This is a genomic window from Bacillus sp. FJAT-45066 (assembly GCF_002335755.1).
In the GTDB taxonomy this organism is placed as follows: domain Bacteria; phylum Bacillota; class Bacilli; order Bacillales; family Bacillaceae_I; genus Bacillus_CD; species Bacillus_CD alkalisoli.
The window spans coordinates 115,343-576,715 of the sequence record NZ_NISQ01000001.1 but is presented as its reverse complement, the minus strand read 5'-3'; the positions used below and the strand labels follow the sequence as shown (position 1 = coordinate 576,715).

The window sequence follows — 461,373 nt, the reverse complement described above, 5'->3', positions numbered from 1 at the left end:
GCGGGCGTGGCTGGAGCCTCCTCGGCTTCGCCTGTGGGGTCTCCAGACCAACGCTACTCCCGCAGGAGTCTACTACTTGCGCGGAAATCAACTGCTAGATAGGTATCAAAAATCAACACCAACCTTTAACAGAGCCAAGTTAATAAATATAAACAAAGCAATTAACACACTAATCGTCTATGATAGGAGTAGATAAAATATCTCCCATTTGCGAAATATGTCGGAGTTCATGGTAGCCTATCAGTTCCACCCATTGTTTACATGTTAAATCTCCAATCCACCGATGAGTAAACCCATACAAACATAACTCTTTCATATCCGTATTATCAAGGAATTCTTTTAGTTCATCACGAGAATTTTCTAGTAATGAAAGCAATTCTTTTTTTGTAAAGTCGGCACCAGACGGTTTAAGGTATGTTGGTGCATCTACTTTTCTAGTTCGATTTTTCAAGATATCTTTCAAGTGAACTTCTCTGTTTGATGTTACTAATTGGTACACCACTGCATTCTTCATACTTTGTACAATTCTCTTCTCAATTAAATAGAGGTGTTCTACAATCTCTCCGATTGTCCAACCACCATCTACTTTTAGCTGGAAGTCATAATCATCTAAGGGTTCTAACAAATTCAGTAAACATTCTCTAGCCTGCTCCGTTTCAAGAAACATATTACAATCGCCCCTTTCCTTTTAACATATGCCAAAAAGGAGGCCAACATGAAGTGGCCTCCTTTAAAAAAGTTATGCTTTTTGGTATCTTAATATAGGCTTACGTGCTGCAAGTGTTTCATCAAGACGACCTACAACAGTTGTATGTGGTGCCTCTTGAACAACTTCTGGGTTTGTTTCTGCTTCTTTAGCAATTTGAATCATTGCATCGATGAACTCATCTAACGTTTCTTTTGATTCTGTTTCCGTTGGCTCAATCATGATACACTCTTCCACATTTAATGGGAAATAGATTGTTGGCGGATGGTAACCAAAGTCAAGCAGACGTTTTGCAATATCAAGTGTACGTACACCAAGTTTCTTTTGACGCTTTCCTGAAAGAACGAACTCATGCTTACAATGACGGTCGAATGGTAAGTCATAGTGCTCTGCTAAACGACGCATCATGTAGTTTGCATTTAATACAGCATATTCTGTTACCGCTTTTAGTCCATCAGGACCCATTGAACGGATATATGTGTATGCACGAACGTTGATTCCAAAGTTTCCGTAGTATGGTTTTACACGTCCAATAGATTGTGGACGGTCGTAATCAAAACCGAATGTGCTGTCATCTTTCTTCACTACTAATGGCTTAGGTAAGAATGGAATTAAGTCAGCCTTAACCCCTACAGGACCAGAACCTGGGCCACCGCCTCCGTGAGGACCAGTAAATGTTTTGTGTAAGTTTAAGTGAACAACGTCAAAGCCCATGTCGCCAGGGCGTGCTTTACTCATAACTGCGTTTAAGTTTGCTCCATCATAGTAAAGCTTACCACCAACACCGTGTACTATCTCAGCCATTTCAAGAATGTTTTCTTCAAAAAGACCAAGTGTGTTCGGGTTTGTTAACATTAATGCTGCAGTATCAGGACCAACTACACGACGTAAGTCATCTAAGTCTACTAATCCATGTTCGTTCGATTTAACAGTAATTGTTTCAAGACCAGCTACTGTTGCAGATGCTGGATTTGTTCCGTGAGCAGAATCCGGTACGATTACTTTCGTACGGTTCGTTTCACCATTCATTTCATGATAAGCACGGATCATCATTAATCCAGTCCACTCACCATGAGCACCTGCTGCAGGTTGAAGTGTTACTTCATCCATACCAGTAATTTCTTTTAAATGCTCTTGTAAATCATACATTAACCCAAGTGCACCTTGAACTGTGCTTTCATGTTGAAGCGGGTGAATGTGAGAGAAACCAGCAAAACGAGCAACATTTTCATTAATTTTCGGATTGTATTTCATCGTACAAGATCCAAGTGGATAGAATCCAGAATCTACACCATGGTTTCTGTTAGATAATGCAGTGTAATGACGCATAATATCTAGCTCAGAAACTTCTGGTAAGTTTGGCTCTTCCATGCGGATATAGTCGTTTGGAATAACGTCATTTAACGAAATTTCAGGTACATCGTTTTCAGGCAAGCTGTAACCAATGCGGCCTTCTCTAGTAAGTTCAAAAATTAACGGTTGATCTTGTTGCTTATTCATTGCCATCCCCCAATTCTTTCGCAAGTGTGTCGATTTCCTCTTTTGTGCGTAATTCTGTTACGGCAATTAACATATGTTGTTCTAATTCAGGGAAAGTTTGACCTAAATCATACCCTCCGATAATACCTTTATTTAATAAACCTTCGTTTACTTCTTGAACAGGGCGGTTTAACTTTACAACGAATTCATTGAAGAATGGTCCTGTAAAGACAACTTCTAATCCATTTTGCTCCATCGCTGTTTTTGCATATTGAGCTTTTTGGATATTACGAATCGCCATTTCTTTTACACCTTTTTTACCTAACGCTGTCATCGCAACAGATGCAGCTAACGCATTAAGAGCTTGGTTTGAACAGATGTTTGAAGTAGCTTTATCGCGACGAATATGTTGCTCACGTGCTTGAAGTGTTAATACAAACCCACGACGACCTTGTTCATCTATAGTTTGTCCCACTAGACGACCTGGAACTTTTCTCATTAATTTTGTAGTTACGGCAAAATAACCGCAATGCGGTCCACCGAATTGAGTTGGAATACCAAATGGTTGCGCATCTCCTACAACAATGTCAGCACCTAGTTTTCCTGGAGGTGTTAAAGCACCCAGAGACATTGGATTAGAAGAAACAACAAACATCGCCTTCGTTTCATGAACGATTTGCTCAATATCTTTTAATGATTCAATTTGACCAAAGAAGTTAGGATACTGTACTAAAACTGCTCCAACTTCATCACTCATTAATTCTTTTAAAGCTTCTAAGTCTGTCACACCATTTGTAGCAGGTACTTCTACCACTTCGATGTATTGACCTTTTGCATAAGATTTTACAACGTCTTTTGCTTCAGGGTGAACAGCGCTAGAAATTAGCACTTTCTTTTTCTTTGTATGTCCACAAGAAAGCATTGCTGCTTCTGCTAAAGAAGTTGGACCATCATACATAGATGAGTTTGCAACGTCCATTCCTGTTAATTCACAAATCATTGTTTGGAATTCAAAGATTGCTTGAAGCTCTCCTTGAGAAATTTCTGGTTGGTATGGAGTGTAAGCTGTATAAAACTCAGAACGAGAAATAACATGGTCTACGATAACAGGCATATAGTGGTCGTAAACTCCTGCACCTAAGAATGATGCATACTCTTTTAAGTTTTTATTTTGGCTAGCTAAGTCAGCTAATTCTTTCATTAGTTCTGATTCTGATTTTGCTTCCTTAATGTTGTATGGTCCTTCAAAGCGAACTTTCTCTGGAATGTCTGCAAAAAGTTCATTAACGTTAGAAACACCAATTGTATCTAGCATTTCTTGCATATCTTTTTCCGTCATCGGTAAATAACGATGTTTCATGGTGTATTTCCCCCTTTAGTTTTTAGGACGCTTATAAAATGGTGTTGCGACAACTTTTGCTTTTAAACGTTTTTGACGAATTTGTACTTCTACTTCCGTGTCAACAGCTGTAAACTCAGATTTGATTAGTACAAGCCCTACATTTTTCTTTAATGTTGGTGATTGCGTACCAGTTGTAACTTCCCCAACTTTTTCGTCTCCAACAAAAACTTCATACCCGTAACGCGGAATTCCTTTATCGATCATTTCAATTCCAACTAGTTTACGAGGTGCTCCGTTTTCTTTTTGGTCTTTTAGTACTTCTTTTCCAATAAAGTCTTCTTCTTTATTCGTTTTCACCGCAAAGCCAATTCCTGCTTCAATAGGTGTAATATCTTTTGATAATTCTTGGCCATATAATGCTAGTTTCGCTTCAAAACGAAGTGTATCACGCGCACCAAGTCCGATGGGTAGGACGCCTATGTCTTTCCCAGCATCTAAAATGGCTACCCAAAGCTTTGCAGCATCTTCCGGTTGGCAATAGATTTCAAATCCATCTTCCCCTGTATAACCCGTACGTGAAACTAATGTATTCAACCCTGCAACTTCTACATTATCGATAAATTTAAAAAATTTAATCGATGAAAGGTCTGTTGAAGTTAATTTTTGTAATGTTTCTTCTGCAAGTGGGCCTTGAAGAGCAAGTTGAGCTACGTCATTAGAGATGTTTATCACCTCTACATCTTCTGTTACGTTTTCTTTTAACCATGCATAGTCTTTTTCAATGTTAGCTGCGTTCACCACTAATAAGTAATCATTGTCTTGTTTTTTATATACTAAAAGATCATCCACTGTTCCACCATCTGGGTAGCACATTGCTGTGTATTGTGCAGAGCCATCTTTTAACGTGGATACGTCATTTGTCATCATTTTTTGTAAATAAGGAAGGCTTTCTGGACCTTTTACTGTAATTTCGCCCATGTGTGAAACATCAAATAATCCAGCTTTAGTACGAACTGCTTCGTGTTCCTCTTTAATACTTGAGAATTGTACTGGCAAGTCCCAGCCACCGAAATCAATCGTTTTCGCACCATAATCTTTGTACACTTCAAATAAAGGTGTTCTGCTTAATTCAGACACAATTGTTGCCTCCCTTAAAATAGTAAATAAATGCTAAAAAGGACAGAGAAACCCCTTCATCGTAAAGGGCTTCTCTGTCCTGGCACCTGAAAGTTTACCTTGATATAAGGCTTTCCCCGTTGGTGGTCCTAAAGATCGTCAAAACGATTTCAGAACGCTCTCCAGAGATGCGTCCAGCAAGAGTCTTTTTGCCTGAGAGATTCACATAGTCTTGTTTGCTCCTTCGGCGATGCTAAATTGCATTCTCTCCCCATGCTTTCATTCGCTGTATTCTGTTAGAAATACGATTAGAATATATTGTCAAATTTTAGACATACTATCCAATAAGTATCTTAAAAGAAACTTAATATTAGTTCACTATTATCCTACCACTACTAGTAAAAAAAAAGCAATACATAAACAGTTAACGAAAACATTTTTATTGACGTTAATGTTCGTGTTTACCTATAGACAGTCCTATTTTTATCCAATTGAAAACGTTCCCTTTATGTAAAGTCATATTATTTCGGCAATCTCCATATTTAGTATGTAAAGAAAGGATGCTCATAATGGATTTAGATGTTTCATTTCCAGCAGAATGGCAAACTGAATTTTTGAAACGTGTGGAAGATGATGGGCCCTGGACAAACTATGAGCTATTTCGATTAGCTTTAGAAGTAGAAAATCATTTATCCATTAAAGAATTTGAAGGCTTACAAGCACCTAATCACCTTCCAAACTTAACGCCGCTTCCACATCAGCTTGAAGTAGCAAAAACAGTAGTGGAAGAAATGAACGGAAAAGCTATTTTAGCAGACGAAGTTGGTTTAGGAAAAACGATTGAAGCTGGCCTTGTTTTAAAAGAATATATGATTCGAGGGTTAGTAAAAAAAGTATTAATCCTTGTACCCGCTTCGTTAGTTTCGCAATGGGCGATTGAGTTAAATCAAAAGTTCTTTATCCCTGCTATTGCACAAAAGAAAGCATATGTATGGGAGCAATGTGATGTGGTTGTTTCTTCTATTGATACAGCAAAGCGAAATCCACATCGAGATATTATTTATAACTTAGAATACGATATGGTCATTATTGATGAAGCACATAAATTGAAAAATAATAAAACTAAAAACTATGAATTTGTTCAAAACTTAAAAAAGAAGTTTTGCTTATTATTAACAGCTACACCTATTCAAAATAGAGTGGAAGAAATTTTCAACCTTGTCTCTTTATTGAAACCTGGACACTTAGGAAGTGAAAGTCACTTCGCAGAACTTTTTCAAGCGAAAGAACGAAAACTCGAGAACGATGAGTTTTTAAAAGAGTTAGTGAATAAAGTAATGATCCGAAACCGTCGTGGAGACACCGGTATTGACTGGCCCAAAAGACACGTTACATCGTGTTACATCGAGTTTAATGAGCAAGAGCAGGATTTATATAATACGATATGCAGTTTAAGAAACGATCCATCTGTACCAAACACAAGTCAGTTTTCTATTATGACTCTTCAACGTGAGGCTTGTAGTAGTAGAGAAGCCGTTTATTTTACCATTAAAAACATGATAGAAAGAAAACAAAAAGAGGACCCATCGTATGTAGCTCCTCCAATTATGAATAACATTCTGAAGAAAATCGATGCAGTAGCAGAAAATTCTAAAGCAAAAAAAGCGTTAGAACTTATTAAAGAGATAGATGATAAAGTAATTATTTTCACTGAGTATCGCGCTACTCAAATGTTTTTACAATGGTTTTTGAAACAAAATAGCATATCCTCTGTTCCGTTTCGTGGAGGATTTAAGCGTGGGAAAAAAGATTGGATGAAAGAGCTATTTAAAAATCATGTACAAGTTTTAATTGCAACGGAAGCTGGTGGGGAAGGAATTAACTTACAGTTTTGCAACCACATAATCAATTATGATTTACCATGGAATCCAATGCGCTTAGAACAACGTATAGGAAGAATTCATCGTTTAGGTCAAGAGAAGGATGTTAATATATATAACTTCGCAACAAGCAATACAGTGGAAGAACATATATTAAAACTACTTTATGAGAAAATTAAATTGTTTGAACGTGTAATTGGAGAACTAGATGACATTTTAACAAGACTTGAAATGAAGGACTTTGAAGATCAATTAGAAGATATATTGGTACATTCTCGTTCTGATGGAGAGATGAGAATTAAAATGGAGAACTTAACTTCCGTAATTGAATTCGCTGATCAAATGAGAAAGGATGGTGACGAGCGTGCAGCCGCAGGAAATTCATAAGTTTCTCGAGCGTTATTTCATTGCAAATGATTGTGCAATCGAAGGAAATACAGCTAGTCACTTATCCGTTCAGCTAACGATTGATATGGATAAGGAACTAATGAATCGCCCTTTCTACTGGCATTACTTAGAAAAGACTGGTGGCGTTGCAAATCCAATGAAATTAACGTTAATCACGAATCAAAATGTTGCACCAGATGATTTGAAAGGAGACATTATTCATTTTGGCTCTCCTAGGTTGCATCAAATATTCGAATCAACGAAACGAATTGGTAGTTTTATTAGACTTTACGAACAGACTAGTGCATTACCTAGACAACAAGCTAGTACGCCGCTTCATCCGTGGTTAAATGTTAATATAAAAGTTTCCTATAAATGTGATCGTAAGAAAGATATTTTAATGTCTCTAGGAATTCACTTAATTAGTGGTGTTATTGTCGAAAGATTCCATGAAAAACTGAAGCAACTACCTTTAACACCGAAAATTCCTGATATGTGTTTTACGATGTCACCTATCATAAAACCTCAAAGTGGTTTATCTCGCCTTGAACATTATGTTAGAGGGTTTATCGCAAGTGAAGACCATACCTGGGCAGAGGAAGCGAAGAAACGTTGGCAACAGGATTTAAATTTACTCAATCATTTTTACGAAGATTTAGAAGAAGAAGAATTACCGGAAACTTACGAAACGGAGAAAAAAGCACTACAAGAACAATATGAGCCAAAGATTATAGTAGACATTATTAACGGCGGATTATTCTACATGACCCCCTCGTTTATGAGTAAGTTTAACAATTAAATCGTTAAAAAAACTAAGCAACGTTCATGGAGCGACTGCTTAGTTTTTTATATTATCAAAGCAGTAATCCACGTTAAATGTAACAAAGAAACAGAAGAATAGGAAATTAAAGCGAGTACACTTAAAACTTTAACAAGATTAGAAGTTGGTACTTTTTTTAGTAAAATAAATAATAATAAGCATAAAGATAACAGGAGCTTTACAAAAACAAAGAGAACCGGCTCTGTTTCATATAAAAAAGCCATAAAAGGGTTGGCTTCCGTAATTAAACCTAAATGCAATCCTATAAAAGTGGCAATTGTATCTAATACATTTAATAGTAGAATAGCTTTAAATAATATGGAAACGCTCAAAACAAATCCCACCTTCTTCATATACATTCGGTTCTTAATTAAGAACGATTATACAAGATAATAATAAAAATAACTAGTTTTATATTCTTTTTTAAGAACAAAATATACTCTTAATATCGACATTTAATTCAAAAATAGATATAATTATCACGGGAAAGGAGTGCATGAAATGAAAAAACATTTAAGTTTATTCGTTATTACGGCCATTATCATCATCCTTGCCGGATGTGGTGGAAATGATACTTCTAAAGAGGAAAATATACATGTAGATAGAGAGATTACGATTATAGGAAAAACTGGACCTGATGTTTCAGACTATGTTTTTGAACCTGCAGAAATTACAGTAACGAAAGGTGAAACAATACGATTTCATTTAGAAAGTAGCAACTCTGTATCACATGGTATCCAATTTCAAGGAATTAACTTTAGACTAACAGAGCGTAAGCCTGAAGTATTTACATTTAATGCTGCTGGTGAGTATGAAGGTCGATGCAGCGTGTTATGCGGGGCAGGTCATGCTGCTATGACGATAAGAATCATTGTAGAAGATGAATAACCAACAGAGGCTGGGACAAAACCCAGTGAATTATATGAAAGAGGCCTCGGCCTGTAGGAACATTTTTTGTTCTTGCGGGCCTTTACTTATTGATGGAACAAAAGTTTTATCTTTAAGCACTCTCTACAAATAAATTCATCGGACTTATGAAGTTCAACTACAACCAATCTTTAATGCCAGATGAAAACTTCATCGGCCTTTTTGTCTCAACCTCTTCTTTATTGGTTTATTTAAATAAAAAAAACTAACATAAACAGTCAGTGATGACCATCTAGTTAGTTTCATAAAAAAACTATAAATTAAATTTCTCTTTCACAAACTCCATTACTTCATATACTGTACCCATTGAAAGTAAGGTTTCGCGGAAAGAAGCCGCTTCTTCTTTCGAAATGTTTTTGATTTGACTGCGTGCTGGTAAAATACTCGTTGCACTCATACTAAATTCATCTAATCCTAAACCTAGTAGAATTGGTATTGCGATTGAATCGCCAGCCATCTCGCCACACATTCCAGCCCATTTCCCTTCTTTATGAGCTGCTTGGATTACATTATCAATTAAACGTAAAATTGCTGGGTTGTATGGTTGATACAGATAAGAAACTCTTTCGTTCATTCTATCTGCAGCCATCGTATACTGAATTAAGTCGTTTGTTCCGATACTGAAAAAGTCTACTTCTTTAGCAAAAATATCTGCCAATACAGCAGTAGATGGAATTTCCACCATGATACCAATTTCAATTTCATCAGATACCGAAACATTTTCAGCTTTTAACTTTGCTTTTTCTTCTAAAAGAATCGCTTTTGCTTGACGGAACTCATCTAACGTTGCAATCATTGGGAACATAATTTTCAAGTTACCAAACGTACTTGCTCTTAATAATGCACGTAGTTGAGTACGGAAAATACTTTGTTCCTCTAAGCATAAACGGATAGCACGGTATCCTAAGAACGGATTCATTTCTTTCGGAAGGTTTAAATACGGCAGTTCTTTGTCTCCACCAATATCTAACGTACGAACAACAACTGGCTTACCTTCCATTTTTTCTAAAACTTCTTTATAGGATTGGAACTGCTCTTCCTCAGAAGGTAATTCTGTTCTACCCATATATAAAAATTCTGTACGATATAGACCAACGCCTTCGCCGCCATTAGCAAGTACGCCTTTTACATCATTCGGAGTACCGATATTGGCAGCTAGCTCTACATGTTGTCCATCAGCTGAAACAGTTGGCTCTGCTACTAACTTAGCCCACTCTTTCTTTTGAGCATCGTATTTTTGTTGTTTTTGTTCATATTCTGCTATTTCTTCTTGGGTTGGGTCAATAATAATTATTCCTTCAATACCATCGACAATAATCATCGTTCCGTTTTGTACTTGTTCTGTGATTTCTTTCGTTCCAACAACTGCTGGTATTTCCATCGAACGAGCCATAATCGCAGAGTGTGAAGTGCGTCCACCAATATCGGTAGTAAACCCTTTAACATACTGGCGATTTAACTGAGCAGTATCAGAAGGAGTTAAATCTTCTGCTATTATTACTACTTCTTCAGAGATTAAACTTGGATTAGACAAGTGTACTCCTAATAGATGTGCAAGAACACGTTTTGTCACATCACGAATATCTGCTGCACGCTCTTTCATGTATTCGTTGTCCATTGACTCGAACATAGAGATGAACATGTTCGCTGTCTCTTCTAATGCATATTCAGCGTTAATTTTTTCGCTTTTTACTTTTTCGACAATAGGGTTAATTAATTCTGGGTCACTCAACACTAATAAATGGGCTGCAAAAATGTCTGCTTTATCTTGACCTAATTCTTTATGAGCATGGTCTTTAATTTTTTTTAACTCCGCTTTGGAAACATCGATTGCTGCATGAAAACGACTTATTTCTTCCTCCACTTGCTCAATGCTTGTTTTTTTCACAGTAAGTTCTGGATTTTCAAGTCGATATGCTTTTGCAATTGCAAAGCCACTTGAAGCGGCAATACCTTGTAGCTTTTTAGACATTACTCTGCTAATCCTTCTGTTTTTAACGTGTTTTCAAGAGCAGCAATTGCATCCGCCTCATCAGATCCATCGGCAATAATTTTGATTTCAGCGCCTTGAGGAATTCCTAGTGACATTACACCCATAATTGACTTTAAGTTAACCGACTTACCGTTATATTCTAAGTTTACTTCTGCGTCAAATTTCCCTGCTGATTGTACTAATTGTGTTGCTGGACGAGCGTGAATACCTGAATCTGCTGTTACTTTAAATGTTTTTTCTACCATGTTTAATCAAACTCCTTCTATTTAAATTGTTATTGTTTGTTTATTGGTTGCTTCGTTAGTTTTCTTCAAAACGTCTTACATTATTGAAGAAAATCGAAATAAACTTCAACCGTTATACAAGTTACTTTCCCGTACTTACTTTTTGTAATCATAAAAAAGGCATGAGTAAATAAATATAGTGGTGAGTATACACCAACCTACACTTTATTACTCATGCCTGATCGTATCAGTAACACGTAATATTTTTATATTATTGAAAGCACTTGCACAAAATAATAAATTAACTTCAGCAAAATAGTATCATACTTTATTCATCTATACAACAATTTTGGCGTAACAATTCTATAAGTGTCTTTCAAAATTAAGATAGGACATTAATCGATAAACGATCGTTATAATTGGTATAAAAATGAAGTACCAAAAATCAGTTAAATGTCCAAAGGAAAACAAAATTAATCCAATAGCAAAGAAAGCTATTACAAATACAGCAAACACATTAGACCAAAAGCCGTTCAATGGTTGATCTGCTAAAAATAACCCTCGTGATCCATTAATACTTCTTAAAAAACAGTCATTGTGAATGGCTATTGGAGTAAAAAAATTAACCCCTACTATAAGATCGTATTTGTCTTTTATAACCCCCGAGCAATGTTCACAGTATATTTCCTTTTTCTTTTTATCATCCATAAGTATAAGCCCATCCTATCCGCTAATGTTCTTATACTCATTTTAACATAATTTTCTATATTTTCTTTTTATTTTTTCTGTTTTTTACAAAAAGCATAATACTAAGTGGTATAACACCAAAAAGTTGATTGACCATAGGATCTCGTTCTAACTTTCTTTGCGTTTTTAATTCTTTTCGTACTTCCTTAGGTTTATCCATATAATTAACAAGTTGTTCCGTTACATACTTTACATAATCGTTTGTTTTCATATTTATCACCAACCTATACGCTATTTCTCTTTATAGTTTGGCCAATAAATCATTGTTCAATCTTAAACAAAACTTCTTCCACAATCTCCGACACTGTCTTATTACTTGTATGAATGATTATGTCTGCTTTATTGTATTTTGGCAATCTCTCAGCAAATAAGTTTTTTAATTCCTCATGTGATTTCTGTTGCAATAGAGGCCGTGTACTATCTCCTCTAAGTCTTTTCATCAACTCACTAAATTCGGTATGTAAATAAATAACTGTTCCTGTTGCTTTCATCCACTCTACATTGGTGTTATTTGTAACAATTCCCCCACCTGTTGTAACAATGATGTTTTCTGTAGGTAATGTTTTTAACACGTTTGCTTCGAGTTCACGGAAAAATGATTCGCCATGCTCGTTAAAAATTTGTGATATTTTTTTGCCACATTGTTCTTCAATGTGTTGGTCTGAATCAATTACATTTAGTTGCAATTTTTTACTTAATAATTTTCCTATTGTTGTTTTTCCAGCTCCCATAAATCCAGTTAAGTATATTGCGTTCACCTTTCTTCCCCCTTTACTAATAGGAGCACATATTAATGCGCCCCTAAAATATCCATTTTACGTGAATAAATTTCATAATTACGGTTCGTTTAATGAAAAACGAATATTTTAGTGATTTACAAAACAATATGTTCGTTTATTAAGGTGTAATACAGAATAGATGCTATTATTCGTTTTTCGTATAGTAGTCATACTTTATGAAACGGACTCACGTAACAACTATATTTCTCTCCATGATACAATTTCTTTTGTTACTATATTAACCTCAATAACCACTTCATATTTCCTTCCTAGGTTAGTAAGAGCATACAACTTCACTGTAAGATTTGGCTCATTTCCTGTCACTGTTATATTAACATTACCAGACGGAAAGGCTCTTTGCATATTGGAAGGTTGTATGTTTTTTTCCATTAAATCTGATATTACCTCATCCAAACATACAGTCACCATATTTTCCAATACATAAACTTCGTTTACTTCAGAAGTAAATTGTTTTTCAATTGTGTATAGTTCAATATGATGAAGAAGTAATGCAGACAAAAATAGGGAAAAGGCCATCGTTATTACTAAAATGTACCCTTTTTCATTTTTTATCACTCTCATTCTTTTGGTCCTTTTAAGAGAATTGAATAAATAGGGATAGAATATGTCATATTATCTAACCCTACTATAGTTAATAGGGCACCATATGGCTGTGCTTGTACTTCAAAAGTTTTCACACGTTGTAGTACAATTACATGCCCTGTTCCACCTACTCGCCTTCTAATTTTGTCTTGATAAAGCTCAAATGTTATATGTCGGCCATCTTCTTTCCTAATTGTAAGTTGCCTACTACTAACCGATAGTCCTTGTCCATGCCTTGCTTCATACTGTACCTTTTGAGATAACACATCAAGCTCTAACAGATGTATCCCTTTCGTTTCAAAAGTAACATGATAAACCGTTTTTAATATTAACGGTAAAAAAGAGGTGATTAATAATACAACAGTTAAACTGATTAACACTTCTAATAATGTAAATGCATTACTATTTTTACTTTTTTCCCACATACAATAGTTCACACTTTTCCCGTTTTCTATTCTTATAATCGTTATAACTCACACATACTTTCGAATATGGATCCTCGTTCATAATAATAAAAGTAAAAAATATCCCTTCATTCTTCACCTCCATTTCTTCATAGACTGCGTCCTCCCTCATCACTTGCACCTTGTCTTGTAAAAGAAATCGGGCTTCCCTTTCTAACTTAATATTTTTCCTCTCCACAATTACGGTTAAGAGACTTGGAAAAATGATAGTTGCAATCATTACCCAAACAAACAATGCCGATATCGTCTCTAATAAAGTAAAACCATCACACTTCTTCCACATAAAACTTCCCATACCCTAATTGAAAAACGAGTAAAAATTGTTCTTCCGATTTATAACTTATTCCATACGTACCTGGATTCATTATGTTTCCAACAGCATTGAATCGGACAATACTGCTTGCAACCCTCGTATTAATATCTATGTGATGATTAAATTCTCTACGAAGTAAAATTCTATTTTCAGTTGGTACCTGGATATAGTATTGTTTAGTACTAGAAGAAAACACAAGGTTTACACTACTTTTTGAACTCATCGCGTACTGTTGAGCGTAGAGTACATCATTAGTAAGTTGCTCAAAAAATTGAGGTATTACCTTCTTCTCCATAACAGGAGAGAACTTTATAAACGATAAAGATAAAAGTATAGAAACAATAGACAAAACTAATAATGATTCGATTAACGTAAATCCTTTTTCACTTTCATCATACTTTGTCATAACCTTAATCATTATTAGAAGGAGGTGTGTTGATTGGGATAACTTTATCACCATCAAGTGTTAATTCTTCTCCTCCTGGACAGCGTAACGTATTGTTATTTTTGTTAAAGTGCTCCTTTAAGTAATCTTCATGATTTAAGTCTTGTAAACTAGTCGGATTTTCCCTTTTATCTAATCTGTAAGTTTGCACTTGTGACTCGACCATTTTTATAAATGCATCACATCCCTTTGTACCGATAACAGAAGTATTTTTCGTTGCATTCGGTAACATAACTAACAATAGGATAGTAATAACAAGCATAACAATTAGCATTTCTACCAAAGTAAATCCTTTTTCTTGTAATAACATTTTTTTCACCTATAATCCTCCCATTAATTGAAGCATTGGAATAAAAATACTTACGTAAAGAAACATAATGAACAAGCCTACAAACATTAACAATATTGGTTGTAACCTCTTTAGATATGTTTCTAATTTATTTTGTTGTACATGTAATAAAGACTCACTGTAATCTAATAATTGTTGCGGAAGTTTACCGTTTTTTTGTCCATGGATGACTACTGTTGACAGACTATTATTTAAATAAGGCACAGACAACACAATCTCTTCAAACTTTTTACCAGCAACAAGCTCACTTTTCACTTGTTTTGCAAGCAAATTTAATAGTGCGTGATGTTGTTGATTTTCAAATACGTGCAAACATTCTTTAATACTTAATCCTGCATGTAATAAAGAACTCGTTTGCTCAGCAAAAAAATACGTTTGATAGTCGATGAAATAGCTTCTTATAAATGGTGTTTTTAACAATAGTTGAATTTTTTTTGATATTGGAAGTGTCCTCCAAGATAGGTGGAAGAAAAGGAATAAACATAGTATTAGAATGAAGAAAAAAGTTATGAAGGTTGGTGCTGCCGTTAAAATTTTTAATGTTAGTTGTATAAACCATGATTGATTTACTCTCATCTGTTCAAACAATGTAACAAATTGAGGTACTAGTACCCAATTCATAAAAAATAACATAATGAAAACGATTAACATTAAAAGAATGGGATATCGAAGAATATCTATTAATTTTTGTTTTAGTTTTCTTCTGCGTTTCAGTAGTGTACTACTTTTAATTAATGCATTACTTAAATCACCATGTTTTTGAGAGAAATAAAGTAAAGACAACACATCTTCATGAAAATGGAACCTTTGTAAAACTTCATTAAAACTATGTCCTTCTTTCAATAGTTCCATCATATTGTATGTGTCTTTTTTATCTGCTTCAGTATAATGTAAACTTACTAAATTTATCGCTTCTACAATCGTATATCCGTTTGCATATAATTCTCCCACTTTACGTGAAAATTCTTCTTGTTTTGATATTGGCCAGCCCTTATTTTTCAACAAGACCCCATCTTTCTAGCTCTTTAGGTTGTAGATAACCTAGGGCGATACCTTTCTTAATTTCATCTTTAATGGTGTAGATAGAAACTTGATCTCCGTATCCTTTAATATTCTCAAATACATCATTGAGTTTTCTTCCATTTAACAATTCAAAGACCGTAGCCATTCTTTTTTTACGATATTTCCTACAAAGAGCCGTGCATTCCTGTTCACAAAATAAGCATTTTAGCTCTACTAATCTTTGAGCAGAAACAGCTATTAACGTTTGTTGTAACTCTTCGATTGGAACCTTTAATTCTAACAATCGATGAATGGCTCCTTTTGTATTTCTGGCATGTAAAGTGGATAATACTAAGTGGCCAGTGAGTGCCGCTCTAATTGCAATTCGAGCTGTTTCTTCATCACGTATTTCTCCCACTAAAATCACATCAGGGTCATGTCGTAAAATCGCCTTTAAGCCCGATGAATATGTTATTCCAGCTTTTTCATTCACCTGAACTTGCAACACATCTTCGCTTCTTCTCTCTACGGGGTCTTCTAGCGAGATAATGTTCCTTTGAAATAGTTGCTTACTAGCTTCAAGTAGAGAATATACAGTCGTTGTTTTACCGCTGCCTGTAGGCCCTGTGAATAATATAAGTCCGTGTGAATGGCTTAATAATGATAGAAGTCTTTTAGTTGTTGTAGGAAATAAGGATAAGTTTTTTAAAGGTGAAACTTTGTCGTGTGGGAGTATTCGTATGACTAAACTTTCGTTGTAAATAGTAGGAAGAGTTGATAAACGTAAGTTTACTATTGTATCGTTTACTTTTAATGTCATGTGTCCATTTTGAGGTTTTCGCTGCTCACCTATATCCATAGCAGCTTTAAATTTTAAGTGTGTAATGATTCTCTCATAAACTGGTAGTGGGATTCTTTTTTGGTTATACAGCTGGTGATCCATTCGAAAAGATATTTTTGCATCATGTTCCATCGGTACGATGTGAATGTCGCTAACCTTAAGCTGAAAAGCTGTTTGGATAAGCTGTTCACATTGTTTTTCAATGTTCACTAAACCACCTTCTTTAAATTATTTTAGATTGGAAATTTAATCACTCCTTTTTATCAAAATGTTTTGAAAACTTCCGCACTATTATTCTACAAAGTTCTTCATTATTTTTCAAGTAGTTTTGCAATTTTTTTTTTGCAATGCTCTGATAAAGACCGCTGTTGATTTCCGTGCAAGTCTTCGCTTTCCGCAGGCGGTAAAAAGGAAGGTTTTTTTTTCACTGTCGTGAAAAAATCTACTCCTCGGCGCAAGCGCCTGTTGGGTCTTCTGCTCCCCGCTTCTCCCGCAGGAGTCTCCGCCTCGCACGGAAATTAAATAAAAATCAAAAGTAAGCAATAAAACAACCTTTTACAAAACTACTTGTTAATAACTTTCTAATTTATTCGGGTAAAAACTGCTGAAAGATTGTGTTCATTTGTACTGGGTATATTTCTTTTTGGGCGATATCATTTATTATTAATTGATTTCGCATGACAGATAAACTTAAGTTCGTTGCACCAGTGCCGTGACTATGCTCTATATTCGTTAAAGTATAAAAATGGTTATCTCTATTATCTTTAAACTTTATTCGAAAATTAGAATCTACTTTAAATTCATTTTCGCTTTCCCATTCTATTTTATCTTTTTGGTTCCATATCCATGAAGGAATTTCTGGTTTATATCCAGTCGCTAAGATTACTTTATCCACTTTCAAGTTGAAGGTTTTTTTTGCTTGCCATTGATAACAGTCTACTGATATCTCACCGTCTAATTCCTTTATATTTTTCACTTCCGATAGTGGTTGGATCATTATTTTTTCATCTTTTCCATCAACCGATCGGTTGTATAAAAGATCATATATTTTTCTTAATGTCTCTGGGTCTACACCGTTTCGTAACAGATGGAGATTCTCTAATGCTTCCCTTCTTGTGTCATATTCTAGCGCTGTAAAGTAATTCACATAATCAGGGGAAAACAATTCTTGACTAAGTTTACCACTGTCTATTTGCAAGAAGTTGAAGGCTCTTGTTACCCATTTAATAGAATAATTATATTTTGTTTGGTCACGCAGTAATTCATAAAATATCTCTGCGGCACTCTGTCCAGAACCTACAACTAGAATAGAGTTTGATTGTTTCAATTCTTTTTCATATGTCAAATAGTCGGAAGTATGAAAAACATTTTTATTGATACTTTCTCTCAAACTATCTGGGATAAACGGCACGCTTCCCGTCCCAAGCACAATATGTCTAGCCTTATACACTCTTTCTTCATTAGAATTTGTATGCTTTATTATTACTTCATACACATTTTCTTCTTCGAGTTTTTTGTAGTTTAAACCAACGACACTATGGCCAAAGTGGCAATTATCCAATTGGTTCACCACCCATTTCGCATAACGATTATACTCTCTTCTCGGAATGTCAAAACGACGGTAATAATAAAATGCATACAATCTATTAGTTTTATGCAAATAATTTAAAAAACTATACGGGCTTGTTGGATCAGCGAACGAAACTAAATCAGCTATAAATGGTACTTGAAGGTCAGATTGTTCGATTAACATACCAGGATGCCACTCAAAACTGTCTTCTTTGTCAAAAAAGATAGATGAAACAGTATCTTGTCCAGCCAATAAAGATGCTAAACCTAGATTAAAAGGACCAATCCCAACCCCAATACAATCATATATTTTCATGCGCTTACTCCTTACCTTTTTATTTTTCCTCGCCTTCTAGTTATACCCCCTTTCCTTTCTGCTTTAGCAACTAATAGATCAATTTTTTGGTTAATCGAAAAAATACTTATAAACAACAGTAAACTTATGAGTAGCAATATGGTTTCAAACGTTTTTAAAGTTTCTAGCTTATTAAAATGAACATCAAGCAACAAAATTATTAATTGAATTAACCAGTCATTCATAAACATCCCTCCACAAAGAACATATGTTCTGTTTTATCGTACCAAAAGGAGTGACCGATTCCAACACAACTATTCTACTATTTTCCAAATAAAGCTTTTCCGTCTATTTGTCCAAAAAAAAAGACAGAAACTATAGTTTCTGTCAAAATGTGCGAAAGGAGAAGGAAACTGCACACAATATAGTATGTATCTTGTGACAATATGCTTGGCCTTTTATCTTCTAGCAAACGCACATTTTCTAGTAAAAGATTAATCTAAATCCACTTTTAATTTAAGCGTTACGTGTGTACCTTTTCCTTCTTCACTTTCGAAATGTAATTCCCCCTCATGTGACTCAATAATTTTTTTCGTTACATTTAGCCCTAGACCCATTCCTTTCTCTTTTGAAGTTAAGAAAGGTTCACCTAGTCGCTTAATCATCTCTTTCGGTATACCAATACCGGTATCTCTAATATTTACTACTAACATTTCATCAACAATAGAGTAATGTATATGCAGTTCACCACTATCTGACATTGCTTCCATTGCATTTTTCATAATATTAATAAGTGCTTGTTTAATACCATTTTCATCACCATACACGATAGGTTCCACTTCTGGTTCCGCTACTTTAACTACAATATTGTATAAAGAAGCCTCATAACTTACGATATTTAAACAATAATGTAATGCTTTTTTAAAATTAAAATACTTCATCTCTCTACTTTGTGGTTTAGATAAAACTAACATCTCACTTACAATTTGGTTAATTCTATCCACTTCACTTAAGACTAATTTCACATGTTCTTTATTTGGCTTGTCTGTTTCATCTAGTAATTGTATAAATCCTCTTATTGCTGTTAGCGGGTTTCTAATTTCATGAGCTATACCAGCAGATAACTCTCCTACTACAGATAACTTTTCCTTCTTTAACATCATTTGTTCCGCTTCTTTTAAAACAGAAATATCTCTTCCTATTGCAACTAGTGCCTTTCTATCTCCATTTTTGTGGTATAAAGGCACTTTAATAACATCAAATGATTTTCTTTCTCCTGAAGGTAACAAAAAGGATTCTTCACTTCTCGTTAACTTTTTGGATCGCCATGTTTGTTCATCCGTCTTTGCACAATACTCAAATGCTTCCTTGAAATATGGAGTGTACGTTGCTAACTCGTTATCTTTCTTGCCGACATAATCCACTTTATCTAATTCATATAACGATAATCCGTAATCATTCGCTCGGATCCAACGCCCCTCTCCATCCTTAAAGCAAACAAAATCTGGCATGGAGTTAATTAACGTAGATAACTCTTGCTCTCGTTCCTGCATATCATTAAATGCGTTTTGTTTTTTCATCATAAAAAATAGCAGGATTGCTGCTCCACCAACAAATACCCATCCTTTAATAAAATCAAGAAAGTTAACCATTTCTACTAGTTGAGTTTGAGCTAACATATATAAAAAATAATCTGTCGCTATTAACCATAAGCTCCCCACTAATAAAAATACAAGTGGAGTGATGATGTGCATTCGTTCTCTCATATGTAACTCCTACTATATTAAAAGTTTTTAAGTTTATATTTTATATTAATATACTAAATACAATCTTAAGTATATTATAAACTCTTTATCTATAAATAAACATAAAGTCCTAGTTGGGAAAATCAATGACAGAATTCGTGAATTATTCCTTGTTTTCTCCCTCGACTTTCCCAACTTTTATTTTAATAAAATAAGACGGAATGTTTTTAAAAAGAAAATAAGGGTATTTAAATGCTAAGAAAGCATTTTGAAGGGAGAATGAATCATGGAAGAGAAAGATGTAAGAGTGGAACGTAATGAGACAAAAGAAGATAGAGGGTTAGTAGCTTCTACTTTCATAAAATACACTGCATATTTAGTTATTTTCTTCGGTATTATTTGGTTCATCGTTACTTACTTACTACCAATGACTAACTAAAAAAAATGCCCCGTTACTTTCGGGGCATTTTTTTATACGTGTCCACCATATAAACTCGGACCAACAAATACGAAGATTAATCCGACAATACCAACAGCACCAATTAGTAAAAGGCTCGCTTTTCTTAGCCCTTTTTGATATAAAACTGTAGCACCAAAATAAATCGCCGCAGAAAGCCCTATAAATAACAATGCTTCTGATTGTGCAGGCCAACCGTACTCTGTTAATTGAATGAAAGTTTGTAGAATTAATCCAATAAAAATAAATGCTCCTATTAAAAAAGGAATATGATGTTGCTTCATAATAAACCTCCTTTGCTTCATGTCTATACATATAAAGTACCATAACAAGCAATTATTTTCGAATAATATACCGTTAGTTGAGACCGTGTTATTGTAAAACATTCGTTATTCACTATAAGAATTGAAATAATAAATAGACTTAATTATAACGCTGTTCCGGTAAATTGCGGCATTTGTAACGTGATGGACCTTATATTTTCACCGTCTAAGTCCACCGCCCACAATTTAAAATTAGGTTTGCCTCGATTCCAACTTTGGTCTTGAATAAATAAAAGTCGTGGTTCGTTATGAAAAAAAGTTGGTTCTGTAATAAACGTTCGAAAGCTAGTTAAGACTTCAACATTATCGCCGCTCTTATTCATCTTATACAATTCATAAATAAATTGAGATTTTCTCCTCGGATTAACAGTCGCTGCTGAAAAAGCGATTATTTCTCCATCAGGTGAAAATTTCGCACTATATATATCCTCTGTTTCAAAATCTGATTTTGGTTGTACTCGCTTTACTTCTGTCTCTTTTTCCACATCAAAAACGACTAACTCCGTACCTAACACCCCTGTATCTTGTTTCAATCCATCAATAAAACCGACAATCGTTTCAGTTAGCGGACTTGAAAGTTCACTCTTTTCGTAACTATCGTCCTCTGTTAATCGAATTTTATTGTCTCCTCTAACGGACATTTTATATAAATCCATTCTGTGTGGCCTTTTATTAGCACCTGGAGCATAGTTTGTATATTCTTCTGCTACTAAGTATAAAATTTCTTGATCATTTTTAGAAAAAATGGCGTCCGTAATAAGTTTATCTTCTTCATCAGAAATTTTCACTAAACCTGTACCGTCTACATTCATTATGTATAAACTTTGCAAAAGATTTTCTCCCAACTTTTCACGTGATAGAAACAAAAGCTTTTTACCATCATGTGAAAACCTTGGCCTTACATGACTTTCACTTTGACGAGGATATGTTAACTGATGAACGTCACTGCCATCAACATTCGCAATATAAAGTGCTCCATCTCCACTTTGGTAAAACGGAAACACAATTTTCTCATCGTCTGGAGATAATGTAACTGTTTCCCCAAAACCATGATCGATTGGCACCCATGCTGACGTAAACCTTTCTGAGAAAAAGTAGAGCATTACGCCAATAATAATGACGAATGCAATGAGTGAAATTGTAAAGAGTTTTAAAGTTTGATTTTTCATGTTGTTCGGTCCTTCCTCTACTTCATTTGCTTGTAGTTTTTCCAATAATAAGCATAAATACATGTAAAAAAAGAAAAAACCACTAGAAATGTATCTAGTGGTTAAAAATTACTTTTTAGCTTGTTTTTCGATTTGCTCTACAATGATAGTAAGTGTATCGTGTAAGCTGTCTTTGTTCATTTGTTCTAACAGCTTTTCTTTATGTTTTTGTAATGTTTGCACGCTTTGTAAAAAAGTATCTTTCGTTAAATCCTCTTCCATTAATACTTCCGCAAATCCTTTTTTCTTAAAAGAATTGGCGTTGAGTATCTGATCTCCCCTGCTAGCATTCCGGGAAAGTGGTATTAAAAGCATCGGCTTTTTTAATGCTAAGAATTCAAAGATGGAATTAGCGCCTGCACGTGAAATAATATAATCGGACGCAGCTAAAACATGCGGAAGCTCGCTAGAGATATACTCATATTGTTTATAGCCTTTAACATCTTTTAACGAGTCCTCTACATTACCTTTTCCACAAAGATGTACTATTTGAAAACTTTCTGTTAAAACATGTAGGTTTTCCCGTACATATTGGTTTATTTTTCTTGCACCTAAGCTTCCACCCATTATCGTTAGGATTGGCTTTGGTTCATGAAAACCTAATAATGCCTTCCCTTCTACTTTGTCTCCTTCGAAAAGTTCTTCTCTTATAGGAGAACCTGTAAATAAAACACGCTCCTTCGGGAAATGTTTCATTGTTTCGTCAAAAGTCACGAACACTTTTGTAGCAAATTTCGTTGCAATTTTATTTGCTAAGCCAGGTGTAATATCTGATTCATGAATAACGATTGGGATGTTTAACATTTTTGCTGCAATGACAACTGGAACCGTTACGAAACCACCTTTTGAGAAAACAATTTGCGGTTTTAGTTTTCGTAAAATAAAATAGGCGTCCGATACACCTTTCATAATGCGGAGTGGATCAGTGAAGTTTTTCCAATCAAAATATCTTCTTAATTTTCCGCTCGAAATCGAATGAAATGGAATATTTTCTTTATTAATTATTTCTTCTTCTATTCCATTTTTTGAGCCTATGTAATTTATTGTCCAATCTTTTTCTTTTAGTTTATTTATAATGGCTATGTTAGGGGTCACATGCCCTGCAGAGCCGCCTCCGGTGAATACAATTGACTTTTTCATTTACACATCATCCTTTTTTAGTTCCTCTCTAACACATTATTATCTAAATTAGAAATAAAGGCAAAAAATAAACGATAAACTAAAAAATTTTAAATTTATTGCTTAAGTTCCTTATTTACTTGAGTCCGTTTCATAATGTATGACTACTATACGAAAAACGAATGATAGCATCGAATTCTGTATTTATACGCTTTAATAAACGAACATATTATTTTGTATTTCACAGAAATATTCGTTTTTCATTAAACGAAACGTAATTATGAAATTGATTGACTTAATTCGCCTTTTTCGTAATATCTTCAAGAAAAGCTAGTGAGTAAATATTATTTAAAAAGGAAAGTTTTAAATAACAAGCTCACACAAACTAAAAATTTACTTTTTTTGTTAGATTTATAGAGTGCTATTATGTTAGAATATTTTAATAATTATACTTAACTTTTATAGAGGTGTGTTATGGAGTTGCTTCAAAAAGAATTAATCTTTTATACATTGTTTTTAGGTGTAGGGTTTTATATTGTTTTCCACTGCATATTATTAATTGGGCAAAAAGGAGTTACTACAGCAAGTTTTACATCAAGAATGATGGCTTATAGTTTTTCTGGAATACTGATAGTTTGGGTCACGTTTTATACTTCTAATACACCTTATACAATACATGACTATATATTTTTGCTTATTCCGTTTGTTATTCCTTTTTTCTTTATCGTTTACAAAGATAGTAAAAGCTATGAAGTAAAAGTAATACAGTACAATTACAAGCAAGTATTCCATATACTTGAGAGCACCTTATCAAAAAACAACTATACATTTAAACAAACGGATGAATCAGAGCCTGGTATTTTTCGTGAAAAATATAAAACACTAATGGAACTTGAAAATGGCCGGATTACTGTCTCATGGGTAGATAAGAAACAGCCTACTTTCATTATTATTTTTCAACATTTTAAGGATAAAGATTTACGAAATGAAATGATTTCTATATTTCGAGAAGAACTACAAGTTGGTAGTTACTTGAGACTAATTGGATTTGATTTATTAATAGGTATCCTTTGTATTATCTATAGTACGTACCACTTACTCGGGTAAGAAAGGGGAAAAAGAGGTTTGGAGAGTATAAATTTGCTACTACTCGCAACTATTATCCCAGCAATATTTGTGTTATGGGATGCGTTTTTTTCACTCATAAAAAGAGGAGTAACATTTGAAAGACATGTAAGTCTAGTTATTCGTGCAATGATTGTTATACCGGTATTTTATTTTATACTTCATAATTTTAACGAGAAAATTAATCCGATATATATAACGGTTATTTTGTTAGCGGCTATCTTTTCGTTCATTTTTTTCAGAAGAAACATTGATTTTTACACATTGAAAAAATTCAACCCAGTTCAATGTGAAGAAATATTGGAAAATATGCTAAATTCAAAGCATATATCGTATGATAAAAGATACGAAAAAGAAGAACAATGGACTAGATATGACAAGAAAGTTATATATGAACTCAAGGAAGAAAACGAAAAAATTGAATTAGTTTATAACGGTAATAAACAGTACCCTTCTATTCGAATGAAAGCATATCATTTGGAGGATCGTTATTTGCTACAAGAATTATTACCTGATTTTCGTGCAGTACAAGAAAATCGCAGATTGCAGCTTCATGTACTTTATCAAGTAGTAATTGGGTTGGGTTTATTAATTATAGGGGTATTACCGAATATTACATAGTAGTTCAAAAAAAAAGCAAAGTTCCATTTTTAAAGTGGGACTTTGCTTTTTTTATTGAAAAGTTTTATCAGGAAACTGATTTGTGTTGTAATTGTTTCTTTTTATTTTTCTTCGCTAAGTTCGCAAGGGCCGATTCATTGTAACCTACGATTAATTTCTTACCACTGACTATAATAGGTCTTCTTAACAACTTTGGTTCTTGTTGTACAAGCTGTATAAGTTCTGAAATGGATAATTCGTTTACATCCACATTGAGGTCTTTGAAAGATTGACTTCTAGTAGCTAGGATCTCATCAAAACCTTCCGTTGTTTTAGAAAGTATCGTTAACATTTCTTCAAATGATGGGGTTTCTCTAAAGATATGTCTTTCTGAAAATGATAACTCGTTCGCCTTTAACCATTTTTTAGTCTTCCTACACGACGTACAACTTGGGTAACTATAAAACGTAATCTCGTTCATCTTTGTTTCCCTCCCAATTAATTGTCTTGATATCAAAGTATGATTATTAAACTTATTGTATACCATTTGTATAACTTTTGTACATAAAAATACACAAATTATTGTGAACAATTTACAACATTTTTTGGAATATATATTTTTCTTACAAAGTCTGTAATATAATATAGGAAGAAAATGAGGTGATAAAATGGATGATGTATTAAAAATTACAAATGTTCTAGGGGATCAAACAAGGTACTCTATTTACGATTATCTAGTTCAACATAAAAATGAGGTCGGCGTACAAGATATTGCAGATAAGTTTCACATTCATCCAAACGTAGCTCGCCTTCACTTATCAAAATTAGAAGATATCCACTTAATCCAATCCTACTTAAGTAAAACTGGAAAAGGTGGACGTCCAAGTAGAAAATATAAAATTTCCGATAAATCTATTCAATTATCATTCCCATTTCGTGATTATCAGCTTCTAGCTAAAATTGCGATCGAGTCGATGGCAGCTTTAGGTGAAGTAGGTAAACAAGCGCTTTATCAGACTGGGAAGAAGTTTGGTCATGAAATAGCACAAAAATATTTTTACGGTCAAAGCTCATCACTTGTATCGTTAGATAGAAAAGTAGATATAATAAAGGATATTGCTACTAGCTGTGGCTTGTATGCTGACTTTCACGTAAGAAAAGAAGAGCAATCTATACATTTAGCTATTAACAACTGTCCATTTAAAGAGTTGGTAGATAGTGAAAAGCATTCTATTTGTCATATGCATCTAGCTTTTCTTCAAGGAATATTTGAAGAAGTGCTAGACGGTGCAACTTTGCAAGAAATTGATAATATGGCTGATGGTTGTAAACAATGTACGTATAAGGCTTTTCTACCAAACTAACGGTATTCTTCACAAAGTTGACATTTTTACTGTGATAAAAGACAATAAACTTATGTTTACAATGCCTGTAAAGGTACATTATAATAGTTAAGTGACATAACTTGTATTTAAGTGCGTAAGGAGGGGATACATATGGAACGTATGTACCGTGTTTTAGGTTTTTGGACTGGGATTTTCGCTGTAATGTTCTATCTTGGCCATATGCCACAAACGTCATTATTATTCTTTGGACAAACGGTATTCTTTGTGTTTTTAAGTTTTCTAAAATTATCTGAACGTATGTACATTTATATCTTTGGTGCATATTTAACTATTTTCTTCGTTGGTTTCTCTTACTGGACAACATTTATGATGGTACCAGGTCAAGGTCATTAATTTGAAAATAGCTAATCATAATAAAAGCGATGACATTAAATGTCATCGCTTTTATTATTTTTAAAATTTTGGTGTTTCTTCTAAAATAACTTTCCAATCCATTTCACAGTTCTTTGATTGTACAACGACTGTAAATCCTTTGCTAAGTCCACTCTCCATAACTAGTGAACGAATGGCACGGTTCTGTTTACTTTTTTCAGAAAAAGGATTCGTATCATAGTTCTCTTGTAAAAAATTTAATATCCCTGCTGCAAGGAGGAATTCGCCTTGTTTTTTTGTAAAGCAATGTTGTATGTTTAATTCTGTTCCTACTTGTTCTAAAGCATATAAATGAATATGAGTAGTTAAATCCATTTCACCTACATGTAATAGCGGATTTCTTATCATTTCATGTTTATAATAGCCACGTAAGCTTCCATCCATTAATTCTGGACTCAGCCATTCTTCCAACGTATATCCATAATCAATTGTATATATTAACCCTTTCTTTACCTTCTCAGCAACAAAGGCCAAATGTTTTACCATTGATAAAGGAACCTCAAATCTTTGGTTCTCACTTAACTCGATAGAAAACTTGTTTAAGTAATCTATAATAGGTTGATTCTCTAACGGAAAAAGGACTTCCATCATTTCGTTTTTAGAATTAGTAGTAATGTGTACTTCATTAACTACTCTTTCTCTCTTTTCAATAACATGGACTGGAAAAGCATCATATAATTCGTTAGAAAACACAATTCCTTCTATTGATTCACATTCATTTAGGCTTGACTTGTACACGACATTAGCATCAGTTGGTAGCAACTTTTTTTGCTCGGAAATATGGTACTTACTCGTCTCAATCATACAATAGGTTAGACCATTGTAAAATGAAACATCTATTTCCTTTAGTTCTTCTAATAGTTGCTTCGCAAATCTACCCGTACCACCACCAATTTCGTATATAAATGGCGGCAGCTTTTTCTGTTGAAAAACTTTATAAAAGTGTCGAGCAAATAGTTTACCAAACACATTACTTACATTACTAGATGTGTAAAAGTCACCTTCTTTTCCTACTTTTTTCGTATCCTTCATGTAATAACCGTAAGTAGGATGGTAGAGTACTTCTTGCATGAAATCTGCATATGTAAGGCAATTATTATCTGAAGCTTTTATCTTTTCTATTAGGTGGGTAAGTATTGTCATACAAACTCCTTAAAATCCATTTAAAAACGGATTGCTATCCATTTCCACTCCAATTGTCGTCTCTTGACCGTGGCCTGGTAGCACTGTTGTTTCTTCAGGTAGAGATAATAGTTTATCATGAATACTTTTAATAAGTAGTTGGTGGTCACCACCTGGCAAGTCCGTTCTACCAATGCTACCAGCGAACAATGCATCTCCTGCAAAAACAGCTTCTGTTTCCTCATGATAAAAACTTATGCTTCCAGGCGAATGGCCAGGCGTAAATAACACTTGGAATGTAAATGCGCCTACTGTTAAGGTACCTTCTTCTTTAATTAAATGCTCTGCTTTCGATGCTTTTATTTCTCCAAACGGGAAACGATGCGAGCCATTTAAAGCCGGATCAATTAACCAATTTTCTTCATTTTCGTGTATATAAACTGGGATGTTCCAATTTTTACGTACTTCTTCCACTGCTCCAATATGGTCAAAGTGAGCATGTGTTAAAAGAATAGCAATTGGATTTAATTTATTTTGGGCTAAATAATGGTTAAATGCCTCCCCTTCACTACCTGGGTCAAAAATAACACAATCTTTGTTTTCGTTTATTAAAAGGTAAGCATTTGTCTGTAATGGTCCTAACGGAATTTGAATATATTGCAACTTTTTTCATCCACCCTTCTTGAACAATTCTACTAACTATTTTACACTAAAATGAAGAAGAAAGACGAATGAAAGGAAATGATAGAATGAAAAGAATGTTTGGTATAGAAATTTCCTGTTCATTAGAAAGTCCGGCATACTTTCAAAATGTCATAGCTCCATTAAAAGAAACTGCTAGCATTTATGATGTAGATGAGCAATTGTTAATCCTTGAATCTGCGGCTGAGGCAAAATTCATTAAAAAGCTTCTAGATGACAAATGCATGTTAGAGGAAACGTATATTTTAATACGTTTAGATAACCCTAAAATTGGTAGCAGTTTTACTGATTATGGATTTGAAACATCCAACCATCACTATCTGTATGAGGATATGATATGTATGTTCAAAGTCGTAAGTGGAAATAAAGATGACATGGAAATGGCTTTACTCCAAATGAACGAGTCCATTATTGGAATGGAGATCGTAAATTCTACTACATACATCATAGATAAGCATCAGAAGGAATTTATCGAAAAAGTAGCCAAAGCTTATGACATAGAAGTGTCATTTTTGGTCCTCGACAAATAAGCATAAAGAAGATAAAATAAAAAAGAGTGTAATGTACTTATTACATAGTTATATTTCGTTCATTTCATAATGGTATATCGTTTATTGAAAAACATCCTTACGTTCGTTTTTCGTACCGTAATTATACATTATGAAAGGAACTCATTTAGTGTAGTTGAAAATAGAATTGATTGTAGAGGGGGCTTTTAACATGCCATTAGTTATTATTTTCGGACTAGTTACGATTTTATCTGCCATTGCTGCTGTTCGTACACTTCGTGAAAAGAACTTCTTAGGTTTACTTTTTGCATTTGGCACAGTAGCTGTATTCGGTTGGTTTACTGTAATGACCATTATAAATTCAGCTTACCCAACGCCTCACTAATCCTTTAGTAAAGTAGCTTAGGTAGCAGTATTTATTTTAAAATTACCAAAAGAACACTCCTGCTTGGGGTGTTCTTTTTTATTTACCACTTTGTTTAGTGTAAATAATTTTTTAGGGAAAGAAGATTAACTTCCATTGATAAGGTGAATATAATAACATGTACATTATCCTACAGGCATTGCAGTTTTTTCAGTTACTGTGTTAAAACACTTTTGTAAGCGATTACAACAACATCAGAATTGGAGGGATCTTTATTGACCATTAAGCTTTTATGTAGTTCATGTGATGGTAATAAAAAAAGAAGACTTGGCTTTTTACCTTTTTTAATTCGCTGTGGAAATTGTAATGGATCTGGCAAAATATTTTGGAGAAACAAAATACAGTAGAAATACGAAAAGGAGAATTGGCTCAGCTGCCAGTTCTCCTTTTCTACATTACTCATTTAAATGCTTTTGTACAGAAGAAAGCTTTTCTTGCATCGTCGCCTTTTTGTCTCTTCTATCATCAATACGTATGTTTGTTGCTACTCTTTGAATTCCTTTGTTAAACGGTAGTTCGTGAATCGTTTGAATTACTTCGAAAAGTTGTTGTAAATCTCCTTCTATTAATGTACTCATTGGTGTTAATTGGTAAGTAATCTTACCTTCCTCTTCATATCCTTTAAGTACTCTTTGTATATCAGCTACATAATTACTTACACTAGGTCCTTCCGTTCCAATTGGTATAATGGTAACATCAACAATTGCCATCTAAATTCCTCCTACTAATTATTGTACATGAACTAATTCTACTATTGTTTCCGTCTGAAAATCTATAATTTGCTCTAATTGGTATCCGAATAACGCAAAGTTTCCACCAGGAGATATTTTAAAAGGCCTATTTTCTACTTGATTAAGTATTGTATGAAGCTCACCGTCTTTCGATAATGAAACTAACTTAAATCCTCTATCATACATATCTAATGAACCACTTTCATATGGCAGTATCAAATAATAAGTATTATCTTTTTCACTAAAATCTACATGTGGTACTACAATGGTAGAGTACATAGTTAATATTGGTGATTCTGTTTGTGCCTTGATTTCCATGCTTTGATTGTCCATTATGGAAATGCTAACTTCCGTGTACTCTTCATTATTTAATTGTAGTGTTAACAACTCTTCACCACTTTTATGAAATGAAACAATGTTTTCTAACACCCGTTCGTGTTCCTTTTTTTCATATGAAAATTTATAAAGTGGTGCGGATAATGATGGTTCATCAAAGTCCCAATATAAATATCCCAATTCCTCCGATGTTAACCAATGTAAAAAAGGGTTAGGTGCTTCAACCTCCACAATAACTTTCTTATTCGTATTTATAGTAATACTCTCATAAGTCCAATCTTCCAAAAAGGTAGTTACAATTAACATTTCAGGTTTTTGCTCGTTCCATGCAAAGAAGATTTCATTAGAACGAAATGACCACCGCTGTTTTTCTTTTCCACTATTTTCAATAATTACAATGGTTGCTTCAAAGGTCGATGTTGCCTCATGGATTGCTACATCTCCTTCTTTATTTAATTCAAGATGAACTATTGGATAGGTAGAACGATATATTTCATTTATTTCTCCGCTGAGAATATTAAATGTTTGCACAACTGAATAATGATTTGAAGTTTGTAAAACTAGTACACTTTCATTGTCTAGCCAATCAACTATACCAATAAAATCATGTTCCGACATTTTTAGTTGCTTGAACATTTTTTCATTAAAATACGAGTAAAAATTTCCGCTTTTTTTAATGTTTTCTTTTGGAGGAATAGACGATGAAGGTTTAGCAATTTCATTTACTTGAGATTCACAGCTTACTAAAAATAAAAAGAAGAGTATGAAGAAAATTTTTTTCAACTTTCACATCAACTCCTTCTCTACGGGCTTTTCATTTATTACGATTATGGACCATAGAAAGTTTCGTTTCAAGCAAAAAGAAAAGCGCATATAAGAATATATCAAATGTTTGACTTATAAGCACTATGACTCTTTATATTTTTTTATGATTTTATATGAGTGAGTTTCATAATGTACAATTACTAAACGAACAGTAATTAAGAAATTGTTTCACATATATAAAGTGTTTCACATATATAAAGCCGCTAACATGATTCCTAGTGTTTTCTTGTATACGCTTGGAAAGTGTGATAGTGGTAGTGGGTTAATACCTTTACCTAATTCAAGTGTAAAGCCGGGTTTTTTAAATTCTTTTATGAACCAATCTTTGTAGCCTGCATGACTGTCTACATATTGTACTGCTTTATACGAACTAACACTTTCAAATTCCTTTGCTAAATTACTACTTACGTTTGGTTCAAAGCCCTCATAGCCCCAGTAAAACTCTTCTCCTTGCGTGTGGAAGGCTAGAACTCGGTCAAAGTTTTCTTTATGCGCTAACTCCGCCATCGCTTGCGCTTCAGGTTCGGTTAACGGTGCATCTCCAGGGTAATCGCGTGGAGCTGGATTCTTTGGTATTTTACGCTCTTTCTCTATCTCCCAATTGGCCGGATATTGATTATTTAAATCTACACCCCTGATATTTGCTTTCCAAGCTGTAAACTCATCTAACCCTTTATTTATTCGTTGGACGTTTTGGGAATACGCTGTTTCTTTTGGTAAGCCATTTAAAACTAAATCAACACCATCTGGGTTTACCATCGGAACAATGGATAAGGTTACTTCATCATAAAACGGAGACATATATAAACTTCGAACCATTGTAGCGTTTGTTAGTGAATGCAAGTAATCATTTAGAAACTTCATGATTACGACAGTTGTGATCCATTCATTCGCATGAAAACTTCCGTTGAAATGCACTTTCTTTTTCCCTCGACCTATTTGCAAATGCTGAATTGGTTTACCTAAGACGGAATGTCCTATCGTTTCGACTTTCACAAAAGGAAACATTTTTCCAAGATATTGAATGTGTTTTGCTAGGTTAGCAGAGTTCATTTTCTGCACAATGTTTATTTCGTTACCTATAAGACGTCTTGGCATGGACAGGCTAGTAACGTCTGTTAAGTTTGGTGATGATTGATTTAATAATTGTAAACTATCAAGTGGCAGTTGAGTTTTTTGACTGAAGCTTTGAATGGTTTCTAATTTATGTTTTGATACATGTACCGCTTCATACCCAGGTATTGAAATTTCTGCCCCTATTTGTAAATTATCTGGATTCATCTGGCTATTTGCATCTAAAATTAATTGGAGTGGAAGTTTGAATAACTTACTATAGTACCAAAAAGTATCTCCTTTTCTTACTTTAACTTTCATATATGTTCAATCCTCCTAAAAAGGCATGCTGCTACTAATCTATGAAGTTAAATGTAGAAAAGAACTTGAGAACATAAAAAACCCCATTTCCGAGGAAATGGGGTTCAATACTAATATTAATCAGCAATTACTTCATTCTCATGAGCATCCATAAGGATGGTTGTTCCGTCAAAGAAACGAAGTAAGTCACCGTATATAATTTTGTCTGAGTAGCTTAATTCTTGTTTTACTCTATCTTTATATGGTTCACATGATTCTTCATCTGTTTCTTCTTCCGTGCTCTTATCGTAACAAATACCTTTAGAGTATATTAACTCTTCCGTAATGAAGCTACCGTCACGGAACACAATAAACTCACTACGATCTTTCGCTAATAAATCTTCACCGAATTGTATATCATGTTTTGTTTCCATACCGAGTAAATGTTTTATAGTTGGTTTTAAATCAATTTGAGCTGCAACTGTATCAAATTGCTTCGCATCTACATCCGTTACACCTGGAATGTGAATGAACATTGGTACTTGTTGTAATTGTGCTACCTCAAATGGACGGATTTCTTTATCCAAGTATTTGCTCATTGCATCATTATGGTTTTCAGAGATTCCATAATGATCACCATAAATAATTATCAAGGAGTCTTCATATAGACCCGCTTCTTTTAACTCGTTAAAGAACTCTTTTATAGCTTCATCCATATAACGTACTGTTGGAAAATAACGATTTAACGTTCTACTATTCGAATCAAATTCATCCACAAAACGATCTTCTTCGTCTAAAACAAACGGGAAGTGATTTGTAAGGGATATGAATTTCGCATAAAATGGTTGCTGTAACTCTTTCATATAAGGAATAGATTGCTTAAAGAAATCTATATCTTTCAAACCCCAACCAACTGAATTTTCTTCATTTACATCGTAATCATTAATTTCATAGAAATGCTCATACCCTAATGATCGGTACATAACATCACGATTCCAGAAACTTTGATTATTTGCATGGAATGTTACAGGGAAGTATCCTTTTTCTTTAATTTCATTAGGTGTAGCTGTGTGGTAATCATTTGTTGCGTGCGTAAAGAATACGGCACCGCGTCCTAATGGATATAAAGAATTATCTAACAAGAACTCTGAATCGGAAGTTTTACCTTGTGCAGTTTGGTGATAAAAATTTTCAAAATAATAACTTGAATTTTTCAGATCATTTAAAAAAGGTGTAATTGGTTGACCATTAATTTCGTTATCTATAACAAAACTTTGTACAGATTCCATTTTGACAATAATTACATTTTTACCTTCTGCAATACCATAATAATCAGGATTAGGTTGTTTATATTTAGCATTAATATAGTTTTGAATTTCTACTAATTCACTACCATCTGCAAGTGCACGCTGTGCTTTTGTCTTAGTTTGTAATAATGCATCATATACGTGATAGTTGTATGTTCCTAAATTCTTTACTAAGATTTCGCGGTCAAACGTTCTTGTTAATAATTGCGGGCGTTCTGTTTCTGCTAAACCTAAGTTAAATAAGAAAACACCTACAATCGATAAGAAATACATTTTTCGAACTTTTGGTCTCCAAGTAGTTAATGTAACAAACTTAGGAGTCCATTTAGCGAGTGCGATTAAGATCACTACATCAATAAACATTAATAGGTCAATCGGCTTCATTAATTCTGTTACACTACTTCCAAGGTCAGCCATGTTGCTAGTCTGGAATAATAACGGAATCGTAATAAAGTCGTTAAAGAACCTGTAATACACTGCATTTGCGTATAAAACGAACGTTACAATAAAGCTTGTAATAATAATATAACGCTTTGCGGACTTTTCACTCATAAATAGTGCTAATCCTAAGATTAATAAAATAAAGCTTAACGGATTAATAAACAAGATAAATTCCTGTTTTATAGATTCAATTGCAATATCAAAGCTTACTTTATATACAAAATAGGTTTTTATCCATAACAGCATTACAGCTATTAGGATGAATGGAATATTCGTTTTTATATTTTTATTCATGTATGTTAAACCTCCCTTTAAAAAACGAAAAGAACACGTCTACTCACCCACTACCAAATATTAGGATGAAGAAAAAATAGACATAACGTATCTTAAAACTTTTTTCACAAAAAATCAATGGTAAATTCATAACAAAAAAGTATAATGATATAATTTCCTATTAATCTTTCATATATACATAGACGAATGGCGCGAAAAAAAGTTTCAAAGAATATTAATGTTTAAATTTTCAGAAAATAATACAATATTTTACTATTACATATTAATTCGTTTTGTGTACTATATTTTTGACCATATTTCCACAATTAAAAAGAGAAACTTCAGTTAATCGCCGAAGTTTCTTCTCCAATTTCATGCGCTACGGGTATTTACCCAATTTCTATAAATACAAAACGCTACGTATTATTTTATTTTTGTTTTAGCTAAATAAGCTGCTCCTATAACTCCAGCGTCGTTACCAAGTGTCGCTAACGCAACTTGAACTCCTACTTTCGTACGCGGGAATAAATGTTTTTCAAAATGTTTTATTACTGGATTTAAAATAGTATCTCCAGCTCGAGAAACTCCTCCACCGATGACAATTTTTTCTGGATTTAATGCGTTAGCTAAGTTAGCTAATGCCAATCCTAGATGACTTGCAATATGGTCAATAACACTTTGAGCGATTGGCTCATTTTCTTTTGCTAATTCGAATATTAGTTTTGCTGATAGTCCTTTATTGGAAGCTTCCTCTGCTAGACGGGATGTTGGATTTGCTTCGATGTTTTCTTTGGCAATACGAACTATTCCTGTTGCGGAAGCTACTGTTTCTAAACAACCTGTTTTTCCACAATTACATGGTGCTCCACCTTCAGCTGTTACCGCAATATGTCCAATCTCTCCACCTGCACCGTTTATTCCATGAACGACTTCACCATTACTTATAATCCCGCCTCCAACTCCAGTTCCCAGTGTTACACAAATTAAGTCTTTGGAGCCGTCACCAGCACCTTTCCACATTTCACCGATTGCAGCTAAGTTTGCATCATTGTCTACTACAACTGGAAGTCCTGTTTCTACTTCTAGTAAATCTTGTAAAGGGTAATCTTTCCAACCTAAGTTTACAGCTTCATAAATTAAACCGGTACTCATGTTGACAGGACCAGGTGCTCCCATTCCAATCGCTTGTAATCTTTTTTTCGATTCATTTAACTCATCTAATTTTTTATCTAGTGCTTTGGCTATGTCTGTAGTTATATGTTTTCCTGCTTCACTGATGTTTGTGGGGATTTCCCATTTATGTACGATTTCTCCGTATTGACTAATAAAAGCCATCTTTATTGTAGTTCCACCTAAATCTACGCCTACTAACCATTTCTTTTCCATTTGTGTAATCACCTATTCTTTTTATGTATGTTTTGCTAGTTCACTTCTAATAATGATCATTGCTGATTGAAAGTCGGAGGCATCTAAGACGTTAGAGCGATATAGTTCTCTTATTTCGTCTTCCATTAATTCGAGATCTGCTTTTTTATCGCCAATATATATAAAAGCTCCATATTTAGTCAACAGCTTCCTGACATCAACGATTGATTTCATAGTGTCCACCCTTATTTAAGAAGAAATAATTTCTATTATAGTATAAAGGATTACAAAGACAAATCAAGTGAAGCTTTTATGAAATGATCTTGTTTGTGAAACTGTTAAAATTTGATAAAATCCGCTCGCTTTCCGCGGACGAACCTAAATAACCATCTTGTTTGTCAATTTCACATAAAGAAAAGCCGTTAATCTGGAATAACGGCTTTTCTGATAGTATATTATCGATCTGGGTCTTCTGGGTGTAGGACTGTTGGGCGTTTGTGTTTTAATGGTATTGGTGAGCGTACAAGCACGTCTCGGAACGCATGGGAATCAAACGGTATGAACGGCCACAAATAAGGAATGGAGTAAGACTTCATTCTCGCTAAGAATATAATTAACACGACAAAACTAATTATTAATCCGTTTATTCCGAATAACGCCGTTACAATTAATAGTACTATCCTTACAAGCCTATTGGCTAAACTTAATTCATAACTAGGTGTAGAGAATGTACCGATGGCAGCAATTGCTAAGTAGAGAATAATCTCTGGGACAAACAACCCAACCGTAACAGCCACATCTCCAATCAAAATGGCCGCAACAAGTCCAAGTGCAGTGGCAAGTGCTGACGGGGTATGAATGGCGGCCATTCGAAGCATGTCCATACCGACTTCAATAATCATTATCTGTGCAAACAACGGAACAGTACCTTGTTCAGAAGGACCTATATAAGATAGTTGTTCTGGAAGTAACGAAGGGTTAATAGCAAATAAATACCATAATGGTAAAATAAATAAAGAAGACCATACGGCAATAAATCTTACAAATCTTAAATACGCACCAACCACTGGTTTATTTCGATACTCTTCAGCATGTTGTAAATGATGCCAAAAGGTAGTTGGCGCTATTATCACACTTGGGGATCCATCCACCATTACAAGTACATGCCCTTCAAACAAATGAGTTGCTGCAGTATCTGGTCTTTCCGTATACCTTACTGTTGGATAAGGATTCCAATGGCGTCCACCGACAAATTCATCTACTGTTTTTTCTCCCATCGGTAAACCATCTGTATCAATTTTCTTAATCGATTCTTTTATTTCTTCCACATTTGCATGATCTGCAATATCTTCTAAATAACATATACTAATATCCGTTTTGGACCTTCTTCCAACTTGCATATACTCCATTCGTAGCGAACTGTCACGAACTCTACGACGAACTAATGCACAGTTAAATACGAGCGTCTCTACAAAACCGTCTCGTGATCCACGTACAACTCTTTCCGTGTCTGGTTCTTCTGGTCCGCGTACAGGATATGTACGCGCGTCAATAATGACGACTTTACTTAATCCTTCAATTACCATTGCAGTTGGACCTGCTAACACTTGGTCTACTACTCTTTCTAAGTCATCTTCCTCGTCTAACTCCACATAAGGTATGTACTTTTTTAACAACTTTTCAAGAGGTTCTTCTTCTAGTTGTTCTGGAGTTAAATCAGATAAAAATTTCATGATAAAAAGCATCACTTCGTCTTTACCGAAGCCATCAACTAAAAATAAACCAACTTTACGCCCTGCGTAATACAAGTCTAAATAGATTAAGTCAAAACTTTTATCGACCGCGAGTCTTTCTTTTAGATACTCTACATCGCGTTCAAAATTTCCCGTCATTTTTCTAGTAGGCTTTTCCCATACCAAGATGGATTCCTCCCATTCGCTTCATCTCTCTCCATTTTTTGCTTTAAGGTGGAAAAACATACATCATATATGCAGATTGATGAACATATAATGGAAGACAAGCTTCAATTAACTTGTATTTACTTTACAATTTAAATAATACAAGAGTACTAAATGTTGATTTCAGCTGTAGGTGTTCGCTTTCCACGGGCGGTCGCGGGAGCCTCCTCGGCGCATCAGCGCCTGTGGGGTCTCCCTTGACGCGCTTTCCCGCGAGTCTCACACCTACAGCTGAAATCAACATTGGTCTCTATTAACAACGCTTAAATTCGAACTGAATTAAAGATTGTACTTTAATTATTTGATATTTGAGTCGGTTTCATAATGTATGACTACTATACGAAAAACGAATGATAGTATCGTATTTTTGTTTTATAACACCTTATTAAAACGAACATATTATCTTGTATTACACTAAAATATTCGTTTTACATTTAACGAACCGTAATTATGAAACTGATTAATTTATAAAGATTATTAAAGAATGTGCAATTTTTAATTTTTATCATCAATATTATTTTGAATGGAAGTGCATCATATATGCGTAAATCTAGCGTCATAATACTTATTAGTACTCTCTTTGTTTTCTACTTCATTTATTCAAATCAAGAGATTGTCGAGGAGAGTATTATTTTTTTTCCTATTGATTCTTCCGTTATTATTAAAGAGGCTTCAACAAAGTTTTCGTTAATGGATGAGAAAGATAATGATGAATATATCGTGAATTGGGAAGTCACTTCGTCGTCTTCCATACCCGTATACTTGCGACAAGATATATCTTTGTTATTTGCAGATGGAAGATTAAAAGCTATTTTGTCTGATTGGAAGGATGAAAAACAGGGGTTAAGTCAATACGCTTCCATTCACGGAGAAGACAGTAGCTTCTTTCAATCTATTTCGTTTCACCACGCGGAAATTCATTATGATGAAGATAAAATCACAAGCGCCCAATCCATGAGTAGTGATTATTTATATGTCATCGATTCATCCTTTTCTCCATTGCAAGCGTTTAAAGAACCTGAAAACAATGAGCAAAAAGAGTGGCAGCAAGTGTTAAATAAAGTGACCGAACAACAATTAATGTTTTCTTGGAACAAAGCAATTGATTATTTTAACATTGAGAGAAATAAATATGATGCCATTTCATTACTACAATTACAAGAATATAACAAAAAAGCTTTCCCTACCTTTACGTATGAAAAAACGCAAGAGATCATCGGAAAGCTTTGGGAAGGATTATATAAAGAATATTTTTTAGGAGTAAAAACGTATAATGGCCAGATTGTCCCCCCGATTGGGAGTTCCATTCCGTTATTACTGTTTTCTACTGATAAAACGCACGTCTTCATTGTATTTGAAACAGCTGAAGGAACACCGGTCCAACTTATTCAGAAGATTTCTTACGATTAATCTCATCTCTTAACTTTACGTAAGAATCTTCCTGCTTTATGTTTATGGCACGTTCCACGGATTCTAAAGCGAGTTCTAACTCATTTAACTCTATATATAGGATGGCTAAGTTAAAATGCGCCTCATGAAAGTTTGGTTCCATTTCTGTTACTTTTATGAGGTGCTTTTGTGCACTCTCTAATTCACCCATTTTTATCTCAACATACGACAGATAAAAGTATACTTCTGCAGGAGCATCCTCATTTGAGGCTATTGGATATAGAATACTATAAGCGTCCTGGAAGTTTTCTTCTTCCATTAATTGTTGTGCTTTTACTAAAGCAACTTGTGGATCGTTTTCATTTTTGGCATAGCCGTATTCCAAAAATGGAAAAATAATAGCCAGGGAAATAACGAGTGTCGCAAGGCGTAACAACCATAATTTCTGTTTTGGTAAGGCAATGATAGTTGCTGCAAGGAAACCTCCTATTAATCCACCGATATGACCTGCATTATCAATACCAGGAATAACAAATCCAAGTGAAATATTAATCCCAATTAATACTAATATATTCGTCCCCATCGTTCTAAAAAACAATTTAGGATGAGAGATTCCTACGTATAATAAAGCTCCAAAACAGCCGAAAATCGCCCCCGAAGCCCCCGCTGAAATGCTAGGGGTAAAAACAAAGCTAGCAACTGTACCGGTAAATCCTGCAAACAAATAAATAAATAAAAATCTTCCACTCCCATACATTCGTTCTACAGCAGTTCCTAAATAGTATAACGCCAACGTATTCATTAATAAATGGAAGATTCCAATATGCAAAATAATCGGGGTGAAAAACCTCCACCATTCCCCTTCTAATATAAGCGGATTATATTTTGCTCCATATTGAATAAGCGTTTCAATATTTTGACTACCGCCATTGGTTTCAAGTAAGTAAAAGAAAAACAGTTGTATCGCAATGAAAATATACGTATAAAATGGACGACCATGCTGGAATAATTCCTTTACTTTTCTTATTCGCTTTTGTGCGACAGAAATAACCGAATGTTTTAAATGCTCTAGAGCAAGTTCGTCTAACACCATCTCTTCTTGTATCGTAATTTGTTTATTGGTAAGTGTAGAAATAGATTTACAAGTCTGCTCGATGTTTAGGCTATGCACTATAACTGATGATAATGTTGTATTTTCGTATTTATATGGTTTATCCACTCTAAATTCCCAATCATCAACAGGAGGATATGTAGAAACATAAATAGATACAGTCGCTAACTTTCTTTTACGGAGTTGCTTTTGAAAATTATGCATTTTCACAGCAGTGTTTTCAATGTCACGTTGCAACCACATGCTCCAATCTAAATCCGTTCTTATTACTCTTACAATCGGTGCCTGTTTATTTTCAATAGCTTCTAGCCATATTTCTTTTTCATTTTCTGCTAAATGAATTAATCGATATTCATGCTGAATAACAAGTTGATGAATGATTCTCCAAAATACGGTATCCATCTTCATGATGAGACACCCCCTTATCTTCTCTCCCAATGATTCGGTATCCGAGTCCGTTTCATAATGTACGACTACTAAACGAGAAACGAATAATAGCATCGTATTCTGTATTTATACACCTTAATAAACGAACATATTATTTTGTATATCACTAATATTCGTTTTTCATTAAACGAACCGTAATTATGAAATTGATTCATCTACTATCATTTTAGTTTCTTCTTCTTATAAAGTAAAAAAATAAGCGTAAAAATAAAAGCTAACTTCTCACATTATATGGAGGAAGTTAGCTTTTTAAACCAGTATTCACTTTTATTGCCCACGAAATACAGACTGCATTAGTCTATCCCGTACAAATGGAATGTCCATCCCGAACTGAACTGCATATCGGCGTATGCTACTAATTCCGAGAAGGTAGTTTAAAATTTTATAACGGTTTTGATAGGCAGCATAAATAGCAAGTACAAAAAAGACCATTTTTGTCATTGAACTAATCATATTGTAATCCCTCCTACACATTAGGTTGCTACAAATAGAAAAAAACATGCTTAAATCTGCATGTTTTTTATAACTATTTAAAAACCGCTGTTGATTTCCGCGCAAGACTTCGCTTTCCGCGGGCGGGCCGGGAGCCTCCTCGGCGCTTGCGCCTGTGGGGTCTCCCGCTCCCCGCTTTTCCCGCAGGAGTCTCAGTCTTGCACGAAAATCAACAGCTATTTTAGTAATTAATGATAATCATCATCTTTAACACATATTTTCATAACAAGTTATATAAAGCATACTTTAATTTTTAGAAATTAATTTTATTTTTAATGTCAGTTAAGACTTGAACTGAGTGTTTGAATTGCTCTTTTTCTTTTTCGCATAAATCAAGTTCTACAATTTCACGTATGCCGTTTCTATTAACGATAGCTGGTACTCCAATGTAGATGTCTTCGCTATCATATTGCCCCTCTAGATAGGCGGATACAGTTAAGATAGAATTTTCATTTTGTAAAATCGCTTTTGTTAATCGAACGAGACCCATGGCAATGCCGTAATAAGTCGCGCCTTTTCTTTCGATAATATGGTAAGCGGCATCACGAACATTTACAAAGATTTCTTCTAAATCTTCTTCTTTATAACCTTCTTTTTCTGCCATCATGTCTAAAATTGGTTTTCCACCAATATCCGCTCTACTCCATACCGGTAACTCTGTATCTCCATGTTCTCCAATAATGTATGCATGCACATTTCTCGCATCCACTTGGAAGTAGTCACCTAGCAAATAACGGAATCTTGCAGTATCTAGAATGGTACCAGATCCGATGACTCTTTCTTTTGGTAAGCTAGAATATTTCCATGTTACATAAGTTAAAATGTCAACTGGGTTCGTCGCTACTAAGAAAATACCGTCAAAACCATTTCCCATTACTTGTTCGACAATGCTTTTGAAAATTTTAGTGTTTTTTTCTACTAAATCAAGTCTTGTTTCACCTGGCTTTTGATTTGCACCTGCACTTATTACAACGATATCTGCATCTTTGCAGTCTGTATAATCACCATACCAAATTTTCGTAGGTGCAGGAGAGAATGCAATACCATGATTTAAATCCATTGCATCTCCTTCTGATTTTTCTTTATTTAAATCTATTAATACAAGTTCTTCTGTTACACCTTGATTTAATAATGCAAAAGCATAACTTGAACCTACAAATCCAGTTCCTATAAGTACTACACGATTGATTCCATTTGCCATTATAACCGCCTCTTTCACTAATAATTTTATCTATGACTTTATTATACTAAAAAAGATTGTGAAGTACTGAACAAATTAAAGCGATTTTGTTACATTTTCAAAACAGCATTTTCCAACCCAGCATAGATACTGTTGTTGCTAGGATGATCGCCATTACATTTACCAAATCATTGTTTACTATTCGTATGCCTTTTGTTAATACCGTACTTTCTTTACAATGTTCTGTAAGTTCTGTTGTTTGCCCACACTTTTTGCACGTATATTGTGCTTGAACAGTAGCACCTACTATCGTATCCAGAAAACAACCTACCATTCCAAACAACGTAATCCACCCTGCCATTATATAACCCACCTCAAAAAGTAAAAGGCCAATAATTGCAATAAATAATGAACCAAGAAAACTGGCAATTGTTCCTAGATTCGATACCGCACCTGATGTTCCTGCTTCTACTTTTCTTAAAGTGAGAATATGTATCGGTTTCGCTTTGCTAAAAGGCCCTATTTCAGAAGCCCAAGTATCCGAATTCGCTACAGCGATAGCTGTTATAAAACCGACTAAAATCCATTCATGTGGGTACAGATAATAAACCAAACTTAAACTAGCCGGTATTGCGCCGTTTGCAAAGACTTGAATGATATCTCGTCTACTACCTTTTTGAATAATTCCGGATGTTTTTTGCTTCTTTTTGATTTTGCTCCATAGACTTGAGCTTGCAAAAAAAGCACCAATGAGTAACAGCCCTTCTCCTTTAAATCCTAATGAAATGAAGCAACCAACGATAATGGTTCCGATAGCTCCTGAAAAACTTAATGCTTTTAATAAATATCCTATAACAGCAACGAAAACAATACCAGAGATCATAAGGATTGGATTACTTAACACGTAAGAACACCTTCGTTCGTAATAATTGCTTCCACTGGAATATCAAAGCTTTCTCTTGGAACTTCTTCGTTAACTTGAGTATAAAATGCTAAAGAGATTTTTCGGCCGTGGAATTTTTGTAGATAACGATCAAAATATCCACCACCAAAACCAATGCGGTAACCTTCTTTATCAAAAATAAGACCTGGTACGATTATTAAATCTATTTCTGATGGCGGTACATATTTTGTTTTACTCACTATCGGTTCTCTTAGTCCAAAATAAACTACTTCTAATTCGTGAAAGCTTACAATTTCATAGAAGTCCATCGTACTAGATGTTGGATTACATTTAGGCACTGCAATTTTCTTTCCTTCGTTCCAAGCTTTTTCGATAATCTCATCTGTACGCACTTCTGGAAATCGTGATACCGTAATTCCGATAGTTTTAGCATCTTGCCACTGTTTTGTTTCAAAAAGGTGTTTTTGTATGTATGTAGACATATTTGTATGTTCTTGCTCTGTGTAACATTTGAGCTTTGCTTTCATTTCTTTTCTAAGTTTATTTTTTATCTCTTTCATGTTATTCTCCTTTTATTTAACATTTAATACTATAATAGTATCGTTTTTATTAGGAGAGCATCAACCATAATGCTGTATGTTTGATTGATTAAACCTTTAACAGGATGCTATGTTAAAGTTCGCTGTTGATTTCCGTGCAAGGCTTCGCTTTCCGCGGGCGGTAAAAAGGAAGGTTATTTTCACTGTCGTGAAAAAACTTACTCCTCGGCGCAAGCGCCTGTGTGGTCTCCCGCACCCCGCTTCTCCCGCAGGAGTCTCAGCCTTGCACGGAAATCAACAAGTACAAGTATTTATAAATCACCACTAAGCTTTGACATAGCTTAACAGGAAAGAAATATAATTCTCCTGAAAAAATGACTGGTATTTCTTTTAGATAAGTGATATTATAGTAAAGTCTGAATAGAAGCTTGAAAAGTTTGGAGGGATAAAGATGCGTGTACAAGTAACTTTAGCTTGCACTGAGAGTGGTGACCGTAACTACATCACTACTAAAAATAAACGTAACAACCCAGATCGTCTTGAGCTTAAGAAATATAGCCCAAGATTAAAAAAGGTAACAGTTCACCGTGAAACAAAGTAAGCAGTAGGTCTTCCTACTGCTTATTTTATTTCTTTTTTCTTTTGCTTTTTCTTCATAATCATCTTCCATAAACGCGTTGAAAACATTTGTCCTTCATTCTCTATCACACTAACTTTATTTTGCTTTAGATCTTCCTTTGCCTGTTCGTATTGAGCATGATTGCCTATATCTATCCAATACCCTTCTGCTAAATAACCGATGATTTTACTCCCATTTTGTAAAAGAATAGGTAATATATCTTTGCTGAAATCGACCGCTTCTTTATTTGGAAAGTAAGAAAATATTTTCGGATTTACTACGTATATTCCTGTATTGACTATATTACTAAAAACCTCATTACTTTTTGGTTTTTCTTTAAACGCAATGATTTCACCATCTGCATTTACTTTCATAATTCCGTAGTAAGTTGGATATTTCGTTTTAGCCATAAAGATTGTCATTAATGCGTCGTGCTTCTCGTGAAAATCAATTCCCTTTTGTAAATTAAAATCAGTTAATGCATCTCCACTAATGACTAAGAACGTATCTTCTAAAAATATTTTAGCAAATTTAACACAACCTGCTGTTCCAAGTGGCTCTATTTCTTCCACATACGTAATGTGTACTCCCCATTTTGAACCATCACCGAAATAATTTTTAATTTTCTCACTTAAATAGCAAATTGTTACAATAATTTCTGTTATTCCATGTTTTTTTAATAGTTCAATACTATACTCCATAACAGGTTTATTTTGTAATGGCACTAATGGTTTCGGTGTTGTTTCTGTTAACGGTAATAGCCTCGTACCAAGCCCTCCTGCTAAAATAACCGCCTTCACATTCACCTACCCCCATTTTAACGTAATACATGATTATATACACTTTTTGTTAATGTTATCACCCGTTTCCAACTATAGTGTATTCTAACTTTTTCATACGCATGCTCCCCAAATGTGGCAGATTCTTGTTCATTATGTAAAATACGACTTATGGCCTGAGCGAGTTCATTTCGGTTTGTACATTCTACTAGGAGTCCGTCATGCTCATGTTTAATGATTGATTTTAATCCACCAATAGAGGCAGCAATGACCGGTTTACGTTCTTTCATCGCTTCAATCGCAACAATTCCAAACGGTTCATATAAACTAGGTATAACAACTACATCACTACTTTGTATCAATGCTTTCTTCTCAGCACTTTTCACGTACCCTACAAATAGAAAGGATGACTCTAAACCTAGTCTTTTTACTTGTTTTTCAAGATTTTTTTTTATTGGACCTACTCCTGCTAAAACAAATAACACATCTTCTATTTGATTGGATACAATTGCTGCAGCTTGTACAAGATGTTGAAAACCTTTTTCTGGAACCAACCTTCCTATTGCTAAGACTACTTTCTTCTTTTCTAAATATGATGGATTACTAGAAGAACGGTTTTGTTCTTCTATTTGTATCCCATTAGGAATAATAGTTGTTTTTCCCTTAACATCCTCTATAAAACACACTTCATCGAACATACCTTTACTGCAAACAATTATCTTGTCAGACTTTTTCAATAGTAAACTTTCTATCTCGTAAATTTTATGTTGAATATCTCCAATAAATCCATTTACTTTACTACGACCATATTCTGTCGAATGGATGGTTGTAATTAATGGTACATTACACTCTACCTTCAATGTTATGGCTGCATATCCAACGAGCCAATCGTGAGCGTGTATTAATTGAAAGCTATGCTCACTATGTAACTCTAACACCTTTTCCACAATAGCTATATTCACTTGACCAATCCATTCTATTAAATGTTCACTTTCATTATTAATAGTGTCAACTCGATGAACATGGACTTCTTTATACAGTTGATAGGATGGCGCACCCAGTATATTTGGTGTGATGACATGCACTACGTAATCTTTTGCTAAAAAACTACTTAGTCCTTCTACATGTGTTCCAAGCCCTCCTTCCATGTTTGGAGGGTACTCTGAAGATAGGATTAGAATCTTTCTTTTTTGTTCATAGGAAGGTTGTAACATAGTGGTAATTGTTGAACTCATATTAATCATCCTCATTAGAGATGTTATAGTAGGTATAGGTAGAAAAGTTATTTCGCCAATTGCTGCTTTTTTCATTTGTGATCCAGTTTAAAGTTGGGGTATTAGATTTGGTTTTGTTTTGCATTGAAATAATTATTGATTTTTCAATTGGAAGGAAACATTCATTATCAGTGAAGAGAAGTTCTACTATGTATTGTTCGTTATCTTCTACTTCGACATCGATTTCTTTTTCATCCATGTTCATTCGTTTTTGCAAATACGAAACATACTTGTATGGAGGCTTATTATCTGTTTTATAAACCCTCACAATACTAGTTAGAGAATCTAATGGACGATTAAAGAAGGTTTCTAAATATGTAAATTTCCATAACGGTAAATCCCATGAAATATGTAATGTTGGAAAGTGCTCTGAAGTACGTATAGCAACATGATTCATTTGTCTATTACCTACCTTTCCTTCCAATCGTATCACTTGCATATCTTCTTTCTCAACAAAAGGTTTTGTCGGAACTTGTCTTTTCGTGTAAAATAATTATGGTTGTACAGACAAAAATAGAAACCCGAGTTCGAATAGTATGGATGGTAATAAGTGTACTTATAGTTTATTAAATTTTTTTATGAGGTGACCACATGTTATTTGCTAGTATCTTTTTAGTTATCGCTTCTCTAGTAATTATTGGTCTATCTTTCTTACAAAAAGATAGAGTAAAAGATTTAGAGGAAGAGTTCGAACAATTATCTATGGACGTTGTTCAAGATAAGTACAAGATTGAAAGAAGAATGAAAGTATTAGAAGAGGAATTACTTGTTGGGCCAACATCAAAAATGACAGTCAAAAAAGCATCCAAACCTTCTGTTGAAAAAAGTGAAAATGTAAGTGATGAAGAGATTATTATTTCTTTATTTCATAAAGGTTATAAGGCAGAGCAAATAACACAATTTACTTCTATTCCGATGGATAAAGTAGAACGTGCCATCATGAAAGCTAAAATGAAAGGAAAACAAACGTCATGAAGACGACTTTCCGAGCATTAGCAGTTGGAATTCTTTTTGCAACCGGCGTAACTGGATGTGCTTACACTATTGAAGGAAAAAAAGAAGTAGCCCTAACAGAAGAACAAATTCAGTCTTATGTTGCAGAAAATAATCTTTTTTTGTTAACAAAAGAAGAATATGATAGTCTATTACCTTCTATGGAAGAAGAAAAGGTAGAAGAACAAGAGGCTGAAGTAGCTGAAGAATCTCCAAAGGATTCTGAAGAGCCGAAAGAAGAAGAAAAAGTAGAGGAAGAACCTAAAGTTTATACGTTTGAAATAAAAAGTGGTGTTCCTACTCAAATTGCTGCAGAACAACTAGAGTCAGACGGATTGATTGAGAGTGCAAAAGATTTTATTAAGTTTCTAGGAGATGCTGGATTAGAGAAGAAAGTACGTGCAGGAACTTATGAAATTCAAACAGGCATGTCTTACCGTGAAATTGCGGAAATCATTACAAGATAAAGATTAATATATTAAAGGCCGACATCTGAGCGTCGGCCTTTTTTGTGCCCCTATTATTTATTCTTAATCTTCAGCAACCTCAAACTATTTAACGTTACAAGAACCGTTGCACCCATATCCGCAAAAATGGCAATCCATAACGTTAACCAGCCAGGTATTACTAATAATAAAGCCAATATTTTTAGCCCTATTGAAAATGCGATATTTTGCTTAATAATTTGCAATGTTTTTTTGCTTAAACTAATGGCGTAAGGTAGTTTTTGTAGGTCGTCTGCCATTAATGCCACGTCTGCTGTTTCTAGTGCGGTATCAGTACCTGCTCCTCCCATTGCAACACCAATATCAGCGGCAGCTAATGCTGGAGCATCATTTATTCCATCCCCTACCATCGCAACGTGGTTATAGTTATCTCTTAGTTTTTTAACTAAACGTAGCTTTTGTTCAGGTAAAAGTTCAGCGTGTACTTCATCTACTCCGAGTTGATGCTTTATTACTTCAGCGGTTCGTTTATTGTCCCCTGTTAATAACACTGTTTTCTCTATACCAAATTCCTTTAGCTTTGATATTACATTTTTGCTTGAAGTTCTAACTTCGTCTCGCAGCGCAATAATTCCTTCTATTCTTTGAGGAGTCCCTGCAACCATTACCGTCTTTCCTTCATTTTGCAATTCCGTTATTCTATTGATATAAGAAGAGATTGTTGGGTGCTCACTTTCCATAAACCAATTAGGACTTCCAATATTATATTTCTCCCCGTTTATCGTTCCCGATACTCCTTTTCCAGGAATAGCGATGATGTTTTCTACGTCTAACGTTTTTGATTCACCCATCTTAATCTTTTCTATATGATTAACAATTGATTTTGCTAAAGGATGACTAGATCCTTTTTCAATAGCCATAACCTTTTTTAATAGTTCTTCATTAGAAGCTTCCAACTCTATAACATCTGTAACAACAGGAGTCCCCTTTGTTAATGTACCTGTTTTGTCAAAAGCGATCGCTCGAATGGCCCCTAATTGCTCTAGGTGAATCCCTCCTTTTATCAGCACTCCGTTTCTAGCTGCATTTCCGATTGCTGTAACGATGGAAATAGGTGTGGAAATAACTAGTGCACAAGGGCAACCTACAACAAGTACTGCTAAACCTTGATATATCCATGCTTCCCAAGATAAGCCAAAAAGTAGTGGTGGAATTACAGCCACTAAAAATGCAATTACCATTATTAAAGGTGTATAATACTTGGCAAATTTATCTACAAACGCTTGAGATGGAGCACGTTCCGCTTGAGCTTCCTCCACTAAATATATTATTTTAGAAAGCGTTGTATCTTCTACACGTTTTGTTACTTCCACTTCTATAAACCCATCTTCGTTAAGCGTTCCGGCATAAACGTCATCACCAATGGTTTTTGTTAATGGTATACTTTCCCCAGTAATCGCAGCGGTGTTTATAGCAGCAACCCCTCTTAAAATCTTTCCATCCATCGCAAGCTTCTCACCAGGTTTTACAATCATAATATCATTTACTTCAATTTCTTCTACAGAAACATATCGCTCTTCGTTATTACGTTTTATTAACGCTTTTTTAGGGGCAATATTCATTAAGGAACGAATAGATGATCTAGCTTTTTCCATTGAATACGTTTCTAGTGCTTCACTTATAGCAAACAAAATAACGACCGTCGCACCTTCTGCCCATTCCCCAATGATGGCTGCACCAATAATCGCTATTGTCATTAGCGTTTTCATATCGAATTGAAGCCTTGATAAGTTTTTCAGACCGATAAGAAACAATCTATATCCTCCAACAATAATCGTTACGGCGAATGCACTTATTGTCGCGTAATGGTCTTCACCCAATGTAAAGAAAAAATACCAACCAACAATTAAAGCTACAAATGATAACAAAACACGCCAATGCTTCTGATAAAGAGGAACTTTCTGTTCTTCTGAAACATTATGAGCTAACTCTGTTACTTTAATTTGATCAAACGCCCCTGCTTTTTCTAACTCTTTAATGGTCGTTTTTCCATAAACCGTAATTTTTGCCGCTCCGTAGTTTATTTTTGCCTCCTCGACGCCTGTAATCTCTTTTACATTTGTTTCAAATTTGGCTGCACAATTTGTGCATGTTAATCCTTGTAACCGATATTCTTTTTTATTTTCCACGTTCGGTCACTTCCTTTTGGTGTTCATAAGCAATTTCAATTAACTGTTTCACATGATCATCATCTAAAGAATAATAAACTAGCTTACCTTCTTTTCTGTATTTGGCTAAACCTAAATCTCTCAGAAGTCTTAGGTGGTGTGAGGCAGTCGCATTTGTCGAACCAACTATCTCTGCAACATCACACACACATAACTCTTCCCCTTTATATAATGCATAACTAATTTTCAACCTAGTTGGATCAGATAATGCACGGAAAAATTTAGCCACATCTATTGTTACTTTTTCATCTATTACTTTTTTTACCCTTTTAACTTTTTGTTCATTTATTATAGTTGTTTCACAAACTAAGTTTTTACTAACCATTTCAGCACCTCATTCAAACGTTCATTTGAATATTAGTTTATTACTCGTACAAGCTTTTGGTCAATCATTTAGCTTGTTTTTCACACATATTTATTAGTTGATTCACTTCCCTGTAATATCACTGAATATGAATTCCTACTTGACTAATAATAAAGATGAAAGGGGAAATACATCATGGAAAACACAAATTATTTTTCTTCTTGGTTTGGAAATATTAGAGGAGATATTATTGCAGGTATAGTTGTTGCATTAGCACTAATTCCAGAGGCAATTGCTTTTTCTATCATTGCAGGAGTAGATCCAATGGTAGGACTTTATGCTTCCTTTGTAATCGCTATTGTAATTGCCTTTATTGGTGGGCGACCTGGTATGATTTCAGGTGCAACTGGTGCTATGGCTTTATTGTTTATTCATTTAGTTGCAGAGCACGGATATCAGTACTTATTAGCTGCTACCATCTTAACTGGAGTTTTGCAAATTCTTTTTGGTATTTTCAAACTTGCTAAATATATGAAATTTATCCCTCGATCTGTCATGGTAGGATTCGTAAATGCATTAGCCATTTTAATATTTATGGCTCAACTAGATCATTTTGTTGGAGAAACATGGATTATGTTTGTTCTAGTTGCCTTAACATTAGCCATCATTTACTTGTTTCCTTATTTAAACAAAGCTATTCCTTCTACATTAGTTGCAATCGTAGTGGTGACGGTTATTGCTATCTTTGGGAATGTAGGGGTTAGAACGGTAGGAAGTATGGGTAGTATATCTAAAACGTTACCAACGTTCTTTTTACCTGATATTCCGTTAAACTTCCAAACATTAGAAATTATATTACCATATTCTTTAGCTCTAGCTTTAGTAGGTATATTAGAATCCCTTTTAACAGCCTCTATTGTGGATGATATGACGGATACAGGGAGTAACAAGAATATTGAGAGTAACGGACAGGGGGTAGCTAATATAATTACTGGCTTTTTTGGTGGAATGGCTGGTTGTGCGATGATTGGACAATCTATCATAAACGTAAGTTCCGGTGGACGTGGAAGATTATCATCTTTAGCCGCAGGTATATTTTTAATATTCCTTATCGTTGTTTTAGGGGACATTGTTGTCCAAATCCCAATGGCGGCATTAGCTGGAGTAATGATTATGGTTGCCATAAGTACCTTTGACTGGAATTCGGTAAAGACACTTCATTTATTACCAAAAACAGATGCAGTAGTTATGATAGTAACTGTACTTACCGTTGTCTTCACACACAACTTGGCTATCGGTGTATTCACAGGTATTTTGTTAAGTGCCATTTTCTTTGTATCCAAAATATCTAGAGTGGAAGTAGATAGTAAGCTTGTTGATCATAAAAGAAGATATATTGTGAGAGGACAATTATTTTTCGCATCTGTTACTGAACTTTTAACAAAGTTTGATTTTAAAGAAGAAATTAAGCAGGTGGAATTGAATTTAAGTCGAACTCATTTATGGGATGACTCTGCTGTAGCCGCCATTGACAAAATCGTTAATAAGTTTGAAGAAAGCGGAATAGCAGTTGAAGTCACAGGTTTAAATGATGATAGCTCAGAGCTTGTAAAAAAGCTAACCAATAAACTGAGCTCTCATTAAATACTTAGGAGGTGAAGGGGAATGTTCAAAAAAATATTACTCGCTTCAGACGGCTCGGAACATTCAAAAAGAGCTGCAGAAAAAGCAATCCAAGTAGCAACTTGTGATAAAAGCTCAACATTGGAAATAGTGTTTGTTTTAGATGGTGATCAAGCGAAGTCAAGTGTGCTACAAAATTGGAACTCCATTGAATTAGAAGAAACAAAAACGAAAAAAGTCGGTTGGATTGTCGAGCAAGCTAAGGCGGCGAATGTTACTTATTCAGTTAAAAGGTTGCACGGGGAACCTGGGCCGACAATAGTTAAGTATGCAAACGAACAAAATTTCGATTTAGTCGTTATCGGAAGTAGAGGCTTAAATACATTACAAGAATTTGTTTTGGGAAGTGTAAGTCATAAAGTAGCCAAACGCGCAAACTGTCCTGTTATGATTATAAAATAAACTAAAAAGTATCGTATCCCGAACTATCTTTTGGGAAACGATACTTTTTTGATTATAGCACATTTCTTTATATTTTCTTCCAAGGAGAACTCATTTTCTTTCCAATTGAAATGACCGGTGTAATGACTTCACTTTTTTTCTCGCTATAAAAACACATATCAGTATAATTAATTATAAATAATTATATTTAATTATAAAAGAAATGTCTATTTTATTAACTAATTGAATTTGTTATAATAATTATAGATTCATTTAAAAGGTTGGAGGAACATAAAGTAATGACCCAAGAGATTATGACCATCTCACAAGTAGCAGAATATTTGCAAATTAGCGAAATGACAACATACAAACTAGTGCAAGAAGGAAAAATTCCTGCCTTTAAAATTGGAAGACATTGGCGAGTTAAAAAAGATGACTTAATGGCTTTAATTGAAGAACTAAAAAACGGGAAAAAAATATAACTATAATACTACAAAAGCGGTGAATAAGAAATTGCTTGAACTAACAGATGAACGAGTAATCCCCGAGAAAATGAAACCAATGAATGGGTTACTATTAGAACATTTAGCTAGATACCAATTTAGTATTCCTCACCTTTATGGCCGTGTATTAGATTTTGCATGTGGTTCAGGTTATGGTACCCACATGATGGCCAAAGCAGCAAAAAAGAAAATTAGTGCAGTTGTTGGAGTAGACATAAATAAAGAAGTCATTGAATATGCCAAACATACGTATTACCACCCACTTTCTTCTTTTCAAATAGAGGATGTAGTGGACAAAAACCTCCCTGAAAAGCTCGGACTTTTCGATTGTATAATTAGTTTTGAAACCATTGAGCATGTTAAAGGAGAAGAACAATTTTTATCAAATGTGTATGCAATGTTAAAACCTGGAGGCACCCTTATCTTGTCCACTCCTTTCGGCCAAGGAAGAGGTAAACCATGTGGATCTAACTTTCATGTGCATCAATTAACAAGAGAAGAGTTCTTTGCATTATTTAATCATTATCAAAATGTACAATTTTTTTATCAAAAAGGTCCCTTAATTGTCCCGAAGGATAATAGTACAGACTATCCGCTTGGAATAGTCATTTGCAAAAAATAACCCCATCTGGCCTTGTTATTTCCTCGTTTAGGCCAGAGTTTACTTTATTAACATTTCTTAATACTTTCCCATAATCATAATAGTCTCTCATCTAAGAATTGGAAAGTCATTCAATTCGGAGGCGGTATTAACAATGAAAAAAACAAAAATGAACAAGGATGTTCAAAAATTAATTGTAAACAAAAGAAGTAGTGATGAACTTCGCATTGCTACGGTAAAAAAAAACAGACTTTATATCCGTTTTCAATAAAACGAATTGAAATATGAAATTTACTTAAATAATTTGCATTATTACATTCAAGATGAAAGGAGGAAATACATTGGCAATTAAAACAGTTTGTACTTCCTGTAAAGGAAAAGGCTATTCCAAACATCGAATATTTCCCCTCTTTACAAAAAAGTGTAGTACTTGTAAAGGTTCGGGTAGCCAAGTAGAGTTTTCTTTTAAGCTGCAAAAGGGGAAGAAAACAGGATAATAATTTATGCCACAATCTCATGTGATTGTGGCTTTTTTATATGTAAGTTTACACTTATAAAGGGAACTAAGAACAAGAGTTTTACAATAAAATTTATTCAATTTTTTAAACATGCATATTTTAGTAAATATATTAGAACCTTAATGTTGAAAAGGAGGAATTATTAATGACACAACAATTAAATGACATCATGGCAAGAAACGTAGTAGCAATCGAGTTTAAACAATCTATTAAAGAATCTGCTGCATTAATGCGTCAACACAACATTGGTTCCATACCAGTTGTACAAAATGTCACCTCGCAGTAATTATTACAGACCGTGATATAACGATTCGTTGTACTTCACAAGGGTTAGATATTTAGATATCAACAATCCAGTGTCACAATGCATGTCCTCTAATATTGTATCTGGTAGTTCAAACATGAGTGTTCACGAAGCTGCTCAACTTAAGGCGCAAAATCAAATCCGTCGACTTCCGGTTGTGGAAAATGACCAACTAGTAGGAATGGTTGCATTAGGTGATTCAGCAACTAATCATAATTATCAGAATGAAGCCGGTCAAGCTCTGTCAAATATTTCTGCAGAAAACAACTTACAATAATTTGTCATCTTTTACATTTCATCTGTTTAGATTTCTTAATCTGTCATAGATGAAATGTTTTTATTGCGTAGTAAGTTTATATCGAAGTTCTTTAGGAAATCCTATTAAAATAAATAATTAAAAATTAGTTTGCAGAATTTTCTGTTTATACATATAATATAATTAAGTAAACGCTTACATTATAGGTAGGAAGGATGTTATTTACATGATGGACTATCAATATAGAAGAAAAGCTTTACAAAGTTTCAAAGAAGAAAAAGAAGAAGTAAAACTGGAAATCAAGAAACAATATGAAAAAAATGGATCTATAATTGCTACATTGTTAGCATTTTTACCATTTTTTAATCACAGCTCATAGAGATTTATCAATAAAAAAGCACCAATACCCTATTCCTAGAGTACTGGTGCTATATCTGTTAATGTCCTGAAGGAGCAGATAAGCCAATTTTATTCACTAATTCTTGACTCTCTTCATTTAATCCAATAATAATTACTTTTTTACCGAATCTTTCATACTTTAGTTTTGCTTTTGCAATTGCTGTAACAGCTGATTGGTCCCAAACGTGAGATCCACTAAAATCGAATACTACTTCTTTTGGATCGTTTTGGTAATCAAACAAGTCGATAAAGTGAGCCATTGTTCCAAAGAACATTTGTCCTTGGATTTTATATACTTTTCTTTCATTATCCATAGAGGAAACAGCTTTAATTTTCGCCATCTTCCAACCGAATATTAAAGCACTTAGCACTACCCCTGCTAATACACCTTTTGCTAAATCGTGAGTATAAACCACGATTGCTACTGTAACAACCATAACTAGTGCATCCGGTCTTGGGATTTTGTTTAATTCACGTAATGACTGCCAGTCAAACGTTCCAATAGAAACCATGATCATAACACCAACAAGGGCTGCCATAGGTATTTGAATAACTACGTCACCTAATACAATAATCAAGAATAATAAAAATACACCGGCAATTAAAGAGGATAATCTTCCTCGACCACCTGATTTAACATTTATAACTGATTGGCCTATCATTGCACAACCAGCCATACCACCGAAGAAACCTGTAACAATGTTTGCGATACCTTGTCCCTTCATTTCACGGTTTTTATTACTCTTTGTATCTGTCATTTCATCTACGATTGTTGCTGTTAGTAATGACTCTAAGTTACCTACAATTGATAGAGTTAATGCCACAGGTAAAATAATCATTAAAGTTTGAAAAGATAACTCGACCATCGGAATATGGAAGAACGGTAATGTTTTCGTTATAGCTCCTTGATCTCCAACAGTTGCTAGCCCCATACCGCCACTAAATACTGTAATTGCCGTTATAACTACAATTGCAGCTAGTGCAGAAGGAATTGCTTTTGTAAATCGTGGTAAAATATAAATAATTGCAAGTGTCGCAAGTACTAATCCTACCATTAAGAAAGATCCGCCCTCTTCAGGCATGAAGTACGGGATTTGCGCCATAAATATTAATATAGCTAGCGCATTAACGAAACCTATTATTACAGCCTGCGGTAAGAAAGATAAATATTTTCCTAGTTTAAATACACCCATCAGTATCTGAATAATACCCGTTAATATTGTTGCCGCAAATAAATACTCTACCCCGTGTTCAGCTACAAGGGTAATCATTAATAATGCCATCGCACCTGTTGCTGCTGAAATCATACCAGGTCGTCCACCGGTAAATGCGATTACTACAGCGATACAGAACGAAGCATATAGCCCTACCATAGGGTCTACTCCTGCAATGATTGAGAATGCAATCGCCTCAGGAATTAAAGCAAAGGCAACTGTCATACCTGCTAAAACATCCCCACGAACGTTTCCAAACCATTCTTGTCTCATGTTTGCTAAGTTCATAGCACACCTCTTTCTTAGTTGTTAAATTTATTCAATTTTCAATGACTTTTTACTCTCAAAAAAGTCAGGTCCGTTTACAACAGAAAGAATCATACCACATTTTTTGATTCTAGCAAACATATATGAAACCGAGTACACTCAGTAAATCCTCTGTTTTTCTTTCATTTTCTCTCTTTTTCTAGCTTTTTTCACAAATTTGTCAAAAGTTTAATATTCACATAGAATTTACAATTTTTAGGGAAAAATAAAAAGTGTAAAAACATCTATAATTGTTTTTACACTTTTTTCATTATTTATTTTACTACCATTACAGGACATTCTGCTCTTTTCATCACTTTATGACTTACACTACCTAATACCATTTCTTGTAATGGATTAAGACCCCTACTACCGATTATTACTATATCCATCTTATTGTTGTTTGCATATTCATAAATCGTTTCTGCTGGTTCGCCACGCACAATTAATACTTCATATTGTACATTTGCTTCGTTTGCTTTAACTTCGATTGCTCGCATTTTTTCTTCTCGTTTATGCTTAATACCATCTAAATCCCAACTTCTTAATACATCGCTTTTGGAAGTCTTCCCATCTACTACATAGATTAGAGTAATTTTAGATCCATTTACCAATTTTGCTAACTCTAACGCTTTTTCTGCTGCTCGCAATGAATTTTCAGAAGCGTCTGCTGCTAATAAGATATTCTTAAACATTACTATTACCTCCTACGCAAGATTACAACTATGTATAATATTCTTTCTAGTATTCTATCACATCAAACAAATAAATTCTGAGTAAAACACAAACATTCCGTGCCAGTTTTGTAAAATGTTAATTACTATCATGATTCCAATTACTAACATTGTATTTCTTAGTAATTGGAATCCCATAATATTTATATTTAATAGATATTGTATCTATTGGTTGTTGGTAATCCATAATTCTAATACCATATGATATAGGCGTCATATTTTTTAGTTCAATAACCTCTATAACATTTTTATAGTTAATCTCTGGCAATACCGCTTTTTCATCAATCGCATGAAAAATAATGTTTGAATTATTCGTTCCCTCTTGTACACGCTGCATAGAATCGTAACTTATTCCTAAAGTGACGTTTGTATGCTTTTTTTCATCATTAATATAAAGCTCTTGAATAACCAATTCTTTTTTTCCATTATTTTCAACATGATAAATTATTGAAGCATCATCATCCTTGTAATTTTCAGCCATACCGTAAATTGCTATTGGAGTGCTAAAGTAAACAAACGATAATAGAACTATTGTAGTAAGTACTACAAACATACAAGAAAAGAAAAAAGTTTTCTTCAACAAATTCACATCCCCTAGAAAAAAATCCCATCATTCTAATAACAATAGCATATTATCGTATTCGATGATACTACAAAAACACCCTCGCGTAACGAAAGTGTTTTTGTACAATTTACTATTTCTTAATTGTATAAGTTTCATTATTACGGTTCGTTTAGTGAAAAACGAATTACTTTCCAAGAAGAAGAATAGATTGTTCGTTTTTTTCGTGTTTTTAAAAGTAGTTACATTCTTATAATTCGTTTTTCGTGTAGTAATCAAACTTTATGAAGCGGGCTCCATTATGAAACTTTTTTCAATAATACTAATTTTTCTTTAGAAGGTTTTTTAGAAGCAAGCGCAAAAATTATTCCAACTAACGGAAGTAGCATCATTAAATAAATTACCTCTTCATAGCCACCAAACGTATCATACGCTAACGCAAACGGCAAAGGTCCGAATGCTGAGCCTATAACCATGACAGTCGATGATACTCCTTTTATTCCACCAACATTTGCTCGACCAAAGTAATTAGGCCAAACAATACCAATGCTTATAGCTTCAAAACCACCAACAATTCCTCTTGCAATACCGAATATTAAAGCTGCTGAATAGGAGTTTGTCGTAAGTAATAAAAACATAATTCCAATTTGGCCCAAAAAGGATAGAGCAATTATGTAATTAACCTGTACTCTCTCTACAATAAATCCTGCTAAAAATGTTACAGGGAAAGAAACTATAGCCATTATACTTAATATAAATGCTGCTTCCGTCCGGCTGATACCACTCTGTGCTAAAATCGGAACAAAATTAAATACAATACCTGTATTAACAAGAGCAGGTACAGCTACACAAAACAACAGCATCCAAAATTGTCTAGTTCTCATTGCTTCTTTTACCGTCCATGCCTCTTCATCAATAGAAGACTTCCCTGTCTCTTTGCTTTCTTTTTCCACTTGTTCTTTCGTCAATCCATCTGGCAACAACCCAACATCTTCTGGTCGATTACGGATAAATACAAAAGCAAGAGGAACAAATAAGAAGAATAATAAAGAAGCCCAAACTAACCAAGAAATCTGCCAACCGACTTGGTCAATTAACCACGCATTAAATGGAGGTAATGCCGCTGCACTTAAAAAACTTCCAAAAGCCATAAAGCTTAATGCTCTACCTCTTTTGTTTACAAACCATTGAGGAATAAGTGTACCAGGTAATAACGTAAGTGATCCTTGACCGAATAACCTTAATAAGAAAAATCCTATAAATAACATAGCCGGGCCTAATAAGAATGCATTAAAAACACATGCGGCCGCTAGTAATATTGCTACTATTACAATCATTCTACGCTGACCATATTTATCTACCATTCTTCCTACAATAAATAGTAAAAATCCAGCTAGTAAAGTGGCAAATAAATACATCGTAGAAATTAACGTGTTGCTCCAACCGAAGTGAGCCAAATAAGCATCAACGAATATAGAAATGGAATATGTCTGACCAGGTCCTGAGAAAAAGATTGCCATGGAAGCAATCGCGACAATAATCCATCCATAATAAAAAGGTGGTTTAACAGGTAATTTGTTATTATTCATATGTATCCTCCATTGATGTAAGTGTTTCGTATTACTAAATATTCTTTATGAATAATAACAAATTTTCAAACATTAGTAAACAATTCATTTCCAGTCATACAAAAAAACAGACCAACTTGTCACTCGTTAGTCTGTTTTTTTCAATTATTGATTTAATTCGTAGTGACTTCCTTTAACAAGGTAAAATACATTCTCTGCAATGTTTGTCGTATGGTCCGCAATTCGTTCAATGTAACGACATACAAATGATAATTGGGTAATTTGCGGTAACTTATCAGGATGATCTTTCATCAAGCTCAATAATTCTTTAATATTTTTACCATAAAGTTCATCTACTTGATCGTCCATATCTGCAACTTTCTTTGCTAGAACTACATCCTCATCGTAATATGCTTTTAATGATAGAGAAAGCATCTCTATTGCTATTTTATGCATTTTTTTAATGTTATCTAGAGGAATAATATAGTCCGTATTTTGTCCAATTCGAATCGTTGACTTAGCAATATTCACACCAAAATCTGCAATTCTTTCTACATCTGTCGCAATTTTAATGGCAACGATTATTCTACGTAAATCTATCGCTACTGGTTGTTGTTTAGCTATTAAAAGTATTGCAAAGTCATTAATTTCTTCTTCAAGGCGATCGACTTTATCGTCTTCTTCCATTACTTGTAACGCTTTTTCTATATTTTGAGTGGATAATGTGTCCATAGATTTTTCTAATGAGATTTCCGCTAAGCTACCTAATTCTATTAATTTATCACGCATTGCATCTAAGTCGAATTGAAACTGTCCACGAATAGCCATTATTGCTTCCCCCTCTTAACCGAAACGACCTGTAATGTAGTCTTCTGTTCTCTTATCAGATGGATTAGAGAAAATTTTGTCTGTATTCGCGTACTCTACTACTTCTCCATTTAAGAAGAAAGCTGTTTTATCAGAAATACGAGCTGCTTGCTGCATATTATGCGTTACAATAATAATGCTGTATTCTTTTTTCAATTCTTGAACTAACTCTTCTACTTTTAATGTTGAAATAGGATCAAGTGCACTAGTTGGTTCATCCATTAAGATTACATCCGGTTCGATTGCTAAACAACGAGCGATACATAAACGTTGTTGCTGCCCTCCAGAAAGACCGTACGCATTTTCATGCAGTCTATCTTTTACTTCGTCCCAAATGGCTGCACCTCGTAAGCTTTTTTCTACAATTTCATCTAACACTTTTTTGTTACGAATCCCGTGAATTTTAGGGCCATATATAATATTTTCATAAATTGATTTTGGAAATGGATTTGGCTTTTGGAAAACCATTCCTACATTCGTTCTTAATTCTTCTACACGAAAATCCTTACTGAAAATACTTTTTTCTCTATATTGAATATTACCAGAAATACGGACAATCGGTACAAGTTCTACCATTCTATTTAACGTTTTAATATAGGTTGATTTACCACAGCCTGATGGTCCAATGATAGCTGTTACTTCATTTTCATATATAGATAGATTTATATTTTTTAAAGCATGGTCTTTGCCATACCATAAGTTTAAATCTTTCGTATCGTAAACGATTTTTTTATTTTGAATATTATTATTTGCAGTTAAATTTACAGAAGTTTGTATTTGTACGTTCTTTTTTTCACGTTCGATCGTTGTTACTGCCATGGAAAACCCCTCCAAGATTAGAATCTTCTTTGATATTTATTTCGAATAAACACAGCAATTGAGTTCATTAATAATAAAACTAAAAGTAACACTACAATTGTAGCGGCTGCCAAGTTTACATATTCTGCAACAAGAGCTGAATCAATTGTCCAATAGTATATTTGCATTGGTAAGGCTGTAAAGCGATCCATAAATCCACCTGGGAAAGGGATTAATAATGCTGGAATACCAATTACTACTAATGGAGCTGTTTCACCAATTGCTCTAGATAATGCTAAAATTGTGCCTGTTAAAATTCCTGGTAATGATGCAGGTAAAACAACATTTTTAATTGTTTGCCATTTCGTTGCACCCATTCCATAGGAGGCTTCTCTTAAAAACCCTGGCACTGCTCTAATTGCTTCTTGACTAGCTACTACCACGATAGGAAGTACTAATAAAGACATCGTTAGTCCCCCAGCAAGTACTACACCACCTAAGTTGGCTGTCCTTACAAAAATCGTTAAGCCTAAAATTCCGAAAACGATAGATGGAACACCAGCTAAATTAGCGATATTTGTTTGCAAGAACTGTTGCAGCTTACCTTTTTTCGCATATTCTTCTAGATAAATCGCTGTACCAACACCTAGCAACATCGTAACAGGGGCTACAACAGCCATTAACCATAACGTACCTAAAATGGCACCCATAATCCCTGCACGGTCTGCCATCGTTGAAAGTTTACCCGTAATAAATTGAAAGTCTATCCAACCCATACTTTGTGAAATAACACGGTAAAATAGAATGACTAAAACTACTAATCCAACTAGAGTAGCCATTAAAAATATATATTTCGCTAAGCTATTTATTAGTAATCTTGTATTCATCTTTTTTTGTACTTGGGCCACATCAACGTATTTCATCTTAATATTCCTCCCTATATTTACGAGAAATATACTGTGCAAATAAGTTCATAACTAATGTAAATACAAATAGTGTCATTGCAACAGCATATAAGCTATAGTAAAGGGTTGAACCTGCTGGTGCGTCCCCACCTGTTACTTCCACAATGTAAGCCGTCATCGTTTGCATAGATTGCGTAACATCAAACGTGAAATTTTTCGTACTACCACTAGCAATAGTAACAATCATTGTTTCTCCGATTGCACGTGAAATTGCTAATACAAATGATGCGATGATACCTGAGATAGCTGCAGGAATAACTACTTTCCATGAAACTTCTAATTTTGTAGATCCAAGCGCAAGTGCTCCTTCTCTCATCGAATTAGGTACGGCACTCATTGCATCTTCAGATAAAGAAGCAACCATTGGAATAATCATAATCCCCATAACTATACCCGGACTGAGGATATTCGTTGCTTGAAGACTAGGAATTACTTCTCTTAAAATTGGTGTAACAAACGTAAAAGCAAAGAAACCATATACAATTGTAGGAATACCAGCTAATACTTCTAATATTGGTTTTAATGTTCTTCTAGTTTTATCCGATGCATATTCACTTAAATATACAGCAGCCATTAAACCAATTGGTATTGCTACTAGCATTGCGATTAGTGTGGAAATTAATGTACCTGTAATAAGTGGTAACACGCCAAATTGAGCATTTTCACCTAATGGTCTTAAAGTCGTTCCTGTGAAAAAGTCTAAGAATGGAACTCTTTTAAAAAACTCAACTGTTTCTGATAAGAGCGTAAATACGATCCCAATAGTAGTTAAGATAGATATCGTTGCGACAAGCAACAACACTTTGGGCATAACTTTTTCAGCAATGCTATTTATGTTCATCGAGCTTTTATTTTGTTGTATTAGCTCTTTCACATTAACTTGTTCTGTTTTTTCGGTAGCCAATTTAAGAATACCCCTTTCATCCAATAGCCATATAAGCGTTTACTTATATATCAATAAGTAAATAGATAGAAGATGAGCAACTTTCACACTCATCTTCTCATCATCTATTTAGTTGAGCTGATTTCATAATTGCGTTACGTTTATTGAAACGTATTGTAGTAATATATTATGAAACTTACTTAGTTAATAGCTTCTAATTCTTTTACCATAGCGTTGATTTCATCCTCTGTTAAAGGAGCAAATCCTACTTCACCTGCGACGTTGTTAACATTTTTAACTACGTATAATGCGAAGTCTTTTAATTGTGCTTTTTCTTTCGCATGATTAACGTTTAAGTAAGTAAACACAGGACGAGTAAAGTTAGCGTAAGCCCCATCTTCTTTAATTGTTTCTAAAGTAGGTTCAACAGGACCGTTTCCAAAGTCTACTTTTACAGCCTTAAGTTTATCTGTGTTATTAACATAGTAACCAAATCCAAAGAATCCAATTGCGTTTTTGTCTTCAGAAATTAAGTTAACAAGTGTTGAATACTCTTGTTGTAAGTTAGCATCAGAGCGTAAATCTTCTTTTCCTAAAATAACTTCCCAGAAGAACTCATAAGTACCATGGTTTTCGTTAGGACCAAAAGCTTTTATTGGCTCGTTTGGAAAATCAGCTCTTACGTCCGACCAGTTCTTTTTATTACCACTTTCTAAGAAAATATCAATAATCTCTTGCTCAGTCAGTTCAGAAGCCCATTCGTTTTCCGGATGAATTACAACTGTTAAGCCGTCAAGTGCAACTTTTAATTCCATAACATCTAAACCAAATTTATCTGCTTCTGCTTTCTCTTCATCTTTAATGTGACGAGAAGCATTATTAAAATCTGTACCATTTTCAACTAAGAACTTTTTAAATCCAGCACTTGTACCTGCTCGACTTACTTCAACAGAAACTCCCTCTTGTTCTTCTGTCATATAGTTTTCTGCTAGCTTGGCCATTAGAGGATAAACAGTACCTGATCCGTCGACTACTACACTACCGTCTAAGTCTCCGTTACTTCCAGTACTTTCGTTTGAGCATGCTGCAGCAAATGCTGTAACTAATGCTAGCGTTGCTAATACAAGTAATCGTTTAAAGCTCTTCATTTCTAAATTCCCCCTAAAGGTTTTGTTTTTTGTATTTGTTTTGTCCTACGAGATTTATATTAAAGCCTAACTGTTAATGCAGTATGAATCGAATGTTAACGTTTTGTAAATGTAGATGTTTTATGTAGTAAAGTGTAGAAAATTGGGGACAAAAAAACACTCAATTCCTTAAAACTTAGGAATTGAGTGCTTTTGTTTTAATCATTTTCTTCTTCTGTTTCTTCCATGTCCTCTTGTTCTTCTAATTCTTCTTGTTCTTGAATGTTCGGTTGCCCTTTTGCTCTTCTTTCTTGGAGAGTAAAGTATGCTTCAATTATTCGGTCTCCAATCTTAGAGTTAACACCACCAGAAACTTGTGTGTTTGTAGAAGCAAAAGGAACAACCACCGCAAACGCCATTTCTGGGTTATCGTAAGGAGCATAACCAACAAGGTTTGTATGGTTGGAATTAATTTTTCTTTCACTAATAATTTTACCTTCTTCATCTCTAGTGTAGATACTAAAGTTTTTCTGAGCTGTACCAGTTTTACCAGCAGGTTTATATTGCTTTGCACTAGAACCAGCTGCAGTTCCTCTACTACCAAAATAAACTCTTCGGAAACCTTCTTGTACCCGGCTAATGTGATCATCACTCATGGTTAGTCTATTTAGAACTTCAGGTTTGAAAGGCTGTAACACTTGACCTGATTTTTCCCCTCCACTTGGTTCTAAAATTTCTCGAACAATTTGAGGTCTTAGGCGATAACCACCATTTGCAATAGTAGAAACATATTGTGCTAATTGCATCGTCGTATACAAGTCGTATTGACCAATCGCTAAATCGAGTATTAACCCCGAGGCTTTCCCGGGACCTTTTAAACCTGTTGATTCACTTGGTAAATCAATTCCTGTATGAACACCAAGGCCGAATTGAGCTAAATAACTTCTGAAGTCTTCAAAAGCAGTTGCTCTGATAGGAAGTGGTTGATTTCTAACATAATTCCCTCCAGCCATAAACATAGCTGTTCTAAACATGTAAACGTTTGAAGAACGTTCTAGCGCTTCAAGATCGTTAATGTTCCCCATTGTTTGCCAAGACCTTTTCGTAGGTGTGGAAGCGATGGAAATCGGTGTATCATATAAAACAGTTCCCGGAGAAATAACTCCAGTGTCAAATCCTGCCAAGATGGTTGCACCTTTTATAGTAGAACCAGCCTCATATGCTTCTAAAATAGTTCCTAGGGCATTGTCAACTAACTTCCATTGTCCATTTTCGTCTTTATTAACAACTTTCCCTGCTAACGATAAAACTTCTCCAGTGTTTGGATCTAAAACAACAACAAAAGCACGATCCAAAAACTCTGCATAACTATTTTGTTTTGCTTCAAGCAACTCAGATTCAATAATCTTTTCCACTTCTAACTGAAATTCCATATCAATAGATAGAACCAAATCTTTCCCACGTTGACCTGGAAATACGGGTTCTTGCATTAATAAGTTCCCACTTTGGTCTGTCACATTACGCACACGGGCTTTTTGTCCTTGAAGTACATTTTCATATTGATATTCTAATTGGCTAGTACCTACTCTATCGTTACGACTATATCCTCTTGCAAGTAATTCTGTAGCTCTTTCGCTTGGAATATCCCCCACTTTTCCTAACAAGGAACCTAGAGTATTATCAAACAATCGATCTCTGTCCCAGTCCACTGTTGTATCCACACCAGGAAGGTCACTTAAACGTTCACTAATGATGGCATATTCTCTATCACTTACATTTTCATTTTTTATCGTTTGAGGAGTTAAAGCATAACCACTATTCATTTGCCTAAATATGGATAAAATCTTTAAGTCTTCTAAAGTAAATTCACTTACCATTTCTTCCGTAATTCTACTTAGTTGTAGAGGATACAAATCTTTCTCTTCCAATTCTCCCTCGTTCACTTTCTCCCGATCTTCATCTGTTATCAATGCTCTTGCTTCTTCTGGATTTCTAATAATCCAGAAGTCTTGTTTGTCACGAAATTGAATTTTCTCTTCAAATTTATCTTCAAACTCAATCATCTGTGCTAATTTTTCAGCAACTTCGATCATTTCTCTACGCGGTGTAGATTGCGTACGAGTATACGTAATTGCGTTTAACGGTTTATTGTCTACCACAACATTGCCGTTTCGATCGTATATTTTTCCACGTGGCACTGGAGCATTTACGGTAATGTTCTCTGTGCGGTCTACCTCTTTTCGGTAATTTTCACCGTGAACAATTTGCACGAACCCAAGTCTTAGGACAAGACCTGAGAATAGTAAAAATACTGCAAAGAAAAGAAGGTTTAATCTATTAGGCATATTTTTCTTTTTTTTCTTTTTATTTTGGGAAGTCATGTATTCCACCTTTTCATTCTTATTTTCCTATTCTCCATTTTAAATGAAAAAGCTGATTTTTTCTATTAATAAATGAGTTCGTTACATAATTTATGACTACTAAACGAAAAACTAAATATATCACTTGTAAATAAAGATTTAATTACTACTTTATATACGAACATATTTATCTTCATATCCAAATATTTTCGTTTTTCATTCAACGAACCGTAATTATGAAATTAACTCAGATTAGTTACGGAGTTGACTCCCCTTCTCCATCTCTTAATGTGGAAACAACCGTTTGTGGAGGTTGTTTAGTTGGTGGACTTTGTTCTAAATTGACCTTCCTAATAAAGGGATAAATTAACGCGTGGCCTGCACCTATGATAACTAACAAAACCGGGATACTTTTTGCTTCATCAAAAAATATGACAGCTACTAAGAACATAAGAATGGAAACAGCTCTTCCACCATTAAGGAACAACTCACGTACTACTACATATTCAATTCTCATTTCAGCAGCATTTTTACTTTTACCTATTACATCATACGTGATAGATATGTACGGTACTAAAAGAATTGGGTAAGCAATTGCAATAACTACTGCATACATTAACAATTTAATATAGGTTAGCTCAAATACTAATAAGAAAACCGCTGCATATAAAAGTAGTCCTCCAATTAATATCGATTTTTTACGCATATGTTTCTTAATAAGTCTTGTTGCTAAATAATAACAAACAAATGCTACTGCTGAGTTGACTAACCCAAATGTACCGAGAGCCAATTCACTATCCGTCGTAATAAAAACTAAAACAGAAACCGCAAAGATAAAAGTTCCTTCTCGGAGTCCCTGAAAAAAGTGTGCCGCTGTCACATTGCTCCAGTTTTTATTCACTTTTCGTTCTTTAATTATAGAAAATAGCTCGTAGCTCCCTTCTGCACCTCTTCTTCTTAGGAAAAAACTTAATACGACTGCAGCTGAGAATAGTAGGAGTGATGTAGAGAAGATAACAGTATAGCCCGTAAATTTAGCCATATTGGAGATAATTAGTCCAGCAGCTATCGGGCCAATCATTCCTCCAAGCGACGTTAAGATCCCTAAGAAACCATTAAAAAAGTCTCTTGTTTCCGGTTCAGTAATTTCAAAAGTTAGCACGTTAAAGGCTAGCCAGTAAAATCCATAACCGACACCTAGTAATCCTCCTAATAAAAGCAGAAAGGATGAGGCATTTTCACCGATGAACAGTACCATTATGTAAAATATTGCAAGGAAGATAACACCTAATCTTAATACAATAACTCTGTCTATTCTTTTTGCCCACCTGCCAGCTAATATAAAAGTTAGAGGTTGTAATATGACAATAGCTAAGTTGTACATTCCTAAATCTTTAAACTCACCAGATTGCTTCCATAAATAGACGTTCACAAACGTATTAGATAAGGCGATACTTAATGAATACAGGCCACCAATGACAAGTAACAATATTAAATCTTTATTAACTTCTACGTCTCCAATTACTTTTCTCAATCTAACCATATGTACTCGCTCCTTTAACTTACCGTTATTTTGGCTTAAAGGAACTTTAGATATGTGTTTTAGTTTGGAATGTTAGTTTTTACCGAAAAATAATTAAATTTTAGGAGCAAATTAACTGAGACGGAAATGCCAGGTGTAGGGTTGAAACACAAATTATCCAAATTGAAACACAAGTTGCACGAATTGAAACACAACATATATGTATTGAAACACATGGAAAGACGAGCGTTTGGATTGAAACGCAAATTTCTCAAATTGAAACAAAACGGATGCAAATTGAAACACAACCCATACGAATTGAAACACAAGTAAGTAATTGTTAAGTGTTCTTAATCATGAAACGAAAAACACTGCTCGATCCATCTTCGTATGAGAGTAAAACAATAAAAAACACCTATTCCGAAAAGGAACAGGCGTCAATTTTATATTATTATTTTGCTTTGCTGTAAAGGTCAGCAACTACATCCCAGTTGATTACATTGAAGAATGCAGAAATGTAATCAGGACGACGATTTTGGTAATTTAAGTAGTAAGCATGCTCCCAAACGTCAAGACCTAAAACTGGAGTTTTACCTTCCATGATTGGAGAGTCTTGGTTTGGTGTGCTCATTACTTCTAACTCACCATTGTTTACTACTAACCAAGCCCAACCAGAACCGAAGCGAGTTGCACCTGCTTTAGAGAACTCTTCTTTGAAGTTTTCTAAGCTTCCGAATTTGCTATTGATAGCGTCAGCTAATTCACCTGTTGGCTCACTTGCTCCACCTGGAGTTAAAAGTGTCCAGAATAAGCTATGGTTAGCGTGACCACCACCGTTGTTGCGAACTGCAGCACGGATGTTTTCAGGTACAGCGTCAAGGTTAGCAATTAATTCTTCTACACTTTTAGCTGCAAGATCAGCATGACCTTCTAAAGCTGCGTTTACATTTGTAATGTAAGTGTTGTGGTGTTTTGTGTGGTGAATGTTCATTGTTTCCTTGTCAATGTGTGGTTCTAAAGCGTCATAAGCATAAGGTAATTGCGGTAATTCGTATGCCATAAATATCTCCTCCAAATTTTAATATGTAGAAATTTCTGAAACTTGGCAGTATTAACTACCGGTTTCTTTAACTCAAGATTACCAAAAATATATTCTAGTTTCAAACAATCTGCCTCAAACAAATTTTATATTTTCTTTTTTCGCTTGTTTTTATTCATTCCATCTTAAATCGATAACTCTTTTGAAAGTCTATACATACTTTCATCGATTGTATGTGGCATTGCAAAAACTTCATCAAATGTATAATCAACTAATCTGTTGTTTTCCATTCCAACAGCTCGTCCTGATTTTCCCTCTACTAATAATTCTACAGCTCGTGCACCTAATCTACTCGAAAGGACACGATCAAAAGCGGTTGGTGAACCGCCACGCTGTATATGTCCTAATACTGATACCCGCGTATCAATATTAGCGGCTGCTTCTAATTGCTGTGCAAAATCAGTACCGCTGCACACTCCTTCAGCTAATACAATTATGGTATGTTTCTTACCACGCTCTAAACCTTTTTGAATACGAGAAACTACTTCTTCCAATTGATACCCTACTTCTGGAATGATAATAGATTCCGCACCACCAGCTAGTCCTGCCCATAAGGCAATATCTCCAGCATGGCGACCCATAACTTCAATTATAAAAGTACGTTCATGACTAGTAGCTGTATCACGTATTTTGTCTATTGCATCAATAACAGTATGTAAGGCAGTATTAAACCCAATCGTAAAATCTGTTCCGGCTATATCATTATCAATAGTTCCTGGTAAACCTATACACGGATATCCATGTTCAGTTAGCTTTTGCGCACCTTTATAAGAACCGTCCCCACCAATTACAATAAGCCCTTCAATGCCAAACTTATTTAATTGTTGGATTCCTTTCTTTTGACCTTCTAATGTTTTAAACTCTTCACATCTTGCAGTGTACAAAATGGTTCCGCCGCGATGAATGATGTCACCTACAGATCCTAACTCTAATTTTTTTATATTCCCAGATATTAATCCAGCATAGCCTTGGTAAATACCGTAAACTTCTATATTATGATAGATTGCTTTTCTGACAACCGCCCTAACTGCGGCATTCATTCCTGGTGAATCTCCACCACTTGTTAATACACCAATTTTCTTCAAAATGGAACACCTCTTTTTATTATTTGGCTACCCTGAAAGTAAATTTGCGGAACTAATAGTTGATGATAGCACGAGTTACTCGCTTTCCGCGGGCGGGCCGGGAGCCTCCTCATCGCTACGCTCTTGCGGGGTCTCCCGTTTCCCGCTTCTCCCGCAGGAGTCTCGCAACTCGTGCTATCATCAACTTGGGTGGCTCTGTTTAAGACCGTCTTTTATAAATGCTTGTTCTTCTATTTATCTTATATAATATCCATTAAAAAATACAATTTTATCCACGAATAGATAAAAAAAGAAACCAATATTTAAGAGGTTTCTAGTTTGAATGGACCCTGCAGGACTCGAACCTGCGACCGGACGGTTATGAGCCGTCTGCTCTAACCAACTGAGCTAAGGGTCCATGTATAATGTTTTGTTATAAATTAACATGCAACAAACTATTCTGTCAATATCAAATGACTACTATGAAGAAGTAAATTACCATCAAAATTTGAATAATACTTTTTGCCACGATACTCGAGAAGAGACCTACTACAGAACCTGTTCCAATTTTCATCGCCTCTTTTATAGATTTTTTTGAAAAAATTAGTTCTGCCATAAACGCTCCAATAAAAGGTCCAGCAATAATTCCAATAACCGGAATAACAAATGGTCCAACAATTAACCCAAGCGTACTACCCCAAACAGAATAATTACTACCTCCAAACTTTTTTACACCAATAACACTCGCTACATAATCTGTTACAAAAAGCAAAGCAACAAAAGAAAGCTGTATTGCCCAAAACAAAAAAGAGAAAGGTTCGAAAGTGAAAAATACTCCATATAACAAAAATGCTCCAACCAACAATAAAACGCTTGGAATGATTGGGTATATTAACCCGACAAAAGAAAGAACGATTAATATAGATAATAGTAGCCAATAAATGAAATCCATCATCACTTTCTCCTTTATAGAAAATATAAGAAAACGGGAGAATTAAATTCCCCCGTCTCCCATTTATTATAATGTACCGTGACTTTCTCCTAGAACAGCCTCAGCGATATTAACTGCATGGTCACCGACACGCTCTAAGTTACTAATAATATCAACAAATACGATTCCTGATTGACCAGAACATAATCCGTCATTTAAACGCATAATATGTTTCTTACGAAGAGTACGTTCCATTCTGTCAATTTGGTCTTCTTTTAATTTTACATCTCTTGCTAATTCTTTATTACCAGTTTTTAAAGCTTCAACAGCTTCTTGTACCGTTTTAATAGTTAATGTGAACATTTCATCTAGATCTTGATCAGCTTGATCAGTAAGTTTTACTTTATTAGAGATTTGGTAATCAACTAACTCTAGGATATTTTCAAAGTGGTCACCGATACGTTCAATGTCACGTACTGAATCCATTAACATCGAATGTTCTTCCGATTCATTTGCAGATAAAGAAGCAGAAGATAGTTTTACTAAATAGTCGGTAATCTTACGATCCATATTATTAATTGCATCTTCAAGCTGGAAACCTACTTCTGCATGTTTAGGAGTTCCATTTACTAAGTAAGCTTTTGTTTCTTCAAGACCTACAACCGATAATTCACCCATGCGAACAACTTCTTCTTTTGCTTGACCTAATGCTAATGAAGGTGATTGTTCAATAAATAATGGATCTAATTTATTTGCTTTATATTCCACTGCACTATCTTGTCCAGGAATTAGTTTAGTAACTAATATAGCTAGTAATGCAATAAATGGAAATTGAATGATTACGTTGGACACGTTGAAAATACCGTGTGCAAATGCAATTGTCATTTGTGGATTTAATTGTAATGCTTGTTGGATGTTATCAATTAATATTGTAAAAGGTACAATTATGATGATAATAATTGTGGCACCTACGACATTAAAGATTACATGAGTTAATGCAGCTCTTCTAGCAGCAACTGAAGCACCTATAGAAGCTAGAACAGCAGTAATGGTTGTTCCAATATTGTCACCGAATAAAACAGGTAACGCTGCTTGTAATGATAAAGCACCTTGTCCGAATAATTCTTGAAGGACCCCAATAGTTGCACTTGAACTTTGAACAATGACTGTAAACACAGTTCCTATTACTACTCCAAGTATTGGATTGGTACTCATCGAAACGGTTAAGTCATGGAACGCTTGTACATGTGTTAATGGTTTTAATCCATCACCCATTATTTTTAGTCCTAGGAATAGTCCACCAAAACCAAATACAACTTGGCCTAAATATTGTAAACGTTTATTTTTAAAGAAGAATAGTAAAAATGCCCCAGCAGCAATGATTGGTAACGCATAATCTGAAATTTTAATACCAATGATGAATGCTGTGACTGTTGTACCAATATTCGCACCCATAATGACACCAATCGCTTGACGTAGTGTCATAAAACCTGCGTTAACTAATCCAATCGTTAATACAGTAGTACCAGTACTTGTCTGCAATAAGATTGTTACAAATATACCTGCTAAAACTCCCATAAAAGGGTTTGTTGTCGTTTTATCTAAAATATCACGAAGTTTATCACCTGCAGACTTTTGTAATCCGTCACCCATGTACTTAATTCCGAATAGGAAAATACCCAGGCCACCGATAAATTCAAATATAATTCTTTGAACATCTAATTCCAAAAAATTCAACCCCTTAATCCAAATATGTAATTCGACAAACATCTACAAAGCCAATAACAATTATTAACGATTTTTAAATCAATTGTAAATACTTTTATGTGAAATTTACAATATCTTAACATTAGCCTCCTTAATATTTACATTGTTGTAATAATCCGATGTATTTATTGTTAAGATACCCAAAATAAGATAACATAAAATGGTCATAAAATATTTTTTCATAAAGGGTGAGCTTCGTGAACATTTTTAAACAGTTTATAAAAAGTTTGTATTCCCCTAAAGATATGGCAACATTTCGCTTCCAGGGAATCGGAAAATCCATTTTATATGTATTCTTTCTTGTCCTATTAACATCCATTCCTGCATTTGTTTTTGTAGGTACAGGTACTTATCAAATTTTCAATGCTACAAAAACAGTCGTCGATGCCGATGTTCCAAATTTTATTATTGAAGATGGTGAATTTACAGCTGAAACTGATGAACCTGTTTTTATTGAACAAGATGACGTTACAATTATAATTGATCCAAATAATGAACTAACGCTTTCAGAAATCAATAACTATGGTGATGTTATAGCAATCCAACAATATGAGCTAGTATTTGTAATGGGAGGCCAAGAAGATTTCTTTAACTTTGCCGACTTACAAGGCTTTACTCTAACAAGAGATGACATCGTATCTTTTATGGATGGTTTAGGATCTTTAATGCCTATTATTTTAACTCTAATTTTAATAGTTATGTATGTAGCATTTAGCGCAGTAAAATTTATTCAAGTAACTATTTTAGGACTTGTAGGCTTAATAATTAAAAATAGTTTAGACAGAACTAATTTAAAGTATCGTCATACATGGATACTAGCTGCATATGCAGTAACAATCCCTACTATTTTATTTACCTTAACAGATTTACTTGGTCTCTACATTCCCGCAACAGGCATAATCAGCTTTGCTGCTTCTATCTTTGTACTGTATTTAATCATTAAAGAAGTAAAAGTAAAAAAAACAGTTGAACAATAATCTTCTACCAAACCGGCAATTATTTGTCGGTTTTTTTTAACGCTCTTTCTTGTATGTTTTTTTCTTTAAATAATTTAAAATCTAGAGTGGATTGGAGCGGAAGGCACTGGACTCCTGCGGGAAATAGAGCGAATCGTGAGACCCCACAGGCGGTACGCCGAGGAGTAGGTTTCACGATAGTGAAAATAACCTTCCCTTGCGCTCCCCGCGGAAAGCCAGTGCCTGTAGCGCAAAGAAACTAATTAAAATTCCATAGCAGATTGTTTTAATAACAATAGTTAAGAAAAGACTATTGTTTGTCATATTCCTCTTGGACAAGCATATACATAAATATGCTTAAAAGGGAGGAAATTAAAATGTTTCGATTATTCATTGTTGTACTTATCGGATTTACTATATTTAGTATATATACAGATATTACAAAGGGTACAATACCAACAACAGCCCAATCTCAAGAAACACAGAAAGCAATTTCTTCCTTACAAAAGAATGATAACACTGCAGAAGAAAAATTGAATGATTCACTATATATGATTGTGGAAATAAAAGCTGGAGATACGGTATTAACTATAGCCGAAAGGATAACAAACGGCCCTATTCCTGTACCTATAAACAAATTAATAGAAGATTTCCAATTACTTAATGACAATGTTATTCCTGAAAAGATACAAATTGGAAGGGAATACAAATTTCCAATCTATCGCTAAAGATTTTAATACTTGTCAATTCACACTCTCGATTGATACAATATTTTGGGTACAGCATATTTTTGAACTGTAATTAATAGGTGGATATATCGTATATTCCACATCTTTGATAGTTAAAAGGAGCGATTTAATCGTGAATGAAATGACACATCGTACGAAAACCCGTCCCGTTAAAGTCGGCGATTTAACAATTGGTGGAAGCAATGAATTATTTATACAAAGTATGACAACGACGAAAACACATGATGTGGAAGCAACCGTCGCTGAAATAAAACGTTTAGAAGAAGCAGGCTGTCAAGTAGTTCGTGTAGCTTGCCCTGATGAAAGAGCTGCAAATGCCATTCCTGAAATCAAAAAAAGAATTAACATCCCTTTAGTTGCCGATATACATTTTGACTATAAATTAGCATTAAAATGTATTGAAGGCGGCGTAGACAAAATCAGGATTAATCCAGGAAACATTGGACGACGTGAAAAGGTAGAAGCTGTTGTAAAAGCTTGTAAAGAAAAAGGAATTCCCATTCGAATTGGTGTAAACGCTGGCTCCCTTGAAAAACGTATATTAGATAAATACGGCTACCCAACTGCTGATGGAATGGTTGAAAGCGCACTTCACCATATAAAAATTTTAGAGGACTTAGATTTTTACGATATCATTGTTTCCATGAAAGCATCCGATGTAAACTTAGCGATTGAAGCTTATGAGAAAGCATCTCGAGCTTTTGACTATCCTCTACATTTAGGTATCACCGAATCGGGTACACTTTTTGCCGGTACAGTAAAAAGTGCCGCTGGTTTAGGGGCTATTCTAAGTAAAGGAATCGGAAACACATTACGTATTTCTTTAAGTGCAGATCCTGTTGAAGAAGTAAAAGTAGCTCGTGAGTTATTAAAGTCATTCGGACTTGCTTCTAACGCTGCAACGCTTATCTCTTGTCCTACTTGCGGAAGAATTGAAATTGACTTAATTTCTATTGCTAATGAGGTAGAAGAATATATTTCAACGATTAAAGCACCCATTAAAGTAGCGGTTTTAGGTTGCGCGGTTAACGGCCCAGGAGAAGCTCGTGAAGCAGATATTGGAATTGCTGGTGCTCGTGGAGAAGGATTGTTATTCCGTAAAGGCGAAATTGTACGGAAAGTTCCTGAAGCTACTATGGTTGATGAATTAAAAAAGGAAATAGACAAAATTGCGGAAGAATATTTCGCAAAACAAGAAGCAGAAAAAACAAAAGCTTGACACTAAGTGTCAAGCTTTTGTTTTTGTCTGTTTTAGAAAAACGGCAATATGAACATACCAACGATAATGGATACAGCTCCTAGTCCAATTGCCCATGCCCCTAATCCAGTTGCTCCTCGTCTGCGGGCAATGAATCCTATAATAATCCCTGCTGCACCAAGGATTATTGGTAAGATAAATAACGAAAGAACAGATAGAGCAAGTCCTAAATATCCAAGCCCTCTTCCACTCATTCCCATTACATCTTCGCGTTCTTCCTCAAAAATGGCTTCTCTTTCACGTTCCCTCTCAAATGATACTGCAGGAGGTACCGCAGCCACTTCCGCTGCCGTTTCTTCTAAATGCTCACGATGCGCATTCGCTCTAGCTACATGCGGCTCTTCGTAAGCTAATCTATTTTCAATCGGCTCATTGAGTTCATTTCGCTCAAATTCATTTGCCATGCTGATCCCTCGCTTTCGTAAGGTAAGGAGCATTTATAGTATAGGCCTTTAAACTAAAAAACATAGGTGTTAATGTTTTCTAACTATGTTAAAATGATAATTTGATTATATATTCTACATAATCAATTTCATAATTACGGTTCGTTTAGTGAAAAAACGAATGCTTTACCGTTATACGGAGTTATTTATTCGTTTTTAAAGTTATTTTTATAAAAACATGCTGCAATTATTCGTTTTTCGTATAGTAGTAATACATTATGAAACGGACCCACATAATATAAATAAGCATAAACCCAAGATGGAGGAAAAAAAATGAGAAAAAGATTAGGTATAGATATAGACGGAACCTTAACATGTCCAAGTTCTTTTGTTCCATATATAAACGAATCCTTTAATATGAACATTACTTTAGAAGATCTAAAGCAATATGAACTAAGTCCTCTTATTGGTATTTCTGATGAGGAATTTTGGAAATGGATGGACAAGGTGGAGCCAGAAATATATAAAAGTAACCCACTTGCTTTTGGCGCTAAATCTATACTGGACAAATGGAATAATAAATTTGATCTTTATTTTATAAGTGCACGGAGACAACACCTATACGATGTAACATCCAATTGGTTTGCTAATCAAAAGATTGACTTTGATCATCTTGAATTAATCGGCACTCATAATAAAGTAGCTACCGCCAAAAAGCATGAAATAGATATATTCTTTGAAGACAAACATGACAATGCTTGTGACATTAGTGAAGAATGTGATATACCAGTTATTTTATTTGATACTCCTTACAATCGTTTACCTGTACCTAAAAATGTTATTAGAGTGAACGACTGGTTTGAAGCTGAAAAATGGGTAAATGAATTTTTAAGTGTCAAAAGTTAATTTGTAAAAAATTCTATAAAATCCATTTATTTTTTAGTTCTTTTCCCCTATACTAAAATTAGTATGATAGAAAAGCCATACGAAAAGGCAAACCCATTGAAAAATGGAGACGCAAAGCTAAGGGGCTAATGTAATTTTTTACTATGCTTGCCAGCTACCGAAATAACTCCGTATAGGCTTTACATAGGGGGACGGCTAAGTGACAAATGGAGAATCATGGTTAACACCAGCCAGAAAAGACAAACTTTTAAATGCAATATTAATACTATTTGCAATCTCTATTGCAGCTTGCTTAACTTACTTTGTTCAATAAAAAGCCCGCTTCCTAAGCGAGCTTTTTTGTATTCACTTTTTATTATCCATAACCCATAACAACTGATGTTGAATAAAATCCACAAGCTCTTGAGCTGATATTTGTTCAGAAGTGTCCCCAACTCTCTTTGCTTTTGATAAAATGTCCATTAACTGTTCTTTTTTAATCGAAGCATATTGTTTCTTCATTGTTTACACCCTATTTCTCAATTCTTAGTACAACACTTCGATAAGGGTAGTCGCTTTATGTCGGGTAGAAGTCCAATTATATTAATAGCATTTTATGTAAACACCTTAAAAATGTTCAAAAAAAAGAAGAAACGGTGTGTAAAAATCACACCTTTCTTCCTTTTATAATATGCATTCCGGGCACTTACCGTAAATTTCAAACTTGTGCCCTGTAACATCATAACCTTTTAAGTTGTCAGAAAGTGCCTTCATTGGGCAAGTTTCGATTTCTTTTGTTTTTCCACAATCCATGCAAATAAAATGGTGGTGATGGTGCTTCGTGCTACAAGTGAATCGAAAATGCTTTTCTCCTTGTAGTTCTGTCTTTTCTAATATACCAAGCTCTTCAAAAAGGCCTAAGTTTCGATAAATCGTATCAAAACTTAAACCAGGGTAATTATCTTTTAATGAATCTAACACATCTTTTGCAGTTAAATATTTATCTGAATCAGCAAAAAGTTGTAGCATCTCTTCCCTTTTTCCCGTATATTTATAACCTTTGTCTTTCATTAGATCTAGTGCCTGTGTGACATTCATTATTTTCCTCTCCTTATCTTAGTCCAAACAATCGTTGCAATAAGTATAATTACAGAAATGATGACAATGGTTCCCCCTGGTGCTAAGTCTAAATAAAAAGACGTAATCAGTCCTCCAATTACCGCAATTTCTCCGAATAATATAGAAAGAAAAATCGTTTGTTTAAATCCTTTAGCAATCCGGATACTTGATGCTACAGGCAAAGTCATTAAGGAAGACACTAATAATATTCCAACAATTCTCATGGAAGAAGCAATAACTAATGCTACCATTATGATAAATAAAAAGTGAAAAAACCGCGCGTTTATTCCAGAAACACGAGCATGCTCCTCATCAAATGATAGTACGAAGAATTCTTTATAAAACAATATAATTGTAATGATGATAATGGCTGAAATAACTAAAATTGTCCAAAAATCTGCTCTCGATACAGCACTTACACTACCAAATAAATAATTAAATAAATCTGTATTAAAACCGTCTGCTAAAGAAATGAAAATAACTCCAAGTCCAATACCACTTGATAAAATAATCGGAATAGCTAACTCTTGATAGTGTTTATAAATACTTCTAAGCTTTTCAATAAACAACGCACCAGCGACCGAGAACCCCATTCCAAAATATAGAGGACTAACTCCCACCATGAATCCAAACTTTTTTTCTACGAATAAACTAGCCGCAATACCTGCAAGTGTCACGTGACTTAGCGCATCGGCAATTAAGCTCAGTCTCCTTACAACAACAAAGACACCGAGTAATGGAGCTATAAAACCTATCAAAATACCTGTATAAAACGCATTGCGTAAAAATTCAAATTGCATTAATGCTGAAATCATGCTCCATTGCCTCCATCGTGATGGTGATGGTGATGATCATGACTTAATACATGAAGGTCATGACCGTAAAATTGTGATAAATCTTTCGTACGTAGTTCTTCAAACTCTTTTGTTACACCGTGGAAATGTAAATTTTTATTAATACAAGCTACGTGTGTTACTTTATCTGTAATAGTTCCAACATCATGTGTCACCAATATCAAAGTAATATTTAAATTCTTATTTAAATGCTCCAACATTTGATAAAAGTTTTGAACATTTTTACTATCTACCCCAACAGTAGGTTCATCAAGAATTAGCAATTCTGGTTCACTAACTAACGCGCGCGCAATAAAGATACGTTGTTGCTGACCACCAGAGAGCTCACCAATGTTTTGATGAATAAAATCTTCCATTCCAACTGATTTTATTGCATCTAGCACTTTGTTTTTATTTTCTTTATTAAAAAATTTAAACAGGCCGACTTTCGAAACTAGCCCTGTTGATACTACTTCAAACACAGTAGCAGGGAAACCGGTATTAAAACTATTTGCTTTTTGAGACACAAACCCTACCTTATTCCACTCTTTAAACTTGCGAACATCTTTCCCAAATAGTTGGATTGTTCCTTTTTGCGGTCTAAGTAAACCTAATACACATTTTAATAGGGTGGATTTACCTGATCCATTTGGACCTACCAAACCTAGAAATGCTCCCTTTGGAATAGTTAAGTTAATATCTTCTATAACATTTTGTTGTTCATATTTAAATGTTACGTGTTCTATTTTTAAAACTGCTTCATTATTTTGCAACTTGCTCACACCTTATAGATAAGAATCGTTACGATTTTATAACAATATTTTAGTATACAGGAGTGTTAGGAGAAAGTAAATAAAATTAGATTTGAGGACTAATTGTTGATCTTCGCTACAGGAGTTCACTTTACGCGGATGGAATCGGGAACCTCCTCGGCGCATTGCCGCCTGTGTGGGGTCTCCCTTGTCGCGCTCTCCCGCAGGACAAGGAAAGCTACGCCGCAATGCATCGCACGAAGAAAATGCGTATGCTGGAGTCTCGCACCTGTAGCGAACATCAACCTATTTTTTACAAAGTATTTTACGATATATTTAAATAAAACACTCAAAGAAATATTATTTTTTTAAAAACATGGCCGTAAAATAAAAGCCTAAACAGTTATGTTAGGCTTTTGGATAGTGGTAGGGAGAAGGTGAAGGTTGTTCCTTCTTTTAATTCGGTATCAATTTTAAGTTCGCCATCATGATCTTCTATAATTTTTTTACAAAGCGGGACTCCTAGCCCATTGCCGTTTTGCTTTGTTGTAAAGAATGGCTGACCAATTTTTTCTAGTGTTTTCTCGTCTATTCCAGGTCCGTTATCTTTTACAGAAACTAGGATACAATTACCGCTTCTTACTACTTTCATTTCAATTCTTTTGTCTTTTTTTATTTCTTCCAGAGCTTCTATGGAGTTTCTCAACAAGTTAAGCATAACTTGTTTAATCATAGATTCATTAACAAGTAGCTCTTCTTCTATTGGCTCAATATAACAGTCAAATTGAACATTATGTAGTAAACATTCTGACTGAAAAATATAAACAAGTGACTGAAATAAATCTTGAGGCTTCATAGATTGTTTTGTTAGTTTCTTTTTTGAGACGGACAAGAAATCTTCAATAATGTCGTTCATCCGATTGATTTCATCCAAAACAGTTGGATAATACTTTTCCCATTCATTCGTTATTTGAGAGAGTTGAATGAAACCTTTAATAACAGACAGAGGATTTCTCAATTCGTGAGCCATTCCAGCTGAAATTTGAGAGACAGACTCCATTTGTTGCTTATAGATTAACAAGTTTTCAAACTTTTGTTGATAACTTCTATCATGAATGATAAACAACGTTCTATTTTCCTCTTGAAAATATAGACCTTGAACTTGTAGTAATTGATCGTCTAAATAAAAATATCTCTCAACAAAAGAATTTTCCGTTACTATTTCTTCATGTATGGCTAAAAATTTATTTTTTAATATTTCATTTGCAGGAATATCTAGTAATGATACATCTATGTATTTACTCTGTTGTAGAGGAAGGTTTAACAAATTAAGACTTTTCTTATTCAAATATTGAATAATTCCATTATCTGAGATGACAAAAATCGCCAAATCTAATTGTACCGTTATAAACTGGAGGAGCCTAACAGATTCCTGTGTTTTACCACCTAATAATTGAATTGGTAATTGATTATCCCTTACAGGTATCTTTTGGGCTTGCAAGTATATTTTATTTTCATAAAGTTTGCCTTTATATAAATAGAATTCATTTTGAAGTTGGGGGTGAGATTGGGGTGCTGAATGAATTAAAATTCTTTTTAACACATCACCTTTTCCAGAAATGATTTGATCTAAAAACGTGTAAACATCATTTCTAATCTCTTGAGTAAATAATGAGTAGAATGAAGCACTGTCATATAAATCCGTTTGAAAAATCTCTTTTGCCAAGTTATTAAACTCTTCAATTGTGCCGTTCAAATGTAAAACAAATACTATTTCTTCGCGTAACTCATTAAGTATAGAAGCATGGCTCTTTTCAATATTCGCAACCAAGGAATTTCCCTCCTAACCCTCATAACAAATAGTATACAATAATTTACCACTTCTTGTCATATTTTTTTCAATATACACATTTCTAGGCGACCCATCATAAGTTGAAGTAGGAGGGATTGAGAAATGAATATTTATCAGACTATCGTGAACAAAAAACTAAATAGTATTACCTCAAGCGAACTTATTGAGTATGCCGGGCAGTACCAAATTCCGTTAACGAATGATCAAGCGAAAAAAGTTTCGAATTTGTTACAGACGAAAAAGGTAAATATTTTTAATACATCCGAACGTCTTCAGTTAATGAAAGAAATTGCGAGAATAACTGGCCATGATACGGCGAAAAAAGTAAACCAGTTGTTTGTGGAGTTTACAAAATAAAAAAAGATTAGGCTAGTGTTAATGTTAACGACACCAGCCCAATCTTTTTTCAATTAACCGAGTGAGTTTCATAATGTGCAATTACTAAACGAAAAACGAATATTAAACCTATTATTTAATATATTAACGTTTTTTTATATCGAACGTTATATAATTATAATAAACTTATCATTCGTTTTTCACTAAACGAACAGTAATTATGAAATTGATTCAACCATTAAGAATATTATCTAAAATATTTTCGTCAAATGTTTTAGATTTCAGCATTTCGATTTCGAATTTATATGGAGGTTTTTTGTTTTTCTTGTCTTCTCCAACATAAGGTGTTTCTAATATTTTCGGTACGTGCATTAGTTGTTCATGATGAATAATGTAATTAATTGCGTCAAAACCGATTTTACCGAAGCCAATGTTTTCATGGCGATCTTTTCTCATACCTCGTTCATTTTTACTGTCGTTAATATGAAGAACTTTTAAACGGTCCAAACCGATAATAGAGTCGAATTGTTCTAAAACACCATCAAAGTCATCGACAATATTATAGCCAGCATCATGAACGTGGCAAGTATCAAAGCATACAGATAGCTTTTCATTTAAATGTACACCATCCATAATTGCTGCGATTTCTTCGAATGTAATACCACATTCAGAACCTTTTCCGGCCATTGTTTCGAGTGCAATTTGTACTTGTTGTTCTGGTACTAATACTTCGTTTAAACCTTTAATGATTTGAGCAATCCCTAAGTCAGAACCTGCTCCAACATGAGCCCCTGGATGAAGAACAATTTGTCTTGCACCTAACGCTTCTGTACGACGGATTTCTTCTCGTAAGAAGTTGACTCCTAGTTCATATGTTTCTGGTTTCTGTGAATTTCCAATGTTGATTATATAAGGAGCATGAACAATAATATTGGAGATGCCGTTCTCTTTCATGTGTTTTTGTCCGGCTTCTATATTTAAGTCTTCGATTTTTTTGCGTCTTGTGTTTTGTGGTGCACCTGTGTAAATCATGAAAGTGTTTGCACCGTATGAAGCAGCTTCTTTACTTGCAGCTAACATCATGTCTTTCCCGCTCATTGATACATGAGAACCAATAATTAAGTCTTTCAAATCTGTCACCTCTTCTTTTCTGTCCTACAATATGTTAACACAAAAGAGGTGGCTTGTCTTTTTTAGAATACTACTAAAACGTAGTCCGTTCCTTTCCGCTACAGGCACTGGCTTTCCACGGGGAGGAAGTCGAGCCTCTTCGGCTTCGCCTGCGGGGTCTCGACCTTTCCTCTATTTCCCGCAGGATAAGGAAGGCTGCGGAGCGATGCATCCTCCGTAAGAAGATGCGTATGCATTTTCGAGGAGTCCAGTACCTTCCGCTCCAAGTCACTATGATTTATAAAAGACAACAACCTTAACCCAAAGATAATTTGAGTATTACATGAGACACCAGAAGTAAACTTTCTTATTCTATTTATTACTTACGCTTTAAGCGGCGTTGGCGTTTTTTGTAGTTTTCTACTTCTTCTTTGTGTTTCTTTTTATAGCCTGGTTTTACTTTTTCAGTCTTTTTAACAGCTCGTTTTGCTTGGATGTCTATTTCATCGACTTTCTTTTTACGATCTTGGCGTTTGTTTAATACTCCATGCTCTACCCATTCACCATTTTTCAAATCCACTAGGCTGAAAGTAATACCTAGCTTTTGAACCGTTTGGACTTTATTTTCATCAGAAGGTTCAAATAATGTTGCAGCAATACCAGAAGAACCGGCGCGTGCTGTACGTCCAACTCGATGTATATAAAAGTCTAAATCAGACGGTAGTTCATAGTTAATAACATGACTTACCCCTTCAATATCAATTCCACGAGCTGCTAAATCTGTCGCAACAACAAATTGGAATTCAAGGTCATTAATTTGTTTCATCACTTTTTTACGCTCACGTGGATTTAGGTCTCCGTGGATTCTACCAACCTTTAGTCCCTGCTCCATCAAACTGTCTGCCACTTCATCCGCTTTTTTCTTCGTGTTTGTAAATACAATCGCTAAATACGGGTTATAGGCAACTAACGCTTTATAAAGAAGGGTTAACTTGTTACGTGATTTGACTGGTATTAAAACGTGACTAATATTTTGTGCTGTAATTTGTTTTGGTGCAACGTGAGTAAATTTAGGATTTTCTAGATATTTTTTTAAGAATGGCTTTAACTTTTCTGGAATTGTAGCAGAGAAAACTAAGATTTGTAATTTCTCAGGCATAGCCGCAGCTACCTTATCAACATCTTCAATAAAGCCCATGTCTAACATTAAGTCCGCTTCATCCACTACTAACGTTTTCGCTGTATGAACAAATAATGCTTTCTCACTCATTAAGTCTTTAATTCTTCCAGGTGTACCTACAACTATATGTGGTTGTTGTTTTAATTTATCGATCGTCTTTTGCTTGTCCGTTCCACCAATATAACAACGGGCTTGGATAGAACCTTCTGCAAATTTTGTGATTTTTAAAACTTCTTGATAAATCTGAGTTGCTAGTTCTCGTGTTGGCGCTGTAATGACAGCTTGTACCTCTTGTTTTTCTAAATCTAATTCATTAAGAATAGGCAATAAATACGCATGTGTTTTTCCTGTTCCAGTTTGTGATTGGCCGATTACACTTTCCCCTTTTAGGATGGATGGAATTAACCTTTCTTGTATTTCTGTTGGCTTTTTAAAGCGTAAGTCTGCAATTGCTTCTAAAAGAAATGGTTTTAATTGTAACCGCTCGAATGGATTTGTCATAATATACCTCCGTAAGTTTAATTTTTTTATATGTAATGGCAGTTATTCTTTCGATCTGAAAAGGCCTTACTATTTCAAATAAAAATGAGAATGATTCCATACAAATATGTTTATTTATAGCTTATCCAATAAGTCCAATATTTTATTATAAAGGATTTCAACTAGTTTGGCTAGACCAGTAGCGCCCATTCTCATTAACATATAAACAATTCCGCTATAAATTGCATACCTTATAAGTGAGAATTCGTGACAATTGACTACTAAAATAATATGAAAATTTTTTATATAAGTGAAAGGAGGATGTAACATGTTTTATGGTCCCGGTCGACCACCTTATCCACCGATGCCTCCCGTTAATCAGTTTGGACCTGGTGGGTTTATGCCAAGAAATATTCCTAATCAAATGATGATGAGGGGTGCTCCACCACAAATGCAAATGTTCGGAGCTGCTAGAGGGGCTCGTAGTGGAGGCGGACTTCTTGCAAAGTTGTTCGGTAGAACTGGTGCAAGTAGTATCGGAAATATGAGTAGTGTTGGACAAATGGCAGCACCTTCTACTCTACAGCAATTAGCAAATCCATCTAACATTACGGGTTTTTTAACAAATATTCAAAAAGCTCTTGGTATGGCAGAACAAGTGATGCCAATGGTACAACAGTATGGACCTTTAGTGCGAAATTTACCAGCGATGTGGAGACTTTACAGTGAATTAAAAAATGTTGATACAAATGCTGATGATGATGAAGAAAAAGATACAACAACAGATTCAGTTGAAGAGACTACAACTGAATCAAAAGCTGAAGAAGTAGATGTGCCACTTACTAAAAAACAAGTAAAAAAGAATATTGCTGTAAAAAAGAAAAAGCCTCAATCGGAAATTAAAGTATCTAAGCCTAAGCTCTACTTATAATTCTTTGTAAAATCCTCCTTTCTCTTATATAATGATAATAGTAATAGGGAGTGTTTTATCACTCTCTTTATTTATTTGCTAATTCGATATATTCGAATCAATTTCATAATTACTGTTCGTTTAGTAATTGTACATTATGAAACTCACTCATTTAGTGTAAATTAACGAATTTAGCTAACGTTTAAGGAGGATGTAGCATGGAAATTATTAAAATTGCTCCTCGTGGCTATTGCTATGGTGTAGTAGACGCAATGGTGATTGCTAGAAATGCAGCATTAGATAAATCATTACCTCGTCCAATCTATATTCTTGGAATGATTGTTCATAATAAACACGTTACAGATGCTTTTGAAGAAGAAGGAATCATTACATTAGACGGTGCTAACCGCTTAGAGATTTTAGACAAAATTGACCATGGTACAGTTATATTTACAGCACATGGTGTATCTCCCGAAGTGAAAGCTCGTGCAAAAGAAAAAGGACTAACAACCATTGATGCCACATGTCCTGATGTTACAAAAACTCATGACTTAATCCGCCAAAAAAAGGCGGAAGGATACCAGGTTATCTACATCGGAAAAAAAGGGCATCCAGAGCCAGAAGGTGCTGTTGGTGTCGCACCTGATATCGTACATCTTGTTGAAAAACAAGATGATATAGAAGCCCTTAACATCGAAAGTGACAAAATTATTGTTACGAACCAAACGACGATGAGTCAATGGGACGTATTAGACATTATGGATAAAGTAAAAGAAAAATATCCCCACGTTGAACAACATAAAGAAATTTGTTTAGCAACACAAGTGAGACAAGAAGCAGTCGCTGAGCAAGCTGGTGTTGCAGATGTAACGATAGTTGTTGGAGATCCGAAAAGTAATAACTCCAATCGCCTTGCACAAGTTTCGGAAGAAATCGCCAAAACACGTGCTTACCGAATTGCAGATATTTCGGAGCTTGACATTGAATGGCTAAAAGGTGCAAACACAGTAGCTGTTACTGCTGGTGCTTCTACTCCAACACCAATTACGAAAGAAGTTATTGCATTTATTGAACAGTTTGATCCAATTAATCCTGATACGTGGAAGCGTGAAAAAACAGTTCCATTAAATAAGATTTTACCAAAAGTTAAAAAACAAAAAACAACGTAAAAAAGGAGCTAGTCACGATTACCTTCATGACTAGCTCTTTTTCATATTGATGAGATAAGATTTTTTATAAAAATTGAAATGGATCTGTATTTGTTTCGGAGACAATTAGTTCTACTTCCCAATTTAATTGAGATGCGAACTGTTCCATTTTTCTTTTAACACCTTGCTTCATTATTTTTTCTGCATAGTGTCCTGGATCCACAACATTTAATCCAAGTGACATTGCATCGTGTGCAGTATGGAAGTACAAGTCTCCAGTCACATACACATCAGCCCCAGCAAATTTTGCATCGTAAATGTATTTGTTACCGTCTCCACCAACTACCGCCACTTTTTCTACTACTGTTTCAAGGTTGCCAACAACTCTTACATTGTCAACTTCGAGCGTGTTTTTTGTATGTTGTGCAAACTCTTTTAACGACATTTTACTTGGTAACTTTCCGATGCGCCCTAGCCCGATAATTTCTCCCTTATTTTCTAACGGAATGATATCATAAGCCACTTCTTCATACGGATGGGATTTCAATAATGCATTTACAACTCTTTTTTCTATAGAAGAAGGAATAATTGTTTCGAGCTTATGTTCTTGCACCCTTTCTAAAGCCCCTGATGCGCCGATAAAAGGTTGAGAGCCATCTAAAGGTAAGAATGTACCTTCTCCTATTGTGCTGTATGTACAATGGCTATAGTTGCCTATATGACCTGCTCCCGCCTGGCTAATCGCCTCTCTCACTTGCTCAACATGTGTACTAGGAACAAAAGTAATTAACTTCTTTAACTTATCTTCTTGTGTAGGTGCTAATACTTTTGTGTCTGTCAATTGTAGAGCCGAAGCTAATAAATCATTTACACCACCAACAGCTATGTCAAGATTCGTATGAGCTACATAAACAGCTAAGTCATGTTTAATACACTTTGTTACTATTTTCCCTGCAGCAGAATCCTCCGTAACAGTTTTAAGCGCACGAAAAATGGGAGGATGGTGCGCAATAATTAAATCTACCTGTTTCTCTATCGCCTCATCTACAACACTCTCAAGTACATCTAATGTTACCATTACTTTTTGGACTGGTTTATTAAGGTTACCAATTTGTAGCCCTATTTTATCTCCCTCCATTGCATATTTTTTCGGAGAGAATTGTTCAAACGCTTGGATTATTGAGTGGCCGTTGGGAGTTTTACTCATCATTAGAGCACCTCCTGTACAATATTTATTTTTTCTTGTAATTCTTTTATTTTTTGTACGTTATCTTCCGTTATTGGAGCATTTTCAATTTGGGAAAATATTTTTTGCCAATGAGACAATTCATGTGTCCATTTTTTTCTAAATGTTTCATTCTTCTCTTCTAGTAAAAATGGACCTACTAATAAACCAGCCTGCTTATTTTCGGTATATGGTGCTGATGGGTTGCCTGGTTCTGCTACTAACACTTCGTATATTCTACCATCTTCTTCTAGAATGGATTCTTGTGTAAGCTCCCATCCATTTTGAAGTAGCCATTCACGAATTTTTATGGCACCGATATTGGGTTGTAAGATTAATCTCTTTACACCAGTTAATTTGTCTTTCCCAGATTCTAAAATAGATTGAATAAGCGTTCCACCCATACCAGCAATCGTTATACAATCTACTTCACCAGGGGAAATAACTTCCAGTCCATCCCCTTTTCTAACATCAATAACAGCTTGTAAGCTCGTTTTTTGAACCTGTTCTTTAGCAGATTGAAAAGGTCCTTCTACTACTTCTCCTGCTATGCCACTTGGAATGATACCATTTAAATAGGCATAACACGGTAAGTAAGCATGGTCAGAACCTATATCAGCAAGTGTGTATCCTTCAGGAATGTAATGTGCAACTGTTTCTAATCTTTTTGATAGTCTTAACTCGTTCAAATTATTCACCACAATCATTAATTTAAGTATAGGAAAATTATAGTTCAAAAAGGGGTGGAATGCCAATAATGCATTATATCTGAATTGAAAGTAAACGTATTATGAAAAAAAGTCCATTACACGAAGTGTAAAGGACTTTTTCAACTCTTAAATAGAATTATTCAGCGTCGCCTTCTTGGCCGTAGTTTGTAAGCCATTCAGCTAATACAGCTGCTTCTTCCGGTGATGCTAGGTTTCCTGGCATTGTTCCTTGACCATTTACGATAACGTCTTTAATTTGTTCTTCCGTTAAATTAAGGTTAAGTAGGCCTGGACCTGCTACACCTTGTAATTCGTTACCATGACAACCAATACATGACCTTTGGTAAAGCTCTTCACCTGATAAAAGTTCAACTGATCCACCAGCATCACCATCAGCCATATTTTTAGCTTGGTTTAATCCAACGAAAGAAAATAAGAACATTAGTCCTAAACCTAACACTGCAATAAATGCAAAAGGAATTAGCGGATTTCGATTCATGCTATTTTACCTCCTTATGTACGAGCCTAAACTTATACAAGCAATTTCTATTTTACTTTATATTTTACAATAGGAAAAGACCTATTTGTTACCTTGCCCAATTTATTCACATATTAGACACAAAAAAGACTTCATTGTTACATGAAGTCTTTCAAAAACAATATATAAATTAACAGCCAAGATGTCTAGCAATTACCATTCTTTGTACTTCTGAAGTTCCTTCTCCGATTTCTAAAAGCTTACCATCACGCATATAACGTTCTACATGGTAATCTTTCATATATCCATAACCACCATGTAACTGTACTGCTTGGTCGGCAATTTCCATACAAACTTCCGAAGCGTATAGCTTACACATGGAAGCCTCTTTTGAATACGGTCTCCCTTGGTCTTTCAACCAAGCTGCTTTGTAAACCATTGTTCTAGCTAATTCTAATTTCATTGCCATATCAGCTAGTTTGAATTGATTTACTTGGAAGCTTGATATTGAGCGACCAAATTGTTTTCTTTCTTTTGAATAAGCGAGCGCTCGCTCAAAAGCTGCTTGTGCAATCCCTACAGCCATTGCACCAATACCAATACGTCCACCATCAAGCGTAACTAAAAACTGTTTAAAGCCTTCTCCACGTTTTCCTAGTATGTTCTCTTGAGGTACTCTAACATCTTCTAACACTAATTCTGTTGTATTAGAAGCGTTTAAACCCATCTTTTCATAATTATCGACAATTTCAAAGCCTGGTGCATCTGTAGGTACAATAATTGCAGTGATCTCCTTATTGTTTCCTTCACGGCCCGTAATTGCAGTTAGTGCAAGGTGCTTCGCATAAGAAGCATTCGTAATAAAGCATTTATTTCCGTTGATAATATAATCGCTTCCATCTTCTATAGCAGTTGTTTGAGTGCCACCTGCATCTGAACCAGCATTAGGTTCTGTTAAGCCAAATGCTCCTAACGACTCACCAGTACAAATAGGAGTTAAATATTTTTCCTTTTGCTCTTTTGTACCAAACATATTAATTGGCGCTCCACCTAATGAAACGTGTGCGGAATAAGTGATACCTGTAGAACCACAAGCCCTACTTAATTCCTCTACTACAATTGCAAAACTTACAGTATCTGCTCCTGCTCCACCATATTCCTCTGGAAACGGTAATCCCATCATCCCTAAATCGCCTAAAGATTTAAATATATCAACAGGAAATTCTTTAGTTTTATCGCGTTCTAAAGCTCCAGGTGCTACCATTTCCTCTGAAAATTCACGGATCGTTTTTTTAATCATGGATTGTTCAGTTGTTAAGTCGAAGTTCATGAAAGTCCCCCCTAAAATGTAAAACTTCTTGTATACGCTTTCAAATGTATTATAATAGAAGTAAGGGAATTTTCTCAACATTTAAAAATCATAAAAATTTCTGAAATTATACTAGTATCATTATTGCTATTAAAGATAAATAAGAAATAATTGCAGCTACACTAAAATAATGCCATTTCATTTTCCATCCAACTAACAACCAACAACTTGCATGAATAAATATTGCAATAAAATAACTGTTTCCTGTAAAATGGAAATAATTCAGTAACATTATATTCCAGTATAATAATAAAATAGCAATTACTATTACCGGAATGTGTATGTATTGCTTTTCTTTCCTAAACATGAAGTATGCTATGGAAGACAACAAGGTAAATATTATTAAAAGGAGCATTTGCAATTCAACAGACAATTCAGTAAAATAAGTGACAAGAAACATTATTGGCACAAATACAGGCACAGAATATGCGATCATTAATCTCATAAAACCTCTTTTGTTATTAGCGCTTTCTGATTTAGAAGTATCTTCACCTTCTGAATATAACGCAAGTAAATAATCGCAATAGTGTCCAGGTAGTAGCTTACTTTTTTTCCAATAGGTGATTTCTTTTATTATTATCTCTTTTCGTTGTTTGTTCATGTCCTCACCTCATGATAAAATAACTGAAAATTCATACTGTTTCTTTTAACAAAAAAAATAGCTTACTTTTAGTTTAAAAAGTAAACTATTTCTTGTAAAGGTTTATTCTAAAAAGTCTTTTAGTCGTTTACTACGGCTTGGATGTCTTAACTTACGAAGTGCTTTTGCTTCAATTTGACGAATACGCTCTCTAGTAACGCCAAACACTTTACCAACTTCTTCAAGCGTGCGAGTACGTCCATCGTCTAATCCAAAGCGCAGTCTTAAAACATTTTCTTCTCGATCAGTTAATGTATCAAGAACATCTTCTAGCTGCTCTTTTAACAACTCATAGGCAGCGTGATCGGATGGAGACGTAGCATCTTGGTCTTCAATAAAGTCACCTAAATGGGAATCGTCTTCTTCACCAATCGGTGTTTCTAATGAAACAGGTTCTTGTGCAATCTTTAATATTTCACGTACTTTTTCCGGAGTTAAATCCATATCTTCTGCTATTTCTTCAGGAGATGGCTCACGACCTAAGTCTTGTAAAAGCTGACGTTGGACTCTTATAAGTTTGTTAATTGTTTCAACCATATGAACAGGGATACGAATCGTTCTAGCTTGGTCCGCAATAGCACGAGTTATTGCTTGACGAATCCACCAAGTTGCATATGTTGAGAATTTAAATCCTTTACGGTAATCGAATTTCTCAACCGCTTTAATTAGTCCCATGTTACCTTCTTGAATTAAATCAAGGAATAACATACCACGTCCTACATATCTTTTTGCAATACTAACAACAAGACGAAGGTTTGCTTCCGCTAAACGGCGCTTAGCTTCTTCATCACCAGCTTCAATTCTATTGGCTAAGCTAATTTCCTCTTCTGCGGATAATAAGTCTACTCGACCGATTTCTTTTAGGTACATTCGAACAGGGTCATTTATCTTCACCCCAGGTGGTACTGAAAGGTCGTTTAAATCGAATTCTTCTTCCTTAGCTTTTTTTATATTAAGATTATCAGTTGTACTATCTGCCTCACCAATAATTTCAATACCTTGTTCTGCTAAGGACTCATAATATTCATCCATTTGGTCAGATTCAATTTCGAATCCTGACATACGCTCGGCAATCTCTTCGTATGTTAACGATCCTTGTTTTTTACCCGCTTCAGTTAGTTGTTCTTTTACTTGTTCAAACGTTAATTCCGTTTCCAAATCTTTTGAGTGTGCTGACTTTTCTGCCATCACAGTCCCTCCTTCCAACATTGAAACGCGATAAGAGGCAATTTATTGTTTTAATGCTTTATTCATCTGAATAATTTCCATCGCTATTTGTGCTGCTTTTAAATAATCTTTATTTTGTTCTGCATGTTGCTTTTCTTTTTCTTTTTCTTTTATTGTTAACAACTTTGGGTAATTCAACACCTGTTTCATATAATCGTTTAAAACAATGTCACTCACTTCATCTTCAAGCGTTAACATTGCTAGCTCAGATACTAAGCTTTTCAGCTGATGATCATCCATTTTTTCCAACAAAACGCTAATATTTGGATCATTTCCTTCTTCATAAAAACCATATATATACGTAGCAATGGCTTTATGTTCATCTAAGTTAAATGAACCTTTTATAGCGTGTTGAACTTTATCTGATATATCACGATCTTTTAACATATGTGCTAATAAAAATCGTTCTGCATTCAGGTAAGCCGGAAGTAACTTTTTGGATAAAATACTCTTTTGATTACGTATAGTAGTATTTCTATTTTGTTCGTTATAATCCTTTTTTCTTGCAATTGTTTTGTATATTTGAAATTGTTGTTGCTTTAATGCATCTAAAGAAATGGAAAATTCGTCTGCCATTTGTCTTAAATAATGGTCCCGCTCTACCGCTTTTGTTAGCGTGCTTATTTCTTTTAAGGCATCCTCAATATAACGAATTTTTTCTCCTTCATTATTTAAGTTTCGGCCTCGCCTTAAATATCTAAGCTTAAATGCTGAGAATGTTAAACTTGCCCCTATTACATCGTGCTTAAACGATTCCGTTCCTTTGTTTTTAATGTAGTCATCAGGGTCCATTTTATCGGGAATCATTGCTATTCGTATTGAACATCCATGTTCCAATAAAAGGTTTGCAGCACGGTAAGCCGCTTCCACTCCAGCATTATCTCCATCATAGCAAATAACAACACTTTCCACATTTCTACGAATGATCCTTGCTTGATCCTCAGTTAGAGACGTTCCCATCGTTGCAATAGATTGAGGGAAACCCGCTCCGTCTGCAGCAATTACATCCGCGAAACCTTCAAATAAAATTACTTGTTGCTGTTTTCTTATATGTGGTCGTGCTTGGTGAAAGTTATATAGCACTTGGCTTTTAATAAAAATTGGTGTTTCTGGTGAATTTAAATATTTTGGTTTTCCTTCCCCTAAAATACGGCCAGAGAAACCAATGATATTTCCTTTCAAATCGTGTATAGGAAACATAACTCGGTCCCTAAATCGATCGAAATACTCTAAACTGTCCTCTTTTTCAATGATTAAGCCTGCTCGCTCAAGCAAATTCTCCTTGTAGCCACGTTTTGTTAAAAACTTTCTGGCAAAATCCCACGAATTGAGAGAATATCCAATACCAAACCTTTTCATCACATCATCTGTAAATCCTCTTGCGGTTAAATAGTCATATGCCTCTTGACCTTCTTTTGTATTTAGCAGTAAATGATGATAAAATTTTTGGAGAAGCGTATGTGCTCCAATCATTTTTTTTGTTTCTGAATTTTCTTCAGAAGCTTCATTTTTTGGTAAGTCAGGCAGTTCAATTTCAGTGTTAGAAAGTTTTGCTAACTTTTCTGCTGCTTCGACAAAACTAACGCCTTCTATTTCCATCACAAAGTTAAAGGCATTGCCACCCGCTCCACAACCGAAACAATGATATATTTGCTTATCTGGCGAAACAGAAAAAGAAGGTGTCGACTCTCCGTGAAAAGGGCAAAGTCCGAAGTAATTTTTTCCTTGTTTCTTTAATTGTACATATTCTCCGACTACATCAACAATGTCAGTAGATTGGCGAATTTGTTCAATTGCTTGTTCAGGAATTCTACTCATAATGACACTCCATAGTATACTATTTCTTTATTTATCAACGAATTCCTGCAAGATTCGACAAATTTTCTTGAAGTTTGTTCTTAAATTGCTGTCTATCTTCATCAGTAAAAGGTTTTGGCCCTTTGCTATATACACTTTTACGACGTTCTTTCGCTGATACGTGTCTCATAAATAGACGCTGGTCCATATCTCCTTCTGTATAAACAATTCCACGAGGAGAAAGAACATAAACTTTTCGATTTACCAACATGCTGGCTAATCCAAGATCTTGCGTTACAACTACATCTTTACTTTTGCCTTATTTAATATGTAAAGATTTGCTGACTCCTTTCCTTCATCTACGTAAATCAAAGAACCATTTAAATCTTTATTACATACATGAGAATAGGAAGCAACAAAGTAAACTTCTACATTATATGCATTACCTAGAAGACTTATTTCTTCCTTTACTGGGCATGCGTCTGCATCTACTAAGATAATGGGAGATGTTTTTAATTGCATGTTTGTTTGATTCTACATCCCTTCCCAAAAACCTTCTTTTTTCGATATGTTTTTTTCGTTTGTCGAACGATTTTACTTTCTGAACCTTGACTTACAGATAGTTTTAGTTTATTCCTTTATTGCAAAGTCTAAACGTGCGAATGTATTTTTTTATCACAATTTTTTATTATAATACAAACTTTTTAAATTGACTACTATTTTTTTGTTGAAAATGATTTTTAAACTCAAATATTACAAAAGAAAAAAGAGCACACAGTTTTGGCGCTCTTTCATAGAAACATTTATCCATTCTTTTTTTGATAAAGATTATAAATAATATTTGCTGTTTCTTCTACTGCTTTGTTTGTTACGTCAATAACTTCACAGCCTAGCTTATTTACTAGGTTATCAAAGTAATTTAGTTCTTCTTTGATGCGTTCCATATTTGCATAGGAAGCTTGATCGTTTAAACCTAGTGCTTTTAAACGTTCACGTCGGATGTCGTTTAGTTTTTCTGGACTTATTTTCAAACCGATACATTTCGTTTTAGCAACCTTGAATAGTTCGTCAGGAGGGTCTACTTCTGGAACAATCGGTACATTTGCAACTTTTAGGCGTTTATGTGCTAAGTATTGTGATAAAGGAGTTTTGGACGTACGGGATACACCAATCAATACAATGTCCGCCTTAAGAATACCACGTGGGTCTCGGCCATCATCATATTTTACAGCGAATTCAACCGCTTCGATTTTTTTGAAATAATCTTCGTCTAATTTCCTTACAAGGCCAGGTTGATAACTTGGCTTCACATTATATTCTGTTTCCATTAACTCAATGAGAGGGCCGATAATATCGTATACAGGTACTTGTTCATGTGCAGCTGTACTAATTAAATATTGTCTCATTTCAGGTACTACTAATGTGAAGGCAATGATTCCTTGATTTAACTTGGCTAAACTTACCACTTCATTAATTGTATTTAAGTCTTCTGCATATGGAACTCGTTTTAGAGAAAACTCTTCACCACTAAATTGGCTTATTGCCGCTTTAACAGATAATTCTGCTGTTTCTCCAACAGAGTCAGAAACTACATAGATGGTGCGTTTATTCATTGTACTCCTCCAATCCCATTAAATAATCTCGTCATTTGATAAAGCTACAAGCATTTTCGTAATGTTCGTTTTCGTAATTCTACCGACAACTTCATAGCCCTTTTCCGTTTCTTTTACGACTGGAAGTGCATCTATTTGTTTTTCAATTAGTTTTTTTGCAATATCAATAATTAAGTCTTCTCTAAAACAATATGTTACGTTCGGCATTCTCGTCATAATAATATTTACTGGTATCGTCGTTAGCTCTTGTTTCCCTAAACTCGCACGTAGTAAATCTTTTCTTGATAGAACACCAACTAGGATAGAAGATTTATCCACTACAAATAAGGTTCCTACATCTTCTAAAAACATCGTACAAATAGCATCGTACACGGAGACACTTTCATTTACTACAACCGGAATCGATTGATGGTCGTTTACTTGGATTTTTTTTATTCGATCACTTAATAATTGTGAACCAGTTTTTCCTGTATAAAAATAGCCTACACGAGGACGAGCATCTAAATAACCTGCCATAGTTAAAATAGCTAAATCCGGTCGTAATGTAGCCCTAGTTAAATTTAATTGTTCCGCAATTGCTTCACCAGTGATTGGCCCGTTCTCTTTTACAATTTGCAAAATATGTTCTTGCCGTTTATTGAGTTCTATTTTCACTCACCACCTAGACAATATATCCATTATTCACTTGTTGAAATATGTAACAACAAGGAGCTAGTCACAAGTAAATATGTCATACTTAATAAAAAATAATATATACTAATTATACTGATAAAACGCAGAATTGGAAAGAGGCTGACGAAAATTCTTCCAAAAGTCAGCCTTTTCCTATTTCTATAACTTTTTCTCTTAAGTTACGAACAACATAATGCCAAGTGTTTGTCGTTTATTTAACTAGGATTTTATTCCAGTCACCAAATGTTTTAATCACATCTGCTAACAGCTTCATTTGAGCAAGTCTATTTAGTTTAATTAATTCGTCATCGGCCATAACCATTGTATTGTCAAAATAATTGTCTATCTCATGTTGCATAGAAGCTAGTGCATCGAAAGCATGTAAATAATTTTGCTCTGTAAGAGAATGATATACTTTTTCTTTTGTTTCTAGATAAGTCTCATATAGCGATTTTTCTGCTTCTTCTTTTATTAATTCCACATTTAACAGACTGTTTTCTGCTTTTTTTGCTATGTTTAATACACGGCTTAATGATTCGACAATGGACTTAAAGTCATTATTTTTCTTGTTGTTATTTAATATATGAGCTTTAGAGATAACGGAAGATAAGTTAACTAAAGGTAAATCTAGAGCTGCATCCACTATATCATATGAAATATTATCTTCACTCAGTATATTCTTTAATCGCATACGGAAGAAAGATTCTACATCACTTAAAACTTCTTCAGGATCACGCTTAAGTATTCCGATTGATTCATACGTGTTGATTAAATTAGTAAATAATTCGTGTAACGAAATGGACCACTCTTTATTAATAATCGTTTGTACAACTCCTGCAGCTTGACGTCTTAAAGCATACGGGTCTTGTGATCCAGTTGGTATTACTCCTATTGCAAAGAAACTTACAATGGTATCTAGCTTTTCTGCGACACTTAATATAGCTCCTACATCGGATGGTGGTGTAGCATCTTCAGCAGAACGAGGCATGTAATGCTCATTTATAGCTGCTGCTACCTCTTTTGTTTCCCCTTTTTCTAATGCATAGCGTTCACCCATTAAACCTTGTAATTCTGGGAATTCATACACCATTTGAGATATTAAATCGAATTTATATATTTCCCCTGCTCTGACAACTTGTTCTTTTGTGTAGGAATCCATTTCGAGAACGTTTGCAATATGAGTTGCAAATCCTCGAACACGCTTCACTTTTTCTCCAGTTGTTCCTATTTCTTCATGGAATACAACTTTATCTAACTTTGCAACCGCATCAGCAATAACAAGTTTTTCATCTTCCTTAAAGAAAAAGGCAGCATCAGAAAGTCTAGCACTTAACACTTTTTCATTTCCTTTTGCAACAATGTCTAAGTGTTCATGATTACCGTTACGAACTGTGATGAAGAATGGAAGTAATTTCCCTTCCTTATTTTTCACTGGGAAGTATCGTTGATGTTCTTTCATCGATGTTATTAAAACTTCTTCTGGTAATGATAAAAAGCTTTCATCGTATTTTCCGTATAATGCAGTTGGGTATTCTACTAAATTGTTAACTTCTTCTAATAAATCTTCGTCAACAGGAATATCCCAGTTGTTTTCTTCAGCAATTGTTTGAAGTTGTTGTTTAATAGCTTCTTTTCGTTCCAACGCATCAACTATTACATACTCACCTAACAACGTTTTCGCATAAAATTCTGGATGAAGGATCTCCACTTTATTTCCTAGGAAACGGTGACCTATAGACGTATTACTAGATGGAACTTTTGCAATTTCTAGTGGTACTACTTCTTCTCCAAACAAAACTGTTAACCATTTAATTGGTCTTACATAGCGAAGGTCTTCCGAACCCCAGCGCATGTTTTTAGGGAAATGCAAACCAGTTATCACTTCTTCTAAAAGTTGAATTAATTCTGGTGTATTCTTTCCTTTTACATGCTTTTGAACATGTGCATACTCTACACCATTTATTTCTTTGAAATAGATGTCTTCCACACTTGCCCCTTGACCTCTTGTAAAGCCTTGAGCTGCTTTAGACCACTCTCCTGCATCTGATAGTGCAATTTTTTTAGCAGGTCCTTTCGCTTCAATGGTTACATCTTCTTGTTTTTCTGCTAGGTTTTCAACAATAACTGCTAGTCTTCTTGGCGTAGAATAACTTTTTATTGTAGAAAATGAAAGTTGGTGTTCTTTTGCCCAAGAAACCATCTTTTCTTCAAGCTGATTCATAGAATTTGTAACAAACCTAGCTGGCATTTCTTCTAATCCTATTTCAATTAATAAATCACGACTTGTCATCTTTATTTCCCCCTTTATTTAAAATTGGGAAGCCAAGTTTTTCTCTCTCTTCATAGAATGTTTTGGCTACTTTGCGAGCAAGGTTTCTAACTCTACCAATGTACCCCGTTCTCTCAGTTACCGAAATTGCTCCTCTTGCATCTAGTTGGTTAAACGTATGGGAACATTTTAAAACGAAATCATAAGCCGGGTGAACTAGTCCATGATCCATTTGTGCGTGTGCTTCTTTTTCGTAAATATCAAATAGTTGAAATAACATCTCTGGGTTTGAAGTTTCAAACGTATATTTTGAATGTTCATATTCTGGCTGTAAGAAGATATCTTTGTATGTAAACCCTGTTGTCCATTCTAAATCAAACACACTATCTTTTTCTTGAATGTAAGATGCTAGGCGTTCAATACCGTACGTAATTTCTACAGAAACTGGTTTACACTCTAGTCCACCGACTTGTTGGAAATAAGTAAACTGGGTAATTTCCATTCCATCTAGCCATACTTCCCAACCTAAACCTGAAGCACCTAGCGTTGGAGCTTCCCAGTTATCTTCTACGAAGCGAATATCATGTTTTAATGGATCAATCCCTAGTTTCTTTAAAGACTCTAAATATAGCTCTTGTATATTGTCTGGTGATGGTTTCATGATTACTTGGAACTGATGATGTTGATAAAGACGATTTGGATTTTCTCCATATCTTCCATCTACAGGTCTTCTGGATGGTTCTACATAAGCTACATTCCATGGCTCTGGTCCGATACTACGTAAAAACGTATATGGACTCATTGTTCCTGCTCCTTTTTCTACATCGTATGCTTGCATTAATACACAGCCTTGTTCTGACCAATGATTTTGTAAAGTTAAAATCATGTTTTGAATGTTCATTCAATGGCACCTCCACTTTTTTAACTGCTATAAAGAAAAAATATAGGGAACTAATCGTTGATGCTCGCTGCAGATGCTCGCTTTCCGCGGGCGGTAAAATGGAAGGTTATTTTCACTATCGTGAAAAAACCTGCTCCTCGGCGCAAGCGCCTGTGGGGTCTCCCATGTCCCTGTTCTCCCGCAGGAGTCTCGCGTCTGCAGCGAACATCAACTAAAGTTGGTTAAAACACGTTAACTTTTGAGATTTTCTTGGCGATTTATAAAACAAAAAACTCTCGTCTCTATGCTAATTATTGATTAGCATAGGGACGAGAGTTAACCCGCGGTTCCACCCTATTTGTAAAAGTCATGTTGTACTTTTACCACTTTAGAACACTGCTCCAGAATGCCATTCCTTATTGCTCTATCCCTAGCTTACACCATTCTAGAGTCGCTTTTATAGAGGAGAATAAGTACTCTTTTCCTTCGTAACAGCAAAGTATAATAATAATTGGATTCTAAATTATTTTGCAGCGAATGTCAATCCTCTTTCTTGAATGCATCTTGAAAAGAAGACATTTGTTTAATAAATTTTTTTGATTTTAATAAAATTCCCGAATACGTTTCGTAATATTCATCAATAATAGACCGTATTTGAACTCTTGTTTCTTCTTTGACTGACACATTTCCTATTTTGTGCAAGTCATAAAAATAAAATATCCGTAATAATCTTAATGTGGAAGGTGTTACTTTCTTAGCATATTTATCCTTATGTACACAACGATGACAAATAAAGCCACCTTCATTAATGGAAAACGAAAAATCACCTTCCATCGTACCACAACTTGTACATTTACTTAGTTCAGGTGCTATCCCTAACACAGACATCATTTTCATTTCATAAATAAACATTAATATTTCTGGGTCTACACCTTCTTCCATGTTTTGAAGAGTTAATAATAAAAACTCAAATAGATATGGATTCGGTTTTCCTTCATCGGTAGCTTTATCTGTTAATTCAACAATATAAGAACTATATGCAGTTAGAAAAATATCTTCTCTTATGGAACGCATGGAATCTATAATTTCACCTTGTTGCAGGCTACCAAGGCCTTTGCCTCTGTTATATAAATAATGACCGTAACAGAATAATTGTGTAACTGCTGTTAATCTGCTACTTGGTTTCTTTGCACCACGCGCCATTACACCAACTTTTCCTTGTTCTCGTGTGTAAAGTGTCACGATTTTATTCGTTTCACCATAATGATTTGTTCGAATGACAATACCTTCACATTTATGTAACAACGTTGACACCATCCATTATGCGCAATTAACGCAACTTAATTATTCTATATATTTTACCACAGAAAAAAGGCAACCTACATTAGATTGCCTTTATCCATTGTGCAAATCATTATGAAATTGGTACGTCTCTATGTGCTAGTTCGTCCTCTTGCTCGGGTAATTCAGTTCGATCTTTCTCAATCTCTTTAAAAAGTAGATAGGTATCTATACTACCTGTTTCTGAAAAGATTTTCCAGGTAAAATCCAACATTGAAAACCTCACCCTTTCTGTTGTAAAGACAAGCAAACACTATCCAATTCCTATACCTTTATGTTGACCGATTTTACCTAAAACAATGTTAGATAATTTTTGCTAATTTTACTGAGTCTAATATCCTATACAAGTTTGCACGCCAATTATTTTAATACTTTAAACATCGCTGTAGATTTCCTCGCAAGTCTCCAGCTCCCCGCTTCTCCCGCAGGAGTCTACGACTTGCGCTACAATCAACAGCTGGATAAGTCTCAAAAATCAACAACATTTTATGATTTTAATATTCGTCTTCTCTAAATCCAAGGTCTCTTAATTGGCTTTGTTTATTGCGCCAGTCTTTTTGAACTTTTACCCAAAGTTCTAAAAATACTTTTGATCCTAGCAATGTTTCGATATCTTCTCGAGCTTTCTGTCCAACCTCTTTAAGGACTTTCCCTTGTTTTCCGATAACAATGCCTTTTTGAGAATCGCGTTCTACAACGATTGTAGCCTGGATATCCACCATTTCACTGCGTTCACGCTTTTTAATCCCGTCAATCGCCACCGCAATGGAGTGGGGAACTTCTTCTCTTGTTAAGTGCAACACTTTTTCACGAATTAACTCAGATATAATAAAGCGTTCCGGGTGGTCTGTTACTTGATCTGCAGGATAATATTGCGGACCTTCCGGTAACACTTTCTTTATTTGCGTTAATAATGTTTCGATGTTATTACCTTGTAGTGCTGAGATAGGTACTATTTCTTTGAATGGATATAATGTTTTATATTTTTCAATGAGTGGTAGCAATTCGTCAGGGTGTACTTCATCAATTTTATTAACGACTAAAAATACTGGAGTTTTCGTTTCTTTTAATCGTTCGATGATGAATTCATCGCCTTTTCCTAGCCCTTCCACTGCATTAATCATAAATAGAATTAAGTCGACTTCTTTTAATGTGTTTTGTGCTACTTTCATCATAAAGTCGCCTAACTTATGCTTTGGTTTATGAATTCCAGGTGTATCAATGAAAACAACTTGTGCATCATCTACTGTTAATACCCCTTGAATTTTATTTCTTGTTGTTTGCGGTTTGTCGCTCATTATGGCAATTTTTTGACCGATAACTCTGTTTAAAAACGTAGACTTCCCTACATTTGGTCGGCCAATAATAGAAACGAAACCTGATTTATAACTATTTTTATTCATGTAAATCCTCCGCTGAAAATGCTCCTGGCAATAATTCTTTTACTGTTAGTTCCTGTACATCACCTTTTAAATTCGTCAAAATCACTTTTGTATCTCCAGAACAAAGCTCAGAGATAACTTGACGACAAGCTCCACAAGGTGGTACAGGACGAGCTGTGTCTGCAACTACTGCAATTGCTACAATTTCTTTTTCTCCTTGAGCATATGCTGTAAATAGTGCAGTTCTTTCAGCACAGTTTGTCATACTGTAGGCAGCGTTTTCAATATTACAGCCTCGGAATACTTTTCCATCTTTTGTTAGTATTGCTGCACCAACTTGAAATTTTGAATAAGGTGCATATGCCATTTGTCTTGCTAGTTTTGCTTCTTCCATCAATGCTTCGATATTCACCATGACTCTTCCCTTCATCAAGCATACAACCTTGCATGCTCACCATTTATTTTACACGAATTGAACCAATAAATCATCCGTTTTCACACAAAAAATTAATAATTTTAAATTTTCTTTTTATTTGAACAACCCTATTAAATAAGGGGTGTATAAAAATACCCCTACCACTAATGCCATTACAGCATAAACTAATGCAGCCGATGCTGCGACATCTTTAGAAATTTTTGCTAATGGATGATATTCATTCGTAAATAAGTCTACAACATTTTCGATAGCTGTGTTAATTATTTCTATCACTATCATTCCACCAATTAACAAAAATAAAATAATCCATTCTATTTTTGTTATTTGAAGCAAATACGATAGTCCAATCATTATTATAGCTAGCGTTAAATGTATTTTTATATTTCTTTCGTTTTTTATCACAAAAGTTAGCCCTTCAAGCGCGAATAAAAAACTTCGCGCTAAAGAGCCTCTAAAATTTTTATTACGATCTTTTAAGTCCATAGGCATCCAAGATTTCCTTTTGTTTGTCGAACATTTCTTTTTCCTGTTCGTCTGTTTCGTGATCATATCCTAAAAGATGTAAAAAACCATGAATAGCTAGAAAGCCCATTTCTCTTTCTATACTATGACCGTAATCATCTGCCTGTTCCTTTGCCATAGGAACAGAGATAATGATATCTCCAAGGACAGAAGGAGCATCTTCTTCATAATGAATTTCTATTTCCCCTTCTCCCATTTCTTCTAATGCGAAAGAAATGACATCCGTTGGCTTATCTTTTTGGCGATATTCTTTATTTATTTCTTGAATTCTTTCATTTGATACGAATGTAACAGATACTTCTGCATCAGGCTGTAGATTTTCTTGAGTAGCAGCAAACGTTAAAAGCTCATTTACTGCCTCTAACTGTTGTTCTGTTAATGAGTCTGTTTCATCATACATATCGATGTGTAACATTAGTTTTCATTCTCCTTTTTGTCATCTGGATATTCAATTCTAGAATGGAATATTCCTGAGAGTGTTTCACAAAAAGATTTTGTCATTATTTCTAATTCTTTAAAAGTTAAATCACATTCACTAAATTGTCCATCTTGTAATCTGTCTTTAATAATTGATTTAACTATAGATTCAATTTTCTCAGGTGTAGGGCTATTTAATGATCTTACTGCCGCTTCAATACTATCAGCTGTTCCTACAATAGCAGCTTCTTTCGTTTGAGCTTTTGGACCTGGATAACGATATTCCTTTTCATCTAGTTCTTCATTCTGTTCTTTCGCTTTATAATAAAAGAATTTTAACAAAGTTGTCCCATGATGTTCAGCTGCAATATCTACTATTTCTTTTGGTATATTATGTTTTTGCAAAATTTCTGCCCCATCTGTTGCATGTGCGATAATGATATTCTTACTAGTTTGTGGAGGAAGTTTATCATGTGGATTTGTTCCACCCATCTGGTTTTCTATAAAATAACCAGGCCTCTTCGTTTTCCCTACATCATGATAATAAGCCGCCACCCTCGCTAACAATCCATTTGCACCAATAGACTCACATGCTGATTCTGAAAGGTTAGCGACCATAACACTATGATGATACGTACCAGGTGCCTCCATCAATATTTTTCTTAACAGGGGATGATTCGGGTTCGAAAGTTCTAGTAATTTCATCGTTGATAACATCCCAAATCCTACTTCAAAGAATGGTAAAAGACCAATTGTTAAAACCGCGGCAACAATACCTGAACCAATAGCCATGGTAAGGTTAGTACCTAAGTTAATTAGGCCATTCACCATAAATATGTTGCTATTTTTTATTCCTAACAAAGCAACAATAGTAATTATGTTAATGAGTGAAATAAATAGACCCGCTTGTAGGATGGTTGATCTACGGTTATGTTGACTTAAAAATAACACTCCAGCGATAGCAGAAACAGTTAGATAAGTTCCTATCGTATAGTTCATCGTTCCAGGGAATTCATTATATATAATACTTCCACAAAGCCCTAATATAATACTAGTTAGGATAGCAACTCTCTCGTTTATTAAAATTTTCGCAAGCATTGCTCCCATTGCAACTGGTGCAATAAAACCAATTTGTGCTGCTCCATCGAATTGCTGAAATAAAGCGATCACCTTCATTAAAATAAGAGTTACCGTAAAGATGAGAATATACATCGTTAAATAACTATTATTTTTTTGCAAGTTGGTCGTATCTTTTACATGAAAAATATAAACCAAGCTGGAAATTATTAATCCTATTAATAAACTAAGACCAATATATGGCGTAAAGGATCTGTCAGCATTTAATAGACCAACCACTTCTAATTGTCGATAAATTTCTCTAGTGATAGTGTCTCCTTTTTGGACTAGGATTTGACCAGCTGCTATTTCGACAGGTTCTATCGCATCACGAGCAGCTTGTCTTTTTTCTTGCGTTAATTTGGAATCAAAAAATTTATTTTGAACAACACTCATGGTTCCAATTTTAACTCCAACGGTGCGTATTTGATTATCCCTATCCCCAGGAACAACCGTGTATCCCATCTCTCTTTCAAGACTAGTCTTAGCACTCTCCAACTCAGTAGGTGTCAGTATATCTTTTTGCATTGCATTATGCATTGCTGTAACCGTTGCGTTACTAATGACAGAAAGCTGCTCTGTACTCGCATTGATTAGAACTACCAATTCCTCATCAGCTATTTTGAAATCGTTATTCCACTCATCTCCAAGCCTTGTTCTTAATTTTCCCTTTAGCATATCAAGCTTATCAGATTCTGTAACAACTATTGGTTCTGCAGGTTCTTCCCCGTCTACCGTTGTTTGCTGTTGTGATTCTAATCTAAGAGCTTCGTTCTGCACACTAACAATTGACTCAAAAAGGGCTTGTATTTTTTCAGCTTGCATAAATGGCTTATCTGTTTCTTTTTCATAAACAGATTCTACAGCATTCGCAGCTTCATTACGTAATGCCTCCGTTTTTTCTTTATCTATTGTATTTTGTGGAGCTCTTATAGTCTGTTCGGCTCTTTCGGCTATTTTAACGTTCATTTTTTCAGGTGTAACATTGTTATACATCATGGCAAATAGTACTAATGATAATAAAGAATAAAGAACGATAGGATAAAGTTTTAACTTTCTAAATTTGTTTAAGTATGTATAAAATTCTTTATTGTTTCGGCTCATCTTTATTCCCCCCTTTTCCGAAGTACCCTGAAATAAAGTTAAATAGCCCCAAAGACAAGGGGCTTTTTCTGAGGTGTATAATACAATTAATCGGTTAGATATTTTCAATTATTCTTTTTCAAATGTTTCGTATGCATTAATAATTTTTGCAACTAGCTGATGACGAACTACGTCTGATTGGTCCAATGTAATGAACGTAATTCCTTTCACACCAGATAGGATGTTTTTAGCGACCGCTAACCCGGATTTAACACCTTTTGGTAGGTCAACTTGGGATACATCCCCTGTAATAACCATTTTAGAGCCAAATCCTAATCTCGTTAAGAACATTTTCATTTGAGCTTGTGTCGTATTTTGAGCTTCATCTAAAATAACAAATGCATCGTCTAGTGTACGACCTCTCATGTACGCTAATGGAGCAATCTCTATCACTCCACGTTCTATAAGACGTTGTGTATGCTCACTACCAAAAACATCATGGAGCGCATCGTATAATGGCCTTAGATACGGATCTACTTTCTCTTTTAAATCTCCAGGTAAAAAACCTAAACTTTCGCCTGCTTCTACTGCTGGTCTTGTTAAAATAATACGCTTTACTTGACCATTTTTTAGAGCACTAATTGCCATTACTACGGCTAAATATGTCTTCCCTGTACCAGCTGGCCCAATTCCAAATACAAGGTCATTTTTTCTAATGGCAGCCACATATTGGCGCTGACCATGAGTCTTGACTCGGATTGGCTTACCTTTTAAGTTTTTTGTAATTTCTTCTTCATACAGTTCTGAAAAGGAATCAATGTTGTTTTCTTTTGCAAGTTGAATAATATACAAAATATCTCTCTCTGATATCGAGACACCTTTTCGTATTACCTGAATTAATTGATGTATTATTTTGTCCACTAACTCAACGTTTTCTAATTCTCCGGATACATTTAATGATTCACCGCGCGTTACAATGGAAACGTTTAGCTCATCTTCTAATATTTTTAAATGAGCATCTTGATTCCCGAATAACGCAATAGCTTCATTTGGATTTTCTACTTGTTGTTTCATCATGACTAATTCTTCTGTCATTACTCAGTCTCCTTGAACAATAGGCTGCTTTTTTACTATATTTTCTACAACTTGGTAATGTATGATTAATTTTACTTTACCATTCTCTACTGTTTGGTGCAAAACTTTTTGACCTTTAATCACTGCATCTTCTTCTAAAAGTTTCTTTAAATCCTCTTTCCCTTTTTCAAGCGCCCTCTCTACCGCTTCTTCTTCCGTATATATTATTTGTATATTTTCCTTTTCGTATAGAGACTTCTTTCTATAAGATATTGGTAATTTCCATTTCCAGAAGTAAGCTGGTTTAATGATTTCGTCTTCTTTTATTTGTGTAAACTCTGGTTTAAAAAATCCCCATACTTTAATTGGTAAATTCCCAAAAGCAACATAATGCTTATGGTATGAATTGCCTGTTAAAACACCTAGTCTGTCTTCTAGCTCAATGTTAACAGTTTGTTCATACCAAGTCTCACCAAAAACAATACCCTCAGCAGCAATTGCTTTCGTATTCTCTTCTCTACCGATAAGCCCGGAGACAAGAATTTGCCCCGGTTCTACATATTGGTTAATTTCCACCATTGGTTGTCCTTTTTCAACAAACATATTTGTGATTGTCGCTTTTTTTCTTGCAACTAAATGTTGGGGTCTAGGTTTTGTAATATTTTCCGGTTCGTTCTTTTCTACTACAGTGAAATGATAGGATGTCCCATTTAACTCCACACCAATCCATGTTATTTCTTCGATTGTTTCTGTAAGATATCGTTGAATACTTTCCACATCTTTAATAAAAAATTGAAGTTTTCCAGGTTTTACCCCTAGCTTGGTCAATTCTTGATTAATCCTGTGCTCTGTTTCAGGGTTTGCACCATTAACGTTAATACTCCAGACCATATTTGATAGAACGAATATCGAAACAAGAAATAGAGCTAACCCAATGATAATGCCAAGATTTTTTATAGAGTATTGCACTAGGAAAGGAAAACCTTTCCTAGTTAAAAATCGAAAAGAGCATTCATGCTTCTTAATTAGTGCACGTAGATGATGAACATCTTTTAATAAAATATAACAAGTGTATGCTTCACTACCAAGTTTCTTGACTGTCCAAATAGAAATTCCTTTTCGGGTACATTCATTTAGAAATCGCTCTACCCCTTTACCGTGAATAATTATTTTGACGGAGCCTGAAAAAAAGTTTGTCCATTGATTCTTCATTGACTTATATCCCCCTAATTTGTTCCGTTGTTATTCAGATAAATAAACAACTTGGTGTATTTTCCCTTCAAGTAAAATTTCTTCTGGCAAGATTGTTTTAATAACAAAATTTTCTCCTTTTACAAGTAGTTGTCCTTGTTTGAGAAGTAGACGTAATTCTGTGTCTGAAAAAGTTAATAATCCTCTATGATTTTCAATATATATATGTATTTGACCAATCATTGTTATACGCGGCAGATCCATCATAACGTCCGCGGGTAATTCCATATTTTTAGTTAACCAATTGTTCATTCGTGAGCGGAATTTTTTGAGCATGGAAAAACCCCCTTTCATCTCATGTTTATGTTTGAAAAGGGGTTTCTATCACTAAATTTAATGGGGGAATTTGTTATAGGTATTGGTAAGTTTGCTTTAATATGATTAATTTAAATTTGAGTAGTTTTCTTTCACTTATTTGTGATGGATAACCTTTGTTCTGTTTCAACTTGTGTTTTAATTCTACTTGGTTGTGTTTCAAACTTGAATCAGTTCTCTTTTTCTAGTCTCTTGTGTTTCAATCCTCACTACTTGTGTTTCAATCTTACCTAGTTGTGTTTCAATTTCTATGACTTGTGTTTCAATTTTACCCGGTTGTGTTTCAATTTCTGTACTTGGTGTTTCAATCCTGAACCGCTACTTTATTTCTAGCTTGTTCTGTTTCAATTCACAATACTAGTGTTTCAATCTAACCTGATATGTTACCAATACAAAAAAAGAGCTGCATCCACAGGGACACAACTCTTTTAAAACTATTATTTCGCTCGAAATCTTTCCTGATATATCGGCTTATATGGGTTTCTCGACCTTGGTTGGCCAAGGATTTCCGCCCATTTTACACCGTCCACTACTTCTTTAGTAGTTATTTTACTAGCACGACTAACGATACCTTCAGACCTTTTCAGGTCACCTTGTAAAATTGGACTATCACCAGCGATTTCATAATTCTTCATTTCATTCTGTTTGCGTTTTAGATCTTCGCGCATTGATAGAAACGTGTCTTGTTTATTAGGTTGTGGTTTAGGTTCGATATACGACGATACGGTTTCTCGTCCTTTTTTCTCCCACTCTTCGACTTTTTCTGAAAAAACATCAAAGTCCCAATCACGTTCACGCTTCTTATCATCTTTTGCAGGAACCTCTTCAAAATAATCATCAATATTGTCATATTCCTGCTGTTGCTCTTGTTGTTGTCTTGAATCTTGGTTCTTTTTCCTAAACATACTAAACAGAAAAGAAACTATTATAAACAAGAGAATCGGGTTGGATAACAAGTTTTCAAAAATTCCCAAAAGGAGTGAACCTCCCTTCTTCTAATTAGAAGTCCTTATTTGGTCGAACTTATTTCTTTTTATCTTCCGAGTTATTATTCGTTAGGTTACCAATAGAATCTCTCATATCAGTGTCCGCAGTAATGTTTTGAATGTTCATATAATCCATAAAACCAATGTTTCCAGAACGTAATGCTTCTGCCAAAGCAAGTGGAACTGTTGCTTCTGCTTCCACAACTTTCGCGCGCATTTCTTCTACGCGAGCACGCATCTCTTGCTCTTGAGCAACGGCCATAGCACGACGCTCTTCCGCTTTTGCTTGGGCAATTTTCTTATCTGCTTCCGCTTGGTCTGTTTGTAATTCTGCACCAATGTTTTTACCGATATCAATATCCGCAATATCAATGGATAAGATTTCGAATGCTGTACCAGCATCTAATCCTTTTGCAAGAACAGTTTGAGAAATCATATCTGGATTTTCAAGAACTTTCTTATGGCCTATAGCTGAACCGATTGTACTAACAATACCTTCACCTACACGAGCGACTACTGTTTCTTCACCAGCACCACCAACTAAGCGTTCAATGTTAGCACGAACCGTAATACGAGCTTTCGCTTTAACTTCAATTCCGTCCATCGCAACACCGGCAATGAATGGCGTTTCAATTACTTTAGGGTTAACGGACATTTGTACCGCTTCTAATACGTCACGACCAGCAAGATCAATTGCTGCTGCACGTTCGAAAGTTAATTCAATGTTTGCGCGTTGTGCTGCGATTAGTGCGTTTACAACACGGTCCACGTTACCACCAGCTAAGTAGTGACTCTCAAGTTGGTTTGTTGTTACATCTAAACCAGCTTTATGTGCCTTAATTAACGGATTAATTACACGACTAGGAATTACACGACGTAATCTCATCCCTACTAAAGTGAAAATACTTACTCGTACGCCAGCTGCTAGTGCGGAAATCCACAGCATAACTGGAACAAATGTTAATAATACAGCAAAGAAGATAATACCTAGTGCTACTGCTAAAAGAATAATTAATGTAGTTGGATCGTTCATCATTTTGCCTACCTTTCCTATTTAAAAATTTATTTTGAAGAATGAATCTCTCTCACGATAACTCGAGACCCTTCTGCCTTCACAACTCTTACTTGTTTGTTCGCTTCAATATAACTACCTTCCGTCACTACATCTACCCGCTCTTCATTGAAAATAGCAGTACCTGAAGGGCGTAACGTAGTTAGGGTTACTCCTTCTTGACCAACAAGTTCTATTCTAGAAACGTTGGAGATGTAACCTCGTTCGGTATTTGTTGAATCTCTAAGGACTAGACGGTCAAACACTCGTATACGCTTACCGAATACTTTAAATATTATAACCATTGCAACAACTGTTACTGTCATTGCAAAAAGTAAAGAAATACCCATTTGAGCCACATCGTCTGTTGCTAAGAAGAAGCTGGTGATGATTGCTCCTAAACCAATTATTCCAAGTATACCTCCTGGAACAAATATTTCTAAAACAACGAGGATAATCCCTATAAGGAATAATAACAATGTTTCCATACCAGCTAAGCCGGCAACTAAATGACCATAGAAGAATAGCAATAAAGCACTGATTCCCATTGCACCCGGAATCCCAAAGCCTGGGGAATACAACTCTAATACTAAGCCAAGAGATCCAATTGAGATTAAAATAGAAGCAACAATAGGGTTAGCAATAAAGCGTGCAAGGTTTTCTGCAAAAGATACTTTAGCTATAACTATTTGTGCATTTTCATAACCTAACTGTGCTAATAGATCATCTAGGTTAGCAGCTGTTCCTTCTGAGTAGCCTACTTCCAACGCTGTGTTAGGACCTAGCGCTAATAACTTTCCTTTTGGTGCACCAACTTCCGGAGCATCAACTTCTGGATCTGTCATAGCTTGTGCATATAGCGGGTCTCTTCCTGTAAGCTCAGCTGCTGTAGTCATTTCAGTGAACCACATTGCTTGTGATTTTAAGTCTGCAGCATTACCAGTTTGTTCGATAACCGCGGCTGATCCCATATTACCACCAGGGGCAAAATATATTTTGTCCGCATAAAGTGCGATATATGCTCCAGCTGAAATTGCCCAAGTGTTTACATATGCAACAGTTTGCGTAGTCGTTCGATTTAATAGACGAGCAATTTCTTTTGCAGAGTCAACAGTACCACCTGGAGTGTTTAAATCTAAAACAATTAAGTCTGCGCCATTTTTTTCTGCATCTTCTATAGCTCGTTCTAAAAATTTGTATAATCCCTTTTCCACTGTGTCATGGACTGGGATTACATGCACGACAGGTTCTGCCCCACTAGTTTTAGAAGGTAACAAAGATGGTATAAGTAAAATAACACCCAATAATATAGAAATAATTGATCCTAATCGAAGATACTTTCTCATAAAATCCTCCTCTCCACGTTACACTATTTAGTATGATTACCATTCCCATTAAGTAATACGCAAAGAAAAGCATTAAGTTTCAATTTTGTATGTATTTTTTTGTTAGGTTGAGGTTGTATGTTTATACAGATGATTCAAAATAGAAATAGGAATGGTAATAGCACCTTACAAATTTGCAAGGTGCTATTTTTGTTTTTTTATGAAAGATGTTGTTGTACTAATTTGTTTACTAAGCTTCCATCTGCTTTGCCTTTTACTTTAGGCATTAACGCGCCCATTACTTTGCCCATTTCTGCTTTAGATGAAGCTCCAACTTCTGAAATAGTTTGTTTAACAATTTCAGAAACTTCTTCTTCAGAAAGCTGAGCAGGCATGTATTGTTCAACGATAACAATTTCCGCTTGTAATTTATTTGCCAAGTCGTCACGACCGGCTTTTTTAAATTCGTGGAGGGAGTCTTTACGTTGTTTTAATTCACGAGACAAAACAGTAAGTTCTTCGTCTTCGGACAAATCATTTTTTGTCTTAATTGCTTCATTTTGCAAAGCAGACTTTATCATACGGATGACAGAAAGTTTTTCTTTATCTTTCTCTTTCATCGCTTGCTTCATATCAGTATTTAAACGTTCGAGAAGACTCATTACTTACACCCTCTTTTTACCATTTACGCTTTCTAGCAGCTTCAGACTTTTTCTTACGTCTTACGCTAGGCTTTTCATAGAATTCGCGCTTTCTAGCTTCTTGTAACGTTCCAGTTTTAGAAACTGATCGTTTGAAGCGGCGAAGAGCATCTTCTAAAGATTCGTTTTTACGAACAACAGTTTTAGACATTCTGTTTCCCTCCCTCCAGAACAACCACTAACATTTTCAACAACATATTCCTACACGCCAAAAAACATGTATAGAACATGTACTTAGCAATTATAATATATTCACTAAGAGAGGTCAACAATTATCAAGATGTTTCCCGTTTATCACTATTATATAAGTCGATAATCTCGCTTTGCTTATTTCCAATTAAGTATTGCGATCTGCCTAAATACAGTGGTATAGAAATTTCATTAAAGTTGGGTAAACCGTTTGGTTGAAACAGGTTTTCATCTTTATGAAACCCTGTTATTTCGCCAACGAAGAAATCGTGGTCACCATATGTTTGTTGGTCCATCACTTTACATTCGTATGCTACATAAGCATTATTTAATATAGGTGCTCGTACGGTTTTACCTTTTTCATAGTTTGCCCCGACAGCCTCAAATTTATTTTCATCTTTTCCACTATTACTACCAAAATGCTGAATATAATGAGCATATTGAGCCGAAACAAAGTTTACCGCAAACTCTTTTGATCCTTCAATTAAATGATGGGTATATCTTTCTTTTGCTATTGCTACGCCATAAATGGATGGTTCATATGAAATGTAAGTGTGCCAACCAGCAGACATAACATTTGTTTTTCCTTCCCATGTAGCTGTGACTAGTGCCACCATACCAGGATAACTATGCATCACTGTTTTATTCGTAAAAGTCCTCATACAAATCCCCTTATATTTTTGTCATTCTTGTCCACCTCTTACCATATATTCTTAAAGAGGTGGTTGCTTTGTTTTCCATTATAACGTTATTTGCAGTTTATTTAGCAATTTTTTTGTTCGGCATGACCGTAATGCGGACAGGTTTATCTCATTTATCTGAAGATAAGCTAAAAACATATATACTAAAGTTTACAAATCATCCTCTTAAAGGATTAGTTGCAGGTGCTCTGATTACCGCGGTATTACAAAGTAGTTCGGCGGTAATGGTAATTACGATTGGTTTAGTTGCAGCCGGCTATTTAAGCTTTTATCAGTCTATAGGCATTATGTTAGGTTCGAATATCGGAACAACTATTACAGCAGAATTGATTACATTTCGGATAGAAGAGTTCGTTGTACCTCTTTTAATTATTGGTGCATTTGTTATGCTTATGAATAAAAAAATATTATTTAGTATAGGCGCCACTATGTTTGGTCTAGGCTGCTTGTTTGTTGCGATGAATGGTTTTGAAACTTTAGCCTTGCCACTTTCTATCATCCCAGCTGTGGAAAACTTACTTATATGGACAAATGAACAATATGTTATGGGTGTTCTACTCGGTACTATTCTTACTGCTATTATACAATCTAGTACAGCCACTACAGGAATAAGTATGAGTTTTTTAAATAACGATGTTCTAACCATCCAGACAGGAATAGCCATTATGCTTGGAGCTAACATTGGAACTTGTGTTACGGCTTTTCTAGCGAGTATGGGTGGTTTGAGAGAGGCAAGATTGGCTGCTTATGCTCACATTTGGTTAAACGTAGGAGGAGTTTTGCTTTTTATCCCCCTGATTCCTTATTTAAGCAGTCTTGTTAGCGGGCTCACATCAAGTCCTGATTTGCAACTTGCACACTCTAGCGTCATCTTTAATGTACTTTGTTCAATTGTTGTTTTACCTTTTGTAAAACAGTTCGCTAGCTTTATCCTTAAAGTTCATAAAACGTAAAAAATCCTGCAGGAACTCCTACAGGATTTTTTGAATATTAATAATCACTATCAGATGTTTCGCCTGTTACAATCGCAATACTTGCGCTAGCTCCAATGCGTGATGCTCCAGCTGCAATAATTTCTTGTGCTCCTTTTGCGTCCCGAACTCCACCTGAAGCTTTCACTCCAATTTCCGGGCCTACTGTTTGACGCATTAATGAAACGTCCTTAACTGTTGCTCCACCAGTAGAGAAACCAGTAGATGTTTTCACGTAATCAACACCAGCTTTTACCGATAACTTACAAGCACGAACGATTTCTTCCTCGTTTAATAGGCAAGTCTCTATAATTACTTTTGTTAATGCACGGCCTTTAGCAGCATCTACAACTGCAAGGATGTCACGCTCAACTAGCTCATCATCTTTATCTTTTAGAGCACCTATATTAATAACCATGTCTACTTCTGTTGCACCATTGTCAATTGCATTTGTTGTTTCAAACGCTTTTACTTCTGGCGTATTAGCTCCTAATGGAAAACCAATTACAGTACAAACTTGTACACCACTATCTTTCAAAAGTTCTGCACTCAATTTTACCCAAGTAGGGTTAACACATACAGATGCAAAGTTATATTCTTTTGCTTCTAGGCATACTTTTTCAATTTGCTCTTTTTTTGTATCCGCTTTAAGTATTGTATGATCTATTATATTTGCTACTGCTTCATTCATAATTTGTTTCTCCTTCCGTGTTACCGAAAATATATGTTAAGTCGTCTGACCTCTAACATCATAACATGTCCTACTTAATTTGTGTAGTACTAAAATGTATAACCTTTTTAAAGTTTTCCACGATATATGTTTTGTTATTTAGCTCATCATGTAACAATTAATTGATAAAAATGCAAATTAACCCACAATGTAAAAAAGTGCCCAATAAAAATTGGACACTTTAATCTGTTATCATTATGAAGTTAATTTTACACTCTCTTGTACCGTTTCATCTTCGTCATCCATTACGCGGACAAATTGGCCCTCATTAAATGGATAGCCTGCTTTCGTAATTTTAACTCGTACTAGTTTACCTACCATTTCTTCAGTAGCTTCTAATACAACTTTTAAGTAGTTATCTGTATATCCTACATATAAACCACTGTTTGGTTTTTCTTTGTACTCTTCTTCTGGAATTACTTCTAACACTTGGTTCTCAAAGTTAGATGCATATTCTTTCGCCAATTGATCAGATAATGCAATTAAGCGATGTACGCGTTCATTTTTCACTTCTTCGTCTACTTGATCTTCCATGCGTGCTGCCGGAGTACCTGTACGTTTTGAATAAGGGAAAACATGTAGTTCTGAGAATTGGTGTTCTTTAATAAAATTGTACGTTTCTATGAATTCTTCTTCAGTCTCACCAGGGAATCCAACTATAACATCGGATGTTACAGCAAGTCCAGGAAGTGCTTCTTTTAAGCGGTCTAATCTTTCACCAAAGAATTCCATCGTATATTTACGTCTCATACGTTTTAACACCGTATTTGATCCTGACTGTAAAGGCACATGTAAGTGACGTACCACTTTATCCGAAGACTTTAATACTTCAATTACTTCGTCGGTAATTTGACTTGCTTCAATAGAGGAAATACGAATACGTTTTAAACCTTTCACTTGCTCGTCTAAATCACGAAGTAACATTGCCAAATTGTAGTCCTTCATGTCTTCACCGTATCCGCCTGTGTGAATACCTGTTAAAACAATCTCTTTGTAGCCAGCATCTACTAATTGTTGAGCTTGAGCAATTACCTCTTTAGGATCACGAGAACGCATTAAACCACGTGCCCAAGGAATAATACAGAACGTACAGAAGTTGTTACAACCTTCTTGTATTTTTAAAGAAGCGCGTGTACGGTCCGTAAATGCAGGTACATCTAATTCCTCGTATACACGAGCTTTCATAATATTCCCTACACCATTTATCGGTTGACGTTCTTGTTTGTATTGTTCAATATACTCGAGCATCTTTGTACGGTCTTGTGTACCGACTACAATATCAACGCCTGGAATTGCCAATATTTCTGCAGGAGATGTTTGTGCATAACAACCAGTTACACATATGACTGCATCAGGGTTTTTACGTATAGCTCTACGAATCACTTGACGACTTTTTTTATCTCCAGTATTCGTTACTGTACAAGTATTAATGACATATACATCTGCTTGAATTTCAAATTCTACTCGATCATAGCTATCTGCTTTAAATAGCTGCCATATTGCTTCTGTCTCGTAATGGTTTACTTTACATCCTAATGTATGAAATGCTACAGTAGCCATTGAATTCACCTCACATTAATTCAAAATGGTAAGAAATAGCGGCAAGTCCGTATAATGGAGCCGTTTCTGTACGTAAAATTCTCGGGCCAAAAGAACAGCTAACGAAGTCAAGTTCCGTTAACACTCCTACTTCTTTTTCTGTAAGACCGCCTTCTGGTCCAAAAACAATAAGAACTGATTCGTTTGCTTTCATTTCAGAAAGAACTTTTGCAAATGCCGATTTCTCTCCACGTTTTGCTTCTTCTTCATATGCAACGATTTTTTTATCGTATTGTGTGCTAACATCACATAATTGTTTAAAGCTAAAAGGGGCGTTAATTGTAGGAATTGTCACGCGACGTGATTGCTCTGCAGCTTCTTTCGCGATTTTCTCCCAACGTTCTACTTTTTTGCCTGCCTTTTTTTCATCCCACTTTACAATAGAACGAGCAGCATTAAAAGGGATAAAGCTTTCAGCTCCTAGTTCTGTACCTTTTTGGATAATCAATTCTAGTTTATCCCCTTTAGGCAACCCGCTCGCAATCGTGACCTTCACTGGTAATTCTGAATTTGCCTCTATCCATTTTACAACATGAGCTGTTATTTGTTCATTGGAAATTTCAGCAATTTTACAATGAGCTGTTCTTTTTGTTTCTTGGCAACTACATAAGATTTCGTCACCTTCACTCATTCGTAAAACGCGTGTAATATGATGAACATCATCTCCAATAATTGAAATAGTTTGTTCATTTATTTGTTGTTTGTTTACAAAATAACGTTGCATCAAATACACGCCCTTGAAAGTTTATTTAAGATTGGTTGTGATATAAACCGCTGTTGATTTCCGTGCAAGGCTTCGCTTTCCGCGGGCGGGCCGGGAGCCTCCTCTACGCATTCGCGTCTGTGGGGTCTCCCGTTCCCCGCTTCTCCCGCAGGAGTCTCCGCCTTGCACGGAAATCAACAGCTAGAAGTTATTAAATATCAACACTTAACTTTAACATTGCCTATATTTATTTCTTTCTAGCAATAAAAGCAACCCAGTCTTCCATCATCATTGTTTCTTCGATGACAAAGCCTGCTTTTAATAGACTATCTTTTACTTCTTGTTTTTTCGTCGCAATGATACCGGAAGAGATAAATGTTCCTCCTGGTTCTAATACTTCGAATACTTTATCTGTGAAGCGTAAAATAACTTCTGCTAAAATATTGGCAACAACAACGTTAACAGGTCCTTCAACATTGTTTAGTAAGTTATTTTGTTTAACTGTAACAACTGAATGAACTTTGTTTAGCTTTATGTTAAGTTTGGCCGCTTCTACCGCTATTTCATCCAGATCTAGTGCTTGTACATCCTGAGCACCTAACATAGCTGCCGCAATACTTAAAACACCAGATCCAGTACCAACATCAATTACTTTATCTTGATCTTGCACGGTTCTTTCTAATGCTTGAATACATAACACTGTTGTAGGGTGAGTACCAGTACCAAACGCCATCCCTGGGTCAAGTTCAATAATTTTCTCATCAGAGCTTACAGGCTCGTAAGTTTCCCATGTAGGAACGATAGTGAATTTTTCAGAGATTTTTACCGGGTTATAATACTTTTTCCAAGCAGTTGCCCACTCTTCTTCATTAACTTCGCTAATAGAAATTTCATTTAAACCAAGATCAATATCAAATACAAGTAAATTATTGATTGCTTCTTTAATGCCGTCGACTGTTTCTCCAAGAAAACTGTTGACTGGTAAGTAAGCTTTAATGATGACACCTTCATTTGGATAGTCTTTAGGATCAAGTTGATAGATTTCTCCAAACATATCTTCACGCTCTTTTGTTAAGTCCAATAAGTCCTCAATAACGACTCCACTTGCACCTGCCTCGTGTAATATGTTGGAAATAGGTTCTACCGCTTCATTTGTTGTATGGATGCTAATTTCAGACCATTTCATCTACCAACTCAATCCTTTCTTATTCACCTTTAAAGGCACGTTTTACTTTCGCAAAAAATCCAGCGTCTTGTTCATCCGGCGTTTGACCACTAATATCAGCAAATTCTCTTAATAATTGCTTTTGCTTTTCAGTTAATTTCGTAGGAGTAATCACTCTAATTTTAATATGTTGGTCACCATGTCCATAACCTCTTACGTTTGCAACACCTTTTCCTTTTAGACGGAAGTTCGTACCAGTTTGTGTACCAGCTGGAACTTTTAGCTTTACTTTTCCTGAAAGTGTTGGTACTTCAACTTCGTCACCTAGAGCTGCTTGTGCAAAGGTAATCGGCATTTCGCAATAAATATCATCGCCATCACGCTCGAAAAATTCATGTGAGCGTACGTGGAAAACAATATATAGATCTCCCGGAGGTCCACCGTTAATACCTGCTTCCCCTTTACCGGAGATGCGTAGTTGTTGACCATCATCAATACCTGCAGGGATTTTCACGTTAATTGTATTACGTTTTTTAATTCTACCTGCACCATGACATGACGAACATTTTTGCGGTATAGATTTACCTGTCCCTTGACATTTACTACAAGTTCTTTTATTAACAATTCGTCCAAATGGCGTGTTTTGTTCAATACTTTCTTGCCCCGTTCCACGACAATGTGAACATGTTTCTACCTTCGTACCAGGTTTGGCTCCTGTACCGCTACATGTATCACATGACTCTTCTCTTGGAATCTCAATGTCTGTTTCTTTTCCGAAAGCTGCTTCTTCAAAAGAAAGCGTCATTGTATATTGTAAATCTGCTCCTTGGCGAGGTGCGTTCGGATCGCGACGTCTACCACCACCGCCACCGAAAAATGTTTCGAAAATATCTTCAAAGCCACCGAAGCCACCTGCTCCACCACCAAAACCACCGAATCCTTGATTAGGGTCAGTATGACCGAATTGGTCGTAGTGCGAACGCTTTTGATCGTCGCTCAATACTTCGTATGCTTCTTTTATTTCTTTAAATTTGTCTGCAGCATCTGGCGCTGAATTAATATCTGGATGATATTGTTTCGATAGCTTTCTATACGATTTTTTTATCTCGTCTTTTGAAGCGCCTTTACTAACGCCGAGTACTTCATAGTAATCACGTTTACTCATTCATACCCACTCCCGTTTTATTCACATAAAGGTAATTGTATCATCTACTAAATAGACTTTGCAATAAAAGTATTTGATTCCACAATGATAGTTTATGCTTTAATATTTTGTACGTTTTCCTTTATTCACATTAAAAAGAAAGCCAAAGACACACTTTGACTTTCTTTATTTTATATCTTACTTCTTGTCGTCGTTTACTTCTTCGTATTCAGCGTCTACAACGTTGTCGTCTTGGTTAGTTGAACCTTGTTGTGCTCCTTCAGCACCTTGAGCTGCTTGCTGAGCTTGTGCAGCTTGCTCGTAAAGTTTCATTGTAAGCTGTTGAACGATTTCTTGAAGAGCATCTTTCTTTGTGCGAATTTCTTCTAGGTCGTTCTTTTCGATAGCAGCTTTTAACTCATCTTTTGCAGCTTCTGCTTTTTTCACTTCTGCTTCTTCCACTTTACCTTCTAGATCCTTTAACGTTTTTTCCGTTTGGAATACTAGTTGGTCAGCTTCGTTACGAAGTTCAACTTCTTCTTTACGCTTTTTATCTGCTTCTGCATTTTCTTCAGCTTCACGAACCATACGTTGGATATCTTCTTCCGTTAATGCACTTGCAGTATTAATTGTAATTGCTTGTTCTTTATTTGTGCCTAAGTCTTTTGCACGTACGTTAACGATACCATTTTTGTCGATATCAAATGTAACTTCAATTTGAGGTACTCCGCGTGGTGCTGGTGGAATATCTGCTAATTGGAAACGACCTAGTGTTTTGTTATCTGCAGCCATTGGACGCTCACCTTGAAGAACGTGAATGTCTACAGCCGTTTGATTGTCTGCTGCAGTTGAGAATACTTGAGACTTACTTGTTGGGATTGTCGTGTTTCTGTCAATAAGCTTTGTAGAAACTCCACCCATTGTCTCAATACCTAATGATAAAGATGTAACGTCAAGTAATACAACGTCTTTCACATCACCAGTTAAAACTCCACCTTGAATTGCTGCACCTTGTGCAACTACTTCATCAGGGTTTACACCTTTGTGTGGTTCTTTACCAGTTTCACGTTTAATCGCTTCTTGTACTGCTGGAATACGAGTGGATCCACCAACAAGAATAACTTTATCTAGTTCAGAAGCAGAAATACCTGCATCTTTTAATGATTGACGAACAGGACCCATTGTACGCTCTACTAATGAAGAGGAGATTTCATCGAATTTAGCACGAGTTAATGTTAACTCTAAGTGTAATGGACCTGCTTCACCAGCAGTGATGAATGGTAAAGAAATTTGAGTGCTAGTTACACCAGATAAATCTTTTTTCGCTTTTTCAGCAGCGTCTTTTAAACGTTGAAGTGCCATTTTATCTTTAGAAAGATCAATTCCATTTTCTTTTTTGAATTCAGTTACTAAATAATCAATAATAACTTGGTCAAAGTCGTCTCCACCTAGACGGTTGTCACCAGCAGTTGAACGAACTTCGAATACTCCGTCTCCTAACTCTAGGATAGATACGTCAAACGTACCGCCACCTAAGTCATAAACAAGAATTGTTTGGTCTTCTTCCATTTTATCTAAACCGTATGCTAATGCAGCTGCAGTAGGCTCGTTAATAATACGCTCTACTTCTAAACCAGCAATTTTACCAGCGTCTTTTGTCGCTTGACGCTCTGCATCATTGAAGTAAGCAGGCACTGTAATAACAGCTTTTGTTACTTTTTCTCCTAGATAGTCTTCTGCATAACTCTTTAAGTGTTGTAAGATAATTGCTGAAACTTCTTGTGGAGAATATTGCTTGTCTTCCATTTCCACTTTATAGTCAGTACCCATGTGACGTTTAATTGAAGCAATTGTGTTTGGGTTTGTAATAGATTGACGCTTAGCTACTTCCCCTACTTGACGCTCTCCATTTTTAAACGCTACAACGGAAGGTGTTGTACGGTTTCCTTCTGGGTTTGGAATTACTTTTGCTTCGCCGCCTTCAAGTACAGCAACACAAGAGTTTGTTGTACCTAAGTCAATACCGATAATTTTACTCATTTGGTCTTCCTCCTAAAATCTGCATGTTAATTTATATGTAGGTCGTTAATCTGAACCTTTATTGGCTTACTTTTACCATGGAAGGTCGGATTACTCGATCTTTAAGTTTGTATCCTTTTTGGAACTCTTCCACGACAGTGTTCGGTTCTACTCCTTCTTCCTCCACTTGCATTACAGCTTGATGTAAGTGTGGATCGAATGATTGACCTACCGCTTCAATTACTTCAACACCTTCGTTTTTCAAGGCATCCATTAACTGGCGGTACACCATATCCATTCCTTGTAGAAACGTTTTAATTTGTTCATCTTCCGAATCAACTTTAAGAGCACGTTCGAAGTTATCCAATGCAGGTAAGATGTCTGTTACAAGGTTTTGCGCACGATATTTTTGTGTCGCTTCTTGATCTAATCTTACTCTTCTACGGAAGTTATCAAAGTCTGCATGTAAACGTAAGTATTTGTTTTCAGACTCGTTTAACTTTGATTGAAGTTCTTCTAATTCAGAAGTACTTTCTTCTTCATTGGAAACTGGAGCTTCTTTTACTTCTTCAGTGAATTCTTCAGTGATGATTTCTTCTTGTACTTCTTGTTCGTTTGTTTCTTCCACTGTTACGTTGTCTTTATTTGTAGTCAATCGTTTCACCTCCCTTAAAAGATCAGGCGCAGCGCTAATTGTTCAATAGCGCCATTGCCTGTTTAAATTCCCTTTAACAATATCTCCAACGCTAATCTTTTTGATACAAGTTTGTCATGGCATTGGAGAGGTCATGGCTTACTAGTTGTAGTAAGCTTACTACTCTTGAGTATTCCATTCGTGTAGGGCCTAAAATGGCGATTGTTCCTAATTGTTTTGGCCCTAACGAGTAGCTTGCCGTTATTAGACTGCAATTTTCCATACCGGAAATGTTGTTTTCACTACCAATATTAATTTGTATTCCTTCTTCTTTCGACCTTAAGTGATGGTATAAATCTTTCCCTTGATCGATTAAAAGTAAAAGGGAGCGGATTTTATTAATATCATTAAATTCTGGTTGTGCTAACATGTTTGTTTTACCGCCAAAGAAAATCTTATCTTGTTCATCCATTGTAAGAGTCGTGCTTAATGACTGCATCACATTTTCATAGTTGCTAATATGCGAGCGTAGTAAGATAGCTACTTCTTTGTATAGCTTATTAATTAGGTCACTTAACGGCACCCCTACTAAGCGTTCATTCAAAATGTTAACCATTTTTTCTAAATCAGACGGGTCCATCGATGTAGGAAACGTAATCGTACGATTCTCTACATGTCCAGTGTCTGTCACGATGATGGCGACTGCTTTATCTTGACTTATCGGAATGATTTGTAGACGTTTGAGTCGATTTTGTTGGAAAGCTGGCCCTAGCACAATCGATGTATACTTTGTTAATTCCGATAAAATTTGCGCAGACTTTTGTACAACTTTTTCAAGTTCAAAAATTTGTTCTCGAAAAAGCGACTTAATTTCTGTTATATCTTGCTTAGAAAGATGTTCAGGTGACAAAAGGTGATCCACATAGTACCGATATCCTTTTTCAGATGGAACTCTTCCAGAGGAAGTGTGTGGTTTCTCGATGAAACCAAGTTCTTCTAAATCAGACATCTCGTTACGGATTGTCGCTGAACTAAAGGAAATACCTTCTTTTTTAGACAATGTTCTCGAACCAATTGGTTGCGCAGAGCGGATAAAGTCGTCAATGATTACTTGCAAGATTAACAACTGACGTTCTGTAAGCATTCAACATCACCTCTGTTAGCACTCACTTAACTCGAGTGCTAATTCTATAAATAAATTACCAAATTGAAATAGCAATGTCAACGAAAAGGAACGGAAATTATACGAAAAGGAAAGATTGAAATACTTCGTTCCCTAAAAACTTACCTTCTCTTGTTAAGTAAATATTATCGCTATTTCGCTCTAAGTACCTTTTGTTTAAGTTCTCTTTTATTGGATTTTCAAAAATAGTAAAAATCGAATCGTTATATTTTTTTTCAAAAAGTGAGATAGATACACCATCCGATTTTCTTAATCCTAAAAACAATTCTTCTTCCATTTGTTCTAGTTTTGTTACTTTTTGTTCATTATTGTAAGGGAAGTTTGTTTCGTTTATTTGATCCATGTATTTTTTTAATGGACCAAAATTTGAACGTCTTACACCATCAACATAACTATGAGCCCCTGCACCAAATCCGTAATATTCATTGTTATTCCAATACGTTAAGTTATGTTTACTTTCAAAGCCTGGCTTTGCAAAATTACTTATTTCGTATTGAACAATGTTATGTTTTTCCATTTCATTAAGGAGCACATCATACATCATAGCTTCATCGTCTTGTGTAGGAAGAGGTAGTTTCCCTTTGTTCATTAGGTTATAGAATACTGTTTTCGGTTCAATTATTAACGAGTATGCGGAATAGTGATTCATCTCTAGTGACAAAGCTTCTTTTAGCGTTTCTTTAAAGTCTTCTACTGTCTGGTTAGGGAGGCTATAAATGAGATCAATACTAATATTCGTAAATCCTGCTTGTTTCGCCAATTCTAATGTGCGGTAAACATCTTGTTTACGGTGAGATCGACCGATGAACTTAAGCAAGTCATCGTTAAAACTTTGCACTCCAAAGCTAAGACGATTAACTCCGAATTGTTTTAATAGTTGTAGTTTTTCTAAAGACAGTTCGCCTGGATTTGCTTCAAATGTGTATTCTACGTTATTTTTGCTGAATGGCAGTTGTTTTTCAATAGAAGTTAGAAACACTTCTAATTGTGAGACAGATAACGCTGTCGGTGTTCCGCCACCAACAAAAATGGTATCAAGCTCTTTTGCAGGGAACTTTTGCATCGTATTTGCCATTTCTCTTTCCATATAGGTTAAGTATTCGTCTACTGGCTGATTTTTCAAGAAAACTTTATTGAAGTCACAGTAATGACAAATATGGTGACAAAACGGAATATGTAAGTATGCTGATTTAGGCATTCTTTTCACACTTTCATTGGTTGATATAGAAAAAACCGCAGAAATTCTGCGGTATGTTTTCTATTTTTTACTGTTGGTATCGTCCATTTTCAGTACTGCCATGAATGCTTCTTGCGGTACTTCTACAGATCCTACAGATTTCATACGCTTTTTTCCTTCTTTTTGTTTATCAAGAAGTTTACGTTTACGAGAAATATCTCCACCGTAACATTTTGCAAGTACGTTTTTACGCATTGCTTTAATGGTTGAACGCGCAACAACTTTTTGCCCGATAGTAGCTTGAATCGGCACTTCGAATTGTTGTCTCGGAATAAGTTCTTTTAGTTTTTCAACGATAATCTTCCCACGTTCATATGCAGAATCTCTATGCACGATAAAGCTCAATGCATCCACTTGTTCAGTATTCAATAAAATATCCATCTTCACTAAGTGAGAAGGCTTGTATCCAATTAACTCATAATCAAAAGAAGCATATCCTTTTGTGCTCGATTTAAGCTGGTCAAAAAAATCATATACAATTTCTGCAAGTGGTATATGATAGACCACACTTACACGAATATCGTCTAGGTACGTCATGTCTATGAAGTTCCCACGCTTTTCTTGGCAAAGCTCCATTACTGCACCAACATAATCGTTTGGTACCATAATCGTTGCTTTCACGTATGGCTCTTCTACTCTATCAATAGATTGAGGATTTGGCATGTTAGACGGGTTGTCTACTCTAAGCTCTGAACCATCTGTTAAAAATACGTTATATATTACGGAAGGTGCCGTAGTAATTAAGTCGATATTGAATTCACGCTCAATACGCTCTTGGATGATTTCCATGTGAAGTAGTCCTAAGAAACCACAGCGGAATCCAAATCCTAATGCTTGCGATGTTTCAGGCTCGTATTGTAGAGCAGAATCATTTAATTCCAATTTTTCTAAGGCATCACGTAAGTCATTGAATTTCGCAGAATCAATTGGATAAAGTCCGCAGAATACCATTGGGTTTAATTTACGGTAACCTGGTAACGGCTCTGTTGCTCCATTTTTTGCGTTTGTGATTGTATCACCTACACGTGTATCTCCAACATTTTTAATGGACGCTGTTAAAAACCCTACGTCCCCAACCGTTAACTCGTCAAGCATAAGTGACTTAGGAGTGAATACTCCTACTTCATTCACTTCGAATTCTTTACCAGTTGCCATCATTCTAATTTTATCGCCAACTTTAACTGTACCGTCCACGACACGAATGTATGCAACAACTCCACGGTATGGGTCGAATAAAGAGTCGAATATTAACGCTTTTAATGGTGCTTCAGGGTCACCCTCTGGTGCAGGAATTTTTACTACAACTTGCTCCAGAATCTCTTCAATACCAATTCCAGATTTTGCACTCGCAAGAACAGCATCGGATGCATCTAAGCCAATTACATCTTCAATTTCCTGACGAACTCGCTCGGGTTCTGCACTTGGTAAGTCGATTTTATTGATTACAGGCATGATTTCTAGATCATTATCTAAAGCAAGATAAACGTTCGCCAACGTTTGTGCTTCGATACCTTGTGCTGCGTCGACTACGAGAATTGCACCTTCACAAGCTGCTAGGCTTCGAGATACTTCGTATGTAAAGTCTACATGCCCTGGGGTATCAATAAGGTGGAAGGTATATTCTTCTCCATTTTTTGCTTTATATTTTAATTGGACTGCGTTCAGTTTAATTGTAATTCCACGCTCACGCTCTAAATCCATTGAGTCTAACAACTGATTTTTCATTTCACGTTGTGCTAACGCAGATGTTTTTTCTAAAATACGGTCAGCCAACGTTGATTTCCCGTGGTCAATATGGGCAATAATCGAAAAGTTACGGATATTGGACTGACGCTTTAATCTTTTTTCATTATTCATTACTTTCACTCCTACAATTTTCGGCAAAGTACACTATTTCTCATTATAGCAATTAGGGTGTGAAGATTCAATGAAATTTATAAGTAAGCAAAGTAAACTAGCCTCTTTAACCATTTTCCTAATTTAAAAAGAGTAGCTTTTCAGCTACCCTCTTCCTTACTATTTATATTCGTTATTTTCTCTTCTACCTTATCAGTTGTATCCTTTATTGCTTTATCAACCATATCCGATACACTACCAGCTAATTTTTTTCCCATAGAAGAAAAGGCATTAAATGTTTTAATTTCTTCTAATTTTTTTTGTTTTTCTCTTATATCTTGGCTTGTTACATTAGTTCCGTGCAATGTACTTTTGAATCCTTCTTCACTTGCTACATGAAAAGCTGACCCAGAAAACGCTGGGTCTTCATACCCTTTCATTTTCTGCATTCCAATGTTTGCTTGTTGCATGCCGAAAAGCACTCCAAGAAATAGAACAAATGCAATGAATGTACATTTCAACATAAACCTTTTCATCATACTTTTAGCACCTCTTTTCATAATAGTTACTGACTACTTCCTTGTGGTTTACTGTCTACTTTTTCTGCTTGCCAGTAGAATTCGCTAAATACATCGGCAAATGCTTCTACTGTGCGATACATTTCTTCAAAAGTGTTGTCGACCCCACCAATTTCAATAAGGATAGATTGTTCGGATAAATCTTGGTTGTATACTCCGTTATTACCTGCTCCACCTTGACGGCGTGCCCCCCTGCTTATTCCAGGGTATTTTTCTTTTAAGAGAGCATCTAATTGTTCTACAATTTTTAAGTTCTTTTCCCAGCCGTTATGGTTTGTACCAATAACGAACATTATCTTTGCATAGTCTTCCCCGTTTATATTCGTCGTTGTTGAGTCTCTTCTAGTTCCATCACGATGAATATCTATAAAATAGTTTAAATCACGATTAGATTGAATTGCCGCTTCCTTAACTTTTCTAGATGCTCTGTAAGACTGTGGATATAGCCATCTGTTTTCTTTTAACATTGCCATAATATCTGTTGTTTCAAAGTGAGAGCCCACACCTCTTAATTCCAATTCATCCTTTAACCTCTCACCTAAACGCATTACATTTACTTTTGAATGTTGAGCATCGTCAGGATTTTCCACCCCGTCTAGGTACGGCAAAAATGATTCATAGTTATGAGAGTTATATATATAAACTACTTTTTTATCTCCAGTTGAAAGTGGAGGAGGTGTTGATTCATTATCTTCTTTATCCGATTCTATATCGTCAAGATTTACTATGGCTGCTTCCCTTTCCCCCATTAACACTTCATATGGTGGAGGTGATTCAATCGAAATGTCTGTATAGTTAGTTCCGTCTCCAGCAATTAAAATTTCACTATCGAACTGGCGGAATCCAGGTATTTCATTTCGAATTAAGCTTCTTGGATCGTCTAAATTCAAGCTAGTTGTCAACTCAAACAGGGCTGCACCATAGTTTGGCTTTTTAATTTCCGCTGACATACCTTGTGTAAAATAAGCATTTTCATATCCAAAAATAAATAAAAGTGACTCACCAGAAAAACGCTTTGAAAACTCGTTTACTGCTGAGAATGTAATTCTATATTCTGGCTTTAGTGAAGTTAACAAACCTGATACCGCAAATATGAAGATGAATGCTGCGATTATTGCTACGATTGTTTTTTTTATGCTTGTCCCATTGAATGATACGATGACGTTCGACGTGCGGTAGCCTTTCATGGCAGTTGTTCTCACCCTTTCTACATCTGTTGCTACTATATGTATGCAACAAGAAAAAGGATTAGAACAACTTGTCCAATCTAGTGGTTAGTGATTAGCAGTTAGCCATTAGTGGTTCACAAATGCCTGAGAAGCTTGCTACTAACCACTAGTCACTTTAAACTAATGTGTATACGCTCCAACGTTATCTTGGTCCACTTCACCATGAAGTGCTGCGTTTAAGCCGCTAGCGATAACATTGGCCATGTCTTCAATAAAGTCATCTACTTCTTTTGGCGTTACCATTAGATTATGGCCCAATGGAGAAAGAACTTCGTGAATAAGCTTTCGTTTTTCTTCTTCTTCTAAATTTCCTATAACACCTAAAAAGTTTTGACGATGCTCTTCTGAAGGTAAGTCCTCATCTGTTAGAACTCTTTTTTCACCGAATGTCAATCCTGCTGGAGCTAGTGCGCGAGAAGGACGATTGCCTTCTTTCATTTCTCTACCGAAATGCTTTAATATAAAATCAATCGTGTCACTTGCCATCGAAACAGCATCGACAACAGTTGGAATACCAATAGCTATAACTGGAATTCCTAATGTTTCTTTACTAATTTCTTTTCGTTTATTACCTACACCTGAACCAGGGTGAATTCCCGTGTCAGAAATTTGAATAGTAGAGTTAACACGCTCAATGGAACGTGCTGCCAGTGCATCAATAGCTATGACAAAATCTGGTTTTGACTTTTCTACGACACCGAAAATAATGTCGCTCGTTTCAATTCCCGTTAACCCCATTACTCCTGGAACAATTGAACTAACAGATCTAAAGCCATCCTGTACAGCTTCTGGCTGTAAAGAAAACAAATGTCTTGTAATTAGTAAATTTTCACAAACAACTGGCCCTAATGCATCTGGTGTCACATTCCAGTTACCTAATCCAACAACTAGGCAACTTGCATCTTTTTGGATATTTAGCTGTTCCATGAATTTATTAAACTCATAAGCAAAAACTTCTTCTACTTTTTGTTGCAGTTCTGTATCTTGTTGGCGAATACCTTGCACTTCTAGCGTCAGGTAGTTTCCTGGTTTTTTCCCAGTCATTTCCGCACCTTTTTCGGTTATGTTAACGTTTGTGATCTTAACTCCTTTACTTTCTCTTTCCTTAACAACGATTCCCTCTAATGATGTTGCAGGTTGCTGAGCTGTTTTATTATGTTTTTCTAAAGCCATTTGTCCAGCTTCAACAGCTAAGTCTGTTCGAATAGCATATTTACTTAAATCAATGGAAGGTTCATTCATGAATGTTCCCATCCCCTCTATGTAAATTTTAATGTTATCGTTTCCTAAATTTGCCTTATTCATGCATTTGTTTTTCTTTTGAAGTCACACTTTAAGAGTTGGGCTAAGTAAATTTATTTTTATCTTTCAAGAAAATTACCTTGACTTGCTATTGCATATTCTTGTCCATTTTGATAAAATATCACTTGTTCTCATAAGTAAATAAATCGAGTTAACATAATCTCGATCGTTATAGAACGTATGGAGGTGAAATACATGCCAAACATTAAATCTGCTATCAAACGTGTAAAAACTACAGAGAAGCGTCGTGCTCAAAACGCAACAGTTAAGTCTGCAATGCGTACAGCGGTGAAGAAAGTAGAAGCATTCGTTGCTAACAACGATGTGGAAGGTGCAAAAACTGCATACTTAGAAGCTGCAAAACGTTTAGACAAGGCTGCTCAATCTGGATTAATCCACAAAAATGCAGCTAACCGTCAAAAATCTCGCTTAGCGAAGAAACTTAACGTAGCTACAGCATAATGAAGAACGATCCGCTTAGGGTCGTTTTTTATTTTTCAGATGACACCGATGACGATTCTCGCACTTTGATTTTGGTCATAAAACCTAAAATAACCATTTCTTAATCTTTTCCTTATAAAATGATTTTGATTTCTTTTATATGGACATTTCCTTCTCTTTCTCCTTTGAAGATGGTCTTAATTTCACTTTTATGGACATTTTCCACTCTTTCTCCTTTGAAGATGGTCTTAATTTCACTTTTATGGACATTTCCTTCTCTTTCTCCTTTGAAGTTGGTCTTAATCTCATTTTTATGGACATTTTCCACTCTTTCTCCTTTGAAGGTGGTCTTAATTTCTCTTTTATGGACAATTTCTAATCTTTCACATCCAAAATTGGTCTTAACCTCTCTAATTACTAACTACTTTGCCCTTTTCCAACAGCTAAACTGGTCTTGATAATGTAAGCGGGAGAAATAGCATTACAAAAAAGTGGTATGACTCTAAATTAATAAAAGTCATACCACTTTTTTATTTTACGTTAGCTATTTTTAATAATAACAATTCTACCGCTAGGACTTTGTCTATTTTACCGCTTTTCATGGAGTAGTCGGCTTCTGCTAGTCCGTCCATAAGGGACATGAGCTCTTTGTCTTTGAAATATCTCGCTTGGCCAGCGGCTAATTTTACACGATAAGGGTGTACTTTTAATGTTCCGGCCATTTTTTGCTGACTGTATCCTTGTTCGCTTAAGTTTTTCACTTGGTAAATTAAGCGGAATTGGGCTGTCATTAACGCTAAAATTTTAATTGGCTCTTCATTATTTCTTAATAGTTCATAAAAAACTTCCAGTGCTTGATCGATTTTTCGGTGGACAATTTTTTCGAATAACTCAAAAATATTGTGTTCCATTGTTTTGGCAGCCAATTTCTGTACTATTTCTAGCGTAATTTCTCCGCCACCAGGTCCGATGTACATGGCCATTTTATCGATCTCTTGCGCAAGAACAGCTAAGTGCACACCTGCAATCTTCAATAACTCTTCCCCAGCGTTTGGAGATAGTGTAACACTATATTGTTTGGCACGATGAGACATCCATTGTAATAAGTCTTTTTCTTCTAATGTTTGCGCTTCAAAAATTTCAGACTGATTTTTTAATGTTTTAACAATTTTTTTACGTTCATCTAATTTAGCATATGGAGCCAGAATTACAAAAATCGTGTAGGGAGCCGGTTGTTGTATATACGCTAAAAATCTATCTGTGTTGTGCTCCACTTTGCTTTTCGACTTTTCTCCAGTAAGAAAAAAAGGATTAGTTACGATGACAACTCGTCGTTCCCCTATAAAAGGCAACGTTTCTGCATCTTCAATTGCCACTTCTATTGGAGTTTCTTCTAAATCGTATGTTGATAGGTTGAAATCATGCTCGTGTTCTTCAATGACATGCTCAACAATAGCGGTTTTCATTTCTTTTAATAAGAAATTTTCTGTACCTAATAATAAGTATGTTTGGGCAAAATTTTGTGATTTTAACTTTTTGATTGCATTTAATAACATATTTTTACTCCCACTTGTTTTCCTTAATAGTGAGCGTTTCATAAACTACTCGTTTTTCACTAAACGAAACGTATACAAAATTCACTCACTAATCTAATCGTAACTAGAAACCGTGAAGAAAACAAGAAAAGATATTTACTCAGGTAGTAAATATCTTTCACTATTATGTATTTCAGAGGGGGTTACATCTCAATCGATTAGAAACGCAACCCCCATTTTATATAAACGTTAACCAATAAGCCCCAGGATACTTACTCGTTAACGATTAAACCATCGGCCTGATGTAATATTAGGTTATCCGAATCTTTCTGAACTATTTGTGACAACTCTTGCTAAAGGTGGAAATCTAAAAATTGTCATGTAGATTTTTTTTGCATTTTCGCTTATACTATTGAGTGAAAAGGAGGGATACTTATGAACGAATTTGAAAAAAGCGTCCAAAGTAAACGTAACGATGCAGTAGACTCTGCTGTCGGCTTTGTCGTATCCTTCGGGTTTTTCGCAACGATTTTTGTTATGGCTACGGTTATTCATTTCTTAGGATCATAATACCGGGATACATAGCCGGTCTAACAATTCCATATACCCGTTGTGAAACAAAATAGGGTACTAACCTTACAAGTTTCTACTTGCTAGGTAAAAGAGACTGCCTTCACGCAGTCTCTTTTTTCATAATGTATACTATGGTAACGTTGGCGAAAAGGTTCCATACTTATTAGAAAATCTATAGACAATCGCCCCATTTTCATCCGTTCGATAAATTTGGACTCCCCTACTTTCTAATCTACGTATCACTTCGGGATGCGGATGGCCAAAGCGATTGTTAGTGCCTACTGGAATCAAAGCGAAAGAAGGATTTAACTTTGCCAAGAATGCTTCGGTCGTCGAAGTATTACTACCGTGGTGGCCTACTTTTAACACATCAGCAGTAATATTTGGATATAAGGACAGCAAATCCATCTCTCCTTGTTGTTCTAAATCTCCTGTAAACAACCAAGTTAAACCACCCAGACGCGTCAAAAGTACAATGGATTGGTCGTTTTTGTCCTCATGCTTTTTAGATGGATATAAAATTAGAAATTCGAAATTAGCATTTCTCCAACGATCTCCTTCCCTTACAAAATTCACTTCTATCCCCTTGTTCCTTACAAGCTCTAAAATATTTTTTTCAAATTCATCTTGCCCGAACTCTGGAGGGACTAAAATATTCTTCACGTCTATATTTTTCAATAACATCTCTACATTTCCTACGTGGTCATAATGGCCGTGTGTGAGAATTAATTTATCAAGTTTTCTTATGCCATTCCCCTTTAAAACTTGTACTAAAACACCTTCTCCATTATTAAATTCTTTTCTTCTTTTTCTCCACTCTTCTCTAGGAATAGAAGGTATTCCCCCTGTATCGATTAAATAATTTCCTTTACCGAAAGGAAGTTGAATAAAAATAGCATCTCCCTGACCAATATCGATCATCGTTACTTGTCCATATTTATTGAATAGTGGCGAATTCCAGTGATAAAAAAGCAACAACAAAATGAATACAATAGAAAAATGAATTAACTTCTTCCGTTGCAATTCAACGGCAATGCAAAAAAAGATAAATGTGATGTAATAAAATAGCATTATTAAAATAGAGGGCTTTCCGAATAGAAAATGTCCAATCGGAATTTCCGCAAACTGAATGGCAATGTAATTAAAAAACGCGAGTGGATATTGAAGTACTGTCTCTAATATAGGATAAAGAACAGGAAAAAATTTTAACGAAATATAAAGCATTAACGCACAAGGTAAAACAAACAAAGAAAAGAAAGGTACATACACAACATTTAAGAAAATACTCCAAATAGATATTTCATAAAAGTGGTAGATGATAATTGGAAAGGATGCCAATTGCGCAATAATAGATACGAAAAAAAGTTGAAGCACATACGAGTTAGTTCGCTGAATTATTTTATGAGATAAGATTAAGAATGCACTTACTGCAAACGACAGTTGAAAACCTACGTGGAATAAATAATATGGGTTAAGAAACAACAAAATAATACATGCCATTCCAATTACATCTATCCCTGCTATCTTTTTGTTTTGAATTAACAATAAGATAACGATAAAAGACATAATGGATGCTCTCCATACAGAAGGTGCTCCCCCGGCCAGGTGTATGTATATTGGTAAAAACATTAGTAATACTTTGTACATTGACTCTTTCGTTAATCCAACTCTTATTCCCAAAAAGAACAAAGTTGTACATAGCACACCGACATGCAATCCAGATATCGCTAAAAGGTGAATTAAACCTAGCTTTTGATAGGCGTTAATAACCTCCTCATCGATATACCTTCTCTCTCCAAATACTAGTGCTATTAAAAAACTCTGAACAGTTGGATGGGTGTTATCCAAAATCAGCCGGATTCCCTCTTGGCGATGCTTTTGCAAGTCCATAAAGATATTCGTTTTGTAATCTTTTATACAGTTTATAGGGGCATTGTTTAACGTAGTTATCCAATTTATTTTTCTTTCATAGAGATGTTTTTTGTAGTCAAACATGTGTGGATTAGTCGGTAGAGGTGGGGGGTTAAATTCACCTTGAAAGTGACAAAAAGCACCAGGATACAAAACACTTTCTGCATTTACTTTATCCCTTTCATTTTTCAAAAAGTAATTTACAATTAATTTTTCTTTCTCCATCGTTATCACTTCAAACGAGATTTTATCCCCATCTATATCTACTAGTGAAACGATATGACCATAAAAATCTGTCACCTTGTCATGGTAGACTGTTTTATTATTTTTATCGGTATGACTAAAGTATAAAGCTGAGAAACAAGTGAAGATAAGGATCCATAACAGTAACGAGCGAAAACGAGAATAGATAAATAATATAAAAATTACTGTTAGTAGTAGCAGCCCAATATGGAAAGAAAAAGCAGCTAGCGCTATTCCAATACACATTGCGACTGCTAACCAAAAACAAGTGCCTTTTTGCAAGAAAAGCTACACCTTTACAGAAAATAAAGAATTCGCTCGTTCGAACATTGACTTTATTTCGTCTTCATCTGCTCCAGCTCTCTCTAACTTTTCTAATATATCTGTAATAAATTTTAACTTCTCATTATCTTCATCCGGTACAAAACTTTCTTTTCCTTTAACTTGTTCTACCTTCACACCAGCTTGTTCAAAAAGTTGAATCGCATATGGATGGTTTTTATAATCCATAGCATAATAAACTACTTTTATTCCAGCCTGAATAATAGCTTTACAACATTGTAAACAAGGGAAATGGGTAACATAAATTTCTGCATCTGTAGTTGGAACACCAAATTTTGCACATTGCAGCAACGCATTCATTTCTGCATGAATCGTTCTTATACAGTGATTGTCAATGACGTAACAGCCTTCATCTATACAATGAACACCACCAGCAATGGAACCGTTGTATCCACCAGCGATAATTCTTTTATCACGTACAATTGTCGCACCAACAGCTAACCTTTCACACGTACTTCTTAATGCTAACAAATGACTTTGAGCCATAAAATATTCATCCCAAGATATTCTAGACATCTTCTTCCCCCTTTTACATACTGTTTTTCATACGACTAGTTTACTTACTTTGTACATGTTGAGTCAATTGCCAACCGTAATTTCATCTCGAATGTTTTCTAAAGATTTCTGACCTATTCCTGATACATTTGTTAGTTCTTCCAATGATTTAAAATAACCATTGTCTTCTCTGTAGGCAACAATAGCCTTCGCCTTAGCTTGTCCAATTCCAGCTAGGCTTTGTAGCTCTTCTACCGTTGCTGTATTTATATTAATTTTACCATCTTTATTACCACTTTCTTCAGAAACTCCGCTATTTATAAGCAAAGAACTAGCGTCCACCTCTTCACCAACGAGAGGGATAAAGACAACCATTTGATCTTGTAATTTTGCCGCAAAATTAATTTTTCTATGATCTGCTCCTTCAACCAATCCTCCAGCTTTTTCAATCGCATCCATAATTCGTTCGCCTTCTAATAAGTGATACACTCCCTCATATTTAACTGCACCTTTCACATCGACAAATATCGTCGCTTCGGGTTTTTCATTTGTAAGGGCTATTTCCTGTCCACCTTGATTATCTTCTTGTTCCTCTAGGTTCTGCTCCATAAGTAAACTTAAATTACTTTCACTTGCTAATGTTGGGTGATCTTTTGTCCATTGCATATAGCCTATTATCGCAATGGCTATGACACTAATAACAATGGCATATTTTTGTTCTAACAAGCGTTCTTTCATAGAGATTCTTCCTTTCCTATTCATAATTTTTGGTTTAGATTCATATAGTGTACGAGAGAAATCTTTGCTAAAGGAGGGAAACAGATGAAGATCGGAATTATCGGTACTGGGAACATGGGGAACGTTCTAATTGATGCATTTATCGAGTCGAAAGCAGTACCTCCTGAAAATATAACCATTACTAATAGAAATTTAAATAAAGCAATATTATTAAAAAACAAATACAATGAAATTAGTGTAAAACTTAGTGCCAAAGAAGTAATTAATGAGTCGGATTTAATCTTTTTATGCGTTAAACCACTAGACATTCACCCCCTATTACGCCAAGTATCTAGTGAATTAAGTAGCTCTAAGTGTTTAATATCCATCACCAGTCCAGTTTCCGTAGAACGACTATCGAGTATTGTTAACTGCCAAGTAGCTAGAATAATTCCTAGCATTACGAATAGAGCGTTATCTGGAGTTACACTTATAACATTTGGCGAATCTTTATCTGCTCATTATAGAGAGTATTTATGGAGTTTATGTTCAAAAATATCTACGCCTGTAGAAATAGAGGACAATGTTACACGAGTAGCCTCGGATATTGTGAGTTGTGGACCTGCGTTTTTTAGTTATCTTTTACAAAGGTTTATTGATGCCGCTGTGGCAGAGACAGAGATCACTAAAGAACAAGCAACTGTGCTAGCTAGTCAAATGATGATTGGAATGGGTGAGTTGTTAGAAAAGAATATTTTCACTTTGCCAACATTACAAGAGAAAGTTTGTGTAAAAGGCGGTGTTACTGGAGAAGGTATTAAAGTATTAGAATCTGAGTTAGGTAGCATGTTTCACTACCTTTTCAAAAAAACTCATGATAAATATAACGAAGATATCCGCGAAGTGTCAGAACAGTTCGACGATTAGATTTATACTTTTATTTTACACAGAAAACAAAATTCGTCAAATATTTTTTTTCAAAAAGATGTGTGGAAGAATAATGGTGATTTTGATACCTTTTAGCTGTTGATTGTAGTGCAAGACGGAGACTCCTGCGGGAGAAGCGGGTAACGGGAGACCCCACAGGCGAAGCCGAGGAGGCTCCCGGCCCGCCCGCGGAAAGCGAAGACTTGCACTTACAATCAACAGTGGTACTTAACAGAACCTTCAAAAAAGGGTGACCTAATTCAATTAGGTTCACCCTTTTTTCTTTGCCACAAAGAAGATTCGTTCACATTCCTCAAAGTATGGATTAAACGGTTCATCTCCGTATATCGCCTCTATCTGAAAACCTGCTTCTTCTAGCCATTTTTCATATATATCTTTACTAAAAGTTCGTTGATAATGCGTTTCATCAAAGCGTTCATAAAGATTTGATTCTTCGTTTGTTTGTACAAAAAATGAGAGATCATGCTCCACGCTATTAGGATGTTCTCCAGGGTAACAATTCCAAATATACGAAACATGGTCATCCATTAAAGTAAAAGTTGCATTCATGAAAACTCTACTCATTTTAAAAATAGAATGAACATCGAATAAAAATAATCCACCATTTTTTAATGTCTCATGAACAGCCTGAAAGGTTTGAATCACTTCTTCTTCTGTATGTAAATAATTTAACGAATCACAAAAAATCCCCACACAATCTTGCGGTTCAAAACCTGTAAGCTCGGTCATATTTTGCTCGTAAAAAGGGATAGACACATTGTTAATCATAGACTTTTCGTAAGCGACTGCGAGCATGCTTTCAGAAAGATCCACACCCTTTACATCCCATCCCTCTTTTGCGTAACGTATAGACAACTCACCTGTACCACAAGCCACATCCAAGATGGAGAATTCCACCCCAATGTTCCTTTGCTCTTTTAACTCTTTAACAAAGGTAATCCACAAGTCATAGGGAATATCTTGCATTAGTTCATCATAAATATTGGCAAATTTACCGTATGCCATCTTTACATCAACTCTTTATAAATATCGACACGCTCTGCATCTCCCCATAAACGCTCTAAGTTATAGTAAGAACGCTCATCACGATGGAACACGTGTGCAATAACATCTCCAAGGTCCACTAATATCCATCTAGCTTCATCGTAACCTTCCATACGACGAACAGTAACTCCTTGCTCTTCTGCTTTCTCTTTCATTTCTTTTGCAATTGCTTGTACTTGCTTATCAGAATTACCGTGGCAAATGAAGAAATAATCTGCTACTAAAGAAATCCCATTCATATCTAGTGCTACTAAATCTTCTGCTCTTTTATCATCTGCAGCTTTTGCTGTAATTTTTAATAGTTCGTTCAATTTCTATTTCCTCCTTTAATCTCTGTAATCATATAGTTATAAGAATGAAGTGTATCTGGATACACAAGTTGATTTCTCTCTAATAAAAATGTGATAGTGTTCCGTAGCGATTGAGCTACAGCCCTATTAAGATCTATCTCTGCCATATTTCTAACTTCTTCTACTCCAGGAAAATCTCTGCCAGGTTCAATATAGTCGGCTAAAAATACAATTTTTTCTAACTTACTCATATTTATTTTACCCGAAGTATGCCACTTAATCGCATCAAGTATTTCTTTATCACTTATTCCTACTTCTTTTTCCACCAAATAAGCACCAACCGGAGCATGCCAAAGTTCGTCGTTATGCTCTAACAAATCGTGTGGCATGTTTTGTTCGATAATTATTCGTTTCATTTCTTCTTTCGGACGGAATTTCGCATAATCATGAAAAATTGCAGCAGTTTCTGCTTTCTTTTCATCCGCTCCATACTTTTGAGCAAGTTTCACAGCTGTTTCCATTACGCCAATTGTATGTAAATATCTCTTTTCAGTTAACACTTCTTTCACAACACTTAATGCTTTTTCTTTATTCATATAGATTGTTCTCCTCTATATAACGATGTACCTTTGCTGGAACTAAATACTGGAATAACAAACCACTTCTTCGTCTCTCTCTTATTATAGTCGATGAAATATCAATTTGCGGTATATCAACTTCAATTACTGGGTAAAGTGTTTGCAACTGATATCCTGCACGCTTCACTCCTACAAATTGAACCATTTCCATCAACTCATCGATTCGATGCCATTTCGGTAAATACTCCACCATATCTGCACCAATAATAAAAAAGAAATCCTCAGTAGGGTGTAATTCTTTTAAGGTTACTATCGTGTCATAGGTAAAAGAAGGGCCGCTTCGTTCTAATTCAATGGAGTTCATGGTGAAATGATTATTATCCTCAATCGCAAGGTTAATCATATCCACTCTCGAACTAGTGGCCGTAATTGATTTATCTAACTTATGTGGAGGAATACGATTCGGTAAAAACCAGATTTCATCTAGGGACAAACGTTGCAACACTTCATTTGCAATGATTAAATGACCGATGTGTGGCGGATCAAACGTACCACCTAAAATGCCGATTTTTCGCATCCTTCATACTCCCCCTTAAAATTAGAATTAATCATTCATATATACAGTTGTTGCTTAATGGAAAAACAATTTTATTGTATCCATTACACAGAATATGTCCTGGTTATTTTAATAATCATCTACAATCAACGTGTTAAAACTCGTTTTTCGTTTTAGTAGTGATACCTTTATTAACGGACAGTTGGCAATTGTATACGTTTGTTTTCTCTTGATTCTTTGTAAAGTACAATTGTATTTCCAATAACTTGAACAAGTTCTGCCTTAGTACCAGTTGCTAATTCTTCTGCAACTGTATGACGATCTTCGTCACAGTTTTGCAAAATACTAATCTTTATTAGCTCTCTAGCTTCTAATGCATCTGCAATTTGTTTTATCATATTTTCATTTACGCCGCCTTTACCAACTTGAAAAATCGGATCAAGATGATGAGCTTGTGCGCGTAAAAAACGTTTTTGTTTACCTTTTAACATGTTTTTCCTCCTAAATGTTCCATAACAATCTGTTCCATCCTGCTATTACAAGGCTTTATATTTGTCCAAATTTCAAAAGCTATCGCTGCCTGGTTTACAAACATCGGAACACCATTTTGTGTTATGGCTCCTTGCTTTTTTGCTTCTTTTAAAAATTTTGTTTCTAACGGATTATAAATTATATCACTAACCACACAATTTTTCTTTAAAAAAGATAGTGATATTGGCATTTCATCTTCATTCGGATACATACCAACTGACGTTGTATTTATGATAATATCATATTTGCTAAGTGTTTCTTCCAACTGTAATATGGAGCTTGCGTTCGCTAAGGTTTCTAGATGAAGGGATTTTATTAGTTCCAACGCTTTACTTTCTGTACGATTAGCTACCGTTATCTCTTCAACATTTTCTTTAGACAAAGAATATAGAATTGCTCTAGCTGCTCCACCTGCACCAATAATCGCTACATTTTTTTCGTGAAAAGAGGTAATTTCTTTTAGTCCTTTCACGAAACCAGCACCATCTGTATTATAACCAACTAACTTTCCACTTTCATTTACAACGGTGTTTACTGCCCCGATTTGTTGTGCATCTTGATCGACACCATCTAAAAACTGCATAATCTTTACTTTATGCGGTATCGTAACATTAAAACCACAACCCCCTAGGGCTCTCCATCCTTTTACAGATGTCTGTAAGGCATCTTTCGCCACATGGAACGGGAGATACACACCGTCTATATTATGTTGCTCAAATGCATCGTTATGAATCTGTGGTGACATCGATTGTGCTATCGGATCCCCTATTACACCGAATAGCTTTTTCATGAGCCAACCTCCATTAGATTAATGATTTTCTACCCATAACTCCTACACCCTTTGGAGCATGGGCAACTATTTTAGCACCCGGATCGTTTACCGTTATCCAACCAAGACCCGAAATAACAATATCGGTTTTTGCTTCTTTAATCATAAATTCATGCGCCACCAGTTTAGGAAATCCTTCTAATTCATCTTCTCTAGGAGGGTGTAACATTTCACCAACATGGTCCGCGTATAATTGCTCTGCATTTTCTAACTTCGTACGGTGAATATATATATCGTTAGACACATAAGCGGTTAACGCTCTTCTTCCACCTGATACATAATCTACTCTAGCTAAACCACCGAAAAACAACGTTTGTCCTTCGTTTAACTGGAATACTTTCGGTTTAATTTCTTTCTTAGGAGAAATAATTTTAAGATCTTTTTTATTTACAAAATGAGCCATTTGATGATGATTAATGATTCCAGGTGTATCAAATAAAGAAGCACCGTTGTCAAGTGGAATATCAATCATATCTAGCGTCGTTCCTGGAAATTGAGATGTAGTAATAACGTCTGATTCTCCAGTAAACTCTTTAATAATACGGTTTATAAATGTCGATTTACCGACATTTGTACATCCTACAACGTAAACGTTTTGACCGTCACGATAGTGTTCTATTGCTTCCGCTACTTCCTTTACACCATAGCCTTTATCTGCACTAATTAAAAATACATCTTCTGGTTTTAGTCCAAGTTGTTTTGCTTCTTGTTTCATCCAGTTGATTACTTTTGTATGCTTCACAGACTTAGGTAATAAATCTACTTTATTACCTACTAATATAACTTTGTTGTTTCCGACGAAACGATGTAAACCAGGCAACCAGCTGCCGTTAAAATCGAAAATGTCTACAACTTTTACAACGAGACCATCTGTTGAACCAATTGAGTTCAATATTTTTAGAAAGTCATCATCTGTTAAGGAAACATCTTGAATTTCATTGTAATGTTTTAAACGGAAACATCTTTGACAAATAATCATTTCTTTTTCTAATGAAGAAGGTGGTGCATACCCTAATCCTTCTTTATCTTCTGTTTGAATTGTTACTCCACAACCTACACAATCTATTCTTTCTTGCATCTTAATCCTCCCAAGTTATCATACCTTTTCGCTTCATATACGAAAGAATACGACGCTCCATTCTACGGTTAAATTTTGTAAAGAAACCATCTGTTTGTGCTACTGGCACAACCAAAATAGTATGTAGCCCTAAGCGATTCCCTCCAAGAACATCTGTAAGTAATTGATCACCTATAACCACTACTTCATTTGGTTGGACGTTCATTTCTTTGATCGCTTTTCTAAATGCTCTCCTTAATGGCTTTCTTGCTTCATGAATAAACGGAATGCCAAGCGGATCAGAAAATGCTTGTACACGTTTCTTATTATTATTAGAAACAATCGTGACAAAAATCCCTGCATCTTGCATTGATTTAAACCATTGGATTAAATTAGGCGTTGCTTCAGGGCGGTCCCATTCGACTAACGTATTATCTAAATCGGTAATAATAGCTTTAATTCCTTTATCTACTAACGTTTCTGGTTTTATCTCAAAAACACTTTTTGCATGTTCTGCAGGTAAAAATAACTTTAACAATATAGTTTCCCCCAATTTTGAAAAAATAACCGATGCATTTTCATACTTTTACATCTTACCTAAAAATGTTCTCACTTCCAAGTTATATATGTAAAAAACTGTGTTTTTGTAAGTAAAACAAGTATAAATTTACGAAAATTTTAAAAATAATTTAAAAAGTTTTCGACAAAATCCAAGTCAATTCAACACTGTGGATAAGTTTATCTACATTTTACACACTTGTCCCATATGAGTTTTTAGTAATTATAAACAAAATACCCACAAGTTATCCACTGGAAAGTGTGGATATCTAGAACGGTTGTTCTAATTATTCAAACATGTTAGGATAATGGTACTAACTACCATAACTTACACATTATATGCGAATGTTTAAACTTATAGAACAAATTTTTGAAAAGAAACCGCAGTTAATAGGAGGTGTAGGGCCAAGCCTACAAAATGAGGAACTTATCTGATGAACTGTTAATTGAATCTTATGTAAAAGCAACAGAATTACAATTGAGCTCTGATTTTATCCAATTAATCGAACTTGAAATAAATCGCAGAAGCTTAAATCATAAAATTAAAGCTACATCATAACAGAACAAGCCCTAACATTAGGGCTTGTTTTTTTCATTTATTTAATTCCACTTTCCAATACGTTGTCCTACAAAAACATCTGCCTTATCTGTTAAGTCTTTATCAATAGTAAATGCATCTTTTTCAAAAAGAAGAATAACTGTTGATCCGAAACTAAAATATGCCATTTCTTGTCCTTTTTTTAACGATGTTCCTTCGTGTGTAAGTTCTATACTGTTTACAAACATAGCTCCTACTTTCACAATAGCCACATGTTTTTGGTCGTGAACCATTTCTGTCACTTTTCGATAATTTTTAGAAAGGGTGTCTTTTCCATACTTTAAACCAAGACGGTTTACAGGATAGGATTTATTCCCTAATGTCCACTGGTTCGCTACTTCACCTGTAATCGGACTATGAATTCTATGGTAATGGCTAGGGCTTAAGTATAATAGCATGAATGTTCCACCCATATACTTCTCCGCCACATTTTTATCTTCTAGCATGTCTTGAATGGAGTATTTTTTCTCCTTAACAATCATCTCCAGATTGTCTGTGATAGTCCCAAACTTCTCTAATACTGCATCTACAGGACTGACAACCGAGTCTTTCGCTTGATCAATTGGTCTAGCTCCAGGCTTTAGCGTGCGAATGAAGAACTTTTGTAACGTAGGATATGATTGGATTGGCTCTTTCATTTCTTTAATATTTATTTTGTAAGTTTTCGCAAAGGAAGGGACAACTAATTTACTTAGTTTGGATTGCGAGAAGTTTTTTATAATATTGGATGATAGTTTATGATTTGTTAATTCAATCATCGTTCTATATAGTTTTTGTGACATTATTAACCTCCAGGAATTCAATATGCTATTTTTAGGATTAGTTATATCTATTTATTTTTATTCTCTTCGAATGAATAAAGTGGTATAAACGGTTGATGATTAATGCAATCAAAAGCATTTTATTTTTGTATTATATCATTTCATTTTGAACTACACTATAATATATTTAATTTAAAAGCGATAGCCTTTGAGTCGGCTATCGCTTTTGTGTTTTTTATTTTGAAGTTAGTTGTAAAAATTCTTCTACGTCTTCTACTGATTTTAGTACAGCTTTTTCCCAGAAGTCTCGTTTTGTTAAGTCAACTCCCAAGTGTTTCATTGCTAAGTCTTCAACTGTCATGCTTGCTGTGTCTTTTAGAAGTGCGATGTATTTCTCTTCATATGCTGTTCCTTCTTCTAATGCTTGAGCGTATATTCCTAGGCTGAATAAGTAGCCAAACGTGTATGGGAAGTTATAGAACGGCACTTGTGTAATATAGAAGTGCATTTTAGAAGCCCAGAATGTTGGATCGTATTCACCTAATTGGTCACAATATGCTTCTTTTTGTGCGTCTACCATTAGCTCGTTTAATCGTTCTACACTTACTAATCCTTTTTTACGCTCTTCATAGAATTTTGTTTCAAATAAGAAACGAGCATGAATGTTCATATAGAAAGCAACGCTTCTTTGAATTTTATCTTCTAATAAGGACAACTTTTCTTCATCTGTTTTTGCATATTTAACAGCTGCATCTGAAACGATCATTTCTGCAAAAGTTGAAGCGGTTTCCGCTACGTTACTTGAATAGAATCGGTTTAATGTAGGTACATCTTTCATTGCATAAGAATGGAATGCATGCCCTAACTCATGTGCTAGAGTAGAAACGTTTGTTAGTGAACCAGAGTATGTCATGAAAATACGTGATTGACCTGAGTCCATGAACCCAGTACAGAATCCACCTGGTGCTTTACCTGCTCTATCTTCTGCCTCAATCCAGCGGTCTTCGAAGGCTACTTCAGTAAACTTCGTTAATTCCGGACCAAATTTAGCAAACTGTTCTAAGATAAACTCTGCACCTTCTTGGTAAGAAAGCTTTGTTTCTTCTGAAGTGATAGGTGCATTAACGTCGTAGTAGCTTAATTTATCTACTCCAAGTAGTTCTGCTTTTCTTTGTAAATACTCAGTGAATTTCCCTTTATAATCCGTGATAACTTCCCACATTGTATCAAGTGTTTCAGCTTTCATGCGGTTGTTTTCAAGTGGTTCTTTTAAAATAGAATCCCAACCTCTTTGGTTATACGTTTGGATTCTAAAACCAGCTAAATGATTTAAAGCAGCAGCAAACGTATCTGTTTCTTTTAACCAAGCTTTTTGCCATTGTTCGAAAATTTCTTTTCTTACATTTCTATCTCCATCTGAGAACTTGTTATAGGCTTGACCGACAGAAAGTTCTTTCGTTTCTCCATTATCTTTAACTGAAACCTTAATGCGGCCAACTAATGAATTATAAAGTTTGCCCCAAGCATGGTACCCGTCAACAGATAAAGAGGAGATTAGTTTTTCTTGGTCTGCAGGTAACTTTTCAGATGCTCTTCTTCTACGCTCTGTTAATACGTATTCTAATTCAGATAAACCACTCTCTTGAATGAATGCTTTCCACTCTTGATCGTTAACGTGTATAAAATGCTCTTCTAAAGAGTTTAATAGGACATTCATCTTTGCATATAATTCAGCTACTTTTCCTTGCAGTTGAGCAGCCTTTTTATCTGTAACATTTGCTGCAAACAAACAGTTAACATATGCGGATGATTGAGCAATTTTCTTAATTACTTTTTCATATAACGTTAAGCTTTCTCCTAATCTAGAAAGCTCGAAATTTGATACTGATGCTTCAAATTCTGCTAGTTCTACTTCAATTTTTTCTATGTATGCTTTAAAACTTTCAGAATCACTTCCACCTTCAAAGAATACGTCTAAATCCCATGTTTGTTCATACGTTTTTGTTGTCATTAAGATACCCCCTAATAAGTATACGTTTTACATTATACCTTCTTTTGTTCGATTTTTCTATAAATTCAAAACAATTAGCGGGTGGAAAATTTCGCAAGTCGAATTAAATGATGGTTATCAAAAAAAAGCCTATGCAGAACATAGGCTTCCTAACATTTACGATAGTGATGGTGTTTATAATAACTACAGCCACCAAGTAGCAGTAGGATGAATAGTATTACAACTATTCCGTATAGCCAGCCTCCGCCATATCTTCTTGGGTATGGTGGTGGGCAACATGGATTACATGGAGGTGGACACCAAGGTTGATAAGGATACATTTGTTTACCTCCTTTGGTAGTTTAATAGGTATCTTACTTATAAAATATGCAATAGGTTGGGTTTTGTAAGGACGAATGCGGATATAGTAGAGAGTTTTTGGGACAGAATTAGATTAAGGGATTGTTTGTGTTTCAATTTGGGTTGGTTGTGTTTCAATTTTTACCTCTTCTGTTTCCATTCAACCCATTTGTGTTTCAATCTCGATCTTTTCTGTTTCAATTCCACCTATTTGTGTTTCAATCTCAAAATAGTAATTCCCGATGGATGGCTTGTATTTCAATTTGACTTGCTTGTGTTTCAATTTGGCTCGGTTGTGTTTCAATCTCGATCTCTTCTGTTTCTATTCAACCCATTTGTGTTTCAATCTCGATCTCTTCTGTTTCCATTCAACCCTTTTCTGTTACAATCTCCATTTTTAACGTAAAAACAGTGTTTACCCCCATCATCCATTACCGAACATACAAAAAGACACGGGCAAAATCTCCCCCGTGTCTCTCCAATACTATACTTAATTATTTTGAAGTCTCTAAATCAATACTTACTTTTTTTCGATCTTTTCTTTTTCCAAAACTCGAAACTCCCGCAACTAAACTATAAATTGCTGGTATAACAACTAAAGTTAATAAAGTAGACGAGAACAATCCACCGATTACAGCAATTGCCATTGGTGCTTGCATCTCAGCACCTTCACCAGCTCCAATTGCTAATGGTAATAACCCAAGCATCGTAGTTAATGCTGTCATTACAATTGGACGTAACCTTGTTGATCCCGCTTCCACTAATGCTTCATTAACAGACAAGCCTGTTTCACGTAATCTATTTGTATAATCAATAAACACGATGGCATTATTAACGACAATCCCAACAAGAATAATAATTCCTATAAAGGCGGTTATACCAAATGAGTACCCTGTAATTAAGAGACCTAAAATTACACCAGTAATCGCAAGTGGCAATGTAAACATAATAATGAACGGTTGAACAATAGATTCAAACTGACTAGCCATTACCATGTACACAAACACAATCGCCAGTAACATCGCTAATAGTAAGCTTGCAAAAGACTCTTCCATCATCTCCGCGCCACCAGCTGCTTTTACAGTGTATAAACCAGTATCAATGTTTAAGTCGTCAATCATTTTATTAATGGTCGCTTGAACACCCGTTACTACTGTACCCATAGACTCGCCCTCAAATGTTGCTTCTATAGTAACCGAGTCGTTTTGGTTTTCACGGACAATCGTAATTGGACCTTCTCCACGAACAACTTCCCCAATTTCTTTTAATGACACTTGTTGGTTCGTTGGAGTTGTCATTACTAAATTTTCAATCGCTTTCTTTGAATTGGAAACTCCCGCTACTTTGACACGTACATTTTTATCAAAAATAGTAGTTGCCACGGTACCTTGTAATGATTGGTTGACGAATGTTGCTACTTGGTATGTCGTTAAACCATATTTAAATGCTTCCTTTTTATCGACAATATATTGGTATTCAGGTTTACCAGTTTGTAAGCTATTAGAAACTGCCGTCACACCTTTTACCTCATCTAACAAACGAGTCTCTAACTCTTTTGTATACTCTTCTACCACTTCTGCATCTGGGCCAAGAATTAATAAATCTATTTTATTTGTCGTTCCACCCATAGCTTCCATAGAGTTTGTAATATTAAACGTTACAGCTATTTCTTCATCTAATGGACCAATTTTTTCTTGAAGAGTTTTCATTACATCTTCTGTTGATTGACTTCTTTCAGCTGTTGGCACAAGTTTTACATTTAAGTTCGCTTTATTTGCTCCCCCACCTAAAACAGCAGCCATAAGCGGATCGCTATTTCCAATTGTTGCAGTTAATACATCAATTTCTGAGATTTTCGCTGCCTCTTGCTCCATCTTTTCAACTATTTCTAACGTACGTTCAAAAGATGCTCCTTCTGGTAACTCCACATCTATGGTAAACATCCCTTCATCTTGCGTTGGCATAAATTCCGTACCAATTTTCGGTGCCAAGGCAATGGAACCTATTAATACTAACGTTGCAATTAATAACGTCACGACTCTTCTACGTAGAACCCACGTAATGATAGTATTGTATAGTTTGAATGGCTTTCTTTCTTTTACTTTTTTTCCTTTTAATAATAGTCCAGCTAATGCAGGCACTACCGTTAAGGCTACTATCCATGAAGAAAGAAGGGCAAATGATACAGTAAGGGCTAATTCTGTAAATAAATCGCCAATTAATCCACTTACAAATACTATAGGAAGAAACACAGATAACGTTGTTAACATGGAAGCCGTTACTGCTCCACCAACCTCTGATGCTCCGTCGATTGCTGCTTGCTTTCTTGTTTTACCAAGCGATAAATGACGATACACATTTTCAATAACAACAATTGCGTTATCTACAAGCATCCCGACCCCTAGTGCTAATCCACCAAGAGACATAATGTTTAATGTCATCCCTGAGAAAAACATTAAAACAAATGTGGAAACGATGGAGAGCGGGATTGCAATACCAACAATAATCGTTGCTGGTATCGATCGTAAGAAAACTAAAATAACAATAATGGCAAATAACCCACCAAACATTAAGGCTTTTGATACATTTGATACGGATTGCTCAATTACTTGACCTTGGTCGTTTGATATCGAAAAAGTTATGTCATTGTTATTAGACTTAATTTGATCTAAACGGTCTTTTACATTTCTTGACACTTCAGCTGTATTAGCGATACCCTCTTTTTGAACGCTAATTAGTAAACTATCTTTTCCATTATTACGGGCTACAGAAGATACTTCTATTCTCGTTTCTGCAACTTCTGCTATATCACTTAATGTAACAATCTCTAAGCTTTCTCCATCTGGAACGATACTAACAGGAAGGTCTTTTAGTGATTCTATCGTATCTAATTTCCCCAGAATTCGAAGGTTTAAATTTTCCGTTCCATCCGAAATGACTCCACCTGGGAACGTTAAATTATTTCCTTGAATTAGTTGAATAACTTGTTGAGAAGTTAAGTTATATTCTTTTAATTTTCTTTCGTTTAATTGAACGGATATTTCTTCTTCAAAGCCACCATCAACCGAAACACTAGCGACTCCGTCCACACTTTGAATTTGAGGCACGACTACATCGTCAACATACTCTTGTAACCCTTCAATACTTTCGCCACTTGAAATAGCAAACTGTAAAATTGGCATCATCGTAGGGTCAAATTTCACAATCATAGGCTGGCCAACACTATCGGCTAACTGCACCAAACCTAGGCTGGAACTTAAGTCTTCCCTTACTTCTGACATATCCATTCCCCAATCATATTGAGCAATGATTAAAGAAGAATTGGAACTACTACGCGATTGTAATGTTTTCAATCCTGCACTTGTTCCGATAACGTCTTCTAACGGTTTTGTCACCATTTCCGCTACTTCTTCTGGTCCTGCCCCTGGATAGGTTGTCATAACTGCTACGACAGGTGGATTAATATTTGGCATTAAATCAAGCTTTAAGCCTGACAGTGATACAAATCCCATGATTAATACTAAAAGCATCATCATAATGGTCGTCACTGGGCGCTTGACGGCTAATTTTGGTAATTTCATTATTGTGGGTCCTCCTTTAAGTCCTCTTGAATCATTCTCGTTAGCTTTTCTGTAGTTTCTATAAGTGTTAAAAGCTCATTTTCTTCTAATCTTCCGTAATACTTTTTCATAATTTCCATACGCTTTTTTTCTGCTTTTATCTTTATCTCTTTTCCTTTTTCCGAAAGCTCTATAAAAACTACTCGACGGTCTTTTTCATCTCTATTCCTTAACACAAGGTCGTTTTTGTACATTCTGTCAATCATGGCTGTAATGGCACTTGGCTTTACATTGAATAGTTTTGCAAGCTGAGAGGAAGTAACCTTTTCTTCTTTCGTTAAAATTTGAAGTACGAAAAACTGATCACCAGTAATTTCTTCTCCAAAAGCTTCTTGGATTTTTGGGCCTATTAAACGTGCGGATGTAATAAAGGCATTTTCATATCGTTGAATGAATTGCATTAACTTCTCTTGATCTAACATTCATTTACTCCTTTTTCTTGAAGATTACTTTCTTTCATTAATAGTTAATCACATGAAATAATTAGTTAACGTGTTTAAATATATACATATTTAACTATTAAGTCAATGGCGTCCGCTTCTTACTGTATGTCTACTATACGAAAAACGAATTATTAACCATCCTTGGTATCAAAAACAGCGAGATAAACAAACATGATTATCGTTAAAAACAGGCAATTAATTCGTTTTTCATTAAACGAACCGAAATTATGTTTTTAACTTAAAGAAAAAGATTAATTTTTCACGAGAGAGTTTCAAGCTATTATTTGAGCAGGTACATGCACAAAAATGGACTCACCTACATATGAATTAATACTAGGCTCTTGCCTATGAATTTTGATGGAGGTGAGAATGTGTCAAGTTTATTTGCATCAGTATCATTCTTAATAAAGGAGTTAATCTTCCTAGTTTCGTACGTGAAAAATAATGCATTTCCACAACCATTATCTCCAGCAGAGGAAGCAAAATATTTAAACCTCATGGCAGAGGGCGATGAGGATGCAAGAAACAAACTAATTGAACATAACTTACGACTAGTTGCGCATATAGTGAAAAAATTTGAAAATACTGGGGAAGATTCTGAAGACTTAATCTCCATTGGAACAATTGGTTTAATAAAAGCAATTGAGAGCTACCATACGGGGAAAGGCACAAAGCTTGCGACATATGCTGCGAGATGCATCGAGAACGAGATACTTATGCACCTAAGGGCATTAAAAAAGACGAAAAAAGACGTTTCCTTACACGATCCAATCGGGCAAGATAAAGAAGGAAATGAAATAAGTTTAATTGATGTGTTGAAATCTGAATCCGAGGATGTTATTGATACCATTCAATTGAATATGGAATTAGAAAAAATTAAAGTGTATATTGATGTATTAGATGAACGCGAACGGGAAGTAATAGTTGGGAGATTTGGCCTCGACTTGCAGGAAGAAAAAACACAGAGAGAGATTGCAAAAGAACTCGGGATCTCAAGAAGCTATGTTTCTAGAATTGAAAAAAGAGCGTTAATGAAAATGTTTCATGAATTTTATCGAGCGGAAAAAGAAAAAAAGAAGAATTAAATAATTTACCTTTAAAAGTACTTGTCCATTTCGGATAAGTGCTTTTTCAATTATCATAATATAATATACCCTATTATTTTCAAAATATTAGAAAAAGATAAGTCAAATGACATATATGTTTTATTAGTATAATAATGATACAATTTTCTTAAAGAAAAAATCTCTCCAGTTTTGGAGAGATTTAGTAATTAATATAAGGAAATTCCTTAAATTGATTAGGAATGGTTCCCTTGCCCGCCTTAATGACACTGTACTCTTGAAACAACGACTCAAACCATTTTGCAACTTCTTTTGAAGATTTATTTTTGTAGTCTATAAGCTGGGCAACACGGTATTGTTTGCAACCTTTTTGCTCGCGATCCACGACCATAAACCAGAAGCATGTAAATTTGGACGTTTTCGTACTAGTCATGTTGGGCCTCCTATTAATTAATGTTGGTAAGGTAAAGACGTAACACCAATATCGTTACCAGGTGTTGGCGCAGCAGATACTGAGTTTACACCAACTAAAGCAAAAGTTAAAATTAAAGTAGCTAATACTAATTTTTTCATTTTGAATTTTCCTCCAATTTGTTATTATAGATTTAATAGTTAAAATTTTAAAATTCTTTCTTAATAGGAATAATACACTATTCTTATAAAACTTTCTTTTGCCAAAATCGAGCGTTTACGTTATTAAAAATGTGTTTTACTCCGCTTTTCTTTAACTTTCGTTAATAAATATAACTCTAGGAATATTTTATAGGAAGTGATGCTTATGGACTTTTCAGTAATTGGAAAAGAAATTAGAAGTTTAAGACAAAGTCTTGGTATTTCCCAGTCAGAATTAAGTGATGGAATATGTACTCAATCGCAAATTAGTAAGATAGAAAAAGGAGAGGTTTATCCTCTAGCAAATACTTTGTATTTTATAGCTGAACGTTTAGGCGTAGATGTAAATTATTTTTATGAACTTGCAACTGTTCCCCATCTTGAATATGTAAAATCTGTAAAAGTGCAAGTTAGAAAAGCATTGAATACATATAATTATAAAGAGGTTTACGAAATTATTGAAGGGGAAAAGAAAAACCCTTTATTTACGAATAACAGGAAAAACAAGCAGTTTTTATTATGGAATGAAGGCATTTGTTTGTTTTACATGAGTAAAAATAAAGGAAGAGCTCTCGAGTTAATGGAAGAAGCTTTAGAAGTCACAAGAATGACTAGCAAGCTAATTGGAAAAAGTGAGATAGAAATTATTAATAGTATTGGAATAATACATTCTGAATGTAGTGAATACCATAAGGCTATAGAAAAATTTAACCTTGCAGATAAACATTTTGAGAAGTTACCTTTTAATGATAATTACACCATAAAGACAAAAATAATTTACAACACTTCAAAAGCCTTCACTGAACTTAAGAACTATACTGAAGCTATTACATATAGTGAAAAAGGGATAGAATGGTGTTTGAAGAATAATAGTATTTACCTATTAGGTCAGTTATACTATCACATCGGATATAATCATTCATTATTAGAAAATGATAAAATAGCAATTATTTTTTATAAGAAAGCACTAACAATTTTTGAACTTCAAAATAACAATGAGATTATTTCATATATCAATGAGAAATTAAATGAACTCAAACAAAAAAACTAGGCCGCTTTCAGCCTAGTTTTTTTACATTTCTACTTCTTCTGTGCTTAGTTCAGATCCAATTACGAACATTACTGTTAACGCTAAAGTCATTCCTAATACTACTGCGAACATGTTCATCCCTCTTTTCGACTGTTTATACTTATAGTATAGATGGAAATTACCAATTTTTACGGGGCAATTATGAACAAAAAGTTAAGGAAATGTGGCCATTTTGTGAGAATCTCAAGTGAGTTTTCTCCTTTTTTAGAAAAAGGCTATTTTGTCATTGAAATAAAGAATTTAGTGTTATAATAGGGTAGATTTTGCTTGGAAAGTGGGACTAACATGAATAAATTTGTAACTGTATTACTTCTAAGTTTTACCCTATTTTTATCAGGTTGCAATGCAAGTAATTTCATTACTGATAGTGAACATTTCGAGTCAGCCTTTAACAAAGAAGAAGAAAAAAGTGAACAGGAATACAATAGAATTACAGTACCTGTAACTAGAGTAATTGACGGGGATACTATAAGAGTTGAAATCAATGGCACAGAAGAACGTATTCGTTTCCTGTTAATAGATACTCCAGAGATGAACCATGGAAATTATGAAGAACCTCAACCTTTTGGTGAAGAAGCGACGAAGTTTGTTGAAGATATGTTAAAAGGTGGAGAAGTGGAGTTAGAGTTGGATGTAAGTGAACGTGATCGTTATGGAAGAATATTAGCTTACTTATATGTAGATGGGGAGAGTGTGCAAGAAGAATTACTACGAAATGGCCTCGCACGCGTTGCCTATATTTTCCCTCCTAACACTAGGTATGTAGATAATTTTCTGGCTATACAAGAAGAAGCGAAAAATGAGGGTATTGGGATTTGGAGTATAGAAAACTACGCGCAAGATGATGGATTCTATCCCGAAAATGATACTGAATAATATAGTTAAAAAACAGTTTGAGATTAATTTCGCAAGCTGTCTTTATTTTTCCGACAAAAAAGACCTCTCTTTATTTAGAAAGGTCTTTTTCATCTTGCTCTTGAAGTTGTTTTTTAATTTTTCTAGCTTTGTAGATGAAAACAAAAGAAAGAGTTAAGAATAATACTGTTACACCCATCATGGAGAAAACTTGATAAGCTTCTTTTCCAGCATGTTGGAATGCAACTCCAATATATAAAAACACACTAACTGCAAGTAAAATCATCGAATATCTTGTGTAATCTGTCATTTTAGCTTTTAACGTCTTCATGTTTCTATCACCTCGTTACCATTACTTTAACATATATTAGTAGATACGTAAGGTTGTAATTTTAACCATATGTTTAAAAATGTCTCTAAGAAGGTAAACAAGTTTATAAGAGGTGATTAGTTTGAGAGAAAAAAAAGTTACTAGAGATCATCCAGAACAATATCCTACTGAAAAAGAAAGTCTTTATGAGAAATATGAAAATCAACAACACGTTGATCCGATACCATTAGAAGATTTAAAAATAGAACAACAAGACGAAAAAAAGAAGCATAAAACGAAGAATGATTCATCAAGTGAGAGGAAGTATAAGTAAAAAACACAGGGAAAAGCCGTAATGGCTGTCCCTGTGTTTTTATTTTTATGAAAAACTCTTCTCTAATTCGTCAACTAAATGTCCTACATATGCAACTGCTTCTTTAATTGGCTCTGGTGTAGACATATCTACTCCAGCTAGCTGCATAAGCTCTAGTGGCTTTAATGTGCCACCTGCTTTTAATGATTGAAGCCAGCGATCAACAGCAGGCTGTCCTTCTTCTTGAATCTTCTTCGCGGCAGCTGTAGATGCAGTTAATCCGGCTGAATACGTATACGGGTAAAGCCCCATGTAATAATGTGGCTGTCGCATCCATGTTAATCCTGCACCTTCGTCTAACTCGACTGCATCTCCCCAGAAATTAGACAACAACTCTAACTTTTGCTCGCATAATACTTTAGCAGTAATAGGAGTACCATTATCCGCTAATTCGTAAATACGGCGTTGAAGTTCCCCTTCTAAAATATGTGTAACAAAGTTATGATAATACGTTCCTAATGATTGTAAAATAACCCACCTGCGCATTTGTTCATCCTTTGATTGCGCTAAAATGTGCTGACTTAATAACATTTCGTTCATCGTGGATGGAGCTTCTACAAAGTATCTAGAAGGACGTGTATTGGAAATACGTTGATATCGACCCGCTAAACTAAAGTGGCCCGCATGTCCTAGTTCATGTGTCAGTGTAAATGCATCTCTCATCGAGTTATGCCATGTCATTAAGATATATGGATGTGCGCCATATGGGCTAGAACAAAATGCCCCTGAACCTTTCCCAACATTATCGGAAAGGTCTACCCAGCGTTCACTTAATCCTGTTTGCATAATCTCCATATACTCATCGCCCATTACTTGTAATGATTCTAAAACGACTTTAGACGCTTCTTCATAAGAAATTTCGGGATTAAATTCAGGATCGAGTGGTGCTTTCAAGTCACAAAAGTGCATTTTTTCTAAACCTAAAACACGTTGCTTTAATTTTGCGTATTTGCGCATATGAGGCGCTAGCTCTTGTTGAATGGTATCTAGTTGATTGTGATACATCTCTTTCGTTACTTGTTGGTCGTGTAACAGCATGTCCGTTACTGAATCGTACTTCCGTAATCTAGCTTCTACTACTTGCTTTTTCACTTCTGTCGCATATGTAGCGGCATATGTATTTTTGTATTGTTTAAGTGTTTTAATAAATGAATCATACGCTTTTCTTCTTATTTCAGCATTGGCAGATCCTTCGTATTTTGGGAACGAATTGAATGTTAGTTCGTGCTTCGTACCATCATCGGTCGTGAAAGAACTAAATTGCATATCTGACGTTTTGCTTCGCAAATAAATTAAGTATGGTGCATCGAGAACCTCTCCAAATGCAGATAATACTTCTTCCGCTTCTGGTGAGAGTTTATGAGGTTGTTTTTCTAGAAGAGTGGAAAGTGTATTTTTAAATTCTACTAATCCCTCTTCCTCGTCTATAAAGCTCTTAAGCTTTTGATCGTTCATTTGAAGTATTTCAGATTCAACGAATGAAAGACTCGCACTGACGCTAGAAATCATGGAAGAAACACGTGATGCGTTTGCTTGATTTTCAGGGTTTGTGCCATCTTCGGATTGACGTAACGAAGCATATGTCATGACTCTCATTACTCGTTCCGTTAGCTCGTCTCTTGCAAGTAAGCAATTTAATAATGTTTGTGCATTAGCATGTAACTGACCTTTATACTTGGTAACGGATACTAGATCATTATGAATAGCGTTTAATGCATCCTCCCACTCATTTTCTGTTGAGAATAAATCATTTAAGTTCCACGTTTGTTCTACAGGCACTTCAGGTCGTAACAATGTTTTACTCATATTTAGTTTCCCCTTCCACATACATATTTCGTAATTCGAAGTATTTCATAAACTTATTATAATAGAAAAACATAAGAATTTTCAAACTTTTTAAACAAAAAGATTCTCGGTACACCATTATAGATATACCGAGAACTTATTTTAATATTCGATTTCCTCATAATCTTTTGGCTGAGGCAATGGCTTTTGGGATTGATTGTATCCCTTTTTATTATTTTTATCTTCTTCACTTTGTTTCGTTGAATTTTTCGTCATCATTGACCTCCTATTTTGTATCCTCCTTTATAATTTGTACTAAAAAATTTTTCCATTCCGATTACCAAACATTATTCGATGATCCATTTGTAGCAAGTAACCAACTTAGATTACGAATTTATTTAGAAGGTCGAAATATGTCGTTATTGGAGTTTTTTTGTTGATTTATCTTTCAATTTCATTATAATGGTGTATAACCTTAAATTTTCAAATAATTCGGATTAAAGGAGGAAGACCATGTTCATCATAGATTTCTTCAATAACTTTCTATGGTCTTATGTCGTCATTTATGGACTATTAGGAATTGGTGTTTATTTTACGTGGAAGACAGGTTTCATTCAATTTAGATATTTAAAAGAAATGTCAAGAGTCGTATTTGAAAAAACACCCGAAAGTAAATCAGGTGAAAAAACTATTTCTGCTTTTAAATCGTTTTGTATTGGTTCTGCGACAAGAATTGGTACAGGTAATCTAGCTGGCGTTGCGGTTGCCATTACTTTAGGGGGACCTGGTGCTGTATTTTGGATGTGGATTGTCGGCTTGCTTGGTGGTGCTACAAGCTTTATTGAAAGTACATTAGCACAAGTATATAAAGTAAAAGATCAAGAAAAGCCTGGTACGTTCCGTGGTGGACCTGCCTACTATATTTCCAAAGGCTTAAACAAAAAATGGCTTGGTATTATTTTTGCGGTTTTAATTGCCTTAACATTCGGACTAATTTTCAACTCTGTACAAAGTAATACGATTTCTGCAGCATTTGAAAGTGCATTCGGATTTAATACTCTTATTACAGGTATCGTATTAGCTATTTTATCTGGTGCTATTATTTTCGGTGGAATTCACCGAATTGCTAACTTTACAAGTGTAGTCGTTCCTATTATGGCCGTACTTTATATCATAATCGCACTTATTGTTCTAGTATTGAATATTTCTCAATTACCTGCTGTACTTTCATTAATCGTTTCTAGTGCATTTGGATTTGAACAAGCTGTCGGTGGTGGAATTGGTGCAGCCATTATGCACGGTGTACGTCGTGGGCTATTTTCGAATGAAGCAGGTATGGGTAGTGCCCCAAACGCCGCGGCAACTGCTCACGTTTCACACCCAGCTAAACAAGGATTCATCCAGACATTAGGAGTATATCTTGATACAATGGTTGTTTGTACAGCAACAGCGTTCATCATTCTTGTATCAACCGATATTTATAACGCTGGAACTTATGAAGGAATTAACTTATTACAAGCATCGTTAAGCGAACAAATTGGTTCATGGGCAAGTATCTTTATTGCTATAGCGATATTCTTATTTGCATTTAGTTCTATTATCGGAAGCTATTATTATGGAGAAACAAATATACAATTTATCAAAGACAACAAAGCAATTCTTTATGTTTACCGCTTTGCAACAATGGGATTTGTAATATTAGGTGCTGTTGCAGGTCTAGGTTTTGTTTGGGAGCTTGCTGATTTATTCATGGCTTTGATGACGGTTATTAACTTAATCGGTCTTGCTTTGTTAGGTAGTGTGGCATTAAAAGTGTTGAAGGATTACCAAGAACAGCGCAAGCTTGGGTTAAATCCGACATTCAATCCATTAAAATTAGGGATAAAAAATACGGAGGCTTGGGAAGAAAAGAAGAAAGAAAAGAAAATTGCATAAAATAAAAGGTAGTTAAGGACTCTTCCTTAGCTACCTTTATTTTGTACTTATTGTAATGACTTAGGTTTCCCTACGACTTTCCAAGAATCTTTTATTTTTTCTACAAAAAGTTGAACAACTACCGATCTAATATGCTGGTTTGTCTCTCTGCTATACTCCAAGCAATTAATAGTAACTACTTGATAGGCTTCTTTGTATTGATATTTCATTGTGCTATAAGTGGCATCCTCACTCAAAATGGATAATGAATGATGAGGTTTTTCACATTGATTTATAAATGACTTAATTTCTTCCCAGTCAATTGGCTCTCTATAATTTCTGAAAATAGATTCTTCTGACACTGCAGACCATTCCTCTTCACTTAACACATATAGGCTCTCAGAGGCATCGCCTTTAGCTTCCTCAACGACCATAGCAACCATTTCATATGGTTTTGCATACGCACTTTTGATATAAAAGTAGTTAGCTATGAAAAAAATTGCTCCAATCATAAAAGAAAAGATCAATATTTTTGTAATATTTTTTTTCAATACTTCTCCCCCATGTTGTTACTCATTAGCAACCAAAATTCACCTTCATGGTGCAATGATTTTTAATAATCACTATATATTTGAGTTTGCTATATTCTTGATTTCTTTTCCATCTAACCGATAAACACCGTTTCCATCTAACTCTTTTATATGCTCATTTAGGCAGTACATACCATTTTTTTCATCGATTCCATAAAAATCATAACCACTTAACTTACTAGCTGCATTTTGTAAATGATCCTCATCCGCCCATTCAGAAAAATGAACGGCGATTAAGACATTATCAATTAAGCCTAGTCCTTTTCGTTCTTGGAATTCTTTTTGTATATTATCCTTTGGTGAGATAACACATAGTTTTGGGCTAATAAGAGCTCCTGCAGAAAAGCCTGCAACAGGTACCCCATGCTTATATAGATTTCTTATCGTATCCGAAATTGGTGAATCTACAATATAATCGGCATATCGATTTGTGTCACCACCACCTATTATGATACCGGCACTTTCAGATAAACAATGGATGACATCTCTTACAGGAGTAGTAGGTAATGGTATATAGCGAAAGTCTGCAAAGCCATATTCTTCTAAAGCTTGTGTATATTTAGGCATGTAGTCTTTCCATCCTTCTCTTTCTAAACACAGAATAGAGACTGGTCCTTCTTTTTCTTTTACTAGATGAACAAAACGTTCTGCAAACTTTAAACTAAACGGAGGTCCTCCCCCAAATAAAAATAAATGTCTATTCATTCATTTCACCTTCTACTTCACAGTTTTCCTGTCCCATTGAATGGTCCCTATTACGATAAAGGCTGCTATGCAGATCGGGGCAGTATATACTAGAAATGTATCTAACAAAGTTTTCACACTCTCATCATGTGATATGATTCCACCTGTAACAATAGCAAAAAGGATGATAGCAGGAATCAAATAGCGATTCAATTTAGGTGATATTCTATAGAAAATAAGAGAGATAGCCGTAATTAACAAAGTAACCGATAATAGCAACGAAGTAATCCAAATTACACTTTCAATATTCATTTCAAAAGGTAATCCTTTATTTTTCATATTATAGATCCAGCTTATGAAATAAATGATTAGTACCGCTCCGTTGATTGCAGCAATCCTTTTCTTTTTTAAATGTAAATAAAGAAATGGACTAAAAAACATACAAATAAATAAAAGGCTAATAATTGTATCCGTCATAATGCCCCTCCAAATAAATTTCTTTTCATAGAATATTCGCTAAATATATCAATTGTCCTTCCTTATCAAATTTTGGAAGTCGTATTTTTTCATCTTGCCTATAAAATGCTACAATAGAAATAGAATAAAAGACTGTGAGGGATAGTTATGCCAGATTGGTCTTATCACGGCATTTTCAGGCCAGTATTATCTAAATTGCCTCCTACTGTTTCAAGAGAATTTATTCATAAAAGAATGAATACAATTGCCTCTCTTCCATTCGGCCTTGGTGGGCATGTGATTAACTTTTTAGGAAGAGAAGAAAGTTCCCCTTTGCTTAAAAAGGCTTATAACGGGACTACATTCAAAAACCAAGTTGGTTTGGCTGGAAAAGTAGATCCTTTTTTGTCTGGAACAAAAGCTTTTTCTAATTTAGGTTTTGGCTTTTTAGAAATTGGGCCAGTTACCGTTCAACCTACCGAATCATGGACGGAGCCAGTTGTTTTGGAAGAAAGAAAGAAAATTATCTTTCCGGATAAGGCAGAATCTATTGGGCTGACTCAAACTGTTAATCTACTTAAAAACTTTAAGAAAAAGCAACCTGTATTTGTAAGATTATCTGGTAACTCAGATGAGCTACTAAAGATGATAGACTCATTTGAGCCTTATGCAGATGGGTTCATTTTGGGAGAGTGTGAAATTGATACCCTTCCTTCTACTACTAAGCCAATTTATTTATCACTTGACTCATGTACTGATATCTCTATAGAAAAATTAGAACGATACGCTGGTGTTTTACTAGAAGAAAAGACTGGGTTAACCGAACTAACGAAAGAAGTACGTAAATTAAGAAAAGCAGGATACAGCCAAACGATTATTACCTCTGGAGGAATTTACGAGCCTGATGATGCTCTACACTTGGTAGATGCAGGCGCAAATTTAGTCATGTTGTCTGATGGCTATGTTTTTTCAGGACCAGGTTTAACAAAACGCATAAATGAGGCTTTGCTTGATAAGCTACAACCTGAAACAACTCCTCAGCCAGGTTGGTCCTCTTATTGGTTGTTTGGATTATTTATATTCTTTGGTGGCTTACTTGCCCTCCTTTTTAGCATAACGACAATTATCTTACCGTATGATGAATACTTTTTAGGAATGAAGCGGGATACGATATGGGCGTTTAATGACCGAATCATGTTGTTTATGGCACACGATAGGATGACGCTAGCTGGAACGATGATTTCTGGTGGAATTGTTTATATGCAGCTTGCAAAGTATGGAGTAAAACGTGGTTTAAAATGGGCGAAACAAGCAATTGATGCAGCCGCCATCATAGGATTTCTCGGTATATTTGCTTTTATTGGCTATGGTTATTTTGATTGGCTACACTTAATATTTTGGCTTGTTCTTTTGCCGTTTTTTATTGCTGGTTATGTCAAAACAAAAAACATTACAGGAACACCCTCTTCTACAAATAGAAAAAATCACCGAATTTGGAAAATGAGTTTATATGGCCAGCTTGCCTTTGTTATTCTTGGGTTTTCCTTCGTCATCGGTGGTATTATTATTTCCTATATAGGAGTTACTTCTGTCTTCGTTTCAACGGATCTACTGTATATTTGCATGAGTCCTGAAATGCTAGCTGAATTTAATCAGAATCTAATTCCTGTACTTGCACATGACCGTGCTGGATTTGGAAGCGCACTACTTAGTGTTGGATTGTTAGTATTAATGCTTGCTTTATGGGGATTCCAACAAGGTAACCGATGGGTTTGGTGGACATTTCTTATTGGTGGCCTCCCCGCATTCATTGCAGGGATTTATATCCACTATGCGATTGGCTACACAACGTTTATTCATTTGCTTCCGGCTTATTTTGCATTAGGGTTGTATTTTGTTGGAATAGTCTTGTCCTATCGATTTTTTCATCTAACGAAAAAGAAGTAACTCTCACCATAGAGAAGTTACTTCTTTTTTACTTTATAACCTACAACCCAGTTCATTCGACTAGCAAATAGAGCTGCAGATACATTTCGAAATAGAGTATTCCTTGTCCGGAGCATTATTTGGCTTTCCATTTGGACTAATCTTGCCATTTTTCTGGATTGGTTTACGATTTTCGTTGTACGTGGAATTCTTTTCTCCTCGTACTCTTGAAAAGCTCTATTGGCTGGATTTTTTTCTAAAGTGTGTGCAAGTACGATTGCATCTTCCATCGCTTGTGCGCCACCTTGCCCTAAGTTTGGTAGCATCGGGTGTGCTGCGTCGCCGAGTAATGTCACTCTTCCTTCGCTCCATGTGCTTAATGGTCGTCGGTCGTATATATCATGATGCAGAATGTCAGATTCAGATGTAGCTTGAATCACTTCTTCTATTGGATGGCACCAATCTTTTAAGAAATGAAGTGCTGCCTCTTTTCTTTCTCCTAGATTCAGTTTCTTTCCTTCTGAACTATTTACTGCTGCAAACCAGAAATATTTCCCTTCACCAATCTTTGTAAAGCCAAAACGCTTACCTCGTCCCCACGCTTCAAAACCGCCTTCCTCGTTACCTGGCGTGTTCATATCAAGCTGACAAACTCCCCTTAATGCGGTGTAACCTGAATAACGTAGAGGTGAGGGGCCGAAAATGAATTCTCGAACTTTTGAATGTATTCCATCTGCCCCGATTAGAATATTTCCATCTTCCTCGTATCCGACAGAGGCGATAGCTGTTACCTTTTGCTCTGTTTGTTTTAACTGTTTAAGTTCTTTATTTAAATGGAGTTCTATATTATCATTTATTTTTTCTAGTAGAATGTTTTGAAGGATTCCTCTATGTATAAGGTAACTGTATGTGCCATGTTTCTTTGCCTGCAAATCTGTCGGAAGAGTTATTATTTTTTTGCCGTCCGAAGATAAAATATGAGCATCTTTTACGGGCGATCCTTGTTCTCTTACTTTTTTTGCTACCCCTAACAGTTCCAAAGCATAAAGAGCATTCGGGGCTAAAACAATCCCTGCGCCAAGTCCAGATAACTTATTTGATTTCTCCCAAATGGAAACGTTCCATCCTTTTTGTTGTAACGCAATGGCTGTACATAAACCACCTATCCCTGCTCCGATGACTAATGCTTTTTTCTGCATAGAGACTCCTCCAACTACTGTTATTATTCTATTTTTTTTATAAACATTAAAATACTATAAACTAAAAAGGATAACCCCATTAATACGATGGAAACTATTAATAAAAAGGGAGTCTCTGGTGGTCCATTACCGATTGGTCCTGCTTTAGGGCGATTCATTTCCCATATGACATAAAAAGGTAAAGCAATTATTAGTAGAGAAAGCACTAAAATTATATATTTACGCATTTTGATACTCCTTTTTAAAAATGGCTCTGTTAAAGACCGCTGTTGATTTCCGCGCAAGTCTCCGCTTTCCGCGGGCGTGGCTGGAGCCTCCTCGGCTTCGCCTGTGGGGTCTCCAGGCCACCGCTACTCCCGCAGGAGTCTACGACTTGCGCGGAAATCAACTGCTAGGTTGGTATCAAAAATCAACACTAACCTTTAACAGAGCCTTAAAAATAACTTATGTATATAATTAGTGCCGATCCCCAGCTAATTACTAGAAACGTTAAGCTTGAAACGAAGTAAGGATCTTTATAAGTTACTCTACATGGAGAGATATCGTTTGTAGATCTTTCGTTTGTTATGTAACGTGATAATGCTGCTTCTCTATTTAGACTAGCTTTAAGCGTTATAGTTGTAAACCAACCAATCGCAAAGAAACACATGCTCGTGACAAAAGCTGTATCCACGTAACTCCATTCCATTATAGAGCCAAACCATAACGTTGAGCTTACTTTTATTATAAGAAGAGCAAAGCAAAGGAGAAAAACACTAATTTAGCAGGTAAGTGTATTTTTAAGAGTGTAATTAGTTTGTCCATCATAATGGCAAAAACAGTTTTAGCGATTAGTAATAGGATGGTAATGCCTACTTTTATGAAGTATGTCAATTGTGCTCCCCTCTTTCTTTGTCTTTTTACAATATTTACGAAAAAAATCAGCTAAAAGTTTCAATTTCTAGAAATATTATGTAAAAAAACACTGACTCTTGGAAGAATCAATGTTTTTTATCCTTTATTACCTTTCCCAGATTAACCGAACATCTTCTGGGTCTTTTCCTTGTAAATACACTTTGTTTATCTTGGTAGACTCTACGTTAGAAAACTCTCCACCAAAGTAAAAATGAATATCGAATCTGCCAGACGCATTGTTTTTATCTGTGCGTTGGTACATTAATTGTACGTAAAGGGTATCTTCTCCATCATACTTAATTTCATAATCTCTAGTAAAAAATATGGCACTATAAATTGTGTCACCTGAAATATGTAGGTGCTGATGCTCTAGTTTAACTTCGTTAATCAATACTGTTTCTGTATTTACGATGTCTTGGTGGTGAATGGTTTTGTAAATATAAAAACTAAAAACAATAGCACATATCACGAATAAGGTAATTAGGGAGATGACCACTTGTTTCTTAATAGAGCTCGGAAAAACTTTATTTGTATCAGCTTTTTGACTCATAAAGGGGTACTCCTAATAGATTTATATTTACTATAAATATTTTTAAATAGTTCAAACGAGAAGTATCCAAACACTCCACCCACTGTGTTTAAAATTAAGTCATCGACATTGAATGTTCGATGGAGCATTAGGAATCCACCATAGCTAAGTAGAAGTTGTAATGCTTCAATTGTTAAAGAAACGAGAAAGATTATAAATGCTGCTTTTTTCATGTTCTTCACATTGAAAAAAGACAGGTACACACCTAGAGGGAACAGTAAAATGAAATTGTAAAACGATAATTTTACCGAATTCCAGAAAAACCAATCCATTCCGTTATTGTTGTACATGCCAATCCACTCTCTCAGAAAAAGGAATGGCTTTAGCTGTAAATACCAATGGATGTTTAAGGCAATTGGCTCGGGTTGAATGGTAAGCATACCCAGCGTAACGTTAAGTACGTTAATACCGTAAACAATAAAGCTATAAATCACAACTCTCTTTATGATGTTTCTTTTCTTATTTTTAATAATATCAATAATTATATATGTTGCTAGAAAAAGAATGCCAATTGCTGCTATGTTCCAATACATAATCTACCTCTTCTTAATTATTTTCTTCATCGGCTTTATAGTCAATTCTAGTGTTAGGAAAGACTTCAAATGCCTCTAGTTCATTATTACTTAATAGACTAGTGATAAAGTCTTTTGAGCCCCCGACTAGAGTAAAGTCTAAGTCATGGTCATTACAAATGCACCAACTTTTGTCTTCTGGCCAAAAATAGGTTGGAGTAAGATAGACAGTCTCGTGTTGATAAAAATCAAATACTTCATTTAACTCCCCTTGATAGAGAAGATCATCGATTTTTCGCCCACTCCAAAAGCCTTTAATTTTCATAAAGTTGAAAAAATAAAAAATCTGTTGATTAATTGAAAAGGTTTTTATCGTTTTTACTATTTCTTTCATTAAATCTTCTTCTATCTCACCTTCAGTTGGAGCAATAATATACCGAGGAAGATTCATTTTTCTAAGAATACTTTGGGTGCTTACTTCTTTAGAGAATGGGAGGTTGTATTTTGCGCAAAATTGTTTATAGGAAATTTTCTCCCCTACATCAAATGTAAACGGTTCATTTGGATACGTATCAGGCCAAAGAATTGTTTCGTCCTTTATATTGTTATCTCGGAACATTGGATGAAAAATTTTACAATAATGACTGAACCTTTTCGGTACTACTTGTTCAACAAAGGCGTCCTTCCTTTCTTCTAATAGGATGGCTTCCTTAATCCAATTAAACTCTTCTAAACTAACACTCTTCATACAACAATCATCTCCCTAATGTTTCAACAGCATTACAGGTGCCAGGCACTTGTAATACTGTTGAAATAATTGTTTATGAGAATTTTAATCTTATACGTTTTGATAAGGTAATTAGTAGCGCTGAGATTATTGCTACTATAGTAAAAGATGTTAGGATTGATATGTAATAAGGTACAGAACTCACATATCCAAAAGCCACTTCGTTTTGTAAGTACGTATGATGACTACTTGTAATAATAGGTGTATAATTGATCGTCTTTATGTACCCTACAACCATTGTACCTACAAGATAAATTAAATGAACAACGATGGAACTTACTATTGATTGAATAAATAACTTCACTCTAATTTCTCCTCTTTTCTTTAGGCCGGCAAGTAATAAAGAATTCCAATTCTTATAAGGAAAATAGTAACAACTAGTGTGATAGCTCCAATTTTTAACCTTTGATTCCACTCTTTTGCTAATAGAAAAAGTAAAGTGATAGCAAATAAGAGGTCCAACCCGCTAGTAAATGAAAAAGTATAATAGAAGTTGTAACCTTCTACTATTAACAAGCTTATCGGCAATGCTGCACAAAATGCTGCAAACCACCCTTTACCCCTTGCATACCATACAAAAAAGCCACCAATCGGAGAAAGAAGTGCAATACTTCCCCATGCAAATAAGTAATACTTCGGTAAAAATCCAAACAAATACATAGAATACAAGTAGTACACAATTAACATAGAAAATAGAAACAGAAAGGCATGTAAGGCAGCTGCAAATGGAGATCTACTGTATATAGAAACTATTGTCGTTATGAACACCCATATACCTAAATAGGTACCAACTAATCCTATAGGTGAACCATCTGTATATTTTGCAAGAAATCCTAACATTCCACCTAAAAGTAGAACAAATAAAGCGTTTCGTATTCTCTTCGCAATTGGCATACTTATTTCAGAATGGCTTCTTATTTTTTCAAGTTGTGAGATCATGTATAGCCTCCGTAACACTGCAGTTGTTTGGTTATTAAATCCATTCTCTCACCTTCTACATGATGGTTAAAGAAATAATAAAAACGCTAATACACCTATCATAGATAATGATTGAATCCATATTACTTTATTACTTATACCAGCTCTTTTTTCTAAAAAATACATATAATTTACTGTGATAACTATTCCAATTGGGATTAATAGACTTGTAATACCTTTTTCCACCGAATTATGGTAAAAAAGACCGGCAAATATCAAAATTATACCTATAGAGCCTACTATCATATGAATATATATGCTGCCACTATTTTCGTTTTCCATTTTTAGTATTCCTCCATTTTATCTTTTATTGATTCTGTATTACTACTAACTTCTTGAATTGGTGCTGGTTTATTTCCTATAAAAACTCCTAGCACGCCCCCGATAATTGCGCCTACTACAGAAGTTCGTAACACGTTTACAACATAATCAAAAACCGACACATAGGATGTCAAAGTAGTGTCGGGGTCAAGTTTAATAACCTCTTTATACTTCACAAACAAAATAGCCAAACCTAACCCAATAAAAAAACCATAAATGGCAAACTTTCTAATGTACTTTTCCATCAAATCATCTCACTCCCTCAAATTTCCAGGTGCCTGGCACCTATGTACGGTTATTCAAGTCATTCTAATCGGCCGAACTGTTATTTCGGAAATATCAGTTCATCAAATAATGATAATAAAGTGTGATCTTTTGAACTTATAATTTTATACTTTGTCTTATTGTACCTACCTTCTACAACAACATATCCTTTGTCGTTAATAACTATTGAATAATTGCTAGACTTATGAAATATTACAATATCATAAGCGTTTTCCCAAGTATGAATGTTTGTTTTACCAAGTGATCTTCTGTACTTAGGCATTTCTAAAAGACTTTTAAAGTACTCCATTTCTTCACCTGTTAGTTGAACCGTTAATCTATCTGGTTCTTTTTGTGAATGAAATCTTGAGAGAAAGTCTATTTTTTCAATATTATCCATCTCAGGAAATACTTCTTGTGCACTTAGTGGGCGAAAATAAAAGATAGTGAAAAATATGGATAAAATAATGAGTAGTAATAAAAAGGTTCGTAGCTTTTTATTGTTCTTGGTCACTATTAATGGTCACTCCTAATGAAAAATAGTTTTTTCTTTCTTATTGTTAACACTAAAACTACGGAAATTGCATGGATCTGTTTGTATGCATTGTCAACAAACACATAGATATTTCCCCACTAAACTCGATTGTTAGAAGTTAATAGTACTGTTTATAGTGAACCCATAAACAATGAAGCCACGCCTAACACACCTACTACCAAAATCATCAAGAAAATCATAGTCACGATTTTCTTCAAATTTCACACTCCCTTTTCAAAATTATTATAGATGCCTACACCTATAATATTTTTACCTCACTTATGTTAGTTTAGTAGTTCACCTTTTTCATCATAAGCTTTTATTGTTATGGGTAGATTAAGTCTATTAGAATCAGTTAGTTCTACATACCAAAGCGAAATGCCATCACCCACATAGATTCTATTGGGTTGTTTGTTTCCTTCACTTTCGATTATGATTGACTTCACTTCATCTCTTGCTAAACCATAAATCTTTGGAGATTCATCAGTTGAGTATTCCGATCCTTGCCATAAGAAAGAGTCGCCTGTTTCTTTAAAAGATTGAAAACCTACTCCACCACTTAAATTTTCTACCTTCGAATACGATTCATTCATTCTGGCAATCATAATGTGCGTATTGTTTTGGTAAACAACTAAATTACTTTGATTATCAACATGAAAAATCTTTAAACACTCTGAATCTTCTTTAATAATTTGACTGCATAACATTTTCTCTAAACTTTGTGCATTTTGCAGCATAAAAAAAGATAATACACCTACTACCAAAGCAATACCGATAACAATAGTAACTTTATTTTTCAAATATTACCCTCCCTTTTCAAGATTATTACAGGTGCCAGGCACCTGTAATACTACATATTTCCCCTACATTTTAATCTTTTTTAACCAAAGCCTTTGTCAACTCATCTAACTTTCGATCCATTTCTTCCAATTTTATTTTTGTATTGTTAAAATAGTGCGCTAATCTGGATGTAAGAAAAATAACGAGTAAAATAAATACTCCGCCTATAATACCCTCCATCATGCAACCTCCTGTTTCCCTATTTACGAATAGAAAGAATAAAAGTTCTATAGTTTTCCAAAACTATCAAAAATAATCATACGAACTCGCCTTACTATCCCTATAACCTATCTCCACAATTCACTCATCTTTTGTTCATCTTCTATACTTTCACGAATAAACTTTATCAACGCTACCTCGTTTGCAAAGTCTATTTTTTGCCCATACGTTTTTTCTAATTCTTCCTTCGATAACGTATACGTATGCTCTTCCGAAAACTCAAATGTTACCTCAACTACATTTTCCACCAGTGCAAAAGTGTAGGCAGCATTAGATAATACTATTTCTTGCCACTCTTTTTCCGGTTTCATTTCATCTATATCTTTGTAAAAAAAGGATAAGGAGTATTCCTTTCCTACCTTATCATATCCCCATGTTTCTAAGTTTTCCTCATAAGGAAAGTAGGAGAAGATTTTAAACATAGGATCTTCTTTAAAGATCGTGCCACTATACTCCCATATATTTTCAAGGGAATAGACACCTTTCATTAAGTTTTTTGAAATGTTAATGGATTCTTCTCTTGTACTAGCTGGAGCGGTGATCATAAGCCCGTTTGATTCAGACCATCTTGAATCTTCATCATATTTTGCAATAGTAAATTGACTAAAGTCCTCGTTTATATAAATTTCCCCGTACCATTGTCCACCAGGAATTAGTCTACCTTGTGAATTTTTATCAAAGAAATAAAACATTGTCGCTTTGTTATCTCTGAAAGCTAAATTCACACCTCTTAAGTCAGGATCATCCTTTATTGGTGAGTCTTTTTCTCTAATATCTATTTTTCCATCGAATGTTTTTTCTCCAGTAAAGTTCCTTTTGAACTTTCCATCTATATGTATTTCTATATTTTCTAAAATATCATCCGTCCCTAACTGATAGGACATCCCAGAAACAGTTTTCGTTATTTGTTTCGGGAACGTATACCAAACTGCTGAAATGATGAAAACCATTACAATTAAAATTGAAAATCTTATTATCCACTTTTTCACTAAAGCACTCTCCTAATCTTTCAACTTACATTTATTGGGCTTCTTCTTTTTCCTTCTTATATTTCTCAAATTCACGCCAGTCCATCTCTCTCGGCTTACTAAACTCACGTCCAGCTTTTACAGCCATAAGTTCTAAGTTCCAGGAAATAGGAATGTGATCCAACGAAAAAAATATTCCACCAGGAATGATAGCTAAAACGACAGCAATAGGAATGGAATTTTAAACGCTAGAAAATTCTTTTTTTCTACCATGTCTGATTCACAGTGTAGGCACAGTTTCATAAAATAGATCACCTTTTCTTCAGTTTATTAGTTTGCCGTTTTCTAACGCCTCTAGCGGTGTCACGAATGCAAGATTTCTTTCAGTCGTTCTCATAACTAAATTCAGGCAAACTATAATAATTAAATTGATAAATAATATTAGCTTTTTTCCACTAAGCTTTCTCCATAACCTGGAGGATGTTGCCTATTGAACAAGAGCTACCCATACAAGTGAATACGTAATTAGTGTAAAACTAACGGCAATCCAAGTTGTATTAGATGCTGTATTTTCATCACCTTTTTTAATTTTTTTCGCGAGCGTAACACTGTTTAAAACTAAAATAAGACATAAAAAAGGAGTAGCATAAATTGCTATTAAGACCATAAATAAATCCATAAGTTTCCCACCTTAATAAAAGTTATAATATTCCAATAACCCATTCATTTCATTATAATAGTTGCAAGCTTACAAGTATATCCATTTTTAATGCGTTAAGAAAATATTTCTAGTAAATTAATTTAACAATAATGTAATTTTAAGTTTACTTATGACTCTCCTTATTCATTCATAAAAAAACAGCTTGCTATAAGTTTAGCAAACTGTTTCTTTTAGTATTTTGTCGGCAAGCTTCACATTGTGCTTTAAATAAGGTGGTAAGCTTGGATTGTTCATTATTTCTTCCGTTGTTAACCATAGCACTTCATCCACTTCATCTGGACTTTTCGCATAAGCAACTCCAGCAACATGCTGACAGAGAAGAACAATATCAACAACGTGTTCACCAACATCTGTAACAAACGTTGAGCTATTTACATACTGTAGATTGTCTACCTCTATCCCCACTTCTTCCCAAATCTCTCTTTTTACCGTTCTTTCAAAAATATCGGTAGTATGACCTTCTTGCTCTACTTTTCCACCTACAAGTGATAACTGTCCACCTTCATGCTCTTCTTTTTCACTTCTTCTTATTAAAAGCCACTTATTTTCTTTGTAAATAGCACCTTCTACGTTCACAATAAACATTAGCTTAACTCCTTCTAAAAAAATGATCTAAAAACTTCAATACAAAGTTCTCTCTTTTAATCCTACGATGCCCATCCTTCTTGTACACTTCTTTATTTTGAGTGATTGCATCCTCAATAGTTACCCACTTTGGCGTATAATCCTGGTCTATCTCATACCCATCGAGTTCTTGTAATCCTTTTTCTCCCGAGATGTAACAAAAATAAAAATGAGATGTCATTTCGAAGATCGCATTCGAAGCATACTCATCATTCATTCTTTCTACAACGACACCTACTTTTTCTTTCACTTCCGCCTTAACATAACCTGTTTCCTCAGCAATCTCTCGAACTAGTGCAGCGTCCAATGTTTCTTCTTCATCGACCCCTCCACCTGGGAATTTGTAATCTCCAAGGTTAGATTGCACAAGTAAAATTTTATCTTCTTTTATAATTACCGCTCGAACGGCTATTCTTTTATTTATATTTTCATTATGTATTTCATCTAGTCCTAACTCTTTGTAAAACATCATATCCTTACTTCACCTTCAACTTTTCCCTTTTATTTTCTGGTTGCTTTAACCAATAACGAATTCCTTTCCCTGCATGAGGTTCATCATTATATCTTGGTATAACGTGAAGATGGCTATGTGGAATAGATTGATTAGATGCATCACCTACATTCCAGCCAAGTGTAAATCCATCTGGAGAATATTTTTCGTCTACATATTGTTTTGCTTTTTGTAATAATTCGTATGTATCGCTCCATTCTTCTTTCGTCAATTCAAAAGCATTCTCATGATGCTTCTTCGGAATAATAAGCCCACAGCCTTCTAACACGTCTTGCTCGAGATTATGTTGTACGTAGTAGCATGTTTCATTTTCAAAAACGATGTTTTGGTCTTTATCGTTATGTAGATTACATAACGGACAATTTTCTTTGTATGCCATAAATAAAACCTCCAAAAAATTGTAAATCTATTACTATTTCAATAAAAAAGAGCAATTCCCTTCTTTTAAAAGACTGTGTTAAATACCACTGTTGAATTCCGTGCAAGGCTTCGCTTTCCGCGGGCGGGCCTAGAGCCTCCTCAGCGCATTCGCGCCTGCAGGGTCTCCCGCAGGAGTCTTCAATATGCGCTCCCATCAACAGCTAGAGTGTATTTATAATCACACATTGAGCTTTAACATAGTCAATTCCATAAAAAAATCCAGTCACTACGTTCTGACTGGATTTTCTTATTATTCAAGCTCATCCATCGGATATCCTTCAAATAATCTATTCGTGATGGCTAGCGCTTCTTGTCTGTTCGTTGCTGGTGCAGAAATCATGAATCCATCTCCTCCGTTCCAACTACTGCTACTGCTCTGGTTCCAAGTATGTACAGCTATGGAAATTTCGCTTAAATCTTGATTAGCAAAAAACAGACCATAAGAAATTTCATTTTCTGGATCTATTGAAAAAGTAGAACGATTCATAAAGGCACCACCCCAAATCTCTCCGAAAATTAATTTTTCATATGGGATAAAAGTTTCACCTATTTTCAAAGAACCAGTAAAAATATCCCCACCAAAAATTCGCTTTTTGTATTTCCCATTGATCTCTACTGTAATTTCTTCTTCAAAACCACTGTTCTCACTACCAAATTGAAAATAGATTCCTTCATACGTTTTATTGATTTTTTTCGGGTATGTATACCAAAAAGCTGACACCGCAAAAAGTACTAGTAGTATAGATACTATTTTTTTTATCATATAAGTGATCTCCTTAAATTCATGTAATTTTGTCATATAAATATTGCAGCAGCTTTCTTAGCCCCAACATTACATGCATGAAGATCAGAGACATTATAATTCCAAAAATCATCATAAATAATGACGATTCACCGAATCCGTCATAAAAAAGCGCACCGTAGTGGTAAACGTTCACTAAAACTCCCCCAACTATATAGAGAAGAAGCATTACAAAATATTTAAACTTTTTTACTCGTTCCATTAAATAATCCGCTAAAAATGAGAACAATATTCCACCGATGAACACAACCGGAGCCGCATAAATAGCAATAAAAATAGCCATTCCGTAACCTTCTTCTTGTGGAGAAATAATATTTATCCCAATGACAAATATGATAAGCGTTAATAATCCTGCTCCAACTTTTTCAAGAAACAACATATAACATCTTCCCTTCTTGTTGGATTCAATCTCAATAATCTTTTTCCTTAAATAAAATTAATTGGCTTTTTAACTCTTTAATATTTTTATCAAATTCGTTTTCGGTCCAATCAAGTAAGGTATGCTCTTTGTGTCTGTAACTCGTTAAGATATGGATAGCCTGAAAATCTTTCATCATATTTTCATATTCTTCTTCGGTAGGTTCGTAGTCCGTGACAATCCATTCTTCTAAAATACCAGTATAAAAATCAAGTATCCCTCTCACTTCTTCGAATGGGAGATTAATTCTGCTCAAAAAATACATAGCATTTGTTGAACTATTATAGTAATGAGCATAAGTAGTAAGTAAATGTTGTTGACCATGACCATTCTTAGCGTTAATTAGTCCTGTATCGTTTAGAATAAGACCATTCTCAAAGTTCCAATAAAGCATCTTTAATCTAAATTCAGATTCATCACTTGCATTTTTATATAGAAAAAACAAAACAACATTACTCATTAAAAGTAGAATGATAATTACTTTTATCTTATTACTCACACAAATGCCTCCTTTGATTGAAATACTATATAGTAAATATTTTACAACATTAGAAATATTAAAAATAGTACTTTAATTTTATTCTTATTAAAATTAATGAAAGTATGAAAAAAGCGCTTAGATATATTTAAATTCTAAGCGCTTTTCATTATTCGGATTCTAGTTCATTTAGAAAGTTAATTACACTTTCAACATCGTATGCTTTGTACAATAATTTTTCATGATCCGTTACAAGAATGACAGGTAATTTTACAATTCCAAACTCTTCTTTATAATCTACAACGTAGTTTTCATCGTACGGAATATAAGCACCTACTGTTTCTTGATTAATTTTCGATATAATGTCTTCTAGCTCAATAGTTGAAGGTTTCCCTTCCTCCGCAATGATGACAATGTTTAACTTATCTTCTAAATGTGATAACACCCGTTTAAATTTCTCTTCATACGTCATGTTTAATAAAATAATCTCTGTTGCCTCACCTGAGTATGTTTCATTTCTATTAGGTGGATTTACTAAAACCTTTTGACTTTTTTTTAGGTTATGAAGATTAGCCTCATCTCCATTCTCATACTTAATAATCGTATCTTCTGAGACAAAAGCTTGGTAGGAATAACCATCACTATTAATATTAGGACCTTGTTTACGTTTTTCCCACTCGGAAATATCCACAATTACCCAACTTTCTTTGTCATCTACTTCCCAAACAAAACCGATCATCTTGTCATCTTCGTAATGACCATAAGGTTTGTATGTAGAATCGCTACCCGCATTATTGCTACTACATGCAGGTAAAACCATTAACAAACATAACATTAGTAATCTTCTTTTCATTTACTCACCTCTTAAAAAAGTCTTTTAATATTTCGGTGTTTTCCTTATCTAATTTTCCGTATGCACTGTTTTCTCTGTCCACTACTTCTGCACTTCCATCAATATTAAACCAAATGTAATACTCATAAAGTCTTTCAGGCATGTTTTTATCTTTTTGAACAAACAACGTAATTTTCCCCTCTTCCTCACGCGACATTTTCACCATGACATTTTGTTGCCAAAAAACTGATTCAAATACATTTACAAGTTTGCTGAGTTGTTCTTCTTCAACAATAATTACTTCTGATCCTTCATAATCGTGGTAATCAACACGTGTAAGTTGTTGCCAATTTATTTCTGTTGTATCTGTTGGAGTCTTGTAACATGCATATAATAACAATAAGGATAAGAAAACAACAAGATACTTCCTCATTAACACACCTCTTTTATGTAACAGCTAGTTCATCTTAATCAATAGACGATTATACTTATCTATTTGTTACAATATGTCTTTCCTATTATACTGTTCTTTACAAATTAATAGTATAATAGGAAAAAATATGTAACTCTTTAAAACTAGCTTAATGATGAACTTAATTTTTGGGAGGAAATTCCTATGATTCTTTTAACGACCTTTTTAGCTGCTTTGTTTGCCTTTTTCTTTGTCTCGTACTTAATAAAAGCACTCCAAGATGACAGCGATCCAAGTCATAATTTGTTATCTTCCATTTGTTTTTGCCTATGTATCGTAATGGTTATTGTTTCGGTAGCTTAACGGCGAAAATATATTGAAATTCTAATTTTGTGGGAACACTATACTGAGGTGTTCTATGATGAAAAAGATTATAGTTGTCTTATCTTTTCTCTTTACTAGTTTCTTTCCGAACTTTTCCTTTGCTGCCATGGAAGATTATGAAGTGGTGGCTAGTTCTAAATCCAATCAAGTTTTCTTATATGCTCAAAAGCGAAACGGCATGTATGAAGATATTCAACTAGTTTATAAAGGTGGCATTATTTCAAAGGCTAGTTGGGTAAATGTTACAAACCATACGTATGCGCCAAAAATAATCGTAGAAGACATTAGTGGTGACCAATTACCGGAGATAGTCATTGTTTTAACAAAAGGGTATGGAACAGCTGTCTTGGACCAGGAAGTTCATGTGCTTCAATATGAAAAAAATGAAATGAAAGAAGTAAAAGTGGCAGACCCACTTTCTGTTGTTGCAAATAATGTAAAATCAACTATTTTACAAGATACTGTAGAGATTACTATAAGTAATAAAAAATATATAATTGATATTAGCCATATTCCCAATGAACATAGATTTGAGAATGTGTATTTTGGAAACATTGTGAAGTTTGATGCGGAAAATAATCAACTTGTGGCTTCACTTTACGGGCAAGTGGCACCTTCTTCTAGTGTTGGTCAGTTAACTATTAGTTTTGAATATGCTGACGGGATATTTAAAGTTGAAGATATAAATTTTCTAGAAATAGAATAAAAGCTGAGAATTCAATGAAGAGTTCTCAGCTTTTTTTATTATAACTTATAAACTTCTGCGTATTTTTCTTCTAAATATTTTACAAGATATTTAGCATCTAGTTCTTCACCAGTGATTTTTACGATTAAATCGTTTGGAGAATAAAGCTTACCATATTGGTGAACATTTTCTCTTAACCACTCACGAATTGCTTGGAAGTTACCTGCTTCAATGCTGTCATAGAAATCAGGCATTTCTTTTAAGATTGTATAAAGCATTTGTGCAGCATACAGGTTTCCTAAAGAATAGGATGGGAAGTACCCGAATCCACCGAATGACCAGTGAATATCTTGTAGCACTCCTAATGTGTCGTTTGGAGGAGTAACTCCTAAGTATTCTTCGATTTTCTCGTTCCACACTTTTGGTAAGTCTGCCACTTCGATTTCTCCACCGAATAGTGCTTTTTCAATTTCATAACGAATCATAATGTGTAAGTTATACGTTAACTCATCTGCTTCTACGCGGATTAACGTGGAATCTACATGGTTGATTGCACGATAAAAATCGTCTAAAGATACGTCATTCAGTTGCACTGGGAAATGCTTTTGTAAATCAGCATAGAAATGGTTCCAGAACTCTCTGCTTCTTGCAACCATGTTTTCTAAGAAACGAGATTGTGATTCGTGAATTCCAAATGATGCTCCGCGGCGAATTACGCGACCTTCGTATGCTTCGTTTACTCCTTGTTCATACATCCCGTGACCAGCTTCGTGGATGGTACCGAAAATAGCTGATCTTACGTTGTCTTGTTGGTAGCGTGTAGTGATACGAACATCACCTGTGTTGATAGAAGATGCGAATGGGTGAACTGTTTCGTCTAAGCGTCCGCCTTCCATATCAAAACCGATTAAAGGTAAAATAAATTGGTTAAATTTCTTTTGTGCTTCAATGTCAAACTTTTGTTCAAAAATATCGGTACGTGGTTGAGCTTCTGAAGCTTTAATACGCTTAAGTAAGTCTACACTCTTTTCACGTAATTCTTTGAATAAAGGATCTAACTTCTCTACTGTTAATCCTGGCTCATATTCGTTTAACAGTGCGTTGTATGGATGACCTTCGTAGCCATAATATCCCGCGAATTTCTTTTTGAATGCCACTACTTCTTCTAACATTGGTGCAAAAGAAGCGAAGTCATTATTTTCACGTGCGTCTTCCCAAGCTTGGTTTGCATTGTTTACTAAAATAACATACGCTTGGTATTCTTCCGCAGGTATTTTGGAAGATTTCTCAAAGTTATTTTTTCTTTCTCTTACACATGCTTGTGTTACTTCGTCTAATTGGCTATATACTTCCTCTTGTGTTAACACTTCTAAGCATTTTGCCATTTCTTCTGAAATGGATAGTTTGAAAGCTTCTGTTGAAAGTGTACCAATTGCTTTTCCAAAAAGCTTGCGACCTTTTTTCGGTGCGATTGTCTTAGAGTCCCAACCGAGTAAACCTAGTACGTCACTATAATGACAAAGCTTTTCATCTAGTTTTGTAAACGTGTCGATCGCTTGTTGTACTTGTTCATTTAAAACTTGTGAAGTAGTCATTGTTTTCCCCCAACATTTAAAGTATTAAGAATATTATGTATTCTACTTTGATTATAACAGGGTTTGTTTCGGTTGACGAATGTTTTAGTTAGACATTTTTGAACAACGCATACGATGAGGAATGCTGTAACTGAATAGACCCATAAGATTTTCGCCGGTAAAGTGGAAGTTTCGCCGATAACACTGTCCTGTCGCCGATAAAGACTATTCCCTCGCCGATTGATTTGCGATTTTCGCTGATTAACCTTTGATTTTCGCCGATAGAATGGGGATTTTCGCCGATAAATTCTACATTATCGCCGATTGGATATTTTTCTACGCAAAAAAAACTAGAATTAAACTATAAAACCAGATTTATATACTACAATACACATAAAAAAACCCACTCTCCAAAGGAAAGTGGGGCAACACTATTACATTTAAGCTTCCAAACCAGTCTTCAAATCAGCAATCAAATCTTCCACATCTTCAATTCCTACAGAGATACGAACTAATCCGTCTGTAATGCCTAGCTCGGCGCGACGATCTGCTGGAATAGATGCGTGTGTCATACGAGCAGGAACCGATATTAAGCTTTCTACTGCTCCAAGGCTCTCCGCTAGCGTAAAGTATTTCACATTTGCTAACACTTGATCTGCTCTTTCTTGACTTCCTACATCAAACGAAATCATTCCACCGAACCCGCCAGCTTGTTTTTTCGCAATATCATGACCTGGGTGATCTTCAAGACCTGGATAGAATACCTTCGTTACTAATGGATGGCTATCCAAAAAGTCTGCAATGCGAAGGGCATTTTTTTCTGTCGCTTCCATACGTAAACCTAGTGTCTTAATTCCACGCATTAATAACCAAGAATCTTGTGGTCCTAAAACTCCTCCAGTAGAGTTTTGAACAAAGTGTAAGTCTTCTGCTAATTTCTCTGTGTTCACAACCACTAATCCAGCAACAACATCACTATGGCCACCGATATACTTCGTTGCGCTGTGAAGCACGATTTCAGCGCCTAATGAAATAGGAGTTTGCCAGTATGGTGTGCTAAATGTATTATCAACAATGGTTAACAGTCCGTTACGCTTAGCAACTAACGACGCTTGCTGAATATCTGTAATTTTTAACAATGGGTTTGTTGGTGTTTCAATAAATACCGCTTTCGTGTTCGGTTGGATTGCAGCTTCTAAAGATTTTATATCACTTGTATCAACGAAAGTGGACTCAATCCCAATGCGGTTTAACACTTTCGTCATCACTCGATATGTACCACCGTACACATCGTCCGTCAAAACAACATGATCTCCGCTATTAAACAACATCATTACCGCTGTAATGGCTGCCATACCAGAACCGAAGGCAAACCCAGCTTTTCCGCCTTCTAAGTCTTTAATCAACTCTTCTAATGCGTGTCGTGTTGGATTTCCTGTACGGGAATATTCATAGCCGTTAAAGACACCAACACTCTCTTGCTTGTACGTACTTACTTGATAGATTGGAACAGAAACAGCACCTGTATGTGGGTCACCAAAAATTCCGCCATGTATCAATTTCGTTTTCTTATGCACGTTAAATTCCCCCTTCATAAATCTTTTTGCTCAAATAGCGCTCACTGCTATCGGCAAAAATCGTCACGATGTTCGTACCAGGCTGCGCAACTTTTGCCTCCTCTAGTGCCGCATGTAAAGCTGCACCTGCCGAACTTCCTACTAATAAACCTTCCTTCACTGCTAGCTCTTTCACTCTATCAAATGCATCCTTATCCAAAACAGTGTGGATGGCATCAAAATAAGTTTTATCCATATACCCAGGTAAAAACTCCATACCGATTCCTTCTGTTTTATGAGGGCCAGACTCACCACCGTTTAAAATAGAGCCTTCTGGTTCTACAATAACTGTTTTCACGTTGGGATTCTTTTCTTTTAAAAATTTAGCAGTCCCCATAAACGTTCCACCAGTTCCAGCACCTGCTACAAACACATCGATGTTTCCATCTAACTGTTTCCACATTTCAGGACCTAACGTTTTATAGTATGTGTCTGGGTTGGCAGGATTGCCAAACTGTTGTGGGCAGTAAGAGTTTGGTATTTCTTTAAGTAATTGTTGAGCTTTATTTATAGCTCCCGTCATTCCTTCACTTGTAGGAGTGTGAACTATTGTTGCTCCCAAGGCCTTCATCAGCTCTTGTTTTTCAATGCTAAACTTCTCTGGGACACAAACTACCACTTTATAACTAGTTCCCACAGCAGCTAACGCTAAACCTATCCCTGTGTTACCTGCTGTAGGCTCAATTATTGTTCCACCTGTCTTTAATTGTCCAGAGCGAATACCCGCTTTTATTAGCTCTGTTCCAAGGCGATCTTTTATACTACCACCTGGATTGTAAAACTCTAACTTTGTAAATAGCCTAACCCCTTCAGGAAGAGGGAATTGTGTTAGTTCCACAATTGGTGTGTTTCCTATCAATTCTTTTACATTTTTATAGACATTCACGTTTCCCCATCCCCTTATCAAAAATTATGCTTGTAGTTCAGTTAACATATTTTCAATTAATTGAGAAGAGTTTTCTGCTGCTTTTACTAAAAATTGCTCAAACGATACGTTGGACTCTTTTCCAGCGATATCTGATAATGCACGAATTACGACGAATGGCGTATTAAAGGAATGACAAACTTGAGCGATTGCAGCAGCTTCCATTTCTGCTGCATATAATTCAGGCATTTTTTCACGAACATACTCAACGCGAACTGGATCGTTCATGAAAGAGTCACCAGTTGCAATTAATCCTTCTACAATTTGCATGCCTTGCACATTTTCAGCCGCTTTTTTTGCTACTTCGATTAGTTTGCCATCCGCTGTAAAAGCTGCTGGCATTCCTGGTACTTGGCCATATTCATATCCAAAAGCAGTCACGTCTACATCGTGGTGACGAACTTCTGAGGAAATAACTACATCGCCTACGTTTAAAGTAGATAAGAAGCCACCAGCAGAACCTGTATTAATAACTACATCTGGAGAAAATCTTTCTAAAAGTAATGCTGTACTTAATGCTGCGTTTACTTTTCCTATTCCAGATTTCCCTAAAATAACACTTGCACCATTGATTGTTCCTGTATAATACTCACAGCCTGCAACAACTGTAGTTGTTTTGTCTTCTAGTTTGTCTCTTAAGATCGTCACTTCTTCTTCCATTGCTCCGATAATTGCGATATTCATGTGTAAGCCCTCTTTTCTATATATTGTGCTAATTAGTGAGCTTCGTAGACTAATCAAGATTTATTTTTTAATCGCTTCTAATACCCAAACGAAATGGTTAAAACGTGAAAACGTTACGTTAAACCCATTTAATTCCAACTTCTCCTTCAAGACTGGGATTGTTGTGTAGTATTCGGATTGTAAGTCTTTTGATAAACTCAAAAAACCTCTTTTTTCAACTTGTTTGATTGTCTTTACGTAAGCTTCTTTATTTTCAAACATTGTATCAGCGAATACTATTTTACCATCTTTCGCTAACATCTTTCCATATTGTTGTATGGCTTGAGTTTTTTCATCGTCGGTTAAATGATGAAACGCATACGTAGATACGATGGAATTGACTTCTGAAGGCAGCTCGGGATATTGAATAAAGTCTCCATCATACAAATAAGCGGTTGCTGGCAACTTTTCTGCTGCCTTATTTCTCATTGTTTCATTTGGTTCCACGCCGTAAATTGTATGGCCTCGTTCTACTAACTTTTTTGTTAAGTTTCCTGTACCTACTCCAAATTCTAAAACTGTTCCAATCGATTTTTGCGCTACATCAGCCAAAATATCGTCATATCCACGAAATACTTCTTTATATTCTTCATCATGACCAGAAACTGTATCATCATAATAGTTTGCCCAGTTGTCAAAAAGCTCAACAAATTCTCTACCCATGAGTATCACTCCGCTTTAATTTATATAATTCCTATAAGTATAGTATGAATTAAAATAATAACTGTTCTTAAATTAACATAGTTCGTTGTTTTCATCAATGAAAATGTTTGGTAAAGTAGATACATACTTTACTTAATTTTTCTTGACTCTATTATGCCGCTGTTGATTTCCGCGCAAGTCTCCGCTTTCCGCGGGCGAGTCGGGAGCCTCCTCGGCGCATTCGCGCCTGTGGGGTCTCCCGTCCCTCGCTTCTCCCGCAGGAGTCTCCAACTTGCGCGGAAATCAACAGCTAGATCGGTTTATAAATATTAGGCACTTTTCGTATTGATTGTTGCTTTTTGCTTTGTTAAATAACAAGAGTGGATTGGAGCGGAAGGCACTGGACTCCTGCGGGAAGTAGAGCGAAGCGTGAGACCCCATAGGCGGTACGCCGAGGAGTAGGTTTTTTCACGATAGTGAAAATAACCTTCCCCTGCGCTCCCCGCGGAAAGCCAGTGCCTGCAGCGGAAAGGAACGGATAACGTTCAATTGCTAAAATTAATAAAAAACAACAAAGTATGCAAACAGAGCTAAATTTTAATAATAAATTAATTAACAACACTAGAAAGGAATATTATCAGATGAATTTAGATTTTCAGTTATTAGAGGATAAAGTGGAGTTTTTTGAGGCGACGAGTTTGAAGATTTTGCAGCAGAAGATAAATGAGCAAATTGAACATAATCGAGCGATTCTTCTTTCTGTTCATTCTGTTTCTCATCAAATGCACGTTTCAGAAGAAGGGAGAACCTATTATAGTGCTGTTGTTCATTTTAAGTTAAAAAAAGGATAACTAGTTCGAGTGCAGCTTTATTTTGCACTCGACACTATATATCCTCTTCCTTTTTGCAATAACTTAAACGTTATGTAGCCAATTGTCCCACCTAGCGTATTTAGAATAACATCATCAATATCTAAACTTCCCAATTTAAATGTAAGCTGGAGCAACTCAACCGTTACAGAAACCCCCATTGATAGTAACAAAATCATCCCTATCGAACGAAGTCGCTTAAACAGCAAAGAACTGAAAAAACCTAATGGCAAAAAAGCAAATATATTGCCAAAAAAATTATCGGTTAGCATTCGTAACTCAAGTCCATTATAACTTGATATGTCCCTAACAATAGACCGAAAAGGTATTATGTTGTAATCAACAACTCCTGAAACGGCACTACGGTAGTGTGAGAAGAATAATAAATAACTTAGAACAAATAAATAAAGAGCAGAACAAACGTAAATAACTGCTTTTTGCAGATTACTAATAAACTCACCTCCAGCTTCTAGTGATATTTCTTTACGTTAAACTAGTTCCCCTTCTTTTTTCAAAAAAATCAGTGCACCTATACGTTAGGCACACTGATTTTTATTTTTTATATATTTTGATCTTTTGTTCGTTCCATCTTTACAGGCTTCCACCCTTGATTTGTTACCCATTGAAGATATACTCGGTAATGTTCTGATGTACCTTTAACCGTTACACGTGCAATCGCAGAATGTGCATCTCCACCATTACCTAAAAACCATAACGTATAGTCACTTTCTGATTTTCCTAATGCCAAGTTGATGGCTTTTATTTTTTCCGCCCAGTCAACATGACTAGAATCGTAAATTGATGTATGTGGCTCCGATTGAGTTGTTCCTACTGGTGCCCAACTTGAATTAGTAATCACTTGCTTTACTTGAGGATCGTTAGAATCTTCTTCCACTACTTCTTCGTCCTCAGTAGCTGGCTCTTCTTCGACAGGTTCTTCTGTTACTTGAGATTCTTTCTCTTCTTCAGGTAGTTCCTCTTCTTCTTTAGGCTCTTCCTTCGGTTCTTCCTTTTCTTCTGTTTCATCATCGTTCTCTTCTACTTCTGTGCCAATTTTTGTTTGGTCTTGTTCTGTTGTAGCTTGTTCGGTATTGTTGCCTTTACCGAAAAATAACGAACTACCTAAAAATATAATAGCAACAAAAACAACACCGATTAATATATTTAAAACCGTATTAGCTTTTTTCTTTTTTGAAGTTCTTTTATATCTTGATCCTAAATCGTAAGACATTTGTTTCTCCTCCTGGTCAAAACTTATCTTTTGCTAAGGCTCTTTTTAAATAAATGCTTTTTAATATTACTAAGGACGTCCGTTGGTTTCCGCTGCAGGCACTTGCTTTCCGCGGGGAGGGAGCTGAGCCTGTGGGGTCTCAGCCTTCCCTCTTCTTCCCGCAGGAGTCAAGTGCCCTCCGCTCCAACCAACTCAGTAATGATATTAAACTCCCACACTAACAAGCAACATTTATTACAGAAACACCCTTTTCTAAAGTATCATTCTAACATCTCTGTCTATTTATGAAAAGTGCTAAATGTCATTGGAGCTCGTTGTACTGGTATAGTTTGTTTACCATATCATAATACATGCTCGTGACAGAGCTTTGTTCATTCACTACGTCTAGTTCCACTACAACTAATGAATATTTAGGGTTTTCGAATGGAAAATACCCAGCAAACCAACGATGTACAAGCTCCTGTCCACCACTGCTTTTCAATCCAGTTTGGGCAGTCCCACTTTTACCTGCTACCCCGTAAGGTAAGGTCTGAAACCTTCTACCTGTGCCATTTTCATGTTCTACAACTTCCCGAAGCATATGCTGTAGCTTCATCACCGTATACTTAGAAACAGAATCAACAGACAGTTCGTGATTTGGAAAGGAATAAAGCATTGTTCCGTTTTTATAATCTAATTCTTTCACTATTTTTACTTGTTTGGCTTTTCCACCTCTAGCAATCGTTGCCATCATATTGGCAACTGCAATAGGAGTAACCTTCACTTCTCTTTGTCCGATAGATGTTTGGGCAATATCTTTTCCATATTGGTCTCCATTATCTTCAGCCATTACCATTCCGGTTTCCTCTTGTGGAAGTTGATGGAATTCATGGAAATGAAAAACATCTCCTTGCCAAACCACTTCCGTTAAAAGCCCTAGTTTCTCTGAATATCCTTCGATAGAACCGGTATGACGATTTTCTAACTCTTGGCCAAGTTTAGCAAACGTGTAATTACAGCTTTGTGCAAAGCTTGCCTCAAAGTCTAATAATCCTTTATTATCTTTTGATTCCCCATACATATCTAAGTTACAATCAAACATTCGATTATGTGATACAAGATTCTCCTCGATAGCACCTGCAGCAATGATTGTTTTAAAAACAGAACCAGGAAAATGTCTTTCCACCATTACATTCTTCGTACCGTTATCGGAGAATGGGTCCTTCCAATTAATCGAAGGTTTAGAAACCATTGCTAATACTTCATTTGTTTCGATGTCTAGAAGTAAAATTCCTCCCCTATTTATTTTATACTCGTTTGCAATTTCTTCAGCGATTAGTTGAACATCTCTATCAATCGTCGTTTTTATCGAAAGTGGATAGAAGGGGTTTGACGGTGCACTATATCTCACATCAATGCCAAATAACGAGCCACCATATCTATCTACGTGATAAAGTAGTTGTGTAGAACCTTCAGGCAATAAAAATTCGTCAAAAGCTTGCTCTAGCCCTGTGACACCAATTGGCGTTTTGGGCGAAATATATTGATTTTCTATTCTTTTTTTGTATCTTCGTAAAAACTCCGTTTCATTTTCTCCTGTAATTCCAATCAGTTGCTCTGCAGCCTTTTTATCTAAAGAAAAACTCCTATACATTGCGATAATGCCAGGGTATTTTAAACTATTAATTTTCTCCATTTGCTCTTCTGTTAATTTTAATGGTTTCCCTAAGTCTCTTACTACAACAGGAGCTGATAATTCTTGAACGATTTCTTCCAAGTGAGTTTCAGAAATTTGAAGTATAGATGCTAATTCATCTTTTGGCCAATCTAATTTTTGTAAAAAAGGAAAAAGAATTAGAGTTGGATAATAATCATGTGTCAAAGGTTTGTTGTTACGGTCTACAAACCTACCTCTGCCTTCATCTACCGTTAATGCTTGTGTTCGTTGTTGAACACTTGCCTCTATTAAATTTATGTCTTTTTTAGAGAATGATTCAGGACTAATTAGTTGAATATGCATTAGCCGCATTATTAAGAAAAATAAACCTATAATGAAAAGATAGCTAACGACTTTCAATCTTTTGTAAGTTGTTTTTTGCATGAAAAAGACCACCTCGTCTACATTTTCGACGAGATGGTCTTTATTTAGTCAAGCTAAATTATTTTATTGAAACGATTCGTACGTTCATTTCTCCACCTGGAGTTTGAATGGATACTGAATCCCCAACATTTTTGCCCATAAGAGCGCTTCCCATTGGAGAATCGTTTGATATTTTTCCTTCGAATGGATCTGCTTCTGCACTACCAACGATTGTGTATGTTTCTTCTTCTTCATCTGGAAGTTCTACAAACGTTACTGTTTTTCCTAATGTTACAGAGTCAGAATCACTGTTATCTTCAATGATTTTCGCATTACGGATCATTTGCTCTAGAAGTGTAATACGTCCTTCAACGAATGCTTGCTCTTCTTTCGCAGAATCGTACTCAGAGTTCTCTGATAAATCACCAAAGCTACGCGCAATTTTAATACGTTCTACAACTTCTTTACGGCGTACCGATTTTAACTGTTCTAGTTCATGTTCAATCTTTAACTTACCTTCTTCTGTCATTGGATAAATTTTCTCTACTGCCATATCCTTCAACTCCTTCTAGTATTCACATTCCCCAATTAGTGTTCTTTTATATATTAGAGTAATTTCATAAGTATTTCGTTTATTGAAAAACTACTTTTGTATTACTATCAATTAGATAAGTTTAAAATATTGTTGTAATACTAAAACATTCCCTAGTTGATATTCGTTTTTCGTATAGTTGTAATACATTATGAAAATTACTCATGTATGTGGAAAAAGATGTACCCATTAACTGGAATACATCAACGGTTATTTCCACGATTGGAAAATTAATGACTCGAATAAATTTCTTAAATACGGTTCGTTTAATGAAAAACGAAAGTATTTTATATCTATTAGTATATAAGTTCATATATTATTTACTTCCTAATAAACAAATGGATGTCATTCGTTTTTCAGATAGTAAAAATATATGATGAAATTCACTCACTTACCATATGTTATTACAAAATTGACTTTTGTTCAAGAATTGTTTGAATTTTTGTTACCATTAAGTCTATTGCAACATGATTTTGTCCGCCTTCTGGGATAATAATATCCGCATATCGCTTCGACGGTTCAATAAATTGATTGTGCATCGGGCGAACAACTGTAACATATTGCTCGATGACAGAATCAATTGTACGTCCACGCTCTTTAATGTCACGTAACATACGGCGGATAATTCGAATATCAGCATCTGTATCTACGTAAAGTTTTATATCCATTAAGTTACGCAATCTTTCATCTTCTAATACTAAAATACCTTCTACAATTATTACATCTTTCGGTTCTACCTCTATTACTTCGTCAGAACGAGTATGCTGTGTATAATCGTAGACTGGCTTATTAATGGATTGATATTGAAGTAATTTTTCAATATGCTGAATTAATAAATCATTATCGAACGCTAACGGGTGATCATAATTCGTTTTTAAACGTTCTTCAAATGGTAATGCTGATTGATCTTTATAATAGTAATCTTGCTCTATCATTAAAATCGATTGATTTTGAAAATGCTCATAAATAGATTTTGTAACACTTGTTTTACCAGAGCCAGATCCTCCGGTTACACCAATAACAATCGGTTTCTTCCCCATTGAATGTTATTGCTCCTTTCGCATCATGTTGTACGGATAGATCGGCTTGTCTACTTTAAATGTAACAATTTGTAGTGGGTGTCGAGCAGCGTCTAGTTCGTTCCCGTCCTCATCCCAGATCTTATCTATAACTTGTGTAAAGTTTTCAATTTCCGGTCCGAAGAATTCCACTTCTTGTCCAGGTTTGAAATAGTTTCTTTGTTGTAATGTTACCATTTTTGTCTCTGCATCATAGTCTAACACTAATCCAACAAAATCAAACGTCGTCTTTTTGCTATGATTACCAAACATTTGCTCTTTATACCCTGGAGTTCCTTCAAAGAACGCAGTAGCAGTTTCACGATTTGCACATTTATCTAGCTCTTCTAACCATTCTTTCTGAATTTGGAAGTTTTCTGGATCCGCACAATACGCATCTATTACTTTACGGTATACACTTACTACTGTTGCTACGTAATGAATAGATTTCATTCTTCCTTCAATTTTTAAACTATCAATTCCAAGTTCAATCATTTGAGGAATAGATTCAATTAATTTTAAGTCTTTTGGACTCATTGCAAATGGTGCATCACCTTCTGCATAAAGTGGATTTTCATCGCTACCTTCTACAGCATATAAATCATAGTCCCAACGGCAAGATTGGCAACAGCCACCTCGGTTAGAGTCACGAGCCGTCATATGATTACTTAATACACAACGACCAGAGTAAGCAATACACATAGCACCGTGAATGAACGTTTCAATTTCGATGTCTACTTTTTCTTTCATTCCACGAATTTCTTCTGCACTTGTTTCACGAGCAAGTACAACACGCTCTAGTCCTTCTTCTTTCCAGAATTGAACAGCTTTCCAGTTAGATAAAGATTGTTGCGTACTTAAGTGAACTTCTAATTTTGGTGCAACACGGCGACATGTTTCAATAATTAACGGATCTGCAACAATAATACCGTGTACTCCTGCACCTTGTAGTCCAATTAAGTAATCATCTAAGCCGTCAATATTTTCATTGTGGGCAAAAATATTGGTTGTAACATAAATTCTTGCACCGTATTTTGCAGCAAATTGTACACCTTCTGCCATTTCTTCATGTGTGAAGTTATCAGCATTGGAACGTAATCCGTATTCTTGTCCACCAATAAATACTGCGTCCGCTCCGTATCGTACAGCAATCTTTAACTTTTCTAAGTTACCTGCTGGAGCAAGTAACTCAGGCTTCTTTACTATTACACGTTTTCCATCTACTATTTTCGAAATTTTATCATTTAAAATTGTTGTCATTTTACAAACCTCCCTTTCTTGCTTAATAAACTGTTTCTTTAAAGAAGAATCCTGTGTCTAATGGTCTGTGACCTTGTTGTAACTCCTCGACTTCTTCTAATAGAGTTTCTTTTATTTCTTCATATTGATCACGATCTTCCACACATAAATCGATTGCTTGACGGTACTTCTTTGTTACTTCCACGATATACTCAGGAGATTGTAAAACTCCATCAATTTTGAAGCTATCCACACCAGCGTCAATCATCTCTTCCAATTCATCGATAATACACATATCGTTTGGACTCATAATATGTGTGCCATTTTCATCTTCAAAAATCGGATATTTATTTTCTCGCTCTTTATCATGTAGTATCATATTTTTACCTTGTGTACGATTTTCAATTTCCATCGCTTTTCCTTGGTACTCAAAATAATTTCCAAGTAATGAACGTTTCGATTGGAACATACAGGTCATACCGTGAACTTGAACTTCGATTTCAACCTCAGCATTTTCTTTTGTTTCTACAATGGTATCCATGTTTAACTCACGAGCAAGAACAGCACGCTTTGCGCCTTTTCTTCCCCAGTAGTTACAAGTAAAATAGTTTGTCGCAGTTGTTTCTGTATTCCAATGTAATTTCATAGAAGGTGCCGCTTCTTTTGCTGCCATAAGCACCGCTGGGTCACCAAACACAACTCCATCTGCACTATTTTCTTCTAAGAATTGTAGGTAATCACTTAAATCTTCTACTTTGTCATTGTGAAAAAGAGCATTCATAGCAACATATACTTTTTTGCCGTTCTCATGTGCTAGTGTTATCGCTTCTTTCACTTGATCACGATTAAATTCACCAGCTAGTCTTAAACCGAAGTGTTGTTCACCAATCATGAACGCATCAGCACCAGCTTCTATTAAGTCTTTCATATTGTCTAAATCAATTGGGGTAACTAATAATTCAGGTTTGTTCATCGTTTTCACCTCTTTAATTTACTTATCGCTATTCCGTCTCCAACAGGCAAAATAGCAGTATCATATTTTTCATTTTCCATTAACCAACGATTAAATTTGTCGATTTTCTTCACTAAATTTTTAATCCGTTTTGGTTCGATTTCTTCTATGTTTTCTGCAACGAGACCTTTAAATAGAACATTGTCCGTTACAATGATTCCTGTTGGTGCTAAATATTTTTCATACATCGTAAAAAACCGCTCATATTGACCTTTGGCAGCATCAACAAATATTACATCATAAGGAGCCATCTTTTCTATAAGTTCGTGTGTTTCTGTTGCGTCTCCAAAAATAAAATGTAATCTATCTTCTAACTTTGCTTCTTTTGCAAACTGTTCAGCCTGTCCATATCGTTTTTCGTCGCGTTCAATGGTAACAATTTCTGCGTTTTCTATTGTTTTTGCCATTCTAATAGCAGAGTAACCAATGGCTGTTCCGATTTCTAGGATTTTTTTTGGCTGTTGTATGCGAAGAAGTTGCAAAAGTGTTTCCATGCCAACTAAATCCATGATTGGTACTTGTTCTTCTTTTGCAAGTTGTTCCATTTTATTTAATAGAGGTTCTCGTTCGTTTATTAATGATTCCAGATAGGAAATTATTTTTTCGTCCAATGGATGTTTCCTCCTATCTAAATATGTTAACTATGTCATTATAGGGTACTAACTGTTGCTGATAGCACGAGGCACTCGCTTTCCGCGGGCGTGTCTAGGTCTTGCGGCTAGCTCCTCGCGCCTCGTGCTATCATCAACTTAGTTAGGTATACTATCCACAGAAATCATTATTTACTTATCACATATATTATAATTGCATTAAAAGAGAGTTCGACTCGTGGAGAGGAACTCTACTTGGAATTAGTAGTATGAAAAACAACTCGATATATTTTATCATAAAAGAAGATGGAATGCGAATGGTATCGCATTCCAGATGATAGTATTAATTGTTGTTTCTACCTGTTATATGAATTTCTCTGTCTCGTAAATGCGCATCGTATGTTTCGTTGAAGATTACTTCTCCTTCAGGTGTAGCAAGGAAGTATAAATAGTTTGTTTCTTCTGGTTGTAATACAGCTTCAATAGAAGATGCACCAGCATTTGCAATTGGCCCTGGAGTTAAACCAGCGTATTTATAGGTGTTGTAAGGGTCATCTACTTCTAAGTGCACATATAGAACTCTATCTTTATGCTCTCCTAAAGCGTACAACACAGTTGGATCTGTTTGTAATGGCATTCCTTGATTTAATCGGTTATAGAATACGCTAGCAATTTTTTTACGGTGTATTTGATCCGTTGCTTCTTCTTCAACAAGACTAGCAAAAGTTAAAAGTTCATGCACTGTAAATCCTGCTTCTTCCATTTCCGCATAATAAGGTGCGATAATTTCTTCCGTTTTTTGTAACATAGGTACTACAACTTCTTCAATTGTAGGGTTCTCTGAATAAAACGGATATGTTGCTGGGAACAAGTAACCTTCTAACGGATATTTTACATTTTCTGCGAATACTTCTTCTGTAATAAGATTAGGGAACTTTTTCATCATTTCACGAACGAACTCTTCATCGTTAATTGTTTCCCAAAATTCTTCTTCATCTACATTTGCTCTATTTGATAGAATGATTGCTATTTGTGTTAATTGACGACCTTCTGGGATTGTTACGTTAAACAACGCTTCTCTCATAATTCTACCTGATTTTAAGGAAAGTATGATTTCATCTAATGTCATAGAAGGACTTAATGTATACGTACCTGCTTGAAATCCCGATTCATTTTTAAATTTTACGTAATAACGAAAAATTCTTGCATTATGAACAATACCTGCGTCTTCCAAAATGTTTGCAATGGCTGTTCCAGACGAACCAATCGGTATTTCCACTTGTTCTGTATGTTCTGATACTTCATCTACAGGCTTCAGTGCATTTGAAATATAATAATATCCTCCGCCAATTACTGTCGTTATTGCTAACATTAAGACTATAAATGCTACAAATACAATTCGGCGAACGATTTTTGCTTCCTGATGTTTTTCCATTAATTTTTGTTGAACATCATTTTTCTTTTTAGATCCCACTAAAAACACCATCCTCTCGCTCAACTATTTATTATACAACATTTATGTAGGAAAATTGACATAAAAATCTGTTTTCCAACATTTTTTATTTATTATTTCAAACTAAAGATATGGTACTATATTTACGAAGGAGTGACTATTATGAGGTTAACGCTGTACACAGATTACTCGTTAAGAGTATTACTATACTTAGCATGTATCCCTAAGAAAGAAAAGCTTGTACAAATTAAAGATATCGCAGAAAGCTATAATATATCTAAAAATCATTTAATGAAGGTTATCTACCACTTAGGGAAACTTGGATACATTGAGACGATTCGCGGTAGAGGCGGCGGTATCCGTATAGCGATGGAGCCATCCGCCATTAATATAGGGAAGTTAGTTAGACATACAGAAGAGGATTTTCATATAGTAGATTGTTTTGGGGATCATTCAGTTTGCGCGATAACTCCGGCTTGCACATTAAAGCATGTACTACACAAAGCATTGCAGGCGTTTATTCAAGTGTTGGATGAGTATACGTTAGAGGATTTGATGCATAACAAAGAAGAGTTAGCGTCGTTGTTAAATGTAGAATAGTGGTTAGGGGTTTGCTGCTTGCTAGTAACGAATCACTAATCACTTTAAAATGAAAAAAGCTCTAGCAACTTTTACGCTGCCAGAGCTTTTTTCGTTTATATTACTCTTCTTCTTCTTGCTCCATGAAAGTGTTTAACATTTCTTCGATCATGTCCCACTCTTCATCTGTTTCGACTGGCATTAAGTCGCCGCCTTGATCGCCTTCACCTGGAATGAATGCAGATGCATGAATTTCGATATCATCCGCATCATCTTCGTCCGCACCAACTGGGTAGTAAAGAACGTAAGACTTTCCGAACTCTTCATTTTCAAATGTGAATAAAATTTCACATAGTTGTTCGTTTCCTTGCTCATCAATTACAGTAATATGCTTTTCACCGTGTTCCATGATTTGTTCACCTCTAGTTTTATTGTTTGCTATCTAAAAATCCTTGCAGAATAAACACTGCTGCCATTTTATCTATGACTTTTTTTCGTTTTGCTCTGCTTACGTCAGCGGATAACAATGTCCTTTCAGCAGCAACAGTTGAAAGACGCTCGTCCCAAAAAACAACCGGCAATTTTGTTTTTTCGTGAAGTTTTTCTGCATAGACTCGACTTGCTTCTCCTCTTGGTCCAATCGTACCATTCATGTTTTTCGGCAAACCAACCACGATTTTTTCTACATTATATTCAGCAATGATTTGTTTTAATCGTTTAAAGCCGAGATTATTTATAGCTTCATCAATCTTAATCGTTTCCAAACCTTGTGCTGTCCACCCTAGTTCATCACTAACGGCAACACCAACAGTTTTGGAACCAACATCTAAACCCATTATACGCATGTATTACTCCTTACGATGATGCTTTAAATAGGATTTCACTAATTCCTCGATTAATTCATCTCTTTCAAGTTTACGAATTAATGCCCTTGCATCATTATGTCTTGGAATGTAGGCTGGGTCTCCGGAGAGAAGGTAGCCAACGATTTGATTAATAGGATTGTATCCTTTTTCTCTTAATGCATCGTGAACCGTAAATAATACTTCTTCTACATTCGTCTCAACAGAGTCCTCATGAAAATTAAATTTCATTGTTTTATCAAAGGAGCTCATAGTATGCACCTCTCTTTTCAGACTTTATTCAAAATCTGCTTGTCAATAGTTACCTTTATTGTACACTATTTAACAAGAATGTTAAATGGATTTCATCCATTCTTCAACATATTGTAATGCACTGTCTACTTGCTCTGGATTTTTCCCACCAGCTTGAGCCATATCAGGACGGCCACCACCGCCTCCACCACAACGTGTTGCAACTTCTTTTATAAGTTTTCCTGCATGGTATCCTTTTTCCATTAAATCTTTTGTTACTCCAGCAGAAATATTTACTTTATTACCGTCTTGGACACTTGCAAGTACGATTACTGCTGACCCTAATTTACCTTTTAGTTCGTCCATCATAGTACGTAGGTTGTTCATGTCAGTAGGTGCAACTTTAGCTGCTAGCATTTTCACACCATTTACTTCTTTCACGTTATCAAGAATAGAAGATGCTTCAATGTTGCTTAATTTAGTCGTTAACGACTGATTTTCTCGCTGTAATTCTTTCATTTCAGCTAAAACTGCATCAATTCTAGTACTTACTTCTTGTGGTTTTGTTTTCAATTTACTTGCTGCTTCTTTTAATAATTGAACTTGGCTATTTAGTAGTTGATATGCACCTTCACCAGTTACTGCTTCCATTCTTCGTGTACCAGCTCCGATACCCGATTCAGACACAATTTTAAAGAGACCTATTACAGAAGTGTTCGGTACATGACATCCACCACAAAGCTCTAAACTATATTCTCCAACTTGAACGACACGAACTACATCTCCATATTTCTCACCGAAAAGTGCCATTGCACCCATTTCTTTTGCTTCAGCAAGTGATTTGTTCTCAATAACTACATCGATATTAGCCCAAATTTTTTCGTTAACAATTTGTTCAATTCTTTCGATTTCCTCTTGAGTTACTTGCCCAAAATGAGAAAAGTCAAAACGTAAACGGTCGCCTGTTACTTGTGAACCTGCTTGGTTAACGTGAGTACCTAGCACATCTTTTAATGCTTGATGTAATAAATGTGTTGCCGTATGGTTTTTGACAACTTTTTCACGGTTCGTGCGTTCTACAGTTGTCGATACTACTTCACCAGTTGTTAGTGTTCCTTCTTCTACAACGACTGTGTGAAGGTTTTGACCGTTTGGTGCTTTTTGTACGTCTTTTACTCGAGCTTTACCGTTAGCCCCTTGGATTACTCCAGCATCTGCAATTTGTCCTCCGCTTTCCGCGTAAAACGGTGTGGATGAAAGAATTAGTTGTAATTCCTCTCCAGCATTGGCAGTTTGAACGTACTCACCATTTTGTACCATAACAGCAATTTCCGTTTGGTTTGTAAGTGTGTTGTAGCCAACAAACTCACTATCCACTTTTACATCACCTAAAACTCCACCTTGTACTTGCATGGAATCAACATCTTGTCGAGCACTTCTTGCACGCTCACGTTGCATTTCCATTTCTTTTTCAAAACCTTCATGGTCCAGTTCCATGTTGTTTTCTTCTGCAAATTCTTGTGTTAATTCAATCGGGAAGCCATATGTGTCGTATAAACGGAAAGCATCTTTTCCAGAAATAACGTTACTACCTTCTTCTTTCGCCTTTTTAATCACTTCAGAAAGGATAGCCAGTCCATCATTTAATGTTTCATGGAAACGCTCTTCCTCTGTTTTAATAACACGTTGAATGAAGTCTTGCTTCTCTTTAACTTCTGGATAGAAATCAACCATAATTTCTGCCACTACAGGTACTAACTCATGCATAAACGGACGGTTAACGTTAATTTGCTTCGCATAACGTACTGCACGACGAAGTAAACGACGTAATACATAGCCACGGCCTTCATTAGAAGGTAGTGCACCATCACCAACAGCAAACGTTACCGTTCTTAAATGGTCCGCAATTACTTTGAATGCAACGTCTTTCTCTTTATCCACATTGTACTTTTCACCAGATACTTCTTCTGTTGCTTGAATGATTGGCATGAAAAGGTCTGTGTCAAAGTTAGTTGGTACATCTTGAATAACAGACACGATACGCTCTAAGCCCATTCCCGTATCAATATTCTTCTTCGGAAGCGGTGTGTATGTATGGTCTGGATTATGGTTAAATTCAGAAAATACAAGATTCCAAATTTCTAAATAGCGCTCATTTTCGCCACCTGGATATAGCTCAGGATCGTTAGAATCGTTTCCGTACGCTTCCCCACGGTCGTAGAAGATTTCTGTATTCGGACCTGATGGACCTTCTCCGATATCCCAGAAGTTCCCTTCTAAGCGAATGATTCTTTCTGCTGGAACACCAATTACTTCGTTCCAATATTGGTAAGCTTCTTCATCTTCCGGGTGAACTGTAACGGATAACTTTTCAGCGTCAAAACCGATCCATTTTTCACTCGTTAAAAATTCCCAAGCCCAATCGATTGCTTCTTTTTTGAAGTAATCTCCGATAGAGAAGTTACCAAGCATTTCAAAAAATGTATGGTGTCGAGCTGTTTTCCCTACGTTTTCAATGTCGTTGGTCCGAATGGATTTTTGGGCATTCACAATTCGTGGATTTGCTGGGATAACACGGCCGTCAAAATATTTTTTTAACGTCGCAACACCACTATTAATCCAAAGTAATGTAGGGTCTTCGTGTGGAACTAAGGAAGCACTCGGCTCTACTGCATGTCCTTTTTCCTTAAAAAAGTCTAAAAACATTTGCCTAACTTGAGCAGATGTTAGTTTTTTCATTTGTATTTCCTCCTCTTAATTATGTTGAAATCCGAAGTGAAAAGTTCCTTAAAAACACAAAAAACCCCCGTCCCAAAAACAGGGACGAGAGTATGTATTCTCGCGGTACCACCCTGATTATGATCTTTTTTAGTGAAAGATCATCTCTCAAGTTGCTTGTAACGGAGCATGCCGGCAGGGTTTGACTCTGCACTCAGGATTAGCGTTCGGTTACCCTTCACCTTAGAATTCTTTCAGCCTCGGAATTCCTCTCTAAGTAAGATGGTCTGTAACGTACTCGGGTCCTTCTTCGAATTAATAAATATGTAATATTGTTTTGATTATATGAAACGATTTCGTAGTTGTCAATGTTTGATAAAATGAGTAGTTACGTGCATCACAGTAACTTTTAATACCGCAAATACCGGAACTGCTAAAATTAACCCAAGTACACCTGCAATCTCCCCACCTACAATGAGAGCAAAAATAATTAAAACAGGATGAATGTGCAAACTTTTCCCGACAATTAGTGGAGACAAAATATTACCTTCAATAAATTGTAAACCAAAAATAATGACAAGAACAAGGATCACCATTTTAATCGAAATGGTTGCGGCTATGATAACCGCTGGAAATGCACCAATGATTGGACCAAAGTATGGAATGACATTTGTAACACCGATAATAATTCCTAGAACTAGTGGATATTTCATACCTGCTAACCATAAGCTTAACGTAGCTAAAAAGCCGATAATTAGGCATACTAGCAATTGTCCTCGTATGTAATTTCCTAACGACTTGTCCACATCATTTAAAAACGCTATTCCACCTTTTCTCCATTTCCTCGGAGTTAAATACCAGACGGATTTTTTCACTTCCTGAAAATCCTTTAATAGATAGAAAACGATGAACGGAATGACGATTAAAATAAAAAAGGAATTCAAAATAGTTTTAATGCCATTGATTATTTTTTGTATAAGCACGCCAATCATGCCTTCAAATTCTGCAAACATGCCATCAACACGCTGATGTACTCCTTCTGGCCAATTGGAAGTACTGGTATGGATTTGGAAAATCCAGTTTCGATACGTTTCAGCTACACGAGGAAAGTTTTCGGATAACTCTTTTAGCTGATTAATCATAACGGGGGTTCCTTTGTATAAGGCAAATCCAATTCCACCGAAAAATAATAAATATATAATTAGAATAGCAATTGGTCTAGGCATGCCGGCATCGTGTGTTTTTTCGATTATTGGATGAAGCAGGTACGCGATAAAAGAACTGATGATAAAAGGCGTTAATACAACTAATACAACCTTTAATATAGGCTGCCAAAACGGACTTAGCTTCATTAGCACAAATAATATTAAACTAACAAGCAGGACATAACCTAAGCGAATTAGCCATTTCCACTGAGTTTTCAAGCGAAACGCCTCCTACTTGTTATTGTTAGTGAGTTCTTAGTATTTATTCGTATTTTTCATTAAAAATAGCGCCCCTTCTTGGAAGGACGCCTTTTGTTTTGTATTTATGAATTTGCTAATTTAGAACTTTTTAGAATATTTGTTACACCTTTTGAATTTTATGATACACCTTGGACTAATTATGATACACGTGATGAAATAATTGTTACACCTGGACCATTTTTTGTTACACCTACTAGACTTTTGTTACCTTTACACTTTTAATGCTACACAAGATGGACTTTATGCTACACCTCGAGCTTTTTATGCTACACTTACCAATTTTTCCGCAATCACACCGTTCGGTCAAGGCCCTATCTTGTTCAAAGCTTCTGTCACCGTGTTAATTAAAAACTGTAAATCTTTATCTGAAATAGATAGTGGCGGGGATAAGGCTAAAACGTTATTGAAACCAGCTACTGTAGCTCCATTTTTCCCGACAATAACCCCTTTACGTTTACACTCAGCGATTACTTCGTTTAACAAATCCACTTCTAATGGTTCTTTCGTATGTTTATCTCTCACTAATTCAATTCCAACAAGTAAACCTTTTCCACGAACATCCCCAACAAAAGGGTGAATGGCTAAGTTATGTTGTAATTGTGTTAAAAGGGTGTTTCCTTTTTTCTCAGAATGCTCGAAAAGGTTCTCCTGCTCCATAATCTCTAAATTCTTTAATGCGACTGCACAAGAAGCTGGACTGCCACCAAATGTATTGACATGTCTTAAATAGTCATATTCCTGAGATCCTTTGAAGTGTTCGTAAATTTCTTTTCTAACAGCAGTAGCTGAAAGTGGCATGTAACCACTAGTAATTCCTTTGGCCATTGTAATGATGTCTGGCTTTACTCCATAGTGCATGAAACCAAATGGCTTTCCTGTTCTACCAAATCCACATATAACTTCGTCAACTATTAGTAAGGCACCGTGCTTGTCGCAAACTTCCTTTACACCTTTCATGTACTGATCTGGAGGTATTAATATACCACCACCTGTAATGATAGGTTCCATTATCATTGCTGCGATTGTTTCACTTACTTCCCAGGTCATAGCATTGTCAATATGTTGTACAGATTGTAGATGTTGAGGTGGTATTGTTTCATCTTCTTCATTTCTATACTGGTCTGGAGGTGGTACGTGAATGAATCCTGTTGTAAGTGGCTCATATTTATATTTTCTTTGAGCCTGCCCAGTGGCTGCTAATGCCGCTGCTGTATTTCCGTGATAAGAACGATATCTTGAAACGATTTTATAGCGATTTGGCTCACTTTTTTGTGCATGGTATTGACGCGCTATTTTGAAAGCGGTTTCATTCGCTTCTGAGCCACTATTGGAGAAGAAGATAACATATTCATCTTGTAATAATTCATTTAATTTCTCAGCAAGTTGAATGGCGGGTGGATGACTGTTTGTCAGTGGGTAATAAGGCATGACAGTTAGTTGATCGTACGCTGCTTCGGCAAGTTCCTTTCGGCCATACCCTATGTTTACACACCATAGTCCTGACATTCCATCTAAGTAACTGTTGTCATTTATGTCGGTTATCCATGAACCGCTCGCCTTTTTAATGACCATTGTAGAATTAGGATTATATGGCTTCATCGCATGCCAAACGTATTTATCGTCTAATTCTAGCAGTGTTTTGTGCTTTTGCTTTGTATCAGACATTTGTTCTGCACCTCTTTTTTGAATTGTGGTGGAATTTATTGATGGCTATTGATTGGAAAATAAACAAGGATCTCCGTTAACATTTCTTTAAATTCTTTTTCATCATTAAAGTCACTTGATTCCCAATTTTGAAGAATCCAATGAATAAGCTCTTCCGGTGAGTTGAAAAATTCTCCACTCGAATCTGCTTTTCGAATTGTGAATCGCCCATTTTCCTCATCAATCGTAACTTCGCAGCCAAATGCACTCTCTTTGCAATTTAAATGATATTCCACCCGAATTTCTCCTTTCAAAGTAAAGTTACATGATTTTATTCTCTCAACTCGGTAACTATGAACGAAAAGTATAAAATTAAAAAAACATCTTACGATAGAATATGCTTTTTCACTCTTCCCGCTTTGTGCTTTAATCCTTTCTTAAGAAAAAAAGCTGCCACCACCAACAAAAGTTGATGGAGACAGCTAACTAGAGGTTTTATACTAAGAAAACATCTTCTTCGCTTGTTTTCTCATTTTCTTCATATTTCGTGTAGATGTTAAGTCACCAAAAAAGTCTTTGACTTGACCGTTACGGTTCATTTGGGACGCTGCTGCACCTATGCCGATTAGCAACAACGAAGTCATTGTTTTGTTCATGCGACTCACTCCTTTGAAGTTTACATACTTATTCGTCGGTCATCTTCATGAAACAAATCATCTAGTGAACTTAACGTACCATCTTCTTCAACTTGATGGGTATGCACGACACCTTGGGAAACGGTTAGTTCAATAAAGCAACCCCAACAATAGTACTGATTTACACCTATTTTACCGATATCTTTGCTTTTGCAATTTGGACAAGAAAGAACCAACTTCCGACACCTCGCGTTATGGGCTTACAGTAACAACGACGGCATCTTTTCCAATAACTAAGTCTGATGGATAGGGAACAATTTTCTTCCCTTCCGTTATATCAGCAAAAAAACCGTCCGTCACTTCATACCCTACGATTGTGCCCAGTTTTTCTTCAAAATATACATCATCTAATAAGCCAAGTTTATTTCCTTCTTCTGTTAGAAAGACTTTTCCTTTAAGCCCATGATAGTGCTCAAAGTATACTTGACCTTGTTCGTTTTTGACAATTGGGTATAGTTGATAATCCACAACCATTACTTCAAAGTCACCGAACCCTTGTATATTTTCATAAGGAAGGAATTTCGTACGATTAAAAATTCCCTTCTCATCAACGAGAATACCTTTAACTTGTCCAGGTTCACTTACGCAAAAATCGGTTACTTTACCAATCACATTTCCCGTAGTTTTGTTCATTACATTCATTCCGATGATTCTTGAAAATGTTCGCAAAAGGAACCACCTCTCTCCGAACATTTATATCATTTGTCATCCTCCATAAAGTCATACGGCGAAACGTTTTCCATCCCAATATTTGCATCTTTTGCAAATGGAGCTTCCTTTAACAACGCCACTAATTCCGGATCAAAAAGCTCTTCTTCCACATTTTGGTCCGTAGACAAATTTGATTTTGCTAATCTAGCCTTTAATGTCGTCTGCCGTTTTGTATCATCCGTTCGTTTAACACCAATTTGCAGTGCCTCTTCTTCTCCGCAAATTATTAAAAAACGTTTACTTCGAGTTACCGCTGTGTACAATAAATTTCTACGCAACATTCGGTAGTAACTTTTAACAACTGGTAAGACGACAATCGGAAATTCGCTTCCTTGTGATTTATGAATAGAACAGCAATAGGCATGTGTGATCTGACCTAAATCTTGTTTCGTGTACGTTACTTCATTTCCATCAAAGGACACAATGACGATGTCTTGTTTTTCCGTATTTTCTTTTGCATAAAAGATCGAGACTATTTCACCCATATCTCCATTAAATACGTTGCTATCTGGTTGATTTACAAGTTGTAATACTTTATCACCAGTACGATATACCACATTTCCAAACGCCATTTCACGTCGTTGTTCTGTTTTAGGATTGAATAACTCCTGAAGTTCTTTATTTAAAATGTCTATCCCAGCGTTTCCACGATACATCGGGGCTAACACTTGAATGTCTCTAGCGGTGTAACCTTTTGACACAGCATTGGCACATACTTTTTTCACCGCATCAATGATTTGATTTTGTCCACATATCAAAAAAGACCGATCTTTTTTGGGAGCGATTAGGTCAGGGGGCAATTCCCCTTTTTTCATATCATGGGCTAGATCAATAATGGATGATCCGCCTTCTTGTCGGTAAATGTGTGTTAATTTAACTGTTGGTATTGCATTAGCATCTAACATATCTTTTAAAACTTGTCCCGGACCAACAGAAGGTAACTGATCTTCATCTCCAACAAGAATAACTTGTATGTCAGCAGGTAACGCTTTAAAAAGTTGATTAGCTAGCCAAATATCAACCATGGAAACTTCATCAACAATGAGCAATTTACCTGGAATCGGATTATCCTCGTCAAATTGAAAACCTTCTACGCCATTCCATCCTAACAAGCGGTGAATAGTTAAAGAAGGAAGTCCTGTTGCTTCACTCATCCTTTTAGAAGCTCGTCCTGTCGGAGCTACTAACAAAATCGGAAATGGGTTCTCTTTGTTGTAATCTTTTGTTTCCAACGAACATCCGTGTAAGTCCGCATATAGTTCTACAATTCCTTTAATAACGGTTGTTTTTCCTGTTCCTGGCCCTCCAGTTAACAACATCATAGGCGACTGTAACGCTTGTTGGATGGCTTCTTTTTGTGAAGGAGCATAACTTACCTTTAAACGTTCTTCCAAGCTACCAAGTGATTTTAAAAACTCAGACTCAGGAAACTGCTTTTCGTATTGATTTTGTTCTAATACACGTTTAATGTTTTTAACTAAACCTTTTTCAGAAAAAAACAACGAAGGCAAATAAACTCTTTCTTCTTCAGAAATTAGTTTACCTTCTTCCACTAAGTGCAATATTTCCCGAGAAATGTCGTCTAATGACACTTTTTCTCCTTTTGTAGCATTCAGTAAGGTTAACACTTGTTTGGAAATTTGATCTTTTAACAAGAAGCAATGCCCTTCTTGTAAGGAAAACTGTTCTAACGTGTACATACAACCAGCTTTTATCCGATCAGGATGTGCCCCAGACAAGCCCATCCTCGAACCAAGCTCATCCGCACGGTTGAAACCTACACCTTCTACATCTTCCACAAGTTGATAAGGATTTTTTTGAATGATGTCTAACGTCTCTTCCTTATACGTTTGATATATCTTCATCGATAATTGGGGACCGAACCCAAGTTGTGACAAAGAAATCATTACTTGTTCTAACCCTTGGTGTTCCATCAACGTATCACAAATCAACTTCGCTTTTTCTACACTGAGTTTAGGAACAGAGTCTAAAAGAGAAGGATTCTCCAATATTTTCGAGATTGCATTTTCCCCGAGGTGATCTGCAATTGTTTCTGCTGTTTTTTTTCCGATACCAGTAAACAAATCACTTGATAAGTAAGCCACAATTCCTTGTTTTGATTGCGGTAAATCTTTTCGGAAATGTTCTACGTGAAGTTGCATTCCAAATTTAGGGTGTTCTTTTATATTTCCAAAGAAAATGTATGTCTCATCTTCATGTATTCTTGGAAAATATCCCGTGACAACAGCTTCCTTTTCACTGTAATCCATGTTCGTGTCTTTCACTCGAATTCGAACGACAGAGTACAGATTTTCTTCGTTATGAAAGATAGTAACTAAATGTGTGCCTTTCATAAAACGCTCTTGTTCCTCAAACAAATCCAAGGAAGATTGGTTATTTGTCATCGGCTTCCCCTCCGTACTACTAGTTTTCCGAAATTACTTTTCTCGCATGAGCGGCTAAAATATGATCTGGTTGAATTTCTACTGCTTGGTCTAAGTGGTGTAATGCTTTTTCTCTATTTTCTTTATAAGCATAAGCAACGCCTAAATTATAGTGGGCATCTGCATGGTTTTCATCTAAAGCTAGTACATGATCCATTTGTTCAATTGTTTCGTTTAACATGCCTTGCCCGGCTAAGCATAAACCAAATTGAAATCGTGCTTCAGCGTCGTTTTCGTTCAACTCTACCGCACGTTGAAAATAAGGTAGTGCAAGCTTTGGTTGTTCGAACCTAAGCATTGTCATTCCTATCATAAAAAACGTGTCGCTGTCTTCTAGACCTTTTTTCATCGCTAGTTCAAAGTTTTCTTTTGCTTTATGAATGTTTTCTTGTTCGAAGTATGTATTTCCTAAACTGTAGTATGCAGATGCAGCATTTTCGTCGATTTCGATCGCTTTTTCATAAAATTTGATTGCTCTTGCTGTCTCACCTACTGTATTTAAAACGTTTCCGAAGTTGACGTATGCTACTGCGTTTTTCGGATTTTGTTCTATTTCTTCGGTGAATGCTTTGATTGCTTCTTCGTATTTTCCTTGTTTGAAAAATTCTATTCCGATTGCGTTGTTGTCTTTCATTTTTCATGCTCCTAATCGATTTTTATGATGTTATTATAGCATATGCTTTTACGCAATTGCTTACATGTTCTATAGAACTGTTCATAACCTGTCCGTTGATTTCCGCTACAGGCACTTGCTTTCCGCGGGGAGGGATGCGAGCCTCCTCGGCTTCGCCTGTGGGGTCTCGCACTTCCCTCTATTTCCCGCAGGAGTCAAGTGCCTTCCGCTGCAATCAACTCTAGGTTTCAAAGTAATTAAACACGACAATTTTGACAAGTTCACAAACAAAGAGCCTAGGAACGTTTGCCCAAGCTCTTGTTGTTTAACCTAAATACGTTAATTTCTCGTTGTTTTTGAATACTTGGTCGATGGTGCCGCCGCCTAGGCATTCGTCGCCTTTATAGAATACTACTGCTTGTCCTGGTGTAATGGCGCGGATAGGTTCGTCGAACACTACTTTCACTTTTCCATCTCCAATAGCTGTTACACGCACAGGGTTATCTTGTTGGCGATAGCGAAACTTTGCTGTACAAGCAAATTCTCCTTCAGGTTTGTTATCTGATACCCAACTCATTTCTACACCGATGATTGAATCGGAATAAAGTAGTTCATTTTCAAAACCTTGACCAACATACAGCACGTTCTTCTTTAAGTCTTTTCCAACAACAAACCATGGTTCACCACTTCCACCAATACCAAGTCCTTGACGTTGGCCAATTGTGTAGTACATTAAACCGTCATGTTTTCCTTTTACTTCTCCATCCATCGTAACCATGTCGCCTGGTTGTGCTGGAAGGTAGCCACTTAAAAACTCTTTGAAATTACGCTCTCCGATAAAGCAAATGCCTGTGCTATCTTTTTTAGTTGCTGTAGCAAGACCTGCTTCTTTTGCAATTTCACGAACGCGCTTCTTTTCAATATTGCCGATTGGGAACATAACTTTCGATAGTTGTTCTTGTCCTAGTTGGTTTAAGAAATACGTTTGATCTTTATTTTCATCTAAACCTCTTAGCATTTTATATTCACCATCACGGAATTCAACTTGTGCGTAATGACCTGTTGCTAAATAGTCTGCACCAAGTTCCATTGCGTGTTCTAAAAATGCTTTAAACTTAATTTCTTTGTTACACATAACGTCAGGATTTGGTGTTCTTCCTGCTTTATACTCATCTAAGAAATATTGAAACACTTTGTCCCAATATTGTTTTTCAAAGTTGACTGCATAATATGGGATACCAATTTGATTACATACACGAATAACATCGTTGTAATCTTCAGTTGCAGTACAAACGCCATTTTCATCTGTGTCGTCCCAGTTTTTCATGAAAATACCGATAACTTCGTACCCTTGTTCTTTTAAAAGAAGAGCTGCTACGGATGAATCTACTCCACCTGACATACCAATAACAACGCGTATATCTTTATTTTCTTTCTTCATTTTCTTCATCTCATTTCTTTCTTGCTAATCTTTTCACTATCTTTGCTGTTTCTCTCGCTGCTTTTTCTATTTGTTCCTCGGTATTACCAAGTCCAAAACTAAATCGTATGGAAGAGGCAATTTTATCGGAATCTATTCCAAACATCGCAACAAGTACATGTGATGGATCGATAGAACCCGCTGTACAAGCAGAGCCGCTTGAAACAGAAAGGCCAGCCATATCCATATTTACTAGAAACGATTCAACATTCGTTCCGGGGAAGTAAACGTTCATTACGTGTGGTAATGTATGGGCACCGTTCCCATTTATAGAAAATTCAACGCCTTCTTCTTCCCAAATTCTTTGCATCAGCAGCTTGAATTTTTTATAAAGGTCCCGTTTTGAGTTAGACTCTTCTATCGACATTTCAATTGCTGTTTGCAATCCAACAATGCTTGGCACACTCTCTGTACCTGCACGACGTTTGCGCTCTTGCTCTCCTCCAAAAGTTAGAGAATGAAAGTTTGCACCAGTTTTGGCATAAAGAAGGCCGATACCTTTTGGACCATTTATTTTATGTCCTGACATAGATAAAAAGTCAATTCCAAGTTCTTGGACATTTATTCGTTCTAATCCAAATGCTTGTACAGCATCTGTATGGAAATAGGCTTGGTGTTCTTTTAGTAATGTACCAATCTCTTGAATTGGCTGTATTGTTCCTACTTCATTATTCCCGAACATTACCGTGACTAAAATCGTGTCAGCAGTTAGTGCAGTTTCAAGATCATTTATAGAAATTCTACCAGTCTCATCTACTGGTAAATACGTTACATCGAAACCATCTTTTTCTAATCGTTCACACGTATGAAGCACTGCATGGTGCTCCACTTGAGTTGTGATGATATGGTTACCCTTATGTTTGTTTGCGCGGGCTACTCCAATAATGGCCAAGTTGTCTGCTTCTGTACCACCGCTCGTAAAAATAATTTCTGTTTCTTTTGCTCCTATTGCTGTAGCAGCTGCAAGTCTTGCTTCATCTACTAAATGACGGCTTCGTCGACCGAATGAATGGATGCTGGAAGGATTTCCGAATGCTTCTTTCATTACAGGAATCATCGCTTCCACCACAGCTGGATGCATAGGAGAAGTAGCAGCATGATCTAAATAAATTGGCATCAGCAAAATCCTCCTTTTTAGTGGTTAGTGATTAGTTGTTAGTTGGTTAATCTTGTGCATAAGCAACTACTTTTTATCTTAGATGTAGAACATGTATGCTTCTTGGTCTCCGCCTGAGTGATTAGCTAGATCTTCTAGTGTTGTGTTGTCTAACACTTCTTTTACAGCGTCGCGAATACGTATCCAAAGTTCGCGCTTTGCTGGCTCTTCGTCATCTAAAACTTCAACAGGACTAATTGGCCCTTCTAATACTCGAATAATATCTCCAGCTGTAATTTTGCTTGGCTCATCAGCTAAAATATATCCACCATATGCACCGCGAATACTTTTTACAAGTCCCGCATTTCGAAGAGGCGCGATTAATTGCTCTAAATAGTGCTCAGATAGGTCATGTGTTTGAGCAATTGACTTTAAAGACAATGGCCCTTCCCCAACATTTTTAGCTAATTCAATCATAATCGTTAATCCATATCTACCTTTAGTTGAAATCTTCATAATCCTGCACCCCTTATTCTTCCTATTGCAATCATTATATATATTTTATTAGGTCTTTATCATTCATGCTTATCGTTTAATGAAAAACGTTTTTAGTATCCTCAAAATGTTGTATGTTCGCATTTCGTGTTAGATAAACAAACGTGTGACTATTTGTAATTTGTTTTTCGCTATAGTAAACATACATGATGAAACTTATCCGTTCATTAAACCTACGCTATTATAGCATATTTAAAAGTGTATTTCATTTCAAACAATGAAGGTTTGTATGGTAGATTATAATTACGTTAGTTTAAATAGTTTATCAATCGACGTCAAAGATTTTGCTTACACGAAAAGAAAGATTAAGCAGGTGAAAAGCATGAGTAAAAAACCGTTAGCATTTCAGATGCGACCGAAGACGATAGAGGAAATTGTTGGACAAGACCATCTTGTTGGAGAAGGAAAAATCATTCATCGAATGGTAAAAGCAAAACATTTATCATCCATGATATTATATGGCCCTCCAGGTATAGGGAAAACTTCAATAGCCACAGCGATTGCAGGCAGTACGAATTACGCTTTTCGAACATTAAATGCTGTTGTTCATAATAAGAAAGATATGGAGATAGTTGTACAAGAAGCAAAAATGTCTGGTGGAATCATACTGATTTTGGATGAAGTTCATAGACTTGATAAAGGAAAACAAGACTTTTTGCTTCCTCATTTAGAGAGCGGATTAGTTACGTTAATCGGGGCAACTACTAGTAATCCTTATCATGCCATTAACCCAGCCATTCGAAGCAGATGTCAAATATTCGAATTAAAGCCTCTTTTTCCTAATCAAATTAAGGAAGTTTTATATAGAGCTTTGAAAGATACCTCCAGAGGGCTTGGTGAGTATAACGTTATCATCACGGATGATGCGCTAAACCATTTAGCTACCGCATGCGGAGGAGACGTCAGGTCGGCATTAAATGCGTTGGAACTTGCGGTGATTTCTACTACAAATGACAAGAGTGAAGCAGAAATCACGTTGAATATTGTGGAAGAATGTTTGCAAAAGAAAAGCTTTTACCATGATAAAGATGGTGACGGTCATTACGATGTATTGTCTGCATTTCAAAAGTCGATCCGCGGAAGCGATGTGGATGCAGCCATTCATTACTTAGCAAGACTAATTGAAGCTGGCGACTTAACTAGTATTGGGCGAAGGCTTCTTATTATCGCGTATGAAGACATTGGTTTGGCAAGTCCGCAAGCTGGTTCACGAACATTGGCTGCCATTGAATCAGCGGAACGTGTTGGTTTTCCAGAAGCAAGAATACCTTTAGCAAATGCAGTAGTTGAATTATGTTTGTCTCCAAAATCAAACTCTGCCTACAAAGCGTTAGATCAAGCTCTAGCAGATATTCGTTCAGGACATGTTGGAGAAATCCCTTTACATTTAAAAGATGCTCATTATAAAGGAGCGAAAGATTTAGGTCGAGGTGTAGAGTATCAATACCCTCATGATTTTGAAGGTGGCTGGGTAAAGCAGCAATATTTACCTGACTTATTGAAAGCAAAGAAATACTATGTGCCAAAACAATCAGGTCAAGAAAAGAGCTTCCATGCTATTTACGAAAAATTAGAAGAATTGAAAAAGAAATAAACATACCTATTGTAACTTTCCATTTTTTTGATTATAATAGCTAAAATTATATGTGATCAATGAGGAAGAGAGTAGTCTAGCAGATATTTAAAGCGAGTTAGGGATGGTGGGAGCCTAATAGTTTACGCTAAGATGAACCGCACTTCTGAGAAGCAACTCGAACCGATAGTAGAGCTTGCCGGGGAACGCCCCCGTTAACAACGAAAGTAGGTTTCAATCTTTTTGAAACAAACAGAGTGGTACCGCGGGTAAATCTCGTCTCTTTTTCAGAGGCGGGATTTTTTTGTTTTATTTAAAAAGGAGGAAAAACAATGGACTATAGTAAACTGTATGCAAAAGTCATCCATGAACAAGTAAAAGATACCTTATCATTAGTAGAAATAGAAAAACTCATCGAACACCCAAAATACGCACACCTTGGGGACCTGGCTTTCCCAGCTTTTATTTTATCAAAAACATTAAGAAAATCTCCAGTTGTCATTGCAAAAGAATTGGCTGACAAAATAAAACATGATGTATTTGAAAAAGTAGTCGCTGAAGGTCCATATGTAAATGTATATCTAAAAAAAGAATTAGTAAGTATTGGGGTTTTGGATAGTGTCCTTACAGAAGGAAATACTTACGGTTCCTTAACATTCGGAAACAGCGAAACGATTACGATCGACCTCTCCTCTCCGAATATAGCAAAACCATTTTCAATGGGGCACTTACGTTCAACTGTAATTGGAAATGCACTGGCCAATTTAGCCGAGAAATGTGGTTTTAAAACAGTAAGAATAAATCACTTAGGCGACTGGGGCACTCAGTTTGGAAAATTGATTGTGGCCTATCAATTATGGGGAAATGAACAGCAAGTTAGAAGTAATCCAATTAAAGAGTTACTAAGTTTATATGTGAAATTCCATGAAGAAGCTCTAGGAAATAAACAATTAGAAGACGAAGCAAGAAGTTGGTTTAAGAAATTAGAGGACGGTAACGAAGAAGCACTTTCTCTTTGGAAATGGTTCCATGATGAGTCTTTAAAAGAATTCAAAAAAATATATAAACTATTAAATATTCGTTTTGATAGTTTTAATGGAGAAGCGTTTTATAATGACAAAATGGGAGAAACGCTTGAATTATTAAAAGAAAAAGGTTTGTTAGAGACTTCCGATGGTGCTGAGATTGTTTCTCTTGAAGAATATAATCTTCCTCCTTGTTTAATAAAGAAATCAGATGGGGCAACATTATATGCTACCCGTGATTTAACAGCAGCACTTTACCGTCAAAAGGAGTATGGCTTTTCTAAAGCGTTGTATGTCGTTGGGCACGAACAAAGCCTTCATTTTCAACAAGTATTTAAAACATTAGGCAAAATGGGCTTTGCTTGGTCCAATGAAATGACACATATTCCATTTGGCTTTATTTTAAAGGATGGGAAAAAGATGTCTACTCGTAAAGGAAAAGTAGTTCTATTAGAAGAAGTGTTGAAAGAAGCTATTGACCTTGCTAAGAAAAATATTGAATCGAAAAACCCAAATTTAGCTTCAAGAAATAAAGTCGCTAAACAAGTTGGGGTTGGAGCCGTTATTTATCATGATTTAAAAAATGACCGCTTGAACAATATAGAATTTTCATTAGAAGAAATGCTTACGTTTGAAGGTAACACTGGTCCTTATGTGCAATATTCAAATGCTCGTGCTTTTTCCATCTTAAGAAAAGCACCAACCACAGCAGATGAGAAGCTTACTGGTCTTAGTGACGAATATAGTTGGTCCGTCATTAAATTATTAATGAAATTCCCGCTAGTTGTTGAAAAAAGTTTTGCAAACTATGATCCTTCTCAAATTACCAAATACTTATTTGAGCTTTCACAAGAATTTAATAAGTTTTACAGTCATGTAAAAGTATTAGAAGAAGGCCCCAAACTCAGCTCAAAACTTGCACTAGTAAAAGCAGTAACAATCGTACTCCAAGAAGGATTACACCTATTAGGAATGGAAGCTCCTGAAGAAATGTAAACTTTATTTTTAATTTTGGAAGAACTAGCTGTTGTTATCCGTGCAAGGCGGAGACTCCTGCGGGAGAAGCGGGGAGCGGGAGACCCCACAGACGAAGCCTTGCACGGAAAACAACAGCGGACTTTAACACAGCAAAAAATCTTTAATAGAAGAGGCCTATTATATAAAAAAAGTATATTTTCTCCCTAACCTGGCAACTATGGTAAAAAAATGTCGGTTTAAGGGGAGTGAAGAATATGACAAAAGTAAGACAAGATGCATGGTCACATGAAGAAGATCTATTATTAGCAGAAACAGTCCTACGATATATTCGTGATGGTGGAACACAGCTAGGTGCATTTGATGAAGTTGGAGATAAGCTTAACAGAACATCAGCTGCTTGTGGTTTTCGCTGGAACGCTGAAGTAAGAAAAAAGTACGAGCATGCTGTTTCCATTGCAAAAAAACAACGTAAAGAGAAAAAGCGTGCATTTGATAAAATGAAAAAGCAAGAAGAAAAACAACAAGCTCTTGCTACAACAGTTGTTGCACCTTCTGCAATGGAATTGCTACCAGTTTCATTTTCTAGAGCATATCAAGGAATAACTCAAAACATGGATCGTGAAACTATTACAGTGGAGGCATCAGAGGAGCTTACTCCTGTTCCACAAAGGACTAATCAAAATATAACACTCGATGATTGCATTTCCTTTTTAACAACATTCGAGCGAAATAATCAAAACGAATATGCAATGAAAATGGAAAATGAGAGACTCCAACGCGAAAATGCAGAACTAAAAAGGAAACATGATGAACTACTAGCAAAAGTTATTAAATTAGAGAAACAACAAGAGACGGTTCAAGAAGACTACCAAATGCTTGTTCAAATTATGGACCGCGCACGTAAATTAACTGGATTCGAAAATGAAGTAATGTAAAAATCCGTGGAATGAGTCCACGGATTTTTTCTTTTTAGTATAGTTATTATCCAATGATTGCGTAAATAATGAAGTAACATATGAAACATAAAATCGATCCTACTAAAAAAGGGCCAATTGTTAATGTCGCTTTTTCATGTTCCGGTTTGTAACTCCCTAGTAGGGCGTCAAAAACTGCGACCTGTGAGTTTTTCGATAGAGCATCCCCAGTTGAACCCATTAAAAAGGCAAAGAAAACAAAGAATAAAGAACCAAAAAACAATGTTGATAATAAATTTGTGTCAAAGAAAAAGGAAAATCCAAATAAAATTCCTAGTTCTACTACCAATACAATACCAACAAATAATAAGTATTTTTTCAAACATTGTCACCTCCATATAGCTTTTATAAAAATATACGTTTATAGTTGTAGAAAGTTTCAAATTTTCTGACTAAAAAAAAACAAAGAGGTACTGTTCATGAGAACAGCACCTCTTCATGACCTATACCATTAACAGTTTGCCATATAATAAAAAAATTCTTTATACACAAATGGACCGAATCCCAAATATTCTAAATGAGGGTCCATCTTTTTTTCAAAATGAGTATATAGAAAATACATCGTTGTATCTACCTCCTTTAGTTTAAGGGCTATTTTAATCTAGTGGATCTTTTCGGCAACCATTCATCTAATGGTTCTGGTAGCCCACCATCTTTAAAGCTCATGGATGTATGCCCACCACTTACAAGCTTGTATGTTTTATCTTTACTCGAAACTAGATTCATGATTGGATATGTTTGAGATTGTGGTACGAGTTTGTCATCTTTTGCGGATATTACTAATAAATTTGCGGTAATGTTTTCGAGGTGAACAGGACTACCTTTTATTTTTATTTTCCCTTTTACTAACTTATTTTCACGGACGAAATCGTTGATTAACTGTTTTAGAGCTGCACCTGCAAAAGGTATATGCCCTTCTGCCCAATCATTAAAACGATGCCACTTTTGAACGTACTTTTCATCTTCATGTTTATTCAAAAGAGCTAAATATCTACTATAATATACTGGCGATGTTATCATTCTCACTCCCGCCTTCATAAAAAGCGCAGGAATTATTCCATATGCATCAATAATTTCATCTACTTGCAAATCTCCATTTCTAAAATCTTTCATCAATTGGTCGTATTGATTTAGTTCACTAAAGTCTATCGGAGTTACATCAAGGATTAGATTTCTAATTGGTTCATCCGCAATAGCTGCATACACTGCTGCGAACGTGCCCCCTAGACAGTAACCAATAATGGAAACCTCTTTTGCGCTTGCATGCCTTAGACAACGGCGCACAGCATTTTGGATATAGTCAACAATATATTCATCTACTGTTATATCTTTGTCTTCATATCCAGGAATACCAAAATCTAACAAATAAACATCATATCCATTATTGACAAACGATTCAATCATGCTTGCACCAGGCAACAGATCAAGAATAAAAGGTTGGTTCACCAATGAGTAAATAAGGAATAATGGTTCTTTATATTGTTTTTTAGGGGATTTGTAATACCATAACGTTGCTTTGTTTTTTTTCCAAAGCGCTTCTCTTTTAGTTGGACCATCCATCGTCACATGTTGCAATCTAAAAAAAGGCTTTTCGTTATTGAAATTACTCATGTTTACTGCCTCTTTTCTTACTAAACAAGCCGTCACCTACTGGAAAAAATAAGGGCGAATGCTCATCACTTTTGCTTCTTTTATCTGTTACCATTTGCATGGTTGGCAGTTTTATTGCTCTATTTGTTAAATCGTTAATAGATTTTTTTAAATCTAATATTTCTTCTTCTAAATTATCTATCTTTTCTTCTGTTTGAATAACTAGTTTTGCTAGATTTGCTATATCATTTTTTGTCGGTTGATTGAAATGGATAGATAAAATCTCCATATAATCTTGTAGCTGTTTCAATAGCATTGCATACATTTCACCGTTCTCTGTAGCCATTGTCGCTAATCCTTGTTTATTTAAATGCTTTTTTATTTCTTCGTTTAACTGTTTCTCTAATTCCACTGCTTTTTTACTTAAAACTCTAAAGCTATTTCGATCCATGTTGAAGCCTCCTTTACTTTTTTATACTAATGCTGTAATTCCACCATCAACAACTAATACATGTCCCGTCACGTAATTTGAAGCCTTTGAAGCCAAGAATAACGCAGCTCCTTTTAAGTCTTCCTCATTTCCAAATCGACCAGCTGGAATGTTCCTAACAATTGCTTTGTTCATATCCGATAACACTTTTTCCGTCATTTTTGTAGGGAAAAAACCTGGCGCTATTGCATTAACTTGTATATGGTGTGGAGCTAGTTTTACAGCTAGATCTTTCGTAAATGTCATCAAAGCTCCTTTACTTGTGTTATAGGCAATCGTATCAAGAAGTTTAGGTGGGGTTCCACCAAATCCAGTAACGGAAGCAATGTTAATAATTTTTCCTCCACCTTGTTTTATCATTTCTTTTGTAACTGCTTGACTGAACAAAAACGCTCCCTTCACGTTTACAGCCATGACTTTGTCCCATTTTTCTTCAGGTAGTTCTAAAAAAGGAGCAATCCACGATGTTCCACTATTATTAATTAAAATATCAACAGAACCGAACTTTCTAATTGTTTCATTGACCACATGTTCAATATCTTTTGATTTGGTAATATCACACTTTAAAGCTAAAGTTTTTACACCAATTCCTTTTAATTCCTCACAAGCTCGTTCGCAAACTTCTAGATTACGGGAGCAAAGGACGATATTTGCTCCTGCTTCTGCTAATGCATGAGCCATTTGTACACCGAGACCCTTTCCACCACCTGTAATAATGGCAGTTTTGTTTTCTAGATTAAATAACTGATTCATTTCCAATGTAAATCCCTCCCGTCTTGCTAGTGTAACTTTCAACTCTATAATTGACTTCCATACATTATAGATGAACGCTAGTCTTTTTGTGCGTAAAATAAGGGTTTCGCCCTAGCATATTTTTAGTAGATTGGGTGGGTGTAGTAGGTAAAATACTAGTTTTTAATTTAGAACCTTATAAATTCCATAGAAAAAACGGATAGAAAAGTTGAGCTTTTCTATCCGTTACTTTATTTTTTATCTACACCAACACGGTCGATTTTTATATCTTTTAACAATGTATTGATAACATGGCCAGCCATGATTAGTCCTGCAACTGATGGTACGAATGCGTTAGAAGACGGTGGCATTTGTGCTTTTCGAATTGGAGCATCTTTTTTCCCAACCGTTTCTTTTACATCTTCGCGAATAATAATCGGCTTTTCATCTGAAAAAACAACCTTTATACCACGTTTTATTCCTTCTTTACGAAGCTTTGTGCGAACAACTTTTGCAATTGGATCTGTGTTTGTTTTGGAAATATCTGCAATTTTAAAACGAGTAGGGTCCATTTTGTTCGCTGCACCCATACTTGAGATAATTTGGATTTTTCTTCTTAAACATTCTTTCATTAAATGAATTTTATAGGATATCGTATCAGAAGCATCCACAATAAAATCAGGATTATAGCTGAAAAACTCTTCATATGTTTCTTCTGTATAAAACATTTTTAGTGCAATTACTTCACATTCAGGATTAATATCCGCAATACGTTCCTTCATTAAATCTGCTTTCGGTTTTCCAACTGTAGAAAGTAATGCATGTATTTGACGATTTACGTTTGTAATATCAACGTCGTCTTTATCAACTAAGATTAAGCGCCCTACTCCAGAACGTGCTAATGCTTCGGCTGAAAAAGAACCAACACCACCGATACCTAGTACGGCTACTGTGCTGTTTTTTAGCGCATTTAATCCTTCTTGTCCTATCGCTAATTCATTACGTGAAAACTGGTGTAACATCTTCTCAACTCCAATATACGTTATCTTCTTATTGTTTACCCGAAATTGAATATATCATACTTATGATTAATTGCAAGTATGTCGATAGGATTTTATTTGAACTAAGCTAACATACAATAGGGTACTAAATGTTGATTTCCGTGCAAGGGTTCGCTTTCCGCGGGCTTGTCTAGTTTCAGCGGCTAGCTCCTCGAGTCATAAGTCATTGTCGCCTTGAGGGTAAAAAGCACCCTCAATTCGCCCCTACCTTATGCTTGTCGGAGCTGAACGAGCCGCTTCAAACATTTCGTTGCGCCGGGAGCCTCCTCGGCGCAAGCGCCTGTGGGGTCTCCCGCTCCACGCTTTTCCCGCAGGACAAGGAAGGCTACGAGAGCGATGCATCGCACGAAGGAAATGCGTTAGCATTTTCGAGGAGTCTCAGCCTTGCACGGAAATCAACAGGTAAGTAGTTAAGTTTTATAATATCAACACTCCCCATTAATAAAATAATTATCCATTTCCGTACGTTCATCATGCTAAGTTCATCTCACTCCACAACTTCCGCTTCACTTTTCATGCAGATAGGTTCAAAGAAAAACGACTTAGTTTTGATATTATGTTTAACAATTCAAAATAAAAACCCCTTCTCATTTTGTTGAGAAGGGGTTTTTGTGACGTTCGTATGTTATGTACGAAGTCCCAATCGTGCCGTCGTTTTGATGCCTTCGTTTTGAACCCGCTTACTGCAGGTGGGTGTTCTGTTTCGTGTTTTACACGTCCTACTCTAATTGGAAGGCATGTGCGCAACTAGAAAACTCTGAACTCCCGTATAAACTATTGTTCGGTCAAAACACAATAGGTTATACGACGAACACATCAGGACTTCATTCATTTCACTTGTTGTTAGTATAATATCATACGAAAAAAGCGAATGCAAGGGACGTTCGTATAGGAAGTTTTACCCTTTTTCAACATTAAGTGACAAGTGTAAATCATCTAATTGGGCGTTATCTACAGGGCTTGGTGCTTCTGTTAACACACAACTTGCACTTGCTGTTTTAGGGAATGCAATCGTATCCCTTAAGTTTGTTCTACCCGCTAATAACATAACTAAACGGTCTAATCCTAGGGCAATGCCTCCATGAGGTGGTGTACCGTAATCAAATGCTTCAAGAAGGAATCCAAACTGCTCTTTTGCTTCTTCTTTACTGAATCCTAAAACTTCAAACATTTTTTCTTGAATGTCACGCTCATAAATACGTAATGAACCTCCACCAAGTTCATAGCCATTTAATACAAGGTCATATGCTTGTGCACGAACACTGCTTGGATCTGTTGTTAATTTTTCAATGTCTTCACGAACAGGCATTGTAAATGGATGGTGAGCTGCAAAGTAACGTCGAGCTTCCTCATCGTATTCCAATAATGGCCAGTCAGTAACCCACAAGAAATTGAATTCACTCTCATCAATAAGGCCAAGTTCTTTTCCTAACTTCATTCTTAACGCGCCTAAAGCATCTGCAACTACTGCCTTCTTATCTGCAACGAATAGTAATAAGTCACCAACAGAAGCTTCTAGGACACTACGGAAGTTAGTTTGTTCTTCTTCATTGAAGAACTTAGCGATTGGACCTTTTAAACCGTCCTCTTCTACTTTCATCCAAGCAAGCCCTTTCGCACCATATCGACCTACGAATTCTGTTAGAGCATCGATGTCTTTACGAGAATATTTTGCTCCTCCTCCAACAACGTTAATTGCTTTTACTTGGCCACCGTTTTCGACTGCAGCAGCAAATACTTTGAAGCCACATGCTTTCACATGCTCTGAAAGGTCAACAAGTTCCATACCAAAGCGTGTGTCTGGCTTATCTGACCCGTAACGACTCATTGCTTCATTGTATGTCATTCGTGGGAACGCACTCGGTACATCGATTCCTTTTGTTTCTTTCATTACTTTCGCCATCATAGTTTCCATCATCGCAATAATATCTTCTTGAGTTAAGAAAGAAGTTTCAATGTCAACTTGTGTAAATTCCGGTTGACGGTCAGCACGAAGATCTTCATCACGGAAACATCTTGCAATCTGATAATAACGTTCTACACCGGAAACCATTAATAATTGTTTAAAGATTTGTGGTGACTGTGGTAAAGCGTAAAATTCACCAGGATGCACTCGGCTCGGTACTAAATAGTCACGTGCCCCTTCAGGTGTGCTTTTTGTTAAAATCGGAGTTTCCACTTCCATGAACATATTGTCGTTTAAATAATTACGAATAGTCTTTGTTACTTCATGGCGCATTTTTAATGTGTCAAACATAACAGGACGACGAAGGTCTAAATAACGATACTTTAATCGTACATCTTCACTAACCTCTGCTTTATTATCGATAACAAACGGTGGAGTTTTCGCAGCATTTAACACTTGAATTTCATCAACGTGTATTTCCACTTTACCTGTTTTCAAATTCGAGTTGACTTGCCCTGCTTCACGCTCTACAACTTTTCCTTTAACATACAATACAAACTCATTACGAATAGATTCCGCAATTTGTAGGCTTTCTGGTGAAACATCTGGGTTAAAAACAATTTGAACAAGTCCAGTACGGTCGCGTAAGTCGATGAAAATTAATCCACCTAAGTCACGTCTTTTTTGTACCCAGCCTTTTAGTTCGATCGTTTCGCCAATACATGATTCTGGTACTTCGCCACAAAAATACGTTCTTCCTTGCATCATGATCTCTCCCCACTTTTCTTTTCTGAAATGTATGCAACAACTTCTGATATAGGAATTTCTTGTTGTTCACCAGTCGCCATATCTTTTACTGCGGCAACGCCTTTATTTAACTCATCTTCGCCAAATACTACCGTGTATTTGGAATGAAGACGGTCAGCTGCTTTGAATTGTGCTTTCAATTTTTTGTCTTGATAATCTTTTTCTGCTAAAATACCAGCTTTTCGTAAATCATATAACACTTTCACTGCCGCATCTTTTGCTTGTACACCAAGCGCAACAACATAACAATCGATCTCATTTTCAATAGGGAAATCAACATTTTCTGCTTCCATAGCGGCCAAAAGTCTTTCAATACTTAACGCGAAGCCGATACCAGGTGTTTCTGGTCCCCCAATGTCTTGTACAAGACCATTGTAACGTCCGCCACCACATAATGTCGTAATGGCTCCAAATCCTTCAGAGGTACTCATGATTTCAAATGCTGTGTGGTAGTAATAATCTAAGCCACGAACCAAATTAGGATCAATTTCGTAATCAATGTTTAATGCTGTCAAATAGGCTACCACTTTATCAAAGTAGTTCTTTGATTCCTCATTTAAATACTCTAAGATAGATGGTGCTGTTTTCATTAACTCGTGATCACGGTCTTTTTTACAATCTAAAATACGAAGTGGATTTTTCTCTAGTCTTGATTGACAGTCGGAGCAAAATTCTTCGATTCTAGGTTGGAAGTGATTTATTAACGCTTGACGGTGTGCATCGCGACTTTCTTTATCTCCAAGACTATTGATGACGACTTTTAAGTTATTTAATCCTAAGCTTTTATATAAATCAACAGCTAATGCTATTACTTCTGCGTCAATGCTAGGGTCATTACTTCCTAATGCTTCAACTCCGAATTGAACGAACTGACGGAATCTTCCTGCTTGAGGACGTTCATAACGGAACATTGGACCAACATAGTATAGCTTTGTCGGTTGCTGAGGATTGCCGTGCATTTTATTTTCTACGAACGAGCGAGCTACAGATGCTGTACCTTCTGGACGAAGTGTTAAGTTTCGTTCGCCTCTATCTGTGAATGTGTACATTTCCTTTTGTACAATATCAGTTGTGTCACCTACACCTCTTAAAAATAGTTCTGTATGTTCAAAAATCGGTGTGCGTATTTCTTTATAGTTATAAAGTTTACAAATCTCTTTTGCTTTTTCTTCAATGTATTGCCATTTTTCTACCGTACCAGGCAAAATATCTTGCGTACCACGTGGTATTTGAATCGCCATTATAAGTCCTCCTTTTAGTGGTTAGTGGTTAGTGGGTGGGATTGTTAATAGATTAAAAATAAAAACTAAACAAAAAAACTCCCATCCCTTGTTTGATAATACAAACAAGGGACGAGAGTTTTAAATTCCCGTGGTGCCACCCTAATTGAAGCAAATTACACAAACAGTCCATACGGAATATGTAGTGCAATATGCTACCACTCAAACAGTTAACGCCTGCAACGTTCGCTTCCTACTAGAGCATCTTCCGTATAGAAGTGACTTTTTCAGAAAGAATCCTACGAGGTGTTCATTCGTTAAGGCATATTGGAGAAATGCTTTCAGCCTAAGGCATTTCCTCTCTTTCCAAATGGAACTTAACTACTATTCCCCATCATCGGTTTCGCTTTATATTATTGATTATGTATTGTTCAACTTATTAAGATGATACTTGCTAGTATATAAAGAACGAAACCTTCTTGTCAATACTAATACGAACGATTTATTTGTTTTTTTATTGTTCTAACATCTCTTACTGTAAGTCCAAATTCTGATGCAAGTTCTACGTAACTAGAATCTTTCTCTTTTTCTAAGAAATCATGAAAGCTAACTCCGAACACATCTTTTTTACCATAACTATGTGAATGCTTATCGCCGTATTTCATCCTAATCTCTCCTTTTTTTAACATTTACACAAAACAATTCAAAAAACCATATATTCCCTGATGACAAGTGGTACTAATACTTGGAAAATAGATTTATATATGCCTAACATCTATGTTGCCCTTTTTTTCAAATTTATTTACATGAAAGGAAGGATTTTTTCGTTATTTGTCGAATGAAAGGATTGGACAATTTTTATTAAGGAGGAACGTCATTGATCCGTAAGAGAGTGTTTCTTGCAATTATTATATTTTTTCTATTGTTATCAACCCACACTCCTTCCTATGTAAGTGCCTCCGATATGATTCAAGTTTCCGCTAACATATTGAATGTTAGAGAAACAAATTCAACGACTGGAGCAGTTGTAACACAGGTTAGAAGTGGAGAACGTTATGAGGTATTAGAAAGAAAGGGCGATTGGATAAAGATTAAAGTATCCAATTCATTGCAAGGGTGGGTTGCTGGTTTTCTTGTTACAAGTGTAAGAGGAGTCACCGCGACTGCAAACCAATCAACTGGGACAAATGGTACGATTACAACGGACGGTCTCCGTGTCCGTTCTGGACCAGGAATGAATCACTCGGTTGTAACTGTTTTATCAAATAAGAACAAAGTTACAGTCCTTGAAACGAAAGACAATTGGCTAAAGATTCGCTTTCATTCCCATGAAGGTTGGATATCGAAAGATTTTATTGCAATCGACCAACAAAGTGGGGCACCATCTACTAATACATCGACAAGTACTATATTAGAAATAACGACAAATTCTTTAAACGTTAGAAGTGAGCCAAACACTACATCAACAATTGTTGGTAAACTACAAAAAGGAAATAGAGTGAGTGTAGTCAACAGTAGAAACAACTGGTATGAGATTTCACACAACTCTATAAAAGGCTGGATACATCAAGACTACACAAAGGTTGTAACAAATTCTTCTAACTCTACAACGTTGACATCCAAACAAAGTGCAACCGTTACAGCATCTAGTTTAAATGTTAGAGACAGTGGGTCCTTAAATGGGAAAGTGATTAGCTCTTTGACAAAAGGGAGTAAAGTTTCTGTTTTACGTGATGTTAATAGTTGGACTGAAATTGAGTATAACAACGGCAAAAAAGGTTGGGTTGCTGGGTGGTATTTAGAAAAGTTAGATAGCCCATCAAGTCCAAATACAGTAAACGGCAATGTTGTTGTCCTTCATAATGGTACAAACATTCGAAAATCTCCATCTACAAATTCAGCTGTAGTAGCTAGAGCGAATGCAAGAGACCAATTTCAAATTATAGGTATGGAGAAAGATTGGTATAAAATTAGTCTTAGAGATGGATCAGAAGCTTATATAGCTGGTTGGATCGTACAAACTTTAGGTAATGTTCCCACAGTTACTCGAACTGGCAGTAGTTCACCATTAAAAAATAAAACGATAGTCATTGATGCTGGTCACGGTGGTAAGGACGTTGGAGCAATTGGAGTAAGTGGTGCTTATGAAAAAGACATCACGATTAGAACCGCAAAATTGCTTTATGATAAATTAGTAGCTGCTGGTGCAAACGTACACATGACACGAAATAACGACACTTCGATTTCATTGAGGGACCGCGTGCAAGTATCACATCGTCAAAAGGCAGATGCTTTCATTAGCGTCCATTACGATAGCATTGATATACCCTCTGTAAGAGGAACTACAACATATTACCTTAGTAACGAATCGAAAAAACTAGCAGAACATATTCACAATGCATTAATCCAATCAACAAACTTACGTGATAGAAAAGTGAACAAAGGTAACTTCCTTGTACTAAGAGAAAACAAACAACCTTCAGTTTTATTAGAATTAGGTTACATTAGTAATCGTGAAGAAGAGGCCATCATCTTAAGTGCAGACTATCAAAACAAAGCAGCAACAGCAATCTTCCAAGGGTTACTACAACATTTTAGATAAAGTAAAAAACAGCCATCCCTTATATGGAATGGCTGTTTTTATTTACTTTCAACAATTAGAGTTACAGGACCCTCATTAATAAAATCAACATCCATCATTGCTCCAAATTCTCCTGTTTCAACTGTAATTCCCTTTTTTCGAAACTTTTCATTTAACGCCTCATAAATAGGTGTTGCATGATCAGGTTTGGCCGCTTCCATAAAATTAGGACGTCTCCCTTTTTTACAATCACCGTATAACGTAAATTGAGATACCGATAATATTTGTCCACCAACATCTAATAAAGACAAGTTCATTTTCTCGTTTTCATCTTCAAAAATACGTAAGTTCGTAATTTTATCTGCCACATATGCAGCATCTTCCACTGTATCGGAATGGGTAACCCCAACAAGTAGCATTAATCCAAAGTCAATTCTGCCTACTACTTGTTCGTTTACTCTAACTTGAGCATTTCTAGCACGTTGCACAACAACTCTCATAAATAGAACCCTTTCTACTGCATTAATCTTCTTACGGAATAAATTTCAGAAATTTGTTTGATTCGTTCTACGACTTTTTGTAAGTGGCCAGTATTTTTAATCAAAATGGTCATATGAATAATTGCCATTTTATTACGATCTGACTTACCAGCTACAGCTGTAATATTTGTTTTTGTTTCGTTGACTGCTTGTAAAACTTCATTAAGCAATCCTCGACGGTCGTAACCAGATATTTCGATCTCGACACTATATTCACGTGAGCCTTTATCGCCTTCCCAATCTACTTGTATGAGGCGCTCATTCGCGTCATCTGTATGCACATTTGGACAGTCAGCTCTGTGAACAGAAACCCCACGGCCTCTTGTAATAAATCCAACAATGTCATCTCCTGGTACCGGATTACAACATTTAGATAATCGAACTAATAAACTATCGATCCCTTCTACAACAATTCCGGCATCACGCTTTTTAATTGGAGATGGCTTTCTCTTTTCAATTGGCTCTTGAAGTTCAGACAACTGCTGTACTTGATCACGTTGTTTTCTTAGTTTTTCCGTTAATCGATTGGCTACTTGTAATGGAGATATCCCGTTGTAACCTACTGCCGCAAACATATCTTCATCATTAGCAAAGTTGAACTTTTCAACTACACGTTTTAAGTTATCAGAAGTTAAAATTTCTTTTACTTCAAAATCCATATTTCTAATTTCTTTTTCGACCAAATCACGGCCTTTTTCGACATTTTCTTCCCTTTGTTGCTTTTTGAAAAATTGGCGAATTTTATTCTTCGCTTGGGAAGTTTGTGCAAGTTTAAGCCAGTCTTTACTAGGTCCGTAAGAATGCTTGGAAGTTAATATCTCAATGATATCTCCCGTTTTCAGCTTGTAATCCAACGTAACCATTTTTCCGTTAATTTTTGCACCTATCGTTTTGTTACCAATTTCCGAGTGAATACGATAAGAGAAATCGATCGGCACAGAGCCAGATGGTAACTCAATTACATCTCCTTTTGGAGTGAAAACGAATACCATATCAGAAAACAAATCGAACTTTAAAGATTCCATGAACTCTTCTGCATTCGTTGACTCATTTTGGAATTCTAAAATTTCACGGAACCATGTAATCTTCTCTTCAAATGATGCACGTTCACTTTGTGCATTTCCTTCTTTATATGCCCAGTGCGCAGCAATACCGAATTCAGCAATTTGATGCATTTCGTCCGTACGTATCTGTACTTCTAACGGATCCCCTTTAGGACCGATAACGGTTGTGTGAAGGGATTGATACATATTTGGTTTAGGCATCGCAATATAGTCCTTGAAGCGTCCTGGCATAGGTTTCCAACATGTATGGATAATACCTAATACGGCATAGCAGTCTTTTATGCTTTTAACGATGATTCGAACAGCGAGTAGGTCATATATTTCGGAAAACTGTTTATTTTGGAGCGCCATCTTACGATAAATGCTATAAATATGTTTTGGTCTTCCTGATAAATCTGCATTAATATTAACTTCTGCTAATTTTTCTGTCACTTCGGACATTACTTCCGAGATGTACTCTTCTCGCTCCGCACGTTTCTTCCTCATTAAGTTAACAATGCGATAATATTGTTGTGGATTTAAGTAACGTAACGATGTATCTTCTAATTCCCATTTAATTTTGGAAATACCTAAACGATGGGCAAGTGGTGCAAAGATTTCTAACGTCTCATTTGAGATTCTACGTTGTTTTTCTTGAGGTAAATGTTTTAACGTTCTCATGTTATGAAGGCGATCAGCTAGTTTTATTAAAATAACACGTATGTCTTGTGCCATCGCAACAAACATTTTTCGATGATTTTCAGCTTGTTGTTCTTCTTTTGATTTATATTTAATTTTTCCTAGCTTTGTAACGCCATCTACTAACATTGCTACTTCTACATTGAATGCATTTTTTATTTCTTCTAATGTAACGTCTGTATCTTCTACAACATCATGAAGAAACCCAGCTGCGATAGTGGATGGGTCCAAATCTAAGTCGACAAGTATCCCGGCAACTTGTATCGGATGGATAATATATGGCTCACCTGATTTACGATATTGCTCCGCATGGGCATTTTTTGCAAAGTCATATACTTTTTGTAAAAATGCAATATCGTCCTCTTTTAAATATCGCCTTGCGTCGTCAATGACTTGCTCAGCTGTTAACACTTGCTCATTCGCCATTTGTTTTCTCACCTTTAAGCTTTCTCATAAATTTATATATTGTAATTATTATCGTGAAATTTCAAATAGATGTAAAGGGCTAAGGGCATAAAAATTAAATTTATCGACAAATTTTTTAGGGAAAGATGGAAAAAATAGAAAGATAGTATAAGTTGGTGGGGAAATATTGAAGTTTTAAAAAAACTAGAGCCAAATACAAGCTCTAGTTTTTCCATATAATTTAATATTTCATTAATGTTAAGATATCATAACCATCAAGCTTGTTTTTGCCGTCTAGGTAAGATAGTTCGATTAGGAAAGCGATACCTGCAACAACTCCACCAAGCTCTTCTACAAGTTTAATTGTAGCTTCGATTGTTCCACCTGTAGCAAGTAGGTCGTCTGTAATTAATACACGTTGACCAGGCTTAATAGCATCTTTGTGTATAGTTAGAACGTCTTTACCATACTCAAGACCATATTCCACACGTGCTACTTCACGAGGTAATTTTCCTTCTTTACGAACAGGTGCAAAGCCAATTCCTAAAGAGTAAGCAACAGGACATCCGATAATGAATCCACGTGCTTCTGGTCCTACGATAAGATCTATTTCTCTATCACGAGCATATTCAACGATTTGGTCTGTTGCGTATCTATACGCATCACCATTATCCATTAGTGTTGTAATGTCTTTGAATTGAATTCCTGGTTTTGGCCAATCTGGAACAATTGTTACGAATTGCTTTAAATCCATCTTCATTTCCTCCTATGAGTGAACAACTTCACGTTCTTTAAGTTGTTCATCAAACCATTCTTTTAATTGTTTATATGATGAGTATAGAAACAAGTTTTCAAGCTCAGCTTGTTCCTGCTTTTTACGGTAAGTCGGTGACTCAGAAAGGTCACGCTTGCTTGCAGGATTACTTAACGCAATAAAGCCCTTGTCTATTGTAACAAATTCTAGTTCAAAAAACACCTGTGACATGAAATCTATTGTTTCTTTTGACCATCCGCGGTGTCTAGCAATATCTCCAGCATATCTATTTAAATCTATGGAGCCTTTTTTCAGTAGCAGTCCGTAATACCATTTAAAATGCTCTCTAGTCGGTATGGTAGAGAAAAAGTGACTCTCGGACTGATAAAAACATGCATACACTCGTTCTGGTTGGCCATTTTTAAAGATGTCCATTATCGCCTCTTTCGAAGGTGGCATGTCCAACAGAACAGTTGATGTTTGATGTAAATTACTAACTTCCGAAACATGCTTCATGTACGGTAAAAAATCTTCTAATGATAACTCTTTAATAATATGTTCATTAAAGTAAACAAATATTGTGTTTTTTGTCGTTAATTTTTGAAGTGTGTTTTTCAATTGCTTTGTTGAACGAATATCAAACAATTGCCAATCAGCTACTTGTATGTCTTGGATAAACAATTGCGGTTTACGATTATTGTTCCATTCATTTATTGTAAGTTCTCCTAAAACGTCAACGGATGCGATTGGTGAAATATCATGAAACGATTCTCCAAAACCAAACCCAACACAATCTAGTGTGCTTTGATTTTTTTCGATTGTCAGTTTCAAATGATTATTGTTCGTTCCAATATGACGAATTTGATGGACGTTTCCATCTCTAACGACTACTCTTGGTTTATTATTAGCTACCCCATATGGTGCTAGTTTTTCTAATTGTTCAATTGTTTGTAGTGAAATATCTTCTAGTAAACATTCCAAATCCACTTCTTTTATTGGGATGAAGTCTTCTTCTTTTAATATCTCGTTAGCCTTCTCCTTCATTCGGTTACGCAGTTCTTCTACATTACCTATTTCAAGTGTCATTCCTGCTGCCATAGGGTGTCCACCAAAGTGAGGTAAAATATCTCGGCATTCTGATAAGTTTTCAAATAAGTCAAAGCCAGCTATGGACCTAGCAGATCCTTTTGCGATGCCTTTTTCTTTATCTAAACTTAACACAATAGTTGGTCTATAAAAGCGGTCAACTAACCTTGATGCAACAATACCTACAACACCAGCGTTCCAACCTTCTCCTTCAACAATTATAAAAGAATTGTCAGTTGGTGGATATTTCTCTTCCACTTGCTTAATAGCTTCTTCCGAAATTTTACTTACAATTTGTTGTCTTTCCTTGTTATAGCTTTCAATTTCATCGGCCAACATTACAGCCTCTTCATTGTCATTTGTCATTAGTAAATGTACGGCTGGATCTGCATCATCTAATCGTCCAACAGCATTTATTCTAGGTCCAATCGAAAAGCCGATTGTTTCTTCTGATATATCTTTTGATTCGACCGAGCATTTTTTCAATAATGCTTTTAAGCCAGGTCTTGTCGTAGATTTCATTTTTTCGATACCGAAGTAAGCTAGAAGTCTATTTTCATCTACTAACGGAACAAGGTCTGCAATTGTACCGATAGCTGCTATTTCTAATAAGTGCTCAGGTAGTTTTCCAAGTAATGCATGTGCGACTTTAAATGCAACACCTACTCCAGCAAGGTCTTTAAATGGATATGGGCATGTTTCTTTTTTAGGATGTATGATGGCAAAAGCTTCTGGTAAAGTTGGACTTGGTTCATGGTGATCGGTAATGATTAGATCAAAGCCTAATTCTTTTGCAATGAGTGCTTCATTATGAGCAGATATTCCGGTGTCCACCGTGATAATGATGGAATACCCTTGCTCTTTAGCAGCACGGAATGCTTGTTCATTTGGACCGTATCCTTCTGTAAACCTGTTAGGAATATAAAAATCGGCAATTGCGCCTGCTTCTCTTAAAGCTGTTAACATAACAGTCGTACTACTTACACCGTCCGCATCATAGTCACCGAATACTAGTATCTTTTCTTCATTTTGTATAGCAGTTTGTATTCTTTCTACAACAATATCCATGTCTTCAAGTAAAAATGGGTCATGAAACTGGGATAATTGTTTATTTAAAAATTTTTGAGCACTCGTTATCTCATCTATTCCTCTATTCACTAGTAGGGAAGCAACAAGAGGAGAAATAGATAGTGCTTGTACTAAATCATTTATTTTTTGTTCATTTGGTTGATTAATTTTCCAACGTGCCTTCGATTGTAACAATATATCTTCCCCCTTTAGCCTTCCTCATTATACTAGAGTGAGAACGTCCCATCAATGGAGGATTAGGAATTGGGAATAAAAAAAAGTAATAGCCGAGGCTACTACTTCTCTTGTGATTCAACTACCGTCTGTTCTTCTTCTGAATAATTTAAGCTTGGTGTATTCGTATTCTCTTTTTTTATTTTCATCATTTGATAAATCGCAAATGTACCAGCAATAACTCCCCCCATTAGGGTAGAAAACAAGATAACTAAGACTAGTGGCCACTCTGCCTTTCCGAAAAGATAGTTTACTTCCACTAGTGCAACATTTAGTACAGCAAAGATCGCGATGATAATAGCAAAAATCAGACCAGCAAGTATATACCATTGAGCACGCATTCGGTAACCTCCCTTTAATTTTTTCTAGTTGAATCAATTTCATAATTACTGTTCGTTTAGTGAAAAACTAATGTTAAGTTTATTATAATTAAATAACGTTTGAAATAAAACATTAATTATCTGAAAGAATAGGTTTAATATTCGTTTTTCGTTTAGTAATTGTACATTATGAAACTCACTCAGTTATCATCATTATATGGATTTATATGGACGAAAACATCTTGTACTTCTATATTTTCCATTAATTTACCTTTAACTTTTTTACCGATTTGGTGACCTTGTTCTACTGTAATATCGGGATCGACTGAAATTTTCAGATCAATGATAATATAGTGCCCATGTTCACGTGCATGAAGTTCATCCAAACGAAGAACACCGGGCATTGTTTTAACAATGTCTTTAAACTCCTCTGTTTCTTCCGCATGTAAAACATGGTCCATCGTATTGTGAATCGATTCTGCACCAAGTTTCCATGCCATTTTTAAAATAAGTAAAGCAACTGCAATTCCTGCTACCGGGTCTAAATAAACTAACCATTCTATTCCTACATATCCACCAATGATAGCTCCACCGATACCAATTAAGGCTGCGATAGAAGAATACACATCTGATCGATGCTCGTATGCATTAACTATAATGGCATCACTTTTTATTTTCTTTCCTAAATTATATTTGTAACGAAACATTGCTTCTTTCGAAACAATCGAAATGATCGCAGCATACACGGCAATCATATTTGGAGGCTCTAATTCCATAAAAAAGGCTTGGAATGAAGATTTCCCGATTTCTACACCTACGATAAATAAAAGCACTGCTACTATAATGGCCGCAATATTTTCAGCCTTCCCATGCCCGTAAGGATGGTCCTCATCTGGTGGTTGTTTAGCTGCTTTTAGCCCTATGTAAACGGCAAGGGAACCAGCAACGTCAGAAGCTGAGTGAACAGCATCCGCTACTAGCGCTCTACTGTTTCCAAGTACCCCTGCAACAGCTTTAAGTACCGCAAGGATAATATTCCCTACAATCCCGACCATTGCGGCAAATTCGGCCTTTCTAAACCGCTCATCACGATCCAACTGCACTCACCCTTCCCTCACAAAACTTACTCTTTTCATATTGTACCCTAAACCATCCCAATATTGCACAAATATTACAGGTTCCTTACAGGTGCCAGGCACTTGAAATATTCTCTTAACACAACTTATGATTCACCATATTCAATCAAATAATTTATGTTACAAACAGTTTAAAAGTGCCTGGCACCTGTAATATTTTCACAAAACAAAACACCGCCTGTAAAGCTGCGGTGTTTTGTATGTGTATTAAACTTGTGGTTCTGGGTCTTCGTCTGTTACGACAGGTTTTCTTTTTTGTCTTTCTAACTGTTTATGTTTCCACACTAACCATAATTGAGCAGCTAGGAATAGTGAAGAATACGTACCAACAACTAGTCCAATTAATAGTGCTACAGCAAAGTTTGTAATAGATTCACTTCCTAAGAACTGTAACGCTAAAACAGCAATGATTACTGTGCCTACTGTATTTAATGAACGGACAAGCGTTTGTTGTAAACTTTTATTTACGACTTCAGCTAAGTCATCGAATGTTTTCAAACGTTTCTTCTTCTTTAAGTTTTCTCGTATTCGGTCAAAGGTTACTATCGTATCATTTATCGAGTAACCGACAATTGTTAAGACGGCAGCAATAAATGTAATATCCACCTCGAGTCGAACTAAACTAAAGAATGCTAAAATAAAGAACGCGTCATGGAACAAGGCAACGATTGCCGCAGCTGCAAACAACCATTCAAATCGGATTGTTACATAAATAATAATTCCGATTGAAGCTATTAACACTGCAATGAATGCATTCATCGACAGTTCTCTTCCTACCGTTGGAGATACGGTACTTATATTTGGTTCAATTCCATACTTCGCTTCAAAATGATCTTTAATCTCTGCAATTTGCACTTGATTCAATTCATCTAAGAAACGAGCAACTGCAATTTCATTATTAGTACCTGCCAATACAACATCTCGTGGTTCATAATTAATAGTTGATAATTCCTCTGTTACTTCTTGAGCAGTTAAGGAAGTTGGCGCCATTATTTCCACTCGAGTACCACTTACAAAGTCGATCCCTAAGTTTAAGCGTAAAAATGCTAACAATAAAATACCAACAACAATCATTCCACCAGAGAACATGAAAAACTTTTTGCGATGTTTTACGAAATCTAAACCAGTAAATCGGTTCGGTGGCTCCGTATCATCTGTAGTTTGGTTAATATCTAGCACTTCTTCTTTTTTCACTCCGAAGTATCCAGGCTTATCATTTAAGAAGCGGCTATTAACCCAAAGTCCTAACAAGAAACGTGTACCTACAACAGCAGTTAAGAAGCTTAATAAAATACTTGTTATTAACATCGTCGCAAACCCTTGAACAGAGCTTGTACCATAAACGAACATAACACCTGCTGCTAATAGTGTTGTAATATTCGCATCTAAAATCGTGGACAAGGAGTTACGATTACCAGCACGGAATGCCGACATGGTCGATTTTCCTAGTTTTATTTCTTCTTTAATACGCTCATACGTAATAATATTGGCATCAACGGCCATACCGACCCCTAAAATAAGGGCCGCAATACCTGGCAATGTTAATACCGCATTCATCCAGTTAAACACTACTAAAATGAAGAAAATATAGGCACTTAATGTTACTACCGCAACCATACCTGGTAAACGATATACCACTAACATAAATAAGAACACTAAGCTTATCCCTACAATACCAGCAAACACTGTTTTTTGTAGTGCTGTTTCACCAAACTGTGCACTAACAGATGTAGAGTAAATTTCTTCTAACTGAACAGGCAGTGAACCTGCATTTAACAAGTCTGCTAACTCTTGAGCAGATTGAATAGTAAAGTCACCATTAATTTGGATGTCTTGATAGTTTAAAACTCTTTCTACAACTGGGGCTGATAGAAACTTAGGTTCTGCTTGTCCTCTTTCCGCTTGATAAGAGTCACCTTCGTCAAAATCAAGCCAAATAACTAACCGATTTTGACCCACACCCATATTTAATACGTCTCTTGTAACCTCGCCAAATTTTTCTGCAGATTTTAATTTCAACGTTACAATCGGAGCATTTGTTTGACTATCAAACGACTGTCTTGCACCATTTTGCACAAGGTCTGCACCATCTAACAACACGTTGTCATTCACATCACGGAACGTTAATACTGCTTCTGTAGATAAGATTTCACGTGCTTTTGTTTGATCGTCAACACCTGCAAGCTGCACACGAATTCTATCGTCACCCTCGATTTGAATCCTTGGCTCACTTACACCAATAACGTTTATACGTTTATTTAAGGCACTAACAGTACTCGATAATACTTCGTGATTAATTTCGTCTTCATCATGCAATGGTAGAACTTCGTAAAGTACTTCAAAACCACCTTGTAAATCTAACCCTAGCTTAATTTCTTTCGTAATCGGGTTTGCCGTCGTTCCAATTACACTTGCTAATAAAATTAGAAGCAAAAAGAACGCAACAATCCGGCCTCTTTTAACCATATTGTCTTAAATCCTCCTTCGATGTGTACAACCACTTTTCAATCGCTGCATGTAAAGTATGTATAAGTTCAAATAAAACTAATATTCTCATTATGAAACAACTAACAACACGTGTCAATTAGACACTTAAAGACATATCACGAATCTTTTACCGATTCAAAATAGTTAGGTGCTTTATATGCTTCAATCGTTATGTAACTCATGTAATCCACAATTTTCAATCTGTATACATCCGATACTAATTCGTGTAACTGTTTTGATTCTGGCTTTTTCCATTTTTTCTTCGTCATACACTCCCATACGTCACCTACTGTCACTTTGTCGTACCCTAGCATATGAAACTCTTCCATTTTACTTTGTAAAACAGGCTCTAAATCAAAACGAAACAAATCGTATGCATGTTCTTTTTTTGTCCCCATAAATAAATACCTCCTTTGTTTTTTCCTATACTTGTCATGCTTGGCCAATGTACAAGCATATAGTGGTAGTACGTATTGATTCACATTTATGATGAAAACTTTTTAAATAAAGGCAGGGAAACTAATGACAAAACAAACCTTTATTAAAGGAACATTAATCCTTATTTTTGCAGGGTTTATTACGAGAATTTTAGGGTTTATTAATCGAATAGTTGTCGCCCGCTTCATCGGTGAAGAAGGGGTCGGCTTGTATATGATGGCTGTACCTACTCTCGTTTTAACCATTACCATCACTCAATTAGGTTTACCTGTCGCCATCTCGAAACTTATTGCGGAAGCGGAAGCTCAAGGGGACAGACGTAAAGTAAAAAAGATTTTAGTCGTCTCTTTAGCGACTACTGGTACGTTAAGTCTTATCTTCACTCCAGCCATGATTCTTTTGGCACCATATTTATCAAATCATCTTTTTACTGATGCAAGAACGTATTATCCGTTATTGGCAATTGCACCTGTTGTACCTATCATTGCTATTTCATCGGTTCTGCGCGGTTATTTCCAAGGAAAACAAAATATGAAGCCGTCTGCCATTTCCCAAGTTATAGAACAAGTTGTACGTATTTCTTTAGTAGCTGCCTTTACAAAAGCATTGTTACCATACGGAATTGAGTATGCCGCAGCCGGTGCCATGTTATCAGCTGTTATCGGGGAATTAATGTCCCTTCTATATATGCTTTTCATGTTCAAAACGAAAAAGAAATTCCGATTACGTAAAAAGTTCTTTACTTTTGTCGGTGAAGGAAAGCAAACATTTAACGAACTCATGAAAATAGCCCTACCCACAACAGGAAGCCGCATGATCGGGTCTATTGCATGGTTTTTTGAACCAATTGTTGTTGCTCAAAGTTTAGCAATCGCTGGTGTTGCTACCGTCGTTGCAACAAAACAGTATGGAGAGCTAGTAGGATTTGCTTTGCCATTACTTTTGCTACCTTCCTTTATTACTTATTCCTTATCAACATCGTTAGTTCCTGCTATTAGTGAGGCTGCAGCGAAAAAAAATACGTTACTTATTGAACATAGACTTCAACAAGCATTACGACTTTGTTTTGTAAGTGGAGGTATTGCCGTTGTTTTGCTGTACGTATATGCTGATCCAATCATGTTGTTAATGTATGGCACAAGTAATTCTGCCATTTACATTAAAGTTATGGCACCGTTTTTCTTATTTTATTATTTTCAAGGACCATTACAAGCAACATTACAGGCACTTGATCTAGCCAAAGCAGCGATGATTAACAGTTTAATTGGTGCAGTTATTAAGACAGCTCTAATCTTTATTTTAGCAACACAGATTGGTATAATGGGTGCCGCACTTGCGATTGTAATTGGGATAGTGCTTGTTACAGTATTACACATGGCGACGATTATGAAAGTGTTATCTTACACTTTTTATGTTAGAGATTATGTAAAAAGCTTTATTACAATGGGGATATGTGTCTTTAGCGGGAAATGGATGTACGGACACCTTCTCCTAGGTGCATCTATCGGAACAAGGAGTATTTTGTTTGTAACCATTACCATCCTACTTTACATTCTTTTACTTTTAATTTTTGGTCTAGTTAAAAAAGAAGAACTTGCAAGAATACCGTTTTTGAAGAAATTTGTACGATAATGAAAAGGTCTGTTTTGTGAAGTTCATTTTGACTTTGAAAGGAGTTGTGAATGAACTTCATATGGCTGATGAAGTTCATTTCGGCTCTGTAAAAAGTTGTGATTGAACTTCATAAGCACGATGAAGTTCATTCCAGCTCTGAAAAAAGTTGTGATTGAACTTCATAAGCACGATGAAGTTCATTTCGGCTCTGTAAAAAGTTGTGATTGAACTTCATAAGCACGATGAAGTTCATTATGGCTCTGAAAAAATTTGAGATTGAACTTCATAAGCACGATGAAGTTCATTTCGGTTCCAAAAAAAGGTGTGATTGAACTTCATAAGCCCGATGAAGTTCATTATGGCTCCAAAAAAACTTGTGATTGAACTTCATAAAGCTTTCAAAGTCTATCTAAAAACTGAACCACTAATAAAATTAAAGAGAGCACAATTTCTAGTTAGAATAAGAAATCGTGCTCTTTTATTCGTCTTTTAGGTCAATAAAAAATACACCATTATCATAACTACAATAAGAGATCTTCTTAATATCTTTGTAACCAAGCTTTCTTAGTTCTTGTCTTAACCATAAATTTGTTTTGTTGTCTGTTTTTAGATTGTCCTCTTGGATAGTTCCGTCCATAACATACGGTAAATTCAAGGTTGGTTCTTTCTTTTTTGACTTCTTTTTATCTTTTTCAATGACAGATAACTTCCCGGAAGGCTCTAATATTGCAAACTCCACATCCGCTACATTTTTTACGTTTTTATCACGTAATTGCACTAATAAGTCATCAAAATTATAACGCTGCTTTTTCATTTCCTTTTCATCAATTTTACCTTTATTAATAATTACCGAAGGCTTTCCATCAATGATGTCCCTAAATTTTTGGCTTTTTAACGAAAGAAAAGCCAACAAAATTTGAATACTTACTAAAAGAAAAATTGGTAACAGTGTATGCCACATTTTATCTTGAGGGTTTTCAATAGCCACTACTGCCATTTCAGCAATCATGATAAATACAACTAAGTCTAATATACTTAGTTCCCCAATTTCCCGCTTCCCCATAATTCTAAAGATGAACAGGATTACGATATATAAGAAAATAGTCCGGGCTATAATAATAAAAACATCATCCAATGAAAAGGCCTCCTTTGAAATTCGAAAGGTTCCTTCATATGTCAAAAATTTATCTAACAGCAAAGGTTATTTTTAGTATGAACTCATTGGAAGAAATAATGTTTTGTAGCATTTTCCATGTGGATTTTAAAAATGAATTAAATATCTGAAATAGATATAAACCGTTGAAAGTACAAGCGAAACGACCACAACTGGAATACCAATTTTCATAAATTGTACAAAATGAATCCCATTATTTGATTTTGCAGCAAGCCCTGCCACGACAAGATTAGAAGATGAACCTAAAAGCGTCCCATTTCCTCCGAGGCAAGCTCCAAGTGCAAGCGACCACCATAATGGATCTAAGTTTGTCATCCCATAGTCCTCAAACTCAACTATTACTGGTATCATCGCTGCTACAAATGGAATATTGTCCACAAAACCTGACAATATACCTGTTAGCCATAAAATAAAAATAGCGGTTGTTGGCAAATCTCCTTCCGTAGCGTAGATCATACCTCGTGCTAGTTCATCGATTATACCCACTTCTTCCATTCCACCTACTAATAAAAATAAGCCGATAAAAAAGAACAATGTACCCCATTCTACTTGTTTTAACACTTCCTCAGGCGCATTAACATCATGAGTTAAAAGTAATAACAAAAGTGCTCCTGCCATCGCTACAGTTGTTAGCTCTACATTTAAAAATGTATGACACATAAAACCTACAATCGTAATAACTAATATAGATAAAGATTTGATTAAAGTTGCATCTAACTTTAAATAATTTGCCGCTTTCAATTTTCGTAATTCTTCTTGCTCTTTCTTTTGAACGTGTAGTTTTTTGCCGTACAATAAAATTAAACCGAACATCGTAACGAAAAATATAATGATAACGATTGGTGATAAATGAAACAAAAAGTCGTTAAAATTCAAATGTTCAACTGCTTGACCAATCATGGTGTTTGGCGGATCACCTATTAATGTTGCAGTACCTCCAATGTTAGAGGCCAAAATAACAGAAATCAAATAAGGAATGGCCGGTAATTTTAAGAATTTAGTTAAGGTCAAAATGATAGGCACTAGCAATAAAACAGTAGTTACATTAGCAAGAAATGCAGAGCCTATAGCGGTTAATAGAGATATGGCAAATAAAAGCGGAATTCCCCTTCCTTTCACTACTTTTGCTAGGAGAATTGCCATATATTCAAAAATACCTGTTTTACTCGTAATCGTTACAATAACCATCATGGAAAATAGTAAAGCAATTGTATTCCAATCAATATATTTGAGAAAAGCAGTTTTCGTTGTTAACACCCCTGCAAGTAGCATTGCCACTCCTCCGATACAGGCTATTAACGCACGATCATACTTTTCAGACATAATAACAATGTAAGTAATAACAAAGATAGCTAATGCTAACGTAGTAAACATGTGTCCCTCTCCCCTCTTTACATCATATGATGCATGTCCATGAAAATATTTGTATTCTAAAAATTTTTGGACATGAATATGCTTGTATTACAGAGCATGTACTTTTTAGGGAGGGGAAAATAAATGGAATCTAAACGACTTGGTTATGCAGTTATGTTTGGGGTTGTGACGATTTTTGTTATTGCCATTTTAACAGGTTTAGTATTTTCAACATTATTAAGGTTTACTTCATTACAAGAAGCATCCGTTGCGTGGATAATCCTTGCACTTTCATTTGTTGCTTTGTTTATTGGCGGATTTGTTTCTGGCGGAAAAGGAAAAGAAAAGGGCTGGTTACTTGGTGCAGCAACTGGTGGAATGTATACGCTAGTAATTTTCTTATTTCAATACTTAGGGAATGATATGTTATTTACGATGTCACAACTATTTTTCCACACAGCTTTTGTAGCTGTCGCTGCACTTGGTGGAATTATTGGAGTTAATTTAACTTCTTCAAGAGCGTAAATGCTACCTTTTCAATACAGAAAAAACCGAAACAGCCATTGGCCGATTTCGGTTTTTTTGTTTGCTAGAATAGATTATTCGCTAATTACTTCACGAATTGCAGCACGATCATATGTAAGACGTGAACCATCTCCAGCTTTAATTACAACTTTGTCTTCGTCTAATGCATCAACGATACCGTGTAAGCCACCAATCGTTACAACTTTATTTCCTTTTGCAAGGCTTGTCTGCATTTCACGTACAGCTTTTTGGCGCTTTTGCTGAGGACGAATTAGTAAGAAATAGAAAATCGCGAACATTAATAGTAATGGCCAAATAACACCTAATAGTTCCATATTTCTAACCCCCTTTCAATAATAATCTACATTTATAATATCATACTAAAAGTTTTTTGCTCCAGGTTTATTAAAACCGTATTTTTCAAAAAACTCTTCGCGGAAGTCACCAAGACGATCTTCACGGATAGCTTGACGAACTTGCTCCATTAATTTTAACAGAAAATGAAGGTTATGATAAGTTGTAAGTCGAATTCCGAATGTTTCTTCACATTTAATTAAGTGACGAATATACGCACGACTATAATTTTTACATGTGTAGCAATCACATTCTGGATCAAGTGGACCAAAGTCACGTGCATATTTTGCATTCTTCACGACTAATCGGCCTTCACTTGTCATTAATGTACCATTACGAGCAATACGAGTTGGAAGTACACAGTCAAACATATCTACCCCACGAATAGCACCATCAATTAATGAGTCTGGTGAGCCAACTCCCATTAAATAACGAGGCTTACTACTAGGGAGTAGTGGAGTTGTAAACTCTAGTACTCGGTTCATAATATCTTTTGGCTCTCCTACAGATAAACCACCAATTGCATACCCAGGGAAGTCCATGGAAATTAAGTCTTGTGCACTTAACTTACGTAAATCTTCATATTCTCCACCTTGCACAATTCCAAATAACCCTTGGTCTTGTGGACGTTGGTGTGCTTGTAAACAACGCTCTGCCCAACGACTTGTACGTTCCACAGATTTTTTCATATATTCATGTGTTGCGGGAAATGGTGGACACTCATCAAATGCCATCATAATATCAGAACCTAATGCATTTTGAATATCCATCGCACCTTCTGGAGATAAGAATAACTTATCACCATTCATGTGGTTGCGGAAGTGAACGCCCTCTTCTTCAATTTTTCTAAATTCACTTAAACTGAAAACTTGGAATCCACCTGAATCAGTTAAAATAGCTCTGTCCCAATTCATAAACTTATGCAATCCACCAGCTTCACGAATTATTTCGTGACCAGGACGTAGCCATAAATGGTACGTATTACTTAATATTATTCCAGCATCCATTGCTTTTAAGTCTTCTGGAGACATCGTTTTTACAGTTGCAAGCGTCCCAACCGGCATAAATACCGGTGTTTCAAACGAACCGTGTGGAGTATGAACTCTTCCAAGACGAGCTCCAGTCTGTTTACACGTTTTAATTAATTCATATCTGATAGCTGACATAGTTAACTCCTTCTTACTTTTCTATTTCTATAAGATCAACATTGCATCGCCGAAGCTAAAGAATCGATAACGTTCTGTAACCGCTGCTTCATAAGCATGTAATACGTTTTCTCTACCTGCTAATGCGCTAATTAACATAATGAGTGTTGATTTAGGTAAATGGAAATTTGTGATCATTCCATCAATTGCTTTAAATTCATAACCAGGGTATATAAATATGTTTGTCCAACCGCTAGCTTCTTTAAACTCCTTATGTTCGGATGCAATTGTTTCTAACGTACGGGTAGAAGTCGTTCCAACTGAAATTATTCTTCCACCATTTGCGCGAACATCGTTTAGCAATCTAGCCGTACCTTCTGACATTTGATAAAACTCTGCATGCATATCATGTTCCAAAATATCATCCACACTAACTGGACGAAACGTACCAAGTCCTACATGTAACGTAATAAAGGCAATATGGACACCTTTTTCTTTTAGCTCATCCAGTAGCTTTTCTGTAAAATGCAAGCCAGCTGTCGGAGCTGCAGCAGAACCTCTTTCCTTAGCAAAAACTGTTTGATAACGTTCTTGGTCATCTAATTGTTCTCTTATGTAAGGAGGTAATGGCATTTCACCTAATCCTTCTAAAACTTCATAAAAAATTCCTTCGTATTGAAATTCGATATGACGTCCTCCATGGTCACTTTCTCCAACACAAACAGCTTTAAGTCTGCCGTCACCAAATGTGAGCACTGTACCTACTTTTACTCTTTTGGCAGGCTTCACAAGCGTTTCCCATGTTTCACCTTCTGTTTGCTTTAGTAATAACACTTCTACTTTTGCGCCTGTCTCTTCTTTTACACCGAAAAGTCGTGCAGGTAATACTCTTGTGTCATTTAATACTAAGCAGTCCCCTTCTTTTACATATTGTAAAATGGAACGAAAGGATGGTTCGTGTGTTAGTTCTCCAGACTCTTTGTTTAATACCATTAACTTGGATGCTTCACGGTCTAATAGTGGTGTTTGTGCAATTAGTTCTTCTGGTAGATGAAAATCAAATAGATCTATTTTCATAAAAAATGTTCACCTTTTCGCTTTAATCTTAATCTATATTATTTATTGGATACTAACCGTTGATGTTCATGGCTGATGTTCGTTTTCCGCGGGCGGTAAAAAGGATGGTTATTTTCACCGTCGTGAAAAAACCTACTCCTCGGCGCAAGCGTCTGCGAGGTCTCCCTTATCACGCTTCTCCCGCAGGACAATGAGGGCTTCCTTGAGATTCTACGCACGAAGAAAATGCGGATGCATTTTCGAGGAGTCTCACATCTACCACGAACATCAACTTCATTTGTATTTTTAATTCAAATTATTTCAACGCACTCTTCCAATAAAATAAAATACTAAACTTAATACAACACTGATAATAATAGACGTTACGATGGGAAAATAAAAGGTAAAGTTTCCTTTTTTCATGACAATGTCACCTGGAATTCTTCCGATTACTTGCCAAAGGAGTCCAATTAACAATAGAACTCCGCCTATTACCATTAACATCTTTGGTAATTCTATCACTGCTGTGGCACCTCCAGCCCAAAGTGTTCGTAAGCTAAAGCTGTTACAATTCTACCTCTTGGTGTTCGTTGTAAAAACCCAATTTGCAATAAATACGGTTCATACACATCTTCAATTGTATGTGACTCTTCACCAATGGTGGCTGCGATTGTATCCACTCCCACAGGTCCACCCCGGAACTTTTCCATTATACCTGTTAAAAGTTTATGGTCAATATGATCTAAACCTAATTTATCTACTTGCAAGCGATCTAACGCTTCTTTTGCAAGTGATTCACTTATTGCTTCTTTCTTTAAAACTTGCGCAAAGTCACGCACTCTACGAAGTAACCTGTTTGCAATCCTCGGTGTTCCACGGGCTCTTCTTGCAATTTCAGATGCAGCCTTCACTTCAATCCCAATTTCTAAAATTTGCGCTGTTCGAATACAAATTTCTGTTAGTTGAGCTTCATTATAATACTCTAACCTACTTAAAACACCAAACCTGTCTCTTAATGGTGCTGTTAATAAACCAACCCTTGTTGTTGCACCAACTAACGTAAACGGTGGCAAATCTAAGCGCACAGACCTAGAGCTTGGACCTTTTCCTATTACAATATCGAGACAAAAATCTTCCATTGCCGGATATAATACTTCTTCAATGGAACGGTGCAGACGATGAATTTCATCAATAAACAACACATCACCTGGCTCTAAAGCAGTTAATATCGCAGCTAAGTCACCAGGCCTTTCAATCGCAGGTCCTGCTGTTGTACGAAGTTGAACCCCCATTTCGTTAGCAATAATCGCAGCTAATGTTGTTTTACCTAGCCCAGGAGGTCCGTAAAGTAAAACATGGTCCAACGTTTCCTGCCTTAGCTTTGCCGCTTCAATAAATACTTCTAAATTTTCTTTTACTTTATCTTGCCCAATATATTGTTTTAAATTTTGCGGTCTCAAGCTAAATTCTAGCGACTGGTCTTCCCTATTGGCATCTTGAGAAATCATTCGTTCATCCATACTATTTTCACCCCTTTATTTGAGGAGGAGCTGTAACGCTCTCTTAACATATTGATCTGTTGTTAAATTTTCTTTTTGAAGGGCTGGGACAACTTTTTTAATCTCTCTATCACCGTACCCTAACACTTTTAACGCTTCTAATGCTTCATCTAAAGCAGGCTGCTCACTAGGCGGAAATAACTCGACGTCTTGTTGAAAAAGGTTAGGCATTGCAGCTGGTACAATATCGTTCAGTTTGCCTTTTAAGTCTAATATAATTTGGCGAGCTGTCTTTTTTCCGACTCCAGGGAATTTCGTTAAGAATTTTTCATCTTCATTTTCTATTGCTTGTACGACTTGGTTTGGCTGTCCTGTAGCAATAATTGCTAGTGCACCTTTTGGACCAATTCCTGTAACATTTAAAAGTTTTAAAAATAAGTTTTTTTCTTCTCTTGTATGAAAGCCGTATAGAGCTAAAATATCTTCTCTTACGTGCTGGTATGTATAAATCGTAATAGCTTTTTCTTTATTTACTTGATAGATGAATGGATTTGGTGCATGTATTTGATAACCAATTCCATTTACATCTAAAACAACATATTCGGGACTTACAAAATCTACGTAGCCTTTAACAAATTCGATCAAAATCTATCCTTCTCCAATCAACGTAATGTCTGTTTAACATTTTACCATAATCTTAGAACGTTTGTACGGTAGAAGGAATGATTTCGTTTTAATATAAGAAACAGGGATTGAAACTGTTACTGTTCACTGTAGTCTTTCATTTGTATATTTTGTTTGTTACATAAACATTGATAGGTCCTTTTCGTAAAAAAAGGGTTGATCATTGACTTTATTTAAAAACTATAGTGGATTGAAGCGGAAGGCACTTGACTCCTGCGGGACATAGAGGAAAGGGCGAGACCGCGCAGACGGTACGTCGAGGAGGCTCGTCTTCCTCCCAGCGGAAAGCAAGTGCCTGCGGTAATGTTCTACTTTTAACTTACTTTTAAAGAATAGTATACGAAAAAGAACTTAACAAAAAAAGGCCAGCAGTTTACGCTAGCCAAAATTAATTAAGTTAGAATTTGAGAAGATTATAATACGACAAACCAATTCTAAAATATATATTGTTGATGTTCACTGCAGGTGCTCGACTCCTGCGGGAAAGCGTGTTAAGTGAGACCCCACAGGCGCTTGCGCCGAGGAGTAGGTTTTTTCACGACAGTGAAAATAACCTTCCTTTTTACCGCCCGCGGAAAGCGAGCACCTACAGTGAACATCAACAGTTAATTCCCAATATAAAATTTTGTTTATTGTAGAGAAGAATATGGTTTGAATGTTGCTATTACTTCTTCATATTCATGTTTTGACATTACTTTAATACCCGTTTTTAATTTTATATGTTGATGACTTTCTAATTTACCTACATCAATTTGAAAAAAAGACTGAATTATTTTTGTTGCTTCCGTAGGCTTTCCATCATAGATAGTGAGAATACCGTCTTCCGAGATCCCAAAATATCCGTTCGTTTTAAGTAATGGAGAAATATCATCTATATGCTGTAAAAAAACAACTTGTTCCTCGTCTTGATCGACTAATAGCCAATCCTCATATTGAGCCCAGAAATCTTCCATTGCCCATATTGTTTCTTCAATAACTTCTTCACTTACTTCACCATCAATATATATTCTTTCCAAAATAACGCGTAAAGTTAAAGGTCCATTTACTTCATATGCTTCGTTTTTATGATGTTGAAACAAATAATCATTTGGTTCCGCTTCTTGTTCTACTGCTTCCGTTAAAACTAGGGCAGTGTAAAGCATTCCACACATCGCTACAAAAGCAGCAAAAAGGATCATTATTTGTTTTGGAATGATGGGTTTCATTGTTTCCCCCTCACATTCTTTTTAGATTATCTTTAAATTCTTTTTCTATTTTGACCAAAAATAGAAGGATTATCCAAGATTTTTGGAGAATTTTTGAAATTGGGTATTTAGAGGTAAAAAGAGGTAATTTTAACTATAAAAAAAGAACAGCTATAAAAGCTGTTCTTTTCAAGTATGGTTATCGACCAGGAGTAATGGTATCAAACATACTACGTATATCTTGGTTTAAACGTTCTACAGGACCACCATCACGCAAATCATTATCGACTTGACTCATACGATTTAACGTACTTTGGTCTGCTACTACACGACAATCTCTATTTCCAATTAGCGGTTGTACAGCACGACGAACATCACGTGTTACTTGTGCGTCACTAAATCCTTCTTGAGGTTCCACCGCAATCATTATATCGTTGCCGTAAATAATCGCTCTAGCATCTTCTACCCCTCTTACAGTGGAAGCACGTTCCGCTAATTGTTCAGAAAGTGCACCATTGTAATTGTTGTAATAAGACGGTCTAGCACCTACATTTGTACCATCTAAATGACGGTGATAGTTTCTATCACTACGACTGTATCTATTATCGTTTGGGCCAAACATTCCACGATCTTCATTTGCAAGTGGAACAGTAGGATTTGTTAAATTTGCATTTCGGTCACCGTTAATAACTGCGCGGTCCATAATCTCAATTAATGGACCATCGTTATCCCCAATACGGTATGCATTGCCACGTTGGTCAACATTTTGATTTCCACGTGTATTTACATTTTTTGTACCGAAATTGTTCGCACGATTAGGTGCATAAGGGTTGTTTTCACTTGTATAGTACCCAATTGGCCTAGAGTTGTCATAATAACGTGTATCGGCAGCTTGATTTCCAGCGTTTCCTCCACATGCCGTTAATCCACCAAGCAATAGGGCACAAGAAGTTAATGTAAGCACTGACTTCCTCAATGTAATAACCCCCTCACATGTCTTGAACACATAGTCGTGTTCTACCTTAGCTTGACATAATAAGGGGATTTTTATAGATGGCAGTTAACCCCAAGTTAAAATTTAGGTGGTGCATAAGCTAGTTCGCGTTTATGCGCAGAACGACCATGCAGTCTGTCAATAATGGCTTTATCTTTTTCAGGGATTTTTTCCCCTTTTAAGTAGTTGTCAATCATGTCATAGGTTGTTCCCATTTCGTTTTCATCTGTTTGACCTTCCCAAAGACCAGCACTTGGTGGCTTTGTAATAACAGATTCAGGTACGCCTAAAACTTTTGCCATTTCTCGTACTTCGCCTTTCGTTAAATGAACTAAAGGTACTAAGTCCACTCCACCGTCACCAAACTTTGTAAAATAACCTGTATGCCATTCAGCAGCATTGTCCGTTCCAACTACTAAATAGCCGTAATTATTTGCAACAGCATATAATGTTGTCATACGTAGACGAGCACGGGTATTTGCATCGCCTAATCTCGCCGTTTCCTCGTTCCATTCCCCTTTAGCCTTTAATTGTTCTTCCATCGCATTAAATAGGACTGTATGTGTTTCTGTTAAATCAACTAAAACGTGATCAATTCCACAACTATTAATTACTTCTAATGCATATTCTTCATCTTTCGGGTTGCTTTTACAAGGCATAATAACGCCTAATGAATTATTTGGGAACGCTCTTTTAATTAAATGAGCCACGACTGCGGAATCGATTCCACCACTTACACCAACAATTAAACCGTTCAATCCAGCAACATTTACTCTTTCTTGTAACCACATAACTAACTTCGAAATTTTCTCTTCCATGTGATGTATTCCCTCCAACGTATATGACTAGATTAATGCTTTTCATTACCTATACCCATTTGAGTGAATTTCATACTATTTCATTACTATATGAAAAACGAATGATACCAAATAATTCTTATTTGAGAAATAAATAAAGTACAAACATAAAACATAATCGATATTACAGCTTTCGTTTTTCACTAAACGAACCGTAGTTATGAAATTAATTCAAATAATATGGAATGTATTTATTTTATCATGTACTTTCATTTCGTCAAAAAATTTCCTCCATAACCAATAATTACATTTTAATTTTTTATAATAGTAAATTACTAAAGAAAAAGAGACGATTAATTGAAATCGCCTCTTTCTTTTAATTATTCGTTATCATCTTCCCTGTCAGGACCGTTAAAGTCATTTGTTGAACGCATATCTTGTGGATAACCATAGCCATAACCTTGTGGGTTAAAAGGTGCTCCCATCGGATAGCCAGCTTGCATTGGCATTCCATAACCATGTGGAGATAATCCGAATGGAACTTGTGGCATTTGTTGTGGTATACCATATGGCATTGGAGTAGGTCCACATCCACAGTCACCTTGTCTAGCACCTGGCATTTGCTGCATTCCACCATTCATACCAAAGCCTTGTTGTGGCAATTGTCCAAATGGTACACCTGGTGCCATTGGCATTTGTGGCATTCCCATTCCCATATTTTGCTGTTGCTCCATTTGTTGTTGCATTTGTTGCAACATTGTCATATAATCTTGCTCTTCATCCAAACCTGCTACTTGTGTTTGATCAAAATCTACGTCCATGTCCATATCCATATCATTCATTCCCATATATGGAGGCATTTGTGGGAACTGTTGCATTTGTGGCATTTGTTGCACTTGTTGCATGTGAGGCATCATCATTGCTGCATCAAAATCATCATCTGACTCCATCATCTCAGGCATCATTTGTGGCATACCTGCTTGAGGCATCATACCTTGCATTCCGTATGGAGTTGGTTGACCATAGTAAGGTTGCATTGGTTGATAGCCCATTTGACCATGTAATCCAGAACCAGGCATAACTGGAGTACAAGGAACTGGGATACAATATGGATGTGGCATCGGCCATTGGGGCATACCCATTGGCATCTGCTGTGCTGGCATTTGCATGTGTTGTAATGGCATTTGCATAGTTGGCATTTGTTCCGGCATTTTCATGTGCTGTAATGGCATTTGCATAGTTGGCATTTGTTCCGGCATTTTCATGTGTTGAGTTGGAGCCTCTTGAACACCCTTCACAACTGGCTCTTTCATTGGTGTTTTTTCTGATGCAACCGCTTTTGGTGCTACTTGTTTTGGTGCTACTGCTTTTGGTGCTACTGCTTTTGGTGCTACTTGTTTGGGTTGAGCTTTTGGTGGCATTTTTGGAAATTGGACATTTGCCTTTTGTTGCGTAATCGGAATATTAAATGTTACATAATTATTTACATCCACTTCAGGGAAGTAAGGTTTTATTTGCGGTAACTTAGGAACAAAAGGAGCTTTTGCTTCTTCTTTCACTTCTTTTACACCCATGACTTCAGGTTTTTTCGGCATTTCTTTAAATGGATGTTCTTTCACTATAGGTGCTTCTTTTTGTACGCCCATTACTACCGGTGCTTCTTTTTGTACGCCCGCTACCTGAGCTTCTTTTGCAACACCTTTCACTTGGGTTTCTTGCTTAACTTGCACACTTGCTGTTGGAACTTTAATTTTCATACCGGGCATAATCATATCTGGATTGCTTAATTGTGAATTTGCACTTTTTAACGCTTCGAAATTCACATTATATTTCTGTGCAATCTTCCACAACGTATCCCCTTTTTGGACAATATGGATTTTCAAGGATATTCCCTCCTTAGCAAAGTCTTTACAGTCTATGTGTCAAATGGGCTTTTTGCCACTATTCTTCAACACAAATTATGCGAATAATTTGGACTTTATGATAAAAACTTGGCTATTCTGTTTGTTATTTGTATCTAAAATATCCCTGTATTTCCTAAACCGTTCCTTTCCGCTGCAGACACTTCCTTTCCGCGGGGAGCGCAAGGGAAGGTTATTTTCACTATCGTGAAAAAACCTACTCCTCGGCGTACCGCCTGTGGGGTCTCACGCTTCGCTCTTCTTCCCGCAGGAGTGAAGTGTCTTCCGCTCCAATCCACTCTAGTTTCTAAAATAAGCAGAAAAAATATTATTTTTAAAAAAACAAAAATAAAAAGGCAAAAGCTGTAGTTTGCTTCTGCCCTTCATCCATTATTATGCATGCTGTAGCATGACGTTTAAAGCCTTTGTTGCGTAGTCTGCTACTTCTTTTTCTACTTCTATTTGATTATGAACCTCGCCTGTTTCAATTGCTTCTAACGCCCACAATAAGTGCGGCAGGTCAATTCGGTTCATTGTTAAACACGGACACATATAAGGGTTAAGTGAGACGATTTCTTTATCAGGATGCTGCTGAATGATACGATTCACCAGATTCATCTCTGTTCCAATTGCCCATGAGCTTCCACTAGCCGCATTTTCAATCGTTTCGATAATATACTTAGTACTTCCCGCATCATCACTCAACGCAACAACTTCGCGTGTACATTCTGGGTGTACGATAATTTTCATTTCAGGCTTTGTTTTGCGAATATGTTCAATGTTGGATACCGTAAACTTTTCATGGACAGAGCAATGCCCTTTCCATAAAATCACTTTCACGTCCGTTGGGTCTCCTTCCCATTCTAGCTTGTTTTCAATTGGATCCCATACAGCCATTTGCTCTAAAGGAATACCTAGTTCGTACGCAGTGTTTCTTCCTAAATGTTGGTCAGGCAAGAATAACAATCTTTCTTTTTGAGAAAATGCCCATGCCACCATTTGTTTTGCGTTGGAAGAAGTTACCGTGGCCCCACCATGTTTTCCACAAAATGCTTTGATTGCAGCAGTTGAGTTAACATACGTTAATGGTAATATAGTGTCCCCAAATACTTGCTGTAACTCTACCCATGCGCGTTCTGTTTGATGAATATCAGCCATATCTGCCATAGAACAGCCTGCTCTCATATCAGGTAAGATAACAGTTTGTTCATCCGTTGATAAGATATCTGCTGTTTCTGCCATAAAGTGTACACCACAAAATACAATGTATTTTGCAGTAGTATTAGCAGCTGCTTGCGCTAATTGTAAAGAGTCTCCAGTTGCATCTGCAAACTGAATTACTTCATCTTTTTGATAGTGATGACCAGGAATGAACAGTGTATCTCCCATCTTCATCTTAATATCTTTCACTCTTTGTTCCATTTCTTCTGTTGACATATTTTTATATTTATCTGGAAGTGTCACATTTGTATTCTTAATGATGTCTAACATGCTCATCTGTATCTCTCCCTTATATTTTTTTCCCAACATTAAAGCTAATGTCTAGTGCACGAGCGGAATGAGTTAAGAAACCTAATGAAATGTAATGTACACCTGTGTCGCTGAAGTCGGCAATCGTAGACATATTAATCCCACCAGAAGCTTCTGTAATGATATGGGCTGGAACTAGTTTGACAAATTCTTTTATTTCTTCTGGCGTGCGATTGTCAAACATAATAACGTCAGCACCAGCTTCTACTGCTTCTAACACTTGTTCACGCGTTTCTGTTTCCACTTCGATTTTCACCATGTGTCCAACTGTTTCACGTACTTTTTCAACAGCTTTCGTAATCGATCCACAAAATTCAATGTGATTGTCTTTAATCATAACTCCATCATACAATCCATAACGGTGGTTCGAACCGCCACCACAAAGCACTGCATATTTCTCAAGCATACGTAAACCAGGAGTCGTTTTTCTCGTATCACATAATTTCGTAACGTCACTATTTAACTGTGTTACTGCCTTATTCGTGATGGTAGCAATACCACTCATACGTTGAATAAGATTTAAAATAACTCTTTCTCCTGTTAAAAGAGCACTCATTTGTCCGTGAACAGTCGCAATAACATCGCCTTTTTGCAATAGCTCCCCATCTTTTTTCATAAAATGAAATTCCACTTTCTCATCTAAAAGCTTATAACCTTGTTTCATTATTTCTTGCCCTACAAAGATTCCATCTTCTTTTGCAATAAATCTGCCAGAACCTATCATTTCCTCAGGAAATAGAGATAAGGATGTAACATCTCTCTCCCCGATATCCTCTATGAAAAAGCTTTCTAACATTTTTTTTAGTTTTATTTTATTCATCGTTCTCTTCCCCCTTTAAACGAATAAAGTTTCACCTGTTGTATGTGTAATTCTTCGATTGTCCCAACTTTCCATGGAGTCTGGGAAATCGTCTCTAAAATGTGCGCCACGACTTTCTTCTCGTTGTAGACAGGCGTCCACCATTAAATAGCATAGCTGTAACATTTGAACAATTTCAATATCTTCATATTTTAATAAATTATCTGGTGTATATTCTGTCCAGTATGCCTCGTACTTCTCTAACCAGCTTTTCATTTGTAGTAATTTCTCTTCTGAGCGAACGATACCTACATGTTTCATCATCATAGTTTGGATTTCACTTTTGGCAGGTAAGACAAGTGAATATACTTTATTACAAATTACTTCTTCGTTAATACTTAGAGGATTTAAGACTTCTTTTTCGTCTAATTCCACTATTTTTTCAGCAAGTTTTTTAGAAAATACGATACATTCTAATAAAGAGTTGCTAGCTAATCTGTTAGCACCATGAACACCGTTACATGCAGCTTCCCCTACTGCGTACAGATTTTTCACAGACGACTCTCCATACACATTCGTTTGGATACCTCCCATGAAAAAATGCGCGCCAGGTACTACCGGAATAAATCCTGATTCAATATTTATGTTATTTTTACAACATAACTCGGAAATAGCAGGAAAGCGCTGCTTAAAGTTTTGAATGGATTTGATATTTAAATAAATTCTGTGGCCTTTTTGTAGGCACTTGTAAATGGCTCTTGATACGATATCCCGGGGTGCCAAATCTTCTAAAGGATGAAGATTTTTCATGATTCTTTCCCCTTTTTCATTAACTAAAAATGCTCCTTCGCCTCTTACTGCTTCGGAAATCAATCCGACTGCCTTGCCATTGACTGATAGCATTGTCGGATGAAATTGCATAAATTCTAAATCAATTAATGATGCCCCTGCTTTGTAAGCCATTGCTAAAGCAGATCCTGTAACAGATTCGTCGTTTGAAGTGAAAGAGTAGATAGCGCCTACACCACCTGTTGCTAATACAACACGCTTAGCTATATATTTTTGTATATTCCCTTGTATGTTTAATGTTTTGATACCGTAACAATTATTTTCGTGCACTAATAGCTCGTAAGCGGTTTCATCTTCTACCACTTTTACATTTGTGTTTTCTTGCAAAAATGTCATCAATTCTTTTCCCGTTTGATCGCCACCTGCATGCAAAATGCGATGATGAGAATGTGCACCTTCCATTCCGAGGGAAAGTGTACCTTTATTCGTTTTATCAAATTTCATTCCTTCTTGAATTAAGTTCGTTACATGTTGTGGGCCTTCCTTAACTAGAAGTTCAACCGCTTCTTTGTTGTTTAAAAAGCATCCTGCAACTAATGTGTCTTCGTAATGGAATTGCCAGTGATCACGTTTATCTATTACACAAGCTATTCCACCTTGAGCAAGAAATGAGTTATTTGAAGATTTTTTCGACTTTGTGAAAATCATCACATTCATATGCTCACTTAAATATTTTGCAGTCATTAATGCAGATAATCCACTGCCAACAATTAAACAATCTATTTTTCGGTTAGGCATAAAAAGCCCTCCTGTATACACTGGTGTCTTGACACCTATATTTACATATATTTTAATTAATGACAAGAGTTTTTTTTAGATAGCTAGTTTACTATTGTTTAAACTAAGTTTTATAATGCTAATGTTGAAATTCTCTAAAAACCGCTCACTTTCCGCGGACGAACCACCGAGCCTCCTCGTTCCTGCTATCTTCTCGGTTGGCTCGTTTTTCCGCAGGACAAGGAATGCTTCGACAGCGATACATCGCACGCAGTAAATGCGGATGCATTTTCAAGGAGTCTCGCAAATTTTAGAGATTTTCAACAGATTCAGGTTAATACTTGATTAATTTATGAAAATTATTTTACCTAAAAAATATCATTTTCAACCCAACTAAAGAGAGGGGTTCATCAAGGATGATTTATTTAGATTTTGCGGCTACAACTCCTTTAAGTAGTGAAGCAATGCATGCGTATGAACATGTGTCAAAAGCTATTTATGGAAATACGAGCAGTTTGCACGATGAGGGTACAACTGCTAAACATATTTTAGAAAGTTGCAGAAACGAACTTGCAAAATTACTACATTGCGAGAAGGATGGCATTTATTTTACAAGCGGTGGTACAGAATCTAATTTTCTTGCCATTCAATCATTAGTTAGAGGTAATTCCAAAAAAGGAAAACATATTATTACAAGCAGCATAGAACACGCATCTATTTATCACCTTGTTAAACAGTTAGAGGTGGAAGGTTATGACGTTTCTTTTTTACCTGTAGATGAGTTTGGCTTAGTATCTCTTCAAGCTCTAAAAGAAACCGTAAGAGATGACACTTGCCTTGTTTCTATTCAGCACGGAAATTCAGAAATTGGCACAACCCAAACTTTGCAGGATATAGGTAAGTTCCTTCATGACAAAGGGATTATTTTCCATAGTGATTGTATTCAGACCTTTGGAAAAATCGAGGTCGACGTTAAGCAGTTACATGTAGATGCCCTGTCGATTTCTGCTCATAAGATTTATGGACCTAAAGGAGTTGGAGCTATATACATTAAGCCTTCGGTACGTTGGGAGCCAGTTATTCCAGGAGGAACACACGAACGTGGCATGCGCCATGGAACTGTGAATGTCGCTGGCGTGGCAGCTTTTGTAACAGCTGCTCAATTGACGTGTCAAGAAATGCTTAGTAATGCTAAACGGACAAATGAGCTTCGAAAATTATTAATCCAATTAATAGAGGAAGAGTTGGATTTCATTCATGTGGAAGGCCATCCTAAAAATGTTTTACAAAATATTGTTGGTTTACGACTTCATGGAGTGGAAGGTCAACATGTTATGTTAGAATGTAATCGGAAAGGCATTGCTATTTCAACAGGAAGCGCATGTCAAGTTGGCTCTACATCCCCTTCGCGTGTCATGATAGCGACTGGTAAGAGCGTAGAGGAAGCACATGAACTTTTTCGCGTATCCTTTGGAAAGCAAACGACCGAAGAAGATATTGTATTTTTAACTCAAGTGTTAAAGCAAATTATGGCAGACTGGCAAATTAAAGGAGTGAAAATGCCATTATGACACCATCAGATAAAAAAGTATTAGGTGAAGAGAGACGAAAATTAATTTTAGATTGGCTACAAACAGAAAAATTGCCACTAAAAGGAGGCGAACTTGCCCAAAGAACAAATGTCAGCAGGCAAGTAATCGTTCAAGATATTTCGCTTCTTAAAGCTAAAAACGAGCCTATTTTAGCTACTAGTCAAGGCTATGTATATATTAAAAGTCCAGTGAAGGAGAAAAAAGTAGAGCGGATTATCGTGTCCTTTCATCCACCCGAAAGAACGAAAGAAGAACTATACTTACTAGTAGATCACGGTGTAAAAGTGAAAGACGTACGGATCGAGCATCCTGTATATGGAGACTTAACAGCTTCCGTTATGGTGGAAACGAGAAGGGAAGTAGATGAATTCATTAAACGAATCGAAAGTACGAATGCATCTTATTTGTCTCAACTCACAGATGGGACACATCTGCATTTGATTGAAGCGGATAGTGAAGAGAAATTGAATGTAGTGTGTGATGCTTTGAAGAAAGCTGGAATGTTAGTAGAATAAGAAAAAAACGCAGAGGAATATGTTTCCATGCGTTTTTTTCTTCCTTTTTATGCGCCGGTTCCTAAAATTTCTACTTTATTAACGTAATCTAGTGCTTTTAATTTATTTAATAATGTATGTATATCGTCGTTTATTGCTGAAATGTCTAGAGATAACGTGACGTTAGCTTTTCCTTGTAACGGAATGGTTTGATGGATTGTTAATACGTTGCATCCAGATGTAGCTACAATGGCTAACAATTCTGAGAGTGCTCCTTTTTGATCGTCTAAATGGAAAAACAAGGAGATTATTTTTTCTTTTACAATTTTTTGAAATGGAAACACGGTGTCGCGATATTTATAAAATGCGCTACGGCTTAAGTCGACCTTTTTAACGGCTTCGGCGACGGAGGGTACTTTACCTCTGGCTAGTAGTTCTTTGGCTTCTAGTGCCTTTGCCATTGCTTCTGGTAGTACATCTTCTCTAATTAAGTAAAATTTCTCGTTAAGCACAGCCTCTCTCCTTAAATGAAATACAAGACACCCTAAGATATAGGGTACTAACTGTTGATGATAGCACGAGGCATTCGCTTTCCGCGGACGGTAAAAAGGAAGGTTATTTTCACTATAGTGAAAAAACCTAAAAACCTAAATATACTATTAAGCAAAACAAGTTGATGATAGCACCCGCAGGAGTCTCGCGCCTCGTATTTTTTATTAATAATATACAGAAAAGAGAGGATTAAGCATCCCCTCTTTAGTGAATATATTAATCGATGAATTCGAATTCGAAGTCCATTAGGCGTACGATGTCGCCGTCTTTTGCTCCGCGTTGGCGTAGGGCTTCGTCTACTCCCATACCACGTAATTGGCGAGCGAAACGACGAATAGATTCTTCTCGTTGGAAGTTTGTCATAACGAATAACTTCTCTAACTGCTCACCAGACACTACCCATGTGCCATCTGGCTCACGCGTAATTTTGAAGCCAAGCTCTTGTTTTTCATGCTTATAAAGAACATTTAATTCTTCCGTTTGTTCTTCGTGTAAAGGATATTCTGGTGCATCCTCTAATTCATCTGCTACTGCAAATAGAAGATCACGTAAACCTGTGCGGGAAATCGCAGAGATTGGGAAAATCTTCACTTCATCCCCTATTTGCTCTTTAAACGTCTCTAAATTTTCTTCTGCACCAGGCATGTCCATTTTATTGGCTACAATAATTTGTGGACGCTCTGTTAATCGAAGGTTGTACTCACTTAATTCCTGGTTGATTACATTGTAATCCTCAAATGGATCGCGCCCTTCTGTTCCTGCCATATCAATAACATGTAAAATAACACGTGTACGCTCAATATGACGTAGGAATTGATGGCCAAGGCCAACACCCTCGTGTGCACCTTCAATTAAACCAGGTAGGTCTGCCATTACAAAACTTCGGTTATCATCCGTTTCTACTACTCCTAGATTTGGAACAATCGTTGTGAAGTGATATTCCGCAATTTTAGGTTTTGCAGCTGAAACAACTGATAATAAAGTTGATTTACCAACACTCGGGAATCCTACAAGACCTACATCTGCTAGCACTTTTAACTCAAGGATAATGTCACGTTCTTGTCCTGGTTCCCCGTTTTCCGAAAGCTCAGGAGCAGGATTTGAAGGAGTAGCAAATCGGCTATTTCCTCTACCACCACGACCACCCTTTGCAACAACAAACTGTTGACCATGTACGGTTAAATCCGCCAAAATCTCTTCTGTTTTTAAATCTTTAATGATTGTTCCAGGTGGAACTTTAACAACCATGCTCTCTGCATTACGACCGTGCTGGTTTTTACTCATCCCATGTTCCCCACGGTTTGCTTTAAAGTGACGCTTGTAACGGAAGTCCATTAACGTTCTTAGTCCTTCTTCTACCTCAAGAATAACGTTAGCACCTTTTCCTCCGTCACCACCAGCTGGACCACCATTGGGTATATATTTTTCACGACGGAAAGCAACCATACCGTTACCGCCGTCTCCACCTTTTACATATATCTTGACCTGATCGACAAACATTTTTTATTCACTCCGTCCTACTAAAAAGAATTGGAATTTTATTTTGTGATTATTTCACACTCTACTGTGTATTCCAAGTCAGTCCCAATTTGATTTACATTCGTAAAAATACAGTTTTCACTATCAAACCACATTTTCACATTATCGTTCTCTAATATTATTCCACTTAAATCGAAAAAGAAACGAACGAATCCATCTTCACATTCGATACTAAAGAATAATTTATTTTCTGCTCGCTTGTCCACACTACTTTCAATTGTTTGAAACAATGTTTGAATGGCTGTGTAGAGCTTGTTGTCATAATTCGATAAATTTTGTGGGTTGTTAAGCATTTCATACTCTATGGAAAATAATTTTGGCTCCCAACTAAATGTTAGAATATATTCGACAAATTGTGGAGCTTGTAAGTTAGATAAACAAGCTTCGTGATGGGCTTCCATTACAATCTCACTTATAAGGTCTTCAATCCGTTCATATCGTTGTAGCGCAAGGTTTGCTTTTATTAACTGGATTTTATTTAACCAATCATGCCTCGAATGACGCAATACTTCAATCGTATCTCTATTTTTCATTTCATTAGTCTCCTACCACTTTTTCCGAAACAGTTTTCTGTTCAAATTATAACAAAGATAAGAAAAGAATGGAAAAGATAATTGAATTGTAAAATATTAATTTGTTGATTGGAGTGGAAGGCGCGAGACTCCTGCCTAAATGCAGGTAAAGTGATACACGCTTGTGCGAAAGCTACGAGAAGGCTCACGAGACTGCCCGCTTAAAACGAGTGCCTTCTACTCCAATCAACAAAAAAATAAAACTCTAACCAATCGGCTAGAGTTTTATTCCATCACCTTAAGCTTCTTGAGCTACAGGATATACGCTAACTTTTTTGCGGTCACGTCCGAAACGTTCGAATTTAACAACTCCGTCCACTTTCGCGAATAAAGTGTCGTCTCCACCACGTCCTACGTTTTCACCTGGATAGATTTTAGTACCGCGTTGACGGTATAAAATTGATCCACCAGAAACGAATTGACCGTCTGCACGCTTAGCGCCTAGACGTTTAGAAATAGAGTCACGTCCGTTTTTAGTACTACCTACTCCCTTTTTGGAAGCAAAGAACTGAAGATCTAATCTTAACATTGAGATCCACCTCCTAGTTAGAAATGGTTATATATTTTTTATAATCACGTTCAATTGTCTCTAGAGACACGACCATGCCTTCTAAAAGCAATTGAATTTTTTCTTTTGTTGATTCTTCTAAATTAGATGGAATCGAACAGCGAAGAAAACCGTCTGCTCCTTGCTCAATATGAGGAGTAACGCCACATAGCGCTATAATAGAATTGACTGTTCCGAATGAAACAGCGGAAACTCCAGCACATACAATGTCGGACCCTTTTTTGGCAAAGTTAGCATGTCCACTGATTGTAAACGATTCGATTTTATTAAAGTCGTTTCGTTTAATCTTTACTTTTATCATCTGTTATACCAAATTAAGCGTTGATTTTTTCAACAGTTACTTTAGTGTAAGGTTGACGATGACCTTGCTTTTTACGGTAGTTCTTTTTAGCTTTGTATTTGAATACAGTTAGCTTTTTCGCACGACCTTGTTTTTCAACTTTAGCTGTTACAGAAGCACCTTCTACAACAGGGCTACCAACTTTAACAGTTTCGCCACCTACGAAAAGAACTTTGTCAAACGTTACAGTGTCACCTTCAGTTGCATCAAGTTTCTCGATGTAGATCATTTGACCTTCTTCAACTTTGATTTGTTTACCACCAGTTTCGATAATTGCGTACATTCTCTGCACCTCCTCATTAGACTAAGACTCGCCAGCATCAGGTGTATGAATCTAGTTCATCCTTATATGTACCTGGACTGTGCGGTTGTAGCACGGGTGCGCTACAAACTAACAAAGTATATCTTAGCATAGCGAGAATCGCAATGTCAATATACTTTTAGCGTTTTCAATCGTTCTTTCGCATCTAAAACAGACCCTAAAAATCTTAATTCAAAAAAAGGAGCCCCTTCTTTTACTATATAAAATACTTCAACTTGTACGTTACTTAAAGTTTGAAGATATCTTTTAACGTTACTAGTTGTTTCAACTATCACCGCCTCTATGTCAGTAGAAACGCTTGAAAGCTCCCTTTCTAATTGATAAGCAACTGTTTCTGCAGAAAGAACTCTCCCAGCACCATGGCACGCTTCACACGATTGCTTGAGTAAGTTAGTTAATGGCTCTCTTCTTTTTTTTCTTGTTATTTGCAGTAAGTCAAGTTCGGTAAATCCAACTGGTACGACGATTGCTTTATCTTTTTTCGTTTCTTCTTTAAAAGTAGAAAGGATTACGTTTCTATCTTTGTCGCTTTTCATTTCAATGAAATCAATGATGATAATGCCGCCAATATCTCTTACTCTCAGTTGTCTTGCTATTTCAGTTGCCGCTTCTTTGTTAATGAGCGTTGCCGTTTCTTGAAAGTTCGTTTTCCCTGTGTACTTTCCACTATTAACATCAATAACCGTCATTGCTTCGGTATGTTCAATAATTATATAACCCCCGCTTGGTAGCCATACAATTTTCTTCCTTAGTTTCTCTATTTCCTGTTCAATTCCATAATGAGAAAATATATTTTCTTTTCCATTGTAAAAGTGAACAGGAGCATTGTGATTTCTCAAAAACTGAAACGTCGTTGAATCATCTACGTAGATTTTATGGATTTCTTCTATTCCAATATCCTTTATTGTTTTACCGATAAAGTCGTTGTCTTCAAAGAGTAAGGAAGGAGCCTTCCTATTTTGTGATTTCTTTTGCAAATCAATATATTGCTGTTGCAAATCCGCAAGCTCTTTTTCGATTAAGCTTACAGCTTTTCCTTCTGCGTTTGTGCGGATGATGATGCCTTCTTCTTTTGTACACCAACTATTTGCAAGTTCACGCCACTTTTCTCGTTCTTCTTTCTTCATTTTTTTCGACACAGATTTAAACCTTCCGTGTGGTTGGTAGATGACATGGTCACTAGTGAACTCTATTATGCCAGTAAGTTTTGGTCCTTTATTTCCATCGCCATCTTTTAATACTTGAACGATGATTGCTTCTCCTTGGTGCACCCATTTAGAGATGCTTGTTTTTTCTTTTTCCGCTTTTGGTGTAAAAGAGGCTTGGTAGGACGACAAATGGTCGCGATGAATGAAGCCTGGTTGCCCTTCACCGATATCGACGAAAGCAGCTTGCATGCCAGGTAGTACATTCAAGACGCGACCTAAATATATGTTTCCTTCGATTTGTTTGTAAGTTGGACGGCTGAAAAATAGTTCGGTTAGTTTGCCGTCTTCTTTTAACACAATCCTTTTTTCGGTTCCTTTTATATTCATCCAAAGTTCTTTCAAACTAATTTGCCTCGCTTATATTAAAATAAATTTACGTACTAAACGTTGCAGTTCGCTGTAGGTGCTCGCTTTCCGCGGGCGGTCGCGGGAGCCTCCTCGGCGCGTTTTGCGCCTGCGGGGTCTCCCTTGACACGCATTCCCGCAGGAGTCTCACACCTACAACGAACTGCAACTTAATAAGTATTAATAATACAGTTTATTGTACTAACTTGCTTTATAAACAACTCAGTAGCATTAACTTATTAGTATGAATAAAGAATATCTCCTATATCGATTGTCGTCAATCTTTCGGTGAAGTAGGCGTGTAAAATTTCGTTTTCGTCAAGAGGTGATTGTTTTTTGTCGCCTTTCATGACAATGACATTGTGTTTGCATCCACGTTGAAACTTTTGTAGGACGTGTTGGATTTTTTCTTTCTCATCCACCACTATCGGTTCAATCTTCGAAAAACTAATAGATTTACCGTAATATCGTTCCACAAGGAATCGAACAAACACATAATGCCGGTGCTTCCACTCATGGTATAGCGAATAAAAAAGGAAACTAGCGATAATCCAAATATTTAAGTGATAAGGGTCTATAAATAAATAAACAATAAAAAAGCATGCTAAAAAAATGCTAGAAAAACGCAATACATTCTCAAAAGCATCTATGAATGGCTGTTTTTTACTTAAGATTAGAAACAACAATTTTCCACCATCGAGTGGCCATATTGGTAAAAGATTAACAATAAAGATCATTATATTCATTATCATGAAAAGTTCGAATGTACTAGTTGAAAGAAATTGAAGAGTGTGAAGAACATAGGCACCTATACCGAGAAGAAGGTGCTGGAAAGGTCCCGCAAGGGTAACAATTAATTCTTCCTTCACTGGTCGATTTCCATGTTCTTCCGTTTCACATACTCCGCCAAACGGCAATATTAATATTTGTTTAATTCTCCAAGAAAAAAACGTCGCCGCGACTGAATGGCCTAATTCATGCACGAAGACGATAATAAATAAAAGAAGTAACTCCCAGAAGTTTGCTGTCACAATCGAAATTCCAATAATGACCCAAAAGATTGGATGAATATGAATTTTCTGTGCCAATGCAAGCCATTTATTATTCAAATGATATCACCTGGATTGGATCAATGAATTGATCCTCTTTTTTAATTGCAAAGTAAAAAACTCCGTTTGTACCATCACTACTTTCACTCGTTCTTCCTAGTTCTGTTCCAGTTTCAACAAATTGAAATAACTTAACATCAATCGTTGCAAGATGACCGTACCACGTTTGTGTTTTGTCTGGGTGTTGAACAATGATCGTGTTTCCCGTGTCAGGTTTTTTCCCTACAAAATTTACCCATCCTTCATTCATTGCTTCTACTTTTGAGTGAAGAATAGTCTCTACAAGAATGCCTTGTCCATTGCTTTCGAAGTTTTCCATCACACGACTAGTTGCTGGTACAGCATATTGAGTGTTCGTTTGTTCTGGATTGGTACGTGTCGGTTGTAATTGTGCTGGTAAAATGGCAGACAAACTGCCAAATCGATCTTCATACCATTTGGAAACAGCGGCAAACTGAAAGCTTTGTTCCATCGATTGAACAACAAATTGTCGAGGCTTTTCAAAGGTTGGTGACCCATCTTTAAACATGATACCTACTACTAGTACTAAAATGGCCGAAGCTAGTATTTTAAATATAAACGCTTCTTTATTGAACAAAGGATGTCCATTTCCATCCATTGGCCCATCTTCAAAAGATGTATACGTATTGGAATATTTTTCTTCATCCTTTAACATGTACGACGACACTTGACTTTGCCTCGTTCGATTTTTTAATTTATTTTGTCTTCGCTTAGCAGCTCGTTTTTTCATCGCTTCAATCTGTTCGTTCATACACACATCCCCCAAACTGTATTTCTAGTACTAGCATTATATGACTTGTCCAGTAGGAAATATGTCAATACACAATTAAAAACCAAAAATAAAAAGAGTAGAAAAATCTACTCTTTTATCGATACTTCACAGAAATATTATGTTTTGCACCTTTACCAATTGGATCTATTAAAAACACTTTTTTCCCTTCTATTCTCTTCACACCAGTAATAGATAAAGAGGCGTTTCCACCAACTTCTACAGTATTAGTAAATTGAACATCTGAGATATTTATAACATTCAATTCAGAAAATCTACTAACTACGTTAACTGGACCTTGGAATACTACGGAGCTAATGCTGTCACTACTTCTTACGTTCAAAATAGAGTTGCCACCGATATTAATTGTTTCATTAATGATTACTTTTCCACCGCTAACAACCAAATCACAAATAATATTGCCTTGAAAGTCATATGGGATATTTTTACCACTTATATTACCATTACCGACTCTTCTTCTACAGCTGTGTATAAAATTCCCCTTTTCATCATCATCATTAAAAACAGGAGCATCTGTACCAGGCTGGGATCCTGTGTCATCTGAATCAGAATCATCATCTGGATTTGGATCAGTTCCAGGTGTTCCTGGTGGATCGGGAGTCTCTTCATCTTCTGGTTCTGGTAAGGTAGCATTCACGTACAATAAGCGAATCACTTCTTTTTCTTTCAAGGTAGCCCCATTAGCTATTCCTTTACTAATATAAGTAATAACTACTTGATCGCCTTCCATTGTTACATCTTCATAACCCACTTTAAATTTAAGGTTACCGTTTTGAGGTGTTAATGAAATTTCTACTGCTTTGTCAATACTTGATAATTCCTCTTTCACTTCATCCGCATTCATGTTTGTTATTAAACTAGTGGAAGAAACTGTTACCTTTTTAACATCTTCTCTAAAGTAGAGTTTTCCCATGTCTGTTAAATTTTTCAACTGCACCGACTGTTCCGTTATTTGATTTTGCTTAGATGTATTCGTCACACTGTTAATCAAAGGTGGTGTCATTAAACCTACAACTGCGATAATTAAAATTACTGCTACAAGCGTGTATCCTTGTTGATTGTTTAAGTACTTCATTTATTCACACCTTTCTTATTCATAATCATTTAAATTAATATAATGAAACGTATCATACACAATTTTTCCTTTTGGATTTGTACCAACAGATTGATAAATCTTAATATGTGTACGGGACAAAAATAGATCTCTTTCCTCCGGAGTCGAACAGATGATAATGTCTAAGTAATATTCTTTATTATTTACTTCATAATAAAATAGATTTACATCGTCCTTGTATTCTAGGTCAACATCCCCACTAAAACTATTATTAATATTTAATGGGTTTTGACCACATACATATTCGTTTAAAAACAACAAATCAATAATGTCGTCACTTTGCTTCACATTAAACATTATTCTCTCTGCTATATTAATACCTGTAAGTTTATCTTCCTCTTTCACAGAGTAAAACAACGCTTGTGAGAAAAAACTTAAAAATGTTACAATAATGATGCTTAATATTACAATGGAAACTAATATTTCTATTAATGTAAAACCTTTATTATTTTCTAGTATTTTTTTTTTATTTTTTATAAACAATTCGACTCACCCTACTATTCTACAAGTCTAGCTATATTTTACTATATTTTACGGAAAATGGTGAAAAATTTGAAAAAAAAATTAATTTTTGTTCAAAACAATCATGGTTTAACATTAATTGAGCTACTAGCTACTATAGCCATCGCTTCTATAGTCCTAGTTCTTATTACTACTTTATTAATCGCTACACAAAAGCAAAATAATATGACACAAACACATAACGCCATTCGCCAGGAAGCAAATTTCATTATAACTAATTTAAGAAATTTGCACGATGTTGAACCATACACCATATGTTACCATACAGATAAAAAGATTTATTTAGACAATTCATTATCAAGCGCATTAGCACACTCTAAATATTTTTTCGAAGATGTAGTAATTAAACAAGAAGGTAACATAATAGAAGCTACAAATAAGTGTATAGAAAATATAGATATACATGTACCTATAGAAGTAAAATTCACTATAAAAGATGATTACAACAACGCATATACGATTGATACTGTAATAGATAGAGTTGCTCCATTTCCAGAAACGGATACATCTAACTAAACGGTAAAAAGCTACCTTCCTAGTAACGGAAGATAGCTTTTTTATTATCTTACTCCAAAAAACTTCTTTAGTTTATGCATAACACCTTTATTATCTTCATCTAAAGATTGTAAAGGTACAGACTCACCTAAAATACGGCGAGCGATGTTTCGGTATGCGATGGATGCTTTGCTTGTTGGATCTAGGGCGATTGGTTCGCCACTGTTAGATGCGCGAATAACGCTGTCATCATCAGCAACAATACCAATAATGTCAATCGCAAGGATTGATACAATTTCTTCGACATCTAGCATTTCACCGTTCTTTACCATATGGTTACGAATACGGTTAACGATAAGGCGTGGCGGTTCAATGTTTTCTTTTTCTAGTAAGCCAATAATTCGATCTGCATCGCGAACAGATGAAATCTCTGGAGTTGTTACAACGATCGCTTTATCTGCTCCAGCAACGGCATTTTGATAGCCTTGTTCAATTCCAGCAGGGCAGTCAATAATAATATAATCATAGTCTTGCTTTAATTCTGTAATAAGTTTTTTCATTTGCTCAGGATTTACCGCTGATTTATCACTTGTTTGTGCAGCAGGTAATAGTTTTAAACATTCAAAACGTTTGTCGTTAATTAACGCTTGATGCGTTTTACAACGACCTTCAATCACATCTACTAAATCATAGATGATACGGTTCTCTAAGCCCATGACAACATCTAAGTTGCGTAGGCCAATATCGGTATCTACTAAGCATACTCTTTTTCCTTGTAATGCTAGAGCTGTTCCTACATTAGCGGAAGTTGTAGTTTTACCAACTCCACCTTTACCAGAAGTAATTACGATAGCCTCTCCCACTTGTTACATTCTCCTTTCAAGCCTAGTTAACATTGGTCTTAGATGCGAAAGCATTTGTAAGCGGTCAATGATAATCGCTTCGTTATCATCAATATAAGCGCATTCCATTTCATTGCTTCCTTCTAGTTGTTCTGTTAAATCAGGAGCTCGATTAATAACATCATGAATGGATAGTATGTTCGGTTTCATTACACTCGCTGCAATGATGGCATCTTTTTTTCCAGCTTGCCCTGCAAATGCATTTCCACGTAAAGAGCCTAAAACAAAAATATTTCCACCAGCTTTTATCGTACCACCTGGATTCACATCACCAATCAAGAGTAAATCGCCTTCTACTTGTAATTCCTGTCCAGAACGAATCATTCTTGCAACAGAGACAATTTCTTCTTCTTGCTTCCACTTTTGTGCTTGTTCTTTCGTGATTACATTACTTTCGATAGACTCCACCATTAAGTTCTTTTTACTTCTTATCACATTACGAAGTTGTTCTTCTTGTTTATTTGTACAGTAGCGATTCCCTACCTTTAGACGAACCCCAAGTAAAGGGGAATCATCTTGCTCTCGGTTACTATCTGTAGAAAGTTTTGCTTCTAACTCACTTACTAATTCTTCAAAAGAACAACTATCATCAAGATGTAACGTTAGTCCTTCTTTTGTTCCTTTTATCGTTACATATTGTTGTTTTTGCCTACTCATGACGTTCACCTCAACGAGTATAACTTTCGACATAGGCTATTAAAATTCCTTGTTTTGCATCATAATTATGTACAATCTATAAACCTATTAACTGTTACAAGGAAATAATTGCTAGTCTAATTTATACTCACCTAAAAAATTAGGTGAGTACATATTTACTATTATATACTATTTTACTCTTCATTCATTTCTAATACGAGATTATTTAGAAATTTTTTCAGTGGATAGATTAAAATGATTGCTGCTGTTGCATTAAATAATAGGGTCGGAAGCAATCGAGTATAAAGAAATTGATCATGCATCATTCTCGTAGATCCTATAATGGAATGGATGCTATAAGCTGTATATTCAACGAATACAACACTAATAGCAGCAGCAAAAACAGCCACTAAGGCATGATTATGAATAATGCGCATTAGTAAAAACGCACCATAAGCTACTAACGTAAAGGAAAAAATATAAATCCCCATAATTCCTGTATAGACAATATCTATTAAAAAACCAAACACAAGACTGTAGACGATACCGAAATATAAGCCACCATAAATGGTAATAAAGATAAGGGCAATTAGGACGAAGCGTGGAGCAATAATCCAATCTTCATGCAATGAGTGTAGCGGGAAAAAGTCGATCGCCATACTTTCAAATACGAAAAGGAAAATGATGATGACTGGTAAGAAGTATCTTCTCACTCTGAGCCCTCCTCTTCGTTTTCGCCTTCTTCTTCGTCTGCTTCCGTTTCTACTTCTTCGTCAAACGCGTCAAATTCTGATGCCATTTTTCGCTTCGTAATCATAACATGATTTATATCATAAAAATTAGCAGCTGGCTTTACATAAACGGTTTGTGTTAAACCAAACTCGTCTGAAACGACTTCTAATACTTCTCCGATTAGAAGACCTTGTGGAAAAATACCACCTAAACCAGATGTTAATACTTTGGATCCAGATTCAATTTCTGCATTATGTGGAATTCTTTTTAACATTAAAGCTTCTCGTTCTTCATCATATCCTTCGATAAGTCCGAAGAAATTTTCATCCCCTTGTATATATGCAGAAATTCTATTTTTCGGGTCTAATGAACTTAATAGTTGGACGGTAGAAGTAAATGGAGTTGTGTGTTTCACTTTTCCAATTAATCCAGTTGAAGTAATAACAGCCATGTCTTTTTCTATTCCATGCTGTTTTCCTTTATTAATGATAATCTGTTCTCGCCATTGATCAGGATTTCGTCCAATTACAGTCGCTGGCATCGGGTTATAGTCACGCAATGTTTCTATTTCCCCTAACACTTCACGTATTTCATCGTTCTCTTGTTCTAATCGTTGAACTTTTGTTTCAAGAATCGCATATTCTTCCAATCTAGCACGAAGTAGTTTATTTTCTTCATACGTATTTTTCAAATGGCTTACATTCTCAAAGAAACCCGCGACATAGTGTGCGGGTCTATACAAAATGGATTGAACAAAGCCTGAAGTATCTTTTACGAACTGCTCTGGCCAAGATAACTCTTGACGCTCTTTTAATGAAAAACCAATCAATGCCACTAACACAATCAAACTAACTAACAAGACAATTAATTTTTTGTTAAGGAAGAATTGTGGCATTTTTTACACCTTCTTTTATTAAATCAAATTTACCTTTGGTTGTTCGCACCGTAATTTCGGATTCTAATAACGGTAATCTTTTGATTTTTTCTTGAATTCATCAATATAATCTAACGCTTTACCTGTTCCGATTGCTACACAATCTAACGGATTTTCTGCAATAATAACTGGCATTTTCGTTTCTTCACTAATCACTTTGTCTAAGTTACGTAATAGTGCTCCACCACCAGTTAGCACAATTCCTCTATCCATAATATCTGCAGCAAGTTCAGGTGGCGTTCTTTCTAGCGTAGCTTTTACCGAATCCACAATAGATGTAACGGTATCTTTTAATGCAGATTCTACTTCTTTAGCAGTAATTTCTACTGTTTTTGGTAATCCAGTTAAAAGGTCGCGCCCACGAATCTCCATTGGCTCGATATCATCCGAATCACCTGCGGAACCAATTTCAATCTTTAACGTTTCAGCCGTTCTTTCACCGATCATTAAGTTATAATTTTTTCTAATAAATGAAATGATCGCGTCGTCCATTTCATCGCCGGCAACTCGAATCGATTGACTCGTTACAATGCCACCTAAAGAGATAATGGCAACTTCGGTTGTACCGCCACCGATGTCCACTACCATGCTTCCTGTTGGTTCCATTACCGGTAGGTTCGCACCAATTGCAGCTGCAAATGGCTCTTCAATTGGGTAGGCATCTCGTGCACCAGCTTGACGTGTTGCATCGATTACTGCACGTTTTTCTACAGCTGTAATGCCAGATGGTACACATACCATTACGTATGGCTTACGAGCAAACATACCACGCGTTTTGAAAGCTTGTTTAATATAATATTTCATCATCGCAGCTGTTGTTTCGTAGTCAGCGATTACTCCATCTTTCATTGGGCGAAGTGCTACGACGTTACCTGGTGTACGGCCGATCATATTTTTTGCGTCGTTTCCTACTGCAACAATTTGTTTTGTGTCTGTTTGCATTGCTACTACAGACGGTTCACGTACTACAATTCCTTTTCCTTTAATGAATACGAGTGTGTTTGCTGTACCTAAGTCAATTCCTAAATCTCTTGAACCAAACATTTAATGTATCTCCCTTTCTGAAACCGTTACTTTTATTAGAATAATTTTATTCGGTGATTAATAAGGACGAGATTGCCCTATAGTTGTGTTTAGCCATTATACAAAAGCGTATCGTATAGTTAAAATCAACATAATAACTTGAAAAATTGAAGGCTATCGAAAAGTAGCCTCCAAAACTCATGAGATATATTATAGCGTAGGAATGAGAAAAATCATAGTATTACACGTAGCCTTTTTCTTTTAGGCTGACGAATTTTTGATCACCTATTATTAGATGGTCCAAAAGCTCTATGCCAATTAACTTACCACACTCGTTCAGGCGTTTCGTTACTTCAATGTCTTCTCTACTAGGTGAAGGATCGCCAGACGGGTGGTTATGGAGACATATGAATGATGCTGCCGACCTACGAAATGCTTCTTTGAAAACTTCGCGCGGGTGTACGATGCTAGCATTTAAACTTCCAATAAAGACGGTTTGTTGATGGATGACTTGGTTTTTTGTATTTAAATATAAGCAAACAAAATGCTCCTGGGATAAAAAGCGCATATCTTCCATTACATAGTTTGCTGCATCTTCTGGCGAACGAATAACATAACGGTCTTCATATTGTAGACGATGAATACGTCTTCCTAGTTCTATTGCAGCAATTATTTGTAAAGCTTTTGCGGCTCCGATACCTTTTATACTCGTAATTTCATCAACGGAAGCATCTTTTAATAAACGTAGTCCTTCAAAGTTCGTTAGTAGACGATTAGCCATTTGTAATACGGATTCTTGTTTTGTTCCGGTTCTTAAAAGTATTGCTAAAAGCTCATGATTTGATAAACTACTCGGACCATCTTTGAGCAATCTTTCTCTTGGTCTTTCTTCAACTGGATAATCTTTGATCAATAATGTTTCAGTTTTCAATAAGCATCCTCCCTTAATTGTTTACTAATAAAGGGAATCTCGCCTTTTTATTGAAAAGTTGACAATTCACGCATTGTTTTAGCTATTGGGAGGCCAACGACAGAAAAATAATCGCCATCGATTTTTTGGACAAATAAAGCTCCTAATTGTTGTATGCCATACGAACCAGCTTTATCCATCGGTTCTTTACTTGCGATATAGTCTTTTAATTCCTTTTCTGTTAACTCATAAAACGTAACAGTCGTCTTTTCATAGAATATTTTTTCTTTTTCGGAGGAAATTATCGCTACTCCTGTAATAACATGATGAGTTTGCCCGCTTAGCTTTTTTAGCATACGAAATGCATCTTCTTCGTCATTAGGTTTACCTAAAATTTCATTATTAAAGACAACAATTGTATCTGCTCCAATTACGATACTGTCTTGATTTTGTGTAAACACGTCTGATGCTTTTTGGCTAGCTAAGCTCATTGCAATATTTTCTGGGGATTCTTTCGGGTCGAATGTTTCTTCTACTTTACTTGCGATAATTTCAAATGAGAGGTTTATTTGTTCCAGAAGTTCTTTTCGTCGTGGCGAACCTGAGGCTAAAATAAGGCGTTTCATTGCATATAATCACCTTTCCAATTTTGGTTTTCAGAAATTGAGATACAAAGTAATATTACCAAAAAAATGAAGGCATGTACAATATAAGCAACAGTGAATTTATATACTAATAATAAAAAATTTAATATTTATATTACTAACTAGCTGTTGATTGTAGGGCAAGTCGTAGACTCCTGCGGGAAAAGCGGGGAGCTGAGCGATGAGGAGGCTCCGGCCCGCCCGCGGAAAGCGGAGACTTGCGCGGAAAGTAATTACATTTTTCAAATTCAAAAAGCCGCCTCTGATAAAAATCAAAGACGGCTTTTTTTTAGTATAACTGTTTTATGATGGACAGTAGATTTTGTTGGGCACTTACTATATCGTTGCGGTCATTTGAAGTTGTGTAGCTGTTCATATCTTGCGCTGTTGCAACAAAGTATTGCTGTAATACTTTTATCGGTTCCGAAAGTTCTTCTGCATTTAATGTAGCTAGGGTAGCACTTTGTTCTACAATAGAAGAAATTTCGTTTGGATTGACCGTTTCTCCTACAAGTATTTTGCCTGTGACGCCAATCATTTTTTCTAATAATGGTGGTGCACTTTGAATAAACTCTTTATCTTTGTCAGTTACAGACTCATACTTTTTTTCTTTAGTTGAAATTTCTTTTGCATAAGGTTCTAGTCCTTTTTCTTCCGCTATAGTTGCTAAAGTTTTCATCGTATCTACATCACTTGCGACACCGACAAAAACGAACACATTATCATCTTTTACAGAAACTCCCGGAAAACCATTCGTTTTATATTCATTAATACTTGCATCAGCACCATCATTAGAAGAAAAAACGCCACCTTGTAGTACAGCAAAAGTAAATGATGGAAAGCTTAAACCTCCACTTGTAACATCACCTGGAGTATCCGTTCCGGTAGGATTATCGATTGGTTTCGTCACTGGGACGGCTGGTTCGATAGTAGAATCAGACATGTTCATAATACTTAAAATGATTCCTCCAAATCCTAGTCCAACACCAATTGCCAAAATAGCGGAGAAGATAAACTGTTTGATTAAGCCAGGCTTCGCTTTTTTTCTCCATAAGGAAGTTGTACCGGTAGGTTTAGGATACGACTTTCTTTGATATTCTCGTAAATCCTCTATATAAGCGTTCTTTTTTTCTGCAGTCTTTGCTTTTTTGTCATTCGTTTCCTTCGGTAGTACCCAATCAAAATTTTCATCGCTATCTTCTTTTTCCACTGCAGATGCAACTTCATCAAAAATAATTACTGGCAGGTCTTGGACATCTTCATTTTCGTTTTCTTGATATAGTGAATCAGATGGCTGAATTAGAATATCTTTATCCTTATTCTCTACTTCTTTTTGCACATACGATTTTATTTTTCCATTTATTTTTATCCGAACTTGATCGTGCATACTTCATCTCACCTCCAGTGTAAAACATCAGCTTGTCAGCACCAATTTTTTTCCATCCTATCATATCGACAAAAAAAAAGAACAAGACTTTTGTCGTCTTGTCCTAAATGTTTTCCGACAAAAATCTTGTGAAGTTTACAAAATATTAATTGCCGGAAAATGGATTTGTTTTATTACTTGGGTTTGGAATGGATAATGGTGGTAACTCGTCCATCAAATCCGTAAGATGTGGGTGATAATAAGTTGATGCGGTAACGGTAAAGGATAACGATTCCGCATTACCTGAAAATGATACTGTTTCAATTTGTGTAATTCTTGTAGATCCTTCTAGCAATTCTAAAAACCTTTTCAAACTACTATAGTTGTTTACTTCTACTAAGAGGTTAACAGTTAACTTTTCAATACCATTAGGCATCGCTATTGCTGTATTAGTTGTTTCTGACATTTCCGTATTCTCTTCTTCATCCATATCTTCTCTATATTCCATATATTCTTCTAAAGTTGTTTCTGTTGGTATCGAGCTAGAAAATAGTAAGTTCGTTACGTTTGCTTGTGAATTTTTAGCCACCTCTTCTACTTGCAGAACAAATTGTTCTACATATGGAGCGACCGGTAACTTTCTTTGAAGGTCGGTTGAGCTACCGTCTGTTGGTGTTTCACTGTTTCTATCACTTTCTAGTATTTCTATTAACTGGTTTTCCATCGTTATATTTTGCTTTATTCGGTTCAATTCAAGTTGATTGGCTGAATAGACCGTGTAGTAAAAATAAACAATTGATAATATAGATACAAGGACTGAAGCAATGAAGATTGCGTAATGCTTACTCTTTAAGTTCACTACCATTATCTATCACCTCGCTCTTGCTCGCCTTTTAAATATGCCTTATTTAAATTGATTGTATATTGTCCAGTAGTTCCTTCATCACTACTAGTTATACTAGACAACGTAGCTTCTTGAACGAATGGTGATAAAGTTAAATGATGTAAGTAGTATGCCGCATCTCTTTGGTTATCGAATTTCACTGTAACACTAATAGCCCCATCCAGGGTGTATAAAAAATTATCTATATATCCTGATGCTGGTAATATTCCTACTATATGATTCAGTATCGGCACCACATCTTGAGATTGACTTTCTACCCAATCAATAGATTGCTGTAGTTGAATGACCGAAGACGTTGCTTGTGGTCCCTTCGCCGCTTCTTCCATTACAATTCGAAGCTGAACAGCTTGATCGAGCGTTACTTGGGATTTGTTTAATTCTCTCTGAACAAAATAATTCATCGCAAGTAAAGCAACGACAGTAAATAAGATAAAGAATATACTAATACCTATTACAGCTGGCATCGTAATATCACGTGCTTGTTTTTTTGGTAATAAATTAATATCTACTAACATTATTACACCTCTTTTAACGCTAGTCCAAGCCCGTAATAATACCGTGCATCAACTACTTCTTGGTCTTGTGTTTTCACTTCATTTTCTACAGTTGAAATGGTTGCATTGATTCTCTCGGTTAATTTACTTTCAACAAGTGGCAGATTAGGATGATCACCAAATAATACTAACTTATTCACTTCTTGATCGCCTTGGTTTAATGAATAGCGGAAGAAATTCATTACTCGTTGTATTTCTGTAATAAAATCTTCTAAAAACACATTGAATTGGACGATATCTCCCGTCCATTCTATTGAACTATTCGTACGGGTTACTTCCCACACTTTTGTTTCTTGCGTTAAGTTTACTGTTCTTACAAACAGCGGGACGTTATCTTTAAAGATGCTTAGTGTAATACTACTTAAGTCAAACTGTATAAATAAAAGGTTGTCTCCTTCATTTACATTTCCGAAATGGTGGTAAAAACGGTATAAACATAATGGAGAAATATCTGCTGCTATTGGCACCATTTTATTTTCTTCTAGTAAGCTAGCGTATTCCATTACCATATCTTCTGGAGAAGCAAAAAGGATTACTTCTGTTTTTTCTTCGTCTCTACTTAAGATGTGAACATCAAAAACAGGGTCATCGAACGGTAAGTGGATACTCGCACCTAGTTCTAAATAAAGGTGACCTACGATTTCGTCGTCAAGGACAGTGGACGGTATGGACACTTTTCTTGTAATGACATATGCATCTGGTACGGTAAAGCGTATTTGTTTGTTTTTTAGTCCCCATTTTTTTACGAGTTCATTAATGATTTGTTTTAGTTTTGTAGCATCGACGATTTTTCCGTCTTTTATTATGTTTAGTGGTAGGAAGCGTTCTTCTAATCGTTTGACGGTTAATGGGGCGGTGCTTTTAAGTTCGATTAGACGGATGACGTGGTCTTTTATTATTAAATTGATGATGTTTTTATTGGATTGAAAAAGGGAAATTTCCATATAATAAACCCCTTAAGATTATTTTTTATAACTTTTATACACAGATGTTTACTACTAAAGTTGATGTTCACTGCAGGTGCTCGCTTTCCGCGGGCGGTCCGGAAGCCTCCTCGGCGCAAGCGCCTGTGGGGTCTTCCATGTCCCTGTGTTCCCGCAGGAGTCTCGCACCTGCAGTGAACATCAAGGGATAGTAATAGCACAATACAAGTAATACTAAAACATTGTTGAAATTTATTAATATACAAATCAAAGTAATAAGACCATTCAGTAAAGAGATATTAGCAAATTTCAATAATGTTTTTATGTTGTATTTCATATGGAAAGGTAGTAATCGGTTAAGTGGATTACTACCTTTTTAGGTTAATAGTGTGATGTACCAGTTTAGTAGGTTTTCGCCGAAGAATAGGGTGATTACGGCGCTGATGGCGATGAATGGGCCGAATGGGAATGGTTTGCCTTTTTGTACTTTTCCTAGTTTCATTCCTAATAAGGCAACAATGGTGCCGATTAGTGATGATAAGAAAAATATGAGTAAAAGCTGTTGCCATCCGACAACAAAACCGATCACCGCTAGTAGTTTTACATCTCCGCCACCCATTCCACCTTTTGAAACGACGGCAATGAGAAATGGTAGTAGAAAACCAACTGCTAAGCCAATTAATTGTTGTTCCCATGGTAGTATGTTTAAAAAGAAACTTTGAAGGACAAACAAACTAAAGAAAAATAGTAATATTTTGTTTGGAATGATCATGTAGTGAATATCAGTAATCGTAATGATAATTAACATGGAAAGGTAAGTCCAAACAAAAATTAATTCGTAACTCCACCCCATAAAAATCGGAGCAAGTACGAATAGTATAGCAGTTAGTAATTCAAAGAACGGATAAATCGGGGAAACTCTAGTACTACAGTACCTGCATTTCCCTTTTGAAAATAGATAGGAAAGAACGGGAATTAAATCGATTCCCGTCAGTGTTGTGTTACAACTTGTACAATGTGATCTTGGTGTAACAATACTTATACCCTTAGGTACTCGAAGTCCGACTACGTTGTAAAAGGAGCCTAGTAGAAGTGCGTATAAAGATATTACTATAATAATGTAAGTCATTTTTAGATATTAATTAACAGATCCACGCTTTAAATCATTTACATCAACAGCAGCATTTCCTACTGTTTGTACACCACGATTTTTAGTGTTATTAACAAGTTTAACAGAAGTAATTTTACCATCCACAACAACTACATATGAAGAAGCATCAGTAGGAACAGTGCCTACTACTGTTGTACCACCACGTTCGTAAGAATCAATAGTACCATCTGGATCTTTAATTTTTTCTACAAAATCATTAGCTTCTAGATATCCTAAAGTAAGTACTTTAGTACCTGTTTGTAAGTTTAAATCTGTTGTTACAGCCATTCTAGCCCCATTAACCATCTGTTGTGCATTTGCCACATGTGCATCCTTCTTAGAGTTATCAATTAATCCACCGATACTTGGTACAGCGATCGCTGCGATAATTCCTAAAATAACTACAACTGCTAGTAATTCGATAAGTGTTAAACCTTTTTCGTTGCGTAAAATGTTACGACATTTTTTTAGCATTTTATTTCCTCCATTTTTTTCTAATATTTGATAAAAATCTACAACCGTTTACAAGATTAATTCTATTATACTACAAATAAAAGCACAATACATATTTTGCTAGAAACCTATGGTTGAATATGGTTAAAAATGTCGAACATTGGCACCATAATCGCCGTGACAATAGTCCCGACTATAACAGCTAGCACAACAATCATGAGTGGCTCTATGAGACTTTTTAGCCGGTCGGTTGCAGCGTCTACTTCCTTCTCATAAAACTCCGCAATTTTCTCTAGCATCGTATCTAACGAACCGGTACTTTCTCCAATGGAAATCATCTGTGTTACGAGTGGCGGAAACGCCCAATGATCCTTCATTGGCTCTGCTAAAGATTCCCCTTTTTCAAGCGATTTTTTCGCTTGTGCTAGTACCCTAGAAATCACTTCGTTTTCTACTATTTTTTCTACCATTCCGAGAGCAGGTAGTATAGGAACAGAACTAGCAAATAAAGAGCTTAATGTTCGTGTAAGACGTGCAATGGCAGCTTTTTTTAGCAACGGGCCAAATATTGGCATACGAAGTAAAAAATAATCTAAGTAATACTTTGTTTCTGCTTTAGACCTAACAACGGAAATTCCAACAACTGCTCCAATAAACAAGATAATAATGAACCACCAAAAGCTCTGCATCCATTCACTTGCTCCAAGTACTAGCTTTGTGATAATTGGCAGGTCTGCTCCAAAATCAGAGAACATGCTAACAAATGTCGGTACAACTCCAACTAATAAAAAGATAATTACCCCAACGGCTACTAAACTTAATACTGCTGGATACATTAAGGCTGATACGATTTTTTGTTTTGTTTCATGTTGTTTCTCAAACTGTGTTGCGAGCCTGTCCAACGTGTCATCTAACGTACCACTTGCTTCACCAGCCCGAATCATGTTAACAAACATCGGAGTAAAAACTTTTGGGTGTTTACTTGTTGATTCAGACAACGCATTTCCTTGGCGAAGGTCTTCTTCTACTTCAAAAAGCACGCGTTGTAAATGCTTACTCTCTGTCTGATTAGCTAAAATTTTCGTCGATTCGACAACGGTTACACCAGCTCGAATCAATGTTGAAAATTGTCGTAAATAAACGACAAAATCTTGTAGTTTAACCGGATTACCGATCGTTATATCTTTTGTTAAAAAAGATTCTGCCACTTCTTCCATTGAAATTACTTTTACACCATTTTCTTTTAATTGAACGATGGCTTCACGTCTAGATTTACTTGTAATCGTTCCTTCGTTTTTGCCTTTATTGTCTCTACCTGTATATTTAAACCTTGGCATTACGTCATCGACTCCTGCATAAAGCTTTCTACGCTATATTTTGATACGTGCCCTAAGTCTACTAGTTCTTTAATACTCATCTCTAACGTATGCATTCCTTGGGCACGACTCGTCTGCATGACATTTTTAATTTGATGAATTTTTTCATTCCGTATTAAATTACCAACTGCTGCATTGTTCACTAATATTTCTGTCGCTACTTTTCTACCCATTCTGTCCATCGTAGGGAAAAGTCTTTGCGAAATGACCGATACTAGGACATTCGCCAACTGAATACGTATTTGTGGTTGTTGCTGCGGCGGAAATACGTCAATAATTCGATCAATGGTTGATGGAGCATTTGTTGTATGAAGTGTTCCTAATACTAAATGCCCTGTCTCCGCTGCCGTAATAGCCGTTTGAATCGTCTCTAAATCACGCATTTCTCCAACTAAAATAACATCTGGATCTTGCCTGAGCGATGCTCTTAAGCCGTTAGCAAATGACTTTGTATCAAAACCTACTTCCCTCTGGTCGATCATACATAAATTATGTTTATGCAAATACTCTATCGGATCTTCTAACGTGATAATATGCTTTTTCATCGTTCGATTCATAAAATCTATCATCGAAGATAGTGTCGTAGATTTGCCACTTCCAGTTGGGCCAGTAACAAGAATAAGACCTTGTGGTTTTTCGATTAGACTTTTAAGAACAGGCGGCAAATGTAAAGATTCAAGTGTCGGTACACTTGTAGGAATAATACGTATGGCCATCGCAACCGAAGACCTTTGTTTATAGGCATTTACACGAAATCGCGATAATCCAGGTAAACTATAAGAAAAATCAAGCTCACCCTTGTCTTGAAACGTTCCCCATAAAAAGTCTGGTATCATTTCTTTCGCAATCGATTCGGTATGTTCTGGTAACAGAATACTGTCGCCATATCGGACTAATTCGCCATTCACACGAAACGTTGGTGGAACACCGACAGATAAATGGATATCAGACGCATTTCTGTCATATGCAGTATGAAGCCACTCTTGTATTTTATTTATCATAACGACACCTACTCATATAAAGCTACTCGAAGTACTTCTTCTGTTGTTGTTAAACCTTGCTTCACTTTTTCTAATCCATCATCAATTAAAAACACTGTATCATTTTTGTATGCTAATTCTCTTAATTTAGACACACCTTCATTGTTTACAATCGCTTTTCTCATTTCATCATTAACGACTAATAATTCGTGTATCGCAATACGACCTTTATAGCCCGTCATATTACAAGTTCCGCATCCTTTTCCTTTCGCAACCTTTTCCACTGTCAGATGACGCTTTTGGAAAATCTCCACTTCTCTTTTCGTCGGTTCTTCCCATTTCAAACAGTCACGGCAAATTTTTCGTACTAAACGTTGTGCCAATACCCCATTAACAGAGGAACCCACTAAAAACGGCTCTACCTTCATATCAATTAAACGAGTTACTGTACTAATAGAATCGTTCGTATGAAGGGTACTTAATACTAAGTGACCTGTTAGTGACGCACGAATCGCAATTTCGGCTGTTTCTCTATCACGAATTTCCCCTACCATAATAATGTTCGGGTCTTGACGTAATATCGCACGAAGTCCTTTCGCAAACGTCATCCCAACATTAGCGTTAACTTGAATTTGATTAATACCTTCTAATTGATACTCAACAGGGTCTTCTACTGTAATAATGTTTACTTCTTCACTATTTAGATGATTTAATCCTGCATAAAGTGTTGAAGATTTACCAGAACCAGTTGGACCTGTTATTAAAACAATTCCAGTCGGCTGATGAATTAAATTTAGGAATCGTGCGTAGTTTTTTTCGTGAAAACCGAGTTGACTTATGTCGTTTAACGAACTACTCATGTCTAAAATACGCATAACGATTTTCTCACCAAAAACAGTCGGTAACGTTGAAACACGAACATCAATTGGATGATAATCAATATTCGTTTTAATACGGCCATCTTGAGGGATACGATGCTCAGTAATGTCCATATTTCCTAAAATCTTAATACGAGCCGACAGAACGTTTTGTGTATGCTTTGGAAGTGTACGCTCTGTACGTAAAACACCATCAATACGGTAACGGACTAACACTTTCGTTTCTTGTGGATCGATATGAATATCACTTGCTTTTAATTGAATAGCATTTTGTAAAATTTGATTCACTACTTTAACAATCGGTGAATCGTCTTCTGTTATACGCTCGTCTTCTACTTTTACTTTTTCTGTTGGAGTGAATCCACTTAACAGGTCATCTAACGAATCGGTTGAATCGTAGAATTTGTTGATAGAGCGTATTATGTCATCTTTTGTGGCAATGACAGGCTCTATTTCGAATCCTGTAGAAAGCCTTAAATCATCAATGGAAAAAAAGTCCATTGGGTCCGCCATTGCGACATAGAGTTTTTCATTTTCCTTTTTAAGTGGAATAAGAAGATTACGTTTTGCAAACTCTTTCGTTATGACATGAACTAATTTTTCATCAAATGGATAACGGAACAAACTAACATGAGGTATCCCTAATTGAAACTCTAGTACTTCTATTAATTGTTGCTCCGTGATAAGCCCTCTTTGTAAAAGTGCATCTCCTATTTTTTGTCCCTTTGACTTTTCAGTTAGTGTTGTTTGCAATTGTTCTTCGGTAATAATTCCTGCTTCGACTAATAAGTCTCCTAATCGCTTTCTAGTTACTGCCATGGCGATCATCCTTTTCTACATTTTTCCTTCTGTTGATAAATCAACAAAAAACAACATTTATATCAATTTCTGCATATTTTGTAGAACAAAGTAAGTTAATGATATTGTATAATAATTGTAGGTAATTGGAAATAGGAGATTACTAGATAAAAAGTTTCTATCACTTATACTAGGAAGGTAATGAAATGAAAATAAAAAACTTCAAATATGCACTGAAAAATGAGTCCGGCTTTTCATTACTAGAAATTCTAGTCTCACTTGTCATTTTATCGTTCGTCTTAATAACATTTTTTAGTTTCTCCAATCAAGCACTATTTTTCTCCACGAAAAATGAAGACAAACTTGTTGCTTATAATTTAGCTAGAAAAACGTTAAACATTGTAACGGAAAACTACACTGGTTCTTCACAAAACCTCGTCATTTCATGTTCCAATTTTGATACAAATTACCATCCGAAGTTAAAAGAGGCACTAGAACCTTCTTCCTGTTTTTATAAGGTGAACCATAAAACGTACTATCCAGAAATAATTTTGACGAAACAAACACTTAGTTTCACTACTCCTACCTTGTATGTAGTCCATGTGAAAATATTTGATTCTGCTGATGTTACAAAGCGAACATTACTATCGGAAACATTTGGGTATGTAAGAGGAGGAAACTAAAGGTATGAAAATAAACAACGAAAAAGGGATAACACTTGTAGAACTTTTAGCAGCTCTCATGATAGCGTTTATCATTTCTGGATTAGTCGCGGCGATTTTTTTCCAAACATTCCGTAATGCAGATAAAAGCGATTCGCACATTAATTTACGTCAAGAAGCAAACATTATCATCCAAATGTTTTCTACCGCACATGAAAAAGAAGATTACACCTTTCAATATACAAAGAAGGCCAACGGTGATTGGGAATTAAAAATCGGGGAAATTACGATGAATAGTCGTTATTATGATATTGAATTAACTTTTAACAATCTATCAGCTGAAAATGAAGCACGAAGCGTATCCATTAACACGAAAAATAATGATCCGTCCTCTTCTAAATCTTTTTCCGTTGTGGTGGGTAACCCTATAGATATAAAACAATTAAAATTAATAAATAAAGATGATCCTTCACTAACATTTGAATTGACTACGATTATAAGTCGTCTTTAGGAGAGGTGAAAAATGAAAAAACATTTAAATAATCAAGGCTACACGATGGTAATGGTCCTCCTATCGATTGTACTAATTTCGTTATTGGCGATGATGCTTATACCAAAATCAGTTAATACTGCTCTTCAAGTAAATAGAAGTGAAGAGATGACACAAACGAAAGATTTAGCGGAAATGGGCGTAACTCATGCACACGCACTTATTCAAAGCCAGGTAAATGCAACTATAAAGGAAGTTAAAAATCTAAATAGACCATTGAGTGAACATGACAATTTATTCTGTAATAGAATACAAACTAATTTAAGAGCATTAAGCTTTTTTAGGCCTTTGAATCCTACTTCAGAAACTATTACTATACAAAATGTTAATTATAAATATAAATTGGATTCAAACGGTCCATTCACACTTAAATCGGGGAACAACACTACATGTGATGGATTTAATAATATTACCATCCCTATTAAGAGTACTGGTATAGTTGGTGGGAAAGAAAAAGTTGTTACTGCCGCTTTCACTATCTCGAATGGTAATTCTGCTGGTATTTCGCAAGAGCAAAGAGATAGTAATGGTCAAGTAGTACCTGTTGATCCATCTACTCTACCATTGATTACTCGTAATTCTTTGTCCATATCAGGGAGTTCTGGCTCTACATTTTTTGAATCCTCTCCAAGATTCCTTAATACAGTTGATATAAGAGGTAGTGCAACATTATCTATTGCTGGGAATGCATGGTTTGAAGGTATTATAGACTTCAGAGGTGGTAGCGGAAAACTACTCATTTCAGGTGATGCTTATTTTAGTAGAGGTATTGATCAAGGTGGTAGTGGAAACTATATTTGTGTTAGAGGAAATGCTTTCGAGAAAAAAGATGGAGTTTTTAAACCTATTGCTCAAAATATTATTGATTCAAAGTGCCCAGCTCAAATTTATGAAAGTGTGAAATTTGCCTACGATATAAATGAATGGGGAATATTCGATATTGATGTTAACTATTAAACTAAAAAAACACTAGTAGCCAAGTGAATTCGGTTACTAGTGTTTTTCTTCTATTTTCCTAACCAACTATAAACTATCCATTAACACTATAGCGTCACGAAGATTTCCGATACTCCGCTACTTTATTCCTTCCAGCTTGTTTCGCTCCTACATACATTGCACGGTCGGCGTGGCGGATTAGGCTTAATCCATCTTCTGCGTCATCTGGAGCTGTTGCAAAGCCGATGCTCGCTGTGACTTTAACAAGTTGAGCTGTGTTCGTTTCTTTTATATGTTGTTTCAATGTAAATGCACGATTTGCAAGATTAAGTCTTATTTTCTCTGCTAGTTCGTAACAATGTTTACGTTCCATATTTGGCAAGAGAATGACAAACTCTTCTCCGCCGTAACGAGCAACGATTCCGTTTGTACCAACAATCGTCGACAATCTGTTTGCGACTTGGATTAATATTTCATTTCCGCTTTGATGACCATACGTATCGTTTACCCTCTTAAAATGATCTAGGTCAAGTAAAATAAGTGAAAGACTAGTATTTTCCTTTGTAACTAGCTTTCCAAACTCATTTTCCAACACATTTTCAAAGAAGCGATAGTTATATAGTTTCGTTAATGCACAACGTTCACTGTTTTTCTTCGTCTCTTCGTAATGGCGTGCTTTTTCAACTGCGACGCCGAAGTGAGAAGCTAGAATATCTAATATCATTAGCTGTGATTTATCATACGCACGTTTCTTTTTCTTTGCTAATATAATTAACCCTACTACTTGTTGGTTACGTATGACAGGCACACACATTAAACTGTTTAGCGTATATTGTTTATCTACTTCAGGTTTTTTCCACTTCTTATTTGTTTCATAACAAACACCTTTTTTAGAAATGAGTACATCATAACAGATCCCACCGTAGTACATAAACTTAGTTTCTGCATCAATGTTATGCTTATTTATTTCACGTAACAACCGAAACTCTTTTTCATCCAAAACATTTATAATCGCCGCATAGTCAGCAGGAAAAATAGCCGTTACTTTTTCTAGAAAAATATCTAAAACACCTTGCACATTTAATTTTTCTGTCATCTCATGTCCCACATCTGCGGCACGTTGTAAATAGCTATTTACCTTTTCACTATTATGATATAGCCTTAAAATTAGCGCTAAAATGACAAACGGTAGTCCTACATAAAATAATGCAGCAACATCCACCTGCTGGTACAACATATAAAGAATGATCCCAACTGGTAAAACTACTATACTTGTAACACCGTCCCACTTTGTATCAATAGAGTAAAACTTCTTTTTCATTCTATGTATGTAGTTTGTTATAAAGTAGAGTCCTAACTGATTCATCATAAAATATGTGAATTGATGAGCTAGAATAGGAACAATAACCGATGGTAAGAGTAAATTTGTGCTTCCGTGCACTCCTCCAAGAAAATAGAAAATAAACCCAGAGGCTAATGAAGCTAATGAAAACATTAAGAGGTTAATAGGTATTCTGTACGACTCTGCTTTACTTATTCTTACATATATTAATAAGGCAACAACACCTAAAATAGTTAGGGTCATTTCAACAAACAAACCAAACGATAAAAAGACTGCCAATGAAACACCTTGCATTAAAAAGATTGGAACATCAGCAACAATAATGGGGATGAGAGCAAGGATGATCATTAAAATAGTAAAACCTACTACGTGCCATACCGGTATTTCTGCTATAGATACTGGTGATACTATGTAACCTGTCCAAACAATAATTGGGAAAAAGATAACAAAAGCAGCCCAAATTAAACTGTTTCTTTGCCAACTAAGTTCAAGTCCTGACACTCACTTACCTCCCCTCTATTTCGCTTTTTCCGAAAACAATATAATTAAGCTAAGTTTAACAAATTTTCTAACTTTTGTCATTAAAAAAATAATTTAAAAATAGGAGAATTTCCCCCTATTTTTCTACTTTCGATAAATCTAGTAAATACTTCCGAACTATTGATATAAAGTGTAAGGAACCGGTAATTACTAATAGATTGTTATGTTGTTTACAATTTAATATTTCTTGCTTCACTACGGTTTCACAGTTTTCTTCATAGGATGCTTTCGTTATACCAGCAATGTTGTATTGCTCCTTCGCACTAATGTTTCTTGGAGAAGGCACGGTTGTAAAGATAATTTTGCCACCTAGCTTTGTGAGTTCGTTTACCATTTCTCGAATAGGTTTATCTTTAAATGCAGAGAAAACAATTGTGATATCTTTATTAGAAAACTTATGTTGTATCGTTTTTACTAGCATCTCGACTGCTTCAAGATTATGAGCTCCATCTAGTATTATGGTTGGAGAGGTGGACATAATTTCAAATCTACCTCCGTGTGATACATTCTTTAGTCCCTTTTTCATGTGTTGCTCGTTACTGACTACCATTTGCTTGTCTTTTAATAATAAATAAGTCATCACTGCAAGAGCAGCATTTTGTATTTGATGTTCACCGGTCAATGGGATATAAATATTTTCTATCGTTTGGTCTTTATAATTGAAAATAAACGTTTCTCCTAATGTATCTTGATTAATAGACTCTACTTTAAACTCTTCCTTTAAAAAGTAGGAATCACATCCGAAATCGGCACATTTATTTTTTAACAAATGACGTAACTCTTCTTGACTTACACTTGAAACAAGGGGAATTCCACGCTTTATGATTCCCGCTTTTTTGTTGGCTATTTCTACTAAACTGTTTCCTAAAAAATCAGCATGATCCATTCCTACATTTGTAATGATCGATACAATTGGCTCAACGACATTTGTTGAATCGTCTTCCCCACCCATCCCGACTTCGATTAGCGCAATATCTACTTTTTTCACCGATGAAAAATAGTAAAGAGCTATGGCGGTTAACAATTCAAATTCTGTTATTTTCGTTTTTACAGTGGTTTCGAAATGCTTTATAATACGATGAATTTCTTCGTCACTTATGTATGTACCGTTAACTGTTATTTGGTCGTTTATTGCTTCGTAATACGGGGAGTGAAAGACACCAACAGTGAGGCCAGACTCCATTAGCATGCCTTCTAAATATTTGACGGTAGAGCCTTTGCCGTTTGTTCCACCTACATGGATGCACTTAAGCTGTTCCTGCGGATTTGCAACCGATTGTAAAAATTCATTCATTCTAGATAAACCTAATTCTATTTTGTTACCGGATTGTAAAAGTAACTTTTCAGCTATTTTCGTAATATCTTTATACATAGTGATTTCCTTCCATATGTGTTGTAAAAAGTAGTAAAATATTTTAGTATAGCAGACAGATGATATTGTCTGTACGTGGGGGTGACGTGAAATGATACATTTATTTTCTAATCGTTTTTCTACAAAGAAGAGCGCTTTGACTTATTTTTCAAAAACAAAAAGTAAATTACAAAGAGAAAAATTCTTTCCTTTTAAAAAAGACCAATATAAAAAAGGCACATTGCCTATCTTGCTTATTGTACAATCAGATTCACCTGATTTTATTGCTGCTGGAATGACGTTAAAAGAAATAACAAATTGCCATTTGCTTATCCTAAAAAAACATACGAATAAAACGGAAAGTAAAGTTAATCAATACATATCGAAACAGATGATACGTGGTGTCATTGGGTTAGAGTTTTCAGAAGTAAATCAATATGCCTATATGCAAAATGATCATTTTCATCCATTAGTAAACAGTATAGCAAATGCATGTGGATTAACAAACTTTGAAAGTTACATATGTGATACGGAAGATTATTGTTTAAAAGACGCACTTCCTTCTATTAAATTCTCTATCAATAGTAAGAATAATTTCCCTTCTGATTTATTCACTATCATTCTATCTTTAATGAATATACTGCCAACTCAAGTTGAAAATTGCAAAAATGATTGGCATACAATTGAACCTGTAATAGATAAAAAAGTTGGTAGCATCGTTCCGTGGAATCGGGTGGAACTTTCAAAAGATACAATGGAAGAATTACAGCTAATGGAACATGATTACCTCGTTTTATTCAATCCTTCCAATGGTTTTTTTCAGAAATGTGTGGTTTATGAAAGAAAAAGAGCTGATTTAGAAAGAGGACAGATTGTTCTAGCGAAATCTGTAAAGAAACAGTTTTTAAATGAGGAATATACCGGAAAACTTTCCATTCAACAAGCAGCTAGATTTGAGTTTACTAGTATTCAAACACAAAGAGCATCACTCGTTCAAGAAAATTGTGTCATTGTGTCTGAAAATACGTTTAAACAGTTACAACGTCTTCAGTCACCTTTTCTAGAATTAGTGAATCCGTATACAGGAACTTCATTCGACTTTAATATTCATAACGTGCAGGTGGACGAAGATATAACGGACAATGAAATAAAGCTAAACTACATTCAACGTCAATTTCTTGAATATGAGCAATTACCTGAGCTTTTACCTACTTATAAAAGCCTTATCCATAAAAAGAAAACAAATAGTCAAGAATGCATTTTAGCTGATGTAGAGCAAGAATTATTGGAGAACTCCTATAAGAACGGAAAATCGCTCGATAAATTAGAATTTACTCAGTCTTTAAAAATGAAAGGTTTATTAAATAAAGTTGGTTATCGCACAACATATATTTATCCTGTGAATCATTATTACAAAGTAGAAGAAAAGAAAGATTGGAAAGAAAAAGTACGAGATACAATTTTAAATGTTTTTATTCGAGATAAAGCGATTGACTTAAAAGTGATCCGACCGTATACGTCTGATGAAACAAGCTCTATTATTCGATTAACGAAAAGTACAATGACGTTACTCGGTATTGAAGAAGCTGATTCCGTTCTTTTACAATACCGTAATAAAACAGCTAGAGTTCAAGTGTTAGAAATGAGCGATTTAGAATTAGTAAAAGAAACGAATGTAATGAATACTAGTAGTACAATGAATATATGTGTGGCGGTCCCCTCTTCCATTCGAGAACAATTAGGAATTACAAATATCGGGAAAGTTTGTACGGTTCGCCGAGATATGATGTTCCTTTTACAGAAAAACTGGAATATCCAGTTCGTTCCTATTATGGCCGTTCTTTTCACCGTATTAACCCTTGATATTTTCACTACATGGATGCAAATACTATTAATTACTGTGTTTATTCCTTTCTCCATGTATGTAACACTATCGAGAGTTCGATACAGTATTTCGACAAAAAAGGGGAGTTCCTCATGATATATTCTACCGAGCAAATAGTAAAGATGGATGCCGTCTTTAAAGAAGAAAGATATAAGAGCAATCAAGGAGACTTTCATATTATAATTGGAAAGATTCCCGTCCTTGTTTCCGCACCACATAGTGTCACTCAAACGCGCGAGGGACAGCCGAAAACAGGAGAGTTTCGAACTGGCGTAATAGCTCAACTACTCCAAGAATCAACAAACTGTTTTACCATATTTAAAACGAGAAATAAACAGGACGATGCAAATTACGATCCTGTTAGCACGTATAGAGAAATTGCTAAAAAACTAATATGCGACGAAAACATCCAATACGTGCTAGATTTGCACATTATGGCACCTCATCGACCATACGACATTGACCTTGGAACTGGTCGTGGCAAGAACATTCAAGGAAGAACCGACCTAATAAGGCGGATCGAGGATGTGTTCCATAAGAACGGTGTGAAAGAAGTCCGAGTGGATAATATTTTTACTGCCGGATTTCCATATACCGTTTCGGCAGATATTGCTAAAAGCTGTAACGTGTTTTGCTTGCAAATCGAAATGAATTGGCAATTATTAGAGGGAATGCACTCTTTCTCTACAATCGTGCAATCGCTTGAAGAAGTTATACTTTTTCTCACTAAAGGAGTAACAAAATGACTAACTATACATGCTGGATTATATATAATGGTAACTTACAAGAAGCTAAGTTTGTTGATTTAGCCGAGTGGATAGATAAAGCTGCAAAAAAGCACCAGGTAACGAGTAAATTAGTTAAGAATAATGACCTCTTCCCTACTATTGAAAATGGCAAGGCTGTTCTGAAAGGAAGATGGAGTCATGACCTTCCCGACTTTGTTATTTTTCTAGACAAAGATATACCATTAGCTATGCATTTAGAAATGATGGGGATTCCTGTTTTTAATAGTTCCTCTTGTATTTCTATATGTGATAATAAATCTCTTACCTTTCAAACTTTAGCAAACCACGGTATTCCAATGCCTAAAACGTTGTTAGCTCCTCTCGTTTTTATCGAGCATGGAGATATGGAACCGTTTGAAGTAGCTATAGATGAGCTGAAGTTCCCACTTGTTGTGAAGGAAGCTTTTGGCTCGTTTGGCATGCAAGTTTTCTTAGTTCAGTCTCGAGAAGAATTACATACGAAAATAAAAGAAATTGGAAACAAACCATTTTTGCTACAACAATTCATCCAGTCTAGCTACGGGAAAGATATTCGCCTCAATGTTGTTGGCGATGAAGTCGTAGCGTCTATGAAGCGAATTTCTGAGAACGACTTTAGAGCAAACGTAAGTAATGGCGGTAGAATGGAAACGTATGAACCAACACAAGAAGAAAAAGAACTGGCTATAGAGTGCGCAAATATTGTTGGAGCGGATTTCGCTGGTGTTGACCTTTTATTTGGGGAAGATGGCTCTCCAATTGTTTGCGAAATTAATTCAAACGCCCACATCCGTAACATTTACAATTGTACTGGTGTGAACGTAGCTGAATTTATTATTCCTCATGTGTTAAAGAAAGTGACGGGATGACAGGATGCAATTAACAGGATGGATTATTTATGAGGATGAACATGCGAGTAAAAATAAAGCATTTATCCACTGGTTTTTAGAGGAAGCACCAAAATTAAACATCAACTTACACTTTTACGTACAATCTGACATTAGTTTCGGTGTGAAGAACAACCATTTATTTATTGAAGTCCAGAAAAATAAAGCTCCACTTCCCGACTTTGTTATTATGCGAGACATCAATCCGCTGTTTAGCAAGCAAATAGAATCTCTCGGTCTTCCTTGTTTTAATTCTAGTTTTGTATCTTCTATTTGCAACGACAAAGCGTTCACACACCAATTATTAGCATCACATAACATTCCGATGTTAGATACATATTTTGCAAATAGAAAAACACTTCTCATCACAAAAAAAGCTCCACTCCCCTTTCCTTTCGTCTTAAAAACTCGGACGGGGCGAAGTGGCAAGGAAGTTTTTTTGATTCAAAATGAACGTGAGTTGGCTCATACTTTAGAGTTACTTGAGAATAATGATTTAATTCTACAACCATTAGCAGGTTCACCTGGGAAAGATGTAAGAGTATTTATTGTTGGAAAAACTATTGTCGGAGCTGTTTTACGTTACAACGACAACGACTTTAAAGCTAATTACACACTCGGTGGACAAGCGAAAGAGTATTTATTGAGTGATGAAGAAATACGTATAGTAGAAAACATAATATCACTATTTCCATTTGGGATGGCTGGCATTGATTTTCTTTTTGATATAGAGGGGAAGTTTCTTTTTAACGAAATAGAAGATGTAGTTGGTTGTAGGACTTTATGTGAAGTTACAGACATTAACGTTGTGAAGCTATATTTAGAGTTTATATGTGAGCAAGTTACAAAAGGAGTGAACTAGATGAATCCGTTTCAAACGATGGATGAAGCTGTTTCTTTTGTGTATCGCTCCTTATTAAAAGCAAAACCTTATCAAGCATTTGAAGATGACGCCGTAACGAGAGCACCATATTTAACGGAAGAATTGTTAACAAGGTTGGATCTTATACCAGAGAAAAACAAAATTCTTTTAGTAACAGGCAGCAAAGGCAAAGGCTCTACTTCTCGTATGATAGCTTCTATTTTGCAAAATCATGGCTTAAAAGTTGGATTGTTTACGTCCCCTCATTTAGTACATTACAATGAACGTATTCGTGTGAACGGAAAAGCAATTACGGATGAAAGATTTTTGCAATACATAAACGAAAATCGCTTAGAAATCGAAAAGGTAGAGAAGATGATCAAACAGCCGCTTCACTATCTTGGCCCGACTGGCATTTTTTTATCTATTGCATTGAAGCATTTTAGAGAAGAAGAAACAGATATGAATGTTATTGAAATTGGAAGAGGTGGGATGTTTGATGATACAAACGTTTTGCCGAACAAGTGGGCTGTTATTACAAGGATAATGGAAGAGCACCTTGGATTTTTAGGAAAAACGATAGAAGATATTGCTGAACATAAGTTAGGTATTATAAAAGACTGTACCGAGAGTGCAATTATTGGTAAGCAAACAGATTCAGTTATTCCATTAGTAAAAAAGCAAGCCAATCGGACATTGTTTTACGGTGAGCATTTTCATTCTACTCTAAACGGCATGACGATTGAGGGAAGTGAATTTAGTGTCACAACATTTGGTGGGAATGAGTTTTCCAATCTAGCCCTCCCGCTGTTAGGTTCTTATCAAACAGAAAATGCTTCTTTGGCTATTCAAGCGTGTGAAGTTGTTCTCGGTAATCTGTTAGATGAGTCCATCGTCTCTTCTACTTTGAAAAAATTAAGGTGGCCTGGCCGATTAGAAGTTGTAGCGCGAGATCCTGTTGTAATATTAGATGGATCAATAAATAAAGATTCTGCTATGTATCTAAAAGAAATTTTACCTTTTGTTGATGCTAGGATGGTTGTATGCATTATTGCGGTACCAGCTAATAAAGATTATAAAGGTGTCATTGGGACATGTAGCGAGTTTGCTCACCATTTAATTGTGACAACACCGGATAAAACGGTAAAACAGTTTCCTGATGACGCATTTGCCGTAGCCAGTTCTTATCACGGTTCTGTGCAAAAAGCGGAGAAAATGACTGATGCAATTAAAATCGCCAAAAACCTCTCCCCTTCCGTCATCTTTATTGTAGGTACTCAATCATTAATTGGTAGTGCTAAGGAAGTGTGGAAGGATGAGTTACTAAATTTATAGTTATTGGGTCTTTTTAGTAATGTTTATATTTTTATGACCAATTTAAGTCTCGAAATGTTAATATATGTCCATAATCCACTCTATTACGGACATGTTTCATTTATATTTTGAGCCAGTTGATCTTTATTTTCTTTTTATGGACACTTTGCATTTATTCACACTGAAAGTTGGTCTTTATTTTCTTTATATGGACATCTCAAGGGTAAATTCAACTACAAGTGTCCATAAAGCACATTGGAAAGTCACAAACGTAAAACAGCACTCCCGGTCATGCCGTAAGTGCTGTTTTTTATTAGGATCCTTTTAACTCTGTAATTCGTTGTTGAACTGCGTTGCGCTTTTCCACATAATCTTTTTCTTTCGCACGCTCTTCTTCAATTACATTTGCAGGAGCTTTTGCGATAAAGCCTTGATTCGATAATTTCTTTTGTACACGTTCCACTTCTTTATCAAACTTCGCTAACTCTTTTTCTAGTCGTGCTATTTCTTCATCGATGTTGATTAATCCTTTTAAAGGTAAGATTAACTCTGCACCAGTAACAACAGCTGTCATAGCTTGCTCGTCTAACGATACATCTGTACCAATTAATAATTCACTTGGGTTACAGAATCGCTCTAAGTACGAACGATTTCTTTCTAATTTACCTGTAATTGTTTCATCTTTTGTTTTAACTAGAAGTTTAATTTGCTTGCTCATTGGCGTGTTAACTTCTGCACGAACGTTACGAACTGCTCTTATAATATCTACTAGTAAACGCATATCACTTGCTGCCTCGTTGTCCGTTAACTCTGCACGAACTTCCGGCCATTTCGCAACCGTAATGGATTCACCTTCATGCGGAAGTTGTTGCCAAATTTCCTCTGTAATGAATGGCATGAATGGGTGTAATAAACGCATCGTGTTATCTAATACGTAAGCTAAGATAGAACGCGTTGTTTTCTTCGCCGCTTCATTCTCCCCGTAAAGTGGTAATTTAGCCATCTCAATATACCAGTCACAGAAATCATCCCAAATGAAGTTGTAAAGAACACGCCCAACTTCACCGAACTCATATTTATCCGCTAGCTTCGTTACTGTTTCTATCGTTTCATTTAAGCGAGTTAAAATCCATTTATCTGCAACAGATTTATCACCTGTTAAGTCGATTTCTTCGAATTTTAAATCTCCCATATTCATTAGGCAGAAACGAGATGCATTCCAAATTTTGTTCGCAAAGTTCCAAGTTGCTTCTACTTTTTCCATAGAGAAACGTAAATCTTGACCTGGAGAACTTCCAGTGGATAAGAAATAACGTAAAGAATCTGCACCATACTTATCGATAACATCCATTGGGTCTACACCATTACCAAGTGACTTACTCATTTTACGCCCTTGCTCATCACGAACTAATCCGTGGATAAGTACATCTTTGAATGGTCGCTCGCCTGTAAACTCAAGTCCTTGGAAAATCATGCGCGATACCCAGAAGAAAATGATGTCATAACCTGTTACTAATGCTGAAGTTGGGTAAAAACGTTGGTAGTCAATTGATTCTGTTTCTGGCCAGCCCATTGTAGAAAACGGCCATAATGCTGAACTGAACCATGTGTCTAATACGTCCGTATCTTGCTCCCAGTTTTCGATATCAGCTGGTGGTTCGTGGTCCACATGAACTTCACCTGTTTCTTTATGATACCAAGCAGGAATTCGATGTCCCCACCATAGTTGACGAGAAATACACCAATCACGAATGTTTTCCATCCAACGTAAGTATGTGTTTTCAAATCGATTTGGAACAAAGTTTACTTTGTCTTCTTTTGATTGTAGTGCAATTGCTTCATCTGCTAAAGGCTGCATTTTAACAAACCATTGAGTAGAAAGATAAGGCTCCACAACTGCTCCACTACGCTCACTATGACCAACAGAATGCATGTGCTCTTCTATTTTGAAAAGAACGCCATCTTCTTGTAAGTCTTTCACGATTTGCTTACGGCATTCAAAGCGGTCCATGCCGTTGTATGTTAAGGCGTTAGCGTTCATTGTACCGTCTTCGTTCATTACTAGAACACGCTCTAAGTTATGACGATTTCCAATTTCAAAGTCGTTCGGGTCATGTGCTGGCGTAATTTTCACTGCACCTGAACCAAATTCCATATCAACATAATCGTCGCCAACGATTGGAATTTCGCGATTCGTGATAGGTAAAATAACCTTCTTGCCAATTAAATGTTTGTAACGCTCATCTTCTGGGTGAACTGCTACTGCCGTATCTCCAAGCATTGTTTCTGGACGAGTAGTTGCTACTTCAATATGACCAGAACCGTCTGCTAACGGGTAACGCATATGGTAAAACGCACCTTGTACGTCTTTGTAAATAACTTCGATATCAGATAGAGCTGTTTTTGTCGCAGGGTCCCAGTTAATAATGTATTCGCCACGATAGATTAACCCTTTTTTGTAAAGGGCAACGAATACTTCACGAACTGCTTTTGATAGCCCTTCATCTAATGTGAAACGCTCACGAGAGTAATCTAAGCCTAACCCCAATTTGGACCATTGCTGACGAATATGTTCAGCATACTCCTCTTTCCACTTCCATGTTTCTTCCACAAACTTTTCACGACCTAGGTCGTAGCGAGAAATTCCTTCGTTACGAAGTTTTTCTTCTACTTTTGCTTGTGTAGCGATGCCAGCATGATCCATTCCAGGTAACCAAAGTACGTCGTAACCTTGCATACGCTTCATGCGTGTTAGGATATCTTGTAATGTTGTGTCCCAAGCGTGGCCTAGGTGTAATCTACCTGTTACGTTTGGTGGTGGGATAACGATTGTGTATGGTTCTTTTCCTTGGTCGTTTGTTGCTTCGAAAAATTTGCCGTCTAACCAGTACTGGTAACGGTTTGCTTCTACTGTGTTTGGATCATATTTGGTTGGAAGATTGATTTCTTTAGTTTCCATCAAACTGATGCCTCCTTTTTAGTGATTAGTGGTTAGTGGTTAGTGGTTAGCTTTGGCTATTGTTTTATAGTTAGGAATGTCTATTGATTTTTTTACACCTAACCACTAAAGACTATCCACTAACCACTAAATAAAAAAACTCCCTTCATCCAATTAAAAGGACGAAAGGAGTTAAGTTTCGCGGTACCACCTTTTTTTGCTAAAGATAATGAGATTATTTTTAGCACTCTCAATAAAGATAACGGCTCTTCACCGGCTTCAACTAATGGTTCATATGTTCATTGAAGCTACTCATGGGCTACCTTCCAACGAAACGTTGCCTAAGAAACCTTTCAGCCACGGGTTTCTCTCTCTTAAAGGGGTTGCGCTGTACTCTTCCCAATCACAGTATTTACAATCATATATATTATTTACTTATATATGTTACCTAAAAAAGATAGGTGACGTCAATAAGCATTTCCACCTTTTTCACACAATATGCACTCTGTGGAAAAAAAGTGTTGGGTTGGGCACTATTTTTCTTGTTTCTACATACGTTGTATTAATAAGTAGTTTTGAGAAGTAATTGTTAGAAAGGAGAACCGACTGTGAGAAAGTATAATCCTTATTCACTACCACCCTGGTTAAGACAAATTCGTGCATTAGTGGCGCAATTCATTATTCCCATCTGCATTTTTCAAGGAATTCGAACGATCTTTCTACCAACAACCTTTGACGTTCTTATATTATCGTTTTGTATTATACTAGCTGTTTGCTTTCATCTTGAGTGGATTTAATCAGAAAAACACAACACAACTAATAATTTTTGGCGCAAGTCCCCGTTATTAATGGCGGTCCGGCTTGCGCTTCCATACAATACACATTTTATTTTATTTATATTTTATATAGCATATTCAAAATAGATTAGGACTAGCCGATATTATACAATGAGAGAAACGAACTAGTAAAGGGGTCCTATTGCATGTTGGCAATTTTTAAGAAGAAAGAGGTACATACGTATCATCCAGAATTAAGATTACCATCGCTCGAAGAAGTAGTGAAAGTAGATAATAAAGAGTTAGCATCTCGTATTTATTATATGGGTCTAACGAAAAAACATATACAAGTATTAAAAGAAGCAAAGCCATTATTTGAGGAGCATTTAAGTGAACTTCTAAATGTAGTATTAGATCATTTATATAAACAACCGACACTAACACATATTGCAAAAACAAAAACTAGTAGAGAACGATTAAAAGCTGTTTTTGTGCAATATTTTACTAGTTTATTAAGTGGGGATTTAAATGATGAGTTTTTTGCTTTAAGAGATAGAATTGGTAAGACACATAACGGGGCACAACTACCAGTAACTTGGTTTTTAGCATCCTACTCCACCATTCAATCACTCTTAATACCAAAAGTTGTAGAAGCATTTCATAAAGAACCAGAAAAGCTTACTGAGCTATTAACGGCAGTACAACAATTGTTTAACCTTGATTCACAATTAGTTGTCGATAATTATTTAAATGCTCGTTTGGAATTGCTAGAGGAAGCCAATCTACGTAATCTACACCTTCAGCAAGAATTGACAGGTATTGGCTCAGAAGTTGCTGCTTCTGCTCAACAAACAGAAGCAACGATCCACAGTGTGAATATGAAAGCCGAACAAGTATTAAAAGATACGTCTATTACACAAAAAAGTAGTACAAACCTTTTACATTTAACACATGAAAATGAAAAGCAAATGAACGTGATGATGGAAACATTTAATGTCGTATCAAGCGATGTTTCCGAATCACTTCAACAAATAAAAACACTTCAAGAAATCTCTGAACAAATTGTGGAGATGACAAAAGGTATTGATGACATTGCAGATCAAACAAACCTACTAGCGTTAAACGCCTCGATTGAAGCAGCGCGTGCTGGAGAAGAAGGTAGAGGCTTCGCCGTTGTTGCTAGCGAAGTTAGGAAACTTGCAGAAAATAGTAAAGTAATGAGCACACAAATTAAAAAGCAAATTGAACAAAGTAGTAACCAAATAGTAAATTTAACAAATAGATTTGGTTCAATGAATGAAGCAACTCAACAATCACAAACGAAAATCCAGCAAGTAAAAGGCGGATTAATGACGGTAAAAATGGAGATGGACAATTACTTAGAAAGGTTTGAACAAAATAAAGAAGATTTAGAGGCAATTGTTTCTTCTTTCAATGAAATTTCAAACAACACTAGTAATTTAACTCTATTAACAGAAGACTTACTAAAAAAATCTGAACGTATTTAAAACGGCAGCGCTCAAACTTTTATTATGTTTGAGCGCTGTTTTTCTTTTGCTCTTCTATCTGATTAATTCGTCCAGCTACATATTCAATATTCTTTGCCAACCAATACGAATCTTGTAGTTTGCGTACTGATTCCCTTTCATTTCGCATTTTTTTATTACTTTCTTTATTCTCTAAATAATTGTTTAATACATTCATAAATGGCCTCGGATAACTTAAATGGCACAAGGCTAATGATTTCTCTGTTTCTCTTAACGGAAAGTCTTTTTGATATTCATAATACCAGTCTACACACTCGTCACAGTATAAAGGGTATGTGCTTAAATAACGATGATAAAATGCAACAATATCATTTGCAGGAGGTGCCTTTCTCGAGCGCTCCCAACTTGTAAAATACCCTCTTCCTTGTTCGTCTTTCAGAAAATGGTGAAAAGATATTCTACCATGTGTGAATGTTGTTCGATGCTTTTTTTCTTCTTTCATTTGTTCATACCAATTATCTAATTGACTGTTTGCGAACTTGTTTGCTAATGAGATTTCATGAGCTGCTGTACAAACTTGTAATTCGAATGGCGACATATATGTTTTCTTCTCACATTCATCCACATATTTCTCTAATCTCTCTGCATTAATTTTCCACGCTTCTGATGTTTTAGTAAAAAAGTCTGTTATATCCTTTTCCTCATACTCTTTTTCTTGAACGGTTAAGTTATGAAGCTTTGCCAGTTCTTTAAAAAGCAGACTATCTTTAAAGTCGACTTCTCTCTCTTCTTTTGCTTCTATCCAAGGCATTAAATAGTATACATCTTGTTGGTCTTCTACATAGTAATATCCTTGATTAGTTTTATAGATTGGTACGATCGACTGAATTCCTCTTTGGTACATGGAATGAATGTTCATGAATAAGCTGTATGCGTCCCGCTTATTTATTCTTTTTAACGCAAACGTGTCTTTTTTTGTGCCAACTCTCCAGACTTTTCCGTATTGTTGAAGTAGTTCGGGTTGGATGTTGTATTGCGCTAACACTTGTTCCACATATTGTTTTTCGTTTGACATTTGCAAAAACTCTCTTTCTATTTTTTGTGTCATCCCAATAAAAAAGATGTGAGAAAGGGAAACCCTAACTCACATGTTTTTAGCTTAAGAGTTTGAATATGCAGTAGCTGGTACGTATAGTAGTTGGCCAGAATGGATGTCGTCTTCTGTGGATAAACGGTTCACCCTAATTAATTGTTGAATCGTTATATCATAGCGTTTCGCAATTGTATCCATTGTGTCTCCGTCTTGGACAATACAGATTTTTAAACGTGTAAAGTCCTCACCATTATCTTCACTCGCAAAGAACTTTGTTAGACTGAGATCATTCTCGTCACGTTCTGCTTCACATTGCTCTTGGGGCTGTTGTTGTTGCTTCACTACAGCTTTAGGTGTTTCTTGTTTTTCTTCACGTCTAGCTAAGAAAGAAATAACATTTTCTTCTTTTTCTTCTACTTCCTCTTGCTTAGACTGGAACGCATAGTTAGGTGCTGAGAAAGGATTATTTGCATAGTCATCTTCTTGTGTTTCGCTTATATTTGCATCTTTTCTGACTTCTACTTCAAATGTATCGAAGTCTTCTTCGTGCTCTAGTTCTTCTTGTTCATCTTCATTTTGATATTCCGGCGATACAGCCTCTGTTTCTTGACGTAATACCTCGCTATAATCCACTTCATCTGCTTCTTCTTGATTAACAGATTCTTGACTTAGATTTTGGTAGTATGCATCTCTAACCGTTTCCTCATTTTGCTCTACTCCAAATGAATCATCTGATTCACTATAAAACTTAAATGGATTATATGGCTCATCCTCTTCCTCTTCTTGTCCATTAAGGTAAAGAGGTTCTAATTCTCTTTCTTCCTCTTGCTCTTGTTGTTCTGCTACTTGTGGCACACTTTGTTGATGGCCATAAATTCCTGAAATAGATAACTCTGCATCAAGTTGCAAGCATCCACGCATTGGTAAATGGTAGTCAAACGATTCAATCGAAACAAATATGTCTTCTAGATTTTGAATGCGATTTTTCGGAATCGTTATATCTACAGGAAAACGGTGGTTTAATTCAAAACAACCATCTTCTCTTTCTTCCACGTTTTCCACTAAACGAGCTAAATTTACCGGTTCATACGTTGGATCTTCTTGTTGTTCCACTTGATATTCCCCTGTTAAATATAAAGCTCCCCTTATGGAAACGTATTGATCTTGATCAAAGATTTGTATATCAGGATCTAATGAAATAGACATAAGTTCGCTAACTTCCTGTCCTTTTTGAAACCATACAGACTCCTCTACTGAAAAACGTAAGCACGATTGTTGTTCTGAAGACAAAGGGCTTCCTCCTTTCAATCTATAAAAAATTTTACTATGTCACTAAAAATGTGTATGAGTCTTAGTGATGAAATATGATTATTTTTTGAAAAATAGAGTTTTTTACCGTTTTGTCTATATCTTTGTTTTCAATACGTGGTGAAACTAATGTTTGTTACACTTTATAAATTTTTTGCTACACTTTTGATAATTTATGATACACTTCGGGTACTTTTTGCTACACTATCAATGTATTTGTTACACTTCTCAACCTTAATGCTACACCTTCATGGATTTATGCTACACTTTCTTAAAATTTTGTTACACTTAGACAATTTTATTCTACACCTCAAAATTTATCATTCCTCAAAACAGTTATAGAAGGATTTTATAATTACCCAAACAACAAAAAACACCCATTCTCCTAGCAAGTAGGAGAATGAGTGTCTATTTTAATTTAGCTGCATCTTATTAACCTTTAATTACCGCAAACGCTTTTTCTGTTGCTTGTAATGTATGTTCGATGTCTTCGTCTGTGTGTGCTGTAGACAAGAATAATCCTTCGAATTGGGAAGGTGGTAAGAATACTCCGTTATTAGCCATTTCGCGGAAATATGTTGCGAAATAGTCTAGGTTGGATGTTTTGGCTTGTTCATAGTTTGTTACATTTTCATTTGTAAAGAAGAAGCCAATCATGGACCCAGCACGATTTACTGTTAACGGCATGTCATATTTAGCTTTTAGAGCTAACAGGCCTTCTTCAAGGCGATCTGCTTTACGAGCGAATTCTTTGTACGTATCTGGTGTTAATTGAACTAACGTTTCATATCCAGCAGTCATTGCAAGTGGATTACCTGATAATGTACCAGCTTGATAAATATCTCCAGCTGGTGCCACTCTCGCCATGATTTCCGCTTTTCCACCGTATGCACCTACTGGTAGTCCACCACCGATTACTTTTCCTAAACACGTTAAGTCAGGAGTAACTCCGTAATACCCTTGAGCACATCCATAATCTACTCGGAACCCTGTCATTACTTCATCAAAAATAAGTAAAGAGCCATACTCTTCTGTTACAGCACGTAAACCTTCTAAATATCCAGGTTGAGGTGGTACTACACCCATATTTCCTGCAACAGGTTCTACGATAATTGCTGCAATGTCTTCTCCAAATTCTTTGAATGCATAACGAATGCTTTCTAAGTCGTTGTAAGGGACTGTAATCGTGTTTTGAGCAACAGACTCAGGAACACCTGGACTATCAGGTAAACCAAGCGTAGCGACACCAGAACCTGCTTTAATAAGCAATGAATCACCATGTCCGTGGTAGCAGCCTTCAAACTTCACAATTTTGTTTCTGCCAGTATAACCACGAGCTAAACGTAAAGCACTCATTGTGGCTTCTGTACCTGAGCTTACCATACGTACTACTTCAATCGAAGGCACGCGGTCAATTACAAGTTTAGCAAGTTCCGTTTCAATTAAAGTCGGTGCACCAAAGCTTGTACCACTTTCCGTTACCTTTTTAATCGCTTCTACTACTCTGTCGTTAGAGTGACCATGGATAAGTGGTCCCCATGATAGTACGTAGTCTACATACTCGTTTCCATCGATATCGTAAATTTTCGAGCCTTTTCCACGCTCCATGAATATAGGATCCATATTTACTGATTTAAAGGCACGTACAGGGCTATTTACCCCACCTGGTAATACTTTCGATGATTCAATAAAAGCTTGTTTTGATTTTTCATAACTTCTCATTTTTTATCATCCTTTCCTAATCGATTGGACTTACAAGTTTCAGCTATTATTTTTCTTCTGATAACCAACGTGCAACGTCTTTTGCGAAGTATGTAATTATTAAATCTACACCTGCACGTTTCATGCTTGTTAAACTTTCCATTACTATGTCTTGCTCATTAATCCATCCGTTTTGAGCAGCGGCTTTCACCATGGAATATTCTCCACTTACGTTATAAGCAACAACTGGTACATTAAAATTGTTCTTTACATCACGAATGATATCTAAGTAGGATAGGGCAGGTTTGACGATTAAGAAATCGGCACCTTCCATTAAATCGGATTCTGCCTCACGCATTGCTTCTAGACGGTTTGCAGGATCCATCTGGTATGTTTTTCTATCTCCAAATTTCGGTGAGCTATGTGCAGCATCACGGAACGGGCCGTAAAATGCCGAAGAATACTTAACGGCATAAGACATAATTGGAATATGTTCAAATCCGTTTTCATCTAAACCGTGACGAATGGCAGCAACAAATCCGTCCATCATGTTTGACGGTGCAATAATGTCTGCACCTGCTTTTGCTTGGCTTACAGCTGTTCTTGCTAATAAATCAAGTGTAGGGTCATTTAAGATTTGTCCTTCTTCTACTATTCCACAATGTCCATGATTCGTATATTGGCATAGGCAAGTATCAGCTATTACTACTAATTCTGGGAAGTTTTCTTTTATTTGTACAATTGCCTTTTGAACGATACCATGGTCGTGATATGCTTCAGAACCAACTTCATCTTTTTGTGCTGGTACGCCAAAAACAATGACAGACTTAATTCCTAATTCCGTTAATTCTTGCATTTCAGCATGTAAGTAATCTAAAGAAATTTGGTATACTCCAGGCATTGAAGCTACTTCATTTTTTTGATTTTCGCCTTCTACTATAAAAATAGGAAAAATTAAATCTTCCTTTTGTAATTTTGTTTCTCTAATTAAAGCTCGTAAATTATCTGAACCACGAAGGCGGCGGTGACGTTGAAATTGTAATTTCTCCATTGTTTTCCTCCTCAAACGTATTTATCATTTATAAAAATCAACAATTGATTCCACTAAACTTTGAACTGTATATTTTTCAGGGCTTATTTGGACAGTATACCCTAGTTGCTTTGCTGCTGTTTCTGTAATAGGGCCGATAACAGCAACGTTTGATTTTAAGCAATCAGGTGGAATGACTTTTGAAAAATTTCTAACAGATGAAGGACTTGTAAATGTAACAATGTCCAATTTTTCATTGGATAGTTCTTTTAACTTATGTAGGGATGCGTTTGGCATGGTGTTCTCATAAACCACTATTTGTTTTACATTGTATCCTAATTTTACAAGTTGTTCACGTAATATAGGTCGAGCTAAATCCCCTTGAATCAATAGGATGGATGCTTGTTTTTTCACTTCATCTGTTAATGAGTCTAGTAAATGCTCGGCTGTAAATTTATTAGGCATTACCGTTACAGAAAGACCTCTACTTTCTAATGCTTCTTTTGTCTTTTCCCCAACAGCAGCTATTTTTTTATGTATTGGCTTATCATAAAGTTGAAAAAAATAGTCAACTCCATTTGTGCTCGTAAAAACCACAATATCCATCTCTGCCATACATTCTTGTATTTGGTTCGAGATTTCTTCAGCGTTTGCTGGTAGTGAAAATTGAATAAGAGGGACAACAAGTGCAGTCCCTCCTAACTCTTCCACTAGATGTGAAAAATCTGTTGCCTGCTCTTTGCTTCTCGTTATAAGAATACGTTTATGTAAGAGTGGCAACGAATTTTTCATTACTTATCTAGCTCCTTTTTCACATCGTCAATTAACTTTTTAGCACCTTGCTCTATTAATTTATCGGCTGCCTCTAATCCTACTTGCATTGGATCGTTTCCTTCAACCGTTTCTTTATACAATACAGAACCGTCTGGAGCACCTACTAATACGGTTAACTTAACCTTATCTTCCGTTGTAACTTCAGCAAATCCCGCAATTGGAACTTGGCAACCACCTTCCATTTTATGAAGGAAAGCACGTTCCGCAGTAACTGCTCTTTCAGTCGTTTTATCATTTAATAGTTGAAGAGCATCTAATAATTCTTTATCAGATTCACGGCATTCGATTGATAAGGCACCCTGACCTACTGCCGGTACACAAAGTTCTTCATCTAAAAACTCAGTAACCACATCATTTGACCAACCCATACGAGCAAGTCCTGCTGCTGCTAAAATAATAGCATCATAATCTTCGTTTTGTAGTTTAGCTAAACGAGTATCAATGTTTCCGCGAATCCACTTAATTTCGATATCGTTACGTTTCGCTAAAAGCTGTGCTCCACGACGCAAACTAGAAGTACCAACGATAGAACCAGCTGGTAAATCTTCAAATTTCACATGGTTTTTAGAAATAAATGCATCTCTGTGGTCTTCGCGGTAAGGAATACATCCAATCATTAATCCTTCTGGAAGAACCGCTGGCATATCTTTCATACTATGAACTGCCATATCTATTTCTTTATCGACCATTGCCTGCTCGATTTCTTTAACGAATAGGCCTTTTCCACCAACTTTAGATAGGGTAACATCTAAAATTTGGTCACCTTTTGTTACTATTTCTTTTACTTCAAAATCGAATGGTGCCCCTAGTTTTTTCAATTGATCCATTACCCAGTTCGTTTGTGTTAATGCTAATTTACTTCTTCTTGAACCTACTACTATTTTTCTAGTCATAGTTCCTCCTAATTAAAAAGCGTTAGACGCGATAGTATATTTTTATAAAATCCAAAAATGAAAGTTTGACAATCTTCCGAGTAGGAAGAAATTTATTAATACAACCAAGAATGCCGTTATATTCCAGTTAGCATTAGCTTTGCCACTAACTCCTTCTCCCAACCGTTTATAGAAGTAGAAACTATAGGCGGCAATAACAAAAAAGGAACCGATAACTTTCAAGTCATACCATTGAAATTCAGGCAACTTAATATATGCCCAAATTGTACCAAGAATCAAAGATAAAAGAAACAAAGGTACACCAGTCACATTTAAAACGTATGACATATGATCTAACTTAGCTAGATCGTGAATTCTTAACAACCTTTTTCCCCATTTTTTCTCTTTCAATAGTTTATATTGTAGTAAGTATAGGATCGAAAAGGTTACCGAAAGAGAAAACGCTCCGTAAGCTAGAATTGCCATTGTAATATGAATGATTAATAATTCAGAAACTAAAGCTTGTGCCACAACTTGAGATTCATGTTGATACGGCGTAAAAGTATGTATGGCCATTACGATAAAACCGATGATGTTTGTGAAGAATACGATAAAATCCATTCGTAAAATTCTGTTAATAATTAAAGAAAAAGTAATGAGTACCCATGTGTAAAAATACATTCCTTCATATAGGGTGAATATAGGTATTCTTCCTGTTTCAATCATTCGTAGAAACAAAAAAATTGTTTGAAGCACCCAAACAATTGCAAGCAACCAGAAGGCAATACGATTTGCCTTCCGGTCATTATGAAGAAAATCTATAAAATACATTAGGACACTCAAGGCGTACAAAATAATCGTTAACTCATACAACCTTAATATCGTTATCTCTAACATGTGAATGCCTCGCTTACGACTGTAATGTCGCTTGAAGGTTAGGAGCAACTAGTTTTGCTGTGCTCTTGTCCTTCTTCATGGAGTAGTATTGTGTTGTTGTTTCTTGAATAACCTCTTCTTCAATGTTGAAGATTTTAGAGAACAGTGCTAATGACTGCTCTGCATTTGGTTCAGCAGCCAGTTCTTTTGCACGAAGAATTGGGTCACGTAGCATTTGGTTAATAATACTTTTCGTATGCTTATTTAAGACTTTCACTTCACGCTCTGTTAGATGTGGCATTTTTCGTTGAATGCTTGCCATTGTCTCACCTTGGATATCTAACGCTTTTTGGCGTAGAGCTGAAATAATCGGAACAACTCCAAGCATATTTAACCATTCTTTAAACTCTACAATGTCCGCTTCAATCATTAATTCAATCGCTTCCGCAGCTTTTTTACGCTCCGCCATGTTAGCTTGTACAATACCTTCTAAGTCATCTATATCGTATAAGAAAACACTTTCTAATTGTTCTAATTCTGGGTCTAAATCACGTGGTACAGCAATATCCACCATGAATAGCGGACGACCTTTACGCATTTTTTCCACGTGTACCATATCTTCTTTGCGTAAAACATAGTCTTTTGCTCCTGTTGAGCTAATTAAAATATCTGCTTCTACTAGAGCACAAGACATTTCTTCTAGTGATTTGGCATTACCAGCAAAGCGATTTGCTAAATCTTCTGCTTTTTCAAGCGTACGGTTCATCACCGTCACTTGCTTTACACCGTTGCTATGAAGGTTTTGTACGGCAAGTTCTCCCATTTTTCCAGCACCTAAAATAAGAACATGCTTATCTGTTAACTCACCAAAAATTTTCTTGGCAAGTTCCACAGCAGCATAACTAACAGAAACGGCGTTTGCTCCAATTTCTGTTTCTGAATGGGCACGCTTCGCAAGTGTAACAGCTTGCTTAAACAAACGGTTAAAAATTGTACCTACCGTTTCATTTTCTTGAGCCATAAAAAAGCTATTTCGAATCTGTCCTAATATTTGTGTTTCCCCTACTACCATCGAGTTCAGTCCACACGTTACTCGGAACAAATGCTCTAATGCCCCGTCGTTCTCATATATATTTAAATAAGGAGAAAACTCCTCTTTATCTAGACCGAACCAATCAGCTAGAAATGCTTTTATATAGTAACGCCCAGTATGAAGTTGATCGACAACAGCATACACTTCCGTACGATTACATGTTGAAACGATCACATTTTCTAAAATCGATTTACGATCTTTCAATGCAACCATTGCTCTTTCGATATCAGCGGGATTAAACGTTAATTTTTCACGGATTTCAACAGGGGCAGTCTTATAATTAAGTCCAACAACTATAATATGCATGTGAAAATGGCACCCCCTAAAATTTTTTTATCATTAGTTCAATTAATTGCATAATTGTATTTCGTTTATTGAAAAACGAGTTTTCAATTGTTGATATTGTGTGTATTTCGTATTATGTTTGTATTAATCAAGTATTATTTAGTTCATAATTCGTTTTTGAGGTAGTTTTGATACCCTATCTAACTTACTCTTTTGATTATATCATGACTTGTTTCATTATCTTTTGGTAAAATGTGAACAGAAAATGAAATAAGTAACAAAGCTTTTACGTTCTATTACTATCTATTTATAATAAGATTACGTCCACTCGTACATTACCAAAAATTTTGTCGATAATCAAGTGAGTAATCTTAATAAGTATGACTACAGTACGAAAAAAGAATAATTCATTCAACTTAGTATTTAAAGGACCTTATTATAAACGAGCCGTAATTATTATATTAATTTAATACTGAGCTTTAAGTTTGGAGGAAAAGATGAAGAAAAATAGTTTTTTACCTAGTATTTTACTGATAGGGTTTGGTTTATATTTCCTTTTGGAACAATTTGATATAGAAATGTGGTCTGGTATGTTCACTTGGTCTACCTTTCTAATCATTATTGGGCTAGCATTATTAATACAAGCATACAAACAAAATGATTACCCAAATATTTTACCTGGTGTTGTCCTATTTGGAGTTGGTTTGCATTTTCAAGTTAAAAACAAGTTTGCATTTTGGCCTGATCATGTTTCTACAATCATTTTGATTGTTGGCCTCGGATTTTTGCTTCGTTGGCAAAAGACGAAACAAGGTTTAGCGGAAGGATTAATATTATTGTTTATTGCTAGCTTTTTCTTATTTTCTAATCCAATCATGGAAGTATTCGGTTTAGTAGAAAAAGGCTTTTCCCTGATACATACATTCTGGCCAGCGTTACTAATTGTAATCGGTGTTTACTTACTATTCTTTAAAAGGAAATAGATTTTATACATAATTTATAATTCTCCCTAAAACACCGCTGTTGGTTGTGTTAATTGGAGCGCAAGTCTTCGCTTTCCGCGGGCGCTAAAAAGGAAGGTTATTTTCACTATCGTGAATAAACCTACTCCTCGTCGCATTCGCGCAGGAGTCTCCGACTTGCGCTCCAATCAACAGCTAAGTAAATCTATACTTTATCAATGTTTTAACAGCAAAAAATAGCCTGTGGTAGTTGTATTATTTATCTACCCCAGGCTTACTATTTATAGTATTGCATTTAAGAATTCTTTTGTTCTTTCGTTTTTCGGGTTGTTGAATACTTCTTCAGGACACCCTTCTTCAACGATTTTGCCATCGTGTAAGTATACTACTCGGTCTGCTACTTCTTGCGCAAATCCCATTTCATGTGTGACAACAACCATCGTCATTCCTTCTTCAGCGAGCTTCTTCATCGTTCTTAACACTTCTCCAACAAGCTCTGGATCTAGAGCTGATGTTGGCTCATCGAATAACATCACATCAGGTTTCATTGCAAGTGCTCTTGCGATAGCAACACGCTGTTTTTGTCCACCAGATAGTTTTCCTGGATAAACATTCACTTTATCCGATAGTCCAACTTTAGCTAAAATATCTAATGCAATTTCTTTTGCCTCTGCTTTTGGTAGTTTACTAACTTGAACAGGAGCCTCCATTACATTTTCTAGTACTGTCATATGTGGGAACAAATGAAAATGTTGAAAAACCATTCCTACACGTTGTCTAACTTTATTTAAATTATCCTTTTTTATATCAATCTCTCTATCTTCTAGCTTAATTGTTCCACTATCTTTTAGTTCTAAAAAGTTTAAACAACGAAGTAGTGTACTTTTCCCAGAACCACTTGCACCAATCAAGCAAACAACTTCTTGGTTTTCTACTGACATATTTATATCTTTTAGTACATGTAAGTCTCCGAATGATTTATTTAAATCTTTCACATCGATCATTAGTTTCCGACTTGTCATGTTATCAACTCCTTAATCTTATTTATCACTTGCTGAATAACGCTTTTCTAACAAACTAACAACGATTGATAATAAACCGACTAAAATTAAATAGTAAACTGCTACTACAAGTAGATTTGTCATATAATCAAACGTTTGGGCACCACGTGTTTGCGCCACATTGAATAGTTCGTAAAAACCGATAAACGCTGCTAAGGAAGAATCTTTTAATCCTATAATGAATTGGTTTCCTAAAGGTGGTAACGACCTTTTAATAGCTTGAGGTAAGATTATTCTTCTCATTGTTAAGGTACGCGACATTCCAAGGGATCTTCCAGCCTCTGTTTGTCCTCTATCCACTGATTGAATGGCACCTCGGAAGATTTCTGCAATATAAGCTCCGTTATGGAAGGCTAGTGCTAAAGTAACCGCCCAAAACTGTGAAATATTTAAATTTACAAGGCCATAATAAAAGATAAAGATTTGGACAATTAATGGTGTTCCTCTGACTAAGAAAATATAAAAATTCGCAATCCATTCTAGAACTTTGATTTTAGATATTTTTAAGAAAGCAAAAAATAGTCCAATAAATAGTGCTAAAAAGATAGATACTGCTGTAATATGTAATGTCTTTATCATTCCTCGGAGGAATATATCATAGTTTCCGATAAATACTTCAAGAAAATGGGCAAAGGTTGGCAAATTACTCACACTCCTCAATAAAATAAATCAAGTTAATTAATTTCATATACGGCTCGTTTAATAAAAAACGAAATTTTTACATACTATGTACAATTTGTTCGTACTTGAATCAATTTCATAATTGCTGTTCGTTTAGTGAAAAACGAATGTTCCGTTTATTATAATTAAATAACGTTCGATATAAATCGTTATTTAATTATAATAAAGAATAGGTTTAATATTCGTTTTTCGTTTAGTAGTTGTACATTATGAAACTCACTCCTTTACAGTAATATTATTTTCTGTGTAAGCTTTAAAATCATTTTTCGTTTCGTATTTATACATACTGAAACGAACTCAAATACCAAAAAAGTGTGGTGAAACTTCACCACACTTTTTTGCCTTATTTATCCTTTTGTCACTGGCCTAAATTTCCTCGTATTTTACTGGGCCAAAAGCTAAAATGGACAAACACTACTTTACTAAGTACGCATGGTGATATTATTGCTGTTCTGGGTCTGTTGTGATGTCTTCTCCAAAGTACTTCTCACTAATCTTCGCTAATTCTCCGCTTTCACGAAGTTTTTCTAAAGCTTCACTAATTGCCTTCGTTAGTGCTTCGTTACCTTTTGCTACTGCAATAGCTTGTTCACTACGATCTAAAAGTTCTCTACCTTCTAAGTTCATTCCAGCGCCGATTGCTTCGCGTCCAGTTATGAAGTCTGTAACTACTGCATCATAGCGACCGTTATTTAATGATTCTAATGCTACTACGTCACTATCATAGTTAACGATTTCTCCTGGTACTCCTTCTATTAAATCACCGTATGTAGAACCTCGTGATACTGCAACAGTTTTTCCTTGTAAGTCATCTAATGTCTGAATATCACTATCTGGCCTAACAAAGATTTGTGCCCCGGAATAGTAGTATGGTACGGTAAAATCTACTTCCTGCATTCGCTCTTCTGTAATTGTATGACTCGCAACCGCTACATCAAAGCGACCACTTCTAACACCTTCTACAATTCCCGAAAAAGTATATTTACGTTGATCCGCTTCTAAGCCTAGCTCTCTTGCAACAGCTTCTGCGACCTCAATGTCAAAACCAGACATCGTACCGGTTCCATCTGTCATACTAAATGGAGTGAATTCTCCAGATGCTGCAAAAATAAATTTCCCATCTTCCACTAACTCATATCCCTCATCTGTAGTCACTTTCCCGCTACTACAGGCTACCAGGATACTTGCTAGTAAAAACAAGCAAGCATACATTAATAATTTTTTCATTCTCTCTATTTCCCCCTTTGTTTTTCCTGTCCAATTTAATGGTAGCAACTTACCAACATAGGAACAAATATCATTTATCAGTTTATTTACTGATAAATCTTGATATTTTAGCCTTACGTAAGTTTAGAGAGTCGAACCTTATAATTCCTCACCAATGCTATCCATTTCTTTCTATTCCCTAATTTTAGACAGAATTAAACATAAAAAAAACAGTAGGAATGTTGCTTCCTACTGTTTTTTCACTACATTTTCTTTTGAAGAATACCCCACGCCTCATCTTTTCCGTGGCCAGTTTCGGCTGAAAATAGAACGATTTCGTCTTCCGGGTGCAATCCTAACGTTTCTTTTACTACTTTTTTATGTTTTTGCCATTTTCCTTTTGGAATTTTATCCGCTTTTGTAGCGATAATGACAACAGGTAATTTGTAATGTTTAATAAATTCATACATCATAACATCCTCTTTAGAGGGTGCATGACGTAAGTCAATAATTAATAAAACGGCACGGAGCTGTTCCCTTTTCGTTAAATACGTTTCAATCATACGGCCCCATGCCTCACGTTCCGACTTTGAAACTTTGGCATACCCATAACCAGGTACGTCTACAAAATGTAACATTTCATTAATTAAATAAAAGTTTAACGTTTGCGTTTTTCCAGGCTTGGATGACGTACGCGCTAAATTTTTACGATTAATCATCTTATTAATAAAGGATGATTTTCCAACATTAGATCTTCCTGCTAATGCAAATTCCGGCATCGGATCTGGTGGATACTGTTCTGGTTTTACGGCACTGATTACTATTTCTGCTTGATTTACTTTCATGAATTCTCTCCTGCTAATGCGTGTTCTAACACTTCGTCTAAAGTGGAAACTGGGACAAATGTTAGTTCATTCCTTATACTTTCCGGTATATCGTCTAAATCTTTTTCATTGTCTTTCGGCATAATTACTTTCGTTAATCCAGCCCGATGAGCACTTAACGACTTTTCTTTTAAACCACCTATTGGCAACACTCTACCTCTTAAAGTGATTTCACCTGTCATTCCAACATCCTTACGAACTGCACGGCCTGTTAACGCAGAAATTAACGCTGTTGCCATCGTTATACCTGCTGACGGACCGTCTTTTGGTACAGCTCCTTCTGGAACGTGGATATGAATGTCATTTTTCTCATGGAAGTCGGGGTCGATTTTCCATTCTTTTGCTCTTGAACGGATATAACTAAATGCTGCTTGTGCTGATTCTTTCATTACATCACCAAGTTTACCCGTTAACGTTAACTTACCTTTACCAGGTGAAAGTAAAACTTCGATTGCTAAAGTATCTCCACCTACAGTTGTATAAGCTAACCCAGTTGCCACACCTACTTGGTCTTCTAGTTCTGCTTGACCGTAACGGAATCTTGGTTTTCCAAGGTAATCTTGAAGTGACTTCTCTGTTAAAACAATTCGCTTCTTGTCATTCGAAACAATGATTTTCGCTGCTTTACGGCAAATGGAAGCTAATTGTCGCTCAAGACTTCTTACTCCCGCTTCTCTCGTATGGTGACGAATAATAGATAGGATGGCATCATCACGAATTTGTAAAGAGCTTTTCGTTAATCCATGATCTTTTAACTGCTTTGGTAGTAAATGGTCTTTGGCAATATGAAGTTTCTCTATTTCGGTATAACCTGCAATGGTGATGATTTCCATTCGGTCACGAAGCGGCCCAGGAATAGTACCCAAATTGTTCGCCGTTGCTACGAACATTACGTTAGATAAGTCATACGTTTCCTCAATATAATGATCACTAAAATTATGGTTTTGTTCCGGATCTAACACCTCTAATAATGCCGATGAAGGATCTCCTCTAAAATCATTAGACATTTTATCTATTTCATCTAGTAGGAAAACAGGGTTAATAGTACCAGCTTTTTTCATTCCTTGAATAATTCTTCCTGGCATTGCACCTACGTATGTTCTTCTATGTCCACGAATTTCCGATTCGTCTCTTACTCCACCTAAAGAAACGCGGACAAAATTTCTGTTTAATGACTTGGCAATTGACCTTGCTAAAGAAGTTTTTCCTACTCCAGGAGGTCCAGCTAAACAAAGAATTGGCCCTTTAAGTGAATTCGTTAATTGTTGTACTGCTAAATACTCTAAAACTCGTTCTTTTACTTTATCTAATCCGAAATGATCATCGTTTAATATCTTTTCAGCTCTATTAATATTTATGTTATCTTCGGTTGCATTTGTCCAGGGTAATGTTAATAGCCATTCAATATAATTTCGAACAACCGAATTTTCTGCTGAATTGGAAGGGATTTTTTCATAGCGATCAATTTCTTTTAAGGCTATAGTTTCAACGGATTCTGGCATGTGTGCTTTTTCTACTCTTGCCTTTAAATCCTCTATTTCGCCAGTTTTTCCTTCTTTATCTCCAAGTTCCTTTTGGATTGCCTTCATTTGTTCACGCAAGTAATATTCTTTTTGCGTTCTCTCCATGGACCGTTTTACACGAAGTCCAATTTTCTTTTCCAGTTGTAGAACTTCCTTTTCATTGTTAACAAAATTAATTACTTTATGAATACGATCTTTTAAATCCGTTGTTTCTATAATTATTTGCTTATCTTTCATTTTTAGTGGAAGGTGACTTGTAATGATATCTGCCATTCTTCCTGGTTCTGCAATATCCGAAATAGAGTGATACGTTTCTATTGTCGTTTTTTTCGAAAGCTTCGTATATGTATGGAAATATTCTAGAAGAGTTCTCATCAATGCTTCATCTTCCGGATCTTTCTCATCACGGTCAGGGTAAGTTAATAATTTCACACTATAAAAATCTTCTTCGAGATATTCTACAATTTTTGCTCTTTCTAAACCTTCGACTAATACTCGCACCGTGCCATTCGGCAACTTTAACATTTGCTTAATTTTCGTTAAGGTACCCCATTCAAACAAATCGTCTTCTGTAGGGTCATCCACTGAAACTTCTTTCTGAGTCACGAGTAGTACTTTTTTATCTTCTAACATCGCATGCTCTAACGCTTGAATGGATTTATCTCTTCCTACATCTAAATGCAACACCATCGTAGGAAATACCATTAACCCGCGTAAGGGCAAAAGAGGCACAATATATTCTTTATTGTTAGCCATGGAAACACCTCCGAACGCTCAATCAACGTTGTTCTTTGTACAATTCTATCTTATTTACTAGACACTGTCTAATTAACACCTTTTCACATCGAACTTTTACATAACGAAAAGATTCAATTTGACGTAAGATGAGTCTCATGTAGTATTGTTTGCAATTCCTATTAACAGTATGTTTTTTCAAGTGATTTAATTTCATAATTAATTCGGTTAATGATAAACGAATCATTGTATTCTTGGGTTGTAAAATTTCGTATCTATAGGTTTAATTAACAAGAACTATGCATTTATATTTCGTTTTTCGTTAAGTAGTCATATATTATGATTGAGCTCTAGTATTAAAAATTTTACCTGTTTAGCTTGTTAAGTGCAATTATTAAATGCTTTGCTAATGATATTCTTTATTAATTGAATCAAATTCATTATTACGGTTCGTTTAGTGAAAAACGAATGTTCCGTTTATTATATAATTAAATAACGTTCGATATAAAACGTAAATTATATGAAAGAATAGGTTTAATATTCGTTTTTAGTTTAGTAATTGTACATTATGAAACTCACTCAATTAAGAAAAAAGCATCGGGTCACGTTCCGATGCTTTTTTGTACTATTACATTGATTCTGCTTGTGATATGTTTTGTATGTTAGGAATAACGTGATCGAAGCTTGGTTCCTGTACTAGTTCACGTTGTAGCGCTAGATCTAATACTTCTTGGAATTGTTTAACTGGAATGATTTCAATTCCTTCAATCTCTTTAATGATTGATTGCATATTTTCGTCTGGAATTATAACTCTTTTTGCTCCTGCTTGTTTGGCTGCTTTAATTTTCGGTATAACCCCACCTATTGGTTTAACAGCACCATGAATACTAATTTCTCCTGTCATTGCCACCGTATTCCTCACAGGAATTTTAAAGATTGCCGAATATATACCCGTTGCCATCGCTATCCCAGCTGATGGCCCGTCAATGGGAATGCCACCAGGAAAATTGACATGAATGTCGAAGTCAGCAGCTGGTACACCTAATGATCGAAGTACAGTAATAACATTTTCAACAGAACCTTTTGCCATACTTTTTCTACGAATAGATTTACCTTGTCCACCAATACTTTCTTCTTCAACAATTCCAGTAATATTAACGGTTCCTTTTTTCTCTTCTGCTGGTATAGCAGTTACTTCTATTTCTAATAAAGCTCCACTATTCGGTCCATAAACAGCTAGTCCGTTTACGAGGCCGAGTCTAGATTCTTCTTTAATCTTACTTTCGTATCTAGGCGTAAGTTGGCTAGAATGAATAACCCATTCAATATCAGCAAGAGTTACATTTGATCGATCTTCTGTTATGGCAAGACCAGCTGCAATTTGCATCATGTTCACCACTTCACGACCATTTCTTGTATATGTAGCTAATAGTTCTATTCCATGTTCATCCGCTGTCATAAAAATCTTCGACACTGAATTTTTAGCAACTGCAATTAATTCATCTTTATCTAGCTCTCTAAAAAATACTTCCATACAACGTGAGCGTATAGCTGGTGGAATTTCATTTGGTGTTCTTGTTGTAGCACCAACTAAACGGAAGTCTGCAGGTAAACCATTTTGGAATATGTCATGAATATGTGTAGGAATTTGATTATTTTCTTCACTGTAATAGGCACTTTCTAAAAATACTTTTCGATCTTCTAATACTTTTAATAGCTTATTCATTTGAATAGAGTGTAGTTCACCAATTTCATCAATAAAAAGCATTCCACCGTGCGCATGAGTAACAGCACCTTGTTTCGGTTGTGGGATACCAGCTTGCCCCATTGCTCCTGCACCTTGATAGATAGGATCATGTACTGAACCAATTAAAGGGTCTGCTATCCCTCTCTCATCAAATCTTGCGGTTGTTGCGTCTAATTCAATAAAAACGGCACTCTGTTTAAAAGGTGATTTATTGTTGCTTTTTGCTTCTTCTAAAACAAGTCTCGCTGCTGCAGTTTTTCCAACACCAGGGGGGCCATAAATGATAACATGCTGTGGGTTAGGTCCACAAATAGCTGCTTTAAGCGCTTTTATGCCATCTTCTTGCCCTACGATATCATTAAATGATGTAGGTCTTACTTTTTCCGCTAACGGTTCTGTCAATGATATGCTACGCATTTTTCGGAGTTGGTCCATTTCTTTTTTTGATTCTTTATCAATGGAAACCTTTTGAGTTCGTTGATTTTTTAGCAAATTCCAAAAGTAAAGTCCAATAATCACTCCGAAAAACAATTGTATAAACAGTGCAATCCCTGTCCAAGTCATAGTTTCCCTCCTGCAAAAATACATGTTGTAATTAATGCTAGTATCTCCGTGGAAAACGTGGAATAAACCACTAAAAATGATTTGGATAAAATATGTAATTTTGATTTTTAAATTAGCCAATTTTTTCATCTGCATGCATAATTGAACGGTTTGTGATGAGCACTATTTTGTTTTGGACTAGACAACAAATAGTTCCCATAGCGGTTTTTATAGCCATCTTGCTTCGAAATTAGCACTAAGTTGGTCCTCATAAAGTAGCCAGAGAGGAATCACCTTAAAGTTTCTATCTACATTACATAAGTTTATATTTGTATTGTATTAAACTAGTCTAAAACTTTCTAACAACAAAAAAAGCGTACTTTTACATATTAAAGTAAAAATACGCTTTTTATTATTATGCAGAAGTTTTTTTGTCTTCTTTTAGTTCGGAACCGTCATCTAGCATTAGCTTTGGTGTTATATTGTCTGTTACTGTTTCAGCTGTAATAATACATTTTTTGATGTCATCTCTGGAAGGAAGTTCGTACATTACATCAAGCATGATGCCTTCAATGATAGAACGAAGTCCACGTGCACCAGTTTTTCGTTCGATTGCTTTTTTCGCAATTTCAACAAGTGCATCTTCTTCAAATTCTAACTCAACGTCATCTAAATCTAACATTTTGGAATATTGCTTAACTAAAGCATTTTTAGGTTTTGTTAAAATTTCAACTAACGCAGACTCATCAAGTTGCTCTAAGCTAGCAATTACCGGTAGACGCCCAATAAATTCCGGAATTAAACCGAATTTTAATAAGTCTTCTGGTAATACCTTAGATAAAAGTTGCGTTTGTTCTTCTTCTGTCATTTTACTTTCAGTACCGAAACCAATTACTTTTTTACCTAAACGGCGTTTAATAATTTGTTCGATACCGTCAAATGCTCCACCACAAATAAATAAGATATTTGTTGTATCAATTTGAATAAACTCTTGGTGTGGATGCTTTCTTCCACCTTGAGGAGGAACGCTAGCAACTGTACCTTCTAGAATTTTCAGTAAAGCTTGTTGAACACCTTCACCTGAAACATCACGAGTGATCGATGGGTTTTCAGATTTACGTGCTACCTTATCAATTTCGTCAATGTAAATGATACCTTTTTCTGCTTTTTCTACATCATAATCGGCCGCTTGGATTAATTTTAAAAGAATGTTCTCTACATCTTCTCCTACATAACCAGCTTCAGTTAATGATGTCGCATCTGCGATAGCAAATGGTACATTTAAAATACGAGCTAACGTTTGTGCAAGTAATGTTTTACCACTACCAGTTGGACCGATTAGGGCAATATTACTTTTAGCTAATTCTACTTCATCAATTTTACTATTTGAGTTAATACGCTTGTAATGGTTGTAAACCGCTACTGATAGCGCCTTTTTAGCAGACTCTTGCCCAATTACGTACTCATCAAGAATTTGACGAATTTCTTTAGGTTTTGGCACATCTTTAAACTCTACTTCTTCTTCTGTACCTAATTCTTCTTCTACGATTTCTGTGCATAATTCAATACACTCATCACATATGTATACTCCTGGACCAGCTACTAATTTTCTAACTTGGTCTTGGGTTTTCCCACAAAAAGAACATTTTAATTGTCCTTTTTCATCGTTAAACTTAAACATAATGTTTCACCCCTTATCATTTCTCTCTCATCTCGTCCATCTGCTTTTATAAATATTCTATTATTATGTACTGCATTTTACCACATCTTTACTTAACAATGGTAATAATATCTCTTTAAAACATTATGTATGGACTTTAAAAATAGAGTCTGTACTATTGTATCCATCCTTATATGAAATAACACACGCAGAAGGAGTAGAAATGGCCGAAACTTAGAATGTAAATATTAATTTATTGTACAAAACAAGGCACGAGTTAAATCGCGCCTTGTTTCTTATTTACTATTATGCAACATCTTTACTGTTTTCTACAAGTAGATCCATTGCTTTTCTAATTTTTAAATCTTCTTTTACGCCTTCAATGCTACCTAATGCTTGTTTAATTTGTTCAATAGGCATGTTGTACATTGCAGACATTTTTTCTAACTCTTCGTTCGCTTCTTCTTCCGTAACTTCAATGTTTTCTGCTACTGCAATCGCTTCTAATGTTAAGTTCATTTTTACGCGTTTAGCAGCATCTTCTTTCATTTGTCCACGAAGAGCTTCTTCGTCTTGACCTGAGAATTGGAAGTAAAGTTCAAGATTCATACCTTGCATTTGAAGGCGTTGTTCGAATTCGCGAACCATACGGTCAACTTCTGTGTTAACCATTGCTTCTGGAATTTCTACTTCTGCATTTTCAGTAGCTTTTTCCACTAAAGTATCTTTTAAGTGGTTTTCAGCATCTTGCTTTTTAGAAGTTTCTAAACGCTCTCTTGTTTTTGCTTTAAGTTGTTCTAAAGATTCTACTTCTTCATCAACTTCTTTAGCAAACTCATCGTCTAATGCTGGTAATTCTTTTGTTTTGATTTCATGTACAGTAACTTTGAATACAGCTGGTTGACCAGCTAAGTTTTCAGCATGGTACTCTTCAGGGAAAGTTACTTCTACGTCTTTTTCTACTCCAGCTTCTAAACCAACTAATTGATCTTCAAAACCTGGAATGAATTGACCAGAACCAATTTCAAGGGAGTAGTTTTCACCTTTTCCACCTTCAAATGCTTCATCGTTAACGAAACCTTCGAAATCCATTACTACTGTGTCGCCGTTTTCAACTGCGCCACTTTCTTTTACAACAAGCTCAGCTTGACGCTCTTGTAATGTTTTTAATTCTGCATCTACTTCTTCGTCTGTTACAGTAGCTTCTAATCGTTCTACCTCTAACCCTTTGTAGTCGCCTAATTTAACTTCTGGCTTAACAATAACTTTAGCAGTGAAAACTAAAGGTTGGTTTTTAGCCATATCTTGAACATCGATTTCTGGACGATCTACTGGCTCAATTCCAGCTTCAACAATTGCACTAGCATATGCTTCTGGAAGAATGATGTCTAGAGCGTCTTGGAATAAAGATTCCACGCCGAAACGTTGTTCAAACATTCCACGAGGCATTTTCCCTTTACGGAAACCTGGAACATTAACTTTTTGTACTACCTTTTTAAAAGCTTCGTCAAGACCTTTATTAACAGTTTCTGCATCAACTTCTACTGTTAATACGCCTTCATTACCTTCTAATTTTTCCCATTTTGCAGACATTGATTTTCCCTCCAACAATCTATTTTCGAAATGATAATGGTCAGTCTAACCTAATGAAACTAACATTACCTATTCTGCACACTACTTATATGTAGGTGGTACATGTACATAGCGATTAAATTTTCCCTATGTCATAAGGTCTAATTACTGTATTCCCATATCTACATAAATTTAAAATATGATTTATATACAGTTTACAACCATTATATTATAACACATGATTCTTTTTCTTCAACAATAACGATTATAATTGTAAATATGAAAATTCTTCAAGTTTTACAATTGTATCTCTGATTGTGGATAGTTGATTTATGTCCACATCGTAATCTAGTGCAACATGGTCAAGTTCCGCAGTAAAACCGTAATATTCGTTTCCTAAACTATGTAATGCCGCAGCCCATACTTTAGCGTTTTCCCCTTCTAATGTAAGCGGAAAAAGTACAGCATGTAAACGAACAATCATATCCTGTAGTGTGTCAAACATTGTAGGATTGTTCGAGTTTATTTTATCATCAAGAATAGACTCCACACTTAGTAAAAATGATGACTTTGTATCAAAATTTAGTTCAATTGGCTTTACTTTAATTGTTCGACTAAGCTTTTGAACGGTAACTTCTATATTCCATTCTTGTTCCATTAGAACATTCAATAAAAATGTTTTTAATACTGGATGTCGATTGGAATCCTCTAAGTAATTTAATATGTATTCTTTATACGGTCGTACGTGTAAATGTTTTAGTTGTTGAATGATCATATATTGTTTTTGAGTGTCGCCATTTATTAATTCGTCTATTTGAAGCTGACCATCTTTTGTTTCGTCTTTTAGTTTTTCGCTCTGTTCTTCATATGGAAGCATCTTTCTTGCAAATTCTAAAAGTTGATAAAACGTTTGTGCTTGTTGGGCTGGTATTCTTTCTTCTTGAAGGATTGCTTCAATCGTGAGTTTCACTTCTTCATACTCTTTTAATTGGATGAGGATCGTGATATACATTTGTAATGTATGAAAATAGTCTCCAATGTCTTCTTGTAATAGTCTTTTGCACCTTTGTTTCGCTTCCTGTAAGTCTCCTGTTTCCATTAGGCAAACGATGATACCTAATTCCACTTCTGCAGGTGCAAATTCAAAGTCTTGTGCTTCTTCGAATAGCTTTAAGGCGTCATGAAAATTTTTTTGCTTCATTGTTTCCATCGCTTTTTCGAGCAATCGTTGTTTTAGGTTAGGGAATTGTACGATATTTTGTTTGTCTTTTTTCATTGATCTGTACCACCCTGTTTTTTTTGTGAATTATTTGTTTAAAGTTTATCAGTAGTTGGTGGAGAGTACAAGGTGCTTTTAGTAGATAGTAATTAGAAGTTGGCTGTTAGGGGTTAGCTTATGTAGAAAAATAAAAACACCACAGAATTAAATTTATCAACACTCTTTGCAAAGTGCTCATAAACAAAATTCTATGGTGTAAAATGGCGTCCCAGGAGGGATTCGAACCCCCGACACACGCCTTAGAAGGGCGTTGCTCTATCCAGCTGAGCTACTGGGACATATTATGTTTAGGTCTTAACTTGTTAGCAATTTTTTCATGTTAACTAGCAGCGACAAGATTTATTATAGGAGAACCAAATAATAAAGTCAACACTTTTTCGTAAATTTTTCTACCATAATTTTTATAAGTCAGGGAAGTATTAATACTTCCCTGTTAAATATTAGTTTTTAAAAGAAAAAGATTTTAACAAATGACCTATTTCATTATAGTAAAGTACTGAAAAATCATTATCACTATACTCTAGTATAACATAGGATTGGTCCTTTGTCATACGAGGAAGTAGGATACTGCCTGGATTAATAAATAATATGCCATCTACCATCTCAGTCCCTGCAATATGAGAGTGTCCGAAACAAACAACTCTAGCACCTACTTCTTCCGCTCTATATTTTATTGGCATTAACGTTGATTTCACTTGATGTAGATGACCGTGTGTTATGTAAAAACGTACACCATTTACATCTTTCGTTAATTCTTGCGGATAATTCGAATCATAGTCACAGTTACCACGAACACTTTCATAATGTTTCATTGCTTCACTGTTTGCAGCTAACTCTGAATCCCCACAATGAAACAGTGCATTAACTTCAGGCGAATGCCTTTTTGCTATTTCTTTTAACAGTTCCTCATCGCCATGATTATCACTTATTATTAATACTTTCATGGAATAAAATCTCCTTGATTTTACAGTTTCTCCCAACGTTTTTCCAATCGTTCTATCGCTCTTGCACGATGGCTAATTTTATTTTTTTCTTCTTTTGAAAGTTGAGCCATCGTTTTATCTATTTCTTTTATATAAAAAATCGGATCATAACCAAAGCCATTTTCACCTTTTCGCTCTGAAGCTATAAACCCTTCACACGTTCCCCTTACCGTAAAACTTTCACCGTCTGGCATTGCAACTGCTAGTACGCAAACGAACCTGGCTGTTCTTTTTTCCGCAGGAACACCTTGCAATTTTTCTAACACTTTATCTATGTTTGCTTCGTCACTTTTTTCATTCCCAGCATAGCGTGCTGAATAAACCCCAGGTTCTCCATCTAAAGCATCCACTTCCAAACCAGAGTCATCGGCTATAACTACTACGTTAAGTGTTTTAGAAACTTCTGTAGCCTTAAGGAGCGCGTTTTCCTCAAATGTCGTACCTGTTTCTTCTACGTCTTGTATTTCTGGAAAGTCTTTTAATGATTTTACTGAATACCCTTTAGCTGAAAAAATATTTTGAAATTCTTTTACTTTGCCTTTATTATTTGTAGCAATTATTAACTCTTTCATTTCCCATCACCTATTAATGTAGCAATTTCACCTAACGCTTCTTTTTGGTGCTCTATTAATTCTAATATTCCTTCTTCTGCTAAGTCGAGAAGGTTATTTAATTGACTACGTGAGAATGTAGCTTCTTCACCAGTACCTTGGACCTCCACTAGCTCTAATTTTCCATTCATTATAACATTCATATCCACATTTGCTTTTGAATCTTCTATGTAATTTAAGTCTAAAATCTCGCCATGTTCTGGGTCAACGCCTACTGAAGTTGCCGCTAAAAAGTTATGAACAGGTAACTTCTTTATTTTTTTATCTTTTAAAAGTTTATGTAACGCAAAAACTGATGCCACATACGCACCTGTGATGGAAGCCGTTCTAGTTCCACCATCTGCTTGAATAACATCACAATCAATCCAAATTGTGCGCTCTCCTACTTTTTCTAAATCAATGACAGATCGAAGTGCTCGGCCAATTAGACGCTGAATTTCCATCGTTCTACCTGTAACTTTTCCTTTTGTTGACTCTCTCATTGTTCTTTGTTCTGTAGCTCGAGGTAACATAGAATATTCTGCTGTAATCCAACCTTTCCCTTGGTTACGCATAAAAGGAGGTACTCTTTCGTCAATACTTGCTGTACAAATAACTTTTGTATCACCGACAGAAATAAGTACAGATCCTTCTGGGTGTTTAATGTAGTTAGGAATAATTTCAACAGTACGGATTTCGTTTTTTTGTCTACCATCTACTCTTGTCATTTGCTTTGTGCTCCTTTATTTTTCACATTCATCACAAACAGAAGAAGAGGTAGCTTACGCTAACCCCTTCCAGTTTTCCTTTATAGTATATCAAAAATCAAAGATTAAAACCTTCCTGTATTCACCTTTTCAGGACGTGACACTGGTTCCGATACATTTGTACCATCTGTCGCCATTAACTCACCTTCACCGTTAACAGTGATAGAGATAGAATCAACTCCAGCTTGTTCTGTTAACGTTAGTACTAGTGCGTCCACTACAGTTTTTGAGATTTTATTTCCTTCGAAACTACCAAGAATAGATTCGTTAAAGTTTAATGTTAAATTACCATTCTCTAATTTAGGTTCCGCCATAAGTGCCACTTGCGGATTGAAGTCTCCAACTAGACCTGAAGTATAGGCTGGTCCTTGAATTAATGCCTTTACAATTGCTTCATAGTTGTTTGACTCCGAAACTTTCATACGTTTCGTAACAGGTACATAATACGTTTCTCCATCGTTAGATTCCGCTAAGAAATATAACGTTACAGGACGTGTGTTCATAATGTCTAACACTTCTGTCGTGTCATGGTTAATACCATCTGCACGGCTTAAACTATTGTTAATTGGTGTTTTATTCACAGGCATAAACTTTTGTTCATGGCCATTTACTCTTAATTCTACTTTTTCCACATTATCAAATTGCGTTAGTGTCCACGTTACAGCTTGCAAAATGGCCATTTCATCTTGTGGCTCATAGTCAGAAAATTCATTTGAGAAGTCAGCAACAATTGTGCCATCTTCTTTCAGATTGACATCCACTTCTGTTCCAGCAGGTAAAACTGCTCGAAAACCATTTGGTAACATTTCATCAACAGGTCCCCCTGTAACTAAATAGCTAAGCACTTGTTTTGCTGGTGAATCTGTAATTGGTAACATAACAGATTGAGAAACAACAAATCCATTGCTATCAATTAAATAAATTTCTCTTTCCACCATATCAGCAGCAACGTTTTCATCGCCATTATTCGATGTATCATTGTTTTCTGTATCATCTTGATATGAAACATCTGTTGGTACTTTTAATTCATTACCTGCTTTCTCATCCCCACCAAACAATCCACATCCAGCTAAAAACATTGAAGAAGCAAGCACAGAAGCAGCGGTAATCTTTAATTTTCTCTTAGACATAACTTTCCCTCCCATGACGGTTTGTACTAATATGTATACGAGCCTTAGAAAAAATTAGAACAAGCTTAACCATAAATTTTTCACCCCAAAAAATTTCAGGGAAATTACAGGCACCTGTAATTTCCCTGAAATAAACCCCGCTTATTTTTAGTAAGCGGGGTACGGTTTAGCTATTTACTTTTTCTAGTACGATGGTTTCAACGTTTTCGATAGATTGTTCAAATAGTTTAGATGCGATTTTTTGGAAAATCTCTTTCGGTCCTGTTGTTAAGAAAAGATGATCTTGAGATCTTGCTTTTTGGCGATTTAATAATTTCTTATAATCAAGAATAGTACTAACTTCTCTAGCAGTTTCATCTCCAGAGGAAATAATTTCCGTTGAAGGACCTACAGCTTTTTGAATGGATTCTTTAAGTAAAGGATAATGTGTACACCCAAGAATTAATGTATCGATTCCTTTATTAAGTATAGGCAATAAGGTTTCTTTAACAACTTGGTCTGGAAGCTCTCCCTCATATTCGCCGCTTTCCACTAATGGAACAAATGGAGGACAAGCTAAACTTTCTACTAGCACTTCTGAGTTTATTGTTTTTAATGCATTTTCATATGCACCACTCGTTATCGTACCTACTGTACCTATAACACCTACATGCCTATTTGATGTAACTTTAAGCGCCGTTCGTGAACCTGGTTCAATAACACCGATAACTGGAATAGGTAATCTATCACTTATTTCATCCAACGCTACAGCAGTTGCAGTATTACAAGCAATTACTAACATTTTAATGTCATGGTGTAGTAATAGGTAATTTGTCATTTCCCATGTGAATTCTCGAACTTCTTCTTTATTTCTCGGGCCATAAGGACACCGAGCTGTATCTCCTAGGTAGATGATTCTTTCTTTCGGCAATTGCCTCATTATTTCTTTTGCAACAGTAAGGCCACCTACTCCAGAATCAATAACTCCAATCGGTCTTTGCAAAAAATATCCCTCATTCTTTCATATCTTGATGTAAACGCGATAAACATTTTTCTAAAACTAATATTTCTTCAGGAGTGTAGTTCACTAATATTCCTTGTAAATATTCTTGACGTTTCTTTACTACCTCCGCGATAATTCTTTCACCTTCTTCTAGAAGATGAATACGTACTACTCTACGGTCATTTGGATCTTTTACACGTTGGACTAATTCGTTCTTTTCCATACGGTCCACTAAATCTGTCGTTGTACTACAAGCTAAATACATTTTAGTAGATAGCTCTCCAATTGTCATATCTCCGCCTTCTAATAACCATTGTAAAGCAACGAATTGTGGAGGCGTAATCGTATAATTACTTAAGATTTCGCGTCCTTTTTGTTTTACTAAAGTAGCGATATATCGTAATGACTTTTCAATATTTGCTACTGATTTTTCGTTTTTAATAACATTTTGTTGTTGTGTCATTCTCTACCCTCTTCCCCTATATTGATATGTATAAACATCAGCTGAAGCTTGTACAATTTTTTGTTAGGTCATGGCTGATAATCTTTCTAAAATAGATATGTTTACTAAACAATAACTTATGTTCACTTATCATTTTCTTATTTTTCTATGAAAATTGCAAGGTATTCTCGATAATAAAAGCACTAAACCTAGTTTTTTAAGCTGACGAAAAAAGGAAAGGGCATCATGAATTTATGTGAAATAAGAGGTTCCATGTTGTTCAAGATAACCTTCCCTCTTGTCAGCTTTGCAAGTGGTTAAAGCTCTAGCTCTCCCATACGAAGTAGCTCGACAACTGCTTGAGATCGCCCCTTAACTCCAAGCTTTTGCATAGCGTTTGAAATATGGTTCCGAACTGTTTTTTCGCTTATGAATAACTCTCCCGCGATTTCTTTCGTTGTTTTATCTTGTACTAACAGTTCAAAAACTTCTCTTTCTCTTTTAGTGAGCAATGGCTTTGGTTGAAACTCTTTCTCCTTCAATGAATGTAACCCTCCTTGCCTTAGCCAGAGCTGAACATCGTGGATGGGTGGATATTTAGTCATGGTATAATATGTGAAAATGTTGGTTAAAGTTACAGTTGAAAGAACAGATTTAAGGATTTTTTTTAGTAAACATACCTAATGAAACTGGCTCAAATATTTTTTGATACTGCTGTAAAGAATTTATCTTTCATTTCTGCTGTCCAAGGGTCACCTTTACCAGTTTGTTTGTTTAACTGGACCATTCGCCCTCTTCCTACAAAACAAACATCTCCATTATCCTTTAATCCCATATAATGCAGATCGACAGAAGATGTTCCAATATCATTTGCTTTAACGAACACTCTAATCTGTTCACCAAAGTAAACCTGATTCACATAATCACATTGGAGATCTGCAACTACCGGTATTGTATTACTTGAAGGCATTGCCCATTCTTGCATAAAGCCAAGATTCTTGAAATATTCGATTCTAGCTTCTTCGAAATATACAAACGGCACAGTATTATTCATATGACCAAACATATCTGTTTCGGAAAATCTTACTTTAATAAGATGACTGAATGAGAACTCATTCATCCAATTGGAAAAGTCGTTAATATAATTTATCTTTTTCAATTTATTCAACTCCTATTTTTTGAAGGTTCATTGAGGTAGTATTCTGTGAGGAAATAGATAGAATAAAACGCCTCTTCATATAGAGGCGTTTTATAATAGTATTAAACTTCGTCACTTCCGAAGAAGTTACGGAACATTTGGAAAGTAGTATCACGGTTTAGTGCAGCAATCGATGTAGTTAAAGGAATACCTTTTGGACATGATTGAACACAGTTTTGGGAGTTACCACAGTTAGCTAACCCACCATCACCCATAATCGCATTTAAACGTTCACCTTTATTCATTGCACCAGTTGGATGTGCGTTGAATAGACGAACTTGAGATAATGGAGCAGGTCCGATGAAGTCAGATTTGCTGTTCACATTTGGACATGCTTCTAAACATACTCCACACGTCATACATTTAGAAAGTTCATAAGCCCATTGACGCTTTTTCTCTGGCATACGAGGTCCAGGTCCAAGATCATACGTTCCATCGATAGGAATCCATGCTTTAACCTTTTTCAAAGAATCAAACATACGACTTCTATCAACTTGTAAGTCACGTACTACTGGGAATGTCTTCATCGGTTGAAGTCTGATTGGTTGCTCTAATTGATCAACAAGCGCCGTACAAGACTGACGAGGCTTTCCGTTGATAACCATAGAACATGCTCCACAAACTTCTTCTAAACAGTTCATATCCCAGTTGATTGGTGTTGTTTCTTTACCATCTGCGTTCACTGGATTACGACGAATCTCCATTAATGCAGAAATTACGTTCATATTTGGTCGATAAGGTAAATTAAATGTTTCTTCATATGTTTTACCATCTGGACCATCTTGACGCTCAATGATAAAAGTAACCATTGTTTCTGTAGCCATCATTATTTCCCCCCTATTTTTTCTTTGTGTAGTCACGCTTACGTGGCGGAATTAGTGACGTATCTACATCCTCATAATGGAATGCTGGAGCAGATTTAGCGCCAGTAAATTTAGCCATTGTAGTCTTTAAGAACTCTTCATCGTTACGATCTGGGAATTCTGGTTTATAGTGAGCTCCACGGCTTTCGTTACGGTTGTAAGCACCAATTGTAATAACACGAGCAAGTTGTAACATGTGGGATAATTGACGAGTGAACGCCGCTCCTTGGTTGCTCCATCTTGCAGTATCGTTAATATTGATGTTTTCATAACGCTCTAATAACTCTACGATTTTCTCATCTGTTTTTAATAGCTTGTCGTTGTAACGTACAACAGTTACGTTATCCGTCATCCACTCACCAAGCTCTTTATGAAGTACATAAGCATTTTCTGTACCATTCATGCTCATGATGTTGTTCCATTTTGCTTCTTCTTCTTTTACATAACGATCGAATAGGGAAGAAGATAAAGAATCAGCAGACTTTTCTAAGCCCTTCATATATTCAACAGCTTTAGGTCCAGCTACCATACCACCATAAATAGCAGAAAGTAATGAGTTAGCACCTAAACGGTTTGCACCATGTTGGGAGTAATCACACTCACCTGCTGCGAATAATCCAGGAATGTTTGTCATTTGATCATAGTCAACCCAAATTCCACCCATAGAATAGTGAACCGCTGGGAAGATTTTCATTGGTACTTTACGTGGGTCATCACCCATGAACTTTTCATAAATCTCGATAATACCACCAAGTTTAATGTCTAGTTCTTTCGGATCTTTATGAGAAAGATCTAAGTAAACCATGTTTTCGCCGTTAATACCTAACTTTTGGTTAACACACACATCAAAAATTTCACGAGTTGCGATATCACGTGGTACTAGGTTTCCGTATGCAGGATATTTTTCCTCTAGGAAGTACCAAGGTTTACCGTCTTTATATGTCCAAACACGTCCACCTTCACCACGAGCACTTTCACTCATTAGACGTAACTTGTCGTCTCCAGGAATTGCTGTTGGGTGAATTTGAATGAATTCTCCGTTTGCATAGTATGCACCTTGTTGATATACGATGGAAGCTGCTGCCCCTGTATTAATAACAGAGTTTGTAGACTTACCAAAGATAATACCAGGTCCACCTGTTGCCATAATAACAGCGTCTGCAGGGAATGATACGATTTCCATTGATGTTAAGTTTTGTGCAACAACTCCACGACAAATTCCTTCATCATCAATGATAGAACCTAAAAATTCCCAACCTTCATACTTTGTTACTAAACCAGAAACTTCATGACGACGTACTTGCTCGTCTAGTGCATAAAGTAACTGTTGACCAGTCGTAGCTCCAGCGAATGCTGTACGGTGATGTTGTGTACCTCCGAAACGACGGAAATCTAGTAATCCTTCTGGAGTACGGTTAAACATAACTCCCATACGGTCTAATAAGTGAATAATTCCAGGTGCAGCTTCACACATTGCTTTTACAGGTGGTTGGTTAGCTAAAAAGTCTCCACCGTATACGGAATCATCAAAGTGTTCAAGAGGAGAATCTCCTTCACCTTTCGTGTTTACCGCCCCGTTAATTCCACCTTGGGCACACACTGAGTGAGAACGTTTTACTGGAACTAATGAAAATAAATCTACAGGAACGCCAGCTTCTGCTACTTTTATAGTCGCCATTAAACCAGCAAGTCCACCGCCGACAACAATAACTTTTTTACTCATCTTGGTAACTCACTCCTTTTTCTAATGCTAGTTGCGTATTATACGAATGCTAGTAATGCTCTTACTCCAACGTAAGAAAGGGCAAAGAAAATACCAATCGTTACGTAAGTAGCAATCATTTGAGAACGAGGAGTTACAGTAATACCCCAGCTTACTAAGAATGACCATAAGCCATTTGCAAAGTGGAAAATCGTTGCAATTACACCAACAATATAGAACCAGAACATAGCTGGAGAAGCTAAAATCTCAGCCATCATATTGTAGTTAACATCTGCTCCAAGTGCAGCAGCAATTCTCGTTTCCCATACGTGCCATACAACAAATATTAATGTAATAACTCCAGTGATACGTTGTAATGCGAACATCCAGTTACGTACATAGCCATATTTACTTACATTGTTTTTCGCAGTGAATGCAATGTATAATCCGTAAATAGCATGGAATAAAATAGGAAGTGCAATTACAAAAATTTCTAAAACGTAACGAAACGGCAAGTTTTCCATAAAGTGTGCCGCGTTGTTAAAAGCTTCTGGCCCTCTTGTAGCAAAGTAGTTAATAACTAAATGCTGAATTAGGAAGAGTCCCACAGGAATTACCCCTAGTAGTGAATGGAGTCTTCTTAATAAGAATTCATTATTTTGAGCCATTTCTGTACCCCCTTTTTCGTGTAAAAAATAGATTAGATGTTAGTAAGATTCCGTTTCACTATTATAGTGAAAAACTTCTCAATCTCTGCCCATCCTTGTTTAAATTTTCGATAAAATGAAAGCCTTTGCATATTTATCGACAATTCTTCGACAAGTTTTATTTTACTCCCATGTATACCGAGCGTCAAGGAAAGGTGGGCATAAATTGTAATTTTATAAAATCTTTTATTAACTTACATCGATAAGCTAGGGAAATAATATTTTACTAGAATGAAATCATTCCATTGCTTCATTTCTGAAATTAGTGGGAATGGTATATAATAATGATTGGTGAAAAGAAAGTGGGGAATTATTTATGAGTAATGAATCAATAAACGAAACAGTAGAAAAAGTTAAAGTGCCCGCCTTTGGATACGAATTATTGCGTGAAGTATTACTTCCAGAAGTATTCGGCAAAGATCATGCCCAGTTGATGTATTGGTCTGGTAAACAACTAGCAAGAAAGTTCCCTTTATCTACTATAGATGAAATTATTTCCTTTTTCGATGAAGCAGGTTGGGGAAATTTACATATTCAGGATGAAAAGAAATATGAAATGACGTTTGTGTTAGAAGGTGGATATGTTGCTAGAAGATGTGATGTAAATAAAGATGCATCCTTCCAATTAGAAGCAGGATTCATTGCCGAGCAAATACAGCGCATGAAAGATAAAACAACGGAAGCTATAGAAGAAATAAAAAAGAAAAATAAAAGAGTTATTACGGTTCAGTGGGATAAGTAGTTATTATAGGTTATTACGGAGTCAGATAGGTTAAAGAAAAGAGCTGCCCAGGATTTTTATAAGATTCTGGGCAGTTTTTTTCTATTGTTATTGATCTTGTATATGAAGTTCATCTTTTGCTTTTTTCTTGGGCTAGTTGAACTTCATCAGCCTTATGAAGTTCATCTGACTCTTTTTTCTGGGGCTAGTTGAACTTCATCGAGCTTATGAAGTTCATCTGGCTCTTTTTTATGTGGCTAGTTGAACTTCATCGGGCTTATGAAGTTCATCTGGCTCTGGGGCTAGTTGAACTTCATCGAGCTTATCAAGTTGGCTCTTTATTCTGAGGCTAATTTAACTACATCAGCCTTATCAAGTTCACTTTCTCATTTTTCCTTGATCAAAATGAACTTCATCAGCCTTATCAAGTTCATTTTCTCTTTTTTCTTTGAGCAAAATGAACTTCATCGGCATTATCAAGTTCATTTTCTCTTTTTTTCTTGAGCGAAATGAACTTCGTCAGCCTTATCAAGTTGAAAATGAGCTTCATCGTGATGTCTTCAATCTCGCACCTTACAAAACCTATTAATTAGGCCTTTAATTCTTCTACCGCACCTTCTCCTAATTCAAACGCTACGTGTAATGCTTCAACTGCATTTAGCATTTTCTCTTCATCTACAACTGTAGATACTTTAATTTCTGACGTACTAACCATCTTCACATGAATACCTTCTGTAGCTAACACCTGGAACATTTCAGCTGCAACACCAGGGTTGGAGATCATGCCAGAGCCTACAATAGATACTTTAGCTAAGTTACTCTCTTGTTCAATATGTGTAAAGGCTAAATGCTCACGATAGTTTTCTAACACATCCACTGTTCCCTTCACATCATTCGTTTTTACAGAGAAAGAAATGTTTGTTGTATCTTTATCTAGAATAGATTGAATAATAATATCTACATTTATTCCGTGTTTTGCAAGCGTTGTAAAAATAGTTGATAATGTGTGTAATTCATTAGGTAATCCACAAACTGTCACTCTCGTTATTTGATCTTCAAACGCAATCCCTCTAATTACTAAACTCTTTTCCATTGAAACTTCCTCCTCAATAATTGTACCTTCTTCATTTTCCATACTTGAACGAACAACAAGCTTTACCCCATAGTTTTTCGCAAACTCCACTGCGCGAGGATGAAGTACGCCTGCACCTAAATTTGCTAATTCTAACATTTCATCGTAGGAAATTGATGGTAGTTTACGGGCTGATTCTACATATCGTGGATCAGTCGTAAAAACGCCAGTAACATCTGTATAAATATCACACTTCCTAGCTTTCAATGCTGCTGCTAAAGCAACCGCTGATGTATCTGAACCGCCACGACCTAGCGTTGTAATTTCATTATTAGAAGTAATCCCTTGGAATCCTGCAACAATAACGACTTTTCCATTATTTAAATGCTCTATAACATTATCCGTTTCTATATCCGTAATTCTTGCGTTTCCGTGTACGGGCTCTGTACGGATACCCGCTTGCCATCCAGTCAGCGATACAGCTTCATAACCTTTTACTTGTAGCGCCATTGAAAGTAATGAAATAGTAATTTGCTCTCCAGTAGAAAGTAACATGTCCATATCACGTTTACTTGGCTCAGCATTTATTTCTGACGCAAGTTTCACTAATTGATCTGTTGTTTTACCCATCGCAGATACTACTACTACTACTTGGTGACCATTTTTCACTTCATTAATTACTTTTTCTGCAACATTTTGGATGCGTTCTACTGATCCAACAGAAGTTCCACCAAACTTTTGTACAATGATTGACATGCTATTCATCCTTTTCTATTTACTAAATTTTTTTCATAATGTTAGACAGGGAAGCTAAATTTTCGCAATAAAAAAACAGCAATGAGCTAATTCTCATTGCTGTGATAGATTAAATAAAAATAACCGTTCACGCACTTGAGATAGCCCTCCAAGTAGATTAAACCTACCTGACAGTCCTACATTTCTTAAACGCAGAACCAGCAAAAAAAGTTAAGAGTCATTTTTTACTTCGGCGAATCTCCCCTTTTTGTAACGTTCTCAGAAGCTCTTACTTCTCCCGCTACATACTCATTGAGTTCGCACCTCTATCTTACTTCAGATTGAAGTTTGTACATTATGAAATTCATACAAAGTATATCAAACTATGAAAGAAGTTACAATTCTTAATTTTCATTTCTTAAGTGTTGGAAAATATTTTCTGCTGCTTTTAATGGGACTCCCGCTTTTTGTAACTCTTCTATAGAAGCTTCTTTTATTTTTGTAATGGACCCAAAATGTTTCAATAATGCTTTTTTCCGCTTCTCACCAACACCCTCAATCCCATCTAAAGAAGATTGAAAAACGGACTTAGATCGGAGTTGGCGGTGAAAAGTGATAGCAAAGCGGTGCACTTCATCTTGTATTCGTTGTAGTAAATAAAATTCTTGGCTATTTCTATCTAATCTCACCAATTCGAAATTATCGCCTGAAATAAGTTCACTCGTTCGATGTTTTTCATCTTTCGATAAACCTGCAAGTGGAATAAACAAATTCAACTCATTCTCTAATACATCTTTCACTGCTTGGATATGCCCTTTACCACCATCAATAATGATAAGATTAGGAAGTGCCAATCCCTCTTTCAACGCTCTCGAATATCGCCTTCTAACGACTTCTCTCATCGATTCGTAATCATCAGGTCCTTTTACTGTTTTAATTTTATATTTTCGATAATCTTTCTTATTAGGCTTTCCATCAATAAATACTACCATTGCCGAAACTGCATCTGTACCTTGAATATTCGAGTTATCAAAAGCTTCAATGCGTAATGGAGCTTTAATACCGAGCTTTGCACCAATATTTTCAACTGCTTTAATCGTTCTATTTTCATCTCGTTCTATTAATGTGAATTTTTCTTTTAATGCAACGTTCGCATTTTTTTCTGCTAAAGTGACTAACTGTTTTTTCTTTCCTCGTTGAGGCAGATATATTTTTGTATCTAATAACTTTTCTACTAATTCTATTTCAATTGTAGATGGTAAATAGATTTCTTTTGGTACGAAATGGCTTGCTTTATCATAAAATTGGCCAATGAAAGTTAAGAAGTCTTCTTCAGGTTCATTGTATATCGGAAACAAAGAAGCTTCACGCTCAATAAGTTTCCCTTGTCGAATAAAGAAAACTTGAACACACATCCAACCTTTATCAACCGCATAGCCAAATACATCTCTATCTACAAAATCATTCATCTCCATTTTTTGCTTTTCCATTGTTGCTTCTATGTGTAATATTTGATCTCGAAATTCTTTTGCTCGCTCAAAATCTAGTTGTTCAGCTGCAGTTGTCATCTTTTCTGTTAGTTCTTGTTTAATTTCTTTATAACCACCATTTAAAAATCGAACAATCTCGTCTACAATTTGTTTGTTTGTTGTTTCTGTTACTGTTTCAACACATGGTGCTAAGCACTGTCCCATATGAAAATACAAACAAACTCTATCTGGTAGAGTAGAGCATTTTCTTAAAGGATAAATTCTATCTAATAATTTTTTTGTTTCATTTGCAGCTTGTACATTTGGATATGGGCCAAAATATTTCCCTTTATCTTTTTGAACTTTCCTAGTAATTATTAATCTAGGATGGCGATCTGATGTGATTTTAATAAACGGATATCGTTTGTCATCTTTTAACATGACGTTATATTTAGGACTATGTTTTTTTATTAAATTAAGTTCTAATATAAGTGCTTCAATATTAGAAGAGGTGACGATATATTCAAAGTCAACTATCTCATTGACTAGTCTTAATGTTTTTCCATCATGAGAGCCCGTGAAATAAGATCGAACACGATTTTTTAACACTTTGGCTTTACCAACATATATAATAGTACCTTGTTCGTCTTTCATTAAATAACAGCCTGGTTGGTCGGGTAATACGGCTAATTTTTCTTTAATTAATGTGTTCACTCTTATCCCCCCGTTCTTCTCGATTTTGCATAACGATATTTTATCATAATTTCTTTTAAAAAGAAGCATTCAACTCTTCCCGAGTTCGACATAATTTCCCAAGAAATTTTTTAAAACCTAAGCATAAAGTATTGGATACTAATCGTTGCTGTTCGCTGTAGTACTCGCTATCCGCGGGTGGTCTCGGGATCCTCCTCGGAGCATGCGCCTGTGGGTCTACCTTGATGCACTTCTCCGCAGGAGTCTCCTACTACAGTGAACAGCAACTTCACTTCCGTATATTCCCAAGAAAAACGAAAGAAATGAAAAAAGCCTAGCATAGGCTAGGCTTTTTTCGTGTTTATTATAGGTGTTTGTTTAATAATTCAGCTAGAGCTTCTTTCGGTTGGAAACCAACTGTTTTATCTACAACTTCACCATTTTTTAATACTAATAAAGTTGGGATACTCATAACGCCGAATTGACCAGCTGTTTCTTGGTTTTCATCAACGTCAACTTTCGCGATCTTCACTTTGTCACCCATGTCTGCATCTAACTCTTCTAATACAGGTGCGATCATTTTACAAGGTCCACACCAAGGTGCCCAGAAGTCTACTAAGACTACACCTTCGCCAGTTTCTTGCTTAAAGTTTTGGTCTGTTACGTTTAAAATTGCCAATTCAAATACCTCCTAATATACGTTGAATATAACGTAGGATGAAGCAAGCTTTTAATTTACTTGGAAAAACTTTCTTCTTACTACATACGAAAAGTATAGCATTTCGTAAAGAAAGTTACTAATTATATGCTTCATGAATTAGTTTTTCCTGTGAATATTTAATCATCCATAAAAGAATAAAAAACCTCTGTATGAGGTTTTTTATGTGCAAAGGTTAATTTCAGTCCACTAATGCCACTAATTCGGATTGAATATCAAATGATACTACAGCTCCAATTTCAATATCTTGATTTACAGGTGCGTATAAGACCATAGGCTCTTCATTTATATCTGAACGAAGTCTTATATATAACTCTTGATACTCTCCGCTATAGGTAACTCGTTCCACTACGCCAAAATAACGTCCTTTTCCTTCTTCTACAAGCCTACAACCTTCTGGACGAATAGAGATTTTCACTTCATCCATTGATTTTTCAGTAGCTACAGGTAGACAAACCTTACCTATATGAGTTTGAACATGCTTTAAGTCTTGGTCTAGTTTTCCTGTTAATAGGTTCGTTTTTCCTACAAATTGTGCAACAAAGCAATTTTTCGGACAACGATACATTTCGCGTGGTGAAGCAACTTGTTGAATTTCTCCATCTTTCATGACTACAACACGGTCAGAAACAGCGAAAGCATCTTTTTGATCATGTGTAACGATAATTGCAGTTGTATTAGCTTTACGTAAAATGTTTGTAATGTCAAAACGCATTCTTTCTCTAAGTCCCGCATCTAGATTACTAAATGGCTCATCCATCAGTACTACTAATGGTTTCGGTGCAAGTGCTCTAGCAAGAGCTACACGTTGTTGTTGTCCACCAGATAATTCACTTGGAACTCTCTTTGCATAGTCAGCCAGACCAACTAACTCTAATACTTCTTGTACACGTTCTTTCTTTTCTTTTGATTTATATTTATTTAAGCCAAATGCTACATTTTTTTCTATTGTTAAATGTGGGAAAAGTGCGTAATCTTGAAAAACCATTCCAATTCCGCGTTTTTCCGGTGGAAGTGAACGACGGTGATCATACACTATCTCATTGCCAACTCTAATTGTACCAGTAGATGGTTGTTCAAAACCCGCTAACATTCTCAATGTTGTTGTTTTTCCACATCCACTAGGGCCAAGTAATGTAATAATTTCACCTTCATTTATTGATAAGTCGAGGGAATTCACTGCTGGTTGCTTGGAATTATGAAAATATTTTGTTACTTGATGTAATTGTATAAAACTCATGATTTGCCCCCCTCTTAAAATTTCTGTATATATATATTCAATGATAATGATTTTCAGTATTAATTATAGCATAGGCTATTTTTTTTCGTCAATGAAGTAAAATTAATATCGTTTTAATATTGTGTAAATTTTGTAGTTTTATAAGGAAAATTTAGATTAAATACAAACGCATATGATAGAGTTTCTTAACATAGAAAAGGACTGCCAGAAAGCACTTCTAGGCAGCCTTGTTAATTATATTTTACATTTTAAAGTTACAAATTAGATAGTCATACCCTATTTATTATCCAGTATTTTATGGAAGTAAAAAATACACAATCCGCTTACTATTATGATTAACATTGAAGCTAACGCCGCTTCTTGCACCATTTCATCACTCGCATATCTGTATGCCTGTGTTGCAAGTGTTGAAAAATTAAATGGTTGTAAGAAAAGTGTTAAAGGAAGCTCTTTTAGAATATCCACAAAAACAAGGATAAACCCACCAAATAGAGGTCCCTTTAACATTGGCACATCTACTTTATAAAAAGTTTTTACTGTAGACATTCCAAGGCTTCTAGAGGCTTCCGTAAAGCTAGTACCAATTTTTTCGTAACCCGCTTCAATCGCATTATACCCTACCGCCATGAAGCGGATGATATAAGCAGAAACAAGCATCACTAATGTTGTACGTAATACAATTGGAGTGTTCATATTAAAAAAGTTAGTAACAGACGCCAAAAATCCATCTATTGACATAAATAAAGTGATAACTGCTATAGCAATTGCTGCCCCCGGAATCGAGTAACCTAGTGTTATAATTCTTGAAAAAACTTTTGGCATCAAACCTTTGTGTAAACGTGTATAGTTGCCTACAATCAATGCAATTATTACAATAATTATGGAAGCGATAGTTGCTACAAAAACAGAATTGAAAATTAATGATATAAATTCAGCACTCCAAATTTTTTCAAACGTCATAACGCTCCAACGAGTAAGTTGAAACACTGGAATTAGAAAAGCCACTCCAAAAATTAGTGCACAATAAGCAGATACTAACCAACCTTTATATCCTTTTAAAATTTGAGGTTCAATCGGTCTAATATTCGCAGAAGTATAACTATACTGTTTCTTTCCTCTTGCTAACCTTTCTAAAACTAACACAAAAATTACGATAACCATTAATATACCTGCTAGCTTTAAAGCTGAGTCAAGATCCTTCATTCCGTACCACGTTCTGAAAATAGCAGTACTGAACGTTTGAATTCCGAAATAGCTTACTACACCATAATCATTTAAAACCTCAAGAATAACTAGCACCACTCCGCCTGTAATCGCTGCACGTGATAATGGTAATCCTGCACGAAAGAACGTTTTAAAAGGTCCACCGCCTAATATTCTACTATTCTCGAATAAAGCTGCTGATTGTTTTTCAAGGAACCCTTTTGTAATTACATAAACATAAGGATATAAAAAGATGGTAAAAATGAAAATGGCTCCCGGTATATTCATAATATTAAAATACTTTTGACTAGTGACATGAATATCAAACGTATTTCTTAACGTTGATTGAATAACACCAGTGTAATTTAATATTCCATTGTATGTGTAAGCTCCAATATAAGCGGGAATTGCTAATGGTAAAATTAACCCCCATCGAAAAAATTTTCTTAATGGAAAGTGATAATTCGAAATTAACCACGCAAGACTTGTACCAATAATCATTGTAAAAGAAGCAGTAAATATTATTAATACAACAGTATTAGTTATATAATTTTTAAGTAGATAATCTTTAATATGTTGCCAATTTTCCGTTGCCTCTGAAAAAAAATTAATACCTATTAAGATATTTGGGATTATAATAATAGAAATAAAAAAAATACTCAAGATTGCCCAAACATCAAAATGCTTTCTACTTCTTTGTAAAAATCCCAACCTAGACACATCCTTGTTTGCACTCATTTAATAATGACCTATTAATCAATGAAACTACTAATACGCTCTAAAATATATTATACAGAAATCGCATATCTAAAGAAATAGCAACTTATAGAAAAAGAAAAATACCGGCCACTATGTGCACCGGTACTTAATATTAATATTATTTCCAGCCAATTCTGTCAAAGATTCTGATTGCTTCCTGTTGATTTTTTCCTAAAACAGATAACTCAATATCTTGTTCTTTGAATTCTCCCCATGCCTTAACAGTTTCTGACCATTCAACATTAGGGTTCGCTGGATATTCATTATTACCTTCTGCAAACTTACCTTGTGCTTCTTCACTAGATAAAAACTCTAAGAACTTAATTGCATTTTCTTTATTTTTAGCATGCTTTGTTACAGCAGCTCCACTAATGTTAACATGTGTTCCTGTTGTTTCTTGGTTAGGGAAGAATACTCCAACTGCTTCTCCAATTTTTACATCAGCAGGGTCTTCTGAATTTAATAAACGCCCTACATAATATGTGTTCATGATTGCTATGTCGCCTTCGCCAGCAACAACAGCAATCGCTTGGTCTGTATCTCCACCTTGAGGAGTTCTAGCCATGTTTTCATTAATACCAGCAGCCCATTGTTCAGCTGCCTCTGGCCCCATTAGTTCAATGAAAGATGCTAAAATTGATTTATTATACATATTTTCAGAGGAACGTACTAATACTCTTCCTTTCCACTCTGGCTCAGTTAATGCTTCATAAGTAGAAAGTTCTGAAGGATCAACACGATCTTTTGCATAAACAATTACACGTGCTCTTTTTGTTAATCCAAACCATGTATTATCTACATCTCGTAATTTTTCAGGAATATTGTTAAATAAAGTCTCACTCTCAATTGCTTGAAATAGTCCATCTTCTTTTGCTACGTGTAAGTTACCAGCATCTGCAGTAATAAACACATCCGCTTCTGTATTTGCACCTTCTATGTTAATACGCTCTATTAGTTCGTCACCTTTACCTTCAATTACATTTACTGTAATACCTGTTTGTTCAGTAAATAGGTCGTAAAGCTCTCTGTCAGAATCATAGTGACGACTAGTGTATAGATTTACAACACCTGGATCTTTTTCTTCTTCTTTAACTTCTTCGTTGTTGCCGCTTTCATCTGCTACATCTTGATTCCCTTGAGCATTGTTTTCTGTTGCATTCTGTCCACAAGCTGATGTGAAAACTAGTAAGAAAGACAAGACTGCAAAGAATAAGATTTTTCTAACTGAAATATTCATTTTTATTTCCCCCAATTTAAATTATGTAGTTTTATTTGTTGTTTTTCATTGATAATGATTATCAACATCACCCACAATGATTATTATATTAGTAATGATAATCATTGTCAATGAGATTTTTTCATTTTTTTTGAATCTTTTCGTATAGGTTTTGCTTTTAGTCTTAATTTAAGCCTCTTTTCGCATATTTTGTTACTTTTCAATTAATTTAGGGATTGTTTAATCCCTTTTTAATCTAAAATTCCCTCAACGTGAACATTTCAAATTCAATAACTTCCCCATATATTTCCCCTATTCAAGCCCATTAAAAAAAGCAAGAAGGATAACCTTCTTGCTTTTTTTATCATTATTTAGTTGAGTGAATTTCATAATTACATTCACTTTATTGAAAAACAAAATTTTCGCTAATAACACTAGGACGAAATTCAAGTTTAGATTGCAATCTTAGAAGGAATAATATTGTAAAGTTCGTTTTTCGTTATAGTAGTCATACATAATGAGAGGTACTCAGTTCGTAACTAATAATTTTTTGAATTCTTCTGTTAACATTGGTACTACTTCGAATAGGTCGCCTACAATTCCGTAGTCCGCAACTTTGAAAATGTTTGCTTCTGGATCTTTATTGATTGCTACGATGATTTTTGAGTTAGACATACCAGCTAAATGTTGAATTGCACCTGAAATACCGCAAGCGATATAAAGGTCTGGCGTTACAACTTTACCTGTTTGCCCAATTTGTAAGGAGTAATCACAGTATTCTGCATCACATGCTCCACGTGAAGCACCAACAGCAGCGCCTAAAACATCCGCAAGCTCTTTTAAAGGTTCGAACCCTTCTTCGCTCTTTACACCTCGTCCACCTGCTACTACTACTTTCGCTTCAGATAAGTCTACACCTTCTGTAGCTTTTCGTACAACTTCTTTAATTACTGTGCGTAAATCTTTCACATCCACATCTAATGAAGAAACTTCACCTGTTCTAGCATCATCTTTCTCTAAAACAGCGATGTTGTTTGGACGGATTGTAGCAAATATTATTTCGCTTGTTACAATTTTCTTTTCAAATGCTTTACCAGAGAAGATTGGACGAGTGAAAACGATGTTTCCGCCAACTTCTTCTACACTAGTTGAATCTGATACAAGACCTGCACTTAACTTACTTGCAATCTTTGGAGATAAATCTTTTCCAAGAGCAGTATGACCGAATATTAATCCTTCTGGTTTTTCAGCGTCAATTACCGCCATTAATGCTTGTGAATAACCATCTGACGTGTATGTTTTTAAGTTAGCATGTTCTACCGTTACAACGCGATCTGCTCCATAAGTAATTAGTTCATTAGCTAAAGAGGAAACACTATCTCCAACTAATACAGCTACAACTTCTCCACCTTCTGCAACTGTTTTACCAGCAGCAATTGCTTCAAATGATACGTTACGTAATGAACCGTCACGAGTTTCTCCTAGTACCAAAACTTTTCTTGCCATAATTTTCTCCTCCTTGTTGTTGAGCTGTTATGCGTTAGCTGTTAGATTTGATTAATGCTTTAGCTAACAGCTGTAACTATTAGATTACTTTTGCTTCGTTTCTTAATGCAGTTACAAGTTCTTTTACTTGGTCTTGAAGATCACCTTGTAAAACTCTTCCTGCTTCTTTTTGTGGTGGTAAATAGATTTCTAATGTTTTTGTTTTTGCTTCCACATCGTCTTCTTCTAGATCTAGATCATCTAGTTCTAACTCATCTAGAGGTTTCTTTTTCGCCTTCATAATTCCAGGTAATGAAGGATAACGAGGATCGTTTAAACCTTGTTGCGCCGTTACTAATAAAGGTAATGTTGTTTCTATAACTTCAGAATCTCCTTCCACATCACGAACGATTGTTACGTTTGTTCCGTCAATGTCTAACTTCGTAATCGTTGTTACGTAAGGAATATCTAAAAGTTCTGCCACACGCGGACCAACTTGACCAGAACCACCATCAATTGCTACATTTCCACCAATGATTAAGTCTGCATCTTTATCTTTTAGGTACTCTGCTAAAATTCTAGATGTTGTGAATTGATCACCGTTTTCTACATCGTCTTCTGTATTAATAAGTACAGCTTTATCAGCACCCATCGCTAAAGCAGTACGTAGTTCTTTTTCTGCATCTTCTGTACCTACTGTAAGAACTGTAATTTCTCCGCCGTGAGCGTCACGTACGCGAATTGCTTCCTCTACTGCATACTCATCATAAGGGTTAATAATGAATTCTGCTCCATCTTCGTTAATAGCACCATTTGAAACAGTGATTTTTTCTTCTGTATCGAATGTTCTTTTCAATAATACGTAAATATTCATAACTTTACCTCCTGTTTTAACATTAAGTTTTTTGAGCTATATTACATTCATCTTATATGTTCGTATTTTATTTACTTACCATTTAAATTTTCTGGGGATTGTTCGTTTTTCGTATAGTAATTGAACATTATGAAAGTCACTCTATTAGTAAGATTCAGATATTTTAAGATAAAAAAATATTATTTTCCTTTAAACACTGGAGCTCTTTTTTCTAAAAATGCTTGAATACCTTCTTTTCCATCTTCCGAAGTAAAAACAGTTCCAAAGTAATTTGCTTCTTTTTCTACCCCTTCGTAAAAAGAAGAATCTTTTGCATATCGTCCTAGGTCAATAACCGCTGCAAGTGAGATTGGGCTTTTTGTAGCGATTTTTTTCGCCATTTTTAACGCTTCCTCAAAGAGCACCTCTTCATCAAACGCCTTGTTCGCTAATCCCCATTGAACTGCTTCTTCACCCGTGATTGGTTCACTAGTAAATAATAATTCAAAAGCTTTCGCAGAACCTATTAATCTTGGTAAACGTTGAGTACCGGCAAATCCAGGGATTAGTCCAAGTTGTAACTCTGGCAAACCTAGTTTAGCCGTTTTCGAAACTAATCGAATATGACAACCCATCGCAAGCTCAAGTCCACCACCAAGAGCTGCTCCGTGAATAGCGGCAATGATTGGTTTGGAGAAGTTCTCCATTCTTTCGAATAAATCTTGTCCAAACTTCGCTAACTTCGAGAATTCTTCACCTGTTTTCACAGTTGTGAATTCCTTAATATCAGCTCCTGCAGAGAAGAATCTGCCTTCACCGTGCAGAAGTACAGTTCGCACTTCATCATTTTTTTCTACTTTATCTAACAGCAATGTAAGCTCTTTCAAAACTAAAGAGGATAAAGCATTAGCTGGTGCACGGTTGATTGTAATGACTGCGACGTGGTTCTCTTCTCTTAGTTGAAAATAATCCATTCCCATCCCCCCTGATATGTACTATGTAAAAATATGAAACTCAGCTTTATTATAACATGAACCACGAGCAAAAGTTTGTACTCTTACTCGTGGAATGTTTAAAAATTTATTCGGAAAATTACTTAGAAGTGCATAGACCGTGTATGAACATATCGTGTACTTTTGGAACAAGTTTCGTTAAATCATATTTTTGATCATTCATTACCCATGTAGTAATGGTTTCATCCATTGTTCCAAAAATCATTTGGCGTGCTAAGCGAACATCTAAGTTTTCACGAAGTTCACCATTATTAATACCATCTTGTAAGACAGTATCTACAACGACTAAATAGTCTTTCAACACTTCGTTTATTTTCATTCTCAGTTCTTTATTGGATTGTCTTAACTCAATTTGCGTTACAATCGCTAAATGTTTGTCAGCGGCAATCATTGAGAAATGTTTTTCTACTAAAGTTAACAGTTTCTCTTTTGCAGATGTTTTATCTGCAATTTCTTCTTGAATCTTTTCGATAAAATAGCCCATTTTTTCATTAAAAAGGGATATTAATATATCTTCTTTATTTTTAAAATACAAATAAATCGTACCGTCTGCAACTCCAGCTTGTTTTGCTATTTTCGATACTTGTGCTTGATGATAGCCATTTTCTGCAATGACAATTACCGCAGCATCTATGATTTGTTTATATTTAGGTTTTTGCTGCTTCACTTTCTTCATCCCTTCAAATTAAATGAATGAATCATCATTCATAATTTTATAATACTGCACAGTGTTCCTTCTGTCAATTAATATATTACCAAATACTTTATATGCTGGCTACAGAAAATGTCACAATGAACTTGTCCACCTTTAGTGAAAAAAGAGTGATGATGTCTCCATCATCAGAGGACTTATTTTGCTATTTTTTCTTTTTCTTCCTCTACCAATGATCGCCTTAATATTTTTCCTACCGCTGTTTTTGGCAGTTCGTCTCTGAATTCGTATATTCTAGGAACTTTATATGCTGCTAAATGTTTACGAGCAAATTTGTCAAGTTCCTCTTCGGTAACAGTAGCGCCTTCTTTTTTTACTATATACGCTTTTACTGTTTCTCCACGGTATGGATCTGGTACACCTGCAGCTACTACTTCGAGAACTGCTTCATGCTCATATAAAACTTCTTCTATTTCACGAGGATAAATATTGAATCCACCTGCTATAATCATATCTTTCTTTCGGTCAACTACGTAAAAATAACCTCTTTCATCCATATATCCTAAGTCACCTGTTAAAAGCCAGCCATCTTTTAAAACTGCATCCGTCTCTTCTGGTCGATTCCAATAACCTTTCATTACTTGTGGTCCGCGTACTGCAATTTCTCCGATTTCACCAACTTCAGCTTGCTCCCCCTTTTCCATGGATAGTACAATAGATTCTGTATTTGGCCAAGGTAAACCAACGCTACCTGAAACTCTTTCTTCCCATAAGAAATTTGCATGTGTGACTGGAGATGCTTCTGTTAAACCGTAACCTTCAACTAGTTTACCACCTGTCACTTCCTCAAACTTTTCTTGCACTTCTACAGGTAAAGGAGCAGACCCACTTATACACGAATCAATAGAAGATAAATCATATTTTTTAATATCTGGATGGTTGAGTAGGGCAATATAAATCGTCGGTGCACCTGGGAATAATGTTGGCTTTTCTTTTTGAATCGTTTTTAAAGTTGTTTCAGGATCAAATTTAGGTAACAATACCATCTCGAATGCATTCATAATGGATAAGTTCATTACGGTTGTCATGCCATACACATGGAAAAATGGTAAAATACCAATTACTTTTTCCTCGCCACGTTTACAACGATACATCCATTTTGAACACATAATGGTGTTCGACACTAAGTTATAATGGGTGAGCATAACACCTTTCGGAAAACCAGTTGTGCCTCCCGTATATTGCAATAAGGCTAAGTCTTCTTTAGGATCAACCTGTACATCCACTTCTTGCGCTGTGCTACTTTTCATAATTTCCGTAAACAAATGATTTTCTCCGCTATGTTCCACTTTTACCACTATTCCATATTGCTTCTTTTGAATAAACGGATAAACTAAGTTTTTAGGGAATGGTAAGTAATCTTTTATTCCAGTTATAATAATATCTTTTAACTTTGTTAACGCTTTCACTTTAGATACTCTTGGATACAAAATATCAAGCGTGATAATTACTGTTGATCCAGAATCATTTAACTGATATTCAATTTCACGTTCCGTATATAACGGATTCGTTTGGACTACAATCGCACCAGCAAAAAGAGCACCATAGTAACTAATCACAGCTTGCGGACAGTTTGGTAACATTATAGCTACCCTATCTCCCTTTGTTATTCCTAGGTCCTGTAAGTAGTTAGCAAACTTTAATGATTGTTCGTACAATTGTTGATACGTTAATTTCTTGCCCATAAACTGTATTGATGTTTTTTCTGGATGTTCTATTGCGGCATCTTTCAAATAAGACTGTAGAGTTTTTTCGTCGAAGTCAATCTCTTGAGGTATTTCGTTAGGATAGTGCGCCAACCAAGGCTTATTTGTAGCTTCCACTTTTGCTCCCTCCTTCTATTTTCCTTAGTTAAACCTGTACTACTACAATTGGCCTAACTAGTTTGTTCTAGTATATCAAGAATACTGATAAAATTATAACATTTTTTTGAATATTATTAAAATTTAAATACTGTATTATCTTCGTACAAAAAATCCGTTCTCTTTTACGAAGAACGGATTACACTTAAAAATATATTATTGATCCATTTCACTGTTTTTTAATAAATGATTAATACCAACGACTCTTTCTACATCTAACACGAAAGCAATTCCTCGTCCTGGCTCGTTTAGTTTCACTTCTTCTGTGATAGCTTGTAGTACGTTCTTACAGATTTCTTTTTTAATTAAAGTTAAGACAATCTCTTTCTCAGGCTCTATTTGTATATTAAATAGTTTTGCTTGTTCGTGAATACCAGTACCTCTTCCAGTTAATATTGTGCCACCTTCTGCACCTACACGTTTAGAAGCTTCCACGACATTTTCTGAATCACCTTTATTCACAATTGTTATAATTAAGTCATAATCTTGTTTATTCATCGAATCACCACTTTCCTCTGATCCTTTTAACTCTTCTACTTCGTCTAAGTGACAAGCTCCTAATATGCTTTGCAGATTAATAGCAAAGCTCATTCCCTTACCTACTATTTTTAATTCTGCTTCATTTTCTATTGCTTTTAATACATTGATATAGTCTTTTGTCGGTACCATTGTTAGGACAATTTCTTTCGCATGTGTTAATGGAATGATCCCGAAAAATTTATCTTTTTCATTTATACCAAATCCTCTACCGTAAAGAACAGTTCCACCTTCTGCACCTGCTTTTTTAGATGCATTAATGACTACTTTGGCGTTCCCTTTCTTAACAATAGTAACTATGAGTTTATGCATTAGATTTAGCTTCACGTTTCTTCCCCTTCTCCTTTCTGCCATAAAGTAATCCAAGTGTCATAACAGAAATGATTGGCGCCAAGGCTACTAAAGCGATTAAACCAAATCCATCCATAAGTGGATCTCTTCCTTCCGTTACAGAAGCAACACCAACTGCTAGTGCTAAAATAAATGTTACAGTCATAGGACCAGTTGCTACTCCACCTGAATCAAAAGCAACAGAAGTAAATGTATTCGTGGAGAAAAACACCATAACAAGTGCAATTAAATAACCAGGAATAACAAAATATAATAGTGGGATACCTGCAATTATTCTCCACATTGATAATGCAATAGAAACCCCAACTCCAATTGATAACGTATAAAGTAGGACTTTTTGTGGTATATATCCACCAGATACTTTTTCTACTTCTTTATTTAAAATTCTTACTGCCGGCTCTGCAAAAGTAGCGACAAATCCTAAGGCAAAACCAACAGGTAAAAGAATCCATTTATTAGATAGAGAACCTAGTTTTTCTCCCATCATTTCACCAATTGGGAGAAATCCGACATGAACACCTTGCAAAAATAATGCTAATCCAATATACGTAAAGATTATTCCTACACCAATATTCATTAATTTTTTCATAGGTAGTTTTAAATAAACTAGTTGAAAAAACAAGAAGAAAATAATTAGTGGTACTAGAGCAAAAGTTACTTCTAACAAAACGTGAGAGAATCCTTCAAACACTACCATCATTGAAATAACACCCCTAATATCATCACAGCTATAATAGGACCAATAGACGCTAAAGCAACAATACCGAATCCGTCAGTGGATGATTTTTTTCTACTTAAAACAGAGGCAACTCCAATACCTAGTGCGAGTATAAATGGTACTGTCATTGGACCGGTGGTTACTCCCCCTGCATCAAATGAGATAGGTATAAATTCTCTCGGAATAAAAAAAGCTAGTAAAAAAACAAGGCTATAGCTTCCAACTAATAAAAATTTAATAGGGATATTTAAGAAAGAATTAAGCATAGAGATTCCAACAAAGAACCCTACTCCTAGTGCAACAGAATATATTAGTACATTAGAGGATATTTCACCATTTGAAACTTGGTCCACTTGGGAAGAAAGTACTCTTACGTCTGGTTCTGCCACCGTTACAACAAATCCTAATATGAATCCGAATAATATAATTAGCCATAACTTCTTAGTCTTAGGCAAAGTTGCTCCAATCAATTCTCCTACGGGCAAAAGACCAATATTTACTCCAATTAGAAAAAAAATAAGCCCTAAGGAAACCATAATCGTCCCTGCTATAAATTTGAGAAACTCATCCATCGGAAGCCAGATTAATGTAAACTGTAAAATAATAATGAGGACAGTAATAGGCAATACGGCAAACACTACTTCTAATATTGACTCTTTTATTTCTTCCATATGAACCCCCTATCTTTTTATAGGTTATTTAATCTAATTAAGAGCTAAGTATATTACCCCTATCAATACAAAAACGACACAAAGACCAATTAATACTTTCGCTAATGTTTCCATCTTTTTTTCACTCCTTACCCAATGCTTGCACCTATGACGAATGATAATCCGAATGAAATGATGAACGATATAAAACCAACTGCTCTATTATCATTTTTCAACTCTTCGTCCACGTTAAATTTAGGTGTAAAAAATTCAAAGATAAAGTATGCAGATAGCAGTAAAAGAAACCCTAAGGCTCCCCAACCAATCATTGTAACTAGCGTATCATGATCACTTATAGAGAACCTGAAGATATTGGCTATCCCTAATAACTTACCACCTGTCGCCATTGCTACTGCCAAGTTACCGTTTTTTATTTCTTCCCAATTTTTATATTTTGTTACTAGCTCAAAAATTGCTAAAAATACGATGCTACATAATACGACTACGCTAAAATTGGCTGCTGTTCGGATCGCTTCATTCTCCCAAAAGCCTTGCATACTTTATCCCCCTTACTTTAATTCAACGATTGTAACACCTAGTCCACCTTCTGAAGCCTCTCCATATTTGAAGTTTTTGACAGACCGATGGTTTTTCAGATAGTTTTGTACCCCAGTGCGTAATGCCCCTGTACCTTTACCATGGATAATTGACACACGAGGATAACCAGCAAGTAGAGCATCGTCTATATATTTTTCTACCCTCATAAGCGCATCTTCAAATCTTTCACCTCGTAAATCTAATTCTAAATTTACGTGATAGTCTTTACCTCTAACCGTTGCAAGTGGTTTTTTCTCGATAGGTTTCGGCCTACTTACATATTCCATGTCCTTTTCTTTCACTTTCATTTTTAAAATACCAATTTGAACTTGCCATTCTTTTGCATTCACGCGCTCTATTAAGTGACCAGTTGAATTTACAGTTAACACTTTTACTTCATCACCTGGCTCAAGTTTTTGATTTTGTTTTGTCTCATTCTTTTTCTTCGTTTGGGATGCAGGAATGTTTGGTATGGCACCTTCAAGACGTTTTTTCGCGTCAATTAATTCATGTTCTTTTACGTTAGCATGTTGTTCTAGTCGCATTCTTCGCAGGTCTCGAATAATACCTTCTGCTTCTTTTTTTGCCTCTTCTACCAAATCTTCTGCTTTACTAGCAGCTTTTTCATAAAGTTTGTCTCGTTTTTCGTTATATTCAACTATTTGCTTTTGGAGTTCTTCGTGTAGCTTTGCAGCATCTTTACGAATTTGTTCTGCTTCTTTCCACTCTTTTTCTGCTCGCTTTTGACTATCCTCGAGTGAAGCAATCATGTTTTCCACTTTATTACTTTCATCACTTACAAACGTCTTTGCGTGTTGTATTACATTGTCTTTTAAGCCTAGTCTTTTGGATATTTCGAATGCGTTACTACGACCTGGGACACCGATTAATAGCCTATATGTTGGGCTTAACGTCTCGATGTCAAATTCCACACTAGCATTCACGACACCAGGACGATTATATCCATATGCTTTTAGCTCTGGATAGTGTGTAGTTGCGACAACAGTTGCCCCTACACTATACACTTCATCCAGAATAGATATAGCAAGTGCTGCTCCTTCTTGAGGGTCAGTTCCTGCTCCAAGTTCATCAAACAATACTAAACATTCATGGTCTACTTTTTGTAATATATCTACGATGTTTACCATGTGTGAGGAGAACGTACTTAAGCTTTGTTCAATGGATTGCTCATCACCGATATCTGCGTATACAGCATGAAACACACCAATTTCGGAACCGTCTTGGGCTGGAATTTGTAAACCTGATTGAGCCATTAACGTAACTAATCCAATTGTTTTTAACGTTACCGTTTTACCACCAGTGTTTGGGCCAGTAATAACGATAGAAGTATAATCGTTACCAAGTACAATATCATTTGGCACAACTTCATCTACTGGAATTAGTGGGTGTCTAGCTTGTATTAATCGCATATAGCGCTCTTCATTTATTTTTGGCATGGAGCCTTTAATGGATTTTCCATATTTGGCTTTCGTAAACATAAAGTCAATTTCAGCAAGTGAATAAACATTATCTCGTAGTTCTTGTGCATGTTCTGCTACTTGTATAGAAAGCTCGCGTAAGATCCTCTCTATCTCCATCTTTTCTTTCACTTTTGCTTCTTGAAGCGTGTTGTTTAGTTCTAACACTTGCTGTGGCTCAATGAAAAGAGTCGCACCGGAAGCTGATTGATCGTGAACAATTCCCCCGTAAGCACCGCGATACTCTTGCTTTACAGGAATAACGAAACGATCATTACGAATCGTAACGATGGCATCAGATAACATTTTTTGTGCATTAGCAGAACGTGTTAAACTGTCTAGTTTTTCACGAATACGGGATTCAGTCGAACGTAATTGTTGACGAATACCACGTAATTTATCACTCGCTCCATCTAGTACTTCTCCATACTCGTCTATACTGTTTTTAATTTCTCGCTCTAGTTCTGGAATAGCGACCATCTCTTCAATAAGTTGCTCTAAAAATGGCACAGCAATTTCCGCAGCTTGTAATGATTCAAGAAACTTTTTTAACTGACGCGTTGCATAAATCGTTCCTGCAATTTCGTTTAATTCTTGTGTATTTAATACTCCTCCGATTTCTGCTCGCTTTATATGTGGTCTAACATCTGAAATTCCACCTAGTGGAACTTCCCCTTTTAAACGTAATATTGTAGCTGCTTCATCCGTTTGTAGTTGATTATTTTTTACTTCTTCTACATTTGTAGAGGGTTTAAGCTGCTCTGCTTTTTCTTTTCCAAGAGAAGAGGCCGCGAATGATTTTAACGTTTCTTTTATCTTTTCAAACTCTAATACTTTTAATGTTCTAGGTTGCACGAGACAAACTCCCTTCTTCGTGTCACGTATGGTGTCGTTTTAAAAACTGTTCAAGCTTTTCAAAATCCCAAGCGTTTATTACATTTTCCCTACGTAACCATGCTTTTCTTGCAGCTGCGACACCTATTTCCATATGTTCTAACATGTCGATACTATGTGCATCTGTATTAATGACGAGGTTTACGCCATTTTCTTGTGCAAGCTTCACGTAGTAACTTGCTAAGTCTAAACGATGCGGATTCGCATTCAACTCTAACGCTGTATTCGTTTCTTTGGCAAGTTGTATTAACATTTCTACATCTACGTCGTATCCTTCTCTTCTTCCTATTAATCGACCAGTTGGATGAGCAATGATGTCGACATGATAATTTTCTAATGCTATTTTTAGTCGGCTCATTATCTTTTCTTTATTTTGTGAAAAACTTGAATGGATTGATGCAATAACAATATCCATTTCCTCTAGCAATTCGTCATCATAATCTAATTGACCATCTGGTAAAATGTCCATTTCTACACCGGCCAGTATGGTAATGTCCTCATATTTTTCATTTAATTTTTTAATTGCTGCTTTTTGAAGACGTAATCTTTCTGCTGTTAGTCCATTTGCTACTTTTAAATATTGCGAGTGATCTGTAATGGCCATATATTTGTAGCCTTTTGCACGACAAGAATCTACCATTTCCTCTAGTGTATAGGCTCCGTCACTCCATGTTGTATGCATATGTAAATCGCCTTGAATGTCGTCTAGTTTAATTAATGGTATGTCGCCATGCTTTAATGCAAAATCCACTTCTGTTCCATCTTCTCTAATCTCTGGCGGAATCCATGGTAAACCAAAGTGTTGGAAAAATGCTTCTTCCGATTCGAAGTGTGTTACTTCGTTTGTTTCAACATTTTCGACACCATACTCACTTATTTTTTCTCCACGGTCTTTTGCTAGTTGTCTCAATCGGACATTATGGTCTTTTGATCCAGTGAAGTGGTGTAAAGTCGTCGCGTAGCTTTTTGGTTCTACTAAGCGAAAATCGATAGAAACGTCATAATCATATTGGAGAACAATGGATACTTTCGTGTCTCCGTTTGCAATGATTTCTTTTACTCTTTCAATTCTGATAAGCTGTTCTCTAACTTTATCTGGATCGGTTGTAGCAATAATATAGTCTAAATCTTTTATCGTTTCTCGGTATCTGCGAAGACTTCCAGCTCTTGAAAATTGCTCAATCGCCTCCATTTTCTCTACTTGCTTTTCTACGTCTACTGCAATGGTTGTCATAAACGCGATAGGAAGTCGGTCTGGTCTTTTTCCTACTTCTTCAATAGCTGCTAGTATTTTTTCTTCTGTCTTTTTTCCAAATCCAGCTAATGCTTGTACTTTTTCTTGTTCACATGCTTCTTTTAATGTATGTATATCTATTACGTTTAACTCTTGATAAAGTTTCGCTATTTTTTTGCCGCCTAGACCTTGCAGTTTAAGGAGGGGAATAAGTCCTTCTGGAACTTTTTTTTGTAATTCTTCTAATACAGAAGATTTACCTGTTTCTATTAGTTCTTGAATGACTGCTGCTGTTCCTTTTCCAATGCCTGATAATTTGGTTAAGTCTTCTATTTGAGCTAGACTTCGATCGTCGTTTTCTAATGCTAGTGCCGCTTTTCGGAATGCGGATATTTTGAAGGTGTTGTCACCTTTTAGTTCCATGTATGTAGCGATCGTTTCTAAGTGTTTTACGACTTGTTTTTTGTTCATTATTTATTCACGCCTTTCGTGTACTTATTTGATTCCCCAGAAAAGTTAATTTATTACTACTAACTGTTGCTGTTCGCTGTAGGTGCTCGCTTTCCGCGGGTGGTAAAAAGGAAGGTTATTTTCACTATCGTGAAAAAACCTACTCCTCGGCCTGTTGGCCTGTGGGGTCTCCCTTGACACACTTCTCCCGCAGGAGTCTCGCACCTACATCGAACAGCAACTTATTTAGGTTGTAATAAAATCACCTATAATAATCTCTCTTCCATAATACCGGAAATAATCGTATAACTCCTTATGGTTACTGAATCATTAATTAAAATGATACAAATAATTAGTGAAAATGTACAATTTCTGTTTTATTTATGTTGTGTAGTTTTTTTACACTAAAAAAGCTCCGCTAATAGTAGGGGAGCTTTGATGCGAGTTTGTTATCCTAGCCATAATTCTTTTAGTTTTTCTGCGAAGACGGGGGTGTTTTCAACGATTCCTCTTGCCATGGAAGAGTCATTGATAGAAACTTGAACCGCTTCAACTGGTACTAGTGCACCGACGTATAATAAGATGAAGACTAATAAGTATACTTCTACTAGTCCTAGCATAGCGCCTGCCCAACCATTTATTTGCTTTAATATCGGTAAGTGTGTTAAGAAGTCAAGCATAGATCCTACTACTTGCAGTGCAATTCTCGTTCCAAAGAAAAGAATAGCAAAAGCAACCGCACGATAATAGGCGACATCTAAACTAGTAGCCTCGAAAAACATAGCTGTATCAGGATTACCGAAGCTCGGCATTGGAACCCATAATACTAATTTAGGTGCTAGCTCCTCATAAAATTTATAGGCGACAATAAATGCAGCAATAAATCCAGAAAGGTGTATAACCTGCATAATAAATCCACGTTTAATACCGATTATTAACCCTAGTATTAGGAAGAATATAATAATTATGTCGATCATGAAAGCTCAATCCCTTTTTCTAAGTTCTTTTTCTAGTTCTTCATATGCGTCTTTAATCTTAATATAATCATGGACAACATTTACTGCTGTTAAAACAGCTAATTTATTTATATCTAGATTTGCGTTCTTCCCTTTAATATCTCTCATCTTTTCATCGACAATGGATGCAACTAGTCTCATATGACTGATGCTCTCTGTTCCAACAATAGAATATTGTTGGCCATAAATGTCGACAGTAGTACGCGTTTTTTGATCTGACAACGTGTATGCCCCCATTTCATCACGTAAAACTTTCCATTTTAGGTGTTTTCCTTCATCTATTTCGTTTAAAATAAAAGAGTTAACTTTATTATTTTGGCTGTGTAAAAGTTCGTTGTTAATTTGCGTGCAAATCAATAGGCATTAGTAGTTAATCATCAACACTAAGCTTTAACTTAACTATTATTTTAAATACAATTGCATGAATATATGTAAATGCTAATCTTAATAATAACACGAACTAATTGAAAGTGGAAAGTAAACAATAAATGAAAAAGCATTTTATGTAAATTTTTGTAGTAGGAGATGAAGAATTGTCTAATCAAGTATTAACTGTTTCTAGTGACCACTTACTAAAAATGAAGAATCATTATGAAAAAGGGCTAGTAAATACTCCACCAAATGGGGCTGTATTTTCTGCTAAAACAGGTGGATGTACGATAACTGGTTATAAGTCTGGTAAAGTTCTTTTTCAAGGGAAAGATGCTGCAACGGAGGCCAGCAAATGGGCTAGCATTGCTAGTTCAACTAGTCCTTCTACTAAAAAGAAACCAAATCCTTTCCAAAAAACAAAACAAGCTGGTACACCATTGCCTGCTGGTTTCTCTTCTTTAAGTGTTATTGGTTCAGATGAAGTTGGAACAGGCGATTACTTCGGCCCAATCACTGTTTGTGCCGCATACGTTAGAAAAGAAGATATGGATATTTTAAAACAGGCTGGTGTGAAAGACTCTAAAGCTTTAACGGATGAAAAAATTTGTGCCATCGCAAAAGAGATTCTACCATTTGTTCCTTACAGTTTATTAGTGTTACATAATGATAAATATAACGAAATGCAAAAGACAATGACTCAGGGAAAAATGAAGGCTATTTTGCATAACAAAGCACTTGAGAATGTTTTAGCAAAAATTGGCCCAGATAAACCAGAAGCGATTTTAATTGATCAATTTGCTGAAGCTGATGTGTATTACAGACATTTAAGTAAACAGCCATCGATCGTGAAGGAAAAAGTCTTTTTTCAAACGAAAGCGGAAGGCCTTCATTTATCAGTAGCAGCTGCATCCATCATTGCTAGATATGCCTTTTTACGTGAAATGGACAAGATCAGTAGTTTGGCGGGCTTTACGATTCCCAAAGGTGCTGGAGCTATAGTCGACAAAGCTGCTGCTAGATTTATTAGAACTCACGGTCAGCAGAAACTTGGCGAAGTAGCCAAACTCCATTTTGCCAATACAGAAAAAGCAAAAAAAATATTATAGTCTTAAGAGGCTGGGACAAAACTAGTGAAAAAACGAATAATATTTAAGGAGAGGCCCCAAAGATCAAAAATTTTAATCTCGGGGCCTTTCCATTTAAATTAACCGGATTTTATCCAAGGCCTCTATACTTACTGAATGTTGAAGAAGTTATCTTTTTCAACAATTTTTTTGGCCGGATGAACTTCATCAGCCTTATGAAGTTCTTCTACGATTATTTTTTGATGCCAGATGAACTTCATCAGCCTTATGAAGTTCAACTACGATAAATTTTGAATGCCAGATGTTCTCCATCGGGGTCTTATGAAGTTCAACTTCAACTAATTTCTAAGACAAGTTAAACGTCATTGGCTTTTTGTCACAAACGCTTCTTTTTTATCGGGAAATTATCTAATATATCCAGAAATCAGATTTTCGCAATATAATAAATAAGCACTCCAACAAAGAATTGTTAGAGTGCTCATCTCAAATTAACTTCTTAACATAGCTCCACACTTCTCTTCTAAAGCGACTAACACTTTATTGTGTACTTTTGTCACTTCTTCATCTGTTAGTGTGTGCTCTGGGTGGTAGTAACGTAAAGAGAACGCTACGGACTTCATGTTAGCATCAATTTTATCGCCTTCATATAAATCGAATACTTTTACATCTTTTAATAGCTTACCACCATTTTCTACGATAACTTTTTGTAACTCACCAGCTGGTGTACTTCTTTCCACAACTAAAGCGATATCGCGTGAAATCGATGGGAATCGTGGAATTGCACCATACTTAATTTCTTCTACGTTTTCAGAAAGTACAGTGCTTAATGCAATCTCAAACACATACGTTTCTGGTAAGTCTAACTCATTTTGTGTTTCTGGGTGAAGTTGACCTACAAATCCGATTGTCTCCCCGTTTAAGAATACTTCTGCTGTACGGCCTGGATGTAAACCGTCTTTTACTCCACGACGATATTCTACTGAAGTTGCTAAACCAAGTGTTTCGAACATGCCATCTAAAATACCTTTTGCAACGTAGAAATCTACTGCTTTCTTCTCACCTTGCCATTGATGCATATGCCACAGTCCTGTTAATACACCTGCTAATCTTTCTTTTTCTTCTGGTAAGTCGTTTCCTTCTTTTCCAACGAAAACAGAACTTATTTCATAAATAGAATTTGTATGGATTTGGCGAGCGATGTTATGTTGAACAACTTCTAGTAAGTGTGGCAATAAGCTTAAACGTAGCGTGCTTCTTTCTTCACTCATTGGCATTGCTAGACGAATTGCATTTCCATCTTCAAGTGCGAATTGTTTTGCGCGTGTATCACTTGTTAAAGAATACGTGATTGTTTGCAGCAATCCAGCACCTTCTAGTAGGTTACGAACTTTACGTCGTTTTGCTTGATAAACTGTTAATGCTCCAGGAGTAGATGCGCTAACTGGTAAAGTCGTCGGGATGTTGTCATAGCCGAATAAACGTGCAACTTCCTCTACTAAATCTTCTTCAATTGTAATATCTCCACGGCGTGTAGGTACCGTTACATTGAACGTACCATTATCTTCTACCACGTCGAATTGTAATTTTGTAAAGATTGTTTTCGCTTCTTCAGCAGAAATAGAAGTTCCTAACACTGCATTAATTTTTTCAATTGTCGTTGTTACAACTGCAGGTTCCATCTTCATTTCATTGAATTCAACAGATCCTCCTACAACTTCGCCACCTGCATGCTGAACCATTAATGCAGCAGCACGTTCTGCAGCATCGTGTGTACGTTTTGGATCAATTCCTTTTTCAAAACGAGCACTTGCCTCACTTCGTAATCCGTGGTCTTTTGAAGCTTTACGTACTGTTTTTCCGTTAAAGTATGCGGACTCAATTAGTACTGTAGTTGTGTCTGCACCAACTTCAGAATTTGCTCCACCCATAACTCCAGCAAGAGCAATTGGCTCGGTACCATTTGTAATAACTAAATGGTCATCTGTTAACGTTCTTTCTGCATCATCAAGTGTAATGATTTTTTCGCCAGCTTTTGCACGACGTACTAATACTTCTTTACTGCCTAAACGGTCGTAGTCAAATGCATGTAACGGTTGACCGTATTCTAGTAAAATGTAGTTTGTAATATCTACTACGTTATTATGAGGGCGAATGCCAGCTGCCATTAAGCGTCCTTGTAACCATAGTGGTGATGGACCAATTTTTACGTTTTTTACAATCTTCGCCACATAAAGAGGGTTATCTTCTATCGCCTCTACTTGAACAGATATATAATCGGAAGCTTTTTCAGCCGTTTCTTGGAAGTTAGCTGCTGGCCATTTTACTTCTTTGCCTAAAATAGCTGCCACTTCATAAGCTACACCTAACATGCTTAAGCAGTCCGAACGGTTTGGCGTTAAGCCTAGTTCTAGAACTTTGTCTTCTCGTTGTAAGTATTCTAATGCGTCTTGCCCAACTTCTACATCGCCTGAAAATACAAAGATTCCTTCTGAGTATTCTTTAGCAACTAGTTTTGACTCAATACCTAACTCTTGTAAAGAACAAATCATTCCGTGAGACGCTTCACCACGTAGTTTTGCTTTCTTAATTTTGAAGTTACCAGGTAAAACCGCACCAACTTTTGCAACAGCAACTTTTTGACCTTTACCGACATTAGGTGCACCACAAATGATTTGAACTGGCTCTTCATCCCCAACGTCTACTAAACATTTGCTAAGCTTATCTGCATCAGGATGTTGTTCTCTCTCTAAAACGTGTCCAATGACAACACCAGTAATTCCTTCGTTTAGAGTGGCTACGCCTTCTACTTCTATCCCACTACGTGTAATTTTTTCTGCAAGATCTTCTGCACTAATTCCATCTATGTCTACATACTCTTTTAACCAATTATAAGAAACTAACATGTTTGACCCTCCCTTTTAAACTCGGTTGAACTGCTGAATGAACCGTTGGTCGTTTGTATAGAAATGACGAATATCATCTACACCGTACTTTAACATCGTAATACGTTCTGGTCCCATACCAAATGCGAATCCTTGGTATACTTTTGGATCATATCCAGCCATGCGTAATACGTTCGGATGAACCATTCCAGCACCTAAGATTTCGATCCAACCTGTACTCTTACATACGTTACAGCCTTTGCCTCCACACTTCATACATGAAACATCTACCTCAACTGATGGCTCTGTGAATGGGAAAAAGCTTGGGCGTAAACGGATTTCGCGATCGTCTCCGAACATTTTTCTAGCAAATACTTGTAGTGTGCCTTTTAAGTCACTCATTGTTATGTTTTTATCGATAACAAGTCCTTCGATTTGCGTAAATTGATGAGAGTGTGTTGCATCATCATCGTCACGGCGATACACTTTACCGGGACAAATAATTTTGATTGGTCCTTTTTCTACATTCTTTTCCATTGTACGAACTTGAACTGGTGATGTTTGCGTACGTAATAGCGTATTTTCTGTAATGTAGAAAGTATCTTGCATATCACGAGCTGGGTGATCTTGCGGTAAGTTTAGCGCTTCAAAGTTATAGTAGTCTGTTTCTACTTCAGGCCCTTGCTCGATTGTGTAGCCCATTCCTAAGAAAAGATCTTCTATTTCCTCGACCACTTTTGTTAAAGGGTGACGGTTTCCTGTACGAACTGGTCTACCAGGCAATGTTACGTCGATTGTTTCAGAAGCTAACTTTTGTGCTACTGCTTCTTTTTCTAGTAGAGTTACTTTTTCTTCTAGTTTGGATGCGATAGCTTCGCGTACTTCATTTGCTAGTGCCCCCATTTTTGGACGCTCTTCCGCTGATAATTGACCCATTCCACGTAAGATTTCTGTGATTGGTCCTTTTTTTCCTAAGTAAGCGACACGAACATCATTTAGTTCTTTTAAGCTTTGTGCTTCGCTAACTTGTTGTAGTGCTTGTTGTTGTAATTCTTTTAAACGTTGTTCCACTGTTGTTTCCTCCTTTTTCAGGCTCTTGTGTTAAAAGTTTTTTAAAATAAATTTAGGAATAATACTCTGTCCGTTCCTTTCCGCTGCAGGCACTTCCTTTCCGCGGGGAGCGACGTGAGCCTCCTCGGCGTCCCGCCTGTGGGGTCTCACGCTTCACTCTTCTTCCCGCAGGAGTGAAGTGCCTTCCGCTTCAATCCACTCACGGTTTTAAAAGCGTAAAATACGACAATCTTTGAGTAAACACCCTAATAAAAACAACAACTTTTACATAAGCAGCCTTTTCTTATGTATAAGGTGGCTTTTTAGGCAAATAAAAAAACTCCTCCCTATGTAAGGGACGAGTTGTATCGCGTTACCACCCTAATTAACTAAACAAATGGTTAATAGACATGTCTAGTTCACTTCATTCCAAATAACGGTTTTTTAACCGGAACACTTTTACAGCTCATGGCTGGTCCAAGCGTCAACTCGAGAGGTGAAATTTCACTAATTGCCACTATAAAAATGCTTTCAGTCTCAGGCATCTTCTCCCTACATAGCGCATGAAAAGCTACTTGTCTCTTTCATCGTTTTTATAAAAATTATTATGTTGTTATTTACCTTTTCTTATTATATGGAAATATAGATGCTTTTGCAACTAACGAAAATATATTAGTTTTTGATAAGGCTTTGTTAAAGAACGCTGTTGATTTCCGTGCAAGGCTTCGCTTTCCGCGGGCGTGTCTCCCGTGGAGTCTCAGCCTTGCACGGAAATCAACAGGAATATTGTTAAATAACAACACTAAGCTTAACATAGCTTTTAAAAAACAAGTACTATAATAGCATTGAGGTATTGGGGGTAAGTTTTAATCTTTATGTTATAGTGATAATTGAATCAATTTCATAATTACGGTTCGTTTAATGAAAAACGAATATTTTAGTGATATACAATATAATATGTTCGTTTATGAGGGTGTAAAAACACAGAATACGATGCTATTATTCGTTTTTCGTTTAGTAGTCATACACTATGAAACGGACTCAATTAATTAGTTTTAAAGGAGGATTTATGAGGAAAACATTTTATATTGTATTAATGATATTAATTGTTGTTAATACAATCAGATACTCTTATTACTTAATACAAGGTGATATCTCTCCATTTTTTCTTTTCATGTTTGTGATTAACCTTATTGGCCTTTCTCTTGGGGTTGTGTATTTTCGTAATGAAAAAAGAGCTAAAGATAATCAAACAAAAAAACTGTAAGAGAGTATCGTTACTCTCTTACAGTTTTTTCTTTAGCCTCTTAAATAGTACATTAATATTCCCGCTGCAATGCCAACGTTTAGGGATTCACTTTTTCCGTAAATTGGAATATACAAGTTTTGATTTGTTTTGTCTAACAGGTCTTTTGCCATTCCTTTTCCTTCATTACCAACGATTAAAGCAAATGACTTTGGAGGATTGATTTGTGTATAGCTTACTCCATTTTCTAAAGCTGTCCCAAATATGGGGATTTGTTGCGTATTACATTTTTCCATCCATTCGTTTAGTGAGCCTTGCACGATCGGTAAATGAAACATCGCTCCTTGTGTTGAACGAATAACCTTTCCATTATATATATCTGCACACCCGTCTCCTAATACGATTAAATCTATTCCGACCGCTTCAGCTGTTCGAATCATCGTACCGACGTTCCCAGGGTCCTGAACATGATCAAGCATAAGTATTTTACTATTAGTAGACACTGATACCTCCAGCGCGTCTTTCATTCGACATATAGCAATAACTCCTTGTGGTGTTTGCGTTTCACTAATCGCTTTTAACACATCATTGGGAACACTGTACAAATTCACGTAGTCCGTTTTCCAACTGGACGGCAAAGTTTCCTTATCACTAATAATAATGTCTTCTACTAGGTTATCTATTTTTAAGGCTTCCTCTACTAAATGAAATCCTTCTATTAGAAATGTGTTACTAGCTTCTCTTTCTTTTTTCTTATGTAGCTTCTTCCACTGCTTTACCTTTGGATTTTTTACAGATTCAATTATTTTCAAAAGTGATAACTCCTTTGGTTCTTTTATATTCGTATTATACTCAATGTGAGATGAGGATGAAAGTGTGACGTGAAAAGTTAAATTTGCACATAAATATTCCATTTTAGGAAAAGATACTTTTGTAAACTATTTTTCTCTCGAGGTGAAAAAAATGAATTTGAATTTACGTCACGCTATTCGTCAAAATGTAGAAGGCAACAACCAGGAGGAATTACAAGCAACGATCGTGGATGCGATTCAAAATGGTGAAGAAAAAATGCTTCCCGGTCTTGGGGTATTGTTTGAAGTAATTTGGCAAAACTCTTCTGAGCAAGATAAGCAAGAGATGTTAGGTACTTTAGAAAGCGGATTAAAATAAGTGATTTGGAGCTGGTTTCATGCCAGCTCTTTTTTTATTATAGTTTAATTTATCTTCAGCTATAAACAAAAGCCCTACAAACATAGGGCTTTAAGTCATTATTATTCAAATGTAATAGTTTTAACTGTTTCTGTATCTAAACGTTTAATTACTTCTGCAATTAATTTTACTGCATTTTCGTAGTCGTCACGGTGTAACATCGCTGCATGTGAGTGAATGTAGCGAGTTGCGATTGTGATAGACAGTGCTGGTACACCTTGAGCTGTTAAGTGAATAGCCCCAGAGTCCGTTCCACCACCAGCTACAGAATCAAACTGATATGGAATTTCCATTTCATCTGCTACACCTGTAACAAAGTCGCGTAATCCTTTATGAGAAATCATAGAAGCGTCATAAAGAATAATTTGAGGACCTTTACCCATTTTGCTTAACGCTTCTTTTTCCGTTATGCCTGGTGTATCACCAGCAATACCAACATCAACGCCGAAACCGATATCAGGTTGAATCACGTTAGCAGAAGTTTTCGCTCCACGTAGGCCAACTTCTTCTTGAACTGTACCTACTCCGTACACTACGTTCGGATGGTCAGCATCTTTTAAATGCTTTAATACGTCAATAGCAATTGCACAACCAATGCGGTTATCCCATGCTTTTGCAAGTAGCATTTTTTCGTTGTTCATTACAGTAAATTCGAAGTAAGGAACGATTTGGTCACCAGGAGTTACGCCCCACTCCGCTGCTTCTTCACGACTAGATGCCCCGATATCAATAAACATATCTTTAATATCAACTGGCTTTTTGCGAGCTTCAGGAGGTAAGATGTGAGGTGGTTTTGAGCCAATTACACCTGTTACATCACCTTTACGCGTTACAATCGTAACACGTTGAGCTAGCATTACTTGTGACCACCAGCCACCTACTGTTTGGAAGCGAATGAATCCACGGTCATCAATGTTTGTTACCATGAATCCTACTTCGTCTAAGTGACCTGCCACCATAATTTTCGGACCGTCTGCTTTACCGATTTTTTTGGCAATTAAGCTTCCTAATCCGTCTGTGGTTACTTCATCGGCATATGCTTCTATGTATCGTTTCATTACATCACGAGGTTCTTTCTCGTTTCCAGGGATGCCTTTCGCATCCGTTAAGTCTTTTAGCATTGTTAATGTTTCATCTAACTTTGCCATCTATTTCGCCCCCCTAAATTATGTATCAATGCCTATTATACAGAAAAATCTTACATATGTAAAAACTATTCCTTATTAATACCAGACGAGCCGAATCCTCCTACTCCTCTACTGGTATCCGTAACTTCTTCTACTTGAACAATATTTACTTTGGTAACTGGTGCCATAACCATTTGCGCGACCCTCATATTCTTCTCTACAAGGAAATCTTTTTTCCCATGGTTTATTAAGATAACTTTCACTTCTCCTCGGTAACCTTCATCTATTGTACCTGGGCTATTTAAAACGGTAACGGAATGTTTTAAAGCAAGGCCGCTTCTAGGTCTGACTTGGGCTTCTGTACCCTTTGGCAATTCTAGGACGAGACCAGTACGAATTAAAGCCGCTTCACCCGATTTTATTACTTTTTCTTCCACAGAAAACAAATCTAAGCCAGCATCGCCAACATTTGCCCGAAAAGGTAATTGTGCATCAGTATGTACTCGTTTTACTTTTAATTCATAATCCAATATTTTTTCCTCCAATTTCTAAAAAAATGAAACCTTTCATACTCTCATACGTATATAATGTTACTATTACTTTGATTTTAAGGAGAGAACACTTATGTTGTTTGTTATCCTCATTCGTTTACTTGTAATTGCCCTTATTGTTTTTCTTATCTATTTTACCATTAAATATATACTGAATCCTAAGCGAAAGCTTGAACTTGCTCACGAAAAGAAAAATTTCTTCATGCTAGATGCAAAGGAAAACGTAAGGAAAAATTTCATATTAACTTATAAAGGCGTCATGTTTGAAGGTGAAAAATATTTAGGGACGACTGATCAATCTTTTGAAGTTGTATCTATTTTTATATTCCCTAAAAGCAATGCCAAGTTACAAGGCCTTCAAAAGCACGACTTCCAATATATCGAAAAAGAAGTACGACGCACTTATCCTAACGCAATTATAGATTGGAAGAGTCCAATAAAAGAATTTCTGAAAAATAATTAGATAGAAGATATAAAAGAATGTATAAACAATACATAAACCCGCGGAAAGCGAGTACCTCGTGCTATCATCAACGGTTAGTACTCTCTTTTATTATAAAAAACCGCAAGTGCCATTTTTACAGGCTACTTGCGGTTCTTTATTTTACTTCGAATTGAATAATCGTTTTAATATTGTATGTTTTATTTCCACCATCTTCGGAAATGTAAAAATCCGCTACACCTTCCACCGTATACTTCCCTTTAGGAAAGGTTTCTCCAGCTAAAAACTCCTTCATAAAAGCAACAAATTCTTTGTCATCTTGATCGCTGTATCCGCCTGTTTTTTCATACTTTTCACGAAGTGGTAAGTCTTTTTCTAGTGTTGTTTGTAATAATGGCTGGTCCATAGCATAGTCAATATTTATTCCTCGAGTCTCTTCTTTAATGTTAAAAAAGAACGGGGATGCCGCATGAAAAATATCAATCGTATGCTTTTCTCCCTTATATGTAAGCTCGGCTATCATCATTACTTCGTCGTTCACATCATATACTTCTTTTTCAGAAGCCAAATATAAATGAAAATCATCTACAGTCTCAGATGAGACAATACTCAAATTATTATAACTTGGTTGATTCGTGTTCACATTAGGTTGTACTTGATCTTTTAATGTTAAATCATAAAAAATATAGATAGAGATACCTGCAATTATAGGAAAAACAATTAAAAGCATGATAAGCGGAAGTTTAGCTTTCATAAAATAATCACCCCTATGTATTAAGACGCTTTATGTTAGAAAATGTTACAAAGTGCCTAGCCGAAGACTAGACACTTTAACAATTACCCTTTTTTCATCACTTTTTCTTTTCTGAAAAATGTATCCCATTTAATAATGACATATTTTTGTCTAGCTAAAAGGGACACAGCTAGTAATACAACTAATAGAACAATAACGGAAACTAGAGATAATTCCGTGATTACCTGACCAAAAACAGTATAAATGATAGCAATGGGGATGTTTGATAAAAATGAAGCCTTTATATAGTCGCGGAAGTTTTTAGTAGTTTCTATTAAACATAATGATAATAAATGAAAATGGATAAATGGTATTAGTCGTAATACAGTTACTTGACCGACAGAAATTTTCGCTCTGTTCCCAAACCACTTTTCCTTCATTTTTAATATTTTTGCAAACACTCTTGGCATTTGATTATATAAAATATAAAATAATAGACTAGATAACGTTAATCCAACGATAGAGTAAATACTCCCTACTAAGCCTCCGAAAAGGGCTCCACCTGCAATACAAATAATGACAACAGGTATGAATAAAATTTGCCTGACGATGTGGAAAAGTATAAATGCGATAGATGCTAGTAACCAATGTGTTTCTATCATCATGTATAGTACGGTTAATCGCTCATCCATTGACGCCTCACCCCACGATCTTCACAAAAGTAGAAGCATAAATTAAGCTTATTCGAGCTTGTTTATGCTTATGTTAATCCGATTAAAAAATAGATAATTAATGCTATTTGCACAATGGTTAGCAGTGGTAAGCCGTAACGAAAGGATATGTGCTTTGTTTTATGACGGAACATACGCATAGCGATCCATCCACCTAAAGCTCCACCAAGTAACGATACCGTCCAAAGATGAAACTCTGGAATGCGCCATTGTTGTTTTTTTGCTCTTTCTTTATCCGTTTTCATTAAGAGAAATGATAAAAGGTTAATAAACATATATATGAGAAAAAACTCTTTCATGTTACCTCCGCTAGTGAACAGTATTAACATTTTTTTTGGTTTGTTATACGTATTAGTTTTTCTATACTAACTGTTGATGTTCGCTGCAGGTGTTCGCTTTCCGCGGGTTTGTCTAGTTATAGCGGCTAGCTCCTCGAGACATAAGCCATGGACATCTCGAGGGCAAAAAGCGCCCTCAAGCTGCCCCTGTCTTATGCTTTTCGGAGCTGAACGAGCCGCTTTCACTTTTCTTGGCACTCGGGAGCCTCCTCGGCGCAAGCGCCTGTGGGGTCTCCCTTGTCGATACATCGCACGAAGGAAATGCGTATGCATTTTCGAGGAGTCTCACACCTGCAGCGAACATCAACTTCATTTCTTTGAATAAACTATAATACTTTCATTAATATAAAGAGCCTTCGAAAATGTTCATTTAACTCTTCATAAAAAGTTTCTGTATCATTAATTATATAACAAAAGGGACTAAAGTTAATTAGTCCCTTTTATAAGTATAGAGAAAGCTCTATGCTTTATTATTTGTTTAAGCTGTTTTTTGCAGCAGTTGCTAATTCAGCAAATGCTTTTTCGTCGCTAACTGCTAATTCAGCTAACATTTTACGGTTAACTTCGATACCAGCTACTTTTAATCCGTGCATTAAACGGCTGTAAGAAAGACCATTTATACGAGCTGCTGCGTTAATACGAGCAATCCAAAGCTTACGGAAGTCGCGTTTCTTTTGACGACGATCACGATAAGCATAGTTGAATGATTTCATTACTGCTTGATTTGCTACTTTATATAAAGTATGTTTAGAACCGAAATAACCTTTAGCTAATTTTATAACTTTTTTACGACGTCTGCGTGATACTGTACCGCCTTTAACTCTTGGCATTTTGTTTCCCTCCTAATAATCTATCTAAAACGATTACCGATATTATTTGATGTTGTCTAACATGTGACGGATACGCTTGAAGTCACCTTTGCTTACTACAGCAGCTTTACGTAATTTACGTTTTTGCTTTTGAGATTTGTTTCCGAATAAGTGACTTGTGTAAGCATGAGCACGCTTCAGTTTACCAGATCCAGTCTTTTTGAATCTTTTTGCTGAACCGCGATGAGTTTTCATTTTAGGCATTGGTGTTCCTCCTCATTCATTACTTTTCGTTTTTGGGTGCTAACATTAAGAACATACTACGGCCATCCATTTTAGGTGCCGATTCAATTGTTGATACTTCCGCACAAGCTGCGGAGAAACGATCAAGAACACGTTGACCAATTTCTTTATGTGTAATTGCACGACCTTTAAAGCGAATCGATGCTTTTACTTTGTCTCCTTTTTCAAGGAACTTAATCGCATTTCGAAGCTTCGTGTTAAAGTCATGCTCATCAATAGTTGGACTTAAACGAACTTCTTTTACGCTAATAACTTTTTGGTTTTTACGGGCTTCTTTATCCTTCTTCTGTTGCTCGAAACGGAACTTTCCGTAGTCCATAATTCGGCATACAGGAGGTTTTGCAGTAGGCGCAACCATTACTAAGTCAAGATTTGCTTTTGCAGCAATCTCCAGTGCTTCTGTTTTCGTTTTGATTCCAAGTTGATCTCCATTTTGACCAATCAGACGAACTTCACGGGCACGAATCCCATCATTAACCATCATATCTTTGCTAATAATTAGCCACCTCCAAGGTTTTATCCAAATACTCATCATGAACAATACTGCATCCTGATGAAAAGCAAAAGTTTTACTTGCTTTGTTTTTACATATAAAAAAGTGTGGGTGCACTAAACACCCACACTTTACGTTTACAAGTAATAAAAAGCTTGTCGTAAAACCTGCCAACTGCGTTATGCGTCAATCAGGTGAGAAGCGGGTGCTTCTTCTTGTTCATAAAAAGTATTATTTACCTTAGAAATATATCATTAACAACTAGGTGTTGTCAAGGAATCGAAATTTAAAACAAACAACGATTTAAATTCTATCAGATGAAATTGTATTATGCAATACTTTTTTTCATACTTTTCAATTTGTCGATTTAAAGATAACTACAAATACAACGCCTGTCCGTTCCTTTCCGCTGCAGGCACTCGCTTTCCGCGGGGAGCGACGTGAGCCTCCTCGGCGTTCCGCCTGTGGGGTCTCACGCTTCGATCTTCTTCCCGCAGGAGTCGAGTGCCTTCCGCTTCAATCCACTCTTTGTTTTAAAGAAAGGTGGGGAAAAACCTTTGCGAAAAGAGCCACTGTTCTTTAGTTATTAGCTTTTTCTAAATGCTAAAAGCTAACCACTAACATCTAACTTACTTTTTTGCTTCCTTAACTATTGCATCTACAAATGCGTCTAGGGAGATTGTTTCGGATTTTTGTTCTCCGTATTTTCGGACGTTTACTGCTCGGTCTGTGATTTCGTTGTCTCCTAAGACTAGCATGTAAGGGATTTTTTGCATTTGTGCTTCACGAATTTTGTAGCCGATTTTTTCGTTACGTTCGTCAAGTTCTACACGAATTCCTTCTGCTTTTAAGCGCTCTTGCACTTCCTTTGCATAGTCAAAATGAACTTCAGGAGAAACAGGGATTACTTGAACTTGTACTGGTGCTAACCAAGTTGGGAATGCTCCTTTGTATTCTTCAATTAAGAAGGCAACGAAACGTTCCATCGTTGAAACTACCCCACGGTGAATAACGACTGGACGGTGTTGCTTTCCATCTTCTCCAACGTAAGATAAGTCAAATTTCTCTGGTAACAAGAAGTCAAGTTGTACAGTGGAAAGCGTTTCATCTTTCCCAAGAGCAGTACGCACTTGAACATCTAATTTAGGACCGTAGAATGCTGCTTCCCCTTCTGCTTCGAAGTAGTCTAAGCCTAGTTCATCCATTGCTTCTTTTAACATCGTTTGAGCTTTTTCCCACATTGCATCATCATTGTAATATTTTTCTGTATCTTCAGGGTCACGGTATGATAAACGGAACGAATAGTTTTCTAAGCTGAAATCTTTGTACACTTCTTGTACTAAGTTAACTACGCGCTTAAATTCATCTTTAATTTGATCTGGGCGAACAAAAATATGTGCGTCATTTAAAGTCATACCACGTACACGTTGTAATCCTGATAGTGCTCCGGACATTTCATAACGATGCATTGTTCCAAGCTCGGCAATACGAACTGGCAACTGACGATAACTGTGTATGCTATTTTTGTAAACCATCATATGGTGCGGACAGTTCATTGGACGTAACACTAATTGTTCGTTGTCCATCTCCATTGGAGGGAACATGCCATCTTGATAGTGATCCCAGTGACCGGAAGTTTTGTATAACTCCACGCTTCCCATAATAGGAGTGTATACGTGATCGTATCCAAGACGAATTTCTTTGTCTACGATGTAGCGTTCCACTACACGGCGAATTGTTGAACCTTTCGGAAGCCATAATGGCAAGCCTTGCCCAACTTTTTGTGAGTTAAAGAAAAGGTCTAGCTCTTTTCCTAATTTACGGTGGTCACGCTCTTTTGCTTCTTCTAATAAACGAAGGTGCTCATCAAGCTCTGCCTTTTTGAAAAATGCAGTTCCGTAAATTCGTTGTAACATTTTATTTTTGCTATCACCACGCCAATAAGCTCCAGCAATGCTTAACAATTTGAATTCTTTTATCTTCCCAGTTGAAGGAACGTGTACACCACGGCAAAGGTCATAAAACTCACCTTGTTCGTAAATAGTAATTGTTTCTCCTTCAGGAAGTTCACGAATTAATTCAAGTTTAAGCTCATCGCCAATTTCTTCATAACGACGAATTGCTTCTTCACGTGAAACTTCCACGCGAACTACATCCAAGTTTTCATTCACAATCTTTTTCATTTCTTTTTCAATAACTGGTAAATCTTCTGGTGTTAATGAGTGTTCCATGTCAATGTCATAATAGAATCCATTTTCAATAACAGGTCCAATTCCAAGTTTTACGGTATTGCCATATATACGTTTAATAGCTTGTGCCATTAAGTGGGCCGTGCTGTGACGCATGATAGATAAAGCTTCTTCACTGTCTTGAGTAATAATGCTAATTTGCCCATCACCGTTTATTGAAGTACGTAAATCTATTTGTTCGCCGTTTAATAATCCAGCAATTGCTTTCTTTTTCAGACCTGGGCTAATGGATGCCGCAATATCTTCTGTTGTTGTGCCTTTCTCAAACTCCTTTACCGCTCCGTCTGGAAATGAAATCTTTACTAATTCAGACATCCTAATCACCTCTTAAATTTTTTAGTTGTTAGTCGTTAGCGCTTAGCTTTAGTTATAGGACTACACTCTTTACCTAATCACTAGCCACTAGACAAAAGCCCTAACAAAATAAAAAACTCGCCCCTAATAAAAGGGACGAGTTATTATTCTCATCGTGGTTCCACCCTAGTTCCCATAGACTGCTAAAAAGAAAGCAGAATAATGGCTTAAGCTGGATAACGGGTCTACCGTCAACTGCTACTACTCAAGGGTTCGCAATTGAAGTTTAAAGGTGGTAAGCATTCAAATCGTAATAGGAAGCTTGCACCAAATGCTTCCCTCTCTGGGATTCGTATTTAAATACTGTTGTCCTTATCATTACTTTTAAATGGATAGTTTTGTATATGTACGTTATTATATTCTCCTTACGAAGGAAAAGCAACCCCAACTATTCATTAATTGAAAAATTTTCACAATAGGTGGTAAAAATGATAAATTTTCAATTAACTCTCCATTTTTTCAATTGAAATTGTTGATAAGGCAACAGCGTCGCACGTTCTTGAAATATATTTCGTATCGTTTGGACGAGATAATGATCCGTATGATCGGTGTATAAATATAGTTTTTTCGGTGCAATCGAAACAAGTGGTGCCAACACAACGGAATCGATGTAGTAACCGTAATTATTAAAATGAGTTCGGTTAATAAACTTAATTAATTGGTTTTTACTTATAAGTATTCCGTTTTTATCGTAGAAATCAAATTGATAGTTGTATACTAAGTGCACCTCATCAAATGAAGAATCTGTACAGAACAACACTTCTCTTAATTGTTGAATAAAAGCTTGATATTCTTGCTCTAACTTATACTCGTCAATGGCCGCCTCAATGTACGGCATTAGTTGATCAAAATAATGTTTTAATCGAAAGGTAATCAATGATTCAATGGAAAATGAAACATTGCTGTTGATTAGAGATTCTAATACACTTTGCAGTTCTTTCTCTCGTTCGGTATTTTCCGGGAGATTTGGTATATCGTTTATCTCGCCCTTCCTAATACTTTGGTAAATGCATAATATTTGTTCTTGTTCCTCGAAATCCTTAAAATAAAATGTATTCTCTAACACAGAAATAATCCAATTCGTTTCTTTTTTTGTTTGTATAAACCACTTTAATGCTGGTATGAATATTTGTTGACACCAATGATCATCGAAAGTAGAAATTGTCATCTTTTCTTTATTTAAAGAAAGTGCATGAACACTTTTCGAATCAGTTTGAATGAGCTTATTATATAAAATGTTCGCATCTATTTGATCTTGAAAGGAAATGTCAAACAAGTTTGTCCCCCCTTTAATACACCTGTTTCTATGTATATGGGGGTAGTTGTAAAAAAATGAGTGTTTGATTAAAGTTCTTGTTATGTTTTTATAGACAAAAAATAGCCCACAACAATTGGGCTATAACAAATTTATTCTTCGACTTTCTTCTGCAATTTTAAACGTTCTAATCGCTCTGCAAGCTTTCGCTTATCTTCTTCTTGAGCAGTAGTCGTACTTTCATTTTTCTCTTCTGTAATTTTCTGTTCCTTACTAATAAAGCGATTTCTATTTTCTGTTTTCTTCGCTGGTGTCTTAGTGGAACTTTTTGTTTCTGCCCATGACTGATACTGGCGTTGTTCTTGCTTAGCAAGTTCCATTGCATCCGGAACTGTTTTTATATGCTTTCTCGCCCAATGACTTGCAATCTTTTCAATGTATTTACGATTTAACTTCATATCTGTTTTTAGTAAGACGTAGTACAGTAAAACGTTAATAACACCAGCCGGTAAATGCTGCTTAAACATGATATCTTCCACAATTTGAAGGTCAGACACAATTGGCTCACCACCATTTGATAAGTCAGACAACAATTTCCTAGGTGAGACAGTCTCTAACATTTTAATTAACTGTTCATCTTTAGAAGTTGGCTCTTTGTTTTCCATCTTTCGAAGTGTGAAAGGTTGTGTCGTTTCAACTAATGTTGGAAGCTCGTTATTATATTCTAACTGGTACCAATCACGAGATGACTTTCTTAATTTTTCAATATTTATATTGTCATCTTCGTCTATCGTGTTCATTAAAATATCTTTCATTTGCAAGGCATCAATTTGATACAAGAATGATAATTTTTCAATTGCATCCTTCACTTTTGTCGTTATCGCTTTATTAGGGATAACAACATCCGATAAGCCCGCAAATAATAACTCGAAGTCAAAGTTAGTGTGCTTTATTACAGGTTCGGTTCCTTGCGCTCTATTCATCCATTCTTTTTCACTCGTAATTGAAATGTCTTCAAAAGCTTCATCATTCAAACTACCTACCATTTGCTCAGCTTGAATAGATTGAAAAACATCGTTAAATGATTTTGTCACTTGCTCATACTGTTCGTTTATCAGCTTGTCTTCCGTAAAGAATTTTTTAACATTCAAGTATTTACTTTTACTTAGCCGGTTATATAAATAAATATTTAGGACTGGATCTGAGAAAAAAGCGTCTGGTGTTAACGGAGGTTGAATTTCATATATAAAATTTCTTGCGTCATTTTTCTCATTTACATACGTTCTTAATAATCCAATTCCTTCTAACTTCTGTCGCTCATGATGGATGTCTTTCAAATTGCACTGCATCATCGCCATGAGGCTATGATGTGTTTTATCTTCCCCCCATAGACGATCTTGTTCAAGTTCGCTCCAGAGTGTCATATACAGACTAAACCCACGAAAACCAAGTAGTGGCTGGTATAACATTGTTAAGATTTTTCTATCGTATTCATGGATAAGCCCGTTCGACCGAACGATGTAACGGTCGACAGGAACTAGGTCATTCCAATGTCTTGCTGACATACGGTTTCCTCTCCTTTCTTGCTGGTTTATAGAAAAAAAGAGCTGAATGCTCGCCACTTTTCAGTATATAAAGACCGTGCCGGTTTTATGGCCGCTTTCCGCGGGGGAGGCGGTGAGCCTCCTCGAGCCAATGGCTCTGCGGGATCTCACCAGCCTGCCCTCTCCCGCAGGAGTCGTCCACAAAACCGGCACTTTAAATAATTTCATTACTTTTTAGTTATACGAATCCTTGTTAGTCAGTTAATTTTTTTGTTCTTATTTTCTTTCTCGCTCTATCAGTTCTTTTAGTTCATCAAGGAATACATTTATATCTTTAAATTGTCTATAAACAGAAGCAAAGCGCACGTAAGCAATTTCATCGATGGTTGCTAGTCTGTCCATTACCATTTCTCCAATTGTATTACTATTTACTTCGGATACACCGATGTTACGAAGGTCTTTTTCTACATTCATTACGATATCCTCTAGTTGTTTAAGTGCAACTGGGCGTTTTTCGCATGCACGTATAAGTCCTCGAAGTACTTTTTCTCTGCTAAATTCTTCTCGTATTCCTTCTTTTTTTACAACGATTAACGGCATTTCTTCTACTTTTTCAAATGTTGTAAAACGGTATAGGCACTCTTCACATTCTCTTCTTCTACGAATAGAACGCCCTTCTTCTACAGGGCGTGAATCTAATACTCTTGTGCCGTTATGTTGGCAAGATGGACATTTCATCTTTTCATCAACTCCCGTGTCGTCTAATCGTTTAATCCAGATCCTATAAATGTTAAAGATTTGTCAAGCTTTTCGTACATATGTACAATTTGTTTTTTGCTAAATCCAAAGTCAAAAGGTAATGAAGTTTCTGTTGAAACAGAGAAATCTACTGCTGTTTCAAATGCACGTACAGAAATTACCGTAATAATCATAAAAGCTTTCTTCCCGTTATTAATGGATACAGCTATTTCGCCATGTTCTTCTGAAACTGATTTAACGGTGTAACCATTTGTTTTTTCAACAACTTCTTTAACTGCTTTTAGAGCATTTTTGTTTGTTATTTTGTAATACCGACTTTTTAATTGTTTGTCCATGTGATTTTCTCTTGTTTCTGCGTGTGTAGAGAAAAATGTTTTTACGTTTTGTATTAGTGCCATTATGTTGACAACCCCTTTATGGAAGTTCTATTCTCTATGTAAAACTGAATTTTTTTTACCATTAGAAAAAGAGGTGTACATGTACACCTCTTCTCATTTTACTCGATTTACGTATTATTTTAAAGTGCTTTTGCTTTCTTTACTTGAACTGGTCCCATACCACGTGGAAGTTCAATTGTTTCACGTGTTTGAGCGTTAAGTGCTTCAGCAATGTAGTCTGCAGCAACATTTGGATCTAAATGTCCACATGTATAAACGTCGATGCTTGCATAGCCGTGTTCAGGGAAGCTATGAATTGTTAAATGTGACTCAGAGATAATAACAACTCCGCTAACTCCTTGTGGTGCAAATTTATGGAATGCTACCTCACGAATTTCTGCACCTGATTTAAGCGCAGCATCAACAAATGTTTTTTCCACAAATTCCATATCATTTAGCTTGTCAAAATCGCAACCCCATAATTCTGATATAACGTGACGACCTACAGTTTCCATCTCACGTTCCCCCTTTAACTATTATTGTTGGATACATGAATTTCTCTCAATGTTAACTGCTATTAATGTCTTAACTACCACGGGGGAAAGTTAGTCCAGAGAGGTCCTAACCCTTTAAGTAGCCACATTAGCCTTTCAAGAAGTTCACGAATCATAGTATACTTTCTTTTATTTCGTTTTGCAATAAACTTTTTACATTTATTTTTGTTAAAGGGTATATTTTTATAGAAAAGTGGTCAATCTATGTAGTTTGGTATATTTTATTTTAAAATATTCTTTATATACGGATTTTGGAATTGGGTACAAATCGTTGCTGTACGCTGTAGGTGCTCACTTTCCGCGGGTGGTCTCGGGAGCCTCCTCGGCGCAAGCGCCTGTGGGGTCTCCCTTGACGCACTTTTCCCGCAGGAAAAGGAATGCTACGGGAGCGATTCATCGCACGAAGGAAATGCGATAGCATTTTCGAGGATCTCGCTCCTACAGCGTACAGCAACTAATTTAAAGTTATTTTTAAAAGATTTCACAAAGAACTAAGAATTCCTAGAAATATCACTAAAATAGATTTATAAAAAAGATTTAATGAAATTAAAATAGCGGTTAACAGAAAGTTAACCGCTTACAAATTGTTATTCAAATTAATTTGTTACTGCTTCTTTTTGAAACATTTTTTGTGCAACGTAGTTTACTAAGTCTACTACGCGGCAAGAGTAGCCCCACTCGTTATCATACCAAGCTAATACTTTTACTTTATTTTCTTCCATAACGATTGTTGATAACCCATCAACGATTGCGGAATTAGGGTTTGTATTAAAGTCAATAGATACTAATGGTTCCATCGTAATATCTACTACACCATTTAGTGAACCGCGTGCTGCTGTTTCAAATGCTTCGTTAATTTGATCCACTGTGACCGATTGCTTTAAATCTACAACAAGGTCAACTAAAGATACATTTGGTGTAGGTACACGTAAAGCCATTCCATGTAATTTACCTTTTAAGTGAGGTAATACTAATGATAATGCTTTTGCTGCTCCAGTTGATGTTGGAATGATGGATTGAGCGCAAGATCTAGCACGTCGTAAATCTTTATGAGGATTATCGATATTATTTTGATCGTTAGTATATGCATGAACAGTTGTCATTAAACCGTTTACGATTCCGAATTGATCGTCTAACACTTTTACAACTGGTGCTAAACAGTTTGTAGTACAAGAAGCGTTAGAAATTACATCATGGTTTTCAATGTCTAATTCACCTTCATTAACTCCCATAACAATTGTTACATCTTCGTTTTTCCCTGGTGCAGTTAAGATTACTTTTTTCGCTCCAGCGTTTAAGTGTAAAGCTGCTTTTTCGCGTGAATTAAACTTTCCAGTAGCTTCAATAACGATATCTATGTTTAACTCTTTCCAAGGTAATTCCTCTGGATTACGGTTGTTTAATAATTGAATAGTATGACCATTTACAATTAATGCGTTATCTTGAGGAATAATTTCTCCGTCAAAACGACCATGATTTGTGTCATACTTAATTAAGTGAGCTAATGTTTCTGCAGGATAGCTCGCATTGATTGCAACGATATTCATATTTCCTTCTAGGATAGCCCTTCTAAATACCATTCTTCCGATTCTTCCGAATCCATTAATTGCAACCTTTGCCTTCATAAACAATTCCCCTTTTCACCATTATGTTATACTTTTAATCTGATAATCTACAATTAGTATAACATATTTGATTTTTCGTGTCATGAAAAAATTAAAAAAACAGCGGGAATTTATGTTCAGATTTTTTTTGTAATATAAACTGTTGATGTCCGCTGTAGGCACTCGCTTTCCGCGGGCGGTCTCGTGAGCCTCCTCGGCGCATAGCGCCTGTGGGGTCTCACTTAACACGCTTTTCCCGCAGGACAAGGAAGGCTACGCGAGCGATGCATCGCACGAAGGAAATGCGATAGCATTTTCGAGGATCTCGCGCCTACAGCGGACATCAACAAAATAATATCTTATAATAATTTTCACTTACAAAGTCTTTCTAATAAATCTTGTAGTTGGGCTTCTGTTTCGGCGATAGAGCCGTTGTTGTTGATTACTTCATCCGCTAATTTTATTTTTTCTTTTAGTGGTAATTGTGATTTTATTCTAGCTATAGCATCTTCTTTACTTAGAAGGTTACGCTCCATTAATCTTTCTAATTGTGTTGATTCATCTACATATACGAGTAAAGTTTTTTCTACTAAATGTGTTAACTTACTTTCAAATAACAATGGTATATCCATTACAACTAAAGGATGACCTTCTTTTATGTAATTGGCAGCATCTTCTTTCATTTTTGTTCTAACTGCAGGATGAACAATTTCATTTAACTTTTTTCTTCTTTCTTCTTGGTGGAAAATAATATTCCCTAACGCAGGCCGATTAATGGAACCATCTTCATATAAAATGCTTTTTCCAAAGACTTCTACAATTTGCCTATAAGCTGGTTTGCCAATGTCCACTACTTCTCTTGCTACTATGTCAGCATCCACAATCGGTATACCAACATTGCGCATCATATTAGCTACAGTACTTTTTCCACTTGCGATTCCACCAGTTAGACCAATGATTTTAGCCATACTTGACCCCCCCCTACTAAAATTAAAGACTGATAAAAGTATCAGCCTTTAAAGTTTAATTACCCCTATTACAATTAATAACACGCCTGGTAAAAAGGCAAATTTTTGTACCCAACTTATGTTTGAGAATATTTGCCCAATTCTAATACCAGAAATAACAAAAAGCGAACTCATTAATGCAACACTAAGTGCCATGATAATTGGAGAAAAGCCTAACAATGCAGCACCAATTCCTGCTCCGAATGCATCTAATGAAAGTGCTACTCCAAGGAAAAATGCTTCTAGCCCAGTAATGGAACCAGACTTATCAAAATCGGCTTCTGTTGGCTTTCTTAAGATATTTATTACAACACCTAATGACTTAATTTCCAGATTTAAGATCATTTTCTCTCCAACACAAACTTCGTCCTTTTGTTGGCTTGAGCGGAAAAACTGATATAGTACCCACATTCCAAGTAGAACTAAAATAGAGCCTCCAATAGTTTCTGCTACTTTAGGAGACAGAAAATTAGTAATAAGAGTACCGACAAACATGGCTAGTAAAAGAGCCATCGCAGAACACGTGGCAATGATTGCTAAAGATTTTAATGGCATTCTCATTTTTCTTAAGCCATATGTTAAGCCAACACTAAAGCTGTCTAAACTTACTGCAAAAGCTAAAAGTAAAAGCGAGATATATTGAACCATATCGAGCTCCTCCCTACCTAACACTAAAATAGTATATGGCAGGAGCCCATCCGATGTGTTACTAACGTATATCGGTTTTATTATTCAGCTTGGCACTTTCGACAAGTATGTGTTCCTCTACCTGCAACGACTGACTTTTCAATCAAAGTTCCACATTTTTTGCATGGTTCGCCAGCACGACTATATACGAAAAGTTCTAATTGAAACATTCCAATTTGTCCTTGTGAGTTTACGTATGACCTTACTGTACTACCACCTTTAACAACTGCTTCTCTTAAAGTAGCTACAATTTCACTATGTAGCTTTTTTAGATCGTCTTCCGATAAAGAAGATACTAGCCTTGTTGGATGGATGCCTGAACGAAACAGTGCTTCATCTACGTAGATGTTACCAAGTCCAACTAGAACAGATTGATCTAATAACGCTGCTTTTATATTACGATTCGTCTTTTTTAAGCGTTCTTTTAATAATTCTAACGTAAACATATCTTCTAACGGTTCTGGTCCTAATGTGACTAGTGGTTTTTGTTGAAACTCCGATCCCTTAGGATAGAGGTGGAACGTTCCAAACTTCCGAACATCTTGGTACCTAAGTTCCATATCATCTATGAAGTGAAAAATGACATGTGTATGTTTACTTACTGGTTCTTCTTTTGGATAAAGCCCATACTTCCCTTCCATCCTTAGGTGGGAAATCATACAATAGTCCGTTAAATAAAATAATAAGAATTTCCCTCTTCTTTTTACTTCTTGAATCGTTTGTCCTTGTAAAAGCTGTAAGAAAAGGTGTACATCATCAGGATGTTTAACCATCTTGGGCCAATGTACAGTGACAAAGCTTATTGTTTTTCCTGTTACTAATTGCTCTAACGTTCTTCTGACCGTTTCTACTTCTGGTAGTTCTGGCATTTATCTCACCTACTATTATTCTTTACTTAGCGTCAAACCATGTGGAGCCATATGAATAATCAACTTTAAGTGGCACTTCAAGTTCAACTGCTTGTTCCATTATTTCTGGAACTATTTTTTTCATCACTTCTATTTCATCCTCAGGTACTTCAAATACTAATTCATCATGCACTTGCAGAAGAAGACGTGCTTTTAATCCCTCTTTTTCTAAACGCTTTGCCATTTCTATCATTGCTTTTTTAATAATATCAGCGGCGCTCCCTTGAATAGGTGTGTTCATTGCCGTTCTCTCTGCAAAGCTTCGAATGTTGAAATTACTACTTGTAATCTCAGGTAAATAACGTCTTCTATGAAGCAGTGTTTTAACATAGCCTTTGTCTTTTGCATCACGAATAATTTCATCCATATATTCTTTTACACCTGGGAAGCTTTCTAGGTAGCGGTCGATAAACGTTTTTGCATCTTTACGTGTAATATTTAAACTTTGGGATAACCCATAATCACTTATTCCATACACAATACCAAAGTTAACTGCTTTTGCTTGTCGACGCATATTAGATGTTACTTCTTCCTCACTCACGTGGAAAACGTCCATCGCGGTTTTCGTATGAATGTCATGATCCTCTTTAAACGCTTCGATAAGTTTTTCGTCTTTTGCAATATGAGCTAATACACGAAGTTCGATTTGGGAGTAGTCTGCTGCAAAAATAACCCACCCAGCCTCACTAGGTACAAACGCTTCACGTATTCTTCTTCCTTCTTCTAAACGAATTGGAATGTTTTGTAAGTTTGGATCTGTCGAGCTTAAACGTCCAGTTTGTGTTAATGCTTGATTAAATCTTGTATGCACTCGGTTTGTATCTGTGTGAATTACTTTTAATAATCCTTCTATATAAGTAGATTTTAATTTCGATAATTGGCGATAATGTAGGATTTGTTCTACAATTTCATGTTTATCAGCTAGCTTTTCCAAAATGTCAGCAGACGTAGAGTAACCTGTTTTCGTTTTCTTAACTGGTGGTAAACCTAAATTTTCAAATAGTACAACACCAAGTTGTTTAGGAGAATTAATATTAAATTTTTCTCCCGCTAACTCAAAAATTTTCTCTTCGATTGTTTTAAGCTGGGAAGACAGGTTGTCTCCCATGTCTTTTAAGCGACCCTTATCTACTTTAATACCCGTAGCTTCCATTTCTGCTAAAACTAATGATAACGGCATTTCTAATTCTTCAAACAACGATAACTGTTCGTTATTTTTTAATTCTTGGATGTAATCTTCTTTTAATCCTTCGAGTGCAAGAGCTTTTCGCATTAGATGGTCTGCTAAAACGTCTTGTGCTGGAACTTTTTGTTTAGCTCCTTTTCCGTAAACAGCCTCATCTGCCTGTACTTGGGCATAGCCTTTTTTCTTAGCAATTTCAGCTAAATCTGCAGAGCTTTCAGCCGGATTAACAATGTATGCTGCGATAATTAAATCAAAATCAATTCCATTTAGCTCTATCCCATTCCAACTTAATGAAACGATGGCTCTTTTCGCATCAAATACTGTTTTTCTTTGTTTTTCATTTTCAGCAAACTCTTTAAACACATTTGATTTTAATGCATCTTTTGTAGGAATGAAGAAGTTTCCTTTTTCATTTACAAGAGCAATTCCTTGAATATCTGCTTGGTGGTAGTTTTCTTCTAATACTTCCACTAACAAGAAGTTTTCGTTTGCAAAATGGTCTTCTCTTATTTCTTCCAAAATCTCATATGTAATATCTTTTAATTCTTCTTGTTCTTCCGAAACGTCTTCTCCTAGTTTCTCAAGTAACGAGTTAAATCCTAATTCTTTAAACATTTCTTTTACTTTTTGTACATCAAAGCCATCATAAGATGTATCGGGAACAGTAACTTCTATTGGTGCTTCCCTTAAAATAGTTGCAAGCTCTTTACTCATAATAGCTTGTTCTTTGTTTTCTTCTAATTTTTCTTTCAGCTTTTTCCCACTTACTTTATCAATCGATTCCAGCAGAGTCTCAATTGTCCCAAACTCTTTCAATAATTTAATCGCCGTTTTTTCTCCAACACCAGGGACACCTGGAATATTATCGGAAGAGTCTCCCATGAGTCCTTTCATATCGATGATCTGATCAACTGAAATGCCATACTTTTCCGTAATAAACTCTGGTGTGTAGGAATCCACATCTGTGATTCCTTTTCGTGTAATGTCTACTGTTACATTTTTAGAAGCTAGTTGTGTTAGATCTTTATCGCCAGAAATAACTTTCACTTCTAATCCATCTTTTTCAGCTTGTAAAGAAAGCGTGCCGATAATATCATCCGCTTCATAGTTTTCGAGCTCATAGCGACGAATATTATAGGCATCTAGCAATTGACGAATGAATGGAAATTGCTCAGATAACTCTGGTGGTGTCTTTTGCCTGCCGCCTTTGTACTCACCGAACGTTTTATGACGGAACGTTGTTTTTCCAGCATCAAATGCTACTAGCATATGTGTCGGCTTTTCTTCCTCTATAATTCTCATGAGCATCATGGTAAATCCGTAAATTGCGTTAGTATGTATTCCTTTATCATTATTTAAGAGCGGCAGGGCGAAGAATGCTCTGTACGCTATACTATTTCCATCAATTAAAACGAGTTTATTTTTAGTCATCATAATTCCTCCTCTAAAAAATAGTCTTTTTTAAACACCGCTATTGATTTCCGCTCATATCTTCGCTTTCCGCGGGCGGGCCGTGAGCCTCCTCGGCTTCGCCTGTGGGGTCTCACGCTTCCCGCTTCTCCCGCAGGAGTCTTCGATATGCGCGGAAATCCAACCGCTAGATTGAAATCAACTCTACAACAAGCTTTTACATAGAGAAATAAAAAAATGCCATCCTTTTCTTCCTATATTCTATCATGTAATAGAAAAGAAAGAAAAAGATGACATAATGATTTTAACTATTAATCCATGTATCCAAGTAACAAACGAGCATATGGTGAATCTGATGGTAACACGATTACAGTTTCTCCATTTACTGTTGTTTTATAGGATTCAAGCGTACGGTATAAGTTGTAGAACTCTAGGTCTTTTGAGAAAGCATTATTATATATTCTAGCAGCTTCCCCATCTCCTTCTGCTCTAATTTCATCGGCGTCTGCTTTTGCTTTTGCAAGCATTTCCGTTACTTCACGATCTGTATTAGCAATAATACTTGTTTTGGAAGCATCACCCATAGATAAATATTCTTGCGCTGTTGACTGTCGCTCTGAAATCATACGAGTATATACAGACTGTTCATTTTCTTCCGGTAAGTCTGTTCTTTTAATTCGTACGTCTGTAACAACAATACCGTAGTTTGCATTTTCTAAAAGTTCGTTGACTCTCTCCGTTACGATGTCATTTAAACTCCCACGGGAAGATTTTTCATCATTAATAATCTCATCATAGTCAAGTCTCCCTAGTTCTGTTCTTAAAACAGAGAATACAAACTCTGACATACGAGTTTCTGCATTTACAAATGTTCTAGCATTTTGAATCATTTTTGTAGGGTCTTCGATTCTCCACACTACATAGTTATCAATTATCATTCTCTTTTTATCTCGAGTGTTAATTTCCGCTTCCGCTACATCATAAACCATTTGATATTTTGGTAGAGTGGAAACCTCTTGAATAAATGGTATTTTTACATAAATTCCCGGATCTTGTTTTATACCTATTACCTCCTGGAACTGTCTAACAACTTTAATTTCGCCCTCTTTTACGATATAGACGTTACTTGCGAACAATCCAAGGACTATTGCTATAATTACTAAGGTGATACCACCACGTATGGACTTTTTCCATTCGAAGTTCGGTTTTCTTTGTTCAATATCAATAATGTTTTGATCACTCATTAGTTTCCACTCCCTTCCTGATTTGCAGGTGGTTTCGGAGTATTATCTACTCTTTCCTGACGAATTGGGAAGTACTTCATCGTATTTCCATCATCATTCATAATATAGATTTGTGCGTATGGTAATACTTCCTCTAACGTTTCTATAATAATACGACTCTTTGTAATCTCTGGAGAGTTAACATACTCTGTATAAAGAGCGTTAAATCTAGCTACATCACCACGAGCTCTTTCCACACGAGCCGCTTTTTCGCCTTCCGCTAGGGACATGATTGCAGCTTTTTCACCTTCGGCTTCATTCATACGTTGATTTCGGTATCGATTCGCTTCATTTATTTTCGTATTCATCGTTTCACGAGCATCTGTAACATTCGTAAATGCTTTTCTTACGTCTTCATTAGGAATCTCTACATCTTGAAGTTTTACTGCTGTAATACCTATGCCAATGTCATATTTCTCCATTAACTCTTTTAACAGCTCATAAACATCAGCTTCAATTTCAGCTTTACCACTTGTTAACGCATCATCTATTTGTGAACTACCAATCGTACTTCTTAAACTAGCTGACGTTGCATTGTACAAGATTTGCTCAGGTCTATCTGCTTGGAATAAAAACTTTCCTGGATCTGTTATTCTCCACATAACAACCATATCAGCTAATACAATGTTTTCATCACCAGTTATCATTTTTGTATCTTTAGGAAATTCAACTATCACACCGTCTTTTTCCTCATAACCAAACTGTAAACTGAACGTTTCAGTTGATAAAATTTCTACACGTTGGATTGGCCAAGGCATTTTAAAATGTAACCCCGCCCCCTTAATATCTTCATCTACTTTACCGAACGTTAACACTACCGCTTGTTCTGATTGGTCAACAGTGTACCAAGTTGTAACAGCTGAAACACCTAAGACAACAATTAATATTAATGCAAAAATACCGGTATAAATCTGTTTTAAACTAACCAACATTCATTCTCCTCTCTCTTATGCTGTAATATGGCATTACTAGTAAACTAAGTACCATACATAATGCATGACTACTTTACGAAAAACGAACAATCAAAAATTGATATCATTAAATACTATAATAAATGCAATATTATATATATTTAATATTTATACGTAATAGTTCGTTTTTCAATAAACGAAATACAATTATGAAATTTACTAAACTAAAAAAATAGTAAATATAACACCAGAAAATTATCCATTTTATAAATGAACTTTTTTAACCCAGTCTTATATACGAATACATATGACAAAAGTTTCTCTTCTTTTACATTTTAATAAACTTTTTTTCATTTTTGTAACAAATGGTATTGGAATATATGGATAATAATTGAAATAGTAAGATGATGGGATTCATGAAGGAGCTAATTTTTTCACTTTAACACCGAGAGTGGATTGTAGCGGAAGGCACGTGACTCCTGCGGGAAGAAGAGGGAAGGCTGAGACCCCACAGGCGAAGCCGAGGAGTAGGTTTTTTCACGATAGTGAAAATAACCTTCCGCTGCCCTCCCCGCGGAAAGCACGTGCCTGCAGCGAAAAGGAAAGGAAAACTTGTTATAAAAAAAAGTGGCAAGAACACAAAGTGTCCTTGCCATGAAAATTGGCTCCTTGGATGAAGGGGTTTTCAATAATTATATTAGCAAAGGATTATTAAGAGACAATGAAACAATTGTAAACTTATTGTAAATCTTTGTTTTTTTTCAATAATTTTACAACAAAGGTTGTTCCTTCATTCACTTTACTTCTTACCGATACTTGACCGTGATGTGCCTCAACCAAGTGTTTTACGATCGCTAATCCTAAACCAGTTCCACCTGAATTACGACTTCTTGCTTTATCCACTCGGTAAAAACGTTCAAATATTCTCGGTAATTCCTCTTCACTTATGCCAATTCCTGTATCTGAAACTTCTACTACTATATTCTCTCTATCTTCAGTTACTTTTACCGAAACCGTTCCATTAATGCTTGTGTAAGCTAGAGCGTTATTTACTAAATTAATGAAAATCTGCTTTAACCTTGCACTATCTGCTTTTATAAATAACGGCGGACTATCTTTTTTAACTAGATTTAAATTTATTTCCTTATTTTTAGCCTTTCCTGATAACATAACGATTACTTCTTCTAAAAGTTCATGTATATCTAGTACTTGGATATTTAACGGAAACCCTTGCTTCTCCATTTTGGATAAATCTAATAAGTCTTGAATAAGAGTTTGCAAACGGTCACTCTCTTTTAAAATAATGGATAAAAAGTGTTCTAGTGTGTCTTTATCGTTCATTGCACCATCTAAAAGAGTTTCGGAAAAACCTTTAATTGAAGTAATCGGTGTTTTTAATTCATGAGAAACATTTGCAACAAAATCTTTTCTCATTTGCTCTAATTTTTTTATTTCCGTAATATCGTGAAAAACTAATACAATACCTTTCCACTCATTATTCGTCCCAATAATAGGGGCTCCATAAACTTCAAAGTGCTTTCTTTCTATTCCTAGCGGTAGAAGAATTTGTTTTCTTACTTTTACTTCTGTCATAAAAATCTCTTCTACAAGCGAAGTGATTTCTTTATGTTCAAAAGCTTCATAGTATAAGCGGTACAAATAATTTACTGGATCTACATGGAACGTTTCTTTATACGTTTGGTTAACTAAATTAATATAGCCTCGTCCATCAATTAATATTAAACCACTACCCATACTATCTATTATTGTTTTAAGTCTATCTTGTTGCATTTCTTGCGCTTTTGTAATGTCTTGAAGGTTCCGAGCTAAAATATTTATGGACTGACTTAACATTCCTGTTTCATCATGATGTTCTTCATATGTTCTAGCTTTATAATTTCCTTTTGCTAGTTCGATTGCCACTTTCGTTGCAGAATCAATCGGAAGCGTATATTGAGTTGTTATTCGAACACCTAATAGTAGAATAACGAAAAATGATGTACCTAGACTTGCAATCAAAAGTCCCCATATTTGCTGGTTTACTTTTTGTAATGAATCTACTGGAGTACTTAAAATAACAAATCCTTCTACACCATTACCTTGTTCAAAAGAAGAACCGTAATAAAACATTTCATCGTCTTGTTCGTAATAAAAACTCTTTTCATTCTCATATTTAGCTACTATTCTGGATATTAATTCTTGATGAAGATGGTGTGTATTAGGGTTGGCACTTCTTGAATCATAAAGAACCATTCCATCTTTGTCAGCAATGGTAATCCTTGCTGTAAGAGTTTTACTAACATCATTCAACTGTAATTGTAAAGTCGGGCTGATCGATTCTTCTTTTGATATAAATAATGCAATTAAATTGGTTTCTTTTTCAAGTCTTTGATTAAACGTATTTAAGTAAAAACTTTTGAACAATTGCCCTAATAGAAGCCCTAAACACAATAATACGATAACGATTAATGTGATGAGAGCAAATAAAAGGCGAGAGCGGAACTTAGTCATTTTTTTTCGGTTCCTCTAGCTTGTATCCTAAGCCTCTTATCGTTTTAATATATACAGGTTTTTTCGTGTCCTGTTCGATTTTTTCCCGCAGATGGCTAATATGTACATCTACAATTCGTGTATCACCAGCAAAATCATAGTTCCAAACAGCACTTAATAGCTGATCGCGTGTTAGTACACGACCTTTATTTTTGGATAAGTATATAAGTAACTCAAACTCTTTTGGTGTTAGTTCTAGTTGTTCGTTTTGAAAGAATGCTTCATAATGATCAGGTAAAATTTTCAAGTCACCTATCACTATTTTCTCTATATGCTCTTGTTCCCCTTCTTGCTCAGTAGGTGCTACTGTTTGAGACCTTCGTAATATTGCTTTTACACGTGCCACTACTTCACGTGGGCTAAAAGGCTTTGTCATATAGTCGTCTGCCCCAAGTTCTAATCCTAACACTTTGTCAAACTCGTCATCTTTAGCTGTTAACATTAATATTGGTACATTTACTTTTCGTTGTCTAAGTTCTTTGCAAACTTCAATGCCATCCATTTTAGGTAACATTAGATCTAAGACTATAAGTTCTGGTTTTTCTTCGATTGCTTTATGTAAGCCATCTGCTCCATCGTTGGCAACTACTACTTCGTAGCCAGCTTGCTCTAAGTTATACTGAAGAAGCGTAACAATAGACTGTTCATCGTCGACAATTAATACTTTTTTGTTCATTTAAAGGCCTCCACTAATAGTTTAAGAACCCTTCATCCATTTTATCTATTTATATATGGTTCTTTTCAAAAGTTTGTTGTATTTGTATAAAGAGGCCCGTTCCTTTTCGCTACAGACACCTGCTTTCTGCGGGGAGCTTAGCGGAAGGTTATTTTCACTACCGTGAAAAAACCTACTCCACGGCGTTCCGCCTGTGGGGTCTCCCGTTTCGCTCTATCTCCCGCAGGAGTCAGGTGTCCTCCGCTCCAATTCACTCAAGGCTTTGAATGTATAAAGTAAAACAAACCTTGTGAAAAGAACCTTCTATTTACATTCTACACAAGTTTAGAATTGTACACAATTTTCTTTTTCAAACGAAGATTACATGTAAGTACATAGAAAAAACGAGAAGCAGTTTTGGGTCCGCTTCTCGTTTTTTTAGAAGTTCTCTAGTGTTACGCTTTCCATTGATTCTAATTTGTGTGGTGGGCATACCGTTAATGTTCCTTTTATTACTGTTTCATCTTTTTCATTTGTCGCTGAAACATGGAGATCAATTGTATGCTTGTCCGTATTTACATCTGTTACTTCAAATAAATAGTTAATTGTCCCGTAATGGTAAACAGGTTTCGGGAAAGACAATTGTTGTTCTACAACATGACTACCTGGTCCAGGTAAGTATTTAGAAACAGCTGAAGTAACAATTCCTGTTAACATTATACTAGGTACAATAGGTTTTTTGAATGGAGTCTGTGATGCATAGTCGTGTTGTATATATAATGGATTGGCGTCGTTTGTTAAACCTAGATATAGAAGTAAATCTTTATCTTCAATCTTTTCTGTTAATGCAAGTTTTTCTCCAACTTGAATTTCTTCCAATCTTCTACCAAGTTTTCTTTTTTTACCTAGTAACACGTGAAGCACCTCCACAGATAGTAAGTTAATTAGTATGCAAGCGTTTACAAATAAGTAGAATAAATTCGGGGAAGAGATCCCCGAATTAAATTATATTTAAGCTAAAACGTTCATTACACTCTTAACAGAATCAACAGATTTTTGAAGAGCAGTTTTTTCGTCTTCAGTAAGTTCTAATTCAATAATCTTTTCAATTCCACCAGCACCTAAGATGGTAGGAACTCCTAGGTAAATTCCATCGTGTCCGTACTCACCTTCTAAGTATGCTATAGACGGAAGAACACGACGTTGATCTTTAAGGATCGCTTCACACATCTCTACAAGAGAAGCTGCTGGAGCATAGTAAGCACTTCCATTACCTAGAAGGTTAACAATTTCCCCGCCACCTTTTCTCGTTCTTTCTACGATAGCGTCTAGACGGTCTTTCGGAATCAATGTTTCTAAAGGAATTCCCCCAGCATAAGAATATCTTACTAACGGAACCATATCATCTCCATGTCCACCAAGAACGAAACCAGTAATATCTTTAACAGATAAATTTAATTCTTGAGAAACAAATGTACGGAAACGTGCAGTATCTAATACCCCTGACTGGCCAATAACACGGTTTTTAGGGAATCCTGACTCTTTGAATACTGTATAAGTCATCGCATCCACTGGGTTTGTTAATACAAGGATAAAACAATCAGGAGAATGCTTTACGATTTCTCGCGTAACACTCTTCATAATATTAGAGTTTGTATTAACTAAGTCGTCACGGCTCATGCCAGGTTTGCGGGCAATACCAGCAGTAATAACAACAATATCTGAACCTGCTGTATCTTCATAATTAGATGTACCAATAATATTAGCATCAAATCCAAATACAGGGCTAGCCTCTAGCATATCTAGAGCTTTTCCTTTTGTTGGATTTTCTAACTGTGGAATATCAACTAATACTACGTCACCAAGTTCTTTTTGTGCTAATAAAAATGCAGTAGTTGCACCTGTAAAACCTGCACCAATTACGGAAATCTTTTTACGCTTCATTGTCATAAATATTTCCTCCCCAACTTGATTTCAGTAGAAGATATGCTTAAAAAAATAAAAACATGTTTATTTTTCAATAGCCCCAGCAAGATGCTGGAGCTATTGTTTATTTGTAATTACATATTTTTAATTAATTCGTCACCGAACTCAGAGCATTTAACTTCTGTAGCACCGTCCATTAAACGAGCAAAGTCATAAGTTACAACTTTAGAAGAAATAGCTTTTTCCATTGCTTCTACTACTAAGTTAGCAGCTTCTGTCCAACCTAAGTGCTCAAGCATTAACACGCCAGAAAGGATTACGGAAGATGGGTTAACTTTATCAAGACCAGCATACTTAGGAGCTGTACCATGAGTAGCTTCAAAGATAGCATGACCTGTTTCGTAGTTAATGTTTGCTCCAGGAGCAATTCCGATACCACCAACTTGTGCAGCAAGAGCGTCAGAAATGTAGTCTCCATTTAAGTTCATTGTAGCAACTACATCGAACTCACGTGGACGAGTTAAGATTTGTTGTAAGAAGATGTCTGCGATAGAATCTTTTACGATTAATTTACCTTCTGCCTCTGCAGTTTCTTGAGCTTTGTTAGCAGCGTCTTTTCCTTCAGTTTCAGCAATGCGGTCGTATTGAGCCCAAGTGAATACTTTATCACCGAATTCTTTCTCAGCAAGTTCGTAACCCCAGTTTTTGAACGCACCTTCTGTAAACTTCATGATATTACCTTTATGAACTAAAGTTAAAGACTTACGTCCATGCTCAAGTGCATAGTTAATTGCAGCACGTACTAAACGAGATGTACCTTCTTGTGATACAGGCTTAATACCGATACCAGAAGTTTCTGGGAAACGGATTTTGTTAACGCCCATTTCGTTTTGTAAGAAGCTAATAAGTTTTTGTACTTCTTCTGACCCACTAGCATACTCGATACCCGCGTAAATATCTTCTGTGTTTTCACGGAAAATAACCATATCTGTGTCTTCAGGACGTTTAACTGGAGAAGGTACTCCTTGGAAATAACGTACAGGACGTAGACATGTAAATAGATCTAATTCTTGACGTAGTGCAACGTTTAAAGAACGAATCCCGCCTCCAACTGGAGTAGTTAAAGGTCCTTTAATACCAATTATGTACTCACGAATTACATCTAAAGTTTCTGCAGGTAACCATTCGCCAGTTTGGTTGAAAGCTTTTTCACCAGCTAATACTTCTTTCCAAACAATTTGCTTTTCGCCATTGTATGCTTTTTCAACAGCTGCTTCTAATACGCGAGATGCTGCTGCCCAAATATCTGGACCAGTTCCGTCACCTTCAATGAAAGGGATGATTGGGTTGTTTGGTACGTTTAATACACCATTCGTTACTGTAATTTTTTCTCCTGTCACTTGTAAAACCTCCTGGTAATTGTCTTCTTATTTTGATAGAGTCAGAAGCTCCCATAAAAATGTTACTCTTTTTTCGAGAGCTTCGTCAATTTATTCGAATGATAACACCGCTGTTGATTTCCGTACAAGGCTCCGCTTTCCGCGGGCGTGTCTAGCTTCGGAGGCTAGCTCCTCTAGTCATAAGCCATGGTCATCTCGAGGGGAAAAGCACCCTCAAGCTGACCCTGTCTTATGCTTGTCGGAGCTGAACGAGCCACCTCAAACTTTTCGTGGCGCCGGGAGCCTCCTCGGCGCAAGCGCCTGTGGGGTCTCCCGCTCCCCGCTTCTCCCGCAGGAGTCTCCACCTTGTACGGAAATCACAGCTTGTTAGCAATTATATTAAATCGCCTTACTTTAAAATTGTCATTCGAAGCAAACCCTTACTTTACTAACGCTTTTCAACTGGTACGTATTCTTGCATACCAGGTCCTGTGTAATCAGCACGTGGACGGATTAGGCGGTTGTTGCTGTATTGCTCAAGAATGTGAGCTAACCAACCTGATACTCGACTCACTGCAAAGATTGGAGTGAATAAGTCATGGTCAATACCTAAAGAGTGGTACATGGACGCTGAATAGAAATCTACGTTTGGAGGAAGCGGCTTCTCTGAAGTAACGATTTCCTCAATTTTTGTAGACATTTCGTACCATTGTGGCTCGCCAGTTAACTTAGTTAACTTCTCACTCATAGCGCGTAAATGTTTTGCACGTGGATCTCCGTGACGATATACGCGGTGACCGAAGCCCATAATTTTTTCTTTGTTTGCTAATTTCTCACGAACATAGCTATCTACTTTATCAACAGAACCAATATCCGTTAACATCTTCATAACAGCTTCGTTTGCTCCACCGTGTAATGGACCTTTTAATGCACCGATTGCTGCTGTAACACCAGAATATACATCTGATAAAGTAGCTACACATACACGTGCAGTAAAAGTAGATGCGTTTAACTCATGGTCTGCGTGAAGAACTAATGCTTTGTTAAATGCTTCTTCTGCAATTTCGGATGGCTCTTGGCCAGTTAGCATGTATAAGAAATTAGCAGCAAAGCTAAGATCTGTTCTTGGTGCAACAGGCTCTAATCCTTTTCGAATTCTAGAGAATGCCGTAACGATAGCAGGCATTTTCGCTTGTAGGCGAACTGCTTTTCTATAATTTGCATCAGCATCCATTACATCAGCTTCAGCATCATATAAACCTAATAATGATACCGCTGTGCGTAATGCTGCCATTGGATGTACTTTGTCGATTGGATATGTTTTAAAATGGTTGATTACTTCTTCAGGTAAAGCTGCATTTTCAGCTAATTCTTTCTTTAATGTAGCCAATTCTTCTTTATTTGGAAGTTTTAAATGCCAAAGTAAGTAGATTACCTCTTCAAAACTAGCATGTTCTGCTAAGTCATCGATATTATACCCAACATACGTTAATGTATCATCAATGATAGAACTAATAGATGAAGTTGTAGCTACTACCCCTTCAAGACCTTTTGTTGCTGTCATTTTCAACCTCTCCTTTGCAAAAATGTCTTTCAAATCCTAATCTACTGATAACTGAACGTTTGCTCACCATAATGTTAGCAAACATTTCGAAAAAAGAAAATGCTTACATTTCCTGTGAAAAGAAAAGCACACATAGCAAAGTAAACTTTGACTTAATGGTGCCTTGTTCAGCTATATAATTTACTTTTATATGTAGGAAGGAAATGCTCTTGGTATTATTATATCAAATTTCTGAAATTTGTGAACGAAAAGTACAAAAGTCATGCGAAAATTATTATAACGAAAAAATATTATGTGAAATATTGAATTACTCTCATTACGAGATAAGCGATTCCAGCACCTATTAATGGACCAACCGCCACCCCTTGAAATAATGCAACCGCAAGTATTGTCCCAAAAACCAATGCTGCCGTGATATGTGGATCATTAGCTAATAAAGTAAGACCACTCTTGGCTATTAATGCAACGGCAATACCGGCTCCTAAAGCGACCCAAGCATAAGAAGACTTAACTGCTTCTTGCAATTGTTTAAAGCCAATTTCCCCTGTAGCAATTGGGACTAGTACAGCTATAGTAATAATAGTTACACCCCAATTAATCCCTTTTGCTTGTATAGTAGGGAATAACTTACTATCAAGTCCAATTACTTTAATCACTAGTAAAACTGCTACTGCAACAATCAAGGAAGAGTTTTTGGCAATAATTCCGATAATGAGTAATACAATTAAAAAAAGCGTTGCATGACTTAACAAGTAGTTTCATCCTTCCAAACTATATAACACTACACCTTATCGTACCATATTTGTCTTGCAAATTAAAAAAATACGACTTTTGTCTTTACATTCATGCAGGAAAGAAATAACAAGTTAGAGAACTTAAAGTATAGTTGGATTTGTTAACGGGGGGATTTGCTAGTGAATTGGAATTATATTTATATCGGTTTTCGAACCGTTGCTGTTCTTTTAATTATTTTAGTAAGCCTATTTTCCTTTTACTTTATTTTTAAAGTAACTTATCCATTTGTGATTGGATTTGCTTTAGCTTTTTTCATAAACCCTATCGTTAATTTTTTTGAGACCAAGGGTCGTTTACCTCGTACTTTATCAGTTTTCATATCATTAGTTTTATTTTTTTCTATTGTAGCTGGGTTATTAACTTTATTAATAGTAGAGATTGTTTCTGGTACGGAGTATTTAGCAAAAGTAGTTCCAAGTCACTTAGAAAACTTTATCATTTATATTGAACAATTCATTGTGACACAGTTCTTGCCCTTTTTTAATCAAATAACTGCTATGTTTCATAATTTAGAACAAGGGCAACAACAATCTATCCTTTCTAATGTAGAAAATTTAGGTGGTACAATTGGTGCAAATCTTGGTCAATTTATCCAACAATTTCTGCAAACATTACCTAAATTATTTACGTGGATACCAAATGTAGCAACCGTAATTGTATTTTCCTTATTGGCAACATTTTTTATTAGTAAAGATTGGTATAGATTACAATTACGTTTTAAAAAGTATATTCCAGATAAACCTCAGGAAAGTATTCGAAAAGTTATTTTTAGTTTAAAGCTTGCCTTTTTCGGATTCTTACGTGCTCAAGCTACACTTATTAGCATTACTACGATCATTGTCTTAATAGGGTTACTAATATTACGCGTTGAATATGCTATTACAATTGCCATTATTATTGGGATAGTTGATTTACTTCCTTACTTAGGTACAGGATTAGTGTTTGTACCTTGGATTATTTATTTGGCTATAAGTGGAAATGTTAAGTTAGCTATTGGCTTAGGCATTCTATATATTATTGTATTGGTTCAAAGGCAATTAATGGAACCTAAGATTCTTTCGTCTAACATTGGGTTAGATCCTTTGGCTACATTAATTTCACTGTTTGTAGGATTTAAATTAATTGGCTTTTTAGGACTAATAGTAGGACCTGTTGTATTAGTAATTATTAATACTCTTCATAAGGCGGACGTTTTTAAAGATGTGTGGAATTATGTAATTGGTGGCAAGAGTGCCTAGATGGGTAGATAATAAGAAAAAGGCAGCTAATAAAGTAGCTGCCTTTTTTGCATTTACCGCTTATTTATAATAATAAATTGGCCTCTATCTACCAATTTTCTTAATGTGTTGTATATTAGAGGTTTAATAAAGTTTCTAGTAGTAGGAATTAATAGCATAAAGCCTAGTGCGTCCGTTAAAAAACCTGGTGTTAGTAAAACAACTCCACCAACTAAAATACAAAGTCCATCTATAATAACGTCTCCTGGCATTTGTCCATAGCTCATTTGTTGTTGTGCTTTTCTTAACGCCTCTATTCCTTGGTACTTAGCCAACCAAGCGCCTAAAACCCCTGTAAAAATAATTAAAAGAATTGTTACAAGTACACCTAATGTTTTGCCTGAGAAAATAAGTAACCATATTTCTAGTGCAGGCACAATTATGATCAAAGCTAAAAGCAATTTGAACATGAAGAGTCTCTCCATTCTATACCTTTATACGCTTATTATAGCAGATATAACTAAAGTACGCTTCTTTAAATCACCCTGAATAGGTATATATCCCATTGGCAGAAAAATCCTATTACAATAAAAAACCGATTTACCAACCTATAAGAGTTGGAAAATCGGTTTTCGTGATAATAATAATTATAGTACGCTTGCGTGACCAGTAAAGATTGTCCCGCGGTTTGAATCTACTGTAATTTCTTGTCCATCTTTTAAAACAGAAGTTGCATCTTCCACCCCAACGATTACTGGAATTCCTAAGCTTAATCCAACAACCGCTGCGTGGCTAGTTAGACCACCTTCTTCTGTAATAAGAGCAGATGCTTTTTCTAATGAAGGCATCATGTCTTTGTCTGAACCAATCGTTACAAGTATTGCACCTTGTTCCATTTTAGTCGCTGCTTCTTCTGCAGTTCTTGCTACAACTACTTTACCGTAAGCAGACTTTCTGCCAATACCTTGTCCATTAGCTAATACGTCACCTACAACATGAATTTTCATTAAGTTTGTTGTACCTTTTTCACCAACTGGTACACCAGCAGTGATAACAATTAAGTCACCGTGTGAAACTAGGTCAGTATTTAATGATTCTTCAATTGCAACTTCTAACATTTCATCAGTTGTCGTTGCTATGCGACCGATGCGAGGGTGTACACCCCATACTAACGCCAATTTGCGAGAAACAGAAGCATTAGCAGTTACTGCAACGATTGGTGCTTTCGGGCGGTATTTAGAAATCATTCGAGCTGTATGTCCACTTTCAGTTGGAGTAACGATAGCAGATACATTTAAATTAATAGCTGTGTAAGCTACAGATTGACCAATTGAATCTGTTACTGAGTGTGGAGCTTCTTTAATTCTAGCACTTAACAGTTCACTATATTGTAATGCTGATTCTGCACGAGATGCAATGTTATGCATCGTTTGAACTGATTCAACTGGGTATGAACCTGCAGCAGTTTCACCAGATAACATAATAGCATCTGTACCATCAAAAATAGCGTTCGCAACATCACTTGCTTCTGCACGAGTTGGGCGTGGGTTGCGTTGCATCGAATCTAACATTTGAGTAGCTGTAATTACAGGCTTACCTAATTGATTACATTTTTTAATTAGCATTTTTTGAACTAGAGGTACTTCTTCTGCTGGAATTTCCACACCAAGATCTCCACGTGCAACCATTAAGCCATCAGAAACTTCAAGAATTTCGTCAATGTTGTCGACACCTTCTTGGTTTTCTATTTTAGGAATGATTTGAATTTCTGGTGCATTGTTTTGCTCTAGTAACTCACGAATTTCTAAAACATCTGATGCACGGCGAACGAACGATGCAGCAATAAAGTCAACACCTTGCTCAATACCGAATCGAATATCGTTTGCATCCTTTTCCGTAATACCAGGTAGGTTCACTTTAACACCAGGTACGTTCACACCTTTTTTATTCTTTAATGTACCACTGTTAAGGATTTTCGTACGAATTTCGTTGTTTCCAATTTCTAATACTTCTAATCCAATTAATCCGTCATCTAAAAGGATACGAGAACCTGGAGTTACATCGTTCATTAGTTCAGCATATGAAATGGAGAACTTTTCAGTTGTACCTACTACTTCTTCCATAGATACGATAATTTCATTTCCTTCTACAAGCTCAATAGCACCGTTTTCCATTGTATGTGTACGTATTTCTGGTCCCTTTGTATCTAGAAGAATTGCAACGTTTTTACCTAATTTTTCTGCCGCTTCACGAATGTTTTTAATTCTTGCACCGTGCTCTTCATAATCACCGTGTGAGAAGTTAAGGCGTGATACGTTCATGCCTGCCTCCATTAACTGTGATAACTTTTCTACTGTTTCACTTGCTGGTCCAATCGTACAAACTATTTTCGTTTTTCTCATTAATTTTGTCCTCCTATGAATGTTATGAAAACGATTCCATTATGCATATAGCACTCCACTAAATCGATAATTCTTTTGATAAGCTATACATTTTTTTATCGATAGTATGTTCTTGTGATAATGCTTCAATAATATCGTGATTTACTAATACATTATTTTCGATTCCAACACAACGGCCACCTTGACCTTCTAATAATAGCTCGACAGCATATGCACCTAATCTACTTGCAAGTACACGATCGAATGCTGTTGGTGAACCTCCACGTTGAATATGTCCTAATACACTGACTCTTGTTTCGAATTTCGTACTTTCTTCTATCTTTTTACCATACTCTACGCCGCTACCTACACCTTCAGCTACAACAATAATACTATGTTTCTTTCCACGTTCTGCACCACGTTTTAAACGTGCAATTACTTCGTCCATATCATCTTTTGCTTCAGGAATAAGTATCGTTTCCGCTCCTCCAGCAAGGCCCGCCCATAAAGCTAAGTCTCCAGCATGTCGACCCATCACTTCGATAACATATGTACGTTCATGAGAAGTTGCCGTGTCACGAATTTTATCAATAGCATCAATGACAGTGTTAAGCGCTGTATCAAAACCAATTGTAAAATCAGTACCTGCAATGTCATTATCAATTGTACCAGGTACACCAACACATGGAAAACCATGTTCCGTTAGTTTCTTAGCACCTTGATAAGATCCATCTCCACCGATAACAACTAATCCTTCAATACCGAATTTCTTTAATTGTTCAATACCTTTCAGTTGACCTTCAACTGTTTTGAATTCTTCACAGCGTGCTGTATATAACATTGTACCACCGCGATGAATGATATCACCAACTGAACCAATTTCAAGTTTTTTAATATCTCCTTCAATTAATCCAGCATATCCACGATATACACCGTACACTTCTACATTATGAAAAATTGCTTTACGAACAACTGCACGAACAGCTGCATTCATTCCTGGTGAATCCCCACCACTTGTTAGAACTCCAATTCGTTTCATTCATTTCACCTCTAACTTTATTGTTTCAAAAAGAAAAGAATATAGTGCAAGCCAAAAATAAGCTTTATATCAATACTACTTCCCTACTTGAGTAGTAAGTTATACATACAGGAAAAATGTGACATAAGCATCCGTTTACTACATCATTAGTATGTAGCTTTTGTAAAAAGATAAGCACACTTTTTGGTTTTTTTATGCGTATTGTGTGTATGTAAAAATAATACTATAAGCATTTTCTTTTCTAAGTCTATTAAAAAAATAACATGAAGATATAGCGAAAACAATAGAGAAACATTAGAATATGTGAAACTTTCATGGTAAAAAAAAAGGTAAACGCATACATTTCTAATCCACTGGCAAATTTAACCTCAAAAGGGTAATGCATACAAAAAATTAGAGCCGTACTTTATGTCGGCTCTAAATAGAATAAAATTATTTCACTTCTATTTCTTCATTTAAAAAAGTATAAGTGCCGATACGTTTGTATTTAGCATAACGCTGTTCAATTACTTCATCATCCGATAATGGCATTAAATCTTCTAATGATGCACCGATTACTTCTCTAATCTTCTCCGCTTGGAATTCAACATCACGGTGTGCTCCACCTTTAGATTCTGTAATTATTTCATCAATAACTCCTAATTCTTTTAAATCCGGAGCAGTAATTCTCATCGATTCAGCTGCTTTTTTGGCAAGTGTTGCATCTTTCCATAATAGTGCAGCAGCCCCTTCTGGTGAAATAACCGAATATGTTGAGTTCTCTAGCATGTGAACATGGTTCCCAACACCAAGAGCTAAAGCACCACCACTACCACCTTCACCAATAACAATACAAATTACAGGAACTTTTAAGCCAGCCATTTCAAATAAGTTTCTAGCAATAGCTTCACTTTGACCTCTTTCTTCCGCAGCTTTACCAGGGTAAGCTCCTTTTGTATCAATAAAACAAATAATAGGACGACCAAATTTTTCTGCTTGGTACATAAGGCGAAGGGCTTTGCGGTAACCTTCAGGATGAGGCATACCAAAGTTTCTTCTAATATTTTCTTTCGTATCTTTCCCACGTTGATGACCGATGATTGTAACAGGGATATCATTATACTTTGCAATTCCACCAACGATTGCAGCATCATCTCCATAAAAACGATCCCCATGACATTCTAAGAAGTTTGTAAAGATTCTTTGAATGTAGTCTAATGTTGTTGGTCTTTCAGGATGTCGTGCAATTTGTACTCTGTCCCACGGCTTTAAATTTCCGTAAATATCGTTCTCTAATTTTTCTAATCGTGCTTCTAACTTTTCAATTTCATCTGTTAAATCCATATCTGTAGATTTTGTAAATTCACGTAATTCGCTAATCTTCGAACGAAGTTGCACTACTGGTTTTTCAAATTCTAATTCTCCTACCACTTTTGGTCACCTCCTACATGATGAATATCCAACACATTTGTTAAGGTTTCTTTCATATCTGCTCGGTGAATAACAGCATCTAATTGACCGCACTTTAATAAAAACTCTGCCGTTTGGAAATCTTCAGGTAATTCTTCACGGATTGTTTGCTCGATAATTCTTCTTCCTGCAAAACCAATTAATGCTTTTGGTTCAGCAAAATTATAATCACCTAGGGATGCAAAACTAGCTGATACTCCACCAGTAGTTGGATGAGTCATAATGGAAATAATTAATCCACCACTCTCACTAAATAATTTTAATGCACTGCTTGTTTTTGCCATTTGCATTAAACTTAATACACCTTCTTGCATACGTGCTCCACCGGAAGCTGTAAAAATGATAAATGGATGTCCTTTTGCCTTGGCATTTTCAATGGCTCTAGTAATCTTTTCTCCAACAACAGAACCCATACTTCCCATGCGGAAAGTCGAATCCATCACCGCTACTACAACAGGGAATGAATTAATGGTACCTTCACCAGTAACAACCGCTTCATTTATACCCGTTTTTTTGCGGTCACCTTCTAGCTTTTCTAGGTAGCTTGGAAAATCTAAAGGGTTTTCTGAAATCATGTTTGTATCATATTGCAAAAATGTACCTTCATCCAAAAGACTTTCAATACGTTCTTTCGCATTCATTGGGTGATGATGTCCACAGTGAAGGCAAACTTTTAAGTTTTTATTTAGTTCTTTTGTGTACATTATTTTTTTACATTTTGGACATTTGGTCATAATTCCTTCTGGTACATCTTGTTTCGCTTGTTCTGAAGGTATTGATGCATACTTTTTCTTTTTCGTAAATAAATCCTTTAACACAATTGAACCTCCTAATATTGTTATCTAGTTTTGGTATTTGGTACTAATAACAGGTCAAAAATTAAGTAAGTAAGGAAGTTCTAATAATAGAATTATTTTTTCAGATCCTATACTTACATTTGCTTGTACTATTAATGTAACGAAATTATATTTTATTTGTTGTAGAAAGATGTCATTCTTCTATCGACATTTTTTGCAGAAAATGTTTTTCATATATTTTAAAGGCATTTGATAGACTATCTTGTTCTAATGCTCTCAACAATTCTAAACAAGTTTTACTGTCTATTAAATTTGAGTGATTAAACGTATCCCAATAGCTACTAACAATTACCCAAATTCGAAAAATAAGATGATTGCCGGCTGCGTAGGCGATTTTCTTAAAGAAAATTGCATGTGTTAACTCTTTTTCTATTTTAACAAATTCTATTAAATCACTTAAAAGAATATTCCGATTTTGACGTGTGTGAATAAGACTTAAACAAAGCTTTTCCATCTCTATCTTTGTTTCTATTAAATCATCTTTCGTTTTTTCGGACTGCAAAATGAATGTACCAAGTAAATCTACAAGATGGTGTTCTGTGAAGTCTTTCATAAAGGTTCCTTCACCACGTCGCGTTTCTATTAATCCAAGTAATTCTAATGCCCGTAGTGCCTCCCGAACAGATGACCGACCGACTTTAAGTCGGTCAGACAGTTCACGTTCAGATGGTATTTTGTCTCCTGCTGTTAAGCCATCCTCTGTAATGATAGCTCTAATTTCTTTTACTATCTCTAAATACATCTTTGGAGTAGATGTCACTGATTATTCACCTTTTCCAATACTAGCTTCTCGTCTCGTTCTCTCGGCAACTTCTTCTGGATCTACTTGCAGACGAGCAACACCAGTCTCCATTGCTGCTTTCGCTACAGCAGATGCAACAGCTGGAGCTACACGCGGGTCGAAAGGTGCAGGAATTACATAGTCTGATTTTAGTTCTTCGTCTGAAACAAGACTTGCAATTGCTTCTACTGCAGCAATTTTCATTTGTTCATTAATATGTGTAGCACGAACATCTAGGGCACCTCTAAAAATTCCTGGAAAAGCTAATACATTGTTTACTTGGTTAGGGAAGTCTGAACGCCCTGTACCGATAACACTTGCCCCAGCAGCCTTTGCATCTTCTGGCATTATTTCTGGAACTGGGTTCGCCATTGCGAAAATAATTGGGTTATCATTCATGCTTCTTACCATATCTTGTGTAAGTGCACCTTCAACAGAAACTCCTATAAAAACATCCGCATCCTTTATAACATCAGCTAAAGTGCCTTCTTGACGGTTACGATTCGTATATGCAGCCACTTCGGCCTTAACACTATTCATCCCAGTTGGGCGACCTTCATAAATTGCACCTCTAGAATCACACATAATAATATCGCGAACACCGTAGCGGTATAATAATTTTATGATGGCAATACCTGCCGCTCCTGCACCGTTAGCAACTACTTTAATTTCAGACATCGTTTTGCCACTAATTTTTAGTGCATTTACTAGACCTGCTACTGTAACGATTGCTGTACCATGTTGATCATCATGGAAAATAGGGATATTTGTCTCTTTTTTTAGTCGCTCTTCAATGACAAAGCAGTTTGGTGCAGCGATATCTTCAAGGTTTACTCCCCCGAAGTTCGGCTCTAGTAATTTAACTGTTTCAATTATCTTTTCTACATCTGTTGTATTTAAACAAATAGGAAAAGCATCTACGCCAGCAAAACTTTTGAAAAGTACTGCTTTACCTTCCATAACAGGCAATGCAGCTTCTGGTCCGATGTTACCTAATCCTAAAACAGCTGTACCATCAGAAACTACTGCTACCATATTGCCTTTCATCGTATAGTCATACACTTTATTTTTATCGTCATAAATGGCTTTACAAGGTTCTGCTACTCCAGGTGAATATGCTAAACTTAAATCTTTTGCATTTCTTACTGGCACTTTTGATATTGTTTCTAGTTTTCCTTGATGTACTTTATGCATGTGTAATGCTTCTTCTTTTAGTGATACCATTTGGATCCTCCTTAATCAAAAAGCGCAACTGATTCTATTAGTTATATTTTTCATCTTTGATGTTTTGGCTATTTTTTACGCTTCGACCTTATTTTACTATGTTCCTTGTTAGGATGCCAAAGTTAATACATACTACCCTGAAAAGTTGATTACTGGCGCTTCTCCCGCAGGAGTCTCAGCCTTGCACGGAAATCAACAGGTAAGTTTCTAATTATCAACACTACGTTTTAACATTGCCTATTTAATTAAAATATTTATTTTTATCACATTGTTTGCATAACTTAACCTATTATTTATAAAAATAAAAAATAAGGAGGTGGTCTGACCACCTCCTCATACTATAACATATCTCTTTTATTGTAAAGGTACATCTTTCTTAAATACGACATTTTGGGTCCCTAGTAACTGTTCTAAATGTTGTAAACATTTATCTGTTGGCATGATAAAATCTTCTTCAGGAAGTCGGATTGTTTTTTTATTCTTTACATAATGTACGTATACTTCCACTGGACCACGATTCTTGTTTAGAACACTTTTTAAATCTTGCAAAATGGTACTCGATTGTTTTGCTTCATCAATTTTTAAAAAGACTTTTCCTCTTAAATGCTCGTATTGTTGTATTATTTGATTAGAAGAAAGTATATTTTTAACGATTAATTGATCTTTTTCGTTCCTTGACTCTATTTTACCCTCGAGCAAAACTATTTCTCCCTGCTTGAATTGTGTAGTGAAGCGAGAAAAAACATCAGGAAACACTACGGCTTCTAAATCACCTGATTGGTCACTTAAAGTTAAAAATGCCATCTGTTCCCCTTTTTTCGTTCGAATCGTCCTACCACCTACAATTAAAACACCTAACTTAACATACCCTTTAGAAAACAGAGCATTTTCAATATTTGTTGTACCAGCTAATTTAAAATAACTTTCTAACATTTCGACAGGGTGGTTAGATAAATAAAATCCTAATGCTTCTTTTTCTAATTCTAACTTCTGTATTAGTGGCATAGGTTCTACTTTTACATACTTCGGTTTAATATCGAATTCAACTTCTAGCATTAACCCCATTTGATCTTCATCTGTTGTTGGTGTAACTAATTCTGCATGTTGCATCGCTACATCAATACTTGCTAACAGCGTTGCTCTATCCTCATTAAATTCATCTAGCGCACCTGCGTATATTAATTGCTCTAGTAACCTTCTATTCAACTTGGAGGATGTTCGCACACTTAGATCGAACAAGTCTGTGTAAGGCTGTTTTTTACGTTCCTCTACGATATATCTTACTATTTGTCTACCTACGCCTTTTATTGCTAGAAGGCTAAACCTGATACCATCTTTGTCTGTTAGGAAACTAAAAGCGCTTTTGTTAATAGATGGTGGTAAAACACGAATTCCTTTTCTTTTTGCTTCATTGACATATTGACTTATTTTTTGCTCATTTCCGATTATGCTAGACATGAATGCACTCATAAATTGAATCGGAAAATTCGCTTTCAAGTATGCTAATTCATATGCAATCATGCTGTAGGCGACAGCATGTGAGCGGTTAAATCCATAGTCAGCAAACCGAACGATAAGGTCATAAATATGGTTGGCAGTTTTTTCGTCATATCCGTTCTTCAAGCAACCTTTCACAAAATGTTGCCTTTCTTCTGCCAGTACTTCTTTTTTCTTCTTTCCAACGGCTCGTCTTAGCAAATCTGCTTCTCCTAATGAAAAACCAGCAAGCGCTGAAGCTATTTGCATAATTTGCTCTTGATAAACGATAACGCCGTAAGTATTTTTTAATATCGGTATTAGATCTTCATGTGGATACTCAATTGGTTTTACACCATGTTTTCGCTCGATAAACAAAGGTATTTGTTCCATCGGACCCGGTCTATACAACGCATTAACAGCTACAATATCTTCTAATGAATTTGGCTTTAAGTTCAATAACACTTTCCTCATACCAGGAGATTCTAACTGGAATATGCCGGATGTATCCCCTTCAGACAGCAAAGCAAAAGTTGCTTCATCGTTTGGTGGAATAGGTTCTTCTATTTTTAGGTCTGCTTTTTGAACAAGGGACTTAATCGTTTGAATGATTGTTAAATTCCGCAATCCTAAAAAATCCATTTTCAGTAAGCCGATATTTTCTAATGTTTCCATAGGATATTGTGTTAAATACGTTTCTTGTGTACTTTGTTGGATCGGAATAAGTTCCGTTAAAGGGTTTTCACTAATGATGACACCTGCTGCATGTGTAGATGTATGTCTAGGTATACCTTCTAGTTGTTTTGCAACCTCAAATGCTCGCTGTCGCTCTTTCGTTTCTGTAACCGCTCTCCTAAAAGCATCCACTTCTGTAAAAGCACTTTCTAATGTTGTTCCAGGTTTCGAAGGGATAAGCTTAGAAATCCCATCGATTTCTTTTACAGATAAACGTAAAGCTTTTGACACATCTCTCCAAGAAGCTTTGGCTGCAAGTGTTCCAAACGTAATAATTTGCGCTACATGCAGCGAACCGTACTTATTTGTGACATAATGAATCACTTCATCTCTTCGATTATCTTGAAAGTCGATATCAATATCTGGCATAGAAACGCGCTCTGGATTTAAAAATCTTTCAAAAAGTAAATTATGTTGTATTGGGTCTACATTCGTAATATATAAGCAATAAGCTACTAATGATCCAGCAGCAGAACCACGTCCAGGCCCTGTTAATATGTTATTTTGTCTTGCAAACAACATAAAATCCCAAACAATTAAAAAATAATCACTAAACCCAGTTTTTCTAATAACATTAAGCTCGTATTGCAATCTATTTTTGTAATGGTTATTGACATTTTTCACTCGTTTATTTAGCCCTTGTACACAAAGTTCCTCAAGGAAAATTTCTGCCGACATATCGTTTTCAATAGGATATTTAGGTAATAATCGTTGATTAAACTTTATTTCAACATTACAATTTCTACTTAGTAAAATTGTATTTTCTAAAGCCTCTAAGCAATCTGAAAATGTCTCATACATCTCATCGCTACTCTTTAAATAAAACGGAGCATCTTTTGGAAAATCCTCCAAAGGCTCTCCTCGTTTAATAGCCTTTAAACATTCATAACTAAAAACATCTTCTTTTTGTAAATAATGTACTTTATTTAAAGCAACTGTTTGAAATGAATATCTTACTAACAACTTTTCGGTTATGTGATGGGCTTCTTGAGAGTGTCTTTCCATCCCTAAATAAACTTTTTCTTTTGTGAAAACGTCAAAGTAAAATTTCGTTCGTTGTAAAAATGTTTCTTTTTCATCTAGTACATGAATTAATTCACACGTTGTTGCTGGCAAAATAGCGAAAAGTCCTTTTGCATAGTGCTTTAGCCATTTTTTTGGTACACCATTTTTCGATTTCGTTTGTACAATACTAGATAGTTTCATTAAGTTAACATAGCCTTGATAGTCTTCAGCTAACAATAACAATTGACTACTAGATGTTTCATCTATGTCTTCTATTACAGATAAAGTTATGCCGATAATTGGCTTTATTCCTTTTTCTTTACATGCTTTATAAAAGTCCACGGCTCCATACATAACGTTTTCGTCTGTTATTGCAATTGCTTCAAAACCCTCTTGTTTGGCTCGTTGAATAAGCCTGTCAATTCTAACAGAACTATTTAACAAACTGTAACAACTCATTATATGTAAAGGAACGTAACTCATTATTCTCACACCTTTATTTTCACTTTCCATTCTATTATAGACCGTACACATAGTAAAAAGTAACGGAAATTTCAATTGGTTTCTACTGCAAGAAAAACATACTTCTTTCTTCTTGTCCATATATATGATATATGGACTGAAAGGATGATGAAGATGGAAGTAAAAGATCCATTTATTGCTACACTACTGTTAAGTTTTTTTATTTCATTAGGTGTTTTAATTGGCGGGGCATTAATTGGGGGATTCGCTGCTTTCTTAGTTGGAGATGCCCCACTTAATCGAATGGCTAGGTTAGCTTCTTCATTAAAAATTTGGGCAATTGTTGCTGCGATTGGTGGAACATTTGACACTTTTTACAACTTTGAAAAAGGCTTATTTGGTGGAGAAACCAAGTTTTTAGTAAAACAAATATTGCTTATCATTACAGCAACAGGTGGTGCACAATTAGGTGCATTAATTATAAATTGGTTAACACAGCAGGAGAACTTGTAATGCGCATACCTCCCTATCATCGTGAACCGAGTTGGCAACGTTTTTTTGCAGGAGCTGTTGTTGGTGCTATTTTAAGTTGGGGGATTTTTGTGTTTCTGTTTGGGGCCATTCAAGATCGCCAAGTCAATTTCATCGTACAATATAAAAAACAAGTCGAAAAGCTAGAAGATCGACTTCACATATTAACAGAAGACAATGAAAAGTTAAAAGAAGAAAAGGAAAAATTAAAAGTTGAAGACATTTATATTACGATTAACAATCATGATAAATATAAGCTAAACTCTCTCGACCGAGTTCACATTATTGAAAGCATTCAAAAAGATTTGAACCATCTTATTTCAAGGGATATAAAGAGTATCAATGATAATAAAGACTTTTTAGTAAAATCGATTGAGAGCACACCTTATAAGATTGATAACAAAAGCTACTATTTTAAAGTTTTTCGATTGTACTTTGACACTACTGTTGAAATAGAGCTATCTGTTATAAAGATGGAACAATCAACTTAAACCTATTTAAAAGAGCGACTTACTTTTAAAGGAAGTCGCTCTATTTCATTTATTCTTATGAATAGCTTTTTGCTCGTTCTTTTAAGTCTTGTAAGACTAGTTGTGCATCATTCCAATTATAGATGGAAGCTCCTGATGCAAGAGGATGTCCACCACCGTTGTAGCGTTTGGCGATATCGTTTACTATTGGCCCTTTTGAGCGCAATCTTACTCTAATTTGATCCTCTTCTTCTATGAAAAATACCCACGTCAGAACACCTTCAATATTTCCTAGAGATCCTACTAATTGTGATGCATCGGCAGGAGTAGCGTTGAATTGTGCTAATTCTTCTTTCGTTAGTTTCATTGTAGCTACACCATACTCATGAATTTGGAAGTTCTCTAGTACATATCCGTTTAACTTCGCTATATGAAGTTTTACTTCATATAACTCATTGTACAATTTTGGAAAATCAAATCCATAAGAAACAAGTTCTGATGCATATTTAAAGGTTTTGGCACTCGTACTTTTAAACAAAAATCTGCCTGTATCTCCAATAATCCCTGCATATATAAGTCTAGCTGCCTCTTTTGTCATTTGAAAGCCTTGATGAACACCTCCTAAAAATAAGTCATAAATCATTTCACTTGTTGAACTTGCGTCGGTATCTACCCAAATAAGGTCTCCGTACTGATCGTCGTTTGGATGATGGTCAATTTTTATTAGTTTTCTTCCAAGGTTGTATCTTTCATCGCAAATTCTCTCGGCATTCGCTGTATCACAAACTATTACCAAAGCATTTTCATATGTATTGTCACTAATCTCATCCAACCTCGTTAAAAAATGGAGCGACTTTTCTTCTTTCCCGACACGGAACACTTTTTTATCTGGAAAAGAAGCTCTTATTATTTCAGCTAATCCACATTGTGAACCGTAGGCATCTGGATCTGGTCTTACATGACGATGAATAATAATTGTGTCTGCATTCACTATTTCTCGTATAATTTCTTGTTTCATTGTCCATTCTCCTCTTATATGTTTACTATCATTTAATCATAATTCCCATTAATATCAAAGTAGTTAAACGCTGGACTTTACTAGATATTTTAATCATTTATAGGTAGAATAGAGTTTGGACATTGATTTTGAAAGGAGTTCTATTTATGAACGCATTGCTCGTATTTTTTATGATCTTTTCCATAATGTTTTATGTTTACTATAAGTGCCTTTATTTTTTCCGAGCAAAATACCCCGCTGAGAAAAAATGGCTTAGTGCGAAATCTAGTATTGCTCTAGGTATTTTTGTTGCTTTATTCGGCTTAAACGCCATGATTAATCCTACTTCCACTTGGGCTATTGTTGTAGGCATACTATTTATTTTGATTGGTTCGGGAAGTATTTGGGCTGGATCTAAGGCATATAAATTTTATTTACCTCATGCACGTGAAGAAGCAGAACTAATTAAACAACAATAAACGGTTGAGACTACAAAATAATAAAAGATGGTAGCTTCGTTATTGAAAGGAAACTACCATCTTTTTTATTAAAAGCTATAAAGATTAGTGTTGATATTAATAAATTACAATTAGCTGTTGATTTCTGTGCAAGGCGGAGACTCCTGCGGGAGAAGCGGGAACCGGGAGACCCCGCAGGCGCGATAGCGCTGAGGAGGCTCCCGACCCGCCCGCGGAAAGCGGAAGCTTGCACGGAAATCAACAGCGGTATTTAACATAGCCTTTTAATAAATAAGTTGGACCATCATTAATGCTTTGCCGACGACATTCCCTTCGTGATATACCTCTACATCTATTTTCCCAAACTTACGTCCAACTTCTAGTATTTTCGGTTTTATTTGAATCGTACTGTCAATTTGAACTGGCTTAATAAAGTAGATCGTAATGTTCTCTACAACCATGTCGCTTTTTTTCAAGTTTCGAAGTGTACGTTTCGCCGCCTCTGTTACTAGAGTAGTAAATACACCATATGAAATTGTACCAACCGAGTTTGTCATTTGTGGGGTAATTTCACAGGATAGCATCTCTTCGCCACTTTTTCCTTGTCTTTCCACAAATTGATTTGTAACTATATCATCTAGCGTATCTCCTACTTGAGGTTGACGTTGAATCATTTGCAATGCTTTTAATACATCCTGTCTACTAATAATACCTATTAACTTATGATGCTGATCGACAACAGGTAACATTTCTATGCCTTCCCACACCATAACATGGGCTGCAGATGCGACACTTGTTTTACGATTAACGGTAATAGGATTTTTCGTCATCACTTTTTCAATTAACGTTTGATCGTCTTTTGATAAAACATCTTTGGAAGTAACAACACCTTGCACTTTGCCATGTTTATCGATAACTGGAAATCTGCTATGTTTCGTATTTTCATTAAAATAAAGCCAATCAACAATCTTATTATCTACTAATAAATGTGTTGTTTCATCTAAAGGAGTTAATATATCTTCCACAAGAACAATCTCTTTTTTTATTAATTGATCATAGATTGCGCGGTTTATTAATGTTGCAACTGTAAACGTGTCATAACTACTTGATATTATTGGGAGCTTCAGTTCATCCGCTAACTTTTTCACATGTTCATCTGTATCAAATCCACCTGTAATAAGAACTGCGGCACCACGTTCTAAAGCTAACTGGTGTGCGTTTGTTCGGTTACCGACAATAAGTAAGTTCCCTGCGCCAGTATAGCGCATCATCGCATCTAATTTCATCGCACCGATAACGAATTTGTTTAACGTTTTATGTAATCCTTCTTTACCACCTAACACTTGTCCATCTACAATGTTAACTACTTCAGCAAATGTTAGCTTTTCAATATTCTCTTTTTTCTTTCGTTCTATACGAATCGTCCCAACACGTTCGATTGTACTAACATACCCTTTGTTTTCTGCTTCTTTAATAGCACGGTAAGCAGTACCTTCACTAACTGTTAATGCTTTCGCGATTTGTCTAACGGATATTTTATCCCCAACTGGAAGTTTTTCAATATATTGTAGTATTTGTTCATGTTTAGTTGCCAAATTTTTCACCCGTTCACTAATAGTATTCTTCTATTATACGAGTGAAGTGTTAGACATTCAATGTCCATTACGTATATTGTCTTAATCTTATGCGTTTTTGTTCTTGTAATTTTAGTTTAGAAACTTTTCTTTTTCTTTTTGGCAAATACATAATCGCCGCTAAGTTTCCTCCAATAGCCATTAATGCAAAAACAACCCAAGCGATAGCAAACCAAGCGGCAAGGCCATCTTCGTGTATTGGTAATCTTGGAAAAGCTAAATAAAACATAGCTGCAATGCAGAGTAAACTTAATAACCATCTATTCTTTTTCACTGCGAATCCTCCTCTAAACATAGCTTGTTTTATTTATATTCAAATAAAATAAAAAAAGAAGCTATAATAGCTTCTTTTTAGCCTACAACTTATAAAAGTCATTAAGAAGGGTACTAACTGTTGATGTTCGATGTAGGTACTCGCTTTCCGCGGGTGGTCTCGCACCTACATCGAACATCAACTTTATTATTAAAATAAAAAATAAATTGTTATACAAACTTTTAATATTCTATTGATCTTGGCTCATTAACATAAACTAAATCTTAAAGAATTTTATATTATAATTCAATTCCTTCTCCGACTTTTAATAATAATCCGATTTCATCTGGTAGTTCGCTTATAAAGTATGTTGGGTCTTGTTCGATGATTGGGAATGTGTTGTAGTGGATAGGCACTACTTTTTTAGCATTCAACCATTGTGCTGCGATTAAGGCATCTTCAATCCCCATTGTGAAATTATCTCCGATTGGTAAAAAGGCGATATCAATACTATTTAGTTCACCAATAAGCTTCATATCGGAAAATAGGGCTGTGTCGCCAGCATGATACATTGTTTTTCCACCAATTGTTAATAATATCCCGGCAGGCATCCCTGTATATGTAATCGTTTGGTTTTCTGCATCTTCATAACTCGATCCATGAAATGCTTGGGTTAACTTCACTTTTCCGAAGTCGAATATATGAGATCCACCAATATGCATTGGATGAACTTTTACCCCTTTCCAACTTAAGAAAGTGGCTAATTCAAAAGGTGCTATAACTAGTGCGTCATTTATTTTCGCAAGCTCAACGGTGTCTCCTACATGATCATTATGACCGTGTGTGAGTAAAATAACGTCCACTTTCAAATTATCTACTTTTAAATCTGTACTACTATTACCATTAATAAAAGGATCTACGATAATTGTTTTACCATGTGCTTCTACTTTCACAACAGAATGACCGTGATACGAAATTTTCATTGAATGATTGCACCCTTTCTATTGTAAGAGGATTGCTCCCCCTGTACAGTTTTGATTTTCCTTGTTAATCTAATTGTAAACGTTTTTTTATAAGAATGGAAAGGATTTGATACGATGAAAGAACAACGTTTACATAATTTAGTGGAATGGATGAAGACAGAAGATATATCTGCTAGTTTCTTGACATCTACTCCTAATGTATTTTATTTATCTGGATTTTACACAGACCCTCACGAACGTTTATTAGGATTACTTGTCTTCCCTAATCACGATCCTATTTTAATTTGTCCTGGTATGGAAGTGGAACAAGTAAGACAAACAGGGTGGAAATTTGACGTTATTGGATATTCCGATACAGATAACCCTTGGATAATGATAAAAGAAGTAGTGGCTCAACGAGGCGTCACTATTCAAAAGTTAGCTGTGGAAGAAGAGCATATGATTGTTTCTAGATTTAAAAATGTTCAATCTATTTTTCCTGATGCTACTTTCACTTCTGCTGAAGAAAAGATGTATCAACTTCGAATTGTGAAAGATGAAGAGGAAAAAGAAATTTTACGTGAAGCTGCCAAACTTGCCGACTTTGGTGTTGAAGTAGGTGTGCATTTTTTACAAAAGGGGAGAACTGAACAAGAATTAGTGGCAACTATTGAATATGAGTTAAAGAAAAAAGGCATAAGTCAGATGTCATTCTCAACTATGGCACTTTCAGGTGTAAAAACTGCTTCTCCGCACGGAAAACCTAGTGGAGACAAAGTGAATGATGGGAATTTAGTTTTATTTGATCTTGGGGTTGTCTTAAACGGTTATTGTTCCGATATTACTCGCACAGTTGCATTCGGGGAAATTAACGAGAAACAAAAAGAAATTTACGAAACGGTATTAAAAGCTCAATTAGCAGCTGTAGAAGTGTGTAAACCAGGCACTGAAATCGGATTAATTGACCGTACTGCTCGTTCCATTATTACAGAGCATGGATATGGACAATATTTTACACACCGTATTGGTCACGGATTAGGAATTGAAGTGCATGAATATCCTTCTATGAACGAAACGAATACGATGTTACTACAGGAAGGAATGGCGTTCACCATTGAACCTGGTATTTACGTTCCGAATGTAGGTGGAGTAAGAATTGAAGATGACATCTTAGTAACGGAATCAGGCGTGGAGCTATTAACGAAATATCCAAAAGAACTGCAAATTATTAAAAGATAACAAAAAGGAAGCCATAATGGCTTCCTTTATTTATTTTATTACATTTTTGCTAGTAATGTATGTGCATCCTCATATGCAAGTTCATGCGCTTGAGCTACCGCTTCATATGTTACATAGCCATCAATTGTGTTAATACCTTTTAATAATGCAGGATTATCAAGACATGCTTGCTTGTACCCTTTGTTTGCAATTTGAACAGCATAAGGAACTGTTACATTTGTCAATCCTATCGTAGAAGTACGTGGAACTGCACCTGGCATGTTCGCTACTGCATAGTGAACTACATCATGTTTCACATAAGTTGGATCATCATGAGTAGTAATTCTATCTGTTGTTTCGAATATACCACCTTGGTCAATTGCAATATCAACTACTACAGAACCAGGAGACATAGACTGAATCATTTCCTCTGAAACTAATTTAGGAGCTTTTGCACCAGGAATTAATACTGCACCAATAATTAAATCAGATTCTTTCACCGCTTGTGCGATGTTTAATGGGTTTGACATTAATGTTTGCACGTCACGACCAAAAATATCATCTAATTGACGAAGACGTTCTGGGTTTAAGTCTAAGATTGTTACATCTGCACCTAAGCCGATTGCCATTTTAGCAGCGTTCGTCCCAGCAACTCCACCACCAATTACCGATACTTTACCACGGCGTACACCAGGAATCCCACCAAGTAAGATACCTTTACCACCTTTAGTTTTCTCAAGGAATTGAGCACCAAGTTGTGTAGCCATACGTCCAGCTACTTCACTCATAGGAGTTAATAAAGGTAGGGCACCGTTTGGCGTTTGCACTGTTTCATATGCAATTCCAACTACTTTTTTCTCAATTAATGCTCTAGTTAACTCTGGTTCTGGAGCTAAATGAAGGTATGTGAAAAGAATTAACCCTTCACGGAAATAGTTGTACTCGGATGGAAGTGGTTCTTTTACTTTCATAACCATGTCCATGGACCAAGCTTCAGCAGCAGTGTCAACAATTTTAGCACCAGCTGCAGTGTACTGCTCGTCCATAAATCCAGACCCTACACCAGCATCCTTTTCTATATATACTTCGTGTCCGAAACCAACTAAGTTAACAACTCCAGCTGGAGTCATAGCAACACGATTTTCATTATTTTTAATTTCTCTAGGTACTCCGATACGCATCGCAAGCATTCCTCCTATATTACAAATATATAAACATTTGATTAAACTATTAAGACGTATTAAATATAACATTAAAAAATAATTTGTAAAACATTTTTTCATTAATTTATGTAAGCGCTTTTTAATTAATAGTTTAATCTGAAATGATAGAATAATTCGCTAATATTTTATAAAATCCTCATAAAGTGTTTCCATTGAGATTTACCTTGATACATTCATTAAAAAGATAAAGAGAATATACAAAAAAGCAGGATTGACTTTTATTAGTCCTTCCTGCTTTTTATCGATATCGGTTTATAACGTCTAATCCACCTGTAACTTCGATGACGGATCCTGTAATCATATCGGAATTGTCATTACATAAAAAATCAACCACTCTTGCAATGTCTTCTCCAGTGCCTGACCTGCCAACTGGTGTTGTTTTATCTTCCAGCAATCTAGATTTTTCAATCGTTGACTCTTTCATTTCTCCGAGAATATTTCCTGGGCAAACCATGTTAGCTGTAATTCCATTTTCTGCTTCTTCAATAGCGATTGTTTTCGTTAAAGAGACCAATCCGACTTTTGCTGCGGAAAACGCGGAGCGATATATCCATCCTGGTGTTGATTCTGCACCTTGAAAGCCATATGTAATAATTCTGCCAAATTTTTGATTACGCATGATTGGCACTACTTTTTTTACTAGATGAAAAACGGAGCTTAAATTCCCTTCCATCATGTTGTACCATTCATCTTCACTGTAATCTACCAACTTTTTTCTTTCAAAAACATATGGGCCAGCGTTACAAATTAGATAATCTATTCGTCCAAATTTCTCATACGCTTCATCAACTAACCTGTACATATCTTCTTTTTTCGTAACATCTCCTTGAAAAAAATGAAGGCGAGTTTGGTCTACATGTTGGAGTTCTTCCTTTAATTTTATAAGTGCTTCTGTATCACTTCGATAATGGATCGTAAGCGTACAGTTTTTATTGATGAATTGGTCTGTTACCTTTTTACCAAGACCTTTTGTACCTGCTGTAATAATTGCGTGACGCAACTAGGTTTCCCCCTTGCGAACTATATATTAAGTTGAGTCCGTTTACTTGTTCTAATACTGTTTGAAAAAACTCAAAATATATTATGAAGGTAACGCAGATAAAGAAAAAATACAACTATTAAGGTGCAAAAAGAATTTAGAATGGATATATTCTACATTCCAAAGTAAACTTATTATGGCTATAATTTTTTCAATAGGAAGAAGGAAATACAATGGAACAAGCAGTGAAACATATTTCTTCAAAACCATCTAGAATAGAACGATTCGGCTTAGAGTCCGTTCCACAAGAATTAAGAAAAACTCGTTGGTATGAATATACAATTATACAAATTGCTTTTTCCGTCAATGCAGGCAACTTCTTAGTCCCAGCTTTAGCTGTACTAGAAGGTGGGCTATCATTTACAGAAGCATTTTTAAGTACTATTATCGGTGCTACCCTTGCTTTTGTATTTGTTTCGTTATTATCAATCCCAGGTGCAAAAAATGGTATACCATCACAATTTGCAATTCGATCTATGATTGGTGTTAAAGGAGCAAGATTTATTTCCTCTCCTATAAGAACCATTACATCTTTATATTGGTTTTCAGTGCAAACGGTCGGCGGAGCTCTCGTTATTCAACATTTATTAAAAAGTGTATTCGCTATTTCACTGCCTTTTTTTCTCGTCGCTTCATCGCTAGCAATCATTATGACTGTCTTAGCATTAATCGGATTTGAAGCCGTAAAAAAAGCGACGAAATACTTTATGCCAATTTTACTCATTGGCCAGGGAATGATGATTTTCTTATTGTTAAGAGAAAGTAATCTATTAACTGGAGTAGAATCAACAGCTGCAGCGTCTAACAACATAAGCACCATGCTTTTCTTTGCGAGTTTAGCCTTTGTTCAATATGTATCAGGTGTTAGTTCTTCAGCTGATATGACAAGGTATGCTATTACACCTAAAGAAGGTTTTATAGGACTCTTCTCCGGAAATGTAATCGGATTTATGTTAACCGCATTTTTCGGAGCATATACGGCTAGCTTAACGAATGAATGGAATCCTTTTATCGTTACAACGAATATGACAGATTCTTATATAATTGTTTTCATTATCATAATTGCAGCAATTTTATCGATGATATCCATAAATTTAAGTAATGCATATACTGGCGGATTTTCACTCCTTAATTCCTTACCGGGACTAGGAAGAGTGAAAGCAGCAATTTTATTTGGATTACTTGGCATTACACTATCTCTAACTCCAACACTTGTTAATGAAGCAAAACAGTTCATTTCCTTGTTAGGTGGATTGGTTATACCTTTGTCCGCCGTCATTGTAGTAGATTTCATTTTTAAGAAAAGATTAACTTTAAATGCGGATGAAATCATTCCACTCTACAATAAACAAGCTTTTTATTCTATTACACTTGGAATGCCAGTTTACTTTTTATTACCTGAAGATTATTCACCTGGATTTATAGCGTTCCTTATTACTGGACTCATCTATTTAATGTTGTTTATTTATAGAAGAAAGGACTGAATGTTACATCAGTCCTTTTTTGTCTACCCTTATTCGTAACGTTCCTCTTGTGCTTGTTGTTGGCTTTGTTGGCTTTGTTGTTGTGCTGCATTTTGTCCGTATTGTTGATTTACATACCCACTTGTGTATGCATCCGTAATCATGTTGTGTACTTCGTTTGCTGCCGCGTCATCATAAAAGAATTGTTGTTTCTGGTTTTGCTTATCCGCCATCCAATCCGCTCCTTACTACATAAAATTGTCACTACATTGTTATAGTTTGTTGTTTCAACTACATTTAAATGTGGTAAAAAATACTATAAAATAAAAGTAGGGAGAATCCTTCCACTTAAAAAGTAAGGGGTGTTCATCATGATGTACACTTACAAACGAATATTAGTTGCGGTTGACGGTTCAAAAGAGGCAGATTTAGCTTTCAAAAAGGCTGTGGAAATTTGCAATCGTAATCAGTCAGAACTTGTTATTGCACACATTATTGATACAAGAGCCTATGCAACGATGGAAGCATACGATATCCGTATGACAGAAAATGCAGAGAAGTTTGCAGCAGATATGTTAGCAAACTATCAAGAGATGGCAAAGACTTCTATTGAGACTGTAGAGACGGTTATTGAGTATGGCTCACCTAAAGTACGAATTGCTAAAGACGTAGCAAAAGAGAGAAAAGTGGATTTAATTATTTGTGGCGCGACTGGGCTAAATGCAGTAGAAAGATTATTCATCGGTAGCGTATCAGAACATATTGTTCGAAACGCAAAATGTGATGTACTAGTAGTAAGAAACGAAGACAATTAAAAGTAACTATCCTTTTCATATGTAACCGCTTATTATACAATAAAGGTAAGAGGAGAAAGGGAAGGAAGTATTTCATGGCATATTTTGTTCACGACAAAAGACTAGGTATTCGTTTACCAAAACTTGAACTCGAATGGTCACAATATAGTAAAGAACAACAACTGAAAATTATAATGGAATGGGAATTAATCCGTGGGAGTATTCCTGATCGAATTAAAGACTTAGAGCATTCCATTAACACAAAACAAGAACAATTGAACAACGAATCAGACTTCGAAAAATCATGTAAGCTAAATAGTGAAATCGCAGAACTCGCAAGTATCATTAATGATTTGTGGTTATGGTATAGACTAAACCAAGAAGTATCTTCAAAAATACACGCTTAAATTGTAAGACCACTTTCATTAGTGGTCTTTTTTGATGTGAAAAACACATGGCCAGTTGACCATGTGTTTTATTTCTCACCAATTGTCTTTTTCAGACTTCATAGAATGTTTCATGTAAAAATAGTTATTGGTAAAAGTTGATACTTTTTTTGTCCAATGATAGTTTGTTGCTGCACCAGTCAAAATTCCAAAGATAGGCGTTTTGCCTTTTTTGTTCGAGTTTACCGTTAGAATAAAGATAAGTTTTATCAAGTGTGTTAAAGGTTGTGTTAACCATACAGAAGGATGCTCTCTTTCTGTTAATGGATAAAAATACGGATCGTGTTCTTCACCGGCTTCCCTTTTCAGCTGTTCCCATCTTTCAAATTGATATTTTTTCGGTAATGTAGCAGCATAAAATATTTGTAAAAGTTTCACCATTTCATAAGGTGTGTCTGGTTTATATCCGTGTGACATAGCAATTAATTGTGTTGTGCGGATATTTAATGCCGCGAAGGCAGGAATATCAACACTAATAGTAGATAGTTTTCCAGTTCCGGTCATTCCACCTTGAATTAATGCATAAAGTCGATGTTTAGCCATTTGTTGCTTTGCAATAAATGCTTTTTGTTCTAAAGTTAAGTGCCTAATATCTTCAATGGATGATATCGTTTTGTCAAAAACTTTTGCTGTTTCCACAATACGTTTTTCTGCATCTTTTTGAAAAGCAGATTGTTGAATTAATCCATGTAAATGAAATAGCCACGTATCTAACTGGTTGTAAAATATATCGCGTAGGTCTTCTGGTATGTATTGAAATGAGACTTCTATCCATGTGTCGATTGTTTCTTCGAATTGTGTTGGTTCGTAGTTACGTATTGAATCTTCCCATTGTTGTAACTCTTCAAGTAGTAAAGAATCTTTTTCGTTCATCTTTATCCCTCACTTTACCGCCTTTGTTTTACTTATTATAACATAATGTAGTTGGTACTTAACAAATAGTTGGGGTTCTAATGGTTGATTTCAGATGCAGGTGTTCCACCACTTTAACAGTTAGATATGTTGAAGGCTCCTGTTGATTTCCGTGCAAGGCTTCGCTTTCCGCGGGCGGGCCGGGAGCCTCCTCGGCGCAGGAGTCTCAGCCTTGCACGGAAATCAACAGGTATTAGTAATAAATTATCAACACTAAGCATGAAATAAATTTTCATATATAAAAAGAAGCCTGCTATAGCAGACTTCTTCCCAAAATGTTATTATGTTAAACGCATTACGTCACGGGCAATCATTACTTCTTCGTTAGTTGGAATAACGATTACTTTAACTGGTGAATGAGGGTAGTTGATGAACGCCTCTTCTCCACGTACTTGGTTTAAGGATGGATCCCAATAAACGCCCATAAATTCTAATCCGCGTAATACTCGAGCTCGAATGACATCACTATTTTCGCCAATACCCGCTGTGAAAATAATCGCATCAACACCGTGCATTCTTGCTGCGTACGAACCAATATATTTATGGATTCTGCTAGCAAAAACTTCTAATGCTAATTCTGCACGTTCGTTTCCTTCGTCAGCAGCTGTTTCAATGTCACGTAAGTCACTAGAGAAACCTGAAATTCCAAGGATACCACTCTTTTTATTTAGAACATCTAATACTTCATCAGCATTCTTACCTGTTTTCTCCATAATAAATGGAATTAAGGCAGGGTCAATGTTACCAGAACGCGTACCCATCGCAACTCCAGCTAGCGGCGTGAATCCCATAGATGTATCGATAGATTTTCCGCCTTCGATCGCAGCAATACTAGCTCCGTTACCTAAATGACAAGAGATTAAACGTAATTGTTCAATAGGTCTACCTAGTAATTCTGCTGCTCGTTCTGAAACGTATTTATGACTAGTACCATGGAATCCGTACTTTCGAATACCGAAGTTTTCATAATACTCGTAAGGTAAGCTATATAAGAAAGATTTTTCAGGCATCGTTTGGTGAAAAGCCGTATCAAAAACTGCTACCGCTGGAACATTTGGTAAAATTTCTTTAAACGCTTTAATTCCAACAATGTTAGCTGGGTTATGAAGTGGTGCAAGTTCTGCTAAACCTTCTAATTCTGTTAGCAGCTCATCTGTAATTAATACAGAATCGTTGAACTTTTCCCCGCCGTGTACCACTCGGTGTCCAATCCCAGTAATTTCATCAAAGCTTTCGATAATGTTTAAATCTGTTAATTTATTTAAAAGAATCTTTACTGCTACTCCATGATCAGGAATATCTGTTATTTCTTTTACTTTTTCACCGTTCACACTAATATTAAAAACCGCATCTTCTAAGCCGATACGTTCTACTAATCCTTTTGTGATTACTTCTTCACTTGGCATGTGAAATAGTTGAAACTTAAGTGAGGAACTCCCCGCGTTAATTGCAATAATTTTTGCCATCTAAAAAAACAACTCCTTTTGATATGTCCAATAAACAAGGAAATGAGGCGTTTTATGTCATCTACCTTATGTTGCACAAATAGCCCTCAATATATATACCTTTTTCATTTAAACACCGCACATTTGCATTTGCAAGAGGAATCCTTTATTGTTAACGCTTACTCGTTAAATTTCTTTTTTTCGGATTATTTGTTCTTTTCTGTCTCAATCCAATTACTTATTTCATCCATTGTTTTAGTCAATTCAACTTTATTAGAAAAGCTAGGTAGTTTTGCAAGTAAAGCTTGTTTTGGTTGCTCTACTCCTACACCTTTCTTTTGTAAGATTAAGATGCTTTTCGCATGATTTTCATTTTTGAAAACAGTCATTGGTAATTGTAAAAAACCTTGAATATATACTTGTTCTTTTAAGAATTTGTGTAGGTTAGATGCTTCTTCTCCTTCAAAAAGGCTGTTTGGAACTAAGAAGAATAAATATCCTCCTGTCTTTGTGTAACGAAGACTCTGTTCAATAAATAAATAATGCGCAAAAGAATGCCCGTTACTAGCTTTAAGCGTGTAATTCGAAGCATTCTCATCATCTGGATAAAATCCAACAGGTAAGTCTGAAACAACTACATCTACTGGTTCAATAAATAAGTTTTGTAAGCTATCTTGTGTGTACAATTCTAATGCATGTTCTTGTAAGTTTGCGTTTTGTGCCGCTAAACTAATTAACAAATCATCCACATCTACTCCAAAGCTTTGCGTCTGTTTTCCTGAAAGGTGATTGAGGATGGCTGTTAATAAGTTTCCAGTACCAATTGCAGGATCAAGTAATGTTAATGACGGACTTTTACTAGTAAATTTCCCAACTAAATAACCAACAAAAATAGCTATTGCATCAGGTGTCATTTGATGATTAACTTGCGCAGCCTCTTTCATTCCTTTAAGAATCGTTAGTTGTAGTCCTTTTCTTATTTCTTCTTTTGCATACGATTTAATCTTTATTTGCTCGTATTCTTTTTCTAGTCTTTTTTTCGTAAGCTCAGATAGCTCATCTTGTAAAACAGAACCATGAAAAATATTATCGGATGTTTCTGCAAGTGCTTCTAAATAGGTGCAAGACAATTCTTCTTGTAGGATGTTGGCCGTAGTATCGAACGTTGTAAAGATTTTTTCTATATGGGTTAAAGTCATATTTTGTTTCTCCTTTTTATTTATTGCTCTGTTAAAGACCGCTGTTGATTTCCGCGCATATCTTCGCTTTCCGCGGGCGGACCGGGAGCCTCCTCATCGCATTCGCGACTGCGGGGTCTCCCGCTCCCCGCTTCTCCCGCAGGAGTCTCCGATATGCGCGGAAATCAACAGCTAGAAAGTTAATAATCAACACTAAGCTTTAACACAGCCTTTTATTTAAATAATGTAAGTGGAAGCTTTTCATGGGGAAAGGAACAAAGAGAGGATGACCCTTCGTTAGGAGTCACCCTCTTTTGCGTTTATCTAGTTGCTTTAAAAGATTAAGTATTAGTTAGCAGCTTTGACAGCTTCAATTGCAGCTTCGTAGTTAGGGTGGTCTGTAACTTCACTTACGTACTCAACATACGTAACTTTGTCGTTAGAATCTACAACAAATACAGAACGAGCTAGTAAACGTAATTCTTTAATTAATACGCCATAAGCTTCTCCTAAAGATACTTCACGGTGATCAGATAATGTTTCTACATTTTCGATACCGTTAGCCGCACACCAACGCTTTTGAGCGAATGGTAAGTCTACGCTTACTGTTAAGATTTTTACGTTATCTAATTTAGAAGCTTCTTCGTTGAAACGACGAGTTTGTGCATCACAAACACCAGTGTCAATTGAAGGTACTACGCTAATGATACGTTTGTAACCTTTAGAGCTATCTAAAGTAACTTCCGATAAGTCATTTGCTAAAACTGAAAAGTTAGGTGCTTGGTCTCCCACTTTTACTTCTGTACCGAGTAAAGTAACTTCTTTCCCTTTGAATGTTACATTTGCCATGAAAAGTTCCTCCTAATTAAATAAGGTATGTACATTGTTTATAATAGCTTTCTCTAATCCGTTTTGCAATGAATGTGATTTGATTAATGAAAATAATTAACCATTAAGAATGTAAATCTAATAGTTATTACATATTACATATATGCCGAGGCACGCAAGTCCACCCGCGGAAAGCGAGCACCTCGTGCTATCATCAACAGTTAGTAGCTTATATATTTATTTTCAGGGTAGACCCCCATGCTAATGAAATTCGCACCAGGGGACATGAAAAGTTGTGATGCATTCTGAATTTATATTCCAAACAAGTTGATGATAGCACGAGGTGCGAGACTCCTGCGGGAGAAGTGTGTCAAGGGAGACCCCGCAGGCGCAAAAGCGCTGAGGAGTAGGTTTTTTCACGATAGTGAAAATAACCATCCTTTTTACCACCCGCGGAAAGCGGGTGCCTCGTGCTATCATCAACAATTAGTACCGTTTCTATTTATTTTCAGGGTAGCATATATAAATAAAGAAGCTAACCAAATATCAGTTAGCTTCTTAGATTTGTTTAAATATCTAAATCTTGCTTTGGTTTATTATAATTTTGGTTAAATGGTTGATTGTTAAATGCGCTTTGTGACGTATCATGCTTTTTGTTGTTCATCATTTGTTGTACTTTTTCAACTGCTTGCGGTGCTAGGTCTAGTAACTTTTCTATAATGTGCGTGTTTTCATCCAAATGTAACATTTTCACACCATGAGAGTTTACTACTAAAAACGCAATCGGAGTAATAGAAACTCCTCCACCACTACCACCACCGAACGGCATTTGCTTTCCACCACTATGTTGGTTGTGCTCGTGTCGTTCTGATCCGGAAGCTTGAGAGCCTTGAAATTCACTTCCCCCAGCTGCAAAACCAAATCCAACCTTAGAAACAGTAAGAATAACACTACCATCTGGGGTTTCTACCGGGTCACCAATAATAGTGTTTACATCAATCATATCTTTTAAGTTTTCCATTGCCGTTGTCATAAGACTTTTAATAGGATGCTCTGACATGCTGTTAATCCTCCTTACATTGATTCATTTTCACTATCTTTAGAAAACATTGCTAAAGGTTGGGTTTTAAATTTTGGCCGTCCACCCTTCCAATATTTAACGGTTCTTATCCCTGCTAACATAGCATTTCCAATTTGAAAGCGAATCATACATTTAAAAAGCGTTTGGGACGCCTTTTGTTGAAAATATGGAGTAACAGATATGAAAGGTTGCGCTTGTAATCTCGTATACTGACTCATAAAACCTATTATTCCACCTTTAACAGACCACGCAAATCCTGTTAGCACTCCAGTATACGCAGCATCTCCAACCCCTAAGTTGCTATGCCACTCAAATTGCTTTATTTCTACTCTTGATAAAAATCTACGTGCTATTTCATGCATTCCAACGACATGTCGAACTAATTCGTAAGTATCACGAATACTGTAAAAAATATCTTTCGGACTATAATCCTTATCTTTTTCTTTATTATTAGAAGAACCACTCATTTTTGTTTTTTCTTTCACTACAACTGAACCGGTATTTTTGTTAACTTTTACGAGCGGAACATCAATTGTATATCGTATTAATCCGAACCAAGCTCTTAACTGTACTGTCAATTGGTCATTGTCTTGTTCATGGTGAAAGTTTATTTGCACAGTGATTTTCGTTAATAGAATAATAATAAAAATTAAAAGGAAGAATAGCCCAATAATTATCCACCACATATGCACACTTCCCTTCCTTTTATCCATTATATCCGTGACAAAAAAAAATAAACGTATTGCTGGTTGCAATACGTTTATTGATATATTATTTGGGTTCATGAACTACTGATGTGTCCGCTATGAAATCGTGAATTCCTTGTTTTTTTGTAGTAAATGCAACGACTACATATAGGATGGTTGTAAACCATTGAAAAGTTAGGATAAATCGCCCGATTCCTTCTCGAAACAAAACCGTGCTCCATGTTAATATGTCATCTTTCAACGGCACAACTTTTAAACCAAATACCATTTTTCCCAATGTTTGACTATAAATTTTTGTCATAACAATAAAGTAACCGTACCAAACGATGGCGGTTGCTATAGACGACGGAGAAAATAAGAAGCTGTCATTAGTCGTTAATCCAACTGCTTGGAAAATTGGGTGGATGATAATGCGCCCAATACTTCCTATTACAATAAGATCCAACAAATATGCCCAAAACCTCATCCAAAACCCTGCAAAATGATAGTGATCTATTTTTTTGTTTGAATCTAGCGCCTGCCCATCTTCCTGTACATAATCTTCAAAATGCGTTTTTACTTTTCCCTCTTCTCTCATATGTCTTTCCTCCTATTCCGCATACAAATACATTAATCTTGGAGAGTTTGGTTGCGTAAATAGTTTAGTTAACAACTGCATCTCAGGATTTGGAGTAAGGAAACTATTTGCTTGCATTCGGAATAAGGAGCCTAAACCTACGTTTTCTTGATATTGAACAACTTGAACATTGCCGAGGTTATTATCGGATTTTATAGCTGCAATGACATCGTCTAAGTAGCCAATCTCATCAATTAAATTATTTTGTTTTGCTTGTCCACCATCATAAATACGTCCATCAGCGATACTTCTTACTTCTGCTTCACTCATGCCTCTTCCAGTTGCAATAACATCAACAAAACGGTTATACATGTTATCAACCATCGTTTGTAATATATCACGTTCGGGTTCTGTCATCTCTCTCGTTTGCGACATTATATCTTTATATTGGCCGCTCTTAATTGTCTCAAATTTCACACCGTAATTTTCAGCTAGTTCACCAAAGTTAATTCCTTGCATGATTACACCTAAAGAACCGGTGATTGTTTCTTCGGTTGCGAAGATTTTATCAGCAGGTGCGGAAATGTAATAGCCACCAGACGCAGCCATAGACCCCATTGATATGTATACTGGTTTTTCCGTTTCCTCTTGAATCTCCACAATCTTTCTATGGATTTCGGCACTTTCATACACTCCACCACCAGGCGTATTAACACGTAGGATAATCCCTTTAATCTTATCGTCTTCTTTCGCTTGGTCTAACATTTTTAAAAATTGACGATGGTTGTAGCCAGTCGACCATAAATTTGCCGCCCCGACATCTTGAATAACACCATCTAATTCTAATACGATAACTTTTCTGTTTTGATTTCCTTTCTCTATTACTTTTTCAACAAATGCAGTTTCCTCCATCGGAAAAAGGTCACTAGAGAAAAAGCCCCCACCTTCTTTTGTAGAATTTCTAGTACTCACACTCGTCATGATGGAAACAAAAAATAATAATGTTGCTATTCCTAAAGCTAGCCAGCGTTTCCCGCTCATTTTTAAATTACCTCCTCAAAAGTCTATCTGCAAAGTTATCATAGGGTACAAAACGTTGAAATTCACTGTAGGTACTCGTTTTCCGCGGGTGGTCTCGGGAGCCTCCTCGGCCTTACACGCCTGCGGGGTCTCCCTTGACACACTTTTCCCGCAGGAGTCTCGCACCTACAGTGAATTTCAACTTTAGTTGGTCATTGCAGATTATCTACTTAATATGTACGACATATCATTACAAAAAGTTTCATGAAAATGGTAAACTATTCACATTATAGAATTGTACTAAAAAATAAAGCAAAATGGTAATGAAGTGTAATTTCAAATTAGGAGGCAGGAAAATGGACCGTCGAAATATGTATTTTTTCTATAAAAGAGAAAAAGAATTAGTGGAAAAAGTTCAACAACTCCAAATGTTAGCAGAACAATATAACTTTAACGTTGTAAATGACCATAAAGAAGCAAATATTATAGTGGCAATTGGTGGCGATGGTGCATTTTTACAGGCTGTTCAAAAAACCGGCTTTAGTGCTGATTGTTTATATGCAGGTATTGCAACTGGTGAAGCTACTAGTTTTTATTGTGACTTCCATATTAATGACACAGAAAAAATGATTGAAGCAATGACAACTGAGCAAATTGAGGTTAGAAGGTACCCGACGATTGAAGTAACAATGGATGACACTGCAACATTCAAATGTTTAAACGAGTGTGTAATCCGCTCAGGAATTGTAAAAGCATTTGTTATAGACGTTATAGTAGATGACATCCATTTTGAAACATTCCGTGGTGATGGGATGATTGTTTCTACACCAACTGGTAGTACTGCTTATAATAAATCTGTTAATGGTGCTGTGGTAGATCCAATGTTACCTTGTTTTCAAGTGAGTGAATTAGCTTCATTGAATAATAACACATATAGAACACTTGGCTCTCCGTTTGTTTTATCAGGTAATCGTAAGCTTGTCTTAAGAGTAGTCCAAGACGGAAATGATTATCCAACGATTGCATTTGACAATGAAGCGTTAAGTGTACGTCATGTGGAAAAATTAGAGTTTAATTTAAGTGAAGAGAAAATAAAAACAGTTAAATTAAAAGACAACTCTTTCTGGGAAAAAGTGAAGAGAACTTTCTTGTAAAATGGCAATAAAAACGAGGAACCGCTTGGGTCGCCTCGTTTTTTTGTTCTCTATTTTACCTTTACAAAAACAAAATCAGTATTCGTAATATTTAATGAATGTAGCCCTTCTCCTAATTTAAGTACTCCACTGTACCAATCAGACCATTCATCGCCATCGTTTGAACCTTTTAATTCATCCCATTCAATCCCTGAATCACTAGGTTCGTTTCTTGATACCGTCTGGAGCTGAATATCGGATGCAGCATTTAATGAAATATCTACATACCCTGCACGATCTACAGTCCAATCATTTTGTAATGAATTTACGTGTAGATTTATATTGTTAGAGTTCCCTCTAACCTCTAACTTTATATTTTCTGGAATAACGATAGTAGGAGAAACAGACGTATAGGTACTTAATACACCAATTTTTCTAGTCGGTTCTTTTAAATATATATACAACGTATTCCCTACTTTTTTCTCTTTCCAAAAATCTTCTGAATTCGTTAATAGCTCTTTATCCCCATCATTATAAGAAGTACGATATGTTCCGAATCCTTGTATTTCTTTTCCATTGGTTCCTTCGATGTTTAAGTGTTGGTTTCCTGTTTCAATTATGACAGAATCTATCGATGAACCAATGGCAATTTGTAAATCCGGTAAATCAAATGTTCTTTCTTCCGAAGCGACTAAAGTACGAATTTCTCCTAAAAGACCTGTAGACATAAACACCGTTAAAATGATTCCTACCGTTCCTAAAATTCCAACAAATCCAATGCTTAAAAAATCATATTTCACTTTCGGATTTTCTTGTTTACTAGAGAAAAGATAAAGAATGATTTCTATCCCTAACACTACTAATATTGCAGGCCACCAAATTAGAATAGGTTCAACAGCCGTCCAACTTTTAAATTGAGAGAGTGCAAGCATGACACCTAGTACAATTAAAGAAATCCCCATGGAAACTGTTCCAACTCTCCAATTCCTCACCTTACACACTCTCCTTTTTCACTTTACTTCCAACAAGTAGCTTCAAGCCGCCACCAATTAATAGTGTGCAAACGACAATCATTTGGAAGTAGTTATAGTACAAGTTATATACATTAAGACCGAAATGATTTTCTACCAATGGACCGATGGCAGGCAAGAATATATTGACAAACATATAGTATGCTCCTAGCATGATAAGCCCGATTCCTAGCCACTTTTGGTGGGAGATAAAATAAGACACAATTGGTATATCTTCTAGATCTTCATCGCTACTTTTAGAAGCTTTTTGCAATGCATCAAAGAAGCTATAAAACCAAATGAGTGGTATTAAGAATAAGAAAATAGAAAGTCTTAATGTATCTAGTATATAAATTGCAAATAAGAACGCCGCCATGAGTTGCAGTCCTCGTTTTTGCAACCCTAAGTACATGTGGCCAGCACCAGGGAACATGGATAGAATCGTTGCAATCGTCTTACTCTTTTTACCAAGTTGTCTCGTATCTTCAAAATCTTCTAAAACGGTTCTATCTATTAATGGTTCTCCTCTTTCTTTTTTCGCTAACTGTTGAAAAGTGTCAAACATGTTATAGATCCAAATGGCAGGTAAAACTCCTAAAAACACGATGAAAACACCTTGATTCGTAATAGCAGTTATAAAAATAATCATGATACCCAGTCCAATGAATCCAATCAAAAACGTTAATCCTCTGTTCATTAAGCCGAGGTGAAAGTGACCTAAGCCTGGAACGAATGAAAGTAAGATAGTTTGAAACCTAGCGTCTTTGTCTTGGGAAGTTGGTGAATCTGATTCGGTTGCTTGCATCGGTTGATTTTTTAATAAAAACAAAATCATATTAAACATATTCACAAGCCAAATGACAAAAATCCCTACCAATCCAAAGGCTATAAAAAGTGCACCTTCCCATGGATACATAGCCGTTAGAGCTAATGCAAATATGCCAACGAAGATAACCGCTGAAAAGTATAAAAAGCCCATTAATTTTTTATTCACATAAAAGTGACCGAGGCCAGGAATAAACGATAGAAAAAACGCCTTTACACTACTTTTGTTATTCATTTCTTCTCCTCCTTTTGTGTTCTTTCAACTTTTTCTAGTAAAGTTAATGCTCTATCCATAATATTTTGTGAAACAGTAGCTTCATGTGTGTTAACTGAGGAGGTTTCCATTACACTTGAAATACCAAGCATGCTTTGGAATACACCTGATGTCATTAAGATGAATGTGATGGATGCAGCAATAACATAATGTAAAAATGCCGGATTAGTCCTTTTTCTCTGTTTTGATTGACTCATTGGTATTTGCGACATCACTTCATCGGTAAAGTTACTATTTTCTAACTCTGGGAGAGTTTCTTCATTTACTAATGTCATATAAACCGCTAAACAGTCGTCACATGAAAAAAGGTGTCCTTCTACTTCTTCTCTTTTTTCTTCTGATAGGTAATCTTCAACATAATTTTGCAAGTCTTCAAGAGTTAAGTGTTTCAATAAAAGTCCTCCTCCTTCCAGTGAGCTCTCATCCATTTTCTTGCACGGTAAAGTTTTGTTTCTACCGTTTTCACTTCTACTTGTTGTTCGGCTGCTATTTCTTGATAACTTTTTTCGGTTATGTAGTAAGCTAAGATTACTTCTCGATAATTTGCTGGCATGTCATCTATTCGTTTTTGTAGGAATTCTTTTTCTTGCTTCCTTATTAACGGTGGTACTGTATTATCTGACTCGCCGTATAAATTAGTTAAATGTTCCGTCTCTGTTACTTGTTCTTTTTGACGTTGTTGTTTTCTTTTCGTGTCTATCGAATGGTTCATGGCGATTCGGGTAATCCATGTTTTAAAACCTTGATTTTCATAATTGGGAAGCGCGTAATAGATTTTGATAAACGCTTCTTGTGTTGCATCTTCTGCATCTTTTTCATTTCTTAGCACGGAAAAAACGATCTTGAATAAATATTTTTTATATTTTTCTACTAAAAGCCGGAATGCTTTCTCGCTTCCAAGCTTTGCTTCGCGAATCAATTTCTCCTCTATTACGCTCTCCCCCTTTCTTTTAATCTACTATATAGACGAGATGAAATAGAAAAAGCCCTACACTTTTTGAAAAAAATAATAAATAATAGGCTTGGTGTTAAAGAATGATGTTTAGTATTTAATACCAACTAGCTGTTTATTTCCGTGCAAGGCGGAGACTCCTGCGGGAGAAGCGGGAGACGGGAGACCCCACAGACGCGAATGCGTCGAGGAGTAGGTTTTTTCACGACAGTGAAAATAACCTTCCTTTTTACCGCCCGCGGAAAGCGAAGCCTTGCACGGAAATCAACAGCGGTCTTTTACCGCATAAAAATAAAAAACCGTCTGTAGATTATTCTACAAACGGTTTACTACTCCTTCCGAGAAGACGATGGTATATTTAACGAAATCCCTATGCCAAAAATAAAGCCAAGATTATACCAACCGCCATTATTATTCGTTTCGTAAATAACAACAGTATCTGAAAAAAGAGAGATAATAAAGGAAATGACAATGATAAATCCATGCCAGAAACCAAGCCAAAATCCAGCAGGTGAATGAGATGAAGAAGTTCCATCTCCAGGTAAACATCCAGATAAAAAAATCAACATTACTACGAAAATAACAATATGTCGTATTTTCATAATTTTGTCCTCCTATAAAAACTAGTTGTTTTATTAATATAAGAGGAAAAAACAGATTAGAACCTGCACACTACTTTTGATACATTATTTCACCATTTACAACAGTCATTTCTACTTCTGTGTCCAACATTTCATCATGTTGAATTTGAAATAGGTCTTTATTAAGTATTGTAAAGTCTGCATAGTACCCTTCTTTTAATAAGCCTTGCTTGTTTTCTGCTCCAATGGCTTGAGCTGATCCTAAAGTAAATAGTTGAATGGCTTCAAAAACAGATAATCTTTCTTGTTCATTGTATACTGTTTTATTAAGATCTCCAGGAACCGTACGTGTAACAGCTGCATGGATACCTAACAAAGGATCTACCGGTTCAATCGGTGCATCTGAGCCACCAGCACAAATAAACCCTTCGTCTATTAATGTTTTCCATGCATAACAATAGTTCATTCTTTCTTCGCCAAGTCGCTCAATTACCCATGGGAAATCTGTAGCAACAAATCTAGGCTGAATATCTAAAATGATTGGTAACTTCTTTGCACGATCAATTAATTCTCTTCGTAAAATTTGCGCATGAATAAGTCGATCCTTTTCACCAGCTGGACATGGATACAATTCAATTGCATCCAATACATATTCAAAAGCTAAGTCTCCAATCGTATGAACCGCAACTGGCATATTGTACTCTCTTGCCTTTTTAACTAAGGCAAACAAATTCTCTTTTGAATGCATTTCTACACCAGATGTTTCAGGGGCATCGTTATAAGGTTGACTTAAAAGCGCTGTTCTTCCACCTAATGCTCCATCAGCAAAGATTTTCATTGCACCGAATTCTATAAAAGCAGTACTTTCCTTGTATCTATGTCCTTCACCTTGCATATCGTCTACAACTTCGTGGTGAACAAGCAAATGAGCTCTATAGTTTAATCCATCTTGTTCAATTACTTTTTTAAACGCATCGTATGTTTTCGTAAAACTTCCATAATAACTTAAATCTTCACTATGACTTCCAGTTAATCCGAGAGATAAGCAATCTTTAATGGAAGTTTTTAAAGCCGAGTATAAGTACTCTTCCGTAGCTCTCGGTATAATGTTTTTTACTAAGTCTGCAGCTGCATCTAAAAGATAACCAGTAGGTTCACCATCATTATCTTTTACAATAACTCCTCCTACAGAATTTTCTGTCTCTTTCGTTATTCCAGCTAGTTTTAATGCATACGAGTTCACTAATACTGCATGCCTGCAAACTCTTGATAAGATCATTGGATTGTTTGGGGCTATTTCGTCTAACTCATTTACATGAAAGATCTTTCTATCTGGAAAATTATTTTCATTCCAACCTTCTCCAAACACCCATTCGCCTTCTTTTGTTTCGTTAACTTTTTTCTCAAGCGCTTCTTTCATTTCAAAAGGCGATGTGAAGTTAGATAAATCTAAGCGCAGTAGTTTTTCACCGTGACCGATTAAGTGCATGTGGCTATCAACAAACCCCGGGTAAAGAATAGAATCTTTTATGTCCATTCGCTTTTCGATATTGCTACTGTACTTATCTTCTAGTTCACTTTTACTTCCAAGTGCTACAATTACACCGTTTTCTATATATAATGCTTCTACTTTTTCGTTTTCCTTTTGCATTGTATAAATTGTACCGCCATACCATAGTTCTCCCATGTGTTTCATGCTCCTTTAATCTCGTTAATACAACAAGTTCTTTGTTTAAAATCTTGCCCTTTCCTTTCCACTGCAGCCACTTGCTTTCCGCGGGGTGTCTGTTCCAGGCGCTTGCTCCATTCAAAACTTACCTCTCCTCCGGTCGATAAGTCAACATGCTTTGCTCCTTATGTCGTAAATCGTGTTTCCTTTATCTCCCTCCGTAGCGGTCCAGTTTTGATGAGGCAGAACGAGCGACGTCCGCATTTCGACGAGTGACGTGAGCCTCCTCGGCGTCCCATCTGTGGGGTCTCACGCTTCGCTCTTCTTCCCGCAGGAGTCAAGTGGCTTCCGCGACAATTCACTCAAGGTTTTAAAATCTGCACATTGGTATAAAAACACAATTATTCTTAAATAAAGATTATCATAATTTCAAATGAAACTACATTACTTGTATTGAAAAAAAGCGAGTGCAAGAAATTATTAAGTAGTTCCGAAAACGTGGAGAAAAAGTATAAAAGCGTCTAATAAATCAGGGTAAATAACAGCCGAAATTACACACCAAATATAATTTACAAAAATAAACAAATTTTATAACAATTGTATATTAGTAATTTAAAAATGAAACTTAATGCCTAATAAACAAAAGGGTGCTTTGTCTCAATAATTATTACAGCTTAAAAGAATTGCAGTAAACTGGAATGCATTTACATCAAGGTTTTCTCTGTTAATAATATGGTTATCATCTGATTTGGGAGAAACATCAAGTTCACAAAAATAAAGGTATATACAGAAGATGAGCGGTTTACAAATTAAAATTTTTTGGAGGTTTATGGATGGCAATTAATGATGAACAGCTAGACCTATTATTAGAGGATAGAGCTTATTGATTATTTCCCTTTTTAATTAAAAATCTCTTTAGAATTAGTCTATTAAGTAAAGTGGAATGTTTATTGGGTAGGTGCTGAGGCATCTACTCTTTTTCTGTTTGAAAGCCCTATACATATAATAAGAAACTTTGGAGAAATTTAATAAAAGTATATTTTTTATGGAGGTCATTTTTAATGGGACAGGGAAAACAGATAAGGCTAACAGCCACAGAAATAGCTCAGCTTTGGACTCAGTACGTGAATGATAGTGCAAGTATTTGTATGCTAACTTACTTTTTAGAAAAAGCTGAAGATGCAGAAATAAAGCCTGTAATTGCTCATGCCTTGGAGCTATCTCAAACTCATGTGAAAAAAGCAACTGCAATACTTTCTGAGGAAAAGAACAAATTACCTCATGGATTTAAGGTAGAGGAGGATGTTGATTTAACAGCACCTAGGCTTTTTTCTGATAGCTATGTTTTAAATTTTGTACATAATATGGCTAAAGTTGGACTTACAGCTTATTCAGCTAGTTTATCTGTAGCTATAAGAGCTGATATTACAGACTTTTATATGGAATGTCTTACTGAGACTATGCAATTATATAAGATGGCAAAGGATTTACTTTTATCAAAAGGTCTATATACAAGACCTCCTTTCTTTCCAAATATAGGAGAATTTGAATATGTGGAGAAACAAAGTTTTATTTTGGATTTCTTTGGAGATAAAAGGCCTTTAATAGCACTAGAAGTATCTAATCTATACACTAATATTCAAAGAAATGCTTTAGGAACAGTCACACTAGCTGGATTTAGTCAGGTTTCAAATTCAAAGGATGTAACACAATTCTTTCTAAAGCTAATAGAAATTGCAAAGAAACATGTTAAATTATTTGGAGAAAAACTGGAGGAAAGCAATCTCCCTCTTCCATTGTCTTGGGGTTCAGATTTAACAGAAAGTACATCCTATACATTTTCAGATAAACTTATGATGTACTATACATCTGGATTGATGGCTTTAAGTATTGGGTATTATGGCACAGCAATAGCTCAAAGTCTTAGAATGGATATAGCTATTATGTATAACAGATTGATACTTGAGGTTCAGAAAATTTCTGAGAATGGAGCATATCTCCTGATAAAAAACAAATGGTTGGAACAACCCCCAATGGCACCTGATAGGAAAGGGTTAGCATATAAAAATATAAATAATGATTAACATAAGCTTATCTAGAAGGATAAGGGATGATACTCCTCTGAACTTATAACTGCTTTTCCTGCTGATAACTGAAAATGAATAGGCTACACTAAGTTGGAAAGAAAAAATAAGGGCATGTAAAGTAAGACTACTAATATTAAGGAGTGTGCTGTAGCCACGTCAACGTCGGACATTTATAGCCGAATTTAAACTGCAATTAGTGAGGCTTTATGAAAACTGTTTATGGTATCTTAGCCACAATGACAATTGAAACCCGAGCCACTCTGATAGAAAACAGACCCTAGTTGTATCAATTAGGGAAAATGAGGAGTGATCAAATTGCGAGATAAAAAGAATATAATTCACCTTTATTTGGAGGGGAAAAGGAAGAGGAGCATTGCACTAGCCAAAAAAGCAAGAAATACAACGGATAAATATATTAATGAATTTGAGTTAAGTAGAAAGACAGACTTACGTAATCTTCCGATTACTGAAGTGATTTTAAAAGCTTCTTCCTACAAAAAGAGAGTTGGGCGTAATAAAGCCCTCACTCAGGAAATGATGGAGCAATTACGTTATTTTATTAAAGGAAATGAGTGGAAAAGAATTCACTATATGGGCAAGTGGTTTTGTCCCTTCTGTATTAACTTATGCCAACATGAGAACAGTAGTAGGTTATTCATATGTACAGAGAGACTAATTACATAAGTATGCGGAACCTTTCTATATGAACTATAAACTTTGCGTGAACATCTAATACTCATACTTGTGATTCGGATTGATATAACCTTGCAAATCGATAGTTACTATGTGCTAACGTGAAAGCGTCTAAGGAATAGCTTTTTATTTTATTTTATTTTCATTTTCTTGTTTTATCTCTCCCCAGTCGAACTCAACTTCATGTCCAGGTAGACAGTTTTTTTAAATGTATACTTCACTTGTTTTAGAAATATCTTTATTAACAAAGTTCCTAACTGTCGTGTAGCTAATTGAATAACCTTCCTTGAGTAATTTCTCATGCATATCAACCATCTTCATCTGCTGATTGATACGAACTAATCTTGAGATTTCTTCAGTAATTGACCAGTTAGACATAGCCGTAGTACGATAGCCAAAAGTCATACCAACGTCTGGCTTTATATGGTCGGGATTGCAACATTATCAGAATTGATATTTCATTGTTATTTCATACCAATTATTTCCTATAAATATCAATATGTCAATAAAAAATAGAATACCATTTAGTTTGTGATTTGGTGTGCTATCTCATATTTTATTTCTTATGTTTCTCCACATTATCTTACACTCCTTTTCTTTGTTTCCTTTACTAGTGATGCTTCTTTTTTAAACACCATTCTTTATCAAGCGGAAAGGTATATCTTCTTTTTGTGGAATATTATTGTAAATAAATTCACTTTGAATGGAGGTTTTAGTTGTGAAAATTTTAGGAGCCATTATTTTAACTGCTATTATGTTATTCATCGTTTTTTATGCAACCATTATGATTGCACTTTCTTCCAGTAAAGCAATGTACGTTATATTCACATTGATTGTTATCTTAGGTCTAATTACCTTTTCTAACCTATTTATATTTAATCAATTTAAAAAGAGATGGCCAAAAATTTGTTTTAGTGTATTCGTTACGGGAGCAATCCTTTTTTCGTAAACATTGGACATAGTTCGTACGTTAATAGTCTAAAGATAATGAGTACGCAAGACGTTGATTTATATCTTTATGAACCGTTCACTGAGGATAATAAGCTTGCTACATTAGATGAACCTGCATCTTTATCACTTACAAACAATTTGCCAAAATTAGATGGATCTACAGCTCTGTATCCCGTTTTTGCTTCATTCGTTCAAGCAGTCTATCCGGAGAAAAAGTATTCTAACGAAAAGGGAGACGTTGTTTCTACTCAAACAAGTGGAGCATGGAGTGAATTGTTAAAAGGTACACGTGACATTATATTTGTTCCACCACCACCTGATAAAGTTGTAAGAGAAGCTGAGAGACAAAATGTTACGCTAAAACAAACTCCAATAGGTAGAGAAGCATTCGTATTTTTTGTTCATAAAAATAATCCAGTCGATAATTTAACAGTGGAACAGATTCAACAAATTTATGCTGGAGAAATTACGAATTGGAGTGAAGTTGGAGGTAAAAACGAAGAGATTCACGCTTTCCAACGACCTGAGGATAGCGGAAGTCAGCAAGCACTCATAAAATTAATGGGTACAAAAAGATTAATGACACCACCTAAAGAACAAGTAGCTTCCGGAATGGGAGGTATCATTGAATCGACTGCAGAATACAAAAACAAAACAAATGCAATTGGTTTTTCATTCCGCTTCTTTTCTCAAGAGATGGTTCAAAACGGTAAAATAAAGCACCTATCCATTAACGGAGTTGAGCCAACAAAAGAAAACATCCAGAACGATACTTACCCCATAATAAGTGAATTTTACGCAGTTACAATAGAAGAAAACACCAACCCGAATATTCAACCATTCATCAATTGGATCATATCAAACGAAGGACAACAACTAGTAAAGAAAAGCGGTTATGTAGCTGTGAATGATTGAAGTATATTATATTCTTTTTATGTAAGTCGGATTGTATTGTGCTCAATCTACAGCGGTAATCTAGATAGTAAAAAAGGGCTGAATCATCAGCCCTTTTGTTCGTTCGACTTCTCCGCATGTTTCGGTTCATTACGGCGTTTACGCCCTTGCTTTTGTTGCTGCTTATGGATTTGATCTTGTTCTTTCATCGTATGTCCCACCTCTAATATGTCAAAAGTATAAGAAGGTGGGGTTTCCCCCACCTTGTAGCCATTTTATATAATTATTTTTGGTAACCACCGATTTGTTGCTCAGCCATTTGAACTAAGCGCTTAGTGATCTCACCACCAACAGAACCGTTAGCGCGAGCTGTAGCATCAGGGCCTAATTGAACACCAAATTCAGAAGCAATTTCGTATTTCATTTGGTCAAGAGCTTGTTGTACTCCAGGTACTAATAATTGATTTGAGCTGTTGTTGTTTGCCATGTGTTTTCACCTCCTTGTGAGTATAGAGTGTGTAAAAACACATGGCTTCATTCTAAAATCCTTTTGGAAATTGTTCACATTTTGTACAAAAACAGTAAAGCGAGTGTGATGTCATTGTATAGAGCACTAGAATAACTCGTTAAATTCCTCTTCATTAGTTAAATCTTTAGGAGAAATTGTTACTATTTCCGTATTTGTTACTGCTTCTTCCACCATTGCCTCTATATCGAAAAAGCTTTCATAATAGGTGACTTTCTCTGTTTTCGGCTTTGTTTTCGGAGAAGTTGGTGTAAAGATGGTACAACAATCTTCAAATGGTCGATTAGAAATTTCTAATGTATCAATTTTCGTTGCTATCTCCATAATTTCTGTTTTATCCATTGTTAACAATGGCCTTAAAATTGGGGTTGTAGTAACATCATTAATGGCAACCATACTTTCCAACGTTTGACTTGCTACTTGTCCAAGGCTTTCCCCGGTAATAATGGCAAGGCCTTGTTCTTTCCTTCTAATTTCATCAGCAATACGTAGCATAAATCTTCTCGTTGAAGTCATTGTGTAGTTTTCAGGAACTTGTTTCTGAATGGCTACTTGAATATCCGTAAACGGAACAATATGAAGCTTTATTTTTGGTCCAAAGTTCGTTAATTTTTTTACTAAATCAACTACTTTTTGTTTTGCCCGTTCACTTGTGTAAGGAGGACTAAAAAAGTGAATGGCATGTATCTCGACTCCTCTTTTCATCGATAAATAGCCAGCTACAGGACTGTCTATCCCGCCTGAGAGCATTAGCATTCCTTTTCCACCAGTGCCAACTGGCAGCCCACCAGGACCTTTATAATCTTTACAAGTAATATATGTTGCTTCTTTTCTAACTTCCACTCGCACGTTTATATCTGGCTTTTTAACATCAACGTTAAGGTTTTCTGTATTCTTAAGAATATGTGACCCAATAGCGTAGTTCAATTCATTTGTATCTAATTCAAATTCTTTATAAGCACGTTTTACTGTAACTTTAAATGTTTTGCCTTCGTATGGTTGATCTTTTAATGCCAATAATGCATTATCTTTAATGTCTTCTAATACTGTAGGTGACTTAACAGCTAAACTGAATGAATGTAAACCAAAGATTAAAGATAATTTTTCTATAATTGGCTTATGAGGTTCACCGTTCAACTTAATGAAAATACGATCTCGATTTTTCTCAAACTTTAAGTTTGGATAATCTACCAAGTTTTGCATGATGTTTGCATTTAATGCTTTTATAAATTTACTTCTATTTCTACCTTTTGTAGATAATTCACCGTACCTTATTAAGAGATGGTCATATATCATGTTCATTACCTCGTTACTTCTTTTATTTGTTTAATGCTTTTATCTAATTCTCTTATGAAGATATTCATTTCATTTTTTGTCGTTTCAAATGAAAAACTAATGCGTATGGAACTATTAGCAACTTCATCACTAACGTTCATCGCTTTTAGCGTTTTGCTTGGTGCTTTTCGTTTTGATGAACAAGCTGATGTCGTTGATACGTAAATATCTTTTTTTCCTAATGCGTGGACAAGCACTTCTGACTTAATACCAGGCACGGAAAAATTAACAATATGTGGCGCACTATGTTCTACCGGTGTATTTATAACGACACCATCCACTTTTTGTAATTCTAATTTTGCTTGTGTGCTTAATTGGTGGAGGGAATGCAAATTTTGTTCTAATGACATTCTCAATGCTTTTGTCATCGCCACAATTCCAGCAACATTTTCGGTTCCAGATCGAACCATCCACTCTTGCTCTCCTCCCACTAATAAGGGAGCGAGCTTAATCCCTTTCCTTCTATATAAAATTCCATTTCCTTTAAGTCCATGAAACTTATGAGCGGACATCGTACATAAATCAATTTTACATTCCTTTAGAGGTAAAGATACTTTACTAATACCTTGCACGTTATCCACGTGAAAAGTGACATTAGGATATTTACACAAAATTTTACTAACCTCTTCTAATGGTTGAACGATTCCAACTTCATTATTCACATACATTAATGATAATAGAATGGTGCTGTCTGTTAATAATTCACTCAATTGTGTTAAGTTGATTCTTCCATCTGAAGAAACGTCTAAATAACTGACACGGAAACCAACTTGTTCTAATTGATTAAATACTTCACTTACAGAAGGATGCTCTATTGTTGTAGTAATAATATGATTACCGACATTTTTCTTAGCTAAAGCCGTCCCCTTTATTGCAAGGTTATTACCTTCCGTCCCACCCGATGTAAAGATAATTTCACTATCGTGTACACCTATGAGATTTGCTATCATCTTTCTAGACTGTTGTAATAATTTTTCCACTTTTCCACCTAATGAATGAATAGATGAAGGATTGGCAAAATAATCTTTACTTACTTTTATATAGGTTTCTAAAACTTCATCATATGGTTTTGTTGTTGCACTATTATCTAAATAAATCAAGGCAATGCCCCCGTTTTTTATCCTTTTGGCAATTATTAATGTTAGCATACTCGTTCAGAGAAAGAAAAGAGTATTACTAATTGAGTGATGTTTTAATATAGATTCAAAATATTCAACACTTTCTTAATATAGTTAATAATTTAACTTTTATAATATTCGACAATTTTCTCATCAATTATGATACTATGTAAACGTATTCATTTTCTTAATTTTCAGGAGGAAACATATGAGTAATAAATTATATTCAAATAAGGATATTCTTATATTAGGGTTAATGTTATTTGCATTATTTTTAGGGGCAGGTAACATGATATTCCCACCACTGTTAGGTCAATCTGCAGGTACAAACCTTTGGATCTCTGTACTCGGGTTTTTAATTACCGGTGTAGGGTTACCATTACTAGGTATAATTGCGATTGCCAAAACAGGTGGGGACTTACAAACACTTGCTAACCGTGTTAATCCTGTTTTTGGATTAGTTTTCACTTTAATTATGTACTTAGCTATTGGTCCTTTCTTCGGAATTCCTCGTACAGGAACGGTAGCATATGAAATAGGTATGACACCATTTCTTCCTGCTGGATGGAATACAGAAGGATGGCCACTATTTTTATATACAATTGTGTTTTTTGCCATTACATTCTACGTAGCATTAAATCCATCTAAATTAGTAGATCGTATCGGAAAGATATTAACTCCAATTCTTTTAACTGTTATAGGAATTTTAGTTTTAAAAAGTATTGTAACACCTATGGGCGAAATACAAGCACCTGCTCTAGCTTATGAAGAATCACCATTCTTTAAAGGGTTTATCGAAGGTTATTTAACATTAGATACAATCGCTGCGCTAGTATTTGGTATCGTTATCATATCTGCTATTCGTGATAAAGGAGTGACAGATAAGAGAACGATCGCAAACCTTTGCCTTAAAGCTGGATTCATTGCGGCAGCTGGGTTAACCGTTGTGTATGCTGCACTTGCTTATCTAGGTGCAACAAGTAAAGATGCGATTGGAGATGCAGCTAACGGTGGTGTCATCTTATCTGGATCTGCAAATTATTTATTTGGTTCCATTGGAGCGGTAATTCTTGGTCTTGCTATTACATTTGCATGTTTAACAACATCAGTAGGACTTGTATCAGCATGTAGTAAGTTTTTTGCAAAAGTAGTTCCAACTATTTCTTATAAAATGTTCGTTGGAATTTTAAGTGTTTTTAGTATGATTGTTGCAAACGTTGGCCTTAATCAATTGATTACTTTCTCATTACCGGTATTAATTATGATCTATCCACTCGCGATTGTTTTAATCGTCCTCTCCTTCGTGAAAATGGATAACCCATCATCTGTTTATGGATTCGCATTACTATTCACTGGAATTATTAGTGTAGTGGACGGACTTGCAATTGCAGATATTAATATCACATTCTTACAAAACATTTTCAGTAATTTACCACTATATGCAGAAGGTGTCGGCTGGTTAGTACCTGCTATAGTTGGAGCACTAATAGGGTTTATATTAGGGAAAATAAAATCATAAAAACGAAAACGTAAGGGCTGCCCAATATGGACAGCCCTTTTTTATTTTATATCAAGTATGGAAAGTAAACGATCAATGGAAATGTTCGTTTCTGTAATTTTTAACTTTCTTAACAATTCTACCGTTAGCCCATCTTCTAACGTAATATGGACTACTGCATCTTCTTCGCGTTCAGTAGTTACTTCTTTTTGTGGATTAGATTCTTCTTTTTCCACTTCCCTAACTTCTTCTATAGGAATATCAGTAACAATCGTTGGTGCGGGAGGAGTATTCGTTTGAAAGTTATAAAAAGCACTTCCCCATGTCAGTATAATCCCGATGAATAGTACTAACATGATTGTTATACTAGTTAATATTTTGTTGTTCCACTTCACCTTCATCATTTCCAATTCTTTTTTCAATTAGTTTATCGATTCTCTTAAGTACCCCTGGATCTACTTCTTCTAGCGATGTAGCCGCTTCTTCCAATGCCGCAGCATATTGAAAACTACGGAACAATTGCTCGGCCTCTACTAGCCTTTCATGTACAGAATTATATTTACTTCTATATCGATTTCCATACTGAATAACTTTTTCTGCTAATGCTGCATTTTCTATAATGTCTTTCGTCTCATTATAACATTTTTCAACGGAAGCAACGGCATGTTGCAAAATAACATTAACCTCAATAATATTCAATGGTTTTTCTTCTAATTTTTCCGTAACAGCTTTAATATTACTATTCGTTTCTGCAATAAGATCATAAAAATCTTTAGGTAATCCTGGTAAATTATTTTTATCAATCATTCTTCTAGATTCAAATAGTAATTTTCTCAAATGAACTAACTGTTCTCTTGCAGCCATTTCATCTTTACGCAATGCTTGTAACATTATTACATATTGCTCATGTACTTCTTGAATAGAATTAATTTGCTCACATATATCTTCTAATTCTTCTTTTAATATGGAATATGCAATGGACTTTTCCTCTAGATGTTGTTTCAATATTAAAAATCTGTTATTTAATTTTTGAATATTGCTTTCCATTGTTTTTTGCGTTGTAAGGTCGTCTTCTAATAGTTGATAACTCTCTTGAACAATAATTGTTTCTTCTTTAGAATTTGTTGATTGTTCTGTTAGCTGACCTAAGTTCGTATGAATCGTTGGAATTTCTTTATTGATATATTGTTTGGAAAGAGCTTCTTTTTCTATAAGGTCGTAAAGTGACTCGAGTTCCTCTTTTACAGAAGATACACCTTCTGACGCCTGTTTTACATCAGTATTGTTTAATAGTTCTAAAAGCACCTTCAATTTAGAACGCAACGTTTCTACTTTTTCTTCAATTTTTAAGTGGTCTAGTTTATATCCTTCTTCTATCATATCTTTATAGCCGGATTCTATTTCCGCGAGTTGCCCCGGAATGATAGAGTGACATTCTATTAATTGATTTGGTAACTCATTTAGCTTGTATTCAAACTCAGCGATTTCATTCTCTACTTTATTAATAAGATCCCTTGCAACTAGGTAATTACCATTATCAATAGCTTCTTTAAACTCTGTAAAACTCTCAGCATAAGCTTCTAAATTTTTTTCAAGTTTTGTTGTTGCATTTCCGTATTGGTGTCGTTGCGTTAATAAATGCTTTTTGCATTGCTTATATTTTTCTTCTAATGTTGTCGCCTTTTCATTACTATCCGCTTGGCTACCAATCAATTCTTGTAGCTCAGCATATATTTCATCTATACTTTTTTCTATTTCTGTTAATTGCTCGTCAGCTTTTTTAGCAACTGCTTTTGCTTTTTTAAATCGATACTTGTCAGCATATTCCTCTGCATCAAACAACATCTCTTCAATGTTTGGAAGTTGATATGTCAAAATATCATCCCATTTATTTCTCCAATTTTCAAAAAGTTCTTCTGTTTGACCTGTCATATTCAAATCTTTTACTTTCGACAATTCTTCCGTAACAGGCTTGTTCATGATCGACATTTTCCACACTTCTAGTCGGTCAACTTCACTATAAATCTTTTTTCTAGTAAAATAACTAAACGTAACAAATGTAATAGCTAAAACTAATATTCCAATTACTATCTTCATCCGAAAGTCCCCTTTATCCCTGTTGGTCTTCTTAAGCCGATTTACCTTTTGTATGTAAAAACATTAATAAAACGTTTAGTAAAATAACATTATCATGAAAAAAACAAACTTCTATTTGATATTCAATGTATTTATGATACCATGTTACCGACATTTTTTGACCTAAATTTTAATATTTTTTTACATAAAAACTAGTAATTTGTCCGTTTTTTTGTAGATGAGAAATTTATATCATACTTTTTACTCATTGTTCTGTTCAAAAGCGCGGGTGATTATAGCGAGATTAGTATGAAAATCAATACTATCTTTAAGAATTAAAATTGTCTATGTTCATTTATTGCTGTCAAAAGTTACATAAATAAAGACAATTTAATAGAAATTAGAATGTAAGTAAAGTATGATAGTAAAAAATTATTTGCACAAAGAGGGTAGAAGAAATGAAGGATAAGCACATTCATACTTTTTATTGTCCACATGGGACAAGAGATACGTTAGAGCAGTATGTGGAACAGGCTATTAAGCTAAAAATGGATGAAATCTCTTTCACCGAACACGCTCCACTTCCAAAGAGGTTTACAGATCCTACTCCACACAAAGACAGTGCGATGAATTGGAATGATTTGAGTATTTATTTGGAAGGGGTAAGAAAACTGAAAGAACGTTATCAAGGAAAGTTAACGATAAACTGTGGATTAGAAGTAGATTTTATTGAAGAATTTGAAGGGGAGACAAAATACTTCTTACAAGAGTATGGCAGTTTACTTGATGACAGCATTTTATCCGTGCATTTTTTACGTAAAGATATAAACTACTATTGTTTAGACTACAGTGAACAGCAATTTGGAGAAATAGTGAAGGTATACGGAAGTCTTGATGAAGTTTACAAAGCTTACTTTGAGACTGTTGAAAAGTCTATTACATCTGACTTAGGAATATTCAAGCCGAAGCGTATAGGCCACATCACATTAGTGGAGAAATTCAAATTGCTTTATCCATACAATGGGAATCTATCACTTTTCGTATTACCATTATTAGACCTAATAAAGAAACATGAAATGCAACTTGATTATAATGGTGCGGGAGTAAATAAAAAATATTGCCAAGATACATATCCGCCAGAACACATTGCGTTTGAGGCAGCAAAAAGAAAAATCCCTCTCATTTATGGCTCTGATGCCCATAACGCGCAGGATTTAGGTCAAGGGTTAGAAAGAATTAACAAGCAACTATTATAAAGCAATTCTTTTTGTACCCTGGATAAAAACCATCTGTTCTAACCATTTTACAATAATTTTTTCATACTGCATTAAACCATTCGCATCATATGGCATTATTTGCCATACTTCTGACAAGTAAGAAGCGTGAAGAAAAGGCATGCTTATCATGTTTCTTAATTGAGCAACCGTAAGAGGTACAGAAATAGCATGAAATTCTTTTGTTTTTCTACCATACTCAAATACATATTTATAAAATTGCTTTTCTTTCGCTAAGTACGTTATCATTATTTCTCTTGCTAAAGTTGTCTGTAACATTATTTCACGATAGACGTAGCTAGCAAGTTTACTATTCTCCCTATGAAATTGTAAAACAGATGATATTGTCGATAGAAGACATTCTCTTGCCGAGTATGTCTTTATTTTTTTAAATTGGTATTCTAAAATTAGCATATACTCTTCAAGGAAGCTAGTTATTAAGTGCTCATGCAAGCCAGCTTTACTAGAAAAATAATAAGAAATATGGGCTACATTTACTTTCGCTTTTGTAGCAATATCTCTTACACTCGTTCCACTATAGCCATTCGCATGAAATAATCCTATCGCTGCTTCTACTATCCTATTCCTAGTACTATCCAATTCCTTCACCCCCAACAAATTTAGTGCTTTAGATTAATTGTATTTATTATGTGAGTCCGTTTCATAATGTACGACTACTAGACGAAAAACGAATAATAGCATCGTATTCTGTATTTATACACCTTAATAAATGAACATATTATTTTGTATATCACTAAAATATTCGTTTTTCATTAAACGAACTGAAATTATGAAATTGATTCATGTAAATGGAGTTACTATAGTTGATTTCTATAACGGTTCCGTTTATCCTTTTATTAAATGTCGACAAAGTACATGGGAATTGTGTATGAATTGCCAATTTGAGTAAATGATTTGTGAAAAAGTGAGGGGAAAATGATGTTTCAAGTCGAACTATATTCTGGAACTAGAGAAGAAAATTACGAGTTAGTATTAAAACAATTAAAAGCATTGATTAGTGATGAGCCAAATTTCATCGCAAACTTATCCAATGCGTCTGCTTTATTAAATGTATTCTTGAAAGAAATTAATTGGGTTGGATTTTATTTAACGGAAGGAAATGGACTTGTTTTAGGGCCTTTCCAAGGTTTACCTGCTTGTGTAAGAATACCATTTGGAAGAGGAGTTTGCGGAACTGCAGCATCTACAAAAGAAACGCAGTTAGTGGATGATGTTCATCAATTCCCAGGTCATATCGCTTGTGATGCTGCTTCTCAATCAGAGATTGTAGTACCGATGTTAAAAGACGGAGAAGTTATTGGAGTATTAGACATTGACAGTCCAATTAAATCTCGATTTGATGAAGTAGATAAAAAATATTTACAGCAGTTTGTAAATGTATTATTAGAAGGTTAAAACTTGATAATGAAAAGCTCAAGTACTACTATAAGTGCTTGAGCTTTTTCAAATCAGCTATTATTTTTTCAATTTTTCTAAAGCTTGCTGTAAGTCTGCCCAAATATCTTCCCATGCTTCAAGTCCAATAGATAGACGAATTAAGTTCTCTGTAATCCCCATTGTCTCGCGTGTTTCTTTCGGTACGACAGAATGAGTCATCGTAGCTGGATGTTGGATTAGGGTTTCAGCATCTCCTAGACTTACAGCTATTTTTATTAATTTTAAGTTGTTTAAAATCTGTTGGCATTCTTTTTTTCCACCTTTAATAGTGAATGAAATTAGGCCTCCACCTTTACGCATTTGTTTTTTCATAATAGGGTAACTCGGATTATTTACATCCCCAGGATAAAATACTTTTTCAACAAGCTCATTCTCTTTTAACATATTCGTCAATTTTTCGGCATTTTCGCAATGACGATCCATTCTAACAGGCAACGTTTTTAATCCTCTTAAAAGTAACCACGCATCAAACGGTGCCATTACACCACCAATGTCTTTTAAAGTAGTCATCGAAATTTCTTGTATCCATTCTTTTTTTCCTACTACTAATCCTGCGATAACATCCCCGTGACCACCAATATATTTCGTAGCACTGTGTAGTACGATGTCACACCCTAGTTCAATTGGGTTTTGTAAATATGGAGAGCTAAATGTGTTATCAACTACAACTGGAATATTCTTTTCCTTTGCTATAGAAACAACCAAGTCTAAATCAATCAACATCATAGTAGGATTTACCGGTGTTTCTAAATAAATACAGCTCGTCTCAGGTCTGATGGCGTCGCGAATTTCTTGTTCTGTTTGCATCATGCAAAAGCTATGGGATACGTTATACTTTGACTCTAACAGTGTTAAAAGTCCAAATGTACATCCGTATATCCCCTGTGAACATAAAATATGGTCATTACTTTTCGTTAAACCAATTAAAGTTGCAGAAACTGCGGCCATACCAGAGCCAAACGCTAAGCCTGCTTCTGCCTTTTCTAATGCAGCAATTCTTTCTTCTAACATTTTTACTGTTGGATTTCCTAGGCGGGAATAAATATACCCTTCTTCTTCTCCTGCAAAGCGCTTCTCCCCTTGTTCCGCTGTTTCAAAAGAAAAAGTCGATGTTTGATATATAGGTGGTGCTAGACTTCCGTGAAATTGCGTACTATCGTATCCGTCATGAATTACCGTAGTCTCAAATCTCTTTTTGTCCATATCTATTTCCCCCTTTGTTAACACCTACCATTAGCATATGGCATTTAACATGAAAATGAAAGCGTTTTCTTTTAAAAGATTTATGGCATTTCGAACAACTATGTACTACCTTAATAACCAAAAAGAAAAGCCCCGAAACCAATTCAGGGCTCAAAGCTATGATGAGAATGCTGTATTTTCTTTTTGTATGCAATATTTATTTTTACCAGTTTCTTTTGCTTCATAAAGAGCGGAATCCGCGTTTAAAAATAGTTCTTTCGCTGTAATACTATCTCCTTTTTCCCAATAAGAGATACCACATGAGATGGAAACAGTTGGTGTTGTTTTCGTAGTTACTTGTGTTAGTACACGTTCAGCAATTTGAGTACCAAGGGACAAGTCTACTTTAGGTAAGTAGATTGCCAATTCTTCGCCACCCCAACGTGCTGCAATATCTGTATCGCGAATATTTTCTTTTATTATATTGGCCACTTGAATTAATATATCGTCACCAACTTGATGTCCGTAACGGTCATTAACAAGTTTAAAATCATCTATATCGACTAGTAAAAATGTTCCGAAAGAATCGTTTTTCATCGATACTTGTATTTTTTCATCTAAATACTTTCTTGATCTTAATCGCGTTAAATAATCTGTAATGACAAATTTCTCTAACTCTTCCCTTAACATGGAGTTACTGAAGGCAAGCGTAGAATGGTGAATTAATGATTGTAACAATTTAAACTGGTCAAAACTAAAGAAATATGGCAACGTATGCCCTACGATACAAGCTCCAATTTTATCATTTGATAATTCCATTGGAATAACGATACATGAATAAAACTCTAAGTCTTTTAAAGTAGGATTACTTCTAGTATCACTAATGAAAATCGGCTCTTTCTGTTGAATGATACTTTGTCTTACGTAATCAATAAGGACGTTTGCATTTTCTTTTTCAAAAAAGGAAGTTGACCCTTCTAATATATCTTGTTCCGTTTTTCTTCCATCTCGACTGCAAACTAAAAAACCGAGTTCTTTTGCTTGGAATGTATCCATTATCTTTTCGTATAAATAAGCTGTCACTTCTGACAATCGTAAATTCGTATTTAATTGATGGGATGCCTCATTAATTAATCGAAGGTCTGAAATGGATTGCCTTGACTGTTGGTATAATTGAGCATTTTCAAAAGCAGTTCCAGCCGTATTTGCTAAAAGTGTAATAAACATTATTTCTTCTTTCGGGAAAACAACAGCATCTACTGCGATTATCTGTAATACTCCGTAAATCCCTTGTTTCCCTTTTAGCGGTATATAAATATACGATCTTTTTTCTTTTATAGAGTCCTCTAATTGCACTTCACCAGTAACATAAGCTTGCATAGCAACCGAGTCACCCTCGTCAAAATTGAAGCGCTTAACAGGCAGGTTTTGAAGGTTATCATAGTCTGATGTTAACATTAAAAAATAGGTGTAATCATTATACATGTTTCGTAACGTTGCAAATATTTCTGATAGTATCGTATTTATTTCCATCGTTGAATGAAACTTAGAGGTTACCCGATATAATTGTTCGTATCTATGTTGTTCATTTTTTGCCAAGACTAATTTTTTCACTTTATTTAAAACTAATGCCAGCTCTTTGGAAAGCTCGTTTATATAATCAGTTGGTATTTTCTTTGTTTTGTAAACATGTAAAAGCAATTCCCCTTCATAAACCTCATTATGAATTAGTGGAATGCTATATTTATTTTGATAAGCATTAATTAAGTCGTTAGGTTCTTTTATAAATAATTCTTTATCGTTGCATGAGATGACTTTAACATTTTCAACTTCCATATTTTCTTTCAAAAAATCTTCAACAATTACATTTATTGTTTCCAAATCAAAAATTTCCGAATGAAGAAAGTAATCATACATTAACATTTTCAATTGCTTTAAGCTCATTTTAGATTGGTTCATCTCATTCACCTTTTATTTTTTGACTACTTACATTATACCAAATCTAGTTAATATTTCCTATTATTAATTTATGAAAAAAGAAGCATTACATCTTCCTCTAATTGAATTAACCACAATGAATCATCAGTTGACAATTTGTGTACATGAACCGGCTTTTGTTGAATTGCTTTTTGTACTACTTTTATATCATTTTTATAAACTTCTATTAAATATTGTACAGTGTCCATCTCACTTATTTGAATGTTGTATTGTTCTTGAGTTTTTTTAACTGGCTTTTCAAGTTGCGTTTTCACCACATCTAATTCTTTTGTAAATAACGTAAATTCATCTTTTAACTCAACCCAAACATCGTTTGAACTTGCATTTTTACTAATACTATTGGGCACTTCTTTTAATTCAACTGCTTGGATCGTTTCGAAGCGAAAGTTATCGTTCACATTTATTCTATATGTAACTAACATTGGCTTCCCTTCGTAATCTTTTACCATTGCTACTATTGGGGATTCGTTGTTTTCATCCATCACATGTAAAACTTCTACTTGCAACTTTACATTTTCGAATGAATCATCGGAAGAGAAAGTAAACATTTGGAATTGAACTTTAAATAATAGCATGGTAATAATACTAATAATGACGATTAAACTAAGTCTAATTATTTTCTCGTTTTTTGTTTCGTTCTTCATCAAATTCTCCTTTACAAAACCTACTATTATATTTATACCATGAAAAAACCTTGACTTTCATTTGTTTTTTTTATACAATAGCGTTTGTGTAAAATATTGCAGCCTATGTGATATGCTAGTTTGATTATTTTGTTCCCCGATATCTATATCGGAGGTGTATCGAGTAACTCTTTGCTGCAGAGCGAGGATACATGAAAACATCATAATCCTGTTAGTAATTTCGCTAAGGGTTATTATTGCACAAAAATAATAACACATTAAAGGAGGAGTCATTCATGGCTCGTTATACAGGTCCAAGTTGGAAAATATCCCGCCGTTTAGGAATTTCTTTAAGCGGAACAGGTAAAGAATTAGACAAGCGTCCTTACGCACCAGGACAACACGGTCCAAACCAACGTAGGAAGATTTCTGAATACGGTTTACAATTACAAGAGAAACAAAAATTACGTCACATGTACGGTATGAATGAGCGTCAATTCCGTCGCTTATTCGATATTGCTGGCAAATTACCTGGTAAACACGGTGAAAACTTTATGGTTCTTTTAGAATCTCGTTTAGACAACGTAGTTTATCGTTTAGGTTTAGCTCGCACTCGTCGTCAAGCTCGTCAATTAGTTAACCACGGTCACGTTATGGTTGATGGCGCACGCGTTGACATCCCTTCTTTCCGCGTGAAAGTTGGTCAAACAATTTCTCTACGTGAAAAATCTTCAAACTTAACAGTTGTGAAAGAATCAGTAGAAGTGAACAACTTCGTTCCTGACTACCTAACTTTCGATGCTGACAAGTTAGAAGGTACTTTCACTCGCTTACCAGAGCGTTCTGAGTTAGCTGCTGAAATTAACGAAGCATTAATCGTTGAGTTCTACTCTCGTTAATAGTTTCGGAGACCCCTGTCGATTATTCGATTGGGGTTTTTTTATGGTGATTTTCTATTTTCTACGTACAACTATTTTATTAATCCTCATTTTATTTTAAAATTTGTTTCTAGAGTTTTTCATTTATTTTGTGTTTCAATCCATGTAGTTTGTGTTTCAATCCTTATACTTTGTGTTTCAATTCCACCTTTTTCTGTTTCATTCCATCTCACCGCATACTCCTTCATCCCAATTGTGTTTCAATCCAAGCAATTTCTGTTTCAATCCTTATACTTTGTGTTTCAATTCCACCTTTTTCTGTTTCAATCCATCTCACCGCATACTCCTTCATCCACTTGTGTTTCAATCCAATCAATTTCTGTTTCAATCTTTAGCAAATACAAACAACACCACCACACCTACCCGAAGCAAAAACGAAAAATGACCTTAGAAATTACTCTAAGGCCATTCATACATATATCATTGACTTTATTCCACAAAAATCTATTTCTAAAAAAGAACGCATTAGTATTTAATTAAAAAGTACTTCTTCTTCCCTCTTCTAATAACCGTAAATTGTCCTTCAATACGATCTTCTTTAGTTAAGACACGCTCTAAACTTGTTTCACGTTCGCCGTTTATAGAGATTGCACCGTTTGTTATATCTTCACGAGCTTGACGCTTAGAAGGTGCAATTTTGCTCATCACTAAAAGTTCCAATAAAGCAACATCATCTTCTCCTTCCAATTGGAACGAAGGAACATCTTTAAAACCTTGTGAAATTTCTGATGCAGTTAAATCTGCGATGTTACCTTTAAATAATGCTTCCGAAATACGAATTGCTTGCTCTAATGCTTCTTGACCATGAACAAGTTTTGTAACTTCTTCACCCAGTTTCTTTTGAGCGGAACGTTTTTCAGGTGCTTGTTCCATCTCAGTTTCTAACTCATTAATTTCCTCATGGGATAAGAAAGTAAAGAATTTCAAGTATTTAACAACATCGCGGTCATCTGTGTTAATCCAGAACTGGTAGAACTCGTAAGGAGATGTTTTCTCTTTATCTAACCAAATAGCTCCGCCTTCTGTTTTACCAAACTTAGTTCCATCTGACTTTGTAACTAATGGAATTGTTAACCCAAAAGCTTTTGCTTCATCTTCGGATTTACGGATAAGTTCCAAACCAGCAGTTATGTTACCCCATTGGTCACTTCCACCTATTTGTATTTTACAATTTTCATTTTTGTATAAATGTAAAAAGTCTAGTGACTGTAAGATCATGTAAGTAAATTCTGTAAAGGAAATTCCAGACTCAATACGAGACTGTACAGAATCTTTTGCAAGCATGTAGTTAACCCCGAAATTTTTACCAACATCTCGTAGGAAGGTAATTAAATCCATGTTACCAATCCAGTCAAAGTTGTTCGCAATAACAGCTGGATTATTAGCAGCTTCAAAGTCTAGAAAGCAAGAAAGTTGGTCTTTAATCTTATTGGACCAATCCGCAACAACGTCGGAAGTGTTTAACGTACGTTCTGCTTTTTTACCACTTGGATCACCAATTAAACCTGTAGCTCCACCAACTAAAGCGATTGGAGAGTGTCCAGCTTGTTGAAATCTTCTTAACGTTAAAACAGGTAGCATATGACCGATGTGTAAACTGTCTGCTGTCGGATCGAATCCAGAGTATAACTTTACTTTTTCCGTTTCTAACAACTTCTCCAAGCCCTCTTCATCTGTAATCTGATTAACTAGGCCGCGGAACTTCAAATCTTCTAATAAGTTACTCATTCCAATTCCTCTTTTCCTTTGATTTAGTCAAATAAAAAAACTCATCCCTATATAGAAGGGACGAGTTTATATCTCGCGGTACCACCCAACTTGCAAAGCAACAATCATTGCTTTACCACTTGTTTGTTCATAACGGCTTGATAACCGTCTTTTGCTAATAGGCTCAAAAGCTGTTCACAAAAGAAGCTCTAGGAGGTAATTCATATTTAATGCAGTACTGATTTGCACCTACCACCAGCTCTCTGTAAGCTCGCTATTAAATATTACTAATTCCTATCTTTGCTTATCACTATTCAAAATAATTATAAAGTACTTTTATCATATCCCCAAGCTATTTGTCAACTACATATTTTTTGAATGGACCTTTTTGTAATAAAAAAATCCCCATCTAAATCTTTACAGTATGCTATAATAATAATGTTTAATGGGGGGATTATATTATGTCAAAGTTCGATAAAACAAAAGAACAATTTTTGTCGTTCTATCAATTCTTTGTAAATAAAAAAACGAAAAAAGGCTTTAATATTACATACTCAGTAGTTTGGAATTTAATTTTAATCTTTATTCTTATAGGAGTGATTAGCTTAGGCTTTGCTGGCGGTACGTTAGCTGGTTACTTTGCTGCTCTTGTGAAGGATGAACCTTTACGTCCTTATGAAGACATGAAACGTAACATATATGATTATGAAGAAACATCTAATATGTACTTCGCTGATAATCTTTTTCTTGGAACGTATAGGGCAGATTTGCATCGAGAAGAAGTAAAAATAGACGAAGTACCTGAAGTGTTAGTTCAAGCATTACTCGCAACAGAAGATGAATATTTCTATGAGCATCCAGGAATCGTTCCAAAGGCTCTTTTACGTGCAATGTTACAAGAAGTATTAAACTCTGCCAATCAAACTGGTGGTAGTACATTAACTCAACAATTAATAAAAAATCAAATTTTAACAAACGAAGTCTCCTTCGATCGAAAAGCGAAAGAAATTTTGTTAGCACTGAGATTAGAGCATTACTTCGAAAAAGAAGAGATTCTTGAAGCATACTTAAATGTTTCTCCATTCGGTAGAAACTCTTCAGGCAGAAATATTGCAGGAGTGAAAACGGCTTCTAGAGGAATCTTTGGAGTAGAACCTAACGATTTAACTTTAGAGCAAGCCGCTTATATCGCTGGTTTGCCACAAAGTCCTTTTGCATATACACCTTTTACTCGTACAGCTGAAGTAAAATCACCAGAAGGATTAAGACCTGGTTTAGATAGAATGCGCCATGTCTTAAACCGAATGAATGTTTTAGGATATATAACAGAAGAACAACATGAAAAAGCTTTGGCTTATGACATTACGAAAGACTTTATTGACCCTGAAGGAACAGCATTCCAACAATATCCACATTTAACAATGGAAATTGAAGAGCATGCAAAAGAAATTATTGCATTTATTTTAGCTGAACAAGATGGTTATGAAGAGAAAGATTTAAAAGAAAACACTAATCTCTTAAATGAATATAAGGAATTAGCTCATTTAAATATAAGACAAAGTGGCTATCACATTCACACAACGATAAACAAAGAAATGTTCGATAAGATGCAAGAAGCAAAAGACAAGTTTCAATTTGGACCAGAACTTGATTGGGCTGATGAAAATGCAGCTAAACCAATTTTTGATCGTGACGGATTTAGAATTGGTCCTCCAAAGATTGACGAAGAAACTGGAGAAACAGTTAAAAATCCAGAACAAGTTGGAGCTGTTTTATTAGACAATAAGACTGGTGCCATCTTAAGTTTTATTCCTGGACGGGATTTCAATCATTCAGAAATAAACTATGCAACAAGATCACCTAGGCATAATGGATCAACAATGAAACCTCTATTATTGTATGCTCCAGCATATGAATACGGTAAGCTTCAACCTGGCAGTATGTTAGCCGATATTAAGAAAACATTTGAAATACGTGGACAGGCACCATATACTCCAGTTAACTTTAATACGGGTAAAGAGTATGGTTTAGTAACCGTTCGGGACGCAGTAAAACATTCTTACAACATATCTGCTGTCCGAGCATATGTTGACCTAAAAGCACAATATAGACCGATGGATTTCTTATTCGAACAAAATTTCAAGTATTTAACAGAAAATGATGCCGCTATAATATCTGGTGTATTAGGTGCATCTGGTACAGGAGTAACTGTATTAGAAAACACGTCAGGATATGCTACTTTTGCTAATAATGGAGAATACAATAAACCGTATTTAATTCAAAAAATTGTCTCCAATACTGGAGAAACAATTTATGAACATAAAGCTGAGCCAAAAAGAATTTACTCTCCACAAACTGCTTATTTAATGATAGATACTATGAGAGACGTAGTAATAAGTGGGACAGCTGGAAACGTTAGAAGTAGATTAAAGTTCTCTTCTGATTGGAGTGGTAAAACTGGTACTTCCAATTATACGCATGATAGCTGGTTTGTTGCCTCTAATCCGAATGTCACATTAGGTGTTTGGTTTGGTTACGAACAAAGAAGATCTTTAGCTGGTGGTGCTTCAACTAGAACACAGACAATGTGGGCTAACTTATTGAATTCTGCATATGAAGCAAATCCAGAATACATCGGTCCTTCTGAGCGTTTTAAAATGCCAGGGGGTATCGTAAGAAGAAGTTACTGTAAGTTAACTGGTTTATTACCTTCAGACCTATGCCGACAGGCTGGTTTAGTTGGAGAAGATATTTTTAACGCTGAATTTGCGCCAACAAAAGTAGATGATAGTCTATCGATTGGAAAATTTGTAAGAATCGGCGATATTGCTTATGCTCCTTTAAGTTCAACTCCTTCTGAATTTGTAAAACAAGGACCTGTATTAAAAACAGACTTCTTAAAGAGATTACAACTAACAGAAGAAGAGTTTACAAAACTAATGGCTGATAATGCAGTATTTAAAGATTTAGTCGCTATCTCTGATGAAACTTTACCAACGAACAACAATGCACCAAAACAAGTAGCTAATGTAAAGTTATCTGGTAAAACATTAAGTTGGAATTCTAGTTCAGAAAAAGACGTTATTGGCTATTACGTATACTACGCACAAAACACCGAAGCTCAAGCTAGAAAAATTGCTTCTGTAAGAGCTGGTGATGATATGAAAACGAATATTAATCAAAATTCAGGCGTATTCTACGTAACAGCTGTAAATGCAACTGGAAAAGAATCTTCTTCATCAAAACCAATAGAATTAGGAGATGTTAAACCTCCTAAAGAGGAAGAAGAAGAAAACAACAGCGACAGAAATAATAGCAACCGTAATCCATCTACAAATCCACCTTCAGATCCTAGCGATTCTGAGGATGAAGATTAATTTATTAGAATTCACGAAAAGGAGATCTCAACAATATGAGATCTCCTTTTTCTATTTTATAATTTAAAAATGCTCTGTGAGATAATTTCACAGAACATTTCAACATTCTATCAATCTTCCATCGTAGATAAATCGCCAGTTGGTAAATCTAATTCCCATGCTTTTAACACACGTCTCATGATCTTACCACTTCTCGTTTTTGGAAGTTTATCTCTAAATTCAATTTCTCTAGGAGCTGCATGTGCTGCAAGACCTTTTTTGACAAACAGACGAATTTCTTCTTTTAGCTCATCTGTTGCCTCATAGCCATCACGTAAAGCAACGAAAGCTTTAATGATTTCACCACGTACCGGATCTGGCTTTCCGATTACACCAGCTTCAGCAACTGCAGGATGCTCCACAAGCTTGCTTTCAACTTCGAATGGCCCTACACGCTCACCAGAAGTCATAATTACGTCATCGATACGCCCTTGGAACCAGAAGTACCCATCTTCATCCATATAAGCTGAGTCCCCTGAAACATACCAGTCACCTGGCATGAAATAAGATTCATACTTTTCTTTATTATTCCAAATCGTGTGCATCATAGATGGCCAACCTTTTTTGATTGCGAGGTTACCCATTCTATATGGTGGTAATTCATTTCCTTGATCGTCTACTATAGCCGCTTTAACTCCAGGAATAGGTTTCCCCATAGAGCCAGGCTTAATCTCCATACAAGGATAGTTACAAATCAACTGTGCCCCAGTTTCTGTCATCCACCATGTATCGTGAATTCGTAATTGGAATACTTTAGAACCCCAACGAACTACTTCAGGATTTAGTGGTTCACCTACACTCAAAATATGACGAAGTGAAGACAGGTTATACTTCTTCACTACTTCATCTCCAGCACCCATTAACATACGGAATGCTGTCGGAGCACTATACCATACCGATACACCATAATCTTCAATTGTTTCATACCAAGCTTCCGGTCTAAAACGCCCACCAACGATAACGTTTGATGCTCCGACTAACCAAGGACCAAAAATACCATAAGCGGTACCCGTTACCCAACCTGGGTCAGCTGTACACCAATATACATCGTCATCTTGTAAGTCTAGTACCCATTTAGCCGTTTGGTATTGTTGCACCATAGCGTTATGAACATGTAAAACACCTTTTGGTTTACCTGTTGATCCACTCGTATAGTGTAGAACTAATCCGTCTGTTTTTTCTACCCACTCTATTTGCAACTCTTTGCTAGCAGTTTTAAGTCTAGTATGAAAATCAACAAATGGTCCTTCTTCTTTTACACCGTCTCCCACAAGAACGACATGCTTTAAAGCTGGAAGTTCATCTAATGGTACACGATTTAACAGTTCAGGCGTCGTAACTAATACCTTTGCCTCACTATCTTCTAATCTATCTTTTACTGCACCTTCCATAAATGCTTCAAATAATGGCCCTACGATGGCGCCTAGTTTAATAGCTCCTAGCACAGCAAAATATAGTTCTGGCGAGCGTGGCATGAAAACAAATACTCTATCCCCTTTTTCCACATCACAAGCTTGCTTTAATACATTTCCGGCTTTGTTAGAGAACTCTTTCATCTCTTTAAAAGTGTATTTTTCGTCACGATTTCCGTCACGATAATATAATGCTACTTTGTTTTTTCGGTGAGTTAAAGCATGGCGATCGATTGCTTCATATGCAGCATTTACTCGACCAGTTTCAGACCAACTGAAATTTTTCTCTACCTCTGACCAATCGAAGCTTGCACTTGTTTTATCATAATCTTCAAGATTATAGTTCCCCTTTGTCACTGGCAGCGCTTCCACTTTCATCCCAAACTCCCCCTTATGTATATATTCGAATCTATTATATAACAAAATTATTTTTTTCTCAATTTTTTGAAAAGTTTGTTTAAAACCATGATTTTCTTATGAATTTTTAGTAGACTATTATTATAGTCTATTTGTAAACGCTTACTAAAAAAGTGCATTCACATACTAGACTAAAGTTCTGTTTAATTGTTCTTCCTTTTTTTAAAAATTTCCATAATAATAGAATTAACGAAAACTGCTTCAAGAAGGTGATGACAATGGAACATAAAAAAACGTATAACGCACAAGAAATCAAAACACCACACGGTCGAGTGATTGTGGAAGGGCCAGTTTCTTCTCAGAAACTAGCTAGTTATGAGTTTCACGAAGACTTAGTTGCATTTAGGCCACCAGCACAACAACATGCTGCATTAGTAGAAATTGCAAAATTACCTGAAGGAAGAATTATTATTGCAAGAATGGATGATTTAATTGTCGGTTATGTAACTTATTTATACCCAGACCCAATGGAACGCTGGTCAGAAGGCAACATTGAAAACTTAATTGAGCTAGGTGCAATAGAAGTAATTCCAGCCTTTAGAGGTTTCTCCGTAGGGAAGACACTATTACGCGTATCCATGATGGATGAAATGATGGAAAATTACATTGTAATTACAACCGAATATTACTGGCATTGGGACTTAAAAGGTACTGGTTTAAACGTATGGGACTATCGTAAAGTAATGGAAAAAATGATGCATGCCGGCGGCCTTGAATATTATGCTACAGATGAGCCAGAAATCAGTTCACACCCTGCAAACTGTTTAATGGCACGAATCGGAAAAAACATAAAGCCTGAGTCCGTACAACAATTCGATCAACTAAGATTTAAAAACCGTTTTATGTATTAGATGATATAAATAAATTCATATAGTTAGTAGTTCAGCAAAGGGGGAAACAGATATGATTGTAGAAAAAATTATGAAACGAGATGTCTATACACTAAAGCCTACAGACACAGTTGAATCTGCCATTCAAATGATGTCAAAAAAGCGTATTAGGCACATTCCGATTCTAGATGAAAATCAAAATATGGTCGGTATTGTCTCTGATAGAGATATAAGAGATGTTTTACCTTCTTCCCTTCTTAGTGAATGGAAGAAAGAAGATATAACGCAACCACTCTCTAAAGTGATGACAAAAGATGTTATTTTTGGGCATCCTCTTGATTTTGTTGAAGAGATTGCTGCCCAATTTTACGAGCATAAAATTGGCTGCCTTCCTATCATACAAGACCAAAAACTAATTGGCATTGTTACTGAATCTGATTTATTACACACATTCATTCAGCTTACAGGTGCCCATCAACCTGCATCTCAGTTCGAAATTAAAGTAGAAAATATTGCAGGTAAGCTAGCAGAAGTAACTTCAATTTTAAGAAAAAGAAAGTTAAATATTTTAAGTGTGTTAGTGTACCCGGATGATAATGAAAAGTATAAAATTTTAGTACTTCGTGTTCAAACTATGGATCCTACAAAAGTGATTTTTGATTTGAAAGAAGAGGGATATGAAGTGCTGTGGCCAAACTTGCCAGGGATGGATGCATGAAAAAAGCAGCCTTCATCTATTCTGATGACTTTTTATCCTACAAATTTAGTGAAAAACATCCATTTAACCAATTAAGGGTACAATTGACTTTAGATTTACTAAAAAAATCCGATGCTCTCTCAGAAGAAGACATGATTCCACCACGTATGGCAACAGATGAAGAGCTATCACTCATTCACGATGTAAATTACATAGAAGCAGTAAAGCTTGCTGGAAAAGGTCTTCTTTCTAAAGAAAAAGCAAGTAGTTATGGTTTAGGTACTGAGGACGTCCCTATTTTTCCGAATATGCACGAAGCAAGTGCCTTACTCGTTGGTGGTACACTAACAGCTGTTGATGAAGTAATGCAAGGTAGAGCTGAACATGCACTTAATTTAGGGGGAGGCCTTCATCACGGATTCCGTGGTAAAGCTTCTGGTTTTTGTATTTATAACGACAGCTCTGTCGCGATAAAATATATGCAAAAGAAATATAATGCTAGAGTTTTATATGTGGACACGGATGCACATCATGGAGATGGCGTTCAATGGTCTTTCTATGAAGATCCAGATGTTTGTACATTATCTATTCACGAAACAGGTAGATACCTTTTTCCTGGTACCGGTAATGTAAATGAACGTGGACAAGGGGACGGATACGGCTACTCTTTTAACATTCCAGTAGACGCTTTTACAGAAGATGAATCGTTTTTAGAAGTGTATGAACAGTCGTTAAGAAAAGTAGCTGCTTTCTTCAAACCTGACGTAATTATTACACAAAACGGTGTAGATGCCCATCACTATGATCCATTAACACATCTATCGACTAGTATTAATGTTTATAAAGAAATTCCTAAAATAGCTCATAAGGTTGCTCATCAATATTGCAATGGCAAATGGATTGCAGTTGGTGGTGGCGGATATGATATTTGGCGCGTCGTTCCAAGAGCTTGGGGGCATTTGTGGTTAGAGATGACCGAAAATATTGCGGGGACTGGGCCACTTCCTACAGAATGGATAAACAGTTGGACCGATCAATCACCTGTAACTCTACCAAGTATGTGGGAAGATCCGGAAGGTTTTTATCCACCTATTCCACGCAAAAACGAAATTACAGAAAAAAATAAGCAAGTATTAGAAAAAGCATTATATCCTATTCGTCATATAGAAGGATAATTAGGATTTTTTTAAAAGCTAGAAATGGTAACAGGTCCCTCGTTTTCCTAAAAAAGAGATTTTTCAGAAAATACCTTCTGAAAAACCTCTTTTATTTTTTACCAATTGATCTTCTCTTCTTTATTAGGATCAGAAATGACTATTTCTACCCTTCTATTTTTTTGCCAGTTTTCAACATTATTATTCGGGACAACTGGTCGTGTATCTCCATAACCAACTGCAACAAATCTTTCTGGACTTAAATCATGTTCATCAATTAAATATCGTATAACACTACTTGCTCTCGCTGTTGATAATTCCCAGTTTGATGGGAATTTGCTTGTAGAAATCGGCCTATTATCGGTATGGCCTTCTACTTTTATTAAATTTGGAATCTTTACTAATAGTTTGCCGACTTTATCTAAAAATGGGTGAGCGATAGGTAATATTCCTGCCTCTGCTGTTTCAAATAATACTCTTTCTTCTAAAATAAGCACAATTCCTCGTTCTGTTCTATTAGCGACTATTAAGTCATCAAGGCCGTTCAATGTTAGAAAATCTTGTAATTCTTCTAACAGTTCATCTAACGTATCCGAACTTGAATTATCTTGTTCATTTTCATTGTTGGTTTCTGCATCTGCGTCCTTATTATTAGTAGATTCAAAATCAATACTAAAATCCGTAGGGTGTTCAAATGGTACAGCAGAAGGATAGTAATCAAGTAGATTTACTTGTTTAAATGACTCTGCAACTGCCCTGAATTTAACTACATCGATTTGTGACATCGAGAAAAGTAAGATAAAAAACACTAGAACGAGCATGAACAAATCTGAAAAAGTTACCATCCATTTCGGTGCACCGCTTTCTTGTCTAGGCTTTGTTCTCCTCACTCGTTTCATCGAACATCCTCCTCAATTCCTTCCGTTAGCTCCACCTCTTTTTCTTTTTCTCGTTCTTGATTAGACAAGAAGGCAGATAGTTTCTCTTCCAGAACTTTTGGATTTTGCCCAGATTGCACTCCTAAAACACCTTCAATAATAATTTGACGCAAAAAGATTTCTTTTTCTGTCTTATTTGCAAGTTTATTTGCCATTGGAATAAAAACTAAGTTCGCTAACAATGTACCATATAGTGTCGTCATAATAGCCACAGCCATGTTAGGTCCTAAAGTTTCAGGAGAAGATAAGTTACTAAGCATTAAAACTAGTCCGATTAATGTACCTATCATTCCCCATGATGGTGCAAAATCTCCAGCTTTTTCAATAATGCTTCTTCCCTTTTGATGTCTTTCTTCTAAAGCAGAAATCTCTGCATTCATAATGTCATGGATGACTTCTGGCTCCACACCGTCAACTGCTAATAATACACCTTTTTTCAAAAAAGCATCATCAACATCTTCTAACTCTGCTTCAAGTGCTAACAATCCTTCTCGACGCGCTCTATCGGAGAGTCTTACAAATGTTTCAATTAGTGTAGATAGTTCATTTTCTTCTTTAGAAAAAACAGATTTTATTACATTTGGTACCAATTTTATTTCCTTTAGATTAAACGTAACAAGTAATGCAGCAGTAGTTCCACCTAACACGATGAAAATAGAAGGAAAATGAAGAAATAAAACAATGCTACCAAAATTTGTTGTTGGGTTACTAAATATCCCGAAGAAAATCATTAATAAACCTAATGCAATGCCTATTGGTGTAAAAATATCAAACTTTTTCATGCGCTCTCCCCACTTAATAGCTCAATTGAAGTTAAAGAATAAATAAAAGAGGACAATTTTTATGTTCTTGTCCTCTTTTACTACATATATCGGCATTATTTTTATTTTGTTGAGTGTCTTTTTTCAATTCTATGTGGTAGTACTACTGTATGATCTTCTACTTGTTCTTTGTTCATAAACTTAGTTAATAACCTCATTGCAACTGCACCGATATCATACATTGGCTGCACAACTGTTGTTAATTGTGGGCGAACCATCAAAGCTAATCTTGTATTATCGAAACCAATTACATCTAAATCATCTGGAATAACTAATCCTCTATCTTGAGCACCATGGATAACACCTAATGCCATTTCATCTGTTGCAACATAAATAGCAGTTGGTTTATCTTCGGACTCTAACAATTTTTCAACAGCTTCAATGCCTGAGTCATATGTATAATCACCTTCCAAAATAAAGGCTTCATTATACTCAATTTCTGCTCCAGCTAAAGCACGTTTATAACCTGCTAATTTCATTTCCTTATTTATTGGTTCCTCAAAAGGCCCTGAAACAAAAGCGATTTGTTTATGTCCACTTTCCATTAGCATCGTTACGGCGTCATATGATGCTTGCTCGTAGTCTACTGTTACAGAAGGCACTTTATTATCTTCTACAACTGATGCAGCTAGGACGATTGGAACAGGTGAACGTTCAAATTCAGCTGCCAATTCTTCGGTAATATTTCCACTCATAAACACAATTCCGTCCACTTGTTTTCCAAGCATTGTATTTAATAGATGTAATTCTTTATCAGCGTTTTGGTCGGAATTACTTAGAATGATGTTGTATTTATACATTGTAGCAATATCTTCTATCCCTCTTGCTAATTCAGAGTAGAAAATACTTGAAATATCCGGGATGATAACACCAACTGTTGTTGTTTTCTTGCTTGCTAATCCTCTTGCAACTGCGTTTGGACGGTAGCCCAGTCTCTCAATTGCTTCTAATACTTTTTTTCTAGTTGTCGGTTTTACGTTTGGGTTCCCGTTAACAACACGGGAAACGGTTGCCATTGAAACGTTTGCTTCTCTTGCAACATCATAAATCGTTACTGTCATGAATACGACACTCCTTTTATTTTTTCACATTCCATATATGTCAAGTTAATAATTATGGTAGTTTAATTCTATGGTTTATATCATACGATACTATTTATGTAAGAGCAACGTGTTTACACGCTTTATATATAATTTACCTAAAATTAATGAATGCAAACTCAATGTCCTTACAGAGTTACTTGTTTTGGAATGCAAACGTGCCGGTTGTGTGACAGCTTTCCGCGGGGGAGGCGGTGAGCCTCCTCGAGCCAAAGGGCTCTGTGGGGTCTCACCAGCCTGGCCTCTCCCGCAGGAGTCAGTCACACAACCGGCACTTGAATATGTTTTTATACATTTTTAGCTCAAAAAACTATTAAATAACTATTTCACATTATTTTTTATATGCATAATGACTACGAAGTTCCGTAATGAATTCGTTAAATTGGTCAATATCCATTTGTTGTGCGGAATCACTTAGAGCAACTGCCGGATCAGGGTGTACTTCTGCCATTACTCCATCAGCACCGATTGCCAAAGCAGCTTTAGCTGCTGGTAACAGTAAATCTCTTCTACCAGTCGAATGAGTTACATCTACAAACACTGGTAGATGTGTTTCTTTCTTTAGAATTGGAACAGCAGAAATATCAAGCGTATTTCTAGTTGCCCTCTCATACGTACGAATTCCTCTTTCACATAGGATAATCTGGTCATTTCCTTGTGCAATAATATATTCAGCAGCATTAACAAATTCATCAATCGTTGCAGCTAAACCACGTTTTAATAAGACTGGCTTTCTCACCGCACCTGCAGCTTTTAGCAATTCAAAGTTTTGCATATTCCTAGCGCCAATTTGAATCACATCTACATAGTCTAAAGCCATTTCGATATCCGCTGGATTTACAATTTCACTAATGACTGCCATATTAAACTCATCGCCGACTTGTTTTAAAATTTTTAACCCTTCAAGACCAAGCCCTTGAAAATCATAAGGAGACGTACGAGGTTTAAAAGCTCCACCTCTTAACAATGTTAAACCTTGAGCTTTTGCTGCTTGAGCAACTTGAGCAACTTGTTCATAGCTTTCAACCGCACAAGGACCAACGATAAAATGTTGGTTGCCATCACCAACTTTTACTCCCTTAATATTAACGATTGTATCTTCTGGCTTTCTTTTTCTAGAAACTAACAACCCTTTTTGCTGTTCTACTTGTTGTAGTACTAAGCCCGCCTTGAAAATTTCTTTAAAAATATGCTGAAGAGTAGCTGTTTCAAATGGTCCATCATTATGTTCTGTAATTAAATCTAGCATTTTTCTTTCTCTTACAGGATCAAATCGATTAACACCTTGTGCCTCTTTTATTTTCCCTATTTCATGAACTAATTTACCACGATCATTTATTAGTTTTAATAATTGTAAATTTATATCCTCCACTTGATCTCTCAAGATGTCTAATTCGTTATGACTCATTGTAAATCTCACCCTTTCATATTTATAACACATCAAAGTTGTGGTACATTTCAATTAGTGTTTATTATAAACGAACGATTTCAGATTGTCACGAAAAAACATTTTATTGCTTTAACGCTTTTTACCGATAAAGTAATGTATGTGTTAGTTGGAAGGAAGGTGCCTTATTATGTCAGAAAGTTCAAGAGTTTTCGCACTAGATATTGGAACTCGTTCTGTCGTTGGCCTCATTTTGGAAAATATAGATGGTAAATACAACGTGTTAGACATAGTCATTCAAGAACATAAAGAAAGAGCAATGCTCGACGGCCAAATTCACGACATTCTTGCTGTTGCTTCGGTTATAAGTGAAGTTAAGCTTATGTTAGAAGCTAGGCATGGAAAACTTTCTAAAGTATGTGTAGCCGCGGCTGGAAGAGCTTTAAAAACAAGAAAAAGTAGTGCCTCAAAAGAGATTTATGGCACTCCTTTATTAAATAAAGACGATATTATTTTCCTAGAGTTATCGGGGGTTCAGGAAGCACAACGTTTACTAATGAGAGAGTATGAGTTTGCAAGTGAAACTCAATATTTTTGTGTTGGATATTCCGTCCTTCACTATTATTTAGATGGAGAAGAAATAGGTAGTTTACTAGATCAGCAAGGGAAAATGGCTACTGTTGATATCATATCGACTTTCCTTCCTAAGGTTGTTGTAGAATCTTTAATTTCTGCCCTGCAACGTGCTGATTTGGAGCTTGAGGCATTGACATTAGAACCAATTGCAGCAATTAACGTATTAATACCTCAAAGTATGAGGAGATTGAATGTTGCATTAATAGATATTGGTGCAGGAACATCCGATATTGCTATTACAAACAACGGTACCGTTACTGCTTATGGAATGGTTCCAATTGCTGGGGACGAAATTACAGAAGGTTTGAGTGATGAATTTTTATTAGATTTCCCTAATGCAGAGACGTTAAAAAGAGAGCTAATTTCTCAAGAAACTGTCCCTTTTACTGATATTCTTGGGTTTCAACAAACGTTAAGCAAATCCGAAATAGTAGATAAAATAAAGCCATATATAGAGAAATTAGCAATAGGCATTACAAAAGAAGTATTAAAACAAAACAATAATAAACCACCTAAAGCAGTCATGTTAGTTGGTGGGGGAAGTTTAACTCCTTTACTTCCATACTACGTTGCAAAACATTTGCAGCTCCCTGAAAATAGAGTCGCTATTAGAGGACTTGACGCCATTCAACTGTTAGATACATCTAGCTTGTTACAACGCGGACCAGAGTTAGTTACACCAATTGGAATTGCGATCGCAGCAAAAGAAAAGCCAATCCACTATGTCTCCGTAACGGTTAATGGTTTATCGATTAGACTTTTTGATGTGAAACAACTAACGATTGGTGATGCATTATTAGCTGCTGGTATTGAATTAAAGAAAATGTACGGAAAACCAGGTTTAGCTCATATGGTTGAATACAATGGAAAGATGATGACATTCCCTGGAGGATTAGGACAACCACCTACTATCATAAAGAATGGGCAACTTACAAACATTCAGTCCTCCATATGTAATAATGATGAAATAACTATTACTAAAGGGGACGATGGATTGTCAAAATCAATAAAAGTAAGAGATGTTATAACTGTTGATTTGGCAGACAAGAATATAAAGATAAACGGCGAATCCTTTACCATTTCGCCAGTCTACTTCAAAAATGGCGTCAACGTTTCCATTGATGAAATTGTAACAGATCGCGATAAAATCACCGCTAACTTTCCTTCTACTATATCAGAAGTAGTAGAGGCAACTGGAATGACTAAGTTAGACAATACCATCTATACTGTCTACATTAATAATGAAGAAGTACCTTTTCCAAATTTCTCAACAAAAATATTATGGAACGGCCAACAGGTTACTGGAAATACAACTTTTTCTTCGGGAGATGAAATTATAATTTTACCTATGGATAGCCCAGATGCTTCCTCATTAATACAGGAATTAAAGTTAGTTATGGAAGAAACAATAGAAGTTTTATATAACAACAAGCTAATCACTTTAACACAACCGTTAGTAAAAATTATGCGTAATGGAGAATTATTAAAGGACGACGAAATAATTTCACATGGGGATCATTTGCAACTAACTGAGATAAAGAAGGAGCGATTTATCTTTCAAGACATTTTTAAGTTTGTAGACTTAGATAAGCCGACACAGTTTAAAAAACTTATTATGAAGAAAAATGGTGTAGAGGCAACCTTCTTTGAGCCTATAGCTCATGGGGATTCACTGGAGTTATATTGGGAATAGCAAGACAATGAGGCCAGTTTAAATTGGCCTCATTTTTTATTTTACATTCTCTTGTAATGATGAATATGTAATTTTCCAATGTGATGCATTCCATACTACTTCGCCACCATTAATAAATAAAGCTTGTGGAGATTCATGTTTCACACTGTATTTTTCAGCTATATGATTAGACACGTCCCTTGCTTCCTGAACATGCAAATAGAAACATGCTACATCGTTTTGATCTGCTACAAAATTTTCAAATTCTTCATA

Annotated in this window: 464 protein-coding genes, 2 tRNA genes, 1 other RNA gene, 3 pseudogenes, 4 riboswitches and 9 other annotated features (1 of these 483 running past the window's edge); of the genes and pseudogenes, 93 read left to right on the top strand and 377 right to left on the bottom strand. The window is 35.7% G+C overall.

Annotated elements, in window-relative coordinates; genetic code table 11:
* Positions 1–169 precede the first annotated feature (169 nt).
* From CDZ92_RS02875 to gcvT, 4 genes are all read right to left on the bottom strand, one after another.
* Positions 170–667: a DinB family protein gene (locus CDZ92_RS02875; RefSeq protein WP_096153448.1), complete on the bottom strand. Its 498-nt coding sequence runs from the start codon at positions 665–667 to the stop codon at positions 170–172.
* A gap of 72 nt (positions 668–739) precedes the next feature.
* The gene (gene gcvPB, locus CDZ92_RS02870; protein ID WP_096153447.1) at positions 740–2,206 is read right to left on the bottom strand and encodes an aminomethyl-transferring glycine dehydrogenase subunit GcvPB; all 1,467 of its coding nucleotides are present in this window, start codon (positions 2,204–2,206) and stop codon (positions 740–742) included.
* Positions 2,199–3,545, bottom strand: coding sequence for an aminomethyl-transferring glycine dehydrogenase subunit GcvPA (gene gcvPA / locus CDZ92_RS02865; RefSeq protein WP_096153446.1), 1,347 nt, complete (start codon positions 3,543–3,545; stop codon positions 2,199–2,201). Before gcvPA ends, gcvPB begins: the two co-directional genes overlap by 8 nt.
* 15 nt (positions 3,546–3,560) lie before the next feature.
* A complete protein-coding gene (gcvT, locus tag CDZ92_RS02860) occupies positions 3,561–4,664 on the bottom strand; it encodes a glycine cleavage system aminomethyltransferase GcvT (protein WP_096153445.1) in 1,104 nt (367 codons plus the stop codon).
* A 69-nt stretch (positions 4,665–4,733) separates the two neighbouring features.
* A riboswitch (glycine riboswitch) is annotated at positions 4,734–4,834 on the bottom strand.
* Positions 4,835–4,926, bottom strand: a riboswitch (glycine riboswitch).
* Positions 4,927–5,212: 286 nt separating this feature from the next.
* Between gcvT and CDZ92_RS02855 the strand changes: the two genes are divergently transcribed.
* Both CDZ92_RS02855 and CDZ92_RS02850 read left to right on the top strand, forming a co-directional pair.
* Positions 5,213–6,910, top strand: coding sequence for a DEAD/DEAH box helicase (locus CDZ92_RS02855; RefSeq protein ID WP_096153444.1), 1,698 nt, complete (start codon positions 5,213–5,215; stop codon positions 6,908–6,910).
* On the top strand, positions 6,888–7,709 hold the full coding sequence (locus CDZ92_RS02850) for a YqhG family protein (RefSeq protein ID WP_096153443.1): 822 nt from the start codon (positions 6,888–6,890) through the stop codon (positions 7,707–7,709). The genes CDZ92_RS02855 and CDZ92_RS02850 overlap by 23 nt, the downstream gene beginning before the upstream one ends.
* A 47-nt stretch (positions 7,710–7,756) precedes the next feature.
* Here the strand turns inward: CDZ92_RS02850 and CDZ92_RS02845 are convergent, their stop codons facing one another.
* The gene (locus tag CDZ92_RS02845) at positions 7,757–8,062 is read right to left on the bottom strand and encodes a DUF5658 family protein (protein ID WP_096153442.1); all 306 of its coding nucleotides are present in this window, start codon (positions 8,060–8,062) and stop codon (positions 7,757–7,759) included.
* A 169-nt stretch (positions 8,063–8,231) separates the two neighbouring features.
* On the opposite strand from CDZ92_RS02845, the gene CDZ92_RS02840 reads away from it, so the two are divergent.
* Entirely contained in the window at positions 8,232–8,618 is a 387-nt protein-coding gene (locus CDZ92_RS02840; RefSeq protein ID WP_096153441.1) for a hypothetical protein, read from the top strand.
* A 292-nt stretch (positions 8,619–8,910) separates the two neighbouring features.
* Here the strand turns inward: CDZ92_RS02840 and ptsP are convergent, their stop codons facing one another.
* From ptsP to CDZ92_RS02765, 15 genes are all read right to left on the bottom strand, one after another.
* A complete protein-coding gene (ptsP, locus tag CDZ92_RS02835; RefSeq protein WP_096153440.1) occupies positions 8,911–10,629 on the bottom strand; it encodes a phosphoenolpyruvate--protein phosphotransferase in 1,719 nt (572 codons plus the stop codon).
* A complete protein-coding gene (locus CDZ92_RS02830; RefSeq protein ID WP_096153439.1) occupies positions 10,629–10,895 on the bottom strand; it encodes a phosphocarrier protein HPr in 267 nt (88 codons plus the stop codon). The genes ptsP and CDZ92_RS02830 overlap by 1 nt, the downstream gene beginning before the upstream one ends.
* A 342-nt stretch (positions 10,896–11,237) precedes the next feature.
* Positions 11,238–11,582: a hypothetical protein gene (locus tag CDZ92_RS02825; RefSeq protein WP_096153438.1), complete on the bottom strand. Its 345-nt coding sequence runs from the start codon at positions 11,580–11,582 to the stop codon at positions 11,238–11,240.
* 55 nt (positions 11,583–11,637) lie between these two features.
* Positions 11,638–11,832, bottom strand: coding sequence for a YqzE family protein (locus CDZ92_RS02820; RefSeq protein WP_096153437.1), 195 nt, complete (start codon positions 11,830–11,832; stop codon positions 11,638–11,640).
* A 49-nt stretch (positions 11,833–11,881) separates the two neighbouring features.
* Complete coding sequence (locus CDZ92_RS02815; RefSeq protein WP_096153436.1) at positions 11,882–12,379, bottom strand: shikimate kinase; 498 nt, start codon at positions 12,377–12,379, stop codon at positions 11,882–11,884.
* 219 nt (positions 12,380–12,598) lie between these two features.
* Positions 12,599–12,982, bottom strand: a complete 384-nt coding sequence (comGG, locus tag CDZ92_RS02810) for a competence type IV pilus minor pilin ComGG (protein WP_096153435.1) — start codon at positions 12,980–12,982, stop codon at positions 12,599–12,601.
* A complete protein-coding gene (comGF, locus tag CDZ92_RS02805) occupies positions 12,979–13,428 on the bottom strand; it encodes a competence type IV pilus minor pilin ComGF (protein ID WP_096153434.1) in 450 nt (149 codons plus the stop codon). The genes comGG and comGF overlap by 4 nt, the downstream gene beginning before the upstream one ends.
* On the bottom strand, positions 13,412–13,750 hold the full coding sequence (locus CDZ92_RS02800) for a type II secretion system protein (RefSeq protein WP_096153433.1): 339 nt from the start codon (positions 13,748–13,750) through the stop codon (positions 13,412–13,414). Before CDZ92_RS02800 ends, comGF begins: the two co-directional genes overlap by 17 nt.
* Entirely contained in the window at positions 13,734–14,186 is a 453-nt protein-coding gene (gene comGD / locus CDZ92_RS02795; RefSeq protein WP_176483697.1) for a competence type IV pilus minor pilin ComGD, read from the bottom strand. Before comGD ends, CDZ92_RS02800 begins: the two co-directional genes overlap by 17 nt.
* A 4-nt stretch (positions 14,187–14,190) precedes the next feature.
* Positions 14,191–14,535, bottom strand: coding sequence for a competence type IV pilus major pilin ComGC (gene comGC, locus CDZ92_RS02790; protein WP_096156888.1), 345 nt, complete (start codon positions 14,533–14,535; stop codon positions 14,191–14,193).
* Between the two features lie 9 nt (positions 14,536–14,544).
* Positions 14,545–15,579, bottom strand: a complete 1,035-nt coding sequence (gene comGB, locus CDZ92_RS02785) for a competence type IV pilus assembly protein ComGB (protein WP_096153431.1) — start codon at positions 15,577–15,579, stop codon at positions 14,545–14,547.
* The gene (gene comGA / locus CDZ92_RS02780; RefSeq protein ID WP_096153430.1) at positions 15,566–16,627 is read right to left on the bottom strand and encodes a competence type IV pilus ATPase ComGA; all 1,062 of its coding nucleotides are present in this window, start codon (positions 16,625–16,627) and stop codon (positions 15,566–15,568) included. The genes comGB and comGA overlap by 14 nt, the downstream gene beginning before the upstream one ends.
* Before the next feature lie 376 nt (positions 16,628–17,003).
* The gene (locus tag CDZ92_RS02775; protein ID WP_096153429.1) at positions 17,004–18,302 is read right to left on the bottom strand and encodes a lysine N(6)-hydroxylase/L-ornithine N(5)-oxygenase family protein; all 1,299 of its coding nucleotides are present in this window, start codon (positions 18,300–18,302) and stop codon (positions 17,004–17,006) included.
* Positions 18,303–18,313: 11 nt separating this feature from the next.
* A complete protein-coding gene (locus CDZ92_RS02770; RefSeq protein ID WP_096153428.1) occupies positions 18,314–18,526 on the bottom strand; it encodes a hypothetical protein in 213 nt (70 codons plus the stop codon).
* A 249-nt stretch (positions 18,527–18,775) separates the two neighbouring features.
* Entirely contained in the window at positions 18,776–20,047 is a 1,272-nt protein-coding gene (locus tag CDZ92_RS02765) for an ATP-binding protein (protein WP_227521454.1), read from the bottom strand.
* A 265-nt stretch (positions 20,048–20,312) separates the two neighbouring features.
* On the opposite strand from CDZ92_RS02765, the gene CDZ92_RS19810 reads away from it, so the two are divergent.
* Entirely contained in the window at positions 20,313–20,465 is a 153-nt protein-coding gene (locus CDZ92_RS19810; protein ID WP_176483696.1) for a hypothetical protein, read from the top strand.
* 32 nt (positions 20,466–20,497) lie between these two features.
* Here CDZ92_RS19810 and CDZ92_RS02760 read toward each other — a convergent pair whose 3' ends face one another.
* The 3 genes from CDZ92_RS02760 to CDZ92_RS02750 all read right to left on the bottom strand — a co-directional run bounded on the left by CDZ92_RS02760 (position 20,498) and on the right by CDZ92_RS02750 (position 23,154).
* The gene (locus CDZ92_RS02760; protein ID WP_096153427.1) at positions 20,498–20,767 is read right to left on the bottom strand and encodes a hypothetical protein; all 270 of its coding nucleotides are present in this window, start codon (positions 20,765–20,767) and stop codon (positions 20,498–20,500) included.
* 143 nt (positions 20,768–20,910) lie between these two features.
* On the bottom strand, positions 20,911–21,975 hold the full coding sequence (locus CDZ92_RS02755; protein WP_176483695.1) for a TolB family protein: 1,065 nt from the start codon (positions 21,973–21,975) through the stop codon (positions 20,911–20,913).
* A gap of 108 nt (positions 21,976–22,083) precedes the next feature.
* The gene (locus CDZ92_RS02750) at positions 22,084–23,154 is read right to left on the bottom strand and encodes an undecaprenyldiphospho-muramoylpentapeptide beta-N-acetylglucosaminyltransferase (RefSeq protein ID WP_096153425.1); all 1,071 of its coding nucleotides are present in this window, start codon (positions 23,152–23,154) and stop codon (positions 22,084–22,086) included.
* A 453-nt stretch (positions 23,155–23,607) separates the two neighbouring features.
* On the opposite strand from CDZ92_RS02750, the gene CDZ92_RS02745 reads away from it, so the two are divergent.
* Entirely contained in the window at positions 23,608–24,240 is a 633-nt protein-coding gene (locus CDZ92_RS02745) for a hypothetical protein (RefSeq protein WP_096153424.1), read from the top strand.
* An 18-nt stretch (positions 24,241–24,258) separates the two neighbouring features.
* Positions 24,259–24,879, top strand: coding sequence for a hypothetical protein (locus CDZ92_RS02740; protein WP_096153423.1), 621 nt, complete (start codon positions 24,259–24,261; stop codon positions 24,877–24,879).
* A 67-nt stretch (positions 24,880–24,946) separates the two neighbouring features.
* Here the strand turns inward: CDZ92_RS02740 and CDZ92_RS02735 are convergent, their stop codons facing one another.
* Positions 24,947–25,339: a Spx/MgsR family RNA polymerase-binding regulatory protein gene (locus CDZ92_RS02735; protein WP_096153422.1), complete on the bottom strand. Its 393-nt coding sequence runs from the start codon at positions 25,337–25,339 to the stop codon at positions 24,947–24,949.
* Between the two features lie 187 nt (positions 25,340–25,526).
* On the opposite strand from CDZ92_RS02735, the gene CDZ92_RS02730 reads away from it, so the two are divergent.
* Both CDZ92_RS02730 and CDZ92_RS02725 read left to right on the top strand, forming a co-directional pair.
* Entirely contained in the window at positions 25,527–26,222 is a 696-nt protein-coding gene (locus CDZ92_RS02730) for a helix-turn-helix transcriptional regulator (protein WP_096153421.1), read from the top strand.
* 132 nt (positions 26,223–26,354) lie between these two features.
* Complete coding sequence (locus tag CDZ92_RS02725) at positions 26,355–26,597, top strand: DUF2626 domain-containing protein (protein ID WP_096153420.1); 243 nt, start codon at positions 26,355–26,357, stop codon at positions 26,595–26,597.
* A gap of 60 nt (positions 26,598–26,657) precedes the next feature.
* Here CDZ92_RS02725 and CDZ92_RS02720 read toward each other — a convergent pair whose 3' ends face one another.
* Together CDZ92_RS02720 and CDZ92_RS02715 are read right to left on the bottom strand one after the other, a co-directional pair.
* Positions 26,658–27,779, bottom strand: a complete 1,122-nt coding sequence (locus CDZ92_RS02720) for a class I SAM-dependent methyltransferase (protein ID WP_255249766.1) — start codon at positions 27,777–27,779, stop codon at positions 26,658–26,660.
* Between the two features lie 9 nt (positions 27,780–27,788).
* Positions 27,789–28,421, bottom strand: coding sequence for an MBL fold metallo-hydrolase (locus tag CDZ92_RS02715; RefSeq protein WP_096153419.1), 633 nt, complete (start codon positions 28,419–28,421; stop codon positions 27,789–27,791).
* 68 nt (positions 28,422–28,489) lie between these two features.
* Here CDZ92_RS02715 and CDZ92_RS02710 point away from each other — a divergent pair, with 68 nt between their 5' ends.
* Both CDZ92_RS02710 and CDZ92_RS02705 read left to right on the top strand, forming a co-directional pair.
* A complete protein-coding gene (locus CDZ92_RS02710; protein WP_096153418.1) occupies positions 28,490–28,990 on the top strand; it encodes a hypothetical protein in 501 nt (166 codons plus the stop codon).
* A gap of 190 nt (positions 28,991–29,180) precedes the next feature.
* Positions 29,181–29,354 carry a DUF2759 domain-containing protein gene (locus CDZ92_RS02705; RefSeq protein WP_096153417.1) on the top strand — a complete coding sequence of 58 codons (174 nt, stop codon included), beginning with the start codon at positions 29,181–29,183 and terminating at the stop codon, positions 29,352–29,354.
* A gap of 434 nt (positions 29,355–29,788) precedes the next feature.
* On the opposite strand, the gene CDZ92_RS02700 is transcribed toward CDZ92_RS02705, so the two are convergent.
* From CDZ92_RS02700 to CDZ92_RS02670, 7 genes are all read right to left on the bottom strand, one after another.
* Positions 29,789–30,103: an MTH1187 family thiamine-binding protein gene (locus CDZ92_RS02700; protein ID WP_096153416.1), complete on the bottom strand. Its 315-nt coding sequence runs from the start codon at positions 30,101–30,103 to the stop codon at positions 29,789–29,791.
* Between the two features lie 18 nt (positions 30,104–30,121).
* Positions 30,122–31,243: a hypothetical protein gene (locus tag CDZ92_RS02695; protein WP_096153415.1), complete on the bottom strand. Its 1,122-nt coding sequence runs from the start codon at positions 31,241–31,243 to the stop codon at positions 30,122–30,124.
* 228 nt (positions 31,244–31,471) lie between these two features.
* Entirely contained in the window at positions 31,472–32,659 is a 1,188-nt protein-coding gene (locus tag CDZ92_RS02690; protein WP_096153414.1) for a M14 family metallopeptidase, read from the bottom strand.
* 116 nt (positions 32,660–32,775) lie between these two features.
* A complete protein-coding gene (locus tag CDZ92_RS02685) occupies positions 32,776–34,680 on the bottom strand; it encodes an LTA synthase family protein (RefSeq protein ID WP_096153413.1) in 1,905 nt (634 codons plus the stop codon).
* Between the two features lie 402 nt (positions 34,681–35,082).
* Positions 35,083–36,045, bottom strand: coding sequence for an ROK family glucokinase (locus CDZ92_RS02680; RefSeq protein WP_096153412.1), 963 nt, complete (start codon positions 36,043–36,045; stop codon positions 35,083–35,085).
* A 21-nt stretch (positions 36,046–36,066) separates the two neighbouring features.
* A complete protein-coding gene (locus CDZ92_RS02675; RefSeq protein WP_096153411.1) occupies positions 36,067–36,258 on the bottom strand; it encodes a YqgQ family protein in 192 nt (63 codons plus the stop codon).
* Between the two features lie 221 nt (positions 36,259–36,479).
* Complete coding sequence (locus CDZ92_RS02670; RefSeq protein ID WP_096156885.1) at positions 36,480–37,916, bottom strand: spore germination protein; 1,437 nt, start codon at positions 37,914–37,916, stop codon at positions 36,480–36,482.
* A gap of 606 nt (positions 37,917–38,522) precedes the next feature.
* On the opposite strand from CDZ92_RS02670, the gene CDZ92_RS02665 reads away from it, so the two are divergent.
* Positions 38,523–39,392: a hypothetical protein gene (locus tag CDZ92_RS02665; protein ID WP_096153410.1), complete on the top strand. Its 870-nt coding sequence runs from the start codon at positions 38,523–38,525 to the stop codon at positions 39,390–39,392.
* On the opposite strand, the gene CDZ92_RS02660 is transcribed toward CDZ92_RS02665, so the two are convergent.
* From CDZ92_RS02660 to CDZ92_RS02640, 5 genes are all read right to left on the bottom strand, one after another.
* On the bottom strand, positions 39,367–40,890 hold the full coding sequence (locus CDZ92_RS02660; RefSeq protein WP_096153409.1) for a rhomboid family protein: 1,524 nt from the start codon (positions 40,888–40,890) through the stop codon (positions 39,367–39,369). The two genes, CDZ92_RS02665 and CDZ92_RS02660, sit on opposite strands and share 26 nt — an antisense overlap.
* 306 nt (positions 40,891–41,196) lie before the next feature.
* Positions 41,197–41,382 (bottom strand): sodium:proton antiporter, encoded by a 186-nt coding sequence (locus CDZ92_RS02655; RefSeq protein ID WP_096153408.1) that lies wholly within the window; start codon positions 41,380–41,382, stop codon positions 41,197–41,199.
* Between the two features lie 292 nt (positions 41,383–41,674).
* Positions 41,675–42,622 (bottom strand): L-lactate dehydrogenase, encoded by a 948-nt coding sequence (locus CDZ92_RS02650; RefSeq protein WP_096153407.1) that lies wholly within the window; start codon positions 42,620–42,622, stop codon positions 41,675–41,677.
* 97 nt (positions 42,623–42,719) lie between these two features.
* On the bottom strand, positions 42,720–43,505 hold the full coding sequence (locus tag CDZ92_RS02645) for a DUF92 domain-containing protein (protein WP_096153406.1): 786 nt from the start codon (positions 43,503–43,505) through the stop codon (positions 42,720–42,722).
* A complete protein-coding gene (locus tag CDZ92_RS02640; RefSeq protein WP_176483694.1) occupies positions 43,499–44,065 on the bottom strand; it encodes a 5-formyltetrahydrofolate cyclo-ligase in 567 nt (188 codons plus the stop codon). Before CDZ92_RS02640 ends, CDZ92_RS02645 begins: the two co-directional genes overlap by 7 nt.
* Before the next feature lie 430 nt (positions 44,066–44,495).
* Between CDZ92_RS02640 and rpmG the strand changes: the two genes are divergently transcribed.
* On the top strand, positions 44,496–44,645 hold the full coding sequence (gene rpmG / locus CDZ92_RS02635; protein ID WP_096153405.1) for a 50S ribosomal protein L33: 150 nt from the start codon (positions 44,496–44,498) through the stop codon (positions 44,643–44,645).
* Between the two features lie 20 nt (positions 44,646–44,665).
* Here rpmG and CDZ92_RS02630 read toward each other — a convergent pair whose 3' ends face one another.
* The 3 genes from CDZ92_RS02630 to CDZ92_RS02620 are packed head-to-tail and all read right to left on the bottom strand — an operon-like array spanning position 44,666 to position 47,155.
* Positions 44,666–45,463: a nucleotidyltransferase family protein gene (locus tag CDZ92_RS02630; protein WP_176483693.1), complete on the bottom strand. Its 798-nt coding sequence runs from the start codon at positions 45,461–45,463 to the stop codon at positions 44,666–44,668.
* Positions 45,464–45,480: 17 nt separating this feature from the next.
* Positions 45,481–46,677 carry a glycosyltransferase family 4 protein gene (locus CDZ92_RS02625; protein ID WP_176483692.1) on the bottom strand — a complete coding sequence of 399 codons (1,197 nt, stop codon included), beginning with the start codon at positions 46,675–46,677 and terminating at the stop codon, positions 45,481–45,483.
* A 1-nt stretch (position 46,678) separates the two neighbouring features.
* Entirely contained in the window at positions 46,679–47,155 is a 477-nt protein-coding gene (locus CDZ92_RS02620) for a hypothetical protein (protein WP_096153402.1), read from the bottom strand.
* Between the two features lie 152 nt (positions 47,156–47,307).
* On the opposite strand from CDZ92_RS02620, the gene CDZ92_RS02615 reads away from it, so the two are divergent.
* Together CDZ92_RS02615 and CDZ92_RS19805 are read left to right on the top strand one after the other, a co-directional pair.
* On the top strand, positions 47,308–47,691 hold the full coding sequence (locus tag CDZ92_RS02615) for a hypothetical protein (RefSeq protein ID WP_096153401.1): 384 nt from the start codon (positions 47,308–47,310) through the stop codon (positions 47,689–47,691).
* Positions 47,688–48,176: an endolytic transglycosylase MltG gene (locus tag CDZ92_RS19805; RefSeq protein ID WP_096153400.1), complete on the top strand. Its 489-nt coding sequence runs from the start codon at positions 47,688–47,690 to the stop codon at positions 48,174–48,176. Before CDZ92_RS02615 ends, CDZ92_RS19805 begins: the two co-directional genes overlap by 4 nt.
* A gap of 53 nt (positions 48,177–48,229) precedes the next feature.
* On the opposite strand, the gene CDZ92_RS02605 is transcribed toward CDZ92_RS19805, so the two are convergent.
* The gene (locus tag CDZ92_RS02605) at positions 48,230–50,344 is read right to left on the bottom strand and encodes a heavy metal translocating P-type ATPase (RefSeq protein ID WP_096153399.1); all 2,115 of its coding nucleotides are present in this window, start codon (positions 50,342–50,344) and stop codon (positions 48,230–48,232) included.
* Entirely contained in the window at positions 50,334–50,708 is a 375-nt protein-coding gene (locus CDZ92_RS02600; RefSeq protein ID WP_096153398.1) for an ArsR/SmtB family transcription factor, read from the bottom strand. Before CDZ92_RS02600 ends, CDZ92_RS02605 begins: the two co-directional genes overlap by 11 nt.
* A gap of 174 nt (positions 50,709–50,882) precedes the next feature.
* Between CDZ92_RS02600 and CDZ92_RS02595 the strand changes: the two genes are divergently transcribed.
* The 7 genes from CDZ92_RS02595 (at position 50,883) to CDZ92_RS19800 (ending at position 55,312) form a co-directional block, all read left to right on the top strand.
* On the top strand, positions 50,883–52,331 hold the full coding sequence (locus tag CDZ92_RS02595; RefSeq protein ID WP_096153397.1) for a SulP family inorganic anion transporter: 1,449 nt from the start codon (positions 50,883–50,885) through the stop codon (positions 52,329–52,331).
* Between the two features lie 21 nt (positions 52,332–52,352).
* Positions 52,353–52,772 (top strand): universal stress protein, encoded by a 420-nt coding sequence (locus tag CDZ92_RS02590; protein ID WP_096153396.1) that lies wholly within the window; start codon positions 52,353–52,355, stop codon positions 52,770–52,772.
* A 278-nt stretch (positions 52,773–53,050) separates the two neighbouring features.
* On the top strand, positions 53,051–53,233 hold the full coding sequence (locus tag CDZ92_RS02585; RefSeq protein ID WP_096153395.1) for a helix-turn-helix domain-containing protein: 183 nt from the start codon (positions 53,051–53,053) through the stop codon (positions 53,231–53,233).
* Positions 53,234–53,264: 31 nt separating this feature from the next.
* Positions 53,265–53,876 (top strand): class I SAM-dependent methyltransferase, encoded by a 612-nt coding sequence (locus CDZ92_RS02580; RefSeq protein WP_096153394.1) that lies wholly within the window; start codon positions 53,265–53,267, stop codon positions 53,874–53,876.
* 642 nt (positions 53,877–54,518) lie between these two features.
* Positions 54,519–54,659, top strand: a complete 141-nt coding sequence (locus CDZ92_RS20440; RefSeq protein ID WP_319830032.1) for a CBS domain-containing protein — start codon at positions 54,519–54,521, stop codon at positions 54,657–54,659.
* A gap of 115 nt (positions 54,660–54,774) precedes the next feature.
* Positions 54,775–54,954, top strand: coding sequence for a CBS domain-containing protein (locus CDZ92_RS20435; RefSeq protein WP_369679943.1), 180 nt, complete (start codon positions 54,775–54,777; stop codon positions 54,952–54,954).
* Positions 54,955–55,159: 205 nt separating this feature from the next.
* Positions 55,160–55,312 carry a hypothetical protein gene (locus CDZ92_RS19800; protein ID WP_157842688.1) on the top strand — a complete coding sequence of 51 codons (153 nt, stop codon included), beginning with the start codon at positions 55,160–55,162 and terminating at the stop codon, positions 55,310–55,312.
* Between the two features lie 58 nt (positions 55,313–55,370).
* Here the strand turns inward: CDZ92_RS19800 and CDZ92_RS02570 are convergent, their stop codons facing one another.
* The 16 genes from CDZ92_RS02570 to CDZ92_RS02495 all read right to left on the bottom strand — a co-directional run bounded on the left by CDZ92_RS02570 (position 55,371) and on the right by CDZ92_RS02495 (position 73,060).
* A complete protein-coding gene (locus tag CDZ92_RS02570) occupies positions 55,371–56,834 on the bottom strand; it encodes a SulP family inorganic anion transporter (RefSeq protein ID WP_096153393.1) in 1,464 nt (487 codons plus the stop codon).
* A gap of 293 nt (positions 56,835–57,127) precedes the next feature.
* The gene (locus tag CDZ92_RS02565) at positions 57,128–57,547 is read right to left on the bottom strand and encodes a universal stress protein (RefSeq protein WP_096153392.1); all 420 of its coding nucleotides are present in this window, start codon (positions 57,545–57,547) and stop codon (positions 57,128–57,130) included.
* 118 nt (positions 57,548–57,665) lie between these two features.
* Positions 57,666–58,169: a hypothetical protein gene (locus tag CDZ92_RS02560; RefSeq protein ID WP_096153391.1), complete on the bottom strand. Its 504-nt coding sequence runs from the start codon at positions 58,167–58,169 to the stop codon at positions 57,666–57,668.
* A 278-nt stretch (positions 58,170–58,447) separates the two neighbouring features.
* Positions 58,448–59,737, bottom strand: coding sequence for an MFS transporter (locus CDZ92_RS02555; protein WP_096153390.1), 1,290 nt, complete (start codon positions 59,735–59,737; stop codon positions 58,448–58,450).
* A gap of 144 nt (positions 59,738–59,881) precedes the next feature.
* Complete coding sequence (gene phoU, locus CDZ92_RS02550) at positions 59,882–60,544, bottom strand: phosphate signaling complex protein PhoU (RefSeq protein ID WP_096153389.1); 663 nt, start codon at positions 60,542–60,544, stop codon at positions 59,882–59,884.
* Between the two features lie 15 nt (positions 60,545–60,559).
* The gene (gene pstB, locus CDZ92_RS02545; protein WP_096153388.1) at positions 60,560–61,402 is read right to left on the bottom strand and encodes a phosphate ABC transporter ATP-binding protein PstB; all 843 of its coding nucleotides are present in this window, start codon (positions 61,400–61,402) and stop codon (positions 60,560–60,562) included.
* A gap of 17 nt (positions 61,403–61,419) precedes the next feature.
* Entirely contained in the window at positions 61,420–62,304 is an 885-nt protein-coding gene (pstA, locus tag CDZ92_RS02540; protein ID WP_096153387.1) for a phosphate ABC transporter permease PstA, read from the bottom strand.
* Position 62,305: 1 nt separating this feature from the next.
* The gene (pstC, locus tag CDZ92_RS02535) at positions 62,306–63,187 is read right to left on the bottom strand and encodes a phosphate ABC transporter permease subunit PstC (protein ID WP_096156883.1); all 882 of its coding nucleotides are present in this window, start codon (positions 63,185–63,187) and stop codon (positions 62,306–62,308) included.
* A 242-nt stretch (positions 63,188–63,429) separates the two neighbouring features.
* A complete protein-coding gene (locus CDZ92_RS02530) occupies positions 63,430–64,377 on the bottom strand; it encodes a PstS family phosphate ABC transporter substrate-binding protein (RefSeq protein WP_096153386.1) in 948 nt (315 codons plus the stop codon).
* A gap of 197 nt (positions 64,378–64,574) precedes the next feature.
* Positions 64,575–66,737, bottom strand: coding sequence for a peptidoglycan D,D-transpeptidase FtsI family protein (locus CDZ92_RS02525; RefSeq protein ID WP_096153385.1), 2,163 nt, complete (start codon positions 66,735–66,737; stop codon positions 64,575–64,577).
* Positions 66,738–66,972: 235 nt separating this feature from the next.
* On the bottom strand, positions 66,973–68,259 hold the full coding sequence (locus CDZ92_RS02520) for an MFS transporter (RefSeq protein WP_096153384.1): 1,287 nt from the start codon (positions 68,257–68,259) through the stop codon (positions 66,973–66,975).
* A 430-nt stretch (positions 68,260–68,689) separates the two neighbouring features.
* Positions 68,690–69,298: a superoxide dismutase gene (locus tag CDZ92_RS02515; RefSeq protein ID WP_096153383.1), complete on the bottom strand. Its 609-nt coding sequence runs from the start codon at positions 69,296–69,298 to the stop codon at positions 68,690–68,692.
* A 164-nt stretch (positions 69,299–69,462) separates the two neighbouring features.
* Entirely contained in the window at positions 69,463–70,422 is a 960-nt protein-coding gene (pfkA, locus tag CDZ92_RS02510) for a 6-phosphofructokinase (protein WP_096153382.1), read from the bottom strand.
* A gap of 323 nt (positions 70,423–70,745) precedes the next feature.
* Positions 70,746–70,819: transfer RNA gene (locus CDZ92_RS02505), tRNA-Ile, on the bottom strand.
* A gap of 51 nt (positions 70,820–70,870) precedes the next feature.
* On the bottom strand, positions 70,871–71,353 hold the full coding sequence (locus CDZ92_RS02500; RefSeq protein ID WP_096153381.1) for a DUF456 domain-containing protein: 483 nt from the start codon (positions 71,351–71,353) through the stop codon (positions 70,871–70,873).
* Positions 71,354–71,419: 66 nt separating this feature from the next.
* Complete coding sequence (locus CDZ92_RS02495; protein ID WP_176483691.1) at positions 71,420–73,060, bottom strand: Na/Pi cotransporter family protein; 1,641 nt, start codon at positions 73,058–73,060, stop codon at positions 71,420–71,422.
* 236 nt (positions 73,061–73,296) lie between these two features.
* On the opposite strand from CDZ92_RS02495, the gene CDZ92_RS02490 reads away from it, so the two are divergent.
* The 3 genes from CDZ92_RS02490 (at position 73,297) to ispG (ending at position 76,023) form a co-directional block, all read left to right on the top strand.
* Positions 73,297–74,076, top strand: a complete 780-nt coding sequence (locus CDZ92_RS02490; RefSeq protein WP_096153379.1) for a DUF1189 domain-containing protein — start codon at positions 73,297–73,299, stop codon at positions 74,074–74,076.
* 356 nt (positions 74,077–74,432) lie between these two features.
* Positions 74,433–74,783, top strand: coding sequence for a hypothetical protein (locus CDZ92_RS02485; protein WP_096153378.1), 351 nt, complete (start codon positions 74,433–74,435; stop codon positions 74,781–74,783).
* A 142-nt stretch (positions 74,784–74,925) separates the two neighbouring features.
* Entirely contained in the window at positions 74,926–76,023 is a 1,098-nt protein-coding gene (gene ispG / locus CDZ92_RS02480) for a flavodoxin-dependent (E)-4-hydroxy-3-methylbut-2-enyl-diphosphate synthase (RefSeq protein ID WP_176483829.1), read from the top strand.
* 32 nt (positions 76,024–76,055) lie between these two features.
* Here the strand turns inward: ispG and CDZ92_RS02475 are convergent, their stop codons facing one another.
* Positions 76,056–76,466, bottom strand: coding sequence for a hypothetical protein (locus CDZ92_RS02475; RefSeq protein ID WP_096153376.1), 411 nt, complete (start codon positions 76,464–76,466; stop codon positions 76,056–76,058).
* 312 nt (positions 76,467–76,778) lie between these two features.
* Between CDZ92_RS02475 and CDZ92_RS02470 the strand changes: the two genes are divergently transcribed.
* Complete coding sequence (locus CDZ92_RS02470) at positions 76,779–77,351, top strand: hypothetical protein (RefSeq protein WP_096153375.1); 573 nt, start codon at positions 76,779–76,781, stop codon at positions 77,349–77,351.
* A 76-nt stretch (positions 77,352–77,427) separates the two neighbouring features.
* A riboswitch (cyclic di-GMP riboswitch) is annotated at positions 77,428–77,513 on the top strand.
* Positions 77,514–77,696: 183 nt separating this feature from the next.
* Here the strand turns inward: CDZ92_RS02470 and CDZ92_RS19795 are convergent.
* The 5 genes from CDZ92_RS19795 to CDZ92_RS02450 all read right to left on the bottom strand — a co-directional run bounded on the left by CDZ92_RS19795 (position 77,697) and on the right by CDZ92_RS02450 (position 81,865).
* Positions 77,697–77,852 (bottom strand): hypothetical protein, encoded by a 156-nt coding sequence (locus tag CDZ92_RS19795; protein WP_157842687.1) that lies wholly within the window; start codon positions 77,850–77,852, stop codon positions 77,697–77,699.
* Between the two features lie 162 nt (positions 77,853–78,014).
* On the bottom strand, positions 78,015–78,428 hold the full coding sequence (locus tag CDZ92_RS02465; RefSeq protein WP_096153374.1) for a Fur family transcriptional regulator: 414 nt from the start codon (positions 78,426–78,428) through the stop codon (positions 78,015–78,017).
* Positions 78,428–79,264, bottom strand: a complete 837-nt coding sequence (locus CDZ92_RS02460; protein ID WP_096153373.1) for a metal ABC transporter permease — start codon at positions 79,262–79,264, stop codon at positions 78,428–78,430. Before CDZ92_RS02460 ends, CDZ92_RS02465 begins: the two co-directional genes overlap by 1 nt.
* Positions 79,261–80,055, bottom strand: coding sequence for a metal ABC transporter ATP-binding protein (locus tag CDZ92_RS02455; RefSeq protein ID WP_096153372.1), 795 nt, complete (start codon positions 80,053–80,055; stop codon positions 79,261–79,263). Before CDZ92_RS02455 ends, CDZ92_RS02460 begins: the two co-directional genes overlap by 4 nt.
* A 382-nt stretch (positions 80,056–80,437) precedes the next feature.
* Complete coding sequence (locus CDZ92_RS02450) at positions 80,438–81,865, bottom strand: two-component system sensor histidine kinase NtrB (protein WP_096153371.1); 1,428 nt, start codon at positions 81,863–81,865, stop codon at positions 80,438–80,440.
* 123 nt (positions 81,866–81,988) lie between these two features.
* Here CDZ92_RS02450 and CDZ92_RS02445 point away from each other — a divergent pair, with 123 nt between their 5' ends.
* The gene (locus CDZ92_RS02445; protein ID WP_096153370.1) at positions 81,989–82,243 is read left to right on the top strand and encodes a DUF2624 domain-containing protein; all 255 of its coding nucleotides are present in this window, start codon (positions 81,989–81,991) and stop codon (positions 82,241–82,243) included.
* 210 nt (positions 82,244–82,453) lie between these two features.
* On the opposite strand, the gene CDZ92_RS02440 is transcribed toward CDZ92_RS02445, so the two are convergent.
* Positions 82,454–83,353: a deoxyribonuclease IV gene (locus CDZ92_RS02440; protein ID WP_096153369.1), complete on the bottom strand. Its 900-nt coding sequence runs from the start codon at positions 83,351–83,353 to the stop codon at positions 82,454–82,456.
* A gap of 358 nt (positions 83,354–83,711) precedes the next feature.
* Entirely contained in the window at positions 83,712–85,016 is a 1,305-nt protein-coding gene (locus CDZ92_RS02435) for a DEAD/DEAH box helicase (RefSeq protein WP_406564917.1), read from the bottom strand.
* Positions 85,017–85,320: 304 nt separating this feature from the next.
* On the opposite strand from CDZ92_RS02435, the gene CDZ92_RS02425 reads away from it, so the two are divergent.
* Together CDZ92_RS02425 and CDZ92_RS02420 are read left to right on the top strand one after the other, a co-directional pair.
* On the top strand, positions 85,321–85,923 hold the full coding sequence (locus CDZ92_RS02425) for a YqfQ family protein (RefSeq protein WP_227521450.1): 603 nt from the start codon (positions 85,321–85,323) through the stop codon (positions 85,921–85,923).
* Between the two features lie 197 nt (positions 85,924–86,120).
* Positions 86,121–87,071 (top strand): 4-hydroxy-3-methylbut-2-enyl diphosphate reductase, encoded by a 951-nt coding sequence (locus CDZ92_RS02420; RefSeq protein ID WP_096153366.1) that lies wholly within the window; start codon positions 86,121–86,123, stop codon positions 87,069–87,071.
* Positions 87,072–87,135: 64 nt separating this feature from the next.
* On the opposite strand, the gene CDZ92_RS02415 is transcribed toward CDZ92_RS02420, so the two are convergent.
* The 29 genes from CDZ92_RS02415 to CDZ92_RS02280 form a co-directional block, all read right to left on the bottom strand.
* Positions 87,136–88,257 carry a Nif3-like dinuclear metal center hexameric protein gene (locus CDZ92_RS02415; RefSeq protein WP_096156881.1) on the bottom strand — a complete coding sequence of 374 codons (1,122 nt, stop codon included), beginning with the start codon at positions 88,255–88,257 and terminating at the stop codon, positions 87,136–87,138.
* A 2-nt stretch (positions 88,258–88,259) separates the two neighbouring features.
* The gene (locus CDZ92_RS02410; protein WP_096153365.1) at positions 88,260–88,964 is read right to left on the bottom strand and encodes a tRNA (adenine(22)-N(1))-methyltransferase; all 705 of its coding nucleotides are present in this window, start codon (positions 88,962–88,964) and stop codon (positions 88,260–88,262) included.
* Between the two features lie 157 nt (positions 88,965–89,121).
* On the bottom strand, positions 89,122–89,484 hold the full coding sequence (cccA, locus tag CDZ92_RS02405; RefSeq protein ID WP_096153364.1) for a cytochrome c550: 363 nt from the start codon (positions 89,482–89,484) through the stop codon (positions 89,122–89,124).
* 169 nt (positions 89,485–89,653) lie between these two features.
* On the bottom strand, positions 89,654–90,793 hold the full coding sequence (locus CDZ92_RS02400; RefSeq protein ID WP_096153363.1) for an acyl-CoA dehydrogenase: 1,140 nt from the start codon (positions 90,791–90,793) through the stop codon (positions 89,654–89,656).
* A 106-nt stretch (positions 90,794–90,899) separates the two neighbouring features.
* The gene (locus CDZ92_RS02395; protein ID WP_096153362.1) at positions 90,900–91,433 is read right to left on the bottom strand and encodes a hypothetical protein; all 534 of its coding nucleotides are present in this window, start codon (positions 91,431–91,433) and stop codon (positions 90,900–90,902) included.
* A 102-nt stretch (positions 91,434–91,535) separates the two neighbouring features.
* Positions 91,536–92,660 carry an RNA polymerase sigma factor RpoD gene (rpoD, locus tag CDZ92_RS02390; protein ID WP_096153361.1) on the bottom strand — a complete coding sequence of 375 codons (1,125 nt, stop codon included), beginning with the start codon at positions 92,658–92,660 and terminating at the stop codon, positions 91,536–91,538.
* Positions 92,661–92,702: 42 nt separating this feature from the next.
* A complete protein-coding gene (gene dnaG, locus CDZ92_RS02385) occupies positions 92,703–94,520 on the bottom strand; it encodes a DNA primase (RefSeq protein ID WP_096153360.1) in 1,818 nt (605 codons plus the stop codon).
* A 31-nt stretch (positions 94,521–94,551) separates the two neighbouring features.
* Positions 94,552–94,767, bottom strand: coding sequence for a DUF188 domain-containing protein (locus tag CDZ92_RS20570; protein WP_406564878.1), 216 nt, complete (start codon positions 94,765–94,767; stop codon positions 94,552–94,554).
* Between the two features lie 29 nt (positions 94,768–94,796).
* Entirely contained in the window at positions 94,797–95,018 is a 222-nt protein-coding gene (locus CDZ92_RS20565; protein WP_406564877.1) for a hypothetical protein, read from the bottom strand.
* Between the two features lie 281 nt (positions 95,019–95,299).
* The gene (locus CDZ92_RS02375) at positions 95,300–96,109 is read right to left on the bottom strand and encodes a pyruvate, water dikinase regulatory protein (RefSeq protein WP_096153359.1); all 810 of its coding nucleotides are present in this window, start codon (positions 96,107–96,109) and stop codon (positions 95,300–95,302) included.
* Positions 96,110–96,127: 18 nt separating this feature from the next.
* Positions 96,128–96,763: a helix-turn-helix transcriptional regulator gene (locus CDZ92_RS02370; RefSeq protein ID WP_096153358.1), complete on the bottom strand. Its 636-nt coding sequence runs from the start codon at positions 96,761–96,763 to the stop codon at positions 96,128–96,130.
* A gap of 229 nt (positions 96,764–96,992) precedes the next feature.
* Complete coding sequence (gene glyS / locus CDZ92_RS02365; protein ID WP_096153357.1) at positions 96,993–99,071, bottom strand: glycine--tRNA ligase subunit beta; 2,079 nt, start codon at positions 99,069–99,071, stop codon at positions 96,993–96,995.
* Positions 99,058–99,951, bottom strand: coding sequence for a glycine--tRNA ligase subunit alpha (gene glyQ / locus CDZ92_RS02360; protein WP_096153356.1), 894 nt, complete (start codon positions 99,949–99,951; stop codon positions 99,058–99,060). The genes glyS and glyQ overlap by 14 nt, the downstream gene beginning before the upstream one ends.
* A 519-nt stretch (positions 99,952–100,470) precedes the next feature.
* Complete coding sequence (gene recO / locus CDZ92_RS02355; RefSeq protein ID WP_096153355.1) at positions 100,471–101,235, bottom strand: DNA repair protein RecO; 765 nt, start codon at positions 101,233–101,235, stop codon at positions 100,471–100,473.
* 109 nt (positions 101,236–101,344) lie between these two features.
* Positions 101,345–101,485, bottom strand: a complete 141-nt coding sequence (locus CDZ92_RS02350; RefSeq protein ID WP_096153354.1) for a YqzL family protein — start codon at positions 101,483–101,485, stop codon at positions 101,345–101,347.
* 280 nt (positions 101,486–101,765) lie between these two features.
* A complete protein-coding gene (gene era, locus CDZ92_RS02345) occupies positions 101,766–102,674 on the bottom strand; it encodes a GTPase Era (protein ID WP_096153353.1) in 909 nt (302 codons plus the stop codon).
* Positions 102,667–103,068, bottom strand: a complete 402-nt coding sequence (locus CDZ92_RS02340) for a cytidine deaminase (protein ID WP_406564876.1) — start codon at positions 103,066–103,068, stop codon at positions 102,667–102,669. Before CDZ92_RS02340 ends, era begins: the two co-directional genes overlap by 8 nt.
* Positions 103,069–103,182: 114 nt before the next feature.
* Positions 103,183–103,572, bottom strand: coding sequence for a diacylglycerol kinase family protein (locus CDZ92_RS02335; protein WP_227521572.1), 390 nt, complete (start codon positions 103,570–103,572; stop codon positions 103,183–103,185).
* On the bottom strand, positions 103,553–104,026 hold the full coding sequence (gene ybeY, locus CDZ92_RS02330; RefSeq protein ID WP_096153350.1) for an rRNA maturation RNase YbeY: 474 nt from the start codon (positions 104,024–104,026) through the stop codon (positions 103,553–103,555). Before ybeY ends, CDZ92_RS02335 begins: the two co-directional genes overlap by 20 nt.
* Positions 104,026–106,248, bottom strand: coding sequence for an HD family phosphohydrolase (locus CDZ92_RS02325; protein WP_227521571.1), 2,223 nt, complete (start codon positions 106,246–106,248; stop codon positions 104,026–104,028). The genes ybeY and CDZ92_RS02325 overlap by 1 nt, the downstream gene beginning before the upstream one ends.
* A 108-nt stretch (positions 106,249–106,356) precedes the next feature.
* Positions 106,357–107,322 (bottom strand): PhoH family protein, encoded by a 966-nt coding sequence (locus tag CDZ92_RS02320; RefSeq protein WP_096153349.1) that lies wholly within the window; start codon positions 107,320–107,322, stop codon positions 106,357–106,359.
* Positions 107,323–107,325: 3 nt separating this feature from the next.
* Positions 107,326–108,513 (bottom strand): sporulation protein YqfD, encoded by a 1,188-nt coding sequence (yqfD, locus tag CDZ92_RS02315; protein WP_096153348.1) that lies wholly within the window; start codon positions 108,511–108,513, stop codon positions 107,326–107,328.
* A 30-nt stretch (positions 108,514–108,543) separates the two neighbouring features.
* Entirely contained in the window at positions 108,544–108,828 is a 285-nt protein-coding gene (gene yqfC, locus CDZ92_RS02310; RefSeq protein WP_096153347.1) for a sporulation protein YqfC, read from the bottom strand.
* A gap of 476 nt (positions 108,829–109,304) precedes the next feature.
* Positions 109,305–109,841, bottom strand: coding sequence for a hypothetical protein (locus tag CDZ92_RS02305; protein ID WP_096153346.1), 537 nt, complete (start codon positions 109,839–109,841; stop codon positions 109,305–109,307).
* A gap of 49 nt (positions 109,842–109,890) precedes the next feature.
* On the bottom strand, positions 109,891–110,886 hold the full coding sequence (gene floA / locus CDZ92_RS02300) for a flotillin-like protein FloA (protein ID WP_096153345.1): 996 nt from the start codon (positions 110,884–110,886) through the stop codon (positions 109,891–109,893).
* A 29-nt stretch (positions 110,887–110,915) separates the two neighbouring features.
* Complete coding sequence (locus tag CDZ92_RS02295; protein ID WP_096153344.1) at positions 110,916–112,250, bottom strand: NfeD family protein; 1,335 nt, start codon at positions 112,248–112,250, stop codon at positions 110,916–110,918.
* A 197-nt stretch (positions 112,251–112,447) separates the two neighbouring features.
* Positions 112,448–112,891 carry a GatB/YqeY domain-containing protein gene (locus tag CDZ92_RS02290; protein ID WP_096153343.1) on the bottom strand — a complete coding sequence of 148 codons (444 nt, stop codon included), beginning with the start codon at positions 112,889–112,891 and terminating at the stop codon, positions 112,448–112,450.
* Between the two features lie 16 nt (positions 112,892–112,907).
* Positions 112,908–113,081: a 30S ribosomal protein S21 gene (gene rpsU / locus CDZ92_RS02285; RefSeq protein WP_019242644.1), complete on the bottom strand. Its 174-nt coding sequence runs from the start codon at positions 113,079–113,081 to the stop codon at positions 112,908–112,910.
* Positions 113,082–113,205: 124 nt separating this feature from the next.
* Positions 113,206–113,781, bottom strand: coding sequence for a flavin reductase family protein (locus CDZ92_RS02280; RefSeq protein WP_096153342.1), 576 nt, complete (start codon positions 113,779–113,781; stop codon positions 113,206–113,208).
* A gap of 59 nt (positions 113,782–113,840) precedes the next feature.
* On the opposite strand from CDZ92_RS02280, the gene CDZ92_RS02275 reads away from it, so the two are divergent.
* Positions 113,841–114,773 (top strand): Na/Pi symporter, encoded by a 933-nt coding sequence (locus tag CDZ92_RS02275; RefSeq protein ID WP_319830029.1) that lies wholly within the window; start codon positions 113,841–113,843, stop codon positions 114,771–114,773.
* 37 nt (positions 114,774–114,810) lie between these two features.
* Here CDZ92_RS02275 and deoC read toward each other — a convergent pair whose 3' ends face one another.
* The 13 genes from deoC to gpr all read right to left on the bottom strand — a co-directional run bounded on the left by deoC (position 114,811) and on the right by gpr (position 130,090).
* Positions 114,811–115,482 (bottom strand): deoxyribose-phosphate aldolase, encoded by a 672-nt coding sequence (deoC, locus tag CDZ92_RS02270; RefSeq protein WP_096153340.1) that lies wholly within the window; start codon positions 115,480–115,482, stop codon positions 114,811–114,813.
* 234 nt (positions 115,483–115,716) lie between these two features.
* Entirely contained in the window at positions 115,717–117,081 is a 1,365-nt protein-coding gene (gene mtaB / locus CDZ92_RS02265) for a tRNA (N(6)-L-threonylcarbamoyladenosine(37)-C(2))-methylthiotransferase MtaB (protein WP_096153339.1), read from the bottom strand.
* Between the two features lie 10 nt (positions 117,082–117,091).
* The gene (locus CDZ92_RS02260; RefSeq protein ID WP_096153338.1) at positions 117,092–117,844 is read right to left on the bottom strand and encodes a 16S rRNA (uracil(1498)-N(3))-methyltransferase; all 753 of its coding nucleotides are present in this window, start codon (positions 117,842–117,844) and stop codon (positions 117,092–117,094) included.
* Positions 117,845–118,070: 226 nt separating this feature from the next.
* Positions 118,071–119,009: a 50S ribosomal protein L11 methyltransferase gene (prmA, locus tag CDZ92_RS02255; RefSeq protein ID WP_096153337.1), complete on the bottom strand. Its 939-nt coding sequence runs from the start codon at positions 119,007–119,009 to the stop codon at positions 118,071–118,073.
* A 19-nt stretch (positions 119,010–119,028) separates the two neighbouring features.
* The gene (gene dnaJ / locus CDZ92_RS02250) at positions 119,029–120,153 is read right to left on the bottom strand and encodes a molecular chaperone DnaJ (RefSeq protein WP_096153336.1); all 1,125 of its coding nucleotides are present in this window, start codon (positions 120,151–120,153) and stop codon (positions 119,029–119,031) included.
* Positions 120,154–120,330: 177 nt separating this feature from the next.
* Positions 120,331–122,172 (bottom strand): molecular chaperone DnaK, encoded by a 1,842-nt coding sequence (gene dnaK, locus CDZ92_RS02245; protein WP_096153335.1) that lies wholly within the window; start codon positions 122,170–122,172, stop codon positions 120,331–120,333.
* Between the two features lie 58 nt (positions 122,173–122,230).
* Complete coding sequence (gene grpE / locus CDZ92_RS02240; RefSeq protein ID WP_141395189.1) at positions 122,231–122,806, bottom strand: nucleotide exchange factor GrpE; 576 nt, start codon at positions 122,804–122,806, stop codon at positions 122,231–122,233.
* A gap of 91 nt (positions 122,807–122,897) precedes the next feature.
* The gene (gene hrcA / locus CDZ92_RS02235) at positions 122,898–123,929 is read right to left on the bottom strand and encodes a heat-inducible transcriptional repressor HrcA (RefSeq protein ID WP_096153333.1); all 1,032 of its coding nucleotides are present in this window, start codon (positions 123,927–123,929) and stop codon (positions 122,898–122,900) included.
* Between the two features lie 97 nt (positions 123,930–124,026).
* Positions 124,027–125,166 carry a radical SAM family heme chaperone HemW gene (gene hemW / locus CDZ92_RS02230; RefSeq protein WP_096153332.1) on the bottom strand — a complete coding sequence of 380 codons (1,140 nt, stop codon included), beginning with the start codon at positions 125,164–125,166 and terminating at the stop codon, positions 124,027–124,029.
* A 60-nt stretch (positions 125,167–125,226) separates the two neighbouring features.
* Positions 125,227–127,062, bottom strand: coding sequence for a translation elongation factor 4 (lepA, locus tag CDZ92_RS02225; protein ID WP_096153331.1), 1,836 nt, complete (start codon positions 127,060–127,062; stop codon positions 125,227–125,229).
* Between the two features lie 140 nt (positions 127,063–127,202).
* Entirely contained in the window at positions 127,203–127,580 is a 378-nt protein-coding gene (locus tag CDZ92_RS02220) for a DUF3679 domain-containing protein (protein WP_255249765.1), read from the bottom strand.
* A 26-nt stretch (positions 127,581–127,606) separates the two neighbouring features.
* Positions 127,607–128,806: a stage II sporulation protein P gene (gene spoIIP, locus CDZ92_RS02215; RefSeq protein ID WP_096153330.1), complete on the bottom strand. Its 1,200-nt coding sequence runs from the start codon at positions 128,804–128,806 to the stop codon at positions 127,607–127,609.
* Positions 128,807–128,968: 162 nt separating this feature from the next.
* Positions 128,969–130,090 carry a GPR endopeptidase gene (gpr, locus tag CDZ92_RS02210; RefSeq protein ID WP_096153329.1) on the bottom strand — a complete coding sequence of 374 codons (1,122 nt, stop codon included), beginning with the start codon at positions 130,088–130,090 and terminating at the stop codon, positions 128,969–128,971.
* Between the two features lie 255 nt (positions 130,091–130,345).
* On the opposite strand from gpr, the gene rpsT reads away from it, so the two are divergent.
* Positions 130,346–130,612, top strand: coding sequence for a 30S ribosomal protein S20 (gene rpsT / locus CDZ92_RS02205; RefSeq protein ID WP_096153328.1), 267 nt, complete (start codon positions 130,346–130,348; stop codon positions 130,610–130,612).
* Between the two features lie 135 nt (positions 130,613–130,747).
* Here the strand turns inward: rpsT and CDZ92_RS19790 are convergent, their stop codons facing one another.
* Together CDZ92_RS19790 and holA are read right to left on the bottom strand one after the other, a co-directional pair.
* Positions 130,748–130,912, bottom strand: a complete 165-nt coding sequence (locus CDZ92_RS19790) for a hypothetical protein (RefSeq protein ID WP_176483690.1) — start codon at positions 130,910–130,912, stop codon at positions 130,748–130,750.
* 209 nt (positions 130,913–131,121) lie between these two features.
* Positions 131,122–132,147, bottom strand: coding sequence for a DNA polymerase III subunit delta (gene holA, locus CDZ92_RS02195; RefSeq protein ID WP_096153326.1), 1,026 nt, complete (start codon positions 132,145–132,147; stop codon positions 131,122–131,124).
* 414 nt (positions 132,148–132,561) lie between these two features.
* Here holA and CDZ92_RS02190 point away from each other — a divergent pair, with 414 nt between their 5' ends.
* Entirely contained in the window at positions 132,562–132,696 is a 135-nt protein-coding gene (locus CDZ92_RS02190) for a YqzM family protein (protein ID WP_096153325.1), read from the top strand.
* 132 nt (positions 132,697–132,828) lie between these two features.
* Here the strand turns inward: CDZ92_RS02190 and CDZ92_RS02185 are convergent, their stop codons facing one another.
* The 3 genes from CDZ92_RS02185 to CDZ92_RS02175 all read right to left on the bottom strand — a co-directional run bounded on the left by CDZ92_RS02185 (position 132,829) and on the right by CDZ92_RS02175 (position 136,428).
* Positions 132,829–135,135, bottom strand: coding sequence for a DNA internalization-related competence protein ComEC/Rec2 (locus CDZ92_RS02185; RefSeq protein ID WP_096153324.1), 2,307 nt, complete (start codon positions 135,133–135,135; stop codon positions 132,829–132,831).
* 6 nt (positions 135,136–135,141) lie between these two features.
* Positions 135,142–135,711, bottom strand: a complete 570-nt coding sequence (locus CDZ92_RS02180) for a ComE operon protein 2 (protein ID WP_096153323.1) — start codon at positions 135,709–135,711, stop codon at positions 135,142–135,144.
* A 63-nt stretch (positions 135,712–135,774) separates the two neighbouring features.
* Positions 135,775–136,428, bottom strand: a complete 654-nt coding sequence (locus CDZ92_RS02175; RefSeq protein ID WP_176483689.1) for a helix-hairpin-helix domain-containing protein — start codon at positions 136,426–136,428, stop codon at positions 135,775–135,777.
* A gap of 84 nt (positions 136,429–136,512) precedes the next feature.
* Here CDZ92_RS02175 and comER point away from each other — a divergent pair, with 84 nt between their 5' ends.
* The gene (gene comER / locus CDZ92_RS02170; RefSeq protein WP_096153321.1) at positions 136,513–137,334 is read left to right on the top strand and encodes a late competence protein ComER; all 822 of its coding nucleotides are present in this window, start codon (positions 136,513–136,515) and stop codon (positions 137,332–137,334) included.
* Between the two features lie 270 nt (positions 137,335–137,604).
* Here comER and CDZ92_RS02165 read toward each other — a convergent pair whose 3' ends face one another.
* The 8 genes from CDZ92_RS02165 to CDZ92_RS02130 all read right to left on the bottom strand — a co-directional run bounded on the left by CDZ92_RS02165 (position 137,605) and on the right by CDZ92_RS02130 (position 142,778).
* On the bottom strand, positions 137,605–138,360 hold the full coding sequence (locus CDZ92_RS02165; RefSeq protein WP_096153320.1) for a class I SAM-dependent DNA methyltransferase: 756 nt from the start codon (positions 138,358–138,360) through the stop codon (positions 137,605–137,607).
* 2 nt (positions 138,361–138,362) lie between these two features.
* Positions 138,363–138,710, bottom strand: coding sequence for a ribosome silencing factor (gene rsfS / locus CDZ92_RS02160; protein ID WP_096153319.1), 348 nt, complete (start codon positions 138,708–138,710; stop codon positions 138,363–138,365).
* Positions 138,707–139,285, bottom strand: coding sequence for a bis(5'-nucleosyl)-tetraphosphatase (symmetrical) YqeK (yqeK, locus tag CDZ92_RS02155; RefSeq protein WP_096153318.1), 579 nt, complete (start codon positions 139,283–139,285; stop codon positions 138,707–138,709). The genes rsfS and yqeK overlap by 4 nt, the downstream gene beginning before the upstream one ends.
* Positions 139,278–139,844, bottom strand: a complete 567-nt coding sequence (locus CDZ92_RS02150) for a nicotinate-nucleotide adenylyltransferase (protein ID WP_096153317.1) — start codon at positions 139,842–139,844, stop codon at positions 139,278–139,280. The genes yqeK and CDZ92_RS02150 overlap by 8 nt, the downstream gene beginning before the upstream one ends.
* A 170-nt stretch (positions 139,845–140,014) precedes the next feature.
* Positions 140,015–140,314: a ribosome assembly RNA-binding protein YhbY gene (gene yhbY / locus CDZ92_RS02145; RefSeq protein ID WP_096153316.1), complete on the bottom strand. Its 300-nt coding sequence runs from the start codon at positions 140,312–140,314 to the stop codon at positions 140,015–140,017.
* Positions 140,308–141,144 carry a shikimate dehydrogenase gene (gene aroE, locus CDZ92_RS02140; protein WP_096153315.1) on the bottom strand — a complete coding sequence of 279 codons (837 nt, stop codon included), beginning with the start codon at positions 141,142–141,144 and terminating at the stop codon, positions 140,308–140,310. Before aroE ends, yhbY begins: the two co-directional genes overlap by 7 nt.
* Before the next feature lie 13 nt (positions 141,145–141,157).
* The gene (gene yqeH / locus CDZ92_RS02135) at positions 141,158–142,261 is read right to left on the bottom strand and encodes a ribosome biogenesis GTPase YqeH (protein WP_096153314.1); all 1,104 of its coding nucleotides are present in this window, start codon (positions 142,259–142,261) and stop codon (positions 141,158–141,160) included.
* A gap of 1 nt (position 142,262) precedes the next feature.
* Entirely contained in the window at positions 142,263–142,778 is a 516-nt protein-coding gene (locus CDZ92_RS02130) for a YqeG family HAD IIIA-type phosphatase (protein ID WP_096153313.1), read from the bottom strand.
* A 438-nt stretch (positions 142,779–143,216) separates the two neighbouring features.
* Here CDZ92_RS02130 and CDZ92_RS02125 point away from each other — a divergent pair, with 438 nt between their 5' ends.
* Positions 143,217–143,357 carry a sporulation histidine kinase inhibitor Sda gene (locus CDZ92_RS02125; protein WP_096153312.1) on the top strand — a complete coding sequence of 47 codons (141 nt, stop codon included), beginning with the start codon at positions 143,217–143,219 and terminating at the stop codon, positions 143,355–143,357.
* 41 nt (positions 143,358–143,398) lie between these two features.
* On the opposite strand, the gene CDZ92_RS02120 is transcribed toward CDZ92_RS02125, so the two are convergent.
* From CDZ92_RS02120 to CDZ92_RS02105, 6 genes are all read right to left on the bottom strand, one after another.
* Positions 143,399–144,178 (bottom strand): phosphatidylserine decarboxylase, encoded by a 780-nt coding sequence (locus CDZ92_RS02120; RefSeq protein ID WP_096153311.1) that lies wholly within the window; start codon positions 144,176–144,178, stop codon positions 143,399–143,401.
* A gap of 214 nt (positions 144,179–144,392) precedes the next feature.
* Positions 144,393–146,168 (bottom strand): M3 family oligoendopeptidase, encoded by a 1,776-nt coding sequence (locus CDZ92_RS02115; RefSeq protein WP_096153310.1) that lies wholly within the window; start codon positions 146,166–146,168, stop codon positions 144,393–144,395.
* Between the two features lie 149 nt (positions 146,169–146,317).
* Positions 146,318–146,488, bottom strand: a complete 171-nt coding sequence (locus CDZ92_RS19785; protein ID WP_176483688.1) for a hypothetical protein — start codon at positions 146,486–146,488, stop codon at positions 146,318–146,320.
* A 179-nt stretch (positions 146,489–146,667) separates the two neighbouring features.
* A complete protein-coding gene (locus tag CDZ92_RS19780; protein WP_157842686.1) occupies positions 146,668–146,811 on the bottom strand; it encodes a hypothetical protein in 144 nt (47 codons plus the stop codon).
* A 190-nt stretch (positions 146,812–147,001) separates the two neighbouring features.
* Positions 147,002–150,088: an efflux RND transporter permease subunit gene (locus CDZ92_RS02110; RefSeq protein WP_096153309.1), complete on the bottom strand. Its 3,087-nt coding sequence runs from the start codon at positions 150,086–150,088 to the stop codon at positions 147,002–147,004.
* The gene (locus tag CDZ92_RS02105) at positions 150,088–150,549 is read right to left on the bottom strand and encodes a MarR family winged helix-turn-helix transcriptional regulator (RefSeq protein ID WP_096153308.1); all 462 of its coding nucleotides are present in this window, start codon (positions 150,547–150,549) and stop codon (positions 150,088–150,090) included. Before CDZ92_RS02105 ends, CDZ92_RS02110 begins: the two co-directional genes overlap by 1 nt.
* A 392-nt stretch (positions 150,550–150,941) precedes the next feature.
* Here CDZ92_RS02105 and sigK point away from each other — a divergent pair, with 392 nt between their 5' ends.
* Entirely contained in the window at positions 150,942–151,655 is a 714-nt protein-coding gene (sigK, locus tag CDZ92_RS02100; RefSeq protein WP_096153307.1) for an RNA polymerase sporulation sigma factor SigK, read from the top strand.
* A 181-nt stretch (positions 151,656–151,836) separates the two neighbouring features.
* On the opposite strand, the gene CDZ92_RS02095 is transcribed toward sigK, so the two are convergent.
* Both CDZ92_RS02095 and CDZ92_RS20195 read right to left on the bottom strand, forming a co-directional pair.
* Positions 151,837–152,067, bottom strand: a complete 231-nt coding sequence (locus tag CDZ92_RS02095; RefSeq protein WP_096153306.1) for a hypothetical protein — start codon at positions 152,065–152,067, stop codon at positions 151,837–151,839.
* 17 nt (positions 152,068–152,084) lie between these two features.
* Positions 152,085–152,207 carry a hypothetical protein gene (locus CDZ92_RS20195; RefSeq protein ID WP_255249764.1) on the bottom strand — a complete coding sequence of 41 codons (123 nt, stop codon included), beginning with the start codon at positions 152,205–152,207 and terminating at the stop codon, positions 152,085–152,087.
* Between the two features lie 205 nt (positions 152,208–152,412).
* On the opposite strand from CDZ92_RS20195, the gene CDZ92_RS02090 reads away from it, so the two are divergent.
* Together CDZ92_RS02090 and CDZ92_RS02085 are read left to right on the top strand one after the other, a co-directional pair.
* Positions 152,413–153,297: a helix-turn-helix domain-containing protein gene (locus CDZ92_RS02090; RefSeq protein WP_176483687.1), complete on the top strand. Its 885-nt coding sequence runs from the start codon at positions 152,413–152,415 to the stop codon at positions 153,295–153,297.
* A gap of 324 nt (positions 153,298–153,621) precedes the next feature.
* On the top strand, positions 153,622–154,212 hold the full coding sequence (locus CDZ92_RS02085) for a thermonuclease family protein (RefSeq protein ID WP_096153304.1): 591 nt from the start codon (positions 153,622–153,624) through the stop codon (positions 154,210–154,212).
* Positions 154,213–154,282: 70 nt separating this feature from the next.
* Here the strand turns inward: CDZ92_RS02085 and CDZ92_RS02080 are convergent, their stop codons facing one another.
* Positions 154,283–154,522, bottom strand: a complete 240-nt coding sequence (locus CDZ92_RS02080; RefSeq protein ID WP_096153303.1) for a YrhC family protein — start codon at positions 154,520–154,522, stop codon at positions 154,283–154,285.
* 121 nt (positions 154,523–154,643) lie between these two features.
* Between CDZ92_RS02080 and CDZ92_RS02075 the strand changes: the two genes are divergently transcribed.
* Positions 154,644–154,835, top strand: a complete 192-nt coding sequence (locus CDZ92_RS02075) for a hypothetical protein (protein ID WP_255249763.1) — start codon at positions 154,644–154,646, stop codon at positions 154,833–154,835.
* A gap of 45 nt (positions 154,836–154,880) precedes the next feature.
* On the opposite strand, the gene pepF is transcribed toward CDZ92_RS02075, so the two are convergent.
* Entirely contained in the window at positions 154,881–156,680 is a 1,800-nt protein-coding gene (gene pepF / locus CDZ92_RS02070) for an oligoendopeptidase F (RefSeq protein ID WP_096153301.1), read from the bottom strand.
* Positions 156,681–157,172: 492 nt separating this feature from the next.
* Here pepF and CDZ92_RS02065 point away from each other — a divergent pair, with 492 nt between their 5' ends.
* Positions 157,173–158,594: an alanine/glycine:cation symporter family protein gene (locus CDZ92_RS02065; RefSeq protein ID WP_096153300.1), complete on the top strand. Its 1,422-nt coding sequence runs from the start codon at positions 157,173–157,175 to the stop codon at positions 158,592–158,594.
* 47 nt (positions 158,595–158,641) lie between these two features.
* Here CDZ92_RS02065 and CDZ92_RS02060 read toward each other — a convergent pair whose 3' ends face one another.
* From CDZ92_RS02060 to CDZ92_RS02050, 3 genes are all read right to left on the bottom strand, one after another.
* Complete coding sequence (locus tag CDZ92_RS02060; protein ID WP_096153299.1) at positions 158,642–159,124, bottom strand: hypothetical protein; 483 nt, start codon at positions 159,122–159,124, stop codon at positions 158,642–158,644.
* 72 nt (positions 159,125–159,196) lie between these two features.
* Complete coding sequence (locus CDZ92_RS02055) at positions 159,197–159,868, bottom strand: Type 1 glutamine amidotransferase-like domain-containing protein (RefSeq protein WP_096153298.1); 672 nt, start codon at positions 159,866–159,868, stop codon at positions 159,197–159,199.
* A 12-nt stretch (positions 159,869–159,880) separates the two neighbouring features.
* Positions 159,881–160,324, bottom strand: a complete 444-nt coding sequence (locus tag CDZ92_RS02050) for a hypothetical protein (RefSeq protein ID WP_096153297.1) — start codon at positions 160,322–160,324, stop codon at positions 159,881–159,883.
* A 147-nt stretch (positions 160,325–160,471) separates the two neighbouring features.
* On the opposite strand from CDZ92_RS02050, the gene CDZ92_RS02045 reads away from it, so the two are divergent.
* Entirely contained in the window at positions 160,472–162,250 is a 1,779-nt protein-coding gene (locus tag CDZ92_RS02045) for a dihydroorotate dehydrogenase (protein ID WP_096153296.1), read from the top strand.
* 17 nt (positions 162,251–162,267) lie between these two features.
* Here CDZ92_RS02045 and CDZ92_RS02040 read toward each other — a convergent pair whose 3' ends face one another.
* From CDZ92_RS02040 to CDZ92_RS01940, 25 genes are all read right to left on the bottom strand, one after another.
* Positions 162,268–163,428 (bottom strand): FAD-dependent monooxygenase, encoded by a 1,161-nt coding sequence (locus tag CDZ92_RS02040; RefSeq protein ID WP_096153295.1) that lies wholly within the window; start codon positions 163,426–163,428, stop codon positions 162,268–162,270.
* Positions 163,429–163,451: 23 nt separating this feature from the next.
* Positions 163,452–163,655: a hypothetical protein gene (locus tag CDZ92_RS02035; protein ID WP_096153294.1), complete on the bottom strand. Its 204-nt coding sequence runs from the start codon at positions 163,653–163,655 to the stop codon at positions 163,452–163,454.
* A gap of 206 nt (positions 163,656–163,861) precedes the next feature.
* Positions 163,862–164,116: a hypothetical protein gene (locus tag CDZ92_RS19550; protein WP_141395188.1), complete on the bottom strand. Its 255-nt coding sequence runs from the start codon at positions 164,114–164,116 to the stop codon at positions 163,862–163,864.
* A gap of 35 nt (positions 164,117–164,151) precedes the next feature.
* Entirely contained in the window at positions 164,152–164,301 is a 150-nt protein-coding gene (locus CDZ92_RS19775) for a hypothetical protein (protein ID WP_176483686.1), read from the bottom strand.
* Between the two features lie 127 nt (positions 164,302–164,428).
* Positions 164,429–164,872: a hypothetical protein gene (locus CDZ92_RS02030; protein ID WP_096153293.1), complete on the bottom strand. Its 444-nt coding sequence runs from the start codon at positions 164,870–164,872 to the stop codon at positions 164,429–164,431.
* On the bottom strand, positions 164,869–165,444 hold the full coding sequence (locus tag CDZ92_RS02025) for a VanZ family protein (RefSeq protein ID WP_096153292.1): 576 nt from the start codon (positions 165,442–165,444) through the stop codon (positions 164,869–164,871). Before CDZ92_RS02025 ends, CDZ92_RS02030 begins: the two co-directional genes overlap by 4 nt.
* Positions 165,445–165,457: 13 nt before the next feature.
* Complete coding sequence (locus tag CDZ92_RS02020; RefSeq protein WP_096153291.1) at positions 165,458–166,171, bottom strand: hypothetical protein; 714 nt, start codon at positions 166,169–166,171, stop codon at positions 165,458–165,460.
* Positions 166,172–166,244: 73 nt separating this feature from the next.
* Positions 166,245–166,514, bottom strand: a complete 270-nt coding sequence (locus CDZ92_RS02015) for a hypothetical protein (protein ID WP_096153290.1) — start codon at positions 166,512–166,514, stop codon at positions 166,245–166,247.
* A gap of 20 nt (positions 166,515–166,534) precedes the next feature.
* On the bottom strand, positions 166,535–167,149 hold the full coding sequence (locus CDZ92_RS02010; RefSeq protein ID WP_096153289.1) for a DUF6518 family protein: 615 nt from the start codon (positions 167,147–167,149) through the stop codon (positions 166,535–166,537).
* 66 nt (positions 167,150–167,215) lie between these two features.
* Entirely contained in the window at positions 167,216–167,470 is a 255-nt protein-coding gene (locus CDZ92_RS02005; protein ID WP_096153288.1) for a hypothetical protein, read from the bottom strand.
* 2 nt (positions 167,471–167,472) lie between these two features.
* Entirely contained in the window at positions 167,473–167,757 is a 285-nt protein-coding gene (locus CDZ92_RS02000; protein WP_141395187.1) for a hypothetical protein, read from the bottom strand.
* 77 nt (positions 167,758–167,834) lie between these two features.
* On the bottom strand, positions 167,835–168,287 hold the full coding sequence (locus tag CDZ92_RS01995; RefSeq protein WP_096153286.1) for a hypothetical protein: 453 nt from the start codon (positions 168,285–168,287) through the stop codon (positions 167,835–167,837).
* 305 nt (positions 168,288–168,592) lie between these two features.
* Positions 168,593–169,108, bottom strand: a complete 516-nt coding sequence (locus tag CDZ92_RS01990) for a hypothetical protein (protein WP_096153285.1) — start codon at positions 169,106–169,108, stop codon at positions 168,593–168,595.
* 70 nt (positions 169,109–169,178) lie between these two features.
* The gene (locus CDZ92_RS19770; protein WP_157842683.1) at positions 169,179–169,331 is read right to left on the bottom strand and encodes a hypothetical protein; all 153 of its coding nucleotides are present in this window, start codon (positions 169,329–169,331) and stop codon (positions 169,179–169,181) included.
* A gap of 104 nt (positions 169,332–169,435) precedes the next feature.
* Complete coding sequence (locus tag CDZ92_RS01985; protein ID WP_096153284.1) at positions 169,436–170,356, bottom strand: DUF4825 domain-containing protein; 921 nt, start codon at positions 170,354–170,356, stop codon at positions 169,436–169,438.
* Positions 170,357–170,387: 31 nt separating this feature from the next.
* Positions 170,388–170,519 carry a hypothetical protein gene (locus CDZ92_RS20190; RefSeq protein ID WP_255249762.1) on the bottom strand — a complete coding sequence of 44 codons (132 nt, stop codon included), beginning with the start codon at positions 170,517–170,519 and terminating at the stop codon, positions 170,388–170,390.
* A 303-nt stretch (positions 170,520–170,822) separates the two neighbouring features.
* On the bottom strand, positions 170,823–171,014 hold the full coding sequence (locus tag CDZ92_RS01980; protein ID WP_096153283.1) for a hypothetical protein: 192 nt from the start codon (positions 171,012–171,014) through the stop codon (positions 170,823–170,825).
* 195 nt (positions 171,015–171,209) lie between these two features.
* Positions 171,210–171,641 (bottom strand): NUDIX hydrolase, encoded by a 432-nt coding sequence (locus CDZ92_RS01975; protein ID WP_096153282.1) that lies wholly within the window; start codon positions 171,639–171,641, stop codon positions 171,210–171,212.
* A gap of 4 nt (positions 171,642–171,645) precedes the next feature.
* Positions 171,646–172,152, bottom strand: coding sequence for an NUDIX hydrolase (locus tag CDZ92_RS01970; RefSeq protein ID WP_096153281.1), 507 nt, complete (start codon positions 172,150–172,152; stop codon positions 171,646–171,648).
* A 4-nt stretch (positions 172,153–172,156) separates the two neighbouring features.
* On the bottom strand, positions 172,157–172,570 hold the full coding sequence (locus tag CDZ92_RS01965) for an HIT family protein (protein ID WP_096153280.1): 414 nt from the start codon (positions 172,568–172,570) through the stop codon (positions 172,157–172,159).
* Positions 172,571–172,861: 291 nt separating this feature from the next.
* Positions 172,862–173,374, bottom strand: coding sequence for a hypothetical protein (locus CDZ92_RS01960; RefSeq protein WP_096153279.1), 513 nt, complete (start codon positions 173,372–173,374; stop codon positions 172,862–172,864).
* 19 nt (positions 173,375–173,393) lie between these two features.
* Positions 173,394–173,792: a hypothetical protein gene (locus tag CDZ92_RS01955; RefSeq protein WP_096153278.1), complete on the bottom strand. Its 399-nt coding sequence runs from the start codon at positions 173,790–173,792 to the stop codon at positions 173,394–173,396.
* A gap of 31 nt (positions 173,793–173,823) precedes the next feature.
* Positions 173,824–174,330 carry a hypothetical protein gene (locus CDZ92_RS01950; protein WP_096153277.1) on the bottom strand — a complete coding sequence of 169 codons (507 nt, stop codon included), beginning with the start codon at positions 174,328–174,330 and terminating at the stop codon, positions 173,824–173,826.
* Positions 174,331–174,478: 148 nt separating this feature from the next.
* A complete protein-coding gene (locus CDZ92_RS01945; RefSeq protein WP_096153276.1) occupies positions 174,479–175,162 on the bottom strand; it encodes a hypothetical protein in 684 nt (227 codons plus the stop codon).
* A 4-nt stretch (positions 175,163–175,166) separates the two neighbouring features.
* Complete coding sequence (locus CDZ92_RS01940) at positions 175,167–175,574, bottom strand: hypothetical protein (RefSeq protein ID WP_096153275.1); 408 nt, start codon at positions 175,572–175,574, stop codon at positions 175,167–175,169.
* A 183-nt stretch (positions 175,575–175,757) separates the two neighbouring features.
* On the opposite strand from CDZ92_RS01940, the gene CDZ92_RS19765 reads away from it, so the two are divergent.
* A complete protein-coding gene (locus CDZ92_RS19765; protein WP_157842682.1) occupies positions 175,758–175,916 on the top strand; it encodes a hypothetical protein in 159 nt (52 codons plus the stop codon).
* A gap of 55 nt (positions 175,917–175,971) precedes the next feature.
* On the top strand, positions 175,972–176,643 hold the full coding sequence (locus CDZ92_RS01935) for a hypothetical protein (protein WP_141395186.1): 672 nt from the start codon (positions 175,972–175,974) through the stop codon (positions 176,641–176,643).
* A 38-nt stretch (positions 176,644–176,681) separates the two neighbouring features.
* Here the strand turns inward: CDZ92_RS01935 and CDZ92_RS01930 are convergent, their stop codons facing one another.
* The 5 genes from CDZ92_RS01930 to CDZ92_RS01910 all read right to left on the bottom strand — a co-directional run bounded on the left by CDZ92_RS01930 (position 176,682) and on the right by CDZ92_RS01910 (position 182,123).
* Positions 176,682–178,217, bottom strand: a complete 1,536-nt coding sequence (locus tag CDZ92_RS01930; RefSeq protein WP_096153273.1) for a carboxypeptidase M32 — start codon at positions 178,215–178,217, stop codon at positions 176,682–176,684.
* A gap of 419 nt (positions 178,218–178,636) precedes the next feature.
* On the bottom strand, positions 178,637–179,773 hold the full coding sequence (locus CDZ92_RS01925) for a bifunctional cystathionine gamma-lyase/homocysteine desulfhydrase (protein WP_096153272.1): 1,137 nt from the start codon (positions 179,771–179,773) through the stop codon (positions 178,637–178,639).
* 1 nt (position 179,774) lies between these two features.
* Positions 179,775–180,698: a PLP-dependent cysteine synthase family protein gene (locus tag CDZ92_RS01920; RefSeq protein ID WP_096153271.1), complete on the bottom strand. Its 924-nt coding sequence runs from the start codon at positions 180,696–180,698 to the stop codon at positions 179,775–179,777.
* 24 nt (positions 180,699–180,722) lie between these two features.
* Positions 180,723–181,421 (bottom strand): 5'-methylthioadenosine/S-adenosylhomocysteine nucleosidase, encoded by a 699-nt coding sequence (mtnN, locus tag CDZ92_RS01915; protein WP_096153270.1) that lies wholly within the window; start codon positions 181,419–181,421, stop codon positions 180,723–180,725.
* Between the two features lie 60 nt (positions 181,422–181,481).
* Positions 181,482–182,123, bottom strand: a complete 642-nt coding sequence (locus CDZ92_RS01910) for a class I SAM-dependent DNA methyltransferase (protein ID WP_096153269.1) — start codon at positions 182,121–182,123, stop codon at positions 181,482–181,484.
* A gap of 620 nt (positions 182,124–182,743) precedes the next feature.
* On the opposite strand from CDZ92_RS01910, the gene CDZ92_RS01905 reads away from it, so the two are divergent.
* Positions 182,744–182,953 (top strand): DUF2536 family protein, encoded by a 210-nt coding sequence (locus tag CDZ92_RS01905; RefSeq protein WP_096153268.1) that lies wholly within the window; start codon positions 182,744–182,746, stop codon positions 182,951–182,953.
* A gap of 17 nt (positions 182,954–182,970) precedes the next feature.
* Here the strand turns inward: CDZ92_RS01905 and CDZ92_RS01900 are convergent, their stop codons facing one another.
* The 4 genes from CDZ92_RS01900 to greA form a co-directional block, all read right to left on the bottom strand.
* Positions 182,971–183,399 (bottom strand): VanZ family protein, encoded by a 429-nt coding sequence (locus tag CDZ92_RS01900; RefSeq protein ID WP_255249846.1) that lies wholly within the window; start codon positions 183,397–183,399, stop codon positions 182,971–182,973.
* A gap of 131 nt (positions 183,400–183,530) precedes the next feature.
* Positions 183,531–184,202 carry a YrrS family protein gene (locus CDZ92_RS01895; RefSeq protein ID WP_096153266.1) on the bottom strand — a complete coding sequence of 224 codons (672 nt, stop codon included), beginning with the start codon at positions 184,200–184,202 and terminating at the stop codon, positions 183,531–183,533.
* 301 nt (positions 184,203–184,503) lie between these two features.
* A complete protein-coding gene (locus CDZ92_RS01890) occupies positions 184,504–186,282 on the bottom strand; it encodes a peptidoglycan D,D-transpeptidase FtsI family protein (protein ID WP_096153265.1) in 1,779 nt (592 codons plus the stop codon).
* A gap of 58 nt (positions 186,283–186,340) precedes the next feature.
* Positions 186,341–186,814: a transcription elongation factor GreA gene (greA, locus tag CDZ92_RS01885; RefSeq protein WP_096153264.1), complete on the bottom strand. Its 474-nt coding sequence runs from the start codon at positions 186,812–186,814 to the stop codon at positions 186,341–186,343.
* Positions 186,815–187,017: 203 nt separating this feature from the next.
* Here greA and CDZ92_RS19760 point away from each other — a divergent pair, with 203 nt between their 5' ends.
* A complete protein-coding gene (locus tag CDZ92_RS19760) occupies positions 187,018–187,230 on the top strand; it encodes a hypothetical protein (RefSeq protein WP_096153263.1) in 213 nt (70 codons plus the stop codon).
* Positions 187,231–187,257: 27 nt separating this feature from the next.
* On the opposite strand, the gene udk is transcribed toward CDZ92_RS19760, so the two are convergent.
* The 5 genes from udk to mltG all read right to left on the bottom strand — a co-directional run bounded on the left by udk (position 187,258) and on the right by mltG (position 192,226).
* On the bottom strand, positions 187,258–187,893 hold the full coding sequence (udk, locus tag CDZ92_RS01875; RefSeq protein WP_096153262.1) for a uridine kinase: 636 nt from the start codon (positions 187,891–187,893) through the stop codon (positions 187,258–187,260).
* Between the two features lie 6 nt (positions 187,894–187,899).
* Entirely contained in the window at positions 187,900–189,171 is a 1,272-nt protein-coding gene (locus CDZ92_RS01870; RefSeq protein WP_096153261.1) for a peptidase U32 family protein, read from the bottom strand.
* Positions 189,172–189,193: 22 nt separating this feature from the next.
* Positions 189,194–190,123: a peptidase U32 family protein gene (locus CDZ92_RS01865; RefSeq protein ID WP_096153260.1), complete on the bottom strand. Its 930-nt coding sequence runs from the start codon at positions 190,121–190,123 to the stop codon at positions 189,194–189,196.
* Positions 190,124–190,128: 5 nt separating this feature from the next.
* The gene (locus tag CDZ92_RS01860) at positions 190,129–190,773 is read right to left on the bottom strand and encodes an O-methyltransferase (protein ID WP_227521447.1); all 645 of its coding nucleotides are present in this window, start codon (positions 190,771–190,773) and stop codon (positions 190,129–190,131) included.
* Positions 190,774–191,095: 322 nt separating this feature from the next.
* Positions 191,096–192,226, bottom strand: a complete 1,131-nt coding sequence (mltG, locus tag CDZ92_RS01855; RefSeq protein ID WP_319830028.1) for an endolytic transglycosylase MltG — start codon at positions 192,224–192,226, stop codon at positions 191,096–191,098.
* Positions 192,227–192,367: 141 nt separating this feature from the next.
* On the opposite strand from mltG, the gene CDZ92_RS01850 reads away from it, so the two are divergent.
* A complete protein-coding gene (locus CDZ92_RS01850; protein ID WP_096153258.1) occupies positions 192,368–192,805 on the top strand; it encodes an Rrf2 family transcriptional regulator in 438 nt (145 codons plus the stop codon).
* Between the two features lie 100 nt (positions 192,806–192,905).
* On the opposite strand, the gene CDZ92_RS01845 is transcribed toward CDZ92_RS01850, so the two are convergent.
* The 5 genes from CDZ92_RS01845 to CDZ92_RS01825 all read right to left on the bottom strand — a co-directional run bounded on the left by CDZ92_RS01845 (position 192,906) and on the right by CDZ92_RS01825 (position 198,020).
* A complete protein-coding gene (locus tag CDZ92_RS01845) occupies positions 192,906–193,193 on the bottom strand; it encodes a DUF1292 domain-containing protein (protein ID WP_096153257.1) in 288 nt (95 codons plus the stop codon).
* A gap of 19 nt (positions 193,194–193,212) precedes the next feature.
* The gene (gene ruvX / locus CDZ92_RS01840) at positions 193,213–193,629 is read right to left on the bottom strand and encodes a Holliday junction resolvase RuvX (protein WP_096153256.1); all 417 of its coding nucleotides are present in this window, start codon (positions 193,627–193,629) and stop codon (positions 193,213–193,215) included.
* A 3-nt stretch (positions 193,630–193,632) separates the two neighbouring features.
* Positions 193,633–193,899, bottom strand: a complete 267-nt coding sequence (locus tag CDZ92_RS01835) for an IreB family regulatory phosphoprotein (protein ID WP_096153255.1) — start codon at positions 193,897–193,899, stop codon at positions 193,633–193,635.
* Positions 193,900–193,980: 81 nt separating this feature from the next.
* Positions 193,981–196,617, bottom strand: a complete 2,637-nt coding sequence (gene alaS, locus CDZ92_RS01830; RefSeq protein WP_096153254.1) for an alanine--tRNA ligase — start codon at positions 196,615–196,617, stop codon at positions 193,981–193,983.
* Between the two features lie 77 nt (positions 196,618–196,694).
* Positions 196,695–196,916 (bottom strand) — a binding site (T-box leader).
* A gap of 45 nt (positions 196,917–196,961) precedes the next feature.
* On the bottom strand, positions 196,962–198,020 hold the full coding sequence (locus CDZ92_RS01825) for an AI-2E family transporter (RefSeq protein ID WP_096153253.1): 1,059 nt from the start codon (positions 198,018–198,020) through the stop codon (positions 196,962–196,964).
* A gap of 93 nt (positions 198,021–198,113) precedes the next feature.
* Here CDZ92_RS01825 and CDZ92_RS19755 point away from each other — a divergent pair, with 93 nt between their 5' ends.
* Positions 198,114–198,284, top strand: coding sequence for a hypothetical protein (locus CDZ92_RS19755; protein WP_176483684.1), 171 nt, complete (start codon positions 198,114–198,116; stop codon positions 198,282–198,284).
* An 81-nt stretch (positions 198,285–198,365) separates the two neighbouring features.
* Here CDZ92_RS19755 and CDZ92_RS01820 read toward each other — a convergent pair whose 3' ends face one another.
* From CDZ92_RS01820 to cymR, 10 genes are all read right to left on the bottom strand, one after another.
* Positions 198,366–199,727, bottom strand: coding sequence for an aspartate aminotransferase family protein (locus CDZ92_RS01820; protein ID WP_096153252.1), 1,362 nt, complete (start codon positions 199,725–199,727; stop codon positions 198,366–198,368).
* A gap of 35 nt (positions 199,728–199,762) precedes the next feature.
* Entirely contained in the window at positions 199,763–200,002 is a 240-nt protein-coding gene (locus tag CDZ92_RS01815) for a hypothetical protein (RefSeq protein WP_096153251.1), read from the bottom strand.
* Positions 200,003–200,206: 204 nt separating this feature from the next.
* Positions 200,207–200,362: a YrzQ family protein gene (locus tag CDZ92_RS01810; RefSeq protein ID WP_096153250.1), complete on the bottom strand. Its 156-nt coding sequence runs from the start codon at positions 200,360–200,362 to the stop codon at positions 200,207–200,209.
* A 20-nt stretch (positions 200,363–200,382) separates the two neighbouring features.
* Positions 200,383–200,577: a hypothetical protein gene (locus CDZ92_RS01805; RefSeq protein ID WP_096153249.1), complete on the bottom strand. Its 195-nt coding sequence runs from the start codon at positions 200,575–200,577 to the stop codon at positions 200,383–200,385.
* Positions 200,578–200,593: 16 nt separating this feature from the next.
* Entirely contained in the window at positions 200,594–201,070 is a 477-nt protein-coding gene (locus tag CDZ92_RS01800) for a PRC-barrel domain-containing protein (protein ID WP_176483683.1), read from the bottom strand.
* A gap of 29 nt (positions 201,071–201,099) precedes the next feature.
* Positions 201,100–203,517, bottom strand: a complete 2,418-nt coding sequence (gene recD2 / locus CDZ92_RS01795) for an SF1B family DNA helicase RecD2 (protein ID WP_096153247.1) — start codon at positions 203,515–203,517, stop codon at positions 201,100–201,102.
* 19 nt (positions 203,518–203,536) lie between these two features.
* Positions 203,537–204,190: a tetratricopeptide repeat protein gene (locus CDZ92_RS01790; RefSeq protein WP_096153246.1), complete on the bottom strand. Its 654-nt coding sequence runs from the start codon at positions 204,188–204,190 to the stop codon at positions 203,537–203,539.
* A 304-nt stretch (positions 204,191–204,494) separates the two neighbouring features.
* Entirely contained in the window at positions 204,495–205,610 is a 1,116-nt protein-coding gene (gene mnmA, locus CDZ92_RS01785; RefSeq protein ID WP_096156877.1) for a tRNA 2-thiouridine(34) synthase MnmA, read from the bottom strand.
* A 10-nt stretch (positions 205,611–205,620) separates the two neighbouring features.
* On the bottom strand, positions 205,621–206,769 hold the full coding sequence (locus CDZ92_RS01780) for a cysteine desulfurase family protein (RefSeq protein ID WP_096156876.1): 1,149 nt from the start codon (positions 206,767–206,769) through the stop codon (positions 205,621–205,623).
* A 75-nt stretch (positions 206,770–206,844) separates the two neighbouring features.
* Positions 206,845–207,261 carry a cysteine metabolism transcriptional regulator CymR gene (cymR, locus tag CDZ92_RS01775; RefSeq protein WP_096153245.1) on the bottom strand — a complete coding sequence of 139 codons (417 nt, stop codon included), beginning with the start codon at positions 207,259–207,261 and terminating at the stop codon, positions 206,845–206,847.
* Positions 207,262–207,622: 361 nt separating this feature from the next.
* Here cymR and CDZ92_RS01770 point away from each other — a divergent pair, with 361 nt between their 5' ends.
* The 3 genes from CDZ92_RS01770 (at position 207,623) to CDZ92_RS01760 (ending at position 211,811) form a co-directional block, all read left to right on the top strand.
* Entirely contained in the window at positions 207,623–208,894 is a 1,272-nt protein-coding gene (locus CDZ92_RS01770) for a replication-associated recombination protein A (RefSeq protein ID WP_096153244.1), read from the top strand.
* A gap of 50 nt (positions 208,895–208,944) precedes the next feature.
* Positions 208,945–209,160 (top strand) — a binding site (T-box leader).
* Between the two features lie 45 nt (positions 209,161–209,205).
* Positions 209,206–210,894, top strand: coding sequence for an arginine--tRNA ligase (argS, locus tag CDZ92_RS01765; RefSeq protein ID WP_096153243.1), 1,689 nt, complete (start codon positions 209,206–209,208; stop codon positions 210,892–210,894).
* Positions 210,895–211,130: 236 nt separating this feature from the next.
* Positions 211,131–211,811, top strand: coding sequence for an RsfA family transcriptional regulator (locus CDZ92_RS01760; RefSeq protein WP_096153242.1), 681 nt, complete (start codon positions 211,131–211,133; stop codon positions 211,809–211,811).
* A gap of 46 nt (positions 211,812–211,857) precedes the next feature.
* On the opposite strand, the gene CDZ92_RS01755 is transcribed toward CDZ92_RS01760, so the two are convergent.
* The 9 genes from CDZ92_RS01755 to CDZ92_RS01715 all read right to left on the bottom strand — a co-directional run bounded on the left by CDZ92_RS01755 (position 211,858) and on the right by CDZ92_RS01715 (position 220,321).
* Entirely contained in the window at positions 211,858–212,172 is a 315-nt protein-coding gene (locus CDZ92_RS01755) for a hypothetical protein (protein ID WP_096153241.1), read from the bottom strand.
* A gap of 269 nt (positions 212,173–212,441) precedes the next feature.
* Entirely contained in the window at positions 212,442–213,461 is a 1,020-nt protein-coding gene (locus CDZ92_RS01750) for an alpha/beta fold hydrolase (protein WP_096153240.1), read from the bottom strand.
* Complete coding sequence (locus CDZ92_RS01745) at positions 213,454–213,891, bottom strand: hypothetical protein (RefSeq protein WP_096153239.1); 438 nt, start codon at positions 213,889–213,891, stop codon at positions 213,454–213,456. The genes CDZ92_RS01750 and CDZ92_RS01745 overlap by 8 nt, the downstream gene beginning before the upstream one ends.
* A 21-nt stretch (positions 213,892–213,912) precedes the next feature.
* The gene (locus tag CDZ92_RS01740; protein WP_096153238.1) at positions 213,913–214,689 is read right to left on the bottom strand and encodes an SDR family oxidoreductase; all 777 of its coding nucleotides are present in this window, start codon (positions 214,687–214,689) and stop codon (positions 213,913–213,915) included.
* A 224-nt stretch (positions 214,690–214,913) separates the two neighbouring features.
* Entirely contained in the window at positions 214,914–215,684 is a 771-nt protein-coding gene (locus tag CDZ92_RS01735) for a tRNA threonylcarbamoyladenosine dehydratase (RefSeq protein WP_096153237.1), read from the bottom strand.
* Positions 215,685–216,355: 671 nt separating this feature from the next.
* Positions 216,356–216,549: non-coding RNA, 6S RNA (ssrS, locus tag CDZ92_RS01730), on the bottom strand.
* Between the two features lie 72 nt (positions 216,550–216,621).
* Complete coding sequence (gene aspS, locus CDZ92_RS01725) at positions 216,622–218,394, bottom strand: aspartate--tRNA ligase (RefSeq protein WP_096156875.1); 1,773 nt, start codon at positions 218,392–218,394, stop codon at positions 216,622–216,624.
* Positions 218,394–219,677 carry a histidine--tRNA ligase gene (hisS, locus tag CDZ92_RS01720; RefSeq protein WP_096153236.1) on the bottom strand — a complete coding sequence of 428 codons (1,284 nt, stop codon included), beginning with the start codon at positions 219,675–219,677 and terminating at the stop codon, positions 218,394–218,396. Before hisS ends, aspS begins: the two co-directional genes overlap by 1 nt.
* 104 nt (positions 219,678–219,781) lie before the next feature.
* Positions 219,782–220,063, bottom strand: a binding site (T-box leader).
* 81 nt (positions 220,064–220,144) lie between these two features.
* The gene (locus CDZ92_RS01715) at positions 220,145–220,321 is read right to left on the bottom strand and encodes an RNA polymerase subunit sigma-70 (protein ID WP_096153235.1); all 177 of its coding nucleotides are present in this window, start codon (positions 220,319–220,321) and stop codon (positions 220,145–220,147) included.
* Positions 220,322–220,533: 212 nt separating this feature from the next.
* Between CDZ92_RS01715 and CDZ92_RS01710 the strand changes: the two genes are divergently transcribed.
* Complete coding sequence (locus tag CDZ92_RS01710) at positions 220,534–222,258, top strand: SH3 domain-containing protein (protein ID WP_096153234.1); 1,725 nt, start codon at positions 220,534–220,536, stop codon at positions 222,256–222,258.
* Between the two features lie 38 nt (positions 222,259–222,296).
* Here CDZ92_RS01710 and dtd read toward each other — a convergent pair whose 3' ends face one another.
* The 8 genes from dtd to CDZ92_RS01670 all read right to left on the bottom strand — a co-directional run bounded on the left by dtd (position 222,297) and on the right by CDZ92_RS01670 (position 232,406).
* A complete protein-coding gene (gene dtd, locus CDZ92_RS01705) occupies positions 222,297–222,737 on the bottom strand; it encodes a D-aminoacyl-tRNA deacylase (RefSeq protein ID WP_096153233.1) in 441 nt (146 codons plus the stop codon).
* A gap of 14 nt (positions 222,738–222,751) precedes the next feature.
* On the bottom strand, positions 222,752–224,944 hold the full coding sequence (locus tag CDZ92_RS01700; RefSeq protein WP_096153232.1) for a RelA/SpoT family protein: 2,193 nt from the start codon (positions 224,942–224,944) through the stop codon (positions 222,752–222,754).
* Between the two features lie 220 nt (positions 224,945–225,164).
* Positions 225,165–225,677 carry an adenine phosphoribosyltransferase gene (locus tag CDZ92_RS01695; protein ID WP_096153231.1) on the bottom strand — a complete coding sequence of 171 codons (513 nt, stop codon included), beginning with the start codon at positions 225,675–225,677 and terminating at the stop codon, positions 225,165–225,167.
* Positions 225,678–225,689: 12 nt separating this feature from the next.
* A complete protein-coding gene (recJ, locus tag CDZ92_RS01690) occupies positions 225,690–228,026 on the bottom strand; it encodes a single-stranded-DNA-specific exonuclease RecJ (protein WP_096153230.1) in 2,337 nt (778 codons plus the stop codon).
* 101 nt (positions 228,027–228,127) lie between these two features.
* Positions 228,128–228,406 carry a LapA family protein gene (locus CDZ92_RS01685; RefSeq protein ID WP_096153229.1) on the bottom strand — a complete coding sequence of 93 codons (279 nt, stop codon included), beginning with the start codon at positions 228,404–228,406 and terminating at the stop codon, positions 228,128–228,130.
* 179 nt (positions 228,407–228,585) lie between these two features.
* Positions 228,586–229,482, bottom strand: a complete 897-nt coding sequence (locus CDZ92_RS01680) for a cation diffusion facilitator family transporter (RefSeq protein ID WP_096153228.1) — start codon at positions 229,480–229,482, stop codon at positions 228,586–228,588.
* A gap of 246 nt (positions 229,483–229,728) precedes the next feature.
* Positions 229,729–231,987 (bottom strand): protein translocase subunit SecDF, encoded by a 2,259-nt coding sequence (secDF, locus tag CDZ92_RS01675; RefSeq protein ID WP_096153227.1) that lies wholly within the window; start codon positions 231,985–231,987, stop codon positions 229,729–229,731.
* A gap of 137 nt (positions 231,988–232,124) precedes the next feature.
* Positions 232,125–232,406: a post-transcriptional regulator gene (locus CDZ92_RS01670; RefSeq protein WP_096153226.1), complete on the bottom strand. Its 282-nt coding sequence runs from the start codon at positions 232,404–232,406 to the stop codon at positions 232,125–232,127.
* 124 nt (positions 232,407–232,530) lie between these two features.
* Here CDZ92_RS01670 and spoVB point away from each other — a divergent pair, with 124 nt between their 5' ends.
* On the top strand, positions 232,531–234,078 hold the full coding sequence (gene spoVB / locus CDZ92_RS01665; RefSeq protein WP_096153225.1) for a stage V sporulation protein B: 1,548 nt from the start codon (positions 232,531–232,533) through the stop codon (positions 234,076–234,078).
* A 460-nt stretch (positions 234,079–234,538) separates the two neighbouring features.
* Here the strand turns inward: spoVB and CDZ92_RS01660 are convergent, their stop codons facing one another.
* Entirely contained in the window at positions 234,539–235,195 is a 657-nt protein-coding gene (locus CDZ92_RS01660; protein WP_227521446.1) for a DUF421 domain-containing protein, read from the bottom strand.
* A 126-nt stretch (positions 235,196–235,321) separates the two neighbouring features.
* Positions 235,322–236,608: an ArsB/NhaD family transporter gene (locus tag CDZ92_RS01655; RefSeq protein ID WP_096153224.1), complete on the bottom strand. Its 1,287-nt coding sequence runs from the start codon at positions 236,606–236,608 to the stop codon at positions 235,322–235,324.
* A gap of 123 nt (positions 236,609–236,731) precedes the next feature.
* Between CDZ92_RS01655 and CDZ92_RS01650 the strand changes: the two genes are divergently transcribed.
* The gene (locus CDZ92_RS01650) at positions 236,732–237,112 is read left to right on the top strand and encodes a TIGR04086 family membrane protein (RefSeq protein WP_096153223.1); all 381 of its coding nucleotides are present in this window, start codon (positions 236,732–236,734) and stop codon (positions 237,110–237,112) included.
* Positions 237,113–237,186: 74 nt separating this feature from the next.
* Here the strand turns inward: CDZ92_RS01650 and yajC are convergent, their stop codons facing one another.
* From yajC to nadB, 13 genes are all read right to left on the bottom strand, one after another.
* The gene (gene yajC / locus CDZ92_RS01645; RefSeq protein ID WP_096153222.1) at positions 237,187–237,447 is read right to left on the bottom strand and encodes a preprotein translocase subunit YajC; all 261 of its coding nucleotides are present in this window, start codon (positions 237,445–237,447) and stop codon (positions 237,187–237,189) included.
* A 45-nt stretch (positions 237,448–237,492) separates the two neighbouring features.
* Positions 237,493–238,632 (bottom strand): tRNA guanosine(34) transglycosylase Tgt, encoded by a 1,140-nt coding sequence (tgt, locus tag CDZ92_RS01640; protein WP_096153221.1) that lies wholly within the window; start codon positions 238,630–238,632, stop codon positions 237,493–237,495.
* A gap of 27 nt (positions 238,633–238,659) precedes the next feature.
* Positions 238,660–239,688, bottom strand: a complete 1,029-nt coding sequence (queA, locus tag CDZ92_RS01635; protein WP_096153220.1) for a tRNA preQ1(34) S-adenosylmethionine ribosyltransferase-isomerase QueA — start codon at positions 239,686–239,688, stop codon at positions 238,660–238,662.
* Positions 239,689–239,988: 300 nt separating this feature from the next.
* On the bottom strand, positions 239,989–240,171 hold the full coding sequence (locus CDZ92_RS01630; RefSeq protein ID WP_096156873.1) for a DUF2905 domain-containing protein: 183 nt from the start codon (positions 240,169–240,171) through the stop codon (positions 239,989–239,991).
* Positions 240,172–240,185: 14 nt separating this feature from the next.
* On the bottom strand, positions 240,186–241,187 hold the full coding sequence (ruvB, locus tag CDZ92_RS01625) for a Holliday junction branch migration DNA helicase RuvB (protein WP_096153219.1): 1,002 nt from the start codon (positions 241,185–241,187) through the stop codon (positions 240,186–240,188).
* Positions 241,188–241,202: 15 nt separating this feature from the next.
* On the bottom strand, positions 241,203–241,811 hold the full coding sequence (gene ruvA, locus CDZ92_RS01620) for a Holliday junction branch migration protein RuvA (protein ID WP_096153218.1): 609 nt from the start codon (positions 241,809–241,811) through the stop codon (positions 241,203–241,205).
* A gap of 668 nt (positions 241,812–242,479) precedes the next feature.
* Positions 242,480–243,055 carry an intercompartmental signaling factor BofC gene (locus CDZ92_RS01615; RefSeq protein ID WP_096153217.1) on the bottom strand — a complete coding sequence of 192 codons (576 nt, stop codon included), beginning with the start codon at positions 243,053–243,055 and terminating at the stop codon, positions 242,480–242,482.
* Between the two features lie 178 nt (positions 243,056–243,233).
* On the bottom strand, positions 243,234–244,010 hold the full coding sequence (locus tag CDZ92_RS01610; RefSeq protein WP_176483681.1) for a YhcN/YlaJ family sporulation lipoprotein: 777 nt from the start codon (positions 244,008–244,010) through the stop codon (positions 243,234–243,236).
* 95 nt (positions 244,011–244,105) lie between these two features.
* The gene (gene nadE, locus CDZ92_RS01605; RefSeq protein WP_096153215.1) at positions 244,106–244,846 is read right to left on the bottom strand and encodes an NAD(+) synthase; all 741 of its coding nucleotides are present in this window, start codon (positions 244,844–244,846) and stop codon (positions 244,106–244,108) included.
* Between the two features lie 359 nt (positions 244,847–245,205).
* Positions 245,206–246,708, bottom strand: a complete 1,503-nt coding sequence (gene safA / locus CDZ92_RS01600; protein WP_141395185.1) for a SafA/ExsA family spore coat assembly protein — start codon at positions 246,706–246,708, stop codon at positions 245,206–245,208.
* A 411-nt stretch (positions 246,709–247,119) separates the two neighbouring features.
* The gene (gene nadA / locus CDZ92_RS01595; protein WP_096153213.1) at positions 247,120–248,223 is read right to left on the bottom strand and encodes a quinolinate synthase NadA; all 1,104 of its coding nucleotides are present in this window, start codon (positions 248,221–248,223) and stop codon (positions 247,120–247,122) included.
* Between the two features lie 13 nt (positions 248,224–248,236).
* On the bottom strand, positions 248,237–249,076 hold the full coding sequence (nadC, locus tag CDZ92_RS01590) for a carboxylating nicotinate-nucleotide diphosphorylase (protein WP_096153212.1): 840 nt from the start codon (positions 249,074–249,076) through the stop codon (positions 248,237–248,239).
* A 15-nt stretch (positions 249,077–249,091) separates the two neighbouring features.
* Positions 249,092–250,642, bottom strand: coding sequence for an L-aspartate oxidase (gene nadB / locus CDZ92_RS01585; protein ID WP_096153211.1), 1,551 nt, complete (start codon positions 250,640–250,642; stop codon positions 249,092–249,094).
* 395 nt (positions 250,643–251,037) lie between these two features.
* On the opposite strand from nadB, the gene CDZ92_RS01580 reads away from it, so the two are divergent.
* Both CDZ92_RS01580 and CDZ92_RS01575 read left to right on the top strand, forming a co-directional pair.
* Positions 251,038–252,192, top strand: a complete 1,155-nt coding sequence (locus CDZ92_RS01580) for an IscS subfamily cysteine desulfurase (RefSeq protein ID WP_096153210.1) — start codon at positions 251,038–251,040, stop codon at positions 252,190–252,192.
* Positions 252,189–252,728, top strand: a complete 540-nt coding sequence (locus CDZ92_RS01575; RefSeq protein WP_096153209.1) for a transcription repressor NadR — start codon at positions 252,189–252,191, stop codon at positions 252,726–252,728. Before CDZ92_RS01580 ends, CDZ92_RS01575 begins: the two co-directional genes overlap by 4 nt.
* Before the next feature lie 47 nt (positions 252,729–252,775).
* On the opposite strand, the gene CDZ92_RS01570 is transcribed toward CDZ92_RS01575, so the two are convergent.
* The 11 genes from CDZ92_RS01570 to CDZ92_RS01520 all read right to left on the bottom strand — a co-directional run bounded on the left by CDZ92_RS01570 (position 252,776) and on the right by CDZ92_RS01520 (position 261,670).
* Positions 252,776–253,219, bottom strand: coding sequence for an ACT domain-containing protein (locus CDZ92_RS01570; protein ID WP_096153208.1), 444 nt, complete (start codon positions 253,217–253,219; stop codon positions 252,776–252,778).
* A 256-nt stretch (positions 253,220–253,475) separates the two neighbouring features.
* Positions 253,476–254,759 (bottom strand): GTPase ObgE, encoded by a 1,284-nt coding sequence (obgE, locus tag CDZ92_RS01565; RefSeq protein WP_096153207.1) that lies wholly within the window; start codon positions 254,757–254,759, stop codon positions 253,476–253,478.
* Positions 254,760–254,797: 38 nt separating this feature from the next.
* A complete protein-coding gene (locus tag CDZ92_RS01560) occupies positions 254,798–255,331 on the bottom strand; it encodes a Spo0B C-terminal domain-containing protein (protein ID WP_096153206.1) in 534 nt (177 codons plus the stop codon).
* Positions 255,332–255,608: 277 nt separating this feature from the next.
* Positions 255,609–255,899 (bottom strand): 50S ribosomal protein L27, encoded by a 291-nt coding sequence (gene rpmA, locus CDZ92_RS01555; RefSeq protein WP_026558613.1) that lies wholly within the window; start codon positions 255,897–255,899, stop codon positions 255,609–255,611.
* A 13-nt stretch (positions 255,900–255,912) separates the two neighbouring features.
* Positions 255,913–256,239, bottom strand: a complete 327-nt coding sequence (locus CDZ92_RS01550) for a ribosomal-processing cysteine protease Prp (RefSeq protein WP_096153205.1) — start codon at positions 256,237–256,239, stop codon at positions 255,913–255,915.
* 13 nt (positions 256,240–256,252) lie between these two features.
* Positions 256,253–256,561 (bottom strand): 50S ribosomal protein L21, encoded by a 309-nt coding sequence (gene rplU, locus CDZ92_RS01545; protein ID WP_096153204.1) that lies wholly within the window; start codon positions 256,559–256,561, stop codon positions 256,253–256,255.
* Between the two features lie 14 nt (positions 256,562–256,575).
* Positions 256,576–256,658: a sequence feature (ribosomal protein L21 leader region), on the bottom strand.
* Positions 256,659–256,707: 49 nt separating this feature from the next.
* On the bottom strand, positions 256,708–258,150 hold the full coding sequence (locus tag CDZ92_RS01540; protein WP_096153203.1) for an Rne/Rng family ribonuclease: 1,443 nt from the start codon (positions 258,148–258,150) through the stop codon (positions 256,708–256,710).
* 242 nt (positions 258,151–258,392) lie between these two features.
* Positions 258,393–259,262: a M50 family metallopeptidase gene (locus CDZ92_RS01535; RefSeq protein ID WP_096153202.1), complete on the bottom strand. Its 870-nt coding sequence runs from the start codon at positions 259,260–259,262 to the stop codon at positions 258,393–258,395.
* Positions 259,255–260,034: a M23 family metallopeptidase gene (locus tag CDZ92_RS01530; RefSeq protein ID WP_096153201.1), complete on the bottom strand. Its 780-nt coding sequence runs from the start codon at positions 260,032–260,034 to the stop codon at positions 259,255–259,257. The genes CDZ92_RS01535 and CDZ92_RS01530 overlap by 8 nt, the downstream gene beginning before the upstream one ends.
* A gap of 115 nt (positions 260,035–260,149) precedes the next feature.
* Positions 260,150–261,148: a type II secretion system protein gene (locus CDZ92_RS01525; RefSeq protein WP_096153200.1), complete on the bottom strand. Its 999-nt coding sequence runs from the start codon at positions 261,146–261,148 to the stop codon at positions 260,150–260,152.
* A gap of 15 nt (positions 261,149–261,163) precedes the next feature.
* The gene (locus CDZ92_RS01520; protein ID WP_096153199.1) at positions 261,164–261,670 is read right to left on the bottom strand and encodes a prepilin-type N-terminal cleavage/methylation domain-containing protein; all 507 of its coding nucleotides are present in this window, start codon (positions 261,668–261,670) and stop codon (positions 261,164–261,166) included.
* 69 nt (positions 261,671–261,739) lie between these two features.
* Here CDZ92_RS01520 and CDZ92_RS01515 point away from each other — a divergent pair, with 69 nt between their 5' ends.
* Positions 261,740–262,225: a PilW family protein gene (locus CDZ92_RS01515; protein WP_157842679.1), complete on the top strand. Its 486-nt coding sequence runs from the start codon at positions 261,740–261,742 to the stop codon at positions 262,223–262,225.
* Between the two features lie 44 nt (positions 262,226–262,269).
* Here CDZ92_RS01515 and minD read toward each other — a convergent pair whose 3' ends face one another.
* From minD to CDZ92_RS01435, 17 genes and pseudogenes are all read right to left on the bottom strand, one after another.
* Positions 262,270–263,067 (bottom strand): septum site-determining protein MinD, encoded by a 798-nt coding sequence (minD, locus tag CDZ92_RS01510; RefSeq protein WP_096153197.1) that lies wholly within the window; start codon positions 263,065–263,067, stop codon positions 262,270–262,272.
* Between the two features lie 3 nt (positions 263,068–263,070).
* Positions 263,071–263,763 carry a septum site-determining protein MinC gene (gene minC / locus CDZ92_RS01505; RefSeq protein WP_096153196.1) on the bottom strand — a complete coding sequence of 231 codons (693 nt, stop codon included), beginning with the start codon at positions 263,761–263,763 and terminating at the stop codon, positions 263,071–263,073.
* Between the two features lie 173 nt (positions 263,764–263,936).
* Positions 263,937–264,455 carry a rod shape-determining protein MreD gene (gene mreD, locus CDZ92_RS01500; protein ID WP_096153195.1) on the bottom strand — a complete coding sequence of 173 codons (519 nt, stop codon included), beginning with the start codon at positions 264,453–264,455 and terminating at the stop codon, positions 263,937–263,939.
* Complete coding sequence (gene mreC / locus CDZ92_RS01495) at positions 264,452–265,369, bottom strand: rod shape-determining protein MreC (protein ID WP_096153194.1); 918 nt, start codon at positions 265,367–265,369, stop codon at positions 264,452–264,454. Before mreC ends, mreD begins: the two co-directional genes overlap by 4 nt.
* A 63-nt stretch (positions 265,370–265,432) precedes the next feature.
* Complete coding sequence (locus CDZ92_RS01490; RefSeq protein ID WP_096153193.1) at positions 265,433–266,452, bottom strand: rod shape-determining protein; 1,020 nt, start codon at positions 266,450–266,452, stop codon at positions 265,433–265,435.
* A 220-nt stretch (positions 266,453–266,672) separates the two neighbouring features.
* Positions 266,673–267,362 (bottom strand): RadC family protein, encoded by a 690-nt coding sequence (gene radC / locus CDZ92_RS01485; protein ID WP_096153192.1) that lies wholly within the window; start codon positions 267,360–267,362, stop codon positions 266,673–266,675.
* Between the two features lie 47 nt (positions 267,363–267,409).
* Complete coding sequence (locus tag CDZ92_RS01480; protein ID WP_096153191.1) at positions 267,410–267,967, bottom strand: Maf family protein; 558 nt, start codon at positions 267,965–267,967, stop codon at positions 267,410–267,412.
* Between the two features lie 307 nt (positions 267,968–268,274).
* Complete coding sequence (locus CDZ92_RS01475; RefSeq protein WP_096153189.1) at positions 268,275–269,372, bottom strand: hypothetical protein; 1,098 nt, start codon at positions 269,370–269,372, stop codon at positions 268,275–268,277.
* A 145-nt stretch (positions 269,373–269,517) separates the two neighbouring features.
* On the bottom strand, positions 269,518–270,216 hold the full coding sequence (locus CDZ92_RS01470; protein WP_096153187.1) for a hypothetical protein: 699 nt from the start codon (positions 270,214–270,216) through the stop codon (positions 269,518–269,520).
* On the bottom strand, positions 270,216–270,770 hold the full coding sequence (locus CDZ92_RS01465; protein WP_096153185.1) for a PilN domain-containing protein: 555 nt from the start codon (positions 270,768–270,770) through the stop codon (positions 270,216–270,218). Before CDZ92_RS01465 ends, CDZ92_RS01470 begins: the two co-directional genes overlap by 1 nt.
* A gap of 2 nt (positions 270,771–270,772) precedes the next feature.
* A complete protein-coding gene (gene pilM, locus CDZ92_RS01460) occupies positions 270,773–271,753 on the bottom strand; it encodes a type IV pilus biogenesis protein PilM (RefSeq protein ID WP_096153183.1) in 981 nt (326 codons plus the stop codon).
* A gap of 355 nt (positions 271,754–272,108) precedes the next feature.
* Positions 272,109–272,540 carry a prepilin peptidase gene (locus tag CDZ92_RS20430; protein WP_369679956.1) on the bottom strand — a complete coding sequence of 144 codons (432 nt, stop codon included), beginning with the start codon at positions 272,538–272,540 and terminating at the stop codon, positions 272,109–272,111.
* A 66-nt stretch (positions 272,541–272,606) separates the two neighbouring features.
* Positions 272,607–272,861: pseudogene (locus CDZ92_RS20425) on the bottom strand (prepilin peptidase); the annotation flags it as partial.
* 9 nt (positions 272,862–272,870) lie between these two features.
* Positions 272,871–273,356, bottom strand: a complete 486-nt coding sequence (locus CDZ92_RS01450; protein ID WP_096153178.1) for a prepilin-type N-terminal cleavage/methylation domain-containing protein — start codon at positions 273,354–273,356, stop codon at positions 272,871–272,873.
* A gap of 107 nt (positions 273,357–273,463) precedes the next feature.
* On the bottom strand, positions 273,464–274,672 hold the full coding sequence (locus CDZ92_RS01445) for a type II secretion system F family protein (RefSeq protein WP_096153177.1): 1,209 nt from the start codon (positions 274,670–274,672) through the stop codon (positions 273,464–273,466).
* Complete coding sequence (locus CDZ92_RS01440) at positions 274,672–275,712, bottom strand: type IV pilus twitching motility protein PilT (RefSeq protein WP_096153175.1); 1,041 nt, start codon at positions 275,710–275,712, stop codon at positions 274,672–274,674. Before CDZ92_RS01440 ends, CDZ92_RS01445 begins: the two co-directional genes overlap by 1 nt.
* An 8-nt stretch (positions 275,713–275,720) precedes the next feature.
* Positions 275,721–277,388 (bottom strand): GspE/PulE family protein, encoded by a 1,668-nt coding sequence (locus CDZ92_RS01435; RefSeq protein ID WP_096153173.1) that lies wholly within the window; start codon positions 277,386–277,388, stop codon positions 275,721–275,723.
* Positions 277,389–277,573: 185 nt separating this feature from the next.
* On the opposite strand from CDZ92_RS01435, the gene CDZ92_RS01430 reads away from it, so the two are divergent.
* Genes CDZ92_RS01430 through CDZ92_RS01420 form a run of 3 tightly spaced genes read left to right on the top strand, consistent with a single transcriptional unit; the run spans position 277,574 to position 279,536 of the window.
* Complete coding sequence (locus tag CDZ92_RS01430; protein WP_096153170.1) at positions 277,574–278,050, top strand: type IV pilus modification PilV family protein; 477 nt, start codon at positions 277,574–277,576, stop codon at positions 278,048–278,050.
* Between the two features lie 4 nt (positions 278,051–278,054).
* Positions 278,055–278,540, top strand: coding sequence for a PilW family protein (locus tag CDZ92_RS01425; RefSeq protein WP_096153169.1), 486 nt, complete (start codon positions 278,055–278,057; stop codon positions 278,538–278,540).
* Between the two features lie 12 nt (positions 278,541–278,552).
* Positions 278,553–279,536, top strand: coding sequence for a hypothetical protein (locus CDZ92_RS01420; protein WP_096153167.1), 984 nt, complete (start codon positions 278,553–278,555; stop codon positions 279,534–279,536).
* 94 nt (positions 279,537–279,630) lie between these two features.
* Here the strand turns inward: CDZ92_RS01420 and CDZ92_RS01415 are convergent, their stop codons facing one another.
* Both CDZ92_RS01415 and CDZ92_RS01410 read right to left on the bottom strand, forming a co-directional pair.
* Positions 279,631–281,358 carry a sensor domain-containing diguanylate cyclase gene (locus CDZ92_RS01415; protein ID WP_096153165.1) on the bottom strand — a complete coding sequence of 576 codons (1,728 nt, stop codon included), beginning with the start codon at positions 281,356–281,358 and terminating at the stop codon, positions 279,631–279,633.
* A 115-nt stretch (positions 281,359–281,473) separates the two neighbouring features.
* On the bottom strand, positions 281,474–282,769 hold the full coding sequence (locus CDZ92_RS01410) for a bifunctional folylpolyglutamate synthase/dihydrofolate synthase (protein WP_096153163.1): 1,296 nt from the start codon (positions 282,767–282,769) through the stop codon (positions 281,474–281,476).
* 91 nt (positions 282,770–282,860) lie between these two features.
* Here CDZ92_RS01410 and CDZ92_RS01405 point away from each other — a divergent pair, with 91 nt between their 5' ends.
* The 5 genes from CDZ92_RS01405 to CDZ92_RS01385 are packed head-to-tail and all read left to right on the top strand — an operon-like array spanning position 282,861 to position 288,484.
* Positions 282,861–284,729, top strand: coding sequence for a hypothetical protein (locus CDZ92_RS01405; protein WP_096153161.1), 1,869 nt, complete (start codon positions 282,861–282,863; stop codon positions 284,727–284,729).
* Positions 284,726–285,379: a hypothetical protein gene (locus CDZ92_RS01400; protein ID WP_096153159.1), complete on the top strand. Its 654-nt coding sequence runs from the start codon at positions 284,726–284,728 to the stop codon at positions 285,377–285,379. Before CDZ92_RS01405 ends, CDZ92_RS01400 begins: the two co-directional genes overlap by 4 nt.
* A complete protein-coding gene (locus tag CDZ92_RS01395; RefSeq protein ID WP_096153157.1) occupies positions 285,376–286,269 on the top strand; it encodes an ATP-grasp domain-containing protein in 894 nt (297 codons plus the stop codon). The genes CDZ92_RS01400 and CDZ92_RS01395 overlap by 4 nt, the downstream gene beginning before the upstream one ends.
* A gap of 4 nt (positions 286,270–286,273) precedes the next feature.
* Positions 286,274–287,149, top strand: coding sequence for an ATP-grasp domain-containing protein (locus CDZ92_RS01390; RefSeq protein ID WP_096153155.1), 876 nt, complete (start codon positions 286,274–286,276; stop codon positions 287,147–287,149).
* Positions 287,150–288,484: a bifunctional folylpolyglutamate synthase/dihydrofolate synthase gene (locus tag CDZ92_RS01385; protein WP_096153153.1), complete on the top strand. Its 1,335-nt coding sequence runs from the start codon at positions 287,150–287,152 to the stop codon at positions 288,482–288,484.
* A 292-nt stretch (positions 288,485–288,776) separates the two neighbouring features.
* Here CDZ92_RS01385 and CDZ92_RS01380 read toward each other — a convergent pair whose 3' ends face one another.
* Positions 288,777–291,422 carry a valine--tRNA ligase gene (locus tag CDZ92_RS01380; RefSeq protein ID WP_096153151.1) on the bottom strand — a complete coding sequence of 882 codons (2,646 nt, stop codon included), beginning with the start codon at positions 291,420–291,422 and terminating at the stop codon, positions 288,777–288,779.
* Between the two features lie 154 nt (positions 291,423–291,576).
* Positions 291,577–291,817: a binding site (T-box leader), on the bottom strand.
* A 192-nt stretch (positions 291,818–292,009) separates the two neighbouring features.
* Between CDZ92_RS01380 and CDZ92_RS01375 the strand changes: the two genes are divergently transcribed.
* The 3 genes and pseudogenes from CDZ92_RS01375 (at position 292,010) to CDZ92_RS20555 (ending at position 293,685) form a co-directional block, all read left to right on the top strand.
* A complete protein-coding gene (locus tag CDZ92_RS01375) occupies positions 292,010–292,198 on the top strand; it encodes a hypothetical protein (protein WP_096153149.1) in 189 nt (62 codons plus the stop codon).
* Positions 292,199–292,383: 185 nt separating this feature from the next.
* Positions 292,384–292,923: pseudogene (locus CDZ92_RS20560) on the top strand (protoglobin domain-containing protein); the annotation flags it as partial.
* Positions 292,924–293,055: 132 nt separating this feature from the next.
* Complete coding sequence (locus tag CDZ92_RS20555; RefSeq protein WP_406564916.1) at positions 293,056–293,685, top strand: methyl-accepting chemotaxis protein; 630 nt, start codon at positions 293,056–293,058, stop codon at positions 293,683–293,685.
* Between the two features lie 22 nt (positions 293,686–293,707).
* On the opposite strand, the gene ysxE is transcribed toward CDZ92_RS20555, so the two are convergent.
* The 8 genes from ysxE to hemA form a co-directional block, all read right to left on the bottom strand.
* Entirely contained in the window at positions 293,708–294,739 is a 1,032-nt protein-coding gene (ysxE, locus tag CDZ92_RS01365) for a spore coat protein YsxE (RefSeq protein WP_157842678.1), read from the bottom strand.
* 84 nt (positions 294,740–294,823) lie between these two features.
* Positions 294,824–296,047, bottom strand: coding sequence for a stage VI sporulation protein D (spoVID, locus tag CDZ92_RS01360; RefSeq protein WP_141395183.1), 1,224 nt, complete (start codon positions 296,045–296,047; stop codon positions 294,824–294,826).
* 450 nt (positions 296,048–296,497) lie between these two features.
* Positions 296,498–297,787 carry a glutamate-1-semialdehyde 2,1-aminomutase gene (gene hemL, locus CDZ92_RS01355; protein ID WP_096153142.1) on the bottom strand — a complete coding sequence of 430 codons (1,290 nt, stop codon included), beginning with the start codon at positions 297,785–297,787 and terminating at the stop codon, positions 296,498–296,500.
* Positions 297,788–297,833: 46 nt separating this feature from the next.
* Complete coding sequence (hemB, locus tag CDZ92_RS01350) at positions 297,834–298,817, bottom strand: porphobilinogen synthase (RefSeq protein ID WP_096153140.1); 984 nt, start codon at positions 298,815–298,817, stop codon at positions 297,834–297,836.
* Between the two features lie 24 nt (positions 298,818–298,841).
* Entirely contained in the window at positions 298,842–299,588 is a 747-nt protein-coding gene (locus CDZ92_RS01345) for a uroporphyrinogen-III synthase (RefSeq protein WP_096153138.1), read from the bottom strand.
* Positions 299,588–300,523, bottom strand: coding sequence for a hydroxymethylbilane synthase (gene hemC / locus CDZ92_RS01340; protein WP_096153136.1), 936 nt, complete (start codon positions 300,521–300,523; stop codon positions 299,588–299,590). The genes CDZ92_RS01345 and hemC overlap by 1 nt, the downstream gene beginning before the upstream one ends.
* Before the next feature lie 42 nt (positions 300,524–300,565).
* Positions 300,566–301,399, bottom strand: coding sequence for a cytochrome C assembly family protein (locus CDZ92_RS01335; RefSeq protein ID WP_096153134.1), 834 nt, complete (start codon positions 301,397–301,399; stop codon positions 300,566–300,568).
* Positions 301,400–301,412: 13 nt separating this feature from the next.
* Entirely contained in the window at positions 301,413–302,777 is a 1,365-nt protein-coding gene (gene hemA / locus CDZ92_RS01330; RefSeq protein WP_096153132.1) for a glutamyl-tRNA reductase, read from the bottom strand.
* Positions 302,778–303,253: 476 nt separating this feature from the next.
* Between hemA and CDZ92_RS01325 the strand changes: the two genes are divergently transcribed.
* Positions 303,254–303,739, top strand: a complete 486-nt coding sequence (locus CDZ92_RS01325) for a LiaF transmembrane domain-containing protein (protein WP_096153130.1) — start codon at positions 303,254–303,256, stop codon at positions 303,737–303,739.
* Between the two features lie 260 nt (positions 303,740–303,999).
* On the opposite strand, the gene CDZ92_RS01320 is transcribed toward CDZ92_RS01325, so the two are convergent.
* From CDZ92_RS01320 to CDZ92_RS01220, 21 genes are all read right to left on the bottom strand, one after another.
* Positions 304,000–304,722, bottom strand: a complete 723-nt coding sequence (locus CDZ92_RS01320) for an amino acid ABC transporter ATP-binding protein (RefSeq protein WP_096156872.1) — start codon at positions 304,720–304,722, stop codon at positions 304,000–304,002.
* A 36-nt stretch (positions 304,723–304,758) separates the two neighbouring features.
* The gene (locus tag CDZ92_RS01315) at positions 304,759–305,421 is read right to left on the bottom strand and encodes an amino acid ABC transporter permease (RefSeq protein ID WP_096153128.1); all 663 of its coding nucleotides are present in this window, start codon (positions 305,419–305,421) and stop codon (positions 304,759–304,761) included.
* A gap of 480 nt (positions 305,422–305,901) precedes the next feature.
* Entirely contained in the window at positions 305,902–306,687 is a 786-nt protein-coding gene (locus CDZ92_RS01310; RefSeq protein ID WP_096153126.1) for a transporter substrate-binding domain-containing protein, read from the bottom strand.
* A gap of 242 nt (positions 306,688–306,929) precedes the next feature.
* Positions 306,930–307,511: a ribosome biogenesis GTP-binding protein YihA/YsxC gene (gene yihA / locus CDZ92_RS01305; RefSeq protein WP_096153125.1), complete on the bottom strand. Its 582-nt coding sequence runs from the start codon at positions 307,509–307,511 to the stop codon at positions 306,930–306,932.
* Entirely contained in the window at positions 307,508–309,829 is a 2,322-nt protein-coding gene (gene lon / locus CDZ92_RS01300; protein ID WP_096153123.1) for an endopeptidase La, read from the bottom strand. The genes yihA and lon overlap by 4 nt, the downstream gene beginning before the upstream one ends.
* A gap of 607 nt (positions 309,830–310,436) precedes the next feature.
* Positions 310,437–312,119, bottom strand: a complete 1,683-nt coding sequence (gene lonB / locus CDZ92_RS01295; protein WP_096153121.1) for an ATP-dependent protease LonB — start codon at positions 312,117–312,119, stop codon at positions 310,437–310,439.
* A gap of 394 nt (positions 312,120–312,513) precedes the next feature.
* Positions 312,514–313,779 (bottom strand): ATP-dependent protease ATP-binding subunit ClpX, encoded by a 1,266-nt coding sequence (gene clpX, locus CDZ92_RS01290; protein ID WP_096153119.1) that lies wholly within the window; start codon positions 313,777–313,779, stop codon positions 312,514–312,516.
* 285 nt (positions 313,780–314,064) lie between these two features.
* Positions 314,065–315,351 carry a trigger factor gene (gene tig / locus CDZ92_RS01285; RefSeq protein WP_096153118.1) on the bottom strand — a complete coding sequence of 429 codons (1,287 nt, stop codon included), beginning with the start codon at positions 315,349–315,351 and terminating at the stop codon, positions 314,065–314,067.
* A gap of 244 nt (positions 315,352–315,595) precedes the next feature.
* Entirely contained in the window at positions 315,596–316,606 is a 1,011-nt protein-coding gene (locus CDZ92_RS01280) for a tetratricopeptide repeat protein (protein WP_096153116.1), read from the bottom strand.
* Between the two features lie 204 nt (positions 316,607–316,810).
* Positions 316,811–316,887 (bottom strand) — tRNA-Arg (locus CDZ92_RS01275).
* A gap of 162 nt (positions 316,888–317,049) precedes the next feature.
* Positions 317,050–317,553, bottom strand: coding sequence for a metallophosphoesterase family protein (locus CDZ92_RS01270; RefSeq protein WP_096153114.1), 504 nt, complete (start codon positions 317,551–317,553; stop codon positions 317,050–317,052).
* Between the two features lie 20 nt (positions 317,554–317,573).
* Positions 317,574–318,164, bottom strand: a complete 591-nt coding sequence (locus CDZ92_RS01265; protein ID WP_096153112.1) for an XTP/dITP diphosphatase — start codon at positions 318,162–318,164, stop codon at positions 317,574–317,576.
* The gene (gene rph / locus CDZ92_RS01260; RefSeq protein WP_096153110.1) at positions 318,161–318,910 is read right to left on the bottom strand and encodes a ribonuclease PH; all 750 of its coding nucleotides are present in this window, start codon (positions 318,908–318,910) and stop codon (positions 318,161–318,163) included. Before rph ends, CDZ92_RS01265 begins: the two co-directional genes overlap by 4 nt.
* 104 nt (positions 318,911–319,014) lie before the next feature.
* Positions 319,015–320,079, bottom strand: a complete 1,065-nt coding sequence (locus CDZ92_RS01255) for a GerMN domain-containing protein (RefSeq protein ID WP_096153108.1) — start codon at positions 320,077–320,079, stop codon at positions 319,015–319,017.
* A gap of 166 nt (positions 320,080–320,245) precedes the next feature.
* Positions 320,246–321,061, bottom strand: a complete 816-nt coding sequence (racE, locus tag CDZ92_RS01250) for a glutamate racemase (protein WP_096153106.1) — start codon at positions 321,059–321,061, stop codon at positions 320,246–320,248.
* Between the two features lie 10 nt (positions 321,062–321,071).
* On the bottom strand, positions 321,072–321,524 hold the full coding sequence (locus tag CDZ92_RS01245) for a MarR family winged helix-turn-helix transcriptional regulator (protein WP_096153104.1): 453 nt from the start codon (positions 321,522–321,524) through the stop codon (positions 321,072–321,074).
* Positions 321,525–321,820: 296 nt separating this feature from the next.
* On the bottom strand, positions 321,821–322,045 hold the full coding sequence (gene gerE, locus CDZ92_RS01240) for a spore germination transcription factor GerE (RefSeq protein ID WP_047972062.1): 225 nt from the start codon (positions 322,043–322,045) through the stop codon (positions 321,821–321,823).
* Positions 322,046–322,197: 152 nt separating this feature from the next.
* Positions 322,198–322,662, bottom strand: a complete 465-nt coding sequence (locus CDZ92_RS01235; RefSeq protein WP_096153102.1) for an acyl-CoA thioesterase — start codon at positions 322,660–322,662, stop codon at positions 322,198–322,200.
* A gap of 101 nt (positions 322,663–322,763) precedes the next feature.
* Positions 322,764–323,525 (bottom strand): succinate dehydrogenase iron-sulfur subunit, encoded by a 762-nt coding sequence (gene sdhB / locus CDZ92_RS01230; RefSeq protein ID WP_176483826.1) that lies wholly within the window; start codon positions 323,523–323,525, stop codon positions 322,764–322,766.
* A 13-nt stretch (positions 323,526–323,538) separates the two neighbouring features.
* Positions 323,539–325,287 (bottom strand): succinate dehydrogenase flavoprotein subunit, encoded by a 1,749-nt coding sequence (sdhA, locus tag CDZ92_RS01225; RefSeq protein WP_096153098.1) that lies wholly within the window; start codon positions 325,285–325,287, stop codon positions 323,539–323,541.
* A gap of 38 nt (positions 325,288–325,325) precedes the next feature.
* Positions 325,326–325,934 (bottom strand): succinate dehydrogenase cytochrome b558 subunit, encoded by a 609-nt coding sequence (locus CDZ92_RS01220; protein ID WP_096153097.1) that lies wholly within the window; start codon positions 325,932–325,934, stop codon positions 325,326–325,328.
* A 355-nt stretch (positions 325,935–326,289) separates the two neighbouring features.
* On the opposite strand from CDZ92_RS01220, the gene CDZ92_RS01215 reads away from it, so the two are divergent.
* Entirely contained in the window at positions 326,290–326,715 is a 426-nt protein-coding gene (locus CDZ92_RS01215; protein WP_096153095.1) for a YslB family protein, read from the top strand.
* Between the two features lie 568 nt (positions 326,716–327,283).
* On the opposite strand, the gene CDZ92_RS01210 is transcribed toward CDZ92_RS01215, so the two are convergent.
* The 19 genes from CDZ92_RS01210 to zapA form a co-directional block, all read right to left on the bottom strand.
* The gene (locus CDZ92_RS01210; RefSeq protein WP_096153093.1) at positions 327,284–328,522 is read right to left on the bottom strand and encodes an aspartate kinase; all 1,239 of its coding nucleotides are present in this window, start codon (positions 328,520–328,522) and stop codon (positions 327,284–327,286) included.
* A 133-nt stretch (positions 328,523–328,655) separates the two neighbouring features.
* Positions 328,656–328,838: riboswitch (Lysine riboswitch) on the bottom strand.
* Positions 328,839–328,905: 67 nt separating this feature from the next.
* Positions 328,906–330,684: an excinuclease ABC subunit UvrC gene (gene uvrC, locus CDZ92_RS01205; protein WP_096153092.1), complete on the bottom strand. Its 1,779-nt coding sequence runs from the start codon at positions 330,682–330,684 to the stop codon at positions 328,906–328,908.
* Positions 330,685–331,027: 343 nt separating this feature from the next.
* Positions 331,028–331,342, bottom strand: a complete 315-nt coding sequence (gene trxA, locus CDZ92_RS01200; protein WP_096153090.1) for a thioredoxin — start codon at positions 331,340–331,342, stop codon at positions 331,028–331,030.
* Positions 331,343–331,562: 220 nt separating this feature from the next.
* Positions 331,563–332,621, bottom strand: coding sequence for an ABC transporter ATP-binding protein (locus tag CDZ92_RS01195; protein ID WP_096153088.1), 1,059 nt, complete (start codon positions 332,619–332,621; stop codon positions 331,563–331,565).
* Positions 332,622–332,897: 276 nt separating this feature from the next.
* The gene (locus tag CDZ92_RS01190) at positions 332,898–334,535 is read right to left on the bottom strand and encodes an ABC transporter permease (protein ID WP_227521445.1); all 1,638 of its coding nucleotides are present in this window, start codon (positions 334,533–334,535) and stop codon (positions 332,898–332,900) included.
* Positions 334,536–334,701: 166 nt separating this feature from the next.
* Positions 334,702–335,820: a Fe(3+) ABC transporter substrate-binding protein gene (locus CDZ92_RS01185; RefSeq protein WP_096153084.1), complete on the bottom strand. Its 1,119-nt coding sequence runs from the start codon at positions 335,818–335,820 to the stop codon at positions 334,702–334,704.
* Between the two features lie 507 nt (positions 335,821–336,327).
* Entirely contained in the window at positions 336,328–337,305 is a 978-nt protein-coding gene (locus CDZ92_RS01180; protein WP_096153083.1) for an electron transfer flavoprotein subunit alpha/FixB family protein, read from the bottom strand.
* A 79-nt stretch (positions 337,306–337,384) separates the two neighbouring features.
* Positions 337,385–338,158, bottom strand: coding sequence for an electron transfer flavoprotein subunit beta/FixA family protein (locus tag CDZ92_RS01175; RefSeq protein ID WP_096153081.1), 774 nt, complete (start codon positions 338,156–338,158; stop codon positions 337,385–337,387).
* Between the two features lie 179 nt (positions 338,159–338,337).
* Positions 338,338–339,111, bottom strand: a complete 774-nt coding sequence (locus CDZ92_RS01170; RefSeq protein WP_096153080.1) for an enoyl-CoA hydratase — start codon at positions 339,109–339,111, stop codon at positions 338,338–338,340.
* A 118-nt stretch (positions 339,112–339,229) separates the two neighbouring features.
* On the bottom strand, positions 339,230–339,817 hold the full coding sequence (locus CDZ92_RS01165; RefSeq protein ID WP_096153078.1) for a TetR/AcrR family transcriptional regulator: 588 nt from the start codon (positions 339,815–339,817) through the stop codon (positions 339,230–339,232).
* A gap of 182 nt (positions 339,818–339,999) precedes the next feature.
* Complete coding sequence (locus tag CDZ92_RS01160; protein WP_096153076.1) at positions 340,000–341,685, bottom strand: long-chain-fatty-acid--CoA ligase; 1,686 nt, start codon at positions 341,683–341,685, stop codon at positions 340,000–340,002.
* Between the two features lie 195 nt (positions 341,686–341,880).
* Positions 341,881–342,588, bottom strand: coding sequence for a P-II family nitrogen regulator (locus CDZ92_RS01155; protein ID WP_227521444.1), 708 nt, complete (start codon positions 342,586–342,588; stop codon positions 341,881–341,883).
* Positions 342,566–343,312 (bottom strand): DUF1538 domain-containing protein, encoded by a 747-nt coding sequence (locus CDZ92_RS01150; RefSeq protein WP_227521443.1) that lies wholly within the window; start codon positions 343,310–343,312, stop codon positions 342,566–342,568. The genes CDZ92_RS01155 and CDZ92_RS01150 overlap by 23 nt, the downstream gene beginning before the upstream one ends.
* Entirely contained in the window at positions 343,309–344,001 is a 693-nt protein-coding gene (locus tag CDZ92_RS01145) for a DUF1538 domain-containing protein (RefSeq protein ID WP_096153072.1), read from the bottom strand. The genes CDZ92_RS01150 and CDZ92_RS01145 overlap by 4 nt, the downstream gene beginning before the upstream one ends.
* A 128-nt stretch (positions 344,002–344,129) precedes the next feature.
* Positions 344,130–344,537 (bottom strand): DUF350 domain-containing protein, encoded by a 408-nt coding sequence (locus CDZ92_RS01140; RefSeq protein WP_096153070.1) that lies wholly within the window; start codon positions 344,535–344,537, stop codon positions 344,130–344,132.
* Positions 344,538–344,549: 12 nt separating this feature from the next.
* Positions 344,550–346,910, bottom strand: coding sequence for an endonuclease MutS2 (locus tag CDZ92_RS01135; protein WP_096153068.1), 2,361 nt, complete (start codon positions 346,908–346,910; stop codon positions 344,550–344,552).
* Positions 346,911–346,932: 22 nt separating this feature from the next.
* Positions 346,933–348,654, bottom strand: a complete 1,722-nt coding sequence (gene polX / locus CDZ92_RS01130) for a DNA polymerase/3'-5' exonuclease PolX (RefSeq protein ID WP_096153066.1) — start codon at positions 348,652–348,654, stop codon at positions 346,933–346,935.
* 428 nt (positions 348,655–349,082) lie between these two features.
* Positions 349,083–349,610, bottom strand: coding sequence for a CvpA family protein (locus tag CDZ92_RS01125; RefSeq protein WP_096153064.1), 528 nt, complete (start codon positions 349,608–349,610; stop codon positions 349,083–349,085).
* Between the two features lie 6 nt (positions 349,611–349,616).
* On the bottom strand, positions 349,617–349,871 hold the full coding sequence (gene zapA / locus CDZ92_RS01120) for a cell division protein ZapA (protein ID WP_176483680.1): 255 nt from the start codon (positions 349,869–349,871) through the stop codon (positions 349,617–349,619).
* A gap of 311 nt (positions 349,872–350,182) precedes the next feature.
* Here zapA and rnhC point away from each other — a divergent pair, with 311 nt between their 5' ends.
* Positions 350,183–351,127: a ribonuclease HIII gene (rnhC, locus tag CDZ92_RS01115; protein ID WP_096153062.1), complete on the top strand. Its 945-nt coding sequence runs from the start codon at positions 350,183–350,185 to the stop codon at positions 351,125–351,127.
* A gap of 467 nt (positions 351,128–351,594) precedes the next feature.
* On the opposite strand, the gene pheT is transcribed toward rnhC, so the two are convergent.
* Positions 351,595–354,009 carry a phenylalanine--tRNA ligase subunit beta gene (gene pheT, locus CDZ92_RS01110; RefSeq protein ID WP_096153060.1) on the bottom strand — a complete coding sequence of 805 codons (2,415 nt, stop codon included), beginning with the start codon at positions 354,007–354,009 and terminating at the stop codon, positions 351,595–351,597.
* A gap of 15 nt (positions 354,010–354,024) precedes the next feature.
* Positions 354,025–355,059 (bottom strand): phenylalanine--tRNA ligase subunit alpha, encoded by a 1,035-nt coding sequence (pheS, locus tag CDZ92_RS01105; RefSeq protein ID WP_096153058.1) that lies wholly within the window; start codon positions 355,057–355,059, stop codon positions 354,025–354,027.
* 330 nt (positions 355,060–355,389) lie between these two features.
* Positions 355,390–355,635 (bottom strand) — a binding site (T-box leader).
* A gap of 472 nt (positions 355,636–356,107) precedes the next feature.
* Between pheS and CDZ92_RS01100 the strand changes: the two genes are divergently transcribed.
* On the top strand, positions 356,108–356,305 hold the full coding sequence (locus tag CDZ92_RS01100) for a hypothetical protein (protein WP_096153056.1): 198 nt from the start codon (positions 356,108–356,110) through the stop codon (positions 356,303–356,305).
* Between the two features lie 32 nt (positions 356,306–356,337).
* Here CDZ92_RS01100 and CDZ92_RS01095 read toward each other — a convergent pair whose 3' ends face one another.
* Entirely contained in the window at positions 356,338–357,096 is a 759-nt protein-coding gene (locus CDZ92_RS01095; protein WP_096153055.1) for a TrmH family RNA methyltransferase, read from the bottom strand.
* 151 nt (positions 357,097–357,247) lie between these two features.
* Here CDZ92_RS01095 and sspI point away from each other — a divergent pair, with 151 nt between their 5' ends.
* On the top strand, positions 357,248–357,454 hold the full coding sequence (sspI, locus tag CDZ92_RS01090) for a small acid-soluble spore protein SspI (protein ID WP_096153052.1): 207 nt from the start codon (positions 357,248–357,250) through the stop codon (positions 357,452–357,454).
* Between the two features lie 101 nt (positions 357,455–357,555).
* Here the strand turns inward: sspI and CDZ92_RS01085 are convergent, their stop codons facing one another.
* Both CDZ92_RS01085 and dut read right to left on the bottom strand, forming a co-directional pair.
* A complete protein-coding gene (locus CDZ92_RS01085) occupies positions 357,556–358,641 on the bottom strand; it encodes a M42 family metallopeptidase (RefSeq protein WP_096153050.1) in 1,086 nt (361 codons plus the stop codon).
* A gap of 65 nt (positions 358,642–358,706) precedes the next feature.
* Positions 358,707–359,150 carry a dUTP diphosphatase gene (dut, locus tag CDZ92_RS01080; protein ID WP_096153048.1) on the bottom strand — a complete coding sequence of 148 codons (444 nt, stop codon included), beginning with the start codon at positions 359,148–359,150 and terminating at the stop codon, positions 358,707–358,709.
* A 94-nt stretch (positions 359,151–359,244) separates the two neighbouring features.
* Between dut and CDZ92_RS01075 the strand changes: the two genes are divergently transcribed.
* Positions 359,245–359,634: a sigma-w pathway protein ysdB gene (locus tag CDZ92_RS01075; RefSeq protein ID WP_096153047.1), complete on the top strand. Its 390-nt coding sequence runs from the start codon at positions 359,245–359,247 to the stop codon at positions 359,632–359,634.
* Between the two features lie 136 nt (positions 359,635–359,770).
* Here CDZ92_RS01075 and CDZ92_RS01070 read toward each other — a convergent pair whose 3' ends face one another.
* The 26 genes from CDZ92_RS01070 to CDZ92_RS00945 form a co-directional block, all read right to left on the bottom strand.
* Complete coding sequence (locus CDZ92_RS01070) at positions 359,771–360,367, bottom strand: hypothetical protein (protein WP_096153045.1); 597 nt, start codon at positions 360,365–360,367, stop codon at positions 359,771–359,773.
* An 83-nt stretch (positions 360,368–360,450) separates the two neighbouring features.
* Positions 360,451–361,038, bottom strand: coding sequence for a TVP38/TMEM64 family protein (locus CDZ92_RS01065; RefSeq protein WP_096153044.1), 588 nt, complete (start codon positions 361,036–361,038; stop codon positions 360,451–360,453).
* A gap of 68 nt (positions 361,039–361,106) precedes the next feature.
* Entirely contained in the window at positions 361,107–361,376 is a 270-nt protein-coding gene (locus CDZ92_RS01060; protein WP_096153042.1) for a DUF1294 domain-containing protein, read from the bottom strand.
* A gap of 509 nt (positions 361,377–361,885) precedes the next feature.
* Complete coding sequence (gene rplT / locus CDZ92_RS01055; RefSeq protein ID WP_096153040.1) at positions 361,886–362,245, bottom strand: 50S ribosomal protein L20; 360 nt, start codon at positions 362,243–362,245, stop codon at positions 361,886–361,888.
* A 42-nt stretch (positions 362,246–362,287) separates the two neighbouring features.
* On the bottom strand, positions 362,288–362,488 hold the full coding sequence (gene rpmI / locus CDZ92_RS01050) for a 50S ribosomal protein L35 (RefSeq protein WP_096153039.1): 201 nt from the start codon (positions 362,486–362,488) through the stop codon (positions 362,288–362,290).
* 19 nt (positions 362,489–362,507) lie between these two features.
* Complete coding sequence (gene infC / locus CDZ92_RS01045; RefSeq protein WP_141395250.1) at positions 362,508–363,026, bottom strand: translation initiation factor IF-3; 519 nt, start codon at positions 363,024–363,026, stop codon at positions 362,508–362,510.
* A gap of 87 nt (positions 363,027–363,113) precedes the next feature.
* Positions 363,114–363,243 (bottom strand) — a sequence feature (ribosomal protein L20 leader region).
* 406 nt (positions 363,244–363,649) lie between these two features.
* Complete coding sequence (thrS, locus tag CDZ92_RS01040; RefSeq protein WP_096153036.1) at positions 363,650–365,584, bottom strand: threonine--tRNA ligase; 1,935 nt, start codon at positions 365,582–365,584, stop codon at positions 363,650–363,652.
* 128 nt (positions 365,585–365,712) lie between these two features.
* Positions 365,713–365,951: a binding site (T-box leader), on the bottom strand.
* A 111-nt stretch (positions 365,952–366,062) separates the two neighbouring features.
* A complete protein-coding gene (gene ytxC, locus CDZ92_RS01035) occupies positions 366,063–366,899 on the bottom strand; it encodes a sporulation protein YtxC (RefSeq protein WP_096153034.1) in 837 nt (278 codons plus the stop codon).
* Between the two features lie 131 nt (positions 366,900–367,030).
* Positions 367,031–368,443, bottom strand: a complete 1,413-nt coding sequence (locus CDZ92_RS01030; RefSeq protein WP_096153032.1) for a replication initiation and membrane attachment family protein — start codon at positions 368,441–368,443, stop codon at positions 367,031–367,033.
* Positions 368,444–368,698: 255 nt separating this feature from the next.
* The gene (gene nrdR, locus CDZ92_RS01025) at positions 368,699–369,160 is read right to left on the bottom strand and encodes a transcriptional regulator NrdR (protein WP_096153030.1); all 462 of its coding nucleotides are present in this window, start codon (positions 369,158–369,160) and stop codon (positions 368,699–368,701) included.
* 23 nt (positions 369,161–369,183) lie between these two features.
* Complete coding sequence (locus CDZ92_RS01020) at positions 369,184–369,579, bottom strand: cytosolic protein (protein ID WP_096153027.1); 396 nt, start codon at positions 369,577–369,579, stop codon at positions 369,184–369,186.
* A gap of 119 nt (positions 369,580–369,698) precedes the next feature.
* Positions 369,699–370,073, bottom strand: a complete 375-nt coding sequence (gene speD / locus CDZ92_RS01015; protein ID WP_096153026.1) for an adenosylmethionine decarboxylase — start codon at positions 370,071–370,073, stop codon at positions 369,699–369,701.
* Positions 370,074–370,708: 635 nt separating this feature from the next.
* A complete protein-coding gene (locus CDZ92_RS01010) occupies positions 370,709–371,737 on the bottom strand; it encodes a glyceraldehyde-3-phosphate dehydrogenase (RefSeq protein WP_096153024.1) in 1,029 nt (342 codons plus the stop codon).
* Positions 371,738–372,087: 350 nt separating this feature from the next.
* Positions 372,088–372,684 (bottom strand): dephospho-CoA kinase, encoded by a 597-nt coding sequence (coaE, locus tag CDZ92_RS01005; RefSeq protein ID WP_096153022.1) that lies wholly within the window; start codon positions 372,682–372,684, stop codon positions 372,088–372,090.
* A gap of 48 nt (positions 372,685–372,732) precedes the next feature.
* Positions 372,733–373,371, bottom strand: a complete 639-nt coding sequence (gene ytaF / locus CDZ92_RS01000; RefSeq protein WP_096153021.1) for a sporulation membrane protein YtaF — start codon at positions 373,369–373,371, stop codon at positions 372,733–372,735.
* A gap of 80 nt (positions 373,372–373,451) precedes the next feature.
* Positions 373,452–374,279, bottom strand: coding sequence for a DNA-formamidopyrimidine glycosylase (gene mutM, locus CDZ92_RS00995; RefSeq protein WP_096153019.1), 828 nt, complete (start codon positions 374,277–374,279; stop codon positions 373,452–373,454).
* Between the two features lie 22 nt (positions 374,280–374,301).
* The gene (gene polA, locus CDZ92_RS00990; RefSeq protein WP_096153017.1) at positions 374,302–376,935 is read right to left on the bottom strand and encodes a DNA polymerase I; all 2,634 of its coding nucleotides are present in this window, start codon (positions 376,933–376,935) and stop codon (positions 374,302–374,304) included.
* 290 nt (positions 376,936–377,225) lie between these two features.
* Positions 377,226–378,158, bottom strand: a complete 933-nt coding sequence (hflC, locus tag CDZ92_RS00985) for a protease modulator HflC (protein WP_096153016.1) — start codon at positions 378,156–378,158, stop codon at positions 377,226–377,228.
* Positions 378,158–379,129, bottom strand: a complete 972-nt coding sequence (hflK, locus tag CDZ92_RS00980; RefSeq protein ID WP_176483678.1) for an FtsH protease activity modulator HflK — start codon at positions 379,127–379,129, stop codon at positions 378,158–378,160. Before hflK ends, hflC begins: the two co-directional genes overlap by 1 nt.
* Positions 379,130–379,846: 717 nt before the next feature.
* Positions 379,847–381,619, bottom strand: a complete 1,773-nt coding sequence (gene pnpS, locus CDZ92_RS00975; protein ID WP_096153014.1) for a two-component system histidine kinase PnpS — start codon at positions 381,617–381,619, stop codon at positions 379,847–379,849.
* Positions 381,612–382,334, bottom strand: coding sequence for a response regulator transcription factor (locus tag CDZ92_RS00970; RefSeq protein WP_096153013.1), 723 nt, complete (start codon positions 382,332–382,334; stop codon positions 381,612–381,614). Before CDZ92_RS00970 ends, pnpS begins: the two co-directional genes overlap by 8 nt.
* A gap of 417 nt (positions 382,335–382,751) precedes the next feature.
* Positions 382,752–383,228, bottom strand: coding sequence for a MaoC/PaaZ C-terminal domain-containing protein (locus CDZ92_RS00965; protein WP_096153012.1), 477 nt, complete (start codon positions 383,226–383,228; stop codon positions 382,752–382,754).
* A gap of 96 nt (positions 383,229–383,324) precedes the next feature.
* On the bottom strand, positions 383,325–384,263 hold the full coding sequence (gene mdh / locus CDZ92_RS00960) for a malate dehydrogenase (RefSeq protein ID WP_096153011.1): 939 nt from the start codon (positions 384,261–384,263) through the stop codon (positions 383,325–383,327).
* A 110-nt stretch (positions 384,264–384,373) separates the two neighbouring features.
* Positions 384,374–385,639 (bottom strand): NADP-dependent isocitrate dehydrogenase, encoded by a 1,266-nt coding sequence (gene icd, locus CDZ92_RS00955; protein ID WP_096153010.1) that lies wholly within the window; start codon positions 385,637–385,639, stop codon positions 384,374–384,376.
* A 427-nt stretch (positions 385,640–386,066) separates the two neighbouring features.
* Positions 386,067–387,182 (bottom strand): citrate synthase, encoded by a 1,116-nt coding sequence (gene citZ / locus CDZ92_RS00950; protein WP_096153009.1) that lies wholly within the window; start codon positions 387,180–387,182, stop codon positions 386,067–386,069.
* Between the two features lie 290 nt (positions 387,183–387,472).
* Positions 387,473–387,934, bottom strand: a complete 462-nt coding sequence (locus tag CDZ92_RS00945) for a DUF441 domain-containing protein (protein ID WP_096153008.1) — start codon at positions 387,932–387,934, stop codon at positions 387,473–387,475.
* Positions 387,935–388,096: 162 nt separating this feature from the next.
* Between CDZ92_RS00945 and ytvI the strand changes: the two genes are divergently transcribed.
* Positions 388,097–389,215 carry a sporulation integral membrane protein YtvI gene (gene ytvI, locus CDZ92_RS00940; RefSeq protein WP_096153006.1) on the top strand — a complete coding sequence of 373 codons (1,119 nt, stop codon included), beginning with the start codon at positions 388,097–388,099 and terminating at the stop codon, positions 389,213–389,215.
* A 53-nt stretch (positions 389,216–389,268) separates the two neighbouring features.
* Here the strand turns inward: ytvI and CDZ92_RS00935 are convergent, their stop codons facing one another.
* The 8 genes from CDZ92_RS00935 to dnaE form a co-directional block, all read right to left on the bottom strand.
* Entirely contained in the window at positions 389,269–389,664 is a 396-nt protein-coding gene (locus CDZ92_RS00935; RefSeq protein WP_096153004.1) for an FxsA family protein, read from the bottom strand.
* A 177-nt stretch (positions 389,665–389,841) separates the two neighbouring features.
* Complete coding sequence (gene pyk, locus CDZ92_RS00930) at positions 389,842–391,596, bottom strand: pyruvate kinase (protein ID WP_096153003.1); 1,755 nt, start codon at positions 391,594–391,596, stop codon at positions 389,842–389,844.
* Between the two features lie 58 nt (positions 391,597–391,654).
* Positions 391,655–392,614 (bottom strand): 6-phosphofructokinase, encoded by a 960-nt coding sequence (gene pfkA / locus CDZ92_RS00925; RefSeq protein ID WP_096153001.1) that lies wholly within the window; start codon positions 392,612–392,614, stop codon positions 391,655–391,657.
* Positions 392,615–393,046: 432 nt separating this feature from the next.
* Positions 393,047–394,024 carry an acetyl-CoA carboxylase carboxyl transferase subunit alpha gene (accA, locus tag CDZ92_RS00920; RefSeq protein WP_096152999.1) on the bottom strand — a complete coding sequence of 326 codons (978 nt, stop codon included), beginning with the start codon at positions 394,022–394,024 and terminating at the stop codon, positions 393,047–393,049.
* The gene (accD, locus tag CDZ92_RS00915) at positions 394,018–394,881 is read right to left on the bottom strand and encodes an acetyl-CoA carboxylase, carboxyltransferase subunit beta (protein WP_096152997.1); all 864 of its coding nucleotides are present in this window, start codon (positions 394,879–394,881) and stop codon (positions 394,018–394,020) included. The genes accA and accD overlap by 7 nt, the downstream gene beginning before the upstream one ends.
* A gap of 172 nt (positions 394,882–395,053) precedes the next feature.
* Positions 395,054–395,680 (bottom strand): FadR/GntR family transcriptional regulator, encoded by a 627-nt coding sequence (locus CDZ92_RS00910; protein WP_227521442.1) that lies wholly within the window; start codon positions 395,678–395,680, stop codon positions 395,054–395,056.
* A gap of 3 nt (positions 395,681–395,683) precedes the next feature.
* Positions 395,684–396,925: an NAD(P)-dependent malic enzyme gene (locus CDZ92_RS00905; protein WP_096152995.1), complete on the bottom strand. Its 1,242-nt coding sequence runs from the start codon at positions 396,923–396,925 to the stop codon at positions 395,684–395,686.
* A gap of 354 nt (positions 396,926–397,279) precedes the next feature.
* Positions 397,280–400,624, bottom strand: a complete 3,345-nt coding sequence (gene dnaE / locus CDZ92_RS00900; protein ID WP_096152994.1) for a DNA polymerase III subunit alpha — start codon at positions 400,622–400,624, stop codon at positions 397,280–397,282.
* Between the two features lie 153 nt (positions 400,625–400,777).
* Here dnaE and CDZ92_RS00895 point away from each other — a divergent pair, with 153 nt between their 5' ends.
* Together CDZ92_RS00895 and ytrI are read left to right on the top strand one after the other, a co-directional pair.
* Positions 400,778–401,116 (top strand): YtrH family sporulation protein, encoded by a 339-nt coding sequence (locus tag CDZ92_RS00895; protein ID WP_096152993.1) that lies wholly within the window; start codon positions 400,778–400,780, stop codon positions 401,114–401,116.
* The gene (gene ytrI / locus CDZ92_RS00890) at positions 401,116–401,625 is read left to right on the top strand and encodes a sporulation membrane protein YtrI (RefSeq protein ID WP_096152992.1); all 510 of its coding nucleotides are present in this window, start codon (positions 401,116–401,118) and stop codon (positions 401,623–401,625) included. Before CDZ92_RS00895 ends, ytrI begins: the two co-directional genes overlap by 1 nt.
* Before the next feature lie 55 nt (positions 401,626–401,680).
* On the opposite strand, the gene CDZ92_RS00885 is transcribed toward ytrI, so the two are convergent.
* Entirely contained in the window at positions 401,681–402,622 is a 942-nt protein-coding gene (locus CDZ92_RS00885) for a DHH family phosphoesterase (protein ID WP_096152991.1), read from the bottom strand.
* A 146-nt stretch (positions 402,623–402,768) separates the two neighbouring features.
* On the opposite strand from CDZ92_RS00885, the gene CDZ92_RS00880 reads away from it, so the two are divergent.
* A complete protein-coding gene (locus CDZ92_RS00880; RefSeq protein WP_096152989.1) occupies positions 402,769–403,080 on the top strand; it encodes a YtpI family protein in 312 nt (103 codons plus the stop codon).
* A gap of 263 nt (positions 403,081–403,343) precedes the next feature.
* Here the strand turns inward: CDZ92_RS00880 and CDZ92_RS00875 are convergent, their stop codons facing one another.
* The 3 genes from CDZ92_RS00875 to CDZ92_RS00865 form a co-directional block, all read right to left on the bottom strand.
* Entirely contained in the window at positions 403,344–404,654 is a 1,311-nt protein-coding gene (locus CDZ92_RS00875) for a CBS domain-containing protein (protein ID WP_096152987.1), read from the bottom strand.
* 67 nt (positions 404,655–404,721) lie between these two features.
* Complete coding sequence (locus CDZ92_RS00870) at positions 404,722–404,967, bottom strand: hypothetical protein (RefSeq protein ID WP_096152986.1); 246 nt, start codon at positions 404,965–404,967, stop codon at positions 404,722–404,724.
* A 278-nt stretch (positions 404,968–405,245) separates the two neighbouring features.
* Entirely contained in the window at positions 405,246–405,929 is a 684-nt protein-coding gene (locus CDZ92_RS00865) for a metal-dependent hydrolase (RefSeq protein ID WP_096152984.1), read from the bottom strand.
* 114 nt (positions 405,930–406,043) lie between these two features.
* Here CDZ92_RS00865 and CDZ92_RS00860 point away from each other — a divergent pair, with 114 nt between their 5' ends.
* A complete protein-coding gene (locus CDZ92_RS00860) occupies positions 406,044–407,147 on the top strand; it encodes a M24 family metallopeptidase (RefSeq protein WP_096152982.1) in 1,104 nt (367 codons plus the stop codon).
* A gap of 38 nt (positions 407,148–407,185) precedes the next feature.
* Here CDZ92_RS00860 and ald read toward each other — a convergent pair whose 3' ends face one another.
* Together ald and CDZ92_RS00850 are read right to left on the bottom strand one after the other, a co-directional pair.
* Positions 407,186–408,307 (bottom strand): alanine dehydrogenase, encoded by a 1,122-nt coding sequence (ald, locus tag CDZ92_RS00855; RefSeq protein ID WP_096152981.1) that lies wholly within the window; start codon positions 408,305–408,307, stop codon positions 407,186–407,188.
* A gap of 280 nt (positions 408,308–408,587) precedes the next feature.
* The gene (locus CDZ92_RS00850) at positions 408,588–409,349 is read right to left on the bottom strand and encodes an SDR family oxidoreductase (protein WP_096152979.1); all 762 of its coding nucleotides are present in this window, start codon (positions 409,347–409,349) and stop codon (positions 408,588–408,590) included.
* Positions 409,350–409,561: 212 nt separating this feature from the next.
* On the opposite strand from CDZ92_RS00850, the gene CDZ92_RS00845 reads away from it, so the two are divergent.
* A complete protein-coding gene (locus tag CDZ92_RS00845; RefSeq protein ID WP_096152977.1) occupies positions 409,562–410,872 on the top strand; it encodes a purine-cytosine permease family protein in 1,311 nt (436 codons plus the stop codon).
* Positions 410,873–410,901: 29 nt separating this feature from the next.
* On the opposite strand, the gene CDZ92_RS00840 is transcribed toward CDZ92_RS00845, so the two are convergent.
* Positions 410,902–411,084, bottom strand: a complete 183-nt coding sequence (locus CDZ92_RS00840; RefSeq protein ID WP_096152975.1) for a hypothetical protein — start codon at positions 411,082–411,084, stop codon at positions 410,902–410,904.
* A 138-nt stretch (positions 411,085–411,222) separates the two neighbouring features.
* Between CDZ92_RS00840 and CDZ92_RS00835 the strand changes: the two genes are divergently transcribed.
* Together CDZ92_RS00835 and CDZ92_RS00830 are read left to right on the top strand one after the other, a co-directional pair.
* A complete protein-coding gene (locus CDZ92_RS00835; RefSeq protein ID WP_227521441.1) occupies positions 411,223–411,666 on the top strand; it encodes a universal stress protein in 444 nt (147 codons plus the stop codon).
* 74 nt (positions 411,667–411,740) lie between these two features.
* Positions 411,741–412,052 carry a hypothetical protein gene (locus CDZ92_RS00830; RefSeq protein WP_096152974.1) on the top strand — a complete coding sequence of 104 codons (312 nt, stop codon included), beginning with the start codon at positions 411,741–411,743 and terminating at the stop codon, positions 412,050–412,052.
* 75 nt (positions 412,053–412,127) lie between these two features.
* Here CDZ92_RS00830 and CDZ92_RS00825 read toward each other — a convergent pair whose 3' ends face one another.
* The 8 genes from CDZ92_RS00825 to sppA form a co-directional block, all read right to left on the bottom strand.
* Complete coding sequence (locus CDZ92_RS00825; protein ID WP_096152972.1) at positions 412,128–412,964, bottom strand: EcsC family protein; 837 nt, start codon at positions 412,962–412,964, stop codon at positions 412,128–412,130.
* Between the two features lie 320 nt (positions 412,965–413,284).
* Entirely contained in the window at positions 413,285–414,469 is a 1,185-nt protein-coding gene (locus tag CDZ92_RS00820; protein ID WP_096152971.1) for an acetate kinase, read from the bottom strand.
* 185 nt (positions 414,470–414,654) lie between these two features.
* Positions 414,655–415,647 (bottom strand): class I SAM-dependent methyltransferase, encoded by a 993-nt coding sequence (locus tag CDZ92_RS00815; RefSeq protein WP_096152969.1) that lies wholly within the window; start codon positions 415,645–415,647, stop codon positions 414,655–414,657.
* Positions 415,648–415,974: 327 nt separating this feature from the next.
* Positions 415,975–416,475, bottom strand: a complete 501-nt coding sequence (gene tpx, locus CDZ92_RS00810) for a thiol peroxidase (protein ID WP_096152968.1) — start codon at positions 416,473–416,475, stop codon at positions 415,975–415,977.
* 547 nt (positions 416,476–417,022) lie between these two features.
* Positions 417,023–417,514 (bottom strand): GerW family sporulation protein, encoded by a 492-nt coding sequence (gene ytfJ, locus CDZ92_RS00805; RefSeq protein WP_096152967.1) that lies wholly within the window; start codon positions 417,512–417,514, stop codon positions 417,023–417,025.
* A 14-nt stretch (positions 417,515–417,528) separates the two neighbouring features.
* Positions 417,529–418,221, bottom strand: coding sequence for a DUF2953 domain-containing protein (locus tag CDZ92_RS00800; RefSeq protein WP_096156867.1), 693 nt, complete (start codon positions 418,219–418,221; stop codon positions 417,529–417,531).
* Between the two features lie 85 nt (positions 418,222–418,306).
* Complete coding sequence (locus tag CDZ92_RS00795; RefSeq protein ID WP_096152966.1) at positions 418,307–418,819, bottom strand: RDD family protein; 513 nt, start codon at positions 418,817–418,819, stop codon at positions 418,307–418,309.
* 12 nt (positions 418,820–418,831) lie between these two features.
* On the bottom strand, positions 418,832–419,839 hold the full coding sequence (gene sppA, locus CDZ92_RS00790) for a signal peptide peptidase SppA (RefSeq protein WP_096152964.1): 1,008 nt from the start codon (positions 419,837–419,839) through the stop codon (positions 418,832–418,834).
* Between the two features lie 335 nt (positions 419,840–420,174).
* Here sppA and CDZ92_RS00785 point away from each other — a divergent pair, with 335 nt between their 5' ends.
* The gene (locus CDZ92_RS00785) at positions 420,175–420,972 is read left to right on the top strand and encodes an NAD kinase (protein WP_227521440.1); all 798 of its coding nucleotides are present in this window, start codon (positions 420,175–420,177) and stop codon (positions 420,970–420,972) included.
* Between the two features lie 50 nt (positions 420,973–421,022).
* Here CDZ92_RS00785 and CDZ92_RS00780 read toward each other — a convergent pair whose 3' ends face one another.
* The 6 genes from CDZ92_RS00780 to CDZ92_RS00755 all read right to left on the bottom strand — a co-directional run bounded on the left by CDZ92_RS00780 (position 421,023) and on the right by CDZ92_RS00755 (position 426,280).
* Complete coding sequence (locus tag CDZ92_RS00780) at positions 421,023–421,943, bottom strand: hypothetical protein (protein ID WP_096152963.1); 921 nt, start codon at positions 421,941–421,943, stop codon at positions 421,023–421,025.
* 1 nt (position 421,944) lies between these two features.
* Complete coding sequence (locus CDZ92_RS00775) at positions 421,945–423,021, bottom strand: hypothetical protein (RefSeq protein ID WP_096152961.1); 1,077 nt, start codon at positions 423,019–423,021, stop codon at positions 421,945–421,947.
* Positions 423,018–423,452: an anti-sigma factor family protein gene (locus CDZ92_RS00770; RefSeq protein ID WP_096152960.1), complete on the bottom strand. Its 435-nt coding sequence runs from the start codon at positions 423,450–423,452 to the stop codon at positions 423,018–423,020. Before CDZ92_RS00770 ends, CDZ92_RS00775 begins: the two co-directional genes overlap by 4 nt.
* A complete protein-coding gene (locus CDZ92_RS00765; protein WP_227521439.1) occupies positions 423,449–423,979 on the bottom strand; it encodes a sigma-70 family RNA polymerase sigma factor in 531 nt (176 codons plus the stop codon). Before CDZ92_RS00765 ends, CDZ92_RS00770 begins: the two co-directional genes overlap by 4 nt.
* 362 nt (positions 423,980–424,341) lie before the next feature.
* Positions 424,342–424,614 carry a hypothetical protein gene (locus CDZ92_RS00760; RefSeq protein ID WP_096152957.1) on the bottom strand — a complete coding sequence of 91 codons (273 nt, stop codon included), beginning with the start codon at positions 424,612–424,614 and terminating at the stop codon, positions 424,342–424,344.
* A gap of 70 nt (positions 424,615–424,684) precedes the next feature.
* The gene (locus tag CDZ92_RS00755; protein WP_096152955.1) at positions 424,685–426,280 is read right to left on the bottom strand and encodes an amidohydrolase; all 1,596 of its coding nucleotides are present in this window, start codon (positions 426,278–426,280) and stop codon (positions 424,685–424,687) included.
* 1,043 nt (positions 426,281–427,323) lie between these two features.
* Between CDZ92_RS00755 and CDZ92_RS00750 the strand changes: the two genes are divergently transcribed.
* Both CDZ92_RS00750 and CDZ92_RS00745 read left to right on the top strand, forming a co-directional pair.
* Positions 427,324–428,346: a DUF3231 family protein gene (locus tag CDZ92_RS00750; protein WP_096152954.1), complete on the top strand. Its 1,023-nt coding sequence runs from the start codon at positions 427,324–427,326 to the stop codon at positions 428,344–428,346.
* Between the two features lie 318 nt (positions 428,347–428,664).
* A complete protein-coding gene (locus CDZ92_RS00745; protein ID WP_096152952.1) occupies positions 428,665–429,033 on the top strand; it encodes a hypothetical protein in 369 nt (122 codons plus the stop codon).
* Positions 429,034–429,088: 55 nt separating this feature from the next.
* Here CDZ92_RS00745 and CDZ92_RS20550 read toward each other — a convergent pair.
* Positions 429,089–429,369: pseudogene (locus CDZ92_RS20550) on the bottom strand (IS21 family transposase); the annotation flags it as partial.
* A 391-nt stretch (positions 429,370–429,760) separates the two neighbouring features.
* On the opposite strand from CDZ92_RS20550, the gene CDZ92_RS00740 reads away from it, so the two are divergent.
* A complete protein-coding gene (locus CDZ92_RS00740; RefSeq protein ID WP_096152951.1) occupies positions 429,761–429,991 on the top strand; it encodes a hypothetical protein in 231 nt (76 codons plus the stop codon).
* A 38-nt stretch (positions 429,992–430,029) separates the two neighbouring features.
* Positions 430,030–430,908: a PstS family phosphate ABC transporter substrate-binding protein gene (locus CDZ92_RS00735; RefSeq protein WP_096152949.1), complete on the top strand. Its 879-nt coding sequence runs from the start codon at positions 430,030–430,032 to the stop codon at positions 430,906–430,908.
* Positions 430,909–431,170: 262 nt separating this feature from the next.
* Here the strand turns inward: CDZ92_RS00735 and CDZ92_RS00730 are convergent, their stop codons facing one another.
* The 3 genes from CDZ92_RS00730 to CDZ92_RS00720 form a co-directional block, all read right to left on the bottom strand.
* Positions 431,171–431,374 (bottom strand): alpha/beta-type small acid-soluble spore protein, encoded by a 204-nt coding sequence (locus CDZ92_RS00730; RefSeq protein WP_096152948.1) that lies wholly within the window; start codon positions 431,372–431,374, stop codon positions 431,171–431,173.
* Between the two features lie 126 nt (positions 431,375–431,500).
* Entirely contained in the window at positions 431,501–432,709 is a 1,209-nt protein-coding gene (thiI, locus tag CDZ92_RS00725; RefSeq protein WP_096152946.1) for a tRNA uracil 4-sulfurtransferase ThiI, read from the bottom strand.
* Between the two features lie 5 nt (positions 432,710–432,714).
* Positions 432,715–433,848 (bottom strand): cysteine desulfurase family protein, encoded by a 1,134-nt coding sequence (locus CDZ92_RS00720; RefSeq protein ID WP_096152945.1) that lies wholly within the window; start codon positions 433,846–433,848, stop codon positions 432,715–432,717.
* 226 nt (positions 433,849–434,074) lie between these two features.
* On the opposite strand from CDZ92_RS00720, the gene brnQ reads away from it, so the two are divergent.
* The gene (brnQ, locus tag CDZ92_RS00715) at positions 434,075–435,385 is read left to right on the top strand and encodes a branched-chain amino acid transport system II carrier protein (RefSeq protein WP_096152943.1); all 1,311 of its coding nucleotides are present in this window, start codon (positions 434,075–434,077) and stop codon (positions 435,383–435,385) included.
* Positions 435,386–435,426: 41 nt separating this feature from the next.
* Here brnQ and CDZ92_RS00710 read toward each other — a convergent pair whose 3' ends face one another.
* Both CDZ92_RS00710 and ezrA read right to left on the bottom strand, forming a co-directional pair.
* Positions 435,427–435,768: a hypothetical protein gene (locus CDZ92_RS00710; protein ID WP_141395182.1), complete on the bottom strand. Its 342-nt coding sequence runs from the start codon at positions 435,766–435,768 to the stop codon at positions 435,427–435,429.
* The gene (gene ezrA, locus CDZ92_RS00705) at positions 435,731–437,461 is read right to left on the bottom strand and encodes a septation ring formation regulator EzrA (RefSeq protein WP_096152940.1); all 1,731 of its coding nucleotides are present in this window, start codon (positions 437,459–437,461) and stop codon (positions 435,731–435,733) included. The genes CDZ92_RS00710 and ezrA overlap by 38 nt, the downstream gene beginning before the upstream one ends.
* 437 nt (positions 437,462–437,898) lie before the next feature.
* Between ezrA and hisJ the strand changes: the two genes are divergently transcribed.
* Entirely contained in the window at positions 437,899–438,696 is a 798-nt protein-coding gene (gene hisJ / locus CDZ92_RS00700; protein WP_096152939.1) for a histidinol-phosphatase HisJ, read from the top strand.
* Here the strand turns inward: hisJ and refZ are convergent.
* Complete coding sequence (gene refZ / locus CDZ92_RS00695) at positions 438,691–439,314, bottom strand: forespore capture DNA-binding protein RefZ (protein ID WP_176483677.1); 624 nt, start codon at positions 439,312–439,314, stop codon at positions 438,691–438,693. The genes hisJ and refZ overlap by 6 nt on opposite strands.
* A gap of 339 nt (positions 439,315–439,653) precedes the next feature.
* On the opposite strand from refZ, the gene CDZ92_RS00690 reads away from it, so the two are divergent.
* On the top strand, positions 439,654–440,130 hold the full coding sequence (locus CDZ92_RS00690) for a GAF domain-containing protein (RefSeq protein WP_096152938.1): 477 nt from the start codon (positions 439,654–439,656) through the stop codon (positions 440,128–440,130).
* 60 nt (positions 440,131–440,190) lie between these two features.
* Here CDZ92_RS00690 and megL read toward each other — a convergent pair whose 3' ends face one another.
* From megL to CDZ92_RS00675, 3 genes are all read right to left on the bottom strand, one after another.
* Entirely contained in the window at positions 440,191–441,375 is a 1,185-nt protein-coding gene (megL, locus tag CDZ92_RS00685; protein WP_096152937.1) for a methionine gamma-lyase, read from the bottom strand.
* A gap of 156 nt (positions 441,376–441,531) precedes the next feature.
* Positions 441,532–443,313: a sensor domain-containing diguanylate cyclase gene (locus CDZ92_RS00680; RefSeq protein ID WP_255249761.1), complete on the bottom strand. Its 1,782-nt coding sequence runs from the start codon at positions 443,311–443,313 to the stop codon at positions 441,532–441,534.
* Positions 443,314–443,381: 68 nt separating this feature from the next.
* A complete protein-coding gene (locus CDZ92_RS00675; RefSeq protein WP_096152936.1) occupies positions 443,382–443,996 on the bottom strand; it encodes a hypothetical protein in 615 nt (204 codons plus the stop codon).
* 275 nt (positions 443,997–444,271) lie between these two features.
* On the opposite strand from CDZ92_RS00675, the gene rpsD reads away from it, so the two are divergent.
* The gene (gene rpsD, locus CDZ92_RS00670; RefSeq protein ID WP_096152935.1) at positions 444,272–444,874 is read left to right on the top strand and encodes a 30S ribosomal protein S4; all 603 of its coding nucleotides are present in this window, start codon (positions 444,272–444,274) and stop codon (positions 444,872–444,874) included.
* Positions 444,875–445,378: 504 nt separating this feature from the next.
* Here rpsD and tyrS read toward each other — a convergent pair.
* On the bottom strand, positions 445,379–446,641 hold the full coding sequence (gene tyrS / locus CDZ92_RS00665) for a tyrosine--tRNA ligase (protein ID WP_096152934.1): 1,263 nt from the start codon (positions 446,639–446,641) through the stop codon (positions 445,379–445,381).
* Positions 446,642–446,694: 53 nt separating this feature from the next.
* Positions 446,695–446,930 (bottom strand) — a binding site (T-box leader).
* 151 nt (positions 446,931–447,081) lie between these two features.
* Here tyrS and CDZ92_RS00660 point away from each other — a divergent pair.
* Positions 447,082–449,997 (top strand): transglycosylase domain-containing protein, encoded by a 2,916-nt coding sequence (locus CDZ92_RS00660; protein WP_096152933.1) that lies wholly within the window; start codon positions 447,082–447,084, stop codon positions 449,995–449,997.
* Positions 449,998–450,107: 110 nt separating this feature from the next.
* Here the strand turns inward: CDZ92_RS00660 and acsA are convergent, their stop codons facing one another.
* Positions 450,108–451,826, bottom strand: coding sequence for an acetate--CoA ligase (gene acsA, locus CDZ92_RS00655; RefSeq protein ID WP_096152932.1), 1,719 nt, complete (start codon positions 451,824–451,826; stop codon positions 450,108–450,110).
* A gap of 257 nt (positions 451,827–452,083) precedes the next feature.
* On the opposite strand from acsA, the gene CDZ92_RS00650 reads away from it, so the two are divergent.
* From CDZ92_RS00650 to CDZ92_RS00640, 3 genes are read left to right on the top strand one after another with little or no spacing between them, the layout of a single operon-like run.
* A complete protein-coding gene (locus CDZ92_RS00650; protein ID WP_096152931.1) occupies positions 452,084–452,716 on the top strand; it encodes a GNAT family N-acetyltransferase in 633 nt (210 codons plus the stop codon).
* Positions 452,717–452,768: 52 nt separating this feature from the next.
* Positions 452,769–453,413, top strand: a complete 645-nt coding sequence (locus CDZ92_RS00645; protein ID WP_096152930.1) for an acetoin utilization AcuB family protein — start codon at positions 452,769–452,771, stop codon at positions 453,411–453,413.
* Entirely contained in the window at positions 453,410–454,567 is a 1,158-nt protein-coding gene (locus tag CDZ92_RS00640; protein WP_096152929.1) for an acetoin utilization protein AcuC, read from the top strand. The genes CDZ92_RS00645 and CDZ92_RS00640 overlap by 4 nt, the downstream gene beginning before the upstream one ends.
* Before the next feature lie 98 nt (positions 454,568–454,665).
* Here the strand turns inward: CDZ92_RS00640 and motS are convergent, their stop codons facing one another.
* The 4 genes from motS to CDZ92_RS00620 form a co-directional block, all read right to left on the bottom strand.
* Positions 454,666–455,445, bottom strand: a complete 780-nt coding sequence (gene motS / locus CDZ92_RS00635; RefSeq protein ID WP_096152928.1) for a flagellar motor protein MotS — start codon at positions 455,443–455,445, stop codon at positions 454,666–454,668.
* Positions 455,442–456,266 (bottom strand): flagellar motor protein MotP, encoded by an 825-nt coding sequence (gene motP / locus CDZ92_RS00630; RefSeq protein WP_096152927.1) that lies wholly within the window; start codon positions 456,264–456,266, stop codon positions 455,442–455,444. Before motP ends, motS begins: the two co-directional genes overlap by 4 nt.
* Positions 456,267–456,367: 101 nt before the next feature.
* Positions 456,368–457,366 (bottom strand): catabolite control protein A, encoded by a 999-nt coding sequence (ccpA, locus tag CDZ92_RS00625; protein WP_096152926.1) that lies wholly within the window; start codon positions 457,364–457,366, stop codon positions 456,368–456,370.
* Between the two features lie 370 nt (positions 457,367–457,736).
* Complete coding sequence (locus tag CDZ92_RS00620) at positions 457,737–458,813, bottom strand: bifunctional 3-deoxy-7-phosphoheptulonate synthase/chorismate mutase (protein ID WP_096152925.1); 1,077 nt, start codon at positions 458,811–458,813, stop codon at positions 457,737–457,739.
* A 169-nt stretch (positions 458,814–458,982) separates the two neighbouring features.
* Here CDZ92_RS00620 and CDZ92_RS00615 point away from each other — a divergent pair, with 169 nt between their 5' ends.
* Positions 458,983–461,121, top strand: coding sequence for a cell division protein FtsA (locus tag CDZ92_RS00615; RefSeq protein ID WP_096152924.1), 2,139 nt, complete (start codon positions 458,983–458,985; stop codon positions 461,119–461,121).
* Between the two features lie 36 nt (positions 461,122–461,157).
* On the opposite strand, the gene ytxJ is transcribed toward CDZ92_RS00615, so the two are convergent.
* A protein-coding gene (ytxJ, locus tag CDZ92_RS00610; protein WP_096152923.1) for a bacillithiol system redox-active protein YtxJ crosses the window boundary here: on the bottom strand, positions 461,158–461,373 show its 3' portion. It continues 111 nt past the right edge of the window; only the last 216 of its 327 coding nucleotides appear in the window; its start codon lies off the right edge, out of view; the stop codon is at positions 461,158–461,160.

Coding starts and splice junctions, on each gene's coding strand:
- CDZ92_RS02875 (WP_096153448.1), bottom strand. CDS start 667: ATGTTTCTTGAAACGGAGCAGGCTAGAGAATGTTTACTGAATTTGTTA.
- gcvPB (WP_096153447.1), bottom strand. CDS start 2,206: ATGAATAAGCAACAAGATCAACCGTTAATTTTTGAACTTACTAGAGAA.
- gcvPA (WP_096153446.1), bottom strand. CDS start 3,545: ATGAAACATCGTTATTTACCGATGACGGAAAAAGATATGCAAGAAATG.
- CDZ92_RS02855 (WP_096153444.1), top strand. CDS start 5,213: ATGGATTTAGATGTTTCATTTCCAGCAGAATGGCAAACTGAATTTTTG.
- CDZ92_RS02840 (WP_096153441.1), top strand. CDS start 8,232: ATGAAAAAACATTTAAGTTTATTCGTTATTACGGCCATTATCATCATC.
- ptsP (WP_096153440.1), bottom strand. CDS start 10,629: ATGTCTAAAAAGCTACAAGGTATTGCCGCTTCAAGTGGCTTTGCAATT.
- CDZ92_RS02830 (WP_096153439.1), bottom strand. CDS start 10,895: ATGGTAGAAAAAACATTTAAAGTAACAGCAGATTCAGGTATTCACGCT.
- CDZ92_RS02825 (WP_096153438.1), bottom strand. CDS start 11,582: ATGGATGATAAAAAGAAAAAGGAAATATACTGTGAACATTGCTCGGGG.
- CDZ92_RS02820 (WP_096153437.1), bottom strand. CDS start 11,832: ATGAAAACAAACGATTATGTAAAGTATGTAACGGAACAACTTGTTAAT.
- comGG (WP_096153435.1), bottom strand. CDS start 12,982: ATGAGAGTGATAAAAAATGAAAAAGGGTACATTTTAGTAATAACGATG.
- comGF (WP_096153434.1), bottom strand. CDS start 13,428: ATGTGGGAAAAAAGTAAAAATAGTAATGCATTTACATTATTAGAAGTG.
- CDZ92_RS02800 (WP_096153433.1), bottom strand. CDS start 13,750: ATGTGGAAGAAGTGTGATGGTTTTACTTTATTAGAGACGATATCGGCA.
- comGD (WP_176483697.1), bottom strand. CDS start 14,186: ATGACAAAGTATGATGAAAGTGAAAAAGGATTTACGTTAATCGAATCA.
- comGC (WP_096156888.1), bottom strand. CDS start 14,535: ATGTTATTACAAGAAAAAGGATTTACTTTGGTAGAAATGCTAATTGTT.
- CDZ92_RS02775 (WP_096153429.1), bottom strand. CDS start 18,302: ATGAAAATATATGATTGTATTGGGGTTGGGATTGGTCCTTTTAATCTA.
- CDZ92_RS02770 (WP_096153428.1), bottom strand. CDS start 18,526: ATGAATGACTGGTTAATTCAATTAATAATTTTGTTGCTTGATGTTCAT.
- CDZ92_RS02765 (WP_227521454.1), bottom strand. CDS start 20,047: ATGAGAGAACGAATGCACATCATCACTCCACTTGTATTTTTATTAGTG.
- CDZ92_RS19810 (WP_176483696.1), top strand. CDS start 20,313: ATGGAAGAGAAAGATGTAAGAGTGGAACGTAATGAGACAAAAGAAGAT.
- CDZ92_RS02760 (WP_096153427.1), bottom strand. CDS start 20,767: ATGAAGCAACATCATATTCCTTTTTTAATAGGAGCATTTATTTTTATT.
- CDZ92_RS02755 (WP_176483695.1), bottom strand. CDS start 21,975: ATGAAAAATCAAACTTTAAAACTCTTTACAATTTCACTCATTGCATTC.
- CDZ92_RS02750 (WP_096153425.1), bottom strand. CDS start 23,154: ATGAAAAAGTCAATTGTATTCACCGGAGGCGGCTCTGCAGGGCATGTG.
- CDZ92_RS02745 (WP_096153424.1), top strand. CDS start 23,608: ATGGAGTTGCTTCAAAAAGAATTAATCTTTTATACATTGTTTTTAGGT.
- CDZ92_RS02735 (WP_096153422.1), bottom strand. CDS start 25,339: ATGAACGAGATTACGTTTTATAGTTACCCAAGTTGTACGTCGTGTAGG.
- CDZ92_RS02730 (WP_096153421.1), top strand. CDS start 25,527: ATGGATGATGTATTAAAAATTACAAATGTTCTAGGGGATCAAACAAGG.
- CDZ92_RS02725 (WP_096153420.1), top strand. CDS start 26,355: ATGGAACGTATGTACCGTGTTTTAGGTTTTTGGACTGGGATTTTCGCT.
- CDZ92_RS02720 (WP_255249766.1), bottom strand. CDS start 27,779: ATGACAATACTTACCCACCTAATAGAAAAGATAAAAGCTTCAGATAAT.
- CDZ92_RS02710 (WP_096153418.1), top strand. CDS start 28,490: ATGAAAGGAAATGATAGAATGAAAAGAATGTTTGGTATAGAAATTTCC.
- CDZ92_RS02705 (WP_096153417.1), top strand. CDS start 29,181: ATGCCATTAGTTATTATTTTCGGACTAGTTACGATTTTATCTGCCATT.
- CDZ92_RS02700 (WP_096153416.1), bottom strand. CDS start 30,103: ATGGCAATTGTTGATGTTACCATTATACCAATTGGAACGGAAGGACCT.
- CDZ92_RS02690 (WP_096153414.1), bottom strand. CDS start 32,659: ATGAAAGTTAAAGTAAGAAAAGGAGATACTTTTTGGTACTATAGTAAG.
- CDZ92_RS02685 (WP_096153413.1), bottom strand. CDS start 34,680: ATGAATAAAAATATAAAAACGAATATTCCATTCATCCTAATAGCTGTA.
- CDZ92_RS02680 (WP_096153412.1), bottom strand. CDS start 36,045: ATGGAAAAGAAATGGTTAGTAGGCGTAGATTTAGGTGGAACTACAATA.
- CDZ92_RS02675 (WP_096153411.1), bottom strand. CDS start 36,258: ATGAAATCAATCGTTGATGTCAGGAAGCTGTTGACTAAATATGGAGCT.
- CDZ92_RS02670 (WP_096156885.1), bottom strand. CDS start 37,916: ATGACGGGAAATTTTGAACGCGATGTAGAGTATCTAAAAGAAAGACTC.
- CDZ92_RS02665 (WP_096153410.1), top strand. CDS start 38,523: ATGCGTAAATCTAGCGTCATAATACTTATTAGTACTCTCTTTGTTTTC.
- CDZ92_RS02660 (WP_096153409.1), bottom strand. CDS start 40,890: ATGAAGATGGATACCGTATTTTGGAGAATCATTCATCAACTTGTTATT.
- CDZ92_RS02655 (WP_096153408.1), bottom strand. CDS start 41,382: ATGATTAGTTCAATGACAAAAATGGTCTTTTTTGTACTTGCTATTTAT.
- CDZ92_RS02650 (WP_096153407.1), bottom strand. CDS start 42,622: ATGGCAAATGGAATCAATCGTGTAGTACTTATAGGAACTGGATTTGTA.
- CDZ92_RS02640 (WP_176483694.1), bottom strand. CDS start 44,065: ATGAAAGAGATAAAAAATAAACTTAGAAAAGAAATGAAAGCAAAGCTC.
- rpmG (WP_096153405.1), top strand. CDS start 44,496: ATGCGTGTACAAGTAACTTTAGCTTGCACTGAGAGTGGTGACCGTAAC.
- CDZ92_RS02625 (WP_176483692.1), bottom strand. CDS start 46,677: ATGAGTTCAACAATTACCACTATGTTACAACCTTCCTATGAACAAAAA.
- CDZ92_RS02620 (WP_096153402.1), bottom strand. CDS start 47,155: ATGCAAGTGATACGATTGGAAGGAAAGGTAGGTAATAGACAAATGAAT.
- CDZ92_RS02615 (WP_096153401.1), top strand. CDS start 47,308: ATGTTATTTGCTAGTATCTTTTTAGTTATCGCTTCTCTAGTAATTATT.
- CDZ92_RS19805 (WP_096153400.1), top strand. CDS start 47,688: ATGAAGACGACTTTCCGAGCATTAGCAGTTGGAATTCTTTTTGCAACC.
- CDZ92_RS02600 (WP_096153398.1), bottom strand. CDS start 50,708: ATGGTTAGTAAAAACTTAGTTTGTGAAACAACTATAATAAATGAACAA.
- CDZ92_RS02595 (WP_096153397.1), top strand. CDS start 50,883: ATGGAAAACACAAATTATTTTTCTTCTTGGTTTGGAAATATTAGAGGA.
- CDZ92_RS02590 (WP_096153396.1), top strand. CDS start 52,353: ATGTTCAAAAAAATATTACTCGCTTCAGACGGCTCGGAACATTCAAAA.
- CDZ92_RS02585 (WP_096153395.1), top strand. CDS start 53,051: ATGACCCAAGAGATTATGACCATCTCACAAGTAGCAGAATATTTGCAA.
- CDZ92_RS20440 (WP_319830032.1), top strand. CDS start 54,519: ATGACACAACAATTAAATGACATCATGGCAAGAAACGTAGTAGCAATC.
- CDZ92_RS20435 (WP_369679943.1), top strand. CDS start 54,775: ATGAGTGTTCACGAAGCTGCTCAACTTAAGGCGCAAAATCAAATCCGT.
- CDZ92_RS19800 (WP_157842688.1), top strand. CDS start 55,160: ATGATGGACTATCAATATAGAAGAAAAGCTTTACAAAGTTTCAAAGAA.
- CDZ92_RS02570 (WP_096153393.1), bottom strand. CDS start 56,834: ATGAACTTAGCAAACATGAGACAAGAATGGTTTGGAAACGTTCGTGGG.
- CDZ92_RS02565 (WP_096153392.1), bottom strand. CDS start 57,547: ATGTTTAAGAATATCTTATTAGCAGCAGACGCTTCTGAAAATTCATTG.
- CDZ92_RS02555 (WP_096153390.1), bottom strand. CDS start 59,737: ATGAATAATAACAAATTACCTGTTAAACCACCTTTTTATTATGGATGG.
- phoU (WP_096153389.1), bottom strand. CDS start 60,544: ATGGCTATTCGTGGACAGTTTCAATTCGACTTAGATGCAATGCGTGAT.
- pstB (WP_096153388.1), bottom strand. CDS start 61,402: ATGGCAGTAACAACGATCGAACGTGAAAAAAAGAACGTACAAATACAA.
- pstA (WP_096153387.1), bottom strand. CDS start 62,304: ATGAAATACGTTGATGTGGCCCAAGTACAAAAAAAGATGAATACAAGA.
- pstC (WP_096156883.1), bottom strand. CDS start 63,187: ATGAACATAAATAGCATTGCTGAAAAAGTTATGCCCAAAGTGTTGTTG.
- CDZ92_RS02530 (WP_096153386.1), bottom strand. CDS start 64,377: ATGAAGAGCTTTAAACGATTACTTGTATTAGCAACGCTAGCATTAGTT.
- CDZ92_RS02525 (WP_096153385.1), bottom strand. CDS start 66,737: ATGACTTCCCAAAATAAAAAGAAAAAAAAGAAAAATATGCCTAATAGA.
- CDZ92_RS02520 (WP_096153384.1), bottom strand. CDS start 68,259: ATGGTTAGATTGAGAAAAGTAATTGGAGACGTAGAAGTTAATAAAGAT.
- CDZ92_RS02515 (WP_096153383.1), bottom strand. CDS start 69,298: ATGGCATACGAATTACCGCAATTACCTTATGCTTATGACGCTTTAGAA.
- CDZ92_RS02500 (WP_096153381.1), bottom strand. CDS start 71,353: ATGGATTTCATTTATTGGCTACTATTATCTATATTAATCGTTCTTTCT.
- CDZ92_RS02485 (WP_096153378.1), top strand. CDS start 74,433: ATGTTTCGATTATTCATTGTTGTACTTATCGGATTTACTATATTTAGT.
- ispG (WP_176483829.1), top strand. CDS start 74,926: ATGACACATCGTACGAAAACCCGTCCCGTTAAAGTCGGCGATTTAACA.
- CDZ92_RS02475 (WP_096153376.1), bottom strand. CDS start 76,466: ATGGCAAATGAATTTGAGCGAAATGAACTCAATGAGCCGATTGAAAAT.
- CDZ92_RS02470 (WP_096153375.1), top strand. CDS start 76,779: ATGAGAAAAAGATTAGGTATAGATATAGACGGAACCTTAACATGTCCA.
- CDZ92_RS19795 (WP_157842687.1), bottom strand. CDS start 77,852: ATGAAGAAACAATATGCTTCGATTAAAAAAGAACAGTTAATGGACATT.
- CDZ92_RS02465 (WP_096153374.1), bottom strand. CDS start 78,428: ATGAATGTCACACAGGCACTAGATCTAATGAAAGACAAAGGTTATAAA.
- CDZ92_RS02460 (WP_096153373.1), bottom strand. CDS start 79,264: ATGATTTCAGCATTAATGCAATTTGAATTTTTACGCAATGCGTTTTAT.
- CDZ92_RS02445 (WP_096153370.1), top strand. CDS start 81,989: ATGAATATTTATCAGACTATCGTGAACAAAAAACTAAATAGTATTACC.
- CDZ92_RS02425 (WP_227521450.1), top strand. CDS start 85,321: ATGTTTTATGGTCCCGGTCGACCACCTTATCCACCGATGCCTCCCGTT.
- CDZ92_RS02420 (WP_096153366.1), top strand. CDS start 86,121: ATGGAAATTATTAAAATTGCTCCTCGTGGCTATTGCTATGGTGTAGTA.
- CDZ92_RS02415 (WP_096156881.1), bottom strand. CDS start 88,257: ATGAGTAAAACTCCCAACGGCCACTCAATAATCCAAGCGTTTGAACAA.
- cccA (WP_096153364.1), bottom strand. CDS start 89,484: ATGAATCGAAATCCGCTAATTCCTTTTGCATTTATTGCAGTGTTAGGT.
- CDZ92_RS02400 (WP_096153363.1), bottom strand. CDS start 90,793: ATGAACTTCGACTTAACAACTGAACAATCCATGATTAAAAAAACGATC.
- CDZ92_RS02395 (WP_096153362.1), bottom strand. CDS start 91,433: ATGAACAAACAACGAAAAGAGATAATAATAAAAGAAATCACCTATTGG.
- rpoD (WP_096153361.1), bottom strand. CDS start 92,660: ATGGCAGAAAAGTCAGCACACTCAAAAGATTTGGAAACGGAATTAACG.
- CDZ92_RS20570 (WP_406564878.1), bottom strand. CDS start 94,767: ATGTTGGTAAATCGAAAAGTTTATGTTCTTTCTCCTCGTGGAATTGTT.
- CDZ92_RS20565 (WP_406564877.1), bottom strand. CDS start 95,018: ATGCAATTAAAAACATCTCCCATTATCTTAGTAGATGCAGACGCATGC.
- CDZ92_RS02375 (WP_096153359.1), bottom strand. CDS start 96,109: ATGAATAAACGCACCATCTATGTAGTTTCTGACTCTGTTGGAGAAACA.
- glyS (WP_096153357.1), bottom strand. CDS start 99,071: ATGACAAGTCGTGATTTATTAATTGAAATAGGATTAGAAGAAATGCCA.
- glyQ (WP_096153356.1), bottom strand. CDS start 99,951: ATGAACATTCAAAACATGATTTTAACTTTACAAAATCATTGGTCAGAA.
- CDZ92_RS02350 (WP_096153354.1), bottom strand. CDS start 101,485: ATGTTGGATTTTACCTGGAAAATCTTTTCAGAAACAGGTAGTATAGAT.
- era (WP_096153353.1), bottom strand. CDS start 102,674: ATGAATAAAAATAGTTATAAATCAGGTTTCGTTTCTATTATTGGCCGA.
- CDZ92_RS02340 (WP_406564876.1), bottom strand. CDS start 103,068: ATGGTGAATATCGAAGCATTGATGGAAGAAGCAAAACTAGCAAGACAA.
- CDZ92_RS02335 (WP_227521572.1), bottom strand. CDS start 103,572: ATGGACTTAAAAGATCGTAATAAAAATTTTAGAGGCTCTTTAGCGCGA.
- ybeY (WP_096153350.1), bottom strand. CDS start 104,026: ATGTTACACATCGATATGTATGATGAAACAGACTCATTAACAGAACAA.
- CDZ92_RS02325 (WP_227521571.1), bottom strand. CDS start 106,248: ATGAGCCGAAACAATAAAGAATTTTATACATACTTAAACAAATTTAGA.
- CDZ92_RS02320 (WP_096153349.1), bottom strand. CDS start 107,322: ATGACAGAAGAATTAGTCATGATGAAACAACAAGTAGAAAATCCAAAT.
- yqfD (WP_096153348.1), bottom strand. CDS start 108,513: ATGAAGAATCAATGGACAAACTTTTTTTCAGGCTCCGTCAAAATAATT.
- yqfC (WP_096153347.1), bottom strand. CDS start 108,828: ATGCTCAAAAAATTCCGCTCACGAATGAACAATTGGTTAACTAAAAAT.
- floA (WP_096153345.1), bottom strand. CDS start 110,886: ATGAACGATCCAACTACATTAATTATTCTTTTAGCAGTAGCACTAGGT.
- CDZ92_RS02295 (WP_096153344.1), bottom strand. CDS start 112,250: ATGAGAAAGTATCTTCGATTAGGATCAATTATTTCTATATTATTGGGT.
- CDZ92_RS02290 (WP_096153343.1), bottom strand. CDS start 112,891: ATGAGTCTTCTCGAACGTTTAAATACTGATATGAAGCAAGCGATGAAA.
- rpsU (WP_019242644.1), bottom strand. CDS start 113,081: ATGTCTAAAACTGTTGTTCGTAAAAACGAATCTTTAGAAGATGCTCTT.
- CDZ92_RS02280 (WP_096153342.1), bottom strand. CDS start 113,781: ATGAGGACTTTTACGAATAAAACAGTGATGCATAGTTATCCTGGTATG.
- deoC (WP_096153340.1), bottom strand. CDS start 115,482: ATGAATGAAGCAGTAGCAAATATAATAGATCATACAATACTTAAAGCG.
- mtaB (WP_096153339.1), bottom strand. CDS start 117,081: ATGGCTACTGTAGCATTTCATACATTAGGATGTAAAGTAAACCATTAC.
- CDZ92_RS02260 (WP_096153338.1), bottom strand. CDS start 117,844: ATGCAACGTTATTTTGTAAACAAACAACAAATAAATGAACAAACTATT.
- prmA (WP_096153337.1), bottom strand. CDS start 119,009: ATGAAATGGTCTGAAATTAGCATCCATACAACAAATGAAGCGGTAGAA.
- dnaJ (WP_096153336.1), bottom strand. CDS start 120,153: ATGAGTAAACGTGATTACTATGAAGTACTCGGCGTTAGTAAAGGCGCT.
- dnaK (WP_096153335.1), bottom strand. CDS start 122,172: ATGAGTAAAATTATCGGTATTGACTTAGGTACAACAAACTCTTGTGTT.
- hrcA (WP_096153333.1), bottom strand. CDS start 123,929: ATGCTTACAGAACGTCAGTTGTTAATCTTGCAAGTAATCATTGACGAC.
- hemW (WP_096153332.1), bottom strand. CDS start 125,166: ATGCCTAAATCAGCATACTTACATATTCCGTTTTGTCACCATATTTGT.
- lepA (WP_096153331.1), bottom strand. CDS start 127,062: ATGAATAATGAAAAAAGATTAAAGCGTCAGTCCAATATCCGTAACTTT.
- CDZ92_RS02220 (WP_255249765.1), bottom strand. CDS start 127,580: ATGATGAAAAGGTTTATGTTGAAATGTACATTCATTGCATTTGTTCTA.
- spoIIP (WP_096153330.1), bottom strand. CDS start 128,806: ATGAAAGGCTACCGCACGTCGAACGTCATCGTATCATTCAATGGGACA.
- gpr (WP_096153329.1), bottom strand. CDS start 130,090: ATGAATGAACCTTCCATTGATTTAAGTAAATATGCTATTCGAACAGAC.
- rpsT (WP_096153328.1), top strand. CDS start 130,346: ATGCCAAACATTAAATCTGCTATCAAACGTGTAAAAACTACAGAGAAG.
- CDZ92_RS19790 (WP_176483690.1), bottom strand. CDS start 130,912: ATGTCCATAAAAATGAGATTAAGACCAACTTCAAAGGAGAAAGAGAAG.
- holA (WP_096153326.1), bottom strand. CDS start 132,147: ATGTTATTAAATGCAATCAAAAAGTTAAAATCACAAAATTTTGCCCAA.
- CDZ92_RS02190 (WP_096153325.1), top strand. CDS start 132,562: ATGAACGAATTTGAAAAAAGCGTCCAAAGTAAACGTAACGATGCAGTA.
- CDZ92_RS02180 (WP_096153323.1), bottom strand. CDS start 135,711: ATGTCTAGAATATCTTGGGATGAATATTTTATGGCTCAAAGTCATTTG.
- CDZ92_RS02175 (WP_176483689.1), bottom strand. CDS start 136,428: ATGAAAGAACGCTTGTTAGAACAAAAATATGCCATTGTTATTAGTGTC.
- comER (WP_096153321.1), top strand. CDS start 136,513: ATGAAGATCGGAATTATCGGTACTGGGAACATGGGGAACGTTCTAATT.
- CDZ92_RS02165 (WP_096153320.1), bottom strand. CDS start 138,360: ATGGCATACGGTAAATTTGCCAATATTTATGATGAACTAATGCAAGAT.
- yqeK (WP_096153318.1), bottom strand. CDS start 139,285: ATGAATAAAGAAAAAGCATTAAGTGTTGTGAAAGAAGTGTTAACTGAA.
- CDZ92_RS02150 (WP_096153317.1), bottom strand. CDS start 139,844: ATGCGAAAAATCGGCATTTTAGGTGGTACGTTTGATCCGCCACACATC.
- yhbY (WP_096153316.1), bottom strand. CDS start 140,314: ATGTTAAAAGGTAAACAAAAACGTTTTTTACGCGCACAAGCTCATCAT.
- aroE (WP_096153315.1), bottom strand. CDS start 141,144: ATGAAAAAGCTATTCGGTGTAATAGGGGATCCGATAGCACAATCGATG.
- yqeH (WP_096153314.1), bottom strand. CDS start 142,261: ATGCAAGAAAGAATAGATTGTGTAGGTTGTGGAGTAACAATTCAAACA.
- CDZ92_RS02125 (WP_096153312.1), top strand. CDS start 143,217: ATGAGGAACTTATCTGATGAACTGTTAATTGAATCTTATGTAAAAGCA.
- CDZ92_RS02120 (WP_096153311.1), bottom strand. CDS start 144,178: ATGTCACAAAAACTATATAGAACGATGATTGAATTAACAAATCATAAA.
- CDZ92_RS02115 (WP_096153310.1), bottom strand. CDS start 146,168: ATGACAACAAAAACGTATGAACAAACATGGGATTTAGACGTATTCTTT.
- CDZ92_RS19785 (WP_176483688.1), bottom strand. CDS start 146,488: ATGTATCCTTATCAACCTTGGTGTCCACCTCCATGTAATCCATGTTGC.
- CDZ92_RS02110 (WP_096153309.1), bottom strand. CDS start 150,088: ATGAAATTACCAAAATTAGCCGTCAAGCGCCCAGTGACGACCATTATG.
- CDZ92_RS02105 (WP_096153308.1), bottom strand. CDS start 150,549: ATGTTAGATCAAGAGAAGTTAATGCAATTCATTCAACGATATGAAAAT.
- CDZ92_RS02095 (WP_096153306.1), bottom strand. CDS start 152,067: ATGACTAGTACGAAAACGTCCAAATTTACATGCTTCTGGTTTATGGTC.
- CDZ92_RS20195 (WP_255249764.1), bottom strand. CDS start 152,207: ATGAAAAAATTAGTATTAGCTACTTTAATTTTAACTTTTGCTTTAGTT.
- CDZ92_RS02090 (WP_176483687.1), top strand. CDS start 152,413: ATGGACTTTTCAGTAATTGGAAAAGAAATTAGAAGTTTAAGACAAAGT.
- CDZ92_RS02085 (WP_096153304.1), top strand. CDS start 153,622: ATGAATAAATTTGTAACTGTATTACTTCTAAGTTTTACCCTATTTTTA.
- CDZ92_RS02080 (WP_096153303.1), bottom strand. CDS start 154,522: ATGAAGACGTTAAAAGCTAAAATGACAGATTACACAAGATATTCGATG.
- pepF (WP_096153301.1), bottom strand. CDS start 156,680: ATGAGTAAAACATTGTTACGACCTGAAGTGCCTGTAGAACAAACGTGG.
- CDZ92_RS02065 (WP_096153300.1), top strand. CDS start 157,173: ATGTTCATCATAGATTTCTTCAATAACTTTCTATGGTCTTATGTCGTC.
- CDZ92_RS02055 (WP_096153298.1), bottom strand. CDS start 159,868: ATGAATAGACATTTATTTTTATTTGGGGGAGGACCTCCGTTTAGTTTA.
- CDZ92_RS02050 (WP_096153297.1), bottom strand. CDS start 160,324: ATGACGGATACAATTATTAGCCTTTTATTTATTTGTATGTTTTTTAGT.
- CDZ92_RS02045 (WP_096153296.1), top strand. CDS start 160,472: ATGCCAGATTGGTCTTATCACGGCATTTTCAGGCCAGTATTATCTAAA.
- CDZ92_RS02040 (WP_096153295.1), bottom strand. CDS start 163,428: ATGCAGAAAAAAGCATTAGTCATCGGAGCAGGGATAGGTGGTTTATGT.
- CDZ92_RS02035 (WP_096153294.1), bottom strand. CDS start 163,655: ATGCGTAAATATATAATTTTAGTGCTTTCTCTACTAATAATTGCTTTA.
- CDZ92_RS19550 (WP_141395188.1), bottom strand. CDS start 164,116: ATGGAATGGAGTTACGTGGATACAGCTTTTGTCACGAGCATGTGTTTC.
- CDZ92_RS02030 (WP_096153293.1), bottom strand. CDS start 164,872: ATGAGTCAAAAAGCTGATACAAATAAAGTTTTTCCGAGCTCTATTAAG.
- CDZ92_RS02025 (WP_096153292.1), bottom strand. CDS start 165,444: ATGTATTGGAACATAGCAGCAATTGGCATTCTTTTTCTAGCAACATAT.
- CDZ92_RS02020 (WP_096153291.1), bottom strand. CDS start 166,171: ATGAAGAGTGTTAGTTTAGAAGAGTTTAATTGGATTAAGGAAGCCATC.
- CDZ92_RS02010 (WP_096153289.1), bottom strand. CDS start 167,149: ATGATCTCACAACTTGAAAAAATAAGAAGCCATTCTGAAATAAGTATG.
- CDZ92_RS02005 (WP_096153288.1), bottom strand. CDS start 167,470: ATGGAAAACGAAAATAGTGGCAGCATATATATTCATATGATAGTAGGC.
- CDZ92_RS19770 (WP_157842683.1), bottom strand. CDS start 169,331: ATGATGGAGGGTATTATAGGCGGAGTATTTATTTTACTCGTTATTTTT.
- CDZ92_RS01980 (WP_096153283.1), bottom strand. CDS start 171,014: ATGGATTTATTTATGGTCTTAATAGCAATTTATGCTACTCCTTTTTTA.
- CDZ92_RS01975 (WP_096153282.1), bottom strand. CDS start 171,641: ATGTTTATTGTGAACGTAGAAGGTGCTATTTACAAAGAAAATAAGTGG.
- CDZ92_RS01970 (WP_096153281.1), bottom strand. CDS start 172,152: ATGATGTTTTACAAAGAGTTAGGACTAGATGAAATACATAATGAAAAT.
- CDZ92_RS01965 (WP_096153280.1), bottom strand. CDS start 172,570: ATGGCATACAAAGAAAATTGTCCGTTATGTAATCTACATAACGATAAA.
- CDZ92_RS01960 (WP_096153279.1), bottom strand. CDS start 173,374: ATGATAAAAAAAATAGTATCTATACTACTAGTACTTTTTGCGGTGTCA.
- CDZ92_RS01955 (WP_096153278.1), bottom strand. CDS start 173,792: ATGTTGTTTCTTGAAAAAGTTGGAGCAGGATTATTAACGCTTATCATA.
- CDZ92_RS01945 (WP_096153276.1), bottom strand. CDS start 175,162: ATGAAAAGAAGATTACTAATGTTATGTTTGTTAATGGTTTTACCTGCA.
- CDZ92_RS01940 (WP_096153275.1), bottom strand. CDS start 175,574: ATGAGGAAGTATCTTGTTGTTTTCTTATCCTTATTGTTATTATATGCA.
- CDZ92_RS19765 (WP_157842682.1), top strand. CDS start 175,758: ATGATTCTTTTAACGACCTTTTTAGCTGCTTTGTTTGCCTTTTTCTTT.
- CDZ92_RS01935 (WP_141395186.1), top strand. CDS start 175,972: ATGATGAAAAAGATTATAGTTGTCTTATCTTTTCTCTTTACTAGTTTC.
- CDZ92_RS01930 (WP_096153273.1), bottom strand. CDS start 178,217: ATGACTACTTCACAAGTTTTAAATGAACAAGTACAACAAGCGATCGAC.
- mtnN (WP_096153270.1), bottom strand. CDS start 181,421: ATGAATATCGCAATTATCGGAGCAATGGAAGAAGAAGTGACGATCTTA.
- CDZ92_RS01910 (WP_096153269.1), bottom strand. CDS start 182,123: ATGGGTAGAGAATTTGTTGAGCTTTTTGACAACTGGGCAAACTATTAT.
- CDZ92_RS01905 (WP_096153268.1), top strand. CDS start 182,744: ATGAATTTAGATTTTCAGTTATTAGAGGATAAAGTGGAGTTTTTTGAG.
- CDZ92_RS01895 (WP_096153266.1), bottom strand. CDS start 184,202: ATGTCTTACGATTTAGGATCAAGATATAAAAGAACTTCAAAAAAGAAA.
- CDZ92_RS01890 (WP_096153265.1), bottom strand. CDS start 186,282: ATGCAAAAAACAACTTACAAAAGATTGAAAGTCGTTAGCTATCTTTTC.
- greA (WP_096153264.1), bottom strand. CDS start 186,814: ATGGCAGTAGAGAAAATTTATCCAATGACAGAAGAAGGTAAGTTAAAG.
- CDZ92_RS19760 (WP_096153263.1), top strand. CDS start 187,018: ATGTATGTGGAAAAAGATGTACCCATTAACTGGAATACATCAACGGTT.
- udk (WP_096153262.1), bottom strand. CDS start 187,893: ATGGGGAAGAAACCGATTGTTATTGGTGTAACCGGAGGATCTGGCTCT.
- CDZ92_RS01870 (WP_096153261.1), bottom strand. CDS start 189,171: ATGACAACAATTTTAAATGATAAAATTTCGAAAATAGTAGATGGAAAA.
- CDZ92_RS01865 (WP_096153260.1), bottom strand. CDS start 190,123: ATGAACAAACCTGAATTATTAGTTACCCCAATTGATTTAGACAATATG.
- CDZ92_RS01850 (WP_096153258.1), top strand. CDS start 192,368: ATGAGGTTAACGCTGTACACAGATTACTCGTTAAGAGTATTACTATAC.
- CDZ92_RS01845 (WP_096153257.1), bottom strand. CDS start 193,193: ATGGAACACGGTGAAAAGCATATTACTGTAATTGATGAGCAAGGAAAC.
- ruvX (WP_096153256.1), bottom strand. CDS start 193,629: ATGCGTATAATGGGTTTAGATGTTGGTTCCAAAACTGTTGGTGTTGCC.
- CDZ92_RS01835 (WP_096153255.1), bottom strand. CDS start 193,899: ATGAGCTCCTTTGATAAAACAATGAAATTTAATTTTCATGAGGACTCT.
- alaS (WP_096153254.1), bottom strand. CDS start 196,617: ATGAAAAAACTAACATCTGCTCAAGTTAGGCAAATGTTTTTAGACTTT.
- CDZ92_RS01820 (WP_096153252.1), bottom strand. CDS start 199,727: ATGTCTGATACAAAGCAAAAGCACAAAACACTGCTAGAATTAGACGAT.
- CDZ92_RS01810 (WP_096153250.1), bottom strand. CDS start 200,362: ATGAACAAAACAATGACTTCGTTGTTGCTAATCGGCATAGGTGCAGCA.
- recD2 (WP_096153247.1), bottom strand. CDS start 203,517: ATGACAAATAACCAATCTTCCTTGGATTTGTTTGAGGAACAAGAGCGT.
- CDZ92_RS01790 (WP_096153246.1), bottom strand. CDS start 204,190: ATGAAAGACAACAACGCAATCGGAATAGAATTTTTCAAACAAGGAAAA.
- mnmA (WP_096156877.1), bottom strand. CDS start 205,610: ATGAAGAAAGAAAATAAAGATATACGCGTTGTTATTGGTATGTCAGGT.
- cymR (WP_096153245.1), bottom strand. CDS start 207,261: ATGAAGATTTCAACTAAAGGTAGATATGGATTAACGATTATGATTGAA.
- CDZ92_RS01770 (WP_096153244.1), top strand. CDS start 207,623: ATGAGTAAAAAACCGTTAGCATTTCAGATGCGACCGAAGACGATAGAG.
- argS (WP_096153243.1), top strand. CDS start 209,206: ATGGACTATAGTAAACTGTATGCAAAAGTCATCCATGAACAAGTAAAA.
- CDZ92_RS01760 (WP_096153242.1), top strand. CDS start 211,131: ATGACAAAAGTAAGACAAGATGCATGGTCACATGAAGAAGATCTATTA.
- CDZ92_RS01750 (WP_096153240.1), bottom strand. CDS start 213,461: ATGAGTAATTTCAATAACGAAAAGCCTTTTTTTAGATTGCAACATGTG.
- CDZ92_RS01745 (WP_096153239.1), bottom strand. CDS start 213,891: ATGGATCGAAATAGCTTTAGAGTTTTAAGTAAAAAAGCAGTGGAATTA.
- CDZ92_RS01735 (WP_096153237.1), bottom strand. CDS start 215,684: ATGTTACACCAGTTTTCACGTAATGAATTAGCGATAGGACAAGAAGGA.
- aspS (WP_096156875.1), bottom strand. CDS start 218,394: ATGCAAGGAAGAACGTATTTTTGTGGCGAAGTACCAGAATCATGTATT.
- hisS (WP_096153236.1), bottom strand. CDS start 219,677: ATGGCGATTCAAATACCACGTGGTACGCAAGATATTTTGCCTGGTACG.
- CDZ92_RS01715 (WP_096153235.1), bottom strand. CDS start 220,321: ATGAAATACGGCGATAAGCATTCACATAGTTATGGTAAAAAAGATGTG.
- dtd (WP_096153233.1), bottom strand. CDS start 222,737: ATGAGAGTTGTTGTGCAACGTGCTAGAAATGCTCAAGTTAGAGTAAAC.
- CDZ92_RS01700 (WP_096153232.1), bottom strand. CDS start 224,944: ATGGCGAATGAGCAAGTGTTAACAGCTGAGCAAGTCATTGACGACGCA.
- CDZ92_RS01695 (WP_096153231.1), bottom strand. CDS start 225,677: ATGGATTTAAAGCAATTCGTAACAATTGTTCCAGATTGGCCAAAACCA.
- CDZ92_RS01685 (WP_096153229.1), bottom strand. CDS start 228,406: ATGCGTGCTCAATGGTATATACTTGCTGGTCTGATTTTTGCTATTATC.
- secDF (WP_096153227.1), bottom strand. CDS start 231,987: ATGGTTAAAAGAGGCCGGATTGTTGCGTTCTTTTTGCTTCTAATTTTA.
- CDZ92_RS01670 (WP_096153226.1), bottom strand. CDS start 232,406: ATGGGGACAAAAAAAGAACATGCATACGATTTGTTTCGTTTTGATTTA.
- spoVB (WP_096153225.1), top strand. CDS start 232,531: ATGACAAAACAAACCTTTATTAAAGGAACATTAATCCTTATTTTTGCA.
- CDZ92_RS01655 (WP_096153224.1), bottom strand. CDS start 236,608: ATGTTTACTACGTTAGCATTAGCTATCTTTGTTATTACTTACATTGTT.
- CDZ92_RS01650 (WP_096153223.1), top strand. CDS start 236,732: ATGGAATCTAAACGACTTGGTTATGCAGTTATGTTTGGGGTTGTGACG.
- yajC (WP_096153222.1), bottom strand. CDS start 237,447: ATGGAACTATTAGGTGTTATTTGGCCATTACTATTAATGTTCGCGATT.
- tgt (WP_096153221.1), bottom strand. CDS start 238,632: ATGTCAGCTATCAGATATGAATTAATTAAAACGTGTAAACAGACTGGA.
- queA (WP_096153220.1), bottom strand. CDS start 239,688: ATGAAAATAGATCTATTTGATTTTCATCTACCAGAAGAACTAATTGCA.
- CDZ92_RS01630 (WP_096156873.1), bottom strand. CDS start 240,171: ATGTTAATGGTAATAGGCGGAGTTCTATTGTTAATTGGACTCCTTTGG.
- ruvB (WP_096153219.1), bottom strand. CDS start 241,187: ATGGATGAACGAATGATTTCTCAAGATGCCAATAGGGAAGACCAGTCG.
- CDZ92_RS01615 (WP_096153217.1), bottom strand. CDS start 243,055: ATGAAACCCATCATTCCAAAACAAATAATGATCCTTTTTGCTGCTTTT.
- nadE (WP_096153215.1), bottom strand. CDS start 244,846: ATGGAAGAGAAAATTTCGAAGTTAGTTATGTGGTTACAAGAAAGAGTA.
- nadA (WP_096153213.1), bottom strand. CDS start 248,223: ATGAGCATGTTAGACATCATTAAGAATACAAATGTGACACTTCCAGAT.
- nadC (WP_096153212.1), bottom strand. CDS start 249,076: ATGAATAAAATAAAACTAAAAAAAATGTTAGAAAGCTTTTTCATAGAG.
- nadB (WP_096153211.1), bottom strand. CDS start 250,642: ATGCCTAACCGAAAAATAGATTGTTTAATTGTTGGCAGTGGATTATCT.
- CDZ92_RS01580 (WP_096153210.1), top strand. CDS start 251,038: ATGATTTATTTAGATTTTGCGGCTACAACTCCTTTAAGTAGTGAAGCA.
- CDZ92_RS01575 (WP_096153209.1), top strand. CDS start 252,189: ATGACACCATCAGATAAAAAAGTATTAGGTGAAGAGAGACGAAAATTA.
- obgE (WP_096153207.1), bottom strand. CDS start 254,759: ATGTTTGTCGATCAGGTCAAGATATATGTAAAAGGTGGAGACGGCGGT.
- CDZ92_RS01560 (WP_096153206.1), bottom strand. CDS start 255,331: ATGAAAAATAGAGATACGATTGAAGTATTGCGTCATTCGAGGCATGAT.
- rpmA (WP_026558613.1), bottom strand. CDS start 255,899: ATGTTAAGATTAGATCTTCAGTTCTTTGCTTCCAAAAAGGGAGTAGGT.
- CDZ92_RS01550 (WP_096153205.1), bottom strand. CDS start 256,239: ATGATAAAAGTAAAGATTAAACGAAACGACTTTAATAAAATCGAATCG.
- rplU (WP_096153204.1), bottom strand. CDS start 256,561: ATGTACGCAATTATCGAAACTGGTGGTAAACAAATCAAAGTTGAAGAA.
- CDZ92_RS01530 (WP_096153201.1), bottom strand. CDS start 260,034: ATGAACGAACAGATTGAAGCGATGAAAAAACGAGCTGCTAAGCGAAGA.
- CDZ92_RS01525 (WP_096153200.1), bottom strand. CDS start 261,148: ATGAAGTACTTAAACAATCAACAAGGATACACGCTTGTAGCAGTAATT.
- minC (WP_096153196.1), bottom strand. CDS start 263,763: ATGAGTAGGCAAAAACAACAATATGTAACGATAAAAGGAACAAAAGAA.
- mreC (WP_096153194.1), bottom strand. CDS start 265,369: ATGCCACAATTCTTCCTTAACAAAAAATTAATTGTCTTGTTAGTTAGT.
- CDZ92_RS01490 (WP_096153193.1), bottom strand. CDS start 266,452: ATGTTTGGTTCAAGAGATTTAGGAATTGACTTAGGTACAGCAAACACA.
- CDZ92_RS01480 (WP_096153191.1), bottom strand. CDS start 267,967: ATGAAACGCCTTATTTTAGCCTCAGGTTCGCCACGACGAAAAGAACTT.
- CDZ92_RS01475 (WP_096153189.1), bottom strand. CDS start 269,372: ATGCACGATCAAGTTCGGATAAAAATAAATGGAAAAATAAAATCGTAT.
- CDZ92_RS01470 (WP_096153187.1), bottom strand. CDS start 270,216: ATGGTAGTGAACTTAAAGAGTAAGCATTACGCAATCTTCATTGCTTCA.
- CDZ92_RS01465 (WP_096153185.1), bottom strand. CDS start 270,770: ATGTTAGTAGATATTAATTTATTACCAAAAAAACAAGCACGTGATATT.
- pilM (WP_096153183.1), bottom strand. CDS start 271,753: ATGGAAATTTCCCTTTTTCAATCCAATAAAAACATCATCAATTTAATA.
- CDZ92_RS20430 (WP_369679956.1), bottom strand. CDS start 272,540: ATGTTAATTATCATTACGATTACTGATATTCACTACATGATCATTCCA.
- CDZ92_RS01450 (WP_096153178.1), bottom strand. CDS start 273,356: ATGCTAAAAAAATGTCGTAACATTTTACGCAACGAAAAAGGTTTAACA.
- CDZ92_RS01445 (WP_096153177.1), bottom strand. CDS start 274,672: ATGCCAAGGTTTAAATATACAGGTAGAGACAATAAAGGCAAAAACGAA.
- CDZ92_RS01440 (WP_096153175.1), bottom strand. CDS start 275,712: ATGATAAATAAAATACAAGAGTGGCTTCATACTGCATATGACAGAAAT.
- CDZ92_RS01435 (WP_096153173.1), bottom strand. CDS start 277,388: ATGGCAGTAACTAGAAAGCGATTAGGAGACTTATTAGTCGAAGCAGGA.
- CDZ92_RS01430 (WP_096153170.1), top strand. CDS start 277,574: ATGAAAATAAAAAACTTCAAATATGCACTGAAAAATGAGTCCGGCTTT.
- CDZ92_RS01425 (WP_096153169.1), top strand. CDS start 278,055: ATGAAAATAAACAACGAAAAAGGGATAACACTTGTAGAACTTTTAGCA.
- CDZ92_RS01420 (WP_096153167.1), top strand. CDS start 278,553: ATGAAAAAACATTTAAATAATCAAGGCTACACGATGGTAATGGTCCTC.
- CDZ92_RS01410 (WP_096153163.1), bottom strand. CDS start 282,769: ATGTATAAAGATATTACGAAAATAGCTGAAAAGTTACTTTTACAATCC.
- CDZ92_RS01405 (WP_096153161.1), top strand. CDS start 282,861: ATGATACATTTATTTTCTAATCGTTTTTCTACAAAGAAGAGCGCTTTG.
- CDZ92_RS01400 (WP_096153159.1), top strand. CDS start 284,726: ATGATATATTCTACCGAGCAAATAGTAAAGATGGATGCCGTCTTTAAA.
- CDZ92_RS01395 (WP_096153157.1), top strand. CDS start 285,376: ATGACTAACTATACATGCTGGATTATATATAATGGTAACTTACAAGAA.
- CDZ92_RS01390 (WP_096153155.1), top strand. CDS start 286,274: ATGCAATTAACAGGATGGATTATTTATGAGGATGAACATGCGAGTAAA.
- CDZ92_RS01385 (WP_096153153.1), top strand. CDS start 287,150: ATGAATCCGTTTCAAACGATGGATGAAGCTGTTTCTTTTGTGTATCGC.
- CDZ92_RS01380 (WP_096153151.1), bottom strand. CDS start 291,422: ATGGAAACTAAAGAAATCAATCTTCCAACCAAATATGATCCAAACACA.
- CDZ92_RS20555 (WP_406564916.1), top strand. CDS start 293,056: ATGAAAGCCGAACAAGTATTAAAAGATACGTCTATTACACAAAAAAGT.
- ysxE (WP_157842678.1), bottom strand. CDS start 294,739: ATGTCAAACGAAAAACAATATGTGGAACAAGTGTTAGCGCAATACAAC.
- hemL (WP_096153142.1), bottom strand. CDS start 297,787: ATGAGAAGTTATGAAAAATCAAAACAAGCTTTTATTGAATCATCGAAA.
- hemB (WP_096153140.1), bottom strand. CDS start 298,817: ATGGAGAAATTACAATTTCAACGTCACCGCCGCCTTCGTGGTTCAGAT.
- CDZ92_RS01345 (WP_096153138.1), bottom strand. CDS start 299,588: ATGAAAAATTCGTTGCCACTCTTACATAAACGTATTCTTATAACGAGA.
- hemC (WP_096153136.1), bottom strand. CDS start 300,523: ATGACTAGAAAAATAGTAGTAGGTTCAAGAAGAAGTAAATTAGCATTA.
- CDZ92_RS01335 (WP_096153134.1), bottom strand. CDS start 301,399: ATGTTAGAGATAACGATATTAAGGTTGTATGAGTTAACGATTATTTTG.
- hemA (WP_096153132.1), bottom strand. CDS start 302,777: ATGCATATTATAGTTGTTGGACTTAATTATAAGACTGCCCCTGTTGAA.
- CDZ92_RS01325 (WP_096153130.1), top strand. CDS start 303,254: ATGAAGAAAAATAGTTTTTTACCTAGTATTTTACTGATAGGGTTTGGT.
- CDZ92_RS01320 (WP_096156872.1), bottom strand. CDS start 304,722: ATGATCGATGTGAAAGATTTAAATAAATCATTCGGAGACTTACATGTA.
- CDZ92_RS01310 (WP_096153126.1), bottom strand. CDS start 306,687: ATGAAAAAATTATTAATGTATGCTTGCTTGTTTTTACTAGCAAGTATC.
- yihA (WP_096153125.1), bottom strand. CDS start 307,511: ATGAAAGTAAATCAAGCAGAAATAGTAATCAGTGCCGTAAAACCAGAA.
- lon (WP_096153123.1), bottom strand. CDS start 309,829: ATGGCTAACAATAAAGAATATATTGTGCCTCTTTTGCCCTTACGCGGG.
- lonB (WP_096153121.1), bottom strand. CDS start 312,119: ATGACTTGGACAGGGATTGCACTGTTTATACAATTGTTTTTCGGAGTG.
- clpX (WP_096153119.1), bottom strand. CDS start 313,779: ATGTTTAAGTTTAACGATGAAAAAGGACAATTAAAATGTTCTTTTTGT.
- tig (WP_096153118.1), bottom strand. CDS start 315,351: ATGTCTGCAAAATGGGAAAAATTAGAAGGTAATGAAGGCGTATTAACA.
- CDZ92_RS01280 (WP_096153116.1), bottom strand. CDS start 316,606: ATGAAAAAAGACAAACAAAATATCGTACAATTCCCTAACCTAAAACAA.
- CDZ92_RS01270 (WP_096153114.1), bottom strand. CDS start 317,553: ATGAAAGTATTAATAATAAGTGATAATCATGGCGATGAGGAACTGTTA.
- CDZ92_RS01265 (WP_096153112.1), bottom strand. CDS start 318,164: ATGAAAGAGTTAATAATTGCTACAAATAATAAAGGCAAAGTAAAAGAA.
- rph (WP_096153110.1), bottom strand. CDS start 318,910: ATGACAAGAGTAGATGGTAGACAAAAAAACGAAATCCGTACTGTTGAA.
- CDZ92_RS01255 (WP_096153108.1), bottom strand. CDS start 320,079: ATGTCTAAGAGAAAATTAAAGATTACCGCTGCTTCTGTGCTTGCTTCT.
- CDZ92_RS01245 (WP_096153104.1), bottom strand. CDS start 321,524: ATGACACAACAACAAAATGTTATTAAAAACGAAAAATCAGTAGCAAAT.
- sdhB (WP_176483826.1), bottom strand. CDS start 323,525: ATGGCTACAGAAACAATGGTTACTTTTATCATTGAGCGTCAAGATGGT.
- sdhA (WP_096153098.1), bottom strand. CDS start 325,287: ATGAGTAAAAAAGTTATTGTTGTCGGCGGTGGACTTGCTGGTTTAATG.
- CDZ92_RS01220 (WP_096153097.1), bottom strand. CDS start 325,934: ATGGCTCAAAATAATGAATTCTTATTAAGAAGACTCCATTCACTACTA.
- CDZ92_RS01215 (WP_096153095.1), top strand. CDS start 326,290: ATGAGTAATGAATCAATAAACGAAACAGTAGAAAAAGTTAAAGTGCCC.
- CDZ92_RS01210 (WP_096153093.1), bottom strand. CDS start 328,522: ATGTCAATCATTGTACAAAAGTTTGGTGGAACTTCTGTTGGATCAGTA.
- CDZ92_RS01195 (WP_096153088.1), bottom strand. CDS start 332,621: ATGAGTTTTATACAATTACATCAAGTAACAAAATATTTTCATAATTCC.
- CDZ92_RS01185 (WP_096153084.1), bottom strand. CDS start 335,820: ATGAATATTTCAGTTAGAAAAATCTTATTCTTTGCAGTCTTGTCTTTC.
- CDZ92_RS01180 (WP_096153083.1), bottom strand. CDS start 337,305: ATGGCAAGAAAAGTTTTGGTACTAGGAGAAACTCGTGACGGTTCATTA.
- CDZ92_RS01175 (WP_096153081.1), bottom strand. CDS start 338,158: ATGAATATTTACGTATTATTGAAAAGAACATTCGATACAGAAGAAAAA.
- CDZ92_RS01170 (WP_096153080.1), bottom strand. CDS start 339,111: ATGGATTATTTTCAACTAAGAGAAGAGAACCACGTCGCAGTCATTACA.
- CDZ92_RS01150 (WP_227521443.1), bottom strand. CDS start 343,312: ATGATGGTAGTGTTTGAAGGATTCTCTCACGTTTTGTTAGAAGTAACT.
- CDZ92_RS01145 (WP_096153072.1), bottom strand. CDS start 344,001: ATGGAAGAAATAAAAGAGTCAATATTAGAAGTAGTGTTTGCCGTATTG.
- CDZ92_RS01140 (WP_096153070.1), bottom strand. CDS start 344,537: ATGCAAGGCTTTTGGGAGAATGAAGCGATCCGAACAGCAGCCAATTTT.
- polX (WP_096153066.1), bottom strand. CDS start 348,654: ATGAACAAAAAACAAGTCGTAAAACACTTAGAAACGATCGCTACATAC.
- CDZ92_RS01125 (WP_096153064.1), bottom strand. CDS start 349,610: ATGATCGACATAATTATTATATTCTTCCTAATACTAGGGTTAATAATC.
- pheT (WP_096153060.1), bottom strand. CDS start 354,009: ATGTTAGTTTCTTATAATTGGTTAAAAGAGTATGTAGACATAGATGGA.
- CDZ92_RS01100 (WP_096153056.1), top strand. CDS start 356,108: ATGAGGAAAACATTTTATATTGTATTAATGATATTAATTGTTGTTAAT.
- sspI (WP_096153052.1), top strand. CDS start 357,248: ATGAATTTGAATTTACGTCACGCTATTCGTCAAAATGTAGAAGGCAAC.
- CDZ92_RS01085 (WP_096153050.1), bottom strand. CDS start 358,641: ATGGCAAAGTTAGATGAAACATTAACAATGCTAAAAGACTTAACGGAT.
- CDZ92_RS01075 (WP_096153047.1), top strand. CDS start 359,245: ATGTTGTTTGTTATCCTCATTCGTTTACTTGTAATTGCCCTTATTGTT.
- CDZ92_RS01070 (WP_096153045.1), bottom strand. CDS start 360,367: ATGAAAGCTAAACTTCCGCTTATCATGCTTTTAATTGTTTTTCCTATA.
- CDZ92_RS01065 (WP_096153044.1), bottom strand. CDS start 361,038: ATGGATGAGCGATTAACCGTACTATACATGATGATAGAAACACATTGG.
- CDZ92_RS01060 (WP_096153042.1), bottom strand. CDS start 361,376: ATGAAAGAGTTTTTTCTCATATATATGTTTATTAACCTTTTATCATTT.
- rplT (WP_096153040.1), bottom strand. CDS start 362,245: ATGCCAAGAGTTAAAGGCGGTACAGTATCACGCAGACGTCGTAAAAAA.
- rpmI (WP_096153039.1), bottom strand. CDS start 362,488: ATGCCTAAAATGAAAACTCATCGCGGTTCAGCAAAAAGATTCAAAAAG.
- thrS (WP_096153036.1), bottom strand. CDS start 365,584: ATGTCTGAATTAGTAAAGATTTCATTTCCAGACGGAGCGGTAAAGGAG.
- CDZ92_RS01030 (WP_096153032.1), bottom strand. CDS start 368,443: ATGTCAGCAAGACATTGGAATGACCTAGTTCCTGTCGACCGTTACATC.
- nrdR (WP_096153030.1), bottom strand. CDS start 369,160: ATGAAATGTCCATCTTGCCAACATAACGGCACAAGAGTATTAGATTCA.
- CDZ92_RS01020 (WP_096153027.1), bottom strand. CDS start 369,579: ATGGCACTAATACAAAACGTAAAAACATTTTTCTCTACACACGCAGAA.
- speD (WP_096153026.1), bottom strand. CDS start 370,073: ATGGAAACTGTAGGTCGTCACGTTATATCAGAATTATGGGGTTGCGAT.
- CDZ92_RS01010 (WP_096153024.1), bottom strand. CDS start 371,737: ATGAAGGCAAAGGTTGCAATTAATGGATTCGGAAGAATCGGAAGAATG.
- coaE (WP_096153022.1), bottom strand. CDS start 372,684: ATGGCTAAAATCATTGGTCTAACTGGTGGAATCGCAAGTGGAAAAAGT.
- ytaF (WP_096153021.1), bottom strand. CDS start 373,371: ATGGTTCAATATATCTCGCTTTTACTTTTAGCTTTTGCAGTAAGTTTA.
- mutM (WP_096153019.1), bottom strand. CDS start 374,279: ATGCCAGAACTACCAGAAGTAGAAACGGTCAGAAGAACGTTAGAGCAA.
- polA (WP_096153017.1), bottom strand. CDS start 376,935: ATGACTAAAAATAAACTCGTTTTAATTGATGGAAATAGTATAGCGTAC.
- hflC (WP_096153016.1), bottom strand. CDS start 378,158: ATGAGTGATCAAAACATTATTGATATTGAACAAAGAAAACCGAACTTC.
- hflK (WP_176483678.1), bottom strand. CDS start 379,129: ATGTTGGTTAGTTTAAAACAGATTTATACCGGTATTTTTGCATTAATA.
- pnpS (WP_096153014.1), bottom strand. CDS start 381,619: ATGACTAAGTTCCGCTCTCGCCTTTTATTTGCTCTCATCACATTAATC.
- CDZ92_RS00970 (WP_096153013.1), bottom strand. CDS start 382,334: ATGAACAAAAAAGTATTAATTGTCGACGATGAACAGTCTATTGTTACG.
- mdh (WP_096153011.1), bottom strand. CDS start 384,263: ATGACAATGAAGCGTAAAAAGATTTCCGTAATTGGTGCAGGTTTTACA.
- citZ (WP_096153009.1), bottom strand. CDS start 387,182: ATGACAGCAACAAAAGGTCTTGAAGGGGTAGTAGCTACAACTTCATCT.
- CDZ92_RS00935 (WP_096153004.1), bottom strand. CDS start 389,664: ATGTTCAAATTGCTTTTAGCTTTGATCATAATTGTGCCTGCACTAGAA.
- pyk (WP_096153003.1), bottom strand. CDS start 391,596: ATGAGAAAAACGAAAATAGTTTGTACGATTGGACCAGCAAGTGAAACA.
- pfkA (WP_096153001.1), bottom strand. CDS start 392,614: ATGAAACGAATTGGAGTTCTAACAAGTGGTGGGGATTCACCAGGAATG.
- CDZ92_RS00905 (WP_096152995.1), bottom strand. CDS start 396,925: ATGGTATCACTAAAAGAAGAAGCATTACACATGCATAAAGTACATCAA.
- dnaE (WP_096152994.1), bottom strand. CDS start 400,624: ATGAGTTACGTTCCTTTACATATAATGAGTTGTTACAGTTTGTTAAAT.
- CDZ92_RS00895 (WP_096152993.1), top strand. CDS start 400,778: ATGGAAGTAAAAGATCCATTTATTGCTACACTACTGTTAAGTTTTTTT.
- ytrI (WP_096152992.1), top strand. CDS start 401,116: ATGCGCATACCTCCCTATCATCGTGAACCGAGTTGGCAACGTTTTTTT.
- CDZ92_RS00885 (WP_096152991.1), bottom strand. CDS start 402,622: ATGAAACAAGAAATTATACGAGAAATAGTGAATGCAGACACAATTATT.
- CDZ92_RS00880 (WP_096152989.1), top strand. CDS start 402,769: ATGAACGCATTGCTCGTATTTTTTATGATCTTTTCCATAATGTTTTAT.
- CDZ92_RS00865 (WP_096152984.1), bottom strand. CDS start 405,929: ATGAAAATTTCGTATCACGGTCATTCTGTTGTGAAAGTAGAAGCACAT.
- CDZ92_RS00860 (WP_096152982.1), top strand. CDS start 406,044: ATGAAAGAACAACGTTTACATAATTTAGTGGAATGGATGAAGACAGAA.
- ald (WP_096152981.1), bottom strand. CDS start 408,307: ATGCGTATCGGAGTACCTAGAGAAATTAAAAATAATGAAAATCGTGTT.
- CDZ92_RS00845 (WP_096152977.1), top strand. CDS start 409,562: ATGGAACAAGCAGTGAAACATATTTCTTCAAAACCATCTAGAATAGAA.
- CDZ92_RS00840 (WP_096152975.1), bottom strand. CDS start 411,084: ATGGCGGATAAGCAAAACCAGAAACAACAATTCTTTTATGATGACGCG.
- CDZ92_RS00835 (WP_227521441.1), top strand. CDS start 411,223: ATGATGTACACTTACAAACGAATATTAGTTGCGGTTGACGGTTCAAAA.
- CDZ92_RS00830 (WP_096152974.1), top strand. CDS start 411,741: ATGGCATATTTTGTTCACGACAAAAGACTAGGTATTCGTTTACCAAAA.
- CDZ92_RS00825 (WP_096152972.1), bottom strand. CDS start 412,964: ATGAACGAAAAAGATTCTTTACTACTTGAAGAGTTACAACAATGGGAA.
- CDZ92_RS00820 (WP_096152971.1), bottom strand. CDS start 414,469: ATGGCAAAAATTATTGCAATTAACGCGGGGAGTTCCTCACTTAAGTTT.
- CDZ92_RS00815 (WP_096152969.1), bottom strand. CDS start 415,647: ATGACTTTAACCCATATAGAAAAAATCTTTACAACGTTCGATACTACG.
- tpx (WP_096152968.1), bottom strand. CDS start 416,475: ATGGCAAATGTAACATTCAAAGGGAAAGAAGTTACTTTACTCGGTACA.
- ytfJ (WP_096152967.1), bottom strand. CDS start 417,514: ATGTCAGAGCATCCTATTAAAAGTCTTATGACAACGGCAATGGAAAAC.
- CDZ92_RS00800 (WP_096156867.1), bottom strand. CDS start 418,221: ATGTGGTGGATAATTATTGGGCTATTCTTCCTTTTAATTTTTATTATT.
- CDZ92_RS00795 (WP_096152966.1), bottom strand. CDS start 418,819: ATGAGAGAAGAGGGAAAAGTAAAAACGCATTTTGAAGATTATGTACAG.
- sppA (WP_096152964.1), bottom strand. CDS start 419,839: ATGAGCGGGAAACGCTGGCTAGCTTTAGGAATAGCAACATTATTATTT.
- CDZ92_RS00785 (WP_227521440.1), top strand. CDS start 420,175: ATGGACCGTCGAAATATGTATTTTTTCTATAAAAGAGAAAAAGAATTA.
- CDZ92_RS00775 (WP_096152961.1), bottom strand. CDS start 423,021: ATGAATAACAAAAGTAGTGTAAAGGCGTTTTTTCTATCGTTTATTCCT.
- CDZ92_RS00760 (WP_096152957.1), bottom strand. CDS start 424,614: ATGAAAATACGACATATTGTTATTTTCGTAGTAATGTTGATTTTTTTA.
- CDZ92_RS00755 (WP_096152955.1), bottom strand. CDS start 426,280: ATGGGAGAACTATGGTATGGCGGTACAATTTATACAATGCAAAAGGAA.
- CDZ92_RS00750 (WP_096152954.1), top strand. CDS start 427,324: ATGGGACAGGGAAAACAGATAAGGCTAACAGCCACAGAAATAGCTCAG.
- CDZ92_RS00735 (WP_096152949.1), top strand. CDS start 430,030: ATGAGTACGCAAGACGTTGATTTATATCTTTATGAACCGTTCACTGAG.
- CDZ92_RS00730 (WP_096152948.1), bottom strand. CDS start 431,374: ATGGCAAACAACAACAGCTCAAATCAATTATTAGTACCTGGAGTACAA.
- thiI (WP_096152946.1), bottom strand. CDS start 432,709: ATGATATATGACCATCTCTTAATAAGGTACGGTGAATTATCTACAAAA.
- brnQ (WP_096152943.1), top strand. CDS start 434,075: ATGAGTAATAAATTATATTCAAATAAGGATATTCTTATATTAGGGTTA.
- CDZ92_RS00710 (WP_141395182.1), bottom strand. CDS start 435,768: ATGATGAAGGTGAAGTGGAACAACAAAATATTAACTAGTATAACAATC.
- ezrA (WP_096152940.1), bottom strand. CDS start 437,461: ATGAAGATAGTAATTGGAATATTAGTTTTAGCTATTACATTTGTTACG.
- hisJ (WP_096152939.1), top strand. CDS start 437,899: ATGAAGGATAAGCACATTCATACTTTTTATTGTCCACATGGGACAAGA.
- CDZ92_RS00690 (WP_096152938.1), top strand. CDS start 439,654: ATGTTTCAAGTCGAACTATATTCTGGAACTAGAGAAGAAAATTACGAG.
- megL (WP_096152937.1), bottom strand. CDS start 441,375: ATGGACAAAAAGAGATTTGAGACTACGGTAATTCATGACGGATACGAT.
- CDZ92_RS00680 (WP_255249761.1), bottom strand. CDS start 443,313: ATGAACCAATCTAAAATGAGCTTAAAGCAATTGAAAATGTTAATGTAT.
- CDZ92_RS00675 (WP_096152936.1), bottom strand. CDS start 443,996: ATGAAGAACGAAACAAAAAACGAGAAAATAATTAGACTTAGTTTAATC.
- rpsD (WP_096152935.1), top strand. CDS start 444,272: ATGGCTCGTTATACAGGTCCAAGTTGGAAAATATCCCGCCGTTTAGGA.
- tyrS (WP_096152934.1), bottom strand. CDS start 446,641: ATGAGTAACTTATTAGAAGATTTGAAGTTCCGCGGCCTAGTTAATCAG.
- CDZ92_RS00660 (WP_096152933.1), top strand. CDS start 447,082: ATGTCAAAGTTCGATAAAACAAAAGAACAATTTTTGTCGTTCTATCAA.
- acsA (WP_096152932.1), bottom strand. CDS start 451,826: ATGAAAGTGGAAGCGCTGCCAGTGACAAAGGGGAACTATAATCTTGAA.
- CDZ92_RS00650 (WP_096152931.1), top strand. CDS start 452,084: ATGGAACATAAAAAAACGTATAACGCACAAGAAATCAAAACACCACAC.
- CDZ92_RS00645 (WP_096152930.1), top strand. CDS start 452,769: ATGATTGTAGAAAAAATTATGAAACGAGATGTCTATACACTAAAGCCT.
- CDZ92_RS00640 (WP_096152929.1), top strand. CDS start 453,410: ATGAAAAAAGCAGCCTTCATCTATTCTGATGACTTTTTATCCTACAAA.
- motS (WP_096152928.1), bottom strand. CDS start 455,445: ATGAAACGAGTGAGGAGAACAAAGCCTAGACAAGAAAGCGGTGCACCG.
- motP (WP_096152927.1), bottom strand. CDS start 456,266: ATGAAAAAGTTTGATATTTTTACACCAATAGGCATTGCATTAGGTTTA.
- ccpA (WP_096152926.1), bottom strand. CDS start 457,366: ATGACAGTAACGATTTATGATGTTGCAAGAGAAGCAAACGTTTCAATG.
- CDZ92_RS00620 (WP_096152925.1), bottom strand. CDS start 458,813: ATGAGTCATAACGAATTAGACATCTTGAGAGATCAAGTGGAGGATATA.
- CDZ92_RS00615 (WP_096152924.1), top strand. CDS start 458,983: ATGTCAGAAAGTTCAAGAGTTTTCGCACTAGATATTGGAACTCGTTCT.